The organism is Oligosphaera ethanolica (assembly GCF_030814695.1).
GTDB lineage: Bacteria > Verrucomicrobiota > Lentisphaeria > Oligosphaerales > Oligosphaeraceae > Oligosphaera > Oligosphaera ethanolica.
Map to the genome: position 1 here is coordinate 864176 of NZ_JAUSVL010000001.1, position 461373 is coordinate 1325548.

Annotated in this window: 291 protein-coding genes, 4 tRNA genes and 2 pseudogenes (1 of these 297 running past the window's edge); 126 read left to right on the plus strand and 171 right to left on the minus strand. The window is 59.9% G+C overall.

The window, feature by feature from the left end; genetic code table 11:
- Positions 1-69 precede the first annotated feature (69 nt).
- Positions 70-144, plus strand: a tRNA-Thr gene (locus tag J3R75_RS03080).
- Between the two features lie 80 nt (positions 145-224).
- Here the strand turns inward: J3R75_RS03080 and J3R75_RS03085 are convergent.
- Positions 225-1163: an AraC family transcriptional regulator gene (locus J3R75_RS03085; protein WP_307259859.1), complete on the minus strand. Its 939-nt coding sequence runs from the start codon at positions 1161-1163 to the stop codon at positions 225-227.
- Positions 1164-1315: 152 nt separating this feature from the next.
- Between J3R75_RS03085 and J3R75_RS03090 the strand changes: the two genes are divergently transcribed.
- The 7 genes and pseudogenes from J3R75_RS03090 (at position 1316) to J3R75_RS03115 (ending at position 11299) form a co-directional block, all read left to right on the plus strand.
- Entirely contained in the window at positions 1316-2065 is a 750-nt protein-coding gene (locus J3R75_RS03090; protein ID WP_307259860.1) for a prepilin-type N-terminal cleavage/methylation domain-containing protein, read from the plus strand.
- Positions 2066-2278: 213 nt separating this feature from the next.
- Positions 2279-5143 (plus strand): GH39 family glycosyl hydrolase, encoded by a 2865-nt coding sequence (locus J3R75_RS03095; protein ID WP_307259861.1) that lies wholly within the window; start codon positions 2279-2281, stop codon positions 5141-5143.
- 42 nt (positions 5144-5185) lie between these two features.
- Positions 5186-7333, plus strand: coding sequence for an alpha-L-rhamnosidase-related protein (locus tag J3R75_RS03100; protein ID WP_307259862.1), 2148 nt, complete (start codon positions 5186-5188; stop codon positions 7331-7333).
- A 342-nt stretch (positions 7334-7675) separates the two neighbouring features.
- Positions 7676-7861, plus strand: a pseudogene (locus tag J3R75_RS19810) (DUF6788 family protein); the annotation flags it as partial.
- Between the two features lie 109 nt (positions 7862-7970).
- The gene (locus J3R75_RS03105) at positions 7971-8222 is read left to right on the plus strand and encodes a hypothetical protein (RefSeq protein WP_307259863.1); all 252 of its coding nucleotides are present in this window, start codon (positions 7971-7973) and stop codon (positions 8220-8222) included.
- Between the two features lie 341 nt (positions 8223-8563).
- Positions 8564-9370 (plus strand): hypothetical protein, encoded by an 807-nt coding sequence (locus J3R75_RS03110; protein WP_307259864.1) that lies wholly within the window; start codon positions 8564-8566, stop codon positions 9368-9370.
- A 54-nt stretch (positions 9371-9424) separates the two neighbouring features.
- Complete coding sequence (locus J3R75_RS03115) at positions 9425-11299, plus strand: hypothetical protein (protein ID WP_307259865.1); 1875 nt, start codon at positions 9425-9427, stop codon at positions 11297-11299.
- A gap of 233 nt (positions 11300-11532) precedes the next feature.
- On the opposite strand, the gene J3R75_RS03120 is transcribed toward J3R75_RS03115, so the two are convergent.
- Positions 11533-19584: a leucine-rich repeat protein gene (locus J3R75_RS03120; RefSeq protein ID WP_370882384.1), complete on the minus strand. Its 8052-nt coding sequence runs from the start codon at positions 19582-19584 to the stop codon at positions 11533-11535.
- Here J3R75_RS03120 and J3R75_RS03125 point away from each other — a divergent pair.
- Positions 19487-19726, plus strand: coding sequence for a hypothetical protein (locus J3R75_RS03125; protein ID WP_307259867.1), 240 nt, complete (start codon positions 19487-19489; stop codon positions 19724-19726). The genes J3R75_RS03120 and J3R75_RS03125 overlap by 98 nt on opposite strands.
- Positions 19727-20571: 845 nt before the next feature.
- Here J3R75_RS03125 and J3R75_RS03130 read toward each other — a convergent pair.
- The 12 genes from J3R75_RS03130 to J3R75_RS03185 all read right to left on the minus strand — a co-directional run bounded on the left by J3R75_RS03130 (position 20572) and on the right by J3R75_RS03185 (position 37298).
- A complete protein-coding gene (locus J3R75_RS03130; protein WP_307259868.1) occupies positions 20572-20841 on the minus strand; it encodes a hypothetical protein in 270 nt (89 codons plus the stop codon).
- Positions 20842-21100: 259 nt separating this feature from the next.
- Positions 21101-22828: an IS1634 family transposase gene (locus J3R75_RS03135; protein WP_307259869.1), complete on the minus strand. Its 1728-nt coding sequence runs from the start codon at positions 22826-22828 to the stop codon at positions 21101-21103.
- A 391-nt stretch (positions 22829-23219) separates the two neighbouring features.
- Complete coding sequence (locus J3R75_RS03140; RefSeq protein ID WP_307259870.1) at positions 23220-24827, minus strand: sodium-dependent transporter; 1608 nt, start codon at positions 24825-24827, stop codon at positions 23220-23222.
- Between the two features lie 212 nt (positions 24828-25039).
- Entirely contained in the window at positions 25040-26146 is a 1107-nt protein-coding gene (gene menC, locus J3R75_RS03145; RefSeq protein WP_307259871.1) for an o-succinylbenzoate synthase, read from the minus strand.
- A 108-nt stretch (positions 26147-26254) separates the two neighbouring features.
- A complete protein-coding gene (locus J3R75_RS03150) occupies positions 26255-26875 on the minus strand; it encodes a penicillin-binding protein activator LpoB (RefSeq protein ID WP_307259872.1) in 621 nt (206 codons plus the stop codon).
- 38 nt (positions 26876-26913) lie between these two features.
- On the minus strand, positions 26914-27339 hold the full coding sequence (locus J3R75_RS03155; protein WP_307259873.1) for a YcfL family putative periplasmic lipoprotein: 426 nt from the start codon (positions 27337-27339) through the stop codon (positions 26914-26916).
- Between the two features lie 83 nt (positions 27340-27422).
- Entirely contained in the window at positions 27423-28655 is a 1233-nt protein-coding gene (locus J3R75_RS03160; protein ID WP_307259874.1) for a PEGA domain-containing protein, read from the minus strand.
- Between the two features lie 76 nt (positions 28656-28731).
- Positions 28732-30204, minus strand: coding sequence for a COG3014 family protein (locus J3R75_RS03165; protein WP_307259875.1), 1473 nt, complete (start codon positions 30202-30204; stop codon positions 28732-28734).
- 27 nt (positions 30205-30231) lie between these two features.
- A complete protein-coding gene (locus J3R75_RS03170; RefSeq protein ID WP_307259876.1) occupies positions 30232-30918 on the minus strand; it encodes an LA_2272 family surface repeat-containing protein in 687 nt (228 codons plus the stop codon).
- A 63-nt stretch (positions 30919-30981) separates the two neighbouring features.
- Positions 30982-33360 (minus strand): ATP-binding SpoIIE family protein phosphatase, encoded by a 2379-nt coding sequence (locus tag J3R75_RS03175; RefSeq protein ID WP_307259878.1) that lies wholly within the window; start codon positions 33358-33360, stop codon positions 30982-30984.
- A gap of 62 nt (positions 33361-33422) precedes the next feature.
- Positions 33423-34439, minus strand: coding sequence for a Gfo/Idh/MocA family protein (locus tag J3R75_RS03180; RefSeq protein WP_307259879.1), 1017 nt, complete (start codon positions 34437-34439; stop codon positions 33423-33425).
- 72 nt (positions 34440-34511) lie between these two features.
- Positions 34512-37298, minus strand: coding sequence for a DUF6250 domain-containing protein (locus J3R75_RS03185; RefSeq protein ID WP_307259881.1), 2787 nt, complete (start codon positions 37296-37298; stop codon positions 34512-34514).
- A gap of 540 nt (positions 37299-37838) precedes the next feature.
- Between J3R75_RS03185 and J3R75_RS03190 the strand changes: the two genes are divergently transcribed.
- Positions 37839-38930: an FAD:protein FMN transferase gene (locus tag J3R75_RS03190; RefSeq protein WP_307259882.1), complete on the plus strand. Its 1092-nt coding sequence runs from the start codon at positions 37839-37841 to the stop codon at positions 38928-38930.
- Positions 38931-38977: 47 nt separating this feature from the next.
- Complete coding sequence (locus tag J3R75_RS03195; RefSeq protein WP_307259883.1) at positions 38978-39829, plus strand: lipopolysaccharide kinase InaA family protein; 852 nt, start codon at positions 38978-38980, stop codon at positions 39827-39829.
- A gap of 226 nt (positions 39830-40055) precedes the next feature.
- Here the strand turns inward: J3R75_RS03195 and J3R75_RS03200 are convergent, their stop codons facing one another.
- The 6 genes from J3R75_RS03200 to J3R75_RS03225 all read right to left on the minus strand — a co-directional run bounded on the left by J3R75_RS03200 (position 40056) and on the right by J3R75_RS03225 (position 47960).
- The gene (locus J3R75_RS03200; protein WP_307259884.1) at positions 40056-40340 is read right to left on the minus strand and encodes a hypothetical protein; all 285 of its coding nucleotides are present in this window, start codon (positions 40338-40340) and stop codon (positions 40056-40058) included.
- 101 nt (positions 40341-40441) lie between these two features.
- On the minus strand, positions 40442-41623 hold the full coding sequence (locus tag J3R75_RS03205) for an ABC transporter ATP-binding protein (RefSeq protein WP_307259885.1): 1182 nt from the start codon (positions 41621-41623) through the stop codon (positions 40442-40444).
- 68 nt (positions 41624-41691) lie between these two features.
- The gene (locus J3R75_RS03210; protein WP_307259886.1) at positions 41692-43653 is read right to left on the minus strand and encodes a heavy metal translocating P-type ATPase; all 1962 of its coding nucleotides are present in this window, start codon (positions 43651-43653) and stop codon (positions 41692-41694) included.
- Positions 43654-43718: 65 nt separating this feature from the next.
- Positions 43719-44930, minus strand: a complete 1212-nt coding sequence (locus J3R75_RS03215) for an SPFH domain-containing protein (RefSeq protein ID WP_307259887.1) — start codon at positions 44928-44930, stop codon at positions 43719-43721.
- 26 nt (positions 44931-44956) lie between these two features.
- A complete protein-coding gene (gene hflC / locus J3R75_RS03220; protein WP_307259889.1) occupies positions 44957-45913 on the minus strand; it encodes a protease modulator HflC in 957 nt (318 codons plus the stop codon).
- 88 nt (positions 45914-46001) lie between these two features.
- The gene (locus J3R75_RS03225) at positions 46002-47960 is read right to left on the minus strand and encodes an SPFH domain-containing protein (protein WP_307259890.1); all 1959 of its coding nucleotides are present in this window, start codon (positions 47958-47960) and stop codon (positions 46002-46004) included.
- A 921-nt stretch (positions 47961-48881) separates the two neighbouring features.
- Between J3R75_RS03225 and J3R75_RS03230 the strand changes: the two genes are divergently transcribed.
- Both J3R75_RS03230 and J3R75_RS03235 read left to right on the plus strand, forming a co-directional pair.
- A complete protein-coding gene (locus J3R75_RS03230) occupies positions 48882-49625 on the plus strand; it encodes an IclR family transcriptional regulator (protein WP_307259891.1) in 744 nt (247 codons plus the stop codon).
- A 30-nt stretch (positions 49626-49655) separates the two neighbouring features.
- Positions 49656-51218 (plus strand): FAD-dependent oxidoreductase, encoded by a 1563-nt coding sequence (locus J3R75_RS03235; RefSeq protein WP_307259893.1) that lies wholly within the window; start codon positions 49656-49658, stop codon positions 51216-51218.
- Between the two features lie 78 nt (positions 51219-51296).
- On the opposite strand, the gene J3R75_RS03240 is transcribed toward J3R75_RS03235, so the two are convergent.
- Positions 51297-51446, minus strand: a complete 150-nt coding sequence (locus tag J3R75_RS03240; RefSeq protein WP_307259894.1) for a hypothetical protein — start codon at positions 51444-51446, stop codon at positions 51297-51299.
- 717 nt (positions 51447-52163) lie between these two features.
- Between J3R75_RS03240 and J3R75_RS03245 the strand changes: the two genes are divergently transcribed.
- Both J3R75_RS03245 and J3R75_RS03250 read left to right on the plus strand, forming a co-directional pair.
- Positions 52164-53390 carry an FAD-dependent oxidoreductase gene (locus tag J3R75_RS03245; protein ID WP_307259895.1) on the plus strand — a complete coding sequence of 409 codons (1227 nt, stop codon included), beginning with the start codon at positions 52164-52166 and terminating at the stop codon, positions 53388-53390.
- 20 nt (positions 53391-53410) lie between these two features.
- Complete coding sequence (locus J3R75_RS03250) at positions 53411-55648, plus strand: pyruvate formate lyase family protein (RefSeq protein WP_307259897.1); 2238 nt, start codon at positions 53411-53413, stop codon at positions 55646-55648.
- Positions 55649-56066: 418 nt separating this feature from the next.
- On the opposite strand, the gene J3R75_RS03255 is transcribed toward J3R75_RS03250, so the two are convergent.
- From J3R75_RS03255 to J3R75_RS03270, 4 genes are all read right to left on the minus strand, one after another.
- Positions 56067-61385, minus strand: coding sequence for a LamG-like jellyroll fold domain-containing protein (locus J3R75_RS03255; RefSeq protein WP_307265480.1), 5319 nt, complete (start codon positions 61383-61385; stop codon positions 56067-56069).
- Positions 61386-62148: 763 nt separating this feature from the next.
- Positions 62149-62928, minus strand: a complete 780-nt coding sequence (locus J3R75_RS03260) for a DUF1559 family PulG-like putative transporter (RefSeq protein WP_307259898.1) — start codon at positions 62926-62928, stop codon at positions 62149-62151.
- A gap of 21 nt (positions 62929-62949) precedes the next feature.
- Entirely contained in the window at positions 62950-63975 is a 1026-nt protein-coding gene (locus J3R75_RS03265; protein WP_307259899.1) for a GntR family transcriptional regulator, read from the minus strand.
- A gap of 697 nt (positions 63976-64672) precedes the next feature.
- Positions 64673-65965, minus strand: a complete 1293-nt coding sequence (locus J3R75_RS03270) for an ATP-binding protein (RefSeq protein ID WP_307259900.1) — start codon at positions 65963-65965, stop codon at positions 64673-64675.
- Positions 65966-66810: 845 nt separating this feature from the next.
- Here J3R75_RS03270 and J3R75_RS03275 point away from each other — a divergent pair.
- The 13 genes from J3R75_RS03275 to J3R75_RS03330 all read left to right on the plus strand — a co-directional run bounded on the left by J3R75_RS03275 (position 66811) and on the right by J3R75_RS03330 (position 81567).
- The gene (locus tag J3R75_RS03275; RefSeq protein ID WP_307259070.1) at positions 66811-67158 is read left to right on the plus strand and encodes an HTH domain-containing protein; all 348 of its coding nucleotides are present in this window, start codon (positions 66811-66813) and stop codon (positions 67156-67158) included.
- Between the two features lie 2 nt (positions 67159-67160).
- Entirely contained in the window at positions 67161-68519 is a 1359-nt protein-coding gene (locus tag J3R75_RS03280) for a transposase (RefSeq protein ID WP_307259069.1), read from the plus strand.
- 499 nt (positions 68520-69018) lie between these two features.
- Complete coding sequence (locus tag J3R75_RS03285) at positions 69019-69597, plus strand: restriction endonuclease subunit S (RefSeq protein ID WP_307259901.1); 579 nt, start codon at positions 69019-69021, stop codon at positions 69595-69597.
- Positions 69594-70433: a KilA-N domain-containing protein gene (locus J3R75_RS03290; protein WP_307259902.1), complete on the plus strand. Its 840-nt coding sequence runs from the start codon at positions 69594-69596 to the stop codon at positions 70431-70433. Before J3R75_RS03285 ends, J3R75_RS03290 begins: the two co-directional genes overlap by 4 nt.
- Positions 70430-72019, plus strand: a complete 1590-nt coding sequence (locus J3R75_RS03295) for a type I restriction-modification system subunit M (RefSeq protein ID WP_307259904.1) — start codon at positions 70430-70432, stop codon at positions 72017-72019. The genes J3R75_RS03290 and J3R75_RS03295 overlap by 4 nt, the downstream gene beginning before the upstream one ends.
- A gap of 84 nt (positions 72020-72103) precedes the next feature.
- Positions 72104-72961 carry a DNA damage-inducible protein D gene (gene dinD / locus J3R75_RS03300; RefSeq protein WP_307259905.1) on the plus strand — a complete coding sequence of 286 codons (858 nt, stop codon included), beginning with the start codon at positions 72104-72106 and terminating at the stop codon, positions 72959-72961.
- Positions 72962-73039: 78 nt separating this feature from the next.
- Complete coding sequence (locus J3R75_RS03305; RefSeq protein ID WP_307259906.1) at positions 73040-74245, plus strand: restriction endonuclease subunit S; 1206 nt, start codon at positions 73040-73042, stop codon at positions 74243-74245.
- Positions 74242-75558: an SMODS domain-containing nucleotidyltransferase gene (locus tag J3R75_RS03310; protein WP_307259907.1), complete on the plus strand. Its 1317-nt coding sequence runs from the start codon at positions 74242-74244 to the stop codon at positions 75556-75558. Before J3R75_RS03305 ends, J3R75_RS03310 begins: the two co-directional genes overlap by 4 nt.
- A gap of 1 nt (position 75559) precedes the next feature.
- Positions 75560-75847: an SLATT domain-containing protein gene (locus J3R75_RS03315; protein ID WP_307259908.1), complete on the plus strand. Its 288-nt coding sequence runs from the start codon at positions 75560-75562 to the stop codon at positions 75845-75847.
- Positions 75804-76151, plus strand: coding sequence for an SLATT domain-containing protein (locus J3R75_RS19815; protein WP_370882385.1), 348 nt, complete (start codon positions 75804-75806; stop codon positions 76149-76151). Before J3R75_RS03315 ends, J3R75_RS19815 begins: the two co-directional genes overlap by 44 nt.
- Positions 76152-76205: 54 nt before the next feature.
- The gene (locus J3R75_RS03320) at positions 76206-77552 is read left to right on the plus strand and encodes an ATP-binding protein (protein ID WP_307259909.1); all 1347 of its coding nucleotides are present in this window, start codon (positions 76206-76208) and stop codon (positions 77550-77552) included.
- A 2-nt stretch (positions 77553-77554) separates the two neighbouring features.
- A complete protein-coding gene (locus tag J3R75_RS03325) occupies positions 77555-80818 on the plus strand; it encodes a type I restriction endonuclease subunit R (RefSeq protein ID WP_307259910.1) in 3264 nt (1087 codons plus the stop codon).
- The gene (locus J3R75_RS03330) at positions 80815-81567 is read left to right on the plus strand and encodes a M48 family metallopeptidase (protein WP_307259912.1); all 753 of its coding nucleotides are present in this window, start codon (positions 80815-80817) and stop codon (positions 81565-81567) included. The genes J3R75_RS03325 and J3R75_RS03330 overlap by 4 nt, the downstream gene beginning before the upstream one ends.
- 54 nt (positions 81568-81621) lie before the next feature.
- Here J3R75_RS03330 and J3R75_RS03335 read toward each other — a convergent pair whose 3' ends face one another.
- Positions 81622-83277 (minus strand): IS1634 family transposase, encoded by a 1656-nt coding sequence (locus J3R75_RS03335; RefSeq protein ID WP_307259061.1) that lies wholly within the window; start codon positions 83275-83277, stop codon positions 81622-81624.
- 542 nt (positions 83278-83819) lie between these two features.
- On the opposite strand from J3R75_RS03335, the gene J3R75_RS03340 reads away from it, so the two are divergent.
- The 4 genes from J3R75_RS03340 (at position 83820) to J3R75_RS03355 (ending at position 91708) form a co-directional block, all read left to right on the plus strand.
- Complete coding sequence (locus J3R75_RS03340) at positions 83820-85649, plus strand: IS1634 family transposase (protein ID WP_307259221.1); 1830 nt, start codon at positions 83820-83822, stop codon at positions 85647-85649.
- A gap of 459 nt (positions 85650-86108) precedes the next feature.
- Complete coding sequence (gene istA / locus J3R75_RS03345) at positions 86109-87836, plus strand: IS21 family transposase (RefSeq protein ID WP_307259913.1); 1728 nt, start codon at positions 86109-86111, stop codon at positions 87834-87836.
- The gene (gene istB / locus J3R75_RS03350) at positions 87833-88651 is read left to right on the plus strand and encodes an IS21-like element helper ATPase IstB (RefSeq protein ID WP_307259914.1); all 819 of its coding nucleotides are present in this window, start codon (positions 87833-87835) and stop codon (positions 88649-88651) included. The genes istA and istB overlap by 4 nt, the downstream gene beginning before the upstream one ends.
- 534 nt (positions 88652-89185) lie before the next feature.
- The gene (locus J3R75_RS03355; protein ID WP_307259915.1) at positions 89186-91708 is read left to right on the plus strand and encodes a heparinase II/III family protein; all 2523 of its coding nucleotides are present in this window, start codon (positions 89186-89188) and stop codon (positions 91706-91708) included.
- 385 nt (positions 91709-92093) lie between these two features.
- On the opposite strand, the gene J3R75_RS03360 is transcribed toward J3R75_RS03355, so the two are convergent.
- Positions 92094-96089 (minus strand): beta-galactosidase, encoded by a 3996-nt coding sequence (locus tag J3R75_RS03360; protein ID WP_307259916.1) that lies wholly within the window; start codon positions 96087-96089, stop codon positions 92094-92096.
- A 229-nt stretch (positions 96090-96318) separates the two neighbouring features.
- Here J3R75_RS03360 and J3R75_RS03365 point away from each other — a divergent pair, with 229 nt between their 5' ends.
- Complete coding sequence (locus J3R75_RS03365; RefSeq protein ID WP_307259918.1) at positions 96319-97560, plus strand: FAD-dependent oxidoreductase; 1242 nt, start codon at positions 96319-96321, stop codon at positions 97558-97560.
- Positions 97561-97910: 350 nt separating this feature from the next.
- Here J3R75_RS03365 and rsxE read toward each other — a convergent pair whose 3' ends face one another.
- The 9 genes from rsxE to J3R75_RS03410 form a co-directional block, all read right to left on the minus strand.
- Positions 97911-98579 carry an electron transport complex subunit RsxE gene (rsxE, locus tag J3R75_RS03370; protein WP_307259920.1) on the minus strand — a complete coding sequence of 223 codons (669 nt, stop codon included), beginning with the start codon at positions 98577-98579 and terminating at the stop codon, positions 97911-97913.
- 61 nt (positions 98580-98640) lie between these two features.
- Complete coding sequence (locus J3R75_RS03375; protein ID WP_307259921.1) at positions 98641-99276, minus strand: RnfABCDGE type electron transport complex subunit G; 636 nt, start codon at positions 99274-99276, stop codon at positions 98641-98643.
- Positions 99273-100286 (minus strand): RnfABCDGE type electron transport complex subunit D, encoded by a 1014-nt coding sequence (locus J3R75_RS03380; protein WP_307259922.1) that lies wholly within the window; start codon positions 100284-100286, stop codon positions 99273-99275. The genes J3R75_RS03375 and J3R75_RS03380 overlap by 4 nt, the downstream gene beginning before the upstream one ends.
- 61 nt (positions 100287-100347) lie before the next feature.
- Positions 100348-101682: an electron transport complex subunit RsxC gene (rsxC, locus tag J3R75_RS03385; RefSeq protein ID WP_307259923.1), complete on the minus strand. Its 1335-nt coding sequence runs from the start codon at positions 101680-101682 to the stop codon at positions 100348-100350.
- A 25-nt stretch (positions 101683-101707) separates the two neighbouring features.
- Entirely contained in the window at positions 101708-102556 is an 849-nt protein-coding gene (locus tag J3R75_RS03390) for a (Fe-S)-binding protein (RefSeq protein ID WP_307259924.1), read from the minus strand.
- Positions 102557-102621: 65 nt separating this feature from the next.
- Entirely contained in the window at positions 102622-103203 is a 582-nt protein-coding gene (locus tag J3R75_RS03395; RefSeq protein ID WP_307259926.1) for an electron transport complex protein RnfA, read from the minus strand.
- Between the two features lie 1309 nt (positions 103204-104512).
- Complete coding sequence (locus tag J3R75_RS03400; protein WP_307259927.1) at positions 104513-104788, minus strand: hypothetical protein; 276 nt, start codon at positions 104786-104788, stop codon at positions 104513-104515.
- A gap of 188 nt (positions 104789-104976) precedes the next feature.
- Complete coding sequence (locus J3R75_RS03405) at positions 104977-111525, minus strand: MBG domain-containing protein (protein WP_307259928.1); 6549 nt, start codon at positions 111523-111525, stop codon at positions 104977-104979.
- A 177-nt stretch (positions 111526-111702) separates the two neighbouring features.
- Positions 111703-111888: a hypothetical protein gene (locus tag J3R75_RS03410; protein ID WP_307259929.1), complete on the minus strand. Its 186-nt coding sequence runs from the start codon at positions 111886-111888 to the stop codon at positions 111703-111705.
- A 604-nt stretch (positions 111889-112492) separates the two neighbouring features.
- Here J3R75_RS03410 and J3R75_RS03415 point away from each other — a divergent pair.
- Entirely contained in the window at positions 112493-112834 is a 342-nt protein-coding gene (locus tag J3R75_RS03415) for a DMT family protein (RefSeq protein WP_307259931.1), read from the plus strand.
- Between the two features lie 117 nt (positions 112835-112951).
- Here J3R75_RS03415 and J3R75_RS03420 read toward each other — a convergent pair whose 3' ends face one another.
- Together J3R75_RS03420 and J3R75_RS03425 are read right to left on the minus strand one after the other, a co-directional pair.
- Positions 112952-114604 (minus strand): tetratricopeptide repeat protein, encoded by a 1653-nt coding sequence (locus J3R75_RS03420; protein ID WP_307259932.1) that lies wholly within the window; start codon positions 114602-114604, stop codon positions 112952-112954.
- Between the two features lie 144 nt (positions 114605-114748).
- Positions 114749-114838, minus strand: a complete 90-nt coding sequence (locus J3R75_RS03425; protein ID WP_307259933.1) for an AURKAIP1/COX24 domain-containing protein — start codon at positions 114836-114838, stop codon at positions 114749-114751.
- 446 nt (positions 114839-115284) lie between these two features.
- Between J3R75_RS03425 and J3R75_RS03430 the strand changes: the two genes are divergently transcribed.
- The 5 genes from J3R75_RS03430 to thiM all read left to right on the plus strand — a co-directional run bounded on the left by J3R75_RS03430 (position 115285) and on the right by thiM (position 121001).
- Positions 115285-116256, plus strand: coding sequence for an NAD(P)-dependent oxidoreductase (locus J3R75_RS03430; protein ID WP_307259934.1), 972 nt, complete (start codon positions 115285-115287; stop codon positions 116254-116256).
- Positions 116257-116456: 200 nt separating this feature from the next.
- On the plus strand, positions 116457-117758 hold the full coding sequence (locus J3R75_RS03435) for a citrate synthase (RefSeq protein ID WP_307259935.1): 1302 nt from the start codon (positions 116457-116459) through the stop codon (positions 117756-117758).
- A 172-nt stretch (positions 117759-117930) separates the two neighbouring features.
- Positions 117931-119265, plus strand: a complete 1335-nt coding sequence (mgtE, locus tag J3R75_RS03440) for a magnesium transporter (protein WP_307259937.1) — start codon at positions 117931-117933, stop codon at positions 119263-119265.
- 53 nt (positions 119266-119318) lie between these two features.
- Positions 119319-120107 carry a bifunctional hydroxymethylpyrimidine kinase/phosphomethylpyrimidine kinase gene (gene thiD, locus J3R75_RS03445; RefSeq protein WP_307259938.1) on the plus strand — a complete coding sequence of 263 codons (789 nt, stop codon included), beginning with the start codon at positions 119319-119321 and terminating at the stop codon, positions 120105-120107.
- A gap of 48 nt (positions 120108-120155) precedes the next feature.
- Positions 120156-121001 carry a hydroxyethylthiazole kinase gene (thiM, locus tag J3R75_RS03450; protein ID WP_307259939.1) on the plus strand — a complete coding sequence of 282 codons (846 nt, stop codon included), beginning with the start codon at positions 120156-120158 and terminating at the stop codon, positions 120999-121001.
- Positions 121002-121235: 234 nt separating this feature from the next.
- On the opposite strand, the gene J3R75_RS03455 is transcribed toward thiM, so the two are convergent.
- Both J3R75_RS03455 and J3R75_RS03460 read right to left on the minus strand, forming a co-directional pair.
- Positions 121236-123359: a beta-galactosidase gene (locus J3R75_RS03455; RefSeq protein WP_307259941.1), complete on the minus strand. Its 2124-nt coding sequence runs from the start codon at positions 123357-123359 to the stop codon at positions 121236-121238.
- Positions 123360-123748: 389 nt separating this feature from the next.
- Positions 123749-124543: an N-formylglutamate amidohydrolase gene (locus J3R75_RS03460; protein WP_307259943.1), complete on the minus strand. Its 795-nt coding sequence runs from the start codon at positions 124541-124543 to the stop codon at positions 123749-123751.
- Positions 124544-124732: 189 nt separating this feature from the next.
- Here J3R75_RS03460 and J3R75_RS03465 point away from each other — a divergent pair, with 189 nt between their 5' ends.
- From J3R75_RS03465 to J3R75_RS03485, 5 genes are all read left to right on the plus strand, one after another.
- Positions 124733-125233 carry an RNA polymerase sigma factor gene (locus J3R75_RS03465; RefSeq protein ID WP_307259944.1) on the plus strand — a complete coding sequence of 167 codons (501 nt, stop codon included), beginning with the start codon at positions 124733-124735 and terminating at the stop codon, positions 125231-125233.
- Complete coding sequence (locus tag J3R75_RS03470; protein WP_307259945.1) at positions 125226-125894, plus strand: hypothetical protein; 669 nt, start codon at positions 125226-125228, stop codon at positions 125892-125894. Before J3R75_RS03465 ends, J3R75_RS03470 begins: the two co-directional genes overlap by 8 nt.
- 62 nt (positions 125895-125956) lie before the next feature.
- A complete protein-coding gene (locus tag J3R75_RS03475) occupies positions 125957-129109 on the plus strand; it encodes a hypothetical protein (RefSeq protein ID WP_307259946.1) in 3153 nt (1050 codons plus the stop codon).
- Positions 129110-129152: 43 nt separating this feature from the next.
- Positions 129153-129947, plus strand: coding sequence for a hypothetical protein (locus J3R75_RS03480; protein ID WP_307259947.1), 795 nt, complete (start codon positions 129153-129155; stop codon positions 129945-129947).
- Entirely contained in the window at positions 129944-130906 is a 963-nt protein-coding gene (locus J3R75_RS03485) for a CsgG/HfaB family protein (RefSeq protein ID WP_307259948.1), read from the plus strand. The genes J3R75_RS03480 and J3R75_RS03485 overlap by 4 nt, the downstream gene beginning before the upstream one ends.
- 534 nt (positions 130907-131440) lie before the next feature.
- Here J3R75_RS03485 and J3R75_RS03490 read toward each other — a convergent pair.
- The 8 genes from J3R75_RS03490 to J3R75_RS03525 form a co-directional block, all read right to left on the minus strand.
- Positions 131441-133762: a GH39 family glycosyl hydrolase gene (locus J3R75_RS03490; protein WP_307259949.1), complete on the minus strand. Its 2322-nt coding sequence runs from the start codon at positions 133760-133762 to the stop codon at positions 131441-131443.
- A gap of 51 nt (positions 133763-133813) precedes the next feature.
- The gene (locus J3R75_RS03495) at positions 133814-135046 is read right to left on the minus strand and encodes an ATP-binding protein (protein ID WP_307259950.1); all 1233 of its coding nucleotides are present in this window, start codon (positions 135044-135046) and stop codon (positions 133814-133816) included.
- Positions 135047-135538: 492 nt separating this feature from the next.
- A complete protein-coding gene (locus J3R75_RS03500) occupies positions 135539-136291 on the minus strand; it encodes a 3-keto-disaccharide hydrolase (protein WP_307259951.1) in 753 nt (250 codons plus the stop codon).
- A 69-nt stretch (positions 136292-136360) separates the two neighbouring features.
- Positions 136361-138433, minus strand: coding sequence for a carbohydrate-binding family 9-like protein (locus J3R75_RS03505; protein ID WP_307259952.1), 2073 nt, complete (start codon positions 138431-138433; stop codon positions 136361-136363).
- Between the two features lie 3 nt (positions 138434-138436).
- Positions 138437-140113, minus strand: a complete 1677-nt coding sequence (gene ilvD, locus J3R75_RS03510; protein ID WP_307259953.1) for a dihydroxy-acid dehydratase — start codon at positions 140111-140113, stop codon at positions 138437-138439.
- 54 nt (positions 140114-140167) lie between these two features.
- On the minus strand, positions 140168-140959 hold the full coding sequence (locus tag J3R75_RS03515; protein ID WP_307259954.1) for an SDR family NAD(P)-dependent oxidoreductase: 792 nt from the start codon (positions 140957-140959) through the stop codon (positions 140168-140170).
- Between the two features lie 93 nt (positions 140960-141052).
- Positions 141053-142198 (minus strand): ROK family protein, encoded by a 1146-nt coding sequence (locus J3R75_RS03520; protein WP_307259955.1) that lies wholly within the window; start codon positions 142196-142198, stop codon positions 141053-141055.
- Between the two features lie 56 nt (positions 142199-142254).
- Entirely contained in the window at positions 142255-143151 is an 897-nt protein-coding gene (locus J3R75_RS03525; RefSeq protein WP_307259956.1) for an MBL fold metallo-hydrolase, read from the minus strand.
- Between the two features lie 447 nt (positions 143152-143598).
- On the opposite strand from J3R75_RS03525, the gene J3R75_RS03530 reads away from it, so the two are divergent.
- Both J3R75_RS03530 and J3R75_RS03535 read left to right on the plus strand, forming a co-directional pair.
- Positions 143599-144360 carry a 3-keto-disaccharide hydrolase gene (locus tag J3R75_RS03530; protein ID WP_307259957.1) on the plus strand — a complete coding sequence of 254 codons (762 nt, stop codon included), beginning with the start codon at positions 143599-143601 and terminating at the stop codon, positions 144358-144360.
- Positions 144361-144507: 147 nt separating this feature from the next.
- A complete protein-coding gene (locus tag J3R75_RS03535; protein WP_307259958.1) occupies positions 144508-145818 on the plus strand; it encodes an amidohydrolase in 1311 nt (436 codons plus the stop codon).
- Positions 145819-146056: 238 nt separating this feature from the next.
- Here the strand turns inward: J3R75_RS03535 and J3R75_RS03540 are convergent, their stop codons facing one another.
- Entirely contained in the window at positions 146057-146710 is a 654-nt protein-coding gene (locus J3R75_RS03540) for a hypothetical protein (protein WP_307259959.1), read from the minus strand.
- Positions 146711-146947: 237 nt separating this feature from the next.
- On the opposite strand from J3R75_RS03540, the gene J3R75_RS03545 reads away from it, so the two are divergent.
- From J3R75_RS03545 to J3R75_RS03560, 4 genes are all read left to right on the plus strand, one after another.
- The gene (locus J3R75_RS03545; RefSeq protein ID WP_307259960.1) at positions 146948-148795 is read left to right on the plus strand and encodes a hypothetical protein; all 1848 of its coding nucleotides are present in this window, start codon (positions 146948-146950) and stop codon (positions 148793-148795) included.
- A gap of 310 nt (positions 148796-149105) precedes the next feature.
- Positions 149106-149924 (plus strand): enoyl-ACP reductase FabI, encoded by an 819-nt coding sequence (locus J3R75_RS03550; protein WP_307259961.1) that lies wholly within the window; start codon positions 149106-149108, stop codon positions 149922-149924.
- Between the two features lie 213 nt (positions 149925-150137).
- Positions 150138-151325, plus strand: coding sequence for an aspartate aminotransferase family protein (locus tag J3R75_RS03555; protein ID WP_307259962.1), 1188 nt, complete (start codon positions 150138-150140; stop codon positions 151323-151325).
- Between the two features lie 151 nt (positions 151326-151476).
- Complete coding sequence (locus J3R75_RS03560) at positions 151477-154311, plus strand: hypothetical protein (RefSeq protein WP_307259963.1); 2835 nt, start codon at positions 151477-151479, stop codon at positions 154309-154311.
- Positions 154312-154729: 418 nt separating this feature from the next.
- Here the strand turns inward: J3R75_RS03560 and J3R75_RS03565 are convergent, their stop codons facing one another.
- Together J3R75_RS03565 and J3R75_RS03570 are read right to left on the minus strand one after the other, a co-directional pair.
- A complete protein-coding gene (locus tag J3R75_RS03565; protein WP_307259069.1) occupies positions 154730-156088 on the minus strand; it encodes a transposase in 1359 nt (452 codons plus the stop codon).
- 2 nt (positions 156089-156090) lie between these two features.
- Positions 156091-156438 (minus strand): HTH domain-containing protein, encoded by a 348-nt coding sequence (locus J3R75_RS03570; RefSeq protein WP_307259070.1) that lies wholly within the window; start codon positions 156436-156438, stop codon positions 156091-156093.
- Between the two features lie 952 nt (positions 156439-157390).
- Here J3R75_RS03570 and J3R75_RS03575 point away from each other — a divergent pair.
- Positions 157391-161122 carry a response regulator gene (locus J3R75_RS03575; protein ID WP_307259964.1) on the plus strand — a complete coding sequence of 1244 codons (3732 nt, stop codon included), beginning with the start codon at positions 157391-157393 and terminating at the stop codon, positions 161120-161122.
- 183 nt (positions 161123-161305) lie between these two features.
- On the opposite strand, the gene J3R75_RS03580 is transcribed toward J3R75_RS03575, so the two are convergent.
- Positions 161306-162889 (minus strand): flippase activity-associated protein Agl23, encoded by a 1584-nt coding sequence (locus tag J3R75_RS03580; RefSeq protein WP_307259965.1) that lies wholly within the window; start codon positions 162887-162889, stop codon positions 161306-161308.
- A 277-nt stretch (positions 162890-163166) separates the two neighbouring features.
- Here J3R75_RS03580 and folK point away from each other — a divergent pair, with 277 nt between their 5' ends.
- A complete protein-coding gene (gene folK, locus J3R75_RS03585; protein ID WP_307259967.1) occupies positions 163167-163649 on the plus strand; it encodes a 2-amino-4-hydroxy-6-hydroxymethyldihydropteridine diphosphokinase in 483 nt (160 codons plus the stop codon).
- Between the two features lie 78 nt (positions 163650-163727).
- Here the strand turns inward: folK and J3R75_RS03590 are convergent, their stop codons facing one another.
- Positions 163728-164240: a P-loop NTPase family protein gene (locus J3R75_RS03590; RefSeq protein WP_307259968.1), complete on the minus strand. Its 513-nt coding sequence runs from the start codon at positions 164238-164240 to the stop codon at positions 163728-163730.
- 814 nt (positions 164241-165054) lie between these two features.
- Between J3R75_RS03590 and J3R75_RS03595 the strand changes: the two genes are divergently transcribed.
- From J3R75_RS03595 to J3R75_RS03605, 3 genes are read left to right on the plus strand one after another with little or no spacing between them, the layout of a single operon-like run.
- Positions 165055-166311, plus strand: a complete 1257-nt coding sequence (locus tag J3R75_RS03595) for a class I SAM-dependent RNA methyltransferase (protein WP_307259969.1) — start codon at positions 165055-165057, stop codon at positions 166309-166311.
- A gap of 17 nt (positions 166312-166328) precedes the next feature.
- Complete coding sequence (locus tag J3R75_RS03600; RefSeq protein ID WP_307259970.1) at positions 166329-167201, plus strand: sugar phosphate isomerase/epimerase family protein; 873 nt, start codon at positions 166329-166331, stop codon at positions 167199-167201.
- Positions 167202-167226: 25 nt separating this feature from the next.
- On the plus strand, positions 167227-167835 hold the full coding sequence (locus J3R75_RS03605) for an L-threonylcarbamoyladenylate synthase (RefSeq protein ID WP_307259971.1): 609 nt from the start codon (positions 167227-167229) through the stop codon (positions 167833-167835).
- A 13-nt stretch (positions 167836-167848) separates the two neighbouring features.
- Here J3R75_RS03605 and J3R75_RS03610 read toward each other — a convergent pair whose 3' ends face one another.
- The 5 genes from J3R75_RS03610 to rdgB form a co-directional block, all read right to left on the minus strand.
- Positions 167849-168760, minus strand: a complete 912-nt coding sequence (locus J3R75_RS03610) for an EamA family transporter (RefSeq protein WP_307259972.1) — start codon at positions 168758-168760, stop codon at positions 167849-167851.
- Between the two features lies 1 nt (position 168761).
- Positions 168762-169457, minus strand: a complete 696-nt coding sequence (locus tag J3R75_RS03615; RefSeq protein ID WP_307259973.1) for an HAD family acid phosphatase — start codon at positions 169455-169457, stop codon at positions 168762-168764.
- Positions 169458-169582: 125 nt separating this feature from the next.
- A complete protein-coding gene (locus tag J3R75_RS03620; RefSeq protein WP_307259974.1) occupies positions 169583-170017 on the minus strand; it encodes an ACT domain-containing protein in 435 nt (144 codons plus the stop codon).
- 55 nt (positions 170018-170072) lie between these two features.
- Positions 170073-171374, minus strand: coding sequence for a phenylacetate--CoA ligase family protein (locus J3R75_RS03625; RefSeq protein WP_307259975.1), 1302 nt, complete (start codon positions 171372-171374; stop codon positions 170073-170075).
- Positions 171375-171860: 486 nt separating this feature from the next.
- A complete protein-coding gene (gene rdgB / locus J3R75_RS03630; protein WP_307259976.1) occupies positions 171861-172448 on the minus strand; it encodes an RdgB/HAM1 family non-canonical purine NTP pyrophosphatase in 588 nt (195 codons plus the stop codon).
- A gap of 174 nt (positions 172449-172622) precedes the next feature.
- Between rdgB and rbr the strand changes: the two genes are divergently transcribed.
- On the plus strand, positions 172623-173159 hold the full coding sequence (gene rbr / locus J3R75_RS03635) for a rubrerythrin (protein ID WP_307259977.1): 537 nt from the start codon (positions 172623-172625) through the stop codon (positions 173157-173159).
- A 110-nt stretch (positions 173160-173269) separates the two neighbouring features.
- Here the strand turns inward: rbr and guaA are convergent, their stop codons facing one another.
- The 6 genes from guaA to J3R75_RS03665 all read right to left on the minus strand — a co-directional run bounded on the left by guaA (position 173270) and on the right by J3R75_RS03665 (position 185447).
- The gene (gene guaA, locus J3R75_RS03640; RefSeq protein WP_307259978.1) at positions 173270-174820 is read right to left on the minus strand and encodes a glutamine-hydrolyzing GMP synthase; all 1551 of its coding nucleotides are present in this window, start codon (positions 174818-174820) and stop codon (positions 173270-173272) included.
- A gap of 587 nt (positions 174821-175407) precedes the next feature.
- On the minus strand, positions 175408-178656 hold the full coding sequence (gene carB, locus J3R75_RS03645) for a carbamoyl-phosphate synthase large subunit (RefSeq protein ID WP_307259979.1): 3249 nt from the start codon (positions 178654-178656) through the stop codon (positions 175408-175410).
- A complete protein-coding gene (gene pyrG, locus J3R75_RS03650; protein WP_307259980.1) occupies positions 178640-180280 on the minus strand; it encodes a CTP synthase in 1641 nt (546 codons plus the stop codon). The genes carB and pyrG overlap by 17 nt, the downstream gene beginning before the upstream one ends.
- A 5-nt stretch (positions 180281-180285) precedes the next feature.
- Positions 180286-181365: a glutamine-hydrolyzing carbamoyl-phosphate synthase small subunit gene (gene carA / locus J3R75_RS03655; protein WP_307259981.1), complete on the minus strand. Its 1080-nt coding sequence runs from the start codon at positions 181363-181365 to the stop codon at positions 180286-180288.
- Positions 181366-181434: 69 nt separating this feature from the next.
- Positions 181435-183246: an amidophosphoribosyltransferase gene (locus J3R75_RS03660; protein WP_307259982.1), complete on the minus strand. Its 1812-nt coding sequence runs from the start codon at positions 183244-183246 to the stop codon at positions 181435-181437.
- Between the two features lie 128 nt (positions 183247-183374).
- A complete protein-coding gene (locus tag J3R75_RS03665; protein ID WP_370882386.1) occupies positions 183375-185447 on the minus strand; it encodes a glutamine synthetase III family protein in 2073 nt (690 codons plus the stop codon).
- A gap of 564 nt (positions 185448-186011) precedes the next feature.
- Here J3R75_RS03665 and gltB point away from each other — a divergent pair.
- From gltB to asnA, 4 genes are all read left to right on the plus strand, one after another.
- On the plus strand, positions 186012-190466 hold the full coding sequence (gene gltB, locus J3R75_RS03670; protein ID WP_307259984.1) for a glutamate synthase large subunit: 4455 nt from the start codon (positions 186012-186014) through the stop codon (positions 190464-190466).
- A 3-nt stretch (positions 190467-190469) separates the two neighbouring features.
- A complete protein-coding gene (locus J3R75_RS03675) occupies positions 190470-191837 on the plus strand; it encodes a glutamate synthase subunit beta (RefSeq protein ID WP_307259985.1) in 1368 nt (455 codons plus the stop codon).
- A 1261-nt stretch (positions 191838-193098) separates the two neighbouring features.
- A complete protein-coding gene (locus J3R75_RS03680; protein WP_307259986.1) occupies positions 193099-194976 on the plus strand; it encodes an NAD(+) synthase in 1878 nt (625 codons plus the stop codon).
- Between the two features lie 275 nt (positions 194977-195251).
- Complete coding sequence (asnA, locus tag J3R75_RS03685; protein WP_307259987.1) at positions 195252-196292, plus strand: aspartate--ammonia ligase; 1041 nt, start codon at positions 195252-195254, stop codon at positions 196290-196292.
- Positions 196293-196560: 268 nt separating this feature from the next.
- Here the strand turns inward: asnA and J3R75_RS03690 are convergent, their stop codons facing one another.
- From J3R75_RS03690 to J3R75_RS03720, 7 genes are all read right to left on the minus strand, one after another.
- Positions 196561-198621, minus strand: coding sequence for a pyruvate formate lyase family protein (locus J3R75_RS03690; RefSeq protein WP_307259988.1), 2061 nt, complete (start codon positions 198619-198621; stop codon positions 196561-196563).
- Positions 198622-198934: 313 nt separating this feature from the next.
- Positions 198935-200689, minus strand: a complete 1755-nt coding sequence (locus tag J3R75_RS03695; RefSeq protein WP_307259989.1) for a DUF5696 domain-containing protein — start codon at positions 200687-200689, stop codon at positions 198935-198937.
- Between the two features lie 48 nt (positions 200690-200737).
- Positions 200738-203704 (minus strand): heparinase II/III domain-containing protein, encoded by a 2967-nt coding sequence (locus J3R75_RS03700; RefSeq protein WP_307259990.1) that lies wholly within the window; start codon positions 203702-203704, stop codon positions 200738-200740.
- Positions 203705-203735: 31 nt separating this feature from the next.
- On the minus strand, positions 203736-205256 hold the full coding sequence (locus J3R75_RS03705) for a TIM barrel protein (protein ID WP_307259992.1): 1521 nt from the start codon (positions 205254-205256) through the stop codon (positions 203736-203738).
- A gap of 31 nt (positions 205257-205287) precedes the next feature.
- Entirely contained in the window at positions 205288-206040 is a 753-nt protein-coding gene (locus tag J3R75_RS03710) for an MBL fold metallo-hydrolase (protein WP_307259993.1), read from the minus strand.
- 412 nt (positions 206041-206452) lie between these two features.
- Positions 206453-207409 carry a mannonate dehydratase gene (locus tag J3R75_RS03715; protein ID WP_307259994.1) on the minus strand — a complete coding sequence of 319 codons (957 nt, stop codon included), beginning with the start codon at positions 207407-207409 and terminating at the stop codon, positions 206453-206455.
- 92 nt (positions 207410-207501) lie between these two features.
- Positions 207502-208881, minus strand: coding sequence for a glycoside hydrolase 5 family protein (locus J3R75_RS03720; RefSeq protein WP_307259995.1), 1380 nt, complete (start codon positions 208879-208881; stop codon positions 207502-207504).
- A 139-nt stretch (positions 208882-209020) separates the two neighbouring features.
- Here J3R75_RS03720 and J3R75_RS03725 point away from each other — a divergent pair, with 139 nt between their 5' ends.
- Positions 209021-211291, plus strand: a complete 2271-nt coding sequence (locus J3R75_RS03725) for a hypothetical protein (RefSeq protein ID WP_307259996.1) — start codon at positions 209021-209023, stop codon at positions 211289-211291.
- 536 nt (positions 211292-211827) lie between these two features.
- Here the strand turns inward: J3R75_RS03725 and J3R75_RS03730 are convergent.
- The gene (locus tag J3R75_RS03730; RefSeq protein ID WP_307259997.1) at positions 211828-213042 is read right to left on the minus strand and encodes a glycosyltransferase family 4 protein; all 1215 of its coding nucleotides are present in this window, start codon (positions 213040-213042) and stop codon (positions 211828-211830) included.
- Positions 213043-213083: 41 nt separating this feature from the next.
- Positions 213084-216149 carry an alpha-mannosidase gene (locus J3R75_RS03735; RefSeq protein ID WP_307259998.1) on the minus strand — a complete coding sequence of 1022 codons (3066 nt, stop codon included), beginning with the start codon at positions 216147-216149 and terminating at the stop codon, positions 213084-213086.
- 236 nt (positions 216150-216385) lie between these two features.
- Here J3R75_RS03735 and J3R75_RS03740 point away from each other — a divergent pair, with 236 nt between their 5' ends.
- Positions 216386-216646, plus strand: coding sequence for a hypothetical protein (locus J3R75_RS03740; protein WP_307259999.1), 261 nt, complete (start codon positions 216386-216388; stop codon positions 216644-216646).
- 283 nt (positions 216647-216929) lie between these two features.
- Here J3R75_RS03740 and J3R75_RS03745 read toward each other — a convergent pair whose 3' ends face one another.
- The 6 genes from J3R75_RS03745 to J3R75_RS03770 all read right to left on the minus strand — a co-directional run bounded on the left by J3R75_RS03745 (position 216930) and on the right by J3R75_RS03770 (position 226736).
- Entirely contained in the window at positions 216930-217646 is a 717-nt protein-coding gene (locus J3R75_RS03745; protein ID WP_307260000.1) for a M48 family metallopeptidase, read from the minus strand.
- A complete protein-coding gene (locus tag J3R75_RS03750) occupies positions 217643-220741 on the minus strand; it encodes a type I restriction endonuclease subunit R (protein WP_307260001.1) in 3099 nt (1032 codons plus the stop codon). The genes J3R75_RS03745 and J3R75_RS03750 overlap by 4 nt, the downstream gene beginning before the upstream one ends.
- Positions 220742-220763: 22 nt before the next feature.
- Positions 220764-222266 (minus strand): DUF4062 domain-containing protein, encoded by a 1503-nt coding sequence (locus tag J3R75_RS03755; protein ID WP_307260002.1) that lies wholly within the window; start codon positions 222264-222266, stop codon positions 220764-220766.
- Between the two features lie 515 nt (positions 222267-222781).
- The gene (locus J3R75_RS03760) at positions 222782-223957 is read right to left on the minus strand and encodes a restriction endonuclease subunit S (RefSeq protein ID WP_307260004.1); all 1176 of its coding nucleotides are present in this window, start codon (positions 223955-223957) and stop codon (positions 222782-222784) included.
- Positions 223954-224310 carry a virulence RhuM family protein gene (locus J3R75_RS03765; RefSeq protein WP_307260005.1) on the minus strand — a complete coding sequence of 119 codons (357 nt, stop codon included), beginning with the start codon at positions 224308-224310 and terminating at the stop codon, positions 223954-223956. Before J3R75_RS03765 ends, J3R75_RS03760 begins: the two co-directional genes overlap by 4 nt.
- Positions 224307-226736 (minus strand): type I restriction-modification system subunit M, encoded by a 2430-nt coding sequence (locus J3R75_RS03770; RefSeq protein WP_307260006.1) that lies wholly within the window; start codon positions 226734-226736, stop codon positions 224307-224309. Before J3R75_RS03770 ends, J3R75_RS03765 begins: the two co-directional genes overlap by 4 nt.
- Positions 226737-227228: 492 nt before the next feature.
- On the opposite strand from J3R75_RS03770, the gene J3R75_RS03775 reads away from it, so the two are divergent.
- Both J3R75_RS03775 and J3R75_RS03780 read left to right on the plus strand, forming a co-directional pair.
- Complete coding sequence (locus J3R75_RS03775; protein ID WP_307260007.1) at positions 227229-227408, plus strand: hypothetical protein; 180 nt, start codon at positions 227229-227231, stop codon at positions 227406-227408.
- Between the two features lie 93 nt (positions 227409-227501).
- Complete coding sequence (locus tag J3R75_RS03780; protein ID WP_307260008.1) at positions 227502-227750, plus strand: hypothetical protein; 249 nt, start codon at positions 227502-227504, stop codon at positions 227748-227750.
- 342 nt (positions 227751-228092) lie between these two features.
- Here J3R75_RS03780 and J3R75_RS03785 read toward each other — a convergent pair whose 3' ends face one another.
- A complete protein-coding gene (locus J3R75_RS03785; RefSeq protein WP_307260009.1) occupies positions 228093-228560 on the minus strand; it encodes a hypothetical protein in 468 nt (155 codons plus the stop codon).
- 241 nt (positions 228561-228801) lie between these two features.
- On the opposite strand from J3R75_RS03785, the gene J3R75_RS03790 reads away from it, so the two are divergent.
- On the plus strand, positions 228802-229257 hold the full coding sequence (locus J3R75_RS03790; RefSeq protein WP_307260010.1) for a hypothetical protein: 456 nt from the start codon (positions 228802-228804) through the stop codon (positions 229255-229257).
- Between the two features lie 223 nt (positions 229258-229480).
- On the opposite strand, the gene J3R75_RS03795 is transcribed toward J3R75_RS03790, so the two are convergent.
- On the minus strand, positions 229481-230794 hold the full coding sequence (locus J3R75_RS03795; protein ID WP_307260011.1) for a tetratricopeptide repeat protein: 1314 nt from the start codon (positions 230792-230794) through the stop codon (positions 229481-229483).
- A 726-nt stretch (positions 230795-231520) separates the two neighbouring features.
- Between J3R75_RS03795 and J3R75_RS03800 the strand changes: the two genes are divergently transcribed.
- Positions 231521-232027: a hypothetical protein gene (locus tag J3R75_RS03800; protein ID WP_307260012.1), complete on the plus strand. Its 507-nt coding sequence runs from the start codon at positions 231521-231523 to the stop codon at positions 232025-232027.
- A gap of 143 nt (positions 232028-232170) precedes the next feature.
- Here the strand turns inward: J3R75_RS03800 and J3R75_RS03805 are convergent, their stop codons facing one another.
- The 4 genes from J3R75_RS03805 to J3R75_RS03820 form a co-directional block, all read right to left on the minus strand.
- Positions 232171-233301 carry a hypothetical protein gene (locus tag J3R75_RS03805; RefSeq protein WP_307260013.1) on the minus strand — a complete coding sequence of 377 codons (1131 nt, stop codon included), beginning with the start codon at positions 233299-233301 and terminating at the stop codon, positions 232171-232173.
- A gap of 17 nt (positions 233302-233318) precedes the next feature.
- Positions 233319-234170, minus strand: coding sequence for a hypothetical protein (locus J3R75_RS03810; protein ID WP_307260014.1), 852 nt, complete (start codon positions 234168-234170; stop codon positions 233319-233321).
- A 3-nt stretch (positions 234171-234173) separates the two neighbouring features.
- Positions 234174-235007: a hypothetical protein gene (locus tag J3R75_RS03815; RefSeq protein WP_307260015.1), complete on the minus strand. Its 834-nt coding sequence runs from the start codon at positions 235005-235007 to the stop codon at positions 234174-234176.
- A gap of 79 nt (positions 235008-235086) precedes the next feature.
- Positions 235087-235806, minus strand: coding sequence for an IclR family transcriptional regulator (locus J3R75_RS03820; RefSeq protein ID WP_307260016.1), 720 nt, complete (start codon positions 235804-235806; stop codon positions 235087-235089).
- Between J3R75_RS03820 and J3R75_RS03825 the strand changes: the two genes are divergently transcribed.
- The 7 genes from J3R75_RS03825 to J3R75_RS03855 all read left to right on the plus strand — a co-directional run bounded on the left by J3R75_RS03825 (position 235800) and on the right by J3R75_RS03855 (position 247041).
- Entirely contained in the window at positions 235800-236189 is a 390-nt protein-coding gene (locus J3R75_RS03825; RefSeq protein WP_307260017.1) for a hypothetical protein, read from the plus strand. The genes J3R75_RS03820 and J3R75_RS03825 overlap by 7 nt on opposite strands.
- Positions 236190-236250: 61 nt before the next feature.
- Positions 236251-237279 (plus strand): GntR family transcriptional regulator, encoded by a 1029-nt coding sequence (locus J3R75_RS03830; protein WP_307260018.1) that lies wholly within the window; start codon positions 236251-236253, stop codon positions 237277-237279.
- 35 nt (positions 237280-237314) lie between these two features.
- Positions 237315-240812: a beta-galactosidase gene (locus J3R75_RS03835; protein ID WP_307260019.1), complete on the plus strand. Its 3498-nt coding sequence runs from the start codon at positions 237315-237317 to the stop codon at positions 240810-240812.
- 123 nt (positions 240813-240935) lie between these two features.
- A complete protein-coding gene (locus J3R75_RS03840; RefSeq protein ID WP_307260020.1) occupies positions 240936-241682 on the plus strand; it encodes a DUF1559 family PulG-like putative transporter in 747 nt (248 codons plus the stop codon).
- 1410 nt (positions 241683-243092) lie between these two features.
- Complete coding sequence (locus J3R75_RS03845; protein ID WP_307260021.1) at positions 243093-244640, plus strand: ADP-ribosylglycohydrolase family protein; 1548 nt, start codon at positions 243093-243095, stop codon at positions 244638-244640.
- Positions 244641-244765: 125 nt separating this feature from the next.
- Complete coding sequence (locus tag J3R75_RS03850; RefSeq protein ID WP_307260023.1) at positions 244766-245806, plus strand: NAD-dependent epimerase/dehydratase family protein; 1041 nt, start codon at positions 244766-244768, stop codon at positions 245804-245806.
- Positions 245807-245985: 179 nt separating this feature from the next.
- Positions 245986-247041 carry a dihydrodipicolinate synthase family protein gene (locus J3R75_RS03855; protein WP_307260024.1) on the plus strand — a complete coding sequence of 352 codons (1056 nt, stop codon included), beginning with the start codon at positions 245986-245988 and terminating at the stop codon, positions 247039-247041.
- 299 nt (positions 247042-247340) lie between these two features.
- On the opposite strand, the gene J3R75_RS03860 is transcribed toward J3R75_RS03855, so the two are convergent.
- From J3R75_RS03860 to rho, 4 genes are all read right to left on the minus strand, one after another.
- Entirely contained in the window at positions 247341-250061 is a 2721-nt protein-coding gene (locus J3R75_RS03860; protein WP_307260025.1) for a DNA topoisomerase IV subunit A, read from the minus strand.
- Between the two features lie 75 nt (positions 250062-250136).
- A complete protein-coding gene (locus J3R75_RS03865) occupies positions 250137-251996 on the minus strand; it encodes a toprim domain-containing protein (protein WP_307260026.1) in 1860 nt (619 codons plus the stop codon).
- Between the two features lie 217 nt (positions 251997-252213).
- Positions 252214-252495, minus strand: a complete 282-nt coding sequence (locus J3R75_RS03870; RefSeq protein WP_307260027.1) for a hypothetical protein — start codon at positions 252493-252495, stop codon at positions 252214-252216.
- 190 nt (positions 252496-252685) lie between these two features.
- Positions 252686-253918, minus strand: a complete 1233-nt coding sequence (gene rho, locus J3R75_RS03875) for a transcription termination factor Rho (RefSeq protein WP_370882361.1) — start codon at positions 253916-253918, stop codon at positions 252686-252688.
- On the opposite strand from rho, the gene J3R75_RS03880 reads away from it, so the two are divergent.
- Positions 253853-254836, plus strand: a complete 984-nt coding sequence (locus J3R75_RS03880; protein ID WP_307260029.1) for a hypothetical protein — start codon at positions 253853-253855, stop codon at positions 254834-254836. The two genes, rho and J3R75_RS03880, sit on opposite strands and share 66 nt — an antisense overlap.
- Before the next feature lie 72 nt (positions 254837-254908).
- Here J3R75_RS03880 and coaE read toward each other — a convergent pair whose 3' ends face one another.
- The 4 genes from coaE to recN all read right to left on the minus strand — a co-directional run bounded on the left by coaE (position 254909) and on the right by recN (position 260887).
- On the minus strand, positions 254909-255511 hold the full coding sequence (coaE, locus tag J3R75_RS03885) for a dephospho-CoA kinase (RefSeq protein ID WP_307260030.1): 603 nt from the start codon (positions 255509-255511) through the stop codon (positions 254909-254911).
- A gap of 803 nt (positions 255512-256314) precedes the next feature.
- Positions 256315-258186 (minus strand): DNA primase, encoded by a 1872-nt coding sequence (gene dnaG / locus J3R75_RS03890; RefSeq protein WP_307260031.1) that lies wholly within the window; start codon positions 258184-258186, stop codon positions 256315-256317.
- A gap of 128 nt (positions 258187-258314) precedes the next feature.
- Complete coding sequence (locus tag J3R75_RS03895) at positions 258315-259190, minus strand: tetratricopeptide repeat protein (protein ID WP_307260032.1); 876 nt, start codon at positions 259188-259190, stop codon at positions 258315-258317.
- Positions 259187-260887 (minus strand): DNA repair protein RecN, encoded by a 1701-nt coding sequence (recN, locus tag J3R75_RS03900; RefSeq protein ID WP_307260033.1) that lies wholly within the window; start codon positions 260885-260887, stop codon positions 259187-259189. The genes J3R75_RS03895 and recN overlap by 4 nt, the downstream gene beginning before the upstream one ends.
- 775 nt (positions 260888-261662) lie before the next feature.
- On the opposite strand from recN, the gene ligA reads away from it, so the two are divergent.
- Positions 261663-263960 (plus strand): NAD-dependent DNA ligase LigA, encoded by a 2298-nt coding sequence (ligA, locus tag J3R75_RS03905; protein WP_307260034.1) that lies wholly within the window; start codon positions 261663-261665, stop codon positions 263958-263960.
- Between the two features lie 22 nt (positions 263961-263982).
- On the opposite strand, the gene J3R75_RS03910 is transcribed toward ligA, so the two are convergent.
- From J3R75_RS03910 to J3R75_RS03930, 5 genes are all read right to left on the minus strand, one after another.
- Positions 263983-264558, minus strand: coding sequence for a pilus assembly FimT family protein (locus J3R75_RS03910; RefSeq protein WP_307260035.1), 576 nt, complete (start codon positions 264556-264558; stop codon positions 263983-263985).
- Between the two features lies 1 nt (position 264559).
- Positions 264560-264991, minus strand: a complete 432-nt coding sequence (gene gspG, locus J3R75_RS03915; protein ID WP_307260036.1) for a type II secretion system major pseudopilin GspG — start codon at positions 264989-264991, stop codon at positions 264560-264562.
- A 79-nt stretch (positions 264992-265070) separates the two neighbouring features.
- Positions 265071-266270, minus strand: a complete 1200-nt coding sequence (locus J3R75_RS03920; protein WP_307260038.1) for a type II secretion system F family protein — start codon at positions 266268-266270, stop codon at positions 265071-265073.
- Positions 266271-266304: 34 nt separating this feature from the next.
- Entirely contained in the window at positions 266305-266772 is a 468-nt protein-coding gene (locus J3R75_RS03925; protein ID WP_307260039.1) for a DUF6941 family protein, read from the minus strand.
- A 136-nt stretch (positions 266773-266908) separates the two neighbouring features.
- Complete coding sequence (locus tag J3R75_RS03930) at positions 266909-267988, minus strand: glycoside hydrolase family 172 protein (RefSeq protein ID WP_307260040.1); 1080 nt, start codon at positions 267986-267988, stop codon at positions 266909-266911.
- Positions 267989-268966: 978 nt separating this feature from the next.
- On the opposite strand from J3R75_RS03930, the gene J3R75_RS03935 reads away from it, so the two are divergent.
- From J3R75_RS03935 to J3R75_RS03945, 3 genes are all read left to right on the plus strand, one after another.
- The gene (locus J3R75_RS03935) at positions 268967-269161 is read left to right on the plus strand and encodes a hypothetical protein (RefSeq protein ID WP_307260042.1); all 195 of its coding nucleotides are present in this window, start codon (positions 268967-268969) and stop codon (positions 269159-269161) included.
- Between the two features lie 820 nt (positions 269162-269981).
- Positions 269982-272159: a hypothetical protein gene (locus J3R75_RS03940; RefSeq protein WP_307260043.1), complete on the plus strand. Its 2178-nt coding sequence runs from the start codon at positions 269982-269984 to the stop codon at positions 272157-272159.
- A gap of 374 nt (positions 272160-272533) precedes the next feature.
- On the plus strand, positions 272534-272716 hold the full coding sequence (locus tag J3R75_RS03945) for a hypothetical protein (protein WP_307260044.1): 183 nt from the start codon (positions 272534-272536) through the stop codon (positions 272714-272716).
- Positions 272717-272798: 82 nt separating this feature from the next.
- Here J3R75_RS03945 and J3R75_RS03950 read toward each other — a convergent pair whose 3' ends face one another.
- From J3R75_RS03950 to J3R75_RS04055, 22 genes are all read right to left on the minus strand, one after another.
- A complete protein-coding gene (locus tag J3R75_RS03950) occupies positions 272799-273341 on the minus strand; it encodes an EF-hand domain-containing protein (RefSeq protein ID WP_307260045.1) in 543 nt (180 codons plus the stop codon).
- A 129-nt stretch (positions 273342-273470) separates the two neighbouring features.
- Positions 273471-274754, minus strand: a complete 1284-nt coding sequence (locus J3R75_RS03955; RefSeq protein ID WP_307260046.1) for an adenylosuccinate synthase — start codon at positions 274752-274754, stop codon at positions 273471-273473.
- A gap of 160 nt (positions 274755-274914) precedes the next feature.
- Positions 274915-276483 carry a sigma 54-interacting transcriptional regulator gene (locus J3R75_RS03960; RefSeq protein ID WP_307260047.1) on the minus strand — a complete coding sequence of 523 codons (1569 nt, stop codon included), beginning with the start codon at positions 276481-276483 and terminating at the stop codon, positions 274915-274917.
- Between the two features lie 194 nt (positions 276484-276677).
- On the minus strand, positions 276678-278984 hold the full coding sequence (locus J3R75_RS03965; RefSeq protein WP_307260049.1) for a glycoside hydrolase 5 family protein: 2307 nt from the start codon (positions 278982-278984) through the stop codon (positions 276678-276680).
- Positions 278985-279165: 181 nt separating this feature from the next.
- Positions 279166-280377, minus strand: coding sequence for a Gfo/Idh/MocA family protein (locus J3R75_RS03970; protein WP_307260050.1), 1212 nt, complete (start codon positions 280375-280377; stop codon positions 279166-279168).
- 18 nt (positions 280378-280395) lie between these two features.
- Positions 280396-281262, minus strand: coding sequence for a fumarate hydratase (locus J3R75_RS03975; RefSeq protein ID WP_307260052.1), 867 nt, complete (start codon positions 281260-281262; stop codon positions 280396-280398).
- Between the two features lie 4 nt (positions 281263-281266).
- Positions 281267-282166, minus strand: a complete 900-nt coding sequence (locus J3R75_RS03980) for a Gfo/Idh/MocA family protein (RefSeq protein WP_307260053.1) — start codon at positions 282164-282166, stop codon at positions 281267-281269.
- Between the two features lie 127 nt (positions 282167-282293).
- Positions 282294-282650 (minus strand): HNH endonuclease, encoded by a 357-nt coding sequence (locus tag J3R75_RS03985; RefSeq protein WP_307260054.1) that lies wholly within the window; start codon positions 282648-282650, stop codon positions 282294-282296.
- A 32-nt stretch (positions 282651-282682) separates the two neighbouring features.
- Positions 282683-283492: a bifunctional hydroxymethylpyrimidine kinase/phosphomethylpyrimidine kinase gene (gene thiD, locus J3R75_RS03990; protein ID WP_307260055.1), complete on the minus strand. Its 810-nt coding sequence runs from the start codon at positions 283490-283492 to the stop codon at positions 282683-282685.
- A 515-nt stretch (positions 283493-284007) separates the two neighbouring features.
- Positions 284008-284781: a glycosyltransferase gene (locus J3R75_RS03995; protein ID WP_307260056.1), complete on the minus strand. Its 774-nt coding sequence runs from the start codon at positions 284779-284781 to the stop codon at positions 284008-284010.
- Between the two features lie 113 nt (positions 284782-284894).
- Positions 284895-286673 carry a GspE/PulE family protein gene (locus tag J3R75_RS04000; RefSeq protein ID WP_307260057.1) on the minus strand — a complete coding sequence of 593 codons (1779 nt, stop codon included), beginning with the start codon at positions 286671-286673 and terminating at the stop codon, positions 284895-284897.
- The gene (locus tag J3R75_RS04005) at positions 286666-287304 is read right to left on the minus strand and encodes a hypothetical protein (protein ID WP_307260058.1); all 639 of its coding nucleotides are present in this window, start codon (positions 287302-287304) and stop codon (positions 286666-286668) included. The genes J3R75_RS04000 and J3R75_RS04005 overlap by 8 nt, the downstream gene beginning before the upstream one ends.
- A 23-nt stretch (positions 287305-287327) precedes the next feature.
- Positions 287328-288392: a hypothetical protein gene (locus J3R75_RS04010; protein ID WP_307260059.1), complete on the minus strand. Its 1065-nt coding sequence runs from the start codon at positions 288390-288392 to the stop codon at positions 287328-287330.
- 77 nt (positions 288393-288469) lie between these two features.
- Positions 288470-290389: a pilus assembly protein PilM gene (pilM, locus tag J3R75_RS04015; RefSeq protein WP_307260060.1), complete on the minus strand. Its 1920-nt coding sequence runs from the start codon at positions 290387-290389 to the stop codon at positions 288470-288472.
- 7 nt (positions 290390-290396) lie between these two features.
- Positions 290397-292184, minus strand: coding sequence for a type II secretion system protein GspD (locus tag J3R75_RS04020; RefSeq protein ID WP_307260061.1), 1788 nt, complete (start codon positions 292182-292184; stop codon positions 290397-290399).
- Positions 292185-292581: 397 nt separating this feature from the next.
- The gene (locus J3R75_RS04025) at positions 292582-293763 is read right to left on the minus strand and encodes an ATP-binding protein (RefSeq protein WP_307260062.1); all 1182 of its coding nucleotides are present in this window, start codon (positions 293761-293763) and stop codon (positions 292582-292584) included.
- A gap of 3 nt (positions 293764-293766) precedes the next feature.
- A complete protein-coding gene (locus J3R75_RS04030) occupies positions 293767-294216 on the minus strand; it encodes a hypothetical protein (RefSeq protein WP_307260063.1) in 450 nt (149 codons plus the stop codon).
- The gene (locus J3R75_RS04035) at positions 294191-294862 is read right to left on the minus strand and encodes a cobalamin B12-binding domain-containing protein (protein WP_307260064.1); all 672 of its coding nucleotides are present in this window, start codon (positions 294860-294862) and stop codon (positions 294191-294193) included. Before J3R75_RS04035 ends, J3R75_RS04030 begins: the two co-directional genes overlap by 26 nt.
- 473 nt (positions 294863-295335) lie before the next feature.
- Positions 295336-295869 carry a GNAT family N-acetyltransferase gene (locus tag J3R75_RS04040; RefSeq protein WP_307260065.1) on the minus strand — a complete coding sequence of 178 codons (534 nt, stop codon included), beginning with the start codon at positions 295867-295869 and terminating at the stop codon, positions 295336-295338.
- A gap of 37 nt (positions 295870-295906) precedes the next feature.
- Positions 295907-300349: an Ig-like domain-containing protein gene (locus J3R75_RS04045; protein WP_307260066.1), complete on the minus strand. Its 4443-nt coding sequence runs from the start codon at positions 300347-300349 to the stop codon at positions 295907-295909.
- A 716-nt stretch (positions 300350-301065) separates the two neighbouring features.
- Positions 301066-304131, minus strand: coding sequence for a glycoside hydrolase (locus tag J3R75_RS04050; RefSeq protein ID WP_307260067.1), 3066 nt, complete (start codon positions 304129-304131; stop codon positions 301066-301068).
- Positions 304132-304178: 47 nt separating this feature from the next.
- A complete protein-coding gene (locus J3R75_RS04055; RefSeq protein ID WP_307260068.1) occupies positions 304179-307715 on the minus strand; it encodes a glycoside hydrolase domain-containing protein in 3537 nt (1178 codons plus the stop codon).
- A 34-nt stretch (positions 307716-307749) separates the two neighbouring features.
- Between J3R75_RS04055 and J3R75_RS04060 the strand changes: the two genes are divergently transcribed.
- The 3 genes from J3R75_RS04060 to J3R75_RS04070 all read left to right on the plus strand — a co-directional run bounded on the left by J3R75_RS04060 (position 307750) and on the right by J3R75_RS04070 (position 315861).
- Positions 307750-311193, plus strand: a complete 3444-nt coding sequence (locus tag J3R75_RS04060; protein ID WP_307260069.1) for a hypothetical protein — start codon at positions 307750-307752, stop codon at positions 311191-311193.
- 175 nt (positions 311194-311368) lie between these two features.
- Positions 311369-312754 (plus strand): efflux RND transporter periplasmic adaptor subunit, encoded by a 1386-nt coding sequence (locus J3R75_RS04065; protein WP_307260071.1) that lies wholly within the window; start codon positions 311369-311371, stop codon positions 312752-312754.
- Positions 312751-315861, plus strand: coding sequence for an efflux RND transporter permease subunit (locus J3R75_RS04070; protein WP_307260072.1), 3111 nt, complete (start codon positions 312751-312753; stop codon positions 315859-315861). Before J3R75_RS04065 ends, J3R75_RS04070 begins: the two co-directional genes overlap by 4 nt.
- Before the next feature lie 868 nt (positions 315862-316729).
- Here J3R75_RS04070 and J3R75_RS04075 read toward each other — a convergent pair.
- The 7 genes from J3R75_RS04075 to J3R75_RS04105 all read right to left on the minus strand — a co-directional run bounded on the left by J3R75_RS04075 (position 316730) and on the right by J3R75_RS04105 (position 321265).
- Complete coding sequence (locus tag J3R75_RS04075; RefSeq protein WP_307260073.1) at positions 316730-316861, minus strand: PDZ domain-containing protein; 132 nt, start codon at positions 316859-316861, stop codon at positions 316730-316732.
- 205 nt (positions 316862-317066) lie between these two features.
- Complete coding sequence (locus J3R75_RS04080; RefSeq protein ID WP_307260074.1) at positions 317067-317777, minus strand: sialate O-acetylesterase; 711 nt, start codon at positions 317775-317777, stop codon at positions 317067-317069.
- Positions 317778-320033: a pyruvate formate lyase family protein gene (locus tag J3R75_RS04085; RefSeq protein ID WP_307260075.1), complete on the minus strand. Its 2256-nt coding sequence runs from the start codon at positions 320031-320033 to the stop codon at positions 317778-317780.
- 246 nt (positions 320034-320279) lie between these two features.
- A complete protein-coding gene (locus J3R75_RS04090; protein ID WP_307260076.1) occupies positions 320280-320423 on the minus strand; it encodes a hypothetical protein in 144 nt (47 codons plus the stop codon).
- Positions 320416-320541, minus strand: a complete 126-nt coding sequence (locus J3R75_RS04095; RefSeq protein WP_307260077.1) for a hypothetical protein — start codon at positions 320539-320541, stop codon at positions 320416-320418. The genes J3R75_RS04090 and J3R75_RS04095 overlap by 8 nt, the downstream gene beginning before the upstream one ends.
- A 290-nt stretch (positions 320542-320831) precedes the next feature.
- Positions 320832-321071: a hypothetical protein gene (locus J3R75_RS04100; protein ID WP_307260078.1), complete on the minus strand. Its 240-nt coding sequence runs from the start codon at positions 321069-321071 to the stop codon at positions 320832-320834.
- A 120-nt stretch (positions 321072-321191) separates the two neighbouring features.
- A tRNA-Gly gene (locus J3R75_RS04105) sits at positions 321192-321265 on the minus strand.
- Positions 321266-321446: 181 nt separating this feature from the next.
- Here J3R75_RS04105 and J3R75_RS04110 point away from each other — a divergent pair.
- The 14 genes from J3R75_RS04110 to J3R75_RS04175 all read left to right on the plus strand — a co-directional run bounded on the left by J3R75_RS04110 (position 321447) and on the right by J3R75_RS04175 (position 340157).
- Entirely contained in the window at positions 321447-322604 is a 1158-nt protein-coding gene (locus tag J3R75_RS04110) for a CBM35 domain-containing protein (protein ID WP_307260079.1), read from the plus strand.
- Positions 322605-322784: 180 nt separating this feature from the next.
- The gene (locus J3R75_RS04115; RefSeq protein WP_307260080.1) at positions 322785-324794 is read left to right on the plus strand and encodes an SGNH/GDSL hydrolase family protein; all 2010 of its coding nucleotides are present in this window, start codon (positions 322785-322787) and stop codon (positions 324792-324794) included.
- Positions 324795-324821: 27 nt separating this feature from the next.
- Positions 324822-325022 carry a hypothetical protein gene (locus J3R75_RS04120; protein ID WP_307260081.1) on the plus strand — a complete coding sequence of 67 codons (201 nt, stop codon included), beginning with the start codon at positions 324822-324824 and terminating at the stop codon, positions 325020-325022.
- A 307-nt stretch (positions 325023-325329) separates the two neighbouring features.
- The gene (locus J3R75_RS04125; protein WP_307260082.1) at positions 325330-325986 is read left to right on the plus strand and encodes an OmpA family protein; all 657 of its coding nucleotides are present in this window, start codon (positions 325330-325332) and stop codon (positions 325984-325986) included.
- The gene (locus J3R75_RS04130) at positions 325986-326471 is read left to right on the plus strand and encodes a (deoxy)nucleoside triphosphate pyrophosphohydrolase (RefSeq protein ID WP_307260083.1); all 486 of its coding nucleotides are present in this window, start codon (positions 325986-325988) and stop codon (positions 326469-326471) included. Before J3R75_RS04125 ends, J3R75_RS04130 begins: the two co-directional genes overlap by 1 nt.
- An 11-nt stretch (positions 326472-326482) precedes the next feature.
- Positions 326483-327370, plus strand: coding sequence for a lipoyl synthase (lipA, locus tag J3R75_RS04135; protein ID WP_307260084.1), 888 nt, complete (start codon positions 326483-326485; stop codon positions 327368-327370).
- Positions 327363-329600 (plus strand): penicillin-binding protein 1C, encoded by a 2238-nt coding sequence (gene pbpC, locus J3R75_RS04140; RefSeq protein WP_307260085.1) that lies wholly within the window; start codon positions 327363-327365, stop codon positions 329598-329600. Before lipA ends, pbpC begins: the two co-directional genes overlap by 8 nt.
- Before the next feature lie 611 nt (positions 329601-330211).
- Positions 330212-331939: an alpha/beta hydrolase family protein gene (locus J3R75_RS04145; protein WP_307260086.1), complete on the plus strand. Its 1728-nt coding sequence runs from the start codon at positions 330212-330214 to the stop codon at positions 331937-331939.
- Positions 331939-333114, plus strand: coding sequence for a C45 family autoproteolytic acyltransferase/hydrolase (locus tag J3R75_RS04150; RefSeq protein ID WP_307260087.1), 1176 nt, complete (start codon positions 331939-331941; stop codon positions 333112-333114). The genes J3R75_RS04145 and J3R75_RS04150 overlap by 1 nt, the downstream gene beginning before the upstream one ends.
- Positions 333115-333222: 108 nt before the next feature.
- Positions 333223-334164, plus strand: a complete 942-nt coding sequence (locus J3R75_RS04155; protein WP_307260088.1) for a 3-hydroxyacyl-ACP dehydratase FabZ family protein — start codon at positions 333223-333225, stop codon at positions 334162-334164.
- A gap of 83 nt (positions 334165-334247) precedes the next feature.
- A complete protein-coding gene (gene serS / locus J3R75_RS04160) occupies positions 334248-335495 on the plus strand; it encodes a serine--tRNA ligase (protein ID WP_307260089.1) in 1248 nt (415 codons plus the stop codon).
- Positions 335492-336817, plus strand: coding sequence for a YkgJ family cysteine cluster protein (locus tag J3R75_RS04165; protein ID WP_307260090.1), 1326 nt, complete (start codon positions 335492-335494; stop codon positions 336815-336817). Before serS ends, J3R75_RS04165 begins: the two co-directional genes overlap by 4 nt.
- A gap of 443 nt (positions 336818-337260) precedes the next feature.
- The gene (locus J3R75_RS04170) at positions 337261-337779 is read left to right on the plus strand and encodes an LA_2272 family surface repeat-containing protein (RefSeq protein WP_307260091.1); all 519 of its coding nucleotides are present in this window, start codon (positions 337261-337263) and stop codon (positions 337777-337779) included.
- A gap of 116 nt (positions 337780-337895) precedes the next feature.
- Positions 337896-340157, plus strand: coding sequence for an ATP-binding protein (locus J3R75_RS04175; RefSeq protein WP_307260092.1), 2262 nt, complete (start codon positions 337896-337898; stop codon positions 340155-340157).
- Between the two features lie 109 nt (positions 340158-340266).
- Here J3R75_RS04175 and J3R75_RS04180 read toward each other — a convergent pair whose 3' ends face one another.
- A complete protein-coding gene (locus J3R75_RS04180) occupies positions 340267-341463 on the minus strand; it encodes an iron-containing alcohol dehydrogenase family protein (RefSeq protein ID WP_307260093.1) in 1197 nt (398 codons plus the stop codon).
- A gap of 262 nt (positions 341464-341725) precedes the next feature.
- Here J3R75_RS04180 and J3R75_RS04185 point away from each other — a divergent pair, with 262 nt between their 5' ends.
- Entirely contained in the window at positions 341726-343894 is a 2169-nt protein-coding gene (locus J3R75_RS04185) for a family 78 glycoside hydrolase catalytic domain (protein ID WP_307260094.1), read from the plus strand.
- A gap of 86 nt (positions 343895-343980) precedes the next feature.
- Here the strand turns inward: J3R75_RS04185 and rpoN are convergent, their stop codons facing one another.
- Entirely contained in the window at positions 343981-345441 is a 1461-nt protein-coding gene (gene rpoN, locus J3R75_RS04190; RefSeq protein WP_307260095.1) for an RNA polymerase factor sigma-54, read from the minus strand.
- 30 nt (positions 345442-345471) lie between these two features.
- A complete protein-coding gene (locus J3R75_RS04195) occupies positions 345472-346662 on the minus strand; it encodes a class I SAM-dependent rRNA methyltransferase (RefSeq protein ID WP_307260096.1) in 1191 nt (396 codons plus the stop codon).
- 294 nt (positions 346663-346956) lie between these two features.
- On the opposite strand from J3R75_RS04195, the gene J3R75_RS04200 reads away from it, so the two are divergent.
- Positions 346957-348828 carry a hypothetical protein gene (locus J3R75_RS04200; RefSeq protein WP_307260097.1) on the plus strand — a complete coding sequence of 624 codons (1872 nt, stop codon included), beginning with the start codon at positions 346957-346959 and terminating at the stop codon, positions 348826-348828.
- A 100-nt stretch (positions 348829-348928) separates the two neighbouring features.
- On the opposite strand, the gene J3R75_RS04205 is transcribed toward J3R75_RS04200, so the two are convergent.
- The 6 genes from J3R75_RS04205 to J3R75_RS04230 form a co-directional block, all read right to left on the minus strand.
- Positions 348929-349666, minus strand: coding sequence for a CpsB/CapC family capsule biosynthesis tyrosine phosphatase (locus J3R75_RS04205; RefSeq protein WP_307260098.1), 738 nt, complete (start codon positions 349664-349666; stop codon positions 348929-348931).
- Positions 349667-349735: 69 nt separating this feature from the next.
- Positions 349736-353260 (minus strand): O-antigen ligase family protein, encoded by a 3525-nt coding sequence (locus J3R75_RS04210; RefSeq protein WP_307260099.1) that lies wholly within the window; start codon positions 353258-353260, stop codon positions 349736-349738.
- A 340-nt stretch (positions 353261-353600) separates the two neighbouring features.
- Positions 353601-355793 (minus strand): GumC family protein, encoded by a 2193-nt coding sequence (locus J3R75_RS04215; RefSeq protein WP_307260100.1) that lies wholly within the window; start codon positions 355791-355793, stop codon positions 353601-353603.
- 70 nt (positions 355794-355863) lie between these two features.
- Positions 355864-356955: a polysaccharide biosynthesis/export family protein gene (locus tag J3R75_RS04220; protein WP_307260101.1), complete on the minus strand. Its 1092-nt coding sequence runs from the start codon at positions 356953-356955 to the stop codon at positions 355864-355866.
- Between the two features lie 365 nt (positions 356956-357320).
- Complete coding sequence (locus tag J3R75_RS04225; RefSeq protein ID WP_307260102.1) at positions 357321-358526, minus strand: outer membrane beta-barrel protein; 1206 nt, start codon at positions 358524-358526, stop codon at positions 357321-357323.
- 87 nt (positions 358527-358613) lie between these two features.
- On the minus strand, positions 358614-359093 hold the full coding sequence (locus J3R75_RS04230; RefSeq protein ID WP_307260103.1) for a hypothetical protein: 480 nt from the start codon (positions 359091-359093) through the stop codon (positions 358614-358616).
- Positions 359094-359777: 684 nt separating this feature from the next.
- Between J3R75_RS04230 and J3R75_RS04235 the strand changes: the two genes are divergently transcribed.
- On the plus strand, positions 359778-362483 hold the full coding sequence (locus J3R75_RS04235) for a GHMP family kinase ATP-binding protein (protein ID WP_307260104.1): 2706 nt from the start codon (positions 359778-359780) through the stop codon (positions 362481-362483).
- A 152-nt stretch (positions 362484-362635) separates the two neighbouring features.
- Here J3R75_RS04235 and J3R75_RS04240 read toward each other — a convergent pair whose 3' ends face one another.
- Complete coding sequence (locus J3R75_RS04240) at positions 362636-362866, minus strand: hypothetical protein (RefSeq protein ID WP_307260105.1); 231 nt, start codon at positions 362864-362866, stop codon at positions 362636-362638.
- A gap of 458 nt (positions 362867-363324) precedes the next feature.
- On the opposite strand from J3R75_RS04240, the gene J3R75_RS04245 reads away from it, so the two are divergent.
- Complete coding sequence (locus J3R75_RS04245; RefSeq protein ID WP_307260106.1) at positions 363325-364455, plus strand: hypothetical protein; 1131 nt, start codon at positions 363325-363327, stop codon at positions 364453-364455.
- A 5-nt stretch (positions 364456-364460) separates the two neighbouring features.
- Positions 364461-365564 (plus strand): D-alanine--D-alanine ligase family protein, encoded by a 1104-nt coding sequence (locus tag J3R75_RS04250; RefSeq protein ID WP_307260107.1) that lies wholly within the window; start codon positions 364461-364463, stop codon positions 365562-365564.
- Positions 365565-365699: 135 nt separating this feature from the next.
- On the opposite strand, the gene J3R75_RS04255 is transcribed toward J3R75_RS04250, so the two are convergent.
- A complete protein-coding gene (locus J3R75_RS04255) occupies positions 365700-365873 on the minus strand; it encodes a ferredoxin family protein (protein WP_307260108.1) in 174 nt (57 codons plus the stop codon).
- Between the two features lie 392 nt (positions 365874-366265).
- Between J3R75_RS04255 and J3R75_RS04260 the strand changes: the two genes are divergently transcribed.
- The 4 genes from J3R75_RS04260 (at position 366266) to J3R75_RS04275 (ending at position 372428) form a co-directional block, all read left to right on the plus strand.
- A complete protein-coding gene (locus tag J3R75_RS04260; RefSeq protein ID WP_307260109.1) occupies positions 366266-367096 on the plus strand; it encodes a polyphosphate kinase 2 family protein in 831 nt (276 codons plus the stop codon).
- Positions 367097-367239: 143 nt separating this feature from the next.
- Positions 367240-369315 carry a DUF6785 family protein gene (locus J3R75_RS04265; protein ID WP_307260110.1) on the plus strand — a complete coding sequence of 692 codons (2076 nt, stop codon included), beginning with the start codon at positions 367240-367242 and terminating at the stop codon, positions 369313-369315.
- Between the two features lie 81 nt (positions 369316-369396).
- The gene (gene pheT / locus J3R75_RS04270) at positions 369397-371790 is read left to right on the plus strand and encodes a phenylalanine--tRNA ligase subunit beta (protein WP_307260111.1); all 2394 of its coding nucleotides are present in this window, start codon (positions 369397-369399) and stop codon (positions 371788-371790) included.
- Positions 371791-371852: 62 nt separating this feature from the next.
- Complete coding sequence (locus J3R75_RS04275; protein ID WP_307260112.1) at positions 371853-372428, plus strand: elongation factor P; 576 nt, start codon at positions 371853-371855, stop codon at positions 372426-372428.
- Between the two features lie 981 nt (positions 372429-373409).
- Here the strand turns inward: J3R75_RS04275 and J3R75_RS04280 are convergent.
- The 6 genes from J3R75_RS04280 to J3R75_RS04305 all read right to left on the minus strand — a co-directional run bounded on the left by J3R75_RS04280 (position 373410) and on the right by J3R75_RS04305 (position 380996).
- Positions 373410-375854, minus strand: a complete 2445-nt coding sequence (locus J3R75_RS04280) for a hypothetical protein (protein ID WP_307260113.1) — start codon at positions 375852-375854, stop codon at positions 373410-373412.
- A gap of 90 nt (positions 375855-375944) precedes the next feature.
- Positions 375945-376670 carry a peptidylprolyl isomerase gene (locus J3R75_RS04285; RefSeq protein ID WP_307260114.1) on the minus strand — a complete coding sequence of 242 codons (726 nt, stop codon included), beginning with the start codon at positions 376668-376670 and terminating at the stop codon, positions 375945-375947.
- A 159-nt stretch (positions 376671-376829) separates the two neighbouring features.
- Positions 376830-377681 carry a metal ABC transporter permease gene (locus J3R75_RS04290; protein ID WP_307260115.1) on the minus strand — a complete coding sequence of 284 codons (852 nt, stop codon included), beginning with the start codon at positions 377679-377681 and terminating at the stop codon, positions 376830-376832.
- A gap of 23 nt (positions 377682-377704) precedes the next feature.
- Positions 377705-378490: a metal ABC transporter ATP-binding protein gene (locus tag J3R75_RS04295; protein WP_307260116.1), complete on the minus strand. Its 786-nt coding sequence runs from the start codon at positions 378488-378490 to the stop codon at positions 377705-377707.
- An 18-nt stretch (positions 378491-378508) separates the two neighbouring features.
- Positions 378509-379405, minus strand: a complete 897-nt coding sequence (locus J3R75_RS04300) for a metal ABC transporter solute-binding protein, Zn/Mn family (RefSeq protein ID WP_307260117.1) — start codon at positions 379403-379405, stop codon at positions 378509-378511.
- A gap of 70 nt (positions 379406-379475) precedes the next feature.
- Positions 379476-380996: a YihY/virulence factor BrkB family protein gene (locus tag J3R75_RS04305; protein ID WP_307260118.1), complete on the minus strand. Its 1521-nt coding sequence runs from the start codon at positions 380994-380996 to the stop codon at positions 379476-379478.
- A 215-nt stretch (positions 380997-381211) separates the two neighbouring features.
- Between J3R75_RS04305 and J3R75_RS04310 the strand changes: the two genes are divergently transcribed.
- The 7 genes from J3R75_RS04310 to J3R75_RS04340 all read left to right on the plus strand — a co-directional run bounded on the left by J3R75_RS04310 (position 381212) and on the right by J3R75_RS04340 (position 393337).
- Positions 381212-384058: a hypothetical protein gene (locus J3R75_RS04310; RefSeq protein ID WP_307260119.1), complete on the plus strand. Its 2847-nt coding sequence runs from the start codon at positions 381212-381214 to the stop codon at positions 384056-384058.
- Between the two features lie 878 nt (positions 384059-384936).
- Complete coding sequence (locus tag J3R75_RS04315) at positions 384937-385386, plus strand: Fur family transcriptional regulator (protein WP_307260120.1); 450 nt, start codon at positions 384937-384939, stop codon at positions 385384-385386.
- A 60-nt stretch (positions 385387-385446) separates the two neighbouring features.
- Positions 385447-386097, plus strand: coding sequence for a metallophosphoesterase family protein (locus tag J3R75_RS04320; RefSeq protein WP_307260121.1), 651 nt, complete (start codon positions 385447-385449; stop codon positions 386095-386097).
- A complete protein-coding gene (locus tag J3R75_RS04325) occupies positions 386088-388106 on the plus strand; it encodes a glucuronyl esterase domain-containing protein (protein ID WP_307260122.1) in 2019 nt (672 codons plus the stop codon). The genes J3R75_RS04320 and J3R75_RS04325 overlap by 10 nt, the downstream gene beginning before the upstream one ends.
- A gap of 40 nt (positions 388107-388146) precedes the next feature.
- Positions 388147-388854, plus strand: a complete 708-nt coding sequence (larB, locus tag J3R75_RS04330; RefSeq protein ID WP_307260123.1) for a nickel pincer cofactor biosynthesis protein LarB — start codon at positions 388147-388149, stop codon at positions 388852-388854.
- Positions 388855-388901: 47 nt separating this feature from the next.
- A complete protein-coding gene (gene dgoD / locus J3R75_RS04335) occupies positions 388902-390080 on the plus strand; it encodes a galactonate dehydratase (RefSeq protein WP_307260124.1) in 1179 nt (392 codons plus the stop codon).
- 215 nt (positions 390081-390295) lie between these two features.
- Positions 390296-393337, plus strand: coding sequence for a glycosyl hydrolase (locus J3R75_RS04340; protein ID WP_307260125.1), 3042 nt, complete (start codon positions 390296-390298; stop codon positions 393335-393337).
- A gap of 286 nt (positions 393338-393623) precedes the next feature.
- Here J3R75_RS04340 and J3R75_RS04345 read toward each other — a convergent pair whose 3' ends face one another.
- On the minus strand, positions 393624-395006 hold the full coding sequence (locus J3R75_RS04345; RefSeq protein ID WP_307260126.1) for a CCA tRNA nucleotidyltransferase: 1383 nt from the start codon (positions 395004-395006) through the stop codon (positions 393624-393626).
- Between the two features lie 340 nt (positions 395007-395346).
- A complete protein-coding gene (locus J3R75_RS04350) occupies positions 395347-396414 on the minus strand; it encodes a Gfo/Idh/MocA family protein (protein ID WP_307260127.1) in 1068 nt (355 codons plus the stop codon).
- 168 nt (positions 396415-396582) lie between these two features.
- On the opposite strand from J3R75_RS04350, the gene J3R75_RS04355 reads away from it, so the two are divergent.
- Positions 396583-398139, plus strand: a complete 1557-nt coding sequence (locus J3R75_RS04355; RefSeq protein ID WP_307260128.1) for a phosphohexomutase domain-containing protein — start codon at positions 396583-396585, stop codon at positions 398137-398139.
- Here J3R75_RS04355 and J3R75_RS04360 read toward each other — a convergent pair.
- Positions 398125-398931, minus strand: coding sequence for a polysaccharide deacetylase family protein (locus tag J3R75_RS04360; RefSeq protein ID WP_307260129.1), 807 nt, complete (start codon positions 398929-398931; stop codon positions 398125-398127). The genes J3R75_RS04355 and J3R75_RS04360 overlap by 15 nt on opposite strands.
- A 127-nt stretch (positions 398932-399058) precedes the next feature.
- Positions 399059-400045, minus strand: a complete 987-nt coding sequence (locus J3R75_RS04365; RefSeq protein ID WP_307260130.1) for a thioesterase II family protein — start codon at positions 400043-400045, stop codon at positions 399059-399061.
- 855 nt (positions 400046-400900) lie between these two features.
- Here J3R75_RS04365 and J3R75_RS04370 point away from each other — a divergent pair.
- The 14 genes and pseudogenes from J3R75_RS04370 to J3R75_RS04430 all read left to right on the plus strand — a co-directional run bounded on the left by J3R75_RS04370 (position 400901) and on the right by J3R75_RS04430 (position 428349).
- Positions 400901-401590, plus strand: a complete 690-nt coding sequence (locus tag J3R75_RS04370) for a YcjF family protein (protein WP_307260132.1) — start codon at positions 400901-400903, stop codon at positions 401588-401590.
- 425 nt (positions 401591-402015) lie between these two features.
- A complete protein-coding gene (locus J3R75_RS04375; RefSeq protein ID WP_307260133.1) occupies positions 402016-403683 on the plus strand; it encodes a cyclic peptide export ABC transporter in 1668 nt (555 codons plus the stop codon).
- Entirely contained in the window at positions 403683-404534 is an 852-nt protein-coding gene (locus tag J3R75_RS04380; RefSeq protein ID WP_307260135.1) for a prohibitin family protein, read from the plus strand. Before J3R75_RS04375 ends, J3R75_RS04380 begins: the two co-directional genes overlap by 1 nt.
- A gap of 9 nt (positions 404535-404543) precedes the next feature.
- Complete coding sequence (locus J3R75_RS04385) at positions 404544-405758, plus strand: ABC transporter substrate-binding protein (RefSeq protein ID WP_307260136.1); 1215 nt, start codon at positions 404544-404546, stop codon at positions 405756-405758.
- A 17-nt stretch (positions 405759-405775) separates the two neighbouring features.
- A complete protein-coding gene (locus J3R75_RS04390; protein ID WP_307260137.1) occupies positions 405776-405979 on the plus strand; it encodes a hypothetical protein in 204 nt (67 codons plus the stop codon).
- 39 nt (positions 405980-406018) lie between these two features.
- A complete protein-coding gene (locus J3R75_RS04395) occupies positions 406019-413515 on the plus strand; it encodes an SDR family NAD(P)-dependent oxidoreductase (protein ID WP_307260138.1) in 7497 nt (2498 codons plus the stop codon).
- Positions 413479-413616 (plus strand): annotated as a pseudogene (locus J3R75_RS19970) (DUF6788 family protein); the annotation flags it as partial. The gene J3R75_RS04395 and the pseudogene J3R75_RS19970, both read left to right, overlap by 37 nt.
- Before the next feature lie 157 nt (positions 413617-413773).
- The gene (locus J3R75_RS04400; RefSeq protein ID WP_307259863.1) at positions 413774-414025 is read left to right on the plus strand and encodes a hypothetical protein; all 252 of its coding nucleotides are present in this window, start codon (positions 413774-413776) and stop codon (positions 414023-414025) included.
- A 341-nt stretch (positions 414026-414366) separates the two neighbouring features.
- On the plus strand, positions 414367-415173 hold the full coding sequence (locus tag J3R75_RS04405) for a hypothetical protein (RefSeq protein WP_307260139.1): 807 nt from the start codon (positions 414367-414369) through the stop codon (positions 415171-415173).
- A 57-nt stretch (positions 415174-415230) separates the two neighbouring features.
- Entirely contained in the window at positions 415231-416730 is a 1500-nt protein-coding gene (locus J3R75_RS04410; protein ID WP_307265484.1) for a beta-ketoacyl synthase N-terminal-like domain-containing protein, read from the plus strand.
- Positions 416720-424870: a non-ribosomal peptide synthetase gene (locus tag J3R75_RS04415; protein ID WP_307260140.1), complete on the plus strand. Its 8151-nt coding sequence runs from the start codon at positions 416720-416722 to the stop codon at positions 424868-424870. The genes J3R75_RS04410 and J3R75_RS04415 overlap by 11 nt, the downstream gene beginning before the upstream one ends.
- Positions 424871-424965: 95 nt before the next feature.
- Positions 424966-425814, plus strand: coding sequence for a DUF481 domain-containing protein (locus tag J3R75_RS04420; RefSeq protein WP_307260142.1), 849 nt, complete (start codon positions 424966-424968; stop codon positions 425812-425814).
- Between the two features lie 40 nt (positions 425815-425854).
- Positions 425855-427693 (plus strand): serine hydrolase domain-containing protein, encoded by a 1839-nt coding sequence (locus J3R75_RS04425; protein ID WP_307260143.1) that lies wholly within the window; start codon positions 425855-425857, stop codon positions 427691-427693.
- Positions 427693-428349 carry a 4'-phosphopantetheinyl transferase family protein gene (locus J3R75_RS04430; RefSeq protein ID WP_307260145.1) on the plus strand — a complete coding sequence of 219 codons (657 nt, stop codon included), beginning with the start codon at positions 427693-427695 and terminating at the stop codon, positions 428347-428349. The genes J3R75_RS04425 and J3R75_RS04430 overlap by 1 nt, the downstream gene beginning before the upstream one ends.
- Before the next feature lie 15 nt (positions 428350-428364).
- Here J3R75_RS04430 and J3R75_RS04435 read toward each other — a convergent pair whose 3' ends face one another.
- The 23 genes from J3R75_RS04435 to rpsA all read right to left on the minus strand — a co-directional run.
- Positions 428365-440952 carry a non-ribosomal peptide synthetase gene (locus J3R75_RS04435; protein ID WP_307260147.1) on the minus strand — a complete coding sequence of 4196 codons (12588 nt, stop codon included), beginning with the start codon at positions 440950-440952 and terminating at the stop codon, positions 428365-428367.
- A 190-nt stretch (positions 440953-441142) separates the two neighbouring features.
- A complete protein-coding gene (gene rpsS, locus J3R75_RS04440) occupies positions 441143-441415 on the minus strand; it encodes a 30S ribosomal protein S19 (RefSeq protein WP_307260148.1) in 273 nt (90 codons plus the stop codon).
- Positions 441415-442242 (minus strand): 50S ribosomal protein L2, encoded by an 828-nt coding sequence (rplB, locus tag J3R75_RS04445; protein WP_307260150.1) that lies wholly within the window; start codon positions 442240-442242, stop codon positions 441415-441417. The genes rpsS and rplB overlap by 1 nt, the downstream gene beginning before the upstream one ends.
- A gap of 34 nt (positions 442243-442276) precedes the next feature.
- On the minus strand, positions 442277-442561 hold the full coding sequence (rplW, locus tag J3R75_RS04450) for a 50S ribosomal protein L23 (protein WP_307260151.1): 285 nt from the start codon (positions 442559-442561) through the stop codon (positions 442277-442279).
- Positions 442562-442575: 14 nt separating this feature from the next.
- Positions 442576-443202 carry a 50S ribosomal protein L4 gene (rplD, locus tag J3R75_RS04455; RefSeq protein WP_307265487.1) on the minus strand — a complete coding sequence of 209 codons (627 nt, stop codon included), beginning with the start codon at positions 443200-443202 and terminating at the stop codon, positions 442576-442578.
- Positions 443203-443219: 17 nt separating this feature from the next.
- Positions 443220-443855, minus strand: a complete 636-nt coding sequence (gene rplC, locus J3R75_RS04460; RefSeq protein ID WP_307260152.1) for a 50S ribosomal protein L3 — start codon at positions 443853-443855, stop codon at positions 443220-443222.
- 14 nt (positions 443856-443869) lie between these two features.
- Positions 443870-444181 (minus strand): 30S ribosomal protein S10, encoded by a 312-nt coding sequence (gene rpsJ / locus J3R75_RS04465; protein ID WP_307260153.1) that lies wholly within the window; start codon positions 444179-444181, stop codon positions 443870-443872.
- A gap of 31 nt (positions 444182-444212) precedes the next feature.
- Complete coding sequence (locus J3R75_RS04470) at positions 444213-446255, minus strand: elongation factor G (protein WP_307260155.1); 2043 nt, start codon at positions 446253-446255, stop codon at positions 444213-444215.
- A 44-nt stretch (positions 446256-446299) separates the two neighbouring features.
- Entirely contained in the window at positions 446300-446770 is a 471-nt protein-coding gene (rpsG, locus tag J3R75_RS04475) for a 30S ribosomal protein S7 (protein ID WP_307260156.1), read from the minus strand.
- Between the two features lie 39 nt (positions 446771-446809).
- Positions 446810-447214 carry a 30S ribosomal protein S12 gene (rpsL, locus tag J3R75_RS04480; protein ID WP_307260158.1) on the minus strand — a complete coding sequence of 135 codons (405 nt, stop codon included), beginning with the start codon at positions 447212-447214 and terminating at the stop codon, positions 446810-446812.
- Positions 447215-447364: 150 nt separating this feature from the next.
- Positions 447365-451522 carry a DNA-directed RNA polymerase subunit beta' gene (rpoC, locus tag J3R75_RS04485; protein WP_370882387.1) on the minus strand — a complete coding sequence of 1386 codons (4158 nt, stop codon included), beginning with the start codon at positions 451520-451522 and terminating at the stop codon, positions 447365-447367.
- A 144-nt stretch (positions 451523-451666) separates the two neighbouring features.
- Positions 451667-455557 (minus strand): DNA-directed RNA polymerase subunit beta, encoded by a 3891-nt coding sequence (gene rpoB / locus J3R75_RS04490; RefSeq protein ID WP_307260161.1) that lies wholly within the window; start codon positions 455555-455557, stop codon positions 451667-451669.
- Positions 455558-456015: 458 nt separating this feature from the next.
- Entirely contained in the window at positions 456016-456420 is a 405-nt protein-coding gene (gene rplL / locus J3R75_RS04495; protein WP_370882362.1) for a 50S ribosomal protein L7/L12, read from the minus strand.
- Positions 456421-456438: 18 nt separating this feature from the next.
- Positions 456439-456960 (minus strand): 50S ribosomal protein L10, encoded by a 522-nt coding sequence (rplJ, locus tag J3R75_RS04500; protein WP_307260162.1) that lies wholly within the window; start codon positions 456958-456960, stop codon positions 456439-456441.
- Positions 456961-456964: 4 nt separating this feature from the next.
- Positions 456965-457660 carry a 50S ribosomal protein L1 gene (gene rplA / locus J3R75_RS04505; RefSeq protein ID WP_307260163.1) on the minus strand — a complete coding sequence of 232 codons (696 nt, stop codon included), beginning with the start codon at positions 457658-457660 and terminating at the stop codon, positions 456965-456967.
- Complete coding sequence (rplK, locus tag J3R75_RS04510; protein WP_307260164.1) at positions 457647-458081, minus strand: 50S ribosomal protein L11; 435 nt, start codon at positions 458079-458081, stop codon at positions 457647-457649. Before rplK ends, rplA begins: the two co-directional genes overlap by 14 nt.
- 177 nt (positions 458082-458258) lie before the next feature.
- Positions 458259-458843: a transcription termination/antitermination protein NusG gene (nusG, locus tag J3R75_RS04515; protein ID WP_307260165.1), complete on the minus strand. Its 585-nt coding sequence runs from the start codon at positions 458841-458843 to the stop codon at positions 458259-458261.
- Between the two features lie 66 nt (positions 458844-458909).
- Complete coding sequence (gene secE, locus J3R75_RS04520) at positions 458910-459110, minus strand: preprotein translocase subunit SecE (protein ID WP_307260166.1); 201 nt, start codon at positions 459108-459110, stop codon at positions 458910-458912.
- A gap of 141 nt (positions 459111-459251) precedes the next feature.
- Positions 459252-459327 (minus strand) — tRNA-Trp (locus J3R75_RS04525).
- A 59-nt stretch (positions 459328-459386) separates the two neighbouring features.
- Positions 459387-459539, minus strand: a complete 153-nt coding sequence (gene rpmG / locus J3R75_RS04530) for a 50S ribosomal protein L33 (RefSeq protein WP_307260167.1) — start codon at positions 459537-459539, stop codon at positions 459387-459389.
- Between the two features lie 74 nt (positions 459540-459613).
- Entirely contained in the window at positions 459614-460819 is a 1206-nt protein-coding gene (tuf, locus tag J3R75_RS04535) for an elongation factor Tu (protein ID WP_307260168.1), read from the minus strand.
- A gap of 173 nt (positions 460820-460992) precedes the next feature.
- Positions 460993-461068 (minus strand) — tRNA-Thr (locus tag J3R75_RS04540).
- Positions 461069-461288: 220 nt separating this feature from the next.
- Positions 461289-461373, minus strand: the 3' end of a protein-coding gene (gene rpsA / locus J3R75_RS04545) for a 30S ribosomal protein S1 (RefSeq protein ID WP_307265492.1). The gene runs 1697 nt beyond the window's last position; only the last 85 of its 1782 coding nucleotides appear in the window; its start codon lies beyond the right edge, outside the window; it ends in the stop codon at positions 461289-461291.

Here is a 461373-nt window from a genome sequence, read left to right on the forward strand (position 1 = left end):
AGTTTTCCCCTCCGCCGCTCTTGCAGAACGGCGATGACCGGTTAAAGTATTACACGTTTTTCACCTGTCGCCAGCATAGCTCAGTGGTAGAGCAGCTCATTCGTAATGAGCAGGTCCTCGGTTCAAATCCGAGTGCTGGCTCCAGCTTAACGCCCTGCAATAACGCATGTTACCGCAGGGCGTTTTCTTTTGCCGGCAGCACCCCGCGTGACGGCGGCGAGCATTTATGTAGTGTCCCCGTCTCGTTCGCGGCTGAGCAACAACGCTAAGTCGTTAAGCTTGTTTTCTGCCAGGCGGTACGCTCGTGGTGTCGTCCGATACTTCTGACGGAACAGCTTGCTCAGGTAATTGCCGTCGCAGAAGCCACAGCGACGAGCGACCTCGTCAACGCTCAGCATCGTATCGACAAGGAGTTCTTTGGCCTGCTCAAGACGGTAGGTCGTCAGGTACTTTGTCGGCGTCATGCCAGTGGCCATATGAAAATGCCGGCAGAAATTCCTGCTGGACATGTGCACAGCCCGGGCCATCTGCTCGAGGGTGATCGGCCGCATGTAATTGCCTTTGATGAAACGAAAGGCGTTGCCGATGAGAAACTGCCCCCGCTGCGGTGCAAGCTTCCTTTGCGGCCCGACGTGAGCAAGCCTCAGGACGACATCCAGAAAGATGCTCAGGGACTCAATGAGACTTCCCGGCCCGCTTGCCTCCAAGGTGCCCTCAAGACGCTGAATTAGCGGTGCCAGCTCCGCAAGCTTAGCGGTCGCCAAGGTCATGACTGGCTTGACGACGACCTCCGGCGCAACAGGCTCCGTCGGAAAGACCTGGCGGAAAAATGGCAGGTCGTAGCCGTCCAGGATGGGCAACCCCAGCGTCCGCCAGTCATAAACGATATTGACGATTTCCAGGTCGTCCGTGTCATCATAGGCGTGGACGAAGCCCGGGTGAATGATCAGCACGTCCCCGGCATGGATGCGCACGGATAGTTCGTCCCTGTCCGTGACCAGATGCGTGCCGCTGCCCTGCAGCACAAAGACAATCTCCGAACAGTCGTGAACATGAAATTCGCGTTCGGGATGCTCGCCCAGTGGGACTCCCTCGACGTAAAGCGGGAGCCGGCCAAAACCAATTCGTTCCTCCAAAACCCACTGCATGATTTTTTTTACCACGACGGCCTCCGTTGTACATGGCAAGAAAGTACTAAAACATGGCGTGATTGTCAAGAAAAATCGTTTTTTAATTTCTGCACTCCGCGTACACTAATAGTAGTCCGTCCATCCCATCGCTTTTCCTGGCCGATATGCAACCACGGAGGCACATCATGACGAATCCAATGCCGCAACGTCCCCGAAGTCTGTTCACGCTGATCGAACTGCTGGTCGTGATTGCCATCATCGCCATCCTGGCCGCCATGCTCCTCCCCGCCTTGGCCAAGGCACGCCTAAAAGCGCAGACAAGCAATTGCGTCAACAATATGAAACAAATCGGCCTAGGCTTGACTATGTACATTGACGACCACAACGGCATGATGCCAATGATGCAGAATTATTTCTTATCCTCAGTTGCCCCCTATGAGGGAAACTGGCTGTTTAAGGGCAATGATCCGGTAGCGTTGGGATTGGTCATGTTCCATGGCTACCTTGGCGGGTCTGGCAACAGCAAGGCCGACTGGCTCGGTTCGCCTCGTCCCAAGTGCCTGAACTGCAGCTTTATGGTCAAGGAAGGCTACAAAGCCAATAGCGAACGATGCGACTACTATTATTTGCGGGACAGCCATGGCACTTCACCACAATACTACAGCTATAATGACCCCAAGTCGCCGCAGATGTGCAAAACCACGACTGGCTTCACCCAGCATTATTACACGTTGGATACGCAGATGACAATGGTTGTCTGCGGCGCCTGCTACTACAATTTCAACAACCTGTCGGGCCTGCATGTCAATGCCCTCCCCGCGCTACATGTCGACGGTCATGTCGAATTACACCTGTATAGCAAGTGGAACAGCAGCACCAGCGATCTCGTGACCCGAGCACGCAATGCGTTGATGGCAATGGATGGACGCAGATAATTGCCATAGAAGACGCGGTGCCAAGACAGAGGCCAAGACAACTTGCGCCTTCCGGCAAATGAAGGTGGTGAACACCATAGTGTGAACCGGCTGCAGTTATCGAATCTCCACTATGGATACTGGCCTGGCTGTCTGCATGATCTCTGCAACATCAAGAATCCCCCCGCCCCCTATTTGGATGACACTAGGCACCCTCAAAGGAATTTTACCCGTATGAAGAGAATATTGGCGCTGGCGCTGTTTCTGGGAACCATAAGTATGTCATGGTCCATCCCAGTCGATTTACTGCATTGCGAATTCAGTCGCACGTCCCCTCCCAACATGGCCTTATCCGCCACCCCAATGGATTTGACGCGTACGCCATTGGGCTGGCTCGTGAAAATACCGCAAAAAGGGACAACGGAACCATTGCGATTGCCCCATGACCCATGGATTCGCCCACGGCCAGTCGCAGTCGTTCTTCGCGCGGAGACGCTGCGGGGAAAAGCCAAGTTCAGGCTCAACATGGTTGATGGCCACGGACGCTGGTATGCAACCGGCTGGCAGGAGCTGACACCAGGCCAAGACCGGATAGTCGTGCCGCTTGAGGGAATGCCTGAGGGCAAGGGAACCTGCCGCCTGATGAACATGGTTATTGACACTGAAGTCACGGATAGCGAACTGCTGCTTAAACGCTTGGACGTGATATTCAACCGGCCAGCTATGGAAGCAGTTCAGTGGGTTATGGATACAGGCGATGGCATGTTACCGTTTTATACCAATGCCCCCAGTTTCATTCTCCGCAACAGCTCTGATACACCGGTCACCCGCCAAGAAAAAATCACCTTTACAGACATGTACGGAAGCCACTATGACGTTGCCAGCGATGTGGATCTGGCTCCCTACAGTGAGATCCGTTTGACGCCGCCCCAAACGCCACCACACATCGGCGTCTGGTACGGCCCGGCCACGGATTTGGCACCACGGGTCATGTTCGCTATCACGCCGGAAAATGGCCTCGCGACACCAGCCAATGATGAATTCGACTTTGCGGTCGATAACCATTGGATCAATCCCGCGGTCGTGGAATCCATGCGTTATCTGGGCATCAGAGCCGCGCGCACCATCGTCGGCTGGGAACGTATTCAACCAAAGGGGCCCAACGACTGGAGCTATCGCGATTTTGACGCACGGTTGGATGCGCTAAGCGCAGTCGGCATCAAGATGCGCGACACCCTGGTCTTTACTCCGGCATGGGCCGCCATCGACAATCCCAAACAACTGCGTTTCCCCCGTAATCGCCGACCGCGCCAAGACTACTGGGAAAAATATGTGCGTGCCATGGTCGAACGTTACGGAGACAAGGTGCAGTTCTTTGAATTGTGGAACGAGCCGGACCTAAAAGGTTTTGTGGATTTCCCGGTGGATGAGTACATCACGTTGTGCCGATCGGCGCGACGTATCGCCCACGAGGTCAATCCCAGACTGAAATTGGCCAGCGGCGGCTTCGCCACCATGTCACCAAGCCTTGACGGCGGCGCCCCGGCAAGATTTCATGAAGAAGTTCTTCGCCAGGCAAAAGACACCTTTGATCTCCATAGCTATCATGAGCACGGCTATTTCCCTCATTTCCAGCAGATGGTGGACCAGTATTTTCTGCCGATGCGTGAACGCTGCGAGGTCACCGTGCCCTGGCTGGCCAGTGAAACAGCCATGCATTCGGCCAACAGTACTGATTTTGCCCAAGCGGACTGCCTGTTCAAAAAACTGCTGTTCAGTTGGGCACGGGGGGCGATTAGTTATACCTGGTATGGGCTTTGCAATAACGGCTACGACCTCAAATACAGCGAGGATAACTTTGGAATCCTTGACCGCTTCATGAGCCCAAAATACATCTTTGCGGTTTATGCCGCGATTGTCCGGGAATACCAGACAGCCAAATACCAAGGCCAAATACAATGCCCGGGCGCCCCCTGGTTATTCGCATTTTGCACCCCGAAAGCAGTTCTGCTCGCAAATTGGGCGGCGACGAACTCTACAGCCAGTGCCATCTATGCGGCATACGCCAATGCTTCGTCCGCAACCCAGCTGGATTTGGCTGGAAATGGCAGCAACCGGGCAACACGACAGGGCGTGGCACTCTTTACCGTGACCGGAAGCGGCAGTACCCTGGTCCTCCAGGGGGCCACGGCGGTAGATAAAGTGAAACCTGTCGGGGTGTTGAATATCCCTGAGGCCGTGTCCCTGAATTCTAATACCAACGGACAACTCACGATATGCAATCCGTGGAACGACACCGTGACTTGCCGCATTTCACCTCGCCTCTCAGCGGGACAAAGCATCTCCGGTCTGCCTGGCGATATCACTCTGCTTGCCAACGAGACGCGATCACTGCCCTTCACCTTGCGCTGTGAACAAGATGCCACCAGTCTGAATATCCAATGCCAGTTTGCTTCCCACCCGACAATGGACATTGCCGCACCGCTGCAAACGACCCTCGTCAGCGAAAACGCCGACTTCAGTCGTCCGCCCGATTTTATCTTGGACCAGTATTCACAACTGGTCAGCTCCTTCGAGTTCGATCCAGCCAGTGCCGCCACCCTATGGCGCGGCCCCAACGACCTCAGCGCAAAAGTCTGGATTGGACTATATGCGGATAAGTTACACATTCGAGCCGAGGTCCAAGATGACCGCCAGGTCTTTTCACCAGAAGCGACAAACATCTGGAAGGGCGACAGCATTCAAATGGCCTTGGGCTTTCCTGGTCAGCAAGGCCATTTCGAGCTCGGTGCCGCTCTCGACGGCCAGGGCCTGGCAATTCCTGACGTCTGGATTACCCCGGCGACGTATGCAATTGCCGCATTGCGTCAGGCCATGGAACTCCACATTAACCGCGAAGGCAGCAACACGATGTATCAGCTGGCCTTGCCGATCGCAAGCTTGGGAATGAAACCTGCCCGCCTGCGAGAAGGTTTCCGCTTCAATTTTTTAGTCAACGACAATGACGACGGCTTGACCAGAAAGTGCTACCTACGCCTCGCACCGGGCATCGGTTCGGCCCAGACCATGGACGCATCACCCATGATCATATGTAAGTAATGCAAGATCGGGTTGACCACGCCCAACAAAAGGAACGCCACCATGCCCATGCTGTGGATGCAGCCATCACGACCGGTCAAGACGCCGGCGGTCGTCGTTTTTCGTACCCGCTTCACGCTCAAGGCCCAGACCGGCTTCACGCTGCATTATTCGGCGGATGAGCACGCGGATATCTTCTTGAACGGCGAACGGCTTTGCGCCGGCCCCCAGCGCGGCACCGCCACGCGCTGGTTTCTGGAAACATACCGCTGCACGCTCGGCCCCGGCGATTACACTCTCACCGCGCGCGTGCTCATGTTCGGCAAGCAGTGGACGGCCTTCGCCCAGCATTCACTCGCAATGGGCTTCTACGCCGACTCGGAACTGTTGACCTCGGCGTGGCAATGGCAGGAAATGACCGGCGTCACTTGGGAAAAGCCCTTCCCCGACTGGGCAATGTACCCGCACCCCCAGCTATCAACGGCGGCCAACCACGACATTCTCGCCGGCGAAAGCGGCCAGTGGGCTCCCGTGGTCTACCGCGAAGACAATCGGCCCATGCAGTCACGCACTCTGCCGGCACTGCGCTACGAGCCCGAAAATGCCTACAAGATCGTCAGCCGGAACAACAGCCTGCTCTTTGTTTTTGACCGCTATGTCTGCGTATGGAGCGATTTTCGCTTCGCCGGCAAAGGCACCGTGACCATACGCTGGGCAGAATGCCTCTACGCCCCCGGCACCTTCGACAAACACGACCTCAGCGGCGAAAAGGGCAATCGCGACGATAGCACCGGCAAGGAATGGATCGGCAACGGCACCCGCATCGACCTGGACGGCGGCAGCTGCCACTGGCACGATTTCTGGTGGCAGGCCGGGCGATACATGCTCTTGGAATTCACCGGCTCTGCCACCCTCGTCAAAGCCACCTTCCATGCCACCGGCTACCCATGGCAACGGGAATGGCAGCTGAAGACGTCCAGCGCCGAACTCAACCAGGTCCTCGAAATGGCTTGGCAGACCATCCTCATGTGCTCCCACGACAGCTTCGTGGACTGCCCGTACTTCGAACAGCTGCACTACGTCAGCGATGCCCGCCTGCAAGCGCTGAGCACGCTGGTCACCACCCGTGACACGGCACTCATCCACGAATCCCTGCGGACTTTCGCGGCTTCACAGCAGCCAAGCGGCATGATTCATTCACGAACGCCATCCAAAATGCCGCAGGTCATTCCGTCCTTCGCCTTGATCTACATCCTGATGCTCAATGACGTCGCCGACTGGCGAGGCCGCGACGAGTGTCAACCATACATCGACTGCGCCAGAAAAATCATGGGGTTCTTCGCCAATCACGCCCAGGACGCGCTACTGCACTTCCCCGGCTGGACCCATATCGACACCCCGGAATGGCAGGACGGCGATCCCGCATGGAATTTCGTGGACTGGGTTGAACAATGGCCCCTGGGCGTTCCACCCGGCGACTGCGTCATCAACCTCTTCCACCTCCTTGCCTTGGAAAGCATGGTGCGCCTCGACCCGGAACGCGCCGATGACTACGAACGGCAGGCACAAGTGCTCAGCACAGCCATCCGCCGCCACTATGAAGTCCCCGGCGTCGGTTTCGCCGATGACCAAGAGCGCACCGTCTTCTCCGAACACGCGCAAGCGCTGGCAACACTCAGTCCCCATCTGCCCAATTACGCCCCGGACATCCCCGGCGCGGCAGAAACCAGCGTCAGCTTCTCATACTACTACCTCGAAGCCACCAGAAAACTGCGCCGGCACGATCTCTTCGCCAAGCGCCTGGCCAAGTGGCACGCCTTGCCGGCCAGCGGCTTGACCACACTGCCGGAAAATTTTGGCCGCACCCGCTCCGACTGCCATGGCTGGAGTTCGCACATCATCCACCACGGTTTCGCATCCGTATTGGGCCTGCGGCCCCACGCTGACCACCGCGATCACTGGTGTCTGAACCCGATGCCCATCGGCCCCGCCTTCATGGAAGGGTCACTCCCGCTTGGCGACGGCATCTTCAGCTTTCGCCTGGAACAGCTCAACGGCTCACAGGCCAGGCTGCATTACGTTATTCCTCCCGGCCAACACATCCATTTCCAAGGAAAAGAATTGTCAGCACCGGTAGGCGATATCGCCATCGCGATCAACACGCCCCCAGATATCAACGCCCTAGCCTGTGCCACAACGCTTGCCCAATAATCACCCACGCGACTTGGTTGCTCAAGCTGTTTTTTGCGTCACGGCAGTATTATCTTGGACGGATGCATCATCCGCGTCACTTACCCGCCTGCCGTCATCATATGCCCCGCCATTCCAGTCACCGCATGCCCCAACCCTCCTATCAGCAAAGATCCCCCCATGCCGCAACGTCATTATTTCGCCTACCGTTCTTTCCGGGTGCAATTCCCAAAAGTGGGTCATTGCGCGATGGGGTAAACACTACCCCCCCCCATTTTTTTTGCAAGTACTCGACTTGCTTTTTTTTGTTGTCGTTGTATGGTATGCTAAACCGCATATATTCAAGGAGTTGCGACGATGGCGATGGAAAAGCAACGCGATTTGGCAAAGGAACTGGTGAAGCTGTGTGGTCTGGTGCGCGGATCGATTGTCCATACGACGCGCAAGTGCGGGCGCGCACAATGCGAATGCGCGAAAGGCAAGCAGCATCCGTTCTGCTACCTGTCGCGGTCTTCAGCTGGTTCGAAAAACAAGATCCAGTATGTGAAGCCGTCCGAGGAAAAAGCGTTTGAGCGTGCCGTGGCCATGTATGAGCGCGCATGGGCAATCATCGAGGAACTGTCTGAACTCAACATCAAGGAGATCAAGGAAAATGGGAATGACGGACGAAGAACTGAACGCCCTGGTGGAAAAAAAGCTTCTCGAACGCAAAGCCGAGATCGTCCAGGCGCTGAAAACATTCAACCGGAGCCCGTCGGCGAAGACCTTCAAGGAAGCGGAAAACACACCGGATCGCCTGTTGGGACAGGCGATGGACGACATCGTGGCGGAGGTGCTGCAAAAGACGGTGGGAGACGTCCGAATAGAAAGGCCCGCTAAAAAAAACTCCGGTACCACGGGCAAAGGCTGACCAGCATTCAGCTCAAGCATGGGAAGTATACCTCGATTACCGGGGCCTACTATCTGCCCGTAAAAGAGAAGCGTCGCGGGCGCAAGCGCGGCACGGGTAGACGCGGCGTGGCGGGCACAGGCAGGTTTCCCGCTTTGCTTTTGTTAGGCGTCCTTGCCGGCGCTTCGCCTGCTTTGTGCGAGGATGTCACGCTGGAAGGGCTGCGAGACTCCTACGAAGAGGCGTCCAATGCGTTGCGCTTACGGGGCCGGGACATTTCGGCCAAGCGCGTCGGCACGATCAGCCGGGCTGTCGGTCATGCTTCCCTGAAAGCGAGGGAACGACGGCTCGCTTGTCTTCGTGTGAGCAACGAGGCCGAGGGAAAAAGACTCGCGGTCGCCATGGACGGGGGACGCGTCCTCATACGAACGAACAAGCGCGGGCGCAAGACCGCCAAGGGCTATCATACCTATGCCGCCGACTGGCGCGAACCAAAGCTGTTCATCATCTACGAACTGGACGCCGAGGGCCGGAAAATGCGCAAGGGACTTGAACGCTGCGACGGCACCATCGGCGGCCCGGAGGACATCACTCGGCTGCTGGTGGCGGAGCTCAGGGCGATGGGCGCGCAGAACGCGAAATCAATCACGTTCCTGGGCGACGGCGCAAAATGGATATGGAACAGGATTGACCAGATTATCGAAGAAGTCGGCATCGACAGAGCGCGCGTGTCAACCTGCCTTGACTACTACCACGCGGTCGAGCATCTTGCACGCGTCGCGGAGGCTAAGACGTTTGCAAGCCAGATCGAGAAGCGCGCGTGGCTCGACAACATGAAAAAACTGCTCAAGAAGGCTCCTCCCGCAGTGTTCCTTGCTGAACTGGCCAAATCAAGACGGCGTGGCAACGCGGTCATCAGGCGGGAATATGCGTATTTCAAAACCAACATGTCGGCAATTGACTATGCCAGGCTCAGCAGAGAGAAACAGCCGATTGGCTCTGGAGCGATTGAAAGCGCCGTGCGCAGAATCGTGAACCTGAGAATCAAAGGTGCGGGCACGTTCTGGAAGCTGGAGAACGCGGAGGCGGCACTCCACCTGAGGTGTCAGCTTAAAACCAACAACTGGAGCATGTTCTACGCCGATTTACTCAATGGCCTGGCTGCATAGGCGCTACCCACTTTTGGGAATTGCACCCGTTCTTTCCAGCCGGAATTTGCCGCTATGCGCCGTTTTGCGCAGGCCGGGGTGGACACCATCTGCTTTTTGCCGGCCAACACCGTCAATTCCCTGGGGCAGCCCTACTCGTCGTACCCGCCCATCTGGCACTGGTATGAGCGCTACGACTTCGCCTCACTGGATCGGCAAATTGCCGATTTGCAGGAGGCGTCGCCAGGCGCGTCGCTCATCTGCATCGTCGATCTGAACTCGCCGGCATGGCTGTCGCGACAGCTCAGCCTGGCGCATGAATCCGGCGACAGCTTCACCCATCTGAGCGAATGCCTCGCCAATCCGCGCTGGCAACAAGCCGTCAAGCGCTACCTCGGCGAATTCCTCCGCCACTGCGAAACACACCACGCCGATCGCATCGTCGCCTACGTCCTCGCTTGCGGACACACCGACGAGTGGTTTGATCACAATGGTGAAATCTGCGGCCTGCTCAAAGAACAGGCCTACCAGGCATGGCGGCAGGAAAAACAGCTGCCGCCGCAGGCGCCACCAAGCGCAAAAGCACTGAACAGCCCCGATTACGACGATCTGCTTTTCGACCCGGCCCAGTCACCCGGCGTCTTCGCCTACCGGCGCTTCTGCAACGAGCTGATCGGCAAGAGTATCTGCGAATTCGCCGCCGAAGCCCGCCGCGCCATCCGCCCGCAAGCAGAAATCGGCGTCTTCTATGGCTATGTCATGACCCGCCTCGGCGCCGCCGAAAGCGGCCACCTCTGCTACGAACGCGTGCTACAGTGCCCCGACATCGATTTCATCATCTCGCCCGGCTCCTACGGCGACCGCGCCATGGGCGGCGGCGGCGGCTGGCTCGGCTGCGCCGGCAGCGAGAAACTCGCCGGCAAAAATCACCTCCACGAATGCGACCAGCGAACGCACACCCACAACCGCCGTCTCAGCCCATACGTGTCGCTGGAAGTCCCACACTGGCAGGACAGCCGCGAAGACCTCGCCGGCATCAAACGCGAATTCGCCCTGGCGCTAGTCAACCGCGCGTCGCTCTGGTGGTTCGATATGTGGGGCGGCTTCTACCAGGAACCCGCCCTCTTCGAAGCATTCCGCCGCATGAAGGACCTCTACGCGCGCTGGGTTGACTGCCCGTCCCGGCCAATCGCACAAACCGCACTCATCGTCGACCCCGACGCGCTCTACTACTTCACCCAGCGCTCGCCGCGGCAAAAGGGCTTCCAGACCCACGCCCGTCAGCAGCTCAACCGCCTCGGCGCGCCCTTCGCATGCTACTGCTTCAACGACATTCCACGCATCCCCAATCTCGCCGACATCAAATTCTTCGTCTTCGCCTGTCAGTGGGAAATCACCAGCGAAAAGGCCGACGTCCTGCGCCGCTATGTCCTCAAGGACAAGCGGGTGGTCCTCTGGCTCTACGCACCCGGACTCAGCGATGGAATGTCTCTCGACCCAAACCGCGTCAAACTATGGACCGGCACCACCGCCGCCGAGCAAACTGACCTGGGCAATAGGGCGTTGCACGATCCGCCCCGCACCACACAACAGGCCGGTGGCAGCACTGTGGAAGAGACGGGACTGAGCGCCTGCGCCATGGACGGCTGGACGTCAGCATTCCTACCCACGCCCGACGCCCTGACCCCAGCCATGCTCAAACAACTCGCCCGGCAAGCCCGAGTCCATCTCTACACCGATGCCGAAGTGCCCATCTACGCCGACCACCAACTGCTCGCCATCCACAGCGCCCACGACGGCATCATCACCATCCGCCTGCCAAACACATGCCAGCACATCACCGATCTGTTCTCCGGCAAATGCGTCGCCAGTAATAGCAATACCTTCGACTGGCACCCCAATGCCCCGGACAGCGCACTCTTCGCTCTCCATAACGACAAGGACGACTAACGCCCACACACGGCAAAATCCATCGGGAAGCGCCGAGGGACGCGGGAACGCTTTAACACCCGTCGCCAACGCGAAACATGCGCACTATGCTTCGGGAAATGGCATCGTGCGGCGCTGCGGGCTAAAAGCCCGCAGTACGGTCGCGAAACAGGCGCACGATGCTTCGGAGTATGGCATCGTGCGCCGCTGCGGGCTAAAAGCCCGCAGCGGGGAAACAGGCGACAGGGCACCGCTTAGCGCGGCATGATCCAATAGCCCTTGCCGACTTCCAGGCAAATTTCATTATTGATGACCACCGGCGGCCGATAGCTGCCCAAGGCCCACTCCCACACAATGTATTCTGCGGCAGGCAGGAAGGTCTCTTCAACAACGCCGACGAAATTCCAGCCATCGCCGAGTTCCAGGTTGCCGTTTTGGGGCACGTCCCCCGCCAGTGGCAAGTAGTCCGGGCTGGCGGCAAAAATCCAATAGGCCTTGCCAGGGAGCACGGAGTTTGCCAGGATATAACTGCCAAGATCGCCGTCCAGCGTAAATGGGCTGTAGCTGAGCAGGCTTTCTTGCGACTCGACAGTCAGGTTTAGCGGCACGCTGATCATATTCCAACCCGCCAGCAGCGATACGGCCGGCTGCGTCGCGCCAAACACCAGAATTTGTGGCGATTCCAGGGTGCCCACTTCACCGCCAATCTGCGCCGGTATCTTCGTACTACTGTCATGCACCAGCTCCGTGCCGGCGAGCCAGAGCTTGAACGTCAGCTCCTCGCCCGTGGTGGCGACATTGACCGTCAGATTCACAAAAATTTGTTCATCAAACGGCACTACCGTTTCACAGCCGCGCAATTCCTGGCCGGCAAAAACGCCGACAACGCTGCCCTCGGGAACGATAGTGCTCTCGCCCTCGAGACGCAGCTCGCCAAGGATGGTCATTTGCACATTTTGGTAGATCACCGGCTCTCCCCAAGGCATGACGCTAATTGGCACAGCCTCATATTGAGCAGTGATGGTCACATCGTTGTCGACTTGGCTAAAGCTTTGATCCCAGCCTGTGAATTGCCAGCCGACTATGGGAGAAACTTCCGGTGCGATGGCTCCACCCCCGGCTTCAACATTCTGCTGAAGCGCCCCGCCGCCAGTACGCACGCCGTAATCACCAAGAACAAACGTCACCTTATAGAGAGTCGCGCCAAACACCAGAATTTGTGGCGATTCCAGGGTGCCCACTTCACCGCCAATCTGCGCCGGTATCTTCGTACTACTGTCATGCACCAGCTCCGTGCCGGCGAGCCAGAGCTTGAACGTCAGCTCCTCGCCCGTGGTGGCGACATTGACCGTCAGATTCACAAAAATTCGTTCTTCAAACGGCACTACCGTTTCACAGCCGCGCAATTCCTGGCCGGCAAAAACGCCGACCACGCTGCCCTCGGGAATGATAGTGCTCTCGCCCTCGAGACGCAGCTCGCCAAGGATGGTCATTTGCACATTTTGGTAGATCACCGGCTCTCCCCAAGGCATGGCTGGAACTTGCTCTCCGCCCCTGGTTTTTGCGCTGGCGGCGCGGGTGGCCACAGCTTCCTGATAGATCAGTGTGGTGTCGGCATTGACTCTGATCCAGTAGCCGCGGCCGGGATTAAGTTGCTTGAGCGTGTTGAGAGGCCCAAGAGCGGGTGAATAATTTTTGTTCTCGCCTATCACCTTTTCCACTTGCGGCAAGATGCCCGCCAAGGCCCCAGCGACAGCCGAGGGTGATGAAAGGATGTACCCGACGTTGTTCCAGCCTTTTTTCAGGGTGATCGGCGTAGCTGCCGCATTGAGTGGCATTCCCGTAACCGTCAGTTCAGCGGCGGCTGACATATTGACCCAGTGTCCCAAGCCGGGGCGCATCTGCTTCAAGGTGTTGAGGGCGCCATAGCCCGGCACGTAGTTCTTGTTGTCGCTGATGATCTTCTTGAGCTTGTCCATAACCGGCGCGAATACTGCAGCCGGTGAATCGTCGGCAAAGCCAACAAAGAAAGAGATGTGGTTCCAGCCCGCCAACAGGGACACTGTCTGCGTAACCGATCCAAAGGACAAAATCACCGGATCGTCCACGGTTCCCTGCTCACCGGCAATTTTCGCCGACACGGTCGTCGCGCTATCCATTATTTCCTTTGTGTCAGCTAGCCAGAGTTTGAAAGTCAGCACCTCGTTGTCAGCATTGACTTGAACCGTTAGGTTGACCGAGAAACGCCCTTCAAAAGACAGCACCGTTTCTTTGCCACGCAACTCTTCGCCGACGAAAACGGCAACGACACTGCCTGCGGCAACCACTTCGCCATTGCCAATAAGCACATCGGCAATAATGGTCATGGGCACATTCATGTAATTTACGGGATCGCCCCAGGGTGAAGCCACGTCAATCCGCACGCCGGTGTCGGGTGCGCTGTAGTCGCTGGCGCGCGTGCCGTTGCCATCCACTGCGGCGCTGACCCAGTAGGTGTAGGTCGTGCCGACCTCCGCCGTATTGTCGGCGTAGCTCAGGGCGCTCTGCCAGCTGCCCAGTGCCGTCTTGGTGCCGCCGGCGGACGTCGCCCGCCAGACGCGGTAATGCGTCGCGCCATCGACCGCCGACCAGCTCACGGTCACGGCTGTGGAGTCGTTATCCGTCGCGGCCACATTCAACGGCGCGGCAAGTGCGCGGAAGCCGGCGTCGGCGGCGCTGTAGGCGCTGTCGCCGGCGGCGTTGCTGGCGGCCACCCAGTAGGTGTACATGACGCCGGGGCTGGCGCTGCTGTCCGTATAGGTCGTGCCACTGGGACTGCTTAGGAGTGTGGCCGCAGACGAATTGTCCGACGTGCCCCGGTACAGCTTGTAGCCCGTTGCGCCGGCAGACGCCGTCCAGGACAGACTCACCGCGTCGGTTGCCGTGCCATCGCTGGCCGCCAGACCCGTCGGGGCAGGGAGTGTAGCGGCAATCCGCACGCCGGTGTCGGGTGCGCTGTAGTCGCTGGCGCGCGTGCCGTTGCCATCCACTGCGGCGCTGACCCAGTAGGTGTAGGTCGTGCCGACCTCCGCCGTCGTGTCGGCGTAGCTCAGGGCGCTCTGCCAGCTACCCAGGGCCGTCTTGGTGCCGCTGGCGGACGTCGCGCGCCAGACGCGGTAATGCGTCGCGCCATCGACCGCCGACCAGCTCACGGTCACGGCTGTGGAGTCGTTATCCGTCGCGGCCACATTCAACGGCGCGGCAAGTGCGCGGAAGCCGGCGTCGGCGGCGCTGTAGGCGCTGTCGCCGGCGGCGTTACTGGCGGCCACCCAGTAGGTGTACATGACGCCGGGGCTGGCGCCGCTGTCCGTATAGGTCGTACCGCTGGGGCTGCTTAGGAGTGTGGCCGCAGACGAATTGTCCGACGTGCCGCGATACAGCTTGTAGCCCGTTGCGCCGGCAGACGCCGTCCAGGACAGACTCACCGCGTCGGTTGCCGTGCCATCGCTGGCCGCCAGCCCCGTCGGGGCAGGGAGTGTAGCGGCAATCCGCACGCCGGTGTCGGGTGCGCTGTAGTCGCTGGCACGCGTGCCGTTGCCATCCACTGCGGCGCTGACCCAGTAGGTGTAGGTCGTGCCGACCTCCGCCGTCGTGTCGGCGTAGCTCAGGGCGCTCTGCCAGCTACCCAGGGCCGTCTTGGTGCCGCTGGCGGACGTCGCGCGCCAGACGCGGTAATGCGTCGCGCCATCGACCGCCGACCAGCTCACGGTCACTGCAACAGTGTCGTTATCCGTCGCGGCCACATTCAACGGCGCGGCGAGCTTGCGATAGCCGGTGTCGGCGGCGCTGTAGGCGCTGTCGCCGGCGGCGTTACTGGCGGCCACCCAGTAGGTGTACATGACGCCGGGGCTGGCGCTGCTGTCCGTATAGCTCGTGCCGCTGGGGCTGCTCAGCAGCGTGGCCGTGGCGGCGTTGTCCGACGTGCCCCGGTACAGCTTGTAGCCGGTTGCGCCGGCAGACGCCGTCCAGGAGAGACTCACCGCGTCAAGTGAGGTGCCGTCGCTGGCCGCCAGCCCCGTCGGGGCAACAGGCGCAGCGGCAATCCGCACGCCAGTATCGGCGGCGCTGTAGTCGCCGGCGCGCGTGCCATTGCTATCCACCGCGGCGCTGACCCAATAGGTGTAGGTCGTGCCGACCTCCGCCGTATTGTCACTGTAGCTCAGGGCGCTCTGCCAGCTGCCCAGGGCCGTCTTGGTGCCGCCGGCGGACGTCGCCCGCCAGACGCGGTAATGCGTCGCGCCAGTTACTGCCGACCAGCTTACCGTCACTGCAGCGGTGTCGTTATCCGTCGCGGCCACATTCAGCGGCGCCGCGAGCTTGCGATAGCCGGTGTCGGGTGCGCTGTAGGCGCTGTCGCCGGCGGCGTTGCTGGCGGCCACCCAGTAGGTGTAGAGCACGCCGGGGCTGGCGCTGCTGTCCGTATAGCTCGTGCCGCTGGGGCTGCTCAGCAGCGTGGCCGCAGTTGCGTTGTCCGACGTGCCGCGATACAGCTTGTAGCCCGTTGCGCCGGTTGCCGCCGTCCAGGAGATACTCACGGCGTCGGTTGCTGTGCCATCGCTGGCCGCCAGCCCCGTCGGGGCAGGAAGTGCGGCGGCAATCCGCGCGCCAGTATCGGCGGCGCTGTAGTCGCTGGCGCGCGTGCCGTTGCCGTCTACTGCGGCGCTGACCCAATAGGTGTAGGTCGTGCCGACCTCCGCCGTATTGTCGGCGTAGCTCAGGGCTGTCTGCCAACTGCCCAGGGCCGTCTTGGTGCCGCTGGCGGAACTCGCCCGCGAAACGCGGTAATGCGTCGCACCATCGACTGCCGACCAGCTCACGGTCACCGCAACGGTGTCGTTATCCGACGCGGATACATTCAGCGGCGCGGCAAGTGCGCGGAAGCCGGCGTCGGGTGCGCTGTAGGCGCTGTCGCCGGCGGCGTTGCTGGCGGCCACCCAGTAGGTGTAGAGCACGCCGGGGCTGGCGCCGCTGTCCGTGTAGGTCGTGCCACTGGGGCTGCTCAGCAGCGTGGCTGCGGTTGCGTTGTCCGACGTGCCCCGGTACAGTTTGTAGCCCGTTGCGCCGGTTGCCGCCGTCCAGGAGATACTTACGGCGTCGGTTGCCGTGCCATCGCTGGCCGCCAGCCCCGTCGGGGCGGCGGGCACGGTTGGGGTGGTAGGGCCGCCCCATACTGCTGTCGGCAGACCACCAAACTCTTCGCCCCAGCCGGCAGTACCGGACAAGTAATAGGCCGTACCAGGAACGTTGACAAACACATCATAACCCAATTCCGGCGGCTCGCTAGTAAAGTATACACCTGCAAGACTCACACAATCTACAAACGCATAATCCCCGATGCTGGTCAGGCCGGCGCCAAATTCCACGCTGGTCAGGCCGGAACAGCCCTCAAACGCTTCCCACCAGATGCTGGTCACACTGTCGGGTATGTCCACGTTGGTGAGGCCGGTACAGCCATAAAACGCATAGGCCCCGATGCTGGTCAGGCCGCTGCCAAAATCCACGCTGGTAAGGCCGGTGCAGCCCGAAAACGCCCAATCCCCGATGCTGGTCACGCTGTCCGGTATCACCATGTTGGTAATACCGGTAAGGCCTGAAAAAGCGCCCCCCCCAATGTCGGTCATGGCAGCGGGCACTTTCACGCTGGTGAGCCCGGAGCAACCCGAAAGCGCGCTATCCCCAATGCTGGTCACACTGTCGGGTATGTCAAGGATGGCGAGGCCGGAGCAACCCGAAAACGCATAGTTCCCGATGCTGATCAAGCTGTTGGGTAGGTCCACGTTGGTGATGCCGGTACAGCCATCAAACGCATTGTCCCCGATGCTGGTCACTCCCGCCCTAATCACCACGCTGGTGAGGCCGGAGTTGCTAAAACCCATGCCCACCACATTGGCGCTCGCTACGGAGGCGCCAATCACCATGCTGGTGAGCTCGGAGCAGCCAGAAAACGCCTCCCACCCGATGCTGGTCACGTTGTCGGGTATGTCAATGCTGGTGAGGCCGGTACAGCCATAAAACGCATAGGCCCCGATGCTGGTCAGGCCGCTGCCAAAATCCACGCTGGTAAGGCCGGTGCAGCCCGAAAACGCCCAATCCCCGATGCTGGTCACGCTGTCCGGTATCACCATGCTGGTAATACCGGTAAGGCCTGAAAAAGCGCCCCCCCCAATGTCGGTCATGGCAGCGGGCACTTTCACGCTGGTGAGCCCGGAGCAACCCGAAAGCGCGCTATCCCCAATGCTGGTCACACTGTCGGGTATGTCAAGGATGGCGAGGCCGGAGCAACCCGAAAACGCATAGTTCCCGATGCTGATCAAGCTGTTGGGTAGGTCCACGTTGGTGAGGCCGGTACAGCCATCAAACGCATTGTCCCCGATGCTGGTCACTCCCGCCCTAATCACCACGCTGGTGAGGCCGGAGTTGCTAAAACCCATGCCCACCACATTGGCGCTCGCTACGGAGGCGCCAATCACCATGCTGGTGAGCTCGGAGCAGCCAGAAAACGCCTCCCACCCGATGCTGGTCACGTTGTCGGGTATGTCAATGCTGGTGAGGCCGGTACAGCCATAAAACGCATAGGCCCCGATGCTGGTCAGGCCGCTGCCAAAATCCACGCTGGTAAGGCCGGTGCAGCCCGAAAACGCCCAATCCCCGATGCTGGTCACGCTGTCCGGTATCACCATGCTGGTAATACCGGTAAGGCCTGAAAAAGCGCCCCCCCCAATGTCGGTCATGGCAGCGGGCACTTTCACGCTGGTGAGCCCGGAGCAACCCGAAAGCGCGCTATCCCCAATGCTGGTCACACTGTCGGGTATGTCAAGGATGGCGAGGCCGGAGCAACCCGAAAACGCATAGTTCCCGATGCTGATCAAGCTGTTGGGTAGGTCCACGTTGGTGAGGCCGGTACAGCCATCAAACGCATTGTCCCCGATGCTGGTCACGCTGTCGGAGATGTCCACGCTGGTAAGGCTAGAGCAGCCTTCAAACGCATAGTTCCCGATGCTGGTCACGCTGTCGGGGATGTCCACGTTGGTGAGGCTCCCACAGCCCGAAAATGCGCCCCCCCCGATGCTGGTCAGGCCCTCCCGAATCACCACGCTGGTAAGGCCGGAACAGCCCGCAAACGCATTGTCCTCCATGCTGGTCACGCTGGTCGGAATCACAACACTAGTGAGGCCGCTACAGTATGCAAACGCAGAATTCTCGATGCTGGTCACGCTGTCAGGAAGCCCCACTCTGACAAGACTGTAACAATAATAAAACGCCGATGGGCCGATGTTGGTCACCCCGGGGGGAATCGTCACAGTCGCTAGGCTATAGCAATCGGAAAAAGTCCCCTCTTCAATTATGGAAACGCTGTTGGGTATCGTCACACTGGCAAGGGCATAACACCAGGAAAACGCCCAGGGGCCGATGTTAGTCACGCTGGTAGGAATGACGACGCTGGTGAGGCCGGTGCAGCCACCAAAGGCATTTTCCCCGATACTTGTCACGCCTGAAGGGATGACTACGCTGGTGAGGCCGCCACAGCCTGCAAACGCGGCCCCCCCGATGCTGGTCACGCTGGTCGGAATCACAACACTAGTGAGGCCGCTACAGTATGCAAACGCAGAATTCCCGATACTGGTCACGCTGGCCGGTATCTCTATGCTGGTGAGGCCGCTAAGGCCTGAAAAAGCACCATCCCCGATGCTGGTCATGGCGGCGGGAACATTCACGCTGGTGAGGCCGGAGCAGCCCGAAAACGCGCCCCACCCGATGCTGCTTACGCTGTCGGGTATGTCAACGCTGGTGAGCCCGGAGCAGCCCGAAAACGCGCTTTTCCCGATGCTGGTCACGCTAGTGGGAATAGTCACCTTGGCCAGGCTAGAGCATGACTGAAATACAGCCTCATTGATTTGGGTCATACTGGTGGGAATGGTCACAGCAGCAAGACTGCTGCAGTTCTGAAACGCCCCGTTGCCAATATCCGTGACGGTAGTAGGAATATTAACACTGGTCATTTTTGTACAGTTGGCAAACGCAGAAAACCCAATGCTGGTCGCGCCGGGGGGAATGGCCACAGAGGCTAAGCTGGAGCAATAGGCAAAAGTTGACTCTTCGATGATGGCAACGCTAGCGGGTATCGTTACACTGGCAAGGGCAGAACAGCTATAAAAGGCCGAGACGCCAATGCTAGTCACGCTGCTCGGGATGACCACGCCGGTGAGGGCAAAACAACTAAAAAACGCCCTTTTCCCGATGCTGGTAACGCTGTTCGGGATCACCACGCCGGTAAGCCCGGTACAGCCTGAAAATGCAAACTCGGCAATTGTTGTCACGGGCATGCCGTCGATTTCGGCAGGGATGGTAATGTCTCCGCCACTACCAGTGTATTCAACGATCGCAACTGAGTTGTTGCTGATGGTGTAGACGTAGTCCCCATAGTAAAGGTTACTACCCCTTAGGGATGAGCCTGCCGCCCTCGTGGTAGCTTTCGGAGTCTGCGCAGTGGGGAGTGCCATTTGCCCTGCATCCAAGAGCTCCTGCGCATGAATCAGCTGCCCCCCTAACAAGCCCAGGGTGAAAAAGCCGCAGAGAATAAAACGACTGAACCATCCCAGCACTACATGATGCGACATGTTCGTGTCCCTTTTCTTGAGTCCATCCCATAAGCGCAATACTGTTTTAGCCCGGAATACCCTAAAGCTATAAAAAAACAACATCACCTATTCACAAATGGCGGTGGCGTGCCTGCGAGGGCAGTCGAAAGGGCAAGGAAACAACCATCACCATGCTCGCCATGTGGGGGCCAGGTGGCACCATTAGCCCAAGACTTGCAGAAACTCGGAGATCATTCGTTTTGAAGCAGTGGTACATGCCGTCATGGAACCACCTGTCCTGCGGAAAAGGAACTATCTAAATCCGCTTGCAAAGTGGTCGTTAAGATGCTTTTGAATTGACTTCCAGCAGCTTTGCACAAGAAACCGCAAGTCAATTAATTCGGATCAAGAGCAAATTACAGCACCCCTTTCTAGACCCATGTTTTGTATAACAAAGACCTCAATATGTAATATATTTCAGACATATCAAGGAGAGGATAAAAATAAAGAATTCGACCAGTGATTTCCGCGATCTAACCAACAAAATACAAACCATTTTATTACAAGAAGATTCTAAAATAGAAACTTCATATATTAGAATGATTGTGCGTACCAGGCAAAAAATGAAGTGTGCTTGGCTGCGCGTAACGATGCGTAAATGGTGACTATTCCGTGTTACTTCTCGGCAGGACAAAGGCGGCTTCGAAGACAAGTTTTATTGCCCGCCTCGGCAAACTTTTTTTGACGTTTTTGGCCAGCGATTATGGCGACAAATGATCGCCAATTTTCTGCTAATTTCCTGGCTACAATTTGTGCATCTAGCCAAGCACAGGCAAGTAGAATTACGCCAAAACTTAGGGGCGGTAAAACAATTTTATCATGGGTGATTTTGCGCAGCACCACGTGCGGCAGAGCGTCCGTTTCCGGCGTCACTTCACGGGGCATATTTCTCCCGCCTCACGCGCGCAATCACGCCTGTTGGCATTTTACCGCGGCCGGTGGCATTTCACCAGTTTACCGACGCCGGTGGCGGCAGGAGCGCCGGCGCGGTGAGGAAACTGGCGACAACACGGCTTTGCTCACGCCGATGGCGGTGAGGACACCGGCGCTTTACACCAGCTTGCTAGAAGTCGTCCGAAAACGATATTTGCCTGCCGTAAGCGTGCTTTCGGCCTTTCTTTGGCCATAAAATCCTAAAAGTCGGCTAATTGCTACACGATTCAGTTACTCCCAGCAACTTCAGGAACAGGCGATCCCTCGCCACTGATTCAGTAGTCCAGCGGCGCGTCCCGGCATCGGTCTTGACCGACGTGGTTTCGACGCAATCAAACCAGTCGAATATCTGGGCCAGCGAGCGCTGCTCCAGCCAGTTTTTCAGACCTTTCTCCAGCTTCAGCTGCTCCTTGGTCTTGTTCTCCCCGTCGGTGCCAAGCTGTTCCTCAACCGCCTTTATCTTCTTGGTGATATAGCACCTGTAGCACAGGGCCACAAACTGGACAAATTGCCGGCCTCGCAGGGCATCCGGATACCACAGTCGTGGTCTGCGCCCGTCGACGCTTTCCTTTTCGTTCTTGAAAAGCTCCTCGATCTTTTCCCGCAGCCGGTAGTTCTCAAGGGCTTCGAAAACATCCATGGCACTATTGCTGACCAGGACGAAGTAGCCAAAGTATTTCCTGGCTCCAGCGCATTCCTCCTCATTGAAGGTCACGTGCAAGTTGCCACCACGGCCCACGCGTGACTGCACGAGATACCGGTCGATCCGTTTCTGCGCGGCCTCCGTGAACTCCGCCACGCCTTCCTCAACCTGCCTTTTGAGTTCCATCAGTCGCTGACGGAAGCTGACCTCGTGCTTGCTGACTAGATCATTGGATTTGAATACATGAAAGTACAGCCTGCGCTGCATAACCTCCTCGTCTCCAGCCTGTTTCTCCGCCCGCCGCCTCTGGCGCTGCCACGTGAAGGTATGCATGACTGACAAGGATGCGCCGGAAACGGCGTAGTCAAAGGGGCATACCGCGCTCATCGACTCCAGTTTGTCGCGCAAGGTCTCCACGGTATCCCTTGCCATGATCACATCCGTGTCGATCAGGGTGAGGAATTTCATATTGCGACGGCACATGTCTCGGATGTTGTCATGGCTGTAGTAGCCGGTGTCCGTCGTCACCAGCGGCTTTTCAATGTCAAAGCAGTTGAGCTGTTCGATGGCATTGTCCAGGGCGATGACATCCGGAATATTTCCCGGCTGTTTGGCGAAGGCTATCGGTTCCCTGTCCTTGACAGAATACAGGGTCAACAACTTGATGGTGTCCAGGCCGTCACGATCCTTGTTGAAGCCCCGCCGCGCTTCCTTCTGATTCTGAGAGTACGTGGAAATGGTGGTCGAATCATAGGCGATGACGGGCTTCCTCGACAGGCGAGAGGCCCGTGCCAGAAAGTAACGCTGAATACCATCCTCGTTGCAGCCAAGTGACTTGAAGAGCTCGCCGTATACATCTTCGCTGATGCCATACGAGTAGGGCAGATCATGCATGACCTGCCAGCTCTCGAGTCTCGGCAAGGTGTTGCCGTCCGTGCCGAGCCAGTAGCGAGCGATGGACAGAATCTTGTCGGCATCGCCATGGCTGAAACTGGAGCGAACATCCTGGTCGATCAGGGAACCGCGACCGGCCCATTCCAGAATGTCCGTCAGACCCACGTGCCGACGGATGGCTACGGCCTGCGCAGCTCCGAGCCCATTGGACTTCCGCGGCCGAGTCGGTACGACGTCGGCGCTTCCTGGAAGGATTTTGCCAATCAGTTTGCTTGCGCTGGTCACGGTTTTCCTGGTCTTCTGGTCGTAGTGAGTGGTGCGCTCGTAAACGTAGGTAATCCCGCTTTTGCGCTTGATGCGAGACTGACTGACGTGGACTTTTCCTGAATACGGCCTTGGCATCGTGTTCTCCTTTGCTTAACGTGTAGCAATAATTACTTTGATTGCTACATGTTAAAATGCAAGTAAAAAGCCCAACTTTTCCCGTGGAAAAATTGGGCTGCGCGCGTTTTCAGCGATTTCGTGCGACAACTAGCCGACTTTTAGGATAAAATAGCCATGACTTGTGCGAAAACAGCGGTGAGAAGCTCGGCGCGAGCCCTCTGTAGCTGACGCTCAGCGCCTTGCGGCAAACGCGAAGCGATTGCCGCAAGATGCTGATCTGAAAAGGGATAGGTGGGGGAGCGCGAGGGGGAGGAAAGGGCCAATGGCCCTTTCCTCCCCCTCGCAAAACCCAACTATGCTTTTCGGACAGGCTCTTGCTAACGCCAATGGCGGGGTGCGTGCTGGCGCCTTACACCAGCTTGATGACGCCGATGGCGTTGAGGAAGGTCACCAGCACCAGGATGGGCGTGACCAGGCGGACGAAGATGCCGAAGAGTATCGCCGGGCTGAGATGGAAGATGCCGCCGCGGCGGTAGCGTTCGTCGCGATGGAGGCCGGCCAGGAGGACGATGGCGCTTTCGTCCAGTTCGCTGCCGGCGCCCTCGCGGATTTCGGCCATGGCCTTGTCAATGCCCCACACCCAGCCGACAAAGACGGCCGACACGAAACCGCTGAGGGGCAGCAGCCAGTTGGAGCTGATCTGGTCGAGGAAGTCGAACATACTGGCGCCAGAAAAGCTGAAGATGTGCATGAACAGCGCGTCAACGCCGGGGACGTGCTCCCAGTTGCTGACGCTCACGGCAACCACCATGCCGACGAGCGATATGGCCGCCACCGACAGCAGCACGGCGTGATGCCGGCGCATGTCGCTGCTATCCAGGATGGCAGACACGACTACTTCCAGCAAGCTCACGCCGCTGGTCAGTGCCGCAATGGCCAGCGCCAGGAAAAACATGGTGTTCCACATGGCGCCAAGGCCGCCGGGCAGGAGATTGAAGGCTGTCGGCAATATATGAAAGGTCAGGCCCGGACCGGCAGCGGGCTCAAAGCCCATAGCAAAGACCACCGGGAAAATCGCCACGCCGGCCATCATAGCGATCAGCGTGTCAAGACCAATCAACTGCAGCGAACTACGAACGATGTCCGTGTCTTTCTTCAGATAACTCCCGTAAACGATGGTGATGCCCATCCCCAGGCTGAGCGTAAAAAAGGCGTGACCGAGCGCAACCAGGAAGGCCTCGGCATTCAGCTTGCTGAAATCGGGATAGAGGAAGAACTTCAGTCCGCGCGCGGCATCGGGTAGCGATATGCCACGGAGAATGAGTATGGCGACCAACGCAAACAACATCGGCATAAGGATTTTTGACCAGCGCTCAATGCCTTTTTTGACGCCGGCCCACACCACCGCGCCGCAGAGGACCATGAAGCCCAGCTGGCCGGCGATCGCGTAGAGGCAATAACGGCCCTGGGGCGATTCAAGCGTCGAAAAGGCCGCGATGGCGTCTTCCGGGGCAGCAAAATTAAGCTGGCCGCTGAGTGCCCGGATGATGTAGATAATCGTCCAACCGCCGACCACGCCGTAGTAGGCCAGAATCAGAAAGGGCGGCAGCACCCCGCAGATAAAGCCGATGAAGCGCCAGCCCTTCCAGAGGGCAAAGAGTCCGAGGATAATGGTGAGGAAGCCCACGCCATAGTGCTCGAAAGTGATTAGGACCGCGCCGGTCAGCAGCAGCAGGCCGGCAATGGCCTCGGTCCACGTGGAACGAGGCGCCGCCAAGGTCGCGTAGGCCGCAATGGGATTCTTGCCGCTGGCACGGCCGAGGGTCAGCTCGCAAATGGTGATCGGCAGGCCCACCAGCGCAATGCAACCCAGATACAGCAGCACAAAGGCACCGCCGCCATACACGCCCGTGATATACGGAAATTTCCAGATATTGCCCAGGCCAATGGCCGATCCCGCCAAGGACATCAGAAAACCCCAGTTCCCCGACCACTGCTCACGTGCTTCTTTTGCCATCAGTTGCTCTTTCCTTTTTCTGATCGGACAGATCCGACTGATCCGACTGATCATCGACCTGATCGGTCCGCGAAGAAGACAGAAGATCAGGCCAATTTCGGCCCGGAGGGCCGAACTTGGCCGAATCCGATCGGTCCGATCCGTCCGCGAAGAAGACAGAGGGGCGGTCCGCGAAAACCACGTCTCGCCGGCTCGCGCCACCCTCGGCGAGATCAGAGTACAACTTTCCGGGCCGTGTATTTCGCCAGCTTATCGGGCAAGATGTCCACTCCCAAACCGGGCTTATTTGGCACGGCGACCATGCAGCCCTGCTGGAGAACGGGCAATGGCGCGACGATGTCGTCGCTCATGTACATACTGCAGAGACCGGCGTCGGTAGGCAGCGTGCAATTAGGCAGTGACGCGGCCGCCAGGCGCGACGCCACGGCGACGCCCATGCCGACGCGACTGCCGATCCAGTTGGCCAGGCCGTATTCCTGGCAGATGTCATGCAGGCGGCGGGCCTTGTGGAGGCCACCGACGCGGCAGACCTTGATGTTGATGATATCGGCTGCGCGCAGGGCAATCGCGCAGCGCAGGTCGTGCTCGGTATGGATACTCTCGTCTAGGCAGATTGGCGTCTTCACCCGCTGCTTGAGCAGCGAATGGAAATAGATGTCAAATTCGTGCAGGGGCTGTTCGATCATCTGCAGATTGAAGGCGTCCCAGCTGGCAATGACGGCGAAATCCTGCTCACTGTAGGCATTGTTGGCATCGACCATCAGCGTGACGTCCGGATAGGCCTCGCGCACAGCCCGAATATATTGCGTGTCCTTGCCGGGGCTGACCTTGAGTTTGATGCGCCGGCGCCCCAGGGCGAGATGCTCGCCGACCACGGCCACAGTCTCCGCCGGCGTTTTCTTGATGCCGATGCTCGGGCCGGTTTCGACCTCGCCGCGCACACCACCTAGCATAGCCGCGCAAGACTGCCCGCGCTGCTTGCCCAGCAAGTCCCAGAACGCCAATTCCAGGCCGGCCTTGGCAAAGTTGTTGCCGCGGTAGTGATCGAAGGCGTCGGTCAGCTCGGCCGCGCTGGCCCAGTCGCGGCTTTTCATGATCGGCGCCAAGGCATTTTTAGCCAGATCCAGCACCGACCCGACGGTCTCGTGGGCGTAAAAAGGCACAGCGTCCACGGCGGCTTCGCCCCAGCCGACCAGGCCATCTGCTGACTCGCAGGCAAAAATCACGCCGTCCTTGGCGGTAATCTCGCCCGCGCTAATACGAAAAGGCATGCGCAAAGGAATGCGCAGCACATAGGCAGTAATGCGTTCAATCTTCATGCTTTTCTCGCGTTCCAGTGAGTGACTGGCCAAAAGATTCCCCACGCGGCGTTGGGCGCGGCGTGGGGAACGTTTCGCATAACTTATGGCCAGGATACGCCCTTCCAGCTACCAGCCCACTGAGGAGCGCCGCTGCGTCTTGCGAATCTCGTGGTCGTCCGCCCAGTCGATCTTGCCCGTGCGCAGATTGAAGAGCCGCAGGGTCAGCTTCAGGTAGGTCTCGCGAACATTGTCAGATGACTCACGCATCTCCACCAGCGTGCCGTTGAGGATGTAGTCGGGCGTATCATGGGTGCCCAGAGCGATCATCTTCTTCTCGTCCGTCAACGGGCTGTCCATCATGCCCGTCAGCACCCCCAGCAACTCCGGGTTGGTGTTGATGTCCATGAAATCGAATTTGCCGGAGTTGATCAGCTTGGTGCTGATGGCGTCCGACAGCGACTTCATGTTCAGCCCCAGCTGCATGGTTTCATTTTTGATCTGCGTCACCGAAATGGTCGGCGTCTTGCCGGGGAACTGCTGAGCCAACTTGCGGTCCAGCACGGGATTGGCCAGCAGGGAATCAACCATGACAATGGTATTCTGCTGCAAATCATACGACCCGACGCCCATGCCCAGCACCCGCGCTTCCGACGCATCGCCATACTGCGGCTGTGTCGATACGCAGCTGGCAAAGAGCCCCACGCACAGCGCCCCAAACCCACAAAGCACTACCTTGTTCATCTTCATAATCGGTCCTTTCTATGCACTCGTTTCTCAACAATCCATCAAGGCATCGGCCGAATCTGCACCCGAAAGGCCTTGGCTTCCGGATAGGGCGAGATACCCTGCAGCCGTATACTCTCACCGCCATGCAGTACCGCCTGCTGCCAGGGGCGCTTGCCGGGGTAGATTTCCATGTCGTTGGCATCGAACCACAAATAGCGGTACTCGATGGCGTAGTCGCGCTTGCTGTTATTCAGCACCTCGACCTGCGCCTGCAGAAAACCGTCGTGCTTCACCGCCGAATTGACGCTTTTCACCGAGACGTAGCGAGCCAGGCGTTGATCGTCAACGCGCAACACCGTCGCCAACTGCGGATCACCATCGACAATGGTAGCCGTGATGGACTGCCCAGCAGTCTTGGGCGATTGACAGCCCACCGCAGTGAGCATCACTACCAGTCCAGTCATCAGAGTCATAAGCAACTTCATGGTCTCGTCCTTCTTGTTGGTGCCAGGAGGCATTTGTTATCAGAACTCTCCGCCATCGCCCGCACAGGCAGGCAACGGCCCCTTCACTTCTGCAAGACTGTCGTCGGGCCATAGACCACCGGCGGCACGCCCTCGCGCGTGACGGTTAGGGTCTGCAAGGCCCCGTCCCAACGGAAATGACTCTCAGACAAAAACTTCGCATTGCCATCGGCCAGGACCGTGCGCACGTAGTCATCGGTCGCGCCGGACTCTTTGATACGCTGAACGATGGTCGTGAACATCTCCTGGTCTTTCCAGCGCGCCAGACCGGTCGCATCCAGTTCGAGCACCACATTGAAGACCTGTCCCTCCGTCAGCATGGCCTGACGGGCATAGGGCACGCAGTAGGGATAACTCACCACGACGTTATGCAGCCCCGGTGCGACCCGCAGGGTCGCCGGCACTGTACCGTAGGACACGCCGTCGATTTGTATGTCAGCACCAGGCATGTTACAGCTGAATTGCACCGCCACCAGATTGGCGGCGGGAGCCTGCGCGGGAATGCGCGACGCGACACGCGTCGACAGCCAGTCGGCACCCGTCACCACGGCCTCTTCCAGCATGTCATGCAGCACGTCTTCCGAGTTGTTGGCCAGGCCCGCCGGCGTCAATTGCGGACTGGACACCGTGACGGTCTCGCCGCCAATGGTGGCGCCGTCCTGGCCATTGGCCAGATTGAGCGACAGGCTCATGTTCAGCGTGGTAATGGCCGTCGCCGGGTCAGCGCCCCGTCTACGGGACGTAATACGCCGCAGCGATGCGGTGATCAGATAGTCGGCGCCGAGGGTCTGGGCCAGGCGATTAGCGGCGGATGCCGGCATGACTTCGCCCTCGGGCGTCGTATTCTGCATCACGCCGGCGACATTGGCCGGGTTGATGATCTGGAAATTCCGGTTGCTCAGCTCCGTGGTCAACAAGTCCGCCATGCCGCTGAGGAAATCGCGGTATTCGGCTTGAGCGTGGTTTTGCACGACCAGGACCGCCTTGGTGAGCAGCGGCGGTTGCGGCGGCGGCACCACGGTCTGCACCTCGACCGTCACCCGCTGGGTCTGCACGCCTTCACCGACCATCGCCGGCGGCGTGACCACCACCGTACCGGGCGTCGGCAGGGTCACCTCAACCGGCTTGCCCGGCTCTAGGACGACTCCTTGGGCGCCGACTGTCACTTGGCCGGCGGCGTCCTGCGCCTGCAGCCCGCCAATAGCAAGTAACAGCACTCCTAGCACAAGTGATAGCATCGGCACATTTTGTTTCATTTGCATCGTCCATGTTTTCATAGCCCAACTCTCCTTTGTTTGCGGCCCACGTGTGTTTGTTCAGACCCAACTGCTGTGGCCATCGCCCCGCGTCACCTCAGGGCAGTGGCGTCACCCGGCTGATCATGCGACCAGGCACGCCAACGATATGGACCACGGTGGTTTTGCCTGCTGAGACCGGCACGCTAATCGATTGTTGCATGTTCAGGGCGCTGCGTGGCACCAAGGCCAGCTCGTGCTCGCCGGCTGGCAATTCCAGGCGCGCCACCTGAGCGTATCGCGGCAAGAGCAGCCAGCTGCGCAGGTCCGGCTGTTCGAGCAGCGCCATGGCCAATGTCGCCGCCAGCCCCGCCGCCAAGCCCATCTGCCGTTGCATCTCGTGACCCGCGACGGCCTTCAGCGTCGCCCGGATGACCATGCGCGTGATGATCCCCGGCATCTGCTCACTGAGATCTTTGACGGCCAGGCGCTGCAGGTCGCAGGCCAGTTCAGTTACGGCCAATTCCTGCCCGCGACGACTCTGGATCGCCAAAGGCACCAGGCGGTTCGTTACCTCGGGATAATAGGGAAAGGTGATATTGACCAACGTCACCCCGGCATGCGTCGGTATGGGCACCGCCAGCTGAAAGCTCTGCTTCTCGTCCACATAGTCCTGCTCATAGAAAAACACCACGACGCCGGCGCCCGGTGCTGGTGTCACCGGCGGCGCTGCGGCCGGTTCAAGGCCAAACTCCTTCAGTTCCTCCTCGCGCTGCATGCGCCGAGCGAGGCGGCGGACGTCGTCTTGAAACGTCCGGCACGTCGGTTGCAGGCGCAGCGCGGTTTTGTAGGCCAAATAGGCATTGCTCCAATCCTGTCGGCTTTCATAGTACATGCCGCTGAAGTAGTACACGTAGGCATTTTGGAAGGAATTGCGCACTTTGGCGGCGTCTCGGTTCATGGCCGCCATCTGGTTTTGGAACGCCGGCATGCTGTCCACAGCCGAATAGGCCTTTTCGTGTCCGTCCTGCCTTTGTTTCTCCACGGCTTCGAGTTCTTCCTGGTAGCGTTTTTCGGCCTGGCCGATCTGATAGGCCAGATTGTTCACCATGACGCCCAGGCCTTCGTAATCACCCATGGCCAAGACGTTCAGCGCCTGTTGCTGCAGGAGCATAATGCGCTCGAAGCTGCGGCCGCTGTAGGGCAACGTCCGGTCATTCACCATGGTCGCCATGACCTGACTGCCCGCGCCAGTCGCGGTATAGCGGGCCTTCGCGTCCTCCTGGTCGAAGAAACTCATCGCCGCCAGGTAGTCGGCCATGCTGCCGTCGAGGTCGTCGTTGATTTGCCGCAGGCGGCCACGTTCGAGATACAGGAGCAACTGGTCGTTACTGCTGTTCAAGGCGCTGCTCAGCTGCTCGGGATTGGCCAGGCGCCCCTGCATCATCTCCAGCTTGATCTTGCCAACGACCTGCGGATGCGTCTGGCAGCCGCTGCCGGCAAGGAGCGCTAGCAGACACAGCGCGCAGCACGCGGCCAGGCGCCGGCGCCAAGCCAAATACTGCTGTGGGTGTGCGAATGTCATCGTCATCGTCATCTTGTCTTCAGCTGCTCAGATTCAGAATGCCGCGTTCAGCACGATCATGAAAGGCACATTGGAATCGCTGATGATGTTGATCAGTCCCAGCTGCAGGCCGCTCATGTTTCTAGTCATGTTGATCACACCGACCTGCAGACCGGACACCTCCTCCGCGCGATTGAAGAGGCCAATCTGGACGCCTTCCAGCCCGCCGGCGACATTGGCGCAGGCCAACTGCAGGCCCAGCACGTCTGCCGAGATATTGCCGTAGTTCACCACGCCGGCAAACTGCAGGCCCTTGAACTGCCCCAGCACGTGATTGCCAATACCGGCAATCTGGATGGCCTGGGCATTTTGGGCGACCTGGTTCCAGACGCCGGCAATTTCCAGCCCCATGACATCGCCATGGCTGAGGTTGCCCAGCACGCCGAGATCAATAAAACCGACGTTGTTGTGCTGACCAACAAAGATGTTCAGGCGCAGGCCCATGACATCCCAGTCCTCGGCCGGAAACTGCGCCGGCGGGATCAAGCCGATGCTGATGGGAAAAACGCCCGCCGTCGATACCGGCGACGGGTACACTTTGGCCGTTGGATCGGCAACATGCCGGCGTTGCGCCGGCGTTTCAATCACCGCCCGGTGCTGCGATTGGTCCGCCTGCGCCCACACCGACGGCAGCGCCAGCGCCACCATAGCCATAAGAACCAGTGTCAGCAATGTCTTCATACGTCGTTCTCCTTTCATCGCTTTGCGTTAGTGGTCGCCATGGGTCAACACGCCGTTATCGCGCTATGCTTGTCCTCTCCCGTCCAGTCCGTCGGCGGCAGACGTTGGCGGTTCTGCCGTTATCAACTTCTTGCGGATGGTCAGGATGTTCCTGCCGTCCCGGTATTCGTACTCAACCGCGTCCATGGTGTTCTTGACAATATATATACCGAGGCCGCCGATTTCCCGCTCGGCCAAAGACGCGTCCACATCGGGATCGGCTTTATCCAGGGGATTGTAGGGCCGGCCGCTGTCAATGAACTGCATAACCAGCTCCGGCGGCGCGCCCATCACTCCGCAGCGCAAAGTCGCCTCGCCCTGCCCCGGCGCATACGCGTAGTGCGCGATATTCACAAAGAGCTCCTCAACCACCAGCTCAAGCTGATTCTGCACCACCGGCGGGCAGTCGCCGTGGCTAAGCATCACCCCGAGGACAAATTCCTGCACCGCCGGCAACGCCGACAGGGCCGCCGGCACTACCAACTCGGACATACCCGGCGCCGCCGCGGCCGGCTCAAGCCCGGCTGCCGGAGTTTCTGTTGCCTCGGCACTGCCAGCAGCATTGCCGCAGTAGGTGATAGCAAGCATGGTGATGTCGTCTGCACGATCGGCGCCCGCCGCAAAGGTTTCGATATCCCGCTCGACCAAGTGGATGAGCGCTTCCACGCCCTGCTCGTTCTGCCAGCGCGCCAGACAGCGTTCCAGGCGTTCTTCGGAATACAGCTCCAGCGCGGCATTCTGCGCTTCGGTGACGCCATCGGTGTACATGAACAGCGTGTCGCCGGGCCGCAACTGGACCTCGTCCTGCTCGTAGATCTGATCGTCCAACCCGGCAAGCACGAAGCCGCTGGTGAGCGCCAGCGCCTCGAAGCGCCCGCCGACCCGCCGCAGGTACGGCGGGTTATGACCGGCATTCACGTAGCTCAGCACGCCCGTGTCGGTGTCAAGGATTCCCAGGAAGGCCGTCACAAACATGCCGGCTTCGTTGTTCGCACAGAGATGCCGGTTGGTGTCATTGAACACCTGCGCCGGCGACAGGCCCGCCTCGGCGTAGTTCTTGAGCATGGTCTTCGACGTCATCATGAACAGAGCCGCCGGAATGCCCTTGCCGGAAACATCAGCCATCACCAGCGCCAGATGCGTGCCATCAATCAAAAAGAAGTCATAAAAATCACCACCGACCTCCTTGGCTGTGTGCATGGCCGCAAAAATTTCCACGTCGCGCCGGTCAGGATATGGCGGGAAGACCGACGGCAGACTCGCGTGCTGGATGGCGCTGGCGAATTCGAGCTCGGCGTCCAGGCGGCGGGCTACTTCGGCCATTGCCTGTTTCATGGCTGACACCATGGTGTTGATGCCATTGGAGAGCATGACGAACTCCTCGTTGGCGTCCACCCGCACTTTTTCCTCCAAGTCGCCCTGGGTAATTTTCTCCAGCGAGGAGTTCACTTTGTAGATGCCGCTGATGACCACCCGCTGCACCAGCGTCGATATCAGCACAAAGACCATGGCGAAAAGAACCAGGTTGAAGACAATCATCTGCATACACATGGCATTGCGGTTCACATACATCTCGTTTTTCGGCAAGGTGCCGATGATGGTATAGCCGTTGAGGTGCTCGAAGAGACATAGCGACGGCACACCGCGCACCACGGCTGTGAACTTGCCCTTCTGTGCGCCCTTCAGACGTTGCGTCGGAATGCCGTGACTCTCCAGATTGCTGCCCAACCAACTGCTGTCGTCCACGCTGATGATGTGATTGTTCTCACAGATCATCACCACGCCCTTGGCGCCGACCCGCAGGCCAAAAATGGTTTTGCGCGGATCCACCAGATTCATGGTCTGGCGAAAACTCTCCGAACGGTACCCCACCTGCACAAAGCCCGGACCGTCTCGGCGGGGCACCCCAGCGTACTGCATCAGGGTCCGCGCGTCAAAACCAATCGGCTGGGGATCCTGCAAGAGCTCAAGCTTGGGATCGGTTAACAGAGGCATGAAAAAAGCCGATTGCGCCGCGCTGCCCATGTCGTAACCCACAAAGCGCGGCTCGGTGCTACCCACGAGAATACCACGGCCATCGGCCACGTTGATCTCGTCCACACCCAGCACGCGCAGGAGTTCCACCAGCCGCACGCCGTCGGTCGCCGCCGCCGGCGACAGCGCCAGAATATGTGCCAGCGCCCGTGCCTTGGCCAGGCCATTTTCGGCCACGTGCTTGCGCAGGATGGCCACGTTGCGCGCATTCAACGCCAGTTGCTTTTTGACATCGACCAAATTCAGCCCGATGAGCTGCTCGGCGTGTTCGTTGGCGTAATGCGTCTGTAGCGAGTAGGTCGCCACGAAAGTCACCGCGAAAGCAATGACGATGAAAAACAGCAACCATTTCAGAAACATGTTACGCATGGTTCTGCAGCCCTTTCCGGAGTGCCCTCGCCACTGCTCGGCAACCGTGTTTTCCGCGCCGTTCACAGAACAATGGCCTTGCGGGCCCGGCAGCTTTCAATCTCGGCCTTGACGACTCGGATGGTCTGTTTGGCCGACGCCGGCGTCACCGTCACAGGCTTGACGCCCTTGCGCAGGCAGTCAAAGAAATAGCACTGCTCGTTGAGGTACGGCCCGCCGGTACTGATGTTCAGCCCGCTGCTCAGCGTCTCCGCCGCCACCGGCAACTCGGGCACCTGCGCCTCGCCGCCGGCATAGACCTTCAGAGTCGGCTTGGCCGTGCTGTTGAATTCAATGCAGGCGCCGGCGAAAAAGGCCCGGTACGCGGCCGTGAACGGGAAGCCCTTGGGCGCATCGGCGCTGCCCTCGGCGCTGACCACCAGTCCGTCACCGTAGTCATAATGCGTGAAGCTATGGCAGATGCCGCCTTCGCCGTGGGGGTCCCGATGCACGCCGTAGGAGTACACTGCGCGCGGCAGCCCCAGCATCCACAAAATGGCGTCAGTATCATGAATATGGCGATCGAAGATCTGCATGCCGCCGCGCTCTTCGTCCAAATACCAGCCATTCCAGCCGGTGGACACGCCGCCGACCCGCGTCATCGACAGCGTATGCAGCTTGCCGTATTCACCCGAGTCAATCACCTTCTTCAGGAAGACGTATTCCGGCCAGAAGCGCAGGACCTGGCCGATCATCAGGACCTTGCCGCATTCGTCGGCCACCGCGCTCATGTCTGCGCAAAGCGTCTCATTGAGCGCCATGGGCTTTTCACCAAAAACATGGCAACCCGCCCGCAGCGCCTGGATGACCAGCGGAGCGTGCAGATAGGTCGGTGCGCAAACAAAAACCACGTCTAAGCCACCTGCAGCAATCATCTCTTCACCGCTGGACCAGGTCTGCACGCCGTACGCGTCCTTGGCCTGCTGCCGCAGTTCCGCCTGCGCGTCGGCCACCGCCACCAGCTGCACATCGGCATGTTTCTGCAACAGCTGCGCATGCGTCCGCCCCATTCCGCCAAATCCACACAATCCGACTTTCATGTCCATGCTCCTGTGTTATCAAACCAATGTTGCGTCCCGTATGCTCAACACCCGTGAAGAAAAAACACCGCGTCATTCGTAGGGCGTCTTCGGCGCGCCCTCGGGAAGTGTCCCCGGCGGCAACAGCGCGAATTCGTCCTGGTCGCTGGACAGCCGGAACTGCGCGACCATCATGCCGTTATGCCAGGTCCACAGCCCCAGCCGGTCTCCCGTCAGTGGCTCCGGGTCGACGACCGTCCCGACCCGCACGCCATCGACCCAGAAACTCAGCCGGCTGCCGTCCTTACGCACTTTGAGGCTGAACCAGCGGCGGTGAATCGCGCCCGTCCGCGGCACGATCACAGATGTGTTCTCCACCAGCACCTTTTTTTTGCGAAGAATCTGCGAGCCGCGATCGTCCCAGCCGCCGAACATGAAGCTGTAGCCGCTGCTGATGTCCCGGCCATCGGCGCCCAGCACGAAATTGAAGTCGCCGGCGTATTCGTATTTTTTGCCGCGGGACGTGTCCATCTTCGGGCCGACGAAGTACTCCACCGTGAGCGACTCGCCATGGCGGACTTTGTGCCAGTTGCAGGCGACGCCGTCAGGCTGCACGCCGGAGAAAAACGACCAGCGCGGGTCGCATTCCCAGCGGTTCGTCACTTCCCAGGTACCTGCAACCGGCAGCCACTGCGCCGGCGCCTCGCGGAACGAGTCCGTCTTCACGCCCGCCGCCCGCAGGGTCACTCCTTCCGCCCAGGGCCGCGTGTCGCCTTTGCCAATGCGACCGACAAAGGCCAAGCGCCGCAAGGACGCCGGCAGCGCCGCATTCCAAGCCGCCTCGCCGTCAACATAGGCGACCAGGCGGCCATCGCGGCGCTCAAGTCCCAGCGAGCGCGGCGGCCGGGTCATCTTGAGGACCAACGGCTCCTGGCCGCGATCCGGCCGGAACTGCAGTTCGTTGCTCTTGCTGTCCACGATCAGCGACGCGACGGTGTTAATCGCCGCACCGTTATCCACTTCGCTGCCCATGGCCAGTCCCCAGCGCGGCTGCGCCGCTAGCGAGCGCAGCCTCATGACGTCCATATCCACCGCCAACGCGCTCCAGAAATCGCTGCGATGCCAGTAATCCGTGTCGTCGCTGGCTTGAGCGGGCAGCCATTCGAGCACGGGATTGTTCCAGTTGCTCATGCTTTCCTCGTGGGTGAAGGTCTCCACCCGGTCGGCGACCTGCGGCAGGGGCAGCGCCGGCGCTATCCCAACCCGAGTCAACGCCGGCAACGGCGCCGTGCCCGGCCGGGCGACCAGGCTCACGCCACCGAGCCCCGCGGCCGCCAGCGGCACCCGCGCCCAGCAGATCGACTGGCCATCGAGCACCACCCAGGCATTACGGCCCAAGCAGGAAAAACGCAGTTCGCTGCTGGCCGGCAGCGCTGGCAGCGGCATACTCGCCAGCTGCTCTTCGCCGCCTGGATGCCGCCACAGTATCCGCGCCGCCGGCGCACCATCCACGCCGGGGCCGACGCGCGCCAGCAGCGCACAGCCATCGCTGATGCGCGAACGCAGTTCCAGTACGGCAGTTCCGGCGTCCATGCCGCTTACTACGCATGACACGCTGCTATTCACCAGTTCAATGCCGCCAATTTCGCCGCTGGCGACATCGTGCCAGGCCGCATCGCCCGCGCCGCTGCCCGGGAGCTGCCGCCAGACGAGGTCCGGCCACGGCGCGTCAGCCAAGTCCAGCCGGTCCACCGGCCGCACATCGACATCATCAAAGACCGTGCCCTCGCCGCCATCGCTGAGCAGACTGATACCCCCGCCCAAAAACGGCGTGCTGTCCACGACCTGCATGACCCGATGTCCGTCGACATGCACTTCCAACAGGCCGTTGAGTTGGCTCGCCGACAATTCGGTCCAGAAGCCCGGCGCAAAAACCATCGTCTTTTCCGCCAGCACCTGCCGTTCGCCATCGCACACTTTGCTCAAGACCAGCGCGGCCGGCGCCTTGCCGCTGTCCGGTCGCCAGCGTAGCTCGTAGCCGTTGCGCTCGTCAACCCGGCAAAAGCCCAGACCAAAACTGCTCCCGGGCAAGGGATGCGCCGCGCAGGTGAAGCGGTAATTCCGCCAAAACCAATAGCCGGCAATCGCCTCGCCACGCTCACCACGGCCCAGGAAGGAAAAGGGGTTGGCGCTGCGCACCGGCGTCTGCAATGCGTGCACCTGCCAGTCGCCATGAGCAACCTTCCATTCGCCCAAGGCGCCCTCGTCATGCATGAAGTTGTCACTGAACAGCAACGGCGCGATCCGTTGGCAAGACAGCTGCGGCGCCACGGCGTCAGCGGCGCTCTCGCCAGCCCAGCCCCAGGCCAGACGCCGCCATTCCTGCTGCTGCAGGGGCGCCGCCACCAGTTGCACGGCATTGCGATACAACGCCACGACATCCGACGACTTCAGCAGCGTCAAGCGATCGCCGGCAGCCAACGGCTGCGACAAGGCCGCCTCAGCCAGCGCCTGCTCGTTACCGGGACCGCCACGGCGTTCGACAATGCGCACCACATCCGCCATGATGACCACGTCAAGCTGGCAAAGCTGCCCCCACAGCCGACCCACCAGCGCACAGTCTGCACCGGGCGCCCCGGCCAGCGCCGCCGTCGCCGCAAAGGTCGCTCCCAACCGCTCACGGCTCTCCAACTGCATCCACCCAGCTGGCACGAGCGCAGCATTGCCCCCGCTTGCAGACGGCGCCAGCGACTGCCGCTGACGCCACCACAGACCGCCGCCCATGGCCAGCAAAAACAGCAAGCCGCAGCCAATACCCACATTCAGCCACGACGCGCCGCGCCTGGCCCCCTGCTGATGTCCTGCCACTTGTCCAGCCATGTGATCCCTATTGTTACCTGCGTGACGTCATTTTCTCCGGCGACCTCAACAATGTAGCACGCCGCCTGTTGCACAACCACGCCGGAACCTTATACTTTTAGGCTCTGACAGTAATCGGTCGGTGATTGAGAAGGACCGGTTCTGGTGGACACTCGGGACCGTAGGGGGCGGACCTACGTGTCTGCCCCCGTCGATTGCCGTCGATTGCCGTCGATTGCCGTCGATTGCCGTCGATTGCCGTCGATTGCCGTCGATTGCCGTCGATTGCCGTCGATTGCAGTCGATTGCAGTCGATTGCCGTCGATTGCCGTCGATTGCCGTCGATTGCCGTCGATTGCCGTCGATTGCAGTCAATTGCAGTCGGATATCATTGCGCCGTAGGCGCTTAACCATGCTTAACCCCAGGCTTTAACCTGGGGACACAGCCTCCCAAAAGCAGTGCCTCGTAGAGGCACCACAGTTCTCGAGCCATCGCCCGCTTGCCGGCGATGAAGGCATTATAGTCTCTGACAGGACACACAACTCGATTACACAAAACTCATGCCCATTACCACCACCACCACTCACCGCCAACGCCTCCTGGCACTGCTGACCAGCTCGTTGTTCCTCGCCGTCATCGCGCTGTTCATCTTGCGCCAAGACCGCGCCGCCGCGCCACCGGCCTCCGCGTCGCCGCGACAGATGGACTTCGCGGTCTTCAACACCCTGTGCCGCCTCAGCGTCTGGTCGCTGCCACCGGCCCAGAGCGAGACACTTTTTGCGGAACTCAACCGCCAGCTGCGCCTCCTCCACGACTGCATCAACGCCTACGCTCCCGACAGCGAACTGAGCGCCCTCAACCGCAATGCCGCCATCGCTCCCGTCACCTGCTCGCCCATGCTCTGGGACGTCCTCATGAGCGCCCGCGAAGCATGGCAGGTTAGCGACGGCGCCTTCGATGTCACCATCGGCCCCTTGATGCAACTGTGGGGATTCCACGAAAAACAACAGGCCGCACCAAGCCAAAACGAAATCCAGGCGACGTGCCAAAAAGTTGGCTTGGACAAGGTCCACTTCGATGAGCAGCAGCGTAGCGTCTTCTTCAGCGTCCCGGGTATGCGCATCGACTTCGGCGGTATCGCCAAGGGCTACGCCCTCGATCTGGCCACGAAAATCCTCGCCCAACACGACGCCAACATCTTCCTCCTTGATCTCGGTGGCAATATCGCCTGCTCCGCAACGCCGCCGCCCGGACGCGATGCCTTCACCATCGGCATCCGCAATCCTCTCGCCGAGAACGCGCTGCTGGGCACCATGCCCCTGCGCGGTCGCTTCGTCGCCACCAGCGGCAATTACGAGCGCTATCGCGTCATCGACGGCAAGCGCGTTGGCCACATCATGGACCCACGCAGCGGCCAGCCCAGCACCTACCTCGACGGCGTCAGCGTCGTCACCACCAGCGGCCTGCTTTCCGATGTCTTCTCGACCGCCGCATTCATCGGCAACCAAGTCCTCGCCAAGGCGCTCTGCGAGCGCTTCCCCGGCACAGGCTTCATCTTCGTCACCCAGGATTCACAGGACCAGCCGCTGGTTGAATACATCGGCGATTTGCCACCGCTCAAGCGACAAAACGGCCCCAGCGTGGTAGATTGATCAGCGCCAGTCGACCCACCGCCAGCATCACGCCCCGACCCAACGCCATGACCACCGAACTAAGCATCCCACCCACACTCGATTCCCGGCGCTTCCGCCGCCGCGCCCTGGCCTGCTTCAAAAGCCAGGTCGACACCATGGACCCCGCGATCATTCGCTCCTGGTCCTGGGCAGTCCCCGGCTTCGGTACCGCTTCGGCCTGGCTCGAAGATCACCCCCTGCGCGTACGCTCCGGCCGCTACATGTCCGACACCCCCGGCAAAGAAGTCTGGTGCGTCAAACTCCCCGAGCGCTTCGAATCGCGCAAAGTCGTCTGCAAGTACCATGAAGACGAAAATCGTTCGCTCTACGGGCTTTTTCATCACTCCACCGCCGTGCTCGAGGCCGCCAACTTCGCCGCCCTCAGCGCTCTTGGCATACCCGTGCCGACCGTCCTGGCCTGCGGCGAAAAACGCCACTTCGGCGAATTGGTCAGCTCATTCATCATCACGGATTTCATTGACAACACGGTCGACGGCTCCATCCTCCTGCCCACCGGCGACTGGTGCGACCGCAAACGCCTCCGCATGGGCTTCTGCCATAAATGCATGGAGTACATCGCCAGAGCCCACGCCGCCGGCTTCCACCACGCCGCCTTCCATGCCCATAAAATCCTCATGCCGAAAAATAGCGACGAGGACAACCCCGAAGTCACCCTCATCGACCTCGCCCACGGCCGCTTCCGCCCCCTGCGCAGCATGCGCCAGGCCATCGCCAGCGACCTCGTCACCCTCTTTACCGAACTGCGACTCACCAGCGATGAAATCTACGTCCTCAGTCAGCACTACCTCGCCGTCAATAAACAATGCGCGATGGATGTCGATGAACTGTGGGACGCCATGAACAAACTGCCGCTGTGATGGCACCCCCCGCGCGCCCATTTTCCATCCTGCCGCGCGATCCCCCATCCTGCCGTACGCGTCCGCCTCGCGGCTGTGCAGCGGGCTTTTGCCCGCAGCGTCGCATGATGCCATTTCCCGCAGCGACTCATACCCGTGGCTGTGCTCTGCAACCCACGGAGCGATGGACACTATGGACGACTGCAAATGCCCTCCATGGCCTTATGCCCGCGTCGCCATCATGCCTTTACTGCTGCATGCGGCGCATGATCGTCATCAGGAGCGCCAGCAGGCCCACGCCAAGCAAATAGGCCAGCAGCACCCGCCACATGCCCGCAAACCAGCCCAGACAACGACACAGGGGACAGCCCGAGCCGGCAGCTGGTGAAGAACAACTGGCGTTTGCCGCGCTCTTCCCCGCACAACAGGCCGCGCCCTCTTGCGTGGCGCCATTTGCCGCGCCCTCTTGCGCGGCGCCACGGCCCTCTCCGGCTTCCGCCGGCGTCTCTTTCGTTGCTACTTCTGCGCTCATGCCTGTCCCCTTATACAGCGCGTGCCAGCGGCAGCTTAACGCTCCCGCTGGCACGCGTGGTCGTCGTTCTATGTCCCCGCCGCGCTGGCGGCAAGACGTTATTACTTTTTACCCAGCAGGTTAGCCAGCTTCTCGTTGGCCTTTTCGGCCTGAGCTTCTTTTTCGGCGGCGGCGTCCCGCGCTTCGTCCGCAGCAGTCTCTGCGGCTGTCGGTGCCGGCGCACTGCCACCAAGTTTTTCGAGCTTGCTCATATCGATTGCAGGCTCTGCGGGCTTTACGGGCTCCTGGTCCGTCATGGCCTTTTGGGCCATTTCGGAGCGCCGGAGGGCGTTGAGCACTGCCGTGCCCTTGTCGGCCAAGTAGTCCGGAATCTCACCACCGGCCTGGGCGCCGGCCGTATCGACGCTCTGTTCGCGCGCCTGGCGCACGACTTCCAGGAAGAAGTCTTCCAGATTGCGAATCGGGTGGTCGATTTTGAGCTCGGCGTCGCTTTTCACGCCTTTGGCGGCCAGCCACTGCTTCAGCTCAGCCACGGTATTGTCGCTTAGTGACGGGCAGACCATGCGGGTCTTGTCTTCTTCGCTCAAGATGCTCTTCAGCGGCCCCGACGCGCGCACCTTGCCACCGTAGAGCACCAGCACGTCGTCGCAGACATCCTGCACATCGGCCAGCAAGTGGCTGCAGAGGATAATCGTCTTGCCGCGGCTGGCCAACAGGCGGATGACGTCCTTGACTTCGCGGCAGCCAATGGGGTCCAACCCACTAGTCGGCTCGTCCAAAATCACCAAATCAGGGTCGTTCACCAGAGCCTGCGCCAAGCCAATACGCCGCGCCATGCCCTTGGAAAATTCGCCCACGGGCCGGTTGAAAGCGTGGGCCAGCCCGACCATGTTCAGCAGTTGTTCGCCGCGCTCGCGCCGCATTTCTTCACTTAACCCGAAGAGGGCGCCGAAAAAATCCAGGGTCTCCATCGCCGTCAGATAACGATACAAATAAGTCTCTTCCGGCAAATAGCCGATGCGGCTCTTCATATCGACGTTCCGCGGCTCCTCGCCAAACACCTTGAGCACGCCACGCGTCGGATAAAGCAGCCCCAGAATCATCTTGACGGTCGTGGACTTGCCCGACCCATTCGGCCCCAGCAGCCCAAAGACCTGCCCTTGCTTGATGGTGAAATCAATGCCGTTCACGGCACGCGCCTTCGGGCGATTCCAGAAATCCTTAAAGACCTTGGTCAGGCCGACCGCTTCGACGACTATGTTGTCCGTTTGCTTATTCGCCATGGGGCATATACTCCTGAAATCATCCATCAAGCTGTTGTTGTACTCGCATCAACGGCGCCGGCGGCGCCTCAGCCCTTCGTTGTCTCCTGCTGGTCCATGGCCTCGCCGGAACGGACCAGCCGCGCGCTGTTGAAGATCACAAACAGCGAACTCACACTATGCAGCAACGCCGCGCCAACCGGCGTGACATGACCAAGGGTGGCAAAATATACACCGACAACAATGAAGCCCAAACCAATGGCCAGATTCTGATTCATCAGCATGCGCGTCTTGCGCGCCAAGCCGATCAGGAAGGGTATGCGCCGCAAGTCGTTATTCATCAGGGCCACCGATGCGCTCTGCACCGCAATGTCGCTGCCAAAAGCGCCCATGGCAATACCCAGGTCGCCAGCGGCCAAAGCTGGAGCGTCGTTGACGCCGTCACCGACCACCGCCACATTCACGCCGCTCTGCTTGAGTTTGCGGACGTACTGTTCCTTCTCTTCCGGCAGGCAGCTGGAACGCACTTCGGTGATACCGATCTGCGCAGCCACAGCCTGGGCCACGCGGTCGTTGTCACCCGTAACCATACAGCACTGAGTGACGCCCAACTCTTTCAGCATCGCAATCGCCTCGGCGCTCACCGGCCGAATCGCGTCACGCAGGCCGATCCAGCCCATGCAACGGCCATCGCGCGCCACCGACACCACGCTCAGGCCCTCTTCTTCGGCCTCGCCCAAAGTCTTGTCCATGGCGGCGGTGTCAATGCCCTCTTCGCGCAGCCAGGACGCGCGGCCCACCAGGCACTTCTGCCCGCTGAAGGTCGCCTGCACGCCCTTGCCAGCCACTTCTTGGTAGTGTTCGGGGTCCTGCCATTGAATGCCGGCTTCCTTGGCCAGCTTGCGCATCGCTTCGGCGGCCGGGTGGTTACTGTGATGCTCGACGGTCGTCGCCACCAGCAGCAAATCGGCCAGCTCCACGCCATCCAGCGGTTGCAAGCGGGCGACTTCGAGCTTGCCCTCGGTCAGCGTGCCCGTCTTGTCAAAAACCACCGCCTTGATCCGCGCCGCTAGTTCAATATAAGACACGTCCTTGATCAGAATGCCTAGGCGCGATGCCGCCGCAATGGCCGCGATCACCGCCGATGGCGTCGCAATCACCAGCGCCGCCGGCACCGCCATTACCAACACCGCGATCACCCGGTCGATCTTCTCGGTGATGAACCACGCCAAACCCGCGATCATCAGAATCGTCGGCGTGTAGTAGCCCACGTAGTTGTCAATGGCCCGCATGATCGGCAGTTTCGACCGCTCAGCATCCGCAATCAGGTTGCGGACCTTGCCCAGCGTCGTATCGCGACCAATGCGCGTCACCCGGAAGTCCACCAGGCCCGTCAGATTCTGCGTGCCGGCAAAGACCTCCGAGCCGGGATTCTTATCCGCCGGCAGCGACTCGCCGGTGATCGTCGCCTGGTTCACCGTGCTGACGCCACTCAAAATCACGCCGTCGGCGGGGAAATTCTCACCGGGGCGCACGCGACAGACATCACCAGTGTGCAGGTCATTGAGCGCATCAATTACCTCTTCCTTGCCGTCTTTGATGCGTCGCGCCGTCCGCGGCGTCAGCCGCACCACGGCCTCAATGGCTGCCTCGGCGCCGATGGCCGTGCGTTTTTCAATGGTGATGGTGATCAGCATAAAGAACGCCACGGCGCCAGCCGTGCGGTAATCGCCACTGGCAAAAGCCGCCACCAACGCCAGGGCAACCAGTTCGTTCATGTGCACTTTGCCGCGGACCAGATCCCGCGCGGCTTCCCAAAAGATCGGCAGACTGAGCATCAAAGCGCCGATAAACGCGCTCAGATCGCGGGCGTTCACATCCACCGCCGAGCTGAACAGCAGCTTCGACAAGTAGGAATTGAGCACCAGTATGCCGCCGAGCAAAGCGATGCCTAGGCGGGTCATCTCAGCGCGCCCGGCTTTGTTATCGGACTTCTTCGCCGTGTCTTCAGCTTTCTTCGCCGCGTCTTCAGCTTTTACAGTATCAACCATTGCTATCTGCCCCTGCTGTTATCACTATGGCCCTGTCATCGCGGCCCGTTGTACGGCCCTTGCGTTTATTCCTCGCCCGTCGTAGCGGCGTCGCCGTCTTTCATAGGCACCGCGCCGATCTGCAAGCGCAGCTCCTGGTAGCCCCCGGGAAGAGTATGCAGCACGTACTTGTTCTTCACTTTGCTCAGCACCTCGCTAACCGCATCCGTGTACAACGCCGTCAACATGGTCTCGGGATTCCGCTGATATTCCACGAGCACGGTCTCGAAGTACGAACTGTCGGCCTTCACCCGCTCGACATTGCTGGTACGATAGCTGCGGGCTTCGTCAACAATCCGATAGGCAAGGCCTTGTGCCGCCAGGACGACATTTTCCGCGTAGGTCCGCGCCTTAAGCATCTCGGCCCGGCCGGTCTCAGACGCCTCGTTCACCCGCCGGAATGCCTCGCTGGTCGCCTGCGGCGTCTGCAGTTCCACCAGGTTCAACGACTGCACCTGCACGCCCAGACCGACCTCCGTCAGCAATTTGACCAGCCGTTCCTCTACCCTGTCCTTCAAGCTTTCTATCTGCCCGTCAGGCAGCGTCCGCGTCGTTGCCAGCAGATCCTCCACCGACCAGGTCGCCGTCTCCGCCAGCACGGCGTTGCTCAACAGATTGCGAATGGTTGCCTCGGTGCCGCGATTGCGCCGACCGAGCGCTGCCTTGCCCTTGTTATGCACGACGTCGGATTCTTCCTCGTCGTAAAAGTCCAGATAGTACTTCTCGGCATTGACGACGCGGAAGTTCACATCCCACTTGGCGTGGATGATATTCGTGTCGCCCGATAGCAGATAGCCATCTACACCCGGCCGCAGAAAGTTGTTCGTTTGCTGCTCGGGCATATTCGCACTCATCCAGGGCTGGAAGGTGCTTTCCGTCGACACCGTCACCGAGCGCTGGGCGGGAATTTCCTTCACCCAGTCAACGGGATAAGGCCAGGCCCAGTACCAGCGGCCACTGGTCAAAATCGGCGACTCGCCGCGCTCAGGGTCCAGCACCCGCGTCTGCAACTTGCCAAAACGAAACAGCATCGCTTCGTTCTGCTCGTCAACGCGGAACATCCCGCTGAAAACCAAATACACAAAAATAACAATGATCAATGCCCGCAGCCCCATAAACAGCACGCGCAGGGTCCGCATCAACGCCAGCATGCCGGCACTGGCCGGGGCATCCACCGGCGCTGCGGCCGGAATGGGCGGCGTCGCCGGGGGGGTGTTCAGTTTCATCTTATCGTCCATGGCTACTCTCCATCACGTCGGCTGGTTCAGTCTTTTTTCAAGGACGGCAGTTGGCTCGCACCGGGCTTCAACAACGTGAAGGGCGGCGTATTCGTGTCCAATATCAGCGTGTCCTGATCGCCAAGACTGACTTTCAATGCCTCGAGATTGCGCAAAAACAGCGCCAAGTCGGGATTCTTCTGGAACACCGCGTAGTAGCGCGCGGCCGCTTCGTCGCCTTCGCCGCGAATGCGCTTGGCTTCGGCCTCGGCCTGCGCCAGCAGCTCGGCGGCCTTGCGGTCCGCCTCGGAACGAATCCGCTGGGCCTCGCTCTTGCCTTCGGCCAAAAAACGCTCGGACTTGCTCTCGCGCTCCGCCCGCATGCGGTCAAAGACCTTCGTCGTCACCATCTCCGGGAAGCTGAGTTTGCGGAAGCCAATTCGCGTCACCTCAATGCCAAATTCCTCCAGCGCCTTCTTCTGTACTGACGCCAGCATGGCCGCTTCAATCTGCTCCATTTTGCTGTCCTTGGCGCTCGTATTGACCAGCTCGGAGAAATTATGCTGCGGCAGGATGCTGTTGCGGCTGTTGCGCACCACGGCGTCCAAGGTCGTTTCGGCCTCTTCCGTCGAATTCAGGCGGCGCAGGAACAGCCCGGGATCGCCAATGCGCCAGAGGACGTAAGTGGACACCACGATCTGGAATTCGTCCTTGGTGATGATCTGTTCTTCCTGCCCCACGGTCAATTCATAGCACTGCAGGCGCTTGTCATGCCGCCAGACCTGGTCCACGAAGGGCCATTTGAAATGCAGGCCGGGATCGTATTGGACGATCTTGCCATTAGCATCCACTTTGGCTTTGCCGAAGGTCTTGATCACGGCATATTCAGTCTCTTTGACCTGGAAAGTCATCAACGCGACCATGAAAATGACCACGACCAGCACTGCCAATAACGCCACCGGCCAATGCTGTTTGATTCCACGTTCCGCCTGCTGCTCGCTCATCGTCTTGATCCTCCTGATAGGGTGCTGTTATCAACCTGTTATGTAATTTTACCTGTAATGCCGCATGCCATGCGTTCGCGCCCACGCCCTATTTCGTGCTGTCGAGATTCAAATCCAGCAGACTCGACCGCAGTTTCTTCTCCAGATTGAGAATCACCACTTCGCGATTCTGCTCGTTGGTCAGCACGTACTTGCGCGTCTGCCGGCCGCTCTCGTTGAGGACGTTGAGAAAACTGTCCAGCTTGAACAGCTGCGGCGAGGCATCGTAGCTCTTGAGCTGCCGTCCGAAACGCTCGGCCTCGGCTTCGGAGACGCTCACGCGCTCCTGCTTGTAAGCATGGGCCTGATCGACCATGGTGACCGACTCGCTGCGGGCCAGCGGTTCACGGCTCACCGCGTACGCCAGCGCCTTCAACTCCTGTTCGTACTGCTGCTCGCGGGACGCCACGACGTTGTCAAAGGCGCTACCAACCGCTACCGGCGGATGCAACCCAGCCAAGCCAACAAAGACGACCTCAATGCCCAGATTCAGGTCGTCGGCGACCTCCTGAATGCGCCGTTCCAGCAGCTCGCCGCCCTCGAAACGCTTGGCGCCAAGGACATGCCAGAAGTCTTCGCCAGCCAGGAAACTCAGCAGCTCCCTGGTGGCGATGTTCTTCAGCGTGCCACCCGGATCGCGGTGGCGATACATGTAGTCGTAGAGATTCTTGACCTTGAAATACAACGGGATGTGCGCCGCGATCAGCCCCACGCTTGTCGGCGCGCCACGCCCGCTCTGGCCGACGCCAGCGCCGCCGGCGCCCGCCTCGGGCGTCGTCGCCACGATAAAGCTCATTTCTTCATCGACATGGGAGCTGCTCCAGAGAATCACGCGCGCGCCGTGCTTTTCATCCTTCTTTTTATCGGCAGAGTCCTGGTGCTCGTCATGCGCAGCGTCGCCTTGAGCGTCACCATGCTTGTGATTCGAGCCGATAGACAACTCCTGGACGTGATCCACCGGAAAACGGTTGATGCGTGAAAACGGCGCCGGCAGCTTGAAGTACAAGCCAGGCTTGAGCGCTTCTTGAGAAACCACCCGGCCAAAGCGTTCGTGAATGCCATTTTCCTCCGTGCTGATCACGACCAGGCAGGTCTGCAACCACAGGGTCACCAGCATCATCACCAGCAGGGGCGCAACCGTACGCTCCAGAAAACGGTAGAACCACACTTCCGAAACCTGAAAGCCAAATTGATAATCCAAGGACGCGGCGACATTGCGCGCAACCCCGCCCGGTTCCGTGAACAAGGCCAACAGACGGCTCTCCGGCAAAGGCCGTTCGTCCTCACCAGGCATGCGCGGACGGTAAAACTCTATCACGAAACTCAGCAGCAATTCCACCGCCAGCACCAGCAGCATGAACAACGCCACGCGTGCGACCGTGATGTCAGCCTCCGCCGCGGCCTTCTTGAAGTACTCAAGAAATAACGATACGCCTGAGCCCAGAAACAACACGCAAGAGAAAAACAGCCACGCGCCCGCCGGCCGCAGCCAGCGACAGCCAGCCTCGCGGCTCGCGCCCACAAAGTAACTGCCCGCAATCAACGTGCCGATCGCACAGCATATCGACAAAATCGCCAGCGGCATCGGGTTCACCGCCAGCGGAAAGGCCAGCAGACTGCGCCAGTGACGCCAGACGCCAAAGCTGAAAATAATCAGGCCGATCCCCAACACAAAGGTGAAGATCGGCACAAAGTATTTCACGTACTGCATATTCGCCCGAGTCGCCATGCGGACAGTCTCGTCCGCGTCATCAAACAACTCGTTCTTGCCATGCTCTTTCCTGAACGCTGCCGCTGCGGTTTCCTCCACCGCCTGACGATAGGCAAAGGCGCAACGCCCAGCGGCAAGCAGCCCCAGCAACACCACGGTCAACGCCGCCGCAACCCCCGGCACCATCGCCGAACTGTTGCCCGTTTTCAGAATGAAGGTCCCCAATATCAGCAGTACCACGCCAACAAAGGATACTGCAAAACACAAATTCCGTGGCCGGGTGCTCACATCTTTCATACCGGGCGTCCTCCGCCTTTCTCTTGCTGTCGTCTTGCCGTACAACTGTAATCCCATTTCTGGGAAGAAATCGCTGCCAATCGCTTTCGTTCGCCTGAACCTTGCGAAAAGATAATTATAGCATTCTTTCTCAGCCTCAACAAGCTACGCACCGCTATTCATTCGGAAATGCCAACATTTCCGCGCTCAAGCCCGTACACAGCCTCACGAGGCCATCCGCATCGCCCAAATAAGCATATGTTATGACCCGCCACGCCCTTGCCAGTTTCCTCATTCTCAGCATTTTTGCCGCACATGCCGGTTTCCTCATCCGAAGAACAAAATGCTGCCCCACGCTCGCGTGGGGCCACGGAACTTCCGCGCCGCCCTACCGGCGGCAAGACATGCCGCCATTCTTCCTTGTCTTTGTCTTCTTCGCGCCTTCGCGGCTTCGCGTGAGACAAAAAAAGCGCCTTCTTCTCTGTGCTTTTGTGCCTCCGTGAGAAGAAAAATTAGCGCATTCCTCCCGGCGGCGTGAATTGCCGCGCAGCGGCAAGACATGCCGCCATTCTTCCTTGTCTTTGTCTTCTTCGCGCCTTCGCGGCTTCGCGTGAGACAAAAAAAACGCCTTCCTCTCTGTGCTTTTGTGCCTCCGTGAGAAGAAAAATTAGCGCCTTCCTCCCGGCGGCGTGAATTGCCGCGCAGCGGCAAGACATGCCGCCATTCTTCCTTGTCTTTGTCTTCTTCGCGGCTTCGCGGCTTCGCGTGAGACAAAAAAAACGCCTTCCTCCCGGCGGCTCCTCCCCTGTCATATTGTTTGCATATTACAAACGCTAATCATTATATTTGATTATTTCGCATTTCCGCCCTTGCGTCCTCCCACTCTCCGCTCTAATGTGAATGCCATCATCACCACGTACTCCCCTTCTCAAGGACATCGTCATGGGCCTGGTCATCGAAAAAACGGCGCGGATCTTACAGCTGGTCAGCGAGCGTGAGCCCTGCAGCTTGAAGGACTTGACGGCGGCCACCGGCATGAACAAGTCCACGCTGTTCCTCATTCTCAAATCGCTGGTCGAAGTCGGTTTTCTGGCCAAGGGCGACGACAGCAGTTACAGCCTAGGCCAAGCGCTCTTCCGCCTCACGGGCAAGCGCCGCTATGCAGAACGGCTGCGGCTCTTTGCCCAAGACATTGCCGAGCAGCTGCGGCACGACGTGGACGAAGCAGCCAATGTCAACACCATCGACGGCATCTCCTACACGCGCATCGCCGCCAGCGACACCCTGCAGGCGGTGAAAGTGGACAACGATCTGCTCAATCAGACGCGCTTCTACCGCAGCGCCACGGGCCGGGTGCTCCTGGCGCATGCGCTACCGGAGTTACGCGAGCGCATCATCGCGGCGATCGGCCTGCCCATCCAGGAAGACTGGCCGGGCATCAGCGATCACGAGCAGCTCATCGCCGCGCTCGACCGCATCCGCAGCGACGGCATTGCCGACCGCGTCATCGCCAACGGCCAGGTCATTTACCTGGCGGTGCCGGTCGCCCGCCCAGCCGGCGAAGCACCGGTGGCGATCGGCGTCTGCATGCCCGCATTCCGCTTTAAAGATCAACATCGTGTTCTGGTATTGAAGAGCCTGCATGCAGCCGCACGGCGGCTCGCGCTCATGCTGGCCGAAACCTGATTGAGCCGCAAAAACCTGAAAGGCTATGTCATGTCGGAAAAAGCAATGTTGAACGCCCGTGAGATTCCCGTAGTCAAGGAAGTCGACGTCCTCGTCGTCGGTGGCGGCTATGCCGGTTTCGGCGCAGCCATGTGCGCCGCCCGCAATGGCGCCAAGACCATGTTGGTGGAGCAGCAGTCCGCGCTAGGCGGCCTGGTGACCATGGGCTACGTCGCCCTGACCTTCAGCTACATCGAAGGCGTCGCCTACGAGCTGTTCCACGTCCTCAAATCCATCAACGGCGTCACCGGTCGCTTCGTCGACGTCGAAAAAACCAAGGTCGTCCTCGAACAGATGCTACTGAAAGAAAAGGTGCAGATTCTCTACAACACGTCGGTCGTCGACGCCATCGTGGAAAACAACACCATCACCGGCGCCGTCATCTTCAACAAAGGCGGCTTCCAGGCCATCAAAGCCAAACGCGTCATTGATGCCTCCGGCGACGGCGATGTCTCGGCCTACGCCGGCGTGCCCTTCGAAGTCGGCTTCCCGGAAATGAACAACTACAACCAGGCGTCGTCCCTAGTCATGCACATCGGCAATGTCGATATGGAAAAATACAACGCGCTGGGTGACACCATCGCTTTCTGGGAAAACAAGATCAAAGCCGCCGTCGACAACGGCGAGTATCCCTACATGATCGACCGCCGCATCAACTGGCTGGTGCGCGTGCCCGGCCGCGATCCCAAGCACCAGGAACTCTACATCTGCTACGCGCACAGCCGCAACTGCCGTTGCCTCGACGGCGAAGACCTCACCCGCCAGCTCATCGAACAACGCCAGCAGTGCCAGTGGACCATGGAATTCTGCAAGAAGAACATCCCGGGCTTCGAAGGCGCCTGGCTGATTGACACCGCGCCCATGCTCGGCGTCCGCGACTCCCGCCGTATCATGTGCGAATACAAACTCACCGCCGACGACCTCATCAACGGCGCCCGCTTCGACGACGCCATCATGCGCGCCATGCACGCCTTCGACGCCCACCACCCCGTCGACGTCGGACACGTCAAACACGTCATGCGCCCCAACGAAAAGGGCGAAATGGTCAGGCGCTATGTCGATCCCGGCTTCTGGCGCGAAGTGCCATACCGCGCACTCGTCACTCTCAAAATCGACAACCTGCTCGTCGCCGGCCGCAATTTCTCCGCCGACTTCATGGCCCAGAGCGGCAACCGCCTGGTCCTCGAATGCCTCAATATGGGCCAGGCCGCCGGCACCGCCGCCGCGCTGTCCATCAAGGACGGCGTCACCCCGCGCGCCCTCGACGCCCAGAAGCTGCGTAAACGCCTGGTCGAAATGGGCATCAATCTCCTGGAGCCACCCAAATACGGCGCTGGCAACGCCAGCACCGCCGTCAAGGTCTCCCCCGATGACATCCTCTACCCCGACCTCAATGTGCCGGGACGCCAATCCACCACCACCCTCGATCCCACCAAACGCGCCAAGTACGCCGTCAATGTCAGCGCCCTGGAACAGGAAGAGATGGAAAAATACCTGCAGAAACAGGGCGGCTACACCAGCACCGGCGGCGACGTCGGCACCAACCTCGAATAAAACCGGCGCCGTGGCCACCAGCCACACCTAACGGTATTACGCCTTCCACCACGGGAGTGAAGCGGCACATCAGCCCCTTCACTCCCGTGTTTTTTTCTTCAGGGCCTTTCCTCTGTAATCGGTCAGCGATTGCGAATAGCCGGCTGCCAGCGCCGCCTCTTTTCTGGCGAAATCCAGGGCCGTTTCGATGGACGCTTTGGTCAATATGGACGCCATCTTGGCTGCCACTAGGCAGTCCCCGGAGTCCAAGCAGTCCACAACCGGTCCCCAGAGTCCAAGTAGTCATTCCCCATGGTCCCCAATGTCCCCACGGTCCAATCCATGGGATCATGCCTCATGAGTCCGTGAGTCCTCACCCCTGCGCGCAGTTGCCAAGGTGTCCCCACGGTCTCAGTGGTCCTCTGAGACCGGCGAATATCAAGTAGTCGGTCACTCATTGATAACGGATGCCAGGCATGCCACCGACGTCACCCCCCAGGTAAGCAAGTGAGTTCCATTGCCCCTTTGGCCCCAGTCAGCTTCGCCGACTGGGGCCAAAGGGGCCGAGGAATACGAACATAATCGCCCTGGGCTGGTATGTTTCGCGCTTTCAGCGCTTCTGCCGCTTCGCGGCAATAAAATGCCAGATCGGCCAAATTCGGCCCGGAGGGCCGCACCATGCATAACCCCGGGTGAGGCGCCCGGAGGGCGCCGCAACCCGGGGTATGACAGTAACTTAGAATTGCGCCCGGAGGGCGCCACACTTGCCAGACACGTCGCGTCCCACAGCGCCAGAGAGAGGCATGCCTGACAGCTAGTATCAATCACAGACCGATTCCCCCCCCCACGGTCCGCTCCCATTCCCCCGGCGCGTTCGCCCGCGAGGCCACCCCGGGCTATATTGCGTGCCGTCCGTTCCGTACATCCGTAACATTCACTCCGTTTCCCATTCTCAGGACCACGTCTATGAAGATCACTCGTCCCAGCTGTGAAATTACCGTCCGCAACGAAACCGACGTGCTGGTCATCGGTGCCGGCCCAGCCGGCATTGGCGCGGCCATCAGCGCGGCCCGTGCCGGCGCCAAAGTCACCCTCGTCGAATACGGCGGCAAGCTCGGCGGCATGTGGACCCTCGGGCTCCTCAGCCCATTCTTCGACAACCGCATCCACCAGGGCCTGAACGAAGAACTGCGCACGCACCTGCAGGAGCGCAATGCCTGGGGCGGCCTGTGGAATATCTCCTTCGATCCCACCCAAATGGCGCTGTTGCTCGACGAACTCGTCCTCGCCGAAAATATCGATGTGCTGCTCTACAGTATCGCCACCGAGCCCATCATGGACGGCGACGCCATCAAGGGCGTCATGGTCGTCAACAAATCCGGCACCCAGGCCATCCTCGCCAAAGTCGTCATCGACTGCAGCGGCGACGGCGACATCGCCGCCCGCGCCGGCGCCCCCTACGACATCGGCCGGCCCGACAACGGCGTCTTCCAGCCCATGACCATGATGTTCAAGATCGGCGGCGTCAAAGACGACTATCCCCGCGACGACACCATCGGCTTCTACCGCGCCATCTGCAAAGAAGCCCCCGAAGACAGCGTGCTCAAAGATGTGCCTTTCAATCACCCGGCGATCATCAAGCTGCCACGCCCCGGCGAAGCGCTCATCCAGTGGACCCACGTGCGCTACTGCCTCGGCTGCGACGGCGACCAGCTCACCAAAGCGACCTTCAACGGCCGCCTGCAGGTCAAACACGCCATGAAATACCTCGCAATGATCAAGCCAGTACTCGGCGAGGTCTATCTGCTCGAACTGCCCGCCGTCATCGGTGTCCGCGAAACCCGCCGCATCACCGGCGAATACGTCGTCAGCGACGACGATGTCAAAAATGGCAAGAAGCACCACGACAATGTCTGCAACGTCCGCTTCGGCGTCGATATCCACGAGCCGGATAATGCCAAGCAGACCTGCTGGGGCCACCCGGGTTTCGATATTCCCTACCGCGCGCTTGTGCCGCTCAAGGTCGAAAACCTCCTCACCGCCGGCCGCTGCATCTCCGGGTCCTACACGGCCCACGCCGCCTACCGCGTCACCGGCGACTGCCTCGCCATGGGCGAAGGCGCCGGCAAAGCCGCCGCCCAAGCCGTCAACAGCAACACCACCGTCCGCAAGCTCTGCAAAAACGCCGAATAAGACAAAGAGGACGCCTTGTCATGACTCAGCACTACGACAATCTCCGGCAAGAACTCCGGGCTTTCCACCCCGAAGAATGCCACCAGCTCTGCCGCGATCCCGAAAAAATCGCCAACCGCGACCGCATGGCAGCCATCCTCAACGACTTCGCGGACCAGCACCCCGGCGCCAATGCCGCCGTCCTGCGCAAAAAGCTCTACCACGTCGCGGCGGAGCATTTCTACCCGGTGGTCTTCAAGAATTCGCCTTTCTATTTCGAGACCGGCATCAACGGCGGCTGGGCCCCCGGCGGCATCGGCAGATGGCTCGCCGAACACAATGACAAAATCAAACTGGAAGTACCCGAAAACGCCCGCCAACGCCTCAGCGCCATGAACCGCAACCGTTTCGCACTCTGCTGCGGTTTCTTCGTGGACTCCATTCACCACCTGCCGCCCTTCACCGCCGTGCTCCAAAAAGGCTTCAAGGGCCTCTACGAAGACGCCAAAGCCGCCGCCAGCAAGGCCCGTACCGACGACGAACGCGACTTCATCGCCGCCGCCATCGCCGGCTTCGAGGCCATCCCCGTCATCTGCGAACGCTTCGCGCGCCGCGCCGAAGAGCTCCTCGCCAGCACCGACGATCCACAACAACGGCGCTTCCTGACCATGATCGCCACCCACGCCCGCCGCTCACCATGGCTGCCGCCGACGACGTTCTACGAGGGCCTGAACATGTTCTGGTTCTGCCGCGAGGTCTTCGCGGAACTCGACGGTCTGTCCTGCTTCTCCATCGGCCATCCCGACGATATGCTCTACGAGCTCTACCAACAAGACCTCGCCGCCGGCCGCCTGACCCGCGAGGACGCCTACGATCTCATCTGCCGATTCCTTATCCACGCCGACTGCCACGAAAACAGCTTCTCGCCCGTCGTCAAGGGCAATGACCACGAAATGGAAATTCCCCTCACTCTCGGCGGCTGCGACAGCCAGGGCCGCGAGATTTTCAACGACATCACCCGTATGTGCCTCCAGGCCCACCGCGAACTCGATCTGGTCTTCCCCAAACTGCACTGCCGCTACTCGGCCAAATCCAGTTCCGAGTACCTCCAGCTCATCGCCAAGGACATCTACGCCGGTCGCGGCGTCATCTCTGGCTTCAATGATGACGCGTTCATCCCCGCTCTCACCCGCGGCGGCGTGTCCCTCGCCGACGCGCGCCGCTTCGTCTGCACCGGCTGCTGGGATGGCTATGCCGACAGCGCCGGCGACACCGATACCGCAAACTACTTCAGCCTCGCCCGCGTCCTCGAAGCCACCATCTACCACGACCCCGAGGTGGAGCAAGCCATCGACTTCCACTTCCAGCCCATCGACGACGCCCAGTCCTTCACCCAACTGCGCGACACCGTCTACGGCAATGTCATCGGCCTCATGAAAAAAATGCTCGCCGACTACACGGAATACGGCAAGCTCTACGTCAAAATCGCCCCCGCGCCCTTCTTCTCGGCCTGTCAAGACGGCTGCCTCGACACCCTCAAGGACATCTACGCCGGCGGCGCCCGCTATAACTTCCGCGTGGTCACCCTGGCCTTCTTCGCCAATCTCCTCGATTCGCTGCTGGCCATCAAAAAAATCTGCTTCGATGACCACGCCTGCACACTGCCACAATTCCTCGCCGCCGTCCGCAGCAACTGGCAGAACGCCGACGAGCTCCGCCAGCAGGCCCTCCACGCACCACACTGGGGCGATGACTCCGCCGATACCACCGCCCTCGCCCGATTCTTCCTCGACAGTATCTTCGCCGAAGTCAGTAAACTCAAGAACAACCGCGGCGGCAGCTACCAGCTCGCCAGCTGGATTTACCGCGAATTCCGCTTCTGGGGCGAAAAAACCCGCGCCCTCCCCGACGGCCGCCGCGACGGCGACTACCTCGCCCAGGGCCTCAACCCGTCCTTCCTCCACGCCGATACCCTCACCACCATGATCAACGCCATCAGCCGCCTTGACCACAGCCACTTCTTCGCCTCCAACACCAATTTCGTCATCGGCCGCCAACACGCGTCGCCCGATATCATCGAAGCGCTCTTCCGCTCCTTCGCCCAACGCGGCATGCACCTCCTGCAACTCAATTGCTTCAACCGCGATGACCTCCTCGACGCACAAAAACACCCCGAACGCCATCAGAGCCTCATCGTCCGCATGTGCGGCTTCTCCGCCCGCTTCGTCATCCTCTCACCCGAATGGCAACGCGAAGTCATCAGCAGAACTATCTACTGATGAAAGGGCGGACACTCAGGTCCGCCCCGACAAATTCGCGCCTTCGCGTGAGAAGCAAAATGCCCACGGCAAGCCGTGGGCCACGGAACGCCCCCCCCGACGACGCGTAAGGCAAAAATAGCGCCTTAAAGCCGGCGGCGTGAATTGCCGCGCAGCGGCAAGACAAGCCGCCATTCTGCCTTGCATTTGCATTTGCATTTGCATTTGTCTTCTTCGCGCCTTCGCGCCTTCGCGTGAGAATAAATAGCCTTCGCGTAAGGCAAAAATAGCGCCTTAAAGCCGGCGGCGTGAATTGCCGCGCAGCGGCAAGACAGGCCGCCAACAAAGGGGCGACCAGCCGGTCGCCCCGACAAATTTGCGCCTTCGCGCCTTCGCGCCTTCGCGTGAGAATAAATAGCCTTCGCGTGGGGACAGGCCCTTACCAGTTATGGAAGGCGTCGCCGTCGTAGAAGTCGAGCGCGTCGATATAGGGCGACCACGCGTCGTTGCTGTCCGGGTCTTCGGCGACGATGGCGAGCGGCCCGACGACTCCGCCGTCGCCCCAGCGGTCAAAGACGCGGATGACGATCGTGTTGTCTTGCCCGCAGCGCACGGCGTCGGCGGGAATAGCGTAATCGCGCTTCGTCTGGTAGCTCCGGGGGTTGCTTTCGAGCGTCATTTCGCCAATTTTGACGCCATTGCAGTAGGTCCAGTCGGCGTCGTCGATGGGCCCGCCGACCAGCCGCAGCTGGTATTTCGCCCACGACGCCGGGATGTTCACCACGCAGCGGTACCACGCGAAGCCGTCGTAGGGCGTCTTCAGGCCGGCCGGGGTATTTTCGGGATAGACATGATTGGGGTTGACCTGCTGGACGCCCTGCGCTTCCCATGACAGCCCGAGCTTGATCGGCGCAAAGCCCTCAGGGTCGTCGTGCTTGCCGTTGTTTTGGGGGTCCAGCCGCAGCCCGCACTGTTCGAGGCTGAGTTCGCCAAAGCTGGTGGCGATGGTGTTATGGCGCATGCGGCTGGCGGTGAAGAGCTGCAGGTCCTTGCCGAGACCGATATTCATGTTGTTGAAAATCGCCGACCACACCCGGGCGACTTTCTCCTGGTTCCAGAGCCCGTCGATGCCCTCCGGGGCGAGATTGAGCACGACGATGGCCGACGTCGGCCGGTCCAGCTTGGCAAAGAGCTTCGGCTCGGTGGCCACGACCCAGTCGGGAGCGGCCGCGAGCACGGGCAGCTCGCGGGCCTCGCGGAAATACAGATCGGCGTCGGGAATGCCCGCAAAGAGCGGGTCGTTCTTTGGCACGCGCGCCTTGAACAGCTGATGCGTGCCCCGCTGCATGCCACCGGGCAGGATCTCCAGCGGCGCGTCCGGCAGGGCGATAATGGCGCGACTGGTGCTCGCCAGCAATTTGCGCAGTTCCTCGGTTTTTTCTGCGGGCACCGGGTCTTTGCCAATGATAATCACCTGATCGTGGTTGAGCTCCCAGAGTGCATTCGGATTGCCCCGGCGGTAGATCATGCCCATGCGCTGGAGAATCTTCTCGCCGTCTTCATTGCCCAAGTATTGCACGCGTTGTGGGCCGATGGGCACAAAGGGCTTGGCCATTTCGCTGAGCATGTTGTCCACCAAGCGCGTGGCGGCCGGGTCAACACCGAAGCGCGACGTCACGTCCAGCTGGCAGAACAAAATCAATCCGTGGCCCCGGCGCAATTCCATCAGCGACGCGAACATCAGATTGAAGCCCGAGTCGACAATGGTGCTGAAATTGCCGTAGCTGGGCTTGCGGATGACATGGCCGCTGACAATGCCGCCGTTGCCGCATTTCCATTTCGAGCGCGGATAATGCGGCGAGTTCTCCGCCGACAGCACGAATGCCGGCACCGTGTCGGACCAACCGCGCCAGTTGCTGAAGTCGGGCTCGGCCAGACCCGCCAGATACGGGCTGTCCGCCCGCCGCACGAAGGCATTGCGGTAGCTCGGCGACTCAAAAACCAGATTGCCGAGCTTGCAGGGCTGCTGCTCGAAGATCAGCACCTTCAGGCCATCGTCGATGAGCCCGGCGTCCTCGATCTGCTTGAGCAGCTCGGGGCTGGTCTGCGACAGCGCGTCCTGGCCGATAATCAGCAGCCGGCATGCCTCCACGTCGTCGGGCGTACACACACTGGAGAAGGGAAATCCAGCCTTGCTAAGCATCGCCGTAGTCTTGCCCACGGGGTCGTAGACGCCGGCGACTGCGTCGCGGAAATCCGGCTGGCGGCGCGTGGGGAAGAACTGCAGGGTCATGCGGTCCTCTTTATGCAGCGCGCCGTCCTGCAGCGCGACCAGCCGCAACTCGGCCGTCGTGCGCTTGTACACCGCCGGCGCCGTGAGCGCGATAGGCAGCTTGGCGATGCCGCCGCTGGGCACGGTCGCCGTGAATTCGCCCGACAACGCCGGCGACGCCTCGCCGTCCACGCGCAGCTCCCAGCGAAAGCTCAGCGTTTTGGCCTCGACGTGGTCGTTGACCACCACCGCGCTCTTGCGGAATGTCTCGCCGGCGTAGTACGCATGATCCTTGTTGCTGAAGTCGTCCGGCTCACCGCCGAGAAAGACCAGCAGCGGCGCAAAGACATCGCGCACCACGTCGTGAAGGTAATCCGGCTGCGAGTAGTCGGTCAGCAGATGCCGCTGGGTTTCGCTCCACCCGGTCTTGCGCTCGGGCTTGAGGCCGGGCGTCTTGACCGCGTCGTCGATTTTATAGACGACGGTGTGCGCATCGTAGGTGCGGGCGACGTGGTGCATGTCGCGCCCACCGGGGAAATCCCCGAGCGCGGACATGTCGTAGGCCCGCCAGGCCTTGGGCACGTGGCTGTAGAGCATGGTGTAGAGCGCCTGCATGTTGGGCGCCCAGTTGGCGTAGGGCGTGACCTGCCAGTTGTGCGCGTTGGGAATAGGCAGCGTCTCACGCTCGTACACGGCGTCGCCAAAGTAGCGCGCGGCGTGCTCCGTCGCCAGCGACCCGAACTTCGGATCATCAAAATGCCAGAACTGCATGGGATACGGGAAGGCCGACTCGACCACCATCAGCGGCTGGGTGTGCTTCTCGGACCACTGCCGCGGCCAGTCCTCCTGCTCCTGCAAAGGCGTACCGAAGGACTGGTAGTTCATCGACGTGAAAATCTTGCCGGAATTGCCGCCGGCATGCTGGAAGAGCTCGCGCGAGCCGTCCAACGCCCGCATGACTTTCTCGGCGGTCTGCGCGCGGCGACGCGGCTGGCGCTTGTTCAGCGGATCGTAGTCGGTGTCATTGAGCTTGGCCGGGTCCTGATTCCATGGGTAGCTGCAGGTATTGAAGTCGGTGTACCACATAATAATAGTCGGGTGATTGCCGTAACGCTCCAGATAGCGTTCGACCTCACGGCTGTAAACCGCCAGGTCTTCGTCCTCGTAAGGCGGCATGGGAAAGAGATTATACAGCCCCTGGCGATTACAGGCTTCGAGGTAGTCCGTCCAGGCGACCTGCGAGGTCTTGCGGATGGGATCGAAACGCACACTGTCGTAATTCATTTCGCGGATGTGGGCGACGTGCTGGTCAATGGCCTCGGGATGGCCGTAGTAATAGCGCAAGCGGCTTAGCCCCGGGCTGGTCCACATGCGCAAGCGCGCCTTCTGGCCATTGATGCGGATCTCGCCGTCCTCAACCCAGCATTCGCGGAAGCCGAAGGTCTGCGGTCCGAGGCTGTCCGCCACCACGCCGCCGGCCGGCGTCAAAGTCGCCGTCATGTCATAGACCCGAGGATACTCGACGTTCCACAGCACGGGATTGGCCCACGCCGCGGTAAAGCTCAGCAGCTGCTCGGCGCTGCCGTCGAGCACGACGTCCGCCTTGAAACTGGTGGTGGCGCCGTCGCGCACAAAGTCGAACTGCAGCACCGCCGGGCCCTGCTGGCCGGCGAGGTTCTGGATGCGCGCGCGCAGAGTCACGTTCTGGCGCCGGAAGGACGGCAGCGCCAGCGCGGTCTTGATGGACAGGGGCGACGGCGCATGCTCCAGCCAGACGTCATCCAGCGCGATTTCGCCGTGGTCGCCAATGCTCGGCACGCCATTCCACAAGCCGACATAGTCGCGATCAATGAACAGCGTCAGATCGTTGGCCGCATCAGCACGCAGCAGGTCGGTCAGGTCCAGCCGCACGGCATTGGGCACGGTGGTGAATGTCTTGAAATCCTGGCGGAAGGCGTGAATGAGCCGGCCATTGACATACACCCGGCCGGAATCACCATTGAGATTGGTAAAATGCAGATACACGCGACCGCCCGCCGGGAAATCCGCCGGGATGCTCAGCGCACGCTGATACCACGCGGCGCGATACGTGATCAGGTCCTTGCCCTGCCACTGCCACCCCATGCCGGCAAGGCGCCCATGGTCGTCCTGCCAGATGTCGTACAACGGCGAGCGGAAGCTGCCCGGCACGCGCATGTAGCCCCACTGAGCCGTCGGCGGCGCGTAGGAGTAGCGCTCGACAGGCTGCACCCGCCAGGTGCCATTGAGGCAGACGCCCCAGCGCACGCCACGTACGCGCTGCTCGGCGTCGCCCAAATCCCACAGCGACGCCTCAAGCTCGCTGGTGGCGCCGACCGCGAGGTTGCCGGCGGTGGCACCGTCCGGCCAGGCATCTGCCGGCAACAGGCTCAGTCCCGGCGTGGCCTTCAACGCCGTGATGGCCGCGAAGGGCTCCGCCAAAGCGACGTCGCCCTGCAACGCACCGTCAAGCAGCAGCGCCAGCCGACCGTCGGCGACCTCAAGCCGCAGCTGGTGCGGCTGGTCCCAGCTCAACACATATTTCGCTTCAATCGCCTGGGTCTTGTCGCCCCCTTTAACGAACAACGCGAGGTGGTTGGACGCGCCCAAGGACACCACGGTTAATTCCTGCCGGCCGTTGTCCATCCGCAGCATGGTCGTCGGCGCGGGAAAACCCGGCTCGCGATGCTGCAAGACAAACTCAAGCCCCGCAGTCGTCTGCCGCAACGCCGTCACTGGCCGCTCTTCCAGCTGGATGTCACCGCCACCGGCGGCCAGCACCGCGATCTCCTCCGGCCCCAACACGCGGGTGAAAATTTTGATCTCGTCGTAGACGCCGTCGCCGACCACGGCGTTGAAGCGGTCGGAGCTGCTGTCGCCCAGCCAGAGTGTCGGCTGCAGCTTGTCGGCTATGGCCTGGAAGCGGTCCGGCGACGCCTTGTTGCCGACTTCGCGCCCGTTGACGTACAGCAGCACCTGGCCCTTGCCGGTATCCCAGCTCAGCGCCACCTGCGCCCATTCGTCTTTGCGGAAAATGTTCTTGCTCAGTATCTGTATCTGCGTGGGCGCGCAGACGCTGGTGTCAATATGCCGCGTGCCGCTCTTAACCATGTACAGGCGAAAGCCCTGGCCGGTGTCGAGGTTGATGATCCGCCGCCCCCCCTCGTCCGTCTCCTGCCAATTGGGCTTGAACCAGAAGGACAAGGTGCCGGCATTGAGGTCCAACGCCGGCAGTTTGCTGAACTCACAGGCCGTCACCTGGTCGTAGGCATGGCGAGTCACCTGCAGCCCCTGGCCACTCACGCCCGGCAGGTAGTCGCCACGGCCATGCACCACCCCCGGCGGCAACTCCGCGCCGCCAGCGCCCAGCACCGCCGCTGAGCCATCCAAAGGCATGTACAAGCTGGGCTCGGCAGCACCAAGCAACAACGGCAACAGGCAGGACATCAGCGCTAGGCGGCTACACATTTTCACGACGGTTTTTCCTCTTGATGAACGGGTGCATATTCGGCGACACACACGGGCGGCCAACGCCACGCCAATTGCTAAAATCGGCTGCGGACGGAACACCGCAGCAAAGCGACCACTACCAAACTTATTGCCACAAGCCCAAAACACCGTGGTGTTCTTGATGCCCCGAGTATAATTTTTCCTCACGCGAAGACGCGAAGGCGCGAATTTGTAGGGGCGGACATACGTGTCCGCCCTTTGCATCGCGCCCAGCCTTGCCGCTGCGCCGCCCTTGGGGCCTTCTTGATCAGACTGATCGGACCAATGCTCTTCACTTAACAATTTACATAGTACCTTAAACTTCAGCAAAACAGCCTGTTATGATCGCGGCATTTATTGCCGCGAAGCGGCAGAAGCGCTGAAAGCGCAAAACATACCAGCCCAGGGCAAGCGACGCCAAAGGCGTGCGCCGCCCTGGGTACAACGGTAACTATACTCGTGTTCCTCGGCCCCTTTGGCCCCAGTCGGCGAAGCTGACTGGGGCCAAAGGGGCAATGGAACTTATTCCTGCATCCCATGTTGCGCCTTGCCAATGGTCATTTAGGTCGCCCCTACGGGGCACGATTGGCCGGAGAGCATTTTTCCCCAGGCTCAGGCCTGGGGTTAAGCATGGTTAAGCTCCTACGGCGCATGTCAAGCATCCCTTTCGATCACAAGATTTCGCACATTACCCAAAATCGGCCGCGGACGGAACGCCGCAGCCAGGCGACGGCTCCCATACTTATTTCTGGAGTGCCCAGAATACTGTCGTGTTCTTAGGAACCTGATTGTAGTTCAAAAAGCTCACATGGAGATCATAATACAACACGTTGGTGCCGCCATTGTGCGGGATGTTACCGTTCCAATACTGGTAGTTCCAGGCGTCGGTGATCTCCGACGGGAAGAAGCCCTCAATCACAAAGCAGGTCTCCGACAGGCGCTGTTTGTTGGTGATGTTCACACTATCACCACCGATATTCAGGCAGTAACGGTAGGTGTTGACATCCGTGCGCAGGTAATTGTCTTTGTTGGACTGAGAAACCAGCGGCGCCGGCACCGGCGTGGTCGGGCACCAGAAGATGGTCTTCTTGCGCCAGTCGCGGGTATTGGACGTGTCCGGATTACAGCCGACATAGGACGACAAACGCCACTGCCAGTCCCAGTACTTCCAGCCATTGGTCGCCGTCGGCGCTTCGGTCGAGTACGTCTTCTGGGTGTAATAGCCCGTGTTCTCACCCTCATACATCGCAGCCGCCGTGCCAATCTGCTTCATGTTCGACACGCAGCTGATCGCCCGCGCTTTCTCCCGCGCCTTCGCCAAAGCCGGCAACAGCATCGCCGCCAAGATCGCGATGATCGCTATCACCACCAGCAGCTCAATCAACGTGAAGCGCAGCATCCGCCGCAGGCACGCGCGACCAACACCACCGCCACCGCCAACATTGGCACCCCGCGACTTCCCTCCTGCAAGCTCCGAAACCGCCTCATTCCGCCCTCTCGTCCGTTTTTCTGCAGCCAACATCACGCGCCTCCTCATTCACTTTCACCGAATCACCATGGGCAACTCAATCATCACACAATCGGCACAGCCGGCCTCGCCAGCCAGCTTCCGTTCAACCAGCTCGACGGTCTTGGCAGCAATGGTCTCTAGCGGGATGTCATAACAAATCTCCCGATAGCCATAGGGATTCGTCGCCGACAACGCGCATTGGACAATGGCGCAATACCGCACGCTGTCGGGATCGACCTCCCGCAAAAGCTCCGGCAATTCATTGTTGTTCAGCAGGGGATTGACAATCGCGTCGATGCGCCGACCACTGCGTATCAGCTCCGCAATCTGCTCCAAAGCCTGGCCGGACTGCTCGAAATACAAGTCCTCGGCCAATCTCACGCCCGCCTCGGCAAAGGCCCGGCGAACGCCCTCGTAGGGCAGATTCCACGGATAGCGATTCTGCAGAAATGCCACGTTGTGCCGCTTCTCCACCAACAACTGCTGCCCACAACGATAGCCCCAGCCCGGATAATCCAGCTGCACCGCATCAGATAAATCGCCGCGCGGCTGCACCGCGATCAGCGGCAAGCCGGCCTGCCGCAAGCCCTCCACGCGCGCTTCACTGCAGTCGCGCAGACCGAACCACACCAGCGCATCCAGCTGCTCGCTGAGCAAGTCGCGCTGCACCAGAGCAAAATCCGTTGTGCCCAAACTCAGCTGCTGCACCAACACCGGCACGCGCACCAGCTGCTTGATCAGCTCGCCAACGATCCCACCCGTGTAGCGCTCCAAAAATACCCCCATGCCGTCCATCACCAACAGCCCCACCCGCGGCAAACGCCGGCCCTCCACTACCCGCACGCCCACATTCGCAAACATCCCCACGCCGCGCTTCGCCGAAATCATGCCCTGCTCACGCAACTCCCGCAAGGCCTTGCATACCGTCGGCCGACTCACCCGAAAACGCTCCGTCAACTCCTGTACCGTCGGCAAACGCGACGCACTGTCGCCCGATCGATACATCAGACTCACCACATAACGCCGAATCTTCATGTAATCAGCTGTGTCAGGTTGCATATGAACACATACTCCTTTGCATGTTTACTTATGTTTACTTAGTCAACATTGTAACACACCCCAAGGCCAATTTCAATAGCCCACAATAAGAATTTTCACCACCACACCCACACACCGTTCTGCCCGCGCGCGCCGCAGGGACGACCGGCCGCCCACCAGATTCGTTTTTCCTCACGCGAAGCCGCAAAGCCGCGAAGAAGACAAAGAATGGCGGCGTGAATTGCCGCGCAGCGGCAAGACAGGCCGCCAGAATCTGCGGTAATCTGCGGAATCTGCGGATAAAAACAGGGCGGACACACAGGTCCGCCCCTACAAATTCGCGCCTTCGCGCCTTCGCGTGAGATAACAATAGCGCCTTCTTACCGGCGGCAAGACATGCCGCCATTCTTCCTTGCCTTTGTCTTCTTCGCGCCTTCGCGCCTTCGCGTGAGGAAAATAAGAACACGGGCGGACACATAGGTCCGCCCCTACGTCGCGACTTCTTACCGGCGGCGTGAATTGCCGCGCAGCGGCAAGACATGCCGCCATTCTTCCTTGCCTTTGTCTTCTTCGCGCCTTCGCGCCTTCGCGTGAGGAAAAAATAGCGCCTTCGCATGAGGAAAAAATAGCGCCTTCGCGTGAGGAAAAAAAAGCGACTTCGCATGAGGAAAAAATAGCGGCTACGCGTGAGAAAAAAGAAGCGCCTTCGCGTGAGAAATCAGCCAAGCACGGATGGGTCTAGCAGAAACTCAATGATGCCCACATTCAGGATGCCGTGGTCATCATACCACGCCTTGCTGATGTCTTTTCTGACCATGATTTTCGGGAATGAATCACCCGTCAGCGAAAGCGGCCTCAATTCTGAAACAGCTTTTTCTTCTGTCGCCATGGCGTAGGCCGATTGTATGTATACCCGACGGTTGCCCTTGGCTGCGACAAAGTCGATCTCCTTCGCAACTTTGACCAAGTTGCCACTCTTGTTCTTTTCCCTGGCATACACTACGCCGACATCGACGGCAAAGCCCCTGGCGATCAGTTCATTGTGGACGATGTTCTCCATGATGTGAGTCATCTCCATCTGCCTGAAGCCAATTCGCGCGTTACGCAGTCCGACGTCTTCGCAATAGTATTTCATGGGAAAGTCAAAATAGGACTTGCCTTTGACGTCGTAGCGCTTGCTGGCGGCAAACAGGAAAGCGTCCTCCAAATGGCCGATATAACTTTTCAGCGTGTTGGCGGATATAGTGACATTTTTTCTGGAGCGGATAGTCGCTGATATTTTGCTTGGATTTGTCAGCGAACCAACTGACGAACAAAGCAGGTCCAGCACCTGTCCCAGCTCATCCCCATACTCAATTTTCCTTCGCTCCTTGATGTCTTTGAGATATACTTCGCTGAACAGGGATTGGAGGTACTCCATCTTGGCTGCGTCGTCATGCTTGGAAAGAACCAACGGCATTCCACCATAAAACGAGTAGTGGTCGAATGCCTCGTTTTTGTCCCCTCCGACAGCTGCATAAAATTCCGAAAAAGAGAATGGATGAACCCTGATTTCATTACTGCGACCGCGAAACTCGGTCAGGATGTCACTCGACAGCATCTTGGAATTACTGCCGGTAACATAGACATCAACATTCGCCATCTCTCGAAAATCGTTGAGCGCATCGTAAAATGTGATTTCCTTGCCATCGGGCAGGTAAGGATTTTTCACGGGCTCGGACATCTGAATCTCGTCAATAAAGAGGTAGAATTTCCCGGGTTTGCCTTCAACTTGCTCCCGGACATACTGAGCGAGTTCAAGCGGATTGCGGTAGCGAACATGCCTTGTCAGGTCAAGTTCGAGCGAGATGATCTGCTCGTCTTTGACTCCTTGCGCCAGGAGGTACTTCCGAAACAAGGTTCGCAGTAGATACGATTTCCCGCAACGACGAATGCCAGTGATGACTTTGACTTGTCCGTCCCACTGAGCTCGGATCAGCCGCTGAAGGTAAAAATCTCTTGGGACTTCCATAGGGCACCGTTACCTGTTGAAAAGTACGCTTCTTTTAGATGTGAATCATCAATAACATGCCCACATAGCGCAGAATAACAAGCCTATCAGTTGACAAGTACGCTTTTTTGTAAACCTTCTTTTCAATTAGCGCGGCGCTTTTGTCATGCTTCAGCCATTGCGAGTGTGCCTGATTTTCTGAAATACGCAGAACGCCCCCTCCTCACGCGAAGCCGCGAAGGGGCGTTTTTTTCCCTCACGCGAAGGCGCGAAGCCGCGAAGAAGACACCGTCGGGGCGGACCTATGTGTCCGCCCTTTGCATGGCGGCCTGTCTTGCCGCCGCGCGGCAATCCACGCCGCCGATAAGAAGGCGTGAAAGTTCCGTGGCCCCACGGCTTGCCGTGGGGCAGTTGCCTCACGCGAAGACGCGAAGGGGGTATCTTTTTACTCACGCGAAGACGCGAAGAAGACACCGTCGGGGCAGACCTATGTGTCCGCCCTTTGCATGGCGGCATGCCTTGCCGCCGCGCGGCAATCCCCGCCGCCAATAAGAAGGCGTGAAAGTTCCGTGGCCCCACGGCTTGCCGTGGGGCAGTTGCCTCACGCGAAGACGCGAAGGGGGTATCTTTTTACTCACGCGAAGCCGCAAAGACGCGAAGAAGACACCGTAGGGGCGGACCTATGTGTCCGCCCTTTGCATGGCGGCCAGAGTAGAAGCGGCTTCCAGCCGCTTCTCTGGACTTTGGACAATTTTTTTTGTTTAAAAATAAATCTAAAAATTAATTTGCATTCTACCTACTCCGTATTATGCTACCCGTAGCTTGAATGCTGGCGTGTCTGGTCACAACAAAGAAGGGCTACGGGTATGGCAAAAGAAATCAGCAGCAATGATCTCTGTAATGTCTTGGAAACAATGCTTGAATCCGGACTAAAGGCATTGCGCTCGGCCAAAGGTTTGGACGGTCGCCTGGAAGCGAACCGAAAGGCAGCCGGAAAAAGATCTAACATGTTACTAGTTAGCGATATACTCCGAGAAGCGGGGGAGCCTCTTCACATCAATGAGATCCTTGACCGCGTGCAGAAGCGCCATGGCGTGAAGCTGCGTCGCGAGTCCATCGTGTCGGCGATGACCAAGAAGGTTCTCGACGGACACACGTTCCGGCGTACAGGACGCAACGAATTTGCACTGCTGGACCAAGAGGAGGACGATTAGCCATGGAAAACAAATCGCTGCTTGTGTGGTTGCGTGCTTTTTTGGCGACTCTGAGCGTGGGCATCAAGGATGTTCGGTCACGAAAGCGATTTGTCACGATAGGCATCGGCCTTTTGGGCGCCAGTCATCCAAAAACCATAACCAGCGCCATTAACTTTCTAGATATGGTGTTCCACTGGAGCGCGTTCTATAAACTTTTCTCCCGGAGTAAATGGGACTGTGAAGGCATATTCGGGCCCATTATCCAGGAGGCCGTCAGTCTCTGCCCAGTCTACGACCCCATCATTTCCGCCATCGACGATACGCTCGTGCGCAAGACCGGCAAAAAAATCCCCGGTACTGCTTACGCCCGGGACCCTATCAGCCCCCCGTTTCATGTCAATCTGGTCATTGGCCAGCGCTATCTGGAAACGACCATCATGTGCCACGGCTCTGATCCCAACTCCAGTCGAGCCGTACCCGTGGCGTTCAGACACGCACCACCGGTCAAGGCTGGAAAAGTGACAAGTCCGGAGGAGGAACAGATACTGAAGGAAGAGAAGAAAAAGCACAACATGAGTGTGCGCGGTCGCCAGCAGCTTTTTTCCCTTCGTGGGGCAATCGACGCAATACCTGGCGGTTACGACCGTGTCCTTATCCAAAGCGCCGACGGCAGTTTTGCCAACAGCTGTTTCCTGACTGATCCTCCTCACAACACCGTGATCGTCGCGCGAGCGAGGAAGGACACGGTCTTTGTCGAGCCTCTTTGCCCCGAACAACGCAAAGGCAATCGCAAGTACGGCCAACGTCTGCCTTCACCCAAGGATATTCTTGCCAGCGACAACTACGAAACGCGGACCATGGAGGTATTCAAGCACGGACGTAAACTTGCCGTGCATTACAAGTGCGTCCAAAACGTCAGGTGGCCGGGTGCGACCCACGATCAGCCCTGTAATCTCATAGTCATTAAGCCTTTTCCCTATCGTCTGACCAAGAATGGGCGCACTCTCTATCGGCAGCCTGCCTTCCTGGTCGTAACCGGTGCCATAAACAAGATCACGATCGAACAGGCTATAAGGGCTTACTTGCTTCGCTGGGAGATCGAAGTCAGCTTTCGAGACCAGAAAGCAATACTTGGCATTGGCAAAGCCCAGGTGTGGAACAAAGATTCAGTAGCTAAAGTGCCCGCTTTCATCTCGGCTTGCTATGCCGCTTTGCTTCTGGCAAGCATACGACTCTACGATGACAAGCGAAACGAGGCATTCCCAACGCGAGAACGGTGGCGAAACGACCCGGTCACCCGTCCATCCCTGCGCGATCTGGTGCGTTTAATGCAAAGCGAGCTGGCGGAGGGAAAAAAATCAGCACCGGACGTTGCGTAGGAGTCCGTGCAAGATTGTCCAAAGTCCAGAGAAGCGGCTTCCAGCCGCTTCTCAACAACCCCCTCAAACAGAAATCCCCGCACGCCATGCCATGCGAGCGGCCAAAGTAGAAGCGGCTTCCAGCCGCTTCTCGACAAACACCGCAGCCCGCAACGCCTCCCACCACCATCGCTGATTTTTCTCGCTGGCCTGGCCATGCGAACAGCGGCTGGAAGCCGCTGCTACTCTGGCGGCGTGAATTGCCGCACAAGGGCAATCCCCGCCGCCAGAATCTGCGATAATCTGCGGAATCTGCGGATAAAAAAAGGGCGAACACATAGGTCCGCCCCTACAAATTCGCGCCTTCGCATCTTCGCGTGAGGAAAAAGATTCCCCTATCAACGACTGACCGACTACTACAGAAACGATATTTTTGCATAATGATCTTGACAAGCATCGCTCACATTCCTATAATATGCAGCAACGACATTACAGCACTTCCCGAGGTGATTACATGCGAATGAAAGTAAAAGAACTGGCAACCGTGCAGATGGGGTACTCATTCCGCTCCCGCCTTGAGGCGGCAGAAGGCGGCGGTGTGTCGGTTATCCAGATGAAGGACCTTCTCGACGACAACACGGTCGGCTGTGATGATTTGGTCAGTATTGATTTGGATACCGTGAAAGCGCACCACCTCGCCCAGAGAGGCGATCTGGTCTTCCGGTCTCGCGGCCAGGTAACCACGTCGGCGCTTCTTCTCGAAGATCCGGGTAAGGCGGTAGTCGCCGCCCCGTTACTAAGAATAAGGGTGACCAAGCAAAACAAACTTTTGCCCGAGTATCTGAACTGGTACATCAGCCAGCGGGATGCACAGATTTTTTTGACCAGTCAGGCCAGAGGGTCCGTTCAGAAAATGATCAGCAAGGAGACCATAGAAGATCTGGAGGTGGCGCTGCCTAGCCTGGAAACACAGAAAAACATCGTCGAGCTGGCCGTCCTGTCAGCTCGTGAACAGTCTCTGCTGCAGAAGCTGGCTGATGCCAGAAAACAATACCTGAATGCGACACTCATGAGAATGGCCATAGGGGGACGCCAATGAAGGCAACAATTCATGCCAATGGGACCGAAATTACGGTTCTCTCGCAGGGTGACGACAATGATTACCTTTCTTTAACCGATATTGCTCGCTATAAGAACCCCGATGAACCCAAGGATGTAGTCAAGAATTGGCTGCGGAATCGCAGCACTATTGAATTTCTTGGATTATGGGAGCAACTGAACAACCCAAATTTCAAAGGGGTCGAATTCGACTCCTTTAAGCATGACGCTGGCTCAAATGCCTTTACGTTATCGCCACAGAAATGGATTTCAGGTACAAACGCCGTTGGCTTGATTTCGAAATCGGGCCGCTGTGGCGGTACTTTTGCCCATAAGGATATTGCCTTTGAGTTTGCATCCTGGGTTTCTGCCGAATTCAAGCTGTACATCATCAAAGATTATCAACGTCTCAAGGCAGATGAAAACAGTCGGATCGCTCTGGCATGGAATGTGAATAGAATCATTTCCAAAATAAATTACAGAATTCATACCGATGCCATTAAAGACAATCTGATTCCTTCACTCGTCTCCAAACAACAGCAGACTTTGACCTATGCCAGCGAGGCAGATATGCTCAATGTGGCTTTGTTTGGGAAGACAGCCAGGGAATGGAAGGAGCAAAATCCTGAGCTGAAAGGCAATATACGAGATGAGGCAACTATCCAGCAACTTATCGTACTAGCAAATCTGGAAAGCATGAACGCTGAACTGATAAAACAAAGACTGCCGCAAAGCCAGAGACTAACAGAGTTAAATAAAATGGCCATAGAGCAGATGACGTCCTTGTTGGACAGTTCAGCGATCAAAAAACTACAGCAAACAGGAGAACAGAAGTGAACAAGATTGACCAGAAAGACATCAACAACGCGGCCTGGGCGGCGTGTGACACCTTCCGCGGCGTCGTTGATCCGGCCCAGTACAAAGACTACATCCTCGTCATGCTGTTCTTAAAATACATCTCCGATGTCTGGCAGGACCACTACGGTGAATATCAGCAGCAGTATGGCGACGACGACGTCCGCATCCGCCGCAAGCTCGATCGCGAACGTTTTGTTCTCCCGGTGGTGAAACTCACCGCCAAGAATGAAACAACCGGCGAAGAGACCGTTCTGGATGAATTCCCCGCGACCTATTACAGCCTGTATGAACGCCGGTCCGCCGCCAACGTCGGCGAGCTGATCAACATCGTGCTTGATCATATTGAAGAGAGCAACAAAAGCAAACTCGAAGGAGTTTTCCGCAATATCGACTTCAACAGCGAAGCCAACCTCGGCAAAACCAAGGATCGCAACCGCCGTCTGAAACAACTGCTGGAGGATTTCAACAAGCCCCAGCTCAGTATGAAACCCAGCCTCGTATCCGAGGATGTGATCGGTAATACCTATATCTATCTGATTGAGCGCTTTGCCTCAGACTCGGGCAAGAAAGCCGGCGAGTTCTTTACCCCACTGAAGGTAACCGAGCTGGTGGCCAGGCTGGCAGGACCAAAACCGGGCGATAGTATCTGTGACCCGGCCTGCGGCTCCGGCGGCCTGCTGATTCAGGCTGCCAAGGAAGTGGCCCGCAACACAGCCAATGCTCAAGAGAAACGCAACTTTGCCCTCTTTGGCCAGGAGTCCAACGGCAGCACCTGGGCGCTCTGCCGCATGAATATGTTCCTGCACAGCTTCGACAGCGCCCGGGTAGAATGGTGCGACACCCTGAACGGACCGCTGCTGGTGGAAAATGACCGCCTCATGAAATTCAACTGCGTGGTGGCCAATCCGCCGTTCTCGCTGGATAAATGGGGGGCCGAAAATGCCGAAAGCGATCAGTACAACCGCTTCTGGCGCGGCGTCCCGCCCAAGAGCAAAGGCGACTGGGCCTTCATCAGCCACATGGTGGAAACCGCCCTGGAAAAAGAAGGCCGAGTGGCCGTGGTAGTGCCCCATGGCGTGCTCTTCCGGGGCGCCGCCGAAGGACGCATCCGCCAGAAAATGCTCGAGGAAAACCTGCTCGATGCCGTGATCGGCCTGCCGGGAAACCTCTTCCCAACCACCAACATCCCAGTGGCAATCCTGGTCTTCGACCGCTCCCGCGAAAAAGGCGGCGCCAACGAAGAACGCAAAAACGTCTTCTTTGTCGATGCCAGCCGCGAATATGTCTCCGGTAAAAACATGAACACCCTCTCAGATACCAACATCGGCAAGATCATGGCGACCTACGCCACCCGCGCCGATGTCGGCAAGTACGCCCATGTGGCCGAGTTCACCGAAATCAAAGACAACGACTTCAATCTCAATATCCCCCGCTACGTGGATACCTTTGAGGAGGAAGAAGAGATCGACATCAATGCCGTACAGGCCGAAATTGACAAGCTCGAAAAGGAACTCGTGGAAGTCCGCAAACAGATGGCTGAAAAACTTCAGCAAATTCAGAGGTAACCACGAATGAACACAAATAGGCACGAATACAGCCGAACCATTTTACTGACGCCGGGAAAATGGCCTATGTAGGAGGTTTTATAAATGAGCGATAAAGATATTGAAAAACGGCACCACCAGACATTTGAGAACATCAAACAGCAGGGAAACGATGGTTCGGAATTTTGGCTGGCCAGGCAACTGGGCAAGATATTGGATTACGCCGAATACCGAAACTTCCTTCCGGTCATAGAAAAGGCCAAGAAGGCTTGTGCCAACAGTGGTCAGCCCATCGAAAACCATTTCGTGGAGATGCACGAGATGGTTTCGATTGGTTCTGGAGCAGAACGCCAGATGGAGTCCTATGCGCTCTCCCGCTATGCCTGTTATCTGATTGTCCAGAACGGCGATCCTTCCAAGCCGGTGATTGCCAATGGGCAAACCTATTTTGCCATTCAGACACGTCGGCAGGAATTGGCGGATGACGAAACCTTTCAACGCCTGAAAGAGGATGAAAAACGCCTGTTCCTTCGCAATGAAATGAAGGAACACAACAAAAAGCTCGTGGAAGCGGCCCAGCAGGCGGGGGTGGAGTCCAATCTCGATTTCGCCATCTTCCAGAACCACGGCTACAAAGGGCTTTACGGTGGCTTGGATGCTAAGGGCATTCATGCCCGCAAAGGGCTGAAAAAGAGCCAGCAGATTCTAGACAACATGGGCAGCACCGAACTGGCCGCCAATCTCTTCCGTGCCACGCAGGCCGAAGAAAAACTTCGCCGCGAGAACATTCAGGGGAAAACCAAGGCCAATACAACCCATTTTGAGGTCGGCAAAAAAGTGCGCCAGACAATCGAGGAACTGGGCGGAACCATGCCGGAATATCTGCCGACGCCAGAGGAAGATTTAAAAAGGCTGGAGAAACGGGTGCAGAAAAAGTTGGGAGGGAATAACAATGATCAGTGATCAATGTTCAGTGAACAATGAAAAAGAGCTGGCAGCGGTGCGGGTGACGATGGCCGAGAAGCTCAAGGAGATCCAGAGATGAATAAAACCGTTCAAGTTCCAGACGGGTGGAAACCAGCCAAACTAAAGGATGCAGCTCAGGTAAATCCTCGATCAAATTCTGTTGATGATGACAGCTTGGTTACATTCCTTCCAATGACCGCTGTATCTGAATCAGGAATAATTCAGGGTGCTGAAATTCGAAAAGCCATCGATGTAAAGAAGGGTTTCACTTCTTTTGAAACTGGCGATGTCTTGGTCGCCAAAATTACTCCATGTTTTGAGAACAATAAAGGGTGTCTATGCAGGGAGCTAAAAAATGATCGTGGATATGGCAGCACCGAATTTCATGTTCTTCGCCCAAAGAAGAATATAATGGGCGAGTATCTACATATCCTCACAAGAACGCACCATTTTAGGGGAACAGGCGAGCTAAACATGACAGGTACAGCTGGCCAGAAACGTGTTCCTACAATTTTTTTGAAGAACTATGATTTCCATCTCCCCCCGCTACCCGAGCAAAAAGCCATTGCCGATCTGCTGTCCACCTGGGATGACGCCATCGAGAAAACCGAACGGCTCATTCGGGCGAAGGAAGCCAACTTAAGAGCCCATATTCAAATACTGATTAGCCTGCGGTGTAACTCTTGGCTCCACATTAAAACGATTAATATGTTTGACACAATAACTGAAAAAAACTTTCCCGAAGAAGAGCTTCTGTCTGTTACTCAAGATCATGGCGTTATTCCACGCGACATGCTAGAAGGACGGGTCATGTCACCAGAGGGTACAACTGCTAGCTATAAGCTCATCAAGCAAGGTGACTTTGCGATAAGTCTTCGTTCATTCCAAGGAGGCATTGAGTACTCTAATTATCAAGGGATTATCAGCCCTGCGTATACAGTAGTGAGACCGAAAATTGAACTGAATAGTGATTTTTATCGGTTGTTTTTTAAGTCCAAACTCTTTATTGAGAAGTACTTAACCCTCGCTGTAATCGGCATCCGAGATGGAAAACAGATAAGCATACCTGACTTTCTAAGCATTAAGATTCCTGTTCCTCCTCTCAAAGAACAAGAAGAAATTGCTGAAGCGCTAACCACACTTCACCACGAAATCGACCTACTGAAACAGCTTGCAGCAAAATATAAGACCCAGAAACGCGGCTTGATGCAGAAGATGCTCACCGGCGCATGGCGCATCAAACCAGAAATCGTTAATCAATACATGGAGAAGGCGAAATGACAGTTTCTGAAATGTTTTCAGGTCTCCTTGATAATCTGAAAGTAGATAACGCTGATCAGATCAGCTTAAGATACGGAGAAATAACAGCCTGTCTGAACAAAAAATTCAGAGAGACCGAATCCAAGACTGATAACAACCTACAAGTTGGTTCATATGGTCGATGGACTGCCATTAAGGGCATATCGGATTTAGATATGCTTTATATCATGCCAAAAGGAAAATGGGATGAATACAAAAACGGTAAACAGTCCCAATTATTGACTGATGTAAAAGACGCCATTAAGTCACGTTATCCAAATACAGATGTTCGTGTTGATAGACTGGTTGTTACGGTGACGTATACTAACTTTCATGTTGAAGTGCAGCCCGTTTTTGAAGAGTCGGACGAAAACGGCGCAAGTTACTTCAATTATCCAGATACCTATAATGGTGGAAGTTGGAAAGTGACTAAGCCAAAGCAAGAGATTACAGCCATGAAGGAGTTTGTTGACCAGAAAAACAAAAACTTGCGCCGACTATGCAAAATGACTCGTGCTTGGAAAAACAAACATGGTGTCACTATAGGGGGGCTTTTGATAGACTCCTTAGCCTACAGCTTTCTCAAATCGACCTCTGCTTATGATGATAAAAGCTTTCTATATTATCACTGGATGAGTCGGGACTTTTTCAAATATCTCATGGAGCAACCCAATCAGAATCATTACAAGGCGTTAGGAAGCGGTCAAAACGTCAAGGTTAAGAGAAAATTTCAGAAAAAAGCAAAAAAGGCATATGAACTCTGCCTAGAAGCCATAGAGTCTGAGAAGGAATCTGGTGTTAACAAAAAGTGGAAAAAGATTTTTGGACGACCATTTCCTGATGCTGTTGAGGTTACCAAAGAAGCTGCACAAGCATCACTTTCATATTCATGGGATAACACTGAAGAATTCATTGAGGATAAATATCGCATTGATATTCGTGATTACATCCTCAGAACTGATTGTGACGTTCTGCAAAATGGATTCAGAGAAAATTCTTTGCGTAATATAATTCTTAGTAAAATCCCGTTATTCCCAAGCAAAAAACTCACATTCAGGGTGACAGAAATAGACGTTCCATCTCCATATACCATTGAATGGAAAGTTTTAAATCGCGGCGACGTTGCGCAAAGAAAAAATCAAATTCGAGGGCAAATTGTTCGAGACGATGGACAGCAACAGAAAATCGAACACACCCGGTTTCGCGGGGAGCATTTAGTTGAATGTTACGCCATAAAAAATGGTGTGGTTGTGGCAAAGAGCAAAATAGATGTGCCAATAGCGTCAGGAGATTGATATGAACAAGGAATATCTATTAAAACAAATCGCAGATTCAGCATACAATGTAGGATTTGGTGCAAAGAAGCATTTTGCGACCTATGACATGGTTGAGAAAGCACCAGGGATTGTCGCATTCCTTTCGATGGGAGTGGGAATCTTTGGGCTAGTCATTGATATCCTCTCGACCAAGTTATTTTCGGCGATCTTTTTGGTTCTTGGTATAGCCATATTTTACATAGAACGGTACAATTCGAATAATGATGAGTACGCGAAAAAAAGGCTCAGACTTAACCCAGTTGTTTAACGAGCTTAAAACTCTCTACTTCAGGGTGAAATCATCGAATTCAGACGATTTAAGTAGTGAGGAAGGTGAATTAAAGAGGATTCTTGATAGCTATTACGGCATTTGTATCTATAAGCAAATATTATTCAGCGACTGGTATGCTCATTATAAGTTCTTCTGGCAGAACCAAATAGATTGGATCAACGAACAGAAGCAATTCAAATTCTGGCGAGATAAGGTTCCACTATCCTTAACTGTATTTATCTCCATTCTATTAGCTGGTGGCGTTGCTGTCATTGTTTGCGCTTGCTTGGGGGTAATATGAGTAGCCCTTTTCCGCGCCATTCGCGTGTTTCGCGGTTAAAAAGAGGATATTCCCATGACTAACGAATCCCAAAACATCGAATGGAAACTATCCTGGCACGACGACTACCTGAAATGGATCTGCGGTTTTGCCAATGCGCAAGGCGGGCGGATTTTCATTGGCAAGGATGATGCAGGAAACGTAACCGGATTGCCAAAGGCCAAGAAGCTGACGGAAGACCTGCCGAACAAGATTCGAGATCAGCTGGGGTTGATGCCGCATATCAATTTGCTGGAAGAAGATGGCAAAGCCTATCTGGAAATCATCGTCGAACCATCAACCGTGCCAATCTCCTTGCGCGGCTCCTACTACTGGCGCTCCGGCTCGGTGAAGCAGGAGTTGAAAGGCCACGCACTGACAGAGTTTCTACTCAAGAAAATGGGTATGACCTGGGATCAAGTGATTCAGGAAAGAGCGACGCTGGATGACATCGACGAGACAACGATTGCTCTATTCAAAAAGGAAGCGATCACGGCGGGCCGCCTGCCCGATATTTCCGGGCTCTCCACCAAAGAGTTACTCAAAAAGCTCCATCTGCTCACCGATAAAGGCCTTACCCATGCGGCAATCGTTCTTTTCGGTAAAGATCCCCGTGCGTTTTATCCCAACCTGTTTGTTAAGATTGGCCGCTTTGGCCTCAACATGGTGGATATGCGCTTTCAGGAGGTATGCGAGGGAAATCTTTTCCAACTCCTTCGCAGTGTAATGGAGCAACTGGAAAAGAAGTTTCTGATCAAACCTATACGCTTTGAAGGGTTGCGCCGCATTGAGGAATTGGAATATCCGGTTCCGGCATTGCGTGAAATGCTGCTGAATGCACTGGTGCATCGCAATTATATGGGAAGCATGACGCAACTCCGGGTGATGGATGACCGGCTTTCGCTGTGGAATGCCGGTACCCTTCCGTTCGAATTAAGTGTTGAAAAGCTGTTTCAGACGCACCGTTCTATTCCCCGCAACCCGCTCATTGCCGAAGTCTGTTATCGTGTGGGCTATATCGACTCCTGGGGCCGAGGCATTGAAAAGATTACCGATGCCTGCAAAGCGGGAGGACTGCCAGAACCGGTCATTGAGGAAAACTCCGGTGGTATTGTCGTTGAGCTAATGAAAGCAACGACTTCCGCAGAGTTGGGTAATCAGTTGGGTAATCAGTTGGGTAATCAGTTGGGTAATCAGTTGGGTAATACCAAAGAGCGGATTCTCGCTGAGATGAAAACCAAGCCCAAGATTTCTGCTGCTCAGATCGCTGAAATATTAGACATCAGCACAACAGCAGTTGAGAAAAACATAAAAAAACTGCGGGAGGATGGCCTGATTGAGCGTATCGGTGGCACCCGCGGACACTGGGAGGTAAAAGAGTAATTATGTGTGAATTTGCATCAAATGAAAAACTGACCAGCCAGATACCAGCCTTGCAATTGCTGATTGCGATGGGTTATGAATACATCTCTCCGAAGGACGCCTTGTCGGAGCGCCAGGGTCGTTATGCCAACGTCTTGTTGGAGAGCACCCTGCGCAGCCAGCTCAAAGAGATCAACCGCATTCGCTACCGTGGCAACGAGTATCTTTTCAGCGAAGAAAATGTGCAGTCGGCCATTCAGAAGCTGAAAAACATCAAATACGACGGGCTATTGAAGACCAACGAGGCGATTTACGATCTGCTTACGCTCGGGACGGCCCTGGAGCAGACCATTGAGGGCGACTCGAAAAGCTTCACCATGAACTATATCGACTGGCGCAATCCCGGTCGCAACACGTTTCAGGTGACCGTCGAATACAGCATTGAACGGTCACGGTCAACAGAGACCGTCCGGCCGGATATTGTTCTCTTTGTCAATGGCATCCCGTTTTGCGTGATTGAGTGCAAATCGCCGCAGATTGGCGTGGAGCAGGCCGTCTCGCAGTCGATCAGAAATCAGCATGATGACCACATCCCAAAGCTCTTCATCTACAGTCAGCTGGTCATGGCTCTGAATAAAAACAGCGCCATGTACGCAACAACGGGTACCGCAGCCAAATTCTGGTCCATCTGGAAGGAACCACAGATGGACCAAAATGGACTCGAATACCAGAAACTGAAGAAGCTGGTTGATGACTCCACAAAAATAGTCTGCGACAATCTCGGTGAATCTGCGGTCGCCCAGGAGCGCCTGGTGACCGCGCAGGACAAAGCCTTGTATGCGTTGTGCCGTCCGGACAGGCTTTTGGAATTGGCCTGGAAGTTCACGGTGTTTGATGGCGGCATCAAAAAGATTGCCCGTTATCAGCAGTATTTCGTCATCAAATCCACCATGAATCGGGTTAAGCACCTCGATAGTACCCAGTCGCGTAATGGCGGGGTGATCTGGCACACTCAGGGATCCGGCAAGTCCCTGACCATGGTGATGCTGGCCCGTAACCTGGCCCTGGATCCCGAAATTCAGAACCCGCGCATTGTTTTGGTCACAGACCGTGATGACCTCGACAAGCAGCTGGGAAACACCTTTGCCGCCTGCGGCCTGGAGGCAAACCGGGCGACATCAGGCAGGAACCTGCTGGAATTGGTCGCGGAGAAGAAGTCCGGCATTATCACAACCCTCATTCACAAATTCGACAAGGCTTACACCTTCAAGAAATATCAAGATGATTCACCCGACATCTTCATTCTGGTGGATGAGAGCCACCGTACGCAGTTCGGTTCTTTTTCTGCTCGCATGAGACAGATGTTTCCCCATGCCTGCTACTTAGGGTTTACCGGCACGCCGCTGTTGAAAAGGGAAAAGAACAACTTCACCAAATTCGGTGAGTTGGTGGACCCCCATTATTCCATCACCCAGGCCGTTGCCGATGGCGCGGTGGTTCCGCTTCTCTACGAGGGGCGGCATGTGGAAATGACACAAAATCAGGCGGCGGTTGATCTGTGGTTTGAGCGGCACACCCAGGGTCTGACCAAGAAGCAGCAGGCAGACTTGAAACGGAAATATGCGCGCGCGGAAATGCTGAACAAAGCCGATCAGGTCATCTACATGCGAGCTTTTGACATCAGCGAGCACTTCCGCGCCAACTGGCAGGCGACAGGATTCAAGGCCCAGCTGGTGGCCCCGAATAAATCATCGGCGCTTAAGTACCATGCGTACTTGAATGAAATTGGCATCGTCTGTTCCGAGGTTGTGATCTCGCCGCCGGATATGCGTGAAGGCTTTGAGGAGGCCGATGATGAATCAACAGATGAGGTCGTGAAATTCTGGCAAAAAATGATGAAGCGCTATGGCAGTGAAGATGAATACACCAAACAGCTTATCAACCAGTTCAAGCACGGTGGCGAACCCGAAATCCTTATTGTGGTTGATAAGCTGCTCACGGGGTTTGACGCTCCGCGAAACGCAGTCCTCTATCTGTGCCGGGTGTTACGAGAACACACGCTGCTGCAAGCAATTGCCCGGGTCAACCGCCTTCATGAGGGTAAGGAGTTCGGCTTTATCGTCGACTACGCCAGCGTCCTCGGCGAGCTGGACAAAGCGCTGACCATGTATAGCGCCTTTGCAGGCTTCGATGAAGCCGATATGGTCGGCACGCTGACTTCCATTAACCGCGAAATCGATAAACTGCCCAGCCGCTATTCCCATCTATGGGACCTTTTTAACCCGGTTAAGCACTCCCACGATGAAGAAGCCTATGAAAGGCTGCTTGCTGATACTGACATCAGAGAAGAGTTTTACGCCCGCCTCGCCGAATTCGGCAAAACCCTCGGCATCGCACTCTCTTCCGAAAAATTCCTGACCGAAACCAATGAAAAGACCCTGTCCAGGTACAAGGCCGACCTTCAGAAATTCCAGTCACTCAAAGCATCGGTAAAATTCCGCTATGCAGAAGCCATTGACTACCGTGATTATGAGCCAAAAATAAGAAAGCTCCTGGATACGCACATTCAGGCCAATGACGTCGTCCAACTGAATAAGCCGGTCAATATCTTTGACGATAGCATGTTCGATCAGGTCAAAGAAGAACAAGGCGTGTACCAAACCAAGAAAACAACGGCCTCTAGGGCTGATGCGATTGCCCACGCCACCAAGAAGGTCATTACCGAAAATATGGCCGAAGACCCGGCATTTTACGAAAGATTTTCCAAACTCATCCAGCGGGCGATTGATGATTTCAGGGCGAAGAGGATATCTGACCTAGATTATCTTCATCAGGTGGTGGATTTGCGCAACAAGCTTGTCGGCAAGGTACATGATGATATACCGGCCAGGCTCTCCGGCAATGAGGATGCCATGGCCTATTTTGGTGTCCTAAAACCATTTTTGGCTGCCGCGATGGACGCGACGAACTTGGACTCACAGAATACACGGAACAACCCAGACGAAGCTCAGAGCAATTCTGCACTCTGCGTTCTGCACTCTGCATTCGCTGAAGAGGCAACTGCCGATGCGGCGTTAGCTATTCATGGCATATTGGAAAAGCACAATAAGGTCCACTTCTGGGATGATGAAGACGCCCAAAAACATGTGGTTAATGAAATTGACGACTATCTCTATGATGAACTCAAGACGGCAAAAGGGATCGCTCTGTCGCTTGATCAAATGGACGACATCATCGAGAAAGTCATGCTAGTGGCAAAATTTAGAATGATAAATGATGCGATATGAATGCTGAATTAAGCAATACCACTGTTCGTGTTCAACCGTGTCCAACAGTGGTTACCTACGGTACTGTAAAAATCGAGTACCAGCTGTTGCGAGTGAAGCGAAAAACCTTGGAAATTGCTGTGTGTCCCGACAGTACGGTTGTCGTCAAAGCGCCCGTGCAGGCCGATGTCGCATTGATAGAAACCAAAATCATCAAGCGCGCGCGGTGGATTCTCAGACAGCTGAATTATTTCAAGCAGTATAACCCAAAGACGCCTGATCGTTGTTACGTCAACGGCGAAAACCATTTGTACCTTGGCAAGCAATACCGCCTGAAGTTAGCCGCCGGGACGGAAAACTCGGTAAAATTGTCCCGTGGCTTTTTTCATCTCACTTTGCAGTGCGAAGCGACGCCAAATGCAGCCAGGACGCTGTTGAACCAATGGTACTTGGAAAAGGCACGCATGCAATTCGCCGAAAGTCTGGAGCGCTGCTGGCAGAAATTTTCTAGTCGCGGTATTGCCCAGCCAAAACTAGCCATCAAGCGAATGCAGAAAAGATGGGGCAGTCTTTCAAACAAGTGCACACTAACTCTCAATATTGACTTGATTAAAGCGCCTAAAGAATGCATTGACTATGTTGTTACGCATGAGCTGTGTCACCTGATATACCATGATCATGGTCCAGATTTTTATAGGCTTCTCGAATCAGTCATCCCGGGCTGGAAAAAGATAAAAGACAAACTCGAAATCACTATACCGGAAGTTTGAGGGCCTCGCCGTGATTTCCTGCGTGGGTCGGGGAAATTTCAGCGAAATTTCGCTCTACCCACGTAGGAAACTTTTGCTGATGGCGGATGCGCTCAATCCGGCCAGCTTGAGTAGCTGCCGGCATTGAGCCTCCGGCTGGCTCAACTGCTCATGGACTTCGTCTCCCAACTTGATTTTCCCTATTTGCAGCTCGCCCAGCTTGCTCCAGGCCGTTTGCAATGAAACACGCAGGTCTCCTTGCGGCTCCGTGAATTCCGCCAGTTTGTGGCGGGCCTTCCAGATGATCATGTATGCCAGCATGCAGACAAAAATGTGCGCCTTGACCCGCTCCGGATTCCACAGACGAATGGGGCGCATGAAGATATCCGTCGTCTTCATGGTTCGAAAGGTCTGTTCCACTTGCTGAAGTCCACGGTATTCATCCCGTGTCTGCTCGGCGCTTATGTCCAGGATATCGGTGGTAAACACATAGAAGCCGTCCATGGCGCGGTAGGACTCAATGAGTTCGTCCTTGCGGCGATAGCTGAAACGTCCTTCGCCATAGTCGACATCGAAGAAGCGCGCGCATTTCCATTTGTCGAACTTGGAGAACAACCTTTTGGCGATGAGTTTTTCCTGACGCAGACGCCCTTTTTGCACACTGGCTTCAATACCTTTGAGGACGGCCTCCGTTTTTTCGAGCATTCTATCGCGGTCGGCGCAGTTGCGTTCCTCCAACTCGGGGTTGTAGGATAGCACATAGTTGATTCCGTCATGCGACACTTGCACCAGCCTGGTGCGGTCAAACAAAGACAGCTGCAACGGGTGATCGTCATCCTCGACAAAGCGGGTGAACTCGTCGCGACTCAAGGCCGTGATGTACTTGATTTTCTCATATTCCCTGGCAGTCAGGTCGTTGCGTCTCGCCCGCGTCAGCATGCCCCGATCTCCAATGAAGACCATTTCCTCGATCCCGAACTTTTTCCTCATCGAGTCAATTCTGTCCATGACGGTGCTTTGGTCGCTGGTGTTTCCTTCGAAGACCTCCACACTTACGGGACAGCCAGCCTGGTCGGTGAGCATGCCGATGACGATTTGCTTCTTGCCTTGCTTGTGATCACGATTGTAGCCGAAAGCCTCCAGCGGGCACGCATTGCCCTCAAAATAACTGCTGGTGATGTCGTACAGGAACATGCGCGATTGGTTCGGATGATTCCGTTTGAACAGATAGTGTTCGATGGTATCCTGGCAGGGAAACAAATGATCCAGAGCATAATACATCTGCTCCAGCTTGATATCCTCGTCGTCCAAACCGCATACCCGGGACAGACCGCTGCCTGGCAGGTTTTCAAACAGCGACTTCCGGGAATGCGGAAAGGCCTCCACGACTCGATCAAGGATCAAGGCGAGAACCACTTTTCGATCCCGTTCGGGCAGGCAAGCCAGCGCGTCAAGGATGCCTAGTTCATCAGCAAAGTGATGCGCCACGGCCTCCGCGCCAAGCGGAATGGCCGACAAAAACTCGACCTTGAGATTGGTGTCACTGGATTCGCCATTTGACGAAAGAGAGTTGCTGATGGCCTTGACCGCTTCGGGAGGAAGCCCAGCCAAACTGGCCACACGCTTGAAGGTAGGCGTGCCCTTCGCTGTCCGGTAGCTGTACCCGATCCAAGAATAATGGTAGATTTTCCCGTGCTGCGTCTTCTTGAATTGCTGAACCCGGTATTTCATAGTCTGCCCCATTTTAACTAGCCTACAATACTTAAGTACAGATAGAAAATAATATAACACAAATTTTTGTCAAGTATCTAGACTACATTTCGAGCAAAAAAAAGAAAATTAGGCACGATTGTGTTGAAAACCCCTCAAACTTCCGCTATACTGTGACCTAGAGGGCGGACACCTAGGCCCGCCCCTACGGTGTCTTCTTCGCGCCTTCGCGTGAGATAAAAAACAGGGCGGACCTATATTTCCTCCCCTACCAATTCGCGCCTTTGCTGCTTCGCGTGAGGAAAAAATAGCGCCTTTTTACCGGCGGCGTGACTTGCCGCGCAGCGGCAAGACATGTCGCCAAAATCGGCGGAATCTGCGGATGAAAATGCCTTCTTCGCGACTTCGCGGCTTCGCGTGAGAAAAATTATCTTCCTAAACTTTTCATAATTTTTGAAAAAATAAAGTAACTACAAGCTTTTTGAGCTTGTTTTTTTGTTTTCTGTAGTTACTTTGTCTTGTTAACAGGAGTAACTACACCAGCTCCTGTCAAGGAGGCGCGCATGTCATATATTGTCCAGCAACGTTTCGGCAAAGACCGCGTTCATGTCTATTTGGTTGACAGCCATCGGGTGGAGGGCCGGACCTATCCCGTGCAAAAACGGGTTTATCTTGGCGTCCTCGACCAGGATGCATCGGACCTGCTACTGGGCAGGAGCTGCCCCGAGCCCACGGCGGAGCTTGTCGCCCTGCTGCAGGCCAAGGGGATCAGCTACAGCGGGCGCAAGGTCGTCCATGCCGGGCGCAAGCGCCTGCTTCGCGAAAGGGAGATTGTGCTCAAGACCCTGACATCCTGTCACGACGTTGAACTGGGCCGCGTCTCTCTGCTTGCGCGACTTGCCGGCGACAGCGGCCTGCATGGCTCCCTGATACGCGCCTTTGGCGAACAGGACGCTCAACGCATTTTGGCCGCGGCCATTTTTGAGTGCTGCGAAGGGGGCGCGCTTTGCCGTCTTGAAGACTGGGCTGACGACACGTCTTTGCGCGACGCAGACCTGTCGTTGTCGCCGTCGTCGATGACTCGGCTGCTTCAGCACCTCGGCGAGCATTCGGACCTGCGTAACGACTTTTTCCGTGCCTGGTTCAAGGCCAGCGGCAACCCGAAAGCTCTGATCAGTGACACCACGTCCATCTCCAGTTACGCGGAAAAGCTCTGCCTGGCCGAATGGGGACACAATCGTGATGGCGAACACTTGCCGCAGGTCAACCTGAATATGGTCTATTCGCGAGAGACGCATCTGCCGTTGTTCTACAGGCTTATACATGGAAGCATCGCTGATGTCACTACCTTGATAAACACCTCGCAAGCCATCTCCAAGCTCGGACTGTCGGCCTATACCTTCTCCTTGGACAGAGGTTTTTTTAGCGCCGAAAACCTGCATTACCTTCACAACGAAAAGCTGGGCTTCACCATCGGGGTGCCTGTGAGCAACAACCGCGAGGCGCAGCGGCTGCTGGATAAAAACCGGCTGAAGTTCCGTTCCTTCAAAAGCATAGTCACCTTTGATGACACGACGCTGCACCACGCGGCGGATACCTACGTTGTGACCAAACGCGGGCGAAAAGGCGAAAAAGACAGCTGGTTCGCCGCCACGGCCCATCTCTTTCTGAACAAATGCGAACGAGCCAGGCAGGAACGCGAACTGGCAGAACTGCTTCACGGTATCATGACGGACTTTTCGCGCACATCCTTCTCCACGCTTGAGGACGCCCAGGCGTGGCTGACAGCGACAGCGGGCAAGAGCAAGGCAGACCTCTTCTCGGTCAGGAAGGCCACCCGCGGCCCGCGCGAGGAAGGCGATTGCGCGGCCATCTCGAAAGATGGCGATTTCCAGGTCTGCGTTGCTGAAAAGACCTACGCGGCAACGATGAAAAACCTCGGTATGTTCATGGTGCTCAACAGCGATCGCGAAGCCAACGCCGAAGAGACGCTACGGGACAACCGCAGCCGGGACTGCCAGGAAAAGGTTTTCGACATCCTGAAAAACTCAACGGGCAATGATCGCCTGCGTTCCGCCGGCGATGACAGCGTGGAGGGACGGCTCTTCCTCGCCTTCATCGCCGTGACCTTGTTCAAGTTGCTTGAGAACGCGCTCCGCAAGGCTGATCTGCTAGGGCACGTTTCGGTCAACAAGGCCCTTGACCAGGCACGGAAGCTCAGGGCCGTAGCCTACCCCGATGGTTCCAGAATCGTGGCCGAAGTGCCGCTCAAGGCGAGGGAAATCTTCGAGGTCGTGGCCCCGGGGATGCTCACGGCACTCGCCGTCGACCCGGGAAGCGCTACTGCCACCGCCAGACGATGGCAAAATAATGTAGTTACTTCCAAGAGATGAAAAGTTGAGGTATCTTCGCGTCTTTGCGGCTTCGCGTGAGGGAAAAGATTCCCCCGTGCGTGAGGGAAAATAGTATTCGCGACTTTTTACCGGCGGCTTGACTTGCCGCGCAGCGGCAAGACATGCCGCCATTCATCTTTGCATTTGCCTTCTTCGCGGCTTCGCGCCTTCGCGTGAGATAACAATGTCGTTGCCTTCTTCGCGGCTTCGCGCCTTCGCGTGAGGAAAAAAGCATCTCCCTTGCGACCTTAAATCGGCGGCGTGAATTGCCGCGCAGCGGCAAGACAGGCCGCCATTCATCTTTGCATTTGCCTTCTTCGCGGCTTCGCGCCTTCGCGTGAGTGTCACGGGTCGCATAAACTGAGCCAGTGATGGGTCGCATCCAAACTGAGCCACCTGCGAGACAAAGCAGCCCTATGTTATCTCCTTTTTTCCCATCGGAAAACAAGGAGATAGAACATGGCCAACTACAAGCAGGTGAACGTGATAGACAGAATACAACAACTTTACCGACAAGGGAGAAGCCAGCGTGCCAGCGCGGCAGAACTGGGTGTCAGTCGCAATACCGTGGCGCGATATCTGGCTTCAAACCCGGAGCCCCCGGGTCAGACAGGGTGCCACTCCACGCAAGCTGCAACCAAGGAAAAAGGAACAACCTGTCCGGTTTTGTCAGACGAAGCGACCCACGGGGTGGCTCAGTTTGAAACGGACTCCGCCGAACCTGAAGCGACCCACGGGGTGGCTCAGTTTGAAACGGACTCCGCCGAACCTGAAGCGACCCACGGGGTGGCTCAGTTTGAATCGGTCTCCGCCGAGCCTGAAGCGACCCACGGGTCTGCAGTTGCGCCGGCCAGCCGCCCTCCGGTTGTGGACAAGCGTTCAGGCTGTGCTCAGTATGCCTCCGAGATACTCGCCGCGCATGCCCAGGGCCTCTCTGGACGGCGTATCTACCAGGATCTGGGTGACGCGGGTTTTACAGGCAGCTATGCCAGCGTGAAGCGCTTTTTGCAGCGCAACCGCGAGACGTCGCCGCCAGTGCCATTTCGCCGGCTGATCAAGCTGGCAGGGCAGGAAATGCAGGTTGACTACGGCCAGGGTGCTTGGGTTCGCGATGAGCGTGGCCGCCGTCGCAAGACCCATCTTCTGTGCTGCGTCCTGTCCTTTAGCCGCCGCATCTATTGCGAAGTCAGCTACCGTCAGGACAGCGAGAGTTTCATCCGCGGCATGGAGAATGCGTTCAGACATTTTTGCGGAGTGACCGCGACCGTCGTCATCGACAACCTCAAGGCAGGTGTCATCCGGCCCTGCAATTTCGATCCCGTTCTCAACCCCAAATGTCATGATTTCGCCATGCATTACGGCACGTGCATCCTTCCTTGCCGCCCCCGCATTCCCTGGCACAAGGGACGCGTTGAGAACGTCGTGGGCTACGTGCAGAACAACGCGCTTGCAGGGCGCACTTTTCCGTCTGTGAACGCACAGAATACCTTTCTGTGGACCTGGCAGGACAAGGTGTCGGACCATCGTTTCCACGGCACGGAAAAGCGCCATGTGATCGACATGTTCCATGAGGAGAAGGCGTCGCTTCAGCCGCTTCCGGCGTCCATCTTCGCCGCCTTCAGCGAGGAGTTGCGCAAGGTCCACAGCGATGGCCACGTCGAGGTCCAGGGCGCCTACTACTCGGTTCCGCCAGAATACACGTCTCAGGAAGTCTGGGCCTGCCATGACGGCCGCCACGTGCGCATCATGTCAAAGGACCTGAAAGAACTCGCCCTGCACGCGCGACAGGAACGGGGACGGACCTCGACCGCCGCCGGCCATGTTCCGCCAGTGAAAGTCTATCTTCCCGAACGCGGTTCGCACTGGCTGCTCGAACAGATCGAAAAAAGCATCGGTCCCGGCGCCCGGGCATGGGGCGAAACCGTGGTCCTCAGCCGGCAGGCGGCGGCCCCCAAGGTGCTTCATGGACTGCTTCACCTGCGAAAGGCACACGCGGCCGCCACCATCGAGTTCGTCTGCAATCTGGCCATCACCCGCGGCGAAACCTGCTATCAGGCGCTTAAGGCCCTGCTTGAAGAACGAGGCGACAAAAGGCAGCCCGCCTTGCCCTTCCAAAGCGAGCACGAGCTCATCCGGCCGCTGAAAGAATACAATCACCTCATTGACTACAAGGACATCTTCCCATGAGCATAAACCGCCTTCGTGAACAACTCAAAAATCTGCGCATGCCCGGGGCCGGCGTCAAGCTTGACCTGCGGCTGAGCGAAGCGCGCTGCAACAGCCTCGAACACGGCGATTTTCTCGAACTGCTCCTGCAGGACGAGCTTCTCCACCGCGCCGGCAACAAAATCAGATCCGCCCTGAAGGCGGCCGGCTTCCGCAACCTCAAGCCGCTGGCTGACTTCGACTGGCAGTTCAACCCGAATCTGGAACGCAAACTCTTCTACGAACTGGCAGGCGGCGAGTTCATCCGCCAAGCTCAAAACATCTTGATGGTCGGGCCTTCAGGCACGGGAAAGACCTGTCTGGCTCAGGCCATCGGTTTTGAGGCCATCAAGCTCGGCTTCACCATCATCTATCGGTCCATCTTTGACATCGTCAGCCATCTGCAACGCTTCAACGCCCTCAGCGACCGCAATCCCGAGTTCGAACGCTACCTGAAGGCCGACCTGCTCATCATTGACGACATGGGGCTCAAGCAGCTTCCGGAAAAAGCTGGCGAACTGCTGTTCGAGATCATCTTCCGCCGCCATGAGCTCAAGTCAACCATCATGACCAGCAATCGACCGCTGGACGACTGGGGCAAGCTGATTGGGGATGTGCCAACGGCCGGAGCTATTCTGGATCGCTTCCTGCAACAGGCACGGCTCATACCCTTCAAGGGGAAAACCGGACGCCCCCACTTCGGACGCCAAGGGCAGGCGGGGCCGACAGCAAACGACGCCCTCCTCGACGCGGCGGCCGCAGCCCGACTGGATCATGCCGAGGGTGGCTCACTTTGAAGTGGCTCAGTTTGAATCATGCGACCCACGGGGCAAACTGAGCCAATGCGACCCACGGGGGGATGCCAAACCGGGTGGCTCAGTTTCAAAATGGAAAGGAGGCCGCCAAACAGAGAAAAAGGCAGAAATGAACGAACACAACATCCACAATATCAACAAAAAAGGAACATCGTCGTTACAATCCCAAACGCGGGTTGTACGGTTGTCAGGTGGCAAGGGAAGATGCGAGCCATGAGTGGCTCAGTATGAAGCGACCCGTGGCAGCGTGAGGAAAATAAGGACACGGGCGGACACATAGGTCCGCCCCTACGTCGCGTCTTTCTACATACGGGCGGACTTCTTGCGGGCGGCAATAATTGGGCGGGGTCAGGCGTTACGGAATCTGTGTATTCGTAGCCGTAGCGCCTCCCGGTAATGCCACACTTTCAGCCCACAGCAGCCATGTCGCCTCCCGGCAATGCCACACTTTCAGCCCACAGCAGCCATATCGCCTCCCGGTAATGCCACACATTCAGCCCATAAAGGACTTATTCGATGAGATTGACGACCATACTGGCCTTCGCGGCCTTGAGCGGCCTCAGCGCGTTTGCGGCCGACAGCACCCGCAGCAACTGGCAGACCATTGTGGATGTCGCCGACCCGGCGGCCTGGCGCGGCGCCGTGCTCGACCAGGAGCTGTTGCGTGACGGCAAGCCGACAATGCAGTGGTCCCACGCCGTCAGCACGCGCCTGTCGTTGCCGACAGCGCCGAAGGACTGGACTACGCACAGCCATGTACATTTCTGGATGCATTCGCAGCAGGCGACCAATGCCGGCATCGTTCTGATCCTGGAAGCCGACGACCCCGCCAGCAAAGGCATGGACTACTACATGGCGCGCATGACCATTGATTTCAGCGGCTGGAAAGAAGTGCTCATACCGATCAAGCAAATCGGCCGCGCCCGCGAACCACGCGGCAGAGACCAAATCACCAACGTGTTCATCACGGCCGATGGCTGGGAAAACACCCCCAATCCCGCCACCGTCCTCAACTTCGGTGCCATCAGCTTCGTGGACGTCATACCGCAGATGCTCTCACTGGAGGAGTTCTTCACAGCGCTGGACTGGTCCACGCCGGGACTGGCCGACGCCGCCGCGGCCTGGGACAAGCGCGACCTGCCGGCTGCCGTGCGGGCCACCGCCACGTACTTCCGGGAGCGTCGGAGTGTCCCCTGGCGTTTTGATCCGCACGATCCGGAGTTCAAGCCGTCCTTCAACAAAGGGGCGGCGGAAGACACCGTCGCGGGCAAAGTCTCGGTGGTCACTGTCAGACATCAGTTTCCGGGTGGCGACATCGACTGGCTGTACAATCACACCATTGCCGTGAAAGAACTCCCAAGCAATCACGAGTGGCTGTGGCAGCTTAACCGCATGGGCTTCTGGAGCAACCTCGGCCGGGCCTATCGCAGCACGGGCGACCCGCGCTATGCCGAGACCTTCGTCAAGCACTTGCGCAGCTGGACTGGCCAGTGCTTCGCGCCCGCCAATAGCGCCGGCAATGTGGCCGGATCGGCCTGGCGCACCATCGAATGCGGCATACGCCTGCTGGGCAGCTGGCCAGAGGCGTATCACCTCTTCCTGCACGCGCCGGAGTTCACGGACGACGACCTCGTGCTCTTCCTCCGCTCGGGCCTCGAACAAATGCGGCACCTCGTCAAACACCCGCAGAGCGGCAATTGGCTGACCATGGAAATGAACGGCGTCTATACTTTCGCGTCGCTCTTCCCGGAATTCGGCGAAGCCGCCGCCGCCCGGCAGATCGCCATCGAGCGCCTGCACAACGACATGAAAACGCAATTCCTGGCTGACGGCGCGCAGTTCGAACTCACGCCCGGCTATCACCAAGTCGCCCTCGGCAATATCCTCAGTCTGCCGCGCATCGCCAAGCTCATGGGGCGCGAAAACGAACTGCCCACCGACTTCGTGCCCACCATGGAAAAGGCCTACGATTTCAACCTGCGGCTGATGACGCCCAATCGCGACCTGCCGCGCTACAACGACAGCTGGCATTGCAATGTCGTCAGCTCCCTGCGCGGCGCCCTGGATTTCTTCCCGGACCGCCAGGACTTCCGCTGGGTCGCGACCGATGGGAAAGAAGGCGAGGCACCGGCAGAGCTGTCTGCGTTCCTGCCGTGGTCGGGCTTCTTCGCCCTGCGCTCATCTTGGCAGCGCGACGCCAACTACGTCAGTTTCGACGTCGGGCCCCTGGGCTATGGCCATGTCCACCAGGACAAACTCAACGTGGTCATCTGGGCAGGCGAAGACGAGCTGCTCTTTGACGACGGCGGCGGCTGCTACGAAAACTCCGCCTTCCGCCGTTACGCCACGTCGGCATTCGGTCACAATACGGTGCTGGTGGACGGCCTGCCGCAAGTGCGCAACCACCGCGAGCCCGGCAACCGCGTGGTAGACGCGCCCATTGACGCACCCAAGACCTTCTCGGACCTCTACGACTTCGCCGCCGGCACCTACGACCAGGGCTTCGGCAAGACCGACCACGAACCAGCCCGCCATACCCGGCAGGTGCTGTTCATCAAGCCCGACGTCGTCCTGGTCTGCGATCTCCTCGAAGCCAAGGACGGCCAAAGCCACCGCTACCAGGCCCGTTGGCAGGTCAATGACACCGCCCTGCGCGAACCCATCGCCGGCCACCCGGCACTCATCACCCAGCGGGCAGGCAAGCGCAATCTGCTGGTCGCGCCGCTGCTCAGCGCCGGCCTGACCTCGCGCTGGGTATCCGCCCAGACCGAACCGGAAGTCCTGGGCTGGTACGTGATCAAGGACGCCGGCCCATACCGCCCAGCCGCCACCGTCTGCCACGAACGCGAAGGCGCCGGCACGCAAATCATGCTGACGCTGTTCATGCCACTGGCGGCCGACACGCCCTGCCCCGTCAGCGCCATCAGCCAGGACTCGCCGCGCCAAGCCACCGTGGCCTTCACGGACGGCCGCCAGCTCGTGGTCACCGCCCCCCAAACCGCCGACGAACGCATGCTCTTCGCTATCATCAACCCGTAGCCGCGCTGACGGCGCTTGGCGCAGCGCCGGCGCAAAGGCTATTTTGTCTCACGCGAAGACGTGAGGAAAAAGATTTCCCCGTCGCGGCTTCGCGTAAGGGAAAATAGTCTTTGCGACTTTCAATCGGCGGCGTGAATTGCCGCGCAGCGGCAAGACATGCCGCCATTCATTGTCTTTGTCTTCTTCGCGGCTTCGGGCTTCGCGTGAGGAAAAAGATTCCCCCGTCGCGGCTTCGCGTGAGGGAAAATAGTCTTTGCGACTTTCAATCGGCGGCGTGAATTGCCGCGCCAGCGGCAAGACATGCCGCCATTCATTGTCTTTGTCTTCTTCGCGGCTTCGCGGCTTCGCGTGAGGGAAAAAAGAGGGCGGACACATAGGTCCGCCCCTACGGCGTTTCGGCGGTGATGGCGACGACCGCCGGCACGGCGGGGCTCAGGGCGGAGCGGATATCCAGTCGGGCGATGGCCTTTTCGGGGGCGGGATTGGTCCAGCGGTAGCAATGCAGCGCAATGGGCTTACGGACGGGATTACTGGCTTCGAGCGCGATCTTGCCCTGCTTGGGCGCGCGGTTTGACCACCAGCTGCCGATTTCCTCACCGGCGCGGCAGATGATTTCGGCCTGTGTACCGTCCTCGTAATGCAGCACATAGCTCAGTACGGCCGTGCCGGCCTGCGGGTCCCAGCCGTAGGCGTGTAGGAAATAGAGATAACGCAGTTTCTGCCCCACCTCGACGCCGGTGACCTGCCGCGGGAAATAGTCGCGGGCGGTGCCGTAGAGAATGACGGCGCCACGGCCGGCGTTGCTCTCGGGGTCGATGATACGGAAGGGCACGCCGGCCAGCGTCACCTCGCCCAGGGGCATTGATGCGAAGTCGTTGCTGCCCTGATCGAACCAGCCGCCTTTGCGGTCGTCGCCCTGCTCGTCGCGGAAGTGCATAGTAGCGACCGCGCGCAAATCCAACGGCCGGCATTTGTCCGTCGCGACATCGTCGTAGTTGCGGTCGCGGACAGCGGCGTCACTGCTGGCGCGCAGTTTTTCCTGGATGGCCGCCAGCCGTGGCGCGTCGGCGGCCTGTGCCTGGTGAAAAAGGTCCTGCTGTTGCGCGGGCCCGACGACGGGCCAGGCGGGGGACGGCGCTTGGCGTTCGAGGGTGAGCAGCACGCGTTCCTGCGGCGGGAGGATCAGCAGGAAGCCCTCGCGGAGTTCATCGCGATTCCAGGTCTGCTTGCCGCCGGGAACCAGCAGGCGCTTGTTGACGATATCGCGCAGGTAGAATTCGCCAGCGTCCTGGACATTGAGTGCGACCCTCGCGATGCGGTGTTGGACCTCGAACATACTCACTGCGAAGAGCATTTTGAAATCGCCGCGGTCAATCAGCTGCAGGTCGGTGCCATTGAGGGGCGCACCGTTGTCGACGGCTCGCATCGTTCCATAGCGCTTCACGCCGCGCTGATCCAGCAGGGCCACCAGCGCCTGGCCGGAGGCGGGGTCCTTGGCGTCCAGGCGGGCGATGCCGGCCGGCAGTCCGGCCAGCTCGTTGCTGTATTCATCCCAGCGGAAGGCATCGACATCGGCGACGACCAGCCCGCCGCGGGCGACGAACGCCGCCAGCGCCGGAACGCTCTGCACCCGCGCGTAGTCCGCGCAGGGAAAGACCACCGCTTCGATGTGTGCCGGCAGGGCTTCGAGTTCCTCGTCAAAGATGATAGCCAGCGGGTAATGCGCGTGGAGCACGGCGGAGTACCAGTTGAGCATGCGGCCTTTCAGGTCCATGTCGCGGTCGAAGACGGCCATGGCCTGCGTCGGGTAGGAATGAAAGATAGCGACGCTGGGCAGACCCGTCCGCGGAAATGGCAGGACTTGGTCGCGGTAGGGTTCCAGCTCCTCGCGGAACTGCTTGAAGCCCACCAGCTCCTCGGGCGGCCAGTTGTAGGGATTGAGCATCGAGGACGACTTGTAAGACGGGTTGAGCACCACCGCCTTGGCCTGCTCGTAGGTCTCCCATTCCCAGAAACGCTTGTCGAGCACGTAGGTGAAATTGCCGGACGAGCCGTGCATGACCTCGTTCCACAGCGACGTGATCATATCCTCCTTTTTGCTGGGCACGCGCTGGCCGAATTCCAGCCGCGTGCAGTAATGCTCGTTGTTGACGATCGGCAGCTTGCCCTTTGCCAAGCCCTGGTAGAAATCGCACATGTACCAGTGCGTGGAACTGCCACGGAGCACCACGGCTTCCATCTCGTCCTTGGCCTTGAGATTGTCGCTACTGTGGCCGTAGCGCCAGCCGCCCTCGGTGGCCAGCACATCCAGCGAGTCGGCCACCACCCGGTAGTCCATGAAGCCGTCCCAGAGCGTGAAGGTGCTGGACATCTCGGTGAAATAGACATCCGGACGCTGATCGACACTGCGGATGACATCGCTGTACTGCCGGAGGATTTCGCCGTAGCGCGCCGCCAGGAATTGCCACCAGTCGGGCCAGAGCCGGCGATAGTCACGGAAATTGCTGACGGCGGCCACGTCGTCGAAGCTGGTGAAGATGGTGTGCCACTGCGCGTTGGCGCGCGAAATCGTGCCGTATTTCTGCGCCATGCGGCGAGCGAATTCGCGCGCGTTGAATGAGCATTGGCAGCCATAGCGCGACTCATTGAAAAGCTCGTAGAGAAAGACATTGCTGCCATTTTTCATGGCCATGCGCGTGCCGCCCAGGAAATAATCGCGGTAGTAGCGATCGCCCTCGGGGTGCTCCGGGCAGAAGGGTATGAAGGCATGCCAGCCGTCGTAGCGCTGATCCAGATCGCGATATTTGGCCGCGTTCTCCTCGCGCAGGACGTGGTTGTAGCCGAAGGCGAAATCAATGACGAAGGGCATGTCCGCAAAGCCGTGCAGGTACGCGGCGGCGGCCGCTTCCAGCTGCTGGTAGTTATCCGGCACGCCCAGACCGTAGAGGACCTGCCCCGGCCAGCTGTGCGCGGCGGACATCTGCCCCGAGTTGAAGCCCATGACATCGAAGACCTCCTTGCTGGGCCCGACTTTATAGGCGATGTGGTCGATGTTCAGGGGGTTCTTGCGTGGCTCGGGGCCCCAGTCCGTGGTGCTCTTGTTGTAAATCCACGGCCCGACCCAGAATTCATAGCGGCCTTGATAATGCCAGGTACCATCCTTGATCTGCGGGCGCGCACGGTCATCGCCGCAGTACACGCGCGGATCCTCATAGGACGCGCGGAACGCGTCGCTCGCGGGCGACGGCGCATAGCCCGGCGCCGCGGCAGCGACGCCCGTGATGATCGCCAGGTCGGAAAAGCTCACGGGGCCCGGCGGCAGCTGCCGCGGCAAGCGCAGATCAATCTTGCGCAAGGCCGTCAGCGGCCCGGCCGCGCCAGCCAGTTCAAAGACATAGCGGAACTGGCCATTATCGGGCACGCCCGCAGCCAGGTGGTACTCGCGCGGGAGCTCCTCGTCGCCATTGTACAAACGCAGCGTCAATGGCATATCCAATGACGACAGCAGACTGAAGCGCAGGTCGGCCAGAGGCACGGCCGACAGGTCAAATCGGCGATTCAGGTAGCTGGTCTGAAAACTCAGCGTGGGCTCATAGCCGCTCTTTTTGATCTCCAGGTCCAAGCCCGCGCCGCGCTCCCACTTGCGCTGGAAAGACAGGTTCGGCGTGGGTTTGACATGCCAGGTCGGTGGCAGCCCCGGCGCCACTGGGAACAGGACGCCACCGGCCGCGATGCTGGCAGGCTCGGGCGTCTTGACTGCGGCGAGTTCCGCCGCCAGATCAGGCGTTTCCCGGGGCACGTCGTCGCTGGTGAGCAGCACGTCGTCAAAGTACGCCTCGCCGGTGGCATGGAAGAAATTGGCGCAGCAGAAGCTCAGGGTCAGCTTGTTGGCATTTTCGGGTATGGGCAGGCGCACCAGCAACTGTCGCCAGCCGGTGGCGGTCGCGCTGTCCACGTAGTCCGCGCCGCTGAAGGTCTTGCCGTCGTCGCAACTGCCGGCGAGGATAATGCCCACGACCTTCGACCGCGAACTGGCGACGAGCTTCACTCGCACGGCAAAACTGGCGACCTTGCCCGCCAAGGCGCGCATGTCCGCCGGCGGCACAAAGTACATCGCCGTGTGGTTCGTCGGGCCGGGATCGTCGTCTTTGAGATGCCACGAGTAGCCGCCGCTGAATTTCTCATCGGCGCTGCGCCGGAACTGCGTCCAGGCCGCCTGCTTGTCCTTCGGCTGCAAATGCCAGCGCGACGCCGGTTCGCACGGCAGATTTGACGCATCGTCCCAGGTCTCAAAACCCGAATTGGGAAAGAGATTCTCGGCCCGCAGTGCGCCGGCGACAAACAGCAAGGCCAGAAAGAGGGTCTTGGGGGACAAGGTCATAGTATGTCACTCCTCAGCTCAGATGGGATAAAAGTCCGTGCAAATGCGCGAAAGGGCAAGGTAACGCCGCATCGGCATTTGTCCACGCCCAATGTCATTTGCGCGTGACCGCGCGGCACATTACACTAGGCGCAGTCCGTAGTCCACCCGCTGACGCGGGTGGACAGCCTCCGCGCCAGCGGGCGCGGCAAGCAGCCTGTCACCACATCCAGCCGAAGGATCATGCCCCATGCTCACACAAAGCATTCTTGAGCCAGCGAGAGAGATCGTTGTCGCCGACCACGTCGATGTCGTCGTCTGCGGCGGCGGTCCTGCTGGCATTGCCGCCGCACTGGGCGCGGCCCGCGCTGGTGCCAGCACGGTCCTCATCGAACAGCACGGCTGCCTCGGCGGCATCTGGACCAGCGGGCTCCTGCCGTGGTTTCTGGATGTCAACAACAAAAATGGCATCATGCGGGAAATCATGACCGAGCTGGCCATGCGTGGCGCCCGTGGCGCCAATAGCGACGGCACACCCAACACCGCTTACGACGTAGAAGAGCTCAAGATGCTCCTGGATGAGCTCTGTACCATCGCCGGCGTGAGGGTGCATTTACACACGCGCATCTGCGCGGCCCAGGTCACTGCCGGGCGCCTCACCCACGTCATCACCGAGTCCTATTCCGGCCGTCGCGCCTTCGCCGCTAGGCAGTTCATCGACTGCACCGGCGATGGCACCCTTGGCGCCTTGGCCGGCAACAGCTTCGACGTCGGCCACCCCGAAACGCGCCTGACCCAGCCCATGTCCATGATCGCCCTCGTCACCGGCATCCGTCGCCATGACATCAAAAGCTACTACCGCGACAAGGACGCGGACGGCTGGGCGCCACCCAAAGAACGCCTGCGCGCCGCCATGGAACGCGGTGGCCATTCGCCGTCCTACGCGCATCCGTCGCTGTTCCCCGTTCGCGAAGACCTCTTCATCATGATGGCCAACCACGAATACCAAGTCAGCGCGCTGTCTGCAGAAGACATCAGTGCGGCGACCATCCGCAGCCGCCGCGAAGTCATGGCGCTCATCGCCGGGCTACGCGCCCAGGGTGGCATCTGGCGCGATGCCCGCGTTGTCGCCACCGCTGCCCAAATTGGCATCCGCGAAGGCCGCCGCCTGCATGGGCAGTACACGGTCACCATTGACGATATGAGCGCCGGCGCCCGCTTTGACGACGCCGTCTGCCGCGTCCATTTCGGCGTCGATGTCCACGCCACCAATCCCCACCAGGGCAAGAGCATCGAAAAAGCGCCCGTCAAAACCCAGCCCTACGACATACCCATGCGCGCACTCATCGCCAAGGACGTCGCGGGGCTCCTCATGGCCGGGCGCTGCATCAGCGGCGACTTCTGGGCCCACTCCAGCTACCGCGTCACCGGCAACGCCGTCGCCATGGGCGAAGCCGCCGGCAAATACGCCGCCGACAAATGCCACGCGTAAGCAGCAGAGTGCATGAGTTGCGCGGTTGTCCCTGTCGGACGGGCGCTCTCAGGATCAATGCTGCGGAAACAAAAAAGGCTGCTTGGACTTCCAAGCAGCCAATCAAAAAAAAGGGGACGACTTGGCGACTGCGCGCACTGGGGCGAGGACTCACGGACTCATGAGGCATGGTCCCATGGATTGGACCGTGGGGACTTTCTGGACCATGGGGAAGGACGCTTTGGACACCGGGGACCGGTTGTGTACTGCTTGGACGCCGGGAACTGACTGGTGGTGTCCATAGCGTCCATAGCGTCCATAAAAACGCCCAGTGTCCCGCCAGTCAAGAGGTTCTGCGGATAAAAAAATGCTCAGCGTTTGCCGAGGTCGCAGAGATTGCACTGCGAGCAATTGAGTTCTGGCGGCGTGTACGTGCGGCCTTCCAGCCGTGCACGGCGAATCCGGAGCATGTTCATGCCCGCCAAGAAGAAGCCGAGGACAAAAAAGGCCCCGGGGGCGAATTTCATCAGCAAAAACGGCTCCCATTTGGGGAACAGCTGCAGTTCGAAGATGGTGCCGGCGCCGAGGAATTCGCGCACGGCGCCCAGGGCCATCAGCGCCAAGGTAAAGCCGACGCCCATGCCCAGGCCATCGAGAAAGGACAGCCACGGGGAATTCTTGGAGGCGAAAGCCTCCGCCCGCCCCAGCACAATGCAGTTCACCACGATCAGCGGGATGAAGATGCCCAGGGTGGCATTCAGTTCCGGCGGCGCGTAGGCGGCCATCAGCATCTCGACGATGGTCACGAACACCGCGATGATCACGATGTAGCAGGGTATGCGCACCTTCGCCGGGATGCCCTTGCGCACCAGTGAGATCACCACGTTGCTCCCGAGAAGCACGAAAGTCGTCGCCACGCCCATGCCAAGCGCGTTCTTGGCGCTACTCGACACCGCCAACGTCGGGCACATGCCCAACATCAGCACCAGCACGGGATTCTCTTTCCACAGCCCCTTGAGAAATTCTTTCGCCGCTGACATGTTCGTTCCTGCCTTGTTCAAGTGTTGGCGGGCTGACTCCCGCGTTGTTGTCTCAATGCGCTTATTGAGCCGCCCAGATGGCGTCGTGGTTCTTGTTGTAGGCATCGCAGACCCGGTTCACGGCGGCGAGCACGGCCTTGCTGCTGATGGTCGCGCCGCTGACGCCGTCAATGCGCTGTTCGCTGCTGCCACCACCGAGGACGAACTCGCCGGCCGGCCGGCCGCTATAGGCATCCAGGTAGTCATTCGGGGGGAATGCCACCTCTTCGTCCTTGCCGGCCAAAACCGCCCACAGGGACTTGAGCTGTTTGCGATCCGTGGCCTTGGTGCCCAGGCCCGGCGTTTCGCTGTGCTTGGTCACCATCACGCCGCGGATGCGGCCATCGCGTTCCAAGCCCACCAGCACTACGACTTCGCCGCCGAAGCCCGTGCGGGTGCTGCCCTGCCCGGCTACCGCCAAGGGCCGGCCGGCGGCATCGCAGGCTAAAAAGAAACTCAGGCCGTCTTCAGCTGCCACAGCCAGCGTCTTGGTATCGCTGGTTTCGGCCGGCAGCACCAGTGACAGACTCTTGGTCAGTGTCGCCTGCTGGGCCTGCTGACGCGGCACCAAGGTCTTAGCGTTGACGTAAACCAGGGCCGCGGCGCCACAAAAGCACACCGCGCCGAGACTGAAGCATAAACGGATGATGTCTTTCACAGTTTCACCTCCCGGCCAGGATGGCTGATCACCCCGAAGGGCTTGCCGGCCGTATAGCGGTCAATCAGCGGCGTAAAGGCGTTCATGATGAGGATGGAAAAACTCACGCCCTCGGGGTAGCTCCCCCACAGGCGGATCACCGCCGTGATGACGCCGCAGCCGACGCCGAAAATCACCGCGCCCATGCGCCCCAGAGGCGTCGTCACCATGTCCGTCGCCATGAAGAAAGCACCGAGGATGAGTCCGCCGCTCATAATGTGCAGCAGGGGCGGCGCGACCTGCTCAGGCGCGGCCAGATGGGCAATGCCAGTGATCACCGCCACCGTGCCGATGAAACACACCGGCACCTGCCAGCGGATAATCTTCAGCGCAATCAACAGCACGCCGCCAAGCAACAGCGCCGGCACGCAGGTCTCACCGAGACTGCCGCCCGTGCGACCGATAAAGAGCTCCCAAGTGCTGAAGAGCTGCTCGCCGGCCCAGGGCGTCCCCAGCGGCGTCGCCTGGGTGACGCTGTCCACGCCGGCCCACTGCAGGGGCGAGGCCAAGGGCGCGACCCAGGTAGTCAATGCCGTCGGGAAAGCCATCAGCAGGGCCACGCGGCCAACCAGCGCCGGGTTGAAGGGGTTGTAGCCCAGGCCGCCGTAGATCATCTTGCCGATACCAATTGCCATGACCGCGCCGACCACGCACATCCAGGTCGGCGTCGTCACCGGCAGATTCATGCCCAGCAGCAGGCCAGTCAGCGCCGCACTGCCGTCAGGCAAGGTGCTGGCACGGCCCTGCAGTTTCACGCAGAGCGCCTCGACCAGCATGCAGGCGGCCGTGCAGACCAGCAACACCCACAGCGCCCGCAGACCGAAAGTCCACACGCCGGCCAGACAGGCTGGTGCCAACGCGGCAATCACTACCAACATGATCTTGCGCACGCTGGCGTCTTCGTGAAAATGCGGCGAACTGCTGACCACCAGTCTGGTGGTATCCGGTAATCTTACGGTCGTTTCCGTCATGGTCTGCCACTTCTGTCAATTTTGACTTCGTATGCTTCGTCGGCACCGGCGCTGCCGCGGCTTAGGCTTTCTTGGCGGCCTTGGCTTTGCGCGCGGCCATCACTTCGCCCTTGGCGCGGCGCATCAGCTGCACCAGCGGCCGGCCAGCTGGACAGCCGTAGGCGCAACAACCGCACTCGATGCAATCCAGTACGTGCCATTGCTCCGCCAGCTCAAAACGCTCTTTTTCAATCTGTACGCTGAGAATACCCGGCATCATGCCCATCGGGCAGGTGTCGTTGCAACGACCACAGCGGATGCAGGGGCTGGACTCGTACTGCCGCACTTCGTCGGCCGCCAACAGTAGAATCCCCGAGCAGTTCTTCATGATGGGGATGTCCAGCGAGTACACCGCCATGCCCATCATTGGCCCGCCCGAAATGATCTTAACTGGATCGACCTTGACGCCGCCGGCGAGCTTGATGGCCTCGGCGTAAGGCGTGCCCACGCGGAAACGCCAGTTGCCCGGCGCCACCAGCGGCGAGCCGGTGACCGTGGTCACCCGCTCATACAGCGGCTTGCCTTCACAGACCGCCTCGCAGATCGCCGACGCCGTGCCCACATTCTGCACTACGCAGCCGACGTCCATGGGCAGGCCGCCGCTGGGCACTTTCCGACCAGTCAATGCGTAAATCAGCTGTTTTTCGGCGCCTTGAGGATAGCGTACCCGCAGCGAGCGCACTTCAACCTCCGTGCCAGCGGCCTTCTCCTGCAGCAGCGCCACCGCGTCGGGTTTATTCTCCTCAATGGCGATGATCACCCGCTTGACGCCCAACACCCGCGCCGTGATGCGCGCGCCAGTGATGACCTGCTCGGGCTTCTCCAGCATCAGGCGGTGGTCGGCCGTCAGGCAGGGCTCGCACTCCACGCCATTGAGTATCAGGGTGTCAATCGTCTTGTTCGGCGGCGGCGACAGTTTCACCACCGACGGGAAAGCCGCGCCGCCCATGCCGACAATGCCGGCTTCGGCGATGCGCTTCTTCAACTCGTCCGGCGAGGCATTCGGCCAGTCCAGCGCCGGCATGGGCTCGGCGGCCAAGTCGTCGCCGTCGCTCTCCAGGATCACCGCCGGCAGTTGGTTGCCAGCCGGTCCCAGGCACGTGGCGATCTCCTTCACGGTGCCGCTGGTCGGCGCATGAATCGCCGCCGAGATGAAACCGCCGGGTTCGCCGATGAGCTGCCCGCGCAACACCTTGTCGCCCTTGGCCACCACGGGTTTCGCCGGCACGCCGATATGCTGCTGCAGCGGCACGACGTAGGTCGCCAGCAAGGGCGCCGACACAATCGCCGCGCCACTGGCCGTCTTGCTTTCCTGCGGATGCACACCGCCATAAAAATGCAGGTGTTTTTTCGTCATGCTCTCAGACCTCTTCTCGCCACTGTTAGGGCGCCGTTGTCGCCGCTGGTGCTTCCGGAGCTGCTGGCGCCGCCGAAGCCGCCGAAGCCGCAGGCTGCGCCTCTGTCCGCAGCACTTTCGGGGGGCAGACGGCGACGATATCGGCGCTGGGCGGATTCTCGTAATTCACGGATGCCAGGAAGCCATTGATGAACATCTGGTTTTCGCCGGCGGCCTTCACGCATTTGCGGCAGCCAATGCACGCCGCACTGCACACCTTGCGTTTCACGGGCGCCTTCTCGGGCGAACTGCAGAAGACGTGGACGGGGGCGCTCTTGGGCACGAGTTTGATAATGCGCCGCGGACACACTGTCACGCATTTGCCGCAGCCCACGCAGATTTCCGGATGCACCACGGCGATGTGGTCAGCCCGCATCTCGATGGCGCCGAAGGGACAGGCCCGTGCGCAGCTGCCCAAGCCCAGGCAGCCATAGACGCAGCCTTTGGAGCCGCCGGCGACCAGCATCGCGCTGTGACAGTCATTGACGCCGTTGTAAAAGGCCCGACGGATCGCGTACTGGTCGGTGCCGCTACAGCAGACGACGGCGACTTTCTCGGCGCGGCCCTCACTGGCCACCCCCAGTAACACGCACACTTTCTGCAAAGCGTCAGCCGATTGCGAGGGGCACAGACCAGGCTTGGCCTTGCCGGACACCAAGGCCTGGACGTAGTCATTGCAGCCCGCAAAACCGCAGGCGCCGCAGTTCGCGCCAGGCATCAGCTCGGCGACCTGCTCCGCCAAAGGATCTACTGGTGCGCCAAAATAACGCACGGTCAACGCAATGGCCAGACCCAACAAGACACCGATCAAAGTCAAGATGATTACTGCCGTCATAGCTCTGCTTCTCTGCTTTTTATGCTCAGCTTAGACTCACCACACCGCGCGGACGAACTTGGCACTCAGCCCCCCAGGCCAGAGAAACCGGTGAAGGCCATGGCCAGAATCCCCGCCGTCAGCAGGGCAATCGCCGGCCCTTCCAGACAACGGGGCACCCGTGCCAATTCAAGTTTCTCGCGAACGCTGGCAAACAACAGCAGGGCCAACGCAAAACCAACCGCCGAGGCCGAACAGAACACCGTCGATTTGATGACGCTGTAGTGGTTGTCCGCGCAGATGATCGCCGCACCCAACACCGCACAGTTCGTCGTGATCAGCGGCAGAAAGATGCCCAGGGCGCTGTACAAGGGCGGGCTGAAACGCTGCAAAAGCACTTCCACAATCTGCACCAGACCAGCAATCAGCAGGATGAACACAATCGTCCGTAAATACATCAAGCCATGCGGCAACAACACGTAATGATGCACCAGCGCCGTCACGAAGCCAGCCAGCGTCATCACGAAAATCACCGCGCCGCCCATCCCCAAGGCCGTGCTCAACTTCTTCGAAACGCCCAAAAAAGGACAGATGCCCAGAATGCGACTGAGCACGAAGTTGTTGACCAGTATCGCACCAATGATCAGACTGAGATATTCCGCTATCATGCTCCGCTCCTGCATGGGCTGTGCGCAGACAATAAAAAAACGGGCCACGGGCCAATTGGCCGTGAGCCCGACGCCGGCCGTCTCGTAAGCAAGTCGTGAAAAAAATCGTCATTTAATCTACCTTGCTAAGCTGGAAAAGCAATGGCCGGAAGACAAAAACGCCAGCAATCGGTCAGCCATGGATATTGGCCGAGACCGTGGGGACGCCCGAGACCGGTGGGACCGGTTGGCACAGCGCTGGGACGAGGACTCACGACTCATAAGGCATGATCCCATGGATTGGACCGTGGGGACGAATTGGACCGTGGGGATTGACTCCCGACGCCTTGGACTGATTGGGGACTGATTCGACTCCTGGGACTGATTGAGGACTTCCTGGACTCCGGGGACTGATTGGGGACTTCCTGGACTCCGGGGACTGATTGGGGACTTCTGGACTCCGGGGACTTTTTGGCGACTGTGCGCTGGGGCGAGGACTCACGGACTCATGAGGCATGATCCCATGGATTGGACTGTGGGGACTTTTGGGACTGTGGGGAATGACGCCTTGGACGCCAGGGACTGCTTGAGTATCTCTTGGACTCTTGGGAGCGCCTACGGCACAAAAACATGAATATTGAATAAGGGTGGTTTTCGGCCCGAACCGGACAAAGCAAGTCGCCTGATCGGCCAAGTTCGGCCCGGAGGGCCGCAACCCGGGGTATGACAGCAACATAGAATTGCGTCCGGAGGGCGCCACATTGGCTAGGCACGCCGCGTCCCACCGCGCCAGCGAGAGGCATGTCGTGCATCCAATATCAATGGCTGAGGGATTACCAATCGAGTAATGCCTCACTCATTGATACCGGCCGATCCCACAGCAGGCGGCCCTTTGCGCCCCGCCTCCCAGCCGTGGTCACGCGCGCTCATCTCCCGATCGCGATGGCGGGCTTTCAGCCAGCCCCGTCAGATGACACCATCTGGCGGAGACAAGCGCGCCACCAGCATCCCAGGCCGCGAAGCGGCAGGCGCCCTGCAAGGGCGCTGTCATCGTAGCCCAGGGCAAGCGACGCCGAAGGCGGAGCGACGCCCTGGGTACAACGCCATATATGTCCGTGTTCCTCGGCCTCTTTGGCCCCAGTCGGCGAAGCTGACTGGGGCCAAAGAGGCAATGGAACTCACTGATTGCTGCGGCAATTTTGCGCTGTGACCCTTCGTCGCAGGTCTTTTAGGCCGCCCCTTCAGGGCTCTTTTGGGGTGGGGCACCTTACCCAGGGCGACGCGCCCTGCGGGCGCTTGCCCGGGCTATCTTAGGGCGCACCTTCGGTGCTCAAAACCTCGGCGAATGATCTTGTGCATGGTTACCAATCAACTCATCGCAGGCGATTGCCGCATGCTCTGTGAAGAGCATTGCTCTCATGAAATCCGCTGCCAAGTTGGCCACCCATGTGTAATTGCTGGGCGGCGGTTGGCCGTGGGTTTCCTGCAAATTGTCCCCGGTGTTTTCCCCACCGGGGTGGTCACTCCTATGAAACACGCTGCCGCAAAGGTCGGCGGAAATCAAGGTCGGATGGCTGGGCGGCGGTTGGCCGTGGGTTTCCTGCAAATTGTCCCCGGTGTTTTCCCCACCGGGGTGGTCACTGACCGGTTACAGCAATGGGCTGTATCGCTACCAAATCAGACGGATCAGACGGATCAATCAGACGGATCCGTCCGATCCGTCCGATCCGTCCGATCCGTCCGATCTAGAATTCCCTGGCACCGGCGCCGCGGCTGCCCCGTCCAGTCTTCATTTCAGTCATCACCCAGTGCGGCATCACAGCCAGCAGCCGGCTTTTCAACGAAGACATTGTCGCTATCGGTGATATGCCCGTCGGGGCTGTCGCCAGACTGCACCGCTGCAGCGCCGCTGAGCTGATTGCCGACAAGGTAGAGATAGCGGGGCTGATCGGCGCTCACTGCACAGGTACCGCCGACCAGCGTGTTTTCGGTCAGGGCGACTTGCGAAACGCCTGCCGTCAGGACAACCGCAGGGCGTTCCTGGCGGGACAGGACAGTCAAGCCTGCCAGCTGCACACCCTGGGCAGCAGGGCCGGCAACCACCACACTCCCGTGTAAAACGACATCATCGGGGCCATTGGCGGACATGCCGCACAGCGTCAGCGGTTTGTCGACCAGCCAGTTGCCGTCGCCGGGCGCCAGGTAGAGTCCGGGCATGACATGAATCACCCCGCCGGCGGCCACCCCGGCAATCGCCTCTTCAAGAGTGGCACAGCATAAGCTACCGAGAGCCGGCAGCTCAGCGCCGGACGTGCCCGCGCCGGCAAAGTCCGGTGAAACCACCGCATAACTTGCTGTCGCTTCTGCGGTGACTGCGTCCAATCCCTTGAGGCCATCACTGTCCCAGCTTTCGACTGCATCAGGCGCAGCCATGCCGCCATTGCCGGCAGCGTAGTCATCGCCGCCACGGGTTGCGGGATAAATGGTAAACGTGCCATTGCTGAAGTCAATGACGTGATTGGCCGGCGGCGTCAGGCTGCCCTGCCGAATTGCGTAGATTCCAGGAGCCTCGCCCGGATCCTTGGCCACTTGGCCAGTAGGCTTCGCACCCGATAGATAGTAACCGCTGACCAGGAAATAGCTGAGTGCGGGATCGTAGCCGCCGGCAACCTTACTGTAGTCATAGGCCTGTATCTGCAAAACCCGGGGCGTGACCACCAAAACCCCAGACACGTACTCCATTTCATAGCTGGCGGGTGCCGCCAAACTGCCTTGCAGAATAGGATATTCACCGACATTATCCAGCAGGCTGCATACCAGCTTTCCTGTCAGGGTATCCCCGGAATACAAGGTGCCCTCGGCGATATGCCAAGTCAGCGGGGGCAAGGCGGCGGCATGGGCCTTTTCAATCCGGTCGCCGACGATTTTCAGGCGGCGGCGCAGTACCTGTACGATCACCGTGCCCTGGTAGATGGTGCTAATTCCGCTAGCTGGATCGGGGGTGAAGATAAATCGGGTTGAATAGCTGCCGGCCAGATAGCGACGATCAGGGTTGTCCCAACTCAAGGTGCCTGGCAACGTTTCGCCGGTCAGCGGATGCAGAAAACGACCGCTGAGCAGGGACATGCTCAAGGGGTCGCCGTACGAGATAACACTGGCCGTCACCGTCTCGACCAGCACGGGATTGGGATACGCGATTCGTAGCCGGCCGGGTGTATAATCAATGATGCAATTGTTGCCCAAGGTCAGGGTGCCAATGAGAATGTCATGGTAGCCAGGAATGTTATACCCCGACCAAGTCAACGCACCACTGAAACGGGCGCCTGAAGGCAACTCGCTGCCCGGAGCAAGCTCGTAGGTGAATTCCGGATCCGGCGTACTTACCAGCTTCGCCTGATCATGCGCTATCACCCCGACATGGCGGCGCTCTATGACCAAATTCGCGCTAACAAAGGACAGTACATAATTGGGTCCGCCCGTCAGTAAGCTGGGAATGATCGCATAGGCGCCGATGTTTTCGCCTGGCTGGCGCCCCAACACCACGCTCAATTCATCCCCTGCCTGCAGCGCCCCCGCGCTCAAGGTCCACGCGAACACGGGATCAGCATTGCCGTACACCTTGCTGGCCGGCATCGCAGTCACCGTCAGCGCCCGCGGCACAATCATCAGCGGCGCTGACTGAAGCGTCACGCGGTAATAGTCCGGAAATGTCAAACTACCTTGGGTCATGGCGTAGCTGCCGACGTCTTCGCCGGCAAGGCGTCCAAGCTGGCCGACGGGCATGTCGCCCGCTAACAGGCTGCCCGCGACAAGGTGGTATTGGAAAACCGGATCGGGGTCGCCGTAGACCTTTGTCGCCGCCAGACACTGCAAGGTCAAAGATCGCTGGCTGATGCTCATAACCGCCGGCAAGAGTTCAAGGCTGTAATTGCTGCCTGCGGTCAATGTCCCGAGTTGGATGGCGTATTCACCGGGCTGCTCGCCGGGCTCCCGGAGCAACGCACCGCTGACTCGGTCACCTTCGTACAGCGACATGGACCCCGCAACAAAAGACCATGACAGGGCCGGCTCCGCTTCACCATAAATTTTACTGACGTTCGCCGGCTGAATGCGTAAAATGCGGGGCAGAATAACCAGATCGGCGCTCACTTCAAGTTCAGCCACAGATCCGGGCAACGACGGGATGAAGCGCCAGCTGCGCGGCCACACCCCGACCGCCGGAAAGTCCTCTTCCCCGCAGATGGTAAAGTACCCGCCCATCTCTTCGCCACTGCCCGGGTGGCGCACAACCGCCGTCGGGGCCTTGCTCGCCACGTTTTCACCGTAAAAGAACACTGGTGGCGTAAAACTCCCCACGACCGGCTCAATGGCTCTGACGGTCAACATCCCCAGCTCATACACGAAATGGTAGTTATCGGCGATGCCGCCGGCAACAGTAATCGGGTAGGTTCCGGCGAGAGTCGTAGCGTCGGCAACGCATTGTGCTTGCGGTGCGGTGGTAAACAGTCCAGGCGTAGCAAGCGTGTCGCCGTTGACCAGCCCGGCGTAAGTCAGCGTCAATTCGGGATTGGCGTCGCCGTACCACCTGGACTGATCGTCTGCGCTGACCTGCAGTGCCGCCTTGGCAATAGTCACCGGCTGCTCGCCGCGAAGTTCGCTGTAATTGCTGGATTCGGGAGTGAACACCCAGCTCAGCCAATGCTCGCCAGCCGGCAATACCATGGCGCCGGGCAGTTCCCAGACCAAGCGCCCGGGAACCGCCACGTCCTCAGTCGGATGGGCAAAGCTCCCCGTCAACCCAAGGTCTGCCAAAGCCATCCCATAGACGGCATCCGCCGCGGCTGCTATGTCCTGCGCGCGCGGCAGCGCCGGTGCCACCGTCAGGACATCGGTCTCATAGACGAAAGTGTAATTGCTGCTCAACCCACCGGAAATCGTCACCGGATATACCCCGGCCGGACTGGCGACTGTCGCCGCGCATTGCGCCGTTGGCACCCTCACCAGCACCGCTTGGTCTTCGCCGAGGACAAAGCCCGAGTACGCCAGCCCCAATGGCGGGTTCGCCGCGCCATAGCTGCGTTCCGGCGCCGGGGTCTGCAGACGGACTGTCAGCGGTGCGGGCGCAATTGTGAGCGTGGCAGAGCCATGCAAAGGCGCATAGCTGTCCGCGGCTTCTGGCTCAAAAAGCCACTCGTAATCTCTGGTCCCTGCCGGCGGCGCCACGTCCTCCTGCACCCAGGAAAACACCCCTGGCACCCTTTCGCCCGTGGCGAAGTGGCGGACTTCGCCGACAATCGTCGCGCGGCGCAAGGTCTGTCCGTAGACGATCCCGCCAAGCGCCAGCGGCCCGGCCAGCTCCAAGCCAGCTTCGTTGATGGTAAAACGCGCTGTATTGAAAACCATCGCGTAGTTGGCTGACAAAGCCAGGCTGCCCAGGCTAATGGCATACACGCCAATGTCTTCACCTGGCGCACGCGACAGCGCCCCGTGAAAACGGTCACCCGCTACCAGCCCCGCCGTCGAAGTGACGGCGTAAGGCAGGACTGGATCGGCAGTTCCGAACGCTTTGCCACTATCTTGAGCGGAAACCGTGATTTGGCGCACAGTGATGCGCAAGTTTGCACTCACATAACTCAATGCATAATTCGCTGACAGCGCCAGGCTGCCCTGATTGATGGCGTAGACGCCGACGTTCTCGCCCGGCTGCCGCGCCAAAGCGCCGCTGAAGGAATCCCCCGGCACCAGCGCCCCCGAGACAATGCTATAGGTCAGACTCGGGTCGTCCTCGCCGTATATCTTGCTCCGGGACAGAGCCTTTACCGCCACCGGGCGGCAGTCCACCCGCAGAGTGCTGGCGCCGCTCAGCGCCCGGTAATTACCACTGTCATCGGCATGGAACACCCAACTTCGGTTGTGTGTGCCAACGGGCAGAATAGTATCGCCGCCGTTCCAAACGAAACGCCCCGGCACTATTGCGCCGCTGGTCACTGCGCACACCCTGCCGCTCAGCGGGGCAGTAGCCAGCTTTGCACCGTAGGTGATAGCCTGACTGACCACGTCAGAGCCCACCAGCTCAGCCGGAGTGACCATCAGCACCCCCGGCACATAGACAAATGCGTAGTTGCGCGCCGCACCGCCTGAAACGGTGATTGCATAGCCGCCAGCACAGACTGGACTGTCTGGGCCGGCAGCGGTCGTCAGTATTGGCTGCACGATGTCCGCAACACTATCCCGTGCGCAGAAACCACTGAACGACATGGTCAGCGCTGGGTTGGCGCTCCCAAATGGCCGCTCCTGGTTGGCCGCCGTCACCGTCAACGGCGCCGGCGTGATGGCAAAGGGCTCCTGCAGACTGCCGCAGTAATGCTCATCCCGGACGGTTGCCGTCAACGTGTAACTGCCAACATCCCGCGGTGCCGCGGTGCTTGCTGAGTAGACCGTGCCGTCGCGGCCCGCATAGACGATGTCGATGTTCAGCCCCGGAGGATCGTTGACCAGTTCCGGCGCCGTCGCCTCGCCGTTATACACGCAACTGCCAGCCGCCAGCCGCAATGTCGCTACCGCTTTCCGATAGTTCAGCTGGCCGGGGAAAAATTCGATGTGGTAGTTGGCGCCGTCCCGACCGTCAGCAATCGCCAGGCTGCCCTGCGTAATCGGGTAACCGCGCTCAAGCATCGTCCCCGGCGTGCAGGCCAGCGCGCCGACGACGCGGTCTTCTCCGGCGAGTCGCCCCGCCAGCAGCTCCCAGCCCAACTCAGGCATGGCCGTGCCATAGTAATAATCGACATCGTTGGCGGCAATGTACACGGTCTGCGACTGCACCACGAGTTGGCGGCGGCGAGTCGCTGTTTCCCAGGCATCGGCTTGCACGCCAGTCACTGCCAGCTCCATTTCGAGTAGAACCGGGCCTGCCTGCAGCCACTGCACATAATGTCGCGACTCGGCGTCTTGTCGCCAACGCAAGCGATCAGCTTGCGCCTGAAACGTCGTCTCGGCCATGGCTGGCGTACAAACGCCCGGGCGCGGCGTTACGAGGGACTCCCAACCGTAGACACAGGGCGTCTCCACTTGAAGATCCCCGCAGAGCTGCCCCCGATACGCAGTTTCAAAGGCACCTGGATCTGGCACCAGCCGACTCAGCCGCGCCGCCCCTGCGGCGTCATGAGCAGCAAGCAGGGCATCCACACCACGATTGATCGCATACGACCCCGCCCCCAAGCGATAGTCATTCCGTGCCAGATCACGAAAGCAGATGAAATAATGATCGTTTTCATTGTCATTGACCTCAGGACCATTGACCCCGCAATTGCCCGCCGCCAGCGGAATGACAGCCTGCCCCGGCGCATTCACGCCGGCTATCGCGCTGTAGGACAAGTCGCTGGCTGGCGCAACCAACTGTTTGTCATTGCCACAGTTCCCCCAGACCACCAGATTGAGCAACCGCGCAGCGGCAACCGGCGCACAGACACCGGAGCCATCATGCAAGGCGTAGTTGCCAACGATCGTGCAGTGGTTGACGGTTCCCGCGCCGAGCAGATAGATCCCGCCGCCCTCCTGCACACCGCGGTCCGCCACCCCGTTGTCGCGTATCAGGCAATTGCTGACCCGCCCCTCGTCATCTATGACATACACGCCGGCGCCTGCCGCGCCCCAGCCATCGGGCAGCAACTCATTGTCGCAGATCAGGCACTGCTCCAGCACGCTGTCGCCCCTCATGGCCACGCCGCCGCCATAACGCGCCATGCAACCCGTGACCACACTCCGCCGCAGAACGACATTACCCGGCAACTGCGCCCCACCGCCAACGCCGGCCAGACCGCTGCTAAAAGCCATGCCGCCGCAGAGCACCACGCCATCCACCACTGTGCGCAGGGTAAATGCGTCAGCATCGGCCTTCAGCACCGAGCCAAAGGCATGGTCGGGTATCGTCAATCTGGTCGCCGACGCATAATCCCACGCGCACGGCGGGATGCCGTCATGCGCCGCAGCCAATGCCCGCTCTGCCGGCGATCTCTCGTGGCCCGCAAAACCACCGTAGATGTCCACACCATCACGCAGACGGAAGGACCACTCCCACTCCGCATCCGGCTCCAGCAACCGACTCTCGGTCGCCTCGTACTCCCCACCCGCAATCCATACCGCATCGCCTACCGCCGCCCGCGACAGCGCCACCTGCACCGACGCCAACGCCTGCGCCCAACTCTGGCCATCGCGGCCATCGTCACCATCGCTCTTGACATGCCATACCGCGGCTGCCGCGGGAAAACACAAGGCCAGCACCAACGCTAACACCCCGAAACGACACCAGCCGCCACCACGCCAAACTCTTCTAAATACGGCCATGATGCACCTCCTCTTGGAACAAATGAAAATAAATGCCTGCTTAAACAGCAAGTCAATGCAATATTTTATTGCTTTTATTTGCACATTTCAACCAAGAGAAGACGATTTTTTCATTTTTATTCTTTTTTAATGCAACTACGCGGCTTTGCGCAGGCGCAGGTTACCACTGGCTGCCTCTTAGCCATTGTTGCCTGCCGCGATAATCAGACCGATCAGACCGATCAGACCGATCAGACCGATCAGACCGATCAAATCGACGATCCGTCCGATCCGTCCGCTCCGTCCGCGATAACAATAAAAAGACGATCCGTCCGCGAAAATGGCAGTCAGTCCTTCTTGTGCCGCCCGTAATCCCTCACTCATTGATAATTGAGCGGTAGAGCAAAGGGCGGCCCCAGGCGCGCCCGTCTTCCGGCCGTGGTGCGGGCTTTCAGCCCGCGCCGTCGCCAGAGGCCAGCAAGCGCCCACTCGCGCGCCCGGCATCCCAGGCCGCGAAGCGGCAGAAGCGCTGAAAGCGCGAAAGCATACCAGCCCAGGGCAAGCGGCGCCGAAGGCGCGCGACGCCCTGGGTAAAGCGCCATTTTTGCTCGTGTTCCTCGGCCTCTTTGGCCCCAGTCGGCGAAGCTGACTGGGGCCAAAGAGGCAATGGAACCTGATATAACGTCTTCCCCGTCTTGTTCCTTGCGCCCCCGGCGCCGTTTTTTAGGTCGCCCCTCCAGGGCGCATTTCTGGTAGGGCCCTTACCCAGGGCGACGCGCCCTGCGGGCGCTTGCCCTGGGCTATCTTAGGGCGCGCCTTTGGCGCTGAAAACAAAAGATTGCAGGAAAGGTTGGTATCAATGAGTGAGGCATTACGTGCCGCCCGTCAGGCTAGTCAACGCGTGTCAGGCGATAGCTGAATCGCAGGATATAGTATCAGCCTTGCCCCCCCTGAGTCAGTAACCTCGACAACCAAAGGCCAGCGCGTCATGCCTCCCCTGTACCGCACCATCCTGCTTCTGACTGCATCCAACGTCTTCATGACCTTTGCCTGGTACGGCCATCTGCACACGATGAACCACCGCAAATGGTACATTGCCGCCTTGGTGAGCTGGTTCATCGCACTCTTTGAATATCTCCTGCAAGTGCCTGCCAACCGCATTGGCGCGCAAGTCGTCTCCGTCGCCCACCTCAAAATCCTGCAGGAAGTCATCGCCCTCAGCGTCTTCGTGCCATTCGCACTCTTCTTCCTCAAGGAAAAATGGAACTGGAATTTCCTCTGGGCAGGGATGTGCATGCTCGGGGCCGTGTACTTCATGTTCCGCCGCTGAAACAGCGGGGAATCAGCCTGGACGCCGCACGGCGCCCCTTTGGGCATGGATTTACGGGCTGTCAACCGCGCCTCACGGCGCCCGTATGGATGGGCGTGGCAGGGTGCCGTCAGCGCCTCACGGCGCCATCTTCGCGCGGATCTTGCCGGCGGCGTCCCCGGTGTTTTTGTCCAGCGCCAGGCCCCAGTAGAATGCGGCCAGCCGCGCATAGCCATTGGCGGCGAAGATATCGCCAGCGTGGTCGGCAATGACGCCGTCGCTGTCCTCCTGCTCGACACCGCGCTGGAGGAGATCAGCCATCACCAGCATCGCGTCGTAGAAGAGCCCCTGACGGTAATACACCCAGGCGCGGCTGTCCAGGTAGGCAATGGAATCCGGCTCTTTCGCCAGCGCCTGGTCGATCAGCTCACGAGCATAGGCCAATTCGCGGTTGTGATCGGCCAGCAAATAGCCAAGGAAATTGGCGCAGGCGGGATTCTCCGGCTCGCGCTTATAGGCGATACGACACAACTCTATCGCCTCGTCAATGCGCCCGGTCGTTTCGCAGATCATCGCCAGGGTGAAATAATAACCGGTGTCGAAAAAATCATCGTCCTTGCGAGTCTGCGCGGCTTCGCCGGCCTTCTTCATGTCCGCGTAGGCGCGCTCCTGATCCCCCTGCTTCCGCCACAAATAGGCCCGCAAAAGGAGCCCGCGCGGTGGCAGAACCGACACCGGCGCCAGCAGGGCCATGCCTCGCTGGGGGTCATTCGCCTGCAAATAGATATGCGCGAGCTGCAGCCGCAGACCGATATTATCCGGCTCCATGCCCTGCAGACGCTCAAAGGCCTCAATGGCTTCCGCCAGCTGGTCGTGCTCAAGATAAAATTCGCCGGCGGCAAACAGCAAGGGCCGCGGTATCAGCATGTCCGCAAGCAACTGGCCATACAAGGAACGCATGCCCGCGAGGTCTTCTCGCTGGCGCAGCAAGCGAAGCCGCAAGTCCGCCCAGGCATAACGCGCGGAACCGCCAGTCATCACCGGGCTGAGTCTGTCGATGTAGTCACCCAAGCGATCCCATTCGCCCACATCAGCCAACAAGCTGCCAACCATAAGACGCTCGTCTAGTCCTGATGCCTCCGAGGCCGCCGAAGCCTCCGGTACCGCCCCCAGGCGCTTTGCCAAAGCCACGGCCTGGCGACGCGCCCGCTTGCGCCACGCTGCGGCCTGACGCCGCAAGCCCCACCCCGGCTCGGGCACCTCTACAAGCACTATTTCAGCGTAAGCGTGCCATAGAGCCGCGGCCGCGCAGGCAAACGACACGTCATCACGCAGGGACTCGTGCCGCATCGCCTGCGCATACAGCTCGGCAGCGGCCTTTCCCTGCTTGGCAGCCCACAGCTTCTGCGCCAGCTCTTTGACGACCCGGGCATCGCCCCAGGCCGTCGTCGTCAACGTCCGCTGCAGATGCGCAATGGCCTCGTCGCGCTTGTCCGTCTCCTCCAGCAAATCCGCGTAGATGAGATTGGGCATCACCGCGCCTGGATGGGCCGCGACCACCGGCGCCAGATCGGCCAAACAGGCATCCCACTCCTTGGCCACCAGCCGCGGGCCAATTAGCGCCCGCAACAGATAAGGCGAGTCCGGCAGATGCAGCAAAGCACGGGCGAAATGTGGCGCGGCATCAGCGAAGGTCGCCCCGTCACCCCCAAGCACATACAGCCCCTTGGCGTACTCAGCCCAGGCCGCGGCCTCTGTTGCCGAAGACGCGGAAAGGCGCAGATCTGTCACCAGACCTGCGCCTTCATTCGCGTCGTCAAATGGCCACTCGCCAGCACTCGCTACAATCGCCAGAATCAATACAAGTAAAATTGATTTATGGCGCGAAGGCATCAATGCTGCCTCCTTTGCTTAGCTCATGCCAACCTAGCGGCTTTATTTCTTCTTGTGACGCTGTGCGCGCAATTGCTTGCGACGCTTGTGCTTGGCAATCTTCTTACGGCGTTTCTTCTTAACTGAACCCATGGTGACTCACTTCCTGTTTTCAAGCTGACACTTAAGCTGAAGGTCAAAACTGGCAAAGCAATAGGATGAAAACGAATCTTAAATGTATCCCCCTTACCCCTCTTTGCAAATCAGCGTCAGATACTTCATCCTTTTTTCATTATCGGCCAGCCGTTGACAACGGATGCACGGCATGCCTCTCGCTGGCACCGGGCCGGGAAGGGCCTTGGACTTCCATGCAGCCTATCGTAAAAATAATCTGCGTGAATCTGCGGAATCTGCGGATAAAAAAAAAACGCATCACCCCGCCGGGTCGGCGGCGCCCTGGCGCCGGGAACGTTCCACGCCCGCCTCGGGCCATTTCGGCACTATAGTATAGCAAAAGCCAGCGCCTTCACCGCCTTAGTACCGCCGCGACGCGCGACCACGCTCGCCTTTCCCCGCAGCCACCTATCCCGAGACGCAGCATGGACAACCCCGCTTTGATTGACGTCGCCGTTCACATCAGACATCCGCAGGTCGACTGCTGGAACTTCCGCCCCGCACAGGCTCAGCACCTGCAGCGACTGCTACCACAGCTGCGGGTGCGCATCTGTGAAAGCGAACAGGCGCTGGTCAATGCCCTCCCCGACTGCGACTGCGCCATGGTCTGGACCTTCAAACAGGAGTGGTTCGAATTGGCGCCACGACTGCGCCTCCTCTCCACCCCCGCCGCCGGCCGCGATCTTCTCCTGGTCTCGCCGCCACCACAGCTGCGCTTGATGTACGGGGCCTTCCACGGCGAAATCATCGGCGAAACCGTCGTCGGCATGATCTTGGCCATGACCAGGGGCATCCTCCCGGCCGCCAGCACCTTCGCCGACCTGGCCTGGCCACGGCAGGAACTCAATGGCATCCTTAGGCCCCTGCGCGGCAGCCACGTCGTCATCCTCGGCATGGGCAATATCGGCGACTGGATCGGCAAACTCCTCAAGCCCTTCGGCGTTCGCATCAGCGGCATGCGCCGCAGCCTCAGCAAACCCGCGCCAGACTGGTTCGACCAACACGACCGCATCTTCACCGAAAGCGACCTGGACAAAGTCCTCCCCAGCGCCGACCACGTCGTCATTGCACTGCCCGGCGCACCCGACACCAACAACATCATCGACGCCCGCCGCATCGGCCTGCTGCAAAAACACGCCACCATCTGCAACGTCGGCCGCGGCAACGCCATCGAAGAAAAGCCCCTCTACGCCGCCCTCGAAGCCCACCGCATCGCCGGCGCCTGCCTGGACGTCTTCCAGACCGAGCCACTGCCGGCAAACTCCATCCTCAAACGCTGCACCAATCTCTGGCGCCTGCCGCACGCGTCGGCTATCGCCGGCAACTACCTCGATCTCTACGTCGAGGACTTCGCCCGACAATGGCACGACTGGGCCGGTTTCGAACAGGACCTCTGAGCAAAACCACGACCGGCTGCCAGGTAACACCACGGCCCCCAATGGCACGATGGCGCTTATTCGGCCGCCATCTTGATATATATAAGTAAAAACATTATATTTCATATTCGTTTTTTTGGCTTTCACAGGAAGCCGTTGTCAACGCCCGGACTCAATCAGCAACCTGCGCTTGGGGCACCCAAGAAAGTGAGACCCCTTACATGATGTACGCCAAGGAAATAACCAAGGCCAAACTGGAACTCAATGGCAAGGTCTATGAACTGCCCGTCTATGAAGGCAGTGAAGGCGAAATCGCCATGGATATCCAGAAGCTGCGCGCCCAAAGCGGCCTGATCACCTACGATCCGGGCTATGCCAACACCGGCTCCTGCAGCAGCAATATCACGTTCATCGACGGCGAAAAAGGCATTCTGCGCTACCGCGGTTACGACATCGACGAACTGGCCGAGCGCTGCAACTTCCTTGACGTGGCCTACCTGCTGGTGCACGGCTTCCTGCCCAAAAAGGACGAACGCGCGGCCTTCAGCGAGCTGATGAATCAGCATTCCATGCTCCATGAAGGCATGCGTCATTTTTACGATCTCTTCCCCGACCACGCGCATCCGATGGCGACCTTGTCGGCCATGGCCGTGACGCTGTCAACCTTCTATCCCGAGCTGGAATCGCACCCGAATGAGGCCATTGACATCATGGTCACACGCCTGCTCTCGAAAGTGCGCACCATCGCGGCCTTCACCTACAAGAAGATGAAGGGCCAGCCCATCGTCTACCCGCGGCCGGACCTGAGCTACTGCGAGAACTTCCTCAACATGATGTTCTACACGCCAGTCAATGGCTACAAGCCCGACCCAGTCATCACCCGGGCGCTCAACCAACTGCTCATCCTCCATGCCGATCACGAGCAGAACTGCTCGTCGTCCGTAGTCAAATCCGTCGGTTCCTCCGGCGCCAATCTCTACGCGTCGATCTCCGCCGGCATCTGCGCCCTGTGGGGCCCCCTCCACGGTGGCGCCAACCAGCAGGTCATCGAAATGCTGGAGAAAATCCAGCAGGAAGACAATGGCGACATCACCCGGGTCATCGACCGCGCCAAGGACAAGGACGACCCCTTCCGCCTCATGGGCTTCGGGCATCGGGTCTACAAGACCTACGATCCCCGCGCCCGCGTCGCTAAGGCCATCTGCCACAAAGTCATCGACCACCTCGGATTCAAAGACCCGCTGCTCGACATCGCCCAGCGCTTGGAAGAAGCCGCGCTGGCGGACCGCTATTTCAAGGAACGGAACCTCTACCCCAACGTGGACTTCTACACCGGTATCACTTACCGCGCCATGGGCATCCCCACCAACATGTTCACGGTCATGTTCGCCATAGGCCGACTCCCCGGCTGGATCGCCCAATGGCTGGAAATGCGCGACGGCTCCGAACACCGCATCTACCGCCCACGCCAACTCTACGTCGGCCCAACCCAACGCAGCGTTGACGTGAACTGGGTCAAATAACCCGGCCACACCGTCCATCCGCCCCGGCAGCCACAAGCACGGCAACCAGGGCGGATGACGCCAGGAGCCACCGCTACTGGCGCTCCGTGGCCCGCCCCCTCTTCCCTCCCGCCCGACCGACCGCGCGCAGACCGCGCGCCGCAGCCGGCAAAGCCCCCCCAAAGGACCGGCCATGGAAGCAATTCTGGAACTACTGGAAAAAAACCGGCTGCCCGAACTGCGGGAAAAACTCGTCGCGCTCAACCCCGCCGACGTCGCCAGCGCCCTCGGCGAAGTCGGCAAGGACAAGCTGCTCCTCGTCTTTCGCTTGCTTCCCAAGGACTTCGCCGCCGCCGTCTTCACCTACCTCGACCCGGACTTGCACCGCCTCCTCGCCGAAAGTATCACTGACCAGGAAATCAACGACCTGATCAACCGCCTTTTCGTCGACGACGCGGTAGACTTTCTCGAAGAGTTGCCAGCCAACATGGTCACCGGCATTCTGGCCCACGCCGACCCCACCAAGCGCGCGGCCATCAACGCCGCCCTGCGCTATCCCGACAACAGCGCCGGCGGCCTCATGACCATCGAGTTCATCTATCTCTTCGAGGCCATGACCGCCGCCGAGGCCCTCGCCCACATCCGCAAGCGCGGCATGGACCGCGAAACCATCTACACCTGCTACGTCACCTCCCCCCAGCGCGTCCTCACCGGCGCCGTGTCCCTGCGCCGCATTCTCCTCAGCAAGGACGATGCCCTCATCCGCGATCTCATGACCACGCCCGTCATCGCCGTCCATACCCACGATGACCAGGAAGACGTCGCCCAGAAATTCCGCGAATACGACCTCATCGCCATGCCCGTGATCGACAACGAGCAGCGCATCGTCGGCATCATCACCATCGACGACATCATCGACGTCATTGTCGCGGAAAACACCGAAGACATCGAGAAAATGGCCGCGCTGCACCCGTCGGAAAGCGAGTATCTCAAAACCGGCGTCTGGCGTCTGGCGCGCAACCGCATTTTCTGGCTGTTGTTCATGATGATCTCGGCGACCCTCACCGGCGCCGTCATCAGTCACTACCAGGAGCTGCTGCAGACTGTGGTCATCCTCGCGGCCTTCATCCCCATGCTGATGGACACCGGCGGCAACTGCGGCGCCCAGGCGTCCACCCTCATCATCCGCGGCATGGCCGTGGGCGAAATTGAACTGAGCAACTGGCTCAAGGTCGTCTGGAAGGAATTCCGCGTCGGCATCTTGGTGTCCCTGGTGCTGGCGTCGGTCAATCTCCTGCGCATCATGCTCTTTGTCAAAGACAGCAATCCGCGAGTGGACCTCGTCGTCACCCTGACCCTCTTCATCACCATCGTCTTTGCCAAGCTGATCGGCTGCCTGCTGCCGATGTTCGCCAAACGCCTGCGCTTCGACCCGGCCCTCATGGCCAGCCCCATGCTCACCACCATCGTTGACGCTTTCGCCCTCATGATCTATTTCAGTCTCGCCGGACTGTTCCTCGGCCTCTGAGCAGCACCCGCGCCCATTTCCGCCTCACAGTCTCTTTTCGGGAGAATGACATCATGGACCTGCCACGCGCACTCACCATCGCCGGCTCCGACTCCAGCGGCGGCGCCGGCATTCAAGCCGACCTCAAGACTTTCTCCGCCCGCGGCGTCTTCGGCATGAGCGCCATCACCGCCATCACCGCCCAGAATACCTGCGGCGTCAACGCCGTGCTGAATATCAGCTGCGACATGGTCGCCGGCCAGATCGACGCCGTCTTCAGCGACATCCGCGTCGACGCCGTCAAAATCGGCATGCTCTCCAGTGCCGACATCATCCGCAGCGTCGCCGACCGCCTGCGGCACTGGCGCCCCGCCTTTGTCGTCCTCGACCCCGTGATGGTCTCCAAAAGCGGCAGCCACCTCCTCCAGCCCGATGCGGTGTCGGCCCTGCGGGACGAACTGCTGCCGCTGGTCCAGCTGGTGACGCCAAATCTGCCGGAAGCCGAAGTCATCACCGGCCGCGCCGTCGTCAGCCAGGACGACATGCTCGCCGCTGCCAAGGCCATCTGCGCCCTCGGCGCCCGCGCCGCGCTCATCAAGGGCGGCCATAGCAGCGACCACGCCAACGATCTGCTCTACGACGGCCACGACGCCCGCTGGCTGCCTGGCGAACGCATCGCCAGCCGCAACACCCACGGCACCGGCTGCACCCTCTCCGCCGCCATTGCCGCCGAAACCGCCAAAGGCCAAGCGCTGCTGCCTGCCTGCGAAATCGCCAAGGCCTACGTCCGCCGCGCCATGGCCGCCGGCCTGGCTATCGGCGAGGGCTGCGGCCCCCTCCACCATTTCGTCGACTGGTATTAATCGCGTTTCACCCACTCACCGGCCGCCAGCAGCCAGAAAGCCGCCGCCATGAAGCTGCCCCAACACATCGCTGAGACCTTCGGCATGATCCGCCAGAAAAACCCGCTGGTCCACCACCTGACCAACGTCGTCACCGTCAATGACTGCGCCAACGCCGTACTGGCCGTCGGCGCCTCACCTGTCATGGCGCCATGCGTGCGCGAAGCCGCCGATATGGCCCGGCACGCCGCCGCCGTCGTCCTCAATATCGGTACGCCCGACGAATTCAGCGAGGCGGCCATGCTGGCCGCCGGCCGCGCCGCCAATGCCTGCGGCATCCCCGTGGTCCTCGACCCCGTCGGCGTCGGCGCCACGCCCTTCCGCCTCGAGCTGGTCAGCACCCTCCTGCGTGAACTGCAAGTCGCCATCATTCGCGGCAATCTCGCCGAACTGCAGTGCCTCGCTGGCGACCACGACACCAAGGCCACCCGCGGCGTTGATTCCATGGCCACTGATATCAGCAGCAGTGCCGATGTCGCCCGCCGCGTCGCCCGCCACTACCGCTGCGTCGCCGCCATCACCGGCGCCGTGGATTGCATCAGCGACGGCGAACAGCTCGTCGCCATGCGCAACGGCCATATGCTGATGCGGCAGGTCACCGGCACCGGCTGCATGGCCACCTCACTCTGCGCCGCCTGCGCCGGCGCCGCGCCGGATCGACCCCTGCTCGCCGCCTGCGCCGGCGTCGCCGCCATGAGCCTCGCCGGCGAATTCGCCTACGCCGCCCTCCACGGCGGCGAAGGCACCGGCACCTACCGCCAACGCATTATCGACGCGCTGTCCACACTTACCCCCAGCCGCATGGAAAACTATATCCGGCTCGATAACTCCGGCGGTAACGCCCTCCTCGGCTGACCAGCCCCCACAGCACCGCAGCCCCTACCAGCCCCCGCAGCCCCTACCAGCCCCCGCAGCCCCTACCAGCCCCCGCAGCCCCTACCAGCCCCCGCAGCCCGGCCGCAACGCGCGGCGGAGCCGTCCAGGGGCCGTCCAGTGGGCGGCCGCTTGCGGCCGCCAAAAACACCCGCTGTCCCTCCCGGCCCTCGCTGCCCGGCCGTCCCGTGGGCGGCCGCTTGCGGCCGCCATTTACTATTTCTTGTATTTTGCCAGCGGGAGCACTCCCAGCGGCGGCAGCGCATGCCGTCCAGCCAAGGTCACTGGCTGGTCATTGCGCATATCCACCCAGCCTTCGCCGGCGCCGTCCTTGACCACGAAATGCTTCTCCTCATCATTGTGATTGAGAATGATCAGCAGCTCGCCCAGTTCGCCAGCTAGCCGGCAGACTTCCAGCTTGCTGCCCAACGCCGGTTCGCCGTCAAGCTGCATGTCGAGGTTCGCTTTGACGCCGCTGGCCAGCACTTCCCGTCGCAGGAAAGCCGTCGCCGCGGCTTGTGGATTGGCGAAGTACTGCCGGAACAGCTCGGTGCCAGCCATGATGGCGCGGCCCTTTCCGAAGCTGTTGGCGCAAACCGCCATGCGTCCATCCGCGTAGGTCGCCAGGGGCTTGGCCGTCGTCAGGCTGAAATGATGCCAAAGGAACTGCACGGGCGCTGTGGCGCCGTCTGCGTAGTGAATGGGGGACGCCGTCTCCACGCCTTCGCGATCGACCGTCCGCGCCCCGAAGACCTCGTCCAAGCCGAAAATCGGCGCATGCCCATGCAGGAGATTGTCCCCGTCCTTGAAGGCGAAGGGGCATTCGGCGATGACGGTGCCGCCCTGCTCCACGTAGGCCCGCAGCTTCGCCGCGATCGCCGGCGTCATGTTCTCAATCATCGGCAACAGGAGTAGCCGATACTGTGACAGCCGGTCCAGATTGACATCGTTGACACCGTCAAAGGGTATATTCATGTCCCAGAGGAGCTTGAAGGCACCCAGGCGGCTCTGCGAGACGCTCCCCCACAGCTTGCTGGGATCGGCCCCAGCCGTGTACGTGCACTGCAACAGCACGCTGAGTTCCTCCGATACCAGCACCGCCGCCTGCGCCGCCGGGCAGCTGCTGTTGATCAGGTCCGCGTGGCGATTGAGCTGGCCGGCCAGCTCGGCATGGAGAACCGACCGCGCCGTCGGCGAGCCGTCCCAGCCCATCAAGTTGAAATTGCCCACCTGGTTGTCCGAAAAACGGCTGCGGTAATTCCACAGCACCATGCCCTTGGCGTTATGGCCAACCGCCAGCCAGTTGTTCAGCTCGCGCTGCGCCGGCGTGATCATAAAGTAGTTCGGCCCGGCTTCGCTCTCCAGCACCAGCGTCCGCCGCAGCGGATCACGCGATGTCCAGCGGAAGGAGTCGGTGTACAGCGCTTTGTGGAAAGGCCCCATGTTTTCGCCGTGCGCGACGGTGTAGTACGAAAAGCCCGTGATGTCCAGGCTCCGGGCGACGTCGCTGATGCGCACATTGGCGCCAAGTGTCCCGCCGTACGCGTGGCTCGTGCAGATATTGCAGGTCACCGGCAGATTGCGTGGGTCGTGCTGCTTGATGCAGTCGTACACCGCCTGCATCGCACTGCTCAGGCGGTACTGCGTGAAAGTCACCCAGTCCCGCCAGGCATTTAAACCGCCCTCGCGGAAGCCCGCCCCCTGTGGCGGATTGATCTCGCCCCAGTCGTCATAACTCAGGGGGAACTCCGTGCCCCACGCGTCGTTAAGCCGGGCGATGTCATTGTCGTAACGCTCCGCCAGCCAGCGCCGGAATGCCTGCACGCTATGCCGGCAATAGCACTGCCGCAGCCACGGTTCGTTCCAGCTCATCCAACCAACCACCGCGTCGTGCTGCGCATAACGGCTCACCACCGTCGCAATGAAATCCAACGCCTTGCCGCGATAGAGAGGGTCGTCCAGGCACACAAAAACCCGCGGCCCCGTGTTGTCCGCCTGCCGATTGCTCCCGCAAGGCGCCGTGACGTCATGCCGCCGCACCAGCCATTGCGGCGGATAAATGCCCTGCAGGCTGTCAAACACCCCGCCCACATTCATAATCACACCAACGCCGTGCTTCGCCGCCAACTCCACAAAGTGATCATGACGACTGAAATCAAGCTCGCCTTCGCGACGCTCAATGCGATCCCAGGGCACAAAAATGCGCGCCACGCTGAAACCGAGCTTCTTCATATTTGCCAGATCGTTGTCCCAGTCCGCAATCGGCCAGTCCTGCGATTTCGCGTAGGGCGCCATCGACGCACCATACCAAAACTCACCCGTGAATATGCCTTTGCTCATGCTCACTGCTCCTGTTCATGCCTACACACCACAAATCATGTCGCAAATCGCTCGCATAGTATAGTGGCCACCCAAATCAGGAACAAGTAGACGCACGGAAACGCCCGAGGGGGATCACCGAGAGTCGCCGGGACGCTTGGGGACCAATTGGACCGCTGAGACGGTTTGGCGCAGCGCTAAGACGAGGACTCACGACTCATGGAGGCATGTTCCCATGGATTGGACCAAGAGGACGCAAAAGACACCAGGGATTAACGCATTGGACTCAGGGGACCGTTTGGAGAACCAAGCCAGCATTCGACTTCCCGCCGACGTTGCGATTGACACATTGGACTCAGGGGACCGCTTGGAGAACGCCTTGACGCCAGGGACGCCGAAACGCCTTTGGGTCACGCGTCGGCTACCTCCCTCACCCGGAATGCCTGGAGCAGGTCGTTGATGACGCCGTCCAGAGCCTGTTTGAGTGCTGCGTAGCCCGCATGCCGCCGGCCGGTTTTTTCGTCCATGTACAGGTCACGCCGGAGCTCAATCATGACGCCTGATACCGCCACGTTTTTCGTGTAGTAATTACTGGGAATTATCGCACCGGCAAAGGGCCGGTTGACCGCGACAGTGTATTTCCGCTGCTGAAAGGCCGCCAGCAGCAGGTCGCACAGCCAGTCCGGCGTGTGCAAATTGTCCGTCCCGATACAAATATCCGCCCGTTCCGGCCGCTGGTCGTTCTCGTAGAGCAGAGGTGCCTTCGGGAAACTGTGGCAATCGATCACCAGGGCCTTGTGATGGGTCTCAAGAATATCGGCGACGAGCTGGTTCAGACACCGATGATGCAGCCGATAATAGCAATCCAAAAGCCGTTCGCGCTCCCTATCGGCAACGCTACTATGCCGCAACACCGCCCCCAACGAGCTCCGGGTGTAGATAACGCCCATGCCCTTTTTGGCCATCTCTTCCTTCTCGTCGTCTTCAAAACGCTCGGGATCAAGCACCAGGCGACTCACTGGGAAACGCAGCGCCACGCAGTCATCACGACCGCTCGTAAACAAGTCGTCGGTAAACCAGTCCGTAATCTGCAACAGCTCTTGCTGGAGCGCTTCGTCGCTCAGCACGATGTTATTTCGCTCTTCCGGCGGTATAATGCTGGATGCATGGGGAATATGCAGAACAGCCAAGGCGTTATTCATCATGTCAGCACAGCTCCATATCCATAGTCTTGTTGCTGCCAGCCCGCAATCCGCAATGGCACCGCACGGGCAAAATTGGCAAAGTGTATGCACTCACGAATATACTTGTCCCGGAATAATAAGAAATAGCTTCATCGGGCGTCTTATAGTCGAGATTCATTCCGGCCATCATGAAGACTATCACGGCAGGCCATGATGTTTTTTCCCGATCACCACGCCGAAGAACAATTTGACATGCTGATCCGCAGCCGCCTGTCTCTCTTCCGCGGTCTGGCGCGGCGCATTCTCACCAACGCCGCCGACGTGGACGACGCCGTCCAGACTGCCCTCAGCAAAGCTTGGCTGCGCCGCCGCTCGTTTCGCGACGACGCCGCCCTCGCCAGCTGGGTCGCCCGCATCGTCATCAATCAGAGCTACGACATCCTGCGCCAGCAGCAACGCGAACAACGAAAACTCACCGCCTTCGCCAACGATCACAGCGTCGGCACTCAGGAGACCGACGACGATCTCCAGCGCCTCGACCGCGCCATTGCCAAACTGCCTGAGCTCTATCGCCAAACTGTGCACATCGCCATACTCGGCGACATCGACACCGCCAGCGCCGCCGACCTACTCGGCTGTTCAGCAAACACCCTCTATCAGCGCATCCACAAAGCCAAAGAACTCCTGCGAAAGAGCATGAGCCATGAATGACCAACAACTCGAACAACTTCTCGAACGCCGGAAAGGGCCACCAGATCATACCGGCGACTACAGCCCAGACGACGCCTTCATCGCCGCCTTCCACCACGCCGCCCAACGGCGACAGCGCCAACGCACAGCGGTCCGCCTGGCCGCCATCGCGGCCTGCATCTCGCTACTTCTCGGCGGCCTGTGCTGGCGCAACCGACACCTCAGCGCCCCGAGCGACGCCTCGCCGGAAGACCTCTCTGCCGCAGCCGCCCCGGTTGGCCTGGACTACCTCGCCGAGACCCAGCGACAGTTCGGTGCCGGCATCGGCGCACTTTTCGTCAACAACAACCTCGTACTCTTTGAGCGCCAGGAGATGCTATCGCGCGCCTACCGCATCCGCATCCAGATACTCAGCCCGTCATCCCACCTGCTGGCCACCCTGGAATTCATCGCCGGGCGCAATGACTTCATCACCTTGGATGCCACGCAGATTACCGGCACCATCTTCATCTCGCCGTGTAACGAGCACGGCGCCATTGTCGAGCTCGCGCTGCGCGTCCAGGGCCAGCAACGGCAGGCAATCGTCATTGACGACATCTTCGCCCTTGACTCCCGCCAGAAGAACGCCGCCCAATCCAACGATGTCATCATCAAGGTGGATTTCACCCCCGAAATGTCCTGAAGCCCCGCCCTATCCCGGCAGCCCCTATTTCCAAATCACCACCCTAAGCGACCAGGTCCACCATGCGCACACTGCTTCTGTTCATGATCGCAGCCCTCCTTCTGCACAATCAGCTCCATGGCGCCAACGCCCTCACCTTGGCCTTGCTGGGCGAGCCGCCTGCGCTGCTCGACCTCATCAGCGTCGAATTAACCCGCGACGACAGCTTCGCCCTGCTCGCCCGCGCGGAAATTGACCAGATCCTTCGCGAACACCAGCTCACAGCCAGCGACAGCAGCCAGCTCGCCCGACTTTTCCCCCACGCCGACATCATCGCCGTCTTCACCGCCGCCTGGAATCAAAAGTCCGGCCGCATCGTCGTCATCAACGCCAAAAATGGCTTCCGACTGGCCGATCAGTCCTGGGCGTATGACGCCCCCGCCGCGCAGATCAACAGCCTCGCCCAAATCATCCGCGACGGCGCCAGCAAAGCCCGCAAGCCCGGCTCCCAGCTCATCGCCATAAACCAATATCGCCTGGTCAGCATCGACTGGCAGCAGCACGACGCCATCAAAACCTGGTTCAATCAGTTCGAAACCGCCCTGACCCGACATCCCGACATCCAGCTGCTGGAACGCGAACGCCTGGACGCCGTCGGCGAAGAACGCCAACTCAGCGCCGCCCAGTTTGCCCTGACGCCCTCCGCACGCATCCTCAGGCTCGAATTCGAGCCCGGCGACAAAAGCACGCACGTCCATCTCACCCTCTACTGCCACGACCTCCAAGGCCGCGAAATCACCCGCCTGCGCCAGCTTGACATCCTCGCGCTGACACCCGATGCCACCGCGCAATTCGTCAGCAAACTCGCTGACACTCTCGCGGCACAAGCACCCACTGGTGCTGTCACTGCCGCTGCCGCACGGGAAGCGGCCGAATTCTATGCGGCGTACCAGCAAAATCTGGACCGCAATGACGCATTGAAGTACATCCAGGCCGCCGTCGCGCTCAATCCACACCATGAAGAATACCGCCACGCCGAGATCGTCGCCATGGCAAATATCAGGTCCTATAGATCGCGCCAAGACCAGCTGGATAAAACCAGACAGACCTACGCGCGGATCCAGCGCTTCCAAAACGACTTTCCTCACTCGCAGCGGCCGTTCTTCCCAGTGGAAGCCAGACGCAAATGGCATCTCTTCGCGTTTGGTCTTGAAGAGTCTATGGAAAGCTACAGACATCGTGGCCAAATGGACCTCGCGGCTGATTGCGAAAGGGTCCTCCAGCAATATGGAGCCTTCTTTGCGGAAATCCGCCCGGCCGTCCACGCCGATATCCGGCGCCAGCCCCAGTACCAGTTCGACCTCAGCGACGGCCTGGGCAGTAGCAGCGAAATCAAACACGTGATCACATTCCTGCGCGAAGCCTTTTTTGCCTCCCCCCTCTATACCGATCACGATCAACGCATCAGCGATTTCTTTGCGGTCTATCTGGAAATTCTGCACGCGCTGGAACGGAGCTATCGCCTGGACCCCACCAAGCCCACGCCCACACCTAAGGCCTTTATGCCCTGGGATAAGCTTCTCCAAGATTCCACCGTTCGTAATGCCACCAGGAGCTTCCTCAACCAGGACCAAACGCTCATTGCCTTCCTCGAAGAGTGCAGCCTGCCCGACGGCAAAGCCCTGGCCCTCGACTGGCGCACGGTGCAAATCCTACTCAACACGCAACACCAGCCTAAAAATATCAAAAAAAACTATCACGACTATTTTGCCGCGTTGGCCGCCCTGTCCCCCGGATGCTTCGCCGATCTCACGAAATGGCAAAACCGGCTCATCGAAGCACCTTTCAGCATCATTAACGAAGAGTGCTTCGCGGTACCGCCCAATTTTGCCTATACCTGCCTGCACGAATACCTCGGCAACAGCACCCTGGACGTGCTTATCCTGCTCGAGAACGCCGCACGTGGCAACGGCCACGACGACCTGCTCCCGCCGCTGCTTGTCGCCATGGACGCTATCCACGCCCTCAACTACCGCTATCTGACCGAATACAAGGTCGCCAATCTCTTCCGCGATCTGGCCTTCGTCATCTGGGAAAAGACTCCTGCCGAGAGTCGACGCACCATTGAGCAATTCCGCCCCAGCCCCCGCCAAGACCAGCTGCTGCGCGCCGTCAACGCCCAGGTCGTTTTCGACTACGGCGGTTTTCATGACGCCATGGCCGCCCCCAAGCCCATGGTCTGCAAAAATGCCTGCCAGGACAGCGACGGCGTCATCCTTCTCCTGGGGCAGGCCAACGGCCAGCAAGGCCAAGGCGCCATGGTGGCCCGCATCGCTGCCGACGGCCGTTTCTCCAAGCTCATCGATATCGAAGAGTTTGCCCGCAAAACCCACCTTTACTTCGGTGACGACGACACGAGCTTTATCCACCTGCTCTGCGATTCCCAGTTCATTCTGGTCGCCAGTAACAATGGCCTGGGGGTATTCAACCGGCAATCCGGCGCGCTGCTCAGCACCTTCCACATACCCTTGCAGCCGAACAATACCTGCCTCGCTCTCGTGGGCGACCGCCTCTTTGTGCAGACCACAAACGCCCTGCACGCCATGAATCTGCAAGGCGAAGAACGTCGGCTCTACTTCAGTCAGGAGCGCCTCGAACCCCAACACGACCTCGACCGCGGCGGCCTCGCCAGCGACCTCGTCACCTGTGCCAACGGCGAGCTCTTTTTCCTGGTCTCGCACGAGGTCCCCAAACAACGCTATGCCAAACAGGAAATATGGCAACTGAAAACGGCGGACGACAGCCCGCAACTTTTTCTGGCGTTGCCCCCCAAACGCTGCTACGCGCTTGCACCCGGCAACCAAGCCCCGCTGGTCCTCGCCCTCGACCGCCAAAGCAATGTCATCTACCAGCTTGACCACGCGACCCGCACGTTGCAGCCGCTGGCCGAAGCCCCCAAAAAAGGCAAATACAGTTCGCCACGCCACATGCGCAACACCTTTTCCGATGTCAATATCCCGTATCCCTACCCCTATGTCCTCCACGAACATTTCCTCTGGGCCGGCGGCCACTACCCCGCCTGCATCAATCTCGCCGCACCTGAACAGTCGCCCCTGATCTGGTTGCCGCGGACGACTTGGGCATTCCCCCTGCGCAACGATGTCCTCTTCCTCAGACGTGACATGTGGTTCCGACTCCGCCTACGAGATAACGCCAGCCCAAAACCCCAGCCATGAGCCACCTGCGCCGCAGCGCGCCACTCCACGGAGGGCATTCACCATGATCCACCACGCCCAGCCATCACTACAGCGGCATCAGCTGCTGTTCCTGCTCGCCGTCGTCACCGCCGCGCTGTGCTGCCCAGACAACGCCACGGCCCAAGAACGGGAACCGGCAACAGCCAGCACCAAGTCGATCATCAATCTCTGGTCAGGCTGCGAGCAGCCCCTCCTCGTGCCCGCCGACGCGGCCTGGGCCGTCATCAGCGACCACGGCCGCAAACTCTTCAGCGGCAAAACTGACGGCGAACAGCCCGTCATCACCCTGCCGGCATTGCCGCCAGACACCCGTGAAACAGCCGTGCTGACCGTCAACGGCCAGGTCCATGCCAAGCTGATTTTCTGGCCGCCGCAACTGCTTGACCAATGCCAAGCCGTCTTTGCCGACGCCCCCGGCCACGTCGCCACCGCCCTCAAACAACTCGGCATCCGTGATGCACCCGACCGCGACGAATCCGCCAGCTCCCCTGCGGCCAAGCCCCCGGCACGCATCCAGGGTTCCCTCCCATTCACGCCAAGCCCCGGCCTCACCCTGGTCTTCCCCGACCGCTGGTCTTTCCCCTGCGCCATTGCCGACGACTGGCGGGATATCACCCTCCACCACGCTAAGAAACCCGGCACGCTCAGCGTCATATATGACAAACACAGCCGCAGCATTGATGCCAATGGCGCCCTCAGCTACGTCGTCCTCAAAAAACACCGTAGCCAATGCGTCATCTTCAGCCCGGATTTTTCACTCACTGATATCGACAACGCCCTGCTCGTCAAAGCATTCCTTGAGGAGAAACAACCATGATGAAAAAACACCACGACAGCACCACCGCCCGCATCCTCGCCCTCGTCATCGTCCTGGCCACCTTTGGCGTCGCCACGACCCGCGGCCAGGATGCCGCCACCGCCCCGGCCGCCGCCTCGAACTTCGTGCCCGTCGTCGCTGTCCTGCCCTTTGATGGCCGCGGCCGCCAGGCCGAATTGGAGAAAACCGGCAAGTCCGTCGCCGATCTGGTCTTCGTCAAGCTCCTCGAAGATAACGTCAATCTCGTCGAACGCGCCGATCTGGACAAGGCCCTCGACGAATTGCATCTGTCCGCCGTCGGTCTGGTCAGCCCCGACTCGCAACTGCAGCTCGGACGCCTTGTCGGTGCCAAAATCCTCATTACGGGCTCACTCTTCGAAGCCGGCGGCAAAAAATACGCCGTGGCCAAAATCATCGGCACCGAAACCACCCGCGTCCTCGGCTGCAGCGCCAGCGGCCATGGCGAATACACCGACCTGGCGCCCGAACTGGCCGCCAAAATCGCCGCCGTCCTCCACAAAGACGCCGAAAAACTCCTCCCGCGCAAAACCACGGTCTTCGCCGCCGCCGACCGCCTTGCCGACGTCAAAGGCCGCCAGCGCCAGGTCTTCCTCAGCGTCACCGAGGACATCGCCATGCCCATACCCGACCCCGCCGCCGAAATCGAACTCAAAAAGCTGCTCATCGCCCTCGATTTCACCATCACCAGCAACCGCGCCGAGGCCGACTTCGCCATCATCTGCGAAGCCATCGCCAGCAACGCCGGCAGCTACCACAAATTCAGCAGCGCCGCCGCGCGCGTCGAGCTCTCGGTCTACCAGGCCAAGGACAACCAGCTCCTCGCCACCGGCGCCACCAAGGAAACCGTCGCCGGCGCGTCATACGTCGTCGCCGCCAAAGACGCCATCGGTCAGGCCACCCTGCGCCTCGCCGCCGATCTCCTCAAATGCCTGAAATGAGTGCCGGCGGGAGACACCGGTGGGAGGTAATCGGTCAGTGATTGATATTTGTTGTCCCCGCGGCCTTTTGATCGCCCTGTCGCAAACCTTCATCCTGTTGGCATTAGAGCGCTGAAAGCGCGATCTATAATAGCCCAGGGCAAGCGACGCCGAAGGCGGAGCGTCGCCCTGGGTAGAGCGACATTATGGTTCGTGTTCCTCGGCCTCTTTTGCTCCAGTCGGCGAAGCTGACTGGAGCAAAAGAGGCAATGGAACGATGTAATGTCTTTCCTTTCCAGTGCCTTAGCGCTCTGCGCGGCGATTTTTAGGTCGCCCCTACAGGGCTGACCAATGACCCGGCGGGAGACGCCGTCCAGCCCTGGGACCGCCGCCGTCCCGGCAACAAAAAACTCTGCGCTGGGAGCTCCACGCGGGAAACAGCGTCGCCCGGGATAAGTATGATCACCCGCAGCACAGCATGCGTTCCTGCTCAGGGGTGCTTGCCGAACGCTGCTGGCGCGGCAGGGTGTCGCCGGTACCGGCAGCGTTTGGGGTTCAGCGCACGGGCACCAAGGCGATGGCGTCGATCCAGAGCGCCCAGTGTTGATCGCTTTCGCGCGGCGCGGTGAGCCGCAGATGAAAAACGCGTTGTCCCTTGGTCAGGTGAACCGTCCCCAGAGTGGCCATGCCCTCAGGGGCACCGTCAACATCGCCCACGATGTCCCCAAACATATCCAGTGCTTGTTCCCCAACTTGGGTTCTGGGTCCGTCGTCGAAACTCCAGTAGAACGGCGACAGCGACGTGGGCTTCTTGATGATTCTGGACAGGTTGTTGCCGGAAAACAGCACCCGGTAGTCGCCATCGGCCGGAACATCGATTTTCAGGTCAACGCCGTAGCCCTTTTCACCGGGTGGGTTCTTTTGCCAGATATTGAGATATTTGCCGCCGGAATACTCCGGGTTCTGCGATGCCCCGAAGGCCTCGCGGTCATAATCACCGTCTTCCGCCTCCACGACGATCAGCGAGCTTTGCCCGACCCGGTCAATGGCCACGATGTCCCGGCAGCCGCGTATAAACACGCAGTCCGGCGCGGCAAAAAGCATGCCGCGGTTCTCTTTGAAGATTGAGGCCGACAGCGAAAAGGGCAGTTCGCCTTCGCTACCGGCAAAGGGCGTTTCCCGCCCGAAGGAGTCGATGCCGACCAGGTCCTGGTCCGGCGCTGGCACGGCCTTGATCCGGACGCGGTCAATGCTCTGGCTATCCAGAAACCGTGCGGGGCCTTCGCCGCGATGGGCGACGACCACGGCAAGGTCCGCGCCGGCACCCGCGCCAGCGCCGAAGAAATAGACCTTGAAGCCCGGTAATTCCTTGCTGCTACAAAACGTTCTCGCCGCCAGCAAATGTGCCCCGACAGCGTAGGTGACGGCAGTCGGATTCGGCTTCCAGTCCATTGTCATGAGCGGACGATAGGTGTTGTTGGAGGGAGCGTGTAAATGGATGTATTTGTGGCTGCGGATGCCCCGGGCGAGGTTGTTGAGCGGCACCAACGTCGATTCCTCGGTATTTTCAATGGGCAGGGCCAAGCCGTATTTTTCCTGCAGGGCCTGGTACTCCGCGACCCGATCCTTCCGGTCGGTGTAGTGGACGCTCAGGATGTCCAGGTACTTGCCTATACCAGCCTTGAAAAACGGTTCGCAGAGCGCGACACTGGAGGTAAAGCCGGGGCCGGCAATCTTGGCGTTCGGATTACCGCGGCGGAGCGCCGCGCTGGTATGCTCCAGCAGCTCGACGAATTCTTCCGCCGTCCCAACCCAGAAATGACCGCCACCGGCCACTTCATTCCAGACCTCCCAGACCTGTATATCGTCTTTGAACTCACGGGCGATCTGTTCGACCATTTGGTCCCAAAGCCGGTAATCCGCCGGCTTGACCCGGCAGAAAAGCGGACCGCCATCGCCTTTGGCGTCGTTTGCGTCGGGTTTGCTTGACAGAATTCGCGGGGTCTGGACGATTTCCCCGAGGATGTTTATCCCCTGCTTCCGGAATTCATCAACCTGCCGTCGGACCTGTGAGAGGTCCAGAACGACCTGGCCGTCCTTGACCGAGATCGTATACATGTGCAGCCAGAAGTTCAACCTGGTCCAGGACGCTCCCAACAGGCGCATGCTGGCGGCAATCTGCGCAGGGCGGTCCTGCTGGTCCAGGTGCGACGGGTAGCCTCGATACACCCCGTACATGATCCCCCATAGGGAATCGAGCGTAGCTGGCTGGGGCGGATAGACCACGGCGGCAGTCGTTGTCTCGTTCGCGGTCAGGTCGCCGCATGTTGCCGTCAGGGTCAATTGATAGTGGCCGCGGTTGGGGAAAGACAAGGGCAGCGGGGCTTCGACGGTCCCATCGCCGTCCCGGGCGATCACCACGGAGCCAGCAGCCGTCCACGGCCCGCAGGTTTCGCGTGCCGCGTAGTTCAGTTGCACCGGGCCGGAACCACCCACGATCCGGGCACTGATCTGAACTGCTTCGTTGTCGGCAAAAAGCAGCGCCGGTCGGTCACCGGCCCGAGCCGAAACGGCTAAATCCGCCGCAACGGCAGTGGCACCGGCAAGCTGCATCAGGAGGGCGACCGCGACCAGACACATCATCGACCTACGCCCGGCGAACCACGAGAAACGGCCTTTGCTCAGCATCATCAACCACCTTTGTTTTGTTGTCCCTGCCCCGCCCGCGCAACCCGGCATGTCCTTAACGACGGCCTGGCGGTGCGTTGCAAGAACGAGCACCCAATACACAACATAGCGACCTGACAACCATTGTATTGCATCACACGCTCGCAAATCCTGGCCACGCCACGCCCAACTCGCCATGACGCCGTGCACCCACGACCTGGCATGGAATCGAGCGTAAGCACTCGGATCTTCACCCTATTTTCAATACCTATCGCTTTCTTGATCAACCGCGGGATTGAGAAGAAAATCCAATAGCGAAACAACCTCTATGCCCTGAACACGGTCACCATATACCGGCGCGAGCGATATCACCGTCTTGGGATAATTGTCGGGGATGGCCAGCAATGAACGGGTTTCCCGTGCCCGCGTCACCGGATCATCCATGGCTGTGGTCACCTGATAATAATGGGGCTCAGACGATTTTATGGCAACGAAGTCGACCTCATAACGGTCAATCTCGCCGCTGCACACCCTGTCATGGCGACGGCACAATTCTGTATAAACGAGATTTTCGATCAGTTGGGCGATGTCCCCAGCCCGAAATCCCACCCGCGCATGCCGCAGGCCCACGTCGCTCGCATAAAACTTGTTGTTGATCTCAAGGTACTTCTTACCCTTGATATCGTAGCGGGGCACTTTGCTGAACAACTGCGCGTCTTCCAACGCACGCAGGTAATTGATGACCGATTGCACGTTGGTCTTAAGCTGCTGACTTTTCAAATAGGCGCTGATACGCGACGCCGTCAGGGGATTCGCAATGTTGTCATAGGCAAAGTTGCAGATCGCATCCAGCAAGGCCGCGTTGCGAATGTTCTGCCGCCGCACAATGTCCTTTAGGACAATCGAATCATGGATGCCGTTCAAGAACAACAAAGCCGTGTCGTCACTCAGCGTATCCAGTATCCGCAAGCCCGGCATGCCGCCATAACGAAGGTAGAGCTGAAAAAGCTGCTCCGGCGTCGATACTTCCGGATAAAAATCCCTGAATTCACGCAGAGAAAGGGGATAGAGCACTATTTCAACGTAGCGACCGGTCAGTTTCGAGGCAAGTTCACCGGAAAACAGGGTCGAATTCGACCCCGTTATAGTCACGTCATAGCGATCTGGCTGACCAGACCAGGACGCTACCGCCCGCTCCCATTCACTGATGTCCTGGACCTCGTCGATCAAAACATGAATCTTGCCGGAAACATGGGCGGAGCGTGCAATGACATGGTCATTCAAGGCGCGGTAATCACGTATGAAATCATACTCCAACGATTCCATATCCACGTAGACAATGGCATCCGGGGCTACACCCTCGGTGCTCAACAGCTCCATGATCTGCCGGACAAAGACGCTCTTCCCCACGCGACGCATGCCGGTGATCGCTTTTACCACCGGCTTTCCAAGAAATGGTCGGATTTTTTCCAGGTAATGCTCTCTAATGATCATACCGCATCACCCTTCACTAATGACATCGACACAGCCTCGCACTGACAGGACATTCAACTACGTTTGAAATTATAGCTTAGTCAACGGTTTATTCAAATACAATTGAAATTCTTGCCCATTCACCAGGTAATCGGTCACCCATTGGTAGAGATCATCCGAGAAGTCCCGAAACGACTTTTGCCTGTCAAGACAACCTTCGCCCGGCGTTCTTTTGACCACATATTTGGTATGCCTTTCGAAAAACAACGTTGAAAAGTTCCGCACATACTATCGTCTGTTGACGCTCAGCGCATTGCGGCTGTCGCTTCGCGACAGCCGCAATGCGCTGAGCCGAAAATGGATAGGTGGGGGAGCGCGAGGGGGAGGAAAGGAGCAATGGGCCACAGACCTGCGCCGCAGGCGCAGGGATAGTCGGATAGCCGCGCAGCGGCGGCCCGAGCGAAGCGAAGGGTATTTTCCTCCCCCTCGCAAAAACCAACTATACCAACGTCCTCACAGGTGCAGTGGGCGGCACCAGATATTGCGGAAGCGGACGCGGTCGTTGTGGTCCTGCAGTTCCAGTGCGCCGACAGCGGGATGCGGCTGCGCGTAGGTGGCCAGCTTCTTGAATTGGGTCGGCCCCAGCATGGGCTGCATATGATGGAGGAGAATGCCGTCCATGAACAGAGTCAGATAGGCGGGCGCCAGCAGCTTGTCGCCAGCGAAACGCGGCGCGATCCAAATGATGTCGTAGGCGCTCCACTGGCCACGGCGGGGCGCGGCGTTGACCAGGGGCGGCTGCTGGCCGTACACGGCGCCGGGAATGCCATCAGCGTAAACCGGATAATTCCAGTTGTCGATGATCTGAATTTCGTAGAGCCGCATCATGAAGATGCCGCTGTTGCCGTGGTCAATCTGCTCCTGCCCGGCCGCCAGGATCGGTAGCTGATATTCGACATGGACCTGGCAGTCGCCGAATTCGCTGCGGGTGTGGATATTGCCGGCCTTGGGCACACTCTCGATATAGCCGTCGGCGACCTTCCAGCTGTGCGGTTGGCCGTCCTTGCCGACCCACTCGTCGCTGTTCTTGCCATCAAAAAGCACCAGCGCATCGGACGGCGGCAGGCCGGACTGCTCCTGCGTCGGGAAACGACCGGCGGTCACCACCGGCGGCAGGGGCCGCTGGCCGTCATGCACGCGCCACGGCGTACCGGGAAGCATCGGGGTGTCGGGATAACCAGGATGGGTCTTGATTTCGTCTGCCATGATCTTGTCCTCTGCTGTTTGTATAACCGAAACAATACCAGGCGCGACGCCATGCCACGCGCCGGCGCCTCACACAAAACGAACAATGCCGAAATCCTGCGGGCGGTGCATATTCCGCTCCAGCAGCTGCGACCAGGTCAGCCAATGCGGATGGGAACAGCCCGATGCGCACTTGTTGAAATTAGCCCGCCATTGCGTGCCGGCCAGGGGCCGCAGGGGCCGCCCCAGCGCTTTTTCGAAAAAAGCGATGGGAATGCGCACCAGCACATGCCAAGTCACCGGCGTGGTGATCTCCGGCGATACGCGCCGCGGCAGGGAATGGACAATCTCAATGCCGCTGAGCTCGTCCTCGCGGAAAACCCGGTGGTCCTTGAAACCGCCGGGCACCAGCGTGCAGTCGCGAATGTGCGCCACGTGCAAATTACCACCGCAGTTGAACTCGAAATTGATGTAGCCCAAACCCGGCAACGGCTCCGCAAAAAATTCCACGCAGCTATCGCGGAAGACCATCTGGCCAAATTCGGTAGACAGGCATTGCACATAGCGGTCCGTCACCTCGTAATTGAGGTACAGCCAGTCGTCGTCGTAAAACAGCCGACAACTCGCCAGGGGGAAATGCGGCGGATAGAAGTCCGTCCTGGCGACACGGTCAATGCGCAACGACGCGGCGCGCTGCCAGACCGGCGCGAGAAAGTCGTCGCCCGGCTGCTGCCCCTCGGGAAGCGCCGGCACGTCGACCACGGCCGCGTGGTCGAGCTGGTACGGCGCCCGCGCCCGTTCCTTGCTCAGCGCGTCCGCCACGGCGGCCGTCGCCAGCATGACTGGTCCGTAGGCGCCCAGCCCGGCGAGTTCCTGCGCCGCGCGCTCAAGATCGGCGATCTTCCGCAGGGGCGTGAAGCCGCGCTGCAGAATTTCCGCCATGCGCCCGTACACGTCATCTGGCGTGCGCAGTGGCGTCGGCAGCGCCCGTGGCAGCCGCGCCTGGCTGCTGCGCGCCGCGTAGGCCGCAGCCGACGCACCGGCAATGCGGCCGAAGACGAAGACTTCCAGGCCGGCGTTGCCACCAACGCGATCCGCGCCGTGCAAGCCGCCCATGGCTTCGCCGGCGGCGAAGAGCCCCGGCACAGCCGTCGCGCAGTCCGGCGTGACGCGGATGCCGCCGAGGGTCGTATGCGCGGCGGGGACGACTTCCTGCCCCAACTCGGCCAGACTCGGCGCAAAACGCCGGTACTTGGCGTGGTAGGCCGGGTACTTGCGGGCGAAAGCCGCCTCGTCCACCTGCGTGTAGTCGAAGCGGATACCGCCATGGGCGCAGGCATTGCCGGCCTCGATCTCGCGCATGATGATGCGCGCCAGGTCGCTCTTGCGGGGCAAGGGGCCGGCCGCCGGCAATATCGACTCGCCCTGGCAGTTCAGCAGGCGCGCGCCCTCATTGAGCACGGCCGTCAGCACCGAAAAACCCCGTAGGGCCTCGGGATAGACCGTCACCGTCGGCTCAAACTGCACAAAACCCAAGTCGATGAGCTCCGCGCCAGCGTCCTGCGCCAAACAGAGACAATCGCCGCACAGCGTTTTGCTCCAAGTGCTGAACTGCCAAAGACCGGCAAAACCGCCGCCGGCGAGCACCACGGCCTTCGCGGCGATGGCCTCGCCAGCGTCCGTCAGGACGCCGGCAATGCGACCGTCCGCCAGCAGCAACTTGCTCACTCGCAGGGGCGTGACCGCCGTCGCCAAGAGCTCCATGGCCTGCCGGCCCGTCGTGGTCGCCTGATGCACCACCCGGGGATGGCTCGACCCCAGTGCGTTGACCATGTCGTAGCTGCCGTCCGCACAGCGGTCAAAGACCAGTCCCATGCGTTCCAGCCGCCGCAGTTCCGGCAGAGACCGGTCGGCCAACACCCGCGCCAGCGCGGCGGCGCTGTAACCGCCGCCCGCCCGCAGAATGTCGAAATAAAGCATATCCGGGCTGTCCGGGGGATTGACCGGGGCCGAAAAGCCCATGACTTCCGTGGAGGCGCAGCCGCCGGCGTCGACCACCAACACCCGCATTCCCGGCTGCTTCTCGCGAATCTCGGCGGCGGCATTGAGGCCAGCGAGACCCGCGCCGACGACGAGCACGTCACAACTCTGCGGTTTGTCCATGGTTTACAGCTCCCATACCGCGCCGTTGGCCAGCGACCCGGCGCATTTGCTGAAGAGGCGCAGGAAGGGCGGGTAGTCGCCGCCGGGGAATTGCCAGTTCCATTCGCCTTTGCGGCGGGCCATTTCGTCCTCGCCCACCAGCAAGTCCAGGCGGCGTTCGTCCAAATTGATGTCGATCATATCGCCGTTTTTGACTAGCGCGAGCGGCCCGCAGAGGCCCGCTTCGGGTGAAATATAGCCGATGCTCAGGCCGCTGGAGCCACCGGAGAAGCGGCCGTCGGTGACAATCGCCACGTCCTTGTCCAGCCCCCGGCCCTTGAGTTCCTTCTGGAAGACATAGGCCGTCGTCCCGAACGCGGCTTTGGGGCCGAGATAGCGCACCACGGCGACATCGCCCTTTTGGACTTCGCCGGCATCCAGGCCGGCCATGGCCGCTTCCAGGCTGTCGAAGGTCCGCGCCGGCCCGCGGAAATGCCGCATCTTCTCATCGCAGGCGCCGACTTTGATGATGCTGCCGTCCGGCGCCAGACTACCGTAGAGCACATAAAGCGCGCCCTCGCTGGACACGGGATGATCCAACGGTCGGATGACCTCGCTGTCAAAAATCGTCGCGTCGGCGTAATTTTCCGCGATAGTCTTGCCGGTCACCGTGAGCTCGCCGCTGTCCAAGAGGGGCAGCAGGCGTTTCATCACCGCTCGCGACCCGCCCGCGCGATCGACGTCCTGCAAATGCCAAGGGCCGCTGGGCGATGCGCCGACAATCTGCGGCACCGTCCGCGACGCCAGATCGAACTCCGCCCACCATTTGCCGCGAAGACCGGCCTCGGAGGCCACGGCCGGAATGTGCATGAAGAGATTGGTCGACCCCGCCATGGCCATAGTCACGCGGATGGCGTTCTTGACGGCGCCAGGGGTAATGACCTTGCGGGCCGTAATGCCCTTTTCCAACAGGGTCATGATCTGCCGGCCGGCTTGGTAGGCGCATTGCAGCAGCTCCGAGCTCGTCGCCGCCAGGCAGCCATTGCCGGGCAAGGACAGCCCCAGCGCCTCGGCCACCAGACACATGCTGTTCGCAGTCGTCATCACGCCGCAGGCGCCGCAGGGGCCGTACATACCGGCGACTTCGCGGTCGGCCTTGCTACGCTCGTACTCGCCATTCATGACCTTGCCAACGTTGTCAGTCAGGTCGATGTAGTTCACACTGCGGCCGTCCAGGAAGGGCATGGGCATGTAGCCGCCCGTGACCATGATCGTCGGGATATTCAGCCGCGCCGCGCCCATGAGATGGCCCGGCACGATCGAATCGCAAGTCGAGAGCATCACCATCGCGTCAAACATATTGCTCTCCACAATCAGCTCGACTTCGTCGCAAATGTGGTTGCGGCTCGGCAACTCGATGTAGCGCGGATTCTTGAGGACCATGCCGTCGCAGATCGCCGACGTCATGACCTCGAAGGGCAGGCCGCCGCACTCGCGAATGCCCTGCTTCACCCGCTCACTCAAAGCCCGCAGATGCACATGGCCCGGATTGTACTCGTTCCAGGAATTGACCACCGCCACCAGCGGCCGCTCAAATTCGTCCTCGCTATAGCCCATGCCGCGCACCAGGCCCCGCCGACATTCCTTGCCGACGCCGTACTTGCCCATGCTTCGGCAGTGTTTTGCAAATCGTTCGTCCATGCTTGTCCTCCTGACCGCTATCCGGCGGCCGCTGTCAGCGATTTCAGGCTGCAATCACTCAATCATGTGGTCAATGGCGCCGTCAATGGACTGCCCGCCGTCGATCACGAAAGTCTGGCCGGTGATGAAACGCGATTTTTCGTCGTCGGCCAAAAAGAGCATCATCGGCGTGATGTCCGACGTCTGGCCCAGAAATCCCAGCGGAATCTTACGCAGATAGGACTTCATGTCCTCTTCTGTATAGCGATTGGAGAGCTTGGTGAGGATGAAGCCCGGCGCGATGCAGTTGACATTGATCCCGTGCTTGGCCACTTCCACGCCGAGCGCCTTGGTGAACATGTTCAGGCCCGCCTTCGCCGGCGAATACGGCAGCATCTTGCGTCGCACCCAAGTGATCTGGCTGTGAATGGAACTGACGTTAATGACCTTCCCGCGCGCCTTGCGCTCAATCATGTCCCGCACCGCGATCCGCGAACAGTAGGCCGCCGCATTGAGATTCAGGTCAATCTGGTTGTTCCAGTACGACACCGGCATGTCGATAAAGCCGCCATCGGGAATCTTCAGCGCGCCACCCGCGTTGTTGATCAGCACGTCAATACGCCCAAAACGAGCAATGAAGGCCCGGACCATCCGCTCGCAGGCGTCGGGATCACTGACGTCGGCACCGAAAATATCCACGTCCGCACCCAATTCGCGCACCTGCGCCGCCGTCTTTTCCGCGCCTTCGGGGTCCTTGTTATAGTTGACGCCGATAGCACAGCCCTCGCGCGCAAAAGCCAACGCCGTCGCCGCGCCAATGCCATGCGACGACCCCGTAATCAACACTGTCTTGCCTGTGACTGCCATCGTTATGCTCCTTCACCTTGCTGCCTGCCGTTGGAAAACACACCTTTTATATCGCTTGTCGCCTGCAAAAAATCATTCACGCGCACCCGGTGCCTACGCCAGCTCCCAGTGTTCATAGCCCAAGCGCATCGCGCCCAACGCCGACTGGTATGCGCCCAGGCTGGTGATGCCGATGTAGCAGTTGCGGCGTTCACGCGGGAGTATCCCCTTGAGTTCCGCAATCGTCCGCTGATACACATAGCCATCGGCGCGACTCTGCCGCCCGGAAAAAATCAGCGCGTCAGGCGCATAGAGCTGGATCATCGCGGCGACGCCGACGGCGTTGTACGCGGCAGCGGTGTCCAGCACGGCCCGGGCGTCGGCATCGCCGGCGGCGGCGGCGCGGTCCAGCTCGGCGGCGCCGTGCAATTCCAGCCGTTGCGGGAAGCGCTCCCGCGCAATGCCCACCAAGTAATCACCGCCGGAGTACGCCTCCAGGCAGCCCTTGAAACCACAGCTGCAGATGTGGTCATTGCCGGGGATGAGAATATGCCCGATGTAGCCCACCGGCCGCTTGGGATGGCTGTACAGCAGCACGTGATTGGCCACAATCCCCGAACCAATGCCCACCCCCAGACCAATATTCACCAGATTGCCATAGCCCGCGCAGATCCCGAACTGGTACTCGGCCCACACCGCCGCGACCTGCGTGCTCATCGCAAATACCGGCACCCCCAACCGCGACGCCAGCGCGCTCACCGGCAAATTCGCCCCAAAAGCCATACCGAAGTTGCCCCCGGATACAATCACGCCATGCTCGGAATCGACGTTACCCGACACCGACAGCCCCAAGGTCCGCACCCGCTCGCACGCCACACCGCTGGCCGCCAAGGCGGCATTGTAAACGCCCGTCAGCCACGCATAAAATGGCTCGGGATCGGTGTAGCGCGGCGTGGGCACTTCCTGCTGGAACAACGGCTCGAGATTCAAATCGGCAAACAGCACTCGCGTATGCTCTGCACCCACATCCATGCCCGCAAAACAGGCCGCCCAGCCTTCGACGCCCAGTGGCACAATCGGCCGACCCGGCCGCGATGCCCGCTCTTTGCGGGAATTGAGATAGCCCCCAGCCAGCAGGCTGTCAACAGTCTTACACAGGGTCCCCCAGGACAAGCCCGTCTGCTGACACAGGTCCTTCTTGAAGGCCTGGTTCTTCTTCGCCCGCACGGCGTCCAGCACAATGATGTGATTGGCTAACATGGCAACTCGCTGTACGAATTACTTTTTGACAGGTACAACCGTCCAACGCGCAACACCTAACACGCCGGCATGACGCCCATCGCCCGCAGATGCTCACGCACGGTGTACATGGTCAGAAACAAATACTCCGGCTGCCGACCGTCGCAGGACGCAATCAGCCGCCGCGACAACTCGGGCAGGTCGCGTACGCCCTCGCTATACCACGACGCAACTCGCCGGCCGTTCGCCGCCACGATCGCCAGGTTGGCTGCCAAAAAATCCCGCACCTTGGCCGCGCCCTCAATCACCGGCTCGTCCCAGGGCAGATAGGCGTGGCCCATCACGACCCGCTCAATCTTCTCAGCCTGCAGCCGCTCAATGCTGCGCACGTAGCCCGGCAGGTCCATGTACAACGCGCTGCCCTGCAATATGGTGCCGTTGCCCTGGAGGGAATCCCCCGTCAACAGGGTGCCGCTGGCCTCGTCCAAATAACACACGGTGTCGCTGTCATGACCCGGACTATGCAGCAGCCGCAAGCCGTCCAGGCTCTCGCCGTCCTGCATCACCACGTCGGCGTCTATCCCACGCAACACCGGCGGCGGCGCCGGACTGTGCGCCGGAAAAGCCGCCCGAATCAGCTTGCTGTAACGCAGGGGATCGCGAAGCTTCGCCACCGAACCCGCATACGACACGCAACGTCGCAAACCAAGCTCGCGCAAGCGATAATTGCCACCAACATGATCGCCATGCGTGTGCGTGTTCAACAACGCCGTCACGTCGCCAACACCCAAACCCAACGCGCCTAGCGCCGGCACCAAACAGTCGTCAACACCCGCCGCACTCGCACCGCTGTCAAGCACATACACGCGATCAGACCGCCGAACCAAATAAACACCACTCCAAGTGCCCGAAAACGGCGCCCGCAATAAATAAAGGCCAGATCCGACCTCCTCAAAATAAACACCAGTAGCCATCCGAAATACTCCTCTGCGCTGAGACCGGCCGGCATTATATCACATCCGATACAAAACAGGGTTACTGTACACGCCGAGAGGATTTTGCCAATGGCCCGGCGAGAAAAATAAGCGCGGTTGTGGACAGTGTGGACAGTGTGGACAGTGTGGACAGTGTGGACAGTGTGGACAGTGTGGACAGCGTGGACTGTGTGGACTGTTTTTCCCAGGTCCACCGTGTCCACCGTGTCCACCGGGTCCACCGGGTCCACCGGGTCCACCGTGTCCACCGTGTCCACCGGGTCCACCGGGTCCACCGTGTCCACCTCCCCGCATTTTACCTCGTAGACCTTATTCTCTTCGTTGCACTTCTTGGTGCGTGCTTTATACTAAACGGTATTTCACGCGGTCCGGCGACATGCGTTGGTCCGCGTACTTTCCTCGGCATAGTGCAAAAAGGACATCACGATGGCAGACGCAGTTAAAAAGAGTCTTGGTTATAGTGACACCCCGATTATTCCCGGCAGCTGCTGGCATGTGCATGACGGCGATCGCCCGCAGCCGCGCGTGGTAAACCCGGGCAGCTTCAGCACCCAGGAAGCTGCTGGCGCACCACCGTCGGACGCCGTGGTGCTCTTTGATGGCAAATGCCTCTGCAACTGGCTGAGCAAGGACAACCAGGACGCGCCATGGAAGGTCGAAAATGGCTACATGGAAGTCGTCCCCAAAAGCGGCAACATCCACACCCGCATGGAATTTGGCGACTGCCAGCTGCACTTGGAATTTGCGACGCCGTCCGTGGTCGTCGGCGATGGCCAGGGCCGTGGCAACAGCGGCGTTTTCTTCATGCGCAAGTACGAGATTCAGGTGCTGGACTGCTTTGAAAATCCGACCTATCCGGACGGCACCACCGGCGCCATCTACGGCCAATACCCGCCACTGGCCAATGTCTGCCGCAAGCCCGGCGAATGGAACATGTACGACTTCGTGTGGATCGCGCCGCGCTTCGCCGGCTCGCAGCTGGTTTCCCCGGCATACATCACCGTCTTCCTCAACGGCGTGCTGCTGCACCACATGAAGCCCCTGCAGGGCCCGACGCAGCATCGCAAACTGGCCGAGTACGTCCCGCAAAACAGCATCGGCGCCCTGGAACTCCAGGACCACAACAACCCCACCCGCTTCCGCAATATCTGGTTCCGCAGCCTAAACACCTACGACCAGCTCGGCTGATCGCCAACAGCAGCCGTTACAGCCGGGACTGACGGCGGCAAACACAAGTCCCGATACGGCATCACCGATCAGCGCGGGCCCCGGCATCATACACCGGGGCCCGCATTGTTTCCGTACCCGTCCACCAACCCTGAGGAACACGAGCCCATGCGCAGCAAGGAATCGCTCAAGAAACAGGTTCTCAAAGCCATTGACGACCAAGCCGACGCCATTGTCGCCATTGGCGACAGCGTCTGGAAAAATCCGGAAAGCGGCTACCGCGAAGTCAAAACCGGCAAGCTCGCCGTCAAGACGCTGCGCGGCCTCGGCCTGGCGACTCGCGATGGTCTCGCCCTCACTGGCGCCCGCGCCGATCTGGACAGCGGCCGCCCCGGCCCCGTCCTGGCCCTGCTGGGCGAAATGGACGCGCTCGTCATCCCCAGCCACCCGGAAGCCGACCCGGTCACCGGCGCCGCCCACGCCTGCGGCCACAACACCCACATCGCCGGCATGCTCGGTGCCGCCATGGGGCTGGTCAAGGCTGACGCCGCCAATGACCTCGCCGGCAAAATCGCTTTCATCACCGCGCCCGCCGAAGAATGCATCGAACTCGATTACCGCACAAAACTCATCGCCGACGGCAAGATTGAGTTCCTCGGCGGCAAACAGCAGCTCATCGCCGAAGGCGTGTTTGACGACGTCGATCTCGCCGCCATGATTCACGTCGGCTGCTACAACCTGCCGCAATTCAACGGCTTTGTCATGAAGGACATCACCTTCCACGGCAAGGCCTGCCACGCCGCCAGCCCCGGCAACGGCGTCAACGCCATGCACGCCGCCACCCTCGCCATCAACGCCATCGGGCTCCTCCGCGAAACCTTCAGCGGCGACGCCACCATCCGCGTCCACGGCATTATCACCGACGGCGGCAAAGCCGCCAATATCATCCCCGACACCGTCCGCCTCGAATACCAGGTCCGCACCAACGATCTCAAAAAGCTCAACGAGCTCAGCGACCGCGTCGACTGGGCCCTGCGCGGAGCGGCCATCGCCCTCGGCGCCAAAGTCGAAATCAACACCCTGCCCGGCTATCTGCCCATGATCGAATCGCCCGCTATGACCAAGCTCTACCACGACGCCATCAAACGCCACGCGCCGGAGGCCATCCTGCCCACCCCGCAGTTCAGCGGCGGCTCCAGCGATATGGGCGACGTCTCCCAGATCGTCCCGGCCATTCACGGCGGCGTCCCCGGCTGCAGCGGCACCGGCCACGGCATCGACTACAAAATCAGCGACCCCGTCAACGCCTGCGTCGGCGCCGCCAAAATCCTCGCCATGATGGCCATCGATATGCTCTACGGTAAAGCCACCGCCGCCAAGGACATCATGAAGGAAAAAGATACCAAGATGAGCATCAACGACTACCTCGCCCGCCTCCGCTCGTTCGCCGCCCACAATACCTACGGCCGCGATAACTGACCAAAAACGCCAGCGAGCAAAACCTCATGATTTTCGGCCTTTTCTCCTTACACTTTCCCTGGGCGATACCCTTTTTTCTTTTCTCATGAAGCGCATGGCCCCGGTTTCGCCGCTGCAGCGGCGAAACCGGGGCCATGCATTGAAATGGGATAGAAAGGGGGAGCGCGAGGGGGAAGGGAAGGGGCAATGCCCCTTCCCTTCCCCCTCGCAAAAACCTCTTTCTCACCCCATTGTATCCTCAGGCGCCGCGTTCGGCGGCGAGGAGTGCTTGTAGTTGTTCGGGCGTGGCGGGTGTTTTCGGGTAGTCCTTGATGGCCTCACAGGCGGCATCGAAGGCTTCGGGATTGCGCGCGCGCGCCTTGGCCTGGAGGAACGACAGCTCGGCCTGATTGATATCCAGCGCCGGCGCTCCTTTTGCCTTGGCGGCAAGTTGGGCCAGATAAGCCTCGCTGGCGCCAGCCGCCACGCGCCGGCCGCCGGCATCCAGACGCATGACCATAAGCAACGCCTTGTCGCGCTCCAGAATGAGATCGATATTGCCCGGCTCTTTCGCAGCGGCATCATTCAGCAGCACCACCCGTTCGCGATATTTCGCGACATACTCTTCCGACGGCCCGCCAAAACCGCCAGGGCCACCCATGCCAGGACCGCCAGGGCCACCCATGCCAGGACCGCCAGGGCCACCCATGCCAGGGCCACCCATGCCGGGTCCGCCAGGGCCGCCAGGGCCAGCCCCACCGGCCGACGGCGGGACTTCTTCCAGCGCACAGGTGCTTCCGCAATTGGCCATGTAGGTCTTGAACTGTGGAATCAACGCCACCACCAGCGCAATAATGGCAACCAGCAATGCGATGGACGCGGCATTCTTTTCAATTCCTTGTGATGCGCTCATTCCGGCCTCCTTGAGGTTGTCTGCTATGATAACATGGCACTCGTCCGCGCCAGTATGGCGCATCCGCAGGCATAAATCGCTTAACGCCCACAAACCGGCTTTATTATACACCCGCAAGCACCCAAAGCCGCAAACACCGCTGATCCCCCCCTCCCCTTGCGGCGTGGACAATCCCGCTGCAGCCATTATCTTTTGGGGCATTTTCCCACCCCAACGCATTCCCAGCCAGGAGTCACCATGTCCCTACCCATTACTGACCTGCCTGTATTCGCCTACCGCCCGCCCTACGGCAAACACCTGTTCGACGACATGCCGGCGCTTGCCGCTGCGCGCGACGCCGGCATTGACATCGTCTGCTTGTCGCCCATGAACACCGCCAATTCCTTGGGCGATCCCTACTCCCCCTACCCGACTATCTGGAAATGGTTCGACACCTACGACTTTGCCGTGCTCGAACAGCAGATCAACGACATCCTCGCCGTCAATCCCCGGGCGCGTTTCATCACCGTCGTCGACCTCAATTCACCCCACTGGTTGGCCCGTCGTCTCTCACTCGACTCCTTCTACGAAGTCAGCAACTGTTCCCTCTCCAAAGAGTGGAAGAACGCCACCACCGACTACCTCAAGGCCTTTCTGGACTACTGCGAAAAACACCACGCCGAACGCATGCTCGGTTATGTCATCGCCTGCGGCCGCACCCTCGAGTGGATCGAAAACTACAACTGCGCCGCCGGTACGCTCAAAACCGCCTTCTATCCCCAGTGGTGCCAGCAGCAGCAACTCGACCTGCTGCCCATCCCCCGCACTGACGAAATCAAAAAGCCCGCCCACGGCTGGATCTACGACCCTGCCAGCGAAAAACACATCTCACAGTGGCTCTACTACGTGAATTACCTCACAGCAGACCTCGCCATCCATTTCATCCGCTGCGCGCGAGAACACGTCCGCCCCGAAGCGCGCATCGGTCTCTTCTACGGCCACATCCATCACGTCCACCCGTCCGGCCAAATGGACTGCGAACGGGTAATCAAAGCCGCTCCGCCGGACTTCTTCATCGGCGCGGCCTGCAACAGCAATCCTGCCATGGGTTCTTCCAGCGGTTACATCTGTACCCTCAAGATGTGCCAGCGCTACGGCATCGGCTTCATGCATGAATGCGACCGCATCACCAGCACCGGCAATCTCCAGATCAACGAACACATCGCCCTCAGCGGCGGCATCTGGGTCAAAACCGAAAATAGCACCGAAGACTGCGCCATGATCCGACGCGAAACCGCGCTATGCATCATCAACCGCTTCTCCATCTGGTGGTTCAACATCTGGGGCCACGCCTACGACAGCGACGCCGCCAAAGCCGCGCTCAAGAATGCCGGCCAAGTCTGGAACCGCTACATGCCCCAATCCACCGGCTCCACTGCGCAGACCCTGCTGGTCTTCGACCCCGAAAACAACTACCACATCAACGCCAGCACACCGAATCTCCAGCATCTGTCATGGAAATTCCGCCAGGAGCTCTACACCTACGGCGTGCCCTTTGACACCGCCGCCTGGACCGACCTGGCCGACATGGACCTCAGCCAGTACCGCCTCATTCTCTTCCAAAACCCCGCCTGCCTCGACGACCAGCGCCTCGCCTTCCTACGCAACAAGGTGCTCCGCGATGGCCGCGTCGTCGTCTGGCTCTGCCCGCCCGGAACCATCTTCAACGGCCAGTACCGACCCGATATGGCCGAGGCCATCAGCGGCAATGCCAGCAGCAGCGACAAATGCGCCATCAGCACCCTCGCCGACGCCGTGTCCGTGTCCTGCTATGACAGCCGCACCCTCGGCTGCGACCAGTTCCGCGAGCTCGCTGCCATGGCCAAGGTCCATCTCTACGCCGACAAGAACAATGCCGTCATGGCATCCCGCGAATTCCTCATGGTCCATCGCAAAGACCCCGGCCAGGCCCGCATCACTCTGCCAGTCGCCGCCAATACCATCACCGAAGTCTTCACCGGCCGCCACATCGCCACCAACTCTGCAGTCTTCACCGATACTTTCTCTGGCCCCGACACCCGCCTCTACCACCTCGCGCAAGACTGACGACATACATGCCAAGATCATTGCCGCCGGGACGGCGGCGCTCCCAGGAGTCCCCCGCGTCCGCCAAGCAGTCCCCCGCGTCCAAGAGGTCCCCAATCAGTCCCCGGCGTCCAAAGCGTCAATCCCCACGGTCCAGAAAGTCCCCACGGTCCAATCCATGGGATCATGCCTCATGAGTCCGTGAGTCCTCGCCCCAGCGCCGCCGCCAACCGGTCCCCGGCGTCCAAGAGGTCCCCAGTCAGTCCCCAGTGCCGCCGCCAACCGGTCCCCACCTTGTTTTTCCTGCCTGAAAACTTATATTTGCGCGATCATGGACTTCTTACAACTTCACAACAAAAACATCGTCGTCATGGGCGTGGCCAATCGCCGCAGCGTCGCCTGGGCGGTCGCCAAGGTCCTTTTGGACGTCGGCGCCAAGCCGATCTATGTCTTCAAGGACCAGGCGCTGCTGGAAAAAAACCGCGCACTCATCGGCGCGGCCGCGCCAGTCGTGATCTGCGATGTCGAGAAGGACGCCGATTTGGCCGCATTGCCGGCCGCTGTAAGCGCCATTGCCCCGGAGGTTCACGGCCTGGTGCACTCCATCGCTTTCGCCAATTATAGCGAGGGTCTCAAGCCCTTCCATGAAACCATCAAGAAAGACTTTCTGCAGGCGGTAGACATCTCCTGCTTTTCGCTGGTAGAGGTCGCCAACCGCCTCAAGGCCCTTTTCAGCCCGGACGCCGCCATCGTCACCATGAGCATCTCGACCACCCGCATGGCCTCCGAAAACTACGGCTACATGGGCCCGATCAAGGCCGCACTGGACTCCACCGTGGCTTTCCTGGCCAAGTCCCTCAGCCAGGAAGTCTCGCCACACATCCGCGTCAACGCCGTCGGCGCCGGACTGCTCAAAACATCGGCCTCCGCCGGCATCCCCGGCTATATCGACGCCTATCTCTACGCCGAAAAGGTCATTCCCCGCCACCAGGCGCTGGATACCAGCGAGGTCGCCAACACCGTGGCATTCCTCCTCAGTCAACGCTCCAGCGGCATCAACGCCCAGACCATCACGGTCGACGCCGGCATGAGCATCAACTACTTCGACCGCGACGTGGTCCGACGAGTCACCGCCGCCCGTCCGCAATGACCCCCGGCCAACGGCGCTTTTTACCGCCGGCCATTGGCAAATCATCCCCCCGCATTCATGGTATGCATTTGCCCACTCGGGACCGTCATTAACCGGCTGACCGTAACCTAGCCAGGCTGCAAGGACGGCGCGGCGTGACCAGCAACGCACGCTCAAACAACATTCGACGGCACGACCGTCATTCCCACGTTTTTGCATAAAGGACCCACGCACATGACACTCACCAAAGACCAACTGCTGGCCATGCAGGACCAGTACGTCCTCAAAACCTACTCGCGGGACACCATCATGACCCGCGGCGAAGGCAGCTATCTGTGGGACATCGACGGCAAACGCTACCTCGATTTCGCCATGGGCATCAGCGTCTGCAACCTCGGCCACTGCCACCCCGCCGTCACCAAGGCCATCTGCGAACAGGCCGCAAAGCTCGTCCATGTCTCCAATCTCTACCAGAATGAAAATCAGCCCCAGCTGGCCAAGATCATCGCCGAAGCCAGCTTCGGCGGCAAGGTCTTCTTCGCTAACAGCGGCGCCGAAGCCAACGAGGGGCTGATCAAATTCGCCCGGAAATGGGGCAGCCGCAACGGCGGCCGCTACGAAATCATCTGTATGAACAACTCCTTCCACGGCAGAACCCTCGCCACCCTCGCCGCCACCGGCCGCAGTAAATACCGCGACGGCTTCCAGCCCGATGTCCAGGGATTCGTCTTCGCCGACTTCAATGACCTCGACTCAATCAGGGCCAAAATCGGCCCAAAGACCGTCGCCGTGCTCATCGAACCCGTCCAGGGCGAAGGCGGCATCATCCCCGCCGACAAGGCCTTCATGACCGCCCTCCGCCAGCTCTGCGATGAGCATCAGCTACTCCTGCTCCTCGACGAGGTCCAGTGCGGCATGGGCCGGACCGGCAAATACTTCGCCTACCAGCATTACGGCTTCGCACCCGACGGCATGAGCATGGCCAAGGCCCTGGGCAACGGCCTGCCCATGGGCGCCTTCACGGTCCAGCAGAAGTACCACGACGTGCTCCCCCCCGGCACCCACGCCAGCACCTTCGGCGGCACCGCCCTGGCCTGCGCCGCCGGCATCGCCGTCTTCCAGACCATCGCCCACGAAAAACTCCTCGACAACGTCCAGGCCATGAGCGACTACTTCTTCGGTGAGCTCCGCGCCCTGCAGGCCAAATACCCCGTCATCAAAACCGTCCGCGGCATCGGCCTGATGGTCGGCGCCGACGTCGGCGACAAACAAGCCGCCATCCTTGCCGGCTGCCGCGAGCTCGGGCTGCTGGCCCTCCCCGCCGGCGAAGGCATCCTCCGTATGCTGCCGCCGCTCAATGTCAGCAAAGGCCAGATCGACGACGCCTGCGCCATCCTGGACAAGGTCCTCGCCCGGCTCTGAGCAACGCAGCCCAACAGGGCACGGCGCGCCGTACACACCCGCCACGCCCCCTTGACCGCCGACCGCCAGCCGGGCAGACCACGCCCGGCTGGCGGTTTTCTTTTCACCTCACCCCGCATTGCCCACAAGCCAATTCCTGAGGGCCGACGCCATGCCGCACCGCAGCAACCCCTTCGCTGATCTCCCGCCACAGCCGCCCGAGTCAACATGGTCCTTCGTTGCCGACCTGCAGACGCCCCTCCACCGGCCGTTCCACTGGCCCACACGCGCCGCCAAGCGCACCGAGGTCGACCTCGGCCACGGCGTCGCCATCAACAGCGCCTTCCCTGACCCTGACGGCGCCCTCGAGACCGCCTTTGCTGACTTCCGCCTCTTCCTCGCCTGCGCCAACACCCCCGTCGTCGCCGCAGACGTCCCCGGCGCCTTCGTCATCAGCGTCGCCCTAAGCCGCCGCTGCCGGAAACCGGAATACCACCGCCTGCGCATCAGCGCCCGCCAGTGCAGCATCTGCGCCGCCGACAGCGACGGCGTCCGCCGCGCCTTCGTCTGGCTGGAAGAGCTCATGCAGAGCGCCCAGGGGCCATTCCTCCCCAAGGGCGACCGCACGCACGTGCCCTTCATCCGCGACCGCATCTCCCGTTGTTTCTTTGGCCCCATCAACCGCGCCCCAAAACACCGCGATGAACTCAACGACGACGTCAATTACTATCCCGACGAGTACCTCAACCGCCTCGCTCACCAAGGCGTCAACGGCCTCTGGCTCAGCATCAAACTGCGCGATACGGTCCCCTCACAGCTCATACCTGAATTCGGTAGCGGCTCGCCACAGCGCCTCGACAAACTGCGCGACACCGTCCGCCGCTGCGCCCGCTACGGCATCCGCGTCTTCGTCTTCTGCATCGATCCAGCCGCGCAGCCGTTGAACAGCCCGGCCCTCGCCGCCCACCCCGAGCTCAAAGGCCGCGTCGCCGGCGGCCAAGCCGCCTTCTGCACCAGCAGCGCGCTCGGCCAGGCTTACCTCGAAGAAGCCACCCGCGAACTCTTCAGCGCCGTGCCCGGCCTCGGCGGCATGATCGTCATTCCCGTCGGCGAACGCTTCACCCACTGCTATTCGCTGAGCACGGACGCACAAAGCTGCCCGCGCTGCCGCGAGCGTTCACCCGAAGCCGTCCTGGCCGACACCCTCGCCGCCATGGCCCGCGGCGTCCACGCCGTCGCCCCCAACGCGCTGGTCATCGCCTGGCCCTACGGCCAGATCATTGCCTGGGGCCGCGACCGCGGCGTTGCCGCCGCCACGCAACTGCCGCCGGACGTCGTCCTTATGCACAATTTCGAAACCGACAGCAGCAAAATGCAACTAGGCCAAAGCCGCCCCTGCTGGGACTACTGGCTCTCGCAGGTCGGCCCCGGCATTCTCTGCGAGGACGCCAGCCGCGCCGCCGTCGCCCGCGGCAATCGCGTCTTTGCCAAACTCCAAGTCAGCTGTTCACACGAGATCGCCACCGTGCCCGGCATCCCCGTCCCTGGCCTGCTCTATCAGAAGTACCGCGCCATGCGCAAACTCGGCTTCAGTGGCGCCATGTACTGCTGGTTCATGGGCAGCTACCCCGGGCTCATGAGCCACGCCGCCGGGCTCCTCGCCAACGAGCCATTCCCAGCGAGCGAGACCGACTTCCTTCGCCAACTGGCAGCCATCACCTGGCCGCGGCACCCGCAACAGCTCGTCAAAGCCTGGCAGTACTTCCAAAAGGGCTTCGAATGCTTTCCCGCGACCCATCTTTTCCAGTACTACGGCCCCGTTAACGACGGTCCCGCCTGGCCGCTTTTCCTTGTCCCCCGCGAACTGCCCCTTGCGCCATCCTGGCAACTGCGCTACCTCCCCAGCGGCGACCATATCAACGAATGCCTCGCCAGTAATTTCACCCTCGCCGAAGTCACCAGCCTCTGCGATAACATGGCCCGAAACTGGCGCAAAGGCTGCCTCATTCTCACACAGCTGCGCGACGACTACCAAAACGATCCCGAACGCCTGCGCGACCTCAATCTCGCCGAAGCCATCGGTATCCAACTCGACAGCGCCGCCAACATCCTCCGCTTCTACCAGCTGCGGCAAACGCTCCGCGCCGGTGCCGCCGGCAAAAAAATGCTGCAGGCCATGCGCGACATCGTCCTAGCCGAAATCTTCCATAGTGAGCGCCTCTGCAATCTCGCCGAGCAGGACTCCCGCCTCGGCTTCCATGCCGAAGCCGAAGGTTACACTTATTTCCCGGCCAAGCTCCGCTGGCGCGCCAAGCAACTCGAACAGCTGCTCAACACCGAATTTGCCCTAGTCGCCAAGCGCCTGAGCAAAGGCCTCACGCCTTTCCCCACCCCCACCCTCAAGCGCCATCGCTGCCACCACCTCGACCACCTCCCCCGCCACAGCTGCCAAGCCCAACTCTGCGAACGCTGGCTGGCGGCGCAACCCGCCACGACCAGCAGCGAATACGGCAGCGGTTACGACGTCATCCCCACGCCCGCAAACAGCCCCCGCACGTCCTGGCTCGCGTCCTACGACGACGAGTCGCTCTTCCTTATCGTCAGCTGTCAGGGCGACAATGCCACCCAGCCAGACCAACGTGTCGAACTCATCTTTGAAGCCGGGCCATGCTCCACCCGCCGCGTCTTCACCTTCACCCTCAACGGCAACACCAGCAGCAAACGCGATGATGGCTACCTCTTTCGCGAACAACTGCCCTGGACCGTCACCGTCAAACAGCAGCCCAACGAATGGCGCGCAGCCGTCACCATCCCCTGGCAAAGCATCGGTATCGACAAAGGCGGCCTACTGCCGACCAGCATCCGCTTCGCCCTCTTCCGCCACACCAGTCTCGCCAATGGCCAGAACGCCGTCAACACCTGGGCCGATGCACTCTTCACCAAGCCACGGCTGGTGTGGGGACAACTCAACCCCGCTACCGACTTCGGCATCCTTGAACTACGATAACGAGACATGACCCTTGGCAGTAACCGGTCAGCCCCCCCGGTGGGGAAAACCCCGGGGACAATTTGCAGGAAACCCACGGCCCGCCGCCGCCCAGCCATTCGACCTTGATTTCCGCCGACATTTACGGCAGCGTGTTTCATAGGAGTGATTGACAACCAAAACTGTGGTGCCTCTACGAGGCACAGTCTATTGGCAGGCTGCGTCCCCAGGCTAAAGCCTGGGGTTAAGCATGGTTAAGCGCCTACGGCGCAAAAACATAGCCATTGAATGATGGCGGTTTTCGGCCCGAATCGGACAAAGCCCCCCGTCTGACCGGCCAAGTTCGGCCCGGAGGGCCGGACCATGCATAACCCCTGGTGAGGCGCCCGGAGGGCGCCGCAACCAGGGGTCTGGACTTTGGACAATCTTGCACGGACTCCTACGCAACGTCCGGTGCTGATTTTTTTCCCTCCGCCAGCTCGCTTTGCATTAAACGCACCAGATCGCGCAGGGATGGACGGGTGACCGGGTCGTTTCGCCACCGTTCTCGCGTTGGGAATGCCTCGTTTCGCTTGTCATCGTAGAGTCGTATGCTTGCCAGAAGCAAAGCGGCATAGCAAGCCGAGATGAAAGCGGGCACTTTAGCTACTGAATCTTTGTTCCACACCTGGGCTTTGCCAATGCCAAGTATTGCTTTCTGGTCTCGAAAGCTGACTTCGATCTCCCAGCGAAGCAAGTAAGCCCTTATAGCCTGTTCGATCGTGATCTTGTTTATGGCACCGGTTACGACCAGGAAGGCAGGCTGCCGATAGAGAGTGCGCCCATTCTTGGTCAGACGATAGGGAAAAGGCTTAATGACTATGAGATTACAGGGCTGATCGTGGGTCGCACCCGGCCACCTGACGTTTTGGACGCACTTGTAATGCACGGCAAGTTTACGTCCGTGCTTGAATACCTCCATGGTCCGCGTTTCGTAGTTGTCGCTGGCAAGAATATCCTTGGGTGAAGGCAGACGTTGGCCGTACTTGCGATTGCCTTTGCGTTGTTCGGGGCAAAGAGGCTCGACAAAGACCGTGTCCTTCCTCGCTCGCGCGACGATCACGGTGTTGTGAGGAGGATCAGTCAGGAAACAGCTGTTGGCAAAACTGCCGTCGGCGCTTTGGATAAGGACACGGTCGTAACCGCCAGGTATTGCGTCGATTGCCCCACGAAGGGAAAAAAGCTGCTGGCGACCGCGCACACTCATGTTGTGCTTTTTCTTCTCTTCCTTCAGTATCTGTTCCTCCTCCGGACTTGTCACTTTTCCAGCCTTGACCGGTGGTGCGTGTCTGAACGCCACGGGTACGGCTCGACTGGAGTTGGGATCAGAGCCGTGGCACATGATGGTCGTTTCCAGATAGCGCTGGCCAATGACCAGATTGACATGAAACGGGGGGCTGATAGGGTCCCGGGCGTAAGCAGTACCGGGGATTTTTTTGCCGGTCTTGCGCACGAGCGTATCGTCGATGGCGGAAATGATGGGGTCGTAGACTGGGCAGAGACTGACGGCCTCCTGGATAATGGGCCCGAATATGCCTTCACAGTCCCATTTACTCCGGGAGAAAAGTTTATAGAACGCGCTCCAGTGGAACACCATATCTAGAAAGTTAATGGCGCTGGTTATGGTTTTTGGATGACTGGCGCCCAAAAGGCCGATGCCTATCGTGACAAATCGCTTTCGTGACCGAACATCCTTGATGCCCACGCTCAGAGTCGCCAAAAAAGCACGCAACCACACAAGCAGCGATTTGTTTTCCATGGCTAATCGTCCTCCTCTTGGTCCAGCAGTGCAAATTCGTTGCGTCCTGTACGCCGGAACGTGTGTCCGTCGAGAACCTTCTTGGTCATCGCCGACACGATGGACTCGCGACGCAGCTTCACGCCATGGCGCTTCTGCACGCGGTCAAGGATCTCATTGATGTGAAGAGGCTCCCCCGCTTCTCGGAGTATATCGCTAACTAGTAACATGTTAGATCTTTTTCCGGCTGCCTTTCGGTTCGCTTCCAGGCGACCGTCCAAACCTTTGGCCGAGCGCAATGCCTTTAGTCCGGATTCAAGCATTGTTTCCAAGACATTACAGAGATCGTTGCTGCTGATTTCTTTTGCCATACCCGTAGCCCTTCCTTGTTGTGACCAGACACGCCAGCATTCAAGCTACGGGTAGCATAATACGGAGTAGGTAGAATGCAAATTAATTTTTAGATTTATTTTTAAACAAAAAAAATTGTCCAAAGTCCAGACCCCTGGTGAGGCGCCCGGAGGGCGCCGCAACCAGGGGTGTGGCAACAACTTCGAATTGCGCCCGGAGGGCGCCACATTGGCTTGACACGTCCCGTCTCACCGCGTCGGCGGTCTGTCGGCCTCCAACTGCCATGGCTGACCGATCGCATCCAATTGCAATCGGTCAGTGATTGATATTGGATGCCAGGCATGCCGCCGACGTCAACCCCAGGTAAGCAAGTGAGTTCCATTGCCCCTTTGGTCCCAGTCAGCTTCGCCGACTGGGACCAAAGGGGCCGGGGAACACGAATATAGTCGCCGTTGTACCCAGGGCGGCGCACGCTTTCAGCGTGCTTGCCCTGGGCTGGTATGTTTCGCGCTTTCAGCGCTTCTGCCGCTTCGCTGCAAAAAATGCCAGATCGGCCAAGTGCGGCCAGGTAATAATAATGGACGCCAGTCAGTCCCCAGCGTCCAAGCAGTCCACAACCGGTCCCCGGTGTCCAAGGCGTCATTCCCCATGGTCCAGAAAGTCCCCACGGTCCAATCCATGGAACCATGCCTCATGTGTCTGTGAGTCCTCGCCCCAGTGCGCGCAGTCGCCAAGTCGTCCCATGGTCCCAGTCGTCCTCTGAAACCGGCCATTATCAATCACTGACCGATCGCATCCAATTGCCGATTTTGCACCCGCGCTAGTGGAAAAAGTGGGCAAGCCGCGCATATTTATCAGCATCGTTACAAATGCCAACTCGCCTGCCATACCAGCGATGGCACCGCTGCTGTCGTTACCGACCATTGTCGTTCATCGGCCTAGCCATTACAGCCCCCGTCCAAGGCCCTAACCATGGTTCAACCTGCATCTCCAGTACTCGAGCTGGCAAACCCGCCCAAGGGGCCCGAGTACTGGAAATACCGGCCCCGCATGGCCTATGCCCTCAGCATGCTCGTCCTCGCCCTGGGACTTGTCCACGTCTGGCGGACCATGCAGGAAGACGACCGCGTCATGCGCCACGCCCTGCTCCGCCAGGCACGCATCCTGGCCGCAGCCATCCACCCCGAAGACCTCAAAATACTGCAGGGAACAGTCGCCGACCTCGCCAAACCACAGCACCACCGCCTGAAACGGCAAATAGAAATTCTCCATCGTACCCAACCCAATCTCCGCTACATCTACCTCGTCGGCCATCGCAACAACGGCGAGATTTTCTTCTTCCTGGACAACGCCCCCGCTGACACCCCTGACTATGTCGCCCCCGGCACTGTCTACCAAGATGCCAGCCCCACATTCCGTCTTGCCGTCAGCACGGGCAAGGAAATCACCGAGGGTCCCCTGGCAGACCAATGGGGCAACTGGATTTCGGCCGTCACGCCGATTATTAACCACAGTACCGGCCGCCCCATCGCCGCCTTGGGTATAGACGTGGACGCGTCACACTGGCAACGACAACTCCTGCACCAGGCCACCCCTCGCGCACTCGCGGTGTTCACCATCTGGCTCTTCGCCCTCGCGGCCATCGCCGTGATCCAACGCCGCTACCGGCTAAATCCACAGGAAGCCGACCAGTCGCCAACACTGATCACCGCACTTATCGCCATCTTCGGCATCATGTTCACCGCCTACGCCTGCTGGCACACCTACGAAAAAGAAAAACAGGAGCACGCCAACTCCTTCTACCGACTGGCAGAAGCCCAGACCGGCGTCATCGCCAGAAAATTCCACGCCATCGCCACCACCGAACTGGCCGGCATCGCACATTTCTTCACCAGCCGGCCCGATATCAGAAAAGACGAATTCGACCGCTACATCCGTTACTTGATCGGCAAGCCCCCCGTGAGTCTTTGGGGCTGGACTGAACCCGTACCTGCTACTGAGCGCGATGCCTTCGCCTCCCACGCCCAACAGCGCGACATCGGCACCCTCACCATCTGGGAGCCTGGCCCCAATCGCGAAATCCGCCCCGCCCAGGGACGTGACACTTTCTTCCCCGTGCTCTTCTACGCGCCGGAAAACGGCAACGAACGCATCCTGGGAGCCGACCTCAGCAGCGAAGCTAAACGGCTGCGGGCAATCACTGACGCCATCCACAGCCGTCTCCCCACGACCACTGGGCCCGTCGGCCTCGGCTTCAATGACCGTAGCAGGGGCATGATCATCTTCTCACCGGTCTTTGCGTCCGATGACCCGGCATCCTTCCGCGGCATTGCCTTCGCCACCATCAACTTCGCCCAGTTCGTCAACCGGGAATTTCGCCGCAGCGACATGCAGCACATCTCGCTCCACACCCTCAATGACGACGCCTTTCCCGAATTGCTCTGCGAAAGTGGCAAGGACCCGGACTGCCCCGACCACCACGCGTTTACCCGGCCCTTTTTCGCCTTCGGCCAGGTCTTCCTCCTCAACTCACACCCCAACCTCAGCTTCTTCCAGGCACATCCCTTTCGACGCGTCCGTGGCACCCTGCTGACCGGCCTGGCGTTGTCCCTCGCCCTGGCTATCATCTGCAACCTCCTCCTGAAACGCCGCGCCAAACTCATCGCCGATATGCACGCCCACACCAGCGCGCTCTCCGAAACCAAACTCCTCTTCAATCAACTCGCCGACCAAAGCCGCACCGTCCAATGGCGCTGCACCCCCGATGGACGTTTCAGCGAAGTCAACCCCGTCGCCCAACGCGTCTTCGGCTACAGCCCCGATCAGCTCGTCGGTAAGATGAGCATCTTCGATCTCAATCCCGAAGCTGGCCGTGAAGCCTTCACCGCCTTCATGCAGTCTGTACTCCAACAACGCGAGCCTTTCATCGATATCATCAAATCCGTCCAAACCGCCGACGGCAGCGTCATCAAAGTCTCCTCCAGCGGCACCCCCATCATCAACGACGATGGGCAACTCACCGGCATCTACGGCTGGGACCGCGATGTCACCGACCGCGAAGAACTGGCCGCAAAGCTCCTCCAGAGCCAGCGCGCCGCCGAAGCCGCCAACCAGGCCAAAAGCCGCTTCATCACCAACATGAGCCATGAAATCCGCACGCCCATCAACGGCGTCATCGGCTTCTCCGACCTCCTCCGTGGCACCCCGCTGAACAACGAGCAACGCGAATACGTCGATGTCATCGGCTCCAGCAGCTGCCAGCTGCTCGGACTCGTCAATGAACTGCTCGACTACGCCCAACTCGACGCCGGCGGCATCAAAATCGTCAACCACGACTTCAATCTGCGCATCACTGTCGAAGACCTCTGCTGCCAACTAGCCGTGAATGCCCACCAGAAAGACCTTGAGCTGCTCTGCGTCATCCCGCCGCAGCTGCCGCAACTCGTCCACGGCGACGAACTGCACCTGCAGCAGGCCATACTCTGCCTCCTCGACAACGCAATCAAATTCACCACCCAGGGCGAAGTCGTCCTCACAGTCAGTATTGATCAAGAGGATGACAAAAATGCCATCGTCCGCTTTACCGTCAGCGACTCCGGCATCGGCATCTCGCCGGAACACCAGAAGAACATCTTCGAAAGTTTCTACCAAGCCGACGAGTCCATCAAGCGCCGCCATGGCGGAGCCGGTCTCGGCCTGGCCATCGCCAAACACCTCATTGGACAGATGGGCGGCGCCCTCACCATCACCAGCGAAGCCGCCTGCGGGTCGGTCTTCAGTTTCGCCATCCCCCTGACCAAACAAGGCGGCGCCCGCCCAAAATTTCACCCACCACCGCCTGAACTCGTCCATGCGCAAGTACTGGTCATTGACGACAATGCCAAGGTCTGCGAATACCTCCAGAACTGCCTTGCCTTCAAGGAACTACAGCCCCACCGCAGGAGTGATTTAACCAGTGCCATGGGCATGCTGCAGGAAGCCCGCGAAGCCCACCGGCCCTACAGCGTCCTCTTCCTGGATCTTGCCATGCCGGGCGTCGACGACGATTGCGTCGCCGCAATCCGTCAAGCCGCTGGCGACAGCACCATCTTCGTCGGCATGCTGCCCCTGGGCAAACGCCCGAACAACGACGCCATGCTGCGGAAATTTTTCCCCAACATCATCACCAAGCCCATCCGCCAAAAAGACCTCTGGCATTGCCTGCATAGCGCCGTCCACAATGCCACGCACGCACACGCGGCCGTCCAAAATCAAGCGCCAGAAGGTACTGACCAAGGGTCCGAACCGGCGGCACCGCTCTGGCATGAAACCACTGACGCGGCGCCCCCCAAGGCCGATATTCTCCTCGTCGAAGATCACCCCGTCAATCAACGCGTCGCCCTCCTCATCCTGGAAAAAGCCGGCTACCACGCCGATCTAGCCAACAACGGCAACGAAGCCCTGCGCTTCCTCACCCAAAAAAGCTACCAGCTGGTCCTCATGGACGTGCAAATGCCCGAAATGGACGGCCTGGAAGCCACCCGCCGCATCCGGGACGCAAATTTCCCTGCCATCAACCGCGACGTCCCCATCGTCGCCATCACCGCCCACGCCATCCATGGCTATCGCGAAAACTGCCTGGCCGCCGGCATGAACGACTTCCTCACCAAACCCTACACAGCCGGGCAACTGCGCAAGCTGATTGATCACTGGCTGCGCAAATAACGCGATCACCGGGATACCGCCGTCATTCGGCCCGCAGGGCCGCACCATGCACAACCCCAGGTGAGGTGCCCGGAGGGTGACGCAACCCTTGGTTTGACTTCAACTTAATTTTCGCCCGGCGGGCGCCACCCTAGAACCGGCAATGATGCATCTCACCCTGATGCAAATGGACGCGCCCCGCTACTAGCGCTGCTGCCGTGCCAGCCACTTGTCCCACGCGTCTCGGCGCACACGCAAGACCATGAAGCAATTGGGCCGCCACCCATAAAGCTCACGCTGATAGACCGCGCCAATCAGTTTTTCCACCTCGTCGTCATATGCTACTGAACAGACGATGAAGTGCGGCCGCGCCGCCACCAGCGCCGGGACTGGCTCGGCCCAGTAGCCCACGGCGTCATAACGCCGCAGATACCAAGGCAAGGGCCAGGCGTCCTCGGCCGAACTGAACACGGCAATATCAGCCCTGCCAGATGCCGCCCCGGGAGCCGGCACCCCGCAAGCCGCCACGGCGTCAATGCGCTGTGCCAATCGCCGCGCATCCGGCAGAGTATGTGCATAGGCGTAGGGATTGCGCGGATCCGCCGCATAGCGTCCATTCGCGCGACGGGTTTGCGCCGCCAGCGGCCACAGTAGCAACGCGCACAGCAGCATGCCGGGCACCTGCCAGTACCAGTGCCGCAACCACGCGTACAACGTCGCCACGCCGCAGCCAGCCAGCAGAATGAAGCCATGCCAAAAGGCCAGCGCGCACCACGGCGTTTTGTAGGCTATCAGTGAATAAGTGACCGCTTGCACCAGCGCATACACCGCCAGATACAACAGCAGTGGCCTGGCCACCGGCGAGCGCCAGCGACCGCAGCCAGACAACCCCGCCAACGCGCACAGCGCCAGCGCCAGCACCGGCCATTCACTCCAGCGCGGCCCCGGACCAGCGCGATACCACAAAAGCCGCTCCAAGTAGAAGGTCCACGGCTGGCTATGGTCGCCCCCGCCAGCGCGCTGCAAATAGCCGCCATAGGCCACCACGGAGTCCAATAGTCCGCGTGGATGGCGCCCACCCGCCGTGTACAACAATGCGCTCAGCGCCAGCAGCGCCAGCAAGGCCCAAGGCGCCTGACGTAGCGCGCGCGCCAGCAATACCCGACGCCGCCACGCTGGCTGGCAACACCACAACAACACGCCGCCGCATACCATTGCGGCGGCACTGATCACCCAAGTCTCCTTGCTGGCGTGGCAGAGGCCCCAGAAAGCACCGACACCCACCGCCCACGGCCAGCGCGGCTGCTCAACCCAGCGCCACAGGCAGCACAGCGCCCCGCCCGCAAAAAAAACCAGCAACACCTCCTGTATGTAATAGCGGCTGTAATACGCCATTACCGGCGAGAAACCCAGCAGCAGCGCCGCCGCCACCACGCCGACCGCGCCTAGCCCGCGCCGCAACCACAGCAGCTGCATGATCAGCAGGCAGCCAAAGAGCAGAGGCACGAGCCGGAAATGCCGTTCCGAGCTCTCAGCCAGCGTCGTCACGCCCTGCAACCGCAACCAGGGCACGCTCAGGTAATACAACGATGGCCCATGGTGTTCCTCCGGATCATAGCGATAGCCGCGCCCAGCAAGCAGCTCGCCGCAACGCACGGCCTGATTCGCTTCGTCGTGGTGCATCGGCCGGTCCTCCAGTCCCGACCAGCGCCAGCAAAACACCGCCGTCGCGAGCAGCAACAGCAGCGCCGGCAGCAGCCACCGCACGCATATCTTAGCTGTCGTCATCACCACCACCAGTCTTGATCACAATCTCCATCGTCGCCCCATCCTCGCCGCTCAACAATAACCAACAATCAGCAGCTCTGCCAACCGGTATCGGCACATAATGCCTTGGCGCCCCATTTCACCCATGCGTGAACTGTCAGAAAACCTCCCCCCACTACTCAACTGATCATCCCATGCCTCAGGCCCCTTCTCCTTGCAAACAGCCGTTTCTAGGAATAGCTTGTCGGCTGTTTCATTCCATACCAACCGCAACATTCACCTTCATCCTAAAAAAAACATGGCCCACCCGCCCCCCATACTCATCGGCATCGGCAGCAACGACTACCCCGAACGCGCTATCGGCAAAGCCGAACAGGCCCTGCGCGACGCCTTTGGCGAGGTAAGTCTCTCACACGTCCTGCGTACGGCACCCCTGGATGGCCGCGGCCCCGATTACCTCAACGCCGTCGCCCTCGTGCATAGCGACCGAACGCCCACCGAAATCATCGCGATACTCAAGGCCATTGAAGACCGCCTCGGCCGCCAGCGTCAACAGCCCACGGACGCCATTCCGCGCATTGTCATCGATCTCGATCTGCTGATCGCCGGCGATGTCTGTGACGGCTCCCTTGATCTTCCCGCACCAGACCTCACCGCGCGCCCTTTCTGCCTCTTTCCCGCCGCCGAACTGCTCCCCAACTGGCTGCACCCACGTCACCACGCTACCCTCCGAGAACTCGCTGACCAGGCCCGAGACCACAACTCCTTCGCCAACAACTGACACAACGTCGCCTGCAGCAGCCAAACGGCGCTATTGACAACAACTTGCACTGCTAGCCATCCGCGCCATCGCGTGTCCTCACTCACCAGCGGGGGCTAGGTCTCGCAGCCACGCCGCCGTCTGAGACGGCGTGCGCATGACGAGAATCTTGCCCGTGAAGCCGGCCACCGCCGCCGCCAACTTCGGCCGGGCGTCCCGGTTGTAGTTCCAGACATAGCGCAGGAAGGTCCAGTCAAAGCGTTCGGGACAGCCATCGGGCATGTCGGGACGGGAGCGACCATAGAGGCTAATTGTCCGCCGCAAGACGCGTCCGACGCAGCGCAGACGCTGATAATCCAGCCAGATCACCGTGTCGGCGTAGTGCAGCCGTTCCCGGACGGTCCGACTGTAGTCGCCGTCAATCACCCAACAGTCGCTGCGCAGAAGCTCGGCGAGCTTGCGATCAAAATTGTCCCGAGTGTCCTGCACCCAGCCGGGCTGCCACCAGAGCTGATCAAGATGATGCACCGGCAAATGCAGGCGCCGGCCCAACGCCAAAGCCAGCGTGGTTTTCCCGGCGCCACTGCAACCGATGATAAGAATGCGCTTCATGTGCTCTCCAAGTGCCCAGTAACCAAATCGTATACCCCCCCCGGGAAACGGCTCAAACGTGAGTTTGCCTGAAATGTACGCTCGGCAAGAACGTTTTGCCACCACCGCAACGCGTAGGGGCGGACCGTCCGATCCGACCGATCCGACCGATCCGACCGATCAGACCGATCAAATCGACGATCCGTCCGGTACGGTAATCGGTCAGCCATTGATATTGGATGCCAGGCATGCCGCCGACGTCAACCCCAGGCAAGCAAGTGAGTTCCATTGCCCCTTTGGCCCCAGTCAGCTTCGCCGACTGGGGCCAAAGGGGCCGAGGAACACGAACATAGTCGCCGTTGTACCCAGGGCGGCGCACGCTTTCAGCGTGCTTGCCCTGGGCTGGTATGTTTCGCGCTTTCAGCGCTTCTGCCGCTTCGCGGCAATACAATGTCAGATCGGCCAAGTTCGGCCCGAAGGGCCGCACCATGCATAACCCCGGGTGAGGCGCCCGAAGGGCGCCGCAACCCGGGGTAGGACAATAATATAGAATAGCGCCCGGAGGGCGCCACATTGGCCAGGTACGTCGCGTCCCACCGCGCCAGAAAGAGGAATTACTGGCATCCATTATCAATGACCGACCGACTGCCTTGCTCGCGACTGCTCGCGGCAGTGCTGATATTCCTCCGCCGTGAAACGGTAAGCCCCCCCCCTGCGTGCCGTCTTGCCCCCCCGCCCTTTCCCCGCGCGTTGCCGGCACAATCCCCCCCCGGCGGTATATTAAGTCTTTTACGCAACGACTATTCCCGATCCCAGCTGTCGATTGGAGTTTCCTATGTTTACTGTCGGACAACGTGTCACGCTGTCGATATCTGCCATCGCTTTTGGCGGCGACGGCGTCGCCCGCACTGACGAAGGCCCCGTGGTCTTCGTGCCCTTTACCGCCATCGGCGATGTCATCGCCGCTGATATCACCGAGCAAAGGCGGAATTTCTATCGCGCCGAGCTGCGTGAGATCATCCAGGCGGGCGCTGGTCGCACGGAGCCGCGCTGCCCGCACTTCGGTGTCTGCGGTGGCTGCGCCTATCAGCACCTCGACTACGAAACGGAGTTAGCAGCCAAACGCCAGCAATTCATCGACACCATCACTCGCTTGGGCCATTTTGCGGATTTTCCGGCGCCGGCGCCGGCCGTGGCGGCTCCGCAGCCTTACGGCTACCGCAACAAAATGCGGCTGGAGTCCATCCGTAAAGTCAGCAATCGCGGCCAAGCCTTTGTCAGCTACGGCTATTGCCAGCGTGACAACCAGAGTTACCTCATCATCAAAGAATGCCCACTGGCGCAGGACTGTCTCAACGAGCTCATTCCCAAAGCCGTCAACAGCGACTGGGGCCGCCAGAATGCCAAGCGCCCCAAGCCCTACCCGCTGACCCTCCGCGTTACCTCCAGCGGCGAAAGCCACTTTTTCTACGGGCGGCCGCCCGTGAACATCCCCTGGCTGCGCGAGCAGCTCGCTGGCGAAGAGTTCAGCGTGCCTCTGGCCAGTTTCTGGCAGGTCAATCCGCCGGTGGCCGAAGAGCTGCTACGCACCGTCGCCGATTGGACCAAAGACTCCGCATCCCGCTGCCTGATTGACGCCTACAGCGGCGTCGGCACCTTCTCCATCGCCATGGGCAGCCGCTTCCAGTACCGCGTCCTCATTGAGAGCGACGACCAGGCCATCGCCGCCGCCGCCCGCAATCACGAGGTCCGCCAGCTCAAATGCCGCTTCCAGACCGGCAGCACCGAAAGCCAGCTACCGGCAGTCCTCGCCCACATCAATGCCCGCGAAACCCTGCTCGTCCTCGACCCGCCGCGCACAGGCTGCCAACCCAAAGTAATGGACACCCTGCGCAAATTCCCCGTCGCTGAAATCGTTTATGTCTCGTGCAACCCGGCGACGCTCGCGCGCGACCTCCGCCTGCTCTGCCAGGACGGCCTCTACGTGCCAGTCAAAAGCGCCATCTTCGACATGTTTCCCCGCACGGCCCATTTCGAATCCGCCGTCCTGCTCCGCCATGCATCGGCGCCACAGGATGCCCCAACGGCCTGAACCAAAGGACTGCTGTCATGTTAGCGACCTCAATGTGGACCAGCTACCTCATCGAATTGCTCCCCGACGACATGGTCAAGACCTACGCCAAGTACGGCTGGCAGACCAGCGAACTCAGCGATGAACACGCCCACGACATCCTCAAACGCGGCAAACCCGCCGCCGCCGGCAAGGACTTCCGACGCTTCGCCGCCGATCTCGGGATGTCTTTCCCCCAAGGCCATTTCCTCCTGGCCACCAAGGGCATCCGCCCAGAAGACATGGAAGGCCGCAGCATCGCCGACATCGCTCCCGAAGACGACAGCGCCTTCGCCGCCATGATGGACACCATGAAAAACTGGGTGGAGCTCTTTGCGGCCATCGGCATCAAGGCCGGCGTCCTCCACTGCGGTGGCCAGGCCATGATCGCCAAGGGCCGCGACATGAACCAGGTCTTCCAGCGCCGCTGCCAGGCCGTCGCCACCGTCGCCGATTTCGCCGCCGGCAGCGGCTTGAACATCTGCCTGGAAAATCTGTTCATGGACGGCACCCGGCAATGCTCCGAGCTACTCGCCATCATCAATGAAATCAAGCGCCCCAATGTCGGCATCTGCCTGGACACGGGCCACGCCAACGCCCGCCAGGTCGATGTCCCGGCCTTCATCCGCGAAGCCGGTTCCCATCTCCAGGCCCTGCACATCGCCGATAACCTTGGCCAGAATGACGACCACATGCTGCCCTTTGGCCGCGGCACCGTGCCATGGCTGAAAGTCATGCCGGCCCTCCGCGAAGTCGGCTACTCCGGCCTCTTCAACTTCGAAGTACCCGGCGAAAACTGCTGCCCCATGCCCATTCGTCTGGCCAAGTTCAGCTATGCGAAAACGCTGGCCGAGCACATGCTGCAGCTCTGATCCACGAAGGGGGCCCCGTCCCACTATGAACCGCCTCCGCGAACAACACCCCAGAGCCGTCGGCGACGCCGTCCGCATCCTCCGCGATGGCGGTGTTGTCGTCGCTCCCACCGAGACCGTCTACGGCCTGCTCGCGCGCTGGTCCGACCAAACCGCCCGCGAGCGCATCTACCAGCTGAAGCGCCGGCCGGCAGACAAACGCCTGCAGATGCTCGCGCCGTCGCTCGCCGCCGCGGAAAGCGCGGGATTGCTGCCGCACCCGGCTCTGCCGGCCATCGCGGCGGCTTTCTGGCCCGGTGCGCTCACCGTGGTCGCGCCAGCCCAAAACAACGACAGCATCGGCCTGCGTATTCCCGCCCACCCCTTTATCCTGGCGGTCCTGCAGGAACTCGGCGAACCGCTGGCGGCGACCAGCGCCAACCTCAGTGGCAAGCCGCCGGCAGTCAATGCCGACGATGCCGTCAAGGGCCTCGACGGCGAGCCGGACCTGCTCGTGGATGGCGGCATCGTCACGGTCACCGCCGGCGCAGCGTCCACCGTGCTGTCCCTGCTTACTGATCCACCGAACATCCTCCGCCCCGGCCCCATCAGCATGGACACCATCATGGCTGCCATCAAGCAGGGCGGCGGCTGAGCGCGTTAGCGACCTACCAGCGTCCCCAGTTGTAGCAGACAATCGCCAGGACCATCAGCACGCCGGCGAGAACGCGTCGCGCCATGACGGCAGCATCCACGCGCTCTTCCAGTTCGGTATACCCCGCTTTGGCCAACATGGCGCCCAGGCCAATGGCCAGCAAGCCGCGCGTGCTTTGAATGATATTGCCATTCACGGTGCCCAGATCGGCAAAGCAGGTGAAGAGAAACAGGATGGCCAGCAGCCAGAAAAAGGCGAAGGGCGACACTTTCTTCCACACCGCCAGCGGCTGCCGCGGCAAAAAGGGCAACATCGCCAGGCTGACAATCCCACACAGGATGTAGGCCAAGAAGGCCGACAGTAGCGCCGGCCTAACCAGCCCCTCCATGCCATGGGCATGAAACTGCGGCACGAGCTGCACGATGTAGGTGTCCGACAGGGCGTAGCCCACGCAGGTCCACACCACCAGCAGCAGGCCCCGCAGCGGGATGCGCCGGCCCGCCCGATTCAGCAACGCCGCTGACAACAAGGTCAGGGCTATCCCCAACCACTGCAGCGCACCGTAACTCTCGGTGCGCAAGATCAGCAGATTGAGCAGCGCCAGCACCACCAGCTTCAGCCCCAACAGCGGCACAATGCGCGACGAATCAATCGTCTTCTGCGCACAAAGCAGACCGCCCTGCCCGCAGAGATAAAACACCATCACCCCGACCAGCGGACCGATGTAGTCCGGCAGCGCCGTCCACACCAGCGGCGTCCACATAAACGCCAGGCCCACCAGCGACAACAGACCCATCATGACGTGCGCCAAAGCTAAAATCGTCACCGGGCCGGCCTGCCGGCAATGCCGCACCGCCACACCCGAAAACACATACGCCAAGGCCAAGAAAACTGCGGACAACAAGCCGCTGATGATGCCCGTCATGTCACTCCACCGTGTAGATCAAATTGGGTAACTCGATGCCATGGCGGGCGTGCCCGCCGTCCAAGTCGCTGCGCTGGTCGCCGATATTCAGCCAGATCACGTAGTCCGCAGCCTCGATCTCTTCGCGACAACGCTGTTTGAATGGCTGTACGGACGGCTCGCGGTAGTCGTCGGCCTTCATATAGAGCTTCTCCCAGCCGTCATAACCGACCTGCCGCAAATTGTCTTCCGTGGCCGCCCGGCTTTTTTCCCGCCGGCCGGTGACGAAGAACAGGGCCAGACCGCGCGCACGGGCCGCCTGGTAGAAGGCCAGCACCGGCGCAATCGCCGTCGCCCGCCGCATCTCAATCCACTGATGCCAGGCCTTGCCGTAATGACCAAAGCCCATGCCTTTCTGATATTCGTAAGTGGACAACGCCGTCTCGTCGATGTCCAGCACCACCGCCAGGCGCTTGCCGTCCTGCACGGCAGTCTCCGGCAAGAGCGCCATCGCCTCGGCCATCACTTTGGCGACCTCGCGCTCGTACTGGCCCTGCTCGTAATAGGCCACCACGCCGGCCTTCGCGGCAGGCAAGGCCAGCAACGCCGGCGGCTGTACCGCCGCTGCCGACTGCAACGGGCAGTGCCGACAGTCGCTGCCGCCTAACAGCAGCACGCCGATCGCAACACTCCACAGGACCCCGCGCCACGTCACCATATTTCGCACCCCGCCTTCTTTACATAAAGCCCGCCGGCAGAAATCCCGCGGCGGGCTCGTCATTTCATCACATTGTCAGTACGGGCGGTCTAAGGCGCACACTGCAGCCGGCCGGCCCGATACCGTCACTTACCCAGCAAGTCTTGTTCGTCGTACAGATGCACCCCGGCCTTCTGCAAGGCCGCCATCGCAGCGTCTTTCGCATCTCCGAAACGGAAAATCATCACCGGCCGCACGCCCTTGGGTTCGGCAATCGCGTACATGTACTCCACATTCACTGCAGCCTCGTTCAGGGCCGTTAGGACCTTCGCCAGCCCGCCGGGCTGATTGTCCACATCCACCGCCGTCACGTCGTTGATCTGGCACACCGTGTCATGCGAACGCAGCACGTTCTCCGCCGCAACCACGTCATCGACAATCAAGCGCAAAATACCAAAATCCTTCGTGTCCGCGACCGACAAGCCGCGGATGTTGATCCCCGCATCGCCAAGGGCCTTCGCGACCGACGCCAGACGACCAACACGATTTTCCAGAAAAATGGACAACTGTCTGATAGCCATGCTTACTTCTCCTCTATTGCGCCCTGCACACTGATGACAACGTCTACTTCCATGCTCATTTCAGTTTGCGCAGGTCCTGCACTCGCCGGGCCTTGCCCATGCTGCGCTCAATCGTCCCGGGCTCCACCAACGTAATCTTGGCGCTTAGGCCAATGATCTCCTTGATCCTGGAGGAAATGCGCTCGCGCAACATCTCCAGGCCGCCAACGGCGTCCGAAAAGATCTGCTGCGTGACCTCGACCCGGATCTCCAGCTCGTCCATCGCGCCCTCGCGCGTCACCACCAGCTGATAATGCGGCTCAACGCCCTTCACGGTTAACAATACACTCTCAACCTGCGACGGGAAAAGATTTACGCCGCGAATAATCAGCATATCGTCGCTGCGCCGCTGCACCTTGTCCATACGCACAATCGTCCGCCCGCAGGCGCATTTTTCGTAATTCAGCCGGGAAATGTCATGCGTGCGGTAACGAATCACCGGCATGGCCTGCTTGGTAATCGTCGTGAAGACCAGCTCGCCCTCCTCACCGGGAGGCAACACCTCACCCGTCACGCTGTCGACAATCTCCGGGTAGTAGTGGTCCTCAAAAACGTGCAGGCCGCAATGCGCTTCGCAGTCCGCCGACACGCCCGGCCCAATCACTTCCGACAAGCCAAAGATGTCAAAGGCCTTGATGCCGGATTTCTCCTCAATCAGGCGCCGCATCGCGTCCGTCCACGGCTCCGCGCCAAAAAAGCCGATACGCAGCTTGGTCTGCCGAAAATCCATGCCGATCTTCTCGGCTTCTTCAATCATGTGGATGAAAAACGACGGCGTGCAGCAAATCGCCGTCGTCCCAAAATCGCGGATCAACAACAGCTGCTTTTCGGTGGCACCGCCACCCATGGGGATGACCGAACAGCCCAGGCGTTCCGCGCCGTAATGCGCGCCAAGACCGCCTGTAAACAACCCGTAGCCATAGCTGTTCTGGACGATGTCGTGCTCCGTGCAACCGCCAAGCTGCAGCGTCCGGCACATGGTCTCCGACCAAATCTGAATGTCGTCATGCGTATAGCAGACTACCGTCGGTTTGCCCGTGGTGCCGCTCGACGCGTGAATGCGCACCACGTTCTTCTGATCCGTCGCCAGCAAACCAAAGGGATAATGATCGCGCAGATCAGTCTTCTCTGTAAAGGGAAACTTGCACAAATCAGCCAGGCTCCGCAAATCCTCGGGCTTCACCCCGGCTGCGTCAAAAGCCCGACGATAAAAGGCCACGTTGTCGTACACGCGACGAAGGGTGTCCTGCATCCGCTCAAGCTGGATACGCTCCATCGCCCGGCGGTCCACAAAATCTTTCAGCAGAAGATCATTCATATTGCCTGTCTCTTCTCTCGTTGGCGACTCTCTTGCGCCCTGACCACACAACGGCCAGAACAATCGCCCTAATATACCCCGCCACCGTTGTATCACCACGCCGAAACAAAGAAATGCAGACTACGGCACTCGCGCAAAAGCAGCCCGATTCGACTGATCGACGACTTGATCAGTCGGATCGACGATTTGATCAGTGGCCGGCCCGGCCGCCTACCTAGAGGTCATCCGAAAACTATATTTGCCTGCCATAAGCGTGCTTTCGGCCTTTCATTAGCCACAAAATAGCCATGACTTCTGCGAAAACAGCGGTCAAAAGACCGGTCCGAGCCCTCAGCTGCTGACGCCCAGCGCCTTGCGGCAAACGCTTCGCGTTTGCCGCAAGGCGCTGGGCCGAAAAGGGATAGGTGGGGGAGCGCGAGGGGGAGGAAAGGAGCAATGCTCCTTTCCTCCCCCTCGCAAAACCTACCTATGCATTTCGGACGGCCCCTACCTAAACAGCCCCGCCGCCACGGCGGCTTTGAGGGCGTTGCCGCGATGGCTCATGGCGTTTTTCACTGCCGCCGGCAATTCCGCGAAAGTCTCCACCTCTCCCTCGGGCACGAATACTGGGTCGTAGCCAAAACCGCCCTGCCCGCGCGGCGCCGTCGCGATGATGCCGCGCACTTCGCCTTCTGCCGTGCCGACCAGCCCCTCCGGCGTCGCCACGGCAATGACGGCGACAAAGCGCGCCCGGCGGTCCGTGATGTCCGTCATTTCCCGCAGCAGCTTGCTCAGATTGCGACCATCGTTGCCACCTTCGCCGGCGTAGCGCGCCGAATAGACCCCGGGTGCGCCATGGAGGGCGACGACCTCCAGCCCCGAATCGTCCGCCAGGACCGTCCGCCCCAGCGCCCGAGCGCCGGCAAGGGCTTTCTTGACCGCGTTGTCGCGGAAAGTCTCGCCATCCTCAACCACGTCGGGCATACCGCCGACGTCATTGGCGCTAAGCACTCGCAGCCCCAGCGGGGCCAATATCGCTTGGATTTCCGCAATTTTGTGCTTATTGCCCGTTGCCGCCACGATTTCGTTTGTCATTTGTCAGAGCCCCCGTATTTTAGTACAAGCTGAGCGCGAAATATAGCTTCTGAACTTGAAAAAAGACTTAGCACCATCATAATAAGAACCATTACTGTTTTTAGGCAACCGCGGACTTGCGCCGCGTGCTTTTCCCCCCAGACCCCAACCCACTACAGTCAAGGAGAGACGACCATGGCCGAGCTCAAAGGTAGCAGAACCGAAAAGAACCTCCAGGAAGCATTCGCTGGCGAATCCCAGGCCCGCAACAAATACACCTACTTCGCCAGCGCCGCCCGCAAAGAAGGCTACGAGCAGATCGCCGCCGTCTTCGAAGAAACCGCCGGCAACGAAAAGGAACACGCGAAAATCTGGTTCAAGCTGCTCGACGGCATTGGCGACACCGCCAAGAACCTCAAAGAAGCCGCCGCCGGCGAGCACTACGAGTGGACCGAGATGTACAAGGGCTTCGCCGATGTCGCCAAGGAAGAAGGCTTCACCGAAATCGCCGCCCTCTTCACCAAGGTCGCTGAGATTGAAAAACGCCACGAAGAGCGCTACAAGACCCTCCTGGCCAATGTTGAAGCCGGCAAGGTCTTTGTGAAGGAAGAGAAGAAATACTGGATTTGCCGGAACTGCGGCCACATCGTCTGCTGCGCCAAAGCGCCGGAAATCTGCCCCGTCTGCAAACACACCCGCGCCTACTTCGAACTCCATCGCGAAGAGTTCTGAGCCAGCGTCAACTAAGCGCTAACTCAGCGTCAATCAGCGCTAAAACTCAGCGCGGGCGTTCTTCCCACTGGAAAAACGCCCGCGCTTTTTCATTTCAGCCGCTGGGATGTTTATTCCCACTCAATGGTGCCCGGCGGCTTGCTGGTGACGTCATAGACCACGCGATTGACGCCGCGCACTTCGTTGATGATGCGGCTGGAGATGCGTTGGAGGAGGTCGTGAGGGAGGTCCGCCCAGTCGGCGGTCATGCCGTCGGTACTTTCCACCGCGCGTAGCGCGATGATGTACTCGTAAGTGCGCAGATCGCCCATGACGCCCACTGTCCGCATGGGGATGAATATGGCGAAGGCCTGCCAGAGCTTGTGATAATAGAGGCCAGCAGCCTTGATTTCCTCGACCATGACGGCGTCGGCCTCGCGCAGGATATCCAGCGTCTTTTTCGTGACCGGCCCGAGATGCCGCACGCCGAGACCGGGCCCCGGAAAGGGCTGGCGATCGACCACCGACTGCGGCAGACCGAGCTGCCGTCCCACTTCCCGCACTTCGTCTTTGAACAGCTGCGCTAGCGGCTCCAACAGCAGGAATTTGAGGTCCGGCGGCAACCCGCCCACATTGTGGTGGCTCTTGATCATGGCGGAGGGATTGCCATTGATGGACGCACTTTCAATGACGTCCGGGTAGGTCGTGCCCTGTGCCAGGAAGCGCGCCCGACGCATATCGCGGGCGGCATCGGCAAACACGTCCACAAAGACCCGGCCGATGATTTTCCGCTTCTGCTCGGGCTCTTCAATGTCGACCAGCTGGCTGAGAAAGCGCTCGGCAGCATCGACCGTCCGCAAATTCATCTGGAAATTCTCGCCAAAGAGTTTTTGGACGCTGGTGGCCTCATTTTTACGCAGGAGGCCATTGTCCACGAAGATGCAGGTCAGCTGTTTGCCGATGGCGCGATGGAGGAGCGCCGCCGCGACGGACGAATCGACGCCGCCGGAGAGGCCCAGGATCACCTCGTCATCACCAACGCGCGAACGGATGTCCTCAATGCTCCGGGCGATGAAGGACGCCATAGTCCAGGCGCCACTGCAGCCGCAGATCTTCAGGCAGAAATTGGCGATGATCTGGCTGCCGCATTCGCTATGGACGACTTCCGGGTGGAACTGTATGCCGTAGATGTCCTTGTCGCCGATCTGTGCGGCGGCGTATTCGGTATTATGGGTGCGGGCGAGCACTCGGCTGCCGTCGGGCAGCGCGGAGACTTTGTCGCCGTGGCTCATCCACACGCGCAGGTCCGCCTTGACGCCCGCGAAGAGCCGGCCCGGCTCGACCACAGTCATATCCGCGCGGCCGTACTCACGGGCGCTGCCGGGAACAACCTTGCCACCAAGGGTCTGCACCATCAGCTGCATGCCGTAACAGATGCCCAGCACCGGTATGCCCAGCGCAAGGATCGCCGGATCAAGCTGCGGTGCGCCGTCCTCATAGACACTGGCCGGCCCGCCGGACAGGATGATGCCCGCCGGTGCCTCGTCGCGCAGCTGCGCCGCCGTGGTCGCAAAGGGTATCACTTTGCTGTACACATGGCATTCGCGCACCCGCCGCGCAATCAACTGGCTGTATTGAGAACCGTAGTCCAATACGACGATCGTCTCGTTCTGCAAAGCCATTGTCGTCCTTTCACCCTGCCGTCAATCCTAGCCGCCGAGACGTCATTTGCGCGCCGCAGTCGGAAAAGTCAATAATTTACTCCATGGCCGCCACCAGCGCCGGCCACCAACGGGCTTTTTTTGCGTCCAGCCGGAAATCCGGCCGGCGGTAGACCTCGGCTGCACGGCACGCTCCTTGCCAGAGCAATGCGATGCAACGTGGCAAGCCAATGTGGCGCCCTCCGGGCGCAATCCTATGTTATTGCCATAACCCGGGGTTGCGACGCCCTCCGGGCGCCTCACCCCGGGTTATGCATGGTACGGCCCTCCGGGCCGAACTTGGCCAATCAGCCGACCACGCCGACCACGCCGTCCACGCCGACCACGCCGTCCTATACGTCCTATACGTCCTATACGTCCTATACGTCCTATACGTCCTATACGTCCTATACGTCCTATACGACCTCTACGTCCTATACGTCCTATACGTCCTATACGTCCTATACGTCCTATACGTCCTATACGTCCTATACGTCCTATACGTCCTATACGTCCCATACGTCCCATACGTCCCATACGTCCCATACGTCCACGAAGAGCAGCAGTCTTTAGATCATCGGCCGTTCGCGGCCGAAGAGATGCCGGTGGTATTCTTGCAAGCTGCAGACCGTCATGCGGCCGGCGTCGATGCTTGAATTGGTGAGGCCTTCCAGGGCCACAGTGAAGGCCGACAGCGTGGTGGTGATGGGCGTGCCGGCGGCGACGGCGCCGGAGCGCATGCGGATCTCGTCAACCATAGCGGCCGCGCCGGTCTCCGGCGTGTTGACAATCCAGTTCACGCGTTTTTCACTCAGCAGATCGAGCAGATTGGGCCGGCCCTCGCTGATGCGGAAAACGGCTTCGCACTGGATGCCGGCGTTGTAGAGCATGGTCGCCGTGCCGCGCGTCGCATAGATGGTGTAGCCGAGCTTCACGAGCTCGCGAATCACCGGCAGCGCCGGCGCTTTGTCGAGGTCGCGCAACGACACGAAGACACCGCCTCCCGCAGGCAGCGCATTGCCAGCGGCCTCTTGGCTCTTCATGTAGGCCGCGCCCACGCTGTAATCAATGCCCATCACCTCGCCCGTGGACTTCATCTCCGGCGACAACACGATGTCCACGCCGGGGAATTTCACGAAGGGAAACACGGCTTCCTTAAAGGTCGTGTATGGAATCTGCACTTCTTTGGTGAAACGCAGGTCTTTGAGCTTTTTGCCGACCATGCACAGCGACGCCAGCTTGGCCAGCGGCACGCCGATCGACTTGCTCGCAAAGGGCACTGTCCGCGACGCCCGTGGATTGACTTCGAGGATGTACACCTCGCCGTCCTGAACCGCATACTGGATATTGATCAGCCCGCGGACGTGCAACTCCCGCGCCAGATCGTGGGAGTGCCGCCGCACCCGCTCAATGATCGCCGGCGACAGACTCCGCGGCGGTATCGAGCAGGCAGAGTCGCCCGAGTGGATGCCCGCCAACTCGACGTGCTCCATGATCGCCCCCAGCACCGTCGTCGTGCCATCCGAAATGCAGTCCACGTCCAGCTCAACGGCGTTCTCCAGAAAATGATCCACCAGGATCGGTCGCCCTTCGGAAACCGACTCGGCCTCGGCCATGTAACGGCGCAGATACTTCTCGTTGTAGACGATGACCATCGCCCGCCCGCCGAGCACGAAAGACGGCCGCACTAGCACGGGATAGCCAATGCGCTCGGCGATCGCCACCGCCTCGTCGGTATTGCGCGCAATGCCGCTGGGCGGCTGCGTGATCTTCAGGCGATCTGCCAGCTGCTTGAAAAAATCGCGGTCCTCGGCAGCGTCAATGTCTTCCGGACTAGTGCCGATGATGGTCGCGCCGGCCGCCTGCAGGCCCTTGGCCAGATTCAGCGGCGTCTGACCGCCGAACTGCACGATGACGCCCGCGCATTGCTCGCGTTCGTAGATATTGAGCACGTCCTCCAGCGTGAGCGGCTCAAAGTACAGCTTGTCGCTGGTGTCGTAGTCGGTCGAGACCGTTTCGGGATTGCTGTTGACCATGATGGTCTCGTAGCCGTGGGCACGCAAGGCGAATGCCGCATGGCAGCAGCAGTAGTCGAACTCCAGGCCCTGGCCAATGCGGTTTGGCCCACCGCCAAGAATCATGATGCGCGGCTTGCCCTGCGAGTCCTTCACGGGCTCGTCAGCCTCGCCGTACGTCGAGTAGTAATACGGCGTCGGCGCGGTGAATTCACCGGCGCAGGTATCGACCGTGCCGTACACCGGCAGAATACCCAAGTCCTTGCGCCGCTGCCGCACGGCCTGCTCCGTACTGCCCAGCAGGTAGGCCAGCTGCCGGTCGGAATAACCCAAATGCTTCGCCCGCAAGAGCTGCGCCGGGGCGTCCGTGAACTCGCTCTCGAAGTGCACGAGCTCGGCCATCTTGCGCAGGAAGAACTTGTCGATGCGCGTCAAACTGTACAGTGTCTCCACCGTCCACCCGCGGCGCAGGGCCGCCCGCAGCACGAAGAGCCGCTCGGCATGCGGCCGTTCCAGCTCAGCCGCCAGCGTCGCGTCGTCGTAGGCCTCGTAACGGCCGTCCTTGCCGTCGGCGCCAAACCCAAAACGGCCCGTCTCCAGTGAACGCAGGGCCTTCTGCAACGCCTGCTGGAAATTGCGGCCAATGGCCATCGCCTCGCCCACCGACTTCATCTGCGTGCCCAGCGTGCTGTCCGCCGCAGGAAATTTCTCGAAGGTAAAGCGTGGCACTTTGACGACCACGTAGTCCAGTGCGGGTTCGAAGCAGGCCGGCGTACTGCAAGTGATGTCGTTGCGCAGTTCGTCAAGAGTGTAGCCCACCGCCAGCAGCGCGGCGATCTTGGCAACGGGGAAACCCGTGGCTTTGCTGGCCAGCGCGCTGGAACGCGACACGCGGGGATTCATCTCGACGATGATGCGCCGGCCATTGTCGGGATTGATCGCCCACTGCACATTGGAGCCGCCGGTTTCCACGCCGATGGCGGCCATCACCCGCAGGCTGTCGTCGCGCATCGCCTGGTACTCGCGGTCGCTGAGGGTCAGCGCCGGCGCCACCGTGATGGAATCGCCGGTATGCACGCCCATGGGGTCGATATTCTCAATGGAACACACAATCACCGAGGTGTTGTTCTTGTCCCGGATGACCTCCATCTCAAACTCTTTCCAGCCGATCAACGATTCTTCAACGAGCACCTCCCGGTTGCGGCTGGCCGCCAGCCCCCGCTGCACGATCGCCACAAATTCCTCGTCATTGTACGCGATGCCGCCACCGGAGCCACCCAGCGTGAAACCCGGGCGAATGATCAGCGGCCAGCTGCCAATCGTCTGCGCAATCGCCCGCGCCTCATCCAAGCTGTGGGCCGATGCCGACCGCGTCGTTTCCAAGCCGATCTCCGTCATCGCGCTCTTGAATAGCTGCCGGTCTTCGGCGCGGCGGATGACGTCGGCATTCGCGCCGATCAGCTCGACCTGGTAGCGCTTGAGGATGCCGCTCTCGGCCAGTTCCATGGCCAGATTGAGCGCGGTCTGACCGCCGAGCGTCGGCAACAGCGCGTCCGGCCGTTCGCGACGGATGATCTCATGCAGGGACTCCACGGTTAAGGGCTCAATGTAGGTGCGGTCCGCGAACTCCGGATCAGTCATAATCGTCGCCGGATTGCTGTTGACCAGCACGAGCTCGAAGCCCTCCTGGCGGAGGACTTTGCAGGCCTGCACGCCAGAATAGTCGAATTCGCAGCCCTGGCCGATCACCACCGGCCCCGAGCCGATCAGCATGATCTTCCTGATATCATTGCGCTTTGGCATGTACTGTCTCCCTATTTGCTCCTCTATCGGCATAATGCCGCTCCAGCGCCGCCGTCACCAGTCCCTGGAACAACGGATGCGCCGCAATCGGCCGCGATTTGAACTCCGGATGAAACTGGCAGCCGACAAAAAAGGGCCGGCCCGGCAATTCCACGATCTCCACCAGGCGCTGGTCGCGGCTCACGCCGGCTATCACCAGACCGGCGTTGCTCAAGTCCTCGCGGAATAGATTGTTGAACTCATAACGATGGCGATGCCGCTCGGAGATTTCTTCCTCCCCGTAGCAGCTGGCGCTGACCGTGTTCGGCCGCAGCAGGCACGGGTAGGCCCCTAGCCGCATGGTCCCGCCCTTGGCGGTGACGCCCCGCTGCTCCGGCAGGAGATCGATCACTGGATGCGTCGTCGCTTCGTTGAACTCCGTGCTGTCGGCGTCCTCCCAGCCCAGGACATTGCGCGCATACTCGATGACGATGCACTGCATGCCCAAGCAGATGCCCAACAGGGGCACGCCATTTTCCCGCGCGTAGCGCACGGCCGCCAGTTTGCATTCCACGCCACGCTGGCCAAAGCCGCCCGGCACGATCACACCATCGACTGCGCCCAGCCGCTCGCAGCCACCGGCGAGCTCCTCGGCCTCAATCATCTCCACCTCGACTTTCGCATACGAGGCGATGCCGGCGTGGCTCAGCGCCTCATAGACGCTCTTGTAGGCGTCGCGGCATTCGACGTACTTGCCCACCAGCGCGATGCGACAACGACGGCGCGGATGCAGCACCCGCTGCAACACGCCGTCCCAATCGCTGTGATGAATCTCATGCACCGGCAGCCGCAGGTACTCAAGCACTTTCATGTCCAGCTGCTGCGCCGCCAGTTCCGACGGCACTTCGTAGATTGAGTTGGCCACGTCCTTCTCCTCAATCACCAGATCCTCCGGCACATTGCAAAACATCGCGATCTTGCGGCGATGCTCTGCGCCCATGCTGACTTCCGTCCGACAAACCAGCACGTCCGGCATGATACCGATGTTGCGCAGGATGCCCACCGACTGCTGACTGGGCTTGGTCTTGAGCTCGCCCGCCGCCCGCAAATACGGCACCAGCGTCAGATGAATGAACAAGGCGTTGCCCGCGCCGGCCTCCAGCTTGAACTGCCGCGCGGCCTCCAGGAAAGGCTGCGACTCGATGTCGCCGGCCGTGCCGCCGATCTCGCAGATCACGATGTCGATGTCATCAGCGGCCGCCGAACGCATCGCCAGCTTGATCTCGTCGGTGATATGAGGAATGACCTGCACCGTCGCGCCAAGATAACCGCCGGCGCGTTCGCGGGCAATCACATTGCTGTAGATCCGCCCGCTGGTGTAGTTGCTGTGCCGCCCGCAGCTCACGCCGGCGAAGCGCTCGTAATGCCCGAGGTCCAGGTCGGTTTCCGTGCCGTCGTCCGTCACAAAAACCTCGCCATGCTGATATGGCGACATGGTCCCGGGGTCGACATTCAAATAGGGGTCGAGCTTCTGCATGGCCACGCGGTAACCGCGGCTTTTGAGCAGTAGCGCCAGACTCGCCGATGTGATGCCCTTGCCCAGACTTGATACCACGCCACCCGTTATGAAGATGTATTTCGCCATTGCCGTCACCGCCCCATCAGTTCCCGGAATTGCTTGAAAAGATACAAGGCGTCATTGGGGCCGGGCCCCGCCTCGGGATGATACTGCACGCAGAACATCGGCTCGTGTTTGTGACGCACGCCTTCCAGCGTCTGGTCGTTCAGATTGATGTGCGTCACATCCAAGCAATCTGGCAGGGAGTCCATCGCCACCGCGTAGTTGTGGTTCTGGCTGGTGATCTCGACCGTCGCCCGCTCCAGATTGCGCACCGGGTGATTGCAGCCGTGATGGCCGAATTTCAGACGGCCGCAGCTCGCACCCATCGCCAAGCACAGTATCTGATGCCCCAGGCAGATGCCCATCACCGGCACCCGCCCGACCAGCTGCCGCGCCGCCGCAATCGCCCCCGTCAACGCCGACGGATCGGCCGGACCGTTGGACAGGAAGACCCCGTCGGGCTTGCGCGCCAGCACCTCGCCCGCCGTCGTCCACGCCGGCACGACCTGAACCTGTATGCCCACCGCCGCCAACGACCGCAGGATATTGTACTTGATGCCGAAGTCGAAGGCCACCACCCGCAGATCGCCGCTGCGATTCCAGTCGTAAGCGCTCGGATTGCTGACCTTGGCCACGTAGTCCTGGCCATCCAGGCCCTCCCAGGCCTGCGCCCGGGCAATCGCCTCGACCGTGTCCAGCGGCTCATCCGCCACATGCATATAGGCCTTGCGCGTGCCGTGATCGCGGATATGCAGCACCAGCCGCCGGGTGTCCACATCACACAGCGCCGGCTTGTCATGCCGCCGCAGCATGGCGCTCAGGCTCTCCTCAGAGCGGTAGTTCGACGGCTCATTCATGGTCTGGACAATCAGGCCATTGAGGAAAAGCCCGCGTGATTCCATGTCTTCGTGATTGCAGCCGTAATTGCCCACTTCCGCCGTGCTCAGGGTCACGAACTGCCCGGCATAGGACGGATCGGTGATGATCTCCTGGTAGCCCGTCATGCCCGTATTGAAAACCGCCTCGCCCACGCTGTCGCGCGGCGCCCCGCAGGACCGGCCATAGAAGATTTCGCCGTCATCCAGGGCTAGGTAGTGCCGTTTGTCCATCGTCTCACCTTTCTCCATCCGCGGCGCCGTGGCGCCGCGGGAATTTGTTCGTCTCGTCACTCCGTCTTGTCAATAAGCCCGGCCGGCTACCCGGCTGGCGTAGTTCACCAGTGCGCAGTTGACCACGCGTTTGCCGCCAGCCGTTGGATAGTCACCCGTGAAATACCAGTCGCCAAGATGATCCGGACAACAGGCGCGCAGCTGCTCGCAACTCTGATATACAATCCGCAACTCGGCCTTGAGCTCCGGCGGCCGCAGCAAGCGGCAGATCTCCGCCGACAGTTCCGCCGGCGTTACCAGCGCGTACAGCGCCAGCGCGCGATTTGCCATCTGCTCGTCCGGCAACGCCAAGTCTGCCCGCGCCAAGACCACCGCGTCCTGGAAGGCCTTCTCCAGCCCCCGCCGCTTGATCAGTGACATCAGGGCCTCGAAGGCCACCAGCTCGCCAAAGCTGGCCATGTCAATGCCGTAGCAATCCGGGTAACAGATCGGCGGCGCTGACGACACCACCACGATCCGCTTCGGCCCCAGGCGGTCCAGAATCGGCAAAATCGCGTTGCGCATGGTATTGCCGCGCACGATTGAGTCGTCAATCACCACGAGGTTGTCAAAGCCTTGACGCACGATGCCGTAGGTCACGTCGTACACGTGGGGAAAGAGGTCCTTGCGCTGCGCCGCGTCTGCAATAAACGTACGGAATTTGGCGTCCTTGACCGCGATCTGCGCGAAGCGCACCCGCTGGCCACCGCTGCTCTCGTGCAACTCGTCAAGCATGCCGTGGAAACTGATCTGAGCAGTATTGGGTATGTACGAAAACACCGTATTGGCGTAGTCATGATCGACCGCGGCCAGCACCGCCGGCGTCACCGCCCGCCCCAGCGCCCGACGCTCGCGCTGGATGTCAGCGTCACTCCCACGGGAAAAATAGATACGCTCAAAGACACAGCGCCGCAGGGGCCGCTCCGGGAGGCAACGCTGCAATTTCAGCTCGCCATTGCGCATGACGCTCAGCGCATGCCCCGGCGGCAATTCCTGCACCTGCGCCGACGCGAGGTTGAACGCCGTCTGAATCGCCGCGCGCTCCGACGCCACCACCGCAATCTCGTCGTCAAAGTAATAAAAGGCCGGCCGGATGCCGGCGGCGTCGCGCAACGCGAAGGCATCGCCATTGCCCAATGCCCCACAAATAACAAAGCCGCCATCCCAATGTCTGGCGGCCGAGGACAATATCCCCAGGATGTCCGAACTGTCGGTACCCTGGTGCGTCACCGACAATTTTTCCAGGTAGTGCACCAGCTGCACCAACAGCACTTCGCTGTCCTGGGTCCGGCTGGGATGATGACCCGATTCGACCAGCTGCGTGAACAACTGCCGCGTATTCGTCAGATTGAAATTGCCCGCCAAAAGCAGGCAGTGATTGCGCCACGAGCTGTCCCGCACCTGCGGATGACAGGCCGTCATACTGCGGTTGCCATAGGTCCCATATCGCACGTGACCCAAATACACTTCACCACAAAAAGGGCGCGTCAACGAGCGGCCAGCACTTGAGCCCGCCGACGCCCCCGGCGCTGGCGAAGCCACCGGCAACACGCCCGCCCCGCCAGCGGCTGCGATTAGGTCGCCAATGCGGTTCAAGACCTCCGCCAGCGGTAATTCCCCGCAGGACTTTTCGACCTGGTAGAAGGGGTGCCCAGGCTCGACCTGCAGGCCGACGCAGCCGATGCCGGCGCCGTCCTGACCACGATTGTGCTGCTTCTCCATCAACAGGGCGAGCTTCTCAAAGCCGTAGTAGGCAGAGCCGTACTGCCTCTCGTAATAACCCAAGCCCTGCCGCAGGCGCAGCAGCGTCACTCCGCACTCGTGTTTGATTTCGTCGGACATCGCGTTGTTTCCCGCCGCTCCTCGTGCTCTCAAAAAGCCCGGCCGCACTATGCGCGCAGCCGGGCGCGGTCACCGTTCGCGCCATCGCGGAGCCACCACAGCGGCCCCGCGCCAGGCACGATCACCCGTCAGTAGATGAACAGCATCTCGCGATACTTCGGCAGCGGCCAGCGGGCGTCATCAACAGCGTGCTCTAGGGTGTCGACGATCTCGCGGATGCTCTCCATCGCCACGATGATACCCTCGTGCATGCCCTTGAGCGCCTCGTCCAGCTCGTCGCAGCGCCGCTGCAGCTCGTCCAGGCCCTTGCCCAGTAACTCGGCCGATATGCGCAAGCCCTCAACACCATGGCTAATACCGGCCACTTTCGCCGCGTTGAGCGCCGTCAGTACCCGCCGGTATTCCTCGGTCACCACGGGGAAGATCAGACTCCGCGCGATTTCTGCCGCGATGCCGCCTTCAATCCGTATGCGCCGATGGTATTCTTCCATGTACACTTCGTAGCGCGAGGCCAGTTCGATCTTGCTGAACACGCCATAGCGCACGAAGATATCCTGGTTCTCAGGCTTGAGCAGCGGCTTGATCGCTTCCATGGTGTCGCGCAAATTGGGCAGGCCGCGCTTCTCGGCCTCCTTCACCCAATCCGCGCTGTAATTGTCCCCATTGAAGATGATGCGCTGATGCTCCTTGATCACGGCCTTCAGCAGGGCCTGCAGCCCCGTGTTGAAATCCGCCGTGGAGAGCTTCTCCAGTCGCTCGCTCAGATAATCCAGCGACTCGGCGACAATCGTGTTGAGCACCGTGTTGACCTCCGCGCAGGACTGGCTTGAGCCGGGCGCGCGGAACTCAAATTTGTTGCCGGTGAAGGCGAAGGGGCTGGTCCGGTTCCGGTCCGTCGCGTCACGCGGCAACGTGGGCAGCGAATCCACGCCGATGCGCATGGCGTCCGGCCGCTTGCTCCCGGTGATGGCGCCGTTCTTGATCTGGTTGATGACATCGGCAAGCTGCTCGCCCAGGAAGATCGAGATGATCGCCGGTGGCGCCTCGTTCGCCCCCAGGCGGTGGTCATTGCCGGCACCCGCCGTCGTAGACCGCAGCAGGTCACAGTGCAAATCCACCGCCCGGATAATCGCACTCAAAACCGTCAGAAAAATCGCATTTTCATGCGGATTCTTGCCCGGATCCAATAGGTTGTGATTGCCGTAGCTCACGGACCAGTTGTTGTGCTTGCCCGAGCCATTCACGCCCGCAAAGGGCTTCTCGTGCATCAGACAAACCAGACCATGACGGTCCGCAACCTGCCGCAGCACCTCCATCACCAGCATGTTGTGATCAATCGCCAGATTCAGATCCTCAAAGATCGGCGCAATCTCAAACTGCGCTGGCGCCACTTCGTTATGGCGCGTCTTCGCCGGGATGCCAAGAGTCCACAACTCTTTCTCGACATCGGTCATGAACGCCAATATCCGCGGCTTGATCGAGCCAAAATAATGGTCTTCCAGCTGCTGATGCTTCGGCGGCGGCGCCCCAAACAGCGTCCGCCCCGTCTGCACCAGGTCCGGCCGCTGCAAATAGAACTTCTTGTCAATCAAAAAGTACTCCTGCTCCGGCCCGAGCGTGGCCACCGTCCGCGCCTCCGGCTGCTTGAAACAGCTCATCAAACGGCGTACCGAGCGATTCAGTGCCTGGACTGAACGCAGCAGCGGCGTCTTCTTGTCCAATACTTCGCCCGTGTACGAACAAAAAACCGTGGGTATGCAGAGGGTCGCTCCATTCCCGTGACGTTTGATGAACGCCGGGCTGGTAGGATCCCAGGCCGTATACCCACGGGCTTCAAACGTGCAACGCAAGCCGCCAGACGGAAAACTCGACGCGTCCGGCTCGCCCATAATCAGATTCTTGCCCGAAAACGCCATGATCGCCTCGCCCTTGTCCGACACGTCCAAAAAGGCGTCATGCTTCTCCGCCGTCCCACCCGTCAACGGCTGGAACCAATGCGTGTAATGCGTCGCACCTCGCGCCAACGCCCATTCTTTCATCGCATGCGCCACGTCGCCCGCAATCGACGGGTCCAAAGCCGCGCCACCGGAAATCGTCGCAATCAACTTTTCCGCCGTCGCTTTCGGCAGGTACTCACGCATGCTCTCGGCATTGAAGACATCCTCGGCATAATACGAGATGCTCGCCGCCTGCGCCGGCATCACGCCGCAAGGCAGACGGTCCGCTACCGCATTCACCGCGTTAACTCGATTCAAATTGCTCATGTCGCATTCTCCTTAACAAAGCGCTGATGTCATTACACCGCCCAAACAGTGCATACTCTCAGCAGTAAACATGCCAATGCCGCAAAAGACCCCGGCGAGCTCAGACCGCCCAAGGCACCTTGCCTAATCTATTACCATTTTGTAAAAAACCACGAAAACGAGTTGTACAAAAATGTACAAGACGGGGAAGACGCCCCACCCTGGGCAGACGACTGTTTCTTGCCCTACGCCCCCTTCGCCCACTACTGCTGCCTACTATAGGTCCCCTACGTCCCATTCGTCCCATTCGTCCCATTCGTCCCATGTCCCCTACGTCCCCTACGTCCCCTACGTCCCACTACGTCCCATGTTCCCTACGTCCCCTACGTCCCCTACGTCCCATTCGTCCCATGCCTTCCCCATTCCAATCTTCCCCACACTTGGCACGCCCCCTGCTATTAGTTCTCCCGGCAGTTTCTGCCGCATCGCTCATTGCAAGCCCACTTACGACGAGGTACCACCATGTCCCAGAATGAAAATGAGGCCCGACAGCGTAGCCTGAATCTGCCTGCAGATTCAGGGTTGTACAGTTTTCGTCATGAACACGACGCGTGCGGCGTCGGTCTGGTCGCAAACCTGACCAACCGCGCCGATCACGATATCATTAACAAGGGCATCACCGTTCTGAAGAACCTCATGCACCGCGGCGCGGCCGGGAGCGATCCCGATACCGGTGACGGCGCGGGCATCCTCTTCGCCCTGCCCGACGCCTTCTTCCGCCGCATCGTGCCCATCGCACTGCCACCGGCGGGGCGTTACGCGGTCGCCATGCTGTTCAATGGCCGTGGTGAGGAAGAGCGCATTGACGAGATCGTCCGCAGCGAAGGCGCCAGCATCTGCCACTGGCGCGACGTCCCGGTCAATCCCGACGCAGTCGGCCCCGTTGCCCGCGAGAGCTGCCCGCTGATCCGCCAGTTCTTCGTCAGCGGCGAGGCATACGCCGACCAGGACGTCTTCGAACGCAAGTTACTGGTCATGCGGCGGCGCCTGGAAAAGGAGCTCCACGATGCCTATCTGCCGAGCTTTTCAAGCCGCAACATCGTCTACAAGGGCCTGCTGCTGGCGACGCAGATCGACCACTTTTATCCCGATCTGAGCGAAGAGGACCTGGTCAGCCCCCTGGCCATTGTCCATCAGCGCTACAGCACCAACACCTTCCCGACCTGGAAGCTGGCGCATCCCTTCCGTTATCTGGCGCACAACGGCGAGATCAATACCCTGCGCGGCAATCTCAACCAGATGCGCGGCCGCGAGCCTTTCCTGGCCAGCCCGCTCTTCGGCGACGACCTCCCCAAGCTCCTCCCGCTCATTGACGAAAACCAGAATGACTCGGCCTGCCTCGACAATATGCTCGAGCTGCTCGTCTGCGCCGGCCGCAGCCTCCCCCACGCCATGCTCATGCTCATGCCACAGGCATGGGGCGTCAACTACCACCTCGGACGCGATGTGCGCGGCTTCTTCGATTATCACTCCGCGCTCATGGAGCCATGGGACGGCCCCGCAGCCGTCGCCTTCACCGACGGCGTCAACGCCGGCGCCATCCTCGACCGCAATGGCCTCCGGCCGGCGCGCTACACCCTGACCAAGGACGGCCTTTTCGTCCTGGCCTCCGAGACCGGCGTACTGGACATCCCCGCCGGCGACGTCGTCCTCAAGGGCCGCCTCGGCCCCGGCGAAATGATCTGGTGCGACCTGCAGAAGCAACGGCTGATCGGCGACGCCGAGCTTAAGAACAGCATCGCCCGCCAACAACCCTATCGCCGCTGGGCGGAGGAAAACAAGATTTCCATCAGCGGTCTCTTCGATTCCATCAATCCCTCGCTGGTCAATGGCGACCTCGCCGCCCAGCAACGCCTCTTCGGCTGGACCCGCGAGGACGTGGACATCATCGTCGGCTCCATGGCCGCCACCGGCCATGAGCCACTGGGCTCCATGGGCAATGACGCGTCGCTAGCCGTGCTCTCCGAAAAGCCCCAGCTGCTCTATAACTACTTCAAGCAGCTGTTCGCACAGGTGACCAACCCGCCCATCGATCCCATCCGCGAAGAGCTGGTCATGAGCCTTACCACCTACATCGGCAACCAGGGCAATATCCTCTCGGATTCCGCCCAGCGCGCAAGCATCATCAAGCTCTCTCGGCCCATCCTCACCGACGAGGACCTACGCCGCATCTGCGCCGTCCGCGAAACCCGCGTCAGCACGGCCGTCCTGCAGTTGGGCTGGCACAATTCCCTGGAAGAGGCCATCACCCGCCTGGAAGAACGCGCCGTGGCCGCCGTCAAGAACGGCCATAACATCCTTGTCCTTAGCGACAAGGACCTCCCCGACGACCTCACCCCCATGCCGGCGCTGCTGGGCTGTGCCGCCGTCAACCGCGCGCTGATCCGCAAGGGCCTGCGGCCGCCCGTCGGCCTCATCGTCCAGTCCGGCGAAGTGCGTGAAATCATGCACTACGCCCTGCTCCTCGGTTTCGGCGCCACGGCCATCAATCCCTACCTGGCCCTGCAGACTGTCACCGCACTGACGCAAAATCAGCAGCTGAGCGTCTCCGCCCCCAAGGCAGCTAGCAACTACATCACCGCCGTTGAAAAGGGCATCCTCAAGGTCATGTCCAAGATGGGCATCTCAACCCTGCGCAGCTACCGCTCGGCCCAGATATTCGAGGCCGTCGGCATCAACCGCAATGTCATCGACCGCTATTTCCCCGGTACTGCCTCGCGCATCGGCGGCATCGATCTCAACGACATCGCCCGCGAAGCCCGGCAACGCCAGGCCGATGCCCTCGGCCAGACCGGCATGAGCCTCCTCCCCTCCGGCGGCCAATACCGCTTCCGCAAGGACGGCGAAAACCACCTCTGGACGCCCGACAGTCTCAGTCTCTTCCGCCAGGCCGTGCAAAACAATGACGCCGACAAATACCGCGCCTACGCGCAATGCATCAACAACCAGGCCAGACACTTGTGCACTCTCCGCGGTCTCTTCGACTTCGCCGCTGCCACGCCCGTGCCGCTGGCCGAAGTCGAAAGCGTCGAGTCCATCATCCATCACTTCGTGTCCGGCGCCATGAGTCTCGGCTCCCTCAGCCCCGAAGCACACGAAGCCATCGCCATCGCCATGAACCGCCTCGGCGCCATGAGCAACTGCGGCGAAGGTGGCGAAGACCCCGACCGCGAAAAGCCCGGCGCCAACGGCGAGGTCCGCTCCAGCGCCATCCGCCAGGTCGCCAGCGGCCGCTTCGGCGTCACCATCAGCTACCTGGCCAACGCCCGCGAACTGCAGATCAAGATGGCCCAGGGCGCCAAGCCCGGCGAGGGCGGGCAGCTCCCCGGCCACAAGGTCGACGCCGCCGTCGCCCGCGTGCGCCACTCCACGCCCTTCGTGACGCTGATCTCGCCGCCGCCACATCACGACATCTACTCCATCGAAGACCTCGCCCAGCTCATCTTCGATCTGCGCAACGCCAACCCCGAGGCGCGCGTGTCCGTCAAGCTGGTCTCCGAAGTCGGCGTCGGCACCATCGCCGCCGGCGTCGCCAAGGGCCACGCCGACGTCATTCTCATCAGCGGCCACGACGGCGGCACCGGCGCGTCGCCTCTCACCAGCATCAAGCACGCAGGACTGCCATGGGAACTCGGCCTGGCCGAAGCCCAACAAACCCTCGTGAAAAACAAGCTCCGCGGACGCGTCCGCCTGCAAGTGGACGGCCAGCTCAAGACCGGCCGCGATGTCGTCATCGGCGCCCTCCTCGGCGCCGAAGAATTCGGCTTCGCGACAACACTCCTGGTCTGCCTCGGCTGCGTCATGATGCGCAAGTGCCATGACAACAGCTGCCCCGTCGGCGTGGCCACGCAGGACCCCGAACTGCGCAAGTGCTTCCGTGGCAAGCCCGAGTACATCGAGAACTTCCTCCGCCTCCTCGCCGGCGAAGCCCGCGAAATCCTCGCCTCCTTGGGCCTGCGCTCGCTGGACGAGGCCGTCGGCCGCAGCGATCTGCTGGTCATGAACCGAGCCATCAATTACTACAAGACCCGCAAGCTCGATTTCTCGGCCATCTTCCACCGGGAAAGCGCAGGCCAGATCCGCTGGGACGGATCGCGCTTCCCAGTCGAGAGCTTCGACCAGGAACAGCTCCTGCCCAAGCTGCAGAAGGCCGTCAACAAGGGCAGCAAGGCACACATCCAGTGCGCCATCCGCAGCGTCCACCGCAGCGTCGGCGCGACTCTTTCCTGCGCTATCACCCGCAAGCACGGCCCACAAGGCCTGCCGCAGGACAACATCCGCGTCGATTTCAACGGGGTGGCCGGCCAGAGCTTCGGCGCCTTCCTGGCGCCAGGCGTGACCTTCAGGCTCGAAGGCGAAGCCAATGACTACGTCGGCAAGGGCCTCTCCGGCGGCACCATCATCATCACCCCGCCAACCGGCAGCGGCTTCGTCGCCAAGGACAACGCCATCGTCGGCAACGTCGTCGGCTACGGCGGCACCAGCGGCCAGCTCTTCCTCAATGGCCGCGCCGGCGAGCGCTTCGCCATCCGCAACAGCGGCTTCAATGCCGTCGTCGAGGGCGTCGGTGACCACGGCTGTGAGTACATGACCGGCGGCCGCGTCGTCGTCATCGGCCCCACCGGCGTCAATTTCGCGGCCGGTATGACCGGCGGCGTCGCCTACGTCCTGGACGAACACAACGACTTCGATCTGCACTGCAATCTCGGCTCCATCGATCTCGAAAGCATCGACGCCGGCAGCGCGGACGAAGCAGAGCTGCTCGCGCTGCTCCGCGACCACCACGCTCTCACCGGCAGCGCCGCGGCCGCCGCCATTCTCGCCGACTGGGAGAACGCCCGCGGCACCTTCGTCAAGGTCATGCCCATCGAGTACCGCCAGGCCCTGCGTCGGCAAAACCAATCCGTGGAGGAATAAGCCATGAATGAACAACGTGCATTCCTTGATATACCGCGCCTCGACCACGTCTACCGCCCCGTCGATGAGCGCGAACGGGACTTCGCCGAAGTCGAAATGCCCATGAGCGACGAACAACTCCGCCAGCAGACATCGCGCTGCATGAACTGCGGCATACCCTTCTGCCACGGCACGGGTTGCCCCCTGGACAATCTCATTCCGGATTTCAACGCCGCCGTCCATCGCGGCGACTGGCGCCAGGCATGGGAGCTGCTCAGCAGCACCAGTCCCTTCCCGGAATTCACCAGCCGGGTCTGCCCCGCGCTCTGCGAAGGTAGCTGCACGGCCGGCATGAACTGCGGGGCCGTGACCATCCGGCAGGTCGAAAAAGCCATCGTCGAGCGCGCGTTCGCCAATGGCTGGGTGCAGCCCGACCAGGTCGCCAGCCGCAGCGGCCGCCGCGTCGCCATCGTCGGCGGCGGCCCCGCCGGCTTGAGCACCGCCGTCATCCTCAACCGCCTCGGCCACAACGTCACCGTCTACGAGAAGAACGCCGGCCCCGGCGGCCTCATGCGCTACGGCATCCCGGACTTCAAGCTCTTCAAGCAGCTCATCGAACGCCGCGTGCAGATCATGAAGAAGTCCGGCATCCGCTTTGTCTGCGACACCGAGGTCGGCCGGGACGTCTCTGCCAGCTACCTGACCAAGCAGTACGACCACCTCGTCCTCTCCTGCGGTACGCCCGTCGCCCGCGACCTGAGCATACCCGGCCGCGAACTCCAGGGCATTCACCTCGCGCTGGACTTCCTCGCCGGCCAGAACCGCGCTAACGCCGGCGAACTGCCTGCGCCCCCCATCGTCGTCAAGGGCCAGCGCGTGCTGGTCATCGGCGGTGGCGACACCGGCAGCGACTGCGTCGGCACCAGCCACCGCCAGGGCGCCGCATCAGTCACCCAGATCGAAATCATGCCCCAGCCGCCGGCGACTCGCTCGTCGTCAACGCCGTGGCCACTTTGGCCATACCTGCTGCGCACGTCGTCCAGCCACGAAGAAGGCTGCGAACGCCGCTGGGACCTCAGCACAACCGCCTTCGTCGGCGAAAACGGCCGCGTCAGCGGCGCCAAGGTCCACCCCGTCAGCTGGACCTGCGCACCAGACGGCCGGCCGCTGAAGTTCACCCCGACTGGCAACGAAGAGGTCATCGCCTGCGACGTGGTCTTCCTGGCCCTGGGCTTCATCAAGCAGAGCCGCCAGCAACTGCTAGAACAGTACGGCCTCGCCGACAGCCCAGCCATAAGCATCTGCGGCGACGCCGCCAACGGCCCATCGCTGGTCGTCCGCGCTATCGCCGACGGCATGGCCCAGGCACGTACCATCGACACGGCATGGTAACTGGTCAGTGTACACCCCGGCGCTTCGCTGGGACAATTTGCAGGAAACCCACGGCCCGCCGCCGCCCAGCCATCCGACCTTGATTCCCGCCGACCTTTACGGCAGCGTGTTTCATAGGAGTGATTGATAACCAAAACTGTGGTGCCTCTACGAGGCACTGTCTGTTGGCAAGCGGCGTCCCCAGGCTAAAGCCTGGGGTTAAGCATGGTTATGCGCCTACGGCGCAAAAACATAGATATTAAATGATGGTGGTTTTCGGCCCGAATCGGACAACGCAAGTCGTCTGATCGGCCAAGTTCGGCCCGGAGGGCCGCACCATGCATAGCCCCGGGTGAGGCGCCCGGAGGGCGCCGCAACCCGGGGTAGGACAACAACATAGAATTGCGCCTGGAGGGCGCCACATTGGCTAGCACATCCAGTCTCACCGCGCCGGAGAGGGGCATGTCGTCCAGCCAATATCAATGACTGACCGATTATGCGGCTAGGAGTGATTGTTATTTGTTGTCCCTGATGCCTTTTTGACCGCCCTGTCGCAAACCATCAGACTGATCGGCCAAGTTCGGCCCGGAGGGCCGAACCATGCATATCCCCGGGTGAGGCGCCCGGAGGGCGCCGCAACCCGGGGTAGGACAACAACATAGAATTGCGCCTGGAGGGCGCCACATTGGCTAGCACATCCAGTCTCACCGCGCCAGAGAGGGGCATGTCGTGCATCCAATATCAATGGCTCCTATGAAACCGATGCTCTGCATTTAACGGTATCCATGGCACTTGTTGTTTCAACCAAGCAGCCTTTTCTCGTCGTGCATTTCCGCCGCGAAGCGGCAGAAGCGCTGAAAGCGCGAAACATACCAGCCCAGGGCAAGCACGCTGAAGGCGTGCGCCGCCCTGGGTGCAACGACGACTATGTTCGTGTTCCTCGGCCCCTTTGGCCCCAGTCGGCGCAGCTGACTGGGGCCAAAGGGGCAATGGAACTCACTTGCTTACCTGGGATTGACATCGGCGGCATGTCGTCCAGCCAATATCAATGACTGACCGATTATGCGGCATTGTAACTGGCTATGGCCGTGCCGTTTCCCCCTGCCCTTTGAGGGGGTATAGTATGGGTTCGTCACCGACGCGTGCGCCAAGAACGCCAAAAATACCGTTGCAACCCATTGCACACGAATGATTTTGACGACTCTTGCGCCCGCACGCCTGCCCAGGCCGAGCCGCCCAGCCCGACCAACCTATCCGAGCGCGCCTTTCCAGGAGAGATCCCATGCGTGGAGTATACCGCATCGCCGCCGCCGTACCGGCCCTCAAGGTCGGCAATCCCGCTGCCAATGCCGATGGCATCATCGCGCAGTATCGCGAGGCTGTGGCCCACGGCGCCGCCGCCGTGCTCTTCCCCGAGCTGGCCATCACCGGCTACAGCTGCGGCGATCTCTTCGAGCAGCACGCCCTCCTGGATGCCGCCCTCGCCGCCCTGCAGAAAGTCCAAGACGCCACCCGTGGACAGCCCGCACTGCTGATTGTCGGCGTGCCCATCCTCTGCGGCACGCGCCTCTTCAACTGCGCCGCCGTCATCCGCGATGGCGACATCCTCGCCCTGGTCGGCAAGACCTACCTGCCCAACTACCGCGAATTCTACGAAAAACGCCAATTCCGCTCCATCCGCGAATGCCCTGCCACCAGCGTCGTGATCAATGGCCGCGACCTCCCCATCGGCGCCGACATGGTCTTTACCGCCGGGGACGACTGCCATTTCGCCGTCGAACTCTGCGAAGACCTCTGGGCCGTCACCCCGCCCTCCAACAACCTCGCCCTCAATGGCGCACAGATCATCTTCAATCTCTCCGCCGGCCCCGAGCTGGTCGCCAAAGCCGACTACCGCCGCACCCTCGTCGCCAGCCAAAGCGCTCGGCTCTGCGCCGTGTACGCACTCGCCGGCGCCGGCGTCCACGAGTCAACCAGCGATCTCGTCTTCAGCGGCCACGCCATTATCGCCGAAAATGGCCGCGTCTGCGCCGAAAACCAGCGCTTCGAACGCACAGGCAGCATCAGTTACGCCGATGTCGTCCCACGCTGGCTCGACAGTCTGCGCCGCGCCTGGACGAGCTTCAATGACTGCCCCACCACCCCCGTCCGCCGCATCGCCCTGCCCGCCCTGCCCGTCGCGCCCGACGCGCAGTACCGCGCGCTGTCCAAACAGCCCTTCGTCCCCGCCAACAGCGCCGACCGCGAACAGCGTTGCCGCGAAATCCTCACCATCCAGGCGACCGGCCTGGCCAAGCGCCTCGAGCATACCCGCGCCAAACGCCTGGTGATCGGTCTGTCCGGCGGACTGGATTCGACGCTGGCCATCCTCGTCGCCGCCTGGGCCTGCGACATGCTCAAGCTGCCCCACAAAACCATCTGCGCCATCACCATGCCCGGCATGGGCACCAGCAGCCGCACCAAAAGCAACGCCAGCGCCATCGCCAAAAAAATCGGCGCCGAACTGCGCACGATCGACATCACCAAGGCCGTCACCAGCCACTTCCAGGATATCGGCCACGACCCCAAAAATCTCAACGTGGTCTACGAAAACTGCCAGGCTCGCGAACGCACCCAGATTCTCATGGACGTCGCCAACGCCGTCGGCGGCATCGTCGTCGGTACCGGCGATCTCTCGGAAATTGCCTTGGGCTGGAGCACCTTCAACGGCGACCACATGTCCATGTACTGCGTCAACTGCGGCGTGCCTAAGACCCTCGTGCGATACCTCGTGGAATTCTATGCCGCCAGCGCCGATGACGAGTTGGCACGCTTATTGCTAGATGTGAATGCGACGCCGGTCTCGCCGGAACTGCTGCCCGAAGCGCAGCATACCGAAGAGCTCCTTGGCTGCTATGAATTACATGACTTCTTCCTCTATTACTTCCTCAAGTACGGAGAACGACCCGATGATCTGCTGGAGTGGGCATACCAGACTTTCGCCGGCTGCTACGAGCCCGAACACATCCGCGCGACCCTGGCGACCTTCCTCAAGCGCTTCTTCTCGCAGCAGTTCAAACGCAATGCCATGCCCGACGGCCCGAAGGTCGGCACCATCGCCCTGTCTCCGCGCGGCGACTGGCGCATGCCCGCCGATGCCGACGCCGCCGCCTGGCTGTGACGTAGTAACCCCGCCGGCACCAGCTGGCAATACCCTCTTTTACAATTTCGTAATACCAGGATAACGACGTTTTGCCGATACGCCGTTTTGTTGGCGACAATACCCAGGTCACCGCCCAAACATCGCTGACCAGGCCATGCCCACCAAACCGCGTTACCCTCTGAAAGGAGGAGCAGATGACGAATAATTGACGTTTTTTACAAAAATGGCCAGAAATTCTGGCCACTGTCACGCCTTCGTATTTTTTTGACGACGATAGGAAAGGACTTTGCCCAATGTCTAGTCTTTATATCCCCAAGGGCTATCAGCCCAAGCTCGACGCCCTCACCACGGAAAAGGCCATTCGCAAGATCAAGGACGACTTCCAGGCCAACCTCGCCTTTGAGCTCGATCTGCAGCGCGCCACCGCGCCGCTCTTCGTCCAGGCCGGCACCGGCATCAACGACGACCTCAACGGCACCGAACGCCCCGTGGAATTCCCCATGAAGGACATGGGCGGCGTCCGCGCCCAAGTCGTGCACTCGCTGGCCAAGTGGAAGCGCATGGAACTGGCCCGCCTCGGCATCCCGACCGGCTGCGGCATTTACACCGACATGAACGCCATCCGCCCCGACGAGGACCTGGACAACCTCCACTCGCTCTACGTCGACCAGTGGGACTGGGAGAAGGTCATTACCGCCAAAGACCGCAACCTGGAATTCCTGAAGGACACGGTCCGCCACATCTACTACGCACTCCGCCGCACGGAAAAATTCATCGCCAACGAATATCCCGTGCTGGAGCCCTATCTGCCGAAGGATATCACTTTCCTGCACACGGAAGACCTGGAAAAGCAGTACCCGACCCTCACGCCCCGTGAACGCGAGGACAAGGCCGCCATGCAGTACGGCGCCATCTTCGTCATCGGCATCGGCAACCCGCTGCCCCTCAGTGGCCAGCCCCACGACGGCCGCGCGCCCGACTACGACGACTGGTCCACCCCCAGCGACGCCAGCCACTGCGGCCTCAACGGCGACATCGTCGTCTTCAACCCCATCCTCGACCGCTCCTATGAGCTGTCGTCAATGGGCATCCGCGTCGACAAAGCCGCCATGCTCAAGCAGCTGGAACTGCGCGGCGCCAGCGACCGCCTGAAACTGCTCTTCCACAAGTCCCTGATGGAAGACAAGATGCCCCTGTCCATCGGCGGCGGCATCGGCCAGTCACGGCTCTGCATGCTCCTCCTGCAAAAGGCCCACATCGGCGAAATCCAGGCCAGCATCTGGCCGGATGACATGATCGACGCCTGCCAGAAACACAACATCCCGCTGCTGTAAGCCGCAAGGCCTGCAGATAACAACAAAGGGCCTCGCGCTGAAGAATTTCCTTCAGGCGGGGCCCAGCCGTTTTATCGACAGGACTTCAGACCAAACACCCTTGGCGTGCCCCCCCCGAGCGCCCCTCCGCCCCCCAACTTATTCGCGTTCTTCTACCGGCGGCATGTCTTGTCGCAGAGCGACCAGAGTAGAAACGGCTTCCAGCCGTTTCCGGACAGGCTCCGCAGCCGAGGGAACCATCGCATGACGACATGGGTTCATCCCGACGTCAGGCCGTTGCGGCGGCTTGGTCAATAAAGGTCTGCTGGGCTTCCGGGGTCAGGTCCGTGAAACGCGCGTTCCAGCCGCAGACCCGCACCTGCAGATTGGCATATTTATCGGGGTGAAGCTGTGCGTCGCGCAGCGTAGCGACGTCAAAGATGTTGAACTGCAGGCCGCTGCCGCCGCCGGCGATGAAGGCGCGGATGATCGCGACCAGGGTCGCCAGGCCATCGTCGCCGGTCACGGCGCTGGGGTGGAGCATGATGTCCAGGCACGTCCCGCAGGGAAAGTCCGTCATGTCGATCTTGAGCACGGAATTCATTAGCGCCGTGACGCCACGGCGATCCATGCCGGTGCATGCGTCCATGTTTTTGGACAGCGGCTCGCCAGCGAGGCGGCCGTCCGGGAGCGCGCCGAAGCGCTTGCCACTTTCCACCACCAGTTGGCCATAGAGCGAGGCGAAGAAATGCCCGCCGCGCGCATTGGGCTGGCTGTTCAGGAAGGGCCCGATAAAGCGCGCGAGCTCGACGGCCAATTCGTCCGCCCGCGTGTCGTTGTTGCCCCACTTCGGCGCGCGGTTCATGGCCGCCAGCCGCAGTTTCTCGAAGCCCGACCAGTTCGCCGCCAGCGCCTGCCGCAGCTCGGCCAGCGTGCAGAGCTTCTCGCGGTACACCAGGAAGTCCACCGCCGCCAGTGAGTCCACCGCCTGCGCGCAGTAGCTGATCACGCAGCCCGTCGAATTGTATTCGACGCCGCCCTCTGAGTAGTCCCGGCCCGTCCGAAGGCAGTTTGGGAAAGACCCTGCGAGGAACGGCGTGGGGTGGACCTTCGGCCAGGCGACCTCGCAGCGCCGCTGCATCTCGCACATGTGCAACGTACCTGCGCGCAGATAGTCGTAATAGGCCGCCTTGAAGGACGTAAAGTCCGGGTAGTCCCGACCGTCTTCCATGGCTTTGAGCACAAAGCGCGGCAGATACAGTCCCGTCGCGCCAGAGATCGCCACTTCCTTGCCCTGCACTGCCGGCTCATAACAGCCAATGGGCAGGTATTCCCGCGCATCCTCCGGCAGGCGGCCATGTCGAATCAGCCCGCGGATAATCATGTCGTCATTGAGCATGACAATGCCCGTGCGACCGTCGCGGACAGTGCGCGCCACCAGCGCCAGAAAATCCGCCGGCGTGTCCGGCGTCACCCGCAGCGACAACTTCGGGTCCACCGTGTTCATCTCGTAATAGACTTCCATGCCCAGATACGACAGCTCGTTGATATCCGGCCCAAAACAGAAATTCTTGCCAAAGCGCTTGCCCTGGTACTTGGCGTAGAAAGCGATCCAGAAATATTTGGTCAGTTCTTTGGCGTCATCGCGGGTCAGTCGGCCTTCGGCGAGATCGCGGCGATAGTAGTCGATGAATAGCTGGTCAAAACGGCCCATGGAGCGCACTTCCTCGCCTTCGTTTTCCGCGAGGTCGTGGAAGATGTACGCCATCTGGTACGCCTCATGCAGCGTGCGTGGCGGCCCTTCTGCCAGCGCCGCCAGCGCGGAATTCGCGGATGCCGCGCCCAGTCGCCGGCACAGCGCAATGGCGCCTTCGTAGGTCATGGCGCAGGCGCGATGAAAAGGCGTGTCGCCCGTACGCGCCCGTTCCAGCAGCCCCGTGAAGCCCAGCCGCAGCACCGACGGCCAGTCCGGCGCCACATGGCTGACGTCGATCATGTAGCGCACGCCGTTGTTCTGCGCATCGGCCGCCCAATAGCCGGCCATGCCGCCGCTCTTGTCCTGCCGTGACCACTCGTCGGCATGCCATTCTTTGCGCAAGTCCACCAGCAGACCGCAGTGATCGACCTTGCCGGCAAAAAAGTTGTCCGGTTCCGGCACGATGCGCCCGTGAGTGAAGATCAGCTTCAGCAGAAAGGCCTTGGTCAGCACCCGCTCTTCGGCGGGATGCGCCGCGCGATGCGCGGCAAAGAGCTCCTGCAGCCCCGCGCGATCAAGGCCGCTGGCAGGATCATACACCGCGCATTCGTATTGCTTCTCCAAACGCTCGCGCGCTGTCGCAAATAATTCCATGACCTCGCCTCACCAGATATGCGCAATAGATACCGACGCTGCGGCAAAAACGACACCCGCAAAATACACACAACTAATGAAGCACAACTACTGACCATACCAATGGCGACATGCCCACAAAACATACCATTTTGTGGTGGAACCGGCTAACGCGAACCCGGTGGACTTGGTGGACTTGGTGGACACAGTGGACTTACACGAACAGAGCGTCCACTCTGTCCACCTTGCCCACTCTGTCCACTTTGTCCACTTTGTCCACGTTGTCCACTTTGTCCACGTTGTCCACAGCAGCGCCGTCCCCCTCGCCCCGCGCTTATTTGCCGTCGAGCAGGTAGGCCAGCGGCGCGACGGTTTTGCCGTCGTAGCTATACGGCTCGTCGCCGTAGTTGCAGACGATAACCGTGCCGTCGGCGTACGTCACCTTGGCGACTTTCTCGCTGATCATGTCGTGGGACTGCATGAAGACGCGCTGGAGATGGCGCAGGGGCTTGAAGTCCTCGTAGGCCTTGGCAATTGCCGGGATGTTTCGGTCACTAACCCCGTAGAAAATCGGCCGCCCGCCGAATTCGACCAGCCGCAGGGCGTTGACGGCGTCAAGTTCGCCCTGCGTCAGTTTATCGGGGTTGTACAGGACGATGCCGTGGTAGACGATTTCCCACAACGGCACGACGGTCTTGACCATCGCGTGTTTGCGGCCGTCTTTGTAGTAGTTCAGCATGTGTCGCGATGTGTAGTTGATGTAATCCAATTCGCCGATGACGTGATCCCAGCCGCATTCCGAGGCGGCGCCCTGCAAGTACTTGCGGGCCTCCTGCAGCATCAACCGCTGGTATTCGCCGGCCTCTTTGTGGGTCGCCGGGTGCTTGGGATCATAGCAGGAGTACGGCGTCACGGCCGAAAAAACGTCGATGTAATGCGCGCCGCGGAAGCCCAGGCCGGCAATGCGCTTGATCTCGTCGCGGAAGAAAGTCTCCCAGGCATTACGCGCGCAGAGGTTGTGGGCGTTGCCACCGGACCAGACGCCATTGGTATTGAGCTTGCCAGTCGGGCCCTTGCAGACAAGATCCTCGCTCCACATGGGCGACACCGTGAAACAGTCTGTGTAATTGGAGTGGCCGTCGCAGACATAGCCGAGATCCTTTTGCACAAAATTCACGTAGGCCTTCAGGGCTTCTTCCCCGCCGAGCTCCGCAGGCACGGGGAAGCTCGCCGGACAGCGGCCATCGTAGCCACCCGTCTGCCAGCCGGCAACGCACATCGCCGCTTTGTCCACCCCGGCATTTTTCAGCGTCGTCAGCAGCCGGCGCGCCTTGGGGAAATCATTGTACACCTGCAGGGGCTTCTCGGTTTCGGCCGTGTAGTCGATGCGCTCCTTGCTATACGGTTTGCCGGCGTGAGTCATGCGCAGAGGCATGGCGTCGCAGAGGTAGTCGAGGTAGGGCGACTTGCCGCTGGCAATGCGCTCCGGGATGGACTTGACGACACCGCGTTCCAGCTGGAACTGCCGGTAGCGCCGACCCATGCCCGAGTAGTTCGCGTCGTCACCCGTCAGCAGGACAAAGTCCACCACGATATCCTCGTAGGGCGGGCGTTGCAGGCGTTTGAGATAATACTTCAGCACCTGCGTATAAACGCCATTCTCCCGCCATATCTGCACCGTGGCTTCAAAGCGCATGCCCTGCACGATGGCGACGTAGGCCGTCGTCGGCGTTTTCATGCCGTAGATGGGTATCATCAGATTGGACTCGAAGTAGTCCTTGTCCCCCGGCATGAACTCGCCGAAGATGCCCCGACCAATCACCCAGTAGCCGGCGTCGCCCACCGTCGCTTGGGCAAATTCCGGCAGGATCTTCAGCCACTCGGCACGCGCGGGAATATCCTTGACCGGCACCGTCACCCGCAGAGTATCCGGCGCCACCCGCGCCATGGCTACCTGCCTGTCAACAAACTCACCCTTGGCGTCACCAGGCCCGGGATTTTCCGCCTCCACGAACATGGATATGGTCGCTTGCTGCGCCGATGCCGACAGCAACCCCGCACACAAAAACAACAGACAGATTTTATTCATAATTCGGTGTCTTTTTTTTCCGCGCTAATGCCACCTATGCAATCGCCATCACTTGAGCAGAATGGACTGCCATGCGGGCGCGGCACCGGCCGCGTCGTCGCTGACCAGCAGCGCGACCTGGCCCTGCAGGGTCAGGTCGCCGTAACGCATCGTCCCGTCCCGACTGGCCAGCAGCAGATAGAGCTTGCCGGCGCAGCGCGCCCGCAGCCAGCAATTGCCCGCGCCGTCCATGCCCTGGTCGAGGATTTCGCCGGCGACCGGCGCTTCGTCCTTGCCGGCAATGGCCATGACGCTGGCAAAAAGCGCCTCGCGACCACGCACGCGGTTGAGCACCAGCGGTGGCTTCACGGTCGCGGGATTGCCCATGCCGACACCGTCCCAAAGCTCGCCGGTGGCCGAGCGCTGCCACAGGCGCAGTACGACATCGTTATGCTGCCACTCGGCCCGCCAAGCGCCATCGTGGCCCTGCCGGCGCCATGATGGCACCCACTTGTAGGCGTCGCCCGCGGGTGCCGGCGCGGCCTCACCGGCCCCGTCCAACGTGAGGGCGCCGCGTGAATGGAAGCACCACTCGTATTGGCGTTCTTTGTCCGACCGCGCCCACAGCAGGTCGAGTATCATGTCGTCAACCAGTGCCAGCACGCGGCCGGCCTCGACGCCACTGTAGATGTCGCCCGCAGTCACTGAGCACAGCGTGGCATTGCCGGCGCTGACAAAGGCCAGGAGCTTGCCGGTCGCCGGCTTTTGGCTCTCGCCGTCCACCACCAGAGTGTTGTGGCTCAGGCTCTGCCGGTACCAGCCCTGATGGGCCGGGTTGCCGTAGGCGATGCAGCCCGGGTCCTCAGAAAGCAGCTCGCCGCGCCCCCAGATGACGATGTTCAGTTTGTCAGGATGGCCATGCCCGCCGCCGTGCTCGCCGTAGTCCACGGCGACAAAATTGCCGGGGATGTCGCCAGCCGGAACCAGTGGCGACTGCGAACGCATCACCACCGCGCCAGCAGCGTCGTAGGCGCCAGACGCAAATTCGGCCTGACCGGCATTGAGTTCGTCTTTGCCCCACAGCGCCGCGTACATGTTCTGGCGATTGCCGCCAGCGACCACCCAGCCATGCAGCGGATCGCCCCACCACGCGTAGGCCGTCTCGTAACGCCAGCTCGCCCCGCTAGGCGTGAAGCCCACCCGGGCACTGTCATTGAAGGCCGGCAGCTGGTAGCTCGGCGCCAGAAATTTCAGCGGCGCGTCATACATGCCCTTGTAGCGCTGGCTATGCAGGTCAATGCCGAGATTTTTGGCGGCGATGGCCAATGGCTCCAGCGCCGACATGGTGTAGAAGTGGTAGCCCCAGGCGCCCTCGTACCACGGTCCGTCCTCAGTCACGCCTTTATCCACCTGTGCGCGGAAGCCCTTGGGGCCGTTGATCGCCGCGCCCAGCAGCTGCTGGTCGCCGAGAGTGATCCCGACCAGCCCGTAGGCACTGGCATGCCAGCAGCAGATGTTGTGGATGCCCCACTGGTGATCCTTGATCATCTCCGCCGCCGGCCGCAGCATCTTGCTGGCCAGGAACTCAATGTCAGCGGCGCTCAGTGTCTCCTTGATCGCGTCAAAACCCTGCACCATGGCGATGAGCCAGATCGCCTCGTCGAGAGTCTGCGGATGGACATGGCCGCCGCCCTTGCTGGGCTTGCCATGGATATTGTGCAGGGGATAGCCCAGGTAGCGCTCTGCATAGCCCCGCAATATCTCGTGAGCCTTGGCGGCGTAGCGGCGGTCGCCAGTCACCTGATAGACAATGCCCAGATCGCGGATGCTATTGGCCAGCGCGTCGTGATCGCGGCTGAGAACAACGTCGTCGTACGGCCAACCCGTGTACTCGGCCTTGCACTGCGGGCAGACATGACTCGTCGGCGAGGCCGTCTTGAGGCTCACACCGCAGGTCTTGCAGCTGTACCAATGCCACCACTGCGCACCACGCGGCGGATACTCCGGCGTGCGCTCCAGCCACCCGTCGGCCTTCTTCAGCACGCCCTGCCACCAGTTGTGCGCAGGCCCACCAGCGGCGACGCGTTCACGCAGCGCCGGCAACTGCTCCGGCGTAAACAGCAGACACGGCACGGGAATCTCACCAAAGGGCACAGTGACCGCCAGCGTTTCCTGCACCGCCAGCAGGTCGTCGCCCAACGCATCGCCCGGCGCCGCGTCAGCCCCCGGCGCCTGCAATACCACGTCCACCTGAAACAACGTCAGCGGCCCTATCGCCTCACGACAAGACAGAGCGGCACTCATAACCTGTCGCTGCCCGGGCGCCAAACTCAGGTCGGCCACCGCCGGCGTCAACACGACGCGATCGTCGCTGGCGCTCAGGCGCAGCTGTAAAGCCAGGCTGTCCTGCGAGCGATTGACAACCGTGAAAGCCAGCCGCCCCGCGCGACCAGCCGCTTCCCAAGACAGTTCCGGCGCGCCGGCCAGATGGACTTTGCGACGTACCAGCCGCGGGCGGGCAATGCACACCTCGACCTCGCGTTCAGCGTCGTTCTGTACCCGAAAATCAATAGCCCGTCGCTCTTTCGACGGCTTGTCGCCCCAAAGCCACCTCGGCGCGTGCAAGGGCACAATCGCCTGCCGCCACTGCCCAGCGGCATTGCCAGGCACCTCCAGCTGCCAAGTCGCCTGCATGCCGTCAGCCAACGGATAGTCGGTGACTTTGACCCCAAACCAGGCCGGGACTTCGCTGAGCTTGTATTCGAAGCGTAGTTCGTCCCATTCGTCGCATTCCGGTGCCCAGTCGCCGAGCGCCAGCGGCACACTATCCGCTTTGGCTTCGGCAGGCACCGCCCAGCGACCGACAGCACCCATGGCGGGGTCCGCAATCACGCTCAGCCGACTAGACCAGCGCACCGCCTGGTCGGCGCTGAAATCGGCAAGGGAAAACTGCTCGACAATGGCATTCTGCGCGTGCAATGCCCCGGCACAGATCAAAGCTATCATACTCAGACGGGGTTGCTTGACAAGTGACATGGTGCTCTCCCATGGTGTGTTTTGATCGGTGTCAGGCGTCTTCACCGCGCGCCAGCCCCAAAGCCGAACGCAGGGACCGATAACTCGCAATGGACGATTCGTGGCGGATTTCCAAAAACATCGGCACATGGCGACATTGGCCAAGATGCCAGGACATGAAAAACGACGCGAGTGAGATGAACCCGCCGTAGATTTCGTGCAATGGATAGTGGTTATCATAACGGCCATCAACCAGACTGTATTGATGCAGATGGCAGCCACTGAGCCAGGAGCCCATTTCCGCATACCACTCGCTTAGGTTGTACAGGCTCGAATACCAGTTGTTGTTGCGCGCGTGACCAATATCCAGATGGAACGCGACCGCGTCCTTGCCCAGCCTGCCGCGCAGAGCCTCAATCCACTCCTGGCATTCCCGGGGGATGTAGCCGAAGCCACGTTTGTCACCGACCCTCTCAGCGTCGCGCATATGCATGTTTTCGATGCCGATGGCGATACCCGCGTCCACCAGCGGCCGCAGACAGTCGCAGGTCGCATCCAGCAGTGCCCCATACGGCACGGCATCACGCCGCAGTTCCTGCACGGTCACCCCCGGCACATGGACGGTCACGCGATCAACGCCCAGGCGACGGCTGTACTCCGCACAAGCACGCAACTCCGACACGCCCGTCACTACGCCGTCCTGCCAGGCGATACTCGGGCAGTGCATAGATAGACAACGCCCGCCCGCCCCACGCCAGGCCGCCAGCGCCGGCAGCAACTCGTCGTCCGCAATACCACGCGTGGCTTCATAACGCAGTTCCACGGCGGCGACGCCCTCCGCGCGGGCTTCGGCCAAGGCCGGCAGCGTCTGCCCCATCGCCGATATGCCCAGGTTCGCCAGCCATTCGCGGCGCTCGGCCTCCGACCAGTTGAGCGGGTCGGCCAACGGGCAGGAAATGTCCTGCCGCTGCCAGCCCACCGGGCCGCGCCGCATGATGACCAGCGCCGGCGGTCCACCCTGGGCTTTATCCGGATCAAGACCGCGAATCTGCTGACAGCAGCCGCTGCTGGCATCCCAATGTTTATGCCCCACCGCCAGGCAACCGATGACGCCGGCGGCCGCCAACTCTTCCAGCATCGCCCGATCGCCTTCCGGCAAATCCGCCGGCGGGCAGTGCGTCGCCACCAGGAGATTGCGGCGGCCACTTGCGGGCAGCGCAGCCAGGTCGGCGCGACTGTCGTCGCTGAACGAGCCCTTGGCGCTATCGAGCACCAGAACCTCGCCGTGCTGACGGGGCGTGCTGAGCGCGCTCAGCACCGCCGCCGTCTGCGCGCGAGTGCGAAACTCGGCGTTGCCGGGGCTGAGCACAAAAGGCAGCTCCGTCGCGTCCAGTTTGCGACGAACGCGCTGGGCAGCCTTGAGCGTACCGACACTGGTCAAGTCGCCAAGGCCGACCAGCAACTCGGCGCCCTGTCGCCGCGCTTCGGCCAGGGCCCAGTCCCACACTAAATCCTTTACCGTGTCTTCGCGGTCGGGCAAATGAATGTCGCCCAACAAGGCAATCGTCGTCATAACAGTCCTTCCAATCGGCAGGGCGAAATGCCTAGACCGTGAATTCATCCCCGTCAAAAGCCATCGTCGCCGGAAACGGCAATTCCGCGACGAGCTCCCGGAAACGTCGCTCGTTGTCTTCGCCATGCCAGGCGTTGCCGATGTGATTGAAGATCATGCGCTTAATGGGCAACTGTTTGAGCTTGGGCAGGGCGTCCTCAAGACGGTAGTGGACACACTCGCAGATGCACAGATCGCAGGGATCATCACCGGGCCGCAGCGGAAAATCGCGGAAACTGGCATGCAGATCGCCCGAGAAAACCACGCGCTTGCCCTCGGTTTCGACCAGGAAGCCATAGCTGGGGGACGCCCCCATATGCTCGGTCGGCAGCGTGCTGACCCGCACCAGGTCGTCAGCATAGCAGCAGGCGGCGCTGGGCAAGACCCTGAAGGTCAGTAGCTCCGGCGGCCAGCCACGGCCCGTCGCGGCCATAAAGGCCAGGGTCGCGTCGATACCGCTCTGCTCCGGCAACAGTATATCCGTGGTCGCGCCATCGCGTTTGGGATATTTAACCAGGGTCTTGAGGACGCCAGGCAGCCCGCCCATGTGATCTTCATGCTGATGGGTGATAAACACCGCGCGCAGCATGGTCAACTGCAGCCCCTTGCGGATCATCAGCGCGTTGGCCGGCGCACCGGCGTCAATCAGGTAGCCCATGTCATCGCTCAGCTGCAACAGCGTGCTGCTGCAGTGGCGGCAGTAGGTCGGATCGCCGTGACTGGTTCCCAAAGTAATAATCTTCATGCTCAGTGTCCCGTATTTTCTTGTAATGTGCGAAATCTTGTGATGAACACATGTATTTGCGCCAATGTGACCGAATATCTTCTTTTGCGAAAGGATTTTTTACAATAGACTACTTGTTAGGTAGTTATGCATGAATTTGCCCCGTAGGGGCACGACCATGCTTAACCCCAGGCTTCAGCCTGGGGTAAGGTGTCCTATCGAACAGTGCCTCGTAGAGGCACTACAGCACCTAAGTCTTGGTTGAAAATGGTCTGTAATCGTGTTCAGATTGTGTTTGTCAGGCATCCAGTTGTGCCCCTACGGGGCACGATTGACTGGAGAGCATTTTCCCCAGGCTAAAGCCTGGGGTTAAGCATAGTAAGGCGCCTACGGCGCATGTCAAGTATCTCTTTCTATCACAAGATTTCGCACATTACCTATTTTCTTGTTCTATCGCCCGCAGTATTCCCCGCAAGTACGCCGCGCCCAGGAGGCGCCCCATGATGGCATAGCCGGGCGACGAATTGTCCTCGCCAGCCATGGTCGGCGCGTGATCCGGCCGCATGAGGCAATCCACGCCACAGCGGCGGTACTGCCGCATGACGGCGGCCATGTCCGTGGGGCCGTTGTCATGGAAGGTCTCCACAAAACCTCCATCGCGGGCTTCAACATCGCGAGCGTGGACAAATATGATGTCGTCCTTGAATTCAGGGATCAGCGCCATGATGTCCTCGCCCATGCTGCGGAAGGTGCCCTGGCAGAAACTGATGCCCCAGGCCGGACTGGCGGCCAAGGCCTTCGCCCGGCGAAAAGACGCCGCCGAGGTCATGATGCGCGGATAACCCTTGAGCTCCGGCACCGGCGGGTCGTCCGGATGCAAGCCCATGCGCACCCCGGCGGCGGCGGCAACCGGCATCACCGCCCGCATGAAATACGCGTAGTTGTCCCACAGCTGCTCGTGACTCAGGCACAATTCCGCCGCTGGCATGTCCGCCGGAAAATAGCCGTTGGTCAAGGCCCCGCCCCGCGCCGGTATGTCCACCCGGCTGCGAAACCAGCCGACGCCAGCCATGAAATTATAGCAGAGCACGGGTATCTCCAGCCGGCCCATGTTGCTCAGCATGGCGCAGTAATGCTCAATGTCCTCGTCGCGCCCAGGCAATCCGAGCTTAATGCGGCTCATGTCGAATTCATCGCCCTCAATGGCCATGAGCCGAAAGCCGGCATCACGAAAGCGCGCATGAATGCCCGCCAGAGTCGCAAAGTCCCAGATCGGCTTCAGGCCGGTCAACTCCGGCGCGGCCTTGGTAATCGCGTAGTCAATGCCGGCCTGCCGCGCCAACGTCCACTTGCTATCCGGCACAGCGGGTAGAAATAGTCCCAGTTTCATCGTCTGTCCTCGTCTGTAATCACGTATCACCTCGCAGCCGGTACGCCTGGCATTGCCGCGCGGCCAGCCAACACCAGCCACAGGCCTTCACGTCAATGCCGAACGCGCAGGACGAGCGAGCGGCGGAAAGGCGGCAGGAGCGCGCTGCGGCCATGGCGTAACACCAGCTCTTCCTCCGAATCCGTCCACGGCGCGTAAGCCTGGCAGCTGCTGGCGTCGTCCACCGGCACGCTCAGGCCGCGCAGATCGGCGGCCGGGCGGTCTTCGTCGAGTTCGCTGCGCCAGTCACTGGCCTTGTCACGGCACCACAAAAGGTCCATGCGCCTGCCACGCAAGCCATAGACGCGCAAGGCGTGGGTTTCGGTATAATAGGGCTGAAAGTCCTCGGCGATGGGATCCACCCCAGCAACGGCGCGGGCAAAACGCCCGAAGTGCCAGTAGAGGTCGTGCTTGTCCAGGTAAAGGTGATCCCAATGCCAGCACTGGCCGCTGCCGGCACTGCCGGCGAAGAAAGGCGCAAACAACACGTCGTGCAGCAGCGTGCCCTCGCGATCCTTCTCATAAAGCCGCGAATAGCGCGCGTGATTGGCCTCCACCGCGCCGCCTTCGGCCAGCACCGCCGGCTTGTCAGAACAGCGCCGGCGCAACTGGCCAATGGCGTCCGCGCAGAGGACGTCCATCGGCCCCCGGCAGATATCGAGCTCCGCGCCGGGATCGAGATAGCGATGGACCTGCAAAAAGTCCGTCCCCGCCAAGGCCCCCAAATAGTCATAACAGCGATATGCCGTGCTGCCGGAAAAACTGCCGAGATTCTGCAACGCCAGCTGCCGCGGAAATATCTCATGCAGCGCAGCCAGCATCTGGTCGCTCCACTCCCGCCAAATCGCCAGCTCGCCCGTGCTGTTGATCTCATTCCAGAGCTCCCAGGCCACCACCGCAGGAGTCTCCCCCAGGCCCGCCGCCGCTAAATAGCGCAACTTGGCCAAATAGGCGGCACGACCGGCGTCCGAACCAAAAAATTCCGCCATGCTGCGGCAGGAGCCGCCCCGTTCCGGCGAAAACAACGGCTGCAAAAAGCTGATCACGCCCGGAAAAGTCTCCGCCACCGGCTGCGCCGGCGGCTGCACACTGCGAAAATGCTCCACCGTGAACTTGATTTTCACCCCGAATTCCTCGGCCATGGCAACCACGGCGCGAATATGACCGAGATTGCGCTCGCTGAACTCGCCCAGGCGCTCGGGCATCACATTGAAAAACGGTACGCCAAGCCATATCCGGGTGAAATTTCCGCCCTGGGCGGCAAAAGCGCCCAGCCAGTGCCGGTAGGTCGCCAGGACCTCCTCTTCGCCAAGCTGGTCGGCGAGCCGATGGAAACAGAAATTCTGCCCTATGGGAATAAAGGTCTCGCCAGTGCCTAGGGTGAAATAGCGTCTGTTCTGCTGAGCCGGACCTAACCAGCGTTGTTCTGTCATGGAATGCACTGTCCTTTGCTTTTGTGTCCTTCTCCGGAGCGGGCCGGTTTAAAATTACCGTCCTTGGTTTACCTTACCAATGCTCTCAGTGCCTTTATTCGGTCTTTTTCACCCCTTCACCCCAAGGGAAATTCATTCCATGGTCCATATCTGCCGCTACGCCTGTGCCGTCCTCTTCTCTAGCGCCCTCGTCGCTATCCACGCCCAAAACCTCGCCGCCGTTGACGACGTGTGGTTCGACCAAGTCACCGCGCCGACCAAGCTGACGACAGCGCAGATCGAAGACTTCTGCCGCAAAATCCACCGCGCCATCGCCGCCGGCCAAGACGAAAAACAGCTCGCGGCACTGGCCCCCGCCGACCAGTCGCCCCGCATCCTCTTCCTCAGTCTCAGCAACGACCTCTGGCCCTCACGTACCTACTTCGGCGGCGGCTGGAACTTCGCCCACGCTTGGGAAAGCACCACCGCCATCATGCTCGCCAATGAAAAAACCTACGCCCTCGAAACCGCCAAACAAGCCCGCGGCACCATCGACGGCGCCAAACGCGAAGGCAAGCCCGTCCCTCAAGACTGGGTCGACCGCGAAAAGAATCCCGGCGCCTGGAGTTGGCTGCGGCTGGATATTGTCCAGGTCGCCCGACCATCCTTTGACTACTCCGTAGAAGGCTCGAAGATCGCTCTGACCAGCCTGGTCGGCCTGGCCTTCGGCCCCCAGGTGGGCTTCGCCTTCCCACCCGCACAACTCACCGGCCGCTGCCTCGTCACCCCAGAACGCTTCCTCGCCAAACAGCAGGTCGCTAACATTATCGCCGAAACCTACAACTGGGGCGCCATGAAAAACTGGCTGCGCCTCAGCGCCGTCGAATCCGGCCACCGCATCTGCCTCTTCGAGGTCGACAGCTACTGCACGGACGGCCAGAACGTCGTCAGGCTCTACCGCGGCCACCCCATCGCCCAACTGCCCAACAACGATCAGTGTCTGGATGCCGCCACCCGCGCCGGCGAATTGCTGATCAGCTACCTCGACCCCGCCAAAGGCACCCTCGCCGTGCCCTTCCCCGAGTGGCTCCCCAGCGTCAGCAACAGCGGCCCCAGCGCTGGCGTCAGCAACCGCGAAGCGCCCGACGCACAGGCCGAACTGGTCATCGCCCTCGCCCGCCTTGCCCAAAGCAACAGCGAAAAAAAACACCTCGCCGCCGGCGCCGCCCTTGCCGCTAGGCCTCTCCAGGCCGCCATGATGCGCTACGGCCAAAACAAAGAATTCATCGCCGTCATCGAAAAGGAACCCGTGGCTGCCGACAGCCATCTTGAACCCCGCCGCATCACCACCCTGCGCAGTAATGCCACCGCCTGCCTGGCATTCATCGAACTGACCACGATCTTCCCCGACAACCCCGACTACCCAGCCATCGCCACCGCCATCGGCCGGCACATCTGCCGACAGGCCCAGCCCGGCAACGGCTTCATCCCCGCCAAACTCTTCCCCTCGGATCAAATCTATGAAGGCGGCGATCTCAGTGACTACGGCCAGGCAGAAGCCGAAGCCATGGCCGCACTCGCACTGGCCAAACTCGGCAAGAAAAATCACAACAGCGATTTTCTGGAAATAGCCGATGACAATCTGGCCTACCTCTTAACCAGCAAAATCCAGAAACAGGAGCTCACCGCAATCGCGACCTCGCCCTGGCTGGCTGAGGCTCTCGGGCAATACTACCGCCGCAACAACGAGTACGTCAGCCAACTCTCGCGCCTCACCCTGGCCGCTTCCATCGACGTGAACACCGAGCCGATCTTCCCCGATCTCTTCGGCGCCGTCCATGACTGGGAAAGCATGACCACCGCCGCCGAAAGAAGCTGGCTGCTGGCGTCCCTGAGCAAGACCCTGCGCAACAGCGACCAGGCGGCCAAAGCCGCTGAGGCAATGGCTGCTGCCGCTGCCTTTCTCTGCTTCCAGTACCAGGCCCGCATCGACCGCGCCACCGCCGCCGCACTGTCCAGACCCAACTATTACGTCAATTTCTTCCGTGATCACCTTGAAGACTTCGGCTTTGACCTCAACGGCCAAGCCACTCAAATCATCAGCCTACTGGCACTCAGACAGGAACTCACTGAGGGCTATGACGGGCAATTCCCCAAATTCGACCAGTTCAAGGAAAAACTCGCCGCCGCCCAGCGCGCCATCGACACCCACCCACTGCCCCTCAGCGTCGAGCTGGTCATCCATCGCGGTATCGACGACAGCGCTGACGGCCGCGACCTCCTCGGCGATATCCCCAAACGAGGCGCCGTGAACTTCCGCGGCAAAGGCGGCAAGATCATCCCCGCCAAAGAAGAAATCAGCTCAGGAGTCCTCAAAAAGAAACGCCGCAACAACAAAGCACCCGCTGGATTGCCTGGACAGCCAAAGTAGCAGCGCTACTCGCGTGCGCCCGTATCCCGGCCGTGGAGTGGGCGTCCCGCCCACTCCGACAAGACGGCTCATTTACCCGTCCTCGCCATCCACGCCAACCGTACCTGGCCCGTCTTCCCGGCCGTGGAGTGGGCGTCCCGCCCACTCCGACGAGACGGCTCATTTACCCGTCCTCGCCATCCACGCCAACCGTACCTGGCCCGTCTTCCGGCCGTGGCGTGGGCGTCCCGCCCACTCCGACAAGACGGCTTGTTGCCTGCCACGAAAAATGGCCGCGTTTCTGCCAACTACGATGGCCGGAAAGACATTCTTTCGGACCTCGCCACCGACCACCATGTCACTCGCCGCGAAGCGGCAGAAGCGCTGAAAGCGCGAAACATACCAGCCCAGGGCTAGCAGCGCTGAAAGCGCGCGCCGCCCTGGGTAGCGCGCCCATTATGGCCGTGTTCCTCGGCCCATTCGGCCCCAGTCGGCGCAGCTGACTGGGGCCGAATGGGCAATGGAACACACCACGCAGATTGAGCATCGCGCCCAGCTTATTTTGCCTCGTTCTCGGCGATGCTCGCCGCGGCGCCATTGCCGTGGCATTTGCGCGCGAGGCGTTTATAGAGCAGCGCCAGCTTGTCCACCTGGCTACTGAGCATGAATTCACTGCGAATGAGCTCCGCGCCGATCTGGGCCTTGCCGCGCATCAGTTCCAGGTGTTCCAGGCCATAATCCAGCCGCAGTGCCAGGTCGCCAACATCGCCGACCCGAAACGTCTCCAGGCATTCCCGAAATTCCGGTCGTGGGATATTCGCCAGGATGTCGCTTACCAGCAGGGGCACGGCCGCGCCAAGGCACTCCAGCAGCACATAAGACAGCCCTTCATAAAACGACGGCAGCATGGCCAAATCAAAAGCCGTGAGTTTCCTGGCTAAATCCGGTACCGTCCCCAGAAAACGCACCCGGCCGGACAAGCCCAGGCTCACTGCCTGCCGCTGCAAATTGTCCCGCTCGGGACCATCGCCACAAAACAGCACCTGCACCGCAGGATGCTTCTCGGCGACCTGCGCAAACGCGCTCAGAAAAATGCCCAGGCCCTTCTGGCGCACCAGCCGGCAAGGCACGCCGACCGCAATCGTCCCCGGCGCAATCTCCAGCTTGTACCGGGCCACCGCCGGCTCCAGCAGCGTCGCGCAATAGTCATCGGGAAGGCCATTTTCCACCAGCTGGAATCGTTCCGGCGGCAAGCCCAGCAGATTCGCATCCGCGATCTCCGAGCGCCCCACGAAGACATAGGCATCGACATTGCAGGCCAACAGCCGCTCGGCGCCACGCACGGCACAGTTGCGCAGCCTCGGCAAAGACGGGTGGAAGGCGAAGGCGTGCGGCGAATACACGATGCGCAGATCTGGATAGGGCCGGCAGCCGCAACGCCCAAGCACCCCCGCCACCCCGGCGTGCAAATGCAGCACCCGTGGCCGCCGAGCCGCAATCAGCGTCCGCAACGCCCGCCAACTGCCCCAATACTCGCCGAGGCCCTTGCCTTCATGATGGCGAAAACTGACGTCACACCCCAAGGCCGCAAGGGCCGACAAGTCATCGGCAAAATCCGCCTCGTCGCGGCTACCAAAGGCAAAGAGGCCGCAACGCACGCCACGAGCCTGCAAGGCCGGGATGAGCAGGCGCAGATGCCTGCGCACGCCACCGCCACAAGCCTCTGTGACATGGAGCACATCCAACGCAGCCGAGCCGTTTTCCTCGCTCATAGGACCCTCTTTCTCCAACGCCGGACTGCAGTCTGACGCCCTCAGGCCATCACCAGCCGCAGTGTCTTGATCTCAAAAGGCCGGAACTGCAAGGTCATCACCGCGCCGTGCGTGGGCACCGCAACGCCGTCGCTCTCCAGCATGCTCGTCGCCAACACCGAACGGAAGGGCAGAGCCACCCGCAACTCGCAGTCCGTCGCCGTCCGAACACTTTCATACAGACGCACAATGACATCACCGGAGCCGTCTTCGGCCGGCTTGAGACTCTCGAGCACCACATTCGCAGCTGAAATTCTGACGATTTCCTGGTGGCCGCCGTTACCGGCGCAGACCGCCACCGGCACGTTGAGTTCGTAGGCGTCATGAATCGGATTGTTGGTCAGGAATGGCCCTTGCCAACAGCAGAAGGCGTAGGTGAAATCCTGCTGGCCCTTGTCCGCCGTCTGATCCGGCGCCAGCGGCGAGCGCAGCAGCGTCAGATTGATGCTGTTGCCATCCACATTCACGCCGTATTTGCAGTCATTGAGCACTGCCGCGCCGCGGCCTTCCTCGACCAGCGCCGTCCATTTGTGATTGCACACCTCAAAGCGCGTCGCGTCGTACGGCCGGGTGGCGTGGGTCGGCCGGCGCACATGCCCGAACTGGACCTCGTGCAGGGCATCCTCGGCCCGAACGGCCACGGGAAAGGCCACTTTGAGCATCTTGTGGCTCTCGCGCCACTCAACCCGAGTGCGAAATTCCAGCACCCGCGAGTGCGCCCGCAGAACGATGTCCTGCGTCAATTCCGACTCATGCAGTTTCTGCGTAACCCGCAACGCCGCAAACACCGGCCCCTGGGCAATGACAGTCACCGTCGCCTCGCGAACACAATCGCATGGCGTCTTCTTGTACATGCTGTCGATATCCCAGGCGTCGTAGGAACTGGGCACGTCCTTGTACAAATGCAGCACGTTGGCCGGCGCCGCCAGAACCTCTTCGCCGTCGGCCTTGCTGCGGGCGCTGGTCAGCTCGCCAAGCGCGTTGAAGGTGAAGACCATCAGGTCGTTCTCCAGCGTCGTCGGCGTCGCTCGCAGCGAATTCACAGCGGTCGACGCCTGCGCGCCGCGACGGATCGTCGTCCAGCCGCAGGACGGCAGCGCCCGGACCAGGGCGAAATGGCGTCCGTCCTGCGTCTGCACCGGCAAGGCCGAGCCTGCTTCGTCACAGGCAGCCGCATAAGGAATCTCGACCATCGCGTCGCGCTCCCAAGACAACGAGTTGAACAGGGTCTGCGCCGCATCGTCGTCATGGACCAGACTCGTCTGCGTCGCCGCCGTCAGCTCCCGCACCCGCGCTAGCGTCCGCGCATACAGCGCCTCGGCTTCCACATAGACTTCGTGGATGGACGAGCCCGGAATAATGTCGTGAAACTGATTCAGAAGCACGTTCTTCCACAGCTCGTCCGCTTCCGTCAGCGGGTATGCCCTGCCCTGCAGGCGTTCGGCTATCGCGCCCCAGCATTCGAGCTCGCGCAGCGCCAGCTCATTGTCGCGATTGCCTTTTTTGGTCTTGGCCTGCGAGGTGTAGGTGCCCCGGTGCGCCTGAAAATACAGCTCGCCAACCCAGGTCGGCAGGGCATCGCTGGCCATATCGCGGAAATACTCGGCCGGCTCAGCGATTCGGCACTTCGGCAAGCCTTCCAGGTCGCCTTCCCGTCGCAGGTACTCCAGGTGCAGGCGCGTGGGCCCGCCGCCACCATCACCGTAGCCAAAAGGCATCAGCCGCCCCTTGTGCGAACCATCCTTCTGAACCCGTTCGCGCCAGCGCGCCAACACTGCCTGCGGCTTGGTCTCGGAGTTGTAGTCGTTATGCAGATAGGACAGCACCCGCGTGCCGTCTATGCCCTCCCACCAGAAGCTGTTGTAGGGGAAGGGATCGCCACCATTGTAGGTCCAGAAGATCTTTTGGGTCGAGAACCACTTGATGCCGCAGCCGGCCATGATCTGCGGCAAAGCGCCGCTGTAGCCAAAGACGTCCGGCAACCACATCAGCTCGTTCTCGACCCCGAATTCCTCGCGGAAAAAACGCTTGCCGTGCAGGAACTGCCGGATCAGCGCCTCGCCGCCGCTGATATTCGTGTCGGCCTCCACCCACATCGCGCCATCGACCAGCCATTGCCCGCGCGCTACCGCCGCGCGCACCCGCTCGTACAAATCCGGATACAACTCCCGCGTGCGGCGATACAAATACGCCTGGCTTTGCAGGAATTTGTACTCGGGATACTCGTCCATGAGCGCCAGCTGGTTGGAAAAGGTCCGGCAGCACTTGCGCTCGGTTTCCGCCAACGGCCACAGCCAGGCGACGTCAATATGGCTGTGCCCAAAACAATGCATCACCGGCGCCGTCGAGCCATTGCGGCAGGCCAGCAACGGCCGCAGTAGCGCGCGACCGGCGCGGATGCTCGCGTCGCGCGCGTCCGCCGCCAGCTCAAAATCGACCACCAGGGTCAGCTGCTGCAACGCATCGTCAATCTCGGCGATACGCAACGAATGGGGATCGAGAATGCCGTCGCGCAGCTGTATCAGCGTTTCCATGTCCAGCCACAGCTGAAACGCCTCTTCATGCCAGCAGCCGAAGGTCGTCCGCCCCAGCTGCACCGTCGGGGGCGTGCCGGCCACCGGCGCAAACCACTCGGGATGCGGCCCACCACCGCAGTTGCGCTGGTTGCCCGCGAAGGTCTCCGCCAAAATGCTGAACTCCTCGCTGCCACGAGCCTCGGCAGTCAACAGCAGCTCGCGGCCGCTGTGGTCGCGAGCGCCGCGTGCCACGCCGTCAACCCAAATGATCGACTCCGCGCCGCCCGTCTCCAGCTTGAGCACAATCCGCTGCCCAGCCAGCGCCGGCGGCACCACCACCTTGCCGCGAAACCAGCCCAGCTGCCATTCCTCACCCCAAGTCGTCCCCGGCGCAATCGCCTGAAAACTCCGCGTCTGCGCCTCGGCCGGCCGCATAGACTCGCTAGTGACAAAATGCTCCAAGGCGACGTCACCCACCGCACGGTAAAAAATTTTCGGCAGGTAATTCCGCCAATGGTCTATACGCCGCCGCCATTCTGGGTTCAACACCATAACCGACTGTCTCCATTCTTAGCTGACATCGCGCGCTGCGCCCCGTCAAATATGCCCCGGTTGATTCGTGCACGTTCTACAACGAACGTATACTATACCGTTGCCAGCACCCATTAGCCATACAGCGGCAAGCACACGTTCCGGCGAATGTTAGCCATACATCGGCAAACACTCGTTCCGGCGAATGTCGGCCTATCAACCTGTATTTCCATTTGCCATACAGCGGAGAACACACCATGGCCATTGAACACCTCATCGTCCTCGCTATCGCCATCATCATCGTCACTATCGGCATCCGCAAGGCGCGTCGCGTTCTGAAAGGATCCGCCGATGGCTGCGACAGCGGCTGCTGCCAGTCCTGCGGCAAAAACTGCCCAGTCAAAAACCTGCCGAGCTTTGCACCTCAAAAAACCGCACCAAAGCCCTCCACCCCTGAGCCGGCCGCAGACACTGCCGCGCCAAAACCCGCCAACACCCCTGAGTCGGGCCCCAGATGATGCCGCTGCCCACAATAACCGGCAACACCCCTGAGCCGCCCCCAGATGCCGCCACCCGCAACAGCTGTGTCAGCCCCAGCTCGCCGCCGTAGGAAAGTAAGATATTATGACGAATTGCGTGGACATTATGCGGTTGACGTCGTGTGGCGCCTCAATTGAAGTAGGCCCAACGGCTCATTTTGAATGAAGCAACCGGCTGGTCGCGCGACAAGGGAGCACTATAAAAAGAGTGAAGTTACTGTCCTCTACTTGCGTGTTTCTCTGCTCCCTCACGTCGCCGTCGTCACTCATTCCACGTTTCGGCTCCCAGCGGCAGATGATTGAGTTCGGCGCGGGCCTCGCGCCAGGCCGGGCAGTGCTTGGAGAGGATAGCGACGAAGCGCTCGCTGTGGGTTGGTTCGAGCAGGTGCACCATCTCGTGCACCGCGACGTACTCGATCAGATCCTTGGGCTTTTTCACCAGCTCGGTATTCAGCCGGATGTTACCCGCTCGGGGGTTGCAGCTGCCCCACTTGGTCTTCATGCGCTGGAGAAAATAAGCATTGACCTTCACACCGATCTTCGGCGCCCAGCGCGTGATCAGCGACGGAATGAACTTGTGCAACAGCGCCTTGTGCCAGTCGTGCATGATCCGGGCACGTTTGGCCCGATCCGTGCCAGGGCGGACGCTCAGGGTAATGCGCTTGTGATCCACCGCCACGGCGGGGCTGGCGTCCCGTTCCACCACGGTCAGCAGATGCCGGCGGCCCCAGAGATAGTGGCTTTCGCGTTCAACAAATTGGCGCGGCGTTTCCCGCGCCTGGCCGCGCAGTCGCGCCTGCTGCTCGCGAATCCAGCCGAGCTTGCTGATGGCGTAGGCGCGGGCGACCTCCGGACGCGTCCCGGCCGGCGCCGACATAGTCACCCGCCCATCCGGCGGATGCACGGACAAATGCACGTTCTTGATCGCTTTCCGCGTCAGCGCGATTACGATGTCGCCCAGTTCAATCCGCTCAGTCATAGGGTGTACCCCGACTGATTTCTGACGATTTCGAACACGGCGTAGGTCGCCTTCGAATCGCGGTCGAGGTTTTCATAGAGGGCGTTGATGACCTGTTTTTCCCGGGTGTCGTCGCCCTTCCAGCCCGCCGGGGCCTTTTCCCGCATCGTACGGTCGATCGCCAGCGCGAGTTTGACCCGGCCATCGGCGTCGGCCGGACACTGAAAGCGGTCTGCCGGAATACGGTCGAGATTGTTGTAGAGGTGTATGGCCTCCAGATTGCCATTGAGAGCACTGGGGTGGCTGCCGGTCATCGCCTTGCCGGACACCTGATGGACCAGCGCCTCGGCCTTCTGCAGGAATTCCTCGTAGGACTCGGTGATGGTCCGCTTCAGCGCAATGAGGTCATCCAGCAAGCGCGACATCTCCTCGTAAAACTTCGGGTCGGTGAGCTGATCGCGGATGATCGTCTTGCGCACGTTGTTGATAATGCCCTCGGCAATGGCGTTTTTGGACAGCTTGCCCTTTGCGTTGAGCATCTTGGCGATGGCGTCGTGAATGCCGGTGGCGATGATCAACTGCACCAGCGAGTAATGCTCCAGCGTTCCCAGCGGATCGGCGGGATCGGCCTGGATGTAGGTGTTGATCAGGTGCCGCATGTCCGCCTCGTAGGGCTTGATGTCCAGCTCTTCACCGGAATGTTTCTTGATGGCCGCGCGGATATCGCAGAACCACTCGACTTCCTGGTTGATCGCCGTGATCTCGGCGCTGGTGTAGCCCGCCTCCGGCAGATCCTGCGATATCGCCGCGTAGGCCCGCACGAAAGTCGCCACGGCCTTGTAGAACGATATTCGCAGCACTTCCGTTTCGTCGAGCGCCAGGGGATTACTGGCGTCGCCGCAGAAACTATGCAGGTACTGCTCCACCAGCCGGGGCGGTGGCACCGGCTCGCACAGGTACTTCAGTGCCTCGCGGGCCGCATCGAGTTTCTTGCGGCCTTCTTCGAGCCAGTTCTTGAGCTTGACGTTGTTCTCGTCGCCGCCGTCCTCCAGGTCCAGCTCGTCAGAGCTGTACACGGCCAGGGCCTCCTGCACATCCCGGAACAGCTCCTTGTAGTCCACGATGTGGCCGTAGTCCTTGTCGTCGCCATCAAGGCGATTGGTGCGGCAGATGGCCTGGAAGAGACTGTGGTCATGCAGCTCGTTGTCCAGATAGACGTAGGTGCAGGACGGCGCGTCGAAACCCGTGAGCAGCTTGCCGACCACGATCAGCAGCTTGCAGTTGGCGGGCTCATCAATGAAGCGCCGCTTCATCTCCTCCTCGTACTTCATCGTCGTCTGGCCGTCCTTGAGCACGTAGTTCTTGTAGGTGTCGTACTTGTAGCGCTCGTCGCTGTGGGCGGGCTCCTTCGAGATCGCGGCCGCCTGCGGCTCAAACGACGTGATAATGCCGCAGCACTGCCCAAAAGGCGTGTTCTGGAACAGCCGGAAGTAATGGCAGGCGTCATAGATGGACGCCGCGACCAGGATGGCCGTGCCGCGATCGTTGTTCAAGCGGGGCTTGAGGCTGAAATCCTCAATGATGTCGGCGATAATGCGCTGCTTGCGCTCAGCGGCGCTCATCAGCTCCTCCATCGTCGCCCAGCGCTTGCGCAGCACCGCCTTCTGGAAGTTATTGAGGTTCTTGGTCTTCTGCTCGAACCACTCGTCAATCTTCTTCTGCGACGTCAGGCGCTGCGGCACGTCGCGCGCTGCGTACTTGAGGTCCAGCACCACCTTGTCCGCCACGGCCTGGTGGAATTTGTAGGTGTGGATGTAGGTGCCGAAGACCTCCCGCGTCGTTTTTTTGTCCCGCTTCAGCAGCGGCGTGCCGGTGAAGCCGACGAAGATCGCGTGCGGCAGCCAGCGCTTCATCTGTCGGTTCATGTCGCCGCCCTGCGTGCGGTGGCACTCGTCCACAAACACATAGAAATGACCATGCACGGGCGGCGGCGCGCCTTTCAGGTCCGCCGTGTCGAATTTGTGGATCAGCGCGCAGAGGAGCCGCGGCATGGTCGCGCCGAGTTTCTCGACGAACTGCTGCCGCGAAGTGATCCGCGGCGCCGGCGCGTCTTCGCCAATGACGCCCGCGTTGCGCATGACGCCCTCAATCTGCTTGTCCAGCTCATCGCGATCGGTGATGACCAGCACGCGGCCATGGGGATCGTGCTCCAGCAGCCACTTGGCCAGCAGCACCATCAGGATGCTCTTGCCACTGCCCTGGGTGTGCCAGATCACGCCGCCTTCGCGACGCCGGGCGATGCGCTCCTGCGCGGCTTTGATGCCGAAATACTGATGCGGCCGCGGCACTTTTTTCTTGCCGGCGTCGAAGATGACGAAATTGCGGATCAGGTCCAGCAGCCGATCTTTGCGGCACAGCTGCGCCAGGGGTTTGTCCAGCAGCGTGCCCGGCGCCAGCGCCGTGTCGCCGTCTTCGTCCTTCCACTGCACGAAGAAGCTCTCCGGCGTGCCGACGGTGCCGTAGCGCAGGCCCTGCGCGTCGCTGCCCGCAAACAGCAGCTGCGCGGTCGCGAAGAAGTTCTTGTTGAAGATGTCCTCCTGGTTGGTGATAAGCTGCCGGACGCCGTCGGCCACGTCCACCGAACTGCGTTTGAGCTCCATCACCGCCACGGCGATGCCATTGAGGTACAGCACGATGTCCGGCCGGCGCTCGTGACCGCCCTTGAGCGTCACCTCCTCCGCCAGCGCGAAGTCGTTCTTCTCCGGATGCTCCCAGTCGATCAGCTGCACGTCATCATGCGGATGCCCGACCGCTACCTGCACCTTCACCGGATAACGCAGCAAATTATACGTGCGCATATTGGCCTGGTACAGGGTCACGCCCGTCGTGTCAACCGCCGCCAGCAATTTCTGCAACGCCGCCGCAATCTGCGCCGCCGAATAACCCCGCGACAACAAATTCGCCCGCAGTATCTCGACCTCAACCGGACGGTTTCCCGCGCGCTGCTGCCAGTCACCCAGATAACGGTAGCCCAGGCACCCCGGACACGACGCATCCGTGAACAACGCAATCACGCGATTCTGCGTCACGCGCTCAGGACGAGGTTGTATAGGCATGTGAACTCCTTTGGCTGCTACTTCAGCGGCTGATGTCGCCGCCCTGGCCTGATGCCAATGCGGCTTCGCCTTTGGTCGTCAGGCGATATTTTTGCAGCCGGCTGTTCGGCTTGTCTGGAAGGGTGTATTCGATGGTTTGCTCGGCTAACAACAGCCGAATAACCTTGTTCAACTGACCAGATACTTCCTTGTGGCCCAAACCAACCGATATTTCGCTCTTCGAACACGCACCGGCACGCAATAGACCCAGAACACGAATCTCCAACGACTCTGGCCGCGACTCTGGCCGCGACTCTGGCCGCGACTCTGGCCGCCTAGCTGCCTGGCGCCAGAGTGTCAATACGAAGCCATCGCGTATCTCGAAATCCGGTTCGTGTAGACCTGCTTTCAGGCAACGCCGAATCATGTCACCTATGCCAGTTCCCATGCGTTCAATGTAGCGGGTCAGATAAAGCGGCTCGGCCAGCAACGGATTTGCCGGCACGGAGCCGTGTGGCTGCCGGAGCTTTTCCAATGTCAGCGAGGGTGGCAATGCCCCCGGATTCCAAACTTCCAGCCGGTCGGAGAAAAGCATCACTTGTACGCTGCCATTACTCGTGTAGTCCCGATGCGCCACAGCATTTACGATGGCCTCCGCCACCACCTCGCGGGGAATTTCATAGCTAACCGGGGCTTGCGGTCCATCAGCCCTAGTGCCAACGCTAAGGTTGATCTTCGACATCACGAAATCAACCGCTTGATCCACCAATGCAAACACCGTGCCCTTGTAGACCTGATACGACGGAATCGGCTTTGTTACTTCTGTGCCATGAAAATGGGCACACTTCACCTCGGATGCGATGAGGAAACGTTGCGGCTGTCGCGCGAACAACAGCACGGCGGCGTTTGTTGGGCGTCCGTCATTCAACAGGTTCATGTGCGTCAACAGTTCTTTCGGCGATGCGCCTTCACTTAACGGGAACCCCCGAGACCGCCGCGCCTCACGAATGAAGCGTTTCATGCCTTCGACATCTAAATCTGACAGCGTGGCAACTGGACATGCCGCGGCATCAAACGGGCCGGTGCGGATGAGCTCACGATCTTCCAGAATCTGCACCAGTGCAGCATATACAGCCGACACCAGCTCCGCCGAGGTTAGAAACCGTCGCCGGATTAGATCGCTGCCGGCCCGCCGAATCAACGCCTGCATTTTGGGGTGCTTTGTCTTGTCATCACTGCCTTTAACAAAAATCAGCCTCGACTTGTGTTGACTGGTCGCCAGATCAAACTCGCGCTGTGTAGGGGAAATCCCCTCTGCATCTTCGAAGCCGTAGTCATTGCCGAAGAGACCGATGTATACCCCACAGCCTCTCACCTCATCACGATACACTTCGTCGGTACGACGGTCGGCGGCAGGAACGTCCTCAAACAAAAACGGCTCAAAAAAACGCCGCAAGAGTGCGTCGCCATGCAGAAAATCACGCAAGGCCGCCCGCTCTTCCGCGAACTCCTTTTGCACGCTGCTGATGAAGACCTTGATGCTCATGTTGCTTTTTACATCCTCTCGACTTGCCCCTTGCCACTCTTACACCAGCCTGGTCCTCCCGGTCAGCAGCTCCTGCATCATGCCCTGTTTAATGTCGGCGGTCTTCGCCCGCCGACGCTCAAGAACCTCAATCTCGGCATGGGTGGTTGCATGGGACGTAGGGGACGTAGGTTCGTGCATTTCCTGTCCCCTGTGTCCTCTGCGTCCTCTTTGTCCCATGCCTATACGTCTCATAGGTCCCATTCGTCCCCTTTGTCCCATTCCACCGCCTTAAAACTCACACCAGCCTCGTCCTCCCGGTCAGCAGCTCCTGCATCATCGCCTGTTTAATGTCGGCGGTCTTCGCCCGCCGACGCTCAAGAACCTCAATCTCGGCATGGGTGGTTGCATGGGACGTAGGGGACGTATGTTCGTGCATTTCCTGTCCCCTGTGTCCTCTGCGTCCTCTTTGTCCCATGCCTATACGTCTCATAGGTCCCATTCGTCCCCTTTGTCCCATTCCACTGCCTTAAAACTCATACCAGCCTGGTCCTCCCGGTCAGCAGCTCCTGCATCATGGCCTGTTTCATGTCGGCGGTCTTCGCCCGCCGACGCTCAAGAGAATCGATCTCCGCATCCATGTCCGACAACACCGACGCTATCGCGGCTTGCTCAGCGAGCGTCGGTGGTAGTTCAACCAGAAAGTTCTGGAACGTTGGTAAACGTAGTGAATCGACTGTTGCTTTGACGGTATTCTGAAGCGCCCAAGCACCGAAGAACTGCGTCATATAGGCATGGAGAAAGCGGGCTGATACATCTTCGCGGAACTGGGTGATAGCATACACACGTTGATGAACGTCAAAGCGACCGTTTATATAGTGAAAAATACTCCCAATATTACCTTCGCCCGGTATTAATATCGCTTCGCATTCGTAGGAAAACGAGTTGATGTGTTCGACATCAGCCGACCTCACAAAGAACGGATACTCACCGTTGTCCACCTTATCTTCATTATTTTTCTTGCCAGTTTTGATGCGAGCGATATTTCCAAGTAAAGCTTCACACCACTCCCCCTTGAATCCCGGCATGCGGGTTTGGCCGGTGAGGAGTTGTTGCATGGCGGCCTGTTTGAGGTCGCGTTTTTTGGCGATCAGTCGGTCCAGCCCCGCCAGCAGTGCATCCACATCGCTCAACGCCGCCGCTATCGCCCGCTGCTCGGCCTTTGCTGATGGAAAGGTAACAGCAAATGACTTAACGATTGCACCACTAAAGTTTGGTTGGCCTCCTTGTGTATAGGTATGTATAAAGCGGCTCTTGTATAAAGTCAGGAACTGGAACAGGTATTCGGTATCAACACGCTTTGTAAATATAGCGAGAACAGCTTGGTTGATCGCTGCTTCGATATTGGTCACCGCACAAACTCCAGCTGTGGCTCCATAGAGCGCGAGGAGCAAGGTCCCCTTATCGACGAACTTTACAGCTGAATTTGTAGCACCCAATTCTGTAATTCGTCCCTGAACGTCCGTAATCCTGCCTTGGTTAAGGTCGCTTGATGTGATCCACGAAATATCCCCGCCATAATAAGCTGGATTTGACGTATTAGGCGTACCTCCAGAAAAACATTGGGCAAAATCCCCAATATGACAAACCTCCCACTCTTCTGGAATGACTCCGACTTCGGTCATCTTATATCCATTTGGCATATCAGTCATGGCCGGCCTCCGTGAGGAATGTGCAAAATTTGCACATACTGGTATTCGCACATTTCCCTTTCATTGCTGGCGTTCCGGATATGCCTGGTGGTGTATGAGCGGACGCCGTCCTGCCCCATATGTTCCAAAATGGAACGTACTGATTCTTGATCCAACTCACCGGTCTTGAAGATATTTGCCAGGTGCTTGGTGACGGCTGGCCGTTTGACGTCGAAAACCTGCGCCATCTGCTTCTGGGTCAGCCAGACGGTATCCCGTTCCAGCCGCGTCGGCACCGTGACTTCGCCGTCCGGCGAGGTGAAGAGCACGAGCGGGTAGTCGGTCGCTTGTTCGGAAAGCTTGCTCTTGTTCATGCTTTGAACCCCATCCTTTCGAGATGCCCGGCGACCTTTGCTTCCAGGTCGGCGACGCTGGCGGCGAGTTGCGGCAGCGGCGTGTCGTAGCGTTCGGCGAGCTGGCGGATGCGGCGGGCGAGGGACTGCGACACGCGGTCGAGTTCGTTCTGCACGCCGGCGGCCAAAGCGGGCAGCCACTTGTCGTCCACGACCATGGTTTTGATGTCATCGACGCTGAGCCGCGCGTATTGATCGTAGGCGCGCTGGTCGAGTGCGGCGTCAGCGTCTTTGACCTTGTTTTTCAGGTCGCTTTGCTGCTGGTCGAGCCTGGACCATTCACGCATGACCTTGGCCTCGTCGGCGTAATCGGGATCGGCTTTGATTTCCTTGAGGCGTCGGCTGACCTCGGCCTTGTTGAGTTTTTCCAGTTCCGCGAAGGCGCCGTCTTCGCCGCCGTGTTCCTCTTCCAGATCGCCGAGTGCGGCGGCGACGGCGTCCAGGTCGGCCTGGAGCGCGTCCAGCGCGGCCTGTTCGTCGGCGAAGTAGCGGGCGATGACGGTTGACTTGGGGATCAGATCGCAGGTCCAGCCCTTGTCCTTCAACTCGCCTTTTTTCTTGCCGGTCTTGGCTTCTTCCAGCACGCGGCGGGTTTCGGCAACCCAGCCATCGGCGGCGATGAGATAGCAGTCGTCCTGCATGGTGTCGGCCCAGTAGTCCATCAGGTGCTGATAGAGATCGTAGGCATCCAGCAGCGGCGCGGCGCGGATAGCGGCCAGCAGGTCGTCGGCAAGGACGGCGATGAGCTCCTTGGGCTTGTCGTCCTTGCCAAAGCCTTTCAGCTGCGGGATGGCCCTGGCCTGCCACGCCGCGAAGCTGGCATTGACGGTCGCCTTGAAGGCGTCGAACTCGGCATGCCCGAAGATGGCAGCACGCGCCTCGGCAATGGGCAGCCGCAGCTGGCAATAGCCGGGGCGGTCAGCCGCCGAAAACAGGGCCGCACGCACGCTTGGAAGGACCTGCCAGTAGGCGGCAAGGGCGTCGATATCGCGCTCGGGGATGCCGCCGCGCAGATGGGCGGCGATGTCCTGGATATCCTCGGGCTCGGTGCTGTCGATGTAACGCGGTAGATTGAGGTTGTAGTCGTTCTTCGCGTCGGCGATTTCCTCCAGGGGCACCATGCGCGCGTAGCGCGGGGTGTCGGCCAGGCGCGTGAAGGTATCGACGATGCGATGGATGTCCTGCTCGCGGAGGCGGTTCTTATTGCCGTCCTTGAGAAAGTCCTTGGAAGCGTCGATCATAAAGACGCCCTTGCGGGCGTTGGCGTTCTCTTTGTCGAGAACGAGAATGCAGGCGGGTATGCCCGTGCCGTAAAACAGGTTGGCGGGCAAACCGATGATGCCCTTGAGGTAGCCCGAGTTGACGAGCTTTTTGCGGATGAGGGCCTCGGCATTGCCCCGAAACAGGACGCCATGCGGCAGGATGCAGGCGGCCTTGCCCGTGCTTTTCATGGAGCGGATGATGTGCAGCAGATAGGCGTAGTCGCCTTGCTTGGCGGGCGGCTCGCCCCAAGTAAAGCGCTGATAGGGGTCGTTGCCCGGCGTCAGGCCGCTGGACCAGGTCTTGTCGGAAAATGGCGGATTGGCCACCACGTAGTCGTAGGTGCGCAGCTGCTCGCCATCCTTGAATTTGGGCGCGGCCAGGGTGTTGCCGCTGAGGATGCTCGCGGTGGGGAAGTCGTGCAGGATCATGTTCATGCGGGCGAGGCCGGCGGTGGTCACGTCCTTCTCCTGGCCCTCCAGGGTGATGTGCCTGCCCGCTTCGGCAGCGACTTTCAGCAGCAGCGAGCCGGAACCGCAGGTCGGGTCGTACGCTGTCGTGGCCGACACCGTGTTCTTCGGCGAGATGCCGATGACCTTGGCAATGATACGGCTGACTTCGGCCGGCGTGTAAAACTGGCCCTTGCTTTTGCCGCTCTCAGTGGCGAAGTGCCGCATCAGGTACTCGTAGGCGTCGCCGAGGATGTCGTCGTGCTCGGCACGATTCTGCGAGAAGTCCAGCTCGGGCTTCTGGAAGATGCTGATCAGGTTGGTCAGGCGATCCACCATCGCCTTGCCCTCGCCGAGCTTGTTCGGGTCGTTGAAGTCCGGGAAGTCACTGCGGGCCAGCCGGGAATTGTTATCGATCAACGGCTGGATGATCTGCGTGTTGATCCGGTCGCCGATGTCGCTCTGGCCCTTGAGCCGGACCATGTCGACAAAGCTCGCGCCCGTGGGAATGCACACCGGCGGTTCGAGCGCGTCGGAGTTCGCGTATTTGTCCGATATGTACTTGATGAACAGCATGAACAGGACGTAGTCCTTGTACTGACTGGCGTCCATCCCACCGCGTAATTCATCGCACGACGCCCACAAGGAACTGTAAAGCTGTGATTTCTTCAAAGCCATGACGTCACTAGTCCTTATCGCTATGGCGGCTCAGGCAGGAAAGCGCCCGAGCCGAGTTGTTCTTGAAAGGCATGATGGCCAAAGGTGACACTCGCGCCGGCGGCGAGACGGCTGCGCAAAGCGCGCATGTACAATACCCCTGACACGGCTGCGGACCACAAACCGCCCGCCGCCACTCCACGGCGCCAGGCAAGGACCGCCAGCCAGCCGACTTGATCGCCCCCACCCCCGCAGCCATTGCATCCCCCATATCAGGCATTGTCTTCTCCAGATGCGCTCGCAGCCACGCTCCACGGAGCCCCCCCGACGGCATCACGCATCGCGGCCCGCCACCGCCCTCCTCACGCCCGACATCGACATTGTCCGAGCGCAGCAGCAGCCGAAACGCGGCAGCGTGGCCGAAGCACCTTGAAACGGCCATAAAAGTAGCGCCATCGCACCGTTTTGCCAGTTGCTGCCGCCAGCGAAATGAACGCGCCAGGTAACCGGTCAGTGTACACCCCGGCGCTTCGCTGGGACAATTTGCAGGAAACCCGCGGCCCGCCGCCGCCCAGCCATCCGACCTTGATTTCCGCCGACCTTTACGGCATCGGTTTCATAGGAGTAACTATTCATGCGGCGGGGGAGACGGGCCGGGTACGGTCGGCGTGGATGACGAGGACGGTTTATTGAGCCGTCTTGTCGGAGTGGGCGAGACGCCCACTCCACGGCCGCGAGACGTAATCGGTAAGTAACCACTCCGGTGGGGTAAACACCGGGGACAATTTGCAGGAACCCCACGGCCCGCCGCCGCCCAGCCATCCGACCTTGATTTCCGCCGACCTTTACGGCATCGGTTTCATAGGAGTGTACACCCCGGCGCTTCGCTGGGACCATTTGCAGGATACCCACGGCCAGTCGCCGCCCATATGGGAGACTAACCAGGCAGCAAGTTTCATAGGAGTGATTGATATTTGTTGTCCCGGCGGCCGTTTTGAACACCCCGCCGCATACCGTCATCCCGGTGGTATTTGAGCGCTGAAAGCGCGATCGATGATAGCCCAGGGCAAGCGACGCCGAAGGCGGAGCGTCGCCCTGGGTAGAGCGCAAGTATTGTTCGTGTTCCTCGGCCTCTTTGGCCCCAGTCGGCTTCGCCGACTGGGGCCAAAGAGGCAATGGAACGATGTGTCTTCCCTTTCCTGTACCTAAGCGCCCTGCACGGTGTTTTTTTAGGCCGCCCCTACGGGGCTCCTATCGGATAGGACTCCTACCCAGGGCGACGCGCCCTGCAGGCGCTTGCCCTGGGCTGTCTTAGGCCGCGCCTTTGGCGCTGAAAACCAAAGGCCGCAAGAAAGCTTGGTAGCAATGGCTGACCAATTACGGGTAAGATATTCTGGGCCGCATTTGTTGCTTTGAAAAGGGAAGTTTTGATTGAAAATCGAAAAAAGCTGAACTGCTTAACGCCTTGCGGCCTTCGCCTCGCGACAGCCGCAAGGCGCTGAGCGTCAGCAGCTGTGAGCATGGTCTGGAATTTTCTCCGCTGTTTACGCGGAAGTCATGTCTATTTTTGGCTAAAGCAAGGCTGATAAAAACGCTTGCGCAGGCGAAAATCGTTTGGTGCTCCTTTTCGGATGACCTCGAACGAATTGAACTGCTGGAGCGAGTCCCTACGGTGCCTATTTCGTCATCTGACGTCTCTGCCCCGGCGCCGGTTGCCGCCATGTCAGTGACAGCCAGACAAATCCCCAGGTGCATACAAGCCCAGACCTCTGCCGTGCGCTCTGGAGCGGAAAATTTTGCCCGCACCGCATCCTCAAGGAGCAACGCTGGCAAGAAATCAAACAATGCGTCAAGAAGGCCATGCCACATTATGCACCCATGCCGGGTCTTAGGAGGGTGCATTGAGCAAGCGCCACCAAGCCCGACCAGGGCAGATGGAAGAGCTCTCAGAGAATCATAAAAATAAAACCATCGTTTCAAATATTTGTTTTAAACCGGCGTTTCATGGTTAGTGATCGCCAAAGTGCGGCCACCAAGGTTTGCGTGATCAGGAGTAGCAGGACATACCAACCCAGGAGGAACGACCATGAAGAAACACCACACAACTTATTTTGCAGCCCTCGTTCTCGGCGCCGGCGTCTTGATGGCCAGCAATGTCCAGGCCGGCGGTCATCACCGTGAGCGCCATCCGGATTTGCGTCTGGCGGTAGACATCATTGGCACCATCCTCTACGCGGCATCGCCCAAAACCGTCGTGGTTGCGCCAGAGCCAACACGAACCTATGTCGTAACCGAACCGGTCTGCCGCCCACGCACAGTGATTGTTACCGAACCGGTCTGCCGCCCACGCACGGTGGTTGTGAGCAGCAGCTACTGCCCGGCGCCCGTGGTCTATCATCGCCCGGCGCCCGTGGTCTATCATCGCCCGGCGCCCGTGATCCACCACCGTTCAAGCGGCCACTTCGATAGCGGTCGCGGGAACCATGACCGCGGTCGCGGCAATCACGTCACCGTCCGCCACGGCGGACGTCGCGGCCGCTGAGTAGGAATCTCACAACCGCACCGCAGCACCTGCGCCCGGCTGGAACCCCTTCCAGCCGGGCGCAGTTTTTTTGGTGCAAGTAAGAATCGCGCCAGAGGGCGGTTGCAGTCTTTGCGCACAACTTGGACGCCGCGACGGCACTTGCCAATCTGGCGCGACAACCCGACCAGCGGCATTTCTGCCTCGCCGTCACGAGTGCCTGGAGGCTCCCCCCTTGCCGGCGCTACTTGCGTTTGGCCAGCCACGCCTGCAGTTGCCGGATACTCTCGTCGAGTTCCGGACTAGGCGACATTTTCCGTGCCTCCTGCAGCTGTTGCAACGCCTCGGCCCAGTCTTCCCGGGCCATCGCGACGCGAGCCAGGGCCATGCGGGCTTCACGGGTAAATTCCGGGAGCAGCCGCGCGCGCGCGAAGCAGTCCTCGGCTGCCACCAGCTGACCATCGTCCAGAGCCAAGCGCCCCAGCGCGAGCAGCGCCGCGCCATCAAGGGGGTTTGCCGCCAACACCTGCCGCAGATAGGACCCGGCGGCGGTGCTGTCACCCGCCAGCAGGGCCAGTTGGGACTGGAGACGGCCGTAGGCGCCGCGGTCATCACCAGTCAACGCCGTCCCATCCCCGAGCAGTGCCAGCACCCGCCGCGCCTCTTCCTCGGCACCAGCGGCCAGCAGCGCTTGCGCGCAGCGCAACAACAGCCCCGGCGGTGCGTCAACGCCCGCGCGAGCCTGGCTCTCCAGCTGCTGCGCCGCCAGCCGATAGAGTTTCTCCGACAAAAACAACTCGAACAGTGTCTCCTGCATGCTGTCCGTCGCCACGGCGAAGCGCCGCGCCACGTCCAGCACAGCCATCGCCTCGCGATTGCGCCCGGCCTGCAGCTCCGCGTTGGCGATGACGCCCCACAGCCAAGTCTCCGTCGGCGCCGCGAGCACCTCGCTGCGGGCCAGTAACGCCGCATCAGCCAGGCGCCCCTGCTCGGCCAGGGCCTGAATGAGCATCAGCCGGCAGGAACGATCCTCGGGCCGCCACAGCAGCGCCTGCCGGCAGGCTCCCTCGGCAGCCAACGCATGGCCCCGCTCCAGCTCACAGCGCGCCAACAACGACCACAACTCGCCAGTGTCCAGACCGTGTGTCGTCGCCAACAGCACGCGCAGTTCCTGCGCTGCGGGCGTGTGCTCGCCCTGCATCACCAGCAACTTCGCCACATTCAGTCGCGCACGATGAAAATCAGGCGCGCGTTCGCACGCATCGCGAAATGCCGCCAGGGCCGCGCCGCGCTCCTCGGCACGAAGAAGAAAAACGCCGCGCGCAAATGGCAGCGCCGCGCTGCTCTCTGCGGTCGTCGCCGCCCGCAGCAGCTCGGCTGCCGCCGCCGGTGCCATACCCTCGGCCTGCTGCAGCAAAGACGCTTCGGCCTCGCTCAAGCCCGGCTCGACAGCATGAGCCAGCACGCCCAAAAAACCGGCCAGTAGCGCGCAACCAAAACCGAGCCAGCGCAACCGGCCAAGCCTGCCCATACACAATAAATTCCACGGCATCTTCATGTTATACACTTTTCCAATACAACAATTACACGACAAAGGTAATTACACATAAGGACAACTGCAGTCGTCACTTGCAACAAACGAAGAAAATGCATTTTACAGATGAATAGACTTCACCGCCCAAAGGGCGGCGACACGTGTTACCGGCAACGAAAAAACGCCGCCGATGCAGAGGGTCGGACATGATGACTGGAGCTAAGTATATCATCTGCTGCCAGCCATAACAACCAGCCCCATGCCTGTTCACACCGGCAGCAATGACCAAATCCCCCCCCAGAAACTCAGCTCCAGAGCCGCAACAACGCCAACAACGCCCCCGCACCGGGCCGAAACCCCTCACATAGCAGAATAAGCGGCGCCGACGCGTGACATAAGCAATAGCCCCCGACAAATAGCCACAGGCAACTTTCTGCCCGGCACACGAAAATCACCCTGGCAGCAATGAGTTGCATTACTGCATGAAAAATGCATTCAATGCAATTTTAATAACAAAAAACAATGCACTAAATCGCACAAAGAAAAGACGAAAAATACACACCGGGAAACATCAGATTTCATCTATTACAAGTGTAATAATCTATTATTCAGCAAATTATAAATTTTCATAACAAGTCACAAAATGCTGTTATCACCCACTTTTTTCATATTTTTATCATTGCAATTAAATGAAAGACATTATACATTCCGGTCAATGAAGCACTCCGCGCGGGGTGCAAGAGGAAACCCATGGGAAACCAGGAAAGGCAAAAGGACATGGTAGTTCACGACAACGCGCAGTTCACCCGTCTCACCTTCGATGGCACCTTCACCCAGGAAATCCGCGATGCCCTGCACCGGAAGCGTATTGAGCTGGGGCTGCCCTTCCAGAATGTCGCCAAATTTTTCGGCATCAACTGGTCGACCTTTCGCAAGTGGGAGCAAGGGCCGACCCTGCAATGCGAAATCAGCTATCGCCCCGTCATCGAGAAGTTCATCAATGGCGATCTTGATGAAGAAATCAACGACTTGTTCACCTACAAACCGTACGTCACCCTCAGTGGCAGTCGCCAGGCCCTTCCCGAAAACATCAATCTGTGTCTGGAACGCATTGGCAGCGCCTACGCCCTCTGCCGCAATCGCCCCGAACTGCGCGAGGAAATTCTCCACTTGGTAGACAAGGTGACCTTCAAGGCCCTTGAAGACCTCCTTAACCACCATGCCGGCGAAGAACTACTGCCCAAAAGCAGCCGCTAAAACCTGCCCGCCACGCGATCCGTTAGCGGCAGCAGAAAGGCCCGCAGCGACCACGTCGCTACAGGCCTTTACTATTTTCATCGTGGCTTATGCTGCCGCGATGGCCGTGCCAGCGGCATACTGTCGCCGGCACGGAGAACGCCTCACCACTGACCGGCGTCTTTGTCCGGATCTTGGTAAAGCTCGTTCAGGGCCTTCTTCTCGACGATACCGCCAGTCTGGTCTTCTTCCGGCGGGCAGAGTTCCCACTTGGGCCCCGGGAAGACTGGCGTCTGGAAGTTGTTCTGAGGAATGTTTTTGGTCTTCTCCTGGAACTCCATGCAGGCGCGGATGCAGCCTTTGGCGCCACAAACCGCCAGATAGCCGCAATGGCTGGATACCTGCATGATGTAGGGATAACCCATGGTACCCGGAAATTCCGGGTTTTGCCGATGCCACTGAGCCCGTCCCAACGAATGAGTGATCTTGTAGGCGAGCTCCTCAGACATCGTCGTGTCAGTGATGTCGAGGTTGAAGCCGGGGAAGTAGCGCTTCAGGAATGGCGAGGCCTTGTAGTTGATGCCATGATGCGTCGCCGTACAGCGGCCCATATTGACATCGCCCCATTCGTATTCCTGGCCTTCGATGTTGATCTTGATGCTCGGGCCACCCTTGGGCGGAATGGCGTTGCCGGGGCAATCCTTCACGCACTTCATGCAGCGCTTGCACAAGGTGCCAGGCTTGATCAGCGGGTCGGGCTCCAGCACCGCGTCCGTCAAAATCGTGCCGAGGCGCACGCGCGGACCAAAGACCGGATGCAGAAAGACCTTCGACCAACCCATCTCACCCAGGCCACAGGCCATGCCCGCGATGCGCACCTGAATCTGCACGTCCGGGGATGGCCGGCCGGGGATCGGATCGGGATTGTTCGGATAGGTCTCCGGCACGCCCGGATAGACCGGCACCGCCTCGAAACCGCATTCCTCAATGAAGCGGCTGAGTTCGTCCGTCACGATCGGCCGGAACAACGTGTTCAGACGATTGTAGGCGTAATACGTGTAGTTGTTCCAATGCGTGCCTTCCGTAATGCCACGATAGGTGCTTCGCGGGATCGGCTGCACAATCGATATCACCGACTTGCAGTCCGGAAAGATATTCAGCGGGTGCATCCGCTCCGGCGCTTCCGCAAAGCGTTCGATGTTGGCAACGCCGACGACGTCCACGCCGCCACCGCCACCGCCGATCTTCATCGCCAGGTCCTTCAACATCTTTGACGTCAAGACTTTTGCTGACATGCTGAGCTCCTCCAGAGTTATTGTACCTTGTCGCCGACAATATCACGGCCCCACGGGGCACTCTGTCGGAAGGGATGGGTGAATTTTTCCTGGGTGGCGCCCCGTTCTTCGAGGGCGGCGATGCAGACCCGGGAGCAAGCGGCGGCGACGCGCTCAACCGTGTTGAACCGGCCTTCGTTGGTCACAAAAGCGCCATTGCGGCAACGGCGGCACAAGTCGTTGTCCCGCGCGGCGACCAGGCTTTCGCAGCCCGCGAAACCCGCCTTGGTGCCCTTGTCCGGGTTCAGCGCCTGCAGCGGACAGGCCGCCACGCATTTGCCGCAATCTTTGCACAGATAGGGCTGGAAGGGCTTGTCGGCCTCCAGCTCGGCGTCGGTCAGCAACATCGCAAAGCGCTGGCGGGGGCCGAACTCCGGTGTCAAAAAAAGCCCGTTCAAGCCGGTCTCGCCAAGCCCGGCTGCTTGCGCCATAATACGATACTGAAGGATGACGTTCGGCGCGGGCTTGCCCGGCTCCACTGGGACGCCCACCGGCTGACCAGTGCAGTCATACGCGAACAACGGCACGGCCTCAAATCCGCGCGCTTCCATCCAGATATTCACATCGTAGGTCGTCTTGGCCAAAAAGTTATCTTCGAGGTCGATGAAGCCGAACTGCGCGAAGGAGTTGTCCATCTCCGTGCCCTGTTCGATACCGCGCAGCGCACCGCGGGGGATCTTGCGGCCAATGATGATCACGTTCTTGGCCTGCGGGAATATGGACAGCGGGTTGTCTTCCTTGGGCAGATAAGCCAGGGACGCCGTCGAGGCAATGCCGACCAAATCAGCGCCGAAGCTCTTCGCCGCAGCCTTGAGTTCTTGTGAGGTCATGACTTATTCTCCTTTCTTCGGCAGGGGCTTCACCGTGGCCTTGCCATGAATGTCCCGTTCCCACACGGCGCGCTTGCGGAACGGCGTATTGAAGCGCTCCTCAATCTTGTCTTCCAAAGCGACCATGCAGGCACGGCCGCAAGCCGCCGCCAAGCGGTCAAGCGGCTCGAAACGCAGCCCGCCGCTGTTCTGCCGGCCATTCTGGCAGAGCCCGCAGAGCTTCGTGTTCAAGGCAAAAGTGCTCGCGCCCGAAGCCGTCAACGCCTGTAGCGGACAGGCCCGCAAGCAGGCATCGCAGTCCTTGCACAAATCCAGCTCGACCAGCGGATCGCCAGCCAGCTCCAGGTCCGTCAATATCAACCCAAAGCGCTGACGATGGCCGTACTTGCTGGTCAAAAAGAACCCGCCCTTGCCAATGCTGCCCAAACCCGCCGCCTGCGCAAAAAATTTCGTGTCGAGACTGACGTTGGCGGCGACGCCTTCGTTGCCGATGACCTTGTTTTCGCCACCGGGCATGCCGCCGCTCAGTGGCATGGCTTCAGCGCCGCAGCGTTCGAGGTCATTGCACAACGCGTAGGTCACGCGCGGAAAAAAGATCCCCTCGTGCCAGTCCCGGCCGTACATCGCATAGGTAGAATTGAAATTGGTACCTTCTTCCACGCCGCGGAAAGCCCCGCGCAGAATCTTCCGGCCAATGACGATCACCGACTTGCACTGCGGCATGATCGACCGCGGGTTCTTACCCGGCGCCAGATCAGCCCAGCGTTCGTACGACGCGATGCCGATAAGGTCCGCGCCGTGCTCTTTCGCCCGTTGTTTCAGTTCAGCTGCATTCATGCTAACCACACCTTTTTGATGAGTTGCCTTTGCTTCCTGCCCCGCTGCCATGCGGAACAACACCTGTAAACGAAAAACTTTATTGATCCTTGAACGCCATGATGTTGGCCGCCGTTTCCTTCAGACGCAGCAACAGCTCCCAGTCGTCACCGTCAGCCGGATGGCGCCCGCGGGGATAAAAGATGCCCAGCGCTGCCCGCAGGCCGTACTCAGGCAGCGGCAGTGGCACCGCCAATGCGTGAATCAACGCGTCCCTACTGAAAGAACAATGGCCGCTCGCCCGGATGTGCGCCAGTTCCACCTGCAGCGTCGCCAGATCATCGACCTCGGGCCAACCGCGATCCGGCAGCGTACGACCCGCCAGCCAAGTCTTGAGCTCGCTCTCCCGCAACAGGCTCAACAGCACCCGTCCCGTCGCCGTCGACAACAGCCGGTCGTCTTCGCCCTCCTGCGCCGACACCCGCAGGGCCTGCGTGCTCTCCAGAGCCACCAGCGTCCGCCGTTTGCCACGTTCGTAGAGACAAAAAACTGCTGTTTCCTGCACCCGATGCACCAGTTCGGACATCAGCCCGTGCGCATGCTGCGTCAGCCGTTGCACCACTCCGCCGGTATTACCCAGCTGCCGCGACTTGACCCCCAGGACATAATGACGGCCACTGACCTGATCCGCATAGCCCAATTCCACCAGCGTCGCCAGAATGTTGTGTGCCGTCGGCCCCTTCAACCCCGAACGCGCCGCCAAGTCCCCCAGCCCAAGGCCCTCTGGCCCAGCCGAGCTCAGCAGCTCCAATAATGCCATGCACCGTTCTATGGACTGAATCATGCCACGGTCACTCGTTCGCACCCACCAACAAACCGTATGTTTGGTTACACGAAAAACTCAGCAATGCTGAATTATCATTCAATGATGATAAAAAATACCATGCCGCAACCATTTTGCAAACGCCCCAAACAAGAAAATTTGCCGCTAGCGGCACCGAGCCGAGTCAGCGGCACCAAGCCGAACCTGGTGCGACAGGCCGCTTCTTCGGTCTGATCCGACTGATCCGACTGATCCAACTGATCCGACTGATCATCGACCTGATCGGTCCGATCGGTCCGATCCGTCCGATCCGTCCGCGACAAAAGACAGCAAATCCGTCCGGCCCGTCCGCGCAATATTTTTATCGCGCGTGGACTTGAAATCACAAAAGAAGCCTGCGATACTTATATCATGACATATATCATGGCATAGGAGGCCCTCATGTCCCGCAAAGAAAAATCGCCGGTTGGTTTACGTGTTCGTTATGGCATTGTGGAGTTGTTGTATCGCGCGCCGTCGCGGGAGACGCAGTTACCGTCCGCGTCGGAGTTGGCGAGCCGCTACAACATCTCGATGAGCACCGTCAACCGCGAATTGAAGAAGCTGGTTGAGGAAGGTCTGATCATCGGCCGGCAGGGCGTGGGAATGTTCACGGTCCCCAATGTGATCAAGATCGACGATCGGTTGCTTGGTCGGCGGCTTGTCGGCATCATCTACGGCGATGGCCGTTATTTGTGTTACGGCCTCTGCGAGTGGACCTTCATCACCAGCTGCGGCTTCGCGCTGCTGCCGGGGATAGCGCATCCACGATATGTGAATCTCATTGCCGGTCATCCCGACGACATTGCCGCGGAACTGCAATCACAGAGTCTGGACGGCATCATCGCCATCAGGCCATCGAAAAACCTCGCCCAGGCCCTGCAGACACTGCAATCCCATGGCATGCCAGTGGTCGCCGCCGGGAGCAACGTCGAGGGCATGCCGTCCCTCCTGGCTGATCACCGCCAAGCGGGACGCGACATGGCCAGGCAACTCCAGCAACGCGGCGTCCGCAGCATTCTATGGATGTCTTTCGATCCCATTTGCAGGGAACACCTAGCCGGTCTGCGGGAGTACTGCGCCGAAGCCAATACCAAAATCAAGATCAGCGAAGTCGCCAACATGAGCGAATTCGAGGCCAAGGTCAGCGATTACGCGCAGAAGAACGCCTTTCCCGACGCCGTCTTTCTCCACGGCGAGACGATCTGCGCCCTCCCGTCTACGCTGCAGCGCCTCGGCATCACGCCGCCAAATTGGCTGACGCTATCCGAAATTGAAAGCGCCGAACGACTGGCGAAGCACCACGGCCTCGTCCGCGCCTTCCCCTACCGCGACATCGCCCGCCAGGCCGCCGCATGCCTTGAAGAGCTGTTCGCGGGCAAGACCGTCGCCCCGGAATACACCTTTCACTATCAGGTCTCCGAGATGTAATCCCCGCCGATCCGAATACAACCAAAGGAAAAGACATGACGCCGATGTTCCGCCCCATCCATGCTTGGCTCAGCGCGATAATGCTGGCCGCCGGCGCCCACGCCGCCACGACCAACTTCTGGCCAAATCCCAGCTTTGAACAATGGGCGGGCGAAACCGGCCACGCCCGTTTCTACGCCACCAAGGTGGCTGTCGCGCAATCCAGCGCCGCCGCCCACAGCGGCGAGCACTCCCTGCACCTAGTGGACGACGACAGCGGCAAAAGCAATTCGACTTTTCATTTTTCGCCCCTCAATCAGCTGCGGGACGACATGGCCGGCCGCGTGGTCTTCATGTCCGCCTGGTGCAAACTCGTCTCCATGAGCGAGAATGCTCAAGTCGGCGTGGCCATCACCTGGACAGACGGCGCCGATACCTGGCACAACCGCTATCAGTTCATGGAATTAGCCGACCAAGGCGGCGACTGGCGACAACTGCAGGTCCGCGCCGAACTGCCCGCCGACCTCAAGCTGCTGCGCTTCGAACTATGGTGCTCAAATAAATGGTACCACAAAGGCGAGGCTTTCTTCGATGACGTGGCTGTCGGCTTCGATAGCCCGGCCAACCCCGCCGCCACGACGACCGCCGCCACTGGCGCCGGCGACCGCCCCCTCGGCATGGAATCCCTGCCGCCGCAGGACGACGCGACCCTGGCCATGCGCAAGGAATACGAGCAGCCGGTCATCTTCCGCGAAGACGGCCACGTCCGACCCGACATTCGCCAGGGCACCTGGTTCATGAACGGCCGACCCGAATTCTTCTTCGGCGGCTGGCTCTACAGCTCACAGACGACCTTTGATCGCGACTGGCCGAGGGCCAACCCAAACCGCCAGGGCATAGACCACATCGCCTACTACCAGCCGCCGTCAAAGATCGTGGCCGATGCTGTGGGCATCAACAGCTTCCAGATCGCCATGGAAAAAAAACCCGCCAACGCGCTCTTCGGCCTCAATGTCAAAGGCCCTGCGGAGTCCGAAAAAGATGTCCGGGAATTCTATACGGGCATGAAAGACCTCCCGTTGACCATGGAATTCACCTTTGCGCAGTACGAAGTCCAGCGGCAGCTGCCTGACCTGGCGGCCGCCATCAAACAGCAGTTCGCCATGTGGCATTCCTTCATTCCCTTCTGTCCCGAGCACCCAGCTGGCGACCACTACTACCGCTCCCTCTTCCGCGGTGGCGCCTTGGCAGCGCTGAAGAACCAGGCGAATGTCTTCTGTTGGGAGCTCTTCAATGAGTCCAGCTATTGCTGCGAATGCAACTACAACCGCCAAGCCTTCGCGAAAGCCATGCAGGAAAAATTCGGCTCCATCGCGGAAGCAAACCGCGTCTGGGGCACCATCTTCAAGAGCTTCGCCGAAGTGGCTGCCGTGACCGGCTACCGCCAGTTCCCACGCATCTGGCCCGACTGGTGCCACTTCTCCGCACAACGTTATGCGGACATCCTCAGGCTCTACAGCAACTACATCCGCCAATTCGACCAGCGCGACAAGGTCTACTTCGCCGAGCAAATGACTCTCAATCACCTGTGGACGGCGCGCGGCGCCGGCATGGACTACCGGCAGATTCTGCCCGCCATCGACGTCATCTCTGTCGAAGGCGGCCCCTGCCGTTACGGCGAACAAAGCGACCCACCCGAGGCGAAGGACGGCATGGAGGAAATCGTGGTCTCCCATCGCAAGGCTTTCATGCTCGGCGCCGCCATCATCGCCGGTATGAACAAGGACCAGAAGCCCGTGACCAACCACGAAAGCTACTGCATGCGCTATGAAGGCGGCGTCCGCGTCCCCAGCCGCCGCAGCGACATGATCAGCACCCTTTGGCTCAACCTCGTCAACGGCATGTCAACCGTCTACTGCTACAGCTGGGATAAACGCAGCCATGAATGGAAGGACTTGGCCAGCGCCGAAAAATCCGCCCAATCCGCCGGCTACAAAAACTCCATCCTCCTCAATCCCTACAACTGGCCGCCGTCCGAACTGGTCGCTTTTGATCTGTTCCGCAAAGAATTGGACCCCCTCAAAGAGCTGGCGCTGCCCTTCCCCCGCAGCAAGCCCGCCACCGTCGCCATCTTCCACAGCTATCCGACCCTGTACCTGGACGGCGTTGGCTCACGCGAGCCCGTAGGCCACTTCGGCAAAAAACTCAACGCGTGGTTTGAGGTGCTCAAGGAAAATCACTACCCGCTCGCCGTGGTCTTCGACGAAGACCTCAGCGCGGGCCTGCCAGCAAGCGTCGAAGCCCTGGTCATTCCCTGCGCCACCTACGCCACGGCGGAAAGCGTCGCCGCCATCGAGCGCTTCCGGCAACGCGGCGGCCGCATCATCGCCGACAGCAACGCGCTGATGTTTGACGAACGGGGCACGCCCTTCGCCCCGCGCGCCAACGACGGCATCACCCGCATCGACGCCGGCAAGATCGCCGGCCGCGCGCAGCTTATCCAGGCCCTCGCCGGCGTCAAGCGCTACGCCACCCTGACGCCGGCCCTCAGCAACTGCCACCTCGAGCTGATCGACCGCGGCGACCGCAAACTGCTCTTCCTCATGAATATGGCCGACCGCGAAACCCGCTGGTGCGACCTGCGACTCAATCTGCCCGACAATGGCGAATTCTACGTCTTCGACTACGTCAACCAACGCCTCTTCGCCAACGCCAGCAAGGACAGCTGGACCATGGCCGAACTCGCCAAGGGCATCCGTCTGCCCATCCCCTCGCAAGAACGCATGCTGCTCATGCTGCAGCGCGAAAAACCCGCCGGCTGCGAGCTGCTGCGACCGGCCGACCTGCCGGCGATGGCAGCCAGCATCGCCGCCGCCGAAGCGCCGGAACTGGCGAAAATCCAAGCCCTGCGCGAAACAGCCGAACGGCAGGAACTGGCCGACCGGCGCTATGACGGCGTCGTCGCCGCCAACTGCCGGCCGCTGAATTTGCGCGGCATCGCCAATATGGCGTTCAAAGACGACATCGCCGGCGACGAGCTCGGCGGCTGGTTCGACCAGGGCAGCAGCAACGACTTCGCCGCCATGCCCATCGGCAAACACACCCTCGCCGGCGTGCCCTTCGACATCATCGACCCCGCCAGCAACAACGGCAAGGGCGCCCTCCTCCTTTACGGCAAGGGCCGCCCATACTTCCCCAAGAGCGCAACCGGCGTCAGCGTCGGCGGCAAAGTCACCGCGCTCTATTTCCTCCACTGCATCGCCTGGCCGGGGGGAGACGACACCGTCGTCCTCAAATACGTCGCCCACTTCGCTGATGGCAGCAGCAGCGAAATACCCATCCGCCAAGCCGTCGAAATCCAAGACTGGCACCGCAAAAAGGTGCCCCGCAATGCCAAAATCGCCCTGGAAACAAGCAATAGCGACGTAAATGTCCAGCTGTTCTGCTACAAATGGGCCAATCCCCACCCGGATAAGGAACTCGTCAGTCTTGATGTGCTATCCACTGAAACCGGCTCCGTACCCGCCGTGGTCGCCATCACCGCCGAACAATAGGCACGGCGGCAACAACGCCACTACCCGACCGGCGATATCCGGCCACAGCGAGGCAAAAAGATTACCGCACCATCTGGAAGTCCGTTGATATTCGTATGGTTGAAGCCCAAAGGAGGTCCGCAGATGTTCAAACGACTCACATGTTTCACGCTGATCGAACTGCTCGTGGTGATTGCCATCATTGCCATCCTCGCCGCCATGCTGCTGCCGGCATTGAGCAAGGCCCGCGAAAAAGCCCGCGCCGCCAGCTGCATGTCCAATCTCAAACAATTCGGCCTGGCACTAAACATCTACCTCGATGAACACAACACCAATTTCCCGCCCGGCTGTTATCCAAAATTCTGGGGCACAAAATCAGCCAGGTGGTTCGATGTCCTCAACGAGACCTACATCGGCGACTGGAACATCCATCAGTGCCCATCGAATAAGTACGCCAGCGTCAATTCATACGGTGCCAAATGGAATGGCAGCTATGGCTGCTCTGATAACCTCAGTGGTTATGATACCTGGGGAAACGGCAAAACGGTCATCTCCGATGTGCCCAAACCATCCGCTACCGCCTATTTTGTGGACACCAACCGCTGCAATTCCACTGTCACCGGCCTCATGCCTGATCAATGGCACTTGCAAGCCGAAGGCAATTCCGACTATCAGTGGCGCCCACCGGGCGAATTGACGACCTCATGGGGCACGCGCTACGTCGCAACCAGCGGCGACAGCCTGCGACGCCCCGTGGGACGACACAATGGCAACGCCAATGTCCATTACGTCGACGGCCATGTGGAAAGCCGCAACATGAACGACTTCATCGGGCCAATCCCAAAGGGCCACGCATACAAAGACGAAAAAAACCACTGGGATAACTACTGAGGAAAATCCCACTAACACCCGCGGCCAGCGCGCCCGACATACCTGGCCGCGAAGCGGCAGAAGCGCTGAACGCGCGCCCGACATTCCTGGCCGCGAAGCGGCAGAAGCGCTGAAAGCGCGCCCGACATTCCTGGCCGCGAAGCGGCAGAAGCGCTGAAAGCGCGCCCGACATTCCTGGCCGCGAAGCGGCAGAAGCGCTGAAAGCGCGCCCGACATTCCTGGCCGCGAAGCGGCAGAAGCGCTGAAAGCGCGAAACAAACCAGCCCAGGGCAAGCGGCGCCGAAGGCGCGCGCCGCCCTGGGTACAACGCCATCTATACCTGTGTTCCTCGGCCCCTTTGGCCCCAGTCGGCGAAGCTGACTGGGGCCAAAGAGGCAATGGAACGATGTGTCTTCCCTTTGCTGTACCTAAGCACCCTGCACGGTGTTTTTTTAGGTCGCCCCTACAGGGCTCCTTTCGGATAGGACGCTTACCCAGGGCGACGCTCCGCCTTCGGCGTCGCTTGCCCTGGGCTTTCTTAGGCCGCGCCTTTGGCGCTGAAAACAAAAGGCCGCAGGAATAGCTGGCATCAACGGCTCCGATGTTACAGGATAACCGGGGAACGGGGAGCAGGCTAAAGCCTGAACACCAGACGCCGCCGCCTACCTAAGGAGCATGTAACCTGCAAATTGTCCCAGCGAAGCGCCGGGGTGTACACTGACCGATTACGGGAAAGACATTTTTGGCCGTCTGTGTCGTCTTGAAAAGGGGGATTATAGATAAAAAATCGAAAAAACTGAATAACTTAACGCTTATACCCACAGTCCCGGCCATGGGTCGTAGGTCGTGAGTCGTGAGTCCTCGCCCCTGCGCCGCCGCCAATCAATCCCACCGGTCCCAAGCGTCGTCTGTGACCGGCTGTTATCAATGGCTCCTATGTTACATGACCGGATAACCTCGGACAAGTCACGTCGTCAGGTCGGCCAAGTTCGGCCCGGAGGGCCGTACCATGCATAGCCCCGGGTGAGGCGCCCGGAGGGCGCCGCAACCCGGGGTGCGACAGCAACTTGAAATTGCGCCCGGAGGGCGCCACATTGGCAAGGCTAGTCGCTTCCCACGATGCCAGAACGAGGCATGTCGTGCCTACATTATCAATGACTCCTATGTTACATGACCGGATAACCGGGGAATGGGGAGCAGGCTAAAACCTGAACACCATACGCCGCCGCCCACCCAGGAGCATGTAACCTGCAAATTGTCCCCGGTGAATTCCCCTCCGGAGTAGCTACTGACCGATTTCCCCCCTGCGCCGGAATAACGCATTCCGGCGCAACGCCTGATAAAGTGCGGTATATATTAGCGCGTTCCGCAATCAACCGGGTCTTTTTCGCCCCGGCCATTGTCCACGGGTTAGCAAACCAGGAGAGAAACATGTTCGATCAAAACAGGCCGAGCACCCAGAATCTGAACCGCGCAGAGTATCTCGACAAGGTCCTTGGCTGCTGGACGGGCAAGAACATCGGCGGCACCCTCGGCACCCCGATGGAAGGCAAGCGCGACATCTTCAACGTGACCTTCTACACGCAGGATCAAAAGGGCGTGCCCGCACCCAATGACGACCTCGATCTCCAGCTCGTCTGGCTCCAGGCAGTCGAGGAACACGGCGCCGAACACATCACCGAGCGCCTCCTCGGCGAATACTGGATGGGACACATTATCGGCCCCTGGAATGAATATGGCGTGGGCAAGGTCAATATCAGCAACGGCCTCGTGCCGCCGCTCTCCGGCGCCGTCAACAACGACCAGTGGAAGAACAGCAACGGCGCCTGGATCCGCTCCGAAGTGTGGGCCTGCATGTTCCCCGGCTCGCCCGACGAAGCCGCCAGCTACGCCTGGATGGACGCATGCGTCGACCACGCCGACGACGGCATCTACGCCGAACTCTTCACCGCGTCCGTCGAAGCCGCCGCCTTCGTCGAAAGCGACATCCGCAAGCTCATCGAGATCGGCCTGACCAAGATCCCGGCAGACTGCCGCGTCGCCCGCAGCGTCAAACTCGCCTGCAGCGAATACGACGCCAAGCACGACTTCGTCGACGCCCGCAATGCCATCGTCAAAGAGAACGAAGATCTCGGCTGGTTCCAGGCGCCCGCCAACATCGGCTTCACCATTCTGGGCCTGCTCTACGGCGAAGGCGACTTCGGCAAGACTGTCTGCGCCGCCGTGAATTGCGGCGACGACACGGACTGCACCGGCGCCACTGCCGGTGCCATCCTCGGCATCATCAAAGGCCGCAGCGGCATTCCCAAGGAATGGATTGAGCCCATTGGCGAGACCATCAAGACCGTCGCCATCAATCCTTTCAAACTGGACGTGCCCAAGACCCTGCAGGAGCTCACCGACCGCGTGGCCCGCGTGGCCTTCGAGACCTGGGTTCGCAACCCCACGCTCATCCCCATCTCCGATGCGCCGACCGCCATTGACGACGCCTACCGCGCCAAGTTGCTCTCCTCCGGCGCCGTCGCCAAACGCCTGTGGCAGCGCTCCAGCATGATCCTGCGCTACCCCCTGCCCTACGGCTGCTTCAATATCCAGTACGTCGACGGCCCCATCGCCAAACCCGGCGAGCCCCTGCGTATCAAACTCTGGCTCAACCGCCTGGTGCTTGACGACAAGAGCGTGCACTGCCGCTGGGAACTGCCCGAGGGCTGGACGGCCGAACCCGGCTGCGAAGTCGCTATGCTCGCCCATCACGGCAACGAAGTCGTCAAGGAAGTCATACTCATCCCCGGCGAATTCGGTGGCGCCTACGAATACGTCCTGCTGGAAATCACCCTCGCGGGTCGTTTCAACCCCGAGTACATCACGGTGCCTTTCCAGCTGACCGGCTGCGTCCAGAACGACCACCGCCAGAACACCCAAGACCACTGGGACGCCCGCAACCGCTTGAGCGCCCGTCGCGCTTCCAGGCCGCTCTAACCCTGCGCCACTCCTGTGGCACGCCTCCCACAGCCGCAGCCGTCCCACCCCGGGACGGCTGCGGCATGCCTGTAACATCCTGCCTAAACACCGCTCCCTACGCACTTACCAGAGCCATATCAACCATGACTGGACTAGCCGACACCATTCGGGACGAAGAACACCTTGATGACCTGCTGTCGCGGCCGTCACCCGAGCTTGTTGACCTGATGCGGCACCTGGATGGCGACATCATCATCCTGGGCATCGCCGGCAAAATCGGCGTTTCGCTGGGGCGTTGTGCGCTGAACGCCATCCGCCAGGCGGGAGTCCACAAGCGCGTCTATGGCGTTGCCCGCTTCAGCAAGCCGGCGTTGCGCGACAAGATCGCGTCGTACGGCATAGAGACCATCGCCTGCGATCTGCTCGACCGCGACGCCATCGCAGCCCTCCCGCCAGTTGCCAATGTCATCTTCATGGCCGGGCGAAAATTCGGCACCGACGGCCGCGAGGATCTGACCTGGGTGATGAACACGGTTGTCGCCGACAATGTGGCCAGGCATTTCCCCTCCTCGCGCATCGTCGCCTTTTCCACGGGTTGCGTCTATCCGCTGGTCACGGCGGCAACAGGCGGCTGCGATGAGCAGGTCACCCCAGCGCCAGTGGGCGAATATGCCCAATCCTGCCTCGGTCGCGAACGCATTTTCCAATACGCAGCGCTGACCTACGGCACCAAGATCACCCTCTTCCGCCTCAATTACGCCATTGATCTGCGCTACGGCGTCCTACACGACATCGGTCGCGCCATCCTCGCCGGCGATGAAGTCGACAACAGCGTCGGCCATTTCAACGTGATCTGGCAGGGCGACGCCAACAATGTCGCACTGCGCGCGCTGGAATTGGCCGCGTCACCGGCGGCCATCATCAATGTCACCGGCTCGGAAACCATCGCCATTGAGGACGCCGCACGCGCCCTCGCCAAGCTCCTGGGCAAGCCCCTGCGTTTCCGGCACCAGCGCTCTGGCGAAGCCGCCTACCTGTCCGACGCCTCGCGCATGAGCGCCCTCTTCGGCCCGCCGACGGTGCCCCTTGAGCGCTTGATCGCTTGGCAGGCCGACTGGCTCCGCAAAGGCGGCGCGTCGCTGGACAAACCCACCCACTTCCAGGTCAACGACGGCAAATACTAAGACGCCAAAACAAGGCTCTTTGATCACCCTTACGCAGCCGTCAGCCGCGGCTGACAATCAGTTTCTAAAATTCATCCCCTGGGATGGACGCCAGTCCACCCCAGGATTATTCGTGTCCATTCGTGGTTCTTTCTTTTTCATTCGTGGTTCCTATGATCCACCTTCATGGGAGTGGTTCCATGCCCATCGCCCCCGCCGTTCTCCAGCGTTTCCGTGCCGGCTGCGTCATCCCGGCCCAGCCCCTCGCCCTAGATGAAAACCGCCGTTTTCTCCCTCGCTACCAGCGCGCGCTCTGCCGCTATTACATTGACGCGGGAGTCGGCGGCATTGCCGTCGGCGTGCACTCGACGCAATTCGCAATCCGCAAGCCCGAAATCGGTCTCTTCGAGCCCGTCCTCAGCCAGACCGCGCAGTTCATCGACCGCTATTGCGCGCGCCGAGGACAGCCTATCCTCAAAATCGCCGGCATCTGTGGCCGCCGCGACCAGGCGCTCGCCGAAGCCCGCTTCGCAGTCAGCTGCGGCTACGACGCGGGTCTGCTCAGTCTCGCCGCGCTCCGCGACGACGACATCCAGGCCCTCATCGATCATTGCCACGCCGTCGCCGACGTCCTGCCCGTCATCGGCTTCTACCTCCAGCCCAGCGTCGGTGGCCGTGTCCTCCCCTACGACTTTTGGCGCAAATTCTGCGATATCGACCATGTCCTCGGCATTAAGATCGCGCCGTTCAACCGCTACTGCACTCTCGACGTCGTCCGCGCCGTCGCCGAATCCGGCCGTGACATCACGCTCTACACGGGCAATGACGACAACATCGTCGTCGATCTGCTCACGGTTTACAACATCGCCGGGCGGCGCCTCCGCATCCGTGGCGGCCTCCTTGGGCACTGGTGCTGCTGGACCCGCCGCGCCGTCGAACTCCTCGCGGAAATCCAGCGCTTGCTGGACAGCAACGCAGCCATTCCGCCCGAGCTGCTCACTCGCGCCGCCCAGATCACCGACTGCAACGCCGCTTTCTTCGACCCCGCCCACGCCTTCGCCGGCTGCATCCCCGGCATCCACGAAGTCCTGCGCCGCCAAGGCCTCCTCAAAGGCATCTGGTGCCTCAACCCCAACGAAACCCTCTCACCTGGCCAGGCCGACGAAATCACCCGCATCCATGACGCCTACCCGCACCTCCACGACGACGCCTTCGTCGCCAATCACCTCCAGCACTGGCTCGACGACGAAGACTGACGGCGCAACCCAAAGCACCCTATATGGCGTGCGACAAAGCAAATAGGGCATGGGGAGACACGACCGATCGGGCCGAGGAACACGGGACATAGTAGGCGTTTTATCCGGGGCGACGCGCGCCCTGCGGGCACTTGCCCTGGGCTATCGTAGGACACACCCCGTGGGGCCTGCGCCGCTTCGCGGCAATGAAATGCCAATGTACGCAAGGTCGGCGAGTGCCGGCGAATGCGGTCGAGGCCGGCGAATGCTGCGTTCGGAAAGAACGGTGCAAGCACAGCGCCGCGTCGCCTTTACCCGGTTCAATCTTCCAGGAAGAAGGGCGTGTCCTCGTCGATCAGCTTGCGTAGGCGTGACATGCCCTTGGCGGCGCCGTTTTTGACCGCGTCCGCATCCGGCCCTGCCAATTCATCGGGACTGACGGCACCCGCACCTGATGGAGTTCCGGGCGTTGCGCCGTCTTTGGCATCGCCATCTTTGGCATCGCCGTCCTGGTCGGTGCCGTCATCAGTAGTGTTGTCCTCGGCGACCGCGTCATCACCCTGCGCCTCGCCGTCCTGATCATCGCCGTCCAGCGTGGCGCTGTCCTTCGCGTCACCGTTGGTGGCTGGCATTGGTTTTGCGGCCGATTTTACCGGTGGCGGCAATTTTTTCCCGCTCTGTTTTTCAGCGGTGGTGGTGGCGACGGTGTCGGCGGCTGGCGACGGCGTGGTAGGCGCGTCCGTCGCCGGATCGGTCGCCTGTTCGTCGCCGGTCGCCTGTTCGTCGCCGGTCGCCTGTTCGTCGCCGGTCGCCTGTTCGTCGTCACTGCCCTCGTCATTTTGCGGCGGGGTAATGGCGCTGCCGCGTTTAATGACATTGATAGTGGTGACTGGGTACTGGGTGAGTTTGTAGCCCTTGGCCTCGCGTGAGCGCAACGCGTACTGATCGAATTCGACAGTAACGGAATGGTATGAGCGGCGGTTGTTGGGCGCCAATTCCAATGACAGCACCACGCCACTGTTGGTGTAGAGATTTTCGATCAGGCAATTCGGTGGCACGATGTGGTATTCGCGCCCGAGGGTAAACTGCTCAAGAGTGAAGCGCTTGACGAACCAGGTGCCTTCCTGCCGGTCACGGTAGAGGATGGAATAGACTTGGTCCTTGTTCCACAGCATCACGTATTTGGTCGGGCCGATGTATTCCTTCTCCGGCACAGAAATAACGCGGCAGGTGCCATCGTTGCGCAGCAGGACCAGACGGTCAAACTCCGTGCACACCAGTGGTGCGCTGTCCTTATTGCTGCCCTTGACATTGGTACCGAGAAAGTGATTCAGGCGGTCGTGGTGCACTTTCACATCGCGCCGCGCGATTTTGCGCACGTCCACCGGGGCGAAGCCCGTAATGACCGTCCGCCGCGGGAACTGCGCGCCGTATTTGTCCAGCAGACGCCGGATGTACGCAATCGCGTAATCAACCATGTGTGCCAGATTCTCTTCCGTCGCCGCCATGTCCTGCAGCAATGACGCGAGGTCCTGCTCGTTTTTGCGAATATCGAACATGGATATGCGCCGGATCGGTATCTGCAGCAGCTTCTCAATGTCAGCGTCGCTGATGTCCCGGCGGAGCAGATGCCGGAAGCGCTCCAGACCCGCGCGCGTTTCCTTCATCACCAGCTCAAGCGTCTCGCATTTTTCAATGCGTTTGTAAATGCGGTTCTCGATGAAAATCTGTGCGAGAGTCTTCTCGTGAAACAGGTCTTCCTGCTTTTGCCGTTCGATTTCCAGCTCGCGCTTCAGGTAGCCCTGGAGCTTTTCGGTGTTGCGCCGCAAGACCTCGCTGACCGTCATCTCCACCGGGACCTGCTCGCGAATCACCCGTAAGGTCGAATTCACCGTGACTTCGCAGTCCGTGTAGGCGTAGAGCTCGCGAATGGTATCTTCCGCGTAGATATTGCGTGGCAGCGTAATCTCAATGGCGACGTCTTTCGCCGTGTAGTCGTTAATCGCGGCGATCTTGATGCGGTTGTTCTTTGCCGCACGCTCGATGGAGGCCATCAGCGACTCCGTGGTCGTCGTCGCCGGCACTTCTTTGATGATCACCTTCTTGTCGCCTTCGGGCTCAATCCGCGCCCTGAGGCGAATGCGCCCAGCGCCATCGTCATACTCGCTCACGTCCATAATGCCGCCCTGCGGAAAATCCGGATAGAGCTGGAATGGGCGATTTTCCAGGATGGCGATCTGCGCTTCCAGCAGTTCGCAGAAATTGTGCGGGAAGATGCGCGTCATCATGCCCACGGCAATGCCGTCAGACCCCAGCATCAGCAACGCCGGCACTTTGCAGGGCAGGCGCACCGGTTCCAGACTGCGACCATCGTAGGACTCCGAAAACTCGGTGATTTCCTGGTTGAACAGCACTTCGCGCGCCATTGGCGTCAAGCGACATTCGATGTAACGCGCGGCAGCGGCGCCGTCGCCAGTCAGGATGTTACCAAAGTTGCCCTGGCGATCAATGAAGTATTCTTTGTTGGCCAGCACCGTCAACGCATCGCCAATGGACTGGTCGCCATGGGGATGAAAATGCATCGTGTCGCCGATGATCCCCGCCACTTTGTGATAACGGCCGTCATCCACCCGGTGCAGGCAGAACATAATCCGTCGCTGCACGGGCTTCAGGCCGTCGTCCACGTCGGGAATGGCACGATCCTTGACCACGTAGGATGCGTACTCAATAAAGTTGTCGGCCATCAAGCCGCGGATGCCATCGTCTTCCTCGGCATTGCCATCGCCGCTGTCATCGTCCTCGTCGCCGGCGTCATCGTCGCCAGCGTCATGGTCCGCAGCCGCCGCCGGCACCTTGTCGCCAGCTTTGTCAGCCTCGCTCAGGTGAGCCGGCACGTCATCGCGATCATCGCGATCATCGCCGTCACCGTCGTCAGCAGACATCGACGACACGAGCTCATCGCCGCGTTCATCCGGGCTTTGGGCCTGTTCGCCGGCGGCTTGCAGCTCGTCCTTATGTTTCTTGCCTTTTCGTGGAGCCATGGGTCAAAACGCCCTTTCACATTCACCAGTAGCGCCGCGCACGGCGGCGCTTTTCCCGACTGCGCCAACGCTGCCTCAGCGGAGGTTCTCCATGATATAATCTCGCCGGCTCGGCGTATTGTCGCCCATGAAGAACCCGAGCATGCCGTCAATCTCGCGCACATTGTCCACATTGACGGGCAACAGCCGCATATCGGGCCCGATGAAGGGGCCGAATTCGTTAGGAGATATTTCGCCCAAGCCTTTGAAGCGGGTGATTTCATGGCCCTTGCCCAGCTTGGCGATGGCTTCGTCGCGCTCGCGCTCGTTAAAACAGTAATAGGTCTTCTTTTTGTTGCGCACCCGGAAGAGCGGCGTCTCCAGTATGAACAGGTGCTCGGAGAGCACCAGGGGCTGGAAGTAGGTCAAAAAGAAGGTTATCAGCAGATTGCGAATGTGGAAGCCATCCACATCCGCGTCAGAAGCGATGACGACGCGGCCATAGCGGAGGTCGTCCATGCTCGCTTCCACCCCCAACGCCTGCATGATGTAATAGAATTCCTCGTTCTTGTATATCGTCTCTTTTTTCTTGCCATAGCAATTCAGGGGCTTGCCGCGCAGTGGGAAGACCGCCTGCGTTTCGGGATCACGAGCACTGACCATGTTCGCCGCCGCCGAATCGCCTTCGGTCAGAAACAGGACCGACTCGGAACACTTGATCTTCTCCTCCTCTTTCCGCCGCGCCGGCGCATCGCAGAGGTGAAATTTGCAGTCGCGCAACTTGGGTATCTTCAGGCTGGTCTTTTTCGCCTGCTCGCGGGCCTCGCGCCGAACTGCCTGGATCTGCTTGCGCACCGTCTCGTTCTGCGTCACCTTCTCCAGCAACTTGCTCTTCAACTCGGGATTCTTGTACAGCACTTCCACGACGGCCTTGCGCACCTCGTTGACAATGCCCACGCGAATTTCCGTGTTGCCCAGCTTATTCTTGGTCTGGGACTCGAAGATCGGGCTGTCCAGGCGAATCGCCACCGCACCGATAATGCCATTGCGCACGTCGTCCGCATCCAGACTCTTCTGGGTGATCTCGTTGACAGCCTTGAGAATGCCCTCTTTGAAGGCCGACAGATGCGTGCCGCCGTCATTCGTGTACTGGCCATTGACAAATGAATAGTAGCTCTCGTTAAAGCTGCTCGTGTGTGAAAAGGCGAATTCGAGGGTATCCGAGCGATAATGCAGCGGCGGATACAACGGTTCGCTCTCCTGCTTGGCCTCCAGCAGGTCCAACAGTCCGCGGCGTGAAAAGAATTTCTCGCCATTGAAACTTAGGCTCAAGCCGCTGTTCAGCCACGCGTAATGCTGCATGCGCCGACGAATGTGCTTGGCCTCAAAATGGAAGCCGGGGAAAAAACGCTCCGAGGGCAGAAAATAGACCTCGGTACCGTCGGGATCCATGGTACTGCCACGCTCTTCGCTGAGCAACGCCCCCTCGGCAAATATCGCCTTGCGGCTATGACCGTGCCGCCGTGAGATGACCACAAAACTCTTGGACAGCGCGTTCACCGCCTTGAGGCCGACACCGTTCAGGCCGATGGAACAGGCGAAAGCCCGGTCCTCGCCATCCGCGCCCGTCATGAATTTGCCGCCAGTGTTGATCTGCGACACGCAAGCCACGACGCTGTCGAGGGGAATGCCCCGCCCGTAGTCGCGTGCGGTTACCCCACCGTCATCAGCCAGGGCCACTTCAATGCGCTTGCCAGCGCCGACGGTAAATTCGTCGACACTGTTGTCCACGACTTCCTTGAGCAGCACGTAAATGCCGTCGTCGGGATGATCGCCGGTGCCGAGGCGGCCGATGTACATGCCCGGGCGCTGCTGGATATGCTCCAACGCGCTCAGCGTACGAATGCTGCTGTCGTCATATTTCCGGGTACTGATACTTGCTTCTTGGCTTGCCACTGCTGAATGCCGTTCCTCTCACACCTGACCAATCACTGCCATCACCACCAAAGCGCCTCAAATATACACGCGCGACCCCGCTGCGGCTTGTCCGCTGCGCTGAACTGGTCATCACTAACATGCAAAAGGGTGCCCACTCCCCGTTACGGAAGTGAACACCCTCAGAATGACCTGAACAATACTGCCTAAAGACAAATCAGTCGTCGTCGAGGCAGACTCAGCGGCGACCGCGTGGACGATCGTCGTCATCATCGTCGTCGTCGCCAAAATCGTCGTCATCATCGTCGTCAAAATCGTCATCAAGATCATCATCGTCATCTAAACCCAGCTCTTCCTGGTCTTCCAGCTCCAGATCATCGTCTTCGTCGTCGTAGTCATCAAAGAGCTTAGAAGACATGACCAGCTGGCCGCATTCGGGGCAGGCGCCATCCTCTTTTTCCACTTCACTGACCAGTACTTTACATTCGCAATGCGGACACTTGATTGTCTCGCGCGCCATAGTGGTGTCTCCTTACTCAGATTGGAAATATCATGCAATGAAACTTCGGGAATGGGCATGCTTGCAGACACGACACCATCCCGGAACCGCCAAAAGATAACCGCAATCGTCCAACCTGCCACAAGAGCGGCCTTATTTTAGTGCACCGGCCACGTCCAGTCAAATCGTCAGTATGCCGTCGGGCTTGCAGTTAGCTTTTTTCAGTCAACTGCAAAGACAACAGAAATTCGATATTGTTCTTGGTTTTTTTCACTTTGTTGATCAGCATTTCCATCGCTTCAGTGATGGGAATGCCACTTAAGGCCCGGCGCAAAGCCCAGATGCGCTCCAGTTCGTCCGGATGCACCAGCAGCTCTTCGCGGCGCGTGCCACTCTGTTCGATGTTGATGGCCGGGTAGATACGCTTATCCACCAAGTGCCGGTCAAGATGCAATTCCATATTGCCGGTGCCCTTGAATTCCTCGAAGATCACCTCGTCCATGCGGCTGCCGGTATCGACCAGCGCCGTGGCCAGAATCGTCAAACTGCCCGCATGCTCAATGTTACGTGCCGCGCCGAAAAAGCGTTTGGGCTTGTGCAGGGCATTGGCGTCAACACCGCCAGAGAGAATGCGGCCGCTGTGCGGTTCAATGGTATTGTAGGCTCGCGCCAGACGCGTGATGGAATCCAACAGGATGACCACATGGCGACCGTGCTCGACCTGCCGCTTGGCTTTTTCAATGACCATTTCGGCGACCTGCACATGCCGGTCTGGCGGCTCATCGAAGGTGGAACTGACCACTTCGCCCTTGACCATCCGTTTCATGTCGGTCACTTCCTCTGGCCGCTCATCGATGAGCAACACGATAAGCTCGATGTCGTTGTTGTTCGCCGTAATGCTGTTGGCGATCTTCTGCAAAATCACCGTCTTGCCTGTGCGCGGCGCCGCCACAATCAAGCCGCGCTGACCACGGCCCACCGGCGTCACCAGATCGATAATCCGCGTAGACAACTCGTCCTGCGCGCGCTCCAACATCAGCCGCTGCGTCGGGAAAAATGGTATCAGGGTCTCAAAAGGCATCATCGCCTTCTTGCGCTCCGGCGCATCGCCATTGACGGTCTGCACTTTCAGCATCGCAAAAAAACGCTCTTTTTCCCGCGGCTGACGGATCAGGCCGACTACCGTGTCACCCGTTCGCAGGGAAAAACGCCGGATCTGCGAGGGACTCATGTAGATGTCTTCGGGACAAGACAGATAACTGCTGTTCGGGCTGCGCAAAAAGCCATAGCCGTCGCTCATCACTTCAATGACGCCACCGCCCTTCATGATGCCGTTCTTCTCGGCGTTGTTCACCCGCAATATCTCAAACAGCAAGTCATGACGGCTCAGCGTGCCAACGCCCTCGAGATTCAACTCCAGAGCCTGCTGCGTCAACTCACGCATGTCCATCGTCTGCAGAACATTCAAATCCAGCAACTCATCCGTGCTGCCCTGGATCTCCTGCAGCAAAGCCTGCTCGTCAATGTCCTCATCAACAAACGCATCGCGGCCAAAATTGCCCTTGCCGCGATTCTTGTTGTTGTTATTGCTGCGATTCTTGTTGTTGCGATTCTTGTTGTTGCGATTGGCGTTCTTGTTGAACTGCTGACGCTGAAAATCGTTGCCCTGCTGCTTGTTCTGACGATAATCACGATTGCCGCCATCCCCGCCCTGCTGACCCTGCTGCCCCTGGGATTGCTGCGGCTGACCCTGCTGACCTTGATACTGCTGCGGCTGACCCTGCTGACCTTGATACTGCTGCGGCTGACCCTGCTGACCCTGCTGGCCTTGGGATTGCTGCTGCTGGCCTTGCTGGCCCTGGGATTGCTGCGGCTGGCCTTGCTGGCCCTGGGTTTGCTGCTGCTGGGGCGCGGGCTGTCGGGGCACTGCCGGCTGCTGGGGCGCCGACTGCTGGGGCACTGCCGGCTGCTGGGGCGCGGGCTGTCGGGGCACTGCCGGCTGCTGGGGCGCCGACTGCTGGGGCACTGCCGGCTGCTGTGGCGCGGACGGCTGGGGCGCGGGCGGGTTGGCGTTGTTGCCATTCTGCCCGGCGTTTCGCGGCGCTGCCGGCTGTGCCCGTCGCGTCTGCTGGGCGGCTCCATCGTTGCCGGCATCAGCATCCCACAACGCTGCTTGTTCGCGTGCTTCGACGCCGATGCTCAGTGGTTTTTTTTCAGGCTTTACAGCTGGGATAGCCAAGGGCCGGCCTCGGCGGCGCGGAGCCGGTGCGGCGGCCTTGTCGGTATTTTCAGCCTGGGGATTCGGGGTGCTATTTTCGTTCTCACTTGCCATATTGGTCTTAATTCCTCTAACGATCGTTAATCATACTATCTCAAATACACATCTGTAAAAAAAGCTTATCTGGGGCGTAGGGTGCCAGTCGCGGGGCCGGTATCAAGCGTTCTGTTGGGCGCAAGACCGTTCCAAAACCCGCTGGTACACCAGTTGACACTGCTCTGCGAGCAAGTCCCACGAACAATTGCTGACAATGCCGTAATCGCTGCGGCGCAATTTTTCATCCATGCTCAGTTGCTGGCTAATTCGGCGCGTCATTTCGCGCTCATCCCAGCCACGCCGACTGAGCCGTTGCCGCTGAGTGACAGGATCACACCACACCGCGACCGTACAACTCATATCGCTTTCCCAACCGCTCTCGAAGAGCAACGGAATGGCGCAGAACAAGGCCGGTCGGGCCACCGCAGCCATGTCCGTGATCAGCTGCCGCACTCGCGGATGGACCACACCGTTGAGCCATTGCAACTCCGCCGGATCCGAAAACACGATCTCAGCAATGGCCGGCCGCGATAATTGGCCGGCCGCCGACAATACCCGCTCGCCCCAGCGCTCGATCAAGGCCGCGTGCAAGTCGCTGCCCGGCTCGTACAAGCGATGAACCAAAGCGTCAGCATCGGCCACTTGAGCCCCGCAACGCGCAAATTGCTCTAGAACCGTCGTCTTGCCAGCGCCTATTCCGCCAGTGACAGCTACCAACATCATGTTCGGGGCTCTCTTCTTTCGAGCTCTCGGCAACGGGGGCACAACATCAAGCCACCTTGTCTGCCGGCAACGACACCACTAACAGAAACGGCGCCGAACGGCATAACGTCATTCAATGATTCATCATTAGGCATGGGCAGGAAACACCCACAGAGCTGATCTGCTGGAAACATGAGTGGCAATTGCCATATCACACGATGACCAAACAGATTACCACGAGGTTAGGTTCATGCCAACGCCAGAGTAGGCGACAGACAGATCATGCTTAATTGCCTGCTTTATCACCCTAGCCTCTGCAGGCACTCAACATGGAATAATAACGAACGCAGAGTGCGTTAGCATGACCATGTTAAGACGCGGCCTGAACGACGCTCAGTAGAGCATAATACGAAGGGATTTTCTTTTCTTTGGGGAACGCTGATTGCATTGAGCCGGCGCGCCACGAAGGGGCGTCACCACTCCATACGCCTGACAAATCCCACTGGCCCGGTATGGCCACAGCCACCAGCAGCCTTTTCTCCTCCTGGAGAAAACATCACACAGTCAGCCGCAATGGGCTGCCGAAGATGGAAACTAGCACCGCTCTCTTTATTTCCCCGAGTGCAAGTAATGGTTACTCTATGGCTTATTCCTAAGATTGCAAACTATCCCGATAGTGAAAATTCTCACACCGGGCACAACGTCCACCGGGTCCACCGGGTCCACCGGGTCCACCGGGTCCACCGGGTCCACCGGGTCCACCGGGTCCACCGGGTCCACCGGGTCCACCATTCGGCGCCGCCGTCAGTTTTTGGGTTGGCGGCTCAGCGTTTACCGCCGCGCAGCTGACTCTTTTGGCTGAGCAGCTCCATTAGTTCGCCCTGCAGTCGCCGCGCGTCGTCACCGCTGGCCGTGGCCAGCTGCGCCTTGCGAGCTTCGATCTGGGCATTAAGGCGTTCGAGGCGCAGGCGCTGCAGGCAGTCAGCATATGCCTGCCGGTGCTTCTCGGCCACGGCGGCGTCACCGGGCGCAGCAATGGTCGTGTGGCCGGAAAAATGCGACTGGGCCAGCACGGCGCCGACCAACGGATCACGCACTAGGTCGTACTGCACCAGTTCATGTTCGACGTCATCCCATTCATTCTGGTCGACCGCCGCCAGCACCCGCATCAGTGCCTGCCCCAACGGCGTGTCCGGAATGACCTCGTGCACATCCTGTTCAGCAGCCAGCATGCGCGCCGGCGCCTCGTGATGCAGAATCAAATCCAGCAAGGCCTGCAGGGTCTGCTCCGAGGCGGCCACCGGCGCCTGAAAAACCGGCATCGCCGGGGGCTTTGCCGCCCAGGGTGTCGCTTGGCTGCTCATGGCGAATTCACGATGTTCACTACGCAGGGCCTGCAAGGCGTCAAACAGCACTCGCTCGGGCAGATTCACCTGCTGGGAAAGCCACTGGCAGTGCGCCGTGCGGATCACCGCGTCCTCAATGGGCTTGATTGCCGCCAGGACGTCATTCACCACCGCGCTGAGGCCCTCCGGACGCGCCAGATCATGGTGCGCGCTGCTCTGCTGGAACAAGTAAGGCACCGCCGGCTGGCTGTTGCTCATAATCTGCTGCAAGGCGGACGCGCCACCTTTGCGAAAAACGCTGTCGGGGTCTTCCCCTTGTGGCAGCGTCACCACCGAAACGCTCATTCCCGCGCCGTGCAACAACGCCACGGTCCGCTGCGCCGCCTTCTCGCCGGCGGTATCGGCGTCAAAGGCCAGTACGACCTCGTTGGCGGAACGCTTCAACAGTCGCGCGTGATTTGCCGTGAAGGCCGTGCCCTGAGCAGCAATCGCGTGGGTCAAACCGGCGCGGTGGCAGGCGATCACATCCAGCTGCCCCTCACAGACCAGCGCGTGGCCAAATTGCTTCAGGGACTGCCGAGCAAAATTGAAGGCGTAGAGAATTGACCCCTTCTGAAAAAATTCCGACTCGGGGCTGTTGATATATTTGGAGGTCTTGATGGCCGGGTCGAGCACGCGGGCGCTGAAACCGACCACCCGCCCGAGCTCGTCCCAGATCGGAAACATCAGGCGGCCGCGAAAACGGTCGTAGATCGTCTTGTGGCCTTCTTTCTGCACCGCCATGCCGGTCGCCAGCAGCAGATCGGGGCTGTAACCCTGGCGTTGCGCCCATTGACAAAGCGTGTCCCAGGAATCTGGGCTGTAGCCGAGCTGGAAGCGCGCCACGGCATCGGCGTCAATCTCGCGACTCTGCAGGTAATCATGTGCCTGCCGAGCCTGAGGCGTAGCCATATTCTGCCGAAACCACTCCGCACAATCGCCCAAAAGACGCATCCCGGCATCGCGCCACTCGCGCCGCTTCGCTGCCGCGGCGGCGTCGCCACTGCCAACGCCGCGTTCGGGGATGACTATGCCCAAGCGGTCCGCCAGCCATTCCACCGCGCCAACAAAGTCCGTGTTGATGCTCTCCTGCACGAAATGAAAAACGTTGCCGCTCTTTTTGCAGCCGAAGCAGTAATAGGTCTGACGCTGCTGATCAACCTTGAAAGACGGCGTCTTCTCTTGGTGAAAGGGACAGCAGGCCCAGTAGTCATTGCCGCGTTTCTGCAGCGACACCGTCGTGCCAATCACATCAATGATGTCGGCGCGCCGGCGAATTTCGTCTATGATCTCCTCAGGTATATGCGCCATGTTCTTTCCATCATCCGTTCATCAACTCATGTTCACAAGATCTACTGCTGCCAGTCGCGAGAGGACCGCACGCCTTGCGTCGTCACATCGCCCCCCCGCCAGCGTTCTGCCTTCCGCGCCATCCGGCGTCATGATTCTGGCGGCAGCTGCCGCAGGCGCCGCAGGATTTGCTCACGGACCTTGGCGGCTTCCGGGCTGTCCTGGCCAAGCGCACCCAGGCAGCGCACATAAAACACCCGTGCCAAGCGCGGATTGGCCAAATAGATGTCGTAGACCACGGCGATATTCCGCAGCAGCCCGACGTTGTTGGGATCAAGCCGCAGGCCTTCGCCAAGCCAGCCCAAGGCGTTGCTGTACAGACCTTGTTTCAAAGACAATATCGCCATGGTGTTGTACAGTTCCGGCCAACGTCGGTAGGGCTCCTGAAGTCGCAGCACCTGGAGATAAGCCAGGCCTTTGGGCAGATTGCTGTGCATGCAGCAACGACCGATCAAGAAGCGCGCGCTGGCCAGCAGTGCCTGATCAGAGGCCCCGGGGGCCTTCAAGTCCATGATCAGCGCCTCGGCCTTCTCCAATGCCTTGATGGCGTCCTCATAGCGCGCGTTCTCGTAGAGCACCCAGCCATAGACATACCAAACGTCGTAACGCGATGGGGCTAGGTTCGTGGCCCGGTCAAGGTTGAATATCGCCTTGGAAGGCGCGCCACGGTCGCTGGCCGTCACCTGCACGCTGTAGCTGTTCAGCAACAACGCGTCAATGTCGTCCGGCCGCTGCCGCAAATGTTGCTCGGTCAGCGTCAGCACCTCGGCATGCCGGCCGGCGACCAGCGCTTGATAGGCGTTGTCCAAAACATTGCTCTCCTGGCGCTGCTGGCATGACGACAGCAGCGCCAGCGCGGCAGCGATAGTCAGCAGAGCCAGGAGAGCGGCACGCCACTGCCTGCCGCGCCCAACGCGGAGCCAAGCCGTCATCGCAGAGGTCATCGTTTCATCTCGTTTCATCATGATTTTCCGCTGGTGCTGGTCTGCGCCGCCTGCTGCAGGAGTTCGCGGGCGTGGCTCTGCGCTGCCGCGGACCCACTATCGGCGCCGAGCATGCGCACAATTTCCGCCAGGCGGCCATCGTCGTCCAGACTGGCCACTGCCACCAGCGTGCGATCAGCGACGACGCTCTTGCTGACCTGGTAATGCTGCCGGCCCGCCGCGGCAATTTGCGCCAGATGGGTGATACTGAAGACTTGATGGCGGCTACCCACCGCCGCCAGTTCCGCCGCGACCCGTATGGCCACTCGCCCACCGACATTGGCATCAATCTCGTCAAAAATCAGAATCGGCACTTTGTCCGCGTCACTCAAGACGGTCTTGATGGCCAGCATAACGCGGGCCATCTCGCCGCTACTGGCAATCGCCTTCAGGGGCTGCATGTCCTCGCCGACATTGGGTGCGAAGGCGTACTCCACCGCATCCGCCCCGCTGGCGCCAACAGGCGCCGCCGAGACTTGGATGGCGAAGGCCGCCTTGGCAAAACCAAGGCTCTGCAACTTGTCCTCAATGGCATTGGCAAGACCGGTGGCCGCGGCGTGACGACCGGCGCTGAGTTCCGTACAGGCGACCAAGAAGGCCTGCTGCTGCTCTTTCTCGCGTTCCTGGAGTTTTCTGATGGCGTCGCTGCGGCCGCGGATGCGCCCGAGCCGTTCGCGGATGCGCCCGGCCGTGGCCAGCACTTCCGAGAGCGACCCGCCATATTTGCGTTTGAGCTTCTGCACCAGATCCAGGCGCTCCTCAAGTTGCTGAAAGGCTTCTTCGTCCAACTCGAGGCCGCCGGCGTAGTCCGCCAAATCCACGCAGAGTTCCTGGATGCTCTCGGAAATTCGTCCCAGGTCGGCCGCGAAAACTTCGCCGCGGGCGGCGTCAATCTGTTCAATCTCCCGCAGCAGGCGCAGGAATCCCCCGAGCTGATCAACCACCGAGCCGTCGTTTTCGGCGAGGCCGTCACGGCATTGCGTCACCAGCTCGAGTAGGCGTTTCGCATGCGTGGCCATGCGATAGCGCTCAACCAGTTCCGCCTCTTCATCTTCACGCAGCTCGGCCTGCTCAATTTCCTTGAGCTGATGCGCGAGCAACTCGATGTCTTCCGGCGCCATGCCCTCCGCACGCAGCGCGGCCATCTCCCGCCGGATGGCCAGCAGCGCCTCGTGCAGCTGCCGGCAGTGCTGGACCTGCTGCTGCAGGCCGGCGTAGGTGTCCAGCAAGGACAGCTGGCGACTCGGCTGCAGCAAGGTCTGGTTGTCGTGAGGACCATGAATATCAATGAGCATCTCGCCGATTTCCCGCAGGAAACCCGCCGTCACCGCCGCGCCGTTCACGTAGGCCCGGCTGCCATTCTCGGTCAACACCCGCCGGATGAGCAGCTCGCCGTCCTCACATGGCGGCAACGCTGCCGCCTGCAGATGCTCTTCAAGCTGATGCCGCAACTGCTCGTCGCCGCCCCCAAGCATGATAATCCCGGAAACCTCGCAGGTCTTGGCGCCGCGACGGATGCTGCCCGGCGTCGCCCGGCCGCCAGCAAGCAGCTGCACCGCGCCAATGATCAGCGATTTGCCGGCGCCAGTCTCGCCCGTGATGGTGTTCAAGCCAGGACCGAACTCCAAGTCAAGTTCCTGCACCAACGCAAAATTGCAGATATGAAGTGAGCTTAACACAGGTACTCAAAAAGGGGAATGAGGTTGGGCGCTCAGGCGTGGCCTACGCAGGCCCGCGGCGCGAAAAGTGACGCGTCCAATATAAGCGCTTTTCAAGACCGAACAATGACCGACCGTCGAATTGATCACACGGCAAGTAATCGGTCAGCCATTGATAACAGCCGGTCTCAGGTGACGCTTGGGACTGTGGGGACCGATTGGCGCGGCGCTGGGGCGAGGACTCACGACTCATAAGGCATGGTCCCATGGATTGGACCATGGAGACTTTCTGGACTGTGGGGAAGGACTCCCGACGCCTGAGACTGATTGGCCAACTACCGGGACTCCTGGGATCGCGGCCGTTCTTAGGGTTCGTCCCCGGCCGGACGGATCACGTCGCCAGATCGGCCAAGTTCGGCCCGGAGGGCCGCACCATGCATAGCCCCGGGTGAGGCGCCCGGAGGGCGCCGCAACCCGGGGTAGGACAACAACATAGGATTGCGCCCGGAGGGCGCCACATTTGCCTGACACGTCGCTGCCCACCGCGCCAGCCAGAGGCATGTCGAGCATCCAATATCAATGGCTGACCGATTTCATATCACCATGGCAAAAATACCCCAGTCAACAAACACCACCGCCTAAAAAAATGCGGTCGGCTCGGCACCACCGCTCACCGCACTGCGTCAGCCTTTTCTCGGCTCGACACCTTTATTCGCGACTCTTTGACGATTATCTTGTGCCCTGTCAACAAAGCCTACGCATCACGCCGAGCAGCAAGCAGCAGGACCGCGCGACCATGACCAAAGACGACGCCCAACAACGCATTGACGATCTCCGCCGGGACATTTGGCGGCATAACCGCCTCTACTACGTCGACGCCCGCCCCGAAATCAGCGACCGGGACTACGACGTCCTCATGGAGGAACTCCAGGGGCTCGAACGGGACTTCCCGGAGCTCATCACCGCCGACTCGCCGACCCAGCGCGTCGGCGGCGAGCCCATCGCCGGCTTCGTCACCCGCCGGCACGGCATTCCCATGCTCAGCCTCGACAACACCTACAACCCGGGCGAAATCCGACGCTTCCACGACTATGTCATGCGCGGCCTCCGCGGCGAAACGCCGACCTACACTATCGAACCGAAGGTGGACGGCGTCAGCATCGCCGTCCGCTATGTCGCCGGCGTCTTCAATCGGGCGCTGACCCGCGGCAACGGCATGGAAGGCGACGATGTCAGCGCCAATCTCAAAACCATCCCCTCCCTGCCCCTGCGCCTGAGCTGCACAGAGCCGCCGCCGCTCTTCGAAGCCCGCGGCGAAGTATTCATGAGCCGGGAGGGCTTCCAGCGCCTGAACGAACGCCGCGTCGCAGCCGGCGAAGAGCCCTTCGCCAATGCCCGCAACGCCACGGCCGGTACCCTGAAGCAACTCGACTCGCGGGTCGTCGCCCAACGCCCGCTCGACATCGTCTTCTACGCCCAGGGTGAACTCGACGGTATCGACATCGGCAGCCAGCAGGAACTCCTCAAGACTTTCAATGGCTTCGGTCTCAAAACTCAACCATGGCTGCGCATCGCCCACGACTTCGCTGGCATCATCGCCGCCATTGACGAACTCCAGGCGTCCCGCCATGACCTGCCTTACGATATCGACGGCGCGGTCATCAAAGTCGACAGTTTCAGCCAGCGCGAAGTCCTCGGCATGACCGCGAAAGCCCCCAGCTGGGCCCGCGCCTACAAATACGCCGCCGAACAACGCGAAACTACCCTGCGGGACATCACCATCCAGGTCGGCCGCACTGGCGTACTCACCCCCGTCGCCGAGCTCGAGCCAGTCGCTCTCGCCGGTTCCACCATCAGCCGCGCGACCCTCCACAACGAAGACGAAATCGCCCGCAAGGACATCCGCATCGGCGATACCGTCGTCATCGAAAAGGCCGGCGAGGTCATCCCCGCCGTCGTGTCGGTCGTCATGCCCAAACGCCCCGCAGACGCCCGCCCATTCAATTTTTACGATCACATCCAGGGCCACTGCCCGTCCTGTGGCGAAGCGATCTCCCGCGACCCGCAATTCGCGGCCTGGCGCTGCACGAATCTCCAATGCCCGGCGCAAAGCGTCCGCCGCGTGGAATACTTTGCGGCCCGCAACGCGATGGACATCGAGGCCCTCGGTGGCGTGGTCGCCGAAGCGCTGGTCGTGCAGGGGCTGGTCCGAGAACCACTGGATATCTTCGAGCTCAAGGAAGCGGACCTGGCCACCCTGAACCTCGGCACCGAAAACGAACCACGGATATTCGGCGCCAAAAATGCCGCCAAGCTCATGGCGGCCGTGCAACGCGCGCGCGATCTGCCGCTGGAAAACTGGCTGCAGGCCATCGGCATCCCCGAAGTCGGCAAGGCCACGGCCTTCCATATCGCCAGGACCCACCGCGATATCTTTGAAGTCGCCACGTCGCCCACCCTACAGGCGCTCCTGGACATCATGGACGGGCAGGACAAAAACACCGGTGGCAACCACCGCAGCGCCAGTACCGCCACGGCGCAGGACGCGGCGCTAGGCGATCTCTTCGCCTTCGCTGAACAACGCCAGGCGATACCAGACCGAGCACGCACTGAGTGGCTCGAACGCCTGCAGGCCTTGGGCCTGCTTAAGCCCAGTAGCGGCGCCGGCAACGGCTTCGTCACCACTGTCATCGGCCCCAAAACCGCCCAGGCCGTCCTCGATTTCTTCCACAGCGCGGCCGGCAAGAACATCCTCAGCCGCCTTAGGGCCCTCGCTATCACGCCGGCGTCGCCCGGCAGTAGTGGCAGCGCCCCAGAAAGCGCCGACGGCGCCGCGGCGGCCGGTGGCGCCACCCTCAGCGGCAAGACCTTCGTCCTCACCGGCACCTTGACCAGCATGGACCGCGATGAGGCCAGTGCCAAAATCCGCGCTGCCGGCGGCACGGTGTCTTCCACCGTCAGCAGAAATACCACCTATCTGGTCGCCGGCGCCAACGTCGGCGCCAAAAAAACGGAAAAAGCCTCGCAGCTCGGCGTCAAGGTCATCACGGAAGATCAGCTGCTGGCGATGCTCGCCGACGGCGCTGCACAGTGACCCGCCTCGCCTGCGCGACGCCTTACTGCTCCAGCTCCTGGATCAGCGGCGTGCCAGTAAGGCGGTCGACATCCAAACGGAAGCGCCGGCCCTTCAGTTCGAAGTCGAGTGTCGGCCCACCCGCTTCACCGCTGGGGTGGAAATAATAGACCACCTTGCCATCGTCATTGAGCGCATCATTCTCCGGCGTCCAAGTGAAGTCTTTGCCAAGCTCATAGCTGGATTTGACCTCAATGAAGCCCATGGACGGCCCGACGCCATCCTTGCCGCCAGTCGCCGGCGGCACCCACTCGCGCGCCAGTGTCTGCTCCAGTGCGGTTACCGCGAAGCTCGACGCGTCCGTATCCAGCGCCAGCGTCAATCCCCGGCCGCTGGCCCGAGCGCGCGTGGCTGTCTCGTTGATCGCCTGGCGCAATTTACTCAGATTGTTCTCGACCACATAGCGCTTGGGGATGGCACTCACCCGTGGCCCGACCAAAGCGGCAATCACCGCTATCAACAGCGTCACAATCAATATCTCAAACAGCGTGAAGCCATGGCGATGGCAGCGACTGCCGCGCACAACGCCTTCGCTAAACTTGTCAGATCGTCTCTGCACGTCAATTCCAGCAGGAAATGTCTTCATTGTTGCCGGTGCCACCCGAGCTCTTGTCGCCACCATAGCTGATGATGTCAAAGGGCATATTGTCCTGCCCAGGCACGCTGTACTGGAAGTCATTGCCCCAGCCGTCCTTCGGGATACTCTTGGCTTCGAGATAAGGCCCGTCCCACTTCTCATTACCAGGATTGGTGATCAGCTCGTCCAGCCGCGTCGGATACGTCGACATGTCCATGTAATACTGCTGCACGGCGTTCTTGACCGACACCAGCTGGGCCTTGGTGCTCTTCACCCGCGACTTGTCCAAATTGCCGACAATGTTCGGGCCGACCAGCGCCGCCAGCATGCCGATGATCATCACCACGATCATAATCTCAATCAGGGTGAAACGGTGGCGGCGAACCCGCCGTAAACTGCTCTTGTCCTTGCTCATGGCCTGCGTCCTTTTCTATGCGTTGACTTGCTACCCAATCTTATTTTCCACCGAAACCAGCATTGCCAAGCGACTATCCTCAGCCCGCGGCGCCCTGCATGTCCATCATGGCCATGAACATCAGCAACACGACGACGCCAACGCCCAGCCCGAGGCAAATGATGATCGCCGGCTCAAACAGGCTCAACAGCCGTTTGACCAGCCGCTTCATGTCCTCTTCATAGCGGTCGGCAACGCGCTCCAGCATCGTCTCGACCGACCCCGTCTCCTCGCCCACTGCGATCATCTTCAGCATCAGCGACGGTATGTACTCGCTCTTGCTTAATGCCGCCGACAGCCGCTGGCCCTGGCGCAATTCGCCGGACAGCCCTACGATCGACTGGCTGATCGCCTGGTTCTGCACCACCCGATTCGCTATCACCACCGTGTTCAACAGATGCACGCCGCTGCGCATGAGGATGGCCATCGTCCGGCACAGCCGGGCGATATTCGCATACAGCACTAGGCGCCCCGCCAACGGCACCCGCAGGATCCAGTGGTCGTAGCGAATGCGCAGGGCGCTGCCCTCTTTGCGCAATTGCGTCACCACATAGATCACCAGCGCCAGCAAAACCAGACTCAGCCACCAATAGTTGCGGAAGAAACTCGACACGCCCAGCAGAATCGTCGTCGCCATCGACTCCACGCCCGCTCCCGCCAGCGCCGTCGCAAACCGCGGCACGATCACCCCGAGCACGACCACCATCATCACCACGCCCGTAAACGCTATAAACAACGGATAGACCGATGACGAGATGATGAAGGACCGCAGCTCCTGGCTCTCACTCAGAAAACGCCGCAACTCGCCCATCACCTGCGGCAGCGCCCCGGCCTCCTCACCGGCCTCGACCACACCCGAGTACAACTGCGGGAAAGTACGCCCACGATCACGTATTAGCTGCGAGAACTTCTTGCCCTCATGCAGGCCCCGCCGCAGGTCGCCAACAGTTTCGGCCAGCACGGGATTGTCATTGTCATCGCCGACAATGCCCAGCGCCCGCTCCAGCGTGATGTTCGCCTGCAGTAGGGGTACCAGGCGTTCAGTAAACTCGACCACATTGAGCTTGGGGCCGAACCAGCCCCCTCCCTGCTGCGTCTTGCTGCCCTCGCCCAGAAAATCCAGCGGCATCAAGCCCCGGCGCTGTATCCGCCGGGCCGCATCGGCCTGGGAGTCGCCCTCAATCAGCAACTCACTGATCTTTCCGGCAGCGTCACTCACTTTGTATTTGTACAATGCCATTCAGCATCACCTCAACATCATCGCCGTCATCTGCTTATGGTTGTGGCGGCGGCGGTGGCGGTGCCGCCGGCCGTTGTCCTGGGTCAGCCGCACCGCCCGGCGCCGCCGGCGGCCGGCAAGTCACCACCAGCGGCCGCATCATCAAGGGCATACTCTCAACCAGTACTTTAATCCAATAACGCCCCGGTTGCGTGAAACGCAGGGAACGAAGCGCAAAAACCAGCTCGGCGACGTCGTAGGGCGACTTGAAAGCCACCTTGCACTTCATCGCAAATACTTTCTCCGCGCTATCCACATGCTCGCAAAGAATCTCACAGGGATACTCGCCCGTACCGCCAGTCAGCGACACAAACAGAAACAGCCCCGGATGCACATAGGGCAATTTGCCCACGTTGATCTGGCTGAAAAGCCCCACGAGGCTCTTCTTCAGCGTCCGGCGATCTTCTATCACCGTGTCGCAGACCAGCAACGCCAGCCCGATGGGCAGTTCCGAATAACTCACGCACGACTCCTATCCTTGCACTGTCCGGTAACGGGCATTGTCGCCCAAGCCTACCAGTAGCCAACATCTAACGCCCAACACGACTCTTTATTACCATCGCCACCGGTTATTATCAATCTGAAAAGCGCCAGCGCCGTTATATCACTTCCAGCCCATCCCGATCAGGCAGCGCCGGAAATGGCGCCGTCGGCAGCCGCTGATACCAGAAAGCCACCGACGATATGTCGTCCTGCAGAGGCAAATAACGCCCACCGCTGCGCCATCCCAGCGCCTGGATGGTCACCCGCAGATCCGAGCTGAAACGGATGGGATCCATGATGTGCCAGCGATACATCGCAAACCGCTGCTGGCTGGCATAGACGCCATCCGGCTTGATCACTTGATGCAGACCCGCGTACGCCGTGCTGAAGGTCTCGTACTGGTGCGTGGCCTGGTTCTCGAAGTTGTAGGACCCGCAGAAATAATCCTCAGTTCCAGTGCCGCAAATGGTCGGATACTCGTCGTCGCCATCCAGGTAGAATTTGATCTCGCCCTCGCCCCACCAACCCGTGTTGTTCACGCCCCAGTGCATGCAGACGCCGACATAATGCCCCGGCCCTTTCACACCATCCAGAATGGTGTAGACGCTCTTGTACGGCAGGGGATTGGCCCGCCGGAACTGCGCATGGAAATACGCGCAGTCCTCCGGCACCTCCGTCAGAGTATAATTCACTTGATAGTACAGCCGAACAGCCTCCGTGGAGATGTTCGTTAACGTGATGCGGCAGCGCTTGCGGAAAGGCATTTCCCAGTAGCTATTGAAGGCCCGGCCGGGATTCACACACACCGCCAGCGAATTCAACGGCGCATAACGCCCCCAGCCCATGCCAAAGAAATCCCCCACGGGACATTCCACCGACGGCTGCTCCTGGTCGTCCCAATACAGCCGCAGGATCTGATAACGCCAGTTGCCCGTCGGCGTCAGCCAGACCTGCTGCACAGCGCCCATGCCGCTGATGTCCGCCAGCGTAAAACACTCGCCGGCCTCAATCGCCACCGACGGCGATACTTTCCAGCCCGCACCCAAATCACGCGCACACGACGCCCCAGTACCCGTCGTCGCCTGACCACCACCGCCCTTGCCACCACTGAAATTCTCCGGGCTGATCGACCGCGTCTGCGCTGACGACAATCTGCTCAGTGTCCCCAAATGCAAGCCTAGGCCATTATATGTCATTGTCCAGCCACTCCTTCTTGCGCCATTACCGCACCAAAACGCCACCCGCAGCCAATCGCGACGCTCGAAAACCGGCCCAAACGCCCCGCACCCAGTGCCACGCGACTTCCATGTCAAATACCTACGCAGCCCTGCGTGTGCACGCTTGGCTTACTATATCCCGCTTTTGCAGCCGCCGACCCGCAGTAACGGAAAATTGTGCTTCCTTGGCAATCGGTCAGTAATTGATAATTAAGCGGTAGAGCAACAGGCGGCCCTAGGCGCGCCCGTCTTCCGGCCGTGGTGCGGGCTTTCAGCCCGCGTCCACTCGCGCGCCCGTCTCCCAGCCGTGGTGCGGGCGTCCCGCCCGCACCGTCACCAGAGGTTAGCTCCTCGCACGACACCCGAACAGCCCCACGCTGACGTTCCCGAACAGCCCCCTCCCGCGTCCATGTTCCGGCCGTGATGAGAGCATCGCCCCGGGGCAGCGCTGGGAGGGCGCCACATTGGCGAGGCACGTCGCGTCCCACCGCGCCAGCGAGAGGCATGCCGTGCATCCATTCTCAATGGCTCCTATGAAACCGATGCTCCTCATTTAACGGTATCCTTGGCACTTGTTGTTTCAACCAAGCAGCCTTTTCTCGTCGTGCATTTCCGCCGCGAAGCGGCAGAAGCGCTGAAATCGCGGCCTAAGATAGCCCAGGGCAAGCGGCGCCGAAGGCGCGCGCCGCCCTGGGTAGCGCGCCATATTGGTCCGTGTTCCTCAGCCTCTTTGGCTTCAGTCGGCGAAGCTGACTGGAGCCAAAGAGGCAATGGAACTCATTGATTGCTGCGGCAATTTTGCGCTGTGGCCCTTCGTTGCAGGTCTTTTAGGCCGCCCTCTCAGGGCTCTTTTGGGTTGGGGCACCTTACCCAGGGCGACGCGCCCTGCGGGCGCTTGCCCTGGGCTATCTTAGGGCGCACCTTCGGTGCTCAAAACCTCGGCGAATGATCTTGTGCATGGTTACTAATCAACTCATCGCCGGCGATTGCCGCATGCTATGTGAAGAGCATTGCTCCTATGAAACCCGCTGCCTGGTTAGCTACCCATATGTCATGGCGGGGCGGCGAATGGCCGTGGGTTTCCTGCAAATTGTCCCCGGTGTTTCCCCCACCGGGATGGTTACTCCTATGAAACCGATGCTCCTCATTTAACGGTATCCTTGGCACTTGTTGTTTCAACCAAGCAGCCTTTTCTCGTCGTGCATTTCCGCCGCGAAGCGGCAGAAGCGCTGAAAGCGCGGCCTAAGATAGCCCAGGGCAAGCGGCGCCGAAGGCGCGCGCCGCCCTGGGTAGCGCGCCATATTGGTCCGTGTTCCTCAGCCTCTTTGGCTTCAGTCGGCGAAGCTGACTGGAGCCAAAGAGGCAATGGAACTCATTGATTGCTGCGGCAATTTTGCGCTGTGGCCCTTCGTTGCAGGTCTTTTAGGCCGCCCTCTCAGGGCTCTTTTGGGTTGGGGCACCTTACCCAGGGCGACGCGCCCTGCGGGCGCTTGCCCTGGGCTATCTTAGGGCGCACCTTCGGTGCTCAAAACCTCGGCGAATGATCTTGTGCATGGTTACTAATCAACTCATCGCCGGCGATTGCCGCATGCTATGTGAAGAGCATTGCTCCTATGAAACCCGCTGCCTGGTTAGCTACCCATATGTCATGGCTGGGCGGCGGCGGGCCGTGGGTTTCCTGCAAATTGTCCCCGGTGTTTCCCCCACCGGGGTGGTTACTGACCCATTACCTTCACTGGCACTTCGGACAACCGTATCCGCTACACACACGCGTTGTGTTTCCGGTCCACGCTGTCCACGCGGTCCACGCGGTCAGCACCTCCCCCTTCCAGCCTAAAGCCGCAAATAGGACGAATGCTGTCTTCGCTGTCTGGCTAATTTCTGCTCGTGCGTGGCGCAAGCAGCGTCGGCGGGTTATTGTAGCGCTGCGCATCAGCTCACCCTTATCTTCTGCGTACTGGGGATAGTGTTCATGAAAAAAAAGTCTTTGCCCTTTTTGGCGCAGTCATGCATTTTCCTGCACACCTTGCTCTTAGGCTGTTCGTGGCTCACCCTGAATTACTTCCAGATGTTTTCTCTGGAACGGGCTTTCGCCGGTGTCAGTGTCGGCATGTTTCTGCCTTGGCTGCTGCTGGTATTGCTTGACGCCCTACTGGTCCCCGGCCTGTTTGCCGCGCTGTACATTTTTTACACCCGCATTGGCCGAGCCAGCCGCTCGCCGATCTGGCAAGACATGATGTCGGGTTACGCCCTACCCATTGCACTGCTGCTCACGGCCGTCACCTGCGTGTTCGCGGCAGCCTTATTTACCTCGCCCCGAGAGCTGCTGTTGCTTTTCCCGGTTTTTCTCTGGTTTCTGCTCAAAGCCCTGGGCGCGCCGCTGGCGGCTTGGACGGTGTCCCGCAAGGCCTTCGTGGTTGCCGTCGTGCCGGCGCTCTTGACCTTCGCGGCCTACATTTTCCTTGGCGTCGCCAACGCCGGCAGCCAACGTTTCAGCCCGGAAGAGCTCGCCCACGCCCACGCCATTTTCTTTTTGGTCGATTACGTGCTTTCCCTGTGGCTCTACGTTCTGCTGGCCAAGCTAACCCGCAAGGAGTTCTATTCGCCGGTGCTGCAGACGCTCTGGGCCGTCTTTCTCGTCGGTTGGATCGTCTCTTTCGCCGCCAGTTACTACAGCGATGTCCTGCTGGCCCGCGAACGCAAGCAGGTCGCGGCCACCTGGGGCGCCCCGCTGGACATCACCGGCATCCGCGATGTCTATTACAACGGCCACGAACCCGACGCTGCATTTTTCGCGGCGCTGCAGCAGGTCGGCAGCCAAAATGCCCACGACGCCACGCCGCTGATCCACCTGGCACAAACGCTGCCCAGTACGCCGGCCTTGAACGACGAATTCATCAAGGCGCTAGACAACGAACTGGCCGGCTACAGCGCGCTCATTGAGCTCGTCGACCATCGGCTAAGCAACAACCAAATCCTCAAATTCCCGCTAGTCGCCGAAAACAGCGATGATGTCCGCGCCCTACCGTACCTGGATTGGTTGCAGGACTGGGCATCGCTCCTGCCGGCGCGGGTTCTCAGCGCCGCCCAGCGTCAGGACTCAGACGCCCTTGCCAAGCTTTGGCAATGCACCCACGCCCTGCATCTGTCGCTCTCGGAAGAGCCTTTTGCCGCGTCATTGTATGCCAACCTCCAATGCCTTCACTATGCCAGCACCGCTCTGGCCCTGGCCATTAACGCCAATGTCTTTGACGAGGCAGCCTTGAACCGGAGTGCCCAGGACCTGTTTCTCAGTCGCGCCTGCCTGCAGAAGCAACTGCCGTTGCTGCGGTTTGGCGAAAGCGCCCTACTCAATGTCGCCTTCGACGAGATCATGAACGGCACCCACTCCCGCGACATACTCATTTTCGACACCAGCAAACTCCGCCCGCTCCTGGCCCCCCTGCATATCTTCCTGCGCAAACAACAGCGTGACGCGTTGACGCTATTTATCCAAGAAGACTTCTGCAACGCCCCGCGCATCACCAGCGACTGGGGCGTGCCAGTGCTGCTCACGTCAATGAAAAGCCTCCAAACGAATGTCCAAACGGCGAGTGCCAAACACCGCTTGCTCACCTGCGCCATTGCCCTAGATCGCCATGTTCTGCAGCATGGCAAGTTTCCGGAAACTCTGGATCAACTCGTGCCGGCCTTCCTGCCAACTATCCCCCGCGACCCATTCAATGACCAGCCCTTGCGTTACGAATTGCTTGATGAAACACTACCAGTCATCACTATCGTACCGGTAGATCAACCAACGCCAACCGATGCAACAACACCAGTAGCCACAGAAGTGTCCACCGCGCCCGTTACCAACGACACGCCAGCGGCAGCAACCACCACCGACGCGCCCACAACGCCAACGGTCACCCACACGCCGGACGCCGTCGCAGCCCCCAGCATCATTTCCGACACCGCAGCCTCTACGGCCACCGACAATAGCGCTGGCAAGAACGCCGCCACACCCCGGTGGCAGACGAAAACCACCCAGGAAAAGCTCAAAGCAGCGCGTATCTGGAGCGTCGGGCGTAATCGCATCGACAACTGCGGGGAAGGCCACGGCGGCCAGTTTGACGACATCAGCTTCACCCGCATCGCGCCACGCCGCTAATTTCTCTGTAGGGGCTACCCAAAAAACTCTGCGGTGGTCGCAAGGCACAGCACAGGGAAATCGTTACGTAGTTCCATTGCCTCTTTGGCTCCAGTCAGCTTCGCCGACTGGAGCCAAAGAGGCCGAGGAACCCAGCCTTGATTGGCGTCTTACCCAGGGCGGCGCACGCCTTCAGCGTGCTTGCCCTGGGCTATCATGTTTCGCACTTTCAGCGCTTCTGCCGCTTCGCGGCGATGACAGGCCGACACGACACATGGCTGTTTGGGTGAAACAACAAGAGCAAGGGAAATCGTTAGGTTGCTTGCATTGAACCCACACTCCTGCTTCTGCGCGGTTGCTCAAGCGTAATTTCCCTGCACCGCAGCGCGCACTGCGTGTCCATCGTGTCCATCGTGTCCATCGTGTCCATCGTGTCCATCGTGTCCATCGTGTCCATCGTGTCCATCGTGTCCATCGTGTCCATCGTGTCCATCGTGTACATCGTGTACATCGTGTACATAGCGTACATAGCGTCCATCCAAACTCTCTTGAGCGGCCATCTCGTCAAAGACCGTTAACGCGAAACGCCCCCACTGGCGTGAAGTCAGCGGGGGCGTTGTGTTTTGTGTGTCAGGCGCTATTGCGCGTTAGCTGACGGTATTACTGGGCGGGCGGCGCAGGCGGCGCGGGCGGCGCGGGCGGTGCGGGCTGCTCGCCAGCTGCTGGCGGTCCCTGGCGGCGACGCGGGCCGCGCTCGCCTTCACCGGGGGCGCCGGGGCGGCCGGGGCGGTCCGGGCGCTCGGGACGGTTGCGGCGCATCTCTTCCATACGTTTCCGCTGGAATTCCTGCAGTTTTGTCGGTGCCTCGGCGGCCTCTTCGGGGCTGATGACCATATCACCATCTGTGTCGATGGCTTTGATCTGCTGGTAGAAGCGGGCGAGGCGGGCCTTCACTTCAATATCGGCAAGCTCTTTGTCCATAGCCGCCTTTTCGGCCTCGTCGAGTTTGCCGTCGCCATTCTTGTCATAGAGGGCGAGAAGCTCTTTGGCGCTGCTCTGCAGGCGTTCAATGAAAGCCGGGGCGTTCGGCCCCGGGCCGCCACGGCGGCCAGCCGGCGGCGGTGGCGCGTCAGCCGGCGCAGCATCCTGAGCAAAACCCATGCAGCATGCGCCCATCAATCCCAGCATCAAGATCTTTTTCATGTGCGTCTTCCTTCTGTTTGCTATACTCTCGTTGACTTGTTGGCTAACCGGTCGGGACCCGCGGTCCTCATCACCTGCCGGTCATCGCTATAATCAACGTCAATTTAGCGATTTTGTTATATCGCCTCTTCAAAACATGGGTTCGCAGACGATGGTCTGGTCACGGCCCGGCCCGACGGATACGATGCCCGTGCGCATGCCAGTCAGCACCGCGATGCGTTCCACGTAGGCTCGGCAGGCCGTCGGCAGATCCTCATAACGGCGAATGCCGGTGATGTCCGACTGCCAACCCGGCAGCTCTTCGTAGACCGGCTCGACCTCGCCCAGCACCTTCAAGCTCGCCGGATAAGCGTCCAGCAAGGCGCCGTGGTAGCGGTACGCCACGCAGATCTTCAGCGTAGGCATGCTATCGAGAATGTCCAAACGCGTGAGCGCCATGCAATCAATCGCGCTGAGTTCACGGGCAAAGCGCAAACCGCAGACATCAAGCCAGCCACAGCGCCGCGGCCGGCCCGTCGTCGTGCCATATTCATGGCCAATTTTGCGAATCTTCTCACCGATCTCGTTGAGCTGCTCCGTGGGGAAGGGCCCTTCGCCGACGCGAGTCGAGTAGGCCTTGACCACGCCGATGACCTTGCCAATATTCCTGGGCCCCGTCCCCGTGCCAATACACGCACCCGCAGCTATCGGATGCGATGAGGTCACGTAAGGATAGGTCCCGAAATCCAAATCCAGCATGGTCGCCTGCGCGCCCTCAAAAAGGACCTTCTGCTGCTTGGCGATCGCCTGGTTGACCACAAAGGTCGTCTCGGTCACAAAAGACCGCAGCTGCTCGGCATAGCCGCAGTACTCGTCATAGATCGCCTGAAAATCCATTGGCGCCTGGCCGTACACTTTGGTCAGAATCGGATCTTTCATGGCGATGTTCTGCTTGAGTTCAGCCGCAAAGGCCTCCTTGTCCAGCAATGATACGAAGCGAATACCGACACGGGCGACTTTGTCCTGGTAGCAGGGGCCGATGCCGCGCCCGGTAGTGCCGATTTTGTTAGCGCCCTTCTGCTCCTCTTCCAGGCGGTCGAGCAGGCGATGATAAGGCATGATGACGTGCGCCCGGCTCGATATGCGCAGCCCGCTCACATCCACCCCACGCTCGCGCATCACCGCAATCTCCTTGAGCAGCACCGCCGGATCAACTACCACGTCGTTGCCGATCACACAGAGGCAGCCCGGATAGAGAATGCCCGACGGCAGAAGGTGCAGCTTGTGCTCCACTCCCTTCACGACCACAGTATGGCCAGCGTTGTTTCCGCCTTGATAGCGCGCCACCACGTCAGCCTTCGCCGCCAAGTGGTCAACAATCTTGCCTTTTCCCTCATCGCCCCACTGGGTTCCAATCACAACTATTGAAGGCATGTCTTTATCCTTTATTGATCTGCGGACACCTAAGTCACTCGAATCCATTACACATAAAACACACTTCTGCCGGCCATGCACTCATGAACACCAGCACGGCGACGACAAAACAAAGCACCCGGCGTTGGCCGTGGCCGGCCATGTGCCGGATGCCCCGCACTCATTCCTGGGCGCGCCGCCGCGACGGCCGCTGCTTGTACCACTCGGGGGTCACCCCGTGCTGGTTGATTTTATAATGTATCACGCGGGGCGAAAGACCCAAATCACGCGCCGCCGCCGACATGTTGCCGTTGTTCCGCTTCAAAGCGTCAACAATCAATTCACGCTCAAAAGACGCAACCAGTGTGTTGAAGGGCACCTTCGTGCCCTCCGCCACCGGCTGTTCGATGCCCGAGTCCTTCGCCGTCTGCAACGACATCGGTAAATTGTAGCCGTGAATGCTGTCATCAGACGCCGTCAGCACCGCCCGCTCAATGCAGTTCTCCAACTCGCGAACATTGCCCGGCCAGTGATACGCCATCAACATGTTGATCGCTGGCGTCGAAAAACGGCGGATGCTCTTGCCGTACTTCAGATTGAATTTAGCCACAAAATGCTCTGCGAGCAACATGATGTCCGACCGGCGGTTCTTCAAATCCGGCAAGACGATGGGGAAGATATTCAAGCGATAGTAGAGGTCCTCACGAAAACGCCCCTGCGCCATCAGCTCTTCCAAATTCCGACTCGTCGCCGCCAGCAACCGCACGTCCGTCTTCAGCTCGGCATTGCCGCCAAGACGCGAAAAAGTGCGCTCCTGGATAAAACGCAGCAGCTTCACCTGGATCGGCAAGGACAGGTCGCCAATCTCGTCCAAAAACAGCGTGCCGCCATCAGCGGCTTCAGCCCGGCCAATGCGCCGGGCAATGGCGCCCGTAAAGGCCCCCTTCTCGTAACCAAAAAGCTCGCTCTCAACCAGATTTTCCGGCAAAGCCGCGCAATTGAAGGCGATGAAGGGCTTGTCGGCACGCGGGCTGAGCATGCGGATGGCGTTGGCCACCAGCTCCTTACCCGTACCAGAGCTACCGCGGATAAGCACGGTGGCGTTGGTCGGAGCAACCTGCCGGATCAGCTCGTAGATCTTCTGCATGGTCCGGCAGTTGCCAATGAGCTCCCCCGGCGTTTCCGTCGTATCCAGGGCGCTGCGCAGGCGCTTGTTCTCTTCCAGCAGCGTTTCGCGTTCTTCAATTTCCTGCTGCCGTACCGCCACGGCGTCGGCCGTGAGGTTGCCAATGATCTCCAACATCCGCAGGTCTTGTTCGAGATCCACACCCGGTGTGTCATTGCGACGATCAATGCTGAGAGTGCCGACGACCCGCTCATTGCGCCACACCGGTACGCAGAGGAAGGCCGTATGGCCGTCACGGCCGCGCGCGCCAGTGCGATCAAGAAAGCGCTTGTCCTTGGCGATGTCCGCAATGAGTGCGGGCTTGCCGCTGGCGGCGACTTGACCGGTGATGCCTTCGCCTAGCCGGTAGCGGCCGCGCTTCTTCTCATTTTCATCCAGCCCCTGCGACGCTTCAATGGCAAGCACATCGCCGTGCAGGAGGGTGAAAGTCCCCCGCAACATGCCCATTTTCCGGTTCAGAATTTCGAGGACGCGATTCAACAGCTCCTCGACATTGCGTTCGTGAACGACGGCTGTACTGATCTCCTGGATGACCGCTATTTCTGACGTCTCTTTTTCCTTCATGGGAACCCTTGCGGTTAAAGCAATAAGGTACTGTCATTTACTGACTTGTCAAACTGCAACGGGGGGTCTGAACCGCCATCGCCACGGCATACTATGCAAGGCATTCGTGCGCATCCGCGCCGGCCCCGAACCGGCCCAGACGGCCGCGTCCGGAAACAACCCGAGCCCCCTCACGGCCAGCGCCACGCCGCGCGTTACTGGCCGCCATCAGGCAGGGGCAGCGGCGCGGCCTTGATCTTGAGAGCCACATGCGCCGCGAAGGGCGGCAAGCTGAGCCGCTGCCGTTCTTCCTCGCCGCTCACCACCGCCAGCGTCCGTTCTTCGCAGACTTCACCGCGCTGGAGATCCCAGATCTCCACCTGGTAATCACCGACATCGAGCCGCGGCAGTTCCAACACGACGTTCTCACGCCGCGCCGGCACCACGTTTTCCAGATCGGAAAGGTAGTACTCGGTGTCAAACAACCAGTACAGCAGCCGGTCCTTGCCACGCAGTTCATTGACGTTGATGGGCAGGCCGCTCAAATCATAATTCCGGCATTCCAGCCCGCGGCGGTCCTCGTCTTTGCCGAAACGCGACAGCGCGCGATACTCGTAATAGAGGTCCTTGTCGTCCACCAGCGCAAACCACCAGTACATGGGAATGACGCCGGCCTCATTGAAGAATCCCGTCCACAGGCCAATGCTCACCTGCTTCATCAGATTGCCCATACTGTCCGCGTAGGACGAGCCGCCGTATTCGGTGATCAGTAGCGGCTTTTTGCGCTCCTTGGCAAAGACGCGCCCCGAGCGCAGGAGATTGATGAGCTGTGCGGTGCCGCCGCCGCTATAATAGGCGTCGGTGGCCATGGCATCCAGCTCGGGCAGCGTGGCAATGGCGTCGTTGATGCGGTGATAACTGAGCATCCAGTGGGTATTGATGGGGTGCTTGTAAAGATCCTGTTCCTTCATGTAGGCGCCCATCTCGCGATGCCAGGCAGCCACGGACGGATCAAGGTAGAAACTCAGCGAGGGACCAGTGAGATCGACTTCCGTGAACAACTTCCAGGAGAAGACATTGGGGCTGGCGCTCCAGCGCGCGAGGATGTAATCGGCAGTCTGTTTGAAGGCGGCGCGAGCGCGCTCATCGGTGAAGTAGTCCTCGCATTTGTCCAAAAAGCCGCCCAGTTCCTTGTTGTAGGGATTGCGCGCCCACTCCGTGTCGTAGGTCATGCCGAATTTGCCGTGGTTGTTCAAGACGATGATGAGGTAGATGTCATTTTCCTCGGCCAGACGCAGGATGTGGTCGAGCATCCAGGCGCGGTACTGGTTGTAGTGGCCGACGCCGTGGAAGCCCGGCGCGTCGTTGATCCACTCCAAAGCCAGCCACCACGAGCACATCCACACTTCCACCAAGTTGATGCCGTTCTCGCGGTATTTGCGGAAGAGACGCTCGTATGCCGCCAAACCCTGGTCCTGCCATTGGCTGTATGGCGCGACCTGCTGGTAGCGATTGTCAAAGGGCGAACGCACATTGATGCCCAGGCCCCAGAACGGCGTGCCGTCGTCATGCACAAAAAACTGATCAAAATCCGGGTCGCGACGAACAAAACCGCGATAGGGCTCGGCGCTCTCACGGGCGTGAAAACGCATTTCCGGCAACTTGAAGGTCTCACCATCAATGTCGCCGCTGATGCGCACGCTGTATTCACCGGGCCCCCGCGGACAATAGCGGATCTTGAAGCTAGGCTCGCCGCTGGGCGTCAGGCATTTCGTCTTGTCCCATTCCTCGCGGTCGTAGAGAAAATCTTCGTAGTAAAAGCCATAGGCGAGCTCAACTTGACCGTGCGGGGGGGTAATTTCGGCGACGATGCGCGTCCGCTTCAGAGCAAATGGCGCCGCCGGCCAAGCCGACAGCCGCAGCGTCCACTCCATGCGTTCGCCCAGCAGCGGGCTGCGCGGCTCGTAGTTCATGCCCAGCACCCGCAGCGGCGCCAACGCCTGGGGTGGCAATAGACGCATGGCCGTCAACACCACCTCGCCACTGAATGTGTCGCTAGCACCCGTATCCGGCTCAAAACTGCAGCCGACTTCGCTGAGAAGACGCGCGGTCAACGCCGTCCAAGGCCGCTGATGCCCGAGGCTTTCCCAGCTGGCGACCGCCTCGCGACCCCGGATGGGCACGCTGACCCGCACCACGCCGTCCTGCGGCGCCGGAAAACGCCGGCGCTGCTGCCGCCACAGATGGTCGGCGTCCTTGGTGAAAATCGTGATCATGGCCGTCTCCGGCAAGGACTGCGGTACCGCAAAGACGAATTCGAGGTGGCCGGCGTCCAGCCAGCCATCCCCGACAACGACCGGCGTGACAAATTCCTGCTTGCCGGGGAATTGCAGGGGCATGATCAAGCCGCCGGGCGCATCGCCGGCGGCGGCGCGCACGCTCAACGGCTCGGTCTTGGCGCTGCCGTCAGCCAACCAGCTGCGGCTCACCCAGCCGCTCGCATCGCGGCTGAAGTCGCCCACGTTGCGCGCCCCAGCCGCGGTGGCAGATGCTGCTAACGGAGCAGCTGCCGAGGTGTCAGCTTGGGCCAACAAGGGCGTCAAGCACCACAAAGAACACATGAATACGATCAGAGACAACAAACGCATGTCTTTTCTTTCCTGTCTACGGCTTTTGCCGGGCAGTATGTTGCACGAGGATCCCTTAATGGCTGGGGAAACGGTGGTAATTGTCCAGCGAGACAACGCGGCCCAGCTGGCTCCACGGCTGCGCCTGGTAGTCGCTCAACAGCAACCCGGCGTCATAGGCGGCCGGCATCAGATCGGCCAAACCCGGCATCACCCGGAACTGATTGCCGGGCACGCCGGCCTTGTACACCCACGACGGCGGGAAATCCTTGACTGCCGGTACAGAATCCTGCGCACCATTGACGCACAGCGTGTGCATCATCGCCGCTTCCAAGCCGCAGACGATCTTTTTCTCACCGCGGCAGGCCGCGATGGCGTCCCACAGTTTCGTGGTAATCTGGGTGTCCGGGCAGCCGTAGTCCTTGCTGCTGCCGTCGCTGAAGGTTGCCCAAAGCAGCTTGCTTTTGTAATTGAAGGTCACTGTGCCCTTCTCGAACTCATAGACGAACTCCGGTCCGCGGTTGCGGGTGACGGCGTGGGTCGTGTAAAAAAGGATTTCCGCACCGCAGGTGGTCATCACCCGCAGCGCGGCCGTGTCGTAATTCGTGATGGGATTGGCCCGATACAACTCGGCCTGCACGGTCGCCGGTTGTGCCGAACGGTCCACCGTCGGACCAATGACGTACAGCATGTTGTGCAGATAATGCGCGCAAGCGTTGTTGACTGGACTGTCCAGAATCCAGTCGCCGCGGGAACTCTGCAGCGCGCCGGCCCAGTTGTTACGGCCGTAGTACTTGTCGTTGCGCGGCCATAACACCATCGTCCGCAAACGTATGGGCCGCCCAAAGAGCCCCGCCAGCACGTCGGCCTTGAAGGCTTGGATGACCGGATGGAAGGACCACTGGTAGCCAATGCCCACAAATCGTTCAGCGTGGTCGCGAGCAGCAATCATCTGTTCGACTTCCTGAATCACCGCACTGACGGGCTTCTCGCAGAGCACGTTGCTGCCGTGCCGCAACGCCGTACAAGTCTGTGTGCAATGATACTGAATTGGCGAGGCAATCACAGCCAAATCCGCACTGTTGCCGGCGTAAAACTCGTCCAATGTCGCGTAAAAGGGCACGTCCAACGCCTGCAGGGCCGCAAAGCCCGGCGCTTTGCTGGCCAGCGGATCAACCACGCCAGCCAAACGCCAGGATTTTTCGCCACTCTGCCCCAGCAAAGCCGACACGTAGGTGTTCCCATACCCACCAATGCCCACCAGAACAATCGATACCTGCTCGCTCATCGCAACGCCTTTCTCTGACTAGACCTCGCCATGCTTGATGATCATCGTCTGGCGCCGACAGCACCAGCACATATACGAAATGCTCACAAAAAATGACGCCGGCAGGCGACAACGCCAGCCGATGAAGACGTCCAGCAAGCTCGTTTGGCCGCCAAAACCCATGGGGCCAATGCCAAGGCTGTTGGCCTCGCGCAACACCCGCTCTTCCAAGGCCGCCAGTTCCGGCTCTGGACTGCGCTCGCCTATTTTACGCAGAAGCTGAAATTTGCTTTCTTCGTAGCTGGTGACGCGATCGCCGCCAAAGGCCACGCCGAGTATTCCCGGTGCGCAGCCCTGGCCCTGCGCGCGCCACACGGCGTCGAGGATGCAGCGGCGAACGCCGTCAAGATCCCGCCCGGCCTGAATGCCGTGGTCGGGCAGACTGTACTGCGCGCCCATGTTCTCGCTGCCGCCGCCCTTGAGCATGAGTGTCACGCGCAGTTCGGTGGACGCGCTGTCGTGCCAGTGTATCACCGGGCTGCCGTAGCCGAGATTATTGCCGGTATTGCGCCCCGTCAGCGCATTCACGCAGTTCTGCCGCAGCACGCCCCGCGTCGTCGCTTCGGCGATCGCCCTGGCTGCGGCTTGCTCAAAATCACCGCGCTGCAGCCACGCCGGCGCCTCGACCAGAAAAAACAGGGCCCCGGTGTCCTGACATAACGGCAGCATCTTTTGCCGCGCCAGCGCCACATTGCTCAGCATGGTCGTCAAGCACTGCGCCTCGCTGCCGCCAGGCACCGTCTGCGCTTGCGCGCGCGACAAAGCCTCCTCAACATCCGCCGGGAGGTCCACCGACGCGCGAGTAACCAGCGCCAACAACTTCGCTGCCAACAAGGTGTGTTCCATATCCTCAGAGTTTCTCAACCGGCACTGCCGCGCCATCGCCGGCAATGGATTGGCGCGCCGCGCACATCATGGCCAGGCCCTCGAAGGTCTTCTCCATGCTGATCGGCGGTTCGGCGCCAAGAAAAAATGCCTTGATCTGCAGCAGCAGATCGTGGTAGATGCGGCTGGAATCGACATCAAAAAACGCCGACTGCTTGCTGCTTTGCGCCCGACCGCCGTACTGCCATTGATTGCGGATGGACTCAATCACGCCATAGCGGCCATTGCCATAATCCACCGTCGTCACCACCGCCGGCCCCAAATCCACCGCCCGAACGCTCTGGGCGCCGCTGCCCATCAGACGCTGCAGCATCTCAAAGCTGTGTACGCCGTACCAGATCAGCGAATCGCCGGCCGGCGCGGTCCCGAGGGCACCAAAGCAATGCCCCACGCTGACGGCGCCACCGACAGCGTCAATCGCCGCCTGGATGCCAGGCGCAAAAGGCAGGCTCGACGCCGACCACACCCGCGTGCCGCAGCGCTTCATCTCGGCAATAATGGCCCGGCCGTCCGCAAGGGTACCCGCCAGCGGCTTGTCCAGAAAAATCGGCTTGCCCAAGGCCGCCAGGCGTTGAAAGTAGTCGAGGTGGTAGGCCGGGTCGTTGATCTCCATCATGATGGCATCACAATCGACCAGTGCCTCGTCCAGACAAGTCGTGACCTTGACGCCCCAGGCTTCCAGCTGCTGCTGGCGGGCATCGAGCCCCTTGGCGTCCTGAAACGGGGTTTCAAAGCGCAAACAACTGACAACGCGCAGGCCAGCGACCTGCAAATCCGGCGCGCAAGTCGGATCGTTCATCAGTTTGGGAAATGCGATGCTGTGACTGGTGTCCAGACCGATAACCGCAATTTTCAACGCGTCCATGTCGCCTCGCTCCTTAGCATGTGACAAAGTCAGTTTTCGGGATGATCGCCGCGCGCACTTAGGCCAGCTCGTCTGGGTGCTCTGGCTAGAACCATAACGCCCAGCGGCGCGGCAATCTTGGCTGGCTTCAGGCCTGATCGCCTTCTCGCAGGCTGCCCTTGCCACCCAGGTGATCCAGATAGTCCTGCCATTCCACGGGCAGGAGATACTTCTTTTTCGTATTGCAGTTTTTGCAGCAGGGCACGACATTGCCCTTGCGGCTCATGCCGCCACGGGAAATCGGCACAATGTGGTCCATCGTCAGCTCCTTCGGTGGCACGCGCTGGCCGCAATAATGACATTTGCCATGGCCGAGCTCGTTTTTCCACCACTGGGAACGGCGCAATTCACGGGCCTTGTCTTTTTCACGCCGGACGTGATCCTCGTCCGCCGGCACAAAATAGCCGTCGTCCGCCAAGGCCATGTCGTCGTCGTTGTCGGTCATGTCCGTTCACCTGTCCTGCGCTACTGCGCCCTTCAGCCACGGCCTGATTTTGCCAGCGCCTTGTGGTAGAGCGGTCCCACATGGCGATTCAGCGGGAAGGCATCGTGCAAGGCCGCCTGCACGAAGTCGTGCGCAGTCGCCACCGCCGCCGGCACACTCGCGCCCTTGGCCAGTTCGGCAGTAATGCAAGCCGAGAAAGTGCAGCCTGCACCATGCGTCCACGTGCTGTTCAGCCGCGGCTCTTCCCAGCGTTGGAAGGAGCGGCCATCAAAGAGGATGTCCAAGGATCGGTCCGGGAAGATGCGCGCGGCCTTGATCACCACATTGCGAACGCCGCGGTCATGAATGCGCCGTGCCGCGTCCTGCAACTCCTGTTCGTTGCTGATGCCATCCATACCGGCCAGCTGCGCGGCCTCAAAGGCATTGGGCGTAACCACTTCGGCGATCGGCAACAAATGCTTCACCATCGCGTAGGTGTTTTCCGGAAACAGCGCTTCGCTGGTGCCCTTGCAGACCATCACCGGATCAATCACCAGATGCGGCACTGCCGATGCCGCCAGCAGCTCGCCAACCAGCTCAATGATGGGCACCGTCGGCAACATGCCGGTCTTCACAGCATCGACGCCGATGCCCGGCAAAATGGTCGCATATTGCTCGCGGATCATCTCCAGTCCTACGGGTTCCACGACGTGCGCCCAGGTGTCGGGCTTCATCGCCACCAGCACCGTCAACACGCTCATGCCGTAAACATCCCGTTCCTGGAAGGTCTTCAGATCAGCCTGAATGCCCGCGCCGCCACTGCAATCCGAACCCGCTATGGTCAGGGCTTTTCTGGGTTTCATCGTCAATGCATCTCCTCAACAACTCGTACGCGTTCAAATACACACAATGCACACATCACAGTGAACCTCGTAATATATGCCGCCGACCCGGGAAAGAAACACGCCAGCAGGCGGATTTACACGCCCGGGGTAAGCGATCAGTGATTGTTAACAAAAACTGTGGTGCCTCTACGAGGCACAGTCTGTTGGCAGGCAGCGTCCCCAGGCTAAAGCCTGGGGTTAAGCATGGTTAAGCGCCTACGGCGCAGAAAGATAGTCATCGAATGAAGGTGGCTTTCAGCCCGGATCAGACAAAGCAAGTCGCCAGATCGGCCAAGTTCGGCCCGGAGGGCCGCACCATGCATAACCCCGGGTGAGGCGCCCGGAGGGCGCCGCAACCCGGGGTATGATAGCACGTTAGTATTGCGCCTGGAGGGCGCCACATTGGCGAGGCACGTCGCGTCCCACCGCGCCAGCGAGATGCATGTCGTGCATCCAATATCAATGGCTGACCGAATACCGGCTTTCTTATTGCCTCACTCTTGCGAACCGTGCCGCAGGAGGCGGCGACGGATCAGCCACAGATCAACGAGCATCCGGAAGGCCGACCACGGGCGCACGGAACTCCCGCCGCGTTCGCTCCAGGCGATGGGGACTTCCCGCAGATGCATGTCATGGTGCTGCTGGGCAAGCAGCAGCAGCTCGGCATCAAAGGCAAAGCCATCGCAGCGCATGTCGGCGGCCAAGGCCCGGGCCTTGGCGGTGGCCAGCAGCTTGAAACCGCACTGGCTGTCGTAAATCGTGCTGCCCAGGAAGCAGGAGAACAACGTCTGATACAGGCGCCCGAGAATATGCCGGAACAGCGTGCGTTGCACGAGCCGGTCGGCCGTCAACAGGCGAATGCCAACCAGTAGTGTGCGGCCTTGCCGCACGGCATCGTCGAGATAAAGCTGAAAGACCAGCGGCGACGCGGCCAAATCGGCATCGACATAGCCAACACAGGGCCTGGTGGCAGCCATAAAGCCCGCCCGGACAGCCGCGCCTTTGCCGCAATTGCGCGGCAGGTCGACGATGCGCATGCCGCAAGGCTCAAGATCCCACGCCATGGCCGCCAGCACCTCGCGGCTGTTGTCCCGCGAACCGTCGTTGACGAAGATCCACTCCCAATCCAGAAACGCGTTAGCCGTGATCAGTTCGCGCCAGCGTTCGAGCCGCGGCGCTTCATTATAGCAGGGAATGACAACCGACACGGCGCCAATGGCCTGGGTGTGCGCTGTGGCGGTTTCCGGTCGGCCGCTCATTTCATACATAACGGGCCTCCATGAACCGCCAAAACACAGTCTGGGAACGCAAGCACAACCACACCCCAGGCAGAAACTGCCGAGGTGGGCAAACACGTGTCAGCACAGTCCGGCCGCTTGACTTATTCCGTCTCGCCCAGGTCATAGCTGATCTGGAAGGTGCTGGTAATACGCTGGACTTCCTCAATGGTCGTCTGGCCCAGGCTGACCTTTTCCCAGCCGTCCTGCCGCAAGGTCCGCATGCCATGTTCAATGGCCGTCTTGCGCAAGACGCTGGTGCCGGCTTCCGCCGATACGAGGTCCTGAATCTCCTCGTCAAGCAGGAATATCTCATAAATAGCCACCCGCCCGCGGTATCCGCTCTGGTCGCATTCCAGACAGCCCGCGCCCTTCCAGGCTTTGACATCTTCAGCGGCTATGCCGAGGACGTCGGCAATCTCGGCACGTTCGCGACGGCTGATATTCTCGTCTTCCACCTTGCAGTGTTTGCAGATGCGGCGCACCAGGCGCTGGGCCAAGGCTGCAACCATGGACGCCGCAACCAAGTAGGGCTCAACACCCATGTTCACCAGGCGGTTGACAGCGCCAACCGAGTCGTTGGTGTGCAAGGTCGACAAAACCAGGTGCCCCGTCAACGCCGACTGAATGGCGATGTCGGCCGTCTCGTTGTCACGAATTTCACCGACCAGAATGATGTCAGGGTCGTGCCGCAATATAGAGCGCAGAGCGCTGGCGAAGGTCAGGCCGATTTCCGCGTGCATCTGAATCTGGCTGGTGCCCTGCAACTCGTACTCAACCGGGTTCTCAACCGTGATGATCTTGCGCTCGGGATTCTTGTCCCGCACAAAGGCCAACGCGGCATACAGCGTCGTCGTTTTACCACTGCCGGTCGGCCCCGTCACCAAAACAATGCCATGAGGCAGAGACACCAGCCGCTTGAGAATGGTCAGCTGGAACTTGTTCAAGCCCAGCTCACTCATGTCAAGAAATATCGCGCTGCTGTTCAACACCCGCAGACAGATCGTCTCGCCAAAACGCGTCGGCATGATGGACACGCGCAAATCAGAGGTCTCACCGCCAAGGATCAGCCGAATACGGCCGTCATGCGGCAGACGCTTCTCGGCAATGTTCAGCCGCGCCATGATCTTTAAACGGGACACGATCGCGTCGTGCAACGCAACCATGCCCGGCGGCGTCGGGATTTCCCGCAGCATGCCGTCAATGCGGTAACGCAGACGAACTTTACCACGGAAGGGCTCAATGTGAATATCCGTCGTGTGCTGGCGAATGGCCTCGGTAATGATCTCATTCACCAGCTGGATGATGCTGGCATCCTCGCTCTGCGCCCCGGTATCGAGATTCTGCTCTTCCCGGTCATCAAAGGTGCCCTCGACCGCCTCGATGTTCTGAGTGCGGCGATCCTGAGTGATCTGAATGACCTTGCCGGCACCAATGCCGTAAATTTTCTTCAAGGTCGTGCTGATTTCATTGGGCGTGGCCAAGACCGGATCCAGACGCACACCCAACAACAGTCGCAAATTTTCCCGGTCGTGCAGATTGGGCGGGTTGGCAAAAGCCGCCTTCATCGTGCCACGCTCCAGGGTAATGGGCACAAACTGATAGTGCAAGGCGACCTTGGGCGACACCTTCTGCGTGGCGGTCTCGCTGATTTCAATTTCACCCAATATCAAAAAAGGCACGCCAGTAACCTGGCTCAGAGCCCGGTAGACCAGCTCCTGACTGGCAAAACCCAAATCCAGGATGGCCTGATGCGCGGGCGCCTGCTCGCGACGCATACGCCGCCGAACCTGGTCGGCCTGCTCGTCATTGATCACCCGCTGCGCCAACAAAATGCCAAGAACATCGCCGCCGGCCGCCAAGGGATTAAGCGTCTCACTCATCGATCGTCACTTTCTTTTCCTTGCCTAGCTCCAACGCGACTTCCTTGCCCTTGCCGTAGCTCAAAACAACCCGCTGCGCATCAAACGAACGCACGGTCATCGCATTGAAAACACGACCATTCGCCGGTAGATAAAATTTCCGCCCGACGCTCTGGGCCTGCTTGTTCCCCTTGCTGTTCTTCGCGTCAATAAAGGCCATCTCTTTGCCCGTGATGCCCTTGTACAACCCACGGTACTTGACGGTGATCACCCACGGCGGCTCCTTCTTGTCCGGCACCGACGGCTTGTCACCCTGCTTGGGCGGCTGGGCAACCGCAGTACCACCCTGTTTGGGCGGCGTCCCACCACCCTGTTTGGGTGTCTCGGGAGCCTTGGGTATGGTCAGCTGCCTGCGAAACACCATCGGATTTACGCCCGGCGGCAAGTCCTTCACCGGCTTGACGAAGGAGAAGGTGCTGGTGTCGAAATAATTGGGCAGTGCCGGCAAGCTGCTGCCCTGACCGGTGGAACCACCATTGTCCTTCAGCGTATTATACGCGGCGAACAGCAGCACCAGCAGCACCAGTAGCGCAATAGCCATCAAGATGGCGCGCTCCCATTCCTGCTTGAGCTTTTCTACTACATTCTTCATGAACTAGTTCCCACTTCTGCTGCTTATATTCCCGCTGGTTTCGGTTCAATAACTTGCCTACGGCTGCTGCGCACCGGTGTGCCTGGCGTCGGCCGGAAAAATGACGAGCAGACGACCACGGCCGTGATGTTGCGTAATTCCAGCAGGCCATTTTCACCCGTCGGCCGCTTGACCTCACCTCGGGGAGTCTTGAACACCCGGTTCACTGTACCATCGGGATCAACCAGTATCTGCAACGCCGGCTGCGGCTGTTCTGCCAGCAGCTCCATCTGCTTCATCGGCAAAAAACACTCCTCGGTTTGCAGCGACTGAACAAATTTGATGAAGTTGTCCATCGTCCCTTCCACTTGCAGCCGCACTGGAAATTCCAGCAGATACGGTTCCTTGTCCTGCGGATCAAGACTATAGGAAATCATCGGCAACACGCTTATTTTGGATGGCCGGCCCAGCCCAGCCCGCGTCAGCGATGGGTCGTTGGCAACCCGTAGGTTATTATCACGAGCACGGCGAACCACTTCTTGCACAGTCCACAATTTCAAGATCATCTGATACTTTTCGGGTTCGGCAGTGGACTCGTCCATGCCAAAGATCGACGGTTCCAATACGACCCTCATGCCCTGCAACATGGAATCTGTACGGTCATAGAGATCCTTGTACTCCGTCTGCGAGGCCTTGGTCACAAAATTGGTGGCGTCGCCATAGGCGTTTATAATATTCTGGTCAAACATGCTCGTAGCGTGTTTCATCACCAACTCGGCCTTGTCCTGCAGCCCCAAGTCACGGGTGTCAGCCGCAAAAAGGCTGGGAACGGCCGCATCACCATCCTTAACGCTCTTTTTCATCCCGACGAGCTTTTGCTGATAGCTTTGCAGCAGTGAATTGAGCCGCGCAGAGTCTTTCGGCCAGGACGAGTCGCTGAGTTTCTTGTCCACCGACGCATGCTCACTGACCAGTTCCGAGAACGCTTTCCATTGCGGGCGGAGAAAAAACATGCCGTACAACACCCCGGCAACCACCAGCAGAAACATCACCACCAGCAATGCCCGGTGCTGCTCAGGCAGTTCATGAAATTTATCTTCCAATTTCATACTCATTTCATTCCAGCTCGTTGTCGTGACATCTATATCCCCCTACTGCTTAGCGCCGTCGCGGCAGCACCGGCCCATCATCCTTTTTTGCTGCCTTTGGCTTTTGGCGGCGGTGGCTCCGGTAGAGTAATCGGCTTCTTGGCAAAAGGTAATTTCAAAAAGAACTGCGTGTATTCATCAAGAGCCGGACGTTTCGGATTCGTATTGACCTGGAAGCCCTGGAGGAATTTTGCCCATGGCTCGATGACTTCCAATTCCCGGCCGGTCCACTCGCTGCTTTCATCAAGCCAGTCGACGCCGGTGAAGTAGTTTTCTGGCCCCTTCGTATCTGTTTCCGAAGTGCCGACGGCTTTTGGGTCATTGAGATTATTCTGAATAGCAAGGACGGCCTCGAAGCGTTTATTTTCAACAATCGGCGTAAAACCGCCCAGGACCATGTATGTCAGCAATGGCATGGTGCTCACGTTGGTATAGCCAAGCCCTGCGTTAGCTTTGCCGTCTTTTGCAGGCGTCGCCCCCCCAAACATTGCACCAGAACCCGCCATAGCGGCAGCGGCAGGTGGCCCCAGCGACGGGCCGCCTTTGCCCTTATCATCCTTAACCGCCGCATTGGCACGATGACTGAATTCATCGGCCAGATAGACGCTCCACACGCCATCGGGAAAGGCCTCGCTCAGTTTTTCCATACTCTCAACAAAACGGTGGGGACGCCCACCGTATTCCACGATGGGCAACAGCATTTTCTGATATGAGGCGATCTGATCTTGCACCGCATCAAGCTTGGGTACCACCGAACTACATTGTTTCAGCTCCCGCAGCTGCTCCTCAAGGCGCCGCTGCCCTTGAGACCAATGAACATGAAAGGACGCCATCACCCCATACACCAGCAGGAAGAACAGCGCCGCCGCCGCCGCCAGATAGGGAAAACGCAGGATGCGCTCCTTCTGCCAGCGCAATAGTTTGGGAATCAGCGACAAATGGAAGCGCACCTCGCCAAGGCCCTGCAGAGCCAGGCCATAGGCGACAGCGTAGGTCGGAGCAATCTGGCCATTGATTTCCGGCCCGAAAAGGGCCACCTCGCAACCATAGGTCCGCGCCAGATGCCGCGCCAGCCCCGGCAGCTGCGCGCCGCCACCGCAGAGCCAGATGCGCTCAATCAGGGCATCCTTGAGCTCGCTATGCTCGCCACCCCGCCAGTGGTCGATGGCTGTACGCAACTCGGCTTCGAGCTGGCGCATCGCCAGCAGCAGGGACTGCTCGTCGTTAACATCGTCCAGCGTCAGACTTTTTTTCCTGACATCTGCTTCCGCCTCCGTACAGCCCAGCGCGTGGGCCAGCACTTGCGTGAAGCGCAGTGAACCGAACATCAGACTGCCCACATAAAGCACCTCGCCACCGGCGAGCACCACCACCGTCGAATTTTCGTGACCAATGTCGATCACCAATCGCGGCGCCTGGGCACTGGCCTCTTCCGGCCGCAAGTGAAACAGGGCATTGACCGCTGCCATGCCGGACATGGCCATGTCGTCCAACCGCAGACCCATACCAGCATAGCGTTCGGCGAATTCATCGACGGTCGTCTCACGGCAAATGCCGATCAGTACGGGATTGTTCCGTCCAAAAACCGCCGGCATGGGCTGATAGTCGTAGATGAAAGTGGCTTCCGACAGCCCCGCCAGATGCAGCGTCTCGTAGCGGACCATCTTGGCCAGCTCGTCAGCCTTGACCCCGGCGGTGAAATCGCTGATCTGCGTCGTGGCCAGGTACTGCGGCAGTGACACGCAAAGCGGCTGCTTCTGACAATTAATCTTTTCCTGCAGCCATGGCGCAATGCTGGCATTCAGTTCGGACTCGTCCAGCAGGCCCTCTTCCTTGATGTCCAGCAGCGCATGGCCCGACAAGACGATACCCTTGCCGCGGCGGTCAAGCCGCAGTGCTTTTACCGTCGTCTGGCCGATGTCCAGTCCAATGCCTGTTGTGTGACGTGTGATTCGCATAGTACTCTTACTGGGCAGCGGCCGGCGTCACTTCGACGTATTCGCCGCGGTCATTGATCACGTTGGCGGTAACAAATATCAGCAGATTGAGTGGCGTGTCCGTCTCAGCCGTATGCCGGAAGAGAACCCCTAAGTAAGGAATGTCACCAAGCAACGGAATTTTAGTAACTTTTACGCTCTTAATGCGTTCCATCATACCACCAAGAATAACCGTTTGGCCGCTGGCCACTCCAACTGTGGTCGAAATCATTTTTTCTTTGGTGCGCGGCAATTTCACTGCCGTCACGCCTCCACCATCCCCACCAGAACTGGCATATGATTCCCAGCCCAGAAAATCTTTAATTTCCGGCTTTAAGCCCAACAGCACAGTACGACCATCATTGCCGACGTTGACTCGTACATCAAAGGTTATACCAAGGGGTAACTGCACCGGCGTTCCCGTTGGCACCAAAGTCTGGGTTTGATTTGAATCGCCACTTGATGTGCCCAGCGATACTGTTTGCACATCGTATTCTTCAAAGTAGTAGATATTGTCCCCCATACGGAAACGCGCCGTGCGGTTATTCATCACCGTCACCCGTGGCGCGCTCAAGGTAACCGCCGAAGCCTTGTTCTCAATCGCACTAACCAGGACGTCAAAGGTGCGGTCGGCAATCACGCCACTCAGGTTCATCAGGCCTACCCCTGTATCAGCCCCTGACTGTATCGCTCCTAACTCCGTCAGCAAATTTGTCACTTTGACTCCCTCTGGATCTTCAGGATCCAGTCCGGCAATGACGTTGCTTTGCTTGATCTCCACCCCCAGATCGCTCAAGTCATTTTGGCCAATGGAAATAAAACGCGCCTCAATCACCACTTGGTAGGGCGGCTTGTCAAATTCGCGCACGAGTTCTTCTACCAGACGCAAATTTTCCCGCGAATCCTTGACCACCAACACATTTCGGTTGCGGAAAATCCGGAAACTAGCCCCAACTGGACTGTTGACTAAAAGGGCCGTCAACACATCTTCCAAGTCATTGTCAACTTCTTCTCCCCCCTGCGGAACAACGGGCAAGGCCCCCTGCGGCAGGCGGATAATGCGCGTCTCCAGCTGCGGTCCCTCGCTGACTTCAAGACTGCGGGTGACCCAAATGAGATTTTCACCGAGGTTGAAGGCTATGCCCATGTTCCGGGCAATGTACCCAAACAGCTCCTTGAGCGGGACTTCGCTGACGCTGATGGTGAGGGTCTTCTCCTCCTGCAGCGCTTCATCGGCAATGACATTGAGCCCTTCGGCGTTAAGCGCTTGCACCAGCTCGGCGACGCCGGCGTTAGTCAGGTTGATCGTCACCTTGCGGTTCACCAGCTCTTCCATCGGTCCCGGCGGCAGTTCTATTGGCTCCAGGCTTGAATCAATCACCACCGTTTTGCCGTAGTTGGCAGGCAGCACCCCCGCCTGCTGAATCTCCTGCAGCATGGTGCCCTGGCTGAGATTCTGCTCGGCCGCCAGGGGCTTCATGGCGCGTGCCTGCGCAATACTCTCCTGCAAATACCCCACTTCGTCCTGGAACAAATCCAATTTCAGCAGCGGCTGAATGCTGGCTTCGGCGGCGTCGATTTCGCCGCGCTCCAGCTGTTTGTGGGCCGTGTCCAAGCGCCGCCGGATGACGGCGCGAAATTCGCGCTGTTCATTGGCCTTGGCGACGGCCTCAATGTCTTCGGGCGTCTGGGGTTTGAGCGGATCACTAGGCAAGTGCGCACAGGCCCCCATTAGCACCAGAATGCCTGCCATCGACAACAGCCCAATTTTTCTCATATCCACCATCCTCATTGCCATGCCACTCTCGTCGCTCAATTCAGTCTTGCCATTCCATAACCGGCTAACTTGCACCAGCCATCGCCTCAAATCCGGCTTTGACTGGCAATCAACAAAAGACTACCAACCCTCTATTCCCAACTTCCCTTCCAGTCCAGCTCAGTCCACTAACGCCTGAATAACATTCTTTATTGACAATGCTCCCAGCAGGCCAGCTGTTTTTTGTCCAGTGAATCGGCCATAGATTACAGTACCCGCATCACGCCGACACGCAAGAAAACGCGCCAAATCATCATGTTGAACGCCCCCCGTCAGACTGCCCCCCCCCCCCGAAGCAACACTGCCAGGGACACGACTAGCACCTGCCCCCTCCGCAAAGCCGATTGATTTTACCTGCTCAGCGCGCAGAGACGGGGATGGAGAAGGAGAAGATGCTGCCCTGCCCGGGCGTGCTTTCCACCCACAGGCGCCCGCCGTGCTTGTCCACGAATTCCTTGCAGAGGATGAGGCCCAGGCCGGTACCCTGCTCGTTGTTGGTGCCACTGGTGCTGAGGGATTGATCCAGGCGAAAGAGCTTCGCCTGATTCTCGGGACTGATGCCCACGCCATTATCCCGCACCGCGATAGTCCATCCCTCTTCATCGGCGCGGGCAGTCGCCAAGACCCGCCCGCCCGCAGTAGTAAATTTAACGGCATTGGTCAGGAGGTTGCGCAGAACGGTCGCGAGCATGGCCTCATCGCCGTAGAGCCTGCCATCCACCGGTACGTCGGCGACAACAGCGATGTTCTTCTGGCGGGCAGCGTCCTGCACCAGCGCCACGCAGTCGTCCAACAGCTTCTTCACACTCATGTCAGTTGGCGCAAATTTGATGCGGCCGGTCTGGCTGCGGGACCACTCCAGAAGATTATGCAGCAGGGCCAGTGCCCGCTGTGACGACTCTTCAATCATCTCGGCGTATTCGCCAATGCCGTCGTAGTCCTTATCGCGAACCTGCTCCGCAAGTAGGCTGCTGAAGCCCACGATGGCATTGAAGGGGCTGCGCAAATCATGAGCAATGATGGAGAAAAACCGATCTTTGGTCGCATTGAGCTCCGCCAGCCGGGCATTGGCCTCGTTGAGTTGCGCCAGTGTCGCCTGCAACGTTGCTTTGTCTTTGATCAGCTGTCGTTGCAGGTTGTTCACCTGCTGATTGAGGTCCGCAAGCGACTGATTTAGCTCAAAAAGCTGCGCGGCGTCATAATCGCAGCTGATCAACAGCTGGCCATTCTTGCGAAAGACCTTCGAACGCAGCGACGGATTGGTGGACAGGTAGTCGCCAATGGTCACAAAGCCATCATAAACCAGCGTGCCGTCAATCACGGGATGCTCACAGAGAGCCGCAAAACTCGGATTGAGGAAACTGCGAACCGGATCGCTCTTGAACAGCCTACGCATCGCCGGATTGGCAAACTGCAGCGCGCCCTCAAGATCAAACAAGGCCAAACACAGCGAATGGCTGGGGCATAGAAACGCGCTGATTTCGTCCTGCCAGTCACGGATAGGGAACGCGCTGGAATCTTGGCAACAGGGCGATGACACGTATTATTGCCCCCCCTTGCTCTTGTCAGTCAAAAGCACAAAAATGGGGATATTCACCTGCAGCCACTCGTACCAAGGGCGGATCTCCGCCCACGACGCCGCGCTAAGCTGCTGCGGCAGGACCTGAAACCACGTATTGAGCTGGGCCGCCCAATAGTTCGTCGCAAAACCGTGGCTGCGGTAGGCGCGGAACACCCACAGTACGCTCTCAACCAACACTTCGGCATTCGGCCGCTGCAAAATCGAGGCGATGAAGCGCGCGTGATTGGCGTGGTTGTCCTTCATCATATCCAGATTGTTCTTGCCAACCAGTGCTTCGATGTCTGCACGCTGCAGCAGAACCGCACTCACTGCGTTGGCCAACACCTCGGCTTTGCGGCTGTACTCATCGGCGGCGGCGGCGCTTACCGGCGGCAACGCCTGCGCACTACTCACCAAGTCGATCTTGTCCATGCTCACCTCTATGTGTCAGCCATTCTTCCAACTCAGCCAAATTCCCGGCGTAGTCCACACCGGCATATTGCGACAACACCTCGCGACCGCCATAACGAAAAGCCTGGCCGCCAACCAATATCGGCAAGGCCGGGAAGACATCGCGGATTTTCACCAGCATCTTCTCCAACATCGGCAGATGAAAATAGATGCTCAGAGACAAAGCCAACACATCCGGTTTTACGCCCTGCATAAAACGGATCAGCTCGTCGCAAGGCACATCCGCCCCGAGAAAATACACATTCCAGCCATGCATCTCAAAGACGTCAGCGACCATCTTGATCCCGATCTGGTGTTTTTCCTCTTCAACGCAAGCCGCCACCACCGTCCGCTCTGTACGCTGGCCGCTGACCACCCGCGCATAAAGCTCATTGAGCACGCCTTCAACTATCGCCGAGGCGACATGCTCTGACGCCACGCTGATTTCCCCGTTCTCCCACAGCTGGCCAATGCGGTACATCGACTCCTTGACCACATCCTCATAAAGAGCTTTGATGGCCTCGGGGCTGTCCGCAAGTTCGGTAGCAATCTGCGAACTCAGCAGGCGGTCGCCGTGCAACAGCGCTTCCAAAAAGGCCTTTTGTGTTTTCTGCGTCAAGGATATCATGTCGTCATGCTCTGCATTCACCGTGTAGGCGGTTAGTTATGTGCGTAGCCAGAAGTAGTATACCATTATGGGGCACAAACAAAAATAGCACGCCATCTGAAACTGGTACGCACCCGCAGAAATAAATCACCTGGGCAGCGTAATCGGTCAGCCATTGATTTTTGTTGTCCCGGCGGTCTTTTTGACCGCCCCGCCGAATACCGTCATCCCGGTGGTATTTGAGCGCTGAAGGTGCTCAAAACCTCGGCGAATGATCTTGCGCATGGTTACCAATCAACTCATGGCCGGCGATTGCCGCATGCTATGTGAAGAGCATTGCTCCTATGAAACCCGCTGCCGCAAAGGTCGGCGGAAATCAAGATCGAATGGCTGGGCGGCGGCGGGCGTGGGTTTCCTGCAAATTGTCCCCGGTGTTTTCCCCACCGGGGTGGTTACTGACCGATTACCTGCAAGAAGTGCCATCAGGTGCGGGCTCAGGCGTCCTTGCGGCTGCGGAAAACAAAGACCACGCCGCTGGAGCCGTCGGGGTATTCCGAACCGGGCAGATCCTCAATCTGCTTGCCGTCGCCGCCGCTGTATTCAGAAACCACCGTCTGCCAAAAATGCAACGCCGGCACATTGAGCGGATGGCATTTGAGCTGCCATAGGCCGGGAAAACGGTCGAACAACGCCGTCGCCGCCCAGTGACCAATGCCCTGACGGCGATATTTGTACATGACGAAAAACTCCGCGAGAGCAAAGTCAGTCTTTTCCACCGGCGATTCCTGAAAATCATTGACCATGGCGAAGCCCGCCAGTTCATCGCCGGCGCGAATGAAGAAGGCCCAGCGATTCGACTCCGTCCAATAGTTGTCGAGGTAGTCATACCCAAAGAGCCCCAGGCGGTTCACCGCCCGCTGCTCATACTGCGTAAATTCGTAGAGGTACTTCTCCAGGAGATTGCGTAGTATCTCCTTGTCTTCCTTGTTGACCGGAACCAACGAACAGGGTATTGCTGGATGCCCCATAGTCACCCTCCTAGAGTTATGAGTGCTATTGATTTCATCATTCGCCAAGGATAAAAGCGCAGGCGCTATCCGCAGGTATATAGCCCGGCGCCCAGGCCTTCAATTGCACGCTGAGAACGCGAGAGACTTTCGCCGCTCTGTCGCCACTACTGTAACGTAGAGGATTCACACCAGCAGCGGCCTCGGCGGCGCCAGCCGCGTTTTCCGACACACAGGTCACCGCGAAGTTCCCGTCGGCGTCGGCGCGCAGTCGGACATAGTCCGAGCTGGCGCCATTCCGGCCATCTAGGCGGACGCGCACGCGCGCATTGACCTGCGCCCCCGGCACCGGCCGGCCAGCGCCGTCCCGCACCGTTACCAGCAGCTGCGGGGCCTCGCCAGGCGCGACCAGGAAACTCTGCGGAACCGCGTGCAACTGCAGAGCGGGCAGCAGTTCGCTGGCGCGCTGCTCGGGCAGCCCGGCATTCACCGCCGCCAAGGACGCCCGTTCCAGGCCACAGGCCGTATCGCGGTCGTAGATGCCGTGCGTCTGACCACTGTGAGTCACCCGCCAATGTACCTGCGCGATATTGCCAAGCTGGTAGCCCAGTAAAACGACACTGCCGCGACCGGCGTCCGCGCCTGGCCAGCGCACAATCACCGCCTGCTGTTGCTCATTCCACGCCAGCGCGGTCGCGCCGTCAGCGCGTATCGTCTGGACGCCCACGCCGGGATCCGTCAGCATCGCCGGCGCGTAGCGCCCGACCACGGCCAGATCGGCCCCGCCCAGGGCGCGTAGATGTGCCGGCCCCTGCAGGCTCGTATGCAAAGACAATGGCTGACTGAAGTCGCCTGCGACCGCCAGTTCCGCCGGGTAGGCCGTCTGCAAAGCCGCGTTGGCTTGATAACAGCCCGACGAGATCACCAGCGTCACGCCATCCGCCTGCAGACGCTGGACCAGCGACCACTCGTCGGCCGTCAATGCCCGGGGCGCATCAAGATACAAGGTGGCTAGCGCCGACCAGCAGGGGAGCAGCTGGCCAGCGTCGTCGTAAAAATCGTCCGCCAGCAGCGCCGTCCGGGTATCGTCGCCCGTGAAGAAGAAGCCCCGGCCGGCCTGCTCCAGCACATAGCGCTGAAAGACCAGCTCGCGATTGCGGTCAATCAACGCCACCGCCCGGCGCATCTGCGACTCTTTCGCGCGCAGGTCAAATAACGCCGCAGCGCTTTGGCCAAGGCGGCGGACGGCGCGCCCGAGCGCGTCGTCGTCCTCCACCTGCACGACGCAGAGGAGGAAATCCGGCGCATAGGGGTGAACCACAGAGCGGATCAGCGGCTCAGCCGCGCCAGCCGCCAAGGGCGCCAGCAGGCCGGACCATGCCGGCGGCAGCGCTGCTGCGCCGCTGCCCACGGGCAACACGACCACGCAGTGCCGATCACGCGGCAACTCAGCCGGCCCCAGCAAGGCTGCGTTGCGGGCATCGACGCCAAGGCCTTTGCCCAGGCCGCGCAGCGGGGCCAGCGCTGTCACCAGCTCGCCGCCGCCAACCGCCGCCACCATGTGGATATCGCCCGGCGTCTTCGCCATGACATAGAGCGGCCCATGAAAAGCCTGCATGGAACGGTAGCATTCATCGGGAACGACCTTGTCCGCATGCAACAGCGGTACGTGGTCCGCGGTGTGACCACCGCCAAAGGCAGCATGCCGGGGCCGATTCAGCCACGCCTCTTCGCGGCTCTGGTTGGTCAGGTCCTCAAAGGGCGCGATCACCCAATTCAGAGTGAATTCAGCCGAACCGGCCACGCCGGGCGTTTCCACCAGGCCGCGCCAGTAGCGTTCGAGGTAGTAGGCCGCGCCGCGGGTGGTGACGCCGCCGATGCCGCCCGTCGCCCAAGAGTACTTCGGACCATTCCACTCGGTGATCATCACGGGCCTGTTGAACAGCGCCGCCTCGGCGGCCAATTCGGCCAGATCGCGATGCACTTCGTCCAGCCGGCCGCTGTAGCGCCCGGTGTACTGATTGATACCGCAGATGTCCTCGTTCGGCAGAGGCACCACGGTATTGAAATGCCCCGCGCGGACGTACATGATCGGCGAACTGTCCAGCCGCTCACGCCGCAAGGCCTCGGCCACGTAGTCCAGCGGCTGGAAGGACGTGCCCGGAAAAGCCGCGTTGATGCTCGCGCCCCAGCTGTCCAGCTCGACTTCATTACCGACCTGGAGCACAAAGGGCGATGCATGGGAACTCGGCGACGCCATGCGCTCGACGGTGAAAGACAGCTGCTCGCCAAAAAGCCGCATGTCATCCCAGCTCTTTAGCGATTTGTAGGACGGGCCATAAGCGGCCAACTGAGCAAAACCCCCGCGCTCAAACAGCGTCCAAAACGACTCACTGAGCTTCAACCCGTAGAAACGGCCGCCCTCGACCCACAAATCCGCCAGCAAGGACGCGGTCGCCGCCGGACAAGCCGTCAGGCTCTCCTCCATCCACGAAAAAGCCGCCGTACGCGGGAAAGCCGCCTGGCCGTTGTAACGGAAAAACCAGTCGGGACGCCGCCTCACCAGGCCCTGCCGCAACACCGGCGTCACTCCCGACGCAGACAGCACCGACTCGCGCAAGCCGACCTCGCGCCGATCAGCCGCCAGCACCTCGCCATCGGCAGCATAAGCGACCATGCGCAACTGGAAAAGCTGCGGATTGCCCGGCGACCACAAAGGCACATTGACGGGCAGCCGCAGGTCCTGCCAGGCATCAACGCCGCCGCGCCAATCCCGCGCCACCAGCACCTTGCCAGTCGTGTCGCGCAGTTCCACACAGAGCCGCGCTACGGCAGCACTCAGACACAAAACCAGTTCTGGCTGGCCGGCGACGAGCTCCGTCCGCGTCCGAAAAGTGAAAGGCGCCACGGCCGGACCATCGTAAGACAAGAGGGCATCCGCCAGCGGTACCGCGTCGACGGCGTTCGTTCGCAACTCCTGGCTGAAGCTGCGCAGGTACAGATCGCGCAAATCAGGCAAGCTGTGTAGGCTGTCTTCTAGTAGCAACAGCTCATTGCGGGCAGCCAACAAGGCCATGCGCGCCTGCAGCAGCTGCCGCTGGCAAGCTGCCAGAAATTCATCCCGCACCGAAGCCAACGCCGGAGGATACGCCAGATAAATTGCGCCGGCGTCCAACGCAAAAGTATCGGCTTCGCCGGGGACATTTTCCACGCGCAATTCCATGCGCGTGACTTTGCGCGGATCGAAGCGCACACCCCGAAAAGGCATGGTGACATCAAAACGGCACTCCGTCCAGTCCTTGCCCGGCATGGGCTCCGGCCGCAAGTCCAAAAAAGCCTCCAACCCTTCGGGATGCTCACTGCACAAGCGCAGGAGAAAAGGCCGTTGCTCATGCAAAACTCGCGCCGGACAACGGATCTTCATAACGATCGCGCGGCCGCTCACATCAAGATAGCGGCCACCGTCCTCGCCAACCGGCACGTCCATACCCAGAAACACCGTCTGCGGGCTGTTCTCGCCCGTAAAAACGACCTGCTGCCGCACAAAGAACTCGCCATTCTCCTCAAGGCGCTCGGGCGCGGCCTGCGGTGGCGCCTGATACAACACGTGGTTCGACACGCGCGCGGCCGTGCGAAAGTCGTTCACCAGCGTCCGCGGCCGACCATCGAGTGCGGCAATGCGCGCGCGAAATGCCTCATCGGTCATGGCCGGAAGCGGCGACGCTGGGGGCTCGACCGCTGACGGCCGCTGTTTCCACGGCGCCGTCGGCGTCGCCAGCCGCGCCTGGGCAACAGCGGGATCCCGCGCCCACAGTTCGCGAATGGCCTGCAGTTCCTGCGTCCAGGCCAGAACGTGCTCACGACTGCCAGCCAGCTGCGCCAACTCCAGTTGATAGCGCTCGCGTACATCCTGCAGCCGCGCGTATTCCACCGCCACCGCCTCCGGCGGGCGCCGCCATTCGTCCTCGTCGTGATTATATACTGGCCCGTTGGGCACAAAAGCCAGCGAATCGACCACGAGGACACCAGCGCCGTCACGGCTGGACGCCGGGAGAACATGGCACTGGATCACCTGGTCAAATGAAAGTGCGCGAACCTTTTCTGGATCGGCCCCGCGATAGAGCTGGAACTCTTCGGGCGTCAGCTCGACCGCCAGCCAGTTCTCCGTCAGCGTAATGGCCTTTTTCAACGACCACTCGCCGCCGTCCCTGGTCAGCAGCCGCATGAATGCGGCCTGGGGCAGCACGCCCTCGCGGCGGAGCTGCAGACGCAGGACAGTGTTGCCCTTCACGGGCCGGAACATCGGCCAGTTGAAACGCGACCAGGGGCCTTCGTTGTAATGCAGCGCCATGGCGGCGGCGCTGCCCTCGGCTCCGGGCTTGATTAACTGCGCCTTTTCCGCGTCGCCGAGGCATTCAACCGTGTAACGCCAGATGCTGTCGTCGCCGCGCGTCGTCAAGGCCGCCATTGCCACCAGCCACACCCATGTCCAAGCTCTCATACACCACTCCATGTTCTTAAGTCACCGTTCATAACTTACGTTTACACATTGCAGTGTAAACGCTCTTTCACGTCATACCTTGTCGCCGACCAACATTTCCCTGGCCGCGAAGCGGCAAGCGCCCTGGAGGGGCGCTGACATCGTAGCCCAGGGCAAGCGACGCCGAAGGCGGAGCGCCGCCCTGGGTACAACGCCTATGTCGCCGACCAACATTTCCCTGGCCGCGAAGCCGCAAGCGCCCTGGAGGGGCGCGTGACATCGTAGCCCAGGGCAAGCGACGCCGAAGGCGGAGCGCCGCCCCGGGTACAACACCTATGTCGCCGACCAACATTTCCCTGGCCGCGAAGCGGCAAGCGCCCTGGAGGGGCGCTGACATCGTAGCCCAGGGCAAGCGACGCCGGAGGCGGAGCGCCGCCCTGGGTACAACGCCTATGTCGCCGACCAACATTTCCCTGGCCGCGAAGCGGCAAGCGCCCTGGAGGGGCGCTGACATCGTAGCCCAGGGCAAGCGACGCCGGAGGCGGAGCGCCGCCCTGGGTACAACGCCTATTGCGCTCGTGTTCCTCGGCCTCTTTGGCCCCAGTCGGCGCAGCTGACTGGGGCCAAAGAGGCAATGGAACCTCTACTTTTTTGTTTGCGATGTCGCACGCTTTCAGCGTGCCTGGGTATAGTCGCCCTGCCACATTTCGGTCGCCACCGGCAAGCGTCAGGCGCCGTCAGTCCTTGGCGGCGTCATCAAGCTCAATGAGCTCCATGTCGTCAAAATAGAGTGTGATGGATACCGGCACGCGCATGCGCTTTTCCAGGGCGAGAGACCCGGTGACCTCGCCTTCAGGCACCGTGAAGCGACCCTCCAGCAGCTGCCAGGTGCCCTTTTTGCTCAAGTCGTAACGACTGGTGTATTCATTGTGGAACCACTTGCCGTCACGAGACAGGCCACATTTGAAGCCGGGCGCGGCATCAGCCGGATCCACCGCGTCCACCCGCACCCAGCCACGCATGAGATAGCGCCTGCCCGTTTTTAGCGGCACGAGCGGCCCCGACGCGTAGGTCCAGCCCGCCACGTTTTTGCCCAACAGCTTCGCCGCCGCCGCGCCGCCGTGAACGACGTCGCCCTGCAGCTCCAGGTCGCTACCCTCGCCAGCGCGCCAGCGCAGCGGCTTGGTCTCAAAATCCGCCCCTGCCGGCATGACGAAGGGCTTGGGAGTCCAGCTGTCGTCCTGTTGCACCGGCACGCCCACCGGCAAACCGGCCAGTATCTCCGGATCGCCGGTCAGCAGGTAGGAATAACGCGGCATGGTCACGCTATCGACCACGCGGCTCTCAGGCGCAAAATTCACCGTGATGGCCGCGCCGTTGGCAAAACTACTGCGCTGCACCAGACCGTCGTCGCTGAGGCGCTCATGCTGCAGCATTTCCGAGTAGCCGACCGCGCGTCGCCAGCGGCACACGCGATTGTAGGTGTCCACAAAGCGATCGACGTTGCCCCAGAACAGATCTTGCTGTACATCCCACAGCACGAAAGTCGGCATGCCGGCGTGGATCATTTCCACCAGTTCCTTCTGCCACCAGATACTGGGCATGCGGTGGGTATTGTCGCCCCAGCGCCAAGTCGTCTCCATGCAGTCGCCATAGACCAGCTGGTACAAGGGCACCCGCCGCGCCGGATTGATGCCATATTCCAGGTAGCGCTCCGTCGGCTCGCAGGACGCAAAGGGTATGGCGTGTATCGCCTTGAAATTGGCAAAGAACGACGCCGAACTCATGATGCCCTCAAAATAATCTGCGACATGCGCCGCATAGTCGCGACCGCTCTCCGAACCAACGATCAGCCCGAGCTCATCGCTCAAATACCCCATCTGTGCCACCCGCGCTTCGCGGTCCTGCGTGCGAGTCAGCGGATGCCGCGGATCGTAGCATTCATAGAGGGCCACCGACGTCACGCAATCCAGGAAATACGACCCGTAGGGCGTCTGCGCCAGCCGCTTCGGCATTTTCTCCTTCAACACGTCCAACCCCCGCGTCCAGCAAATAACGTAACTGGGGTGCTTCTCGCCCGTCTGGGGGTCCGTCCAGGGACACCAGCCGGCCTGGTTTGACCCGTCTGCCTTCTTGACCACGTCGTCCGGAAAAGAAAAGCCCTCACAGCGCTCCCACTTGCCTGGCGGTATCTGCGGATCATAGAGATCGGTGTAGATGTCGTAGCGGCCCGGCAAATAGCCCCAGTCGCGCATCTGCGGGGCTTTATCGTACATTCCCGACACCAGCGCGCGTTCAACTCCGCGCCGATGCAGCTCCTCGATGTTCGCCCAGTGGCTGCCATAGATATTCACCGCGCCCACCAACTTGTCGATATTCGGCCGTTCACGGCGCTTCTCAGTCAAGGTCTTCAGCAGTCCCGTCTCCTTCACGTAGGCGCGATAACGCTTGGCCAAGGCCGTATAGGATCCCTCAGCCGCAAAATGGAACAGCAGGCGCCGCGTGTAACCGAAACGGCCCTTTTGTGGCTCCCACACCGGCTGTACCGACAGGCGATCGCCGCTGGTGCTGCCCACCTTCACGCCCCGGAACAGGCCACGCCCCCAGCAATCATCGGCCGTCTGAATGATCGTAATGACGCCATCGCCGCGCGCCAAATCCGTTTGGCCATACCACGGCATGGACAAATTGCCGCCAATAGCCCGACCATCCCACTCAAGTTCATCGACGCCAAACAGCAGTCCGGCCATCTGCGGAATCACCAGCCGCCCCGTGAGTTCTTCCAGGACTATCGGCGCCGGATAGGCCAGTTCCTTGAAACTCAAATCAGCATCGCCGCTGAGCTCAAAGGCCAGGTCGCCAGCACCCGGCAGCAACCACAATTTCGCGGTCAGTGGCATGTAATCGCCGAGTTCACGCGGATAATCCAACGCGATTTCGACGCCCAGCGCCGGTTTCGGCAGCGGCGTAATGCCGCGCAGCTGCGGGCCATCAATCCGCCCTTCAGCCAGAGAAGGCGCCGCGACGGCCGTTTCGCCCTTTAGCTCCGCCATTGCGTGGGTCATGAACTGCTTATGCTTATAGCCCGGCGGGAAAAAATACTGGCTCTGCCGCTTGGGTCCGCCGTCAGCATTGTTAATGCCGAAAGCCAAAAGGAATTTCCGGCCAGCGGCGGCCTTGGCATCAAAGGCCTTGATGACCGACCAGGGCACCAGCAATTCCATCTGCCAACCACGGCCACCAATTTTGGCCGCACCGCGGCAGCCCTGGGCCATGGCCGGGTTGGTCCAGCAGGAAATCACCAGTTCATCGCCATTGGGAATAAGCCCCCACTGCTCACGGCCGATCCATAGTTCAATGCCGTCCACATGCCACTGGGGCACGCCATCAACCAGGCCGGTAACCTTCTCGTCCACCACCTCTGCCGCGACCCAGAGTCCTTCGTCATCCCAGGCGAGGTGAAAACGGCCGGTGCCTGGCGCTCCGTCTTGGCCATTCTCTACCGCTATGCCCACGCCAGACCATTCGGCCAGATCGGCGTCCAAGTGCAGCTCGGCACTGCGACGCGCGATGGGCACCTGCCAAGTCTCGTGGCCCTTAGCCGCCGCCTGCTGCCATAGCCGGCCGCTGCGTTTGTCCAGCACGTCCCACACCGGCTGATCGCGATGGACGCTCACCCGCAGGCTGTCATTCTCAAACTGGTACACACCGTCATCTGGTGTCGTGCTGACACAGCCGACCAAGGCCACTATCGCGAGCGATGCAACGCCACAAAGGCTGCTTTGCCAATAACGTGCTGTCATCGTCATCTCCCGTACGTGTGTGTTTCTCAGGCTACTGCCTTAAATGCTTACTTACGCAGCACGGCCGCACTACGCAATACCATGTCAATCAACTTATTGCGGTAGGCGAGATACTCTACCGGGTCTTTGCTGTAACTGGTCTCGCTGCCCACCACTGCGTCGTCAATGGCCAGCAATGATGCGGAGGCCGCCACGATGTCGTCGTGACCACCGCGTGCCTTGAGCTGCGCCACGTTGTCCCGGAGCATCACCAGGTACTCGTAGTCCTGCATGCCATCGCGCAGATTCTTCAAGCGCATGGACGACAACGGCTGCCAGTCCGCCCCCGGATACATCATATTGCCCCCGCCATTGGTCACGCTGACGTGCTTGGCATTCATGACACTCCGGAAATAGGGCAGCCACGGTATCGCCGGCCAACGCAGCTCGCCAGCACGCATCGCCGTCAACTGTTCGTCGTCCAGCCAGTCCATGCGCCGCTCGGCGATAAATTCATTGCTGAGGTGCGCGAACTCACGCGGGCTGTTGGTCGGCCATTCGCGGTTCAGCCCCCAGAACAGTAGGCCGCTGAGTCCGAGTTTCCACGTCATCAACGGAATCACCCGCGGATCAATCCCCGGTGAATCCAAATTGAAATTCGCGTATGGCGTCAAAGGATAATCCGTGGGGTACCACCATATTTTCTCACCCAACGCCGCGCGCGCGGCATTCGCCTCGATGTCGATGTGCTGAAACAGCGGACACCAGATATCCACGTAGCCAAAAAGCCGCTCGTCAACGCGGGCGGTGTTCAAGCGCGGAATGTCTGGAAACAGTTCCTTGGCGTCGCTGTAATCGCGCATCATGTTGTCCAGCGCGCTGGGGTTGCGGGACATCAGCACTTCGTCGTGCCCAAAGAATATCGGCCGCAACCGCCCGCGGTACTTCTCCACAATTTCGCGCACCGACGCTTCCTTCTTGCGGATATCCCGAATGCTCAAAAACAGCATGGTCTTGCCGTTCTCGGCGCAGTAGTCAAGATAGTCGAGCCCGACATCATGGGCCCCGCCCCAGAGATTCATGGGCTCCAGCCGATGATCAAGGATGAACTGCCAGAACCCCGTCATGCTCTCTTTCGACGGCTCCTGGCCGTAAAAGGCCTTCACCCAAGAACGATCGAAGCAAAAAGCCGTGTCCAGCGAAGCGCTCTTGGGCAAAGTCAGCCCCGTCGCCTGAACCCGCACCGTCACGCTCGTAGGAGCGCAACCACGCGGCCGCAGAGTCACCGTGCTCAGATAGTCGCCGGCAGGCGCGCCCGCCGGCAGATAGACATCCACCCACACCGGCACCAACGCGCGCGGCTCCGGGAAGGCGCCTGAGTGTACCGGCTGCAACACGTCTGCATAATACACTGGGGCCTTCCGCGGCATCGCCGTACGCACAAAATCCACCACGAAACTCTTGCACGACGCGCCAGCCAGGGGCCGTCCAGCGCCATCCGCCAGTGACGTCACGTCGACGTCGAGGCCAGTCAGAGGCTTGCCCGGCATCGCCATCAACAGCACCTGCACACTGCCGTATTCGTTGCCCGACAGACGCAGCGCCGGCTCAACTCCCCGCTGATAAAAATCCGTGTCCTGGTCCGACACTTTGGTCATGGAACTCAGCACCATACTGGCGTAGCCGCGCTGACTCGCCGCGCTGCCCGGAGCGAAGAAGGCCCGCGCCCGCTCGGAATCGCTTGCAAGCGCCGTCAGCCGTTCGTCCAGCGCGCGGGCTTGTTCCAATGCCATGCGTGCGGCCGGGAAAGTCTTGAGCTCGGACAGTTCCGCCAAGGCGGCGGCGACCTCATTGCGCAACACCCCATACGCCTGTTGCAGCGTCGCCGGCAAATCGCTGCAATCCCCTGGCACCTTAGCCGCCAACGCCGCCAGGGCCCCTTGCGGATTGAGCAGCGCGTCAATCAGCACCTGCTGCCGGAGCGCCGTCGGCCGCTCGTCAGTCGGCGATACAAACAGCAGCTTGCCGAAACGCGCCGGATCATGGAAACTCCGTAGCGCCGTCCAGCTCAACACGTCTTCGCCGTGGGGATTTTCGCGGCAGGGATTGAAGCCCCACAGCGCGTCGCCGGCTGGCGCCGCCGTGCCCAGTTCAGCAAAAGGCACCGTCACCAGCGCGGTCCACTGGCCATCGCCCTTGTCGATCTGCGCCGTCCAAGCGGCATTCCAGCTGTCATCGCGTTCGCCTTGGCGATGGCATGAATCATAGAGACCGCCCGACGAATTCCCCACAAAATGGTAGTAGAGTTCCTGGGTCAGATCGGGCTGTATGAAGAGCTCGAAACAGTCGTTGTCCCACACCCGGCCATCGCGCGCCGTGATCTCGCCAGTGCGTTTGGCCATATCCTTAGCGGCAAATTCAAACAGGACATACAGTGTCTCGGCATCACGCAGCACTCGCGCCTGCGCGGCCTCGCTCACCGCCGCGCTGCTGTTCGCCGTCAACGCCAACGGCGGCGCCAGACGCCGAAAATCGTCAATCGCCGGCGGCGCATCAACCCACGACGCGGCACAGACATAATACGGCGCCTGCGTCAAGGCCGGGGGCGGAAAGGCCCCACTGGCCCGCGCGGTGACCGTTACCGGCCCCAGGAAGGTCACCGAGTCGGTTTGCTCGCTGCCCAGCATCCAGACCTGGTCCAGAGACACCGTCGCCGGATCGCGATACGGCAAGGCCGCCAGCGCCGGCGTAACCAAGTTATCGACGTAAATATCGTAGGTCCCGTGGACTTTGTTGACGCTATAGCGGATGCGATGCCAGGTGTTTAACGAAACGCTGGCGACGTCCTGCCAGCTCCACGTGAGGCTTTTGGACACCTGCAGCTTGCCGCCGTCCTGGACCACCGTGATGGCCTTGTAAGAACGGTCGTTGGCCAACATCGCATAGCGCGCGCTATCAGTCCCAAACTTGATCCAGTAGTCGATATCGAGAATTTCGGCCGCGCTGGCATCAAATTTGGCGCTGCGCCACGTGCCTTGGTGAAGCTTGCCATCGGGCTTGTGGACGCTGGTCAATTCCAGCGCCCGCGCAAACTCCGCCTGACCGGAATCCACCACGCGCTGCCGCTCGCCCTGCGGCGCATAGGCGCTGAAGTCCTCGTGATACAACACCGTCGTCTGCGGCAACTCCGCCGCCATCGCCCCGAATAGCCCGCAAAATGCCACGCCCAGCCACATCCGTTTCATTATCGGCCCTTTCAGCAATCGTCGGTCTGTAGATGTCACCCGGTAATGCCAGCTGCAACAACGCAGCTGGCACCCAAAATAATGAACAAAAACCACTGGAATGTATCCCGGCAGCACACGAAATACCACGGCAAGCAACGCTTTTCCAAAACAAGCCGGCGGGTCCACCGGGTCCACCGGGTCCACCGGATCCACCGGATCCACCGGGTCCACCGGGTCCACCGGGTCTACCGGGTCCACCGGGTCCCCTGGGTCCACCGGGTCCACTGGGTCCACCGGGGCCTCGGTGTCCACCAGCATTGTCCAATCCCAGACTGACCAGTATTGTAATAAGGCATTTTCGCGTACTACCCACATCATGCATTTCCCGTTTCACCCCCAAAGGACCGTCCTCATGCGCATCACGATCCTCACCCTCACCCTGTCGTTGCTCGCCGTTGCTCAGCCCCAAGCCATCTTTTTCCAGGCGGAAGACCTGCCCTTTGCCGGCGACTGGACCAAGACCAGCGAAGGCGGCGCACTCGGCCGCAGCTTCCTGATGACGCCCAATGAAGACGCCGTGCGACCAGCCGTGGGCTTCATCGCCATCCCCCACGACGGCAGCTGGCAACTGTGGGTGCGCAGCCGCGACTTTCCCAAAGACCGCCCCGGCACGCGACGCTTCGTCGTCGAAATCAACGGCCAACGCAGCCAACGCGAATTCGGCGCCCACGCAGTCGACAATCCGCAGGCACCAGCCTGGCAGTGGGAAGACGGCGGCAGCTTCGACCTTGAGGCGGGACCGGCCATAGTCGCCTTGCAACGCATCACACCCTGGAGCCGCGCCGACGCCATCGCGCTGGTGCCCACCGGCGCATCACTCCCGCGCACCCAAGACGACATCACCACCGCCAAGGTCCTGCCCGCCACCAGCCCAGACAAACTCGCGGCAGCCGCAGCGGCAGACCGCCCCGGCGTAAATGCGTCGCCAGCGCACGCACAAGACAGCGGCCGCGTGCTGGCGCGCCTGGACAACGACGCCATCAGCATGATCTTCAGCGCCGGCAGCCGCGACGGCCAGGACGTCGTCATGCTGCGCGTGGACTGCCGCAGCGAAAACGGCGGCGCGACAACCATCATCGCCCCGCGACTGGAATGCTACGACGTCCTCAAAGCCCACAACGAACTCACGATCGACGGTCGCCGCGCCGGCATTCTGGTCAACTGGCTTCTCACCCCCCGCGACCTCAAGGTCAGCTACCACGACATCAGCTACGACACCAGAATGTCCACCACCACCGGCAATCCCGAGGAGTGCGGCGATATGCTGCACTTCCTGCCCAAAGCATGCCGGCAACTGGCAAACGCCGTCGAGCTGCAAGCCGAGAATACCACCGGCACCATCACTGCCCGCTGGGAACTCGCCCCCAGCGAGCTATTCCCGCGCCTGACCCTGACCTTCACGCCAAACGCGGATGGCGTCTATGGCTTGCGTTATGCGGCGACGGCGCCCGTGTCTCCAGAAGACGTTGAAGAAATCAGCTGCCCTTTCCTGCATGCCTACCGCCGCCTGCCGGCTGGGCCCGAGCTCATTCCGTCAGAATTGACGGCTACGCCCATGGCCACCGTGCAAACCGCCGGCCCCCATTGCGCCGGCATCGCCATCGCCCCGGCGGACCTGCCGACGGCCTGGCCCGACTGCCGGGAATTCGAAGCCGGCTTCCAACTGGCCAACAGCGACGGCCACGCACAGCCCGCCGCCTGGCTGGTCATCCCCGGCGCCAGCGGCAGCGCCCGCAAAGCCGGTGAAAGCGTCAGCGCGCGGGCCTATCTCATCGCCCGCGCCGATGATTGGTTCGAGACCTACCGCGCCGTCACCAATACGCTCTGCAACTTGCGTGATTACCGCCAGAATCACGGCAATAGCCTCACTGATGTGCTGCTCAACACCATCTCACTTATGGCCGACGACGACGCGTCCGGCTGGTCGCCCGCACAAATGGGCTTCTGGAACATCGAATCGAAAAACACCGTCACCCATGCTGCGCCACTGTCACTGGTCATGGCCGCCATGCTCACCAGGGACGACGACCTGCTCGCGCGCCGCGCCGCGCCGGCGCTGGCCTTCCTCCTGTCGCGCCCCGATCAGCACGCCGGTGCCGTCCCCGCCGCACCCGGGCGCTACGGCCGCTTTAACCTGGGCCAACCGACCCGCATGTACGGAGCGGCCGTCCGCCTTTCGGCCTGGCAGCTGACCGGCGGTTACAGCCCGCAGTTCTGCGACCTGGCCTTTACGGACGACGGCACGCCCCAGCGCGGCAATGTCCATGCCATGGATGACGCGCTCGGCGCCTACCAAGCCACCGGCGAACAACGCCACCTCGAAATCGCCCGGCAGGAAGCCATCGACTACGCCAGAAACTACCTGCAGAACCAGAATCGCGACATCAACCCGGTGCATTTCTTCCAGGTGACCCACACGGGCAACTGGCGCGGGCTGCTGGCCGTCGCTGAAGCCACGGGCGACCAGGAACTGGCACGCATGGCCAATGAGATCGCCCGACGCATGATTGTCGGGCTCTACACTTGGCCCGTTGTTCAGCCCGGCATGATGACCATCCACCAAGGCAATCGCACCCGCACCAACGGCTGGATCTGGCTGAAGGGCGACAAGCTGTTCCTCCTCGGCTGGCCGAACTCCATCACCGGTGTCCATCCCACCACCCACGAAGAACTGGATTATCTCAGCGTGCCAGAAAAAGAAGTCCCCGGCTGGCTGCCGAGCGTGGTCGGCCTGGGCATCGAACAGCCCACGACCTACCGCCGCGGCCAGGGCACCTGCGCGCATATCATCATGGCCAACTGGGCACCGCATTTGCTCCGCCTGGACGCACTGACGCCCGAGCCGCTGTTCCGCACCGCCGCGCACAACGCCGTGCTGGGCCGCTGGGGAAACTACCCGGGCTATTATCGCACCGACTTCACCGACATCACCAGCAACACCGACTATCCCCTGCAGGGGCCCGATGTCTCCGGCATCTACTGGCATCACATCCCCTGCTTCCTCATGATGGTGGCCGACTACCTCGTCACCGACCTCGAAGTGCGCTCCGCCGGCGCCATCGCTTTCCCCGCCGGCCGCCAATGCGGCTACGTGTGGTTCGACAACCGCCTCTTCGGACACCAGCCAGGCCGGGTCTTCGACCGCCAGGACGTCTGGCCGTGGCTGCCCCGCAAAGGCGTCAGCGTCGATCGCCCCGAACTCAACTGGCTCGCCGGCTATGACGACGACAGCGTCTACATCTTCCTCAGCAACACCAGCAACACCGCCGTCGAAAGCACCGTCACCCTTGATCTGACTCATTTCACTGGCGACATCCAGGCCGTCTTCTCCAGGCAGGACAAAGACCACGAACGCCCGCGAAATGCCGCCGGCAGTCAGGCACGCATAACCGTTTCCCCGCAAGGCCTGAGCATTCTGCGTTTCCAGGGCCTGCAGCCCCCGGCGTCCTGGCAACGCGCAAAAACGCCCCTGCTCAAACCCGCCGATGGCTATCGCGCCGAGGTCAGCACCGACGGCCTGGCCGGCACCGTCCGCGCCAACTGGCTAGGCTTCGGCCCCGACCGCGCTTTCGCCCATATCTACAGCGACCACCAGGGCGATAAGGCCGACCGGGCAGAACTGCACCTGGAGCAAAACGGCGTCAGCGAGTCCTTCACCCGCGATTTCTGGCCCGCCGAATTTGTCCTGCCTATTGACGCCACCATGCCCGCACAACTCACCCTTACAGTCATTGATCGCGACGGCCAGCGCCATAGCGCACCTTCCCTCACCATCGCTCCGCCTTACACAAAATAGTACCTATGCCAGCAATGAGAACCGCCCCGCTACCAGTTTGTCTGCGCCTTTCCACACCGGCGCATGCGACTGTGAGAATTGCGCGGTGTCTGAGACAAGCAATTCAAGTTTGCGCACGGTCCGGTATCACCGACACAGAACAAGCGCTACCACCATCAAGGACAACAGACAAGCCATGACCACAAAAAGCAGCCGTTTTTTTGCTCGCCTTTTCAGAATTGCCCTCCGGACGCTGCCCGTGGCGCTGGCACTGGCAGTCGTCATTGGCCTGGTCAAAACTCGTCGCCGGCCCCAGCCCACTGACGTGGCAGAGCATCGCCAAGCGGCCCGGGTCATCGCCGTGGCCCGTCTGCCCTTTCGGCCTATGCAGCGTGCGTACGGCGTCGTCACTCCCCGTCGCATCTGGCTGGCTGTGGCAGAGGTCAAAGGGCGGGTCGTTGCCGTCCACGAACAACTCCTGCCGGGGGCGATCATTGACGCCGGCGAGGTCCTGGTCAAAATCGACCCGGTCGATTATGAGCTGGCCGTGGCAGCGTTGCAAGCCAGCCTCAGTGAGTTGACTGCCCGTCAGCAGGAGCTCGTCGCCGAAGAACGCAACTTGCAAGCATCACTGGCCATCGAGGAGCGTTCTCTGACCTTGGCGAAAAAGTCCCTTGAGCGCGTGCGCGGTCTCAGCGAACAATCAGTCGTGCCGCCTGACCAAATGGACCGCGAAGAACGGCAGGTGCTCCTCCAGGACCAGGCCATTCAACGCCTCAATAGCCAGCTGGCACTCCTGCCCGCACGCCAGGCAGCCATCAACGCCGGCATCGCGGCCGCCGAAGCCAATCTCCAGCGCGCGCGCATCGACCTGGAACGCACCATAATCCGCACGCCCTACCAATGCCGCCTCGGCGATGTCAACATCGAAGTCGGCCAGGTCCTGCAAGTCAATCAGCAGCTTTTTGCAGCCCACGGCACCGACCAGGTGGACGTCGAAGCCCGTTTCCGCCCTGAACAACTCCGGGATCTCCTCCCGCTAGACAAACGCCAGCAACTTCAACCGGGCCTGACCATGACCGCGCTGCGTGAGCTTTTTGATTTATCTGTAACCGTGCGGCTGGACAGCGGCAACTGGCACGCGTCATGGCCAGCGCGCTTCGATCGCATCCGCGAAACCGCCGACCCGCAAACCCGCGACATCGGCGTCGTCGCCGTCGTCGACAATCCCTTTGCCCAGGTAATCCCCGGAGTCCGCCCGCTGTTAATCAAAGGCATGTTCTGCGCGGTGGAACTCATGGCCCCCGTGCAAGCGAACGCCATGGTGCTACCAGCCAGCGCCGTGCACAATGGCCACGTCTTCGTCCTGGATGCCGACTCACGCCTGCGGCAACGCCCGGTGGAAGTCGCTATTCTGCAAGGCGATCTGGCCGTCATCAGCGATGGCCTCCAGGAAAATGAGCTGGTCGTGCTCTCCGATCTCTCACCGGCCATTGACGGCATGCTCATCGATCCCGTGCATGACCACGCGTTGCCAGCACGGCTACGCGACCAAGCCGTCGGCGAGGAGGCCCGACCATGATCCGCTTCTTCGCCGAGCATCCCACCGCCGCCAATCTCCTCATGGCGCTGTTCCTCATCAGCGGCCTGGCCGCACTACCGCGGCTACGCCGCGAAACCATGCCCGACTTCAGCCCCAGCGAGGTCGAAATTCGCGTGCAATTCCCTGGCGCCAGCGCTGAAGACGTCGAAGAAGCCATCGCCCAACGCATTGAAGACGCCTTGGACGACATCAGCCATATCGAGGAAATTCGCGTCGACGCCCGCGAAAGCCTCTGCATCACCACGGTCGAGATGAGCAACAACGGCGACTTCCAGGTCTTCTTCAACGACATTGAACGTGCCATCGACGCCATTGACGACTTTCCCGCTGACACGGAAAAGCCCGTGGTGCAAGAACTCGGCCGCACCGACCACGTTCTTGGCCTCATCATCTCCGGCCCCGTGGACGCGGCCGGCCTCAAGGACTACAGCGAGGACTTCAAAGACCGCCTGCAAGAATCCGGCCTGCCGTTGGTCGACATCGCCGGTTTTTCCGAACGGCAGTTCCGCGTCAGTCTCTCCGAACGGGCCTTGCGCCGCAGCGGCCTGAGCGTGCCAGCCGTTGCCAATGCCATCGCCAGCCAAAATCGCGACCTCCCGCTGGGCACGATTGAAAGCCGCGACCAGGACATTCTCATTCGCCTTACTGACCAGCGCCGCTCCGCCGACGAACTCAAGAACATCGTGGTCCGAGCCACGACCAGCGGCGCACTCGTGCGCCTGGGTGACATCGCCGAAATCGCCGATGTCTTCGAAATCAACGAAGACCGCATCGAACACCATGGCCGACGGGCCGCGCTGCTGTCCATCCGGAAAAACAAGCAGGACGACAGCATCCGGATAGCCAAGCGCGCCAAGGCACTGATTCAGGCAGAGTCCCACCGCCACCCACAGCTGTCTTTCACCATCACCCAGGACGAATCGATCATTTTGCAGGACCGCCTCGATATGCTGCTCAGCAACGGCGTCCAGGGCATGCTGTTGGTCTTCCTGGTGATGTGGGCGTTCTTCAGCGCCCGCGTGTCGTTCTGGGTGGCCATGGGCCTGCCGGTGTCATTTTTGGGCGCATTCCTCCTGGCGCCCCTGCTGGGGCTCACGGTCAATATGTTTACCATGGTCGGTCTGCTACTGGCCCTGGGACTGCTGATGGACGACGCCATCGTCATCGCCGAAAACATCGCCACTCATCGCGAACAGGGCAAAACTCCGCTGGCGGCCGCGATCGACGGCACCCGCGAAGTCGCCGCCGGCGTCTTTTCATCCTTTGTCACCACCATCTGCGTCCTCGGTCCATTGGCACTAATCACGGGCCAGATCGGCCGAGTGCTACGCGTGGTGCCGATGATCCTCCTGCTGGTGTTGACAGTGAGCCTGATCGAGGCCTTCACCATCCTCCCCGCCCATCTGCACCACGCCATGGCACGCCAGCGCGATAACAAAGTCAGCAGGCTGCGCCAAAAACTCGACGCGCTTTTCGCGTGGTTTCGCCTGCGAATTATCGCCGGCACTACCGCCAAACTCATTCGCGTCCGCTACCTGGTGTTCAGCGCTGTACTCGCGCTCTTCATTCTCTCGGTTGGCCTGATCGCCAGCGGCCGCCTGAAAATACAGGGCTTCCCAGAGCTGGAGGGCGATGTCCTGACAGCACGGCTGCTGCTGCCGCAAGGAACGCCACTGGCGCGGACCGATGAAATCGTCGACCACATTCTTGACGCCCTCCAGCGCTGCAACGATGTCTTCACGCCAAAACAGCCCGAACAGCAAGCGCTAGTCAAAAACAGCTTCGTGCAATTCGGCCTGAACAGCGACGCCTTCGAGAATGGCCCCCACGTCGCCACCATCACGGTGGATCTCCTTGCCGCCGAAATCCGTTCGGGCAGCATCAACGACTACATCGCCGAATGGCAACGACAGATCGGCACCCTCAGCGACGTCATCAGCCTCAGTATCACCGAGCCGGGCTTCGGACCCGCCGGCCGCCCCATCGAAATTCGACTCCGCGGACAGAACCTGCAAGCGCTCAAAGACGCCGCGCTGGCAATCCAAGACTGGTACCGACGCTTCCCAGGCGTCTTCAATCTCAGCGACGACCTCCGCCGGGGCAAACCCGAACTGCGCCTGAGCCTGCGCGAGGAGGCCCACAACGCCGGCAGCAGCGCCGAAGATATCGCCCAGCAACTGCGCGGCGCCTTCAAAGGCATCACCGCCGATGAAATCCTAGTCGGCAACGAATCCTACGAAATCGATGTCCGCATGACCGACGCCGACCGCAACAGCCGCCGCGATCTCCACGACTTCATGATCGTCCTGCCGGATGGCCGCCAGGCGCCCTTACGCAGTCTCGTGACCTGGGCTGAAGGCCGCGGCTGGGCGCGCATCGGCCGTTTCAACCGCCAGCGAACAGTGACGGTCATCGGCGAAATCGACACCCGCTTGGTCAACAATAACGAACTGGCCGGGCTCTTTCGCCAACAGGTCATGCCCGATCTGCAACAGCGCTATCCCGGCGTCGAGGTGAGCTTCGCCGGCGAGCTAACGGAAACGCGCTTTGCCCGCAAGTCCATGCTCAAGGCCCTGGCCATGGGCATGGTCGGCATCTTCATTCTCCTGTCCTTCCAATTCCGGACCTACACTGAGCCGCTGATCGTGATGATCGCGATACCCTTCTCCATCATCGGCATCATCTGGGGCCACGTGCTCATGGGCGTGCCTATCAGCATGCCGAGCCTGCTGGGCTTTATCGCCATGGCCGGCGTCGTGGTCAATGACTCCATCCTGCTGGTGCTCTTCCTCAAAAATGCCCGCCAGGAAGGCCAGGCGCTGCCCGAAGCCGCCGTGGCCGCCAGCCGCGATCGCGTCCGCGCCATCCTCATGACCAGCAGCACCACCATCGCTGGCCTCCTGCCCATTCTCCTCGAACGCAGCCTCCAGGCACAAATCCTCAAACCACTGATCATCAGCACGGCGTTCGGACTACTGGCATCAACTTTCCTCGTCCTCTTCGCCCTCCCCTGCTTCTACGTCATCCTCGGCGATATCGGCTGGATCGAATCACAAGCCAGCATCGACAAACACCACCTAAAATGACCTACGCACCCCCTACCCCAATGCTGCTTTGGGCATATCGGGTTGCCAAGGCCACGATCAATGCAAGCAGATAGCTCAGCAGAGTGCCAAGAAGCACGTACTCAGCGTACTGCTTGTCTTTGGAACTCTCACTAAAACGCAATATCGATTTCGCCGTGATCAAAAAACCTATAGCTTCAATACTGCCACAGAGCACAAAAATGAAAATCAGGAGGCGCTCCACATAACCGATCTTTTGGCCGACCCCAGGTCGTCCAGATGCAGCTCCAGACAAGCCCCGCAAACACAAAGCGATGAACCTGCCCCCCAGCCAAGTCAAGCAGAAAATCGCCGAGACGTATAGCACCGCGCCCTTCCACAACGCTGGGTAATGTGCGAAATCTTGTGATAGAAAGAGATACTTGACATGCGCCGTAGGCGCTTAACTATGCTTAACCCCAGGCTTTAGCCTGGGGAAAATGCTCTCCAGTCAATCGTGCCCCGTAGGGGCACAACTGGTTGCCTGACAAACACAATCTGAACACGATTACAGACCATTTTCAACCAAGACTTCGGTGCTGTAGTGCCTCTACGAGGCACTGTTCGATAGGACACCTTACCCCAGGCTGAAGCCTGGGGTTAAGCATGGTCGTGCCCCTACGGGGCAAATTCATGCATAACTACCTAACAAGGAGTCTATTGTATAAAATCCTTTCGCAAAAGAAGAGATTCGGTCACATTGGCGCAAATACATGTGTTCATCACAAGATTTCGCACATTACCCAACGCTGTCATCTCCATGAACATCCTCCCACTATTCCACGTCGTTTCATTGCATTCCCAGGCAACCAAATAAGATTGCTTTCAACAATGCAACCAAATTAGGTTGCTAAGCGTTGGCACTTATCCGCAGCAGCCGACGAAAATAGTCCCACTTGCCGGCGTTGGCAATTTTGCTGACATTCTGCCGCTTGACCTTGAGGATATTGGCAATCTCCTCGTGAGTTTTGCCCTCAAGCAAATGCGGAATCAATTCAGCCTGGGGTACCGTCCACCGGTTGGCAATATCTCCCTACACAGCAAACAACAGCATATCAGTCGCAGTGGTTCCCTCGCCAGCAAACGCCCAAAATTGCTTGTTGTTCTCCCGTTGTTCCAATGCCTCCAAGCGAGAAAACGCCTGAAATAGACCTGTTCGCCATGCTGCAGTCGCGCCACGCGCAACGTCAGCATGGCGTGGCCGTGCGCAAACACTGATATGCGGCGAAATAACGGCGGCCGAACGTCCGGCAGCTCGGCGAGTCGAAGTGAATCAGGTCCTCGCGCGGCGTCAGGCCAACCGCCGACGCAATGGCGCAATGCGGCCGGCTCTGCGCAAGCCGGTGCAGTGCGGCATTGACCAGCGGAAAGAAACGACAGCGGCCATTCTGATACTGGCCCGCAAACTCGCCGATCTCGCCGAGAACCAACGGCACCTCCGTAATACCCAGTTCGTGCGTGAGACTGTCCATGATGCAAGTGAATTTCTCCTCGTAGGCGTCGGCGTCGGCCTGGCTGTGACTGTCATTTTCGCCCTGATGCCAAAGAATGCCGACGATATGGCTATCCTGCTGGGCCTGTCGCGCCCGCCGCAGCGCCTGGCTGTACAACGCACCGCCGACCGCCCACTGATCCAGGCAAGTCCCGCCGTCGGCGCAGGGAATGAGCCCCACCCGGCCGCCGTCGGCCTTCACAAATTCCTCGGCGAAGCTGGCCGCCAGCCCCACGCCGGCGAAGGGCCGATCGGGATTGATGGGCTCTCGCATGGGCACCCACCCGTGATCCCGCAGCATGAGGATGTCCGGATGGACAATGTCCGGCACGACGCCAAGATCACCGCGGCCGGCCATATTCGACTGCCCGAGCATCAGAAAGGACTGGATGGCCGCCGTGCTCATTCAGTGCGCCCCCATCTTTTCGAGGTGCTCGGCCTGAGCAATGAACAGATCCTGCTCTTTGCGGCTCAAGTTGACGAAATAAACATTCCAACCGCAGACGCGCACCTGCAGGGTCGCATAGCGATCCGGGTGCGCCTGGGCATCCCGCAGCAACCGCGCGTCGAAGACGTTACCCTGAATGGAATGCCCGCCCTTGCGGAAATAGGTTCGTACCAGCGCCAGCATGATCTCCAGGCCATCGTCGCCCTGAACGGCGCTGGGGTGCATGATGAAATCGAGCATGCCGGCATGGTTGAAATTGCTCATGTCCATCTTGGTCACCGAGTTGATCAGCCCCGTCAGGCCCTGCCGATCCATACCGACCGTCGCCGAGAGATTTTTGGAATGGGGCTCGCCACAGCGCCGGCCATCCGGCGTCGCACCGGTCTTGGCACCGAATTTGACATTGAAGTCAATGGATATCTGCCCCTGTTTGTAGAAGCCCCCACGGCCGTTAGGCTGGTTGTTGATCAACGACGTCGTGTAGTCGGTGAGATCGACCATCAGTTCGTCAGCCAGCGCGCTGCCACTGCCGTATTTGTCGCGGTCGGCGCGAATACGCTCACGGAGCTCCTCGGCGCCCTGCCAATCCTGCCGCAGCGCCGCCGCCAACGCCGGCAAGCTGATATCACTGCGGTCATAGACATATTTTTTCACGGCCGCCAGTGAATCCACCGTCGTCGCCAGACAACTGACGTTGAAGACTGTGCTGCAGACTTTCGCCCCGAAGGCATACGCATCCACACCGCGCAGCAAACTCTCAGCAATGGTCGCCGAATACAACGATGTCGGATTGAATTCGTGCAGAAACGGCTCGAAGCAGTTGGCGATGGCCATCATGTACTGTGTGATATCAGCCAGCTGTCGCTTGAAGGCAACGTAAAAGGCTTCGAAGCTCACGAGGCTCTCCGCTTCGCCGGTGGCAGGCCCCAGGCGATGCCCAGTGAGGGGATCCACCCCGTTGTTCAGCGTCAGTTCGACCACCTTCGGCAAATTGAGCCGCAGGGGTATTGTCTTGGCCTCGTTGCGAACAGCGTAGTCCCAACAGCCCGTCATAACGAAAGTCCGGGCGTCCTCCAGGCTCATGCCGCACTTCAGCAGCGACGCAATGGCATTCTCACTGTTGATCAGCGAAATGCTGCTATTGCCGCCGCGAATGGCTTCCAGTACCCGCTTGATGAAAGCATCCGGCGTGGCCTCGGCAATGCACACCTGCAGTTTCGGGTCGTAAAGCCCGCACTCGTCGTAAGCGTCGAAAATCAGCCGGCTCAACTCAGTGATCTGCACCTTCCCAGCAGCGTCCATGGATCCGAAATACATGGGCTGCTGATAGAGCACGTGCATCGCCGCAAAATGATTCAAGAAATACTTGAACAGCTCCTTGATCTGCTCGCGAGTCGCCGCGCCACTAGCCACATCACGCTGGTAGAAACCGTTGTAGAGCACGCCCATGTCCCCAAGCGTGCGCACCCGCGCCATCTCAACATTTTCCTGCAGCTTCCAGTAGAACATCGCCAGCACCAACGCCTCGTAGGTGTTCACCGGCGCCGCAACGGCCAGACGCCGCAACGCGTCCGCCAGCCGCTGCATCTTCGCACTGCCGGCCGCATGCAATGACACCTCCGCTGCCAGACGCTCGGCAAAACCGATCATCGCCTCGTAGCTGATCTCGATGCCGTCGTAAAAGGCCGTCTGCGCTGGCGTCAACTCCGTCTGCTCGCAGCGGAAATGCCGCGTGCGGGCAAGCAGCCCCGGCAGCCCCAGTGCCAGCAGGTCGTCCCAGTTAGGCGACGAATGGGCGTAGTCCGGATACATCACAAAAAGCCCGTCGTCCCGCCCCTGCCGCGCGCGCTCGCTCACATAGGGCTGCACCGACCCCTGGCACAGCTCGTTGATCCATTTGCCGCTGAGCCGCCCCAGAATCATCCGCACATGCCAGCCAATATCGGCCTTGCCAACCACCTTCACCACGTCAAAATGAAAGCCAAACCAGTCCAGCGGATTCACCGCCAGCCGGGCATTCGCCAGAATGAAGGCAAAAGCCCGCGCCTTCACCACCGGGTGCGGCTCGCCGGCGAGGCCCTCAGCCAAGGCCAGCGCACCCTTCTCCAGATCGTCGTAAACCAGCCCAGACGCCTCGCGGTACGCCGGCGCCTCGTACTGCCGGTCGAGTTCCGCCCGATCACGGGCAAATGTATGCCAAAGCAATTCAGCCATTGCCTCACCCCTTCGGCGGTGGTCAGGGGCAGAGTTCCCCTTCTACCAAACCTTCTCGAAATCCTTGTGACTCAATCCGGCGCGCCAAGCCGGCAGACGCACCCGCCACTCAGCGACTGCGCCTGCAGCTGTAATTGCGTCATACCATACCCCCAGCCAGGCACGTTCTAAATGTCCTCGCAGTGCAAATCCATACCATTCCGTGATAACAAGTATTGTCCTCTTACCGAAAACAGGCGTCCAACCTCAGCCCAAACACTGTTCAGCATCCGTGTCACCGCGTAATCGGTCAGTAACCACCCCGGTGGAGAAAACACCGGGGTGGTTACTCCTATGAAACCGATGCTCTTCATTTAACGGTATCCATGGCAATGGCACTTGTTCAACCAAGCAGCCTTTTCTCGTCGTGCATTTCCGCCGCGAAGCGGCAGAAGCGCTGAAAGCGCGAAGCATACCAGCCCAGGGCAAGCGGCGCCGAAGGCGCGCGCCGCCCTGGGTAGCGCGCCATATTGGTCCGTGTTCCTCAGCCTCTTTGGCTTCAGTCGGCGAAGCTGACTGGAGCCAAAGAGGCAATGGAACTCATTGATTGCTGCGGCAATTTTGCGCTGTGACCCTTCGTCGCAGGTCTTTTAGGCCGCCCTTTCAGGGCTCTTTTGGGTTGGGGCACCTTACCCAGGACGACGCGCCCTACGGGCGCTTGCCCTGGGCTATCTTAGGGCGCACCTTCGGTGCTCATAACCTCGGCGAATGATCTTGTGCATGGTTACCAATCAACTCATCGCCGGCGATTGCCGCATGCTATGTGAAGAGCATTGCTCCGATGAAATCCGCTGCCTGGTTAGCCACCCATGGGTAATGGCTGGGCGGCGACTGGCCGTGGGTTTCCTGCAAATTGTCCCCGGTGTTTTCCCCACCGGGGTGGTTACTCCTATGAAACACGTTGCCGCAAAGGTCGGCGGAAATCAAGGTCGGATGGCTGGGCGGCGGCGGGCCGTGGGTTTCCTGCAAATTGTCCCAGCGAAGCGCCGGGGTGTACACTGACCGATTACGTCACCGCGACCTTGATGCGCTCTTGCCCGATACACCACGGCACCGAAAGTGCCATAATACAAAAAAGCCGCCGGGCAGAATAACCTGCGACGGCGGCTTGAAAGCACCTGGAGCGGGTGATGGGAATCGAACCCACGTAGCTGGCTTGGGAAGCCAGTGCATTACCATTATGCTACACCCGCATGGCTGAAAAACGGCTTTACTGTAACGGCCCAAGGTCGTTCTGCAACTTCAGCCTCGCAAAAAAAAGGGGCGCTGATTGCCCCCTGTCAAACATGGATTATACTTGCCAATGTATCATGCCGGGCAGGGCCGGCGCCGTCGACTCACCACTACCAACCGACGTTTTCAAGGAAATACACCATGAACCTGTTTCTTCGCAGTACCACCACAATCATCCTGAGCACGCTGATCGCCCAGGCCACCACCCAACTCAGCCACCAGGGCAAGACACTCTTCTCCGCCGACACCAAGGTCAGCTACGGCGCAGTGTACGATGCCCACGCCATCAAGGCCGTCATTGATAGCCCGACCGATACTGCCATACGTATTTTCACGGGCAAAAAACCCCAGCGTCTCTTTCTCAATCACGAACCAATGGCCGACAACGCCTGGAGCTACGACGACGGCGCCAGCTGCGTCACCCTGCCGCTGCCAGCCGGCCGCCAAGCCCTGCAAGCACGCTTCGACGATCTGGCCTCCGTCAAGCCCTTCGCCGTCTCCATTCCCGTCAGCATCGCCGACAAACCGCAAGACAAGCCGGCGCAGGGAACCTGGGCGGACGGACAACTGCGCGGCGAATTCGTCTGGAACGAAACCCGCAGCGGCCTCTTCACGGCTCAATTGACGGAGAACAACAGCAAGGCCGCAGTCGGGCAGGTCTTCGTCCGCGGGGTCAGTCGCCCAGTGACGCTTCCCGGTGACAAAGCCGCGCTGATGCTGCAACCCGGCAGCGTGCTGGCTTTCACACTGCCCGCGCCAGATGGCAAGATACCTGACCTCCGGCTGGCCATTGCTCCTCTGCCCGGCGTGCCCTCACTGGTTGCCCGCGACCGCCTGCAGGTCCTCGCCAATCCCCACGCCATCATCGTCGAAGGCGAGAAATTCACGGCCGAACGCGGCGGCAATGTCAGCATCAGCACCTCGCACCAGAACACCAGCAACGGCGGCTGCATCTTCAGCTGGGCCAACGCCGGCCACGCCCTAGACTGGGACGTGACAGTACCGCAGGAAGGCCGTTATGCCATCACTATCGTCGCCGCAACCTCCGAAGCTTCCGCCGCCCGAACCATCGCGGTCAACGGCAACGCCATCCCAGACCTGGCCCTGCTGCAAATTCACTCCACCGGCGGATGGGGCCGCAGCAACGCCGCCGAATGGCAGGCACTGCAACCACAGAATGAGCTGGGCAAGCCACTGGCTCTGCCCCTGCGCAATGGCAGCAACACCATCACCCTCACCAACACCAGCGGACAACACCTCAACATCGATTGCTTCGTGCTGGAAAAACTCGCGCCCTGATCAGCGCAAGCCGCTCCGGGGCCCACGGCCGCCACAATCGCCATCGTTATATTTGTCCATCAACAGCCCTTTTTGTCGTAAATTGTTGCAGATGCAGTTGCAAACAGCGATCCCTTGATTATTTTCGTTGCAGATTTGCTTCGTTCCGGCGCACGCAATCAGGTTTTAGGAGAAGTAGCTTTGGGTAACAGCTTTGGCAGTCTGGGTGATCTTTTTCCAGAAACAGTGGTTCCGTGCCGCATTCGTGGCTGCAAGAACGTCCTGCATATTTCCGGCGATGAAGCCATGCATAACGTGGCTCGCGGCAAGGGCAACCGCCCCGACCGGATGTGCGAGGAGTGCTTCGCCCGCATGCAAACCCTGAGCGACATGGAAGTGCCATGCTCCAAGGCTGGCTGTGAGGGCAAGTGGCTTTGGAACCGCTTCCAACAACTTGAAGCCATCGCCCAGGGCCGGGAACTTACACCGCCCCGGGGACTCTGCCAGGCTTGCCGAGATGCGGCCAAAAGCATCGCCGCCCAGCAAATTCCCTGCCGCCTCAAAGGCTGCGCCAACACCTGGACCTGGACGGCCCGCGAGCAAATTGAGGCCGATGGCAAAGGCGCCCCCAGGCGGCTCTGTGACGAATGCTTCGCCACACTTAATTCACTCAACGACATTGAGGTGCACTGCCGCGTCAAAGGCTGCACCCATTCCTTCGTCTGGAACCGCTACCAGCAGCTCGAACACATCCGCAGTGGCAAAAATCTGGACAATCCGCCCCACCGCATGTGCGATGACTGCTTCAAACAGTTCAATACCCTGACAAACACCGAGCAGCCCTGCAAGATTCACGGCTGCAAAAACACCTGGACCTACAGCGCCTACGAACAACTCGAACTCCTCCGCACCACGCCCGAAGGCGAAACGCCAGCCGTTCCCAGCCGCATGTGCAAGGATTGCTTCGAATTCTTCAACAGCGCGAAGGACGCGGAAGTCGCCTGCCGCAACCGCGGCTGCAAACACACCTGGACCTGGACGCGCAGCATGCAGCTGTCCGCACGCCTGCGCGGCCAGCAACGGCCACCAGCCCGGCTCTGCGAAGAGTGCAACGCAGCCCTCAAGACACTGAGTGACCGCGAAGTACCCTGTATGGTCCAAGGCTGCAGCGGCAGCTGGCTCTACAAAGCCGACGACCAGCTCAGAGACAAATGCCTCGGCAAAGACACGCCGCAGAAACGCTGCGCCGCCTGCCAAGACTTCCTGGCCAACCACCAGCCAGAAGAACTACACTGCGAACAATGCGGCAAGTCGATCTCCTGGTCCGTGCAGGAACAGCTGCTCTGCCAGCTCGGAACTTTCAACAAACCCGCGCGCTGCGCAGACTGCGTCGGCTCCGAAATCGCTGCTATTCGCCAGCCGGAACCCGAGCCAAGCGCTTCGCGACCCGTCATCCGCATTCCTAGCGCCGGCCCCTGGACCGAACACTCAGCCACCCGCGACTGGCCTCAGCGCATGAACACTGATCTCATTGACCGCATGGAACGGGCCGCCATCCGCGTGGTCTGCATCGGCGATGAACTGACTTTCTCCGCAGACGACGAAAGCAAGTCCTGGCCCAAGCTGCTGGAACAGCGCCTGCAGGCCCGCGAAGCAAGCAAACGGCAAGTCTGCGTTCTCAACGCCGGCATAGCCGGCACCACCACAGCCCTAGGCGTGAGGCGCTTTTTGCGGGACATCGTACCCTTCACCCCCCACCTGGTCGTCTTCTCCTTCGCTTTCAGCGATGCCCATTTCCAGCTGCACGGCACCGAGTTGAGCAATGAAGAGCTCCGCGGCCGCCTGGAGCGTCTCACCGAGGATTTCATCGCTTTCGATGCCCTGCTCGAAGAGCATAACCTCAAGGCCCTCTGCTGGCTGCCCAATCCCATCTATCCCAACGAGGCTCCCGATGAGCAGTTTGACGCCGGCAAGCACCAGCAATGGGCCTACAGCCAACAGCTGCTTTTCGACTCCGTTCTGCGCCTGCGCCGGCAAAATTGCCAAAAGGCCGGCCTACCCCTGCTGGACGCCCGCTCACTTTTTGAAATCAACGGCGCCCACAGCGCTCGCAAGTGGATGGGATCGTGGTTCTTGCATAACGACATCGGCGCCCAGAACGTCGCCGCTTGGATCGAAAGCGAGATCCAAACCAAGAACCTCCTGCCTTGATCAACGCATTCTCAGGGTAATCGGTCAGTGTACACCCCGGCGCTTCGCTGGGACAATTTGCAGGATACCCACGGCCCGCCGCCGCCCAGCCATCCGACCTTGATTTCTGCCGACCTTTGCGGCAGCGGGTTTCATAGGAGTAACCACCCCGGCGAGGAAAACACCGGGGGCAATTTGCAGAAAACCCACGGCATCGCTAGCAAAAAAACTTTTCGTCATAAGTTATGAAACGTATGGCAATGCCAAGACTGTACTACTGCTGCTGACCCGCACAAAATTGCCATCAGAGAAAAGAAAAATGCAAAACAGGCTCTTGCGGGCCTGTTTTGCTGTTTTTTGCATTATATTGACCATGATATTTTCTCCCGCTGGCACGGCAACCCTCACTTGGCTAGCTCTTGGCCAGACTTTATGACGACCGCTCCGCACGTTTTCTTCACCATTGTTTTTCTGGCCTTCACCGTTTACAGCTTCGGCTGCTTACCCATGACTGTTTTCTGAATCCGCAGTGTGTTCATTAAGAAAAAGGAAGCCCATGATGAGCAAGATCGCCCTGTCCCGCATCACCGTACTGTTCCTGATCACCGTGATGGTTACCGTTGGCTGCGCCAAAAAGCCCAAGCTGCGCTTGGAAAACCTCCAGAACAACCCCGCCGGCAGCGCCTTCGATGGCACGAATGGCGCCGGCGATGGCTATGATCCCGGATCATTCTCCCCCTCGGGTCTCGCGCCTCTGGACGGCCTTGCCGGGCAGGACGGCACCGGTAAAGACGGCGCCGGCAGTGGAGCCTGGGGCGACCTGGGCTCCCCCGTGGCCGATGCCAATGCCAGCAACTTCGTCAAAAATGGCACCTACTGGAACGACAAGGTCTATTTTGACTACAACCGTTCCGAAGTCCGCAGCTCCGAACGTCCGAAGCTTGAAGCGCTGGCCGGCCATCTCCAAAACAACCCCGTTTTCGCTGTGGTGATTGAAGGCCATTGCGACGACCGCGGCAGCGACGAATACAACCGCGCCCTCTCGGAGCGTCGTTCCTTGGCTGTTCGCGACTACCTGGTCACTCTCGGCATTGCCGCTGAACGCATGCACACCGTCAGCTACGGCGAAGACCGCCCCGCAGTTGCCGACGCGGTCACCGAGGCCGATCACCAGCTCAACCGCCGCGCGGAATTCCTCATCGGCACCCGCTGATGTCCGCACCGTTGGATGTGTGTGCGGCCGTGGTGATCAGAAACGGCCGCATCCTGCTGGCGACCCGCCGTCCCGGCGGCCACTTGGCTGGCCGCTGGGAATTTCCCGGGGGGAAACAGCATGATAACGAGACGCTTGCCGACTGCATCACCCGAGAACTCCGCGAGGAGCTCGATCTGCAGGTCACGCAGGCGTTTCCGCTTTTTTCCATCGTGCATCGTTATCCCGAAAAAACCATCCGCCTCTGGTTCATGCGCTGCGAACTGACCACCGCTGACAGCGCGGTGCGGTGCCTGGAAGGGCAAGCAGCGGGGTGGTTTGCCGCTACTGAACTCAAGAACCTACCCCTGGCGCCCGCCGACCACGCGGTGCTGGCGTGGCTCGGGGGCGACGACCCTGCCGCTTCGGAACTGCTCATCGCCGATGCCTGCGGCACGGAAGAACTCCGCCAATGGCTCCGCAGCCCGGCAGCGCCCCGCACATAGGAACTGCCACCGTGAACGACCATCCCTCCGAACAACCTGAGCGCAAAACGCCCCTGCCGCCTTGGCTGCGAGTACGCTACACCGGGGGCAAAGAACGCCTGGAAATGCGTAAGCTCCTCCAGCGGGTGAAACTCCACACCGTCTGCGAAAGCGCCAAATGCCCCAATCTCTGCGAGTGCTGGCAACGCCGCACCGCGACTTTCATGATTCTGGGCAACAACTGCACCCGCAACTGCAAATTCTGCGCCGTGGACCACGGCCAGCCGACGCCTGTCGATCCCGCTGAACCCGCGCACGTCGCCGACGCCGTCGCCGCTCTTCAACTGCGCTACGCCGTCATCACCTGTGTCACGCGCGATGACCTTCCCGACGGCGGCGCCGCGCAAATGGCCGCCACCGTCAGCGCCATCCGCACGCGCTGCCCCGAAACCAAAGTGGAAGTGCTCTGCTCCGACTACCAGGAACAGTCCGCAGCCATTGACAGCGTGCTTGCTGCCGGCCCGGTGGTCTTCGGTCACAACCTCGAAACGGTCGTCCGCCTCACCCCGCTCATCCGCAGCCACGCCGACTACCAGCGCAGCCTCCGCGTACTCCGCCATGCCGCCAAGCACGCCCCGGCCGGCACGCTGGTCAAATCCGGTCTGATGCTCGGTCTAGGCGAAACGGCCGCCGAAATCAAACAGGCGCTGGCAGACCTCCGCGCCGCCGGCGTGGTCATGGTCACCATGGGCCAGTACCTCCAGCCGACTAAGAACAACTGGCCCGTCGCACAAGTCATCACCCCCGATGAATTCAAACAGTGGGCCGATATCGCCGAACATGAATTCGGGTTCCAAAAAGCCGTCTGTGGGCCGTTGGTCAGAAGCTCGTACTTGGCTGAAGAAGCCTTCAATGGCTGATGGCCGCCGCTATGGGCCAAATGGCGACCGCAGGCGATTCCTGCCCTGGCGCCCGCCACGACTCCTGGACGGCCGACGGCTGCGCGTGACTCTGCTGGCCGTCGTCTGCAGCAGCGCGGTAGTAGCCGTGATCAGTTGCAGCCTTTGGCTGCTGGCACCAGCTTTTGTGACCGATCCCATGCTTGTTCTGGAGCAGCAAACGCCGGCAATAACCTTTGTCGATCGCCGTGGCAAGGTCATCTGTCAGCAACAAGGCTGGGACTACCAGTGGCGTTTCCCGGTGCCGCTCACTGATATCTCGCCACCCGTCATTCAATGCCTACTTGCGGCAGAAGACAGCGATTTCTATCAGCACCACGGCGTCAGTTACCGCGCCATCGCCCGGGCAGCGTGGCAAAATCTTTTTTCCGGCACGGTTGTGTCCGGTGCATCGACCATCAGCATGCAGCTAGCTGGCCTGAGCATGCCCGGCAAAAAACGCACACCGTGGTGGAAGTTCCGCCAGGCCGCCGCCGCCCGCAAGCTGGAAAGACATTACAGTAAGGACCGCATTCTCAGCGAATACCTCAACCGCGTCCTCTTCGGCGGCAAGATCCATGGCATCGAGGCCGCTGCGCAGTATTATTTCGGCCTCAGCGCCCGCGACCTCAACTGGGCAGAGGCGGCCCTGCTCTGCGGCCTGCCACAGCGCCCAAACGCCTATCGCCCGGACCGCCATCCTGCCCGGGCAAAAGACCGCCAACGCGTCGTTCTGCATCTCCTCACCCGCCACGGCGTCATCAGCGCCGAGCACGCCGAAAAAATTCTCCACCACGAGCCACTCCGCTTCCGGGATTTTAGCCAGCCACCGCCCTTCGCCATACGTTACCCGAGCCGCTATCAACACTATTTTGCTCTGGCGCAGCAGGAACAACCCAATGCACTCATATACCCATGCCACCTTGATACGGAGTACGAAGGCCTCATTCACCACGCGTTGACGACTCAACGCAATCTGCTGCCCAATGTCAGCGACGCCGCCGCAGTGCTGCTGGACAGCCAGAGCGGCGCCGTCCTGGCACTCGTCGGCACCCTCGATTTCACCGCCGGACAGGCCGGCCAGGTCAACGCGGCCACCGCCACCAGAAGCGCTGGCTCCACCCTCAAGCCATTCATCTACGCAGAAGCCATCGACGGCGGCATCATTGTCGACTGCACGGTGCTGCTGGACGCGCCCCTGCGTTACGGCGACTATAGCCCCGGCAATTATGACGGTGTGTTCCGGGGCCGCGTCAGCGCTACGGAGGCACTCAGTCTGTCCCTGAACACACCCGCCGTGCGCCTGCTCGCCAAACTCGGCGTTTCGCGCATGAGCGAGCGCCTCCACAGTATCGGGCTGCTCGGAGACGCGCCGTCACGACAGCCGGATCACGCCCACGGCCTGTCCCTGGTCCTGGGCAGCGCCGGCCACTCCCTGCTCAATCTGACCACCGCCTACGCGGTATTGGCACGCAGCGGCCAGTACCGCCCCTGCTCATTCCTGAAGCATAGCCCCGCCGCTGCAGGCCACGACGCCACGATGATCTTCACCCCCGGCACCTGCGCCATGGTCAGCCGCATGCTCAGATATCGGCCCCTCAACGGCGCCGGCGTCGACAGCGCCTGGAAGACCGGCACCGCCAATGGCAATCACGATGCTTGGTGCATCACCTATACGCCAGATTTCACCCTCGGCGTGTGGTTCGGTAATAAAGACGGTCGGGCAGCAGCCCCTCTCAACGGCGCCAATGCCGCCGCCCCCTGCGCCGCAGCTATCATCGCCGCGCTTTACCGCAACCACCAGCCGCCACAGTGGCCGGATATCTACGCGACGCTCAGCGCCACCACCCTCTGCGCTGAAAGTGGCCTCGCTGCGGACAGCACCTGCGTAGACTCCCGCAGCGGTCTCCAGGTCCTGGGGGTGCCCTTGCAGCGCTGCAGCCAGTGCCAGCAACCCCAGGCGGCGGCGACACTTCACATTCTCTCGCCCAAACCTGGAACCTACCTCTGCGGCCCCGACGGCAACGCCACCATTCCACTGCACAGCGCTGAACCTTCCTGCCTCTGGTTCATCGATGATCAATTCATCGGCGCACTACCACCTGGAGCATCCCGCCCCTTCCCCCCCGGGCGTCACAGCGTCCTAATCATCGACGACCAGGAGGGCACCCGCTCCGCCCGCGTGACCTTCACCGTCAGGCGCAAACAATAACCACCCGGCGCCATGTCTTGAACGACCGTAATCAGTCACCCATTGATAATGTTGCCCCTGCGGCCTTTTTGATCGCCCTGCCGCTAACCTTCATCGTGTTGGCATGTGAGCGCTGAAAGCGCTTCTGCCGCTTCGCGGCCTGGGATGCCGGGCGCGCGAGTGGACGTTTGCTGGCCTCTTGCAGCGGCGCGGGCTGAAAGCCCGCACCACGGCTGGGAGACGGGCGCGCTTAGGGCCGCCTCTTGACTGGCGGGACACTGGGCGTTTGTATGGACACCATGGACACCGCCGGTCAGTCCCCGGCGTCCAAGCAGTCCACAACCGGTTCTCTGAGTCCAAGGCGTCCTTCCCCATGGTCCAGTAAGTCCCCACGGTCCAATTCATGGGACCATGGCTCATGAGTCCGTGAGTCCTCGTCCCAGTGCGCGCAGTCGCCAAGTCGTCCCCATGGTCCCAGTTGTCCTCTGAGACCGGCCATTATCAATCACTGACCGATTGCGCCAACTCGGCACTTTTTTTCGCATCAGGCGTGCAAAACCCGCTCACGCGCGCATATTACCCGTTGTTCTTCACCTTGGGCCATCACGAAGTTGCTGAAGGAGGGCGTTTTCATGTTCCAGCTTGTGCGTGTACGCTTGTTTTTGCCCAGGCAGCTCCGACAAGGAGTGCTTCTACTGTTGATCATCGCCCTCAACGCCCGCGCCCAACTGCTCAGCGGCGATTACCAAATACCAACGGAACAGAGCTTTGACGGCAGGGGCTTCAGTTACTCCTTACAGCACCTGGAAAGCTGCGACACCCACAGCACCTTCGCCATCACGTTTCCCTCGCCAATCACCACCGCCGTCGCCAGCAACAACAGCGTCCCCGGCGAACTCTACGTTCCCAAGGGCCTGCCCAATACCAGGCAGTACCCAGCCGCCGTCGTCATCCATATTCTCCACGGCAATTTTGAACTGGAACGCGCCATATGCCAGACCCTCGCCAGCAAGGGCATCACGGCCATGTTCTTCAAACTGCCCTACTACGGCGAACGCGGCGGCCAAAACGGCCGCCGGGAAATGACCAGCGATCCCCAGCGTTTCATCGACACTCTCACCCAGGCCACTGCCGACACTCGCCGCAGCGTCGATATCATCTCGTCACTGCCCTTTATCTCGCCCAAAAAGGTCGGCGTCACCGGTGGCAGCCTCGGCGCCATCATGTCCGCCAGCATCTGCGGTTTCGAACCGCGCATCAACCGCGCCTTCCTCATCCTCGGCGGCGGCAATCTGCGGAAAATCATCATGAACGCCCACGAGACCAGGCACCTCAAGGCCTTCATCGACCGCCTGCCAGAAGCCGAGCGCGAAGCCGTATTCGCCAAATTGCTCGAAATCGACCCGCTAGCGCAGGGACCGGCGCTCCAACGACTTAACCGGCAGGGCAAAATCAAAATGATCTGCGCCGCGGAAGATGAAGTGGTTTTTCCGGACTGCTCACGGGAGCTGGCCGCCGTAGCGGGCTGTGACATCACGTGGCTACCAGGGCTCGGTCATTACACCGTCGCCGCCGCCATGCCTCAGATCATGGACGAGCTGGTCCGATTCTTCAGCGCGGACCGCCCGGCGTCCTGGCGTTCGCCCGCCGAGATCACGGCGCAAAACAACGCCATGCGGCTCACCGGCTCCTTCCTCCAGGGCGCGCTGTCCTTGCTCAACTCCTCGCCCATGCCGGGCAGCATGCACCGTTGCCAGCTTGATTTCAGCATCAACCTGCCCACCAACACGCTCAAAGGCAGCATCGATTACTGCCGCGGCAGCGGCGGGCGCTACCGCATCGCCGGGACAATCCCGCAGCTCGGCCTGGCACAAATCGGCCAAGGCGAGTACCCGTGGCTGGCCGGCGCCAACAACAGCGTCTTCGTTGGCACTATCGACGCCCAGGCCGGGCGCGGCTGCACGCAATACATCACCCCACGGCTCTTTTTGCAGTGGCAGGTGGGCGTCGGCGCCCTCGCCGGCGCCGCCATGGCGCCGGATCTGCTCAAACAATTCTGCACCATCAGCAACAGCAGCGCCCCCGATGGCGGCGCCTCGCTGATCATGTCCAGCACCCATGACCAAGTCCAGGCCGAGGTCACTCTGGGCTTCGCACCCGATGAAACACCACGCGAAATGCTCTTCAACGCCATGGGCTACTCCGGTACCATCACCATCAAGGAATGGCTAATCAACACGCCCGAGCAGGCCGAAATCTTCGCCCCGCCCGCCAGCGACAATACCACGAATGTCAGACAGGAAGATGTCCTGCGCATGATCGCCGCATTGATGGAACGCCTACTGGAGGAAACAGAATAATGTGCACCAAGCGCCTGCAACACCACTGGGTTCTCACCCTCACCCTCACCCTGACCATCGCCTTGCCACTGATGAGCCTCGCCCAGGACCTACGCGTCATCGCCCGCAACGAAAACGGCATGCTCTGTCTGCTGGGAGGCAAACGCGTCCTCATCGTCAACGGCACCGCCGAACAAATGGGCGGCGCCCATGGCAAACTCATGGCCAATATGGTCCCCCAGGTCTCACCCAGAACCATGTGCCTCGTCGGCGCCGTCTACTCCATCAGCAAGGGCGACTGGTTCTTTGCACGCATGGACGAAATCATCCGCCGCGCCATGCCCCACACCCCCGAGCGCTTCGTCCAAGAATGCCTCGCCATGGGCCGCGCCGCCGGCATCTCCGACCGCGATGCCCTCTGCGCCAATTTCTTCCCCGAGCTTTTCCACTGCAGCGGCGCCGCCATGCGCAATCAGGCCACCAGCGACGGTCAGATCCTGCATGTCCGCGTCCTCGACTACATGGCAGACGTCAACCTGCAAAAGTACACCGCCGTGCAAATATTCATCCCGGAAGGCCGCAACGCCTGGATGTCGCTGGGCTACGCAGGCTTCCTCGGCACCGTCACCGCCATGAACGAACACGGCCTGGCCATGGGCGAAGTCGGCGGCGAAGGCGAGGGCAAGTGGGACGGCATGCCCATGACCTTCCTCATGCGCGATATCATGGAACGGGCCAAAACCGTCCGCGACGCACTGGCTATATTGGAAACAACGCCGCGTACCTGCGAGTACTACTACGTGCTCAGCGATGCCAGTAAGGACATGATCGGCGTGTATGCCACCCCCGAAAAACTTGAGGTCCTCGAAGCCGGCCAACAGCACCCAAAACTGCCGCCGGTCCCCGCCGACACCGTCCTCATCTCAGCCCCCGATCGGGCGCAAACCCTCGCCCAGCGCATTAACGAAAACTACGGCAAAATCACCCCCGAAATGCTCATGACCATCATCAAACGACCCGTCGCCATGAAGTCCAACCTCCATAACGCCATCTTCCGACCCGAAACCCTCGATATGTGGTTCGCCGATGCCGGCCGCAAAAACCCCGCCTGCGACTCGGCCTATACCCGCATCAACCTGCGCGAGGCCATCGACTTCTTCCACCAAAACCAGCAACGCGCGACAACAACCCCATGATCGCCATTCTTGAAAAAACGCCCTTCATCGCCTAAAGTATTCGTTCTCTTGCACTGGCGGGAAAGAAGGAATACATCACTTAACGCACTACACATCAGGTGATTAGGCATGACGAAACAGCATTTGACCTACGATCAGCTCCGCGACCAGCTGGCGGTGACCCCGCCGCTGTTGATGCTCGACCGAATCTGCCTTGACAGCGACGCCGGCCACGCCGTCGCCAGCAAGTACGTCACGCGCAACGAAGCCGTTTTCAACGGCCATTTTCCCGACTTTCCGGTGCTGCCTGGCGTGCTCCAAGTCGCGGCCATGGCCCAGGCCAGCCGCGTCCTTTTCAGCGTCATGTTCCCAGGCGAAGGCCATCCCTATGTGACCCACCTCCACCGCGTCAAATTCCGCAGCCCCGTGCAACCGGGAATGATCCTCGCCATCGACTGCAGATTCCACAAGCAGAACGACGACGGTAGCGTCGAGTTCGAGGTGAAAAATTCCATCGTCGGCGGCAAACTGGCCTCTAGCGGTTTCATCTCCCTCACCTGGAAAGAAGCAGGCTGGTTCGCGCCCAGCGATGGCGCCGAGCAGTGCCCCCTGCTGGCTGATGTCGACGACAAGTTCCTTGACGCCGATGCCATCATGGCTGTCATCCCCCACCGCTACCCGTTCATGCTGGTCGATCGGGCCTACAGCCTCGACAATCCCGCGAAAGTCCTCGGCTACAAGAATGTCAGCGGCAATGACCCGCTGGTGCAGGCGACCCGCCCAGCCATGTACCCCGGATATCTGCAGCTTGAAAGCGGCGCCCAACTCGGCTGCGCCGCCATTCTTGCCCAGCCCGAAAACCGGGACAAGCTCGGCCTGTATATGTCCATCGACGACGCCGTCTTCCATCGCCCCGCCCTGCCCGGCGAACAGATCGTCATTCATGCGTCCTGTGAGATGAAGGGGCGCTTCGGCTTCGCCAACGGCGTATTCTATGTCGGCAAGCAGATCATCGCCGAAAGCTCGACCAAATTCGCCATCGTTCCCAAAGAAGAAATGACCCCACAGTAAGCTGGCCGTGTAGGTCAGTGCAAACTCAATACCGTCCCAGTAAAGAGAGATGGCCGGCCTCGCCGGCAGAAGGATCGTGTGACATGATTGACATCCGCGCCTTGCGTGAAAATCCCGACCGCGTCAAAGAAAACGCCGCCCGCCGCGGCTGCACGGTCGATGTCGACAAGCTGGTCGCGCTCGACCGCGAGTACGTCGGCCTCATCCGCGAAGTCGAAGACCTCCGCGCCGAACGCAATCGCCTCAGCAAGGAATGTCAAACGAATCCCGCCGCCCGGGACACCGTCAAAGAAATGAAGGTCACCTTGGCCAACAAGGAAAGCCGTATGGCCGAACTCAAGACCGTGGTCGACGAGCAAATGACCTGGCTGCCCAATTTCCTCTCACCCGATGTCCCCGACGGCGGTAGCGATGCCGACAACGCCGCCCTCCGCTTCGTCGGCAAAAAGCCCGAATTCGCCTTTGCCGGCCGCGACCACCAGGCCCTCGGCGAACTGCTGGGTATCATCGACACCGGCCGCGGCGCCAAGGTCGCGCAGTCCGGCTTTTACTACTGGGTGGGCAAGGGCGCACAGCTGACCCAGGCGATGTTCTTCTGGGCGCAGCAGGAGCTGGTCAAGCGCGGCTTCACGTTGTTCATGTCCCCCTGCGTCGCCAAGGAACAGACGCTCTTCGGCACCGGCTACCTGCCTTTCTTCAAGGACCAAACCTACACCCTCAGCGGCGAAGACCTCGCCCTCATCGGCACGTCCGAGCAGACCCTCGTCGGCTACCACGCCGACGAAATTCTCGACGCCGGCACCCTGCCGCGCCGCTATACGTCCTACACGCCTTGCTTCCGCACGGAAGCAGGCAGCTACGGCAAAGAATCCCGCGGCATCTTCCGCGTGCACCAATTCCATAAGGTCGAACAGATCATTTTCTGCCTGCCCGAAGACTCGCCGCGCTGCCACGAGCTCTGCCTCGAAAACGAAGAGTACCTCCTGCAGCAGCTCGGTCTGCCCTACCGCGTGGTCAATGTCTGCGTCGGCGATATGGGCGCTCCCGGTTACAAGAAATACGACATCGAAGCCTGGTACCCAGGCTACGGCGGCTACCGCGAAGTGACCTCAAACACCAACCTGACCGACTTCCAGGCCCGCCGCCTCGGCATCCGCTACAAGGGCAACGACGGCAGCAAGGGCTTCGTCCATACCATCTCCGCCACCGGCGTGACCGACCGCGTCGTCTGCGCTATCCTGGAAAATTTCCAGCAGGAAGACGGCTCGGTCATCATCCCTGAAGTCCTGCGGCCCTACACTGGCTTCGACCGCATCACCCCCGGCGTTTGAGTCCCCAACAGCGTCCGTCGCCAGCAAGCGAAATCACTGACGGCGGCCGCGCCGCGCCGGCGCAACCGCCGTGGCTAGTGCAGCCCATGACCATCCACATTGCGCAAGACCAACGCTATTCGTGCCTGCTCTGCGGCCGCTGCTGCCGGCGCTTCCATGTGCTGTTGCAGGAGCCTGAAATCCAACGCCTGGCGGCCCTGCCCTGGGACGAGGCCGATCAGGCGCCCCGCGATTTCCACGTCAAGCTCAATGGCTATAATTTCTTCCGCCGCCGCGACGACGGCGCCTGTGTCTTCCTCGACGCCGCCGGTGTTTGCAGCATGCACCGCCGTTTCGGCTTCGACATCAAAGCCCTGACTTGCCGCGGCTATCCTTTCAACTTCGCCTCGACTTTTCCGGGCGAGGTCTCCGTCCTCGCCCGCATGGACTGCCCCGCCGTCCTGCAAAACCACGGCCAGCTCATCCGCGAGCAGCGTCATGATATCGAAAAACTCGCGCGCGAACTCCATTTCGGCAAGGGCTTCACCCCCGAACAGCTCCAGGGCCTGGAACGACGCAGCGTCGAAATGCTGCGCGATCACTGCCAAGGCATTGTTCGTGACGACACCCTCAGCAGTGACGGCATGGCCCTTCTCCTCATGGCATTCGCCGAACGCATGGAAAAACTCGGGGCAACATTCATCAACGATGCCGACACCATGCGCAGCGTCATGCCCAGCGTCATGGCTAACCTCAAACAGGAACTGGCCGACGTACCGCAGATCGGGCTGGGCGCCTACGACCGGGCTTACTTCCGGCAATGGTTCACCATATACTGCCGACGCGACGAAGAAGCAACCGACCGCGGCCTGCGCCAACGCCTCCGGCGTGCGCTGATGATCGCCAGGATCATTGCCGGCGGCGGCAACCTCCGCACCTTCGGCAAGGAGCATCCAGACCTGCTCTTGCGCCGGGCCAGCATTTTCAATCCGACCCGCTGGCAACCATCAGTCCCTGCTGCCTGGGATGCCTACCGCCGGTTCCTCAGCGCCCGCCTCGACTGCCTGCAATTCTTCGGCGTGTCCTATTATGGCGCGGCCTTCTTCACCGGCCTGAAAGCGCTATTCCTCACCTACCCCCTCGTCCTCTGTGCCGCCCGCATCCGCGCCGCCAGCCAGAAACGCACCCAAATCCAGGCCGACGACGTCATGTACGGCGTCGCCGCCATTGACCACGTTCACGGCCGCTCGCCGCTCCTGCAGTACAAGGCCGGTCGGCACCTCGAACACTTCTTCAGCACCGAGCGCTTTCCCCAGTTGCTGTGCAGCCTGGGCAAGCGCTGAACAACGACAGCGAGTACCACCAGGCGCCGCAACGCGCATCTGCCCTGGGCTGGTATGTTTCGCGCTTTCAGCGCTTCGGCCGCTTCGCGGCAATAAAATGGCAGAGCGGCAAAGTTCGGCCAGGAGGGCCGCACCATGCATAACCCTGGGTGAGGCGCCCGGATGGCGCCGCAACCCGTGGTATGACAACAAGTTAAAATTGCTCCCGGAGGGCGCCACATTGGCCTGGCACATCGCGGCCCATCCCGCCAGGGAGAGGCGTGTCGGGCATCTAGTATCCATCACTGACCGATTACTGCCCACGCCTAAATTTGCGCCTGCGCCGCTTGGAAAGCGCCCCTCCGGGCGTTATTGTTTATGCGTTTTATCACGTGTTAACCCCTAGGCATCCTGGGGGCTACAAGCTGGCGTTTCACAAAGGGTCCATTCGGGAGAAACAAAACATGAAAAAAATGCTCGCCGTTGTCCTCACCGTACTAGGTAGCTGCTTCGCCGCCACGGCTTTTGATACCACCCCCCTGCAGATCAGCGTTTGGCCTCCCAACGCCCAAGTCGTGCCGGATTACATCGACGTCGCTGGCCTCAAGATCAATCTACCATACGGCGGCAACAAAAATATCACCGGCCTTGATTTCGGCATTGCTTCCGCCAGTGACCGGACCTCGGCGCTGCAACTCAATCTCGTCAACGTCGTCAAAGAGGAGTTCACCGGCCTCCAGATCGGCCTGATCAATCTTGACGGCGCCGCCAGCGGCGTCAAGTTAGGCCTGCTGATGAATAATGTGGACGCCATGAGCAAAGGCATTGACATCGGCATTATCAACACCGCCCTGGAAAGCCACGGCCTGCAAGTCGGCCTGATCAACTACTGCGAGTTCATGGTCGGCGTGCAAATCGGCCTGGTCAACATCATCCGCGAATCAAATGTGCCGTTCTTCCCGATCATCAACTTCTGCTTTTGAGACAGTCCCGCAAGTGAATCTGCTTATTCAGGCCGGAGCATAACCTGTCCGGCCTTTTTGTCTCTTTGTCATCGCGGGGGATGGCACCAGCCGGCGGATTATCAGGGAGCGCGCCTTTGTCCAAACGCCACTTACTCATCTCAAGCTTGGTATTGCCAATAGTGGTCTTCCTCGGTTGCACGCTGCTGTCTTGGCGGACTCTGCACCAAGCCGAACAACTGCAACTATTCCAGGCCGACCTGGCGCATTTGCACGGTGAAGTGCTTACCCAGGGCATCTTTCTCGACAAGCTGATCAAGGCTCGGCAACAGGGTGTTAACACCAAGGAAGCCGAAGCCCTATCGTTGATCGACGAAAGCAGCAAAACGATCAAAGACATCCTTGATCGCTGTGACGAAAACGACACTGCGACAGCCGTCCTGCAGCGGTACCAGCCGGGGCGCAACAGCCAACTGGCTTTTCGGGAGAGCTGGGGCATCATCAGCGACGCTCGCAGCAGTATTGTCAGCGGCCGCGGTCTGAGCAACCATTACGACGTGTCCATCAGCGAGAGCCTCAAGCTGCTCTGGGACATTCAGACCATCCAGACCATCACCGGCGAGCAGATTGCGCGCGCCTTGCGCCACGGTCGGATTGGGATCTGGCTGGCAGCGCTGATCGCGCTATCAGGCCTTGGCGCCGCACTTTGGCTGTTCCACCGCAATGTCACCGGCGAAATTCGCGCCATCAGCGACCGGTTGCTGCTGGCGCCCGGTTCCCCAAAAAACCAACATCTGACGCGGGCCAGCAGCCCAAGAGAACTTGGCGCCGAACTCAACGCCCTCTTTGCACAGCTGGAAAAAGCCAACCAGGCCAAAGACACCTTTTTTGCGACGATGAGCCACGAAATCCGTACGCCCCTCAACGGCGTCATCGGCTTCCTGGCCAACCTTGGCGAAACGCCTCTCAACCCACAGCAAAAACAGTATCTGCGCATCATCGAATCCAGTGCCAGAAGCCTCATGCATGTCATCAATGAAGTCCTGGATTACTCAAAACTAAGCAGCGGCAAACTCGAACTCGAAGAGCTTGCCTTTGACCTGCGGGCCATGGCCGACGACCGCGTCGCCTTAGCTCGCCAGCTGGCCAAACCCAAAAACCTCAAGGTCGACCTCAATATCAACGCTCCCGAGCCATTGATTGTGCGCAGCGACCCAACCCGCCTCCGCCAGGTGCTGGACAACCTCCTCAACAATGCGGTCAAATTCACCGACCACGGCAAAATATCCCTGGATATTCAGGCCCGCACGGCTGCAGACGGGCGCCTGACCCTGGACTTCACAGTCCAGGACAGCGGCGTGGGCATCCCTCTCGACCTGCAAAGCAAGCTTTTCCAACCCTACGCCCAGGCCGACAACCGGGTGTTCCGCCAGTACGGTGGCACCGGCCTCGGGCTAAGCATCTCCGCCAGCATCGTCCAGCTCCTCGGCGGCACGCTCACGGTCAAAAGCCGCCCCGGCGAAGGCTCAAGCTTTTCCTTCACCGTCACCTGCGCCGTCGCCAAGCCCGAGGAGCAGGTCCGCCTTTCTGGCCATTTCCGAGTGATTCTGCCTCGCCAGGAGCTCAAGAAGCACCTCGCGTTGCTGGTCGACGATACCGCTACCAACCTTTTCCTGCTGGAAACCATCTGCCAAAGTGCTGGTCTGCCCTACCTGACGGCGCAAAACGGGCAGGAATCCCTCGACCTCTGTCGCAAACAGCGTTTCGATCTTATCTTCATGGACATCCAGATGCCGGTCATGGACGGCTACACCGCCATCCGCGAAATCCGCAAACTGCCCAACAGCGGCATGACCCACATCATCGCCCTAACAGCATCTGCCTTCCAAGAAGACGTGGAAAAAGCTCTCGGTGCCGGCTCCACTGGCTTCATCCCCAAGCCGTTTGAACGCGATCAGCTCCTGCTGGCCATCGCCGACGCTCTCGGCATCAAGCCCCAACGCGAAATGCGGGAAAATCACGACTTGCTCGAAAGCGAAGAGGACAGCCAAGTGCGTCTCATGCACGATTTTATGCGTGAACGCTACCAGATTTCGCTGGGCGAAATCAAGATGATCCTCGCCCAGACCGTCGCCGATTGGCGCATCATGCTCGACAACCTCGACATCTACGCCAAACGCAGCAACTGGGATGACGCGCGTGCCATCCTCCATCGCCTTAAAGGCCAGCTGTCATCCATCGGCCTAACTGAGCTGTCCAGCCGCTCCGCGAGCATCATGGACACTATCGGCGCAGACGACGACGCAAAGGTCCTGGAGACCGTCCAGGAACTCATCCGCGAACTCAGCAAGATCTTCCGCGCCCTGGAGCAGGACGTAACCGTCATCAACACCAACTGAGACGCTGCACACGGCCGTCTGCGGCCGCGCGACGTGCCGCACAACGGCAAAACCTGCCGCCTGAAAAAATATGCGGCAATCTGCGGAGACAACAAAACCAATCCGCGTATCAGCCCAGTCCCGCCAGCACCCTGAGCATAGCCAGCACCTCGTCATCACTCATCGCCCGAGGATTGGCCTTCATGCTGCCACTGCGACAGTGGCGGACAATGTACGCGAAATGCTCCTCCCGGAGCCCGAGCCCACGTAAATTACCCGGCACCCGCAGCTCCGTCGCCAGCGCCTCCACGGCGCGCAGCAGCGCCGCGCCGTCGGCCAGGCCGCAAGCACGGGCCAGCCGCGACCAGTCGTCACGCCGGCAATCGTAGTTCCAGCGCATGATGTGCGGGAGCAACACTGCGCAAGTAAGACCATGTGCAAGATTCAGCACGTGCCCAACCGGGTGAGCCAGGCCGTGAACCGCGCCCAGACCGCTCTGCGAAAAAGCCAGCGCGGTCAGCATGCTGCCCTCGGCCACGCGCAGCCGCGCCTCAGCGTGGCTACCGTCGGCATACGCCTGCGGCAGCCAGCGCAACAACAGAGCAACCGCGCGTTCAGCCAGCCCGCGACTCAATTCCGACGCCCCCGTGGACACGTAGGACTCCAACGCCTGTGTCAAGGCGTCCATGCCACTGTCGGCCGTCACCTGCGCCGGCAAAGCCAACGTGAAATCAGGATCAACCAGCGCCGCCGCTGGAATCATGGCCGGTGAGCGTATGGAGCCCTTGTTGTCCTTCTCGACATCGGTCAACACGGCGTTCTTGGTGATCTCCGCGCCAGTGCCTGCTGTGGTCGGCAACGCCACCAGCGGCAAGCTCCGCGCGGGCAAAGGGCGCTGCCCGCGGAAATACTCCGCCGCCGGCTGCGGCGTCGGCGCAGCCGCCAGCAGCGCGGCGGTCTTGGTCGCGTCCATCACACTACCGCCCCCTATGGCCAAAAAAGCATTGGCACCGCAAACACGCGCCGCCGCGATGATTTCATCAACGCAACTTAGCGGCGGATCATGCGGCACGCCAATCCGCATGGCAACCACACGCGGCCCCAAAGCCGCCAACAGATCCCGCGCCGGCTCCTGGCCATACACGCTTTGCGAACACACCAGAAAGATCCGCGGCGCCGCCGGCACGCATAGCGCGTCGACGATTTCCACGCTCAGCCGCCGGCAGCCACAACCAAAGTGCAGCGCTGGCGGAAAATAGCTCGAATAGGCATGCAAGGTATCCGTCATCATCATCTCCATGGTCGCGGTCAATGCAAAATCAGGCACGGCGCCCGCTGCACGACGTATAGTGGCCTTTGCTGGCCACGCCGGCTTCGCCAGGCTTTCGTTAACCGCGCAACCAGACAAGCACTCAAGCAGGCTGCGCGGCACCCGAACCGGCGCCTTCAGGGGGATGGTCCGGCAAAGGCATTTAGTGTAATGCCGGCTGGGCGATGGACAAGTAATGCGTGTACATTATCCCCCGCTAACGCAGGGACGATACGCCAGCCAGCCACCCTTTGGATTTCCATTTCAACCGAGGTGCTTCATGTTTGCCAAGACGTCTTTCATCAAGGCCGATGTTCCTTTCGTTCCTAGTGACAACACCGGCTGCCACGCGCCCATGTTCAGACGGGTATTCACCGTGGACGGCACATTCAGCAAAGCCGAAATAGCCGTCTGCGGACTGGGCATCGCCTACTACTACCTCAACGGCCAACCGATCAGCCCCGATCTCTTCACCGCGCCAGAGAGCGACTATAACAAAACCCTCTGGTACAATGTCTATGATGTCACCGCGCTACTGCAGAAGGGCCAAAACATTCTCGCAGTCATCTGCGGCAACGGCTACTATAACGAAATCTTCAAGACACCATGGAATTACAACGAGGCGCCCTGGCGCGATCACCCCAAATTCATCCTCAAACTGGCAGTCGATGGCAAGACACTGCTCAATAGCGATGACAGTTGGCGCTGCAGCTCCGACTCGCCCATTACCTACAACCAGCTCCGCAGCGGCGAACACTTCGACGCCAGACTCTACGACCCCGCCTGGAACGGCGCCGATTTCGACGACCACCACTGGCCATACGCTATCTGCGACAGCACGCCCCCACGCGGATCTTTCCGCCGCTGCGAATGCGAGCCCATCCGTGAATGCGGTGAATACAAAGCCCAAAAAATGATCGAGGTCAATGACGGCATCATCTTTGATATCGGCCAGAATATCTCCGGCTACGCCCGCATCCACGTCAATCAGCAAGCCGGCGACCTCATCACCATCCGCTACGCAGAACAGATCAATGATGACAACACCCTGAACTTCAATGAAATGCTGCGCTTCTACCCGGAAAGCGTCTTCGCCTCCGACCAGCTGATTTGCCCAAGTGGCCCCTTCACCTGGTCCCCCCGCTTCGCCTACCACGGCTTCCGCTATATCAAAGTCTGCGGCCTCAAAAATCCCCGGCTCGATTCTGTCAGCGGCATTTTCGTCCACCAAGACGTCGCCGTCTGCAGCGATTTCAGCTGCTCGGACAAGATGCTCAACCGACTCTTCAGCATCGGCCAAATGGCCGTGCTGTCCAATCTCTTCTGGAAGCCCACCGACTGCCCAACCCGCGAAAAACTCGGCTGGGCCAACGACGCCCAGGCGTCCTGCGAACAGATGCTGCTCAATTTCGGCGTCGGCAAGCTCTTCCGCAAATGGCTCCAGGACATTGTCGACGCCATGCGCGAGGACGGCGCCCTGCCCGGTATCATCCCTACCAGCGGCTGGGGCTTCAAATGGGGCAACGGACCCGTTTCCGAAGGCATCCTCTTCGAAATCCCCTACCGGCTTTTCCTTGCTGAAAACGACGAGCAGCCGCTCATCAGCACCTACCCAGCCATGAAGCGCAGTCTCGACTGGTTCCGCTCGCAAAAGAATGACCAGGGCTTCCTCGAATACGGCCTCTGCGACTGGGCTGCACCCAGACCAACCAAAGTGCCACTGGGTTTCATCAACGAAGTCCTGCTAATCAAATTTCTCAAAATCGCCCGCATCGCCGCCACCAAAGCCGGTATGGACGCAGATGCAGACGCCCTCGGCGCGGAGCTGGCGTCACAGGAACAACATTTCGCCGAGCACTTCATGCTGCCCGACGGCCGTTGCGTCGTCAACGAGCAAAGCGCCGTCGCCATGGTCATTTACCACGACCTCTATACGGAACTGGCCCCCCTGAAGGCCCAGCTGATCGAGCTCGTCGTAGCCGCCGGCTTCCACCACAACTGCGGCATGGTCGGTCTCCGCCATCTCTTTGACGCCCTCACCATCTGCGGCCTGCCCGACTACGCCTACCGCATCATCACCGCCAAAGGCTACCCCAGCTTCAGCGAGTGGCTTGACAAAGACGCCACCACCCTGTGGGAAATGTGGGATTGCCGCGCGTCGAAAAACCACCACATGTACTCGGATTTCATGGGCTGGATCGTCCGCACCCTCGGCGGCATCAATGTCGATCACGGCATCATTGTCATCCGCCCGCATTTCATTCCCCAATTGACTTGCTGCCGCTGCAGTCGCAAGAACGCCCACGGCTCAGTCAATGTGCATTGGCGGCGCTGCGACAATAACATCATCGAGCTCACTATCAGCGTGCCGCCCGACACCGCCGTCGTCTACGAGGGCAAGGCACTCCAAGCCGGGCAGCACCACTTCGCTATCAACAACCAGGCGTAAACCCACCTGGACCGCTCAGAAACGCGCCGCCGCCCGGCAGCTCATGCGGAGAGGAGCGCTTTCCTTCGCGCTCCGTTCTCTTGCGCTCAACCGTGCACCCGGCGGAGGCTCGCGGCGGGTATGCCCTCTTCTTCACGATATTTGGCGACCGTGCGCCGGGCAACCGTCAGGCCTTCCTTGGCCAGCAACTCGGCGATCTTCTGGTCCGACAGCGGCTTGGCCTTCGCTTCTTGGGCAACCAAGGCCACGATCTTCTCCTTGACGGCGCGACTGGACAGAGCCTCGCCGTCGCTGCCCTGATAGCCCGTTGTGAAAAAATGCCGGAAGCTGAAGAGCCCATGCGGCGTCTGCACGTACTTGTTGGCGACAGCCCGGCTGATTGTCGTTTCGTGCAATTCAAGCTCCTCGGCGACCTGCTGCATGGTCAGGGGCCGGAGCTTGCCAGGCCCTTCACGCAAGAAGTCGCCCTGCATCTCCACCAGCACCCAGGCAATACGCTCAATCGTCGCTTGCCGTTCGCCAAGAGCATTCATCAGCGTTTTTGCGCTGGCCATTTTCTCCCGTAAGAACTGCTTGACCTCCGCCGGCACGCTCGGTTCCTGCAGCATATCCACATAGCGCTGCACCAGCCCCAGACGCGGTGTCGTCCAGCGATTCATGCGAACCTGCCAGCGCCCTTCCGGCCCGAGCTCAATGACGACTTCCGGTACGATGTAGTTCACCGGCGTGGCCGCCAACGCATGTCCTGGCCGGGGATCAAGCGAGCGAATCCGCTCCGCCGCCGCCTGTATCTCACTCAAATCGGCATCCAGGCTCTTCGCCAGCTGCGGCAGGCGATTCCGAGCCAAATCGTCAAGATGCCGATCGACTATGTCCCAGGCGATGCTGCCCCGCTCACGGTTCCGTTCCAGCTGTAGCAACAGGCATTCGCGCAAATCCCGAGCGCCGATGCCGGCCGGCTCCAGGCTCTGGACAATGGCCACCGCCCGCTGCGCCTCGGCTAGGCTGACGCCCGCGCCGCGAGCGATGTCATCATCACCGGCCTGTAGGTAGCCGGCGTCATCCAGATTACCGAGAACCTCCGTGCAGATCCGCACCCAATGCGGATCGTCCTGCACCACGTCACGCAGCTGTTCCAACAGGCGGTCTTGCAGGGTCGCTTCGCTGCTCAACGAATTGAAGAAATGCTGCCGGCGCTCCTCAGCGTCCTCGTCATAAGCCACGCCGGCCAGCGCGTCGCGAAAAAGTCCCTCGTCGCCGATCTCGCGCACGGCGTCAACCATGCTTTCATCGTACTCGGCCAGTTGCGCCGCATGCTCCTCGTTCTGACTGCCTAGCCCGCTATCTTCCAACGGATTACCAGCCAGCTGTTCCAGGCCATTGCCCGTCACTTCCAGCACGGGATTGACGTTCAATTCGCTCGTGATCCGCTGCTGCAACTCCAACGTGGCTTCCTGCAAAATTTGCAGCGCTTGCAGCTGTTGCGGGGACATGACCAGTTCCTGCCGCTGCTGAACGTTCAAATGTTGCTGGATATCCATCTGCATACAACAATGTCACTCTCTGCTTGACATGGACTAGCTGAGCACCAGCTCCAAGCCGGTGAGATAATGGCCCTCCGGAAAATCCAGGGACAAGGGATGATCGGGCGCCTGGCCAAGCACCCGCACGATGCGTCCATCACGACCAGCATCGCGGGCGGCGTCACCGACGACCTTCACAAACAGCTCCGGCGTCATCGCCCCTGAGCAGGAAAAAGTCAACAGCGTCCCGCCAGGACGCAACAGCTTCGCGGCCAACAGATTGATGTCCTTATAGCCACGGCAGGCCTTGGCCAACTGCGCCTGCGTGTCCGCAAACTTCGGTGGATCAAGTATGATCACATCAAAACTCTCACGGGCGTCGCGACAACGCCGGAGAAACTGAAAGACGTCTCCACGAACATAACGAAAACGCTCATCCGCCAGGCCATTGAGCTCGGCATTCTGCCGTGCCAGCGCCAAGGCGCTCTCCGCCGCATCAATCTGAGTAACCCGCGCTGCACCGGCCAGCGCCGCCCGAATACCAAAACCGCCGCTGTAACAGAAACAATTCAGCACCTCGGCGGCGCCGGCATAGCAGCACCGCTCGGCCCGGTTGTCGCGCTGGTCAAGATAATAGCCGGTTTTGTGCCCCTCGCGCAAATCCGCCCATAGCCGAAGGCCGTTCTCGCGCAATTCAAGCAGCGCCGGCGGTTCCTCGCCAGCCAGCACGCCACACACAAGCGGCAGCCCCTCACGCAGCCGTGAGTCGCAATCCGAGCGCTCGTACACTCCGCGCACACCGGGCTCGGCAGACAACAACTCGGCGATGACACCTTTCCAGCGTTCAGCGCCGACGCTGCTGAACTGGCAGACGTAGTAATCGCCATAGCGGTCAACGACGCAACCCGGCAGACCATCAGCCTCGCCGTGCACCAGACGCCAGCAATTGCTCGCCGCAGCCACGCCAAGCTGCTGGCGATAGCGCCGGCAGGCAGCAAGACGCCGGCTGAAAAAATCGGCATCGATGGCCTCGTCCGCGCTGAATGTCCACGCCCGCACCCGTATTTGCGAAGCCGGCGAGTAGGCACCGCGCGCCAGCCACTGGCCATCAGCAGCATGGATGTCAACCGTGTCCCCCGCCGCCGCCTGGCCGCTTACCCGGGCGATCGCTCCGGAAAAAACCCAGGGATGATGGCGCTGCAACGAACGCTCTCGCCCGGGCTGTAAAATAACGTCGTTATTCATGCAATCTCATCATCGCCGCAAGTGATATTAATGCAACTGCCATGCGTGGAATTTCCGCGCTACTTGCAGAAAATGCTTTCCTTCTTGAGTGACCGACCATACTGCGATAATACTTCTGCCATCCGCAAACGCCACCCCAAAACTCGTGGCTGGACGGCGACCGTGCTATTGATTCTTGCATGAAAGCATATATTGTTAGTGCTTGCCTTTTTTCATACTTGAGGGTGGGAGCATCCCGCCAAAGCCAAACGCCGCTTTGGCCCCATGTCGTCGATAGAGAGATACGATATACGGATGATTAATTTACTCCATATTTGCTGGAAAATGCTGGCCAACTGGTCGGTTTTTTTGTTATTGCCGGTACTGACCGTCATTCTGGCCGCAGCACTGACCAGACTCTGCGTTTTCGCACTGCCAAAGGTCGGCCTGGTCGCCAAAGTCACCGGCGGACGGCACATTCACACGCGGGAAGTCGCTCTCGGTGGCGGCGTGGCCATGATTCTGGCCTTTTGTATCGCAGTTCTCTGCTCGTCATTCCTGGCACCGTCCCGTTTCCTGCCTATTGGCACCCCGGAAGCCGCCAAACTCCTCATTCCCCTGCTCATCTTGCTGCCGACCGGGATCATTGACGACCGTTGGGGCATCCCCGCAAAAATCAAGCTCGCCTTACAAATCCTGGCGGCGCTGGTCTGCTGGTCACTAGGCATACGATTCACCAGCATTCTCGGCTTCCACTGCAATACTTTCTTCAGTCTCGTGATTACCGTGTTCTGGATCACCGCCGTCATCAATGCCTTCAACTTGATCGACGGCGTTGACGGCCTCGCCTCCGGCGTCGCTGGTATTTCCGCCGTCTGCCTCGGCGGCATTCTCATGCTGAAGAACTCCCATCCGCACGCCCTGGTGATGTTCTGCCTGGCGGCATGCTGCCTGGGCTTCCTCCGCTACAACATGCACCCGGCGCGGATTTTCATGGGCGATACCGGCAGCATGTTCCTCGGCTACTCACTGGGCGCCTTGGGCATCATCACCTGCACCAAGATTGCCACGGTGTCTGCCATTGTCGTGCCCATCCTCGCCTGCGGCATCCCCATCCTTGACACCAGCCTGGCCATCTGGCGCCGGGTAACCTACAAGATGCTGCATCGCGACGACCCGAATGTCGGCATCATGAGCGCCGACCGGCATCACCTGCACCATCGCCTGCTGTCGTTCTTCGAGAACAACCAGCCGCGGACAGTCCATGTCATCTACCTGTTGGCCGCCGTGCTTGCCGTGGTGGCTGTTATTTGCACCTACCTGCCCAGGCATTTGCCATGGCTGGCATTCTTTCTCGCGCTCATCGCCTTCAGCCTGGTCGTACACCGCCTGGCGGTCATTGAGTTGTGGAACTCCTCAGAACTCATCTGCAACGGCTTCTCGCTCTCCCGCACTGGTCTGATCTTAAACCTGGTCCACCCCTTGTGGGACCTCGGAATACTAGTTTTTGCCTTCCTGCTCAGCGCCAAGCACAGCCATTTTTCCGGCCGCAACGATCTCTATATGCTTCTGCACTGGGTCACGCCGGTCTTCATCGCCCTGATTCTGTCACGCAATTACCACATTTTCTGGAACCACGCCAGCATTGAGGATTATTTCCACATTCTTCTTTACCTGGCCGTTGGTTTCGCCGCCGCTTGGCTCTTGGCCCAGTTGCCGAGGGTCCCCCGCGGCAACTCGGACTTGTTCTTCACCGCCTACGCCTTCACAACCTTGGGTATAATGGGTGAAAGATTGTTCATTCCCTGGATCCGCTCGTCATTAATCAAATACCGACACCGCAACCATCTGGCAACCGACAATACCGCCGGGGTGCTGGTGTACGGCATTTGCCCAGCCGGCAGAACCTACATCCGCGAGAACATCAATAGCCGAGTCCGCAACGGCAGCGAACATATCATCGGCTTCATTGACCGGGATAAAACCTACACCCACGGCTACTGCGTAGGCTACAAGGTCCTCGGCGACATCAACGCGTTAGTCCAAATCCACCGACGCACGCCATTCCAAAAACTGGCATTATGCAAATTTGATCTCAGCGGCGAGGAAATGAAAAAGACGCAGGCCTTCTGCAACGATCACAAGGTCACAATCGTCTGCTACACCTACCGGGAAGAAACCCTCTGAGCAACACGCTTCGGTGCGCTTGACAAAGTCCCGCCGACACCGCCCCCCACCCAGTCGGCAGCGCTATGACGGCCAGCGCGCTCAACAGCCCCTACTGCCTTCAGTCTTTCAGACCCAGCAGTCGCGAGGGATTCCGCACGCTCAGCTGCTCCCACATCCCCTCATCAAACCACTCGCAGATCACCTCGCGAGCGAATGCCAGGTTCGGCGGCCGCTTATCCTTGGAGTGCGTATCGCTGCCCAGCACAATCTGCGCCGGATTCCGCGCCATAAGCCGCCGCGTCACCCGCTCGGCACCCCACAGCCAACGACGCTTGCGAATGTCTTCGGCGTTGAACTGCAAAGTCAACCCCTTGTCCATCATCGCTGCCAGCAGTCTCTCGTGCCGGCGAAAGCCCGGATGCCGCTCCGGATGCGCCAATATCAAGTCGATGCCTTTGATTTGCGCCTGAAAAAGCAAACTATCGACCATGGGCAAATCAAACATGGGGGGACATTCCACCAACAGGCACTTGCGCCCGGCATCCTCCGGCCGGTAGTTCATGAAACACTCCGGATGGGCCAGGGCCTCATTCAAGGCCTTTTCATCCGCCCAGCACTCCATGCCCGGCAACAGCTCCAGGACGAGATGTCGCCGCTGAAATTCCTGACGCAAGTCTTTCAGCACAAGATCGCGTGTGCTGGCAGCGACATTGAAAGGCGACGACAGCCCGTGTGGCGTTGTGACCATGATCTTGACGCCGCTTGCCACGGCCAGTTCAGCCATCGCCAGTGCTTCCGCCATGTCTTTCGCGCCGTCGTCCACCCCCGGCAAGATATGGCTGTGCATATCAATCATGTCATCACACTCCTGCTGATCATCCACACTACGTCACAAACTATGCTGCGCCTGCACGTGCAGCGCGTCTCAGTCGCGCTGAATCGCGAAGGAAAAAACCGGGACATACGCTCGTGGACTGGCGTTGTCCTGCTTCGCCTGGCGCCGATTCATGCCCCGCGTGACAATTTCACTGGCAACCGGCCCATTACTCCAAACATGCCCACCACCCTGACGATGCGCCAACAGCAACGGCCGGTAACTGCGCTCCTGCAACCACAACTCGCCAATGCGCCAACTGATCATCGGTCGGTCTTCCTTAACAAAATTGTACGTGTCACTGAATATCCGGCCGCCGTTGTTATGAAAACTGATCAACACCGATCGGTCTTCGTTGATGTCATCCAAACACAGCCAGGCATGCGTCACCTCGACGCCACCATGCAGTTGCTGAACCAGCTCGGGCTGGACGGAGTAACCCAGCAGGCAAAGGTCGCTGCCAAAATAATGCCGACTCGGCACCAAACTCGCCACAAGAGCCGACAGCTCATCGGCTTCGCCATGCGGCGCCGGCAAGGCAGCCAGACGCTGACGCAGCCAAAGATTCTGCGGACTGACCTCAAGACCACGACGATAGGCCGCCGCCGCCGCCGCCGCATCACCAAGCACTTCGTGCGCACGGCCGGCATACAAGTCAAGCAAATGCCGCTGAATCCACGCCCGGTCCGGATTCGCCGAATTCCACGCCGTTAACTCGGCAAACTCATTCAGACACTCCGCCAGCTGCCGTCGGTTGCTGCTTTGGCTGCCCTCATCTAGCCGGACTTTCAGCGCCGCCGCCACAAAGCGATATTTGTTGAATTCACCTGGTTTTTCAATTGGGACCATCTGCTCCATCAGCTTAACAGCGCGACCCAACAAAGCATTGTCAATGGGCCCCTGGTCATAGACAAACAGAGACAAAGCTGACGCTAGCTCCTGCCAGCGCCCTAAGCCCACATAGATCTCAGCAAGCACCAGGCGAGTCTCATAAGCAAATGGCAGCTCCCGGGCTAAATTCAACAACGACGCCTCTGCCAGGCGGACCTGCCCCTTCTGACGCTGTTCCCGAGCCTTCGCCAATTCACGAGCCTCTTTCGCGGCCAGTTCCTGCCGATAGCGCGTCCACAACTCCTCATGCTCATCCCAGCGCCCCAACACGCCGTTCAAGACCAGCTGCTCGCCAATAATCCGCAAACCCGTGTCGTCGCGCGACCGGTCCAAATACTGCCGGCGCTCGAAGGGCGACAAACGACGGAGGTCACGCTCCGATAACTCAACCCGATTCAAGGCGTCCACTTCATTAAGGGGCTGCAGCGCGTCAAGATAAAGCTGCTTCTGCATGAAAAACCGGTAAAGAGCCCGTTGTGCGTGAAAATTGGCCGGTATCAACGCCGCCACCCGCGCTGGCTGCGGATCAAGCTCCCAGAGATCGGCCAAAATACGATCCGCTTGCCAAGGAACCGAGGTCAAATACTCCTTGAAGAGGACACTGGCGCGCGCCTTGTGCTGGGCAACCAAAACGCGCTTTTCAGGCTGCAAGGCCAGCCGCCGGCTCGAACGCACATAGGCTGACGCCACATCCCGATACATCGGCGCATAGCGCGGATAGCCGGCCAAGGCCTGCTCGTAGGCGTTGGCAATCACCTCTTCGTCGTACTTCCGGGCACACCAACCAGCGTTCTCATGGATGACCGCGCGCGCTTGATGAAAACGCCCGTCAATCGGATAGCGCTGACAAGCAGCACCTATGGCCGCAATGGCCTGATCAGCATAATGATTGGCCGCCACAATACTCTCGGCGTCGTCCTCCCAAGTCAGATAGGCCAGGTGATTCAAACAGACCGCCCGGCGACGCAGCACTTCGCCGACATCAGGCGTCAACTCGAGAATGCGTGAAGACAACGCAACCAAGTACCTGTACTCGTTCTTCAGCAGGGGATAACGCTTTTCTTGTGCGCGTTCCTGACTGGCAATCTTCTCAATCATCTTGACGTGAAGAACGCTGCCAACCACGCGGCGGTATGCGACTGGCATGGCCATCACCGACATGCCGGCCACGAGAAGCAAAACCGCGCGCTGAGGCCAGGATAAGGCCACTGCTGATCCGGCATCATCGCGCCGTCGGCTGCTTGCTGACGCCACTGCCCCCTGATAGGATTGAGAACAAGCCAGAACAAGCACCATCAATACAGCATAAATCAGTCCGTTCGCCGGTGCACGCAGGCTGTAGTCAACCAATTCGTGAATCATCCCCATGACCAGAGCGGAGAATGCGCCAAAGCCAATCCAGCGCAGAATGCTGTCTTCCTGCCGACACAGGCGCCGGAACGACAACAACAGGAACAACGCAAACAGCGTATAGAGCGCCAAGGCTACCGGCAGGCCAACCTCTATCATCAGTTCCAACCAGTCGTTGTGCGCATTGATCGGCAGGGTCATGGGCGTGTAATCCGACTCGTATTGCGTCATGACCTGAGCGTAGTTGCCCATACCGATGCCGCAAAGCCAGTAGTCCCGAAGCATCGGCAAGCTCTCACGCCAAAGAACAAAGCGCGTGTCCTTGGTCACTATCTGATCGTTCATCAAGCGCTCATAACGCTCCGACAAACGCGGCAAGGCCTCAGGCAAAGCAATGAATAACGCGCAAAGAACAACCACGGCCGCCATCACCAGATTCTGCCGAGAACCACCATGCCGACTGCGCATATAACCATGCGGACGAAATAGCCAGGCGCTGACCAGCACCAACGCTACCGGCACGGTCCCCATAAACGCCCCACGCGACAAACTGAAGATCTGCGATACCTGTACCAAAAACCAGGCCACCACCAGCGGGATTATCATCAGCATGAAACGCTTGTGCGCCCGATTGTTACTCTTCGCCAAAACCCGCTGCCGACTGTGCATCGCCGCAAAGATGATTCCCAGAATGAGCAGGGCCCCCATGCCCAGCATGAATCCAAAATGATTCCGGTTCAGAAATGCCCCGAAAAGAATGTCGGGCTCAATATCGACCTGCCAATAAAACAACGCCTCGCCGAAAAAAAAGGGGTAGTACGCCACTAACGTCTGAACGACAACCGCAAGCGCTATGGCCAACGCACTAGCAACAACCTGGAGCCGACTCCGACAATAGCTGATCAACAGCACCATCAGCAGCAATACAACCAGCGCGTAGAGGCAGTAGCGTCCAGTCAGATCCGGAGCAACACTCAGCGAGGGCACGATGTTCGTCAGTCCGATGTTGCCAAGCCGGCGCCAATGCCCCAACGCACCCGGCGAAAGACTCTCAACCAGCCGCATATTGGGCCAGCACTGAAGTGCGCCGACGAGAATAATGCTCAAGGGAAATGCGCAAAGCCAATGCACGCGTAGCCGCGGCACCCGTGGCGAGGCCCCCAACGCGCTAATGCCCCAGCACACATAAAGACACAGACACCACCCGAGGGACAGCGGCAGGGCCCAGAGCTCACCACCGCCCATGGCTAGGGGCAGGAGAACCAAGAGAAGCAAGGCGCCCCAAAAGGGCACCCACTGCAACGTGCTGGAGATATGGGCGGCAAGCGTCCGCAACTGACGCCGTAGGCGTGAAGCCAGGCTGGTCGAACGATGGTGATGATGTCGCGACCGATGCCGGTGCGACCGTTCCCGCTCTGAAGGGGCCGAACTCCTGTCGTCCCCGCGTGAAGACTCCCTCACCACTTCCTGTTGTTCAGTAGGGGAAACCGACATCGTCACCTATCCCTCCCTATCGGAAAGCCTGCTGCATGGACCTGTCACAGCAACAACATCCCGGCCGACTTCACGCCGGCTAAGCGGGTCAAACACAAACAGTCCCCGCCTTGCGGCAGGGACTTGATCCTGTCTTACTGCTGTTCCTGACACCAGGAACGCCGGTGGCTAAACAACGTGGTTAGGACTTCTTCTTCTCAGGAGCGGCATCCGGGTCAGTATCCTGACCATAGCCGACACCGCGATGCTTATAGCCATAGCCATACCCATACTTGTAACCATAACTGTCCGAGCCATAATAGCCATAACTGTTCTTCGGCACGTCGGCGTTGTTAGCCAACAGACCTGCAAGCCGCAAATTGACCGATGCGAGCCGGTCACGCAAATGCCGCAAGGCCGGCATAGATGTCGTGAACAAACGCGTCACCAGCAACAACGGTATATGCTGACTGGCAATGATCAATGTGTCCGAAACCGCCAGGATCGGCGGCGTGTCAATCAGCACGCAGTCGTAATTCGCCTGCGCTTCAGCCAACAAATCGGCCAGCTTCTTGGTGCCAAGCAGCTCAGCAGCGTTCGGCGGCACCGGCCCCGCAAAGGCAATGTCAAGATTGAAATCCTTCACATGCATGGTGACACTCTTGAGATCACAGTCACCAATGAGGACGTTGCTGACGCCCTTCTCAGGCTTTTGGGTGACGATGGGCGACAATAGCTTCCACAGCCGCGGACGGTGCAGGTCCATCTCAAGCAACAGCACCCGCCGATTGTCCATGGCAAAACTCTTCGCCAAATTGAAACTGACAAATGTCTTGCCTTCGCCGGGGAAGGTACTACTAATGGCCATGATGCGGCCACCATGTGTGGCCAACGACAAATTCAGACTGATCCGAATATTGCGGAACGCCTCATCAATGTCATCATGGCCGCTGGATTTCAACAGCGCCGCCTCACCCTCTTCGAACAATGGGACGTTGCCATACACCGCCAAGTTGTTGCCAAACAGCTGATTCACCGCCTGAATGTCCTTCGCGGTGTTGTTCAATGAACCGAAGACAAAGCCAAAACCACCAGCAACCGCACCACCCAAAATGATCGCAATAGCGCAAATCTTCAACTTGTTCGGAAAAAACGGGTCTTCAGCACTGACCGCAGGCGAAACCACGAAGATCGACGCGTTGTCAACGCTCTCGGTCGCATTGGTGATATTGAGCTCGTTGATGCGGTTCACCAGCATGCGATAGGTGTTTTCCAGCGATTCACAGGCATCCTCACGAATCTGATACTCGCCGCTGACCCGATCCAAATCCGCGACCTGCTTGCGCAAATCAGCAATTTGTTCCTGCAGCATCTTCGAGCGCTTCTGCGCGCGTTCATACTGCAAACGCAGGCCGGCAACACTCACATCCACTTCGGCTTCTTCCGCCGCCACAATCATTTCACGGACTTTCATGTGCGCCTGAACAGCCGGGTGAGTCTCGTTGTACTGACGCAACAACTCGGGCAACTCGGTCTCGTGAGTCAAATGCAGCATCTTCAAAGACCCTAGCGTGCTGCTGTTGCCGCCCTCCGGCGCAATGAAGGGCATGAGACGCACCGCGTTGACCCGATTGTCCTCTATGGCCTCAAGGGTCGTCGCCAGCTCCGTTTCCAACACCGTCGCCTCAACTATGGTCTCCGTCAACGCATTGATCTGCTTCACCAATGCAGCATAATTTTCAGACAGGTTGAAAATGCCATGCGCTTCCTTGTAGGTGACCAGCTCATTCATCGCCATCTCACGGCTTTTGCGAATCTCCTCAAGTTGATTGCGCAAAAGCTCGGCACCCGTCCGGGAAATGTTCTGACGGCGGGCACGGCTCGCTTCCAAATAGACTTCAACCAGGGTATTGGCCAAGCGCGCCGCACTCTCGGGATTCGTGGACTCAATCGTCAGATTGACCAGCATTGTCCCACGTTCACGATTGACCTTCGGCAACGAGCACTCCTCATAGGCTTCTGCCGACAACCCTCGGGAAAACAGCTCATAGGCCTTGTCCATCACGTCTTTGCTCTGCAGCAGCAGCATCTGGGTGTTGATGAAAGCCTCTTCACTGGCGCCGCCAATACTGCCATCCATCACCCCGCGAATCTCGGTGATGTTTGCCTGCTTGCTGCTAATATGCAACTGGCAGGTCGACTCGTACTTCGGCGTGACGGTCTGCACAAAGATGATCGCCGCAACCAAAAATAAAATCGGCGACAGGATGTAAACCCACAGATAGGGGCGCACATACAGGCCATAATAATGCAAAGCATCCTTCAGCGGATTACTGTCATCAGTCTGCTGCATGAGTGCTGACTGCCGCGCAACATCGGAAATATCGTCAACCATAGCTCGTTTACCCTTCACCAATCTCTCGTGACTTAACCCTGCAAACTACGAAATAACACGCTGCAATCTATTACCACATGGATTCTTTGATGTAAATAATATCGCCGTACTGCAGAACGACGTCGTGGCGAAGATTCTCTTCGTCCGTGTACAACTTCTTCATGTTCAGAATACTTATCTTGTTCTCACGGATCAGCAGCACGTCATTCTGCTTGGCAATCTGGGTAAAACCGCCACACAGGGCAATCGCTCTGCTCGCTGTCACTACCACGCCAGGATTGAGTACCAGCGGCCCAGGCGACTTGACTTCCCCCAGCACGTAAATCTGAGCAGCATTGGTGACAACAACGTCGTCACCAGGTTCAACCACCACGTCCTTCTCATAGGCGCCGTCCTGAATCTCACGTAAAGGAACCCCCAGCATCCGCCGCGAACCATCTGCCAAGGTGCGCACAATCTGCACATTTTCCGCATTGGCCCCCTCGGAAAGACCACCGGCACGGGTAATCATCTCCGAGCATAGCGGCGGCCGCTGCGTGTTGATGTAAAAAAGACCGGGCTTCTCAACCAAACCGGATACATACACCGGCGGTGCCTTGGGCACGATAATCGTGTCTTCAGGGAATAGGATAAACTCGTCACCACCGCTGTCCTTGGAAATAAGCGCACTGACATCAATCGGCATGCGCGTCAGCTGCTGTTTGCCACTGTCGCGGCGAAGCACAGCCACCTTCAAGGGGTCCGCACTCTCCGTAAAGCCGCCCGCGGCGCTTATCGCCTGCAACGCCGTCATATTGCCGTTGGTGGGCAATTCCAAGGACATACCACTGTTTTTCACTTCGCCCAGGATATACACGGTACGGGGGCCCCAGGTCTCGACAAATACATCCACATGCGGCGTAGTTATTTGCTGCGACAATTTCTCCGCAATAACGTTGGCTACATCTTTCGTGTTCAAGCCCGCTGCCCGTATCTCACCACACAAGGGAAAGCGGAAGCTGCCATCTTCTTCAATTCGGGCCTTGGTGTCAAATTCGGCCATGCGGAACACACTGATGGCAAGCACATCGCCCGGGCGCAACGCACTGGCATTCCATTGATTGCTCTGCGCGTAAAGTCCAATGGACATAAGCACGGCGACGATGAACCACTTCCTCAACATAAAATTTACTCCTAATAGTGTGTTGCCTGAGATTCGAGTATATAACTGCTTGGACTTCAGTTGGTGTTGGCGCCATATCCAGTCGCTGGCGACATACTTCGCTTTTCAGAGGTATGCGACAGGGAGCAACCTCGGCCACTCGCTGTCGAAAACACCTGAAACAACAACCCCACTTAACGACTTAAGAACATTACCTGAGAAAAAGAGAGCCCATAACTACCTATAATCTTGTGACTGGTAGTTATGGGCTAGCCTTGTCAATCAGTTTGACTGAGCTGATAAGGGCAGTGAATCAGCATTATTGCTTTCATATCCTCCTAAGAGAACGTGCTCACAGCCCTTGTCAATTACCCTTGTCACTGACCTTAGAACGTGTAACGCACGCCCATGTGATAGATGTTGGTCGTGTAGTCGGCATCCTTGACAGCCAGGTTGCTGTAATCCGTGTTGCCGTACTCGTAGCCACCATAAATCGTCAGGTTCTTGGTCATGTCGTAGGACAGGGTGGCATCGTAACCGATCTGGGTGTTGTCCGTGGTGATCCCGTCTTTCTTGTCACTCCAGGTATGGCTGAAGTTCTGAGCCAGGGTCAGCTTGGAGTTGATGCGCCAGGTCAAGCCCAGAAGCGCATCGGTGTCCTGCTGCAGACCACCAGATGCACCACTGTTGTCATCATGCTTGTGCAGGAGACCCACACTTAGGTCCAGGTTGGACAGCATCGCATAACGAACCGTCAAACCGCAGTTGAACAAAGCGTCGTTTTCGTCCTTCCTGTCATTAAAAGTATCGTCATAGTTCACCCATTCAGCACCAGCGGTGGCGTGGGTGCTGATCTTGCCCGTCACGCGGTAGTCAACAAAACCATTCAACATGATGGTGTCTGAGTCAGCATAACGAACGCTGTCATTGTATTCCTTAACAGCGTAGCCCATGGACACACCGGCCTTGGTCTTCGGTGAGAAGACATAGTACGGAGCAATCGTCATCTCGTACAACTCGTAATCTTCGTCGTCGTAGAAGCCGTCTGTGTAGTCCTTGTTCTCGTACTCACCAGTCACCGCCAGGCCCCACTTTTCATTCAAGTGGAGGTTCCAAGTGGCGTCAACGCCGCTGACGTAGTACTTGGAGCGGGTGCCACCACCAACGCCACGGTCAAGAACCGTATGCGAGTGAAGGAAGTTGCCGCCGAGCACGAAATCCCAATTGCCCTGGTCGTAACGAACCATCGGGGTGATGGTATAAACTGGAGCGCTCAAGTCAGAGGCGAACTTGTGATAATGATCATAGGCCACATCGGCTTTGATCGCGTACGAGAACTCACCGCGAGCACGGCTGGCGTCCAAGGTCGCACCAGTCGAAAAGACGATGCCACCACGCTCGCCGGAACCCGTGCTGAACAGGTTGTCTTCGTAGCGGACTTCTTCGTAGATACCCAAGGCCAGCTTGTCCGGCAGAGCCACGGAAGTCGTGTCAAAATAGCGGCCAAGAACGCTAGCAGCGTTGGCAAAAGAAATCGACCCGAGAACAACCCCACCTGCCAGAACTGCAGTTTTCAGTTTGTTACTTATCATTGTGCTGTCACTTTCTGTTATTCTACCTAACTATCCTGCCAGTGACAGACCCACTCTGTCACTGGCACTGGTCTGAAAACCAAATTACTAGCGGAAAGCAGGTTCGCTGTCGCTATTCTTCTGATCAATAAGATTGTTGGTCTCGTCGTCCTTCGGTGCAGGCGGCGGGGGCAGCTGGCCCGGCTTAACCGGCAGGGCAGGTGCGGTGATGGTCAGAACGCCCTGGGCGTCCTTGCCAATGATTGTGCCCGGGGCGGCAGCTTGAATGGCCGCCACAATAGCATTGTATTGCTCGGTTGATTTGGTTGCCAGAACCGTACCACCAGCGCGCAAGACCAGATCACGCAGGGCAACGGTGGCCACATTTGTGGGGTCGACGATGGCAGCATTCACAGCCTGGGCGATAAGGCTGGCCAGCTCAGTGTCGTTCAGCCCTTGCATGAAAGTAACCACTTCGGCTTCTGTCTTGCCCTTGACTTGGTCAAGCAAAGTTACATCTTGCCCAAACGCCGGAGCGGTCCATGCCGCAATAACCAAAACCATCAATGCGAATAAGACTTGTTTCATTTTTTTCTCCTTGTTCTAAAAACCGACGATTCATCTGCCATGGAAAGGCTTTTCTACTTCTCAAACCACTTGTTTGTACGTCCTCCATACCTCCTTTTCCCAATTAGTCAGTCTCGCTGTGACTCAGAAGAAAACCTGAGGAAAGTAAATATCACCGTAAAAGGCTATTAAACCTGGCTAAGTCTACCAACCCATTGTCAACCTGGGTTAGTACTATACTCCTTGTGTTTTTTGATGCAAACTACAGTCACAGAGTCATAACCTACTGCAAAAGAGATAGATAGAACCACCTTCTTAGCATACAGTCGCTGTAGATCCGTAAGATCACGCCCAAAAATATCTGGACTCGCGTTACCTGTTGTAACACCTCCTCTCAAAAAAACTTTGCATACTTTACTCCTTTTTTGTACTTGCGCAAGCGTAGGGAGGAATTATAGCCACGACTGCAGCGGTAGCCCATCTTCTCAGCCATTGCAAGCCATATTACTCGCATGTCACAGAACCGTCCCGCATGCGCCGCTGGCTCATGCTACCTTGTGCGTACCGAGGAAGGGACACGATCTTTTTCAGGCCGGTGGGCCAGCCTTCCTACGCATCCCGATCTAGGGAAACGTTACTAGTATGCTAAAGTAATGCCACTTTGTCAACCCGTTTTCACAAAAAATGAAAGGGAATTCCATTCCAATGGCAACCTCAACCATTGACCTGAGCATCATTTTGGCTGCGGGAAAAGGCTCCCGCATGGGATCAACAGACAAGCACAAAGTGTGCTTCCCGGTAGACGGCGTCCCTGCCGTCTGCCGGGCTCTCGACTGCTACGAGCGCTGCGGGATTCCTCGGCATCTGGTCGTCGTCGGCACCCTGGCTCAGCAAGTCATGGAAACAGTATCACAGCGGCACTGCAATGTCAGTTACGCCTTTCAGACCGTGGCCAATGGCACAGCTGGCGCAGTCAAAACCGCCCTGGCCGCCGATCCGTCCCTGCCCAGTTCCACCCGGCTGCTGCTGGCCGCCGGCGACCGCCTGCTCGCTCCCAGCATCGTGGACTCCCTAACCGACCTTTTCGACCGTACTCGTTGTGATATCACCATCCTCTGCACGACGACCCGCCCCAACACCGGCGCTGGCCGCGTCGTGCTCGACGACGAGCAAAATGCCGTTGCCATCCTGGAAATGGCTGACATCAGGCAACGCCGCGCCTACGCTCTCCTCCGTGAGCTGGCCGCTGCCGAAAAGCTGCCTCCTACTGAAGAGATTCGCTCTTTGCTGGCCTCGACTTTTCGTTCCGATAATGAGGATAAGCTTGCCAAAGCCTTCCCTGAACTTTGGCCGGCGCTGCGCGCTCGAAAGCCCATAACGGCCTCTGAACTCCTTGCCCTCGTCCCTGAACAGCTGGGGTATTTCTCCCTTCAGACCCGTGCCGGCCGGCCGCTGTGCCTCACGCCTGATGAAGCGGAAGCGCTGCCCCACAGCAACACGTCGGTCTACGTGACGACTCGCGGCGTTCTCGCCAACGCCATGGCAAAACTGAGCAACCACAATGCTCAGCAGGAGGAATACCTGTCCGACCTGGTCGCGATCACCGCCGCGACCGGCGGCCGCGCCAAAGTGCTCCTGGCGGCCGACCCTAACGACGTCCTCGGCTTCAATAACCCCGCCGAGTTGCTTGAGGTCGAAAACACTTTACGCACCAGGCAACAGGCAGCCCGACACAATCTGCTTCCCGATGATGAGTTCCGCCCCCTTGGCGACTGGCTGGCACTATTTTCCGCGCAGTCCAAGCAGGAGCTGTTGCAGAACTGCCTGGATACCGTCTATGGCACCAATCCCGAAACCATCTCCCGCCAGCGGGCGCTCTACCTGCCCCTGCTTCAGTTCGCCCAACAGCAGCTCGGCGAACAGGCCGACGCCGAGCGCCTGGCCATCGTCCGGGCGCCCGGACGGCTCAATGTCATGGGACGACACGTCGACCACCAAGGCGGCCATTGCAATCTGATGACCATCAGCTATGAAACCATCATGGCTGTCCGCCCACGAGGGGACGACGTCGTGCGCATCTTCAATCTCGACGAGAAAAACTACCGGCCGTGTCAATTTTCCCTGGGCAAGCTCATCGCCGAGCTTCCCTGGACCGACTGGCACTCGCTGGTCGCCAGCCCGGAACTCAAAAAACTCATCGGCGAGTACGGCGTTGACTGGTCGCACTACATCCAAGCGGCATTCCTTCGCCTGCAAAAGCAGTTTCCGCAGAGTCTGCTCCGTGGCGTCGACATTTTCGTATCCGGAAACATCCCCCCAGCCGCAGGACTGAGCTCGTCATCGTCCCTGGTTGTGGGCGCGGCAAGCGCGGCAGTACGCATCAACGGTCTTGATTGCCGGCCGGCTGAGCTCGTGTCGCTCTGCGGTGAAGGCGAATGGTACGTCGGCACCCGCGGCGGCAGCGCCGATCATGCGGCGGTCATGCTCGGACAACGCGACGCCGTGGTCAAAGTGCGCTTTTTCGATTTTGGCGTGGAAGACATCGTGCCATTCCCCGCCGACTTGAGTATGCTCGTCTGCGATTCCGGCCTCAAAGCCTGCAAGGCCAATGGCGCCAAGGACCAGTTCAATCATCGCATCGCCTGCTACCGCCTGGCCTTCCGCATAATCTGCCGCCAGTTCCCCCAGTACCGTCATCTCCTCCACCATCTCCGGGACGTCAATGCCCGGACTCTCGGAGTTCCGCCAGCGTGGATATACCGCATCCTGCTCTGTCTACCCGAACAGGCAACCCGCGCCGATATTGCCAGGCTCCTCCCTGGCACTGATCTCAGCGCGTTCTGGGCCGGCCACCAGGGCCTCGGTGAAAATACCAGCTATCCACTGCGCGGCGTCGCCATGTTTGGCTTGGCCGAAGCCGAACGCTCACGCACTTACGCCGATTTGCTCCGAAAAGGCGATGTTGACGAAATCGGTCGCCTGATGCGCTGCTCCCATGACGGCGATCGGGTGGTCAGCTTCGACCAGAACGGCGTGGCGCGCCCTTACTCGTCACCTGTAGACAACAGCAGTCTTCTCCGACTCATGGACGACCTCAGCAGCGGCGAACCCGAGCGGGTCATGGCCGCCCAGTTGCGCTACCAGCCAGGAGCATATGCCTGCAGCCTCGCCGCCATTGATGAAATGGTGGACATCGCGCAAAGCGTCCCTGGCGTCTATGGCGCCCAGCTGGCCGGCGCGGGCCTGGGCGGCTGCATGATGATCCTGGCCAGACGCGATGCCGTCGAAAACGTCAAACGCGAGATGATCTCGCGCTACTATGCTCCCCGTCAACTGCCGCCGGCCATCTTGGTGTGCCACCCCATCGCTGGCGCAGGACTCTTCCCCGGACCGCGGCAAAACACCCCTTAGCAGCAGCGCGACACCCGCACGACGTCGTGCTAACACTTGCCTGACGCCGTGCCGCGCCAGCCACCAGTGCTTCCCAGTAGCACAGCCCTTGAACAAAAAAAAGGGCCGCTCATGCGAGCGGCCCCTTTGACAGACTGAAAATCAGTCGTGGTTTACTTCTTCTTGCTGGCGGCTTTGGCACCACAGCAGCCGGCGCTGGGCTTGCTGCCGCAGCAACCAACGTTGGCCTTGGTATAGGCTTCAGCATTCACAAACTTGGTCAGATTGCGGCCATCTTTGGTTTTGGCCTTGAGGGCATGACGACCATTGTCATACTTGACTTTTTCTGTGACCTCTGCCTCAACCTTTTTGCGGAGCTTCACATCGTAGAATGTGTCTTTCATTCTTTTTTTCCTTCTCTTTGCTGTGATGTACCCATTGGACGCCACCATTGCGCCCACCCAATTGAGGCTAGCCAACACGTAGCTAGCCATACAGTACAGCGGTCACATAGGGCTTTGCAAACCGTATTCGAACTTTTTTTGCACTTTTTTCACAAAAAGTCACAAAAAAGTTCATTTTCTGGTAATTCAGGCTGCAAAAATGGCCTCGCCGCCGCTTGCATCGCCTTGCACAACCAAAGCAGCTGCGCAGGAAGACACCACGGAAAAACATCTGCCCGGCTTTTGCTTTTCCTGCAGATGATTATATTCACCAGCGTTTCCAGATTAACCCACACAACGCATCTCGCATTCGCCTTGCTGGTTCCATATTCAGACTCAGACTCAGCCACAAGCATCGCGCCTTATGTATTATCGCCACAACGGCAACCCGGGCGACGCAGACATTGGGATTGTTCACCATGCTAAAATTCATTGCCTGGCTCGCCCTCGCGCTTGTCGTTTTTACCACCCCAGCCTGCGTAACGAATCCACCGATTGAGCCCGACACGCCACTCGGCCAATGGCAATGCCTGAACAGCGATGATGCCGTGCCACCCCAGGAGCTCCTGCTGCCGCCCTTCCCGCTAACCCTGCAGCCAGCAGACGGCGTTCTTGGCAACGACGGCTGCTATGGTCCAGCGGCTGCCGCCATCAATGCCTACCGCGAGCAATGGCTGAGCATCGTTCCTTCCCTCCAACGGCGAAAGGTTCTCGACGATCTGCGCCAGGCTCCCGCAAGCAAGCGCTTGAACAGCATCAAGACACTCCTCAAACCAGAGTTTTTTGCCACGACGGAAAAGCAGCTGATGCAAGCTTTGGCCACAACGCCGCAGCTCAGTCCCACGCAGAAACAGAATCTGGAAACCGTCATTCTGCAGCACCAACACATGAAGCTGCTTCTGGACGCCGCACTGGCTCGTGATGAGCTCCAGGATAGCCCCATGTCCGCCCGCGACTGCTTGGCCGCAATAAGCCGTTTGCGCCGAGTCCGCGATGTGCTGCTCAAGACCCACCCCAGCTACCTCGCAGCCCTGCGCACCGATGAAAAGGCCGCCGGCGACTGGGCCGCCGAAAACTGGGCCGCGCTCTTTGCTGCCGCCGAGCCGGCGCTGCCCCTACCTGCCGTCTGGCTGCTAGCAACCGACTCTGCCCGCCTCGGCCTGCAGCAGGGATGGGACAAGCGCCTGATCGACGACTGGCGCAGCGCGACCTCGCGACTCCTGCACCTAAGCGCGGGCCCAGCACCAGCAGACAGCCATGCAACCAGCCAAGCCTGCTGGCTCATCCAGACCATGGCTCTGCCGGAAAATCACGCCGAAATCATCGCCTACATCAATTTTCTGGCCCTGCCTGGCCGCTGCTCGCTCTTCTTCAACGGCCAGCGCGTTGGCCAGAAGGACGGCGCCGCCGCCGAGTCCTGTCGTTTTCAGCTGCAGCCTTTTGCCCCGCAGCACGCCGAACAGACCATCGTGTTGTACTTCCCCAATGGCTACCCGAGCCGGTACCCTTTCCCGATCTGGATATCCTCTTCGCCCCTGAATAAGGACTGAACAAGATGAGTCAACGTATTGTCTGCGTGGCCTGCGGCGGTCAATCCACCGAACACGAAGTGTCACTGCTCTCCGCCAAAAATGTCACCGACGCCTTGCCACGGGACAAGTACACACCGCTGATAACCGGCATTGACAAACGGGGCCTTTGGCATCTCTACCCCGATGGTCACTTCTGCGTCAACGCCGACGACCCAACAAAGATTGCCCTGGCGCCATCAGGCATACCCGTTTTCCCCGTGCGCAGCACCGACGGCCCGGCCCTCCAGGAACTCCACAGCGGCATACGGCATCCCTTTGACATCCTCTTCCCCGTTCTGCACGGTGCCAACGGCGAAGATGGCGCCATGCAGGGCCTCTGCCAAATGCTCTCCTGCCCCTGCGTCGGTTGCGATGTCAGCAGCTCCGCCGCCTGCATGGACAAGGACACGACCAAGCAGCTGCTCGCGGCCAACGGCATCGGCGTTGCCCGATCGGTGGTCCTCCGCAACGGCAACGGCAGCCTGCAGGCGGAAGAGATCGTTGCCACCCTGGGCCTGCCGCTCTTCGTCAAGCCCGCCCACACCGGCTCGTCCGTCGGTGTCGCCAAGGTCAAGTCCATCGCCGCCCTGGCAGCCGCCGTCGCCGACGCCTTCCGCTATGACCGGAAAGTGATCATCGAAGAGTACGTCCAGGGCCGAGAAATCGAGTGCGCCGTGCTTGGCAACGCCGAGCCTTTCTGCGCCATCCCCGGTGAAATCATCCCCCACACCGAGTTCTACTCCTACGAAGCCAAGTACCTGCTGGCTGACGGCGCGTCCTTGAAGACCCCCGCCGACCTAACGCCTGACCAGATAGCCCAGGTCCAGACACTGGCCTGCCGTGCCTACCAGATCCTCGGCTGTTCCGGCATGGCCCGCGTCGATTTCTTCTTCAAGCCGGACGGGAGCTGGGTGCTCAACGAACTCAATACCATCCCCGGCTTCACTAAAATTAGCATGTTCCCCAAACTCATGCAGCTGTCCGGCTTCTCGTACCCCTCGCTGATCGCCCGCCTGCTGCAACTCAGCATCGACTTCCATGCCGAAAACGCCATGCTGAGCGAAGCTATCCCCAACCTGCAGGGGTGACCCAGTCGCCGACATTCCTGCAGCAGGCGAAGCATTAACGGCGGTGAACTGCCTTCAGTAACTCAAATGCAAAAGCCCCATCCGGCTGTCGTGTCGGACGGGGCTTACTGATCGCATCGCGTTATGAGGTCGGGTTTATTTGATCTCAATGGCCTCGGCGGGGCAAGCGTCCTTGCAGGCGCCGCAGCTGACGCATTCTTCTTCATTCACAACGGCTTTGCCGTCGACCATCTTGATGCATTCGACCGGGCATTCGCCCACGCAGCTCTCACAACCAACGCATTTTTCCTTGTCAACTTTCGCCGCCATGCTGCACCTCTTTGCTGTTGTTCTTATTTCCGGTTGCTATTGGACGCAGTAAATTACCACGTTCCTTCAATGAGACGAAACGGCCCAAATATAACCGAAAAAAGCACCTCGGCAAGACACCGCCGGATCTTTCCAAGCTTCCCCTGCGTAAATATACCCGGCAGCCACCGCCGGCCCCGCCTTGATGCCCTCGCTGCCGCCCGGCGCACGAGCCCCTTGCGGCCAAGGTGCCTTCCCGGAGCCGACCACGGATGCCGGCCCAACGCCCCCGCTATGCCGCAAATGACAATAAACACCTAGCGCAGGACGTCATTGTCCGTGTAGATTAGCCACAGACTTCACGCCGGATGCGACAAGGCTGCCGCAGCAACCACCACCCCATGGAGGACGCAATGTCAGATAAAAATGCCGCCCGCAAATGGCGCCAGCAGTTCCAGATCCGCGAAGACCAAAAAGTGTCCTACCGCAACTTCCGTCCCGACAGCACACCCGGTTTGGATGGCAAGGAGGAAGCCCTGGCTCTTCTCAACAAGAACATCCCAAAAATCAACGACCTGCAGGAGCGGCTATACGCGGAAGGCAAGCAGGCGCTGCTGGTCGTCCTCCAGGCCATGGACACCGGCGGCAAGGACGGCACCATCCGCGCCGTTTTCGGCCCGCTCAACCCCCAGGGCGTACATGTCAGCAACTTCAAAGCGCCATGCGGCCGGGAACTCACACACGATTACCTGTGGCGGGTGCATCAGGCGGTGCCGGCCAAGGGCATGATCGGCATCTTTAACCGCTCGCACTACGAAGACGTGCTCATCGCCAAAGTGCGGGAGCTCGCACCGAAAAACGACATCCAACAACGCTACCGCCAAATCAATGATTTCGAGGCATACCTGGGCGAAAACCACGTCCGCGTTATCAAATTCCACCTCTGCATCAGCAAGGACGAACAACGCGAGCGCCTCCTCAGTCGCCTGCAAACAACCGAGAAAAACTGGAAATTCAACCGCGGCGACCTCGCCGAGCGCGCTCTGTGGGACGACTACGAAAACGCCTACGAGCGGGTACTAAAACGCTGCTCACCCGCCAACGCGCCCTGGTACGTCATTCCCGCTAACAAAAAATGGTATCGCAACGCCGTCGTCAGCCAGATCATCCTGGATACCCTGCGAGACATGAAGCCGCAGTTTCCCGCGGCGGAAGCCGATCTCGATCAGGTAGTCATTGACTAGGAGCCTTTAAGCCGTTATTTTATGGCTTTCCCCTGCCCTCACCGCTGGTGTTGCCAGGGAGTTTTTGTGCTCAACAGCTGTCCTTAGCGACCGCACGGGCGGTTTCTTCTTCAACCAAACACAACTACAGGTACTTCCATATCATGACAGTACGCGGCATTATTCTGGCCTTTCTCGGAGCGATTTTCATTGCCGCCGGCGGTTACATCAATGACTGCGTGCTGTCTCTGGAGAGTTTCACCAACGGCCAGCTGATTCCCATTATCGTTGTGGGGTCGCTATGCCTGTTTGTGCTGGTCATCAATCCCCTGCTGGCAGCCCTGCGCCCCCGGCTGGCGCTGACCACCGGCGAACTGGCCCTGATTGTCGTTCTCTGCAGTGCCGCCTGCAGCATACCCGGTCGCGGTCTCTTTGAGCAATTCACTCACACCATGGTGATGCCCTACCATTGGAACCGCGTCACCCCTGGCTGGCAAGAAAATAACATCCTCGGCTACGCGCCCAAAAATGCGCTCGTCGACGTCAATGAGGACAACTACGACCAGGTGGTGGGCACCTACATCATGGGCGCCCCCCGGGGCGCCAAGGCACCCCCGAACATCGTAGCGTCGCTGGTGCAGAAATGGCAACGCGTGCCGTGGGGCGCGTGGGGGCCGCCGCTGCTTACCTGGGTGCCCCTGGTCCTGCTCAGCGCTCTCGCGTCGGTGTGCCTCGCGCTGATCACCTACAAACAATGGGCCGCACACGAATTCCTCAGTTTCCCCATTGCCGAATTCAATGACAGCCTCATTGAACGCAAGCCCGGCGACCTCCTGCCGATCATCGCCAAAAGCAAGCTCTTCTGGCTGGGTTTCATCCTGCTACTGGTCATTCGCATCAACAACGGCCTCTGCGTGTGGTATCCGGATTATTACATACCCGTGAGGCTGAGCTGGAGCCTGGCCCCCTTTGCCCAAGTCTGGCCCGAGCTCTTCCGTGTGCCCTACGGGTCTTCCCTGCTCAATCTGTCCTTCTTCCCGCTGGTCGTGGCCTTCGCCTTTTTCCTCAGCACGGAAATATCGCTGACGCTGGGCATATCCCAACTCTGCTGGGTGTTTGTGGCGCTGCCCATGGTGAGCGTCGGCATGAATCTATCCACCGACTGGGTCGGCGGCTGGCAGGGCTGGCAGCGCGCGGGCGCCTACATCGCCATGTTTGTTATGCTCATGTACACAGGCAGGCATTTCTACACTCATCTGCTCAAAGCCGCGTTCAGCCCCGGCGCCGTCGCCAAGGACCAGGAGAACCGCTCTTACATCTGGGCAATGCGCATCCTCATCCTGGCCTTCGTCATCATGACCTACCTGGTCTGGCGCCTAGGCTTGGAGTTGCCCTACGCGATCATCACCATCGGGTTGATGCTCCTCTCCTTCGTGGTCGTTTCGCGCATCAGCGCCGAAACCGGCCTGTTCTTCGTCCAGCCCCGCTGGACGACTTTTGGGCTGCTTACGGCCGGCCTCGGCAGCTTCGCCTTCCCGCCGTCGGCGCAAGTCATTTGCGGCCTGGTCTGCATCATGCTGTGCATTGATCAATGCCAGGCGCTCATGCCCTATCTGACCAACGGCCTGAGGTTGGCCGACCGCACGCGCATCCGCCCCGCCAAGGTCGCTTCGCTGACCATGCTGATGTACGCCGTGGCCTGCATCATCGGCCTGCTGGTCCTGCTGGTGGCCGTCTATGAATTCGGCGCGCCGACCAACATGGACTGGCCCTACAAACGACTGCCAACCATGGCCTTCCGCTCAGCCCTGCCGGAAGTCATGCAACTCCAAGCCATCGGCAGCCTGGAAGAAGCACTGGACATGCCTTGGTGGCAGCGCCTGGCCCGGGTCGCCCCAAAAGAAAATTTCCTCGGCGCCTTCATCTTCGGCATTGTCGCCGTTTTCTTCTTCAGCTTTTTGCGCCTGCGGGTGCCCAAATGGCCTCTGCATCCCGTGATGTTCCTCCTCTGGGCGACCTATCCGATGCAGATGACCTGCCACTCGTTCTTCATTGGCTGGATGATCAAAAAATCGGCGATTCGCTTTGGTGGCGTGCGTATGGCGAAAGTACTGCGGCCACTCATGGTCGGCATCATCGCCGGCGAAGTCCTAGCGGCAGTGATCTTTATGATTGTCGGCGTCCTATATTATATCAACACCGACCAGAAACCCCTGCCCTACCGCTGGTTCCCCCGCTAAACGGCAGCCAGACGTCGTCACCAACCGGCGTTCTCAACATTTCACCAGCTCCCGTTCCCCATCAGCTTGGATGATCCTGCAATGAAAACATCAGTCAACTGGCTCCGCAACTACATCGACATTCCCTGGGCCCCCAAAGAACTGGCTGCCCGCTTGACCGCCGCCGGCCTGGAAGTCGAGGGCATCGAATTTACCGGCCAGATCCCCGCCGGCGTCATCGTCGCTGAGATTCTCGCGCGCAGCCCCCACGCCAACTCGGACCACCTGAGCATCTGCACCGTGAACGCCGGCCAGGGCGAGCCGCTGCAAATCGTCTGTGGCGCCCCCAACTGCGATGCCGGCCAAAAGGTCCCGCTGGCCACCGTCGGCACCCAATTCGGCGATTTCCAGATCAAGAAGGCAAAAATCCGCGGCGTCGAATCCAGCGGCATGCTCTGCTCTGCCCGCGAACTAGGCTTGAGCGACGACCACAGCGGCCTGATGATCCTCCCCCCCGACACGCCGCTGGGCATTCCCCTAACAGACATCGTCGAGCAGGACGCCGTCATCGACTGGGAAGTCACCCCGAACCGTCCGGACTGGCTTTCGCACGTCGGCATTGCCCGCGAGATTGCCGCCGTCGCCCAGCTGCCGCTGCGCCTCCCCGCACCGGCAATCCGCAGTCTGCCAAACAGCTCGGTCCACGACTGCGCCAAAGTGAGTGTACTTGACAGCGACCTTTGCCCGCGCTACATCGCCCGGGTCTTCAAGAACATCAAGGTCGGCCCCTCGCCGGACTGGATGGTCAAACACCTCGAAGCCGTCGGCCTCCGCGCGGTCAATAACGTGGTCGACATCACCAACTACGTCATGCTCGAATTCGGCCAGCCCCTCCACGCCTTCGATCTCACCACCCTCGCCGGCAGCGAAATCGTCGTCCGCCGCGCCAAGCAGGGCGAAGAGATCACCACCCTCGACGGCACCAAACTCAAACTCAGCACCGACAATCTGCTCATCGCCGACCGCGACAAGGGTGTCGCCCTCGCCGGTATCATGGGTGGTGAAAACAGCATGATCACCGACGCCACCACCACGGTGCTGCTGGAAGCGGCCGCCTTCGACCGCTCCAATGTCCGCGTCAGCTCACGCACCCTCGGCATCGCTACCGACAGCTCCTACCGCTTCGAACGTGGCGTCAGCCCCGAAACCACCGCCGCCGCCAGCGCCCGCGCCGCCACCCTCCTCTGCGAACTCTGCGGCGCCGACCAGGTCGATGGCATCATCGACTGCTATGGCAAGCCTTGGCAATGCCCCGAAATCACGCTGCGCGTACAACGCTGCAATGCCCTGCTGGGCCTCAGCCTGGACGCCACGGCCATAGCCTCCTGCCTGGAACGCCGCGGTCTGAGCATCCTCATGCAGGACGCCGAGACCATCACTGCCCGCGCCCCGGCCTGGCGCTTTGATCTCCACGCCGAACACGACCTCATCGAAGAGGTCGCCCAAATCAGCGGACTGGATGCCATTCCCGAAGCGCCCGTCGCCGCCAGAATCAGCGGCACCATGAAAGACGACCGCTTCCTCCCGCTGGAGGAAATCCGCGGCGAATTCCAGGCACTCGGTTTGGACGAGATCATCAACTACAGCCTGTGGTCCTTGCCGCAGTGCCTGCAGGGCACGGCCTGCAGCGAGGAAGAGATCATCAAGGTCGACAACCCCATCAGCATTGACACGGCTTTCCTGCGCCCAACCCTGCTGCCGGGGCTGATGCAGGTCGTCGCCCACAACATCGCCCACAATGAGCACAACCTGCGACTCTTCGAGCTCGGCCGGGTCTTCCGCAAGAACAACGGCCGCCACAGCGAAGGCCTCCAGGCCGCCATCGCCATCACCGGCAAACGCCACCCCGAGCGCTTCGGCAGCGACCTGGCTGCCACCGTAGATTTCTACGACCTCAAGGGCATCCTGGCCAGCTGGCTGGAAGCACGCCGCCTGACAGACTGCAGCTGGCAGAGCGCCGAAGCGCCCGCTTGCAAGCCCGGCGCCTGCGCCACCTTAACAAGCAAGGGCAAAACCATCGCCACTTTCGGCGAAGCCGCCACCGTCCTCACCAAGGGCATACGCCTGCGCGCCCCGCTCTTTCTCGCCCTGATCGACGTGGACGCCCTCCTCAAACTCAAAGCCGCGCCACCAGTATACACCCCCATCGCTCAGTTCCCCGCCACCAGCAGGGACATCTCCTTCGTCGCCCCGGCCGGCCTCACCCACCAGACCATCGTCGCGACCATCCGCGACCTGCAGCTGCCGCTGGTGGACCGCATTGACCTCTTCGATATCTTCAGCGACGAAAAAGTCCTGGGCAAAGACCGCTGCAGCCTCTCTTACTCGGTCACCTTCCGCCATCAGGAACGCACGCTTACCGACGACGAGGTCAACGCCCTGCAGACGACCATCCGTAGCGCCCTGGCCGAAAAACTCGGCGTCGAGCTGCGCTAAAACATCCCCACCCCAAGGCCCCCCTCCCTAGCACCATCCCCTGCCTCCTCCAAGGAACGCCTATGCTCGTCAAACAGTTCAAATCCGGCGGCGTCATCAGCATCAACGGCGCCCCGCACGTCATTGAAAACGTCGAAAAACACACCCCGTCCGCCCGTGGCGCCGCGACCATCTACAAGGTCCGCTGCCGTAATCTCATCACCCAAAGCAAAACCGACCTCACCGGCAAAGGCGAAGATAACTACGGCGAACCAGACTTCCGCCAGTGCGAAGTCCAGTTCCTCTACAAAGAGGGCCGCGACTACGTCTTCATGGACCTCAACAACTACGAGCAGATGCCCCTCGCCGAGGAAATTGTCGGCGATGACAAATACTACCTGGTGGAAAATCTCGAAGGCGTTTCGGGGATGATCCTCGAAGAACGCCTGGTGGGTATACGCCTCCCTGATGCCGTCGAACAGCGCCTCGCTGAATGCGATCCGGCCATCAAAGGCCAAAGCGCCACCGCCCGCGGCAAAACCGCCAAGACGGAAACCGGCCTGTCCATCCAGGTCCCAGAGTACATGGAACAGGACGACTGCATCCGCATCGATACCCGCACCGGCAAATTCCTCGGCCGCGTCGGCACCTCATTCTGAACGCTGACCAAGTGACCAGCGCCCACACGCCAAGTCATTAATCCACCAGTAACCGGTCAGTGTACACCCCGGCGCTTCGCTGGGACAATTTGCAGGAAACCCACGGCCCGCCGCCGCCCAGCCATCCGACCTTGATTTCCGCCGACCTTTGCGGCAGCGTGTTTCATAGGAGTGATTGATAATGGCCGGTCTCAGAGGACGACTGGGACCATGGGACGACTTGGCGACTGCGCGCACTGGGGCGAGGACTCACAGACACATGAGGCATGGTCCCATGGATTGGACCGTGGGGACTTTCTGGACCATGGGGAAGGACGCCTTGGACACCGGGGACCGGTTGTGGACAGCTTGGACGCCGGGGACTGACTGGCGTCCCTTATTATTACCTGGCTGCACTTGGCCGATCTGGCATTATATTGCCGCATAGCGGCAGAAGCGCTGAAAGCGCGACGCATACCAGCCCAGGGCAAGCGGCGCCGAAGGCGCGCGCCGCCCTGGGTGGCGCGCCCAATATGGCCGTGTTCCTCGGCCTCTTTGGCCCCGGTCGGCGCAGCTGACTGGGGCCAAAGAGGCAATGGAACTCATTGATTGCTGCGGCGGGCACGTTTGCGTGTGGCTGTTTGGAGGTCGGGTAAGGTCATGATCCCAGGCGACGGTGCGGGCGGGACGCCCGCACCACGGCCGGGAGACGGGCGCGCGACGCATACCAGCCCAGGGATAGAGCCCACGGCGCAGACAAAGGGTTCGGAACTACTGTGTCAAGTCTCTCTTTCTATCACAAGATTTCGCACATTACCAACATTTATGAGGGGCATCGACTACTCATACTATTATGAGCAGGAGGACATCGTTACCGGACGTGACCACCCATGAGGTTACGATTCAGCCTACCACTGTTACAGGATGACGCGCCGGAAAACTCGCCACAGGGCGTCAGATGACATGCAGCCGGAGCAAGGTGCAGCCACTTTGGAGTCAGTCTTAATTGGCAGCCTGCCGGCGTTGGCGGAGCAACTCGTTGGTCTGCTTGAGCAGCTGCAGCGGTACGGTTCGCTTCAGCTCCCTGATCTCATCGCGCTGCTGGCGCAACTTTGCCAAGCAGCCCTCGTAGGCAGCCGCAGCCGGCGCCTGTTCCTGCTTGAGCTGCACGATCAATTCGGTGTCCACATCCAGCCCCTGGCAAAGCACATAGCAACGGCTGAGCTGCTCCAGAGCTTCCGCTGCATCGCCGTCCTTGCTATAGCGCGCGGAGGTCTCGGCCAGAAACAGCGGATAGCGGTTGAGGTGCTGCAACAGATGCAGCGCCAGCACCCGCAGACTGTCCCGCCGCGCCCAGTCAAGCATCTCGCCGGGCGTCCACACGCGGTCATAGCGCAGGGTCGGCTCCGTGCCCTGCGACTGCAACTCGCTCACGTCGTACACGCGCCGGACTTCGCTGACGCGGACGTCGTTGAAGGGATGGGATTCCTCCTGCATAAACTTCTTCGTGTAGAACTCATTGACCTCCACCAGCGTCGTCACTCCCGGCCCGCGCAGATTGAAAAAAACTCGCACCTGCGCCAGCCGTTCGACCTCGCGGATGCGGATTACCTGCTCGTAGATGTCCTGGATGTAAATGGTTGGCGACTTCTGTCGCGGCGTCTGCGGCTCCTGCGCGTCGGGCTGGTAGTCGGGATTGGCTTGCCTTTTGACCTCGCCAGCGTAGCGGACCGTGCGCATGGTCTGTCGCTCGGCACTCTCCTTGCCGTCGAAATTGGCCACCACGCCGCCATAGACCGTGTAGCCCCAGGGCGACGTCGTCATGCCGGGTTCCACCACCCGCACCTGCTGCGCCATGCCGAAGGACTCCAGGATCGCCCGCATCTCGGTTTCGATATCCCGGGCGTAGGTCAGCCCCACCCCCGGCGTCGCCGATGACATGTCGTTCACTAGCAAGGTCCGCTGCACATAACTGTCGTTTATCGTCTGCCGGGACTTTGCCAGCAGTGCCTCCATGCGCTTCACCTGCTCCAACAACGCCTCGGGCCACTTGTCCCGACCGTTCACGATGGCACTCATCTGTTGCAGCATGATGCATAAGGCCAGGCTAAAACCATGCTTGTTGTTGATGTTCGCTGCCCGTTCCGCAGCCGTCAGCAGCTCATCATAGGCCAGTGGCAGCATCTGCATGTACTCAGCCGTAAGCTCATCACGCAAGGTATCACCGATGGTCTTGATCGTCTCGCCGGACGCGTTGTTGCTGAAATACAGCTCAAGATCACGGCTCGCCTCCTGCGTCAGCGTTTCCCGCCCGAGCCGGAAATGCTCGGCAGCATCCCAATACTCGTGACGGCTCACCAGAGCCTGAAACGCGCTACGCCACAGCCCGGAACGCAAAGCCGCCGCCGATGCCACCAGCCGGCGGACGCGCTCATCGGCCCTCCCCAACGCCGGCGCGAAACGCAGATCCTGGCGGTAGCGCCGCAAACAATCCGATATCTCTTTTTCCAGCGCGTTCAAGGCCGCCTGAATACCGGTGTCGCCGCCTGTGGCACTGCCTGGCTGCCAGCTTTTCTGCAGCTGCGCAATGCGCCCGTCGAAACCATCAAGGGTAGCGGCGGTGAAACGGTCGGGAAGTTCATCCCATAGTGCCTGCAGGCGCCCAATGGTTTCGGTATCGCCGATCACGGTGAGATTCGTGTCCAGGGGCAATTCCTCGCGGACTTTCTGCAGGGTATCCAGCGCTTCTATGCCCTTGCCACCAGCGCTGAGCAGCTCGGCGCTGGCCATGGCGGCCTTAATCCGCCCAAGTGCTTCCAGTTGTGCACGCGCCATGGTCAATGCGGATATCATTTCGCCGCGTTGAAAATGGGCCGGGTCCGGCACCGTCAACGCGCTGCGCTGCAGCCAGGACAGAAACGCCTGCCGGTCTTTTGCTGGCAATTTGCGCCAGTAACGATCTTGATCGACTTCTGCCGCCGTCAGCTCGCAGGGTATGGGCACCTGCATGCCCGCCAACGCGGTGTCAACCAGCCGCAGGCCATCCTCAACCGAGCCATAGGCCGCCAAAATTGCGCTTTCCTGCCGCAGTACCGCGCCTTCGCCAAGTACAACCAAGGGCGACGTGGTCGTGGTCAGACGCTCCGCCCACAGCCGGAAAAGTTCCGCCGCCGCCTGGTCGCGAATCTGCTCAACTGTACGTGACAGCTCCACAGGTGCCGTTTGTGTCGCCGTCGCCGACAAATACCAGGTCATCAGGGCATAGCGATGCGACGCGGGAGTCTCCACCGGAAAAACTGGCTGGAGAGCGCTATTGATCCGCTCGAAGCCAGGAGGCTGCCTGAGCCCAAAACTCAGGCAGGACGCCAGCAGCGTCAGCAACGCCGTCAATGCCAGCAGCCGTGTCGCCCGGCTGCTACGGCCTCTGTCTTCTTTCGTCTGTCTCATACTGACGCTGTTCACCCTTCACATCCTGGGTCCATACCGGGCATGCTCCCGGCCATGCCGCGCACATATTGGCCAATGAGCGTTACCGCCTCAGCGGAGCTTCTTAACGCTATACTCGTGGCCACGCTTGCTCACGACCTCAATATTGAATCGAACGTCCTCTTTCGGAGTGCCCGAGTCAGAGCCGATTTTTTCCAAACGGTCAAGGACCTCAAGCCCTTCAATCACTTTGCCGAACACCGCGTGACGATTGTCTAGATGCGGCGTCGCCGTGAAGCAGATGAAGAACTGGCTGCCATTGCTGTTCGGGCCTGAATTGGCCATGGACAGGATGCCCCGGCCAGTATGGCGAAGCTTCGGCGAAAATTCGTCAGCAAAGCTGTATCCCGGTCCGCCAGTACCGGGACGCCCCTGCGCATCGCGCTTGGAATGGGGGCAGCCGCCCTGAGCCATGAAGCCGCTGATCACCCGGTGAAAGGACATGCCCTTATAGAAACCGCTTTCGGCCAGCGTGATCATATTTGCCACCGTGTTGGGCACGTCGTCCTCATACAACTCCACCAGCATATCGCCCTTTGCCGTGGCTATGCGGATAACCGGATTGCCGGTCGCTGCGAGTTTTTCACCGTTCATTTCACTAATCTCCTGCTTTTTGAATTGAAACACGCCACTATCATTGACCACCGTCACGTGATCGTCCTTGACCACAACCTTGCCTTCGTATTCCTTGCCGTTGAGCAGCTTGATGCGGTCAGCGTGAGCCAGACCGACCACCAACAGCAACGCAACTACAACCATCCGTATCACTGCCTTCATCGTGCTTTCTCCATTTTTCCTGTACCACTTGCTGCCATTCCGACCTGTGCTGCGGCATACACCCGGCTAACCGCCGAAGCATGCTGCCGCCGGAACGCGAAACGCAAACTGTTAATCTACTCCCCCGGCAGGCTTAGGGCAAGGATGTCCACGCATGCATCAGCGCCGCCAACGGCGCCACAGCCAGCGCGATATCGCCGCCAGCAAGTAGCCGGCGCCGGCCAGCTCAACAATGGTCGCGCCAACCGGCAAATTCGGCCCATAACTGACATAAAGCCCACCAAAGGAATAGGCGAAACACAAAAACACCGACAGCAGCATGATCCCGCCAATGCGCCGCGCAAACAACGCCGCCGTAGCCACCGGCAAGACCAGTAACGCCAAGACCAGCACAATGCCGACGACCTGCGACAACAGGGCTACCGTCATGGCCGTCATGACCTGCAAGACCAGCGACACCCATTCCGAGGAAATACCCCGCAGGCGCAAATTCTCCTCATGAAAGCACAGAGCCAGAAAGCGCGGATGATATATCCAGGCGAGAACGAGCAAGGCCAGCACCAGGCCAGTCATCACCAACAGATCACTCGTGGAAATCATCATGATGCTACCGAAGAGATAGCTGCTGAGATCTTCCGCATAGCCCGGCGTGATGGCAATCACGCTCACACCCACGGCGACCCCGAGTGACCATACCGCGCTCAGCACGCTGTCCTCACGCAGGCGCCCCCGCAAGGTCAGCAAACCCACCGCCGCCCCGGACAGACAGCCCGCCAGCAGCGCCCCCAACAGCGGCGTAAACCACAGCAGACCATGCACCACCTGCAGATAACGCGCCAGGCCAATCCCCCCCAGCAGCGAATGAGACACCGCGCCGACCATGTAGCTGCGGCGCTGCGCCAGCACATAACTGCCGATCACGCCGCAGATCACCGCCGTCAACGCCATGCCCAGCACGGCACGACGGAGAAACGCCGCCGCCGCCAAGTCTTGCCAAAAAGATCCGTCCATCGTCCTCCGTCACTGCCTGCGCATTAGGATTCCCGGTGTTCGCCAAGATGGGGCGTCAGGCAGGAAACGCCCGCACTGTCAACCGGACAGGCTTCGTGTTCCAGCCGCAGCCATTCGCCATCCGCCAGCGCGCTGGTCTGCAGTTCGTCCAGGCAATGCATGGCCGCCGTTCGATTCACACAGATCACGTGGCTGGCATAGGCCTCGACAATCTTCAGATTGTGCGATACCAGCACAATCGTCAGGCGGTGATTGAGGTCCCGCAGCAAGCTGTAGAGGCGGTGGCGACTTTCAGGATCAAGATTCGCGCCGGGCTCGTCCAACAGCAGCAGCGCTGGCTCGGAAGCCAGTGCCTGGGCAATCAGCACCCGCTGCCGCTCGCCTCCCGATAAGGCCGAGAATGACCGGCCGCCATAGCTATCCAGCCCGACATGCGCCAGCGCTGCTTGCGCCGCCTCGCGGTCGGCGCGCCGGTAGGGCCCAAAACGGTGCCGCTCAACCCGCCCCATAAGCACCACGTCCAGGACCGTCGCCGGGAATTGCGCATCGACATGCAGCGCCTGTGGCACGTAACCCACCAACCGTCGCGCCGCCGCCGGACTGCGACCAAAGACGGCAATGCTGCCGAAGCGCGGCGTGAGCAAGCCCAAAATGAGCCGGAGCAACGTGGTCTTACCGCCCCCATTGGGGCCCACCACCACCGCGAAAACGCCCGCCTGCACCCGCAGGTTGATATTATGCAGCACTTCTTCGCTGTCGTAAGCGAAACACACGTCGTGAATTTCAATGACCGGTACTGTTTTATCCATATTCATCCCGGCGTCCGGTTATTTACTGTCGCTTTGGGCATCACGGAGCACGGCGGCCATGCGTTCCAGACCGGCAATATAGGGATCCGGCAGGGGGTCCCACTCCCGCACCTGCACGCCCAACGACTGGGCGAGGCTGCGCGCCGAGCGCTCATTGAACTGCGGCTGGACATATATTGCCCGCACCCGCTTCGCCCGCGCCAGTCGCAGCAGCGCCGCCAACTGGCGGGCGCCTGGCTCTTTGCCCTCGTGCTCAACCGTGAGCTGCTCCAGGCCATACGCATCCAGAAAATAGCCAAAGGCGGGATGAAACACCATCACCGCCGTGCCCCGCAGGGGCGCCAGCTGCCGCTGCAACCGCTCGTCCAGCTGCCGCAACTCGTCACTATAGGCACGGCCTCGCGCCCGATACCCATCGGCACCCGCCGGGTCCAACCTACACAAGGCCGCCATCACATTTTCCGCATGACTGATCATGTTCTTGACACTGAGCCAGACATGGGGATCGGGCTCGCCGGCTGCGTGACCGTGCTCGTGCGCGTGGTCGTGTCCGTGGTCCTCCTCGGGTGCCTCGGCAGCCGTCAGCTGCCGCAGAGTCATGCCCTGGCGCAGGTCAATGACCGCAACCCCAGGAAAATTCTTGCGGACCTTCGGCAGCAGGGCTTTTTCCAGCGGCGCCCCGATGCACAGCAACGCTCGCGACCGCGACAACGTCACCAGACGCCGAGCATCTGGCTGGTAGTATTCCGGACTGGCCCCCGCCGGCACCAGTGCCTCCACGCGCACAGCGTCGCCACCAATGCGCTGTACGGCCTCCAGCTGCGGAACCACGCTGACAAAAAGCACCATGGGGTCAGCAGCGACAACACAGCCCAGCACCAGTACCTGAAATAAGTAAAGTATTCGCAAGCTCACGATCACCCCGTCGTATCTGGTTGGCCTTTGCGGCTGTCGCCGACCGCCGGCCGTCTTGTCACCCATGCACTCAGCTCCGAGTGGAAGCCGCCTGCGTTTTGTCAATAAGTTTGGCGAAACTCAAATTGCCGAGATTCTGGCTGAAATCGCCGTACACCGCCTGAATCTTCTTGGACAACTCGGCGGGCAGCAGTTGCAGATAGTGCTTGGTCTCGCTGCCTTGGCCCTGGCGGAACGCCTCATCCACATCGGCCGATGTGATCGTGGCGGCATCGCGCCCAGGAACATACAGATATTCGCGGTCACTCGGACCTTCGACCCGCGCCAGCACGCCGGCTTTGCACAGGACATTGACCACGTAGCTCAGGATCCGCGTCGGCACACACTTCTCCCGGCCAAATTCGCTGGCATTCCAGCCACCACCGACGGTCGCAAAGTGCTTGCAGACCTCGTAGGTCACCGCCAAACCGAGGAAAATACAAGCGCCGGTGCTAGCCCGTTCGGACGCTTTCTCCAGGTGGATGGTCCGATGATTCTGGATGGCAAAGCTCACCTCGGCACCAAACAGCACGATGCTCCAATTTGCGTACAACCACGCCAGAAAAAACGGCACCGCCGCAAAGGTGCCGTAAATCGTGTTGTACTTGGTCAATCCAACCTGCAACCCCAGATACGCCCACTGCACCCCGAACCAGGCAATGCCGGCAAACAGCCCAGCCATCAACGCCGGAAAGATCTTCACCTTGGTGTTCGGCATGAAAATGTAAAAACAGGCAAAACCAAGCAGCACAAAACAGGCCCCGACAATCCGCACCAGGCGCTCAAACAACCACGCCACCGCACCAAGATTCTCCTGCAAATAAAACACAAACTTATTGGACAGCAACAGCGTGTTGACACTCGTGGCAACCAGAAACACAATCGGGACGAAAATCAAGACTACCAGATATTCGCTGATCTTGTGCAAAAAGTCCCGCCCCTCGTTGACCCCCCAGATGGCGTTGAGACTGTCCTCTAGCTTCGCCATCGAAAAAATCACACTGGATACCAACAACAGCGACCCCACCAAACCGAGGGCCATGAAGTTGGTGTTCTCAACGTAGGTAAACACGGTAATCAGCGCCTTCTGCATCGGCTCCGGCAAGCGTTGGGAAATCTTTACCTCCACCGCGCCATTCGCACCATTCGCCGCGCCACCTTCCACCACCCGGTATTCCCAGGGCGGGCGGTGCGCCAACGCCGTTTCGCCGATGGACTCGCCGGCCGGCAGGTCCGGCACGGGTGCAAGCTCGACCTTCTCAATCCCCAGGGTGTCCATCAGATGCTTCTGCATCCCCAGTCCCTTGGAAAAGGACAACATGATGGCCACCATGGGCACCAGCGACACCAAGGTGATGTAGGTCAAGGCCGATGCCTGCAGACTGCAATGATCGCCTTGGAAACCACGCGCCACAATCATGCCAATACGGCACAGCGAAAACAAAAACCGCCGGCCAAACGGCTGGTCGGCGGTCTCCTGCGTCCACACTTCTTCGCGGAAAAAGCGCTGCCCGTCCGCGATCATGCCTTTGATCGATTTGAATTTACTCACCGTCTGCCCTCTTGCGTTCTTTATTGCCAGCCGGTTCGCTCCAGACATAGCCGCAGCTACCCGCATATCCCTATCCCACCGCTTTTGTCACGAAAAAAGCATTCTGAATATAAGGGCCGGTCCACCTTGCCGCAACCCAGCCCCGCAATTACAGTATGAGGCTGGTTTCCCCCGCAAGCCGCGACCCACCACGACCCCTTCAGGAGAATCCCCCCATGTTCACACGCACCCTCGCGACACTGAGCACCATCTTTGCCTCCATAACCATCGCCGCCCAGCCCGACTGGACTCTTGCTCTCAACCGCTCAACTGGCGGCACCGTTAAGTACCGCGACCAGCAAATCATCTCCTTCACCCCCGGTCTCTTCTACCCCGGCTGGACCGGCACCAGCATCAACGGCTTTGACAGCTCCCGCCTCGAGGACAGCGCCCTGCACGGCAAAACCACCCACAACAACGTCACCTTTACCTCCGATCTCACTCTTGAAACCATCAACGAAAATACCCAGCTGCTCAGCTACCAGCTCGCAACCCAGCAGGACGTCGTTCTCAACAGCTTCTACGTCGGCTTCAATTTCCCCGCCAGCGTCCTCCTCGGCCACAACTACCAGATCGACAATCAGCCCGCCAAAGCCTTCCCCGCCGCACTCGACCAGACCCGCATCGAATCCGGCCCCGTCACCCGCATTGCCGTGGAAACCACCGGCGGCACCGTCGTCTTCTCCTTCCGCCAGCCAACCAATATCCTCCTCCAGGACAACCGCCAGTGGTCTGACAGCTTCGTCATCCGCGTCGGTAATGACAGCAACGACAGCCCGTGGAAAGCCGGCGACAGCATCGCTTTCGACCTCGAACTGCAGTTCCCAGCCCCCTTCACCCTCAATCGCCCTGAACTGACTGTCATTACTGCCGGCGAAGACTGGATTCCCCTCGACACCGTCCTTGGCATCAAACCCGACTCCGCGCTCGATTTCTCCGCCATGAGCTACTTCGACGCCCCCGCCGGCAAACACGGCTGGGTCAAAGCGGTCGGCAAGCACTTCGAATTCGCGAATCTCCCCGGCAAGGCCCAGCGCTTCTACGGGATCAATTTCTGCGGCAACGGCCAGGTCAATCCCCACGAACAGGCAGCCGAACTGGCCGAACGCCTCCAGCGCCTGGGATACAACACCGTCCGCTTCCACCACCACGAAAACAGCATCATCGACCGCAGCAACGGCCAGTCCACCAAGCTCAATCCCGACGCCATGGACAAACTCGACTTCTTCTTCGCCGAACTCAAAAAACGCGGCATGTACTCCACCACCGACATGTACGTGTCCCGACGCGTCTACGCCGGCGAAATCTGGCCCGGCGCCACCGGCGAACTCGACATGCGCGAATTCAAATATCTCGTCCCCGTCTGCTCCGCCGCCATGGCCAACTGGAAAGAATTCTCCCGCAACTTCCTCCTCCACAAAAATCCCTACACCGGCCTGACCTACGCGGAAGACCCCGCCATGGCCTGGCTCTCCATGATCAACGAGGGTACACTCGGCATCAACGCCATCAGCGCCCGCGATGACCGCGTCAAAGCACTTTGGCTCGACGCCTGGAACGCCTGGCTCACCAAAAAATACGGCAGCAGCAGCGCCCGCAACCAGGCATGGGAACTCGATCTGCCCGAAGCCTTGACCGAAATGCTCCCCAAAGACGCCAGCGACGCCGCTGTCCGCGATGTCAATATCTTCTTCCTCGATACCCAAAACGCCATGTTCGCCGAAATGAAGGCCTTCCTCCGCGACGAACTCGGCTGCCAAGCACTCCTCACCGACATGAACTTCGGCGGCAACGCAGCGTGGATGCAACTGGCCCGCAATAACTTCGACTACGTGGATGACCATTTCTACATCGATCACCCGTCCTTCCTGGAAAAACGCTGGAGTCTGCCGTCACGCTGCCCGAATCAAAGCGTTGTCGCCCGCGGTTCCATCGGCGGCGATCACAACTCCTTCACCCGCCTGCTCGACAAACCCTTCACCATCACCGAATACAACTACTCCGGCCCCGGGCGCTACCGCGGCGTCGGCGGCATCCTCACCGGCTGCCTGGGCGCCATTCAGGACTGGGCCGGCATCTGGCGCTTCGCCTACGCCCATGGCAACAGCGCCATCTTTAAACCATCCATCACCAACTACTTCGACATGGTTCGCGACCCACTCAACCAGGCCGCCGAACGCGCGACTCTCTGTCTCTATCTCCGCCAGGATATGCTCCCAGCCGCCAAAACCATCGCCATCACCATGCACCCCGACCACCTCAGCGAACACCCCGACCGCCCTGAAGGCGGCCTCGCCCCAGCCTGGCGAGCACTCAACGCACACGCGCAGGTCGGAGCATTCATCGCCACCGCCAATACCCCCGTGCCTGCCGATGTCAGCATGGCACTGAGCAGCAAAGCACCTCAAGCGAACAAAAATATCGCCGGCGATGTTCTCGGCCAGGACGGCAAAACCGCCCTGAGCAATTGGCTGCGCGAGGATAAATGGCTCCCCGAGGGCAACCTTACCGACCTCGACGCTAGCCCCTCGCCGCGCCAATCCCCCAACAAGCAGCTCACCATCGTCCCCGCCGAGGACACCATGATCCTTGACACCGCCCGCACCGCCGGCGCCTACGCACCCGCCGGAGCGACCATCAACACCGAAGCCGCCCGCATCACCATCCTCGATACCGACGCCACCGTCTGGGCGTCAAGCCTTGACGACAGCCCCCTGGCCACTTCGCCCCACATCCTCGTCACCCACCTCACCGATCTGCAGAACACCGACGCCAGCTTTGCCGAAAAAGAGCGCCAGACCCTCCTGAGCTGGGGAAAACTCCCCCACCTTGTCCGCAACGGCCGCGCCAAGGTCCTCATCCGCAGCACGCGCCCAGGCACACCAAAAGCATGGGTCCTGCGCACTGACGGCGAACGCGTCGCTACCCTGCCCGTGACCAAAACCACCGAAGGCATCGAACTCGATCTCGCCGTCAAAGGCCAAAACGGCGCCCAGTTCATCTACGAACTGCTCTGGGAATAGATAACCCGTGTAATCATAATCGGTGGCGTCCATAGTGTCCATAGCGTCCATAGTGTCCATAGTGTCCATAGTGTCCATAGCGTCTATAGCGTCGTCCATAGCGTCCATAGTGTCCATAGTGTCCATAGTGTCCATAGCGTCCATAGCGTCCATAGTGTCCATAGCGTCCATAGTGTCCATAGCGTCCATAGTGTCCATAGAAACGCCTAGCACTCCATCGAGCGACGCAACTCGGGGATATGCAGAGCGTGGCACACTGTACCGATTTTGGCCGATTTGGCATTTTATTACCGCGAAGCGGCAGCAGCGCTGAAAGCGCGAAACATACCAGCCCAGGGCAAGCAGCGCTGAAAGCGCGCGCCGCCTTGGGGTACATGCCCTCTACGCTCCTGTTCCATTGCTTCTTTGGCCCCAGTCAGCTTCGCCGACTGGGGCCAAAGAAGCAATGGAACTCGCTTTTCTTGCTTGCTATCTTGCACCCCTTCTGGTTGTGCATGGACCTGGAAGACGCGTCCCAGGGGGTGCGTCTGCGGCGCACACCTTGGCTGGTATGTTGCACGCTTTCAGCTGGCCTGGCTATAACTGTTATATGTAATTATCGATCAGCCACTAAAGTGCAGCTAAAAATGGCCACAATCCCGCCATAGCAGAATCGTTGCAGCAACCGCAAGCTTATTCCTGCCTGAACAGAACCTTTCGCTCTGACACTATATGCCATATGTAACCAAACGCCGTGTACTGCAATACCAGCTTGTCGCCCGTTGGCTATTTTTTTCGTGATTTATTACCCCTCGCAGCCTTGATTTTTTTATTACGATGCAGCATCTTATGTTCTCCTGTATTGATCTTTAACAACCCCATACCGGTAGAAGCTTAACATGGTTACTCTCAAGGACTTCCAATCGATCTGCCTGGAAAAAGGTCTGCGCGCGACGCAACAGCGCTATGAGATCTACAAGATTCTTGCCGGCACGACCTCACACCCCGGAGCAGAAGAGGTCTTTAAACAGGCCAAGGCCATCCAACCCATGTTGTCTTTCGACACCGTCTACCGCACCTTGGGTGTTTTCGTCGACAAGGGGATCATCTCCCAGGTAGAAATCCTGGCCGGCAAAGTGCGCTTTGACGGCAATCCATCCCCGCACCCGCACGCCATCTGCACGGTATGCGACAAGGTCGTGGACTGCCATCACATGACCAATCCCCACCCCAAGGACTACTCCGACGTGCCGGGATTTGCGACCGTCCGTTCCGCCCACCTCGAATTGCGGGGCGTCTGCCAGGAATGCGCCGCCAGAAACACCCACCGCCAAGCTGTCGCCCAATAATAACGGCTCAACGCCAGAAACTGGCCGTTCTGTTGTTTACCAGGCAGTCGAGGTGGTGTCATGCGCATCCTTTTTATCTCTGATCTTCACGGCCAGTGCAGCGCCGTAACGGCGCTGCCAGAAGCCGACCTGCTCATTGTCGGCGGGGACTTCACCCAATTCGGCTCAGTAGAGGACGTCGCGGCGGTTCTGCACAGCGTCCGCATACGCCCTGAGCCCTGCCTGGCCGTGCTGGGCAATCTCGACCCCGAGGCCGCCAACGCCCTGCTTGACGAACAGGACATGTCCCTGCATCTCCAACAGCGGCAATTCGGTGGCCGCCGTCTCTTCGGCATCGGCGGCGCCAACGCCACCCCCTTCAACACCCCCTACGAATGGGGCGATGCTGACATGGCGGCGCGGCTGGCGGCAAGCCACTCCAACGCCGGCCCGCTGGACATCCTCGTCTCCCACGCCCCGCCGCGCCAATCCGGCGCCGACCGCATTGGCAACGGCAGCGCCGTCGGCAGCCAAGCCGTCGCCGACCTCGTTCAGCGCCGTCTGCCTCCGCTGGTTCTCTGCGGCCACATCCACGAAGCTGCCGGCATCTATGCCTTCGCCGGTGCCATCATCGTCAACCCCGGTCCCTTTGGCCCCCAGGGCCATTATGCCTGCATCGACTGGCCGGATGGCCAGAACGCGCCCGCCACGTGGCTGGCGCAATGCCGTTAAATTCACCCACCCACTTCAGCACCAACCACCCGAGCATCAGCATGTCACTCATTACTATCATCGGCCGGGGCCACTCCGGCACCCGCGCCATCTCCAACACCCTGGCCGCCAGCGGCGTGTACATGGGCGAGCCCCTCAATGGCTCCTGGGACCTCGTCCCGCCGCAGGATATGTACGACGCCTGCAGGGTCTTCGCCAAATACGTTGACTGGCGCGGCGGTCTCAGCTGGGACTGGCAACGGGCTTTCGCCGCCGAACCCCCACCCGAGTTCGTCCGCCTCATCAAGAGCTACCTCAAGTCCGTTCTTGCCAGCAACGCCGAACACAAGGGCTGGAAGATTCCCGAAACTACCCTCTGCTTCCCCTGGATCCACAAGCTCTTTCCCGAAGCCAAGTACATCTTCTGGATCCGCAATCCCCGCGACTGCATCATCGGCAATCATGTCACCGACGACATGCGCCACTTCGGCATCGACTATCCCGACACCGTTGATGAACGCGAACGCCGCGCCATCTCCTGGCGTTACCAGTACGACCTCGTCAAAGCCTGCGCCAAACCCGACCAATGGATCGAAGTGCGCCTGGAAGACTTCGTCCTCAAGCAGGACGAAACCCTCAAACGCCTGGAAACATTCCTCGGCTTCCCGCTCGTGAAAATACCCGTCAAACCCGAAGCCGTCGGCCGCTGGCTCATTGACGACCAGGACACCAACACCCGCACCAACTACTACGATATGTTCGAGCCAGCCATGCGCGAATACAAGTACGAAATGCCCGCTGCTACGGCAAGCAAGACGGCAGCCTTCACCCCGAACTACGAAGAAACCAAGGTCCCGGCCTACACCCTGCCCGAACTCCTCCGCCGCAACAACGGCACCGTCGTCGAAAACAAGGAACAATGGCCGGCGCGCCGGGCCGAAATCCTCGATGTCATCGCCAGCCAACAGTTCGGCCGCATGCCCACCAAACAGCTGCCCTGCCGCTTCACCGTCGTCGAAGAAGGCGAGGCCTTCGCCGGCAAGGCCCGCCGCCAGCAGCTCCGCGTCTTCTTCAGCGATGCGCCACAGCCCGCCATGGACCTCCTCGTTTACAGCCCCAAAAACGCCAGCGGGCCCGTCCCGGCCTTCCTCGGCCTCAATTTCCACGGCAACCACACCGTCGCCGCCGATCCCGACATCATTCTCGCCGCCGGCTGGTACCGCAACAACGCCGATTACGGCGTCAGCGACAACAAAGCCAACGCCGCCAGCCGCGGCAAGGCCACCGAAACCTGGTCCGCCGAATACCTCGTCGAACAGGGTTTTGCCCTCGCCACCGCCTACTGCGGCAGCATTGATCCCGATGTCGACGACGGCTTCCACAATGGCGTCCACCCGCTCTTCCAGGCACCCGGCTGGACCGGCCGCGCCGACGACGAATGGGGCACCATCGGCGCCTGGGCCTGGGGACTCAGCCGCGGCCTCGACGCCATTGAAAAACTCTGCCCAGCCATTGACGCCAAGCGCGTCGCCGTCATCGGCCATTCGCGCTTGGGCAAAACCGCCCTCTGGGCCGGCGCCAACGACCCGCGTTTCGCCATGATCGTTTCCGTGCAGGCCGGCTGCGGCGGCGGTGCCCTGGCCAGACGCCGTTTCGGCGAAACCATCTGGCGCATCACCACGGCCTTCCCGCACTGGTTCTGCCAGAACTACAACCGCTACCAGGACGCAGAAGCGACCATGCCCTTCGATCAGCACATGCTCGTCGCCCTCGCTGCCCCGCGCCCCCTCTACATCTCCAGCGCCGCTGATGATCTCTGGGCCGACCCCAAAGGCGAATTCCTCGCCCTCAAAAACGCTGAGCCGGCCTACGCCCTCTTCGGCAAAAATGGCCTGGGACGGGACGTCCTGCCGCCACTCAACACCCCCATCGGCGACAACATCGGCTACCACCTCCGCCCCGGCAAACACGCCGTCACCCGCTACGACTGGGAAGCATACGTCGCCTTCGCCAAAAAACACCTCGGCTGATACCCCCCACCCCGCCACGGGAAAGCACATACACCTCGCCATGCCAAACACGCCAACGCACAACGAATGCGTCCCCGACACCGACCGCGAACGCCGCATCGGCTTCGCCGAGGTCATCTTCTGCCCCGGCAAGACTGACGAGCAACTCCGCCATATCGCCACGTCGCTCTTCGCCGCCCATCAGAATGTGCTCGCCACCCGCTGCACCCCCGAACAGTTCGCGGTCATGCGCGCCGTTGACGAACGGCTGCAATACAACGCCGCCGCCCGCCTCGCCTTCCTTCACGAAGACCGCCGCGTCCTCGGCCGCGGCACCATTGCCATCGTGTCCGCTGGCAGTACCGACGTGCCCGTCGCCGAGGAGGCCGCCATCACCGCCGAGGTCATGGGCAACGCCGTCAAGCGCTATTACGACATCGGCGTTGCCGGCATCCACCGCCTCATGAGCCGCTTGCCTGACCTGGAGGACGCCGAAGTCGTCATCGCCGTCGCCGGCATGGAAGGCGCCCTGCCCTCGGTCGTCGGCGGCCTCATCTCCCGCCCCGTCATCGCCGTGCCCACCTCCATCGGCTACGGCGCCAACCTCCAAGGCATCACCGCGCTGCTCGCCATGCTCAGTTCTTGCGCGCCGGGCATCACCGTCGTCAATATCGATAACGGTTTCGGCGCCGGCTTCGCCGCCAGCCGCATGAACCGCAACCGCAGCAGCAACTCACCGACACTGCCCAACGCCACCACCGCGCCCTGAGGCCCCCCCTGTAGCCACACCGTTTCACGCCCAACCTCGGATCAGCCATGAAAATCACCGCCGTCAAAACCTACGTCTGCAACTGCTTCCGTACCAATTGGGTTTTCGTCAAAATCGAGACCGACGCCGGGCTCCACGGCTGGGGCGAAGCCACCCTCGAATACAAAGAGCCCACCGTCGTCGCCGCCATCCACGACCTCGAATATTACCTCATCGGCAGCGACCCGCGAAATGTCGAGAAATTCCGCCACGACTGCTATCGCGACGCCTACTGGCGCGGCGGCCCCGTCCTCATGAGCGCCCTCGCCGGCGTCGAGATGGCCCTCTGGGACATCAAGGGCAAGGAACTCAACGTGCCGGTTTACCAGCTCTTCGGCGGCAAGGTCCGCGACACCGTCCCCTGCTACGTCAATGGCTGGTTCTCGCCTGCCAAAACCCCCGACCAATTCGCCGAAAAAGCCATTGCCGTCCGCGACCACCAGTTCCTCGGCTGCAAATGGGACCCCTTCGGTAAAGCCTGGCTGCAAATCTCCAAAGCCGAACTCAACTCCGCCATGGAATGCATCCGTAAAGTCGCTGACGCCGTCGGCCAAGACACGCTCCTCCTTATCGAGGGCCACGGCCGCTTCGATATCCCTACTGCCGTCAAAATCGGCCAACGCCTGGAGGAATTCGATATCTACTGGTTCGAAGAACCCCTGCCCCCGGACGACCTCAACGGCATGCGCGAAGTCAAGGAACGCGTCCGCGTCTCCCTCGCCGCCGGCGAACGCCTCTACAACCGCTACGAATTCCGCCAGTTCTTTGACCTCAATTGCTCCGACTACATCCAGCCGGACATCTCCCACGCCGGCGGTCTCACCGAAATGCGTTTCCTCGGCGCCGAGGCCGAAGCGCGGCACATCGGCTTCTGCCCGCACAACCCATCCGGCCCCGTCGCCAACGCCGCGACCCTGCAGCTGGCCGCCTGCGTGCCTAACTTTGTCATCCTCGAAATGATGATGACCGACGTCCCCTTCCGCGCAGACATCTGCGATGAAGACCTCACCCTCCTCGACGGCCGCATGGTCATCCCCGAACGCCCCGGCCTGGGTATTGATCTCAACGAGGACGAACTGCGCAAGCACCCCTTCCTGCCTACCCAGCTGCGGCATTATCGCGGCGACTTGACCAATATCCGCCCACCCGACGCCGTCAAGTACTATAAAATCGCCCACCAGGCATGACCCGCTATTGACGCGGCTGCGCCCGGGATAAATCAACCCCACCGAGGATCCGAGCTGTGCCGCCAAAGCCCACCGGCCGCAGCAACCGCACCCGACTGAGGGTGACTGCCCGTTGGGCGTCGCTGGCCCTACTCGCCGCCGTCATCATCGCCGCCGCCATTTTCCGCTTTTGGATCACCAAACAACCAGTGCCCATAGCCAAACCAGGAGTATCCATGGATCCTCTCCAACTTGCCGCCAATCCCCCCGCCGAATACCGCCCCATACCCTTCTGGAGCTGGAATGATCGCCTGGAAGTCCCCGAACTGGCCCGCCAAATCGACCTCATGAAAGAAGCCGGCATCGGCGGTTTCTTCATGCACGCCCGCGGCGGCCTCCACACCGAATACCTCAGCAAGGAATGGTTCGACGCCGTCAGGGGCTCCATCGCCGCCGCCCAAAAACACGGCATGCAGCCTTGGGCCTATGACGAAAATGGCTGGCCCAGCGGCTTCGCCGACGGCGTCGTGCCCAAAATGGGCCTCGAATACCAGCAAAAATACCTCCGTCTCACCGAAATCGCCGCCGCCGATCTAGCCAAGTCCACCAACGTCGTCGCCTGCTATGACCTCGACGGCCGTATGCTCAGCGCCGACGCCGCCAAAGCCGCGCCGCGCCTCCTCGTCTGCCGTTTCGACGTTAATCCCTATTACGTCGACACCCTCTCGCTCCAGGCCACCAACGCCTTCATTGACGCCGTCCACGAGCGCTACTACGCGGAGCTCAGCCCAGCCGAACGCAAAACCATGCGCGGCGTCTTCACCGACGAGCCCCAGATCTCCCGCGGCGGCATCCCCTGGTCCTTCACCCATGCCGACGAATACCGCCAGGCCTTCGGCGACGAACTCCTCCCGCTGCTCCCGCAGCTCTTCCGCGAAATCGGCGCCTACGAGCAGACCCGCTGCCGTTTCTGGCGCCTGACCACCCGGCTCTTCCTCGACCACTTCTTCAAGCCCATCTACGACTGGTGCAATGCCCACCAATGGGAGCTTACTGGCCACCTGGTCTGCGAAGAAACCTACCTCAGCCAGCTCGCCAGCAACGGCGCCGCCATGCCCCACTACCAGTACTTCCACATCCCCGGCATGGACGCCCTCGGCCGCCGCTTCCCCGGCCTGGCCACGCCCATGCAGCTGGCCAGCGCCGCCGCCCAAACCGGCAAAAAGCAGATCCTCTCCGAAACCTTCGCCCTCTGTGGCTGGGCCGTGTCCTTCGCTGACCTCAAATGGCTCTACCAGTGGCAGATGGTCCACGGCGTCAATCTGCTCTGCCAACACCTCGAAAGCTACTCCCTGCGCGGCATCCGCAAACGCGACTACCCGGCGTCCCTCTTCGTCCACCAGCCGTGGTGGCGCTATTACCGCCAGTTCAACGACGAGATGTCGCGCATCGGCACCCTCCTCGCCGAGGGCCAGATCAGCGTCGACACGCTGCTCATCCACGGCCAAAGCTCCGCACACCTGCTCTTCAATACTGCCGCCAGTGGCAACGAGCTCGTCAACGCCTACTCAAACGCTTTCATCTCACTGAGCAGCGCCCTCGAAGGCGTACACGTCAATCACCATTACGGCGACGAAACGCTCATGGAGCAGCACGGCCGCGTCGACGGCGCCAGCATCGTCGTCGGCCAACAGCAGTACCGCATGGTCATCCTACCCAAAATCCTCAATCTCTCCAGCAAACAGGTGCAGCTGCTCGACGACTTCGCCCAGGCCGGCGGCACTCTCCTCGCCGAACAAAACGATCTCTCCTGCCATTTCTTCATCGACGGCGTCCCCGCCGACAACGCGCCGCTGCTGAAGAAAATCCGCTTCTTCGCCGACCGCGACGCCCTCCTGGCCGCAGCCATGGCCGCCGCCACGCCCATCTGTGTCGCCACTCCCGACACCGCGCTGTCCGCGCTGAACACACCTGCGAGCCAGCTCGGCGACATCCACGCCACCCGCCGCTACTTCAGCGACTTGGGCGGCAAAGCCGCCGTTCTCTACTACTACGTCAACAACCAGCGCTTCAAAGCCGTCGCTGCCGACCTGTACATCCCCGCCGTCGGCCTCGAACGTTTTGACGCTGAGCTCGGCCGCATGGTCCCCGTCGCCTACGACACCGCCCCAAACGGCATGCTGCGCGTCAGACACCGCTTCGAAGCCGCAGGCGATATCATCCTTATCGCCCGCGAAACGCCCGTGCCCGCCGCCGCGCCAGCCACCAAGCCGACGCATTCACTGGCGCTGCCCGACACTTTCGCCATCAAACGCTGCACCGAAAACCTACTCACCCTCGAATACTGCGCCTACAGCGTCGATGGCGACAAGAAGTCCGACCGCGAATACGTGCTGACAATCCACGACGAGCTGCTCAAGCTCCGCCGTGACGCCAAGCTGGAAATGACCTTCACGTTCCGAACCGACGCAAAATACCGCCTCGGCCAGCCACTGGCACTGCTCTTGGAACACCCGGAGCACTTCGCCATCAGCGTCAACGGCCAGGCCGTCAGCAACCAACCGCAGGGCTTCTTCGCCGACCCGGCCTTCGAGCGCATCGACATCGGCAAAGCCGTCGTTACCGGCACCAACACCATCACCCTCACGACGACTTTCCACCAAGAACCCGTCGTCTACCAGCTGATTGATGCCGCCAAAGTCTTCGAATCCGAAAAAAATCGCCTCGCCTACAACAGCGAAATCGAAGCCATCTACCTCTGCGGCGACTTCGGCGTCAACACCGGCGGCACCTTCAGCCAACTCGATCGCGATGCCATCCGCTACAGCGGCGATTTCGTCCTCAGCGCCCCAGCCCCCCAAGTCGATATCGAGCGCATCGAACAATGCGGTTTCCCATTCTTCGCCGGCTCCATGACCCTCACTCAGGACATCACCCTGCCGCCCGGCGAGGAAAATCACGGCTACGAACTGGCCTTCGCCAAGCTCTTCGCGCAAGTCGCCGTGATCCGCATCAACGGCCGCCAGGTCGCCACCGTCACCCGCCCCGACTACGCCTGCGCCATCCCCGCCGGCGTCCTCAAAGCCGGGGCCAACACCATCGAAATCGAGCTGACCAACAGTCTCCGCAATATGCTCGGACCACTGCACCTCGAAGAAGGCGAATGCCTCGGCGTCTCACCAGGCGTCTTCTACAAAGCCCCAGGCGTCTTCGCACCGTGGCACCGCATCGTCTGGAACGACGACTTCTGCTTCATGCCCTTCGGCATCAAACGCTGAAAACAACAAGAAGATAGAACGATAGGACATATAGGACGTAGGGGACGAATGAGACGTATGGAGCGGGGCGTCACGGCAATCCGTCCTATCGTCCTATCCGTCCCCTACACATACGCCCCATACGTCCCATACGTCCCATACGTCACATACGTCCCATACGTCCCATACGTCCCCTCTCCATACGTCCCCTACGTCCCCTCTCCATACGTCCCCTACGTCCCATACGTCCCATACATCAGCCAAAACCAGCAAAACGGTTCGCCCCCCCAGAATAACTCCCGCGCTTCTACCCTCGCCGTTGTGCGAGCAGCGCTTCCAGACATTGCAGCCCGCCCGCGAGATCGCTGAATTCGCCATCGAGCTGCTTCTCGAAACAGGCCTGTAACAGCTCGCCCAACGCCCGGCCTGGCTTCTCGCCCAGGGCCAGAGCGTGTCGCCCCAGCACCAGTGGCTTCGGCGCTTCCGTCATGACCGACAGAGCCGCCACCCGCGCTGCGAAGGCCCGCAAAGGCCCCAAGTCGGCCTCCTGGCCGCGCCCAGCCGATGCAACCATGTCGCATTCCACCACGCGCAGCAGAAGGTCCATACGGCCTCCTACGCGTAGCGACAGACGTCTGATCGCCTTATCCGACGCGTCATTGATGATCAGCCCCATAGGGCACATGTGTTCGCGGACCAGGCGCAACACTATGTCCAGCAGCGACACTTCCGACCACATGCGCCGCAGAAACGCCCCGGCAAGTTCTTCGCCGACGACCTCGTGCCCGCTGCTGCGGATGCGGCCATCATCATCGTGCACCGTCGTCACCGCCTTACCGAAGTCATGGCAGAGCACCGCCAACGCCACGGCCAGATCGCCGTCCCGCGTGCCGTTGCGGCGCCCAACGGCGGCATCCAGCGCCAGCAGCGTGTGTTCCCACACATCGCCTTCAGGATGCCAACGTGCGTCCTGTTCGCAGCCCACCAGCGCCGCCAGCTCGGGATAGTAGCCCAGCCACCCGCAATCCCGCAGAAAACGCAGACCCAGCGACGGCTGCCGACCCTGCAACAGCAATTTCTCCCATTCGCCCGCTAGGCGTTCCGCCGGCAGATCCTCCGGCGTCATTGATCGGCATAGCGCGACAGTCTCCGGCGCCACCGCAAAGCCCAGCCGGGCGGTGAACTGCATCACCCGCAGCACTCGCAGGGGATCTTCCGCAAAATGCTCACTGACATGCCGCAGCAGCCCCACCCGCAAATCTTCCACGCCATGCCAAGGATCGATCAACTCGCCGCTGAGCGGATCGCAGAGTATGGCATTGATGGTCAAATCGCGACGGGCAGCAGCCTCGGCAATGTCCAAATCAGGCGTCGCCTCCACCACAAAGCCACGATGCCCCCACCCCGTCTTGTTCTCGCGACGCGGCAAGGCCAGATCAATCGGCCAACCACACACCTTGAATACGCCAAAACTGGCCCCAACCAGCTCCAGCCGAAAATGCGCCGCCAGTATATCCTGCAGGCCCTGCGCACCCAGCCCGTACACCTCCAGGTCAAAGTCCTTGCACCCCTCGCCCAGCAAGGCATCGCGCACGCACCCGCCAACCAGCAACGCCCGGCCACCACCATCGCGAATGAGCTCCGCAATCCGCCGCACACAACGCATGATGTCACTGTCAGCAAATTCCATTGCCCCATCCATTACGGCCGCTAAAGATCCGTCCGATCCGACCGATCAGGACGACGATCGGTCCGATCCGACCGATCCGACCGATCAAGTCGACGATCCGTCCGAACCGTCCGATCGGTCCGATCCGTCCGATCCGTCCGCGACAAGCCAGATTCGGCCCGAAGGGCCGCACCATGCATAACCCCGGGTGAGGCGCCCGGAGGGCGCCGCAACCCTGGGTGTATCAACAATATAGGTCAGCGCCCGGAGGGCGCCACCCCCACACCGCGCTCGAACGACCAACTAGAGTCAGCGGTAGCTTCCAGCGCCAGACGTGAGACCCACGACCTAATTGTTCTCCTCACACCTCGAGGTCTTTGAGGCTATGGCCGGACTCGCGCATGATGTCCTCGCACATAATCTTCTCGCCCTTGGCGTGGCCAGAGCGCAGGAGCGCCTCGGTCAGCAACGCCACCCGGCAGCCGAATATAAACGGCACCTGGTTCGTGCGGACCTTCCGGCGCAGCAGCTTTACAAAATTGTCGCATGGCGACACGGGATAATTCTCCGGCCGCGCCAACGGCACGTCGTTGTACTTGTTTGTTTCCTGGTCAAAATGGATCAATCGCTCGCCCTGGAACATCAGACGGCCCTTGGTGCCGCAAATGCGCACGTCGTCCACAAAGCCACCTGGAATATCGCTGATGATGATAATACGGCCGCTGACGCCATTACTCAGCTCGACGTTGAAGCTACCGTTATATTCTACTTTCCGCTCCTGACCGCGGTAGAAGGAATCAATATTGCCTTGCGCGCTGATGGGCATCAGTCCGGTCATCCACAGCATGATGTCCTGGTAGTGGCTGCCCGAGTCGTTGATCTGGCCGCCACCGGAGAATTCCGGCTCGCCACGCCAGCGGGGGCCAGACCAATCCTGTGCCATGTAAATATAGAAATTGGTTACGTCGCCAATCACGCCCTGCTGGATCAGCTCGCGGGCCTTCATGTACTTGAGCTCAAAATGCCGCTGGTAGTGAATGATGCCGACCTTTTTCTTGCGCGCTTCCATCAAACGCGTGATCTCCAGGGCACGCGCGGCGCCGCAGACCATCGGCTTCTCAATCAGCACATTCATGTCGTGCTCAATGGCGTACTTCACATGGTCGTAATGAGGAACGTGCGGAGTGAAAATGCCCACGGCGTCAAGGTCGTTCTCTTCGATCAGGCGCTTGTAGTCTTCTGGGCCCGTATAGCGCTTGAAGTCATCGTAGCCAATGACCTTGGCCAGGTTGTCCAGCCGCTCCGGCGCGATGTCTACTGCCGCCACCACTCGCAAGCCCAATTCGTGCTTGGCCAGCTGCTTGATGCGGTCCGTGCCCGCACCACCACAGCCAATTGCCCCAAAACGAATGTCCTTCTGCTCAGCCATGTCGTCTGCTCCTTGCTTAATCCTAATCCAATGAAAGCTTTTTTCGACCGCCAGTGAGGCTAAATCCGTGTTGGCCATATATGATAACAAGATCGACCGGCATTACTAGCCGCAACAGCCAAAAAATGCCCGGAAGCAAGCACCAGCAATCAGTTCACGGACACCGCCATGACTACGCCACGACAGCTCACTAGCCAGGACATCGCCGCCGTCTTCAAACGCGACGATCTCCGCGGCATCTGGCCCGACCAATTCAACGCCGAAACGGCCTTTCTCGCCGGCCAGGCCATGGCCACGCGCCTTGCCCAGCACCACGCCGCGCCCTGCGTCGCCGTCGGCCACGATGCGCGCACGGGATCCTTCGAACTCATGCTGAGCTTCTGCCGCGGCCTGACCGCCGGCGGCGCCAGCGCTCGCCGCCTCGGTATGGTTTCCAGTGAACAGGTGTACTTCGTCTGTGGCAAATACCAGCGGGAATTCCAGGGCGGCGCCATGATCACCGCGTCCCACAACCCCAGGCAATACAACGGCGCCAAATTCATCCACGCCGGCGCCGCGCCTTTCAATGCTGACGACCTGGCCTTCATGCTCGAATTCATGCAAAGCCACCTCGCCCTGCCCGAGGCCATGGACAGCAGCCAGGATTTCGCCGATCATATCCTGAGCATCGCCAAGATGCCCGCAGACGCCTCGCGGCCGCCCATGACCATCGTCGTCGCCGCCGGCAATGGTGTCGGCGGCGAGGCCTTCCGGCCCATCGCCGAACGTCTCACGGCCCAGCAGGTCCACACGATCTTCCTCGACGCGAAACCCGACGGCGATTTCCCCAACGGCGTGCCCAATCCCCTCCTGCCTGAGTATATGCGCCGCCTCGGCGACGCCGTCCGCCAACACCACGCCGACATCGGCATTGGCTTCGACGGCGATGCCGACCGCGCCGGCTTCGTCGACCACCTCGGGCAGGAAATCATCCCATCGCAAGTCCTCGCCCTGGTCGCGCGCCGCAAGGTCCAGACCGCCACCATGGACGCCGACAGCGCCCCCCGGCCGATGATTTTCTGCAATCTGTGCTGCTCGCGCCTGCTGCAGGACCTCTTTCCCCCGGACGGCCCCGTCGAGCTACTCGCTACGCCCGTCGGCCACGGCAAGGTCAAACTCCTTATGCGCCACGACCATTTCCGCGAACGCGTCCTCTTCGCCGGCGAACATTCCGGTCACTACTTCTACCCGGAATTCTTCTACGTGGACAGCGGCATGCTCACCAGTCTGCAGCTGCTCAGCTACGTCCGCCAGCTCAAAGCAGCCGGCCGCACGTTGGCCGACGAGCTCCAGCCATGGCGCAACCACTACTGCTGGAGCGGCGAAATCAATTTCACCCTCCCGCGCAAGGAGCTGATCTTCCCTACCCTCGAAACCATCTGCCGCGAACAGCAAACGCCACCCAGCACCCGCTATGAAATCCGCGTCGATGACGCGCTGGGCCTGCAACGGGTCGTCAAGGCCGACGGCCCCTACCGCCCTGCGGAATTGCCCGCCGCCGACCTGAAGCTGGTCAGCAGCGCCCCCGACGGCCGCGCCGGCTACTGGTTCGTCCTGCGTTCATCCGGCAATGAGCCGGCGCTGCGCCTCAACGTGGAAGCCTGGGGCGATGGCGCCACCGCGCAATGCGCGCGCATCCGCGACGCCATCACCGCCAGTATCCACCGTCTGTCATCCCAAGCGTAAACAACCGCCCGCCGGGACTTCCCGCGCCTCGCCTTGGACCGCCACCCACACCGGCTGCGCGCTGGGGTTACACACGACCTTGCCGTCAACCGTGTAACGCAAGCGCCGCATCGCGTCCAAATAGTCGATGATCTCGATATTGGTCGCGTACCAAATGTCGTCCCGACCAGCAATCTGCTTGGCAAATTCTTCCATCAGCGACCAGTTGTTCTCGCGGTCAAATTCAAAACTGTGTCCCCACACATAGAACAGCGACGGCCCCCGGCGCCTGTCGTCCCACATGGCCAGAAAGTCCTTCGCCTTCTGCATGATGTCGTGCTTGTGATGGCCCGTGGTCGCCCAGCGGTAGGGATCGTCCGGCAGCGTGAAGCCGGCGTCGGCCTTCGTCGTCCGTGAATAGGCATAACCGCAGGCGCGCACCAGCGACACCACCCGGTCGTCAAAATGACCGTACGGATAAGACAGCCCCCGCACCGGCGCGCCCGTAATAGCCTCCAACGCCCGACGATCCTCCAGGAGTTCCTGCAGCAGCTCTTCATTGCTCAGCTGTTTCGGATAGGGATGCGTGCAGGTGTGGCCGGCAATCTCATGCCCGGCGTATAGCGTCGCCGCCTCGGCCGCGCTGATCCGATCGCCGTGCCCCAAGTTGGCGCTGTTCAAGTGAAATGTCCCCCGCAAGCCATAGGTGTTGAAGAGCTCCACCAAGCGCCGGTCGCCCGCCGGACCGTCGTCATAACTGAAGGTCAACGCCTTGTTCCGACCACCCGGAAAATACTGCATGCGCACTGCCATCACACGTCTCCTCTGTAGACCATTTCGCACACCAAAACCCCGGAAAAAATCAGCCGCCAACTATACACCCACAAACCGTCGTTGCGTCAAGGCATCACCATGCGACCTGCGAAGACTAATGACCATTTCACGTCTTTTGTCCTTGACCGGAACGGCACGCCATTGCTCCTGCCGGCTGTTGCCAGCAAAGCTCTTGCGCCACGATGTCCGCCACGACCACCAAATTGCGATTCAAAAAGAAATGGTCGCCGTCCAACCAAAGATTTTGCACGACCGGCAATTCCTGCGTCCACGCATCCACGCCGGCCGGAGATATTGCGGCATCATTTGTACCATTCAGCAAAGTCGTCGGGATATGCAAGGGCGATTCCTGGCCAAAACGATGATTCACCACCAGGTGAAAATCTGACCGCAAGGACGGTAAAATCAACTGCATAGTCTCGGGCGATGACAGTATCTCCTCGGGGATGGAATGATAGCGGCGAGCGACGGCTTGGATAAAGTCAGCATTCGAAAGACCGTCCGTCACCATATCCCCGCCGCAGACCGCCGGCGCCTGGCGACCAGTCAAAAACAAGTGTTCAGGCTGAGTCCGCGCCTGCCGCCGGCGACGGCGTGACAATTCAAAAGCAACCATCGCGCCCATGCTGTGGCCATAGTACGAGCAAGGACTTTCAGCCAATATCTCGCTAAGATTCGATTCAATATCCATCAGCAATGCTTCCATGTCAGGGGCTGGCGCAGAACGGAAGCGCGCCTCACGGCCGGGGTAGGCCACAATCAGTGTTTCAATACCAGACTGCGCAAGTATGCGGGCAAAGGGAAAGTAAGCAGAAGGACCGCCCCCTGCGTGAGGGAAAACGAGCAACCGCGCAAAAATTGGCACAGTGGGAGAACAAGGGCAGACAACTCCTTCGGGAAGGTGTTTGGCTATCACGGGCAATATCCCCCGCCCAGACTGCAAATACTTCACACACCAGTGGCTCTTCACAAAGGCGCGGCAAATATCAGCATCCGCTGACTGAAAAATAACAGACCAACCGACCGGCAGCGTGGAATAAGGATGCTCGACAATCGCCAGACGACCTTCGTTCGTCGAATAAACCTCCGGCATAAAAAAACTCCTGTCCTAAATAACCAACTGACGCCATTAAAAAAAGAATATAAGAATAATTACACGGTGATAATTGTCGCAAAACCATTTGCCTAATTGCTGTTAAAAAACATCAACAACGCATGCAATTACCACAAAATAAGTTTTCGTCACGGTGAAAAATAAGGCACCGAGCCATGCTTTGCTAATTCGAAAAAAGGAATGTCCTGAATGCGCGCTGATTTCTTCGACAACAAGAGTCAATATCAGCATAATGGCGTCCCATTCATTACCGAAGGTGCCGTTCACAAATTACGTTTACACATTGCAGTACAAACGCTCTTTCATGTCATACCTTGTCGACGGCCAACATTTCCCTGGCCGCGAAGCGGCAAGCGCCCTGGAGGGGCGCTGTCATCGTAGCCCAGGGCAAGCGGCGCCGAAGGCGCGCGCCGCCCTGGGTACAGCGTCTATTGCGCTCGTGTTCCTCGGCCTCTTTGGCCCCAGTCGGCGAAGCTGACTGGGGCCAAAGAGGCAATGGAATCTCACCTTTTTTTGTTTGCGCTGTCGCACGCTTTCAGCATGCCTGGGTATAGTTGTCAACGTAATTATCGAACAGCCCCTAAGGTAAGCCCTAGTAAATGCCCAGCCCAAATTTGGCTGCAAAGGCTGACAGAGCAGTAATTATCTATGATCTCCTGTCATTTATCTGATAGTAATTTTTCTCGCGCGACTCGTGCTTTTTTCATGACATAAGCTAAAACGAATAGAACTACTTGTATTTGCCGATTTCGGCATGATATAAGTTAATGTTATGCGTGCCCCAAGGTGTCCCTTTTTCCCATTTTTCACATCAAGACAAGGGAGATTGAAACCATGGCTAAGAACAATGCAAAAGATGATTTTTCCATGAAATCCGAGTCCGTTTCTTTGGAGATTGATCAGGCAGCCGAGGCCATCATGGAACCCGCAGCTGCCGCCATTGCGCCCGCAGCCGACGCCGACGCCGACGCCGCCCCAGTCGCAACTGCGGCCGCCCCGGTTCCGACTTTGGACGAGCAGGCCGAAAGCATCGTGCAGAAATATGTCCTTTGGGCGATGGCTGGCGGTGTGGCGCCAGTGCTTATCGACTCCATTCTGGTCAGCGGTGTCCAGATTAAAATGCTTCGTGAGCTGTCCAAACTCTACGATGTCGCGTTCAGCCAGAACCTCGGCAAAACCGCCCTTGCCACCCTCATTGGTGGCCTCGGCTCCGGCACCCTCTCCCGCAGTATGCTGGCCTCTGCCGCCAAAATGATTCCTTTTGTCGGACCGGTTTTCGGGTTCACCGCCATGCCTGTTCTCGCTGGTGCCGCCACCTTCGCTCTTGGCAAATTGTTCAGCCAGCATTTTGCCTCCGGCGGGACTTTCCTCACTTTCGATGCTTCCGGCGTCAAAGACACCTTCGCTGACTACTACGAACAGGGCAAGAAAGCCTCCACCAATGTCATGCGGACCGTCAAAGAAAAAGTCAAGTTTGATGGCAGCAATGACGCGGTTGCAGAAAAGACCGCCGCAGTAAATTGATTTGGTTGGGCAAATCGCCTGATCCCATCTCCCCAAAACTGTTATCGCCATCGGCCCTGGCGGTTTTAGGGAGAGGGGTGAAATGGGCAGCGTGCAGTCTTTGATATGAAGCCTTGGCATCTCGTCTCTTGCCAAGGCCCAGAGTGTCCCGGACAGTCGTGATTCCGACAAGAGCCGACCGCTAGCGCTTGGCCACCTCAGGGGGGCTGACCACATACGAAATCGTGAGTATTTATCGTATCACCCCGTTTCGGACAAACGTGCGAGCCCATAGGCTCATCAGGCAGTGAGTTTTTCTGCCTCGGACGTTCCGATACCGCGAGGTGGTGATAGGCCACCAGGGGTGGGCGAGGGGCGCTTTTTGTCTTGAGTCATCGGGGAACCGACCGGTCTGGGGTGGGATATGGCAGATGCTGGAGAGGTTGATGTCTCAGAATTATCTAGCACGTTTCCTCAAGGAGTATAACAGCGTTTCTTGGAGAGAGGTTTCTTTTCTTGCCATTTGCTCCGGTATCGCCAACGGCATTCTTCTTTGTCTGATTAACAATGGCGCGGCCGCCGCATCCCAAAGTTCAACACGACTCCAGTTTTTGTTTTTATATATCATCGCCATGATTGTCTTCTGCTACGCCAAGAATAAAAGCATGACCAGGTCCATCCGGATCATCGAAAACATGCTCCACGACTTGCGCGTACGGGTGGTTAACAAATTGCGGCGGACATCATTGCGCCAAATGGAGTCTTTCAGCAAAGGAGATATCTATACTAAAATTTCACAGGACACCGTGACTATTTCCCAATCTGCCTTTTTCCTGGTCAACATTGTCCAGGCACTGGTGATGGTTGTCTGTTGTCTTCTCTATATTGCCTGGCTTTCGCCTGGGGCTTTTTTCATGACGGTCATTGGCATCATCATAGCGATTAGCATCTACTGGGGGCATCGGCAAAAACTGGTCCGCGACATGGCCGAAATGAATAAAAAGGAGGGCGAAATTGTCGAGGCCGTCTGTGACATCGTCGAGGGCTACAAAGAACTCTATGGGAACCAGAAGCGAAACGAGGGTGTTTTCAAACATTATTCTGGACTGGCCGAGGAATCCAGAACCGTCAAAGTCCGCGCCAACGACACTTTCATACTGGAAATCATGTTCACGCAGATTTTCTTCTATCTGCTGATTGGGGCCGTGGTTTTCATCCTCCCCGAAATTGTCCCTACCTACTCAGTCGTCGTCATACGCGTCACCGCCGCAATTCTGTTTATTGTCAATCCCCTGGACATTATCGCCACCACCGCCCCACTTATCACCCGGGCCAATTCGGCCTTGAAGAACATCTACGATTTGGATGACGTGCTCACCGCCCCGCAAACAGACGCCGACCGGCCCTTCCAGGCCCCATCCCAATTCCTGAACTTTCAGGAAATCACCGGGCACAGCCTCCAGTTCACCTATCGCGACGCCGAGAACAATCCCCTGTTCACGGTCGGGCCGTTCGACTTGCACCTCATGCGTGGCGAGACGGTCTTTTTCGTTGGCGGCAATGGTTGCGGCAAAACCACGCTCATGAAAATCATCTGCGGCCTCTACCAGCTCAATAGCGGGGAGCTCCGGTTGGACGGCCAAAGGCTGGAGCAGAACAACTATCAGGACTACCGGGAGCTCTTCTCGGTCATCTTCTCTGATTTCCATCTCTTTGATCGACTCTATGGGCAGGAAGAAGTCGACCCCACAACGGTCAACAACTGGCTCAAAAAGATGGACATTGCCCACAAGACGCAGTTCAGCAAAGGCCGGTTCACGCACACCGACCTCTCCACCGGACAACGCAAACGCCTCGCTCTCATCGTCGCCCTCTTGGACGACCGGCCAATTGTCATGCTCGATGAATGGGCCGCCGACCAAGACCCACAGTTCCGAACTTTCTTCTATGAGACACTCCTGGCCGAATTCCGGGCGGCGGGCAAAACCGTCCTGGCAGTCTCCCATGATGACCGTTATTGGCATCTGGCCGACAGAGTCGTCAAAATGGAGTACGGGCAACTAGCACGAAACCTTTACGGAGCCTCCACCTCCCAAAACGAAACATGCCAATAATGCCAAAGCCACAGAACAATCACCCCGAATCCCTCTGGCGACGGATTAAATCCTACCTGTTCGTCGTGGGAATGGCCCTGCTTTTTCTCCTCATTTTATTGTGGAATCACATTTTCATCTCCATCAAGCCCGGTGAAGCAGGCATACTTTGGCTTCGTTTCTTCAATGGAACAATTACCGACAAAGTTTTCACCGAGGGCCTGCATGTCATCTGGCCCTGGGACAGTATGACCATCTACACCGTTCGCCAACAAGTGGCCAACCGCGAATTAGAAGCCCTGACCAAAAGCGGTCTGAAAGTCACGGTCACTTACGCCGTCCGCTACTGTCCCGAGTACTCCATGCTGGGACTCCTCCATGTCGTTGTCGGACCGGATTATCTCGAACGCGTCATTCTACCGGACATTGAGGCGTGCCTCCGCCATACGGTCGGACAGTTTGACAGCGAGGAGCTCTACACCTCTTCCGGCGCGGTGGTGGAAACTATCGTCAACCAGACCATCAATAATATCGGACAATCCTTTGTCAGAATCGACACCGTCAACATCCGCAAAATCATGCTGCCACCGGCTATCCAGAAAGCCATCGATGTCAAACTCGAGCAATCTGAAATTGCCAAAAGTTATGTCTATCGAATCGAAATCGAAGAAAATGAAGCCTTACGCCGGCAAATCGAGGCGGACGGGATCAGCGCGGCCAACCGCATTTTGGCCGATTCACTCACTCCGGACCTGCTTCGCTTCCGCGGCATTCAGGCCACCGAGGCCATCTCCACCTCCGACAACGCCAAGGTCATTGTCATCGGTTCCGGCAAAGACGGCTTACCCATCATCCTCGGTGGCGACCGCTAAGAGGACAGCATGACGAGAGCGCAACAAATCAAATACTGGACTGGCACCGCCTTGGCGACCGTGGCCATCGCCTATTTTCTCGCCCGCTTTCTTGCCGCCCGACAACCCGATTTCGCAAAAATCTGCCATGAAAGAAAATTAGTTGCGACCAGCAAGAGTGCCGATCCCGTTGATTTGGCGGTTGTCTGGGACCGCAACTATTATGACAACCAGGGCTTTATTGAAGGCATCGACATCGCCATTGACTACCTCAACTTACATGGTGGCCTGCTGGGGCGGCCAGTCACATATACCCAATACTCCGAAGCGAACACCCTCAAGACCGCCCGCAAAATCGCCCTGAACACCCGGCACTCCGTCGTCATTGGTCATAACGACAGCGACACGTCTATTCCGGCCTCGAACACCTACAACCGAGCCGGTCTCTTGTACATATCCCCTTTTGCCACCAATCCTCTTCTCACGGCCTACGGCTATCCGCTGGTGCTCAGACCGCAGGTGCAAGATGAACACGCTGAGAAAGATTTCCTCAAACTGCTCGACCATTTGCAGGTCCGCAAGATCGCCATTGTCAGCAGACTGCACCATTATATGATGGCGTACCACCGCTATCGGGAGAAGGAGGCCATAGGCCACGGCATCCAGGTGGTTTTTTCGCAAAGCTATTCCGAAACAAAAAACGACGTTCCAATGCTCGCCTACCAGATTATTTCCTCTGGGGTCGATTGCCTTCTGCTTATCGATGAGTTGCCGCAAGCTGCCACACTGATCAGGCACATCCGCAAACAAGGCGGAACCTTTCCCATAATTGGCACCGATAACTTCGAAACTGGCGTCGACCTCAACTCACTCATCGAAGAACGACTGCTTAATTCTGGGAGGATCTTGTTGATCACCTACATACGAGAATTGAATCAAGCGAAAGCGGACTTGAACTGGCCACCGGCTGAATACTTTTTCCAAGAAATCGTCCGGCGTCAGATAAGCCCAGCGGCCTATGATTTCATTTGCACCAGTTTTGATAACGTGATGCTGTATGCCCAGGGGGTGCAAAGAGCACAGTCTTTCAACCCTATCGCCATCACTGCTGCCATTAAATTCGGCCCGCCCAGCCAAGGCGTGTTTGGACCCTATAAAATTGGCCTCAACGGCGATGCCATCGGGCTCAATTTTGTCTTCAAGGAGTACAAGAACGGGGCTTTTCACGAATTCACCATCGACTAGAGGGGATCGCAGCAATCATGATTCCAATCTTTCTTTTTCTCGCCGTCATCCTCGCTTCCACAGCTATCGCACACGCCGGCAGGCATCTCAAGTTCGGCTTCTGGGGGTACTTTTTCGCATCCATCCTCCTGACACCCTTGATTGGTCTCCTTCTGCTCATTGCCGGACTGCCAGTCGATAAACCCGACAACGACAGCACTGACCAGGACGCGAACTCCTGACCGGCATTAACGAAGTAAGAAATTACTATTGTTATTCTTATGACAAAAAAAAAGACTCTGCCAGCGGAAGTCATCGTCAGGAAGACCAAGAGCACGTCGCAACTGCCGGCCACCCTGGTTGAGGCACTTCTGAATTGTCAAGCGTGCAACGCGACGGGATCGCGCCACTTCCATCGGGACGGGACGAGCGACACGCAGTCATACGGGGAACTTCTTGAGCAGGCCAGACGAACGGCGTCAGGGCTTCTCGCCAGTGAGTTCCGCCCTGGCGACAGGCTTCTGCTGCAGCTTCCCGAATCGGCGCAGGTCATCGGAGCTATTTGGGGGTGCATCCTCGCCGGCATTGTTCCCATTCCTTTCAACGCCCCGCCTTCCTACCGGCAAGACAACAGCCAACTGCGAAAACTCCTCGCTGTCTGGCCGACTTTTGACAAACCTTGCATTTTCACCGATCGCACGACCGCAGCCGCGATCCGAGACTGTCAAGCAAGCAATCCTGATTTCCAGCCCAGAACCGTCCTCTGGGAAGATCTGCTGGAACACCCTCCGGGGGACGATTGGCCATTGCCGTCCCCCAGCGATACCGCGGCCATTTTCCTCACTTCCGGCAGTACCGGTATTCCCAAGGGCGTGCCACTCACCCACGAGAATATCTTGGCTTTCGCCGACGGCCTCAGCAGCAAGCTGAAGCTCAACTCCGAGGATGTTTTTTTCAACTGGCTGAGCATGGAACACACTGGCTCGCTACTGTTGGGATGCGTCGCCCCGCTGGTCCTCCGCGCCGAACAGCTCCACGCCCCGGTGGAAAATATTCTGGAACGCCCGCTGAATCTTCTCGACATCATGACCGCGCACCGCGTTTCCTTCGCCTGGCTGCCCAATTTCGCCTGTTCGCTTCTCGTCCAGCAAGAAGAGGCCCTGCGCGCCGGGAGCTGGGATTTGAGTCCAATGAAGGTTCTGGCAAACGGCAGCGAATCCGTGGTCTCGCGGACGGCGCGGCGGCTGCTGACTCTCCTCGCACCCCACGGTTTCCCGAAAGGGGCCATGCGGCCAACCATGGGAATGGCCGAAACATGCTCGGCCGTCGTCTGGTCAGACGGCTTCCACCTGGAGGATACCAAGGACGATGACGCCTACGTCGACTTGGGCACGCCGATACCCGGCCTGGGTATTCGTATCGTCGATGAGTCAGGCAATGTCGTGCCACAAGGGCAAACCGGCCGGCTTCTCTTCAAGGGCGACATGGTCATTGACGGCTACCTCCAGACCCAAGCAGGGCCGCCTGTCACCAATGCCTTTCCCGCTCCCGGCTGGCTCGATTCCGGCGATTTGGGCTTCATTCAGGGAGGACACCTCTATATCACTGGCCGGATAAAAGATGTCATCATTGTCAACGGGCACAACTACAGTCCCCAGGAAATCGAAACTGCGGCGGCCAAACAACCAGGTATCATTGCCGGCTGCCTGGCCGCCTGCGGCTTCCGCCGTCCCGGCGAGGCGACTGAGACACTCGCACTCTTCTACAGCCTCGAAGCCTCCCAGCCCAACGATGCCGCCTTCCAGCAATCCCTGCGGGCAACCATTTTCCGGCAAACTGGCCTCTCCCCAGGGTTAATGATCCATCTCGCCAAAAAAGATTTCCCCAGGACTGTCACCGGCAAAATCCGCCGGGTGGAGCTTCGTAACCTCTTGGCGGCTCTGCCGCCTGAAAATCAGGAAGTGCCATCGCCGGCGGGCACGCCGAATGGCATGAACGACAATGCCCCGAAGCCAATGGCCAGGGCATGGAGCGAGCAAATTGCCCGCCTGTGGACACAGCATCTGGGCGATGTCGCTCCCGGTCCCGACGACACTTTCTTCGGCTTGGGTGGTGGGTCCATCCAGGCGGTCAGGATGCTTGCCGATCTCTCGAAACTCAGCGGCAGGCAGCTTTCCACCGTCACCCTCTTCGCCAATCCAACCCTTCGTCACCTTGCCGACTATCTCGCCACGCCCGCCACGCCCGCCACGCCCGCCACGCCCGCCACGCCCATCACGCCCGCCACGCCCGCCACGCCCGCCACGCCCATCACGCCCGCCACGCCCGCCACGCCCATCACGCCCGCCACGCCTGCCACAGTCCCTTCATCCCGTCTTCTCCTGGAGAACGAGGGCGTGGCGGTCATCGGGATGGCCTGCCGTTTTCCCCAAGCGGAAAATCTCGAGCAATTCTGGACACTCTTGGAGCGGTCCGGCGAGGGCATTACTTTTTTCCCGGTAGAGGATGCCATTGCCGCGGGCGTTCCACCCGCCATTGCCAACGATCCGAACCATGTCAATGCCGCGCCACTCCTGAAGCAAATCGAAGAATTCGACTGCGACTTCTGGAACATTTCGGGGCATGACGCACGGATAATCGACCCCCAGCAGCGCCTGTTCTTGGAAGTCGCCTGGGAAGCATTTGAGAATAGCGGCATCATTCCCTCCGCCTCACTCGGACAAGTCGGAGTTTTCGCCGCCGCCGGCACCAACACCTATCTGAGCAACAACATCCTGGCAAATAAAACTTGGCTACGCCGGAACAACGAGGGAAGACTGTTCACCGTAGATTCGCTCAACGGTCTCAGCCTCATGCTTGCCAGCGACAAAGATTATCTCGCCACCAGAACGGCTTTCAAACTCGACTTGACTGGCCCGGTCATGGCCGTCCAAAGCGCCTGCAGCAGTGCCCTCACCGCCATTCATCAAGCCATCTTGGCCCTCAAAAACGGCAGTTGCGCCATGGCCCTGGCCGGCGGCAGCGCCATCATGGTACCACCAAAAGCCGGCTATACTTTCGCCGAAGGGATGATTACCAGCCCGGACGGACATTGCCGCTCCTACGACGCAAAAGCAGCCGGCACCCTCTTCGGCAGCGGCGCCGGAGCCGTGCTCCTCAAACCCCTTCGCCAGGCCCGGGAGGACGGCGACCGCATCCTGGCCGTCATCCGCGGCAGTGGCCTCGCCAACGACGGGGCCAATAAAATGAATTTTGTCTCGCCTAGCCAGGCCGGAGAAGTCCGGGCTATTCGCGAAGCCATTCAGACCGCAGGCTTTTCTCCCGATACCATCGGCTATATCGAAGGGCACGGAACGGGCACGCCGCTGGGCGACCCCATTGAAGTCCATGCCCTGACAGAGGCCTTCCGGATGGACACGGATAAGCGTTCCTTCTGCGCCCTAGGTTCCGTCAAATCCAACTTCGGACACTTGGGAATTGCCGCCGGAATCGCCGGCTTCATCAAGGCCGTCCTCGCCCTGCAGCACCAGAAGCGGCCTGGCACAGTCCACTTCCACTCTCCCAATCCTCTCTGTGATTTGCCGACTTCGCCCTTCTTCGTCACCGCCGAAACGCTGCCCTGGCCTCAACCCGCAGACCATCCACGAAGAGCCGCCGTCAACTCCCTGGGCATGGGCGGCACCAATACCCACGTTATTCTCGAAGAAGCCCCCCCGCAACACATTGCCGCGGAGGCAGACAGCGAGGGCGACGTTCATATCCTCCCCCTAGCCGCCGTCAGCGCAGAAGCCTTGACCAGCCTCCAGCGCAGCTATCTCGATTGGCTGCCCCGACATCAGGACACGTCACTGACCGACATCTGCCGGACGGCGCAAACCGGCAGAAAGACCTTCACAACGCGGACGGCATACGCTTTCACGACTCGAGAACAGCTCATCACCGCACTTTCAGCACCAGCCATCTGCCAACCTGCCAACCCCAAAGAAGAAAAAATCGTCTTCCTCTTCACGGGACAAGGCGCGCAAACCCTCGGCATGGGGCGGGAACTGTATCGGCGCTTCCCCGTCTTCCGTGCAACTTTCGCTGAATGCGACCAACTCTTCAAGACACATCGCCACGAGTCCCTGCACGATGTGCTTTTCGCCGAGGGGGACGAAGCGGCCTCCCGACTCAACCAGACCTTTTGGACGCAGCCGGCGCTCTTTTCCCTGCAGGCGTCGCTGATACGACTATACGAATCACTGGGCATTCGGCCTGACATTGCCTGTGGACACAGCATCGGCGAGATCGCCGCCATCTTCTGCGCCGGCGTGATTTCCCTTCCCGATGCCGTCCGGCTCGTGGATATCCGCAGCCGCCTCATGCAGAATCTCCCCGGCAACGGGGCCATGGCCGCCGTCCGCGGCGAGCCGTCTGCCGTCCTGGCCTGCCTCAAAAGCGCCGACGTGAACTGCGAGATTGCCGCCGTAAACTCCCCCCAGGATGTCACCCTCACCGGGGCTGCCGGGCAAATTGAAGCCGCTGTCAGCTGTCTGAATGCGAAAAATTTCCTGGTCACCCGGCTAAAAGTCTCTCAGGCATTCCATTCGCATTTCTTAGAGCCGATGCTTGACGAATTCCGCAATGCCTTGGGCGCGATGGAGTTCAGAAAGCCAACCTGTCATCTTCTTGCCAACGTCACGGGTGGCGAACACAGCTCCGACACCCTCAATCCCGATTACTTTGCCCGCCACGCCCGTTCGACCGTGCGTTTCCATGACAATCTGCAGACGGCCATAACCCTGGGGGGCACCCTCTTTCTCGAACTCGGCCCCCATCCCGTCCTCTGCAACTTGGCCAGACCGACTTTGCACGCGGCCGGCCTTCCCTGGTATCCCTCCCTGCTGCGCGAAAAAAACGAGCAGCAGGTACTTGGCGGAACGTTGGCCGAACTGTTCAAGCGAGGAATCACCCTCGACTGGAATGGCTGGCCGCCCGACGCCGCAGGCCGCAGAACCGAACTACCAACCTACCCTTGGCAGCGGCAACGGCAATGGCTTGAACCCGACGACGACGCAGTACCCACTGCAGACCACGAAAACTCTTTCCTGGAGCACGCAATCGACCTCATCGAGGACAGACGACGGGTCTATAGCCTGCAATACAGCCCAAATACTTTTCCCGAACTCGCCGAGCACCTGGTTTTCGGGAAAATCGTGCCTCCGGCCGCACTTTACGTCTCCCAACTCCTGATGACCGCCCAAGACTGGACCAAGGCCGAAGCCGTCGCCCTTCACGATGTCACTTTCATCAAGCCAATTGTCGTCCCGGAACAACACCCCCTGAGCCTGCAATTCGTCGTCCGTCCCGTCCAGCAGGACGGTGTCATCGCGGCCGGCATGTCCATCGTCAGCTTGAGTCCTGACGGCGCGCCTGTCCGTCACGTGGAGGCCGATTGCCAGCCACTGACCGCCAGTATCCCGAACGAGGCGACCTTCTCTCTCCCGGATGCCCAAAAACTCTGCACCCTTGCTCTTCCGCCCGATGACCTGCCCGGACATCTGGCTTCTGTAGGAATTACCGTCGGGCACTCCTTCCGCTGGCTCACCAAAGTGCGAAAAGACGCGGCGGGGCACGCCCTGGCTGAGTTGCACCTTCCAAACGGCTTGCCTGCCGACACTGCGGCCAAACTGCCAGGAGGCCTTCTCGACTGCCATTGGCAGGTCATCCTGGCGGCACTCCCGGCCTTTCCCACCCAAACCATGATTCCCGCCCACGTTGACGAAATCATCCTCCACCAGAGGCCCTCGGCAACGACCACCACCCTGTACGCATTCGCCACCATCCGGCACCAGCAGACAGACTTTCTGCTTGCAGATGTGACCCTCTTTGATCCGCAAGGCAACGTCCTCATGCAAACAGGCGGATTAAGACTCGAAACGGTCGAACCGACCATCCTCGGTGGACTGACTGACAGACCACGTTTCCTTGCCCGCACGTGGATGCCACTGCCCATTGCCGCACCCGGCCCGGCCATGCCCACAACCGACAATCTTTCTCGCGAAAAACCGCTCGTCTACCGCTTCGCCTCGGAGTCTGACAATACGGCGGCAATGGGGCTGGACTTTCTGGCATTCGTCCGTCGTTTGCCTACGACGGGCGGCCGCCTAGCGGTGGTGACGTGCCAAGGACAAATCGTCAAAGACGGCGAATCACCGAATCCCACCCAGACCGCCCTTTGGGCTTTCGCCACCAGTCTCGCCGCCGAAAAACCGGACTGGACGATCCTGCTCCTGGACACGGACAATGCCACCGGCAGTGACGGCGTCCTCAACACCCTCCTGGCAGACACTTCGCCACTCTGGGCAGCTGCCGGCAAACAGCGACTTGCCCTGCGCAACGCCAGCCTCTTCCGCGAAAAGATCGCCGATATGGAGCGAGTCCCCCCCATCGATAATCCGCCACCAGCCTTCAGCCCCGACGCTATCCAACTCATCACCGGCGGCACCGGCGGCATCGGCATGAACCTCGCCCAATGGCTCTTGGAGCATGGGGCCAGACATCTCGTCCTCACAGCCCGACATGCCCCCAGCACGAAGGCCGCCACTCAGATCGATGCCTGGCGCCGCCAGGGATACGATGTCCAGGCCGTCATCGGCGATTGCGGACAGCCCCAGGAAACCAACGCCCTCATGCGCAACATTCAGAAAACTGGACTGCCGATAGAGTACGTCTTCCATCTGGCCGGAACCAGAGCCGACGCTATGTTCGAGTCGATGGACAACCACGACTGGAACGGCATCCTGAGTACAAAAGTCGGCGGATTCCAAAACATTCTCGCTTGCCTCCCCCCGGATTCCACAACCAAAGTGCTTGCCTTCACCTCCGTGGCTGCCTGGCTCGGCGGCGCGGGACAAGGCCAATACGCCGCTGCCAATGCCGCCCTGGAAGCCATAGTTCTTCGGACCCGACAAACCACCGGCCGTGACTGCCGGGCTATTGCCTGGGGACCATGGGAAGCAACCACCGGAATGATGGCGGAATTAGAGGACAATCAACGCCGGCGGCTCGAAAGGCTCGGCTACCGATATCTGAAATTTGCTGAAGCCCTCGCGGCCATGGGCCGCGTCATGTCGGATCAGCCATCCGCCGCCGCTCCGCTCGCCGTCTTGGCGGGCCAGCCGGAACAGCAAACAGCCGCCCTGCCCAAAGCTTCGCCCACCACGGCCCAGGGAGTCGCCAGCCCGTTGCTGTCCCGCCTCCGTCACCTCACGGCGGAACAGGCCAAGCCACTCATTACCGACTATCTCCTCCAGGCTATTGCCGAACTCGGCCATGCCGGCGCTGGGGAAAACATTGCAGCCGACGCCTCATTCGCCGAAGCTGGAATGGATTCCCTCGCCATCCTCGACCTCCGGCGACAACTGGAAAAAGACTGCGGCCGGCGCTTGCGCTCCTCACTCGTCTTCGATTATCCCAGCCCCGAAAAACTCGCCGCCTTCCTGGCGGGGGAACTCGCCCCCAAGGCGCAGGACGGCCAGGAGCATTCGCCAGAAATAACACCGCCTGCCAACTTGACCTCGACCAGGACTGTTCCGCGTGTCTCCACCAGTATCGGGTGCAATTCCCAAAAGTGGGTCATTGCGCGATGGGGTAAACACTACCCCCCCCCATTTTTTTTGCAAGTACTCGACTTGCTTTTTTTTGTTGTCGTTGTATGGTATGCTAAACCGCATATATTCAAGGAGTTGCGACGATGGCGATGGAAAAGCAACGCGATTTGGCAAAGGAACTGGTGAAGCTGTGTGGTCTGGTGCGCGGATCGATTGTCCATACGACGCGCAAGTGCGGGCGCGCACAATGCGAATGCGCGAAAGGCAAGCAGCATCCGTTCTGCTACCTGTCGCGGTCTTCAGCTGGTTCGAAAAACAAGATCCAGTATGTGAAGCCGTCCGAGGAAAAAGCGTTTGAGCGTGCCGTGGCCATGTATGAGCGCGCATGGGCAATCATCGAGGAACTGTCTGAACTCAACATCAAGGAGATCAAGGAAAATGGGAATGACGGACGAAGAACTGAACGCCCTGGTGGAAAAAAAGCTTCTCGAACGCAAAGCCGAGATCGTCCAGGCGCTGAAAACATTCAACCGGAGCCCGTCGGCGAAGACCTTCAAGGAAGCGGAAAACACACCGGATCGCCTGTTGGGACAGGCGATGGACGACATCGTGGCGGAGGTGCTGCAAAAGACGGTGGGAGACGTCCGAATAGAAAGGCCCGCTAAAAAAAACTCCGGTACCACGGGCAAAGGCTGACCAGCATTCAGCTCAAGCATGGGAAGTATACCTCGATTACCGGGGCCTACTATCTGCCCGTAAAAGAGAAGCGTCGCGGGCGCAAGCGCGGCACGGGTAGACGCGGCGTGGCGGGCACAGGCAGGTTTCCCGCTTTGCTTTTGTTAGGCGTCCTTGCCGGCGCTTCGCCTGCTTTGTGCGAGGATGTCACGCTGGAAGGGCTGCGAGACTCCTACGAAGAGGCGTCCAATGCGTTGCGCTTACGGGGCCGGGACATTTCGGCCAAGCGCGTCGGCACGATCAGCCGGGCTGTCGGTCATGCTTCCCTGAAAGCGAGGGAACGACGGCTCGCTTGTCTTCGTGTGAGCAACGAGGCCGAGGGAAAAAGACTCGCGGTCGCCATGGACGGGGGACGCGTCATCATACGAACGAACAAGCGCGGGCGCAAGACCGCCAAGGGCTATCATACCTATGCCGCCGACTGGCGCGAACCAAAGCTGTTCATCATCTACGAACTGGACGCCGAGGGCCGGAAAATGCGCAAGGGACTTGAACGCTGCGACGGCACCATCGGCGGCCCGGAGGACATCACTCGGCTGCTGGTGGCGGAGCTCAGGGCGATGGGCGCGCAGAACGCGAAATCAATCACGTTCCTGGGCGACGGCGCAAAATGGATATGGAACAGGATTGACCAGATTATCGAAGAAGTCGGCATCGACAGAGCGCGCGTGTCAACCTGCCTTGACTACTACCACGCGGTCGAGCATCTTGCACGCGTCGCGGAGGCTAAGACGTTTGCAAGCCAGATCGAGAAGCGCGCGTGGCTCGACAACATGAAAAAACTGCTCAAGAAGGCTCCTCCCGCAGTGTTCCTTGCTGAACTGGCCAAATCAAGACGGCGTGGCAACGCGGTCATCAGGCGGGAATATGCGTATTTCAAAACCAACATGTCGGCAATTGACTATGCCAGGCTCAGCAGAGAGAAACAGCCGATTGGCTCTGGAGCGATTGAAAGCGCCGTGCGCAGAATCGTGAACCTGAGAATCAAAGGTGCGGGCACGTTCTGGAAGCTGGAGAACGCGGAGGCGGCACTCCACCTGAGGTGTCAGCTTAAAACCAACAACTGGAGCATGTTCTACGCCGATTTACTCAATGGCCTGGCTGCATAGGCGCTACCCACTTTTGGGAATTGCACCCCCAGTATCCAGAACATCCCCGACAACGCCATCGCCGTCATCGGCCTGGCCTGCCGCTACCCGGGAGCTTGCGACTCACCCGATAAGCTCTGGCAATTTCTCCGTGACGGTCAATCCGCCATCACCGAAGTGCCCGCCTACCGTTGGTCAGTCGACGACTACTACAGCCCCGATGCCACCGCACCCGGCAAAATGCGTTGCCGTTTCGGCTCCTTTCTCGGCCCGGTCGAAGACTTCGACTGCCAGTTTTTTCGAATGTCCAAAAAAGAGGCGGAATGCCTCGACCCCCAGCAACGACTCCTCCTGGAGCTTTCCTGCGAGGCCATCGCCGACGCCGGCTTGGCCAAAACAGCCCTCGCTGGCTCGCGAACGGGTGTCTTCATCGGTCAAAGCGGCTTCGACTTCGCCGTCCAGCACACGAATCTGGACAGCCTCAATGAATTGACCCCATACGTGGGCTCCGGCTGCTCCTTCGCCCCCGCCGCTGGCAGAATCGCCTTCTTCCACGATTTCCACGGCCCGGCCTACGTGCTGGATACCGCATGTTCTTCCTCCTTGGTCGCCGTCCACAATGCCTGTCGCAGCCTGCAGAACGGCGACTGCGACTTGGCCCTGGTCGGAGCTGCCAACCTCATCCTCAGCCCGGCCATGACCATCAATTTCGACAAATTGGGATTACTCGCCCCCGATGGCCGCATCCAAACTTTCGACGCGGCCGCTCACGGCTTCGTGCGCGGGGAAGGCGCCGGCATGATCATCTTGAAAAAATTGCCGGATGCCCTGAGGGACGGCGACCGCCTGGACGGTCTTATCCTTAGTTCAGCCATCAACGAGGACGGCAGCAGCAACAGTCTGATGTCACCCAACGGCCTCGCCCAAGTCGATGTCATTCGCCAGACCCTGCAGGGAGCTGGCATCACCCCCGACGACATGGATTTCCTGGAAACCCACGGCACGGCTACACCCGCCGGCGATCCCATGGAGCTGAACGCCCTGGCCGATGTCTTCGCCACCACAACGCGTCGCCGCCCATTGCGCATCGGCTCAGTAAAAACCAACTTTGGCCACCTTGAGGCCGGCGCCGGAATGCTCGGCATCTGCAAGCTTCTCCTGTCCATGCGCCATAACGCCTTGCCACCGCACCTCAATTTTGAGCACGGGACTGCCGAATTCGACTGGTCTTCTGGCTGCTTGGAAGTCAACCGCACCCTGTCGCCCTGGGCACGCAGCGACCGTCCGCGAATCGCGGGTATCAGCGGCTTTGGCTTTGCCGGGACGAATGCCCACATCATTCTGGCGGAGCCACCATTGACCGGCTCTGCCGGCCGCCCCCGTTTGGCCGCACCGGTATTCGACCGCCAGCGATGCTGGTCGGCGGCAGCCGAACGCGCCCGCCTGGGGCGACAATCCGCAACGAACCTCCACATCATGCAAGAGCATCTCAGACTAATGCAACAGTACCTCAACCTGCGTAGCACCAACAACTCTCAGGCATCAAGCAAAACTGACGGTGACTTATATGGACACTGAGCGAATAGCATTCGCCTATCTAGCCGAGGTAATTGCCAAAACCAGCGGCATTCCAGCTGCCGATCTCACCCCCGACACGGACCTCCTCGCGATGGGGTTGGATTCCCTAATGTTTGTCCAAATCGGACGCGTCATCGAAAAGGACTACGGATTGGCAATCCCTATCCGCAGCTTTTACGACGATCTGCACAGCGTACGACAACTCGCCAACAAACTCGCGGCTTGTCCCACCCGTACCGGCTATGCCGCCGCCGTCCACAACACCGCCCCCAAACCGCCCACCGCCGACGGCCCACCGCCTGTCACCACCACCATCTCCGGAGATAAGTCGCAAGATAACTCCGTCGATAAGGTCATGATGGCGCACATTGAATTGATGCAGCAGTTCTTCGCCCACACCGGGCCTGCCGCCACCCCCGCCACTGCCGCCACCCCTGCGGCACCCGTTGCCAAAGCAAAGTCGGTTACCGACAATGCGACCGAGGAAGAGCGGCGCGCCGCCACTGAAATGCGCTTGCGCTTCACGGGAGTCGACCCTAATCCGCGCTCCGATTTGACCAAGGCCCAGCACAAATTCATCCAGGCATTGATCCAACGACTATGGCAACGCTGCCCCGCTTCCAAGCAGTGGACAGAGGAATTCCGTCCCTGGCTGGCGGACTGGAAGTTCTTTGTGCAAGTTCGCCGAGATACGAAGGCAATGCGCTTCCCCCTCCTCGCGGCCAAATCCGCCGGTTCATACGTGTGGGACATGGACGGCAACCGCTACATCGACCTGGCCATGGGCATGGGGGCCCATTTCTTCGGCCATTCCCCAACATTCATTGACGATGCCATCCGCAGCCAGATGCTTCAATCTTCCGCCATTGGCTGGCAGGCGCCGCTCGCCGGTTCTGTCGCCCGCAAAATCTGCCAGTTGACGGGCTTCGACCGCGCCGCGTTCTTCGTCACCGGTTCCGATGCCGTCATGCTTGCCATGAGGCTCGTCAGGGCGGCCAGAGGCCGTTCGCTGGTGGTCCAATTTGCCGGTGCCTATCACGGCATCTGCTCGGATATGCTGGGTGGGCAAAGCGAACGCGGCACCATCCCCATGTCGCCTGGCATCCCCGAAGCTTTCGTCCAGGACATCCTCATCTTGGACTATGGTTCCGATGAAGCCCTGGACGTGATCAAGCAAAGAGCAAACGAACTGGCCGGGGTCTTTGTCGAGCCTGTCCAAGGGCGAAAAGTCAGCCTGCAACCCCAACGCTTCCTCCGCCAACTGCGCAAAGTCACCGCCGACAGTGGAATTCCCCTGGTTTTCGACGAGATGGTCAATGGCTTCCGCATTGCCCCGGGCGGGGCCCAGGAATGGTTCGGTGTCCATGCCGACGTGGCTGTCTACGGCAAAATCATCGGCGGCGGCCTGCCGCTGAGCGTCATTGCCGGCAAGGCCGAGCTGATGCGATGGATTGATGGCGGCGTCTGGAACTTCGACGACGATTCCTTCCCCTGCACCGACAACATCTCCACCGGAGGGACGCACAACCGGCACCCGCTGGCCCTGGCAGCCGCCAATGCTGTGCTCGACCACATTGAGGCCGTGTCCGCCGAACTGTATCCCGCCCTGCGCGAGCGAATTCGGCGCATGGCCGATTCGCTGAACGTTTTCTTTGAAAAAGAGAACGTCCCCATTCAATTCAGCCATTTCGGGACTCAATTCCGTTTCGACAGCCAGTCCTTCCCGTTCGAGATGGAGCTTTTCTACCACCTCCTCCTCGAACGCGGCATTTTCACCTGGGAGCTCCATGGCTGCAATCTTTCCACCGCCCATTCGGACGCGGACTGCCAAGAAATCGTCGCCGCCGTCAAAGATGCCGTCCAAACCCTGCGCCAAGGCGGCTTTGCTTTCGCCTCACCCAACCAGCGTCGCTTTTTCTTCCCGATGTCCTCGGTGCAACGACGCATCTACTCCCTGACCAAGCGCAAAGACGCAGAGATGCCCTACCATCTCTCCGGAATATGGGAACTCACCGGGGAAATTGACCGGGACAAAATCGAAGACTGCCTCCACCAAGTGATATGTCGACACGAATCATTGCGGACTTCTTTCGTTGTCGTGGATGGGGAATTCTATCAGCACATCATCAGCGAACCCCGCTTCCACCTGGAGACGCTCCCACCCAGTCAGGACCCGCCGCTGGACATCCTGAGCCGCTTCGTCAAACCCTTCGACTTGGCCGAACCCCCACTGCTCCGGGTCGGACTCATGAAAACGTCAAACCATGAGCATCTCCTTTTCCTGGATATGCACCATCTAGCCGTCGATGGCTTGTCCATCAATGTCATCATCAACGAATTCCTACAACTCTACGACGACCAGGCACTCCCCGCAGTCAAGCTTCAAGCCAGACACCTGCAACAACGGCTGGACGACTATCTGCTCAGCGAACAGGCCCAAACAGACGAGGTCTTCTGGAGGCACATCCTGCCCGAATCACCGGATTCACTCCCCCGCCTGGAACTCCCGCTCGACCATCCCCGCCCCGAAGTCCAAGACTTCCATGGCGAGAGACTGGTATTGCGGCTGCCCGAGCCGGCTTTGCTTGCCTTCCGGCACTACGCCAGACGCCATAAATCATCAGGTTTCGCCGTCATGCTGGCCCTCTACACCGCCTGGCTGCATCGGCTCACTGGCCAAAACGACCTGCTGCTGGGCTTGCCCGCCAGTGGACGAATAGGAGTTGACAGCGAAACGGCCGTCGGGATGTTCGTCAATACCGTCATCCTAAGAGAAAAAATCCAGCCGGGAACTTCGTTCGCCACCCTGCGCGACGATGTTCGCGAACGCCTGTTCGCACTCCAGGAACATAGCAACCTCCCCTTCGGTGAACTCCTGCAACGACTGAATATCCCCCCGGCCACTGACCGCGCCCCGCTTATCGACACCATGTTCTCCTACGAAAACGCTGGCCGGCGCGAGCTCCGCTGCCAGGGATTCCAAGGTAAAATAATCGAACAGTTCGAGGGGGCCGGGATGTTCGATATCCTCTTCGATGTCATTGAAACGGACGGCGATATCATCGTCAATTTCTCCTATCCCAAGCAACTCCTGGAAGCAACCACAGCCCAACGCTGGCTAGAGGAATTCCATCATCTCTTCAGCCAAATCATCAACCAGGAAGACAGCGGCGACGCACTGCCCATCGCCTCGCCGACCATCCCGCAGCCCCGACAGGCAATCAAGAAAGTCCCCGTAACGGCGGCGATGGCAACCGAAGCCCTCCCCGGAGCAGCCGAAGCTCTTTTGGCGACTTGTCGCAGCATCCTGCGGAATCCTGGATTGTCCCTTGCCGACCACTATTTCAAGCAAGGGGGTGATTCCATCCAGGCCATTCTCATTATCTCCCGGTTATTTGACCACGGCTGGCTACTGGAAGTCAACGAGATTTTTCAGCACCCGATTCTCGACGAACTTTCCCGGAAACTCACTCGGGCAGACGCTGTGCCGTCCGTCGGCTGTTCCTCGCCGTCTCAAGTCACCTCCGAGCCGGCCGCCGCAGTCGTCGGCCTCTCCCCCCTCCAGAGCTGGTATCGTGAAAAAGGCGAAAAGCCCGGCGAGGCCTATCTGCAGCTTGCGTGGCTCTCCGCCCCCTCCGACGTCACCGTCGCAGCGCTTGAGGCGATCATCGCCCATTGGTTCGAGGCGCATCCCGCGCTTGCCACCGGTTTACGGGAGGACGGGCAGGCCCTACCGCTTGGGAAAAAAGCCTTTCAGGTCACGCAGTACCCCGCCAAGACCCACGAATCCACCATCGTTCACACAACGCGCGGTCTCCTCTCCCTGACGGCAGGCCCCCTCCTCGTCGTAGCCATCCAGCCCAGAAAGAAGGGCCAGACGAGACTGCTCGTCGCCCTCCATCACTGGATTGCCGATGCCATGACTTGGCAGATACTCCTACGCGAATGGACGATGCTGTGGACCGATAGCAAAAACGCGCGTCCGCTCACCAAGCTGCCACCCGAAACAGCCTCTTTCGCACAGTATGCCGGCGCCATCAACAGCCGGCGCGCCTTGGTGAAAGCCGAGGCCGAAAAACCTTTCTGGCGCGAAATGCTCCAGGCTACCCGCCACCAAAAAATGCTGTCCGCAGCGGCAAACACCGAAAATACCGTCGGCCGCGCGGAACTCCTCCTGCCCCCAGAACTCGCCGACCACCTTTTTGGGCCGGCGCACGACAGGTTCGGCACGCGCAGCGACGAGCTCCTGCTGGCCGCCGTGGTCAAGGCGCTCGCCGTCTGGACGGGAGACAAGACGATCGGGCTCCTCCGCGAAAACCACGGGCGCATCCCCAGTGAATTCACGGGACAGCTTGACCTCTCCAACACCCCCGGCTGGCTGACTTCGGCCTACCCGCTCTGCTTTCATCTCCCCTCGCCAACCCCCGACTGCGACGTGACCGTCAAAGCCGTCCGCGACACGGCACGCCGGGTCAACGACCAGGGACTCGGCTTCGGAATCCTGCGCTATCTCGGTCACGATGAAGAACTCAGCCGTCTTCCCCTGCCGCCCTTCGCTTTCAACTATCTGGGACAATTCGACCGCGAAACGACAGTCCATCACGCCTTCGCTCTCCTCCCGGACCCTGTCGCAGAAGAGCAGGACGCAGCCAGAGGCTTCGTCTCACCGATCGAATTTCTCGCCTTCCGCGATAATGGCGGTCTCCATCTCACCGTCACCGCAGCCACTCTCCCCGCGGCACAAGATGTCGCCCAGGCACTCCTCGACCACACGGCGGCGGCCATCAGGGAAATACTAGCTGAGCCGGCGCCGACCAGTCCACAGGACGACCGCCCCGCACAGGCATGGCGGCTTCCCGAAGGCCGTCGCCTGCTGCCAGGATTGGGGCTCACGCCTGTGGACATTGAAGATTGCTGGCCGCTTACCCCCATGCAGGACGGTCTTTTCTTCCAGGCCAGACTGCAACCCGATTCACCCGCCTATTTCGAGCAATTCAGCTTCCTTCTCGATGATGTCGACCCCAATTGCCTCGCGGAGGCCTTCCAGCTCCTCTTCCAGAGCTATCCGACTTTGCGGGCCACCTTCCACTCACTCCCGGGGGACGGGACGCCCGTGCAGCTCATCCATCGCAACCTCTCGCTCCCCGTCACGCGTATCCAAGTACCGAGCGGCTGTCGCCCCGGCAGCGACGAGGAACAACTGGAGGAATTGGCGCGAAAGGACCGCGCCACAGGCTTCGATGTCACCACCGGGCCACTGATGAGAGTCGCGCTACTCGAATGCGGCAAGGGTAGCACCGGCGTCGTTTGGAGTCATCATCATCTCCTCATGGACGGATGGTGCGTCGAACTGCTCTACCGAGACCTACTGACAATTTGCGATACGCTGAAAAAGGGAGAAAAAAACGCCCCCGCCGCCCGCCCGGGGCTACTCCCCTACTTCGACTGGCTCGACAAGCAGCCGAGAACGCTTGCCAAGGATTTCTGGCGCGATCTCCTCAAAGGCTTCGCCGGCCCCTCCAGACTCCCCCCATGGCCTCAGCAGAGTGACGAACAGAGACTGTACAGCGCGGCCGAACACACCGCGATTCTCGAACCCGCCGACACGGCACGCGTCCGGGACTGGGCCGCAGCCAACGCCGCCACGCTCTTCAACGCACTCAAAACCGCTTGGGCTGTCCTCCTGGCGCGATTCGCGGACACGGACGACGTCGTCTTCGGAACCATCGTCTCGGGGCGGCCACCCTTCGTCAGGGACATCGACACCACCATCGGGCTCCTTATCAACACCATCCCTGTCCGCTTCCAGCTCAATGACGACATCACCGCCGAACAGGCGCTTCGTCAGCTGCAGAAACAGGCAAACGACTCCAGGCCGTTCGAGTTCCTGCAGTTGTCCGACATCCAGGATGCCTGCCGGATTCCTGAACTCTACGACCACCTTCTCGTCCTGGAGAACTATCCCATGAGTGAGGAACTCCGGCAGGGTGAAGACGGTGGGACAGCGGGACGCCCCAAGATGCGCGCGCTCCATTCTTTCGAGCAACCGCACTATCCCCTGAGTCTTATTGCCGAACCGTCAGGCGAACAGCTCCGCTTCCGGTTCATGTTCAACCAGAACGTCTATTCCCAAGCCCAAATCGCGCATCTGGCAGCACACCTTCTCCTGCTTCTTCGCGAACTCCCGACAGCTCACGACCAGCCACTCTCACGGCTGAATTTGCTGACCGAGGACGAACGACAGTGGCTCTGCGACTGGAATGACCGGAAAGCCGACTATCCACGCCAAGCCAACCTCATCGACCTGCTGGAAAAACAAGCCGCCCAAACTCCTCAGGCGGTGGCCATCACCTGCACACATCGACCCGATGTGACATACGCCCAGCTCATGGATGCGATCGGCCGCGTCGCCACCGGCATTCGCAGCATGCCCGGCTACGCGCCAAAGAGCCGGCTCGCCCTTTGGCTCTCAAAAAGCAGCGACATGGTCATCGCCATGCTCGCCACCCTCAAGGCCGACTGCGCATACGTCCCCCTCGACCCAATGTACCCCCAGGAACGACTGCAATTCATCCTTTCCGACTGCGGAGCGCCGTTCGCCATCATCGGAGACGATATGCCCCCTCTCCCGGCGGACATTGCAATGCAGCGACTGGCGACACTGCAGGAGACGAAAACGGCGGACTTACGCATGCCACAGCCTCTGCCGGACGATTGCGCCTACGTCATCTACACGTCAGGGTCCACGGGCATCCCGAAAGGCTGCATGGTCTCGCACCGAAATGTCGTCCGTTTGCTCAAAAATAGTAGGATGGAATTCGAGTTCAGCTCCCGCGACGTTTGGAGCAACGTCCATTCGTTCTGCTTCGACTTCTCGGTCTGGGAAATGTACGGCGCACTCCTCTACGGGGGACGCCTCGTCATTCCCGCCGTCGAAGAAATCCGCGATATGTTCGCCCTCTACGACCTCCTGGTGCGTGAAAAAGTCACCGTCTTCAATCAAGTCCCCCCGGCCTTCTACCGCTTCAGCGAAGTGGCAAAAATCAAAGGGATGGACAAACTGCAGTCCATCAAGACGATCATCTTCGGTGGCGACCGCCTGACTCCCGAACTCCTCCAGCCCTGGCTGGCCGCTGTGCCCCTGCAACACACCAGACTGGTCAATATGTACGGCATAACCGAAACCACCGTCCACGTCTCCTGCCATGAAATGACTGCGGCTGAAATAGCCAACAGTCGCGGTCTCAGTCCCATCGGCCATCCCATCCCCGAAACTGAAATCTGGATTGTCGATCGCTTTGGCAATCTTCAGCCGCCGGGAATAGCCGGGGAAATGTGGATCGCTGGAACGGGGGTCTGCCTGGGCTATCTCAACCGCCCCGAACTCAATGCCAAACGCTTTGGCCGGCACCCGCTCAGACCCGATGAACGTGTCTATCATTCCGGCGACCTGGGACGCATCGACCCGGAGTCTAAACAGGCCACCTACCTCGGGCGCAACGACTTCCAGGTTCAGGTGCGAGGCTTCAGAGTGGAAGTCGGCGAAATCGAAAACTGCCTCCGCCAGGCCAGCGCTGTGGACAAGGCCATCGTCCTCCCCTTCGCAGTCGATGGCTCCACGCAACTCGTGGCGTACCTCACCGGCCGCGCCGAGGAGGCGCCAAAAGACTGGCACGATTTCTGCGCGGCCAAACTTCCGCATTACATGATTCCCGCCAAATTCCTCTTCGTCCCGGAAATCCCGCTCACCGCCAATGGCAAGATTGACCGGCGAGCGCTACCCTCCCCATGGGAACAAGCCGTGGAAACGACATCAGACCCTCTTCCGTTGACACCCGTCAGGCAGAAGCTCAGACGACTTTGGGAAACCGTCCTGGGCGGCGTTGCCTTCGGGGCAACGGACAGCTTTTTCACGGCGGGCGGCAACAGCCTGCGGGCAGTCAAACTATCCGCTCTCGTCCAATCGGAATTGGGATTAGCGCTCTCTGTACGGGACATTTTTGACACTCCCCGTTTCGACAAACAAGGAGATTTTCTGGAAGCGCAAGCGCCCTCCGCCGCATCGGCTGACATCGAAGACCTCCTCGCCAACTACTCGCCAGAAGAACTCACCGAAGCTTTGAAACATCTCCAGGGATGACTCGCGGGGGCCCATAGTGCCAAAATCGTGAGCCGCCTGTCGTTCTTTCCACAACCAACATGAAAACACTACCGATTATGATGAAAAACACCAACATGCATCACCGACTGGTTTTTGCCCTCACCCTCGTCTGTCTGCTTGGTTTCGCTGGCTTGGCGCAGGAAAACAAATCTCCCTCCGTCCAAGCACCGGAATGGTGGAAGGTCAGTTCCCGCCGCAACGGCGAGCCATTGGACACATTCCAGAAACATCTCGAACTCCAGTTCTCCGGCGAAAGACTCACGGGTAACGAATCGGGCACGGAGCTCTCAGGCCATGCCTCGTTCGTCCTGCGACGACGCATCTGGTCTTGGTACTCCGACCTGTCCCTCTCCCACAAAGACAAGGACTATGGGCTGATGGGGGAAACGAAGGAAACCACCTACAGGGTAGGCAATTTCCTCCGCCAGGATTTTGACAAGTGCTGGTTCGCCTCCACTGGCATCATCAATGAACGAGATGATACGATGTTCGTCGATTCCCGGAACGATCTCCTCCTCGGTGTCGGCTACGACTGGTTCCCGCTCCCGAACCTGCAAATCACGCCCTATCTCGCCGCCGGCTACGAACACGTCAGCTACGACATCAGCCTCCTGAAACACTTCTCCCCCCCCTTCACGGGCGAAGACGACGCAGCGGGCGCGGCGGCCATCGCCCAAATCCGCACCATCTGGAAAGTCAATGACTTTTTCTCCGTGCGGCCCGATGCGCGCTATCTCAGCTTCACGGACGGCGACATGGACGACCGCTGGCAACTCGGCTGCTCACTCCAGTTCGACGTGCACAAGCATGTCAGCCTCATCTTGAGAGGCGAACTCAATCAGGAAGAAAACGCCGTCATTCGGCATATCGGAGGAAAAGAGCACAATACAGCTATCAAATGGCTGCTGAGAATCACGTTCTGATCCCTGGTCATCCACCCACCCCAAAAAGAGGATGTGTCTCATGAAAAATCACCGCCCACTCCGTGCTCTCTTCACGTTCCTCTTCGCCGGTCTCGTTACCGGTCTCGTCACCACCATCGCGTACGGGCAAGTACCCAACCAAGTCACAACGGCAATCACCGTCAGACCCGGCTGGAATCTGCTCAGCACTACCGGAAGCGACCCGCAATTATCCCATTTCGCCACCGACAACAAATTTTACCTGGCCAACGAAGTCTACGTCCATTCCCAGGAGTACCCCCCCGCCGGGTACGCCTTCTGGCTCTTTCAGGGGGCGACGTCAGCGGTCGACGTCACTCTGAGCACTGCCGCCGCCACCACTACCGGCTTCGCTCTTCAGCCCGGCTGGAATCTCGTGGGGCCAACCCTGACCAATTCGCTCAACGAGGTCGTCTTGAATCCCGTGGACTTCGCCACTCTCAACGTCTATAAGTGGCTGACCAACCGCTGGGAATTACACCGGGACAACGCCTTCATTCCCGGTCAAGGCTATATGATTTTCAGCCCCCGACAACAACTATGCACCAATTCCCTGACCCGCTCGCTCAGCGATAGCCAAAAAAACGACATCACGCAACTGGCCGACAACGCTTGCCAACAATGGGACATCCCCGGCATTACTTTCGCCGTCAAGTTCTGGGGCGAAGCCCCTTGGGAAGCTGCTGTCGGTTATGCGCAAAAGCCCACGGAGGAGTCGCGAGCGGAAGGCATCCCGATGCAACCCGGGCATCTCATGCGTATAGGCAGTGCCAGCAAGACCTTCGCGGCCATGGCCATTCTCAAGCTGATCAAAGAAAACAAATGCTGGCTAGACCAGCCAATCTCCGCCATTGACCAAACCCTGAGAACCAAACTCGCAAATTACGACGTGGACAAAATTACCATCCGGATGCTCCTGCAACACAATTCCGGTCTGGCCAGCTACACCAACTTCATTGAGAAGTGGGCCATGCCCTATCTCTTCACGCCCGAGAACGGCATGACCAACGACCAGCTGCTCAAAATAGTCAATGACGGCAATGCCGAGGGCGGCAATGCCGAGGGAGCTCAGACTGGCACCCCAGGCTTCAAAGTATCCTATTCCAACACCAATTACATCGTCGTCGATGAACTCATCAAAACGCTGACCGGACAGACCGCCCGCGAATACATCCGGGAGAATTTCATCGTCCCGCTGGGCCTTGCACACACCGCCTATCCCGACCCGGGCGTCCTCTGGCCCAGTCTCAGCGGCACGGCAGATGATTCCTACGCCCATGGCTATATGGACAAGGCGAACTATTTCGGCGAACCGTCCCTGCCCAGCGGCCTGGCCGACGTCACCATGCTCGACACCAGCCTCGTCGGGGCCGCCGGAGCCATGATTTCCACCGCCGCCGATTTGTCCCGTTGGATGGAGGCCATCTCCACCAATGCAATTGACCTGGGACAACTCAAAGCGGCCCCCACCGAATGGCGTCTCTTCATCCTCAGCGGCACCCAGCCAGACTGGAATCTCAGGAACGCTTTCGGACTAGGTATGGCCCACGAAGCCGATGCCAGCAACAATTCCAACTACGATGTCATTGGCCATCGCGGCCAAATCGCCGGCTATGACGCCGCCATGATTTCACTCCCGGGACAGGCCTGCAGTCTGGCGTTCATCTGCAACCGCAGCCTCTGGAACGAGGCCAACTGGCCGACGAACGCCCTGGCGGTTATCGGATTCAAAATCGTCCATTATCTCTTCCCCGACATGGTCGCCGAAGCCAAATTGACGACAACCCGCAGTGCCGGCGTTGTACCGGACGGTCTCCCACTCTACCCCCCGCACCCACAACGAGTCCTTCAGGAATACTGATGCGCGCCATGGACGTCTTTACCGGCCTTCCTGACTGGCTTCGTCTCGAATGTCAGCCCATCGACCAGCTCCAGGGCGACCTGTTTCCTGAAGAAAGCCAGCAACTCGCGCGCGCAGTCCCCAAACGCCGCCGCGAGTTCACGGCCGGACGCACTCTCGCCAGACGACTTCTTGTCCAGGCGGGCTATCCCGCTGGGGCCATTCCGGCAGACGCCTCGCGCTGCCCGCGCTGGCCGGAAGGCGTTGCCGGCTCCATCTCCCATAGCGAGTCCCAATGTGCCGCCGCCTTGGCTAGTCTTCATGACTGCCGCTCCATCGGTGTTGATTTGGAATCTATCGGTGCTGTCACTCCCGATCTGTGGCCGTACGTTTTCACTCCCGCCGAACAGCAGGTTCTACAGACCACGACCATCGCTTCCCCGGAAACAGCCAAGCTGCAGGCAACCCTGGGATTCTCCGCCAAGGAAGCCTTCTTCAAAAGCCAATACCCGTTGACCAAACTCTGGCTGGATTTCCCCCAAGCCGAAATCAGGCAACTGTCGGCACGATCATTCACCTTGGAACTAACCGAAACACTCCCCGAACTGCCCCGGACTGTGTCCGGACTGTTTTGGCCAGTCCCCGGGCAGCAGCTCCTCACCCTGCTCTGGCTGTAGGCAGGTTGTTCGTGGTTAACGGCTAACGGCCTCGGCGACCCGCTTCCACCACCTCTCCATGGTTTCCGCTGGGATAGTCCGGGGACACCAGGCCATTTGGAGATGAAGGGTGTCATGGAGAATGAAAGCCTCAATCTGCAATGGAACGCTGGCGGGTGTTTCGGGAGCCGTCATTCCGGGCAATGTCCGCTCGCTGAGAGTAAACAGTGGCCGCGCGGCTCCGCCCAGCTCGGCACTGGTGGTCAAATCACCGAGAAAATTGAAACTGAGAAGAGCGGGAAAGTCTCTGCGACAGCGAGCTGGACTGTCGGCGAACCAAGCAAAGAGGTCGCGCCCCTCGCGGGGAAGTGAAGCCAGGGCCGGGCGAATGGCCTCCGGCGTCCCTGTATCCAGGATGAGCGGGTCAAGCCTGGTGAACCAACCGATGCTGCGATCAAGAGGCCGCCCCGCCACCGTCTGAGTTCGGCCATGTCCTTCGAGTACCACGGGGATGCTCGCAAGATGAAATCCCGCCTTGCTGGCGGCAATGATTCCGCCCAAAAGAACCTCGCGGGAAAAAGGTCGTCCCTGAAGCGGGAAAGAAGCCGCGCGGGTGACCAGCTCGCCATGACAGCCAGCGGCCGGGAAAGCACTGGCCCGAACCAGTCGTTGCAGCTCTTTGCCGACTGCCCAGCTGGACCGATCAGTCTCTTGCGCCCGAAGTCGCGCCCACGCAACCGCAAGATGCGTTCCCCCAGGAACGGGACGATGCTCATAAAAATGACCCAAATCCTCCATCAAGATGCGGAGCGAAACCCAGTCCACCACCAGATGATGAACGACCACGGCGAGAAAATCGCCAGCGCCAGTATGAATCAGGCATAGGCGCAGCAGCGGCTCGTTTTCTAGGTCGAAGGGCCGCCCCAGCGTCCGCCCGAGTTTTTCCCAATCCGATTCCTGACCGTCATTTGCCAAGGTCATGGCAGAAAGGCAGGAAAGAGACGATAGCGATTCACGTAAGTCCATCTGCCAGACACCGGCCTGACGGAAGAATCGTGCCCGGAGCATATCGTGTTTCGCCAGCAATTTGTCCACGGCGTCCTGTAGCCGCCCAAGGTCAAGTCTGGACGCGGACTTGAGGACAACAGACAGGGCAAACTGCCTGGCTGTCCGAATCTGTCGCGATTGAAAAAACCAGCGTTGTATAGGCAGCAACGGGACAATGCCGGACTGGGGCTCATCTTTTTCCGCAGCGGGCATCCGCTCGGGCTCCCCACCGACATCGTTCCGCGTCAGTAGCGAAGCTGCCTCGGACAAGACGGGTGAAGCGAAAAGCCCCTTGAGAGTGGCCGACCAGCCCTTTTCCCGAAGAGCCGAAATGACTCGTAAAACCTTGAGCGAATCCCCACCGAGATTGAAGAAATTTGCGTTCCGACCAAGGGATGAATGTCCCAACACCTCCGACCAAACAGCCGCCAGGACAGTCTCGGCCTCCCCCTGCGGCGCTTCATACTCGCCAACGACGGACAATTCTGGCACGATCAAGCGCCGGCGGTCTATTTTGGCACTGGCGGTGCGCGGAAACTCGGGGAGTATGACATAGCGGGAAGGCTGCATATAGGATGGCAGGCGCCTGCTGGCCGCCGAACGAAGCTCCTCTTCCGCCACTGGCGTCGGACATTGACAAAAGGCAACCAGCCCCCACCGTTTGTCCAGCAAAGCCACTGCCGCCGTTATTCCAGAAACTTGCCCCAGAGTCTGTTCTACTTCACCCAATTCCAACCGAAAACCGCGAATCTTGACCTGCGAATCGCAGCGCCCCTGATACTCCAGCACACCATCCTCGCACCAACGGCAGCGGTCACCCGTGCGATACCAGCGTCGACACTGGGCATCGGCGGCCGGCGTCTCAGGCAGCAAAGGGAATTTGGCGGCGGTGAGCTCCGGGGCAAAGGCATAGCCGTCCGCCAAAGTCGGCCCGGCAAGATACAGTTCGCCAGGCACACCGATGGGACAACGCTGGCCGATGGCATCGCGGACGGAAGCTAGGACTCCAGGCAGTGGTGACCCGATAGGAAGCCCGAAAGGCCAATCACCGCCGGGATGCACATGAAAGCAGGTGGCGCAGACCGCGGCCTCGGTTGGCCCATACGCATTAATGACCTTCATCCGCACGGCCAGAGCCGCGGCCTGGGCGGTATCCGCCGCTTCGCCGGCGGTGATGAGCACGCGCAAGCCAGACAGCTCGCTGACGTCCAGAAGGCGCAGAAAAGCCGGCGATAGAGTCAGTACTGTCAGCTGCCGCTCCCGAAGCCAATCCCGGAAGACCTCTGTACTCTCCCGCGCTTCATCCGGAGCCACTTCCAGTGTCGCCCCTGCCCCCAGGGCCAAAAAGATTTCCGAAATTGATGCATCGAAGGCCAGTGTCGCAAACTGACCGCAGCTATCGTCGGCATGGATGTCGAAAGCCTTGATCTGTTCGCGAATCATGGTGCAGAAAGCCGAATGAGAAACCACCACCCCTTTGGGACGCCCCGTGGACCCCGAAGTGAATATCATGTAGGCGGGGGCCGTTGGCGCAACCGGCGACGGCACCAAGGCGGCCCCGTCCCCGACCAGCGCGGACCCTTCCCCGGGCTGCCAGGAGATAATGACGGGAGCGGCTGGCTGGGGATAGCCGGCGGTCAATTCCTGCGCCAGTCGCAGGGAGTCCCCATCGGCAACCAAGAGCGCATCCAAATGCCCGTCCTCAAGCATCAAAGCCAGACGCTCCGGAGGATTGGCGGAATCAAGAGGTACATAGCAATCTCCGGCTTCCATCACCGCCAGCAGGGCAATGACACTGGCCGCCGAACGCCGCCCCAAAACACCAATGCGTGCCCCCCGGGGGACGGCCGCAACAATGACCGGGCACAGATGGTCTACGCGCTGCCGCAACGCACGATAGCTGTAGGATGCCCGCGAATCCCGGAGCGCAATCTTATCGCCCGACTGATAACTGACAAGAGAGGGAATGGTTCTCTGGACGGGTTGGGCAAGAACCCCCTCATACCCGACGACCAGACGACATTCTTCTTCTGGTATCCAGTCAAGATTCCCGAGCGCGCGGCCACTATCCCGTCCCAGACTGGACAGAATCAGCAGCAACTGGTGGCCAATTCTGGTAATCCTCGCCGCGGAAAACAGGGCCGTATCGTATTCCAACACGATTTTCAGCTGCCCGCCCTCTATATCAAATGCGTTGAAAGTCAGATCATATTGACTACTGGGACTGGGAAAGTCCAACGTGCGCCCCGGCTCCCCACCCAGACAAACGGCGTTTTGGGCGACATTCTGGAACGCAACCAAGACATCAAAAAGCGGCGCCCGGGACCTCTCCCGCGCCAAATGCAAATCGTCCACCAAATAATCAAACGAATAGTCCTGATGATCAAGACAGCAGCGGAGATTATCGCCCGTCGCGCGCAGAAAATCGCTCGGGCTGGCTTCGAGATTAACCACGGCGCGAAGAGGCAACAGATTGACAAAGAAGCCTATTTGATTTTCCAGCTGCGGATGGGGACGCGCCGCCACCGGCGTGCCCACCAGGAACTCGTTTTGTCCGGACAGGCGACAAAGAAGCAGCTGAACGGCAGACAACAGCGCACAAAACGCAGTCTGTCCGCCAGCATTGCTGGCCATCCGCTGCATTTCCGCCCATGGCTGGGCCGGCAGGATGAAAGTCTGGGCAGCCCCGGCCGTCTGTTTGACTGGCGGCCGCGGATAATCGGCTGGGAGATTCAGCGGTTCCGGCAATTCATCTAGATACTTGAGCCAGAAGTCCCGGCCAGCCTGGCCAGAGACGGAATGGAGGCATTCACTTTGCCAGACAGCATAATCGCGATACTGGACTGCAAGAGGCGCGAGACGGGCCGGAAGACCTGCTAGGGCCTCGCCGTATAGCTGCTGAAGCTCGTCACCCATAACCCCCAAAGACCAGCCGTCACTGACAATATGATGAGTAACGATGCCAAGATAACAAGGCCCGCCGGCGCCGGCGGCCGTGGCGGGAATGCCCCCTGCCTCGTCATCGTCCTGCCAGACAAAGATGCGAAGCAAAGGCGGTTGCGCAAGGTCAAATGGCTGTCCACCCAATTTCCCCAGCAGGTCCAGAAAAGCCGAATCAGTCCTTGGACCGACAGCCGTCAGTACTGTCAAGGGCAGCTCAACTTCGCTGGCCGCACAAATATATTGCCGGGGACGGCCATCGCTGTCCAGGCGAATAGACGTGCGCAGACTCTCATGACGCTCCAACAGCCGGGAAAAAGCCTGCCGCAGCACGGCGACCCCCAACCGCGCTGGGAAGGCCACGGCGATAGTCAGCAAAAAGGGCGAAGGGCCATCCCCACGGAGCGATTCGAGCAGCCAGAGTCTCTCCTGACCCCTGGACAAGGGATAGGAGGCCTGCGACGGAAGAGATACCAGGGGCGGAACAACCGCCGTCCCGGCAGAAGCCGTGCGAAGCAACCCGGCCAGACTCCTGATGGTAGGATGACTCTGTAAATCATCAAGGGTAAACTGTTTATGAAATGCGAGCTGCAAGCGGCCCAAAAGCATGACAGCCTTTAAACTATGGCCACCCAAATCAGCAAACACATCATCGCGACCCGGCGACGCAATGCGCAAAATTTCAGACCACATCCGGGCTAATTCGGTCTCGACTTCGCCTTGTGGCGGTCCGCCGCGGCCAATCCGACCACTATGACGGCCCCGGCCATACTGCCCGCGCAATCGTTTGACGATATCGCCGCCACGAGCCAAATTGCCCGCCAGCCAGGCGTAATCCAGTGAGGAGGGGCTTCGTGGGCCTGTAGACGCGACGACGGAGGACACGGGTGCGACGGCGGCTGCGCCTGTGGCGGGAATCGTCGTCCCGGTTTGCTCGTCACGCTCCGATTGTTCCAGGACTGTTTCGAGCGAGAGCTTCAGGGCATTGGCAATGGTGAGTGAATAAGGCGGGTGACCTGCAACTTTATCCAGAAAAGCCTTCGCCGGCGCATTTTTGCCACTGGGGGTAAACGCGAAGTCGAGGGTGACGAAACCGGCGGCCTGAGCCATCCGGGCCAGTTGTCGAATCACCTCGAACTCCACTCCCCGCCCCAGCACCCGGCAACTGAGCAGAAAATGAGTGACCAACCAGGCATCACCGCGTTTTTCGCCAAAAACGGCACCGGTCAAGCCATAATCGCCAAAACGGTCCCGGACCCGGACCGCCAGAACTGCCGGCATGCCCTCCGCTTCCGTAACCCCACTCGGCTGATAACGTGAGGCCATCTCGCTATCCTGAAGACGCAACGTGGTGGTATTAAACTGGTTGGTGCGGCGAGTCAATTGGGCCAGGCGAGAAAGGTCCTCGACACCCGGCGGCAACACCGTGACCGCAATTTGCAGCTGGGCAAAAAAACAGCTCGGTGAAGACGCCGTTTGTTCCAGATAACTCTGGCGTGCGGCCTCCTGCCGGTACATCGCCGCCCGCTGTTTATCCTCTGCCGTACCAACTTCGTGGTCAAAAAGCCATAGATGACGGTAAAATTCAACCCGGTGAGTGTCAGGAAGCTGGACGACGCGGACAGTTGGGCAGTGCTGGCGCACTTCAGCGCACTCGAAAGGACTGTCGTCCAAAAAGACCACCGCATCCAGTCCCAGATTCAAGTCCGCCGCCAGACGGCGCAGACTCTCCGACTTGGGCTGCCAGCCTTCGTAAAGACGCAGAAAATGGGAGGGCCGGAGGGGCATGTCCTGCCGCAGTGCCAGAGCTTCGGCAACAGTCCCGGGATTGTTCTTGGAGACCAGACAGACGAGCTGACCGGCCGCATCAGCCGCTATCAGGCGATTCTGCAGGTCAAGATGACCCGCCTCCAAACGGATACCAGACGCGCCGTCTTCACCGACAACCCCGCCCCAGAGCGTATTGTCGGCATCAACGGCGAATACCTTGACGGGCGGCTGCCGTGTCCTGCCATCAGCCAGCCGAGCCAATCGCGCCGCCAAGGCGGCAAAGAATTCCTCGGCATATGGAAGTCCTCCCGGTGTGTCCGCCAGATACCAGTCCTGGAGCTGGAAAGCCTGGTCGAGGTCAGCTAGGTCAACGACAGTGACACCCAGTGAAACCGGTAGCATAGCCGTGAAACCGGCGGCATACTCGCTGCACTTGGCCAGTCCGGATTCGTCATCGGCCGGACAAGGAACAAGAATGATTCTCGCCAGCGGCTGGCGGGCTTGAAATGAACAGATCGCCGCGACGAGAAGCCTACTGGCTGCTTCCCACTCGGTCTGTGGCCAGTCGGCCGACCGCCAGAGCAGCAGATGGTTGGCGTCTGGAAAATCGTTCAAGCGGCTGCCGGGCAAAGTAAGCTCGGGGAGTATCTGATTGAAACCGGTAAGTTCGACTGCCGGGGGTAGTCCGGTGAGACTTCCCCAGTACTGGAGCATTTCAACCAGCGGGTCGGCGGTGAAGGTGGCGGAAACGGTCCAGGGGAGGGCTTTTCGAATCTGGGCTGTTTGCTTCAGGGACGACAAGAGGCACTCGGGGTCAGTCCCCGCCAAAGTGGCAAGGCGAATCAACTCCTCAGTGATAGCCTGGAGGTCTGACTGGTGATAGAGATGGCCATTGACCACATAGCGCAACTTCAAGCCGCCGTTCTGAGGAACGACAAGCAATCCGAAGTCAAAGTGCATGGGGTCATGGATGGCGGTGGTCTCCCACTGCCAGCCGGATTTGCCATCCTCAGCCGTCTCGTCCGGGGCGTTCTCAAAGACGATGGTATGGGTCAGAAGACTGGCCCCGGCGGGTGAAAGGGCCTGGATATCGGCCAAAGAGACATGACTGTGGCTCTGGCTGTCAGTAAACTGGTTGCGCACCTCTCGTCCCAGTTCGGCAAAGGTCATGCCGTGTTGCAGGCGCAAGCGGACCGGCAAAGTATGGATGACCATTCCCAAAAGCCCTTCGATCCCTGGCACGGGAACATTCCGGCCTGAATCGGTGCAGCCGAAGGCGATGTCATCACTGCCACTGGTGACGGACAGCAGAAGCCCCCAAAGCGCCTGGAAAACATGGCTGAGCGTGCAGTTGGCGGTCGCTGCCCAGGTGCGCAAGGGCTCAACCACCGCTGACTCAAGAATCGCCTCCCAAAAAAGTGGCTCCGACGCCGCACCGTCCCGGGCGGCGGGCTGCCCGGGAGGGAGAATGCGCTGCCGGTAGTCGCCAACCAGTCGCTCCCAGTACTGAACGCTCTCTGCCTGGTTCGCGGTTTCGCTCTGCCACCAGCGATAATATGCGGAAAGCGACGGAACTACCGGAACGGTCTCTGGCTCCTTGACAATTTTTTCGAGCAGAGACAAAATGAGAGTGCTGGACCAGCCGTCAATGGCCACATGATGAAAATCTATGACCAGCTCAAACGTGTCCGCCGCCAACGTGACGATGGTAAATCGCAGGAGGGAATCGCCCGTCAAATCAAAGCCGCGCTGCCGGTTGCGAAGCCGCAACGCCTCCAGAAAGGCCTCCTGACTTTCCCCGGCCTCGCCAGCCTTTCTCGGCGAGAGGTCAATGACTTCACAGGCCGGGCGACGATTTTTGAGGACGACCTGCAAGGGCGCCGGGACATCCTCGGTGATGATGGCAATTCTGAGGCCCTCAGCGATCTCTCCCAGCGTGTCAATGGCACGAGCCAGCACCGCCGCCTCCAGTTGTGCCCCGCGCAATCTCAGGCTGACCTGGTCTGCGTAGGATTGCCGGTCGCCGGTGGCGACGGTGTGATAGACAATGCCCGCTTGCAACGACGTCAGAGGAAGAATGTCCTGCACGTCACTATTGCCCCAGCCATACTTGGCGAGAAGGGCATCCAGCTGAACCAACGACAAATCCTGTATTGTGAGGTCGGCCAGACTTAGTTGCGGGACACGGGTGGGGCGAGTCAGCCATTCGGCCAGCTCGGAAAGCTCTCCCAGCCAGGCTTCCAGGAGTCGCTCAGGCGTGACGATATGCCCCGAGGAGCAGTCAAGCGAATAGCCGGCGACCGTCACTACCAGCTGTCCGTTGATCTTTTGGGCAATGACATCAAAGGTGAAGAGCGGGGGCATTCCCTCCTGATGGTTCTCGCCGGCGGTCTCGGCGGTCAATTGCCAACGACTCGTGCTCGCGGAATCAGTCTGCCCCAAATAATTGAAGCTGATGGGCGGCAGCTCGCTGTGGCCAGTGGCCAAATAGCCGAAGTCATGCCGGGGAAGAGCACGAAGCCGGTCTTTATGACGGCGGCAGAGCTCGCCCCAGCTCTCCCCCGAAAGTGTGTCGAGGGAAAAAGGAAAGAGGGCGGTGAACCAACCGGCCGTCCGCCCAATGTCCTCATAACCGGGAAGCGTCTCCCGGCCATGCCCCTCCAGGGCAACGGCGCAATAACTCTGCCCCGTGAGCGACTGCCAGGCACGACTGAACGCAGCCAAAAGAAGCTCGCGCAAATCGGCCTGATAGAGTTGTTTTCCCCGGGCAACCAGGCCGTCTGTCGTCGCTGCCGCAAGCGTGCCAGTGGCCGTAGTGCTGACGGCTTTTTCTGGTGGTCTGGGCAAACTGAAAGCGGAAATCTCGCTGGCAAGCCTGTCCCACAGAACCAGGTCATGAAGAAGAAAATCGCGACAGGCAGTCCCGGCGACCGCTTCGCACCAGTTGGTGAAAGGAATCGGCTCCGGTATGGCCGCCGGCATGTCAGCGTCAGAATAGTAGAAGTGCTCCAAATCGTCGATGAGTATCCTGCCGGTAAGTTCATCGGCGACCCAATGGTGCAAAATGAGGGCAAGCGTGCTGTCCTGGCCGTCTAAAATGAGCCCAGCGGCCAAAAGATGCCCCCTGGCCAGGCAAAGACTGGCCTGTAGCCGGGCGTAGAAACCCCGAATAGCATCACTGCGGTCACCCCCTTCAGACGCGCTGAAAACGAGGGTCTCAAGTGAATACGTGGCCTCCGAATGGATGCTCTGGCACTCCTCCCCCGCCAAATAACTCAGACGGAGTGAGGGATGACTGACGAGAAGCTGGTCCAAGGCAATCTTCAGACGCTCGGGACATAACCGCTCACCCGGTATTTTCCAAACCCCAGAGAGATTAAAATGGTCGATGGGCATGCCGCGCTGGCTAACCCACCATCTCTGAACCGGCGAGAGCGGCGATGTCATCAGCAACGGACGGCGCCCTTCCGACTCGCCAGCCGTAGGCAACTCTTGGGCGCCAGCCGCCAGTTCGGCAATGCTGTCGGCCGCAAATACATCCGCCAGCTTAAATATCAGCCCTCGCTGCCTGGCCCGCGACATGAGTTGAATCGCCTTAATCGAATCACCGCCCAGACGGAAAAAATTGTCTGAGCGACTGAGATGCGGGCGGTTGAGGAGTTGCTGGCAGATTTCCCCGATAATCGTCTCCGCCCGCCCCTGGCAGGCCTGGCCATTTCCCTCCGTCGCCGTCTCCCCAGTACTTTCCTGCTCCCCCGGTTCCGGTAGCCGGCGGCGGTTTACCTTCCCACTGGCATTGAGAGGAAGCTGCTCCATAAAGACGATAAAGGACGGAAGAAAATAGGATGGGGCCAGAGCTGCCATGCCCGCCCGGATGGCCTCGCGAGAAGGCGAAGTACCTGCAGCAGGGACGATGTACGCAATCAGTTCGCTGGTGCCACCGCTGCGACGGGCAGTGACGACGGCATTTTCAACCTCCGGCAAGCGCCGGAGAAGAAGCTCGACCTCCCCCAACTCGATCCGAAACCCCCGAATCTTCACTTGGTCGTCATTGCGTCCCAGAAAGACGATTTGCCCGTGCTCGTCCCAGCAAGCCAAATCGCCGGTCTTGTAGAGCATGGCCCCGGCGCGGCAAGCGGGATCATAGGGGTCAGGGAGAAATCGTTCGGCCGTGAGTTCAGGATGCCCCAAATACCCACGCGTCACTCCCGCCCCCCCGCAGTAGATTTCGCCTGGAACGCCAATGGGCAGGGGCTGGAGAAAATCATCGAGGATGTAAGCCGTCGAATTGGCAACGGGGGCCCCGATAGGCACCGTGTCGGTGTACACGCCCTTGACCTCATGCCAAGTCGAAAACGTGGTATTCTCCGTCGGACCATACATATGCAGTATCCGCAGCCGCGGGGCAGCTTGCCGAAGTCGGTTCATATGCCTGACCGAGACTTTCTCACCACCAGTCAGAATAGTCCCAAGACGACTCAGGGCCGAGACATTGTACTCGACGATCTGATTGAACAACCCAGTCGTGATAAAGGCCGTGTCAACACGGTAAAAATCCAGCAATTCGGCAAACTCCTGGATTTCCAGAAGCTCCTTCCCAGGAGGCAGACAACAACAGCCCCCATTGAGGAGCGGCCCCCAGATGTCAAAGGTCGAAGCATCAAAAGACAAAGCACCAGTCTGGAGCACCCGCTCACCCGATACAACCTGGTGATAATCGGTATTGCATACCGTCCGCAGCACTCCGCGATGCTCGACCAGCGTCCCCTTGGGCTGCCCAGTCGAACCGGAAGTATATATGACTATGGCTAAAGAACTGGCCGACTGAGGCACCATCGGCGCCGGACAGCACTCAGCGGGTAATCGCTCCATCACCTCAGCCATACCGCAGAACCGCCCCCCCCAATCAGCAAATAGAGGCGCGCAACGAGTCTCACCAAGAACAAACCCGACGTCGGCGTCGTCCAGCATGAAACGCAGGCGCTCAAGCGGCAAATCCGGCGAAAGAGGCATATAGGCAGCCCCTGTCTTCAGAATAGCCAGAATGGCGACCAGCATGTCCGCCGAACGATCCGCCATGAGCCCGAGAGGACGGTCAGGCTGGACGCGCGTCTGTCCATACAGCCAAACCGCCAGACGCTCGGAAAGAGCATCAAGCTCGCGATAGGTCAAAGTCGTCTTCCCCGCCTGCAAAGCCGGCAAATCCGGTGTCCGCTCGCATTGCCGACGGAATTCGGCGGTAATGGTGGAGTTCTCGGGGTATGGCCTGGTGGTCTGGTTGAACGCCTGGAGCACTTGCCTCCGGCCGGCCTCATCAAGAAGCGGCAGCCGACCAATTGCTTCGCTGGACTGAGCGGCCAATGCCAGAAAAAGAGTTTGCCACGAACACAAGAGCCTGGCCATTCGGGCGCTGGAAAACAACTGTTTGTCGTATTCCAGGCGCAAGGTCAAGCCGCCATCGCGTTTTCTCGTCAGCAGAAAGGAAATATCAACTTTGCTGTAAGGGGTGGCCAGTGGCAGTAGACGAGGATACTGCCCACCCAGGACGAGGGCTTCGTCCTCTTCGTCCACAAGACCAAGTAAAATATCAAAAAGGGGCGAATGACCAGCAAGCGGCTTGGCTTTTACCGCCTCCACGAGACGGTCAAAAGAACATCCCTGATGCGCAAAACCATCCAATACCACATTGCGGACTCGCGCGAAAAAATCGTCAAAATTCAGTTCGTGATCATTGATATTAAGACGGAGCGCCAGGGTATTGACCAGGGGCCCGACAAGATTTTCCAATGACGGCACGATGCGTCCCGACGATGGGATGCCGATGACAACATCGGCGTGGCGGCTCCAGCGGGCAAGCAGTATTTGCGTGACCGCGACGCAGCCCATGAAAAGCGTCCCGCTATTCGCCGTGCAACGATGCACAAAGCGACCGACAGTTGCGGCTTCAAACGTCGCCTCAACGACCGAACCACTGAATTGCGCAATCGCTTGGCGGGGAAAGTCCGTATTCAGGGGCAGCGGTTCAGGAAGTTCGGCAAAGACGTCCGTCCAGTACTTCAGATCGCCGTCCGAATCCTCGGCCTCGCGACGTTGTTCCCAGGCCACAAAATCGCGATACTGATGGGCGGGGGCAGGAAGACTGGTCTTCCCTTCATACAAGACTGCGAGTTCTTGACAGAGAATGCGCAGGGTCTGCCCATCGCAGATGGAATGATGGAAAACCACCGACAGGCCACAGCCGTCTCGCTGCGGCGACTCAAACCAGACGACTCGTAACAGCCAGTCTTTCGCCAAATCAAAAGGACGGGCGGCCTCACGATTCGCCGCTGTGCCCAGACAGGCCAGGACTTCTTCCTCGGTAACGCCTGTCAGCTGCTCAAAACTCATTCGCCAATCACGCGAAGCACGGGGACGCTGGCTAAAACGTTGACCGTTATCAGCGCTCAGAAAGCCGGTGCGGAGGATTTCGTGACGATCCAAAAGTGTACGCCAGGCGATTTCCAGACGCTCGGATGAAAGACGAATTGGATACCAAAACGCAGCCGCAATATTGTATGAGGCACTGCCGGCCTCGCCAAATTGGCTTTGCAACCAGAGACGCCGCTGAATACGGCTCATCTCATAACAACCGGCGTCCTCACCCGAGGGCGGCAACGCTTCAACCATAACCGGGGCAGCCACTAGCTGCGACTGACTTTGCAATGCCTTTTTTAGCTTAAGCAGGGCTCCGGCATCAAGATGCTTGAGACGCTCAGTTAATTCCTGCGGCTGAAAAGGCTGACTTGGGATGGACATGATACTTGACAATGTCCTCATGGGTGATATGAAATCGTGAGTGCCCAGTTGCCGAAAATATGTCTGTGGCATAGGATAACGTCCCGTCGTGATTTTCCTAGACAACTTGCTTTGCCAGGATGCATTACAGGGCGCGCGTCGCTCCTTTCATGCCGAGACAAGTCCCTCTTTGCGCCCTTCTCATGCCAACAAAAAAAAGGAGCCTGGACGAATCCAGGCTCCTTTGAGTACGCAATAGTGCGTGCGAAGGTCGCGGCGAGTATTACTTACCGCTGATGGCACCGTGGCCACGGAAGGTCCGGGTCAGCGAGAACTCGCCAAGGCGATGGCCGACCATGTTTTCCGTGACAAACACGTTGACGAACACCTTGCCGTTATGCACCGCAAAGGTGTGCCCAACAAAGTCGGGCATGATCATGGAACGGCGGGACCAGGTCTTGACGACCTTCTTCTCGCCCTTGCTGTTCATGGCTTCCACCTTCTCCATCAGAGGGGCGTCCACGAACGGGCCTTTTTTGATTGAGCGTGATGACATTATTTCTTCCTCCGTTCAATGATGAAGCGACTGGACGTCTTCTTCTTATTACGGGTCCGATACCCCTTGGCCAGCTGGCCCCAGGGCGACTGCGGATGACCGCCACCGCTGGTCCGGCCTTCACCACCACCCATGGGATGGTCAACAGGGTTCATCACCACACCACGAACGTGCGGGCGTTTGCCCTGGTAGCGTTTCTTACCGGCCTTGCCCAGGCTGATGCTGATGTGCTCAATATTGCCGACCTGGCCAATCGTCGCCCGGCAATTGCCGTTGATCTGACGAATCTCACCACTGGGCAATTTCACCTGCACCAGGCCATTCTCCTTGGCGCGGACAATGGCAACCTGGCCCGCCGCGCGGGCGATGTTCGCGCCCTGGCCGGGAACCAGCTCAATGCAGTGGACACTCAAGCCGTCAGGAATGTCCTTCAAGCACATCGCATTGCCGGGCTTGAAATCAGCTCCCTCACCACTCAGGACCATGTCGCCCTGCTTCAGACCGGCAGGCGCCAAAATGTAGCGCTTCACGCCGTCGGTATAATGCAGCAAGGCTACGCGGGCGCTGCGATTGGGATCGTACTCGATATGCGCGACCTTCGCCGCCACGCCGTCCTTGTCACGACGGAAGTCAATGAGACGATAACGCCGCTTGACACCGCCGCCACGGAACCGCGTGGTGATCCGGCCGGCGTTATTACGGCCGCCAGTCGAGCTCTTGCCAACAGTCAGACTTTTCTCGGGGGTGCTGCGGGTGATTTCAGTGAAATCACTGACTGTCATCTGCCTCCGCCCTGGAGACGTCGGTTTGTATTTTCTAATTCCCATGATATTGCCTCATGCTCCTCTAAACGCTTCCGCCTCAAAGCAGTTCAATGCTGCCTTCGGTCACTGTGACCAACGCCTTCTTCCAATCCGGGCGCTTGCCCAGCTTGGAACTTCTCATGCGTTTCTTCTTGCCAAGGCAATTCATCACGTTCACAGAAGAGACTTTCACGCCTTCAAAAATCGCTTCAACGGCCTGACGAATCTCAATCTTGTTGCTGGTCGGATTCACTTTGAACGCGTAGCGGCTCTGCTTTTCTGACAGCGCCGTCGCCTTCTCGGTAATCATCACTGTGTAAACTACATCGTAAGGGTTCTTCATGGTGTATGGCCTCCTTACGCCAAGCGTTGGCCAAGCGCTTCAAGCCCGGCATTGGTTATCACAACTTTTTTGAACAGCAGCATCCAGTAGGTGTTGACCGCTGAAGCGGGCAACAGCAGGACTTTCGGCAGATTGCGGACGGCCAGCTCGACATTCTCGCTGTAGTCGTCAACAATGACCAGCACGTTGTCACCAGCGCCGACGGCTGCCAGAAACTTCGTCATTTCCTTGGTCTTCGGCGTCGCAAAGGACAACTCGTCAACCAAGATCACTTCGCCCTCGTCAATACGATCGGTGAAAGCGCGGCGCAGGGCCAGCTTCTCGACCTTCATATTCACTTTCTTCTCGTAACTGCGGGGCTGGGGACCAAAAACGGTACCACCACCACGCCACACCGGACTGCGTGAGCTACCGGACCGGGCACGACCAGTGCCCTTCTGACGCCACGGCTTGCTGCCGCCGCCAGATACCAGTCCACGCGTCTTCGTCGCCGCAGTGCCTGAACGCATACGCGCCAGAAATGCCACCACGGAATCCTTTACAGCTTGCTCGCCTTTGATGCGCTCAAGCCAGCTTTCCTGAATATCAACTGTGGCGCCATCAGCGCCAGTCATCGTCTTTACAGGTAATGTCGTTGCCATTGCAGCCACTCCCCGTTTTATTTTTTCACCGCGTTACGGACAATCACCATGCCGCCGGTCGGACCGGGTATCGCACCCTTGACCAGCAACAGATTCTTTTCCGGACGAACTTCAACCACCAGGAGATTCTGCACGGTACAACGCTCATTGCCCATGTGCCCCGGCATCTTCCGGCCCTTGTATACTTTGCCAGGAGCAGCACACATACCGATGGAACCCGTCCGGCGAGTCCAGGCACCGCCATGGCTGGCGCGACCGCCAGCAAAGTTGTAGCGGCGCACGACGCCAGAGAAGCCCTTGCCCTTGCTGTGGCCAACGACATCAACAAACTCGTTGGCGGCAAAAATGTCCGCTGAGAGCTGGTCGCCGATGGCGCAGGTCGGATCGCTGTCCATGCGCATTTCGCGAATGACCGCCGGGGGATTCGCGGCCAGGTCGGCCTTGGCCAAGTGGCCCAAGACTGCCTTGCTCACATTCTTAACCTTGCGGGAGCCAAAGCCCAGCTGAACGGCACTGTAGCCGTCCTTGGCCTGTGTCCGCAAGTCGAGTACCGGGCAGGGGCCCAGCTCAATCGCTGTGACTGGGACCATCACGCCCGTTTCCGTGTAAACATGGGTCATGCCCAGTTTTTTACCTAATAAGCCTTTTTTCATGCTGCGCCTCCCCGTCATATCTTGATGATGATGTCAACACCAGCAGGAAGATTGAGCTTCTTGAGCTCGTCAACTGTCCGGCTGCTCGGGTCGATGATATCCAGCACGCGCTTATGGGTGCGGATCTCAAATTGGTCCATCGACTTCTTGTCAACATGGGGAGAACGATTCACGGTAAAGCGCTCGATCCGCGTTGGCAGCGGTATCGGCCCGGCGATCTGGGCGCCCGTCCGCTTGACCGTATTGACGATCTCAGCGGTGGACTGATCCAGGATCGTATGTTCAAACGCCTGGAGTCTGATGCGAATGGTTTGCTTGTTTGCCATAGTAATGTCAAACCTCAATTAACTGCTTCAATCACTTATGCTTCCGTAGACAGAGCGCATACTGCGACGGCTCGGCCACCACATCGCCACGGCCCCCGCTCAGCGAGCGCAGAGACGACGCGTAACCAAACAACTCCGCTAACGGAACCAACGCGACAATTCGAGCCACCCCAAGTGCCAACGAGTCAACTTCAGTGACGCGACCCCGCCGAGCCGTCAGATCGGCAATCACGACACCTAGATGATCCTGAGGCGTACTCACCTCCAACAACATGACCGGTTCCATTTCGACCCGACCAGCCTCGCCTATTGCATCTGACAAGGCCAACCGGGCAACATTGAGAAACGCCAGCTCAGACAGGTCGCTTGCATCGTACGACAAGTCCTCGACTCGGACATGCATATCTGTCAGCGGATGCCCTTCACAGACATCCGCAGCCAAAACATCACGCAGCCCCTGAAGGAGTGCTTCGCGGCAGGCCCCCGGCAACGCCGCCGCGGCATCGCCCAGCTCCAACCGTACGCCACTGCCTCGCGGCAAGGCGGCCACACTCACTTTCACTGCTGCCCACAGGACCCGGCCATCGCCCAAACGCTTTTCAAAACGTCTTTCGACGCAAGCTTCACCGGCAATGGTGTCCCGGTATTCAACGCGGGGATTCCCGGCTTTCGCCGCTATCCCGTATTCTGAACGGAGCCGATCCAGAAAGACATCCAGGTGAAGTTCGCCCATCCCGGATATTGTCCACTGGCCCGGTCCCGGGCCTTCTTTTCGTCGTATCGTCGGGTCTTCCAGGCACATCTGCTGTAAGGCAGCCGCCAGGCCCTGTCTATCGCTTACGCTGCTGCCTTCCAGCGCCATGCTCACCACGGGTTCGGGAAAGCATATACGCCGCAATTCCACTGCGGCTGCCGGACTGCACAGCGTATCGCCGGTGACGACGTCGTCACCCATTCCTCGCAAAGCCACAATGTCTCCAGCCACTGCCTCGGCGATGCTCTCACAAAGATCAGCGCGGACGCGGAAGACCTCTTCAGCTACCGCTTCCTTGCCGCTGCGGACATTGCGTAAAACCAACCCGGGACTGACTTGCCCGGAATATACCCGGACGTAGCTCAGCCGGCCCAGGCCATAGCTGTCATTGACGACCTTGAAGACCATCAGACTTGTCGCCGAGCCCGACACAGCCTCGCTCAACAACTCGGGCGCCGGTCGCTCTGCCGGTGAGGGCAGATAATCGCAGATCGCATCCAAGAGACACGTCACCCCGATATTCCGCAGGGAACTCCCACAGAACACCGGCATGATGCTGCAGGCCAGCACGGCCCGCCGCAAGGCGGCTTTCAAGCTCTCTTCGTCCGGCACTTGATCCGCGAGATAATCGCGGAGAATGCCGTCGTCAACTTCAGCCAGACATTCTATCAAATAGCTGCGGGCGGCGCGGACTTCCTCGTCGCCCGAAAAATCATTCAACTCGGCCAGCGCTTCGTTGCCCGGCCCCAAGGCGCGACCACTGATGACATCGACCACACCGCGAAAAGCATCTTCAGCCCCTAGCGGCACTTGCACCGGCAGCGCCGTAATGCGAAAGCGCTCACTTATCTGCCGCACGACGCCCCGGTAATCGGCCCCGATACGGTCCATTTTGTTCACAAAGGCTATTCCCGGCACCCCGTTCTTGCGTGCACAGCGCCAGACTGTTTCCGACTGGGCCTGCACACCGCGAACCGCGCAGAAAACGGCAACGGCACCATCGAGCACCCGCAGGGTCCGTTCGACCTCTGCCGTAAAATCAATGTGGCCGGGAGTGTCGATCACATTCAACTGGCACTCCCGCCACTGACAACTTACCGCCGCACTAATGATGCTGATGCCACGCTCGCGTTCCTGACTAAGCCAGTCCGTCACGGTCGTGCCGTCCTGGACATCGCCCATGTAGCGCAAGGCGCCGCAATCAAACAAAATCCGCTCGGTCAAAGTGGTCTTGCCGGCGTCAATGTGGGCAATGACGCCGACATTGCGTATCCTTGAGGCGGAAGTATCCGCGGGTCCTGCAGCTGCGGGCTCGCTCATAACCTGCGCCTCCAAAAATCAAAAAAACAGTCGCAGGCAATCACTTACCAGCGGTAATGCGCAAAAGCCTTGTTGGCGTTGGCCATCTTGTGCGTGTCATCACGCTTCTTGACGGCGTTGCCGGTGTTGTCAAAAGCGTCAAGCAACTCGCCGGCGAGGGCCCTGGCCATGGGCATGCCCTTGCGAGCACGAGCATAGCCGACAATCCAACGCAAGGCGACTGCGGTCTGACGCTCCGTCGGCACTTCCAGCGGAACCTGGTAGGTCGCACCGCCAACACGGCGGCTCTTCACTTCCAAACGCGGCTTGACATTTTCAAGAGCCTGCTGCATCACTTCCAGCGGATCAGTGTCTTTTTTGCGCTCTTTGATCGTTATCATCGCGTCGTAGACAATGCCCTGGGCGACGGACTTCTTGCCGCGCTCCATAACGGCATTGATCAGCCGGGCGACGAGCTCGCTGTTGTAACAAATATCCGGGGTTACCGGACGCTTCTCTGCTTTACGTCTTCTCATGCTTGCTTATCCTGCCTCTGTGAACTACCCGTGCACCGATTATTTCTTGCCTTTGGCCGTTGCGGGAGCACCGGCTTTCGGACGCTTCGTGCCGTACTTCGAACGACCCTGACGGCGTTTCTCAATGCCCAGGGTGTCCAGCGAACCACGGACCACGTGGTAACGCACACCAGGAAGGTCGCGAACACGACCACCACGCACTAGAACCACGCTGTGTTCCTGAAGATTGTGACCCTCGCCACCAATGTAGGCCGTGACTTCCTGACCGTTGGTCAGGCGCACACGGGCAATCTTACGCAAAGCCGAGTTCGGCTTCTTGGGCGTCCGGGTAGTCACTTGCAGGCAGACGCCACGGCGCTGGGGGCACTGAGCTAAGGCCCTGACACTGCTCTTCCGGGGCTTCACACTACGGCCATTTCTAACCAATTGATTAATCGTCGGCATCAGTTCTTTCCTAGAAAGTTTGTACCATGAAAAAAAACGAACAACTAATGTACTACCAACCAAGACATTGTCAAACCACCGCCGGGCTTTTGGCCCGTCGGCGGCACTAGCCGAAACCGGCTGCGCTGGCGGCCGGCTCCGACAATCGGCTTAGAGGTCCAGAAAGCCACGGAGACCGGCGAGATTTTCCTTTGCCTTGGCTTCCTTCTCGCTGGCTTCGGAGATCACGCCCTCCTCGTCCTCGTCCTCAGGCACGTTGAAGCTCAGCTTGACATTCTGAACGGTGTGATAGCCCGTGCCAGCGGGGATGAGATGGCCCATGATGACGTTTTCCTTGAAACCACGCAGGTGATCCACCCGGCCCAGAGTGGCCGCCTCGGTAAGCACACGCGTGGTATCCTGGAAGGACGCCGCCGAGATAAAGCTCTCGGTTGCCAGCGACGCCTTGGTGATGCCCAGCAGCATCTGCTGCGCCTCAGCCTGGATGCCGCCTTCTTCGAGCACGCGGCGGTTCTCCTCCTGGAACTCGCGCTTGTCCACGGACTCGCCGAAGAGAAAACGCGTCTGGCCAGGATCGGTAATACGCACCTTGCGCATCATCTGGCGCACGATGATCTCAATGTGCTTGTCATTGATCTCAACGCCCTGCAGACGGTAGACCTGCTGGACCTCGTTCACCAGGTACTCCTGCAGTTCCTGCGGACCGCAGATGTCAAGCATTTCATGCAAGACCACAGTGCCGTCCGTAAGGGGCGAGCCCTTGCGCACGAAGTCGCCGTTGAAGACGATAATCCGCTTGCCAGGGGGAATGAGGTGGTCCTGGCTGCTGCCACTTTCCAGATCGCGAATGCGAATGTTGCGGCGCCCTTTCACCGGCTTGTCCAACTCCACCGTGCCGTCAATCTTGGCGATTTCAGCGGCTTCCTTGGGCCGACGGGCTTCAAAGAGCTCGGCAACACGGGGCAGACCACCAGTGATATCTTTGGTACGCATGCTTTGCCGCGGCGTCTTGGCGAGCACTTCACCAGCGTCGACCCGGGCTTTCTCGGCCACCATAATATGCGCGCCGGCCGGCAGACTGTAGGAGTCGATCACGGCCGATTCATCGCCGCTCTTGGCGCCTTCACCGACGATCACCAGGGTCGGGTGCACGTCATCGCTGTGCTCCATGACGATGGTTTCTTCCTTGCCGCTGGTGCCGCTGATCTCGCGACGCATCGTAATACCCTCAGTCAAGTCGCGGTATTCGATGCGGCCGCCGATCTTGGTGATGATGGGCACGTTGTAGGGATCCCATTCCACAAAGCGTTCGCCGATTTCGACGCTGTCGCCGTCGTTCTTGCGCAGCGTCGCGCCGGGAACCAGCTCGTAGCTTTCCTGCTCAATGCCGTCCTTGTTCTCAATGATGATACGGCCATTTTTGTTCAGGACGATGTAGTTGCCATCCTTGGTCTGCACCGGGTGGGCTTCCTGGAAACGCAGGATACCGCTGTGCTGGGCCTCGTAGAAGAACTGGTTGAAGGACGCCGATGCCGTACCGCCGTAGTGGAAGGTACGCATGGTCAGCTGGGTACCAGGCTCGCCGATGGACTGCGCGGCGATGATGCCCAGGGGGTCGCCCATGTTCGGCAGATCGCCTGTGGCCAGATTCCGGCCGTAGCACTTGCAACAGACGCCGCGATCGCTCTCACAGGTCAGCACCGAGCGGATATGCACCTTCTCAATGCCCATCTGGACAATCCGCTTGGCGATGCTCGCCGTGATCTCCTCACCGGCGCCAACCAGCACGGTGCGGCTGACCGGGTCCTTGATTTCATCGACACTGAAACGACCGATGATGCGATCTTCCAACGGCACGCGGTCCTCATTACCCTCGCGGATAGGCCGGGCCCAGATGCCGTTCACCGTGCCGCAGTCGTGCTCGACGCAAATCACGTCGTGAGCAACGTCCACCAGCCGGCGAGTCATATAACCAGAGTCGGCCGTTTTCAACGCCGTGTCCGCCAAACCTTTGCGCGCACCGTGCGAGCTAATGAAGTACTCCAACACTGGCAGCCCTTCACGGAAGTTGGCCTGAATCGGCCGCTCAATGATCTCGCCCGAAGGCTTGGCCATCAAACCGCGCATGCCGGCCAGCTGACGAACCTGGTCTTTACTACCACGAGCACCGGAATCAAGCATGGCAAACACCGGATTGATTTCCTCACTGCCATTGTTTTCTTCCAGGACCTTGAAGAGACGGGCGGCCAACTCGTTGTTGGCCTGCGTCCACACGTCGATGCTCTTGTTGTAACGCTCTAGCTCGGTGATGGCGCCGATGCGGCGCTGCTCGCGAATCTTGTCAATTTCGCCCTGCGCTTTGCCAATGATCTCCGGCTTTTCCTTCGGCACGATCATGTCCTGAATGCCGATTGAGAAACCAGACCAGGTCGCATACTCGTAGCCGAGGTCCTTGAGCCGATCCAGAACCGTGATCAGGCCCTTGCGCCCCACCGTCTCGTAGCAATCCTTGATCATCCGGCCGAGTTCCTTCTTGCCAACCGGGCCATTAAAGAAGCCCATGACCTCCGGCCAGATCTCATTGAAGATACAGCGGCCGACGGTGGTGACGATGAAGCGCTCGTTCTTGACCGCCGCGCCCCAGGTGGTGTCTTTGCCATAGAAGGGATTGCGCATATTGATATGGTCGTGAATACCTAGCGCCTTCGCGTCGTAGGCACGGAGCAACTCGTGGTAGTCATTGAACCAGCGTTGTTCCTTGGCGGGAGTCTTCAGGAAAGCCTCTTTGTCACGCTTGTTTTCATAGCACAGATAATACACCCCGAGGGTGATATCCTGGCTGGGAGTGGTGATCGGCTTGCCGCTGGCCGGCGAGAAGATGTTGTTCGGAGCCAGCATGATCAACTTGGCTTCCAGCTGCGCCTCGTTCGACAGCGGAACGTGCACGGCCATCTGGTCGCCGTCAAAGTCCGCGTTGAACGCCGTACAGACCAACGGATGCAGACGAATGGCCTGGCCCTCAATCAAGATCGGGTCAAAAGCCTGAATACTCAGACGGTGCAACGTCGGGGCGCGGTTCAACAGAATGGGATGGCCCTTGATCACTTCATCCAGGATGTCCCACACTTCTTTCCGCCGCTGCTCAATCCACTTCTTGGCGTTGCGGACGGTATGCACATGGCCACGCTCTTTCAGGCGCCGCATGATGAATGGCTCGAAAAGCACCAGCGCCATCTCCTTGGGCAGACCGCACTGATTGATCCGCAGCTCGGGACCCACAACGATCACCGAACGCCCCGAGTAGTCCACGCGCTTGCCCAGAAGATTCTGGCGGAAACGACCCTGCTTACCTTTGAGCATGCCAGTGAGCGACTTCAGCGGACGGTTGCCCGTGCCCGTCACTGCCCGGCCGTGACGGCCGTTGTCCAGCAACGCGTCAACGGCTTCCTGCAACATGCGTTTCTCATTGCGAATGATCACTTCAGGCGTCTTCAGCTGCAACAAATTACGCAAACGGTTGTTACGGTTGATCACCCGGCGGTAGAGATCATTCAGATCCGAAGTGGCAAAACGACCGCCTTCCAACGGCACCAACGGCCGCAACTCCGGAGGAATGACCGGCAGCACATGCAGGACCATCCAGCAGGGATTCATCTTGTTGTCGATAAAACCCTCGACCAGGCGCACCCGCTTGGCAATCTTTTTCCGTACGGCTTTGCTCTTGGTGGTTACCAGCTCTTCAGACAATTCCACGCGGATCGCTTCGAGATCAAGCTTCGCCAGCAGTTCTTCAATGGCCTCGGCGCCCATCCCGGCCTTGAAGGAATCCCCATAGGCCTCGCGGCTCTCGCGATATTCTTCCTCGCTGAGCAGCATCTGGTCCTCAAGGGGCGTATTGCCCTTGTCGGTGACGATCCATGATTCGTAGTACAGGACTTTTTCCAGCGCCCGCGGCGTCATGTCGAGCATCAGGCCAAGCCGGCTCGGCATGCATTTGTAGAACCACACGTGAGAAACCGGCACGGCCAGTTCGAGGTGCCCCATGCGCTCGCGACGAACGCGGGACAGGGTCACTTCCACGCCGCAGCGATCACAAACCACGCCCTTGTGTTTCACGCGTTTGTACTTGCCGCAATTGCATTCCCAGTCATGCGTCGGCCCGAAAATCCGTTCACAAAACAAACCGCCTTTTTCAGGCTTGAAGGAACGGTAATTGATGGTCTCAGGATTTTTGACCTCGCCGTGGCTCCAAGAGCGGATCGTCTCGGGTGAGGCGACGCCGATGGTCACGCAGCTGGTCTCGTCCATTGCTTCAATACCAGTCAGTTGTTTCAGTGTGCTGTCCAAGTAAACAGCCCTCCATAGGTTGAGAATCTGGTTCCAGTTACTTTTGCGCAAAAAGGATCATGACCGCAGCGCCGCCGGCTGGCAGCGCCGCTTCACACGCTTCGTTTAGGCCATAACCCCTTTATTGCGGCGGACACGCACGTCCAGACACAAACTCATCATTTCTTTCATCAGGACGTTGAAGGACTCCGGCGTGCCCGCAACCAGCGAGTTGTCACCACGCATGATCGATTCGTAGATCTTTGTCCGGCCAGTCACATCGTCGCTCTTGACGGTCAGCATTTCCTGCAGGGTATGCGCCGCGCCATAGGCCTCCAGCGCCCACACTTCCATTTCACCGAAACGCTGTCCACCATGCTGAGCCTTGCCGCCCAGCGGCTGTTGGGTCACCAGCGAGTAAGGGCCAACCGCGCGAGCGTGAATCTTGTTCGCTACCAAGTGGTCCAGTTTCAACATGTAAATCTGACCAACCATGATGCGCTGCCCAAAGGGCTCGCCACTGCGACCGTCGAAAAGACGCGTCTTGCCATCAAGGCCGATAAAGCAATCGCTGCGGTCACGGCCCGCTTCGTCAACCACGCGGCCGTCTTTGGCGATTTTCCAGCCCTGCTGATCAACTTTCGCCTTGCGGGCCTCGGCCAGCAACTCGTTGATCTTGCTCTCATGGATGCCGTCGAACACCGGCGTGGCCGCCGTGATGCCAAGCACTTTAGCCGCCCAGCCAACGTGCGTCTCGAAAACCTGCCCGACGTTCATGCGCGAGGGCACGCCCAGCGGATTCAGGACGATGTCCACCGGAGTACCATCCGCCATGTACGGCATGTCGGCTACCGGCACAATCTTGGCGACAATACCCTTGTTACCGTGCCGACCGGCCATCTTGTCACCAATGGAGATGCGGCGCTTGCTGGCAATGTACACTTTGACCGACTTAATCTTGCCCATGTCGGCTCCGTCGCCCTTGCCCAGCAGGTCAATGGCTTCCTTGCGGCATTGCTCGTTGTCACGCAACTTCACCCGGAAGGGCTTGATAATCTCTTCAATCTTGGACTTTTCTTCGCCATCACGCATGATGTAGCTGTCGTGATAGGTGGCCAAACGAGTCAGCATCACTCTGGTGATCTTGCGATCAGCCGGTATCACGTCCTCAGGCTCCTTGGCAACCAGACGCGTCACCGTGCAGCTCAGTTTCTGGCCGAGGAATTCTTCGCTCAATGCGCGGACCATGTCCTCAATTATGCCCAGCTGTTCGCCACGATATTTCGCCTCGGTGTCCTTGATCAGCGCCCGCACTTCCTGCCGCGTCTTCTTCTGTTTGCCTGGCTCTTGACGACGCTCAACGCGCACGTCCATGACGATGCCCGAACAACCGCCGGAAACCAGCAGCGAACTGTCCTTGACGTCCGCCGCCTTCTCGCCGAAGATCGCCTTCAACAGCCGCTCTTCCGGCGCCAGCTCCGTCTCGGACTTCGGCGTGATCTTGCCCACCAGGATGTCGCCAGGCTTCACTTCCGCACCAATGCGAACCACGCCCTCGGTGTCAAGATTGCGCAATGCGTCTTCCCCGACGTTCGGGATGTCCCTGGTGATCTCTTCGGCGCCCAGTTTCGTGTCCCGGGCGATGACGTCTTCCAGACTCACGTGCACGCTGGTATAGGTGTCTTGGTGCACCAGCCGCTCACTGATGATAATCGCGTCCTCGAAGTTATAGCCATGCCAAGGCATGAAAGCAACCGTCACGTTCCGTCCCAACGCGATCTCGCCCTGGTCCGTCGAGGCGCCATCAGCAATCGTCTGGCCTTTCTTGACCACGTCGCCACGACGGACGATGGGCCGCTGATTCACCAGCGTCGATGCATTCGAACGCAGAAATTTGTAGAGGGCGTAGGTCTGCACCTTGTCAGGATGCTTCGTCTCATCAGGTTCTTTGCCATCACTGGTGATCACAATACGCTCAGCGTTGGCTGATGCGACAATGCCATCCCCGCGGGCAACTACAATAGCGCGGGAATCGCGCGCCACGACGTGCTCAAGGCCAGTGCCCACCAAGGGCCGATCCGCTTGCAGCAGAGGCACCGCCTGGCGCTGCATGTTCGCGCCCATCAGCGCCCGGTTCGCGTCGTCGTGCTCAAGGAAGGGAATCAGGCCGGCAGCGGCGCTGATTAGCTGCTTGGGCGACACGTCGATATAATCAACCTTCTCACGCTCATGCTCGCCGGAATCGCCCTGCAGACGCGATAGCACATAATTGTTCACAAAGACGCCCTTGCTGTCCTGCGGCGCATTCGCCTGGGCAATCACAAAGCGTTCTTCCTCATCGGCAGTCAGATAATCGACGTCCTTGGTCACCATGGAATTCTTCACGCGGCGATACGGCGTTTCAATGAAACCAAAATCGTCAATCTTACTATACAAGGCCAGCGACGAAATGAGACCGATATTAGGACCTTCCGGCGTTTCAATCGGGCACACCCGGCCATAATGACTGGAATGGACGTCACGAACGTCAAAGCCAGCGCGATCACGGGTCAGACCGCCCGGTCCCAAGGCACTCAAACGCCGTTTGTTCGTCAGCTCGGCCAGGCAGTTCGTCTGGTCCATGAACTGACTCAACTGATTCCGCCCGAAGAAATCGCGAATGACACTGGCCAGAGCCTTGGTGTTCACCAGCTTGGTGATGCTGATGTCGTCGGCGCTATCGCTGGACGACAAACGCTCGCGAATCAGATTGGCCGTGCGCGTCAGGCCGATGCGGCACTGATTCTGCAGCAGTTCGCCAACCGTGCGCACCCGCCGACGGCCAAGATGGTCGATGTCATCAACCTGGCCGTTGGTCTTGCGCAAGCGCATCAGATGAGCCGTCGCCGCTGCCACGTCGAACTTCGTCAACACCCGCACATCAGCCGGAACATCAATGTGCAGACGCTGGTTCATCTTGAAGCGACCGACCAGACCCAGATCGTAGCGACGCGGGTCTTCAAACAAACGCCGGAAAAGCGTGCGGGCATTCGCCAAGGATGGCGGATCAGTTGGCCGCATGCGACGGTAGATCTCTTTCTGCGCCCCTTCCGTCGTCCGCAGATCGAAAGCATTGTTCTTGCTCAAATCCGCCTCTTTCTGCAGGCAGCGGATAAAGTAGTCGCCGATCTCAGCCGTGCGCACCACCGCGAGCTTCTTGATGCCATTGGCCTTCAGCGACTCGAAGATTTTCTCATTCAGGGACTCCAGTTCCGTGACCAGCGGCGTCGACGAGTCGTTCGGGTCCGCCACCGCCTCCGCGGTGTACAGCTGGGAGGGGTCCTCCTCCTTCATCAGCTTGCTGACCGTGATGTCCTCAACGCCATAGATCATGTTGAGAATCTCGCGGTAGCCATCAAAGCCAAACGCCCGCAGGAAGGTACTGATCAAAAACTTCCGGCGCCGACGCTTGCGATCCAAATAAATATAAATGAAGTCGTTGATATCAAACTGGACTTCCAACCAGGAACCATGATCAGCAATGATCTTGTAAGAAAACAGCGTCTTGTTGCTGGCATGACGCGTCGCTTCAAAGCAAACGCCCGGCGAACGATGCAACTGACTGACAATCACGCGCTCGGCACCGTTGATCACAAAAGAGCCCCGCTCAGTCATCAGCGGCAAATCGCCCAGATAAATTTTCTCTTCCTTGGTATCGCGGTTGTTCGCGCTACGCATGCGGAAAACCACGTTCAGCGCGGCCTGGTAAGTCCCGCCGTCCTTCAAACAATCCACCAGCGGCACCTTCGGCTCACCTATCTCATAGCGGACAAACTCGAGACCGCAATGCGTCTCCGTCGTGCTGTGTTCTTTCTCCGGAAAAATGTCCCGAAAAACTTCTTGCAGGCCCTGATTCTGCCGCTTGTCGGCAGGGACGTCCAGCTGCAAAAATTCCGCATAGGATTTTGTCTGGATTTCAATCAGGTCGGGAATATCAATGACGTCGTGTAAACGACCAAAATTAATGCGTTGTGACATGCTCGCCTTCCGCTTCGTTCGTTGCTGCTTCGGCGCCCCGGGCGGTAGTTCGTGCCCCGTATGCGCATTTGGGAAAAAAGTGCCGATAGCCCCTGCTTTCGGCCGCGACGGACACACGTGACGGACAGGCCCACTGCAAAATCACGGCCATGCCACTGGCGCTGCCACCACGTCTGCCAATTCCCGTAAAGACCCGGCTGTCCACCGCGCAAGCTATACTCGCGCCACTGACATGTCCCGCGTCGTCATTCTCGTCCCAGCCGTCGCTGCTGTCCACTGCGCAGCCCTGCACTCTGCGCCACTAACCCGCACCGACGTTATCCATAACTAGGCTGCAACCGGCGGCAGACCCCCTTGTCGCCAACCACAGTCTCTGAAAACCCCAAAAGACACCCGAGGCCTGGTCATGCCAGGCCCCGGCTGTCTTGTCTTGCATTCGAGCTGATGCCGAATGACGCTTATTTCACTTCGACTTTGGCGCCGGCTTCTTCCAGCTTCGCCTTGATCTGCTGAGCTTCGTCCTTGCTCACAGCAGTCTTGACGGGCTTCGGAGCCTCGGTCACCAGATCCTTCGCCTCTTTCAGGCCAAGACCCGTAATCGTGCGCACTTCTTTGATCACGTTGATCTTGTTGGCGCCAGCGTCAACAAGAATCACGTCAAACTCAGTCTTCTCTTCAACCGGGGCGGCAGCGGCAGCAGCGGGGCCGGCAGCAGCAACCGCGACCGGAGCCGCAGCACTCACGCCAAGACGCTCTTCCAAAGCCTTCACCAGCTTGGACACTTCCAAAACCGTGAGACCCTCGATGTAAGAGATGAACTGTTCCATCTTCTCATCAACAACAACTTTGCTCTCGTCGGACATGGCAATAACCTCCGTTTATTAAGCTACCTGCTCGTTCTTCTTGCAGAAAGCATCCAACACATACACAACACTCGCCACCTTGGCATTGAGCACCCGAACCAGCTGGCTGCCAGGAGCCTGGAGCAAACCAAGCAATTGCGCCAGCAATACCTCGCGAGGAGGCAAATCAGCAAGGGCCTGAGTGTCTTTCTCATTCAGTAGAGCGTTCTCGATGTACGAAAACTTCACTGACACCTGGTCTTTGCCCTTGGCGAACTCCAGCACCATCTTGACCATGGCCACTGGATCACAGGCACCACTCACCAACGCCGTGTCACCAGACACGTCTGCCGCAGCCAGGCCATCCATCCCAAGCTCCTGCGACGCAATGCGCAACAGCGTGTTCGGAATGACGTGGCACTCGGCATTGAGGGTGGCAAGTTTGCCACGGAACTCATTGAAGACATTGGCCTTAAGGCCTTTGTAACTGATCAGAACCACCGGCCGCTCGGAAAGCAGCTTCTTCAGGTTCTGCACCATTTGCGTTTTTTCGGCTCTCATGGTCTTATGCCTTTGCAGCAGCTTTGACGTCAAGACGGATTCCAGGGCTCATCGTTGCGCTCAAGGTGCATGACTGCATGTAAATACCCTTGGCCGCCGATGGCTTTGCACGGAGGATGGTGGAGAGAACTGCGTTGGCATTTTCGGCCAGCGCTTCCGCGCTGAACGACAACTTGCCAATCGGCATCATCACGCAACCGGCACGGTCGCAGCGATATTCAATCCGGCCCGCTTTCGCATCCTTCACTGCACTGGCAGTATCTTCGGTCACCGTACCGGTCTTGGGGTTCGGCATCAAGCCGCGCGGACCCAATACCCGACCAAGTGTCCGAACCTCTTTCATTGCCGATGGCGTGGCAATCAAAACGTCAAAATCCAGCCATCCGCCTTTGATCCGCTGAAGCAGGTCCTCATAACCAACTTCGTCTGCGCCGGCGTCTTTCGCCTTCTGCGCGAACTCACCCTCGGCAATCACTACCACGCGCTGTTTTTTGCCGGTGCCTTGAGGAAGCACCATCGCACCGCGCACGATCTGGTCTGACTGACGGGGGTCGATGCCAAGACGGAAAGCAAGCTCAACCGTCTCGTCAAATTTGGTGGTTGGCATGCTCTTCAACAGCCGGATACCCTCTTCCAGAGGGTAAAAATCCTGCCGCTTGAATGCCTGCAGCCGGGCACGATAAAGTTTACTTCTCTTCATCGACCACCTCGATTCCCATGCTACGCGCCGTCCCAGCTATAATCTTCACTGCGGCATCCACGCTCCTCGCGTTCAAATCAGCCTTTTTTGTCTCCGCGATCTGCACAAGGTCCTTGCGGGTAACCTTGGCAACAACCTCGCGTCCAGCGGTTTTGGCGCCAGAGGCGATGTTGGCAGCTTTCTTCAGGAGAACAGCCGCCGGCGGTGACTTGGTGATGAACGTGAAAGAACGATCCTGATAGACCGTAATGACGACCGGGATAACTAATCCCGCCTGGGCCTGGGTCGCCGCGTTGAACTGCTTACAGAATTCCATGATGTTGACGCCAGCCTGACCCAGGCTCGGCCCGACGGGCGGAGCTGGATTGGCGGCACCTGCGGGAATCTGCAAGCGCACTTCACCCACGACTTTCTTTGCCATACGTCCTCTTTCACCACGATTTTGGTCAGAACTGGCAGGCACTCTCCCAAATATCGTGTCCTATAGGTTCCATTTCCCGGCAAACACCTGGTTGTCAGATGCCCACCGACCTGCCAAAATGTCTAAGCTGGCCTGGCAGCGCCGGCAATGGCACGGCACGCAGGCAAGCGCAACTCATTATTCCTCTGGTATTTCTACCTGCCAAGACTCCACTTCAACGGGAGTCGAACGGCCAAAGATGCTGACAGAAACGGTCAAGCGCAAACGAACCTCGTCAGCGTTTTCAACGAGACCTTCAAAGCCCTCAAATGGCCCGCTGGTGACCTTGACCCGCGATCCGACCGGCGGCAGAGTGGGACGCACAGGAGCCGTCAGCTCGCTCTCCTCGCCTTCCTTCGGAATCATGTCACTGACTTCCTGTTCGGTCAGCGGCACGGGATGGTCACCGCCAATCAGACCAATGACGCCCTGTGTTTCTTTGATGAAACCCCAGGTCTCCGGCTTGAGCTGCTCATTGTCGCCGTAAATCTCGGCATGCAATAAGACATAGCCAGGAAACAGTTTGCGCTCACTGATGATCTTCTTGCCGTTGCGACGGTCTTCGACCTTCTTGATTGGAATGATCACCTCGTAGATGCCATTGTCAATACCGTTGGCCTGGTTCTGCCGACAGCGATGCTCAATGCTCTTGAGAACCCGGTTTTCCTGGCCGGACATCACCTGCATCACATACCACCGCGCTTTGCTGGGCACTTCATCCATATCCTGAATAATCCTTCGCTGATCACCGTGTTCGCTTGCGAGTATTCGCGCCGCCATGTCGTCTGCTTACATACTGCCGGTGATGTAGCGCACTGCGCCCTCAAACAGCCAATCCGCTATGGATACAAACAGACTCAGAATAATCAGTGATGAAACCACTACCACCGTTGATTCGTAAAGTTCCTGCCGGGTTGGCCAAGAGCATTTCTTCAACTCACTCGTCGTCTCATTGTAGAGGTTCTGAATGGCGACAATAGGGTTTTTCATCTGTAGGTGACTTTCCAAAAGAATGTACAGCGGTATTGCCTGGCTGGCAGCCTTGCGGGCGATCGCGGTTCTATCATTGGCCCGATATATAAGCTGCACTCTTGGCAACGCGCCATGTCAGACTGTTGCCTGCATAAAAATTGGCAGGTGAGACAGGGATCGAACCTGCGACCTGCGGTTTTGGAGACCGCTGCTCTACCAATTGAGCTACTCACCTGCTAGAAAACGGGTAACTGTCAACTGCCTCAGGCAGCTTCTGCAAGGCGCCAGACGCACTTAGCGCGTTTCGCGATGCAGGGTGTGCTTCTTCTCGAAGGGGCAGTACTTGTTCTTTTCCAGACGGCCAGGCGTATTACGCTTGTTCTTGGTCGTCGAATAGTTCCGGCGCTTGCACTCAGTGCAGGCAAGGATAATGATTTCTTGTGGCATCGGGATAACCTCGGTGAAAATGGCCGGCACACACCCAGCTAAAGCTGTTTGTGTGCCAGCTCATCGTGTTCACATTACTCAATGATGTCGGAAACACGCCCGGCGCCAACAGTACGGCCGCCTTCGCGAATGGCGAAGCGCAGACCCTTCTCCATGGCGATCGGAGCAATCATGTCAACTTCCATGCTGATGTTGTCACCAGGCATGACCATCTGCACGCCTTCGGGCAGTTTGCAGACGCCAGTGACGTCGGTCGTACGGAAGTAGAACTGCGGGCGATAGCCATCCATGAATGGGGTGTGGCGGCCGCCTTCGTCTTTGCTCAGTACGTACACTTCAGCCTTGAACTTGGTATGCGGGGTGATGCTGCCGGGAATGGCCAGAACCTGACCACGCTCGACGTCTTCCTTCTTGATACCACGCAGCAGGCAACCAACGTTGTCACCAGCCTGGCCCTGGTCGAGCAGCTTGCGGAACATCTCAACGCCGGTGACCGTAGTCTTAACCGTGTCCTTCATGCCAACAATGCTGACTTCCTGGCCAACTTTGATGATACCGCGTTCAACACGACCCGTGACAACCGTACCACGGCCTTCAATCGAGAACACGTCTTCAATCGGCATCAGGAAGGGCAGGTCCAGAGGACGAACCGGGTCCGGAATGTAGCTGTCAATTGCGTCAATCAACTCGCTGATGCATTTGCAGTCAGCAGCTTCGGGATCGCCATTGGCCTGGAGGGACTCGCAGGCTTTCAGCGCGGAACCACGAATGATCGGAATGTCGTCGCCGGGGAATTCGTACTTGCTGAGAAGCTCGCGAACTTCCATCTCAACCAGTTCGAGCAGTTCTGCGTCGTCAACTTGGTCGCACTTGTTGATGAAAACAACAATGGCCGGTACGCCGACCTGACGGGCCAGCAGAATGTGCTCGCGGGTCTGGGCCATCGGGCCGTCGGTGGCGGCGATAACCAAAATTGCGCCGTCCATCTGAGCAGCACCAGTGATCATGTTCTTGATATAGTCCGCGTGGCCGGGGCAGTCGACGTGAGCATAGTGACGCTTCTTGCTCTGATACTCGACGTGGGAGGTGTTGATCGTAATACCGCGCTCGCGCTCTTCCGGGGCATTGTCAATTTCGGCATAGCTGCGAATATCGCCACCAAACTTCTTCGCCTGTACCATGGTGATGGCGGCGGTAAGGGTGGTTTTGCCGTGGTCGACGTGGCCGATGGTACCGACATTGACGTGGGGCTTATCGCGTTTAAATGTTTCTTTTGCCATTGTCCTTAATCCTTCTGCTTGGGGACTTGGGCAGTACTCTTTTCTGTAAGTACCACCACTGTTCTTCTTCTTTAGCTACCGATCAAAAAAACAAAAAAAGCAAATAACCTCAGCCCATCGCCACAACCACGTTTGTTACTGACTGTGGCCACATTCGCGGCTTGCTAGTATTCTGGAGCCCACGATCGGAGTTGAACCGATGACCTCATCCTTACCAAGGATGCGCTCTACCAACTGAGCTACGTGGGCAGACCTGAAAAACAATCCCGAACGAAAATCACACCCGGGATTTTTGCGGAGCCAATACTTTAGCTTGACCACGCAAGGCTGTCAACTGCATTTCACTCTTTTTGCTACTTTTTTGTGGATTTTTCACGCTGTTCCGCGCAGCAGGTCATGCCACCACGGCACGCCCGGGACACAGTCAACTGACCGCTGCCCCGGAGCTGCCGGAGAGTATGGCGCTGACTCAGGCCTTGTCGTCCTCGTTGGCCGGAGCCGCAGCAGTGGCCTTGTCGTCTTCATCGGCCGGGGCCTCGTCAGTAGCCTTCTCA

Excerpts from the sequence above, each read along its gene's own strand:
- J3R75_RS04215 (WP_307260100.1), bottom strand. The coding sequence starts at position 355,793 with ATGGTTGACGATATTTCCGATGTTGCGCGGCAGTCAGCACTCATGCAG.
- J3R75_RS04280 (WP_307260113.1), bottom strand. The coding sequence starts at position 375,854 with ATGAGACAGACGAAAGAAGACAGAGGCCGTAGCAGCCGGGCGACACGG.
- J3R75_RS04065 (WP_307260071.1), top strand. The coding sequence starts at position 311,369 with ATGACCACAAAAAGCAGCCGTTTTTTTGCTCGCCTTTTCAGAATTGCC.
- dnaG (WP_307260031.1), bottom strand. The coding sequence starts at position 258,186 with ATGGCGCATATACCTGAGGAGATCATAGACGAAATTCGCCGGCGCGCC.
- J3R75_RS03520 (WP_307259955.1), bottom strand. The coding sequence starts at position 142,198 with ATGTTAGCCAATCACATCATTGTGCTGGACGCCGTGCGGGCGAAGAAG.
- J3R75_RS03550 (WP_307259961.1), top strand. The coding sequence starts at position 149,106 with ATGGACTTCTTACAACTTCACAACAAAAACATCGTCGTCATGGGCGTG.
- asnA (WP_307259987.1), top strand. The coding sequence starts at position 195,252 with ATGTCTAGTCTTTATATCCCCAAGGGCTATCAGCCCAAGCTCGACGCC.
- J3R75_RS03265 (WP_307259899.1), bottom strand. The coding sequence starts at position 63,975 with ATGCAACCTGACACAGCTGATTACATGAAGATTCGGCGTTATGTGGTG.
- J3R75_RS03735 (WP_307259998.1), bottom strand. The coding sequence starts at position 216,149 with ATGGTGTTGAACCCAGAATGGCGGCGGCGTATAGACCATTGGCGGAAT.
- rpsJ (WP_307260153.1), bottom strand. The coding sequence starts at position 444,181 with ATGGCAAACAAGCAAACCATTCGCATCAGACTCCAGGCGTTTGAACAT.
- pheT (WP_307260111.1), top strand. The coding sequence starts at position 369,397 with ATGAAAACATCAGTCAACTGGCTCCGCAACTACATCGACATTCCCTGG.
- J3R75_RS03225 (WP_307259890.1), bottom strand. The coding sequence starts at position 47,960 with ATGAAAGATGTGAGCACCCGGCCACGGAATTTGTGTTTTGCAGTATCC.
- J3R75_RS04230 (WP_307260103.1), bottom strand. The coding sequence starts at position 359,093 with ATGAAACAAGTCTTATTCGCATTGATGGTTTTGGTTATTGCGGCATGG.
- J3R75_RS04390 (WP_307260137.1), top strand. The coding sequence starts at position 405,776 with ATGATTCCAATCTTTCTTTTTCTCGCCGTCATCCTCGCTTCCACAGCT.
- J3R75_RS03505 (WP_307259952.1), bottom strand. The coding sequence starts at position 138,433 with ATGGACAAACCGCAGAGTTGTGACGTGCTCGTCGTCGGCGCGGGTCTC.
- J3R75_RS04040 (WP_307260065.1), bottom strand. The coding sequence starts at position 295,869 with ATGGGGCATCCAGCAATACCCTGTTCGTTGGTTCCGGTCAACAAGGAA.
- J3R75_RS03205 (WP_307259885.1), bottom strand. The coding sequence starts at position 41,623 with ATGGCGAATAAGCAAACGGACAACATAGTCGTCGAAGCGGTCGGCCTG.
- J3R75_RS03340 (WP_307259221.1), top strand. The coding sequence starts at position 83,820 with ATGTCATATATTGTCCAGCAACGTTTCGGCAAAGACCGCGTTCATGTC.
- J3R75_RS03190 (WP_307259882.1), top strand. The coding sequence starts at position 37,839 with ATGCCCATTACCACCACCACCACTCACCGCCAACGCCTCCTGGCACTG.
- rpoB (WP_307260161.1), bottom strand. The coding sequence starts at position 455,557 with ATGTCACAACGCATTAATTTTGGTCGTTTACACGACGTCATTGATATT.
- J3R75_RS04170 (WP_307260091.1), top strand. The coding sequence starts at position 337,261 with ATGAAAAAAATGCTCGCCGTTGTCCTCACCGTACTAGGTAGCTGCTTC.
- J3R75_RS03430 (WP_307259934.1), top strand. The coding sequence starts at position 115,285 with ATGGACAACCCCGCTTTGATTGACGTCGCCGTTCACATCAGACATCCG.
- J3R75_RS04290 (WP_307260115.1), bottom strand. The coding sequence starts at position 377,681 with ATGGACGGATCTTTTTGGCAAGACTTGGCGGCGGCGGCGTTTCTCCGT.
- J3R75_RS03700 (WP_307259990.1), bottom strand. The coding sequence starts at position 203,704 with ATGTCACTTGTCAAGCAACCCCGTCTGAGTATGATAGCTTTGATCTGT.
- J3R75_RS04420 (WP_307260142.1), top strand. The coding sequence starts at position 424,966 with ATGCATCACCGACTGGTTTTTGCCCTCACCCTCGTCTGTCTGCTTGGT.
- J3R75_RS03535 (WP_307259958.1), top strand. The coding sequence starts at position 144,508 with ATGCGCAGCAAGGAATCGCTCAAGAAACAGGTTCTCAAAGCCATTGAC.
- J3R75_RS03840 (WP_307260020.1), top strand. The coding sequence starts at position 240,936 with ATGTTCAAACGACTCACATGTTTCACGCTGATCGAACTGCTCGTGGTG.
- J3R75_RS03690 (WP_307259988.1), bottom strand. The coding sequence starts at position 198,621 with ATGGAATTATTTGCGACAGCGCGCGAGCGTTTGGAGAAGCAATACGAA.
- J3R75_RS04055 (WP_307260068.1), bottom strand. The coding sequence starts at position 307,715 with ATGATGTGGGTAGTACGCGAAAATGCCTTATTACAATACTGGTCAGTC.
- J3R75_RS03745 (WP_307260000.1), bottom strand. The coding sequence starts at position 217,646 with ATGACTGAGCGGATTGAACTGGGCGACATCGTAATCGCGCTGACGCGG.
- J3R75_RS04220 (WP_307260101.1), bottom strand. The coding sequence starts at position 356,955 with ATGTTGAGGAAGTGGTTCATCGTCGCCGTGCTTATGTCCATTGGACTT.
- J3R75_RS03625 (WP_307259975.1), bottom strand. The coding sequence starts at position 171,374 with ATGAATGATCTTCTGCTGAAAGATTTTGTGGACCGCCGGGCGATGGAG.
- J3R75_RS04250 (WP_307260107.1), top strand. The coding sequence starts at position 364,461 with ATGAGTCAACGTATTGTCTGCGTGGCCTGCGGCGGTCAATCCACCGAA.
- J3R75_RS03935 (WP_307260042.1), top strand. The coding sequence starts at position 268,967 with ATGGTTACTAATCAACTCATCGCCGGCGATTGCCGCATGCTATGTGAA.
- J3R75_RS03790 (WP_307260010.1), top strand. The coding sequence starts at position 228,802 with ATGAAGAAACACCACACAACTTATTTTGCAGCCCTCGTTCTCGGCGCC.
- ligA (WP_307260034.1), top strand. The coding sequence starts at position 261,663 with ATGACCAAAGACGACGCCCAACAACGCATTGACGATCTCCGCCGGGAC.
- J3R75_RS04035 (WP_307260064.1), bottom strand. The coding sequence starts at position 294,862 with ATGATATCCTTGACGCAGAAAACACAAAAGGCCTTTTTGGAAGCGCTG.
- rbr (WP_307259977.1), top strand. The coding sequence starts at position 172,623 with ATGGCCGAGCTCAAAGGTAGCAGAACCGAAAAGAACCTCCAGGAAGCA.
- rplD (WP_307265487.1), bottom strand. The coding sequence starts at position 443,202 with ATGGCAACGACATTACCTGTAAAGACGATGACTGGCGCTGATGGCGCC.
- J3R75_RS03830 (WP_307260018.1), top strand. The coding sequence starts at position 236,251 with ATGTCCCGCAAAGAAAAATCGCCGGTTGGTTTACGTGTTCGTTATGGC.
- J3R75_RS03985 (WP_307260054.1), bottom strand. The coding sequence starts at position 282,650 with ATGACCGACAACGACGACGACATGGCCTTGGCGGACGACGGCTATTTT.
- J3R75_RS03095 (WP_307259861.1), top strand. The coding sequence starts at position 2,279 with ATGAAGAGAATATTGGCGCTGGCGCTGTTTCTGGGAACCATAAGTATG.
- J3R75_RS03870 (WP_307260027.1), bottom strand. The coding sequence starts at position 252,495 with ATGGCGCGCGAGACAATCAAGTGTCCGCATTGCGAATGTAAAGTACTG.
- rdgB (WP_307259976.1), bottom strand. The coding sequence starts at position 172,448 with ATGACAAACGAAATCGTGGCGGCAACGGGCAATAAGCACAAAATTGCG.
- J3R75_RS03245 (WP_307259895.1), top strand. The coding sequence starts at position 52,164 with ATGAAGATCACTCGTCCCAGCTGTGAAATTACCGTCCGCAACGAAACC.
- J3R75_RS03230 (WP_307259891.1), top strand. The coding sequence starts at position 48,882 with ATGGGCCTGGTCATCGAAAAAACGGCGCGGATCTTACAGCTGGTCAGC.
- rpmG (WP_307260167.1), bottom strand. The coding sequence starts at position 459,539 with ATGCCACAAGAAATCATTATCCTTGCCTGCACTGAGTGCAAGCGCCGG.
- J3R75_RS03560 (WP_307259963.1), top strand. The coding sequence starts at position 151,477 with ATGCCGCACCGCAGCAACCCCTTCGCTGATCTCCCGCCACAGCCGCCC.
- J3R75_RS03805 (WP_307260013.1), bottom strand. The coding sequence starts at position 233,301 with ATGTCAGCAAAAGTCTTGACGTCAAAGATGTTGAAGGACCTGGCGATG.
- J3R75_RS03530 (WP_307259957.1), top strand. The coding sequence starts at position 143,599 with ATGGCAGACGCAGTTAAAAAGAGTCTTGGTTATAGTGACACCCCGATT.
- J3R75_RS04005 (WP_307260058.1), bottom strand. The coding sequence starts at position 287,304 with ATGAAGAATGTAGTAGAAAAGCTCAAGCAGGAATGGGAGCGCGCCATC.
- J3R75_RS03180 (WP_307259879.1), bottom strand. The coding sequence starts at position 34,439 with ATGAAAGTCGGATTGTGTGGATTTGGCGGAATGGGGCGGACGCATGCG.
- J3R75_RS03155 (WP_307259873.1), bottom strand. The coding sequence starts at position 27,339 with ATGAAGTTGCTTATGACTCTGATGACTGGACTGGTAGTGATGCTCACT.
- J3R75_RS03140 (WP_307259870.1), bottom strand. The coding sequence starts at position 24,827 with ATGGCAAAAGAAGCACGTGAGCAGTGGTCGGGGAACTGGGGTTTTCTG.
- rpsS (WP_307260148.1), bottom strand. The coding sequence starts at position 441,415 with ATGTCATCACGCTCAATCAAAAAAGGCCCGTTCGTGGACGCCCCTCTG.
- J3R75_RS03405 (WP_307259928.1), bottom strand. The coding sequence starts at position 111,525 with ATGGCCGTATTTAGAAGAGTTTGGCGTGGTGGCGGCTGGTGTCGTTTC.
- folK (WP_307259967.1), top strand. The coding sequence starts at position 163,167 with ATGGCCCACCCGCCCCCCATACTCATCGGCATCGGCAGCAACGACTAC.
- thiM (WP_307259939.1), top strand. The coding sequence starts at position 120,156 with ATGAAGCTGCCCCAACACATCGCTGAGACCTTCGGCATGATCCGCCAG.
- J3R75_RS03325 (WP_307259910.1), top strand. The coding sequence starts at position 77,555 with ATGTGTGAATTTGCATCAAATGAAAAACTGACCAGCCAGATACCAGCC.
- J3R75_RS03395 (WP_307259926.1), bottom strand. The coding sequence starts at position 103,203 with ATGATAGCGGAATATCTCAGTCTGATCATTGGTGCGATACTGGTCAAC.
- J3R75_RS04060 (WP_307260069.1), top strand. The coding sequence starts at position 307,750 with ATGCGCATCACGATCCTCACCCTCACCCTGTCGTTGCTCGCCGTTGCT.
- J3R75_RS03615 (WP_307259973.1), bottom strand. The coding sequence starts at position 169,457 with ATGGTGACGTGGCGCGGGGTCCTGTGGAGTGTTGCGATCGGCGTGCTG.
- J3R75_RS03380 (WP_307259922.1), bottom strand. The coding sequence starts at position 100,286 with ATGACGGAAACGACCGTAAGATTACCGGATACCACCAGACTGGTGGTC.
- J3R75_RS04085 (WP_307260075.1), bottom strand. The coding sequence starts at position 320,033 with ATGGCTGAATTGCTTTGGCATACATTTGCCCGTGATCGGGCGGAACTC.
- J3R75_RS03845 (WP_307260021.1), top strand. The coding sequence starts at position 243,093 with ATGTTCGATCAAAACAGGCCGAGCACCCAGAATCTGAACCGCGCAGAG.
- thiD (WP_307260055.1), bottom strand. The coding sequence starts at position 283,492 with ATGAAACCCAGAAAAGCCCTGACCATAGCGGGTTCGGATTGCAGTGGC.
- J3R75_RS03795 (WP_307260011.1), bottom strand. The coding sequence starts at position 230,794 with ATGAAGATGCCGTGGAATTTATTGTGTATGGGCAGGCTTGGCCGGTTG.
- rsxE (WP_307259920.1), bottom strand. The coding sequence starts at position 98,579 with ATGTCAGCGGCGAAAGAATTTCTCAAGGGGCTGTGGAAAGAGAATCCC.
- J3R75_RS04325 (WP_307260122.1), top strand. The coding sequence starts at position 386,088 with ATGCCGTTAAATTCACCCACCCACTTCAGCACCAACCACCCGAGCATC.
- rplW (WP_307260151.1), bottom strand. The coding sequence starts at position 442,561 with ATGAAGAACCCTTACGATGTAGTTTACACAGTGATGATTACCGAGAAG.
- J3R75_RS03725 (WP_307259996.1), top strand. The coding sequence starts at position 209,021 with ATGGTCCATATCTGCCGCTACGCCTGTGCCGTCCTCTTCTCTAGCGCC.
- J3R75_RS03975 (WP_307260052.1), bottom strand. The coding sequence starts at position 281,262 with ATGGAACACACCTTGTTGGCAGCGAAGTTGTTGGCGCTGGTTACTCGC.
- coaE (WP_307260030.1), bottom strand. The coding sequence starts at position 255,511 with ATGATGTTGGTAGCTGTCACTGGCGGAATAGGCGCTGGCAAGACGACG.
- J3R75_RS03860 (WP_307260025.1), bottom strand. The coding sequence starts at position 250,061 with ATGGCTCCACGAAAAGGCAAGAAACATAAGGACGAGCTGCAAGCCGCC.
- rpoN (WP_307260095.1), bottom strand. The coding sequence starts at position 345,441 with ATGCAGATGGATATCCAGCAACATTTGAACGTTCAGCAGCGGCAGGAA.
- J3R75_RS03435 (WP_307259935.1), top strand. The coding sequence starts at position 116,457 with ATGATGTACGCCAAGGAAATAACCAAGGCCAAACTGGAACTCAATGGC.
- thiD (WP_307259938.1), top strand. The coding sequence starts at position 119,319 with ATGGACCTGCCACGCGCACTCACCATCGCCGGCTCCGACTCCAGCGGC.
- J3R75_RS04235 (WP_307260104.1), top strand. The coding sequence starts at position 359,778 with ATGGCAACCTCAACCATTGACCTGAGCATCATTTTGGCTGCGGGAAAA.
- J3R75_RS04030 (WP_307260063.1), bottom strand. The coding sequence starts at position 294,216 with ATGGACAAGATCGACTTGGTGAGTAGTGCGCAGGCGTTGCCGCCGGTA.
- J3R75_RS03165 (WP_307259875.1), bottom strand. The coding sequence starts at position 30,204 with ATGACGATGACATTCGCACACCCACAGCAGTATTTGGCTTGGCGCCGG.
- J3R75_RS04415 (WP_307260140.1), top strand. The coding sequence starts at position 416,720 with ATGGACACTGAGCGAATAGCATTCGCCTATCTAGCCGAGGTAATTGCC.
- J3R75_RS03285 (WP_307259901.1), top strand. The coding sequence starts at position 69,019 with ATGAAAGTAAAAGAACTGGCAACCGTGCAGATGGGGTACTCATTCCGC.
- rplA (WP_307260163.1), bottom strand. The coding sequence starts at position 457,660 with ATGAAGAGAAGTAAACTTTATCGTGCCCGGCTGCAGGCATTCAAGCGG.
- J3R75_RS03135 (WP_307259869.1), bottom strand. The coding sequence starts at position 22,828 with ATGCCAAGGCCGTATTCAGGAAAAGTCCACGTCAGTCAGTCTCGCATC.
- J3R75_RS03175 (WP_307259878.1), bottom strand. The coding sequence starts at position 33,360 with ATGCGTAACATGTTTCTGAAATGGTTGCTGTTTTTCATCGTCATTGCT.
- J3R75_RS03360 (WP_307259916.1), bottom strand. The coding sequence starts at position 96,089 with ATGACCTTGTCCCCCAAGACCCTCTTTCTGGCCTTGCTGTTTGTCGCC.
- J3R75_RS04295 (WP_307260116.1), bottom strand. The coding sequence starts at position 378,490 with ATGGATAAAACAGTACCGGTCATTGAAATTCACGACGTGTGTTTCGCT.
- J3R75_RS04070 (WP_307260072.1), top strand. The coding sequence starts at position 312,751 with ATGATCCGCTTCTTCGCCGAGCATCCCACCGCCGCCAATCTCCTCATG.
- J3R75_RS03365 (WP_307259918.1), top strand. The coding sequence starts at position 96,319 with ATGCTCACACAAAGCATTCTTGAGCCAGCGAGAGAGATCGTTGTCGCC.
- J3R75_RS03580 (WP_307259965.1), bottom strand. The coding sequence starts at position 162,889 with ATGACGACAGCTAAGATATGCGTGCGGTGGCTGCTGCCGGCGCTGCTG.
- pyrG (WP_307259980.1), bottom strand. The coding sequence starts at position 180,280 with ATGGCGAAATACATCTTCATAACGGGTGGCGTGGTATCAAGTCTGGGC.
- J3R75_RS04285 (WP_307260114.1), bottom strand. The coding sequence starts at position 376,670 with ATGAAGGCAGTGATACGGATGGTTGTAGTTGCGTTGCTGTTGGTGGTC.
- J3R75_RS19815 (WP_370882385.1), top strand. The coding sequence starts at position 75,804 with ATGAGTACGCGAAAAAAAGGCTCAGACTTAACCCAGTTGTTTAACGAG.
- J3R75_RS03330 (WP_307259912.1), top strand. The coding sequence starts at position 80,815 with ATGAATGCTGAATTAAGCAATACCACTGTTCGTGTTCAACCGTGTCCA.
- larB (WP_307260123.1), top strand. The coding sequence starts at position 388,147 with ATGCCAAACACGCCAACGCACAACGAATGCGTCCCCGACACCGACCGC.
- J3R75_RS04385 (WP_307260136.1), top strand. The coding sequence starts at position 404,544 with ATGACGAGAGCGCAACAAATCAAATACTGGACTGGCACCGCCTTGGCG.
- J3R75_RS03125 (WP_307259867.1), top strand. The coding sequence starts at position 19,487 with ATGCTAGTCACGCTGCTCGGGATGACCACGCCGGTGAGGGCAAAACAA.
- J3R75_RS04245 (WP_307260106.1), top strand. The coding sequence starts at position 363,325 with ATGCTAAAATTCATTGCCTGGCTCGCCCTCGCGCTTGTCGTTTTTACC.
- J3R75_RS04345 (WP_307260126.1), bottom strand. The coding sequence starts at position 395,006 with ATGGAATTTGCTGACAGTGACATCATGCGTTGTGTGCGGCGGATTGCG.
- J3R75_RS03280 (WP_307259069.1), top strand. The coding sequence starts at position 67,161 with ATGGAAAACAAATCGCTGCTTGTGTGGTTGCGTGCTTTTTTGGCGACT.
- J3R75_RS03715 (WP_307259994.1), bottom strand. The coding sequence starts at position 207,409 with ATGAAACTGGGACTATTTCTACCCGCTGTGCCGGATAGCAAGTGGACG.
- J3R75_RS03600 (WP_307259970.1), top strand. The coding sequence starts at position 166,329 with ATGTTAGCGACCTCAATGTGGACCAGCTACCTCATCGAATTGCTCCCC.
- J3R75_RS04260 (WP_307260109.1), top strand. The coding sequence starts at position 366,266 with ATGTCAGATAAAAATGCCGCCCGCAAATGGCGCCAGCAGTTCCAGATC.
- J3R75_RS03895 (WP_307260032.1), bottom strand. The coding sequence starts at position 259,190 with ATGATGAAACGAGATGAAACGATGACCTCTGCGATGACGGCTTGGCTC.
- J3R75_RS04150 (WP_307260087.1), top strand. The coding sequence starts at position 331,939 with ATGTGCACCAAGCGCCTGCAACACCACTGGGTTCTCACCCTCACCCTC.
- gspG (WP_307260036.1), bottom strand. The coding sequence starts at position 264,991 with ATGAGCAAGGACAAGAGCAGTTTACGGCGGGTTCGCCGCCACCGTTTC.
- hflC (WP_307259889.1), bottom strand. The coding sequence starts at position 45,913 with ATGAGCGAGCAGCAGGCGGAACGTGGAATCAAACAGCATTGGCCGGTG.
- J3R75_RS03460 (WP_307259943.1), bottom strand. The coding sequence starts at position 124,543 with ATGATGAATAACGCCTTGGCTGTTCTGCATATTCCCCATGCATCCAGC.
- J3R75_RS03605 (WP_307259971.1), top strand. The coding sequence starts at position 167,227 with ATGAACCGCCTCCGCGAACAACACCCCAGAGCCGTCGGCGACGCCGTC.
- J3R75_RS03475 (WP_307259946.1), top strand. The coding sequence starts at position 125,957 with ATGCGCACACTGCTTCTGTTCATGATCGCAGCCCTCCTTCTGCACAAT.
- J3R75_RS03500 (WP_307259951.1), bottom strand. The coding sequence starts at position 136,291 with ATGGCAGACGAAATCAAGACCCATCCTGGTTATCCCGACACCCCGATG.
- J3R75_RS03415 (WP_307259931.1), top strand. The coding sequence starts at position 112,493 with ATGCCTCCCCTGTACCGCACCATCCTGCTTCTGACTGCATCCAACGTC.
- J3R75_RS04195 (WP_307260096.1), bottom strand. The coding sequence starts at position 346,662 with ATGAATAACGACGTTATTTTACAGCCCGGGCGAGAGCGTTCGTTGCAG.
- J3R75_RS03660 (WP_307259982.1), bottom strand. The coding sequence starts at position 183,246 with ATGTCCGACGAAATCAAACACGAGTGCGGAGTGACGCTGCTGCGCCTG.
- J3R75_RS03820 (WP_307260016.1), bottom strand. The coding sequence starts at position 235,806 with ATGGCATTATTGGAGCTGCTGAGCTCGGCTGGGCCAGAGGGCCTTGGG.
- J3R75_RS03090 (WP_307259860.1), top strand. The coding sequence starts at position 1,316 with ATGACGAATCCAATGCCGCAACGTCCCCGAAGTCTGTTCACGCTGATC.
- J3R75_RS03540 (WP_307259959.1), bottom strand. The coding sequence starts at position 146,710 with ATGAGCGCATCACAAGGAATTGAAAAGAATGCCGCGTCCATCGCATTG.
- J3R75_RS04125 (WP_307260082.1), top strand. The coding sequence starts at position 325,330 with ATGATGAGCAAGATCGCCCTGTCCCGCATCACCGTACTGTTCCTGATC.
- pbpC (WP_307260085.1), top strand. The coding sequence starts at position 327,363 with ATGGCTGATGGCCGCCGCTATGGGCCAAATGGCGACCGCAGGCGATTC.
- J3R75_RS03515 (WP_307259954.1), bottom strand. The coding sequence starts at position 140,959 with ATGGCAGTCACAGGCAAGACAGTGTTGATTACGGGGTCGTCGCATGGC.
- J3R75_RS03255 (WP_307265480.1), bottom strand. The coding sequence starts at position 61,385 with ATGTGTAGCCGCCTAGCGCTGATGTCCTGCCTGTTGCCGTTGTTGCTT.
- J3R75_RS03565 (WP_307259069.1), bottom strand. The coding sequence starts at position 156,088 with ATGGAAAACAAATCGCTGCTTGTGTGGTTGCGTGCTTTTTTGGCGACT.
- J3R75_RS03940 (WP_307260043.1), top strand. The coding sequence starts at position 269,982 with ATGAAAAAAAAGTCTTTGCCCTTTTTGGCGCAGTCATGCATTTTCCTG.
- J3R75_RS03980 (WP_307260053.1), bottom strand. The coding sequence starts at position 282,166 with ATGGACGCGTTGAAAATTGCGGTTATCGGTCTGGACACCAGTCACAGC.
- J3R75_RS04255 (WP_307260108.1), bottom strand. The coding sequence starts at position 365,873 with ATGGCGGCGAAAGTTGACAAGGAAAAATGCGTTGGTTGTGAGAGCTGC.
- gltB (WP_307259984.1), top strand. The coding sequence starts at position 186,012 with ATGTCCCAGAATGAAAATGAGGCCCGACAGCGTAGCCTGAATCTGCCT.
- carA (WP_307259981.1), bottom strand. The coding sequence starts at position 181,365 with ATGGACAAACGGCACTACCTAGCCCTGGATGACGGCGAAATCTTCTAT.
- J3R75_RS03850 (WP_307260023.1), top strand. The coding sequence starts at position 244,766 with ATGACTGGACTAGCCGACACCATTCGGGACGAAGAACACCTTGATGAC.
- J3R75_RS03160 (WP_307259874.1), bottom strand. The coding sequence starts at position 28,655 with ATGAAAACATGGACGATGCAAATGAAACAAAATGTGCCGATGCTATCA.
- serS (WP_307260089.1), top strand. The coding sequence starts at position 334,248 with ATGATTGACATCCGCGCCTTGCGTGAAAATCCCGACCGCGTCAAAGAA.
- J3R75_RS04200 (WP_307260097.1), top strand. The coding sequence starts at position 346,957 with ATGATTAATTTACTCCATATTTGCTGGAAAATGCTGGCCAACTGGTCG.
- J3R75_RS03425 (WP_307259933.1), bottom strand. The coding sequence starts at position 114,838 with ATGGGTTCAGTTAAGAAGAAACGCCGTAAGAAGATTGCCAAGCACAAG.
- rpsL (WP_307260158.1), bottom strand. The coding sequence starts at position 447,214 with ATGCCGACGATTAATCAATTGGTTAGAAATGGCCGTAGTGTGAAGCCC.
- J3R75_RS04045 (WP_307260066.1), bottom strand. The coding sequence starts at position 300,349 with ATGAGAGCTTGGACATGGGTGTGGCTGGTGGCAATGGCGGCCTTGACG.
- J3R75_RS03750 (WP_307260001.1), bottom strand. The coding sequence starts at position 220,741 with ATGCCTATACAACCTCGTCCTGAGCGCGTGACGCAGAATCGCGTGATT.
- J3R75_RS04080 (WP_307260074.1), bottom strand. The coding sequence starts at position 317,777 with ATGAGCACGGCGGCCATCCAGTCCTTTCTGATGCTCGGGCAGTCGAAT.
- ilvD (WP_307259953.1), bottom strand. The coding sequence starts at position 140,113 with ATGGACGAACGATTTGCAAAACACTGCCGAAGCATGGGCAAGTACGGC.
- menC (WP_307259871.1), bottom strand. The coding sequence starts at position 26,146 with ATGAAGATTGAACGCATTACTGCCTATGTGCTGCGCATTCCTTTGCGC.
- J3R75_RS04205 (WP_307260098.1), bottom strand. The coding sequence starts at position 349,666 with ATGATTGATATGCACAGCCATATCTTGCCGGGGGTGGACGACGGCGCG.
- J3R75_RS03305 (WP_307259906.1), top strand. The coding sequence starts at position 73,040 with ATGAATAAAACCGTTCAAGTTCCAGACGGGTGGAAACCAGCCAAACTA.
- J3R75_RS04375 (WP_307260133.1), top strand. The coding sequence starts at position 402,016 with ATGTCTCAGAATTATCTAGCACGTTTCCTCAAGGAGTATAACAGCGTT.
- rpsG (WP_307260156.1), bottom strand. The coding sequence starts at position 446,770 with ATGAGAAGACGTAAAGCAGAGAAGCGTCCGGTAACCCCGGATATTTGT.
- J3R75_RS03315 (WP_307259908.1), top strand. The coding sequence starts at position 75,560 with ATGAACAAGGAATATCTATTAAAACAAATCGCAGATTCAGCATACAAT.
- rpoC (WP_370882387.1), bottom strand. The coding sequence starts at position 451,522 with ATGGACGAGACCAGCTGCGTGACCATCGGCGTCGCCTCACCCGAGACG.
- J3R75_RS03150 (WP_307259872.1), bottom strand. The coding sequence starts at position 26,875 with ATGAAGATGAACAAGGTAGTGCTTTGTGGGTTTGGGGCGCTGTGCGTG.
- J3R75_RS03465 (WP_307259944.1), top strand. The coding sequence starts at position 124,733 with ATGATGTTTTTTCCCGATCACCACGCCGAAGAACAATTTGACATGCTG.
- J3R75_RS04155 (WP_307260088.1), top strand. The coding sequence starts at position 333,223 with ATGACGAAACAGCATTTGACCTACGATCAGCTCCGCGACCAGCTGGCG.
- J3R75_RS03930 (WP_307260040.1), bottom strand. The coding sequence starts at position 267,988 with ATGACATATAATGGCCTAGGCTTGCATTTGGGGACACTGAGCAGATTG.
- J3R75_RS03720 (WP_307259995.1), bottom strand. The coding sequence starts at position 208,881 with ATGACAGAACAACGCTGGTTAGGTCCGGCTCAGCAGAACAGACGCTAT.
- J3R75_RS04130 (WP_307260083.1), top strand. The coding sequence starts at position 325,986 with ATGTCCGCACCGTTGGATGTGTGTGCGGCCGTGGTGATCAGAAACGGC.
- J3R75_RS04340 (WP_307260125.1), top strand. The coding sequence starts at position 390,296 with ATGGATCCTCTCCAACTTGCCGCCAATCCCCCCGCCGAATACCGCCCC.
- secE (WP_307260166.1), bottom strand. The coding sequence starts at position 459,110 with ATGAAAAACCCTATTGTCGCCATTCAGAACCTCTACAATGAGACGACG.
- J3R75_RS04315 (WP_307260120.1), top strand. The coding sequence starts at position 384,937 with ATGGTTACTCTCAAGGACTTCCAATCGATCTGCCTGGAAAAAGGTCTG.
- J3R75_RS03185 (WP_307259881.1), bottom strand. The coding sequence starts at position 37,298 with ATGGCTGGACAAGTGGCAGGACATCAGCAGGGGGCCAGGCGCGGCGCG.
- mgtE (WP_307259937.1), top strand. The coding sequence starts at position 117,931 with ATGGAAGCAATTCTGGAACTACTGGAAAAAAACCGGCTGCCCGAACTG.
- J3R75_RS04020 (WP_307260061.1), bottom strand. The coding sequence starts at position 292,184 with ATGAGAAAAATTGGGCTGTTGTCGATGGCAGGCATTCTGGTGCTAATG.
- J3R75_RS03960 (WP_307260047.1), bottom strand. The coding sequence starts at position 276,483 with ATGAAGGAAAAAGAGACGTCAGAAATAGCGGTCATCCAGGAGATCAGT.
- J3R75_RS03695 (WP_307259989.1), bottom strand. The coding sequence starts at position 200,689 with ATGAATAAAATCTGTCTGTTGTTTTTGTGTGCGGGGTTGCTGTCGGCA.
- J3R75_RS03770 (WP_307260006.1), bottom strand. The coding sequence starts at position 226,736 with ATGGCTTTGAAGAAATCACAGCTTTACAGTTCCTTGTGGGCGTCGTGC.
- J3R75_RS03485 (WP_307259948.1), top strand. The coding sequence starts at position 129,944 with ATGATGAAAAAACACCACGACAGCACCACCGCCCGCATCCTCGCCCTC.
- J3R75_RS03815 (WP_307260015.1), bottom strand. The coding sequence starts at position 235,007 with ATGAATGCAGCTGAACTGAAACAACGGGCGAAAGAGCACGGCGCGGAC.
- J3R75_RS03880 (WP_307260029.1), top strand. The coding sequence starts at position 253,853 with ATGACGGCTCAGCGTGCCAACGCCCTCGAGATTCAACTCCAGAGCCTG.
- tuf (WP_307260168.1), bottom strand. The coding sequence starts at position 460,819 with ATGGCAAAAGAAACATTTAAACGCGATAAGCCCCACGTCAATGTCGGT.
- J3R75_RS03100 (WP_307259862.1), top strand. The coding sequence starts at position 5,186 with ATGCCCATGCTGTGGATGCAGCCATCACGACCGGTCAAGACGCCGGCG.
- J3R75_RS03525 (WP_307259956.1), bottom strand. The coding sequence starts at position 143,151 with ATGGCTACTGGTGTTTATTTTGAGGAGGTCGGATCTGGCCTTTATTTA.
- J3R75_RS03755 (WP_307260002.1), bottom strand. The coding sequence starts at position 222,266 with ATGAGCATCAAGGTCTTCATCAGCAGCGTGCAAAAGGAGTTCGCGGAA.
- J3R75_RS03800 (WP_307260012.1), top strand. The coding sequence starts at position 231,521 with ATGGGAAACCAGGAAAGGCAAAAGGACATGGTAGTTCACGACAACGCG.
- J3R75_RS03210 (WP_307259886.1), bottom strand. The coding sequence starts at position 43,653 with ATGGTTGATACTGTAAAAGCTGAAGACGCGGCGAAGAAAGCTGAAGAC.
- J3R75_RS03955 (WP_307260046.1), bottom strand. The coding sequence starts at position 274,754 with ATGCCTTCAATAGTTGTGATTGGAACCCAGTGGGGCGATGAGGGAAAA.
- J3R75_RS03115 (WP_307259865.1), top strand. The coding sequence starts at position 9,425 with ATGCGCCGTTTTGCGCAGGCCGGGGTGGACACCATCTGCTTTTTGCCG.
- J3R75_RS03105 (WP_307259863.1), top strand. The coding sequence starts at position 7,971 with ATGACGGACGAAGAACTGAACGCCCTGGTGGAAAAAAAGCTTCTCGAA.
- rho (WP_370882361.1), bottom strand. The coding sequence starts at position 253,918 with ATGCGTGAGTTGACGCAGCAGGCTCTGGAGTTGAATCTCGAGGGCGTT.
- J3R75_RS04365 (WP_307260130.1), bottom strand. The coding sequence starts at position 400,045 with ATGCCGGAGGTTTATTCGACGAACGAAGGTCGTCTGGCGATTGTCGAG.
- J3R75_RS04360 (WP_307260129.1), bottom strand. The coding sequence starts at position 398,931 with ATGGCAGTGCGCATGCAGTATTTTCCGGGTGGTCGGAACAAGGCGTTG.
- J3R75_RS04320 (WP_307260121.1), top strand. The coding sequence starts at position 385,447 with ATGCGCATCCTTTTTATCTCTGATCTTCACGGCCAGTGCAGCGCCGTA.
- J3R75_RS04010 (WP_307260059.1), bottom strand. The coding sequence starts at position 288,392 with ATGAAATTGGAAGATAAATTTCATGAACTGCCTGAGCAGCACCGGGCA.
- J3R75_RS04000 (WP_307260057.1), bottom strand. The coding sequence starts at position 286,673 with ATGAGTGAGACGCTTAATCCCTTGGCGGCCGGCGGCGATGTTCTTGGC.
- guaA (WP_307259978.1), bottom strand. The coding sequence starts at position 174,820 with ATGGCTTTGCAGAACGAGACGATCGTCGTATTGGACTACGGTTCTCAA.
- J3R75_RS04470 (WP_307260155.1), bottom strand. The coding sequence starts at position 446,255 with ATGAGCGAGCCCGCAGCTGCAGGACCCGCGGATACTTCCGCCTCAAGG.
- J3R75_RS03320 (WP_307259909.1), top strand. The coding sequence starts at position 76,206 with ATGACTAACGAATCCCAAAACATCGAATGGAAACTATCCTGGCACGAC.
- J3R75_RS03740 (WP_307259999.1), top strand. The coding sequence starts at position 216,386 with ATGGCCATTGAACACCTCATCGTCCTCGCTATCGCCATCATCATCGTC.
- J3R75_RS03290 (WP_307259902.1), top strand. The coding sequence starts at position 69,594 with ATGAAGGCAACAATTCATGCCAATGGGACCGAAATTACGGTTCTCTCG.
- J3R75_RS03610 (WP_307259972.1), bottom strand. The coding sequence starts at position 168,760 with ATGACGGGCATCATCAGCGGCTTGTTGTCCGCAGTTTTCTTGGCCTTG.
- J3R75_RS03390 (WP_307259924.1), bottom strand. The coding sequence starts at position 102,556 with ATGACGGCAGTAATCATCTTGACTTTGATCGGTGTCTTGTTGGGTCTG.
- J3R75_RS03570 (WP_307259070.1), bottom strand. The coding sequence starts at position 156,438 with ATGGCAAAAGAAATCAGCAGCAACGATCTCTGTAATGTCTTGGAAACA.
- J3R75_RS04275 (WP_307260112.1), top strand. The coding sequence starts at position 371,853 with ATGCTCGTCAAACAGTTCAAATCCGGCGGCGTCATCAGCATCAACGGC.
- J3R75_RS03710 (WP_307259993.1), bottom strand. The coding sequence starts at position 206,040 with ATGAAGATTATTACTTTGGGAACCAGTCACGGCGATCCGACCTACTGC.
- J3R75_RS03470 (WP_307259945.1), top strand. The coding sequence starts at position 125,226 with ATGAATGACCAACAACTCGAACAACTTCTCGAACGCCGGAAAGGGCCA.
- J3R75_RS03855 (WP_307260024.1), top strand. The coding sequence starts at position 245,986 with ATGCCCATCGCCCCCGCCGTTCTCCAGCGTTTCCGTGCCGGCTGCGTC.
- J3R75_RS03665 (WP_370882386.1), bottom strand. The coding sequence starts at position 185,447 with ATGCCGGCGCAGGCGGCGAGCATCTCGTATTATGCCGAGGATGTCTTC.
- rplJ (WP_307260162.1), bottom strand. The coding sequence starts at position 456,960 with ATGAGAGCCGAAAAAACGCAAATGGTGCAGAACCTGAAGAAGCTGCTT.
- J3R75_RS03590 (WP_307259968.1), bottom strand. The coding sequence starts at position 164,240 with ATGAAGCGCATTCTTATCATCGGTTGCAGTGGCGCCGGGAAAACCACG.
- J3R75_RS03675 (WP_307259985.1), top strand. The coding sequence starts at position 190,470 with ATGAATGAACAACGTGCATTCCTTGATATACCGCGCCTCGACCACGTC.
- rsxC (WP_307259923.1), bottom strand. The coding sequence starts at position 101,682 with ATGACGAAAAAACACCTGCATTTTTATGGCGGTGTGCATCCGCAGGAA.
- istA (WP_307259913.1), top strand. The coding sequence starts at position 86,109 with ATGGCCAACTACAAGCAGGTGAACGTGATAGACAGAATACAACAACTT.
- J3R75_RS03810 (WP_307260014.1), bottom strand. The coding sequence starts at position 234,170 with ATGACCTCACAAGAACTCAAGGCTGCGGCGAAGAGCTTCGGCGCTGAT.
- rplB (WP_307260150.1), bottom strand. The coding sequence starts at position 442,242 with ATGGGAATTAGAAAATACAAACCGACGTCTCCAGGGCGGAGGCAGATG.
- J3R75_RS03480 (WP_307259947.1), top strand. The coding sequence starts at position 129,153 with ATGATCCACCACGCCCAGCCATCACTACAGCGGCATCAGCTGCTGTTC.
- J3R75_RS03275 (WP_307259070.1), top strand. The coding sequence starts at position 66,811 with ATGGCAAAAGAAATCAGCAGCAATGATCTCTGTAATGTCTTGGAAACA.
- J3R75_RS03575 (WP_307259964.1), top strand. The coding sequence starts at position 157,391 with ATGGTTCAACCTGCATCTCCAGTACTCGAGCTGGCAAACCCGCCCAAG.
- J3R75_RS03200 (WP_307259884.1), bottom strand. The coding sequence starts at position 40,340 with ATGAGCGCAGAAGTAGCAACGAAAGAGACGCCGGCGGAAGCCGGAGAG.
- J3R75_RS04310 (WP_307260119.1), top strand. The coding sequence starts at position 381,212 with ATGTTCACACGCACCCTCGCGACACTGAGCACCATCTTTGCCTCCATA.
- J3R75_RS04145 (WP_307260086.1), top strand. The coding sequence starts at position 330,212 with ATGTTCCAGCTTGTGCGTGTACGCTTGTTTTTGCCCAGGCAGCTCCGA.
- rplK (WP_307260164.1), bottom strand. The coding sequence starts at position 458,081 with ATGGCAAAGAAAGTCGTGGGTGAAGTGCGCTTGCAGATTCCCGCAGGT.
- J3R75_RS03215 (WP_307259887.1), bottom strand. The coding sequence starts at position 44,930 with ATGGACGATAAGATGAAACTGAACACCCCCCCGGCGACGCCGCCCATT.
- J3R75_RS03310 (WP_307259907.1), top strand. The coding sequence starts at position 74,242 with ATGACAGTTTCTGAAATGTTTTCAGGTCTCCTTGATAATCTGAAAGTA.
- J3R75_RS04185 (WP_307260094.1), top strand. The coding sequence starts at position 341,726 with ATGTTTGCCAAGACGTCTTTCATCAAGGCCGATGTTCCTTTCGTTCCT.
- J3R75_RS03545 (WP_307259960.1), top strand. The coding sequence starts at position 146,948 with ATGTCCCTACCCATTACTGACCTGCCTGTATTCGCCTACCGCCCGCCC.
- J3R75_RS03970 (WP_307260050.1), bottom strand. The coding sequence starts at position 280,377 with ATGAGCGAGCAGGTATCGATTGTTCTGGTGGGCATTGGTGGGTATGGG.
- J3R75_RS03270 (WP_307259900.1), bottom strand. The coding sequence starts at position 65,965 with ATGGAAGTCCCAAGAGATTTTTACCTTCAGCGGCTGATCCGAGCTCAG.
- J3R75_RS03835 (WP_307260019.1), top strand. The coding sequence starts at position 237,315 with ATGACGCCGATGTTCCGCCCCATCCATGCTTGGCTCAGCGCGATAATG.
- J3R75_RS04395 (WP_307260138.1), top strand. The coding sequence starts at position 406,019 with ATGACAAAAAAAAAGACTCTGCCAGCGGAAGTCATCGTCAGGAAGACC.
- pilM (WP_307260060.1), bottom strand. The coding sequence starts at position 290,389 with ATGCGAATCACACGTCACACAACAGGCATTGGACTGGACATCGGCCAG.
- J3R75_RS03680 (WP_307259986.1), top strand. The coding sequence starts at position 193,099 with ATGCGTGGAGTATACCGCATCGCCGCCGCCGTACCGGCCCTCAAGGTC.
- J3R75_RS03760 (WP_307260004.1), bottom strand. The coding sequence starts at position 223,957 with ATGACTGATATGCCAAATGGATATAAGATGACCGAAGTCGGAGTCATT.
- J3R75_RS04350 (WP_307260127.1), bottom strand. The coding sequence starts at position 396,414 with ATGGCTGAGCAGAAGGACATTCGTTTTGGGGCAATTGGCTGTGGTGGT.
- J3R75_RS04265 (WP_307260110.1), top strand. The coding sequence starts at position 367,240 with ATGACAGTACGCGGCATTATTCTGGCCTTTCTCGGAGCGATTTTCATT.
- J3R75_RS03995 (WP_307260056.1), bottom strand. The coding sequence starts at position 284,781 with ATGTATGAAATGAGCGGCCGACCGGAAACCGCCACAGCGCACACCCAG.
- J3R75_RS03950 (WP_307260045.1), bottom strand. The coding sequence starts at position 273,341 with ATGAAAAAGATCTTGATGCTGGGATTGATGGGCGCATGCTGCATGGGT.
- nusG (WP_307260165.1), bottom strand. The coding sequence starts at position 458,843 with ATGGATGAAGTGCCCAGCAAAGCGCGGTGGTATGTGATGCAGGTGATG.
- J3R75_RS04110 (WP_307260079.1), top strand. The coding sequence starts at position 321,447 with ATGAACCTGTTTCTTCGCAGTACCACCACAATCATCCTGAGCACGCTG.
- J3R75_RS03170 (WP_307259876.1), bottom strand. The coding sequence starts at position 30,918 with ATGAAGACATTGCTGACACTGGTTCTTATGGCTATGGTGGCGCTGGCG.
- J3R75_RS04425 (WP_307260143.1), top strand. The coding sequence starts at position 425,855 with ATGAAAAATCACCGCCCACTCCGTGCTCTCTTCACGTTCCTCTTCGCC.
- istB (WP_307259914.1), top strand. The coding sequence starts at position 87,833 with ATGAGCATAAACCGCCTTCGTGAACAACTCAAAAATCTGCGCATGCCC.
- carB (WP_307259979.1), bottom strand. The coding sequence starts at position 178,656 with ATGCCAAAGCGCAATGATATCAGGAAGATCATGCTGATCGGCTCGGGG.
- J3R75_RS03235 (WP_307259893.1), top strand. The coding sequence starts at position 49,656 with ATGTCGGAAAAAGCAATGTTGAACGCCCGTGAGATTCCCGTAGTCAAG.
- J3R75_RS03765 (WP_307260005.1), bottom strand. The coding sequence starts at position 224,310 with ATGAACAAGAGCAAGCTTTCCGAACAAGCGACCGACTACCCGCTCGTG.
- J3R75_RS03195 (WP_307259883.1), top strand. The coding sequence starts at position 38,978 with ATGACCACCGAACTAAGCATCCCACCCACACTCGATTCCCGGCGCTTC.
- J3R75_RS04435 (WP_307260147.1), bottom strand. The coding sequence starts at position 440,952 with ATGCCACAGACATATTTTCGGCAACTGGGCACTCACGATTTCATATCA.
- J3R75_RS03555 (WP_307259962.1), top strand. The coding sequence starts at position 150,138 with ATGACACTCACCAAAGACCAACTGCTGGCCATGCAGGACCAGTACGTC.
- J3R75_RS03705 (WP_307259992.1), bottom strand. The coding sequence starts at position 205,256 with ATGACGACGATTGCCTTGTTGGGCGACATTCATTTGCCCGACCGCGAA.
- J3R75_RS03920 (WP_307260038.1), bottom strand. The coding sequence starts at position 266,270 with ATGGCATTGTACAAATACAAAGTGAGTGACGCTGCCGGAAAGATCAGT.
- J3R75_RS03260 (WP_307259898.1), bottom strand. The coding sequence starts at position 62,928 with ATGTTGGCTGCAGAAAAACGGACGAGAGGGCGGAATGAGGCGGTTTCG.
- J3R75_RS03595 (WP_307259969.1), top strand. The coding sequence starts at position 165,055 with ATGTTTACTGTCGGACAACGTGTCACGCTGTCGATATCTGCCATCGCT.
- J3R75_RS03825 (WP_307260017.1), top strand. The coding sequence starts at position 235,800 with ATGCCATGCACCGTTCTATGGACTGAATCATGCCACGGTCACTCGTTC.
- J3R75_RS04095 (WP_307260077.1), bottom strand. The coding sequence starts at position 320,541 with ATGGCGCGCTACCCAGGGCGGCGCGCGCCTTCGGCGCCGCTTGCCCTG.
- dinD (WP_307259905.1), top strand. The coding sequence starts at position 72,104 with ATGAGCGATAAAGATATTGAAAAACGGCACCACCAGACATTTGAGAAC.
- J3R75_RS03130 (WP_307259868.1), bottom strand. The coding sequence starts at position 20,841 with ATGCCCCGTGAAGTGACGCCGGAAACGGACGCTCTGCCGCACGTGGTG.
- J3R75_RS03355 (WP_307259915.1), top strand. The coding sequence starts at position 89,186 with ATGAGATTGACGACCATACTGGCCTTCGCGGCCTTGAGCGGCCTCAGC.
- rplC (WP_307260152.1), bottom strand. The coding sequence starts at position 443,855 with ATGAAAAAAGGCTTATTAGGTAAAAAACTGGGCATGACCCATGTTTAC.
- J3R75_RS04355 (WP_307260128.1), top strand. The coding sequence starts at position 396,583 with ATGACTACGCCACGACAGCTCACTAGCCAGGACATCGCCGCCGTCTTC.
- J3R75_RS04370 (WP_307260132.1), top strand. The coding sequence starts at position 400,901 with ATGGCTAAGAACAATGCAAAAGATGATTTTTCCATGAAATCCGAGTCC.
- J3R75_RS04225 (WP_307260102.1), bottom strand. The coding sequence starts at position 358,526 with ATGATAAGTAACAAACTGAAAACTGCAGTTCTGGCAGGTGGGGTTGTT.
- J3R75_RS04050 (WP_307260067.1), bottom strand. The coding sequence starts at position 304,131 with ATGACAGCACGTTATTGGCAAAGCAGCCTTTGTGGCGTTGCATCGCTC.
- J3R75_RS03455 (WP_307259941.1), bottom strand. The coding sequence starts at position 123,359 with ATGAGCAAAGGCATATTCACGGGTGAGTTTTGGTATGGTGCGTCGATG.
- J3R75_RS03730 (WP_307259997.1), bottom strand. The coding sequence starts at position 213,042 with ATGAGCGAGGAAAACGGCTCGGCTGCGTTGGATGTGCTCCATGTCACA.
- J3R75_RS04240 (WP_307260105.1), bottom strand. The coding sequence starts at position 362,866 with ATGAAAGACACATTCTACGATGTGAAGCTCCGCAAAAAGGTTGAGGCA.
- J3R75_RS03620 (WP_307259974.1), bottom strand. The coding sequence starts at position 170,017 with ATGGCTATCAGACAGTTGTCCATTTTTCTGGAAAATCGTGTTGGTCGT.
- J3R75_RS04380 (WP_307260135.1), top strand. The coding sequence starts at position 403,683 with ATGCCAAAGCCACAGAACAATCACCCCGAATCCCTCTGGCGACGGATT.
- J3R75_RS03495 (WP_307259950.1), bottom strand. The coding sequence starts at position 135,046 with ATGATCATTAGAGAGCATTACCTGGAAAAAATCCGACCATTTCTTGGA.
- J3R75_RS03250 (WP_307259897.1), top strand. The coding sequence starts at position 53,411 with ATGACTCAGCACTACGACAATCTCCGGCAAGAACTCCGGGCTTTCCAC.
- J3R75_RS04400 (WP_307259863.1), top strand. The coding sequence starts at position 413,774 with ATGACGGACGAAGAACTGAACGCCCTGGTGGAAAAAAAGCTTCTCGAA.
- dgoD (WP_307260124.1), top strand. The coding sequence starts at position 388,902 with ATGAAAATCACCGCCGTCAAAACCTACGTCTGCAACTGCTTCCGTACC.
- J3R75_RS03410 (WP_307259929.1), bottom strand. The coding sequence starts at position 111,888 with ATGAGTGAGGGATTACGGGCGGCACAAGAAGGACTGACTGCCATTTTC.
- J3R75_RS04430 (WP_307260145.1), top strand. The coding sequence starts at position 427,693 with ATGCGCGCCATGGACGTCTTTACCGGCCTTCCTGACTGGCTTCGTCTC.
- rplL (WP_370882362.1), bottom strand. The coding sequence starts at position 456,420 with ATGTCCGACGAGAGCAAAGTTGTTGTTGATGAGAAGATGGAACAGTTC.
- J3R75_RS03335 (WP_307259061.1), bottom strand. The coding sequence starts at position 83,277 with ATGAAATACCGGGTTCAGCAATTCAAGAAGACGCAGCACGGGAAAATC.